The sequence below is a fragment of the Lysinibacillus sp. UBA5994 genome (genome assembly GCF_002429725.1).
Taxonomy (GTDB): Bacteria; Bacillota; Bacilli; order Bacillales_A; family Planococcaceae; genus Lysinibacillus; species Lysinibacillus capsici.
This window is the reverse complement of the sequence record NZ_DJAU01000056.1, coordinates 107,868-489,616: the sequence shown is the minus strand read 5'-3', so window position 1 is coordinate 489,616 and position 381,749 is coordinate 107,868. Positions and strand designations below refer to the sequence as shown.

The window sequence follows — 381,749 nt, the reverse complement described above, 5'->3', positions numbered from 1 at the left end:
CTAGGTCCATGTTTGCTTGTAATGCAGATGCATTACCATATTTGTCAACTTGTACTGAGTGGTCAATTACAAGGTCAACTGGAATAGCAGGGTTGATTTTGCTTGGGTCGCCGCCCATTTCTTTCATTGCAGAACGAAGAGATGCAAGGTCAACAACTACTGGTACACCAGTAAAGTCTTGTAATACAACACGAGAAGGTTTGAATGGTACTTCTGCCTCTGGGTCAGCACCGTTACCCCATTTTGCTAATTCGTTTACGTGTTCTTCTTTAATTACATACGCATCATATTGACGTAAAACAGATTCTAATAATACTTTAATTGAGTAAGGAAGGTTTGAAACTTTTGCAACGCCAGCTTTTTCAATCGCAGCTAAGTCATAGTAATTGTAAGTTTTACCATTCACTTCGAATGATGCACGGCTGTTGTGTAAATTACCTTGTGCCATTTGCGGATCCCCCTAATATATCTTTTTGAAAAGGCTTTAAAAATGTGTAGCATCTTTTCTCCAATACCCATGATAGCGCATTTATATTCATAAGTAAATTACATTAATATTATCTTTTTTGATAAGCATAACTTATGACCTTGGTTTCTATCCTGATGTTTTTAATTTTTTGATGTGCATAATATCAAGGTTTTGTATTAATGAAGGTTTCTATACCTGTCTAACGAAGCCTATCTAAATGTATTTAACTGGGGTACTTTTTGGGGCACTTGCTGGGGCACCTGTAACTTTTTTAAAATGGTGCCCCAGTTCGTAAAAATGTAGATAAAGAAGGTTTGGACAGGTACTATTTTATAAGGAAAGAACGATATATAAATTCCTTTAAAGTTAATAGTATTTCTTTGCAACAATCTGTGGCATTTTTATTTTGATTTTTACTATACAAACAATTTTCTACTATTATTAATACATTTTTATTATGGTACCTTCTCTTGGTTCATCTCGTTTGTAGATTCTAAAGATTTTTGTTTGCTTTCTCTCACTGCTTCAGTTATGATTTTGAAATTTCTTCTAAATCAAATTCATCACGATCCATGTGTCTGGGCTCTTTTTCTTTGTTGGTGTTTTTATTATAGGCTATCATATTTGACAGCCTTTAAAACCTTTCTTTGAAGTTAATACTTATAATATTTTCATCTCTTTGGATCAATCTGATTACGTTGTAACCCTGTGCTCTTAAAAGGTTTAGAGCAACATCGTCTGTTAGTGCTTCATGTTCACCGTGTGTTAAATGTAAGCTTGATAAACCTATAATTGGTACATTGTCAGGCTTGCGTTTGAATAAAAATTTTACTGGTACTATTATATCGTAATTCATAATCCACACCCCTTTTTACAGATATTTCTACATATTAAGTTAAATCCCTTCCTAATTTACAGGAAAATAAATGAAATATTGTGTTGACTACATATACTAGTACTAGTATAATTAAAGTATGGAAAGGAGGTGAACAAAGTGGATTATGATAAGGTTTTAGCTTATCTAGTCGCAGTCGCTACAGTAATTAATTTGCTGACAGGCTCAGCAAAAAATATTCAAGACATGCGAACAGGTAAGCAAAATAAAAAGCGACGCCCCTCTACCAAGAAGAAACGTCGCAAATAGTCAAGCGAAGGAGGTTAGCCCCTCCTTCCCCTTAATCTTATCATATCCTCATCATTATGAAAAATATCGGATATGTAGCCGCATTTGCATTCGCTATTTACGCTTTGATTAATATGGTGAATTGGAAACAACCAGGCTTCTTCGATGTATCTATGATTGTCATTTACTCACTTTGTTTAATCTTAGTGATATTAAATGTCATAGTATATTTCAAAAAAAGGAAGGGTTAAAATGGAGAAAAATTCACAGACTGAGGCTAATAAACGATGGCAGGAGAAGAATAAAGAGCGTGCAAAATACATTAGTGCACGATCAAGAGCACGCAGCTTTATAAAAAACCACGCTTTAGAAGAAGATTTGGATGAATTTATGGAATTAATTTTAGAACGTAAACAAATTTTAAATGAGTTAGAAACAGACCAAGACGGCATGTAGCTGTCTTGGTTTTATTTATCATTTTACTTTGTATAATTTGGTTGTTTTGCTCTCGTTATTATATACGAGTTTAAGACCTAACAAATCAGCAATCTCACGGACTTGTACGTAAGTCCTATCGTCTTTAATAATGGCAGGAATGGTTTTGCAATCATTAAATATAACTTTAGCTTCTGTAGTCTGTGCCACTGGTACTTCCTCCTTTTTTATGGTATATCCAATATGTGCAGCCAGTACTGTTGCTACAGCTTGGCAAATAGCTTCGAAGTGTTTATCCATCAATTCAACATCTTTTTTACTAGTAACAAAACCAAACTCAATTAATATAGCAGGTTCATAAGTGCGTGCTAGAACACCTAAATCAGTACGTTTTTTAGCGCCTCTATTTTTCATTTCACTAACGTTACAAATACCATCCACTACTTGTTTTGCAATAGCCAGCTGATCATAGTAAAGTACCTCAACACCAATCCCTTGATCAGTTAATGCACTACCAGCATTAAGATGGCCAGATACAATAAATCCGTTTGTATCTGCATTATGATGTGCAATTAAGTTGTTGATATTTTGTGTTTGATTTTTTGAAATTTTATCTTCGTAATACGTCGCTGGCACACCATTAGCAATGCAAATGTCATATATTCGTTTAATAAATTTACGAGCATATTGTACTTCATCAACAAAACCGCGTGCTCCAGTTCCATCACCATAGTGGCCTACATGAAATTCTATTTCTTGTGGTTTTATCATTTCTCATCACTCTCTTTACCTGAGTATTGTTTATATAACTGATTAGCAAATACAGCAGCCCCACTTACTAGCACACCTTGTACGATAGCTTGAATATTGATGCCCATAATGCCAATTGTAAATGCAACTCCCAACACCAATAAAATGTACGGAATCAGCCAGTCTCGCATTCTTGGTGTGTTCTTTAAAACCTGTCCAATAACTAATAAAACAGGCACTACAATTAGCGCCTGCTCGATGATGAAATCATATAAAAAATCCATATTATAATCCCCCTAGTTTGTTTTGATAACAAGCGCTAACAATCCTAAGATTACTGAGCCAATAATAGTAGTTGAAACCCACCAAATGATTTTATCGATTTTATTTAATCGATGATGAGCACTCTTCGTACTAGCTAACGCTTCCTCAGCTATGTCTTTAGCATTATCTGCTGTTTGACGAATATCTCTAATATCATCAATTTTCGCCTCAATACCTCCGAGTCGTTCATAAATATTTCTGACTAATTCCTCTCCCATAAGAAACCTTCCTTCCACATAATAAAAAAGACACGCGGCAGCGTATCCTAAAATTCCTTTGAGATTTAGACAGTTATTAGTAAATCAAATGCCTTAATCTGTGTTCGTAACACTTTGTTGTCTAACATATTCCTCACTGTTGTACTTCAAGGAGGTAATGATTAACAAAATACCCAGTCCAATTAAAAAGAATGCCAATCCAATTAATAATTTAATAAAAAAGAAAGAAAGTATGATTAATATAGCAGAGATTATGAAAAAATATCTTACGATTCTTTTATTGGTTGTGATCTTTATAAAGATACTTTTTTTCTTTTCGCTAATGCTTACTTCTTTTTCATAATTATAATTAAATGGTTCTACAATAAATTTTTGCAAGTTGTCTTTTTCAACTAACAAATAATTATTCTTATTCATTCTAATTATACTCCACGACGTTCCGTCTTCTAATATTATTGAATATTTATAATTGACAGCGGTTAAAAAAGTTATCACCCAAACAACAAATATCATGAGCGAATGAATTACCATTACTAACAAAAATACAATGACAATGGTTATATACATCATAAACTGATTGTCAATTTCTTTAAAAACTTTTACTATTTCCCCTAAACTTAATAAAAATGCCCCAACAATTGTGAATATTGACATTAAAAAAACTTGTGAGAAGTAATACATGAATATTTGTTTAGGTGTCATTAATTTTCTTTCTAATTGAGTAACATATAAATTGTCTATTAATATAGAAAAACTAAGAATAGTAAAACCTATTAAATAAAAGACAGGTTGGTATTTAGTAAAAAATTCAATCGTCCCAGCTAAATCCATAAAAAATCCCTCCTTTCTTTCTTCTTCGACAAAAGGTAATGTTTTCCTCCTTTGTTAGACAATAATTATAAAGCTATGCTTTTGCTTGAGTCTCAAAATTTTGTCCTGTAATTTCTTTGTATTGTTTAGGAGTAATCTCACCATAAGGGTTAGCCTCAGTTTTTACTGCAATTTTTAGTTGTTCAGCAGTCACCCACTTGAACATAAAAGCGATTTGCCAAAATTCCATCATTCTCCACGACCTTTCATTGTAATGACATCAAGTTTTAGCTGTGTTAACTGTGAACCTAGATTATTAATCAGGAGGTCTTTTTGTATATTTTTCATTTTTTCTTGTGCCAGTTGTTCACCTAAAGACATTACTTGATCTTCTGTAGTAGGTATTGAACCCACTTTTTCAAGCGGACCCCATGAGCCATCAGGTAATCTTCTACGTCTTTGCATTATTCAACCACCCCCATAATTAAATAAACTTTATTGTCAATACTTATGTTGGGTCTAGTTGTGGTTAATTTAAGAATGATATTGTCCTTTGGTTCTACTGTTTCATGGTAATATTCATCTTCCACAATCCCATCAGTAACCGGTACTATCTTGTCTGGGTCTGCTTCAAGTAATACATATTGCTCCTGCTCGCCAATCAATGTCATTGACAATTCAACTTTTAAATCCAATTCCTCGTCACGTTGAACCCATATTAAAACGCCTCTTGCTGAACCTTTAGGAGGGGAAATTTTATACCTCGCTACAGATTGCAAAATAGGCGTTTTGACTGCATTTTTATTGAGTTTGATGGTCTTGCTTGTCTTAGCCCCATAGTTATCAATGACTTCGATAATGATGGTATTTTCACCGACTATTAGTTGTGACAGTGACAAATCAAACTCCCAAGCCCCACCTGTACCAGTATAAATTTCAATCGGATTCGCTGCATTAATGCGATAGTTTACTTTAACACTCGAATTAGCGTCCTGATCCGATGCTGTACCACTGATTTTAAATTTATCAGTATTGATAATTCCGCTTGGCAAAATAGCATCTATAGCTAGTAATGGCGCTCGGTTAGGCACGATATAAAACGTGCGTTCAATAGTTGCTGATTGTCCATTCTCACTATCGACTGCCCAAACTTTTAAAGTGTGTGCTACACCTTCAGTAAGTGTTCCAGTAAGTACCGTTTCACCATCATACAACTTGCCATCTTTAAACGTGAGCTGCTTTGACAATGAAATTTGTGTTTGACTGACATTGGTTGCTAAGACTTTTCTTTGCTCGCTGTCAATCTGATAGTACACCGTTACCGCTTGATCTTTATCTGCATCGTAGGCATCGCCTGAGAGGTTGATTGTGTCGTTTTCATACAATGTCTGATTGTCAGAAGGTGATATTAGGGTAACCGATGGCGCTTTGTTGATACTTAATGTCCCTCTAAACATCGGACGAGGTGCATTAGAAGCTCCACTGATGTTTTGTATATATAGTGTGGCGGGCGGGTTTTGCAATGTTACCGAAAACGTAGGGTCATAAACTACGAAAGGCACTGTTAGGTTGTCTATACTAGATGTGGCGACAAATTCACCTTGTGTCCAACTATCACCGCCGTTACTACTGTAAAAACTTGCAATGTCGTTATAACCATCACTTTGTATGAGGGCGCTTGTAGACATTACAACTACAAGTTTATTAGAGGCGTCTACCGAAATAGTAGCATCGTGGCTATGTTTACCACCTACGGAATTGGTTAGATATTTAGTTCCGCCCCAAGTAACGCCCGCGTCAACACTACGACTGTATACCACGTTGTATGTCGAATTGCTAGCGCTTGTGTAGACGCTACAAACGGCATGTAAAACCCCGTTTTTGTCTACTGCTAACGATAGTTTGCCTAGCGGTAAACTGTGAGCAAACACTTCGTAATTTACAGATGAACCATTACTGCTATTGATAACATGGGAATATATAGTATAAGTGCCGATTGACTGATTGTAATGTTGACTTAATGCAATCGGCACACCATTTCTTACTACCAGATCAACGTATGAGTAGTTAGTTGTGCTTGCGTTCAATTGGGTTGTATTTGCAGCACCGTCCCACGTACTACCGCCATTGGTACTCTTGGTATAACGTAAATTCCACGAGTTCGGATACGTCGTTGTTTTAGCTACCCACAGTAGGTGGATTGCACCGTTTAATGGGTCTGTAGCAATTGCCATCGAATTGACGCCTGTCTGCCCTGATGGTGTGAGGACTACAACGGGTTGTACTGCGTTACTAACAGTTGCGGCATCAAATTTCACGACCCCAGTCAGGCCACCACTAGTCGCCACGGCTGTATACACTTTTGTACCATAACTAGCTATCGCAAAGTGCGCGGCCCAATTGCCATTGTTATAGCATAATTCAGACCACGTAGTACCGCCGTCTTTAGATACATGCCAATACACTGTACCTACAGATTTATTTGCTGCAACCATAACAAGCCACCCGTTGCTTAGTCGTGTGACTTTTCTGCCGCCTGTGTTTTCGTATGTGATTGCGGACGTCGTTATCGTTCCAGGCTCACCAACCACTTCAGCGCCTCTAACGTACCAATAACCATCTGTATGACGTCCGTTGGCGGGATATGTGCCATTCTCGGCCACGATGTTAGATTGCACTAGCGACCCTTTGTTGTAACTCGGTACTGACGTGACCTCACTCGCCTTTTTTTCTGCTATCGTTACATTATGTGATGCCCCTGATAAGTTACCTTCGTTTTGCGCGTAGATAGTAAAACGTTGTAAAGTAGAACCACTTATTCTATAGGCTACATCACCTATATTAAGTGGTACGCTGTACCCTATCTGATTAGATACACCATAACTCCCGTTCTGGCTATAGAATGTATAGTTTCTATACAAATCCCAAAATGTCATTGGCGTCCAACCAGCTTCACTGCTCCACGGGCCTTGAGAATAAGTATAATTGGTTATCGTATTAAATTTATCGTAATAAAACTGTGCCATTCTTAAACCACCTCCACTAACTCAACGCTATATGTCTGCCAATCTCCTACGCCCATTTCAGCATTCACAGTGTCAATTGCTACATTACTACGAGCCACTTTAGCCCCTTTTTTGTACGCATTTTTCAAAGCTTGCACCTTGATAGTGTTTGTTCCTACCTCAGTGATCACAACGTCCTCAATGTGTTCATCATCAAAAATAGTGACTTGTGTAAATGGTGTAAAACCATCCATACTAGCCACTTTTAAAGTAGTTGTGCCTATTTCAACAGCCTCAATAATGTCCGTTAAGGCTTTATCCAAGCTTATTTTGTTTGAGCTGCCATCAAAAACATCAGCAAAAGTTCCACTGTTGCCAGGCACACGACCATCAAGTTCTAACTGAACGCGCATACGCTCCATCTGACGATACATTTCAATTAAAAACCGATATGCATTATAAATTCCCCACTCAAAGTTATTTGCAAACTCTGACATGAACGGTGTTCCATCATCTATAATTTCGCCTGTGACTGGATCTTTAATATCATCATGCCATTGGGTACGCTCATAGGGATTCTTTTTGAAATTTAAAGGTATCTCACCATTCATTAGTTTACTCACTTACTTTCACTTCCTTCACCTCGAGTTGTAGAGGAAATGCGATAACATATCCCTGTGAACCTTTTTGATAGTTCATTGTTTTTACATACAATTCACGCCCATAACTATCTACTAAAGCAGCACGTGTAACCAAGCCTTGTTCCAGAGTTAATTTCACATACTTTCTTAGTCCATACTTTGTGCTAGTATGATAGATTCCTTTGTCATAAACGACTCCATCAATCGTTATCTTTGCACCTACAACAAGGTTACTTAAAAATTGTTGAGTTAAATCTATCATCAAAGGCTGTATTTCGTTCAACTCCTCACACCTCCTGCTCTAAATCTGCCACAAACTCGATTGTTCATAATGAAACCATAAGCATTATTTGAAACAATTAATACTTCATTTCCAAGTGCACCATGAGTTCTTGCTGTTTTAAAACGCCCACAAATTTTATGGTTTATTTGCCATGAATAGGTGCCACCGTGAAGTATCAAAAATTCATTTAATTCATTTAAAAAAATATAAATTCCAACACCAGCAACCTTAATTTTCTTGATTAAGGAATCAGGAATTGTTTTAGCAGATGTACGTACATTAAGTAACAATGTAGCTGGCTCAAACTCTCGCCAACCTTCCTCAAAGCCAATAAAATCATGACCCATATAGGCGTCCATGATTTTATTCATTGTTTCAATATCTCCCTCAGATAGATTGAGGAGACACTGTATTTTTATCATTTTGCGATACTCCTCATCGTCCCAACTACCACGAGAAATACCCTCATCTTTCCCAAGTCTATCTAATCCGTACCCCTCAGCTTGATCTACATCCCAATACTTTAAAATGGTCTGTTGTATAGCTAAGTTTTCAACACTATTTGATGCAATCATCTTTAGGAGTTTATAGTTATTACTATCCTCATCCCTTGCATATTGACGAGGCATCCGATCAAGTAATGTCTGCAATCGTTGATTAGACAAGGTTCATCACCTCAATTTTACTCTCATCAGTTTCTGCAACTTCAGGAAATGCAATGGTTACATTATGCGGTTCAAAAGTAACTCCATCTGTTGAAAACTCTACTCGTACATCATCGACTCCATCAATTGATAAAATGCGAGCTTCTGCTTTCGTACAAACAACATCTTTACTCATGCCTACACCAGGATAAAGTTCATCGTTGTATGTTCCGCCAATATATTTAACAATATTAGCAACGGCTAAATCTTCACCGTTTATTGGGAATTGGTTATTTTTTTTGATATATACCCTTACATATACACTGACGGTTGAGGCACGTGTAAAACCTATTTCATGCACAATACCTCTGTTGTCTGTATAAGTAAAAACAGTTGATCCATATGCACGAATTCCTCCGCCCTTTTTACGGAATATAGCCATTGCAATGTCTTCATCTAGGCCACCTAATACCACCGTTTCGAACGAATTTGGAGGCCGACCATCTGCATCTTCAACATTTGTGTCATTTTCAATCACAACAGCAGCACGTACTCCTTCAACGTCATCAAGTACATTCGCTTCAATAGATTCAACACGCCTAGAGCCTAGCTTTCCCAATGATTCGTAATAACGATCTTGTAATTTTTCGTCCATTTCTTCATCTTGACCATTAAAAAAAGCATCTTGATTCGTTACCGAATTGATGCCTGATTGAGGATTTACAATAATAGAAATATCATTAGGTTCTACATTACCTATAGCGCCATATTCGAGGGCCTCTACACTTACACGGTAGCTTCCATCTTCAATTGCATCTATGGCCTCTAAAGCTTTAAAATACACATTGTACTTTGTTCGAAATAAATCACCTATATTAATCTTTGCGCCTTTGTCTAAATTGACGATGACCTCACCAGTTGCTTTAGTCCACCGTTTGCGAGTAATTACACGTTTAACATTAGCATCTAATGATGCTCCTTCTGAAGTATCAACAAAGCGAGCATTATAAACTTGTTCGAGTTCCTCATTATCTTCAGCTTTTTGCTGTGCCATCAGATAAATAAATTTTCCTAAAGGAGTACGGTCTGATAGGTCAGCATCCTCACCAAACAATTCTCTTGCTAACTCTTGAATTATCGGTAAGTAATCTGCTGTACGCATTCTTTTAAACCCATATTTGGTTAACAACTGCTTCCCCTCCTATCTCCTTGCCATTTGTAGTACGAACTCTAAAGTTAATAGATAAAAACCTTTTAATACGATTAAATTCATATTCCACACTAAGTACCTCTGCTGTTCGAGGTTCTTGATACAAGCAATCGTGCATAGCTTGTACAATTTCCTTTTTATTCGGTAGTTTTTTTTCGATTACATCTCGTCTAAAGCCATGGTAATCATCAAACATCCATTCTGTTACTCGAGTTCGTAATAATTGCTTATAGTTTTGAATTAACTGGTCATCACCATATACAAGCTCGTTTAGAACCCAATCCCCATTATCGTTATATTTAAGAGTATGCATGGAATCCCCCCATTACACTAAATCAGTAGTTAAATCTTCACCATTAGCAGTGATAGTACCACCAACAAACTCTATATCATCAGCTTCGACTTTAAACTTAGAAGATTTTATACTTATTTCTCCAACTTCATTTATAACTATTTTGGTAGAGAAATCTTTCGTACCAATTACTACGTCATTAGGATGTTCATTTTGTATCGGTGTGTTAAAAAGATTCAGGCCACCTATTATTAGCGCGTCGTTAGCACTAAATGAGCGACTAGAAGCTTCTCCTCCACCAAACATAATTGGATCAATATCAGCTTGTGAGCATACAACGAGCACTTTGTCTCCTTTTTTGTATGGAATTTGAATAGTAAATTGGTCTGTTTGATGAAATGCTATAGGCACATCTAAAATTGGCGTTGCTTCTGGATCATTTTTAGGAAGAACATCAGCTTTATACAAATTCATGTCTACTTCAAGTACTTCGCATATTAGGCATGTATTCATATTCATCAAATTTTCCTCAATGTTTTCACTCACGAATTGTGTCATTGATGTTTTCGTCATACTGGCACCACCTCACATACCGTATAGTACTCTGTTCCAGACGTATCCCCCTTATGCTCACCTTTTGATACACGGAATACTCCACTAACTTTTCTAGATGTAAGTTTAATAATGACATCTGTTGTGATTTTATGATTTAACAACAACTTAATTTTGTAGCCTTTTAACTTTTTCTTCTTTGGACTCTTGGATTTAGACTTTTTCTCATCCTTTACTTCCTCTTCGACTTCCTCCGGTTCATCAATCAAGCCAGTTTCTTTCGATATATCCAGCCCTATTTTGTCACCTTTAGCTCGATCACGTACATAAAGTCGATTTTTATTTACATACTGTTTTGCCTTACAATCTTTCGCAATTTCAGCAATTTGAAACTTAATCTTTCCATTAAGAGTTTTGCCAGAACGATAAATAAAGTCGATTGGTAAATCTATATCACCAATCGCAAGACCTGCATCTCGAGCCAATTCTCGCAATATAAGTGATGCATGGGTATTTCGTCCGTATGTCCGTTTTACAACACCGTTTGTATAGTCCAAACTACAATCAATGCATTTGAATGTTGTGATTTTATCTAGCCCTTCCCACTTCGTTTCTTTTTTCTTTAGTGAGCCACTAAAAATCACTCCATTATCATCAATGTAACCAGCACTTAAAATAGCTGCTTGATTAGTAGAAATAGAATTAATGGTTTCATCTTTAAGGTTGTAAACTTGGATATCAATTGTATCAACTTTTTCGTTATCACCAAAAGGAACACTAAATTTAATAGTTAATGGATCTGTAATTTCTCTGCCACCCACTAAAAATGTAGTTTTACGCATATATAAATTACTCATCTGATTCACCTACCACATACAAAAAGACCGTCTCGTTCAGATTATCGTAGGTAATACGAGTAACTGAATTAGCTCGGTCTTTAGGAATTATTTGTACTTTTGGCAAGTCTATGTTGACATGGTTTCTGAACAAAGGGCGATTAAGGATTAGTTTTTCTCCAATAACCAAAACACCATCATCCTTGAATAGATCCACAGTGAAAAAATCATGTGTTTGATTGTAGTTGATTTCAATTTCAAATACTTCACCAGCTAACTCTATTTCAAAGGAATAAGGTATCTCATTTTTATCAATGTCAATATATTCATCCATTACTTACGCCCCTCCATTGCTGCCCAACCACCACTTGATGAACTCTTAGGTGGTGTTGTATATTTCTCTTTATTGGATTTTGTTGTTGTAGTAGGTGTCTTTTTCGTCTGCTGACGCCCTTTTTTTGTTACAGGTTTTGTTTGTTTTTTAACTGGGATAGAAACACTTACGAACTTACCGACTTTAGCGACTTTTATTTGTTTCAGAGTCATTGTGAAAGCATAGCCGTCTTTAATTTTGGCTTCATAATCGCGGTTAAAATCAGTAATGATTACATGTTTTAATGATGTCATGTAATCAAAATCAAAAATAACACCTTTTTCTCGGTATTGACGTAACTTCAAGACTTTTGCTTCAGTACCATCAAGAATTACACCCGTCAATGAAATTGTTGTAGGGTTGCTTTTCACATGGTCTGTTATCTGCTCACCATCTTCAAGTGCATGCTCCGTAGCTGTTGAAGATTCTGGCATAGATACCTTCGTAATAACATCAATTAAAACATCCTTAATATATGGCATTACATGCCCCCCTACGTTGTTTGCATTTCTGTATCAAGAATATCGCTGATTATTTTGCGTACTTCTCTGCCAATATCGATGGCATTAACTCCTGAAATATTGAAGATAAATTGATTTCCACCACCACTAGTATTAGTTTTGTTGCCACTGTCAGTATTAATAGCTTGAGGTATTCCTGTAGCTGAACCTTGATTATTATAAAGATTCAATTCAGGTGTACCCGAACTACCTTGACTTAATATCCCTGCTCTACGTAGCATATTCGATTGATTTGCTGTCAAAACTGATTCATCTTTATGAAGTTCCGCTACATATCCGTCATAAGGTACACGTTCTAGCCCAGTCGCATGGGAACCACTAATAAAATTCCCTACTGCTCCAGCAGCTTTACCTATTGTGCTTCCGATAGAAGAAACCCATTTTGGCAATTTGAAATTTGTAATAGCGTTTTTGAAGTTGTTAAAATTATTGGTAATAGTATCCCAGTTTTTGTAAATGGTAATACCTGCCGATATTAACCCTTTTATAGGTCCTGCTAAAAAGGATAGTATAGGGTTGTTATCAATCACTTGCCATAGTTGTATAGCTTTTGTTTTAACGGTCTCCCAATTTTGGTATAACAGTATCCCTCCAGAAATTAGTAGACCGACGGCGGTCACAACCATTCCTATTGGATTAGCTCTCAAAGCTGCGTTAAAGCCTTGGGTAGCAAAAGTAGAGGCAATTGTACTGGCTTTAAATAAATCTAATGCTGTTTTTACAAATGAGATTGTTTTCATTACAGCAAAACCACCCGCAATACCCGCTGTGGCAGCTATTACTAATTCTTTATTTTGTATAAGCCAACTAACTCCAGTTTTAAAACCATCGAAGGCAACACTTGCAACGTCAATTCCCACAGCCACTGTACTACTCATTGTGTCTGCAAATGAAGCGATATTATCACTAGTCTCTTTAGGTAGACCAAATTTTTGCCATAAATTGGATACATTACCTGAACCATTAACCAATGACATGAAAGTATCTTTAGCTGTACCCACAAAAGAAACTACTCGATCTATTTTACTGACTAACTTATCAGTATCTAGGTTTTCGATCCACTGTGACGTAGAAGCCATACCATCAACAAATGGTTGTAAGAGTGGGCCACCAATTTTCCCTTTTAAATTCGTCCAAGATTGCTTTAAATTCCCTAATTGGTTTTCATAAGCATCTGCTTCACGTGATGCTTGTCCCATCGCCCCTGACAATTTGTTACCATCCTCAACCATGGCCATTAAAGTTAGTTGCTTTTGGGATTCGCTTAATTTAGTGAATGATTTACCATACAGTTCATTTGCTTTAGCATTACGTGTAGTTTCTGTTGCTGAAATACCTAATGCCGCATCATTTTCGAAGTTCCCTTTTAAAAATGATTGCATATTTTCAATTACTTCTTCAATAGATCGGTCATAAAATGCAGCACTATCGGCAGCAGCCAAAGTCGCTCGCTCTGTTAAAGACAAAGCATCTGCAGTGTCCGCTCCAGTTGTTTTGGCAAACGCTGCTATTTGAGTGAAACTACCTTTAAGCCTTTCTGGTAGCATCCCAGTATCTTTTGCAATTTTATTCAGACCCTCAGATGCATGTTGTTGTGCATCCGAGAAAACTTGCTCAAATTGCGCATCCATTGCTTGGAAACCTGCGGCTGCTTCAATAGCACTTAATCCAAACTCTTTAACCTTATTAACAGCAAAAACACCTGCAACAATCCCTACAAGACCACGCATCATTGATTTAAAACCATTTAATGTTTTGCTAACATGTTGTACTTCTTGATTTAATTCTCCAGCCTCTGTTTCAGCATTATTTAATCCATTTGCAACGTGTTGTGAAGCTGTAAGGCCTGTTTGACCGAAATGGTTAAAACCTTGTGCTGTATGTGTTAATCCTTGGCCAACACTAACTATTTCATCCTCAATATTATCCATGACCTGATTTAAGTGTTGTAGGGTTGTTGTTGCTTCATCGCGGAAATATATGCCTACAAACATGTCACGCATAGCACTACTCATTTGATCACCCCTAACATTTTTAAGGATGCGAGTGTTTCTAAAATAGTATCGTTATCCCAACCTTCCACAGAATGTGGATCAATTTTGTAGTGATACCCAATTACGTATTTCCACCATTTTTCGCCTGCTGCTTTTTCATAAAAAGAAGGGATGCTTTGCATCCCTGAAAGATTTTTTATTTTATTACTTTCCTGTTCGAAGAAAGTTAAAGGCTGCGTTAGTGACCTCCTCTAACTCCTCCCATGTTTCAAAATCATCCATGTTTAATTCATTTGGAATAACTACCACATGCTTTAACATAAGTGGCATCATTCTTGAGTTTAGAACTTTCCCATGTAATCCTGTACCCTCATCCATAATTTCAGCTTGCTTCGAATTAGGGACGTTTTGGAATGTGTAATCATTACCTGCTGTTGACGTAAATTCTTTTGTTTTTGGTGTAAAAGCCATTTGAATTAATCCTCCTTATATTGCGCTGCTAAAATTGTGTATTCGACGCCTTCAACTTCTGCTCCACGAGAAAAGTTTGGGTTTTTTGCAAAACGGCAATCCATACCGTTCACACGTTTCTTACGTTTTGCATCATTGAGTGACACATTAAAAGATTCTTTTGATTTTAATAGATCATCTAGCATAGGAACTACGCTAGAATCTTGTTTTAATGTAAATGTGAAAGTACCTGTTTCGTCTGCTGATTCGTTGTAAGTAACAGATCCATCAGCACCTACATGTTGACTAAATGTATCCTCGTTTTTTTCAGCTTCAATTGGCGTACCATCCATAAACCCAGTCAGAATAATTCCTCCAACAATCGCAACTGTATCTTTAAAATTAAATGTTTCAGGCATTTAAACCCCTCCTTAAACCGTTAATACACCACGTATTTGCACTTTTTCGAATGCTCCTGATATAGTGGCCGTCCATTGAATATCGGGCAAAATACGTTGTGCTAAGGTGTTCTTTGGAATATCTTTTCTTCTTGGGAAAGTTATTGTATACATCGGATTTCCTGCATCATCACGTGCAATAATACCTTCACCGGTTGTTGTATTTTCCACAGTAGATGAAAGTACGCCCTCTACCTCAGCAACTGCTAGCCCTATACCAGTATCAGTACCTGGTACTTTGTCTCTTAACGCAAGTAATCTAAAAACACTTTCAGCTATACGTGCTTTTAGATAGTGTGTTGCTTGAATAACATCAATATATTCGCCACTAGTTGCTACCCCTTTTGAGTTCAATAACAACCCTGCTTCATTGATGTAGGTAGATGCATTAGCAGCATGAACACGATTAATCATTGTGTTGTCATACTTTACAGCTGGCACACCTTGCACATTTTTGAAGGTCCATGTATAAGCGCCAATTTTCTTAGGAGCACATACGCCAATTAGCCCTTCAGCTACATACGTATCAGGTTGATCATGAACTACAAGGAATGCATTATCATATAATCCTCTTAACTTTTCAGCTAGCTCAACATTAGACGTTGTAGCACCATAAATTTTATCTTTAGTATTAGTCCATTCAGCTAAAGCAGTGATTTCCTCATCTCCTTGCTCTGGACTTACAACATAATAGAAGTCGTTATGTGTTTTAATTAATTCGTTTAGAGATGATATTAAGGCAGTTGGCTCTGCCGTTGCTGAATCATAAGAAACACCAAAAACAGCAATTTCCGCTGGCCTTGGATTTTGACCAAACATACGAGATAGTAATTTATATTCATTTGTTGTTTCTTCAAAATCCTCTGCTACACTTTCTATCCCTGTATATTCCTTGTAATCTATAGCTTTACTAGTCGCTAATAATAAAGGTAATCCAAAACCTTTTTCAGAAATCGGCTTTGTCTCTCTTGAAATTTGCACATCAACATAGCGCATTTAATCACCTTCCTAGTTTCATTTCTACTTCCACTTTGTCGAAGTAATCTATATCGTGTTCTTCAATATCAAGATAACGAATGATTACATCAAATCCCCACTTTTCATCATAGGAATCTAACAAAAAGGTAGTACGGTTTGTTACATCAGTTAGATTTACTATTGCAACATTAATCTCATCTAAAAATAAAGAACCTCGCCACTCAAACCACTTCCGAAGTTGAGTAGCCACTTCAAAAGCGTTATCATGCGAAGTTCCATAAGTGTTAAAAGAAATAGTTGCATTGCGTTCTTGTATTCTGGTTTCTGATAAGGAATCAGGCTTATTAAAGTGGGATACATCTTCTTGCCCTACACCTTTGCGGTCACCTATTACTTTATAAGTGGCATAAGGTAATTTTGGTATATCACCTGTTTGATCTGCCCTTATAATCGTTAAATCAGTGTCGTCCAAGAGCTGTTTGCGAATTAATTTAATTAAATTCACTTTTCTCGCCACCTTAGCAAATATATATTGACGTCAGTATATACAGAATAGTCTTTAAAAGCTTGAAGAGTGTATTTTTGCGCATTGTACTCTACCTTTGTACCTTCTGGTATTTGATCTATGGTTAGTAATTTCTTTTCTTTCACTGTATATGTGCCGTTTTCCGCATACTTTAAATCATCATTGCTGAGAGGTAAAATAATCCCTGTCATTTCCTTAGGTGTTTCTTGCCCAGTAACCCATTCTCCGTCAACATAGTCACCTTCGCCTTGCATATGGGCAATAAAAGGCACCCCTTGCGATTGGATGACAGAACCAAACAACATTTTTTCAGGCATTAACGTCTCACCACCTTGTATGTGATCCTTTGACGCAACCCCCCTGTATCAATCAAAGGGTTGCTAGACCCTTTTTTTGCAATTGTAGCAGGTGCATTTGGTGGGCTGTTTATATCCGTTAGTTTTTCCTGAATGTCACCTACCATTTTGGCACCAAGACGTTCACATAACATTTGAGCGTTTATCCGACCATTTATAACATGTTCCATTTGTTTTCTCATAAACTTGAACCAATCGTTATTCTTATCATCGAAAGTAGACCTCAAAAAAGAACGTTCAGGAATTACAATAGAACCTCTTTCTTTACGGATAGTAATACCAAATTCTTGTACTCCTGCGATCATGACATATTCAGCGCCCGAACTACCGAAAATCCCTACTTCGATATCATACTTTTTCAAATCCTTCAATGACTGAATCACACGTGGAATATAGTTATTCCGGCTAATAATACGGACTCCCATTTATATCACCATCAAATTCAAGTGTTTTTTTGGCTTATTTTCTAGCTCAGCTAAATCTTCTAAAATTCTTTGGTATTCTTGACCGTATTTAGAAGCCAATAGCCCAATATTTTTGTTTGGATCACTGTATTGGCGCTCAATAACATCTACTTTTTCACGAATAATAGCTTGTTTTGGCTCCGCAGATAAAATAGCTAAATGTGCAGCTAAATAACGTGTAAGACGCTCATGATGTGCCTCTGGAACGCCTAAAGAGGACACTTCCAATGAAGCATCCTCAATATATAACTCCAACCGCATATCAGTAATAGCCTCAAATTCGGTTCCTAGTAAGCGCACACGTTCAATTGTTGTTAAAGCAGGCATGATCCATACCTCACTTTCATATTAATCCCCTTGGATTTCAGCAATTTGAGTATCAATAGCTGCTAGAACTGTTTTACGTTTCTCATCCTCTTTAAATTTCTCTAAAAATTCGATAGAAAACGTATCTTTTACAAGTTTAATTGCTTCATCTGCGTCTAAATCCTTGAGAGAAGCGGTATTTTGTCCTTCTGGCATCACAATTTCACCACTTTTAATCAAACTTTTTATGATTGGATGTGTAATAAAAGCCGTATATTCTGCTTCTGGTAATGTATTTGTTCCTGGAATAACCTTTACATCATTTGCAATACGTGTGTAATTACCTTTGTTGTGTACTAACATTAGATACCCTCCCCACGCACAATAGCCATTGGATAGCGAACAATTGCACCGCCACAGCGTTCTTCAAGCGGAATCTTATAATTCGGGAACTTGTATTCTTGTGGATGACGTGTAATATCCATCGATACAAGCATTTCAACAACATCGGGTGAGGAATCAAATACTAAAAAGCAATCTGTCCCACCTGTGCCTTGTTCATTAAGATCAGATGTATAATCAACACGTTTGAACCAATTTTGTGACTGAATGTACTGTAAGCACGTTTGCATCGTATGTTCATTGTAGACTTTTTCTAAATGTTCATATTGTTCTGCAGCTACTAAAAATGTATCTGCTTCATGACCAGGTAACTTATTAACTAAGTTCTTCGCCTTTTTGATGTCCTCTACAATTTCGACACCTTTTTTGTCTTTCCATTTTGTTGATGTACCCGCTTCATTGTTTGGCACCGCGAGAACTTGAATGCCAGTGGCATTAACCACACCTAAAATATTATGGTCCTTGTCACCCATCCAAACGAGTTTATTTTCCTTTTCTGCAATGGCTTTGCGTGCCGTATCAGCTTTTGTCACCTCAACAGGACGACGTGCCATTTGTGCATTACGAATTTCTTGTACAGATAGATTGAAGGCTGTAGCAATGGAATAAATATTGACTGTATGACGTTTTAAATCAGCATCAACAAGTGGGATGTCTGTTGCTCCTGGTGCTAAAATTTTAGCCGCTCCTGATCGCGTCATGACATCATACGAATAAGTTTCAGCACCTGCAGGTACGTCGGTTTTGACGTTTAAAATGGTACGAGCCTTTAACTCTTCTTTTTTTGGCTCATAAATTTTCTTGTCTACTGCCTCTAAATCTTGTGGGCGTAGTAGTGCATCTTCACGGAATTGTGACATAAATTATGTTCCTCCTTTAAGGTAAATTAATTTCAATTTGAACTAATGAATCAGCAGTAGCATTTCCTCGAAATACAGCACGAGAAAAATTGATTCCACCACTTGCAACAAACTTGCCTGTCGTTGCATCCACTTGTACAGCAACGCCATTTGTAACATCGCCACCCGCTACAACAAAGATATTGCCACGTTTAACAATAGGCACTGGTTGGCCGACTAAATATTTTTGGTCATCAGCATTGGTCGTGTAATCATGGATACCAAGTGATAAAGCAATGCCAATCGGATTGCCATCCGTTTTAACTGGCACAACCCCTGTCCCATCTGCGGCTAATTGAACGGCCGCACCAAATGGAATAATTTCTTTTGCTGGATAGCTGTCTGCTGCATACTCTTGATAGTTTGCTAATTGTCCTGGACTGCCAGCTAGTGGCATGTACTGTCCATATTCTGTAATGGCCATGGAATAGCCCTCCTTTTAATTAGTAATTAAGAACGCATGTTTAAACGCTGTGCACGCATTGCATTTACATCTATATTTTGTCTTGAATCACCCGTAATAATGGAATTAGCACCGGTAGACGAAAATCCATGTGAAGCGACTTGCTCAATAGTTGCATCAAAAAAGGCGTTGATATAGTCATCTGACTTCCCATCGCCTTTAAAATCCTCTTTAGTTGTTGAAATAACCGCTTCTTTAATTTCACGTTCCGTTTTTCCTGTAAAGTCGAAAGAATCGCCAAGAAGCGGCTTTGTTGTGCTAATGAGTTGCACACGTGTTTCTACCTGCTTGTCCAATTCATCTGCTGATACTTGCTTTGCCTTCTCTTTAGCAAGTTCTGTTTCAACATTTTGCAGCTTTACTTCCAACGCATCATAACGCCCTTGTAACGCGTCCATGCTATCACCCTTGACTTTAGCTGTTTCTTCTTTCGCTTTTAGAGCATCGATGTATGCTTTTACTGCTGGATCCACTTCATACTCTGAACCCTCAATTTTAATTTTTGCCATTTTATTTTTTCCTCCTTCATCTGAATCAATTTGCCATGCGTCACTGTCTGCGCGGATGGCTACCTCTGGACCAGCTCGCCCTTGCTCTACAATAGCAATGTGATTAATTTCAATGTTTCGCTGTACATACTCATATGGTTGACCATTATATGTACCCGCTTCTGCCACAACATCACTCATAAATCCGATGCTGATTTCTCTTTTACCGTTATAAACCTTTTTAATAAGATCCTTATCGGTGATTGTCATAGATACATAAAGCTTCAAGTCCTCCACGTGAGCGTCTGTATGACTCATCCCCTTGGCATAAGCCTGATAATTATCCAAAGTCACCGGTTCATTCGGATGTTCATCTGTAATGGGTTTGGAGCAGGCTGAATGCATTGTACGATCACTAAATATTTCATCAGGCAACTTCGCTTCCATTTGGATAGTACCATCCTGCCGTGCATAAGGAAAAACACCAGGACGAGTAATCGGCACACGTACCGTTAAATACCCTTCTGTTGTTTCAGTGTAGTCTTTAATATAAGTTGAGTCATATCTTTGTAGTTTCAATGTTTCACCTCCTTTCCAATAAAAAAGATCAGTAATTCTACTGATCTTAGTGTCAATCTACTTATATCCTAGAGATAAATCAGGGCCGAAAATTTCATCAGGAATGGGTAATCTTCCTACAATATCAATCAGAAATTGTAAATAATTTCTAACTTGTATTCTAAAATCTATAAAATCATCGATTTCTTTATCCTGATATGCATGAATAGTGTTTCTTCTTTGCTGAATTAACTTTAACCATACATTTGATTTATGATTCTCATCATTTCTCCAAAGAACTTTTAATAAGTATCTTCGTAATCCATCAAACGCAGCTACATCAGGGTCTATATCTTTTCCTCTTTGTTTTATTTTATCTTCATCAGCAAGATAATCATTGTGATAAACAGACAAAAATAATTTCATTGCTCCTTCTGTAAGAGCTCCTAAGTTAACCCATGCTAATATTAAGTCCCCATTATAGGATTGTTCATAAGGGTCGTCTTTCCATTTATAGAGTGAGTGACTCAATGAATACAACCAATCCAAACGTGATTTATTTAATAAATTTGCAGCTGAATCAGGTGCCCATCCATCCGCTGAACTCCAAAACTCTTTTACATAGTTGTTTAGATATACTATTTTATCAACTGTCTCTTCGTAAGATAGATCATTTACTGTTTTTGGTTTTAGAAACAAAATACCCCTCCTTTTTGAGGGTAATTATACAGCACTAATATTACTATTTCTATTTAATCTTCAAAGATAGGAAGTGCAATACAACGACAACGGAAATCTTCACCTGGCAGTCCAACAGAAGGTGGATCATCGTATGAAAATATTTTATCTTCCAGTATTACATGAGAATCACGTACACGCTCATCCTTCGATGTTCGCCATTTGAATTTCATAACACCCATATTTTGATGACGTTGAGCAGCCATCTGTCCAAACAATGTACCGGATTGATCTACAGCAATAAACTTAGCACGGCGTTGAGACATGCCTATTTGCTCTTCCAATTGCTCACGGATTGTTTTGTAGCTACAACCATCCTTTATACCTTCATAAATAATAGATTCAATTTTATGAGTATATTCATCACGAATATTTGTAATGTAGTCGACATTCTTCTGGATATTCTCTTTCATGAAAGGAGCAAGCCATGATTCGGTAGCCGTTAGTTCTATGCCTCTTACCCTTCCTTGCTGTTCCATATTCGTTTTATTCACTTGATTTAAATTTTTCATAAAGGAGGAGGCAGCTATATTCACCCTTTGTTGTGAATACACAATCGAAACAGCTTTTTTGATATGACTTGTCAATTTCCTAAAGAAATCAAATGGACCATCTTGCACATAATCTTGACTATCCTTCATCATTTCACTTTTTACTGCAGCATCGTATAACGAAAGAGTCGCCTTGCCCGCTTCTTGAACCAATTTATCTATAGAACGGAAATATGATGCAGCCACAACGTCAGGAAAACGAGTAGGTGGCACACGCTTAGCCATGTTGTCCATTTTCCTTCCAAGCACTGTATACTTCATTGGCCATACGCTGCCATTGTGCATCATCACCGCTAAATTTGAAATCGTCAGAAACGCCAAACTGTCCGAAGCGGGTCTCTCTAATTTCATCAGAAGAGATAACACCATTAGATACATAAATCTGGTCTGTTTCTGCAACGATTTTACGGATTTCTGCATCTGTTTTAGAATCGACAGACCAAAGTGGATTAAATTTAATTTCCCATTCAACTGTATCTGGATTAATACGACCTCCAGGCTCTTTTTCAGCCCATAATAGCATTCGGATAAGATGTTCGAGAAGCGGCTTCATTTCATTTTCCTGTGCAGAAGTAATGCGTGCATAGTAATTCATAACATCGTACTGCGCACCTGTTAGTGTGCCAGCCTCTTGTCCTTTAATGACGCTCTTAGGCATACGAGCAGAAGCGGATATATAATCCCATACAAAGTCGAGTAAGTCCTTCATACCGGATACGGGAGTTGTTTGCTTTGTAAGTGTTTCTCCTTTAGCAATAAGAGCAATCGCCTCTGTTCTAAACATAAAGTCCAGTATCATCGCGAGCTCCTTCTTATCTTCTTTCGATAAGTTCTCAATGTCAGCAGACTCATACACTTTAAATGTGAAATCATGCAATATCTGTCCAACGGACCATAAGGATGTATCAAGTACTGTAATAGCATCATATAGTGTCTCTAACAGCGACATGCCCTGTTCTTCATCCTCTAAACGCCTTGTTTGGTCATGCAACACTCGAGAATAATGAACAAGTGTTTCTGTCTCTACGGCTTGTATCCCACTCCTAGATGCGCGGCTAATTCGTAAATTTTCCAACTTGCCATAGTTCTTATCAAATACATCATCATTGATTAAAAGCTCGCTTACTTTCATTGATGAGAATGGATGCAAGTAATCTATAGAAAGTAGACTATCTAACTTTAATGGATCTTGTAACTCGAATTTACTTCGCTGGGTAACGCCTAAGGAAATAAATCCATCACCACGCATACGTTCGTACATCCTCATTTTCTTAAAAGCATCTTTCGCTTTAAGGTCTGCTAATCGCGCCATTATATCTCGTGCAAGCTGGTCATCCTTCATACGTAATGTAAACCAGTGCCTTGTCATGTCCTCCGCTGGAATATCGACAATATTTTGTACTATTGGATTATCTGCATATAGGGCAGATATTTCAGCATGGGTTAACTTTCTGCGAATACCAGGCACTTGCCGAGTAAGCTTATCTTTAGCACCTGCTTTCCCATGACCTTGCATAAAATCCTCTTTGTACTGCTTAGCTACTTCGAGAACACTCAATCTTTATCACCTACCCATGCCTAACAATTTTTTCGTTCTATCTAACAAGCTTGAATTATTCGTGTATAGCTGATTTAGCGCTTGCGTCAATGCATCCACCATGTCATCATGAGCCCCGTTAGGGAAGCTCACCATTTCCTCAATGACATCATTCACCCAAGGACACATATTCGGGTGAGGGAAATAAACATTACCCGCTTCAAATAAAGGAGACACCGCGTTTGCACGTGCCTCCTTACCACCATCCGGATCAACTGGAATAATGCCACTGATTTCATCTTTTAATGTATCTATGACAGCAGAACCGTTTGCTTTATCCTCGATATATTTACTGGTAGCTTTTGGCCATTTGTCAGTCATTGCGCGAATTGCTTTAACTGTATCTGGGAAGTTCATACGTTTGTGGTCCTGATCTAATAAGAAATACTGTGCCTTTTTTCGTGACCATACTTGGCCAGCAACAAAGTCACTACTTTCTGTTTTCTTAAATGTACAGTCCCAAGATTGAGCCATTTTGTCAAAGTGAATCGGTAATACAATAACATCATCACTTAAACCCCAATCCCGCTTCATTTGCTCGTCACGCACATAGTATTTAACCCATTCACGCTTAAAGATACTACCACCTGCAGGAGCGGGTCTTTGTTGGTAAAGAGACGCCCACGTTCGTGATCCAACCTCTGCCTTTTTATCCTCAGCCCATTTCTCATCAAAGCCGAGCTCTGGACATAACGGCTCGCCAATTTTACGGTTTAATAGATCATTTTCGTCCTCTGCAATGGCAGGTAACCGCAATCGCACCCACTTACGAGGGCTCCGAGCAAGCAAACGACCAATTAAGTCATCCTCATGCCATCGTGTCATAATAACGATTACGGATGCTCCATCATGTAGACGAGTTGACAATGTTGCCTCCCACTCATCCCAAATGTTATCTCGTATCGTTTGTGACATAGCTTCTTTCATATTTTTGATTGGGTCATCAATAATCATCAAGTCCGCACCTTGACCAGTAATAGAACCACCTATACCAGTTGAAATCATTCCGCCCCTTCTGTCTTGAATTCCCCAATCTTTTGTAGCTGCATTGGATTCAGATAATTGTACGTTAAATAGTTCATGTGAAAACTCATTAAACTTATTACGATTTAGACGACCAAACTTGGTTGCTAACCCATCTGAATATGCAGCAGCTATTACCCGCTTATCAGGATTTTTGCCCAAATAAAAAGACGGAAACGATTCTGTTACCGTCATACTTTTACCATGTCGTGGAGGCATCTCTATTAATATAGATAACTGTTCACCATCGGCCACACGTTGGAGCACATCACAAATTAATTCAGTATGACGAAAGTGCTCATAATGGCCGTGATGTACATATTCAACATAATCACGGTAGAAGCGGCGTGCAAGTTCTTTGTCCGCTTCGTTTTCCAATGCGCTTATTTCCTCATCGCTTAGAATTAGCAATCGCTCTCAGCTCCTCCGTCGTTAAATTACTTAAATCAACGCCTGTGGTGTTGCCACCTCCAGCACCTTTTGTTTCAGAACGTACTTTTGCAATGTCTACTTTTAATTTTTCTTCACGTAACCGTTTTAGCTGTTCATCACTTAATAAATCGGTGTACTTTGATAACATTGCAAGTGCTGCCATTTTGTCAGCAAGCTTCACACTGATACCATCCTTGCCTTTTTTGACCTCGGTTATAATCGTGCCATCTACCTCTGTGGCATCGTGGAAGTGCACTGTATTTACCTTGTATGTCTGCATTCGTGGGTTTCCATCTTCATCTAAGATTACGCCCCCCATACCATCTAACATAGGCTCCTCCACTTCACGCATGCCGAAGTCCACAAAATCGGTGATGTCAGCAAATGCAATGTCGATGTACTTTTGTAAGACCTGGCGTGCATCCAGCATAATACCGTTTGCTAGCTCTGCCTTCAATCGATGAATTTCCTTTCGAACCTTATCATTTCTTATCAATCGAGAGCCATTGCTCATCGCTGAAGCGTAGTCACATCCATACACTTTTTGGTATGCTTTCGTGGCATTCCAATACTTTATGTAGTACAAACAAAAAAGCAACTGTTGACTGTTGAGACCGTCACTGGGGACGATTTCAAACTGTACAGTTGCTTGCGATTCCGCTTCTGGAATTTCTTTGCTCCGTTGCGTTTTTTTCGTTTTCTTTTTTACGGAACGTTCCGTATTTTTCGGTTGTTTTGATTGGAACGTTCCATTCGATTCCGCTTCAAGACGATCATCCCATGAATCTTTATTCTTCCAACCTCGCACGGTGCCCTCAGATATACCAAGTTGTTCGGCTATGTCTTTAAGCCTTATATCACCGTTACAGGCTTTGTATATATCATATGCTTGATCACGTCTTGGATCTCTTGCTCTACCCATATCTCATAATCACCACCACCTCCACATTTGATTGTTTATAAATCACCCATATGTAATTGCTTTCTAAAATAAAAAAACCACGATTTTTTTCGTGGTTTTTGATAAAATGTAGTTTTTTTAAAATTAATTTACGGTAGTACATACATTACTGTTACTGCTGCACCAAACGGAAGTGCCCCATCCCCTGTTACAATCCTTACAGATAATAGGTCACATTTATTTATAGCATAGTTAGCTGTTGTTGAACCACAACAATTGGGGTTTTCAGCAGTGTTTGGCCCTGTTACTGTAGCAATAACACCTGTTGAAATCGGGTCAGTAAAACCACAGCTTCTACTAATAACTACTTCAGCCGTTACTGTATCTGCAGCTGTTAGTGTATTATCACGTACATTTAAAACTAATCCAGTTATAATTGCGTTTTCTGGTATAACAACCGTATTTCGTGGGAATAGCGCGGAAGCAGTCCCTAATCCTAAATATTGACCATTTCCTATAGATTCATCTGTTGCTAAATAAATTTCACACACTCTTGCGTTATTAACTGGTGGTGGTGGAGTTACTCCATTCATTTCTGGTATACATGGTGCTTTGAATCTAAAGAAACACTGATTTTTCTCACAACCACACATATTGTTTGCATGGTGGTGATTCCAAGCTTTATTACAATTTCTACATCCCATTTTTAAAATCCCTCCTTGTTTTTACTACACTATTCAATTAGGGATAAAAGAAATAGACAATTATACTATGTTCAATTCATTTCGTTAGTTTTTTATAATAATACAAAAGACCACTAATAAATTGTGGTCTTTTAACAAAGGGATAAAAAAATGTGTTTGAATAATTCTAGTGGTTACTCAAGCCACTTCTACATCCTATTCCTCACAAGACGTTTCTCATAGGTAAAAGCCTATGGCATATACACAGATTATGGTTCTAAATAGTGCATTACCGCGAACTTTATTGTTAGTTAATTGAATTAAATGGAAAGTGGACAAAAGTTCACATAAAAACCACTTATTTATTATTAATTAAGACATCTAATCACTTAAAAAATATAGGCTGGCCGTTGGTCTGTTTTCCTCTAATATTTCGGTTTTTATAAATACCAAGGGAGGAAAACCTTACTGCACCGTCCTGCCTCCCATTTTACATTGCAAATTTTTCGTAGGTCAAAATAGTACTTATTTGGCTATTTTGGCTAATCTGGCTAAAAATGATTTGTTTCTTTAACCGCACATAATCTTTAGATGCTGATAGATGTTCAGCGATTTGTCTGTACGTCATTCCATCAAGTAAGCAATCATAAATGGTTTTAAGTTGTTCATCGTCAATTAGATTGTAAGCTACCTCTAACGCATATACATAAGTACGTAGCTTTTCTAATCGCGCTATCTGACCACGTTCACGTATATCCATTCTTTTAAGCTCTTCTACGCTACGAATCAAACTCCCTTTTGGCATTGCTGCATCTATTCCATACTGAGCGACCCCCCAAGAAACCATTGAGCTTGAACTACCATATAACACTCTTTCTAACCGATTAATTTCTTTCTTCCAGAAACGATAGTTTTTCACTAGATAATCAATGTCTGCCTCTGACCATACTTCTTTTACTGTTTGAGCTGTTAACATAGGTTTGGCCTCCTAAGTTGTGTTATAATGACTTATCTGTGAGGCCATCAAAGGGCATAAACCATTTCTAGCTGTAGCGTGAGTCGACGCTACGGCTTTTTTCTTATTTTCAAAAACACCTCAAACATACTAATCCTAGAAATTTGGTAAGTATAATTCTTACCAAACTTTTTCATTAAATTTAAGTAAATATTAGTTTATTGTATAAAGATATTTCGTTTATTCAGTGTTTCATATTAACTTTTTATTACAAAATAGTTATAAAATAACACTAAACTATTAACTATACACAAATGTTTATATTTGTTCTGTACTTTATTTATAAAATTATTTATTGTAGAATAGACAAATTACCAGCCAATTTACAATCCTTTTCATAGATTAAGAATGTAAGGTTACGATACCTTAATTCTACTATGAAAGGAGGGTATACGATGAGTGTTAATAGAAATCCAGCAGCTAGAAAAAAATGCTCCTCTTGCCATTCAAGAGTAAGTATCGTTTCTGAGAGCAATCGTTGTAAAGGCTGTGCTTGTGACCAATTAAGAGATTTAAAAGTTAATTCTCGAGTTAACATCTTTTTAAAGAGTGGTAGAGAATTTAATAATGTAAGATTTCTTTCCTTAAACAATGAAGATTGTTGCGCATATTTTCTAGATGGCTCTAGAACTCTAGTTGTAAATTGTAAAGATATTGAAGCTATTCTATTACCGGTATAGTAGCTTTAATTTTAAAGAAGTCTATTCTTCTATGGATAGGCTTCTTTTCTCCAATTAAAGACTTTAAATTTAGCCTACATTAAGACATAATTTTTATTTTTCCAAAGGCAATAAACTATAAACCCAAGTTACCTAAGCATATAAATAGTAGTGTTAAGCTAAACTAGTTTAACAGGAACCTCCTGAATTGTTACTTAGGGTCACTCACACTCAGTGACCCGTTTTTAGTTTCTTTCCTCAAAATGCTCAGTAAAGAATTCTTGACTAACAACTAAATTAAGCCACAAATCACAGGCTTTATTTATGTTATATTTTACATAAAATACATATAAGGTGATTCTAATGACATTTATCAGAAAATACTTGAATATTGTTTACTTCGTTATACTTTTTTTACTTTTATCTGTTTCAGATTATTTCAAAAAAGGTAATTGGGATTTTCTTAATAATCTCTTCTTTTCTTTATGGGCAGTAATTGTTTATGCTTTTTTAAATTGGGCATGGGATAGTAAGAAATATGAAAAAAAATAGCATTTTGTTCATTAACTCTTAGGATAATCTGCAACTCTTTCCAACTGTTTAACCCATTCTTAATGTTTTCGGACATCCTATCAAACCATAAATACACCCTTCTCCCTTCTTTACAATATTTACTAAATATCTAATTCTTGCTTTCGTAATTCATCACGAAAACTTAATTGCTTATTCATTTCTGTCCCTCCTAAAATAAGCTCAACTGCTCATATTCTTGTTTTTTGGTAGGCACGTGCACAATTTCAGGCTTATCGTGCACCATCTCTATCGATTTTTTTACCTTTTTCGGCTTATCGTTCACCATAACCGCTTCTAGTAAGGTTCTTAATTTAACTTTTTTAATAGCCTGTAGATCCTCTCCTACTAAAAGCACGCTACTTATGACCATTTTATCTACAGGTTCATTTCTTTGAATTGATATGCAACCATAAAAATTCTCTATCACCGTTGCCTGCACACCATTTTCATAATGTTTACGTTTTATAATCGATGCGTCTATAATTTCTACAATGTCACCCACCTCAAATATGGTAGCTGTGTCTTTTGCTGATTCTTCAAGAGACACAATACGCTCAAAACAATCATTACGTTTATATGCCCCAATTGGTGGATCATCTGGACGATGCTTAAAAAACACACTGTAGTAACCATCTGCTCGTGGCTCCGTAATGATGTATTCTTCGTCAATTTGATAAAAATGTGAGGGTGGTTTCACTACACGAGCCAAATATTTATTAAGTACTCGTGCTGGTGCATCAATAGCAACATCCACTAGCTCAAAGTGATTCTCTTGGTAGGCCCCAAAGTGAGACCCATGTCTAGGGAAGCGGCTAGCACAATATGCATGACCGCCATGTGGGAAAAGATAGTACACTTCACCTTTTGTAAGATTAGTAGAGCCGCCCGTATCAATACATTTTCCCTGTAACATCCTCACCACCTACTTTCGATAAATGGCAGCAAGTAGTGCAATGTATAGCCGTCCATTGATACAACTTCACTTGCATGTTCCACAAATGTTTCAAGCGGAATCGATTTGCGCCCACCACTTTTAGCTGTCTGCCAAGCTGCTTGGAGCGGTGGAAATGGTAAGCGATAGTATTTATCCAACTCGTTGAAATACACAAGTAGAAAGGTGATGGCGCCTTTTTCGTACCAGGAGCGAAGCAATTCGTATTGATGTTCATGTAAGTTTTGAAGCGGAAAACTTTTCCCCTTCGTTTCCTTTGCATCAAACACCACTGCTCGTCCATTACAGACACCTGCATAGTCCACCCATTCAGGTTTTTCCTTCCGTCCTTCTATTTGGGAGCCTTTATCCTTTGTAATTTGTACAGGCGTTGGAATTTTACGAATATCTGCTAAGCCTGCATTACGATATTTTGTGTTGGCCATATCAATGACACGTTCTAAAAACTTGCCACGGTTAGCATGTGTTACTGATTTCGCACGCTGTTTAGTTGATTGATTACGAAACATCCTGTGTCCTCATTTCTTCTTGATTTTCCGCTTCTAACACGTCATATATGGTGAGCTGATTTTTCAAAAATTCCTCCTCGAGGTCATCCAAATGCCGTTGCCAGCAAGTGAACCCATATTGTCGTACTATGGATTCACCACTTTTTAAAGGTCTGTTACATCTTTTACAACGACTCATGATGTACTCTTTAGAGAAATTTCTTCAATGATTTCTACATCATCAGCTCTAAATGTAGGAGAAGGACCAAATTCATATTCTTCCGCTTCCCAATCTTTAATAAATTCATCACGCTCATTAACATAAGTGCCAAAGTAAGAATCTTGTTCTGCTTGGTAAAATAATTCCCTAACTCTTTCGTCATCCTCTTTTTGCCATACATATAACCCATAATTGGCAACACCAAGTCGACCGCGATCATATACAACAACCTCTAAACCATCTAGTTTGTTATAGACATCAATATATCCCTGTATTTCTTCCTCACTAGGTTCTGGACCGACGGATCCATCATACATTTGTTTAATATCATCTGGCGTTTTTCCAGCAGTTCGTAATATAGCTTTGAATATTTTAAACATGAGAAAATCCCCCTATTTTTTAAAATGGCAAATCATCTTCTGATACTTCAATTGGACCTCTACTATTCGCAAATGGATCTTCATCAACTCGCGTATAGCTTGGCTGATTCATAGGAGATTGTTGTTGATTCGTGTTATAGGGGCCTCCAAACTGTTGTTGAGGTTGTCCACCACCATAGGATGGTTGATTATTTCCGTATGCTTGTCCTCCATATTGAGGCTGTTGTTGCTGCTGTTGCGGATATTGGTTTGGTTGATTTTGATAATTTGGAGTGTTTTGTGGCCCTCCTCCACCGTTCCGTGATGGCTCTAAAAATTGAATACTATCGGCAACTACGTCAGTGGTATACACTCTGTGACCATTTTGCCCCTCATAACTTCCTGTTTGGATACGCCCCTCCAAACCAATCAAAGCCCCTTTACGTTGATAGTTTGCTAGATTTTCAGCTGCTTTACGCCATGCTTGGCAGTTAATAAAATCTGCATCACGCTCACCATTTTGATTGGCAAATGTACGGTTAATGGCTACTGTAAAGCGGCAAGATGCAATACCGTTCGGTGTGTAACGTAACTCAGGATCTTTTGTAAGACGGCCAACTAATACAACACGATTAATCATTTGTTTGAATCCTCCCTTTTTGTAGCTATGCCAGCATGCACATTGTTTTCTAAATATCTAAGTTGTTGCATTGCATAATGGGGGCAGTTGCTGTCACTTAACCGCTTCTGTACGTCTTGTAGGACTGGAAGCGGGAACTGATACTCACTGACAAGCTGGTTAATACGCTTCGCTACTTCATCATGTGTCACTGCCCGTACCAGTGCTTGGTCAGTGCCATTAGTAAAAGTACCTTTTGCCTGAGCAACCTTGGCGAAATGGTCACGCATTTTCATATGTTCTTCATGTCTGCTCAAATTTTTCTTCCACCTTCCCTAGCGTTGCTAAGATTTTTTGTCGTTCTGCTTCAAAGTAAGCTTTCTGTTCTTCCGACGGGTCCGCCTCTACATCCGTAATAAGTATTGATGATTCGATGATTTCTCCATTTTGTGGTTTTTCAAGTTGTCGCTCTTTAAACCATTGTGGAACAATCTCTCTCCGCCCCCGTTGATATTGTGGAAGAATACTTCCGTTAGCTTTCTCCCTTTCCCCTTTGATTTGAAGGATTAATGTGGTTGCTTTTTCACGTAGTTTTTTGGTTGAAAGAATATTTGATTGCCAGAAGCTGTTGTTTTGTGACCAGTCAATTAAGTATTCAATTTGTTGAGCTGTCCGTTGATCTCGTTCCATCATCAGACGAATATGATCAGCCCAGCTATTCAAATTTGGCTTTTTAAAATTGGCATCGTTAGCAAGAATTTTTTCATAAAGCCTATTTGCTAATTGATATTCAACAGAAGATTCGTCGTAAACTCGTTTGCGACTAGTATTCTTTTTAGTAATCTCTGTATTTGTAATCTCTGTAGTAATCTCTGTATACGTATTACCCTCAGGGGCAATAGGTGTTTCCCATTTGGGTAATACCCTATTGCCCATATCGGTAACACCCTCTTTCCCATTTGGGCAATACCCTGTTACCTTTTTGGGTAACACCCTATTACCTAAAAAGGTAATACCCTCTAAAAGTCCTATGTTCAAATCGATAAATAATACATTGGATAAATTTGTTCCATTGGATGTGATTGTCCGAAAATCACGAGTAATTAAACCAAGTTGCTCCAAACGATCCATGGCTTCTCTGACTTGTTTTTTGCTAAAGCCAAATTGTTCAACAAAGCTATCATAAGAACGTTGTAGCGCATCCGCTTTAAACTTCTTTTTTATGCCCAGTAAACGCCCTGATGCCTCTTCTTTCACATGTGTAGGGCGATACCAATAAACAATTTCACTGAGCAATGTGATAGCAATTAAATCAGGCTTACCTGTGCTTAATCGGATGCTTTCATACCAAGTATGTGGGATGACATTCCCTTCTAAATGCATCTGTCCAATCGCATCTACTGTTGTATTTCCTGTTGTAAACATTTGGTTTGCCCTCCTTATAAAAATCCATCTGTTCGCTTACAAATGGCAAAACTGCCTTTGATTTCGATCAACTTGTAATCAGGGTAGCCCTGCCATATGTACCGGCGTACAAGGCGATATACTTCCTTTTCATCACCTGCCGCCTGTTCAAAAATCCATTGTGGCAACAACACTCTGTGCGGTACAGAATTCATTGAGGCACTTGCATCTTGATAGCACGTAAATATTGAATTAAGCTATCTGCTTCTTTCATTGTTAATAAATCCGAATTCTTATCAGGGATTTTGCATCTCTGCATAGCACCGTTATAAACTGTGTTAGGATCGGAACCATATGCTGTGGCAACTTCACTCAACAATTTTGCTATTTCATTGAATTGTTCCTGAGTCCTTAAACCTGTTTGATTTGGTTGATTTCTTTGTTGCTGTAGCTGACCACTGTTACTTGGCTGTTTCGGAGGAGCTTGATTCATATATTGATAATCGTTTCCGCTCGCTCCATTTGCATCATCATCCTTCTCTGTAGCAAGCCCTAACATAGCCGACAAGCTATAGCGCTTCATGTAAGTAATCTGACCACCGAAATCTTGCATGCTATTGGCTGCTGGAAATTTGAGTGGATAAGATTTCACATATTCTCCTGATTCGTGCAGGAATATGGTTTCTACACAAGCCATTGTTAAATTGCCTTCAACGGTTGTATAGCTGTTCTGAATGATAGATAAATGATTTTGAACAAATATAGGTCTGACAGCATCTAAAATGCCATTGAGATCTGTGTATTCAAACGTATATGAACCGCCATTTTTGGTACGGACATTTACTTTTGCATTATGTTTTGGTGTTTGAATAGTTGCCCATGCTTTAACTAATGCTGCCGAAATATTTACATTACTCTCGGAAAAAAGCATATTCTTCCTCCTAGATAGTTGATTTTTTGAAGTCTTGGGCGTAAAATACAAAGTAACTATTATTTCGAATAATTTTTTAGACCACTGCCGCAAACAGTGGTTTTTACTTTGTATAGGCCTGTGAATAAATAGTGGAACGTTCTGCAAATTTCAACGTCACAACTTCTCCATCTTTAGCGACACCTTCAAGCCCTGTGTTCTTAACTTGTAAAAATCGAAATTCTTTCTGATCTGATAAACGCTTGAAGTAAACAATACGCATTTTAATCACCTACTTCCTGATGGAATCCCATCAAGCAGCCTATAACTGCAAAGCAATCCGTCAAGGGGAGGAACGGGTTATAGACTGCTTGACGAGAGCGAGTATCGTACTCGCAATCATCAAGTTTTGTGATATAATTATCGAGACTGATATAGTACTGCTGTTTAATCGCGCCAACGATTAAGCAGCTTTTTTATTGCCAGCAAGCAATAATGATTGGTACGCCAATAGCAACCATGACAATTCCGCATTTCACACAGTACTCCTTATGTTCTTGATCCCGGCCGTCATCTGGCATATACAAATAATTCACTAGCCATTTCACCATGCTGACCACCACTTCCCTACTGACACTAAGCGTTCTTGCAATGACAAATTACTCCATTTATTAACTTTTAATATTTTCATTAGCAAATTTCTTCACCACCTTTAGGGAAATACCTCGCCTACTAAAATTTTGAATTAACCCACCAAAATTTTTGTTATCTTGTAGCTGGACTTCTAAACGTCTGATAGCATGTTCTGCCTTTTTAATCCGCCAAGCACATTCAGCTGCTAAGTTGTATGTACCGTGCTGTCTATGAAATGCCATGGCTCCTTGTAAATCCTCAATGCATGCTTTCTTTGCCGCTATCTCTAGCTCCAATTTCTTTACATGATCCAATTGAAAATCCCTCCTCCTATAAACATTGGTACTGTCTGTAAAAACTGCACTGCTGCATCTGCGCTAAATAATGCCGCTACTACTGTGTCTTGAGAATTTGTAATAGCTGCTGCTCGAGCTAAAAATTTAGCTTCACAAGCAATGAGATTTTGCTCAATTCGACTAATCGTAGATTGCGTAGTATGCATAAGCTCCGCGAAGGCTTCCTGCGATAATTTTGCTTTCTTGCGGCACTTTCTGATTAACTCTCCAACATCTACATGCAATGAAATCACCTCCTTATGCAGAAAGTGCATATTATGCTTACCACGCATGGTTTCTCTATTAAGTTATCTTTATAGTTGAGATATGAGATTGTTTGCCCCAATCTCTTCTACATACCTGTCCGGGTAGTTGTTTTTAGTAATCTTTATTCAAAATTTCATCAAGTACTTTAGCTGTAGGTTCTGCTAACCAAACTCGTTTGTATCTTGAACCTAGTTGTCTTTGGTGCTCCCTAATTCGAGGATCGCAAAGAATATATTTTTCTAATGACGCTTTACTAAATCTAGTTTCTCGAACTAGATCATCGATATCCCAATACAGTGTTCGTTTCCTAATGGTGGCTTGTACTATTTGGTCGTACCTTTCTAATAGTTCTTTTTTAGTAAGACCAGCGTTCTCGAGTACCAATTGAGTAATATCTGTATCATTTTTAATCACAGTCACTTGGCACCACCTTCAACAAGTTTTAACGCTTGTTGGTTGTACGCGTTAATTTCCATTCTCAGCGTAGTAGATGGCTGCCACATGGAGATAAATTTGATACTTTCAGCAAAACGTGTTTTAGGAATTTCTCCATACCTCGGGACTTCAAAATGATTTTTGAAGTCTCGCCAAAAAGCTGAAAATACTTGACGGCTTATTTTTTTGTAGGCATTCGATTCTTTGCCACCTAACGCGGCAATTACTACTTCTCGGCCACGTTTGCTGATTTGAGACTCTTGATTGCCATCTATACGCATCGTTTTATAGAGTGATTGAACCGTTTCTTTCACTTCGCTCACCTCGACCTTTAATGTTTCAATCTCTTCTGATGTCTCAAGTGATAGTCTCATCGAAGCTTTCAACTGCTCTCTTTCTGATAACGGCGTTGGATGAAGCTGTTCCTCCAACGCATTAAACGCATGGATGTACTTCAATTTAAACTCAAGTGACTTAGGGCCAGTGAAGCCCATTGCTAAGAGCGTAAAACCATCTCGATTCATGTAATACATTTTGTAAGTCTGCTTATTTTGCGGATGCTGATAAGAGCTTTCAAAGAATAAATTCTGGGTCTGCTCATTTTTGAGCAACCCTTCAATATCCCTTAAAACATTGCGATGCTCTTTGTTAAACGATTCCGCAATTTGTAAAGATGTTGTAACAGCTTGGCGGTTTTGAATGACGACTAATTGGTTCATAATTAATCACTCACCTCTTTATTTTTAGTTATTTGTGGAAGTTGGATTAATAGAAGGTATTTTATACAAAGCCTTTTTGTAAACCTTGTATAACAAAATCATCAAAAAAAATATCTTTTGCATCCTTGTTTAAAGCTTGAGCAATCTGTAATGCTAATTTAACACCGGGCTCTTGCCCATGAAGTTCAATATTAGTAATCGTTTGTCGTGTTGTACCAGATCGACGAGCAAGTTCTGAAACTGACATCCCTGTTTGCAGTCTAATATCCCTTAATTTGTTAACCAAGAATAACACCTCCTTGTGTAATTAATGTAATACAAGGTTTACTTAATTGTCAACAATGATTAACAAAATTTTTTAGTTAAATAAATACATAAAATATTTAAAGTATTGTAAAGTATGTATTACAGGTGGTGATTACATGAAAACTTTAGGTGAATTACTGAAAGAATTAAGAGGTAGTGAGTCTTTACGAGATGCCAGTAAGCGTATCGGTATTAGTCATACATACTTAGACACTATCGAAAAAGGACATGATAAACGTTCAGGAAAACATGTAAACCCTACCCCTGAAACACTGAAACTCTTATCAAAGGCATACAATTATGACTACAAAGAGTTATTAGTTAAGGCTGGCTACTTAGAACCAAATTCTACAGAGGAAACCAAAGCTGAAAAAGACGAAGCTGAGTTCCAGGCTTTCGCCAACAACCCTACCCTTGAAAAATGGTACAAAGAATTGCCGAAGTCGAAGGAAGAGGATTTGGAGAAGCTTCGAAAGATGTGGGAGATTTTGAAGGATAACGGGGAGATATAGAAACAATCTATATTATTTAGGGAGATTTTTAATGGATATAGGGGTGTTAAAAGAAGGAATAAATATCTTCTCCTACCCTATGATAGAAAGATACCCAGGACGTGTAAGCGAATTATATGCCGAAGAACACGAAAGTAGTGTTTCATTCTATTTTATGAATCCAGTCAAACTTCATGTACTTTTATATGATAAAAACACGCATTTACTTTTCTCAGAAAGTAATGATGACCAAATAGCATTTATTGACTGCTCACACAATAATAACTGCAGAACCAAATAATGTATAAACAAGGACATGCGGCTACGCCATGTCCTTTATCACAACCCTGGTATGTAAAATAAATACTATATTGGATAATAAATATTTTTTTATATTTCTAGTTATATTAACTTAATATTTCGAATCAGTTTCTATACATAAAGTTGTAGCCTGACAAATTAAACTACATAAGGAGGTTTGCGTAAATGGGATTTCGTTTTAGAAAAAGTGTCAAAATAGCTCCTGGTGTGAAAGTGAATTTTGGTAAAAGAGGTACTAGTTTAACTGTAGGAAATAAATATGCACGTACTACATTCGGGAATGGTAGACGGACAAATTCTATTTCCCTTCCTGGCACGGGGCTTTCCTACTCTACCTCACAAACGACCAAAAGAAAAAAACGACCACAGAGAGTCGCTTATGAGTCTACTAACGTTGTAGTACCTGACATGTCACAAAACATACAAGAAGTCGAAAAACACAATGCATACGTCGCTATGCTAACTTCTGTTCATTTAGAAGTAGCAGATAATGTCGATTGGCACTTAGTTGCTACAGAGGACATATCGTACTTATTAAATGAAGGTCCTAATGTAACATCTATTATGGATGAAATAGCTAACTACAAACCTACTTGGCGTGACAAACTTTTCAATCGTGTTGCGGCTAAGAAATTACTAATTGAAGAGCGCATACCCGAAGCTAAAGAATTAGATCTTACAATCCATCAAAAAAAGCAAAGGTTAAAAGATATTGCTCCTAGAATTTTGAATGGTGATAGCAATGTTTGGACTATCGCCTTAACTGATTATGCACCATTTGATGATATCGAAAGTTTTGGGAGCCATTTAAGTTTTGATATTCATGCCAATGAACTCATCGTGAATTTTACTGTCGGGAATGAGGATGTCGTGCCTAAAGAAACGTTGACTCTAACATCAACAAATAAAGTCTCTCGAAAGAAAATGGGTGTAACTAATTATTTGGCACTTTATCAAGATTATGTTTGCAGTTGTGTTATTCGAATTGCTAGAGAAGTATTTGCCATTCTCCCTACTGATTCTGTGCTTATCCATGTTTACGATTCTAGTCAAGCTGAACCATTACCAAGAACGGGCTGTATACTTTCAACACGTGTAAATAGAAGAGAACTAGAGTATTTAGACTTTGAAAATATAGACTGCTCTGATACCGTCGAAACATTTGAACATAATATGAAATATCTTAAAACAAAAGGGTTCAAGCTAGTGGAGGAATTAAGATGAATGGTTGCTTATTGTTGATTTTAGCTATAATTGCATTGGTAGTAGTAATAAAATACCCTTTATTTATTATAGGTGTTGTTTTAATTCTATGGGGACTACGTGAATATAAAATTAATAAACATCTTAAAGCAAAATCTAAAGTAATACCCGCTATTATTATATTTGGCTGTATATTATCCCTTTCTGGATGCGTCCTAACTATTAATGGAGCACAAGAAGAAGAACGTCAAGCGGAATTAAAAAAACAAGAAGAATTAAAGAACCAACAAGAACTAGAGCGCAAGAAAGAACAAGAAAAGCAAGAGGAATTAGAGCGTCAGAAAGAATTAGAAAGACAAGCCGAATTAAAACGTCAAGAAGAATTAGAAAGACAAGCCGAATTAGAACGTCAAGAAGAAGCTAAAAAACAAGAAGAGTTAAAACAACAGCAAGAAGCCGAAGCTGCAGTGCAACAATCTAACTCACAGCAACAAAACACCCCACAAAAAGAGTACTATCGAAATTGTACAGAGTTGAGAAAAGTTTATCCAAATGGTGTAGGTTCTGATCATCCTGCTTATGCTTCAAAGCATGATCGTGATAATGATAATTGGGCTTGTGAACGTTAAAATATCCTATTAAAACCCTACTTCCAAATAGTAGGGTTTTGTTATACAATAAAAATAGAACATACGTTCTATATAGTCATTTTAGAGGTTGATTTACATGCACTATACACATCTTGAAGATTATGTCCAACAGTTCTACACTCGCTTGGGCATTACAGACCCTACCCTGCTGAATGTTGAAGAAGTGGCTTTTAGAATGGGATTGAAAGTTTTTTATTGGCAAGATAAGAGTCAGGCCTTATTTATTAATGGGCGGCATTATATTTTTCTTAATGAAAATCAGTCGCCACAGCAACAATGGCAAGACTTTTGCCATGAGCTATCACATGTCCTATTACATACAGGTGATCAATTTCATATGTATCCCCTATTTCGTGAATATCAGGAATTCAAGGCCAACAATTTTATGTACCACGCTTGTATTCCTACTTTTATGTTGGAGGCTTTGTCAATAGACGATCATACACCACAAACAATTATGAAAGTAATGCAAATTTTTAACGTAGAATATGATTTTGCTTTCAGGAGATTAACACAATATAACAATAAGCAGATTATGCAGAGGTTGCATAATATGGCCTGTCTAAATATGAGATGATGAATATAGGACAGTTCATAAGTGAGTTTAATATAGGTTATCTGCTTCAAATTACTGTGGAAGGAGTGATGTTCTAATTGTCCTTAAACTCTAATCAATGTACCTGTCCGGGTCAGTTAAATAGGAAGTGGACGATATGGTTAGAAAGAAACTTAATAGTACTAAAAAGGAAAATATTTATTGGTATTATGATTCAAACAAGAAGAAGAAATTTGCCTACCGTTACAAATTTTATGACCATACTGGAGTACGTAGAGAAAAAACGAGACAAAACTTTAACTCTAGTATCGAAGCTGAAAAAGCATTAACAGCATTAAAGGCTACTGTTTTAAATGGTGGAGAAAAAATAATATTTAATGAAAACATGACAATTGCTCAATGGGTAGATATTTATTTTGATCGTAAAAAATCAAAGTGGAAAGGTACCTCCCCTAAAACTTATCGTAACGTAATTGAAATTTACATTAAACCTTATATTGGTAGATATAAGCTATCTCGACTGTCCAAAAGTTTATACCAATCTGAATTTATTGATAAATTATCTTTAATAGCTGCTCCAAAAAGCATTCAAATGTATCATAATTTTTTCATTGGATGTATTAATGCTGCTGTAGAAGATGATATTTTGGATAAAAACCGCATTGCGAAAGCTGAATTACCTAGGATAGAAAAAATTAATAATGATGAAGTCGAGGGCAATTATTTAACTCCGACTGAGCTAGAATACTTACTTAAATGTGTAAAGCAATCTTGTGATATTTCTAGATATACTTTAATTTCTATTCTAGCAGCTACTGGTATGAGACGTGGCGAAGCTGGAGGTTTACGTTGGTCCGATATAGATTTTAAGAATAATCTAATTTACATCAATCGTACTCGTGATTTTTATGGGGAGCGCTCGGCCAAAACACTAAACAGTATTCGCTGTATTGATATGACAGAGGTACTAAGTAAACAATTAGATCGTTATAGAAAATGGTGTATCGAAAGAAAATTAATTTTCGGGATTCAACATAGCGAGGATGATCTTGTCTTTATAAGTAAAACATGCAAGCCTCTTAATCAAAATGCAGCTAGATTAACGCTAATCTTAATGCATGAATTATATGACGTTAAACTCATCTCTCCTCATGGTTTACGACACACATTTGCTACCATCTCAATTGCATCCGGTACACCGCCAACAACGATTGCCAAAATCCTTGGTATGACTACTTCTACACTTTTAAAAACCTACGCCCATTCGTTTGCAGATCGAGAGAAAAGAGCAATGCAAGTTCTAAGTGAAATAGTCAATTTCGATTAAAACACTATTTTTCATTTAAAATGGGGCACTTTTTGGGGCACCAATGCGGTTAGCCCCTCCCCAACCCTTGATAATCAAAGGGTTTATAAAAAAATAACTATAAGCATAACTTATGACCTTGGTTTCTATCCTGATGTTTTTAATTTTTTGATGTGCATAATATCAAGGTTTTGTATTAATGAAGGTTTCTATACCTGTCTAACGAAGTGTATCTAAGTGTATTTAACTGGGGTACAGATTGCGGTACGAGTTGTGGTACGCATGCTCAACAATCGCTCCCTATTATGGAAAATGTATAACTAATATTTCACCTGCAAATTATCTTGTAGTATTTTTTCTGCAAGTTTAATGTTTTCTTTTAGAAATAAAGGTAGTTCCGTATGTGCAAGAACCTCTGATGTAGTCATCCAAATAACATCATCCACTTCTTCAGTACTTTTAGCGTAAGGTTCTCCAGATTTATGATGACATAGGAATAGGAAAACTATATCGATTACATTTATCCCTGATTCTGTCACGAAGAGGAGCTATTTACATATTTAATGCCTGTAATTTCGCTACCTACTTCTTCAAAAACTTCTCGTTTTAATGTTCTTTCCAGAATATCAGACGAATCACCTTCAATTTCACACTTTCCTCCTACTAATGAGAGACTTCCACCAGCATGCTCCTCCTTTTCACTTCTGCGGATTAAAAGCCATTTCTCATTGCGACGAATTGCCCCTTCTACATTTACTACAAACATAAAATACCCCCTGAAATTTATACTTTATCCATAAACACTTGGCCCATTTCATTTCGTAGACGTATCTTTTTCTGCAGAAATGCGCCCGGTTATAAAACCTTCAAACAATATCCCATTAATCATATAACATACCAATTATTAACACAACGACTCCTGCACTTTAATTCGAACTAATAATAAACTAACTTTTTTGATTATTCACAATATGAATTCTCTAAATTTCTCCAAAAACCTTATTCAACAATCTGGTCCTTTTCATGAAGAAAGACGCTTTCCTAATTTCAGAAAAGTGCCCGATTGTTGAAGATCGTTTTTGAACTAAAGCACCTGGTTAGTTCAATAAGAAAAAAAGAGCTGCATACGCAACTCAATTATTTTTAACTAATTCTTAACATATATTTACCCCTAGAATATATGTCAATTCATTCATAGATTTGTTATTGATAGTTTTCAAGATAGTTTCCTTTTTCAAAAATTTCTTTTGCACTTAAGGCTGTCCATTCCTCTGGTGTTTTATCAGGATTTAAGTCAAGATAGGATTTTACCATCTTGTAGCCTTCACTATAGCCGTAAGATATCGGCAACCCTTTTCCGCCATTTAAAATTTCTAAGCTACGATTACTGTCATAATTTTTTAAATCAGGTTTAACTTTAGACCACAAAACCTTGTTGTAAGTCGAGTAAATCGGAGTATAGTCGTAGTCAGGATATACAGATTTTTCAAACATGACCGCTTTTCCTTCAAAAACCATATTATCCAAAACAGAAAACTTGTCCCCATTGTCATGCTTTTCCGCCCAAACACTGTGATGGTATTCGTGGGCAACGATTGACTTTAAAGCATCCCCCAAAACATTTAGATTAAGTGGGATAATAATTTTGCCCGCTCCTACTGCGAATGCCCTCCTATTATTGGTAGAGGAAGGGAATACACAAACTGCTACATCACTTTGAGAGGGTAGGAGGTCAGCTGATTTCAAAAGGGATTCTTGTATAAGTTGATTGATTTCTGCTTTACGAGTCCCCATTTTTTCACTTACCACTTCTATTTCTGTTAACCCATTAGGAATCGTATTAAGAAGATTTTCTGCCATATGAAGGTATTCTCCATTTTCAAAACAATCTTGATATATGGGTTGAATAATCTCATTATTATACAGTTCCAAGGTTTCCGAGGTTGAAAGATTCGGATTATCTTTGACCTTTTCAATATACGGATAAAACAGTTGATTGGCATAAATGATTTTGTATTTTTGTTTGGTTTGAGGGTGCTCAAATGAGAACACCATTTCTTTGTCAATTATTTTTTGCTCTTTTTCTGTTTGTGTACAAGAAGTAAGGGTTAAACATGAAATTAATAGAATAAACACAACAAAAATGTTTAGATATTTTTTCAAAAAAATCCTCCTTATGTAAAAAAGACTATTCGTAAATAACATTACCATATTTTAGTCTTTTTTCACCTATTAATTCTTGAACTAAACTGCCCCGTTAGTTTAAGTGAAAAGCTTCAATATCTTTTACTCAATAATTCAACAATAATGTCCAATTTTATTGAAAACGTTTATCAACAATCTAGCCCGATTGTTGAATAAGAAAATATCATACTTGGATAAGATTTATAATCAAACTTATTATAAATTATCGAACTTTGTATTATATAATCAATCTTTTTTATAAAACTACATAGGGAATATTTAGGTTACCGTCCAAAATTGTATAATTGGAATAATTAAATAACAGCGTATTTGTAATGGGAAAACCCCAATACTAGTCTCATAATGAGCGGTATTGGGGTTTTTTTATACTTACCTGTTATTAGAATGGAGGTGAATGTATAGTGACAGCTGCAACAATTATATTTTGTGTATTACTGATCATTTTTGCCATACAGACGATAGCATTAACAATATGTGGGCGCATGTTGTACTTAAATTTGAAACACAAAACTAAGAGTTACAAGCTTATAATAATCGCTTTAGCCTGTTTTATAGTTTCAGGTCAAGTATCTGATTGGATAATGGCTATCCCATTATGATATTAAAAAAGACCAAGACGTGAAGTGACCCCTAAAAGTTAGACACGGTTAGTTCATTAGGCAGCTTGAGTAAAATGAGTTCGGTATTGTACTGGACTCATTTTTAATTTTGCCTTCATCCGTTTGTTATTGTAATAATCAATATATTTTTCTAATTCTTTTTTAAAATGCTCCACACTTTCAAATTCTTTTAGATAAAGGAATTCTGATTTCATAATCCCAAAGAAATTCTCCATCACCGAGTTGTCGTAACAGTTTCCTTTACGAGACATGCTTTGCACGATACCTCTTGATTGAAGGGTTTGACGATATTGCTTCATTTGATAATGCCACCCTTGATCTGAATGCATCAGTAGCTGGTGGTCCTCAGGTAGATGTTCTAAGGCTTTCTCTAACATTTCTGAAACAAGAGAGTACGTTGGTCTAAAGCCAATTGTATAGGTAATGATTTCACCATTAAATAAATCTAAAACAGGTGATAAATAAATTTTTTCGCCAAACAATTTAAACTCTGTAATATCCGTTACCCATTTCTCATTGGGTGCTTCCGATGTAAAGTTTCGATCTAAAATATTTGGCGCAATTTTACCGACTGTACCTTTATATGATTTATATTTTTTCATGCGTACAATACACTTTAAACCTAACTCTTTCATAATACGTTGAACCTTCTTATGATTCACTTTTTGCCCGCGATTCGCTAGTTCATCACGAATACGACGGTAGCCATAACGACCGTCGTGTTCTACAAAAATCGCCTTTATTTCGTTTTTTAGATCGGCATCTGAATCTGGTAAATCTATTTTCTTTGAGATGTCATAGAATGTACTTCTTGGAATGTCTGCTAACGCCACAAGTGCCTTTACTAAATATTTTTGCCTTAATTCACAAATTATTTTTACTTTGTCTTTCGTAGTGATTTTTCCTTGTTTTGAACTAAGGCGTTCAACTTTTTTAAATACTCGTTTTCCATTTCAAGCTGTTTAATACGTGCTTGAAGTGCTTCAGTAGAGCCTTCTATTGGTGCTTGTTTTGGTTGTTTGTTTAATTCTTTTTTCATGGATGGACGCCCCTTTTTCTTCGGAAGGAGGGCGTCAACACCAGAAAAGTCAACCTGCCTTTGCCATTGATGTATGGTAGAAGGGGAAGGAATATTATAGACTGCTGCTGTCTGTGTAAGAGACGCCCCAAATTCGATCATATAATTTAGTACGTCCATTTTAAATTGAATATCATAGTTTGTATAGTTTGGAATTAATCCTTGTACGCCATTTTCTTTGTATAGAGCTATCCAATTTAATAAAGGTGTTTTGCTTATATTGAAACGCTTGGCAATTGCTCGCATTGATTCTTTACCGTCTAAATAGGCAAGTACTGCCTGTAATTTTAATTCGTAAGAATATTTAGCCATAGAAAAACACCCCAAAAGTTAGTTTTTTACTCTAACTTTTGGGGTGCAGCACCGTGTCTAACAATTGGGGTGCAGTTCATCTTAGAACAAGGGAATGATTTATTTTTATACATATTATTCTTAACAAAACAAGTAAACTGGCGCATTGCCTTATCTCTAAAAAAATATAGACCTGCCATGTATGTCATGCTCCGAACTAATTTGCTCGGCGCAGGTCGGTCTGTCTTTCCCTAATAATTAGTAATTTATAAATGCCAAGGGAGGAAAACCTTACCGCACCGTCCTGCCTCCCATTTTACAAGATAAATTTTTGAATACCTAATGTGTAACATATATAACGTTTGTAACATGTATCACATTTAAACATTGATTTGTTTATTATTTTTCAATATTATTGCAAGCATCAAGTATGTAATTCATGAATTGGATAGTATCATCAATACGTTGTTTTTTAGATTTATAATAACGTATGTTCAATCCTTCTCTAATACTAATAGCTTCTTTTATAAGGTTATGCCATCTTTCTGGTATATGATTGATTGCATATTTACTAGCATCTACCTTTGAAACAATATCGCATTCTCTAAGTGTATAAAATTGACGTAACATCCCTGTAATAGACCACTCTACTTCCATATCGACAAATTTATTTGGTAACAGAAGAGCTATGGTCTTATATTTTTTTATTGTCTTCAATCGATTTAACCAATAGGTATTCATATTTTCTAAAACATATTCAATTAATATACTTTCATCAACATTAAAAACTAATGTGGTAACATCTGAACCCTTTATAGTGATTCCTTTGTTTTTTAAAATCCACCAAGTAATAGGGTTAGTACAATCATTACTCCATTTTGTTTTACCTTCATTTACGTATAAACAATTCTTTATCTCAGATTGTTTCTTACCAAAATCTTTATCTAGTAAATAACACCCATCCATTATTGTTTTCTTATATTTTTGATTTAGTTTTTCATGAAGATCAGATATTATTTTCACATCTGATTCAGTTAGGGATCGATTTACAACAGCAATAAAGTCAATATCACTAGAACCTTCTATGTAAGCATGAAGAGCAATTGAACCATGTAAATATAATGCATCCAGTGTATTAGGAATTTGATTTTCAAATAACGATAAATATTCATTTAAAAAACTTTGAACTTGGATAGGAACTTTAGAATCCACAGAAACTCTCCTTTTAATTCTAATCAAACACTTATATTACTAAATAAATAATATAATTCCTATTTTTGATAAGGATTATTAATAGAAATTCCATTTGCCACTAAAAAAAGAGGACATAGAGCCCTCCCTTTCTTACGCCAACATCTGATAAACAATACTATTTTTTAATTCTTCGAATGCTCGTTGCTGATAAAGCCATATGTTGGCCTATTCACCGTTGCAAATTGCCATCTAACATCCAGTTCAACACTTGGACCTCTCTATCACCAGTAACTCTTACGATTAGATTTTGTACCTCTAAAAGCTTCTTCTCATATTCTGCAACATGTTTTTATGCAGAGGTTGCATAATCTGAAGATGATGAGTGATAGGGACAGGTCATAAGTGATAGCTACCAAGAGAGTAATTTCATTATGAAGATATTCTTTTTTTATTCGACACTTTTTAAATTAAGAATAGTATACTTTTTCTACTTTATATAATGTCTGCTCGATAGTCGAGCAGAGAACGGCATCCACTTTGTAAAATTTAACTCGAAAGTATAAACTTTTCAAAAAGTTCTTTATATTATTTTTTTGCTTAAAGGCAGGAAGAAATTCTGAATTTTTCTCCACATCACCAAAACTTTGAATCCATTGCTCTACACAAATCTGACTAAGTATTTTTCTATTTAAAACACTAATTATGGAGTTGACCATTCTCTCATCTTCCCCATCGGAGTAAATTCGCTCTGTTATAGTCATCTTTTCGTAAACCAAATCGAGGATAGTTAAGAGGTCGCTTTTATCCAGTTCGGAACATTGAGCCAAATCATCTAAAGCATCTGCTGCATGGGCTATGGCATGAGCCCAGCCTTTTTCTTCATCATACCCACGGTAATCTCGCTCTTCTTGTACATTGTAAAATACTTTCTCTTTTATGTGATGAATTTGCTCTCTTGAGAGAAATGGTGATTCTCTATGCCTCGTTAAGAGGAGCGGTATGACTAGCATGGAGAAAGACCGAGTGAAGACAGAGTCTGTATTTGTTTCACCAAGTTTAAAAAGCAAATGGTTTTTATCCAAAACAACCGGTAAAAGTTGTTCTAGTTCGTTTGCGGTGAGAGATTTATCAGGAATCCAGTGTGATAAGGTTGTATAAATTAGCTCATCACGTAGTTGGGCATCCAAAGAGCCAATGTTATTTATCATTTCTAGTATCAACTGAAATCTATCGGGAGGTGCTTGGTACCCATTTTCTTTTATTAATATCAACTTTTCTTTTAAATTCATTTTACACGCTCCTATTAGAAAAATTTGTTTGAAATCAACCCTTTATTGATTAGTAAAGTATTCAACTTACGCCTTTTCTTAATTCGCTCAGTTTTTCTACAACAAAATCATTCAAATCTTTTAGTAATTTATTTGAATCATTTATGTAATACTTATTTTGCCATCGGAACGTTTCTTCTAGTTCATTTAAATTACCTATTGAATCTAAACTATTAATTATTATTTCGATATTCTGATTAACTGTATGTTCGTAACCATTAATTTGGTCTGATAAAATTCCGATGTAAATATTTTTTATAATTAAAGTATTTAAACAAACTGTTAATTCGTTTCGCAGTTTTTCGAATTTCAGATTGTTTTCGACCAAATCCCTTTTAGCCATATCATAAATTCCGTCATCTTTACGTTTTAAAGAAAATCTATCCTCATATGTGTTAATTAAGATTTGGTGTGTTTTAGTAATTCTGAAATTATCCATTATTTTTTTGTAGATTTGAGTAGATTTTATAATTTCATGGTTCAACTCCTCTGCTTTGGTAAGGATTAATGCAATGTAATCTCTATCCCTTGCCTGCTTATCTTGTTTTTTTAACGAATCCTCCACTGATTTTTTGTTTGCTTCGATAATGAAATAAGTAGTTACAATTACGCCTACCATTCCTATTATCCCACCCACTATACTACCTATAAGTCCATTATCAACTTTTAATCCATTGATCAATATTGTATCAATTACGAATGATGTCCCTAAAATTAGGACAACAAAAAATATGATTCCAATAAAAATGTTTTTAATTTTATCTGACATTATTTAACCTCCCACTAAATCATAATCTGAGAGATAATAAATTGAAACAATTTTCTACAAATTCCACTTTCAAAACATCACCAAACCCTGCCATCTCAACTCATAGCGTTTTGGCTGTTTGATGTTTTCAAAGCAAAAGAAAAAGTCACACCTGTTTTAAAGTGTACCCTTTGTAAAGGGTACACTTTAATTTTAGACGTGACCTTTAATATTGTTTTACATTAGATTTGTTTTATGGAATTTTCTTCTAATTACTTTTTCAATGGATTCATATTTGGTAATTCCATTTTCTATTAGTGTTAATTTCGGAAGTGTAAAGTAAATTATTATTGCAGAAGTAATTCCAATAAGAGCACCTACCATTACATCTAATGGATAATGAACTCCTACCCAAATACGTGAAATTCCGACTAATATAGCAAGCAAAATCCATAGACTCCATTTTCCTTTTTTAAATAACCAAAAGGACATACAGAATGAAAAAAATAATATGGTATGATCGCTTGGAAATGAATTATTTATTGCTTTTTCTATCAACTGATTTGTATTCGAAAGGACAGCAAATGGTTGGCGATTAAAATGTAATAACCCTGCAAATTTCCCTATAATTTCAGCCAAAACGAAAGCTATGCTTGCGCACATGAGCATTATTTTATTTTCTCTATCTTTGGTAAACCAGAACAGAATAACAAAAATAGCTAAGAAAATAACTGTGTATTCAGCAATAATAATCATTGGTAAATTGAAGAATTGAAATTCTTTTCCTAGACTATTAAGCATTCTAAATAAATCATTATTTATTTCTAATATATTCAAGACATTCTCTCCTTTATAGCTTAATAAAGCTATGTTAAGAAAAAATGTATCTTTAAACCATCGTAAAAGGTGACAATTAATTGCTTAAGCTAACATTATTGTCACTTTGATTTGAAAGCCTTTATGATTAGTTGTATCAATTGCTCGTTTCTGACATACACGTACAAGTGAACGTGTTTATTTTACATATTCATAATGTATATTGACTCAATCTGAATAGTGAAATATTTACCAGTTTATGTTATCCTTATATAAATTATTAGGAAGCCTCGGGGGTTGTTTTGTGTTGAAAATACATTCTACAAATAGATATATCATATTTATTTTTGGCATTACTTTGATGATAACTGGATTAGGAAGATTATCTGGTTTCTTTGAATATGATTCAGTTATTCCAAATCAATCTGTTGCACTACTATACATATCTATGGGCGTTTCTGTTATGTTCATTTCTTACTTTGTTAAACCCAAAAAAGAAAAAAGTTAAACGTTTACCATTCCATATCTTTCAAGCATGTTCCTCATATTGTGTAGTTAGAAACTGTAAACAACCATCCTTGAAATATCTCTTTAATTCTCTTTTCCTAACAACCATTTCTTTATTGTTATTTACTAATCTTACATACTTACTATTCTTTGTTAGCATGAAAGTATAACTTTCGTCTGTTTCTCCTTTAAAACCTATGATATAGGTTCTGCGATACTCTAATTTGTTAGGTAGCCAACCCAGTTTATGCCGTAACATAAATGGTTTCATAAAACATACCCCTTTATTATAAATTCATATAATTTACTGACAGCCCATATTGACTTTTGTACTTCTTCCATCAACCTCAAATACTCCTATTGTGCAATAATCAAACCGAACCATATTTTCAAATATTACCTAATCATGTTATCCTTTTGTAAGTTATTACCTAAATATCAGGAGTTGTTATAAAATGAAAACACCTTCTAAAATTGGACATATCATATTTGTTTTAGGCATCTTATCGCTTTCAATCGGATCAGCGAGATTAACAGGTGCCCTAGAATACAATTCATTTATTTCAAATAAATCTGTTGCAATACTTTTCATTGCTATAGGGGTTTCTGTTATGTTCATTTCATTCTTTGTAAAACCTCTAAAAGTTAAATAACTTTACAGAACAATATCTTTTAAATATCTAACTCCAATTGACCTTGACCTGTTATTTCTTGTACATGATCATTCCAAGCAAGTTGATAATTACTTGCTATCAGAGTTAGCTGGAACAAATTTAAAAGCCTCTAACAGTCGAAGGGATAGTTGCAAACTACGTTTTAAAAAGACCATTAACGATATAACCAGTACTCATATTATTTTATAAGTGACCTGACTTTACTGAGAAAGTGAATTAATATCTTTATTACGAATATGAACAACTCCTGTATTACTAACTTTTATATTCACTTCTGTAATGCCTCTTTTTAATATATGTTCTATTGCATATCTAATCTCCCATTCTTTAACCTGACCAAGATCATTTGAAATACTAGCATGGCTGGATTTCTTATTTTCACTATGAATAATGACTGTCCCTTCACATTCATATACCTTTACAACACCACCCATAAAACCAGAAGCAATAGTTACAACATCAACTCTTTCCTTTGTTATATCTCGAAATGCTTTAGTTGGAAAATTATATATTTTCGCCATTTTGACCTCTCCTTCTACGGAACGTTTGTTTGTATTTATATTAGAACAAACATTCGCTCTTTAGCAAGGAGAAATTTATGAAAATATAAAAAGTATGTTATGTAGATTTTTTTGAGATTAACGCTTATTCTATGTACAAATTAATCTGCTAATTATTGATAGTTCTTTAACCACTCATAATGCATGTGTAACACCTACTTTTTAATCAATTTCATAACCAATAGCCACCATCCGTTGCTATAAATACCAATATATGTTTAAATGTAAATTACTAGGGGATTATACTAGAATGGAGGAATAATAATGGTAAAAACAATTAAAGGTCGCATTTTTGGTTTTGCTCTACTCTCAGCTTTACTTGTTTCATTTTTCATCTATCCATCAGGTAATGTTTCAGCAGCCGAAATCAACGTTGTTCAAAACTCTACTAGTATAGACAATGTTAGTCCAGCTGCTGTGTATACTAAATATGTCACAGTTAATACAAGAACTTCAACGTTTCCACCTGGACAAATTTATCATGTTGAATGGGATGGAGATTTTAAATACGCAGGATACCTAACAAGATTTGATTATGCATACGATCCTGATGCAGGTATTTACTTTGCAACATATAAAGGAAATATTACAATTCAATAAAATTGAATAAACACCTAATCCCCTAGAGTTTTAATAAAGCATAACTAAGCATCCTGGTCACTTTTAATAGAAGTGACCTTTTTCTTTCGATTAATCCTCGATAAACTTAATTAATTGTCTACCTTCTCCTCGCTAGTACGCTTTTGATGTCAAGTAAAACTTGATAAATTTATCATCAATCTTGAATTGTTTATCGTTTATCACTTTGTACAATGCACATTCAGCTGCGATTGACTCCCCACTTTCTTTCCAGTAGTCCAAAGAGCAATTTTCGCATTTTTTTAAGTAGTTTCTTTACAAATCATTAGTAAATTGCCATCTAAATCTTTGAACACAAAATAAAAATTATCCTGAATCTCTGTAACCAGTTCAACATTATTTTCTTTCATAAATTGATATGAAGCTTCAATATCATCGGTCAAAAGCTGAATTGACGGAACTTGGTAAGTGGTAATATCACCATCTTCTTTTCTCCACTTTGGCATGGAATCTAAAATTAATCCAGCGGTACCTTTCATGGGTACCACGAATAAATGTCCAAAATATTCTTCTCCCCCTTCCAAACCAAGTATTTTTCTGTACCATTCTTTTGCTTTCTCTAGGTTACGAACTGGAACAAATACACCGCCGATTCTGTTTTTTATTGGTGATTTATAGTCATGGCTAGTCACAAATACATCCTCCTTACTAATTTATTTCTACTTCTATTTCAACGTGATATTCTACTATTCCTTCTTGCACACCTTCTCGATAAGTTGAAGAAACAACACTTTTAGAAATAACTAAATAGAAGAGCTTAAAATATTGTTTCTCACCTACAGACGTTCGTTTCAAACGTTCAATTAGAACGTCAAACAGCTTTAATTATTAGTACATTCTTTTCCTTTATTTTCTAAACACATCGTTAAAACCAGCAATTTTCTTCTTTATTTTTCTCTAAAAGGTGCTTTATTTTATTATCTATATTTAATAAAACCTGTTTAATTTGTTTAAGCTGATGTTCTCTTTGTAACATCTGCTCATACTTTTCTTGGAATATAACTTTTATTTCAAGTAGATTTTGTAATTCTTCTTTTGTCAGTTTTTTATTTTGATCAATATTTCCCGACCAATCAAAAAGCATTTTGATTTCTTGGAGAGAAAATCCCGTTTGTTTAAGTTTAAGAATTGCTTCCACTATATCAATGTCTTTCTTGTTATAATAGCGGTGCTTATTTTTAATTTCCGGTTGCAATAAATTCATTTTTTCATAATAACGAATAGTATCTTTACTAAGACCAGTACATATTGCAAATTCACCAATTTTCATTAAAATCTCCTTCTATAATATAAATTTATAAACCATTAGGGCAATTATACAATGGAAAATGAAGCGAATGATATGATGGCTGAAAGTAATTCGTCCATTTGTTAACCTCCCTTCTATAACTGCTAGTATATGTAACAAGATAAACGCAATTATCAGTAATATAAATAACCAACCTTTGCTTGGTATACATAATATTAAGAGAATACTAATTGATATGATAACAAATATGAATGTTCGTACTTCAAATCCAACTTCTTTCCATTTTTTTATCCCTGCCACTCCTATTAAAACCGCATATAACACAATTAGTATAGTTGTCAAAATTACCATCCCATCACTCCATTCTTTGATTTCATTCATCTTAAAAGATGGAGCCGACTCCATGTCAACAGATAAGAAATAGTTCCAAGCTCAAGTATCTTAATCTTCCTCACGAAACGCCCTAGTCTAGCCCTTGACATTTCAAAGTAAAAGAAAAGCCTCCATTTAGGAACCTCCCTAAATGTTTTTTTATTCGCTTAATTAGTACAACCGTGCTAAAATAAATACATGAGTAAAAAAAATAAAACAACTAATCAAAAAGAAATGTCATTTATTGAAAAAGCTCGTAGAACTCAAATTGTGGAATGTGCTATTGAAACCATTGCAGAGGTGGGTTACGCTCAAGCTTCTTTAGGTCAAATTGCAAAACGTGCACAAATCAGTAAGGGGGTTATCTCCTATCACTTTGCAAGTAAGGGGGAATTGTTAGAGCAAGTAATTTATGATTACTATATGGCATGTCAAGCTTATACTGCTCCTCTAATCGAAAATCAAAAATCTCCTATAGATATGCTTAGCATTTATATTGAATCAAACCTTAGATTCATAGATGAAAATCGGCAACATGTTTTCGCTGTCATTGAAATTGTTTCTAATGAAAGAACTGCTGATGGCAAACTTCGTTTTGCGGCGGATCATGATGATACTATTTTTCTTCCCATTGAAAACATACTTACACTAGGAATGCACGCGGGTGTCTTCCGAGAATTCACCAAATTGGCTTCGAGAGTAATGGCGTTAACGATACGAAATTCCATTGACGGATTCACTATTGAATTAATGAGAAATCCCCAGTTAAATGTTGAGGAATATACGAGAGAACTAATTACAATATTCGTTAAATCAACTAAAAAATAATATGTCAGAAAACTTGAGGAGGATAGCTATGCATTACTATGAGGTAATTTGTTCTAGTTGTAGGAATAAATTCAGAGTATACGAGGGATCACTGAGATTTAGACAGTTAAAGGAAAGAACCGATAAGATTTTTCGTTGCGAAGAATGTTATAGCAAAATTCGTATGGATGCTATTAAAAATTTCTTTAGATAGCTCCTTCAGCCGATCTTGAGAATAATAAAAGGGATTACAAGTTAAATAAGTATAAAGCCCGGGCTCAAAATTAATGAGTATCTGGGCTTTGTGGAATCATTTAGTTCTATCTCTACTTACAACTATGCTATCGTCAGTCGTTTCTCAAAACAAATTCTATCATTTTCTTATGCCTATCCATGTTTGCATTAAGAATTTGCTGCTGACATTCTACTTTGAACACAAAACCTTTGCAAAAATAAAAAGCAATCAAGAATCAGGAACAACTACTACTGCCCAACTCGATTGCACTCAAAGCATTTAAAAAGAACACCTATGTTAGGTGCTCTTCCGATCAATTTTTCTTGTTTAAATCATCTGGATAAACTATCGTGTTAATTACATCTCCATTTGATTCATCTTTAAAAATTACTTTGACTTTATAATCCTTTTCATCCACACCATTAAATAATTGATAGTACATACCTGTTAAAGCTAGTCCGAATGAGGCCATTGTATCAAGACTATTATCGAATTCTTCTTTGTTTACAGATAAAGTGAATTCTGAAAAAGACTTGTCATAGGTTACATCTTTAATAGATTTGAACTCTTCACTTGCTTTAAGCTCTTCTACACTTGCTAGAATGCCTTCTTTTAAACCTTTCATCATTTCTTTATGTTCTGTTTCAGACATTTTATAAGTTAAAGAACCATTATCATTCTTACTGACTTCCTTCATCCCACTGCTTTTTGCCTTTGAAATAACAGAATCAATGTCCTGACCCTCAAAAAATAGAGCTGGAATAGTTACTTCTACATCTCCACCATCTTTGCTACCTTTTTCCTGACCCTCACTACAACCAGAGATCAAAACACCTAGTAATATAAATAATGGTAGTATCCATTTTCTTGCCATTAAATCTCCTCCTCATACACCAATATACAGAATATGAAGAGATTACACTATACTTTATTAACATAAAGCTCTATTTCTTAACCGCTTCTATACATGAAAAATCATTTCTTTTTTGAGAAACTGATTTTTTATCGTTATCTTAATGTGTTTGGTGACGTTCCACATCATAAATAAAATCTATTTCTTACTTAGTGTTCAGTGCTTAATTTTATAAAATTCAACACGTACTCTGATATAATCAATCATGCGTTGTTTTACATTTCTTTTTCTTTACATTTTCTTCAACAAAGGTTGTGATGAATTTTATGTTTGCAGTACTTTTGGCTATAAGTATTGGAGCTATTCTTGCTGTGCAAACAGCCATTAATGCTCAATTAAGAAAGTTTGTGATTTCTCCTTTTTTAGCTTCAATGATTTCCTTCGCTGTTGGTGTCATCTTCTTAACTATTACATTAGTAAGTAGTGGTTCATCACTGGGGATTCCATTAGATTTATTGTTGAACCAACCTATCTATATTTGGTTGGGGGGAATTGGTGGCGCTATTGCGATAACTACTAACATTCTCTTGTTTCCTAAATTGGGAAGTGTGCAAACAACTATCCTACCGATCTTTGGCATGACTCTCATGAGTATGTTAATCGATCATAATGGCTGGTTTAATGCAACACAATATTCCTTTGGATGGAATCGAATCTTTGGCATATTACTAGTCTTACTAGGCGTCCTTTTAGCTACAGCTATACGAAGCAAGAAAAATGAACAGTATTCTCCCCAAACAAATAAGGAGAGTGTGCGGAATCTATGGATTTGGCGCATAGTAGGGATTCTAGCAGGAATGTTACTAGCTATCCAAATCGCTGTTAATGGACAATTAGGAAAAGTTCTTCACTCTTCTTCTCATGCTGCCCTTGTTTCATTCTTTGTTGGTACTATTACCTTGATTATAATTGTTGGGTTAAAAGATCGATCTTACACAAGTATTAAAGAGCCTTTTAAACAAGCTGCTCCCTGGTGGATATGGATTGGCGGGATCTTAGGAGGATCTTATGTTCTCATCAATGTATTTCTTGTCAATCAAATTGGAAATGGCCAAACTGTAGTTCTTGCTTTATTCGGTCAAATCACTGGTAGCTTGCTGGTACAGCAATTCGGATTGTTTAACTCGCTAAAGAATCGAATTCAACCATTACAAATAATTGGTTTAATGGTGATGATAGCCGGTGTATTTTTAATCAGGATATTTTAAATCATTTTCTTTGCTAATCTTGATCGATGAAACTCTTTTTCAAGAATGGATGCGACATTTCCCCAAAACATAAAACCAGAGTTCATCTACAAAATGTAGCATAAACTCTGGTGACAATGGTGGTCTAACTTTATTTTATGAATTGCCTCATGATTATTTCTTCGCCGATACGTCCTATTAGCCTTTCATTCGTATCTTCAAACCCTACTTTTACATATAGTTTCTGTGCTGGAATATTAGCTTTGTCTACAACTAAAACAATTTCATCACAATTAGGAAATTCTGCTTTAACAAACTCAGCTAGTAATGTCATTCCTTGTTTTGCATAGCCCTTCCCTTGTTCTGTATGATTAATTGATAATGCAGATAATAGCATCGCATTTCTATTCGTAGAATATTTCTTAACTCGTTCATTTGCATTTAGGAGAAAGAAACCAACAGGTGTATTTTCACTTAGAATTACAATGCGATGCTGTCCTTCATTAATTTCCTCAAAATTGCTCGGCAGTGCAGAAAATTGTTTTTGCTCTTCAGTAAGTACAAAAGCGTTCAGTCCTTGCATATATTCACTTAAAAAATGTTTTAATTCAACCTTCTTCAGTTTTTCCATTACATAATTCTCCATTCACTTTTTCTATACTTTACCACTTTATTAGGTTGTGGTCATTCATTTATTTGAAATTTCGAAAAACAAGACGTTCGTTAGATAAATAAATCACGAAAAAAATGCCCAGGCTCAACATTAATTTGAGTACCTAGGCTTTGTTGTTACTTAGTATATTCATACTAGTTACGTTTGTGGATTTGCCGCTAACACTCTACTGGCTTCATGTTGTACTTAGCAATGTATGTAATCTTTACTTGATTTCGTTCACTAACACTGCAGTATTTGGAGCAACAATCGCTTCAATGCCCGAAGCTTTGTAGCTAACTCGAATTGAGTCGTTGCTTTTATATAAATGGAAAGTATCCGAACTAAAAACAAATTCCCCGTTCTCATCTAAAACCGGTGAATAGGTGATGTCATAATGGAACTTTATGTCCTTTGCATCGGCTGGCATATCTGGTTCAGGTTGATAATCCTCAGGAACTTCCGTTGTAACGTATCTAAAAAATAGTTGTATGTCGTTATCATCTATTTTTTCCCAAAGGTCATATGTATTTCCTTGTGTCTTCATACCATCAAAATAAGTTGTTTCCTTTTCTTTATCAGTAAGGGGCAGATAAGGAACGGCTGCTTTTGCTAATTCCGTTATTTTAATTCTTTTCGTTTCTTTCCCTACGGCATTATAAACCAATAGTGTTTTGTCTATACTTCCAAGCAAATCATCTCTTTTTCCAACGAGAAGATGATTTTGAAAGGTTAAAAACACCTCATCAGTTTGCAAATTTACATTATATTGATTTACAACTTTATTCATCTCTTTATTCATTAAATGTTCTTCAAGGATATATTTTAAATTTCCAAATCCCAATAAAGGAATTATTGCTGCGATGATCATGCTTAAAAACAACAAACCAAATTTTTTGGATAAACTAATCTTATTTTTAATAAAGATGATTGGCATACCCACCGCAAAAGTAAAACCTAATAAGCCAACATATGCAAAAAATTGCATCAACCCTAATTCATCTATTTCGTACATATTAATATATACACACACACCAAGTAGAGCGATAGCGATTATTCGTATCAATTGATTTTTCATAAAATACTTCCCTTCCTTTTACAAACCCTCTAAAAGCTATGGTCGCACTAAGAAAAGTTCGGATAATTTCTCTACAATAGTTTCTCTATTCTCAATTATCAGCTCTGTTTTTCCTTTCTTTATTACGTAAGGACTGCCATTTCTGCTCCTATATTTTATTTTGACTACTTTTTTAATTGTCCCTAAGTTTAGACCTATGTACCATTTTTTAAAGTTTGTAATGACTAACTAGCGTTCTATTCCAATTCCATCGAATACTTTACCTATCAAATCTTAACAATGTCTCACCTAATTTTATATATGTAATATTTTCCTTTTTCGTAATGGAAGGAGCATTACTTTTAGAAATGTGCAACTAACTAATATCATTATTGTTGGAGGAGACTGGAATAGTTCATAAGACATTTTTCTTACTTTATCGTATATTGTTTATTTTGTAATCGTACTTTTCTTAACTTATTGTATCCAATCGGTGACTGTGCTTTTTATGGGAGGTATTCGATTTACAGCTGCAGAAAGTTATCCAGGGGATTTGAGTAGTATTTCTTTAGTTATATGGAGCTTCTTATTTTCTTGCATTCATTTTGTTATTTTAACAATGTATTTATTTCTTCATCATTTAGTGTTGTCTCTCTTTAAAATTAGGTTTCAAAGCAAGATAGCATTTTTGTTTAATACTTTTGTGACTGTTTAATTTTCTATTACTTAAAATCATTTTTATAGTACGTATCAGCAAGATAACTCGTTACTTATGAATAATACTACTCTTTAGGATCAATATCACAAGTGTGTCTCTACAATCTCTAGACACCAAGTATTTAAATCTCAATGGATTACTTTCTCTTGGATATTGTTACAGGGAGAGTGGCAACCATTAATATTAACCCTAGATAGAGAGGATATTTTAAACATTCATTCGTTAAATACCCCAATAAATAAGGCATACCTATTAAGGCCATTACTACTCCAATTACAAACAAACCCATTTCAATTTTTCTAATCATATTTTTCTCCTATCCCTTAACATTTCTTATTCATTTCTCCCTACAACCAGAGAAGCTTAATCTAAGAAGCTTCTTTAAAATAAAAGACACCCCTCAGAAATAAGGAATGTCTAACTTTTTATCTATACACATCTAACAGATTTAACAAATATCTTTCTAATTCATTAATCGCAAACAAAACTTCCTTATGAAGTCTATCCTCGACGACGCTATCATCATTAAAGACCTCTAAGTATTTATTCACTTCTACAAAGAATTTTTCATACTCCTGTAAAAACTTATCAATCGTTTGATCACCAGGTGTTACAGATAAATAAATTGTTTTAAATAAATTAAAATCACTATACGCATTACTTAAAAAATAGATAGCCAGTATTCTATCGCTATTAATATACAATTTCACAAAAGATAGATTTTGCTTCAATTTTTTCAATGCATTGATAAGATTGTTCGTTTGCTTCAACATATTTGCCGTATTACTATACATCTGATAATCACCTCCATCTTTATAATAAGCAGAAAACCAACAAATTGGAATAATTTTCTGCAAATTACTAGCTGAAAACTTCCTTTATAATACAATTAAGTCGAAATATTAATTAATAATACTAAATGTATTACAGAAAGGACCCCCATTGGATAAATAATGGATCTTGAAAAGCTATTTTTAAATTCATTTCGAGGATGCCTTTCAAAAAATAAATGCAGGATTGCATGAATGATAAAGAATAGATCAAGGACCCAAAAAATGATGGTTTGATACTGACTGAAAAGTAAGGAAAGGATTAATACGTATAGAAACAGGTGAATAAAAGTGAATACTTTATAAGCCTTTGAATCTTCCATATCTTTAAGTATTATAAACAATCGCCACTCAGAGCGTCTTATTGCATCCATTTCGTGCAAAAGAAATAAAGAAAAGTTAAATAAAAAAAGAACGAGTAATAAATCAGGCATATAAAACCTCCTACAGACTATATACCAAATATTACTATAAAACCACTTTCGAAATACTAAGTAAACATGCCTAAATATGTCGATTTGTAGGCATATGGAGGCTTTCATTCTTTCCCTTATATTAAGCAATATAACCTTTTTACTTCATTCATTTTTGCATAAAGACATTTAAATTCCATCTTACATTCAGCTCCCAATGAAATTTTATCAAGGGCACCATTCTAAAATTGTCCACTTTCCTTGAGTAATCTTCTAGAAGTAAACAAAAGCACACAATCAGAAGGCTTTTCGTTGATAAATAATATGTGTAATCCCCCAAGAAATAATATAGATTAGCATAATAAAAAACGTCGCCCCTGTATATAAAACCGTAACGGATGTATTATCAACAAAATCAATAATTGTTGTTAAGTGTTCATTCATATACAATGCAATTGGTCGTGAAATCCAAGTTAAGAGGATAAAGCTAATAAGTATAACCGTTGTAATATAACCCTGTTTAAATATCTGAAATAATGGGAAGGTAAGCGCAGCAAATAGTAAGAATAAGCCACTACCAATGGCAATGTCAGATACCGTAAAATGTTTATTGAAAGCTAGCAGCGCTAGACTTGTAACACCTATGGATAAAATCATATAGACAATCGCTCCAAGATAGCGGGATGCGATAATTTCTGTACGTGTGTATGGCAAGGAGTTTAATAATATATTCGTCTCAACTTTTTCATCGTATGCATATGTGTTAAAGGGAATAAAAATACTGGCGACCAGAAAAATTAAAACGGGTGGTGCCCCCAACAAAATAAAAACTAAGATAAAAGGAATAAAAAGCAATAGCTGCCTTTTCTGTAGTATGACATCGCGTTTAATTAAGTTAAGCATGATGGATGCCTCCTTTAAAGTAATACATGATATCTTCCAGAGAGGCACGTTCAATAATAACTGTGTCTCCAAAAATATTTTTCGCTGCTTTAATATTATCCGTTAATGCTTCAAATCCTGTGGATGCACGATGAACATGAACAAATGCTTTTTCAGTGTCTCTATCAAGTAGATTCAACTCACCTTTAACGAGCGCATAGTTTTCAGCTACATCGTGTATAGATTGATTAAATACTAATTCCCCTTTCTGTATAAAAGCTATGTAATCTGCGATACGATCTAAATCAGTTGTAATGTGCGTAGAAAAGAAAATAGTGCGATTGCCATCAACCATTAATTCCTGTAATAGATCTAACAGCTCCCGTCTAAAAATGGGATCTAATCCTGCTGTCGGCTCATCCATAATGATTAGCTCTGCCTGATGTGAGAGGGCTATTGCTAATGAAGCCTTCATTTGCATCCCTTTAGAAAATGTTTTTATTGCTTTGTTAAGTGGTAATTCGAATTGTTCTACGTATTGATAAAATATTGTATCGTCCCAGCGTTTGTAAGCAGGTGCAACTATACGTTTTATATCTTTTAAGTTCAACCCTTCAAAAAATATATTGCCATCGTATACAAACCCAATGCGCTGCTTAATCTCCTTCTCATGCGTCTTGTAGTCTAATCCGAAAAGCTTTACTTCTCCAGCATCTGGCCTTAATAGATTCATCATCGTTTTTATCGTTGTAGACTTACCAGCTCCATTTGCTCCAATGAAACCCGTTACAAAGCCTCGCTTTACCTGTAAATTTATATGATTTACGGAAAAGCCTTTGAACCTCTTTGTGACATTCTTTAATTCAACTACATTTTCCATCCCTTTCACTCCTCGTATAAAATCTTCAATAATTCCTTTAGCTCATCAAGTGACAGGCCTATTTCTCTGCTATTCGCAATGACCGCACTTAGCTGTTCCTCAATAACCTTCAGCTTCTTTTCCCGTATAACCTCCAAATTTTGCTCCGCTACAAAAGATCCTTTGCCAACAATGGAATAGATAAAGCCCGCCTTCTCCAATTCTTCATAAGCGCGTTTTGTCGTTATTACACTAATTTGTAAATCCTTTGCGAGGTTACGCATGGAGGGTATTGCTGTGCCCTCCTGTAGTTCACCTGCTAAAATAAGTGATTTAATTTGATTCGTAATTTGTTCATAAATTGGCTCCTTTGAACTGTTCGAAATAATTATTTGCATGCCAATCCCTCTTCTTTATTTTTTTGAGAATATCGTTGAAATAATATTCCCTAGTGCTGCAATCAGTATAGCAATAACATGGATTGTGATGAACATATTAAAAAAAGGAAAGGAATAAGGCGTTATCCATTCTGTGAAAAGCCTCGAATCCAAAATCCATCTTCCCATTCTGGCAACTAAATTATTACTATCGTTCATGTTCGGCTCCAGATTAGTGCCATCGACCGCGATAAAGATCAATTGAACAATTAAAAATAAACCAATAGTGATGGTCCATCGTTTTAACAGATTACTTTCATCCGCTTTTTCAGTGCCTATCACTTAAACAATCCCCCTACAAATTTATTATATTGTATATATACTATATAAACATTATATACACAAATAAAAAATTTGTTCAACCACTTTTTTTAAAAAGGAAATTTTATACCATGAAATGATCTATGACATTCAAATACAAAGAAGGAGCCTGTTTTGATAGCTATTATCAAAACAGGCTCCTATTAACAACTTGCCATTCATTGTGTCTTGTCATTCAAATATGTTCATTCTGCAGTTGCAATCTGATAATTTATGATATAATGAATCATCTGACTAAATTGGCAAGACAATGGCTGTAGCGTGTGACGACGCTGCGGCTTTTTCTTTGTTTTTTCCTTACGTGATTAATTTAAATATTTACCCTGCTTGGGTAGTGCGATTTGTTCAAAATCATCGACAAGTTTTTTTAGGTTGCTTGTCAGTTCTTCGCCCTTCATTGGTAATCCGTGCCCTGTGATGGCAACTGAAGGTTTTAGTATTGCTAATTTTTCGATAGATGCTCGAGCAGCCAGCCAATCTGTTGTAAAATATTGAGGGGGACCACTGATTTCTTTTGTCTGCGTAATCACCTTATAAAGAGATTCTTGTTTGACTGTAACAAATGCATCTCCAGCAATAAGCACCTTATCCTTCTCACGGAATAAAGATATATGCCCTGGTGAATGGCCTGGCGTATGAATCCATCTGAAACCTGCCATAAATGGAACACTACCATCAGAAGGTAAAACTTTGAGGCTACCACCTAAATTTATAGCTCCATTTGGAAAAATAGGTGACATTTTAGCAACCAAGCCGTTATTTACCGTTGGATCAGGCTCGGGATAATTTTGTTTTCCAGATAAAAAGGGTATTTCCAATGTATGCGCATAGACAGGAACACCCCACCGCTCTATTAATTCTATGATTCCTCCGACATGATCAAAATGACCGTGAGTCAGTATGATTGCCTTCGGTCGAGACTTAGAACCATAACGTTCTTCAACAACTGAAATGATCTCATCCGCACTTTTGGGCATCCCCGCATCTATTAGCACAAAATCTTTCATCTGCGGTTCACCATAAAGTACAATATTTACAATTTGAATCGTGTATTGATATAAATCAGGTAATATGTCTATACCTACACCGCTTCCAACAGAAGTTGCTGGGATAAATTTATAATCTTCCCCGTAATTCAAATTCTTGTCCATTTTAAATCATCTTCTTTCAATTAAGTCATTGGAGGTTCAAGCATAACCTTTATGGAAATGCCATAACCGTAGATGAAGGCATAATATTATCTTCTTACTTCTTTTTTATTGAAGGGCTGTACTTTCTGTTGTTCTTGTTCCTCTTTTACTGCTTCTAATTCTTCAGGATTAAATTCCATTGCTATTTCTTCTTGCTCTACTTCATTCTTTTGCTTTTCTTTTGTCAAAACACTCACCTCCAATATGCTTTAAAGTGGCCTTTCTTAAGAAAATCTATACTTTTCACTTTTTCAAAGCTACATTAAACGTATAACTAAACAAAAAACATCCATTCTATAAGTGCGTAGTGTCTCACTACTTAAAGAGCTGCAGAGATTTCTTTCTCTGTGGCTTCTTTTAATTTTTACATTAAAAATTTTATTAAAAGTGAATTTTACTTATTTTTTCAGCCATACTAACATGGCTTTAATGGCGAAAAATAAGAAAAGGATGTGTACAGATGGGTATTCTTGGTGGAAATCCAAAAGATGAACCGTTGCATTATGGTGAGGTATTTAGTGTTTGGTCGGGTTTAATTGCAGACTATGGCATGATTTCTGGCTATCAAACGTTTTATAATCATGCTGGTGATGAAGATCTTAAAAAAATTATTGAAGATATCATCGAAACATGCAGGGAAGAAGTAAAGCAATTAGAAAAAATTCTAAAAACAAACGGGATCGCACTACCTCCTGCATCACCTGAAAGACCTGTAGCAAGACTTGAAGATATTCCTCCAGGTGCAAAGTTTAATGATCCAGAAATAAGCGCTGCTCTAAGTGCTGACCTAGCAGCTGGATTAGTTGCATGTAGTCAGGCAATGGGTACTTCTACTCGTGAAGACATCGCATTAATGTTTGGGCAATTCCATATGGCTAAAGCTCAACTTGGTGCAAAACTTTTACGTTTAAACAAAAATAAAGGCTGGCTAGTACCACCGCCATTACATGTTAATTATCCTGAAAAATAAAGACTATTCCCCCGAATTGAGGAAAGTAAATGTATTATTATAAAGAAGAATTGATAAACATTATTAAACCTGACAAACCAGATCCTCAAGCAGCACGAGTAATGCAAGAAATACTTGGTGGTCATTATGGTGAAATGAGAACCATGATGCAGTACTTTTTTCAAAGCTCTAATTTTAGAGGCAAAGAGACCCAATATCGTGATTTATTACGGGGCGTTTTCTTAGAAGAAATTGCACACGTTGAACTTGTACAAAATACAATCAACCAATTACTAAATGATTCTGGGGAATCCTCTGCTCCTGGAAATAACGGCATGGACCAAGCACCTTTAGATGAGGCAGTTAAACATGCCAATCCACACCATTATATTGTGGGTGCACAATCATCTTTGCCTGTAGATGCAGCAGGTAATCCCTGGAATGGTTCGTGGATTTATGCACATGGAAACCTTATTGCAGATTTATTGGATAATTTAGTATTGGAGTCAACGGGTGTACTTCAAAAGACACGTATATATGAGATGAGCTCTAATCAGACATTTAGAGAAACACTTGCTTTTCTAATTGTTCGTGACAATGCTCATCAAAATGCATTTGCCAAAGCATTAGAAACTTTAGGGGTAGATTGGGGAAAATTATTCCCTGTACCGAACTACGATATCAACAAATACCCAGAGTGTAGAAAGTTTGTTGAAATGGGTTATCACAATGCTCAATTTAACTTTAGATTAGATCCAACTCGTATCGGGGAAATCTTTCAAGGACAAACTCCAAGTAGAAATGGTGGAGAATTAAATGTGACCCCTCCACCAGAAGGATTCCCCGTACCTGTTATGCCAGAGATGCCAAATGAACACAGTCCTGGCCTGAAGGATATGAATAACTAAAATACTTTTAGCTGTAGCGTTTGTCGACGCTGCGGCTTTTTGAATGTATAAATCCCTATATTTACACAAACTATTAATAAGTGTATCGGCTGTGGCGTTGTCATAGTCTTATTTTTATTTTAAAGGCAATAAACTATGCACAATGAGTTAACTTTTCATATAAATAGTAGTGTTAAGCTAATCTAGTTTAACATGTACCTCCCGAATTGTTACTTAGGGTCACTTTCAGCCGAGTGACCCTTAAATATTTATTCATTTATATAAACCTCGTTTTAAAGGAGATTATTTTGCCTGAAGCTTTCTATACTTTACATATTCTAGATTTTCGAAAGGAGGGACTTTCATATGGGATATGAAGTTTACGGTTCAAACTATGGCAAGCATGATAATTTATCATTCGCTCTAATTGTTGTCCTCTTTATTCTTTTAATTATTGCTGGTGCTACTTTCTTATATCATTAATAATTACCTTCTATTATCCTCAAATATTCATGCTATGATCAAAGGGTCGTCTTCCACCCTGGTGACCCTTTTTTACTACTTACTTTGTTGCATAGAAGAATGTATGTAGGGAATTTGTTGCTTAGTGTACTAATCTAACAAACAGTTCATAGAATATATCAAGCATAATTTGGGCTAAAAATAACAAAGGAGAATGCCTATGAGCATTGATTTTATTACACTTGCCCCAACAGTCATGCAGGTGTTTAAAGCAGGAGATGCAAATCCCAAAAAAGTAAAGCGCATTGTTTATGGACAAGCTACCTCTGATGCAAATGGAATAGCCACATTATATTTTACAGACAATGCATTAGCGAATGGCAATCCTCTCTTATCTACTATTGACTATGCAGTGGCAAGTGTATACTCGACAAATCCAACGATAAACTTAAGACCGAGGGTTCAAATGAGAGAGAAGAATATTAGTGGGAAATATGTCTCTGCTAATATTACAAATATTAGTGGTGTGACAGTATTGGGAATTAATGTATTAGGATCGGAAAATCCAGTAAGTGGCGTGATTGTAGATTTTATGATTTTAGGTAGTTTTGATTTGTAAACAGATCATACTGAACAAACTCCCTCGTACATTCTTCTTGGTAAAACCTCATATCCTCACTTCTTTCATCGAGAATAGGCAAGGAACAAATGTATTTTGATTTGAAATGTAATGAGAAAAAAAATAAAGACAAAGTCGAAAAAATCGACTTTGTCTACTGAAACCACTCTATTTAAGAATGTTTTTCTTCATTTAAAAATTAAAGTTTAACGATGTTAGCAGCTTGTGGTCCACGTTGACCTTCTTCAACTGTGAATTCAACTTTTTGACCTTCTTCAAGTGATTTGAAACCTTCACCTTGGATAGCTGAGAAGTGAGCGAATACGTCTTGTCCGCCTTCTACTTCGATGAAACCAAAACCTTTTTCTGCGTTAAACCATTTTACTGTACCTTGTGTCATTTAAATGACCTCCAATAATGTTATTAAATAAAATCATACTACTTCCAAAGAAAAAAATTCACATATTACAAAAAGTAACTAACAAAACACGATTACTCTTTGTAATATGTGAATTTATTATTTCTTTAAGAAAGATTCTATTACATACAGTATATGATAAAAAATCGTATTAGTCCAGTGAAAAGTGAATTTTTTTATCAATGAAGGCTAAAACCTGCACGTACCACCAATTTTAAAGGTTAAAATTAGTCATTTCAACGCCATTAAGTAGCTAGAGGCAATTGTTTTTGTATTTCAATAGCGACATTCCTTACCTCGTATATTTTTTGAAGCTGAATATTACATTTTAGGACTTAATTGCCCTATGCATCCTTAGGCTCTACATGGACATGCACTTCATAAACCCCTTGCTCTTCCACCATATTTTTTTCAACAACCGAAGCAACATCATGCGCTTTCGTGATATCTAACTTTGCATCTACAAGTATAACGACATCAATTACCTCATTATTCCCATAATTTCTTCCTCTGATTTCTTTCAATCCTTTAACGCCATCTATTTTTAAAATAATCTCTTTGTATGTTTGAAGAATTTTCTCATCAAATCCATCCGATAGTTCATGAGAGGCTTCCTTGAAAATCTCCCAAGCTGTTTTACAAATGATGAAACCTACGACAATCGCAGTACCCGTATCTAACCAAGGCATATGTAGTTGTGACCCTAAAATTCCTACAGCGGTTCCAATACTTACCCAAGCGTCTGACAAATTATCTTTAGCTGCAGCCATAACGGCTTTACTATTGATTTTTTTAGCCAATTGTTTGTTGTAACGATAGACTAAATACATCACCAATGCTGATCCTATCCCTACATAGGCTGCGACCATATCCGGCGATTCTTTTCCACCTTGAAAAATGGAAGAAAACCCACCGACCAATACTTGAATACCAACGGCCATCATAATAAATGAAGCGACCATTGATGCAATGGTTTCACTTTTCCAATGACCATAGCGATGATCATGATCTGCTGGTTTTTGTGAAAGCTTTAGTCCAATAAGTACTGCAATAGAGGCAATAATATCTGTCGTATTATTCAAACCATCCGCTTTTAAAGCTTCTGAACCACTCAAGTAACCAATGCCAACTTTTATGATGGATAAAATTATATAAGCAATAATACTGATAATGGCACCACGTTCACCTAATTTAAGATTATTATATCTTTCTGCTTCCAATTCACTTACCTCCCACTTACGTACATCATCATCATAACAACCCAACATCGAGTGGGTCTACAGCAACCTTTTTGCCTTGTTATACATAAGTAGGAGGACTATAAAAGTGTTGATGTGGGGAAAAAATAAAGCCCTTAGGAAGATACGCTGTCACTGGTTTAAAGCCTATAAATTATTATACTAACCGAATAAAATAGTAGTGTATCTGTTCTTTAAGATTTTTTCCTCCAACGAACACACCTAACAAACCTTGGTCATTTCCAATTTCGGGAGTGACCCTTTTTACGTACATATAAGCACGTAGAAAAGCCTCGCCACAACTGTAGCAAGGCTTTTAATCAATTATCCTCGTAAAAATCCGCCCTCTGAGTGGATTATTTGACCAGTTATCCATGTAGCCTCCTCGCTAGCAAGAAAGCTAATCACCTTGGCCACATCCACTGGTGTCCCAATCCGCCCCATTGGAAATTTGGGTAACAGATAACTTCTAATCTCATCATTCATCCATGTAGAATCTGTTGGCCCTGGATTGACAGCATTGACGGTAATGCCCAGCGGTGCTAGCTCCTGTGCCAATGATCTAGTAAAGGCTGAAATTGCCCCTTTCGTTGCCACATAGGCTAGCTCTCCCATCATAGGACCTAAATCTTGACCAGAAGTCATATTAATAATTCTCCCTGAGTTTAAATTAGCTTTTTCAAAAAGACGTGCAAATTCCACACAAAGTAGTAGGGTTGACCTTATATTCACCGCGTAATGCTCGTCTAATGTTTGAGCATCTAATGCTAGATAACCATCTTGTGCTGAATGGGCAGCATTATTCACTAAAATGGAAGGTACACCCATTTTTCCGAAAACCGTTTGGAGTATCGTTTTAGGAGCTTGGGAATCTGATAAATCAATCGACAATTCTTCACATGAAACACCCTTACTCAAAATTTCCTGTTTGAATTCTCCTATCCACTTACGATCAGCATGCCAGTGTGTGAAAAAAACATTGACACCATCCGTAGCCAATCTTCTACAAATAGCTGTTCCAATATCTTGAGGGTGGCTTGCACCCGTAATGATTGCTATTTTACGTTGTGTTTTATTCATTTCTTTTTACCCCCATGGTTATTGAGATTATTAATAAAAAAAGAGCATCACCATAATGGTCCGCTCCGTTTTTAGAAATCAAAACCCTTACACTGCACTTCTTTGAAAATGACCATCATACCTTGACACACACCTATAAAGGAAAAAGATACAGAGTTTGTCACATCTAGAGTATGTATTCCCCTCTTCATCTAATCTGAATTATTTTTTAATCTAAAGTTTTCATCGTATTTTGAACATCAATAGAAAAGGCTTCTACATCAAATTGATGCTGCTTTATCGTATCTTCCGCTAACTGTTGAGCCTTCTTTTTAGCCTTGTGATTTTTCTCTTGAGTTAAATTAATTCTTATTTGAATTTCCTCAGACGTCATACTATGGTCAATGCTGAAAGTGCCAAAATTTTCTGCAAACATCACCTCAAATAGATTGGCCATGACATCATTATAACTTAGCCGAGTTGAGATCGCTTCTACTGGCTCATAGAGTTGCTTTAACGTTATTTGAAAAGAGATGGGGTTTAATTCATTAGCTTTGATAACGTCCAGCATTGTTTCTTCTATATGTTGCTTTGTCTGGTGATCGACCTTGTCGGGTAATGACACAAGGAGCTCTATTTTTCCATTAGGTAAAATTCCATAATCTAATAGAAAGCTATAGGATTCTTTGCGCAATGTATAGGAAATCTCACTAATTAAAAATTGATATTGCTGAATATAACGCAATAATTCATCATTACTAGGCTGTGGCATAGAAACATTGGTTTTTTCAGCATATTGAATAGGTGCATTTGCCAAAAAGAAAAATGCACCACAAACAATGCTTAAAAGTAGAAACCATAACGTAAATAACCTTTTAATAAACATGTATAGCCCCCTTATTCGGGACTATATGCCAACTATCGAAAGTAAATTACGGTAGAATTTTATAAAACAACACACGATCTTGATTTTCACCACCATAATTACTATGAATGGACATATTTTCTATCACTTTGTCACCTTTTTCCATTCTAAAACCCAGATTCGTATGGAAGGCGATGGATACTTCATTAATAGGCGACGTGACACATTTCACAATATTTCGATGGTATTGCTTCACCACATGAAAGAATACATCATATAATCTTTTTGCAATATTCTGTTTTCTGTAATCAGGATGGACCCCAACAAAATGGATGAACGCTTCATTTGTTTTGGACTGCGATAAAAAGCCAATGAGGAAGCCAATAATTTCGCCATCCTTCTCCATAATAAGGCTTGTATTTGTAAAGTGATCAAAAAATAATTTAGGCAGCTTGTCTGACATATTCCTACCACCCCACCACTCATTAATCAATGGAGATAAAGTATAGTAATCTGAACTCTGTACACTACGAATGTTCATGGAATCCCTCCTCCTTTTCAAGTCATACAACAGATTTATGGTCTGAATGTATCTACAGCTATTATTTAAATGGTGACAATCACCATGACAAACACACTACAAATGCATATTTAAGTTATTGTGCTGAGGCTCATACAAACTCAAAAACAATCACCACAACCAGATATGGATAAAACAATGTAGATGAATACTATCTCTATACCCTCCATCTAGGAAGGTTAATCCTACTCTTATTTTACCCTACCATTTATTTCAATATCAATGGTTCTATTATACCTTTGCCATCACTAATGCCTTTAACGTGTTGCTTAAAGCCTGAATGTGGTTCGTTGTATCCGTCATGCTTACTAGAAGCTGATTTTCGTCCTCCACTGAATGTAGAATAGCACCAGTAGAAGCCGCATTTTGCTCGGTCATGTGATTCAGTTTTTCAATTTGCTTTTGAATTACCTCGAATTGGGAGATGGCACTGCTTAATTCATGCATCCCTCTTGTTAAATCTGTATTCGTTTCCGTAAAAGAATCCTTTAAACTATTAAAGAAATGACTGACATCCTGTAAAAGCTGTTCTCCATGCTGGAGTGCCTTTTCACCGTCATCAGAGCGTTGATGAGCCTCTGTTGATTTTTCAAACAAGGTTTTTGTCACATTGGTAATGCTGACAGTAATTGCAGCGCTTTCCTCTGCTAGCTTACGCACTTCATCTGCTACAATAGCAAATCCTTTTCCATGTTCTCCCGCTCTAGCTGCTTCTATCGCCGCATTTAAGGCCAATAAATTAGTCTGTTCTGCAATATGGGTAATCCCCTTTAATAGACTATCCACTGTTTGCAGGCTGTGTTGCAGCTCGTTGACAGTTTCTGCAGTTGAGCCCATGGCATGACTCATGACGCTCATTTGAGTCATTGCATCCTGCATTTTATCCCACCCTGCTAATACTTCTTGTTGTAGATCAGTAGATTTAGCGACCGTATCCTTCGAAATCGTCAATGTTTTATTGACAAAATGAACCGAGTCACCCATTGTGCCATGAATCATTTGTAAACTAGATGCCTCCTGCTGAATACTTGCAGAAATATCCTCTGTCGCTACTAAAATTTGCTTACTAGAGCCAGAAATCCTTTGCATTGTTTGTTGGAATTGCGTGACATGTTTGTCCAATGCCTGACTACTCTTTTCGATTTCCTGAAATGTATTTTGTAGTTGATTGAAGGATGCTTGCACTTCATTTTGCTGGATTTCTGCATGTTGAATCAATTCATTTCCCCATTTTGCCAGCAAATAAAAAGCAATAATGACCCCATTCATAATTGCCAGAAGTGTCACAAAGACAATGGTGTCATCAAATGGTCCTAACAATGATGATGAGTTGACCATATATAAAATGAAAAAACTAAGATTGGTTAGAATTCCAAAAAAAACAATCAATTCTTTTTTAAAATACAGGGCAATAATGGCCACTGTGCACAGTAAAATATAATGTTTATTTAATGAGAAGCTATCAAGCAAAAATAAGGTAAACACAACACTTGATGGAATGAGACCAAAAATAAAGCCTTTGACATACGTCTTTATAGGTAAAAAATAATTGCATACCGCCAAAGCAATGACAGCTAACCCAATAAATAAAAAATGGATGCCCTTTGATAGAATCATAGGTCCACATATTAGAATGGCCAAAATTGAGATAATAGCCAAATTTACACGATGAACTTTTCGTGTATCATAACGAATTTTATGCTCCATTACTATCCCCCTAAAAAAATGAATAGACATTCAGTTTAATTTTCTATTATTATATAGTATAACAACTACTTTTTGTAGCTAAATATTGCATTTATAAGCAGAATTAGCTTATTTTTGAAAAAAAAGGGGGAAATTGAATTGACTAGCGTCCAACAAATCGCACCAAATTTCTACTGTATCGATACACATGATTTAGGTCGAGAGCAGCGAACAAGCTCCTATCTATTAATCGATGAAAAGATTGCTCTCATCGAAACTTCGGCCAGTCCATCCGTACCTTATATTATGGAAGGGTTACAGAAATTAAATATTGCAGTAGAGGATATAGACTATGTCATCGTGACACATATTCATTTAGACCATGCAGGCGGAGCAGGGTTATTTTTGCAAAGCTGTCCCAATGCTAAATTAGTGGTTCATCCACGAGGCGCAGCCCACATGATTGATCCAAGTCGTCTTATCCGCAGTGCTAAAGGGGTTTATGGCGCTGAATTTGACCGCCTTTTTGATCCAATTGTGCCCATTGACGCTACAAGAATTATTGAAGTCCAACACGAACAGCTATTACAATTAGGTCAACATCATTTAACGTTTTATCATACTGAGGGGCATGCTAAGCATCATGTTTCAATGCTTTATTCCGCAACAAATGGCTTGTTTGTAGGAGATACAACAGGTGTTCGCTATCCCGAAATGGATGAGGAAGCAATTGATTTAATCATTCCGTCCACCTCTCCAAATCAATACAACCCTGAAACAATGGAACAATCCTTAAAATTGTACGAAAAGCTACAAGCAAGTGAATTGTACTTCGGTCACTATGGGGCTTATAAAAATCCAGCTGAAGCCTATCGTCAGGTGCGCTATTGGACACCACTCTTTTTAGAAGAAGGTAGAAAAGCGCAAGCAGCATCCAGCCAGTTCCAAGAACAAGTTCACTACTTAGATGCTCGCTTAAAGGAACTTTTATTTAACTATCTACAGGAAAACGGCATTCCGTCCGATCATCCTGTTTATCAAACCATCCCATTCGATACCATTGTGTCCGCAATGGGCATACTGGATTATCTCGAAAAAGCAAATGCGCAGATTCCACTTTAACGGCAATAAGAGGTGTTCCCAATGACATTGGGGACACCTCTTTTTTAGAAGCGCTTATAGTACTGGTCAATGCAAGCTTTTTGTAAAACCTGCCCTTTTACATCGGAAGGCGCTCTTTTTTCAGGTGAACCGCTCGCTTTACATCGCACTGCGCTTATGCCCTGTCCAAGCTTTCCCTATCTCCATAAGTGTCCTCATGCCTTTAATTGATCTAGAACTGCTTGAAAATTTTGTTCCTCCCCTACTTCACGAAATAATTGAAAGGGATTACTCATTTTTTTCATGCGCTCCATGACAAAGGGAATCGTAAAAAGTGTTGGCGTTAGGTTTTCATTGACCTCCTCCCATAGAAGCGGTGTTGCTACTAAACCCATTTCATTGCCCCGAGTGGAATACGGGGCAATGATAGTCTTGCCCTCTGCATGTTGTACATAATCTAAATATAATTTTTCATGACGATTCTTTTTTAAACGCTCAATTGTATATAAATTTGGCTTTTGCTCACATAAAAAGCGACAAACAAACTCTGTAAATATACGTACCTCTTCATAAGTAAATGTATTTGCGGGTAAAGGAATATACAGCTGTAAACCTTTTCCACCTGATGTTTTGACAAAGGATTGGAGCTGAAAATAATCAATAATGTTCTTTAAATCAAGTGCTCCTGAAACGGCTAATGAAAAATCTTGTATTGAGGGAGGATCTAAGTCGAAAACGATTTCTGTCGGGTACGAAGAATGATGTGTTTGAAATGGAATGTGGAACTCTAATGCAAGCTGATTTCCAAGCCACAATAACGTTTCCAAGTTATTACACACGATATAATCAATATCATCCATCACAGCTGTTGCCACAAAATTAGGCATTTTTTCTGGTTTACTTTTTTGATAAAAACTTTCGCCTGGAACACCATGTGGATAGCGTATTAGCGTTAGAGGACGATCCTTTAGAAAAGGCATTACATAGGGCGAAATATTTTGCAAATAGAACAAGTATTGATCCTTTGTAATACCCATATTCGACCATACAGGCTTGTCTGGATGTGTGATAGCAACTGAATCAGGGATAGGATACAGTTGACGTTGCATGTGCAGCCAATGACATTCCTCAGGTGATATCTCTAATCGAAAGGCATGAAATCTAGGTTCCCTAAGCTTACTACCATCAAAATCAATACAGGCAATATCAACACAAATCGAAGGCTCAAGTTCCCATAGCTCCTTTTTACGCAGTCCATTAGTCTGAAAGAATTTGACAAGTGTTTGATGCTCTTCCTCTGTCATCCCATGCTTAAACGTAACAACTTCTCGTAATTGATTGTCCTCAAAAACTGCACCATGAAAATAACTATTGCTATGGTCATATTGTGTGACAATGACTGTGACATAACGCCAATTTTTTATCTTTAACCAGTGATTTGATCGTATGTTTTCAAGCCATTTACTTGTTTTCTTCTTAGCAACAATGCCTTCCCCATTGTAAAGTTTGATGGACTGCCATAAGCTCTCATGCTCCTCACTACCCTGTATGACTTGGATAGGCGTTGGATTCTCATAGTTTACGCTTGGCCATTTGAACTTCGTCGCAAGCTTGCCCAATTGCTCCTTACGCGTTTTTAAATAATGGTTTTGGAGAGATTCTCCTTTAAGGGTTAAAACATCAAATGCTAGATAGTGAAAAGGACATGAATGAGCATGTTCCTGAATCACGTCTTGATTTTGCATTCTCCCCCTCTTCTGAACAACGGCAAAATCACTTTTAAAATGATTGCGTAAATAAACTAACTCCCCATCCAAGGTTAGGGGTAAAAAGGTTTGAATGGATGCATATATTTGCTGACAAAAAGCTAAAATTTCGGGAAACAAGTGATTTAAATGTCGTCCATTTCTGCTAATGAGCTTCGGCTCCTCATCCCAAACTAATAAGCAGCGAAAACCATCATATTTTGTTTCAAATAGCCATTCATCTCCACTAGGAATATCGTTTGTTTCGGATAAAAGCATTGGTTTCATTCCGCTATACCTACTTTGCTTTTTATATTCAGTGTTTGAAGATTTCATTTTAAGATACATAAAAAACCTCAAAATACATCATAGTAAGAAAAACGAGGTGACAACAATGCATACAGTGTGGAAAGGCAGTATTTCCTTTGGACTTGTTAATATTCCTGTGAAACTACATGCTGCAACTGAAAATAAAGATGTCAAATTGCGTCAGCTTCACAAAGACTGCCATACGCCGATTAGCTATAAAAAGGTTTGTGAGGGCTGTAACCAAGAGGTAACAGATGAGGATATCGTGAAGGCTTATGAATATGCCAAAAATAAATTTGTTGTGTTGGATCAAGAGGATTTAGAAAACTTGCGTAAGGAAAATGAAGATAAGGCTGTGGAAATTATTGATTTTGTGCAATTAACTGAAATCGATCCCATCTATTTTGAACGCACCTATTTTTTATCACCCGATTCGACGGGAGCCAAAGCCTATTCATTGTTACGAAAAACATTAGAACAATCAGGGAAAATTGGCATTGCCAAAATCGTTATCCGCTCTAAAGAGCAGCTTGCCATTGTGCGTGTTTATCAAAATGCCCTTGTGATGGAAACAATTCACTATCCAGATGAGGTAAGAAGCATTGGCGATGTCCCTAATATTCCAAGTGAACAGGATGTAGTACAAAAGGAGCTCGATACAGCCCTCATGTTAGTGGAACAACTAACAACTACATTCAACCCTGAAAAATATACAGATGATTACCGCAATGCTTTATTAGAACTAATTGAAGAAAAGAAAGCTACAAATACGATATCTACAAGCGATAAACAACGTCCAATTCCTGAAAATGTCACGGATTTAATGACAGCTCTACAGGCCTCTTTAGAAAAAACAAAAAAGCCCGCTACAAGAAAACGGACTACACGTACAAAGAAAAATGCTTAAGAACAAGCGTATCCTGACATCGGGATACGCTTTAGAATTGTCGAAAATAGGAATCTAAATCCTTTTTGCGCTGAATCATTAAAAGTTTAGCCAATACAGCATGTTGCTGTTTAAAGAATTTAGGCTTTCCTACCCTTTCAAAGCGTTTATTCCAACGAAACATTTTAAAAAAGATCGAAAAAGTAGGTTGATAGTGAGCTTTTTCGAAGCCCATTTTTTGTTTTATAAATCTTTTTATTATACGAAAGACTCGAATTTTATAAGGCGTATCGAGAAAGATAATGCAATCAGCTTGCTGGAAGCTATCAACAACCCACTTCTCCTGATGGATCCCCTCTATAATCCAACTGTTCGTTTGGAGAATGGTTTGTAAGTGCTCCTTTTTTTCTTCATCTGTTCTTAGAATATCCCCTGATTCCTTTCGCATCCATGCCACATTATCAAGCTCATAATAAGGAATCTGCAAGGTTTTAGATAACTTCCTCGCCAATGTTGTTTTCCCACTGCCAACGGACCCAATGATATGTATTTTTTGTGGAAACGCTTTTGTCACAAAACCCCTCCATTGTATGTACCTTTGTAGAAATAATTCCTTTATTATACAATAGATTTCAGCTGACATAACGATAGTTTTCCAAGAACATTCGTTCCTAATTATGGTATAATAAAGGAAAAACTAGGAGATCTTTATTCATGACAATACATGAGCAAATGTCGCAACAACAAATAGCTGGCCACAGCATTGCCTATATAAAGGATGGTGAGCTTCAGAAGGCAGAGTGCTTTGGTCTATTAGAGGTCGGGAAAACTAACAGAATCAATACCGAAACCATCTTCAATGCCTGTTCAATTAGTAAACTAGTTACAAGCATTTTAGTGATGAAGCTGGTCGAGCAAGGTATCGTAGATTTAGATGAGGATATTAATCAAAAGCTCACATCTTGGAAGATGCCAGATCATAGCTACACTCAGGGAAAAAAAGTAACATTACGACATTTGTTAAGTCATCAGGCCGGAATTATTGACCCTAAAGGCAGCTTCTCTCCCTTACATTCACTATGGCAGAGGCCTTCGATGGTCGACTTATTAAAAGGTACCACTCCTTATTGTTCCATACCAATCGATAGTACTTTTGAGGCCGGGCAAGAATTTCACTATTCAGATGCTGGCTTTTGCATTGTTCAATTGCTGATTGAGGATACAATAGGCTCAAGTTTTTCAACACTTATGACAGACGTGATTTTCCGACCACTAGCCATGACAAATAGCTTTTTTTCTTCCGCGGTCCCAACTGCCAATACAGCAAGTGGTCATCAGAAAGATGGCACCCTAACAGCACAAAGATACCCTATTTACCCGTATGATGCAGCTTGTGGATTATGGACAACACCGTCAGATCTAGCAAAATTATTACAAGAGGTAATGCAGGCCTTAAAGGGAAAGGGTACACTTGGTTTAGCTTCAATCCATGAGCTAATTCGTCCTCAGGGCTGTAAAGAATGGATGGGCCTTGGTGTATTTCTTGATGGTGCTGGTGAGCAGCTTGAAATATCCTCGCTTGGCTGGGGCGTTGGCTATCAATGTATGCTAGTGGCCTACCCCCACCTAGACAAAGGCTTTGTTGCCATGACTAACACCGATACAGGCGTCCATCAAATGCAAGGTCTCTTAGGAGAAATCTATCGTTCCTTTATCCAATAAAGAAGAGGCTTGATTTAAGCCTCTTTCCTTACCTCATAATGCAGTTGTACCATTTGACCATATCGTTTTGTTTCCAATAGCCTTAAGTTTTCGAATGGACGGGGAGATTTAAACAAGGGTATCCCTGAGCCCAGTAAATGGGGTGTAATCGTAATAATCCATTCGTCAATTAGCCGCTCCTGTAAAAAAGCATCTAGAAGGTTACCTCCCCCTACCATCCAAATCTTTGTGCCTTCTTGCTCTTTTAAACGTTGAGTAAATGTGATGACATCCTCCTGGATAAACGTCACATGCTCATTTTCCCCAGTTTGAGTTGTTGAGAACACATAGCATTTTTTATCAGGATAAGGGAACGGTTTAAGATGTTCTAGGATATAATCATATGTTCGTTTTCCCATAATGACGGTATCAATAGTCTGATACATATCAGTATAGCCATTATCACCCTCTCCCTCTGTTTCCTCTAGCCACTGTAGATCATCATTTTCCTTAGCAATAAATCCATCTAAACTCCCTGCAATAAATACCAGTATTTCTCGTGACATTACGTCAGCTCCTCTTCTTTTGAAAATCTCTTGTACAATCTCTATACTAAATATAAAACATGACAACTATTGGCATGATTAAATAAAAAGGTGAAAAAATATGACCAAAGCTAAACGATTAATTGATATTTTGCTATTCGTCAGTGTGAAAAAGAAATTTACAGCGCAGGAAATTGCCGACACCTTCCATATTTCCGTGCGAACGGTGCATCGTTACCTTTTGGATTTAAGTGATATGGGGCTACCCATTTATGCGGAACAAGGAAGACATGGGGGCTATACGGTGCTATCAAATGCCATTCTCCCCCCGATATTATTTACCGAGGAAGAGGCGGTCGCCATTTTCTTTGCATTCCAGTCTTTGCACTATTATCGTGATTTACCCTTTAATACTGAAATGAAGTCTGTCTCTCAAAAACTGTATGAATCCTTACAGAAGGAAGCCAAGAAAAAGGTGGATACGCTGCAATCCTATATTGCCTTTTGGAACCCTAAAAGAGCCATTACAACACCACTCTTAACAGACGTTTTAGAGGCTATCATTAACCAATCACAATTGCATATCCAGTATGAATCGAAATCTGGTATCACCTCTAAGCATATCCAGCCTATTGGCGTGTACGCTCATGATGGCTTATGGTATATGCCTGCGCTACTGCTATCAAATGAAAGAATATTACTCTTCCGTGTAGATCGAATTAAAGGGATAAAAATTAGTGAAGCAAACCATAAAACGACGATGAATTTGCAGCAATGGCTTGAAACTGACTATGAGCCTCAGCAGCCTATTCGGTTATATGTAGAATTATCAAGCGAGGGCGTTCGTCAATGTTTAAGTGAGCCCCATCTTGAAAAAGCGGTTGTTCGACATAGTGATGGAACAGGCTATATCGATACGATTATCGATCAACATGAGCTCCACTTTAATAGCTCCCTTTTCTTTCGCCTTGGTCAACATGCGATTGTCAAAGAACCGTACACACTAATTCAGCTTATACGTCAGCATGCATATGAGCTATTAGCGATTTACCCTGAGCCAATAGAGCCTCTATAAGATGACAATTTTGTTAGATTCACGTAACATTCATCGTTACTACTTTTAAAAGATCTTCCTTATAATTGGTCTTGAAGGAGGAGATATACGTTGCAACCGACCAACAGTAATAAACGAATTGATACATTAGATTATTTAAGAGGGTTCGCCTTACTGGGCATTATTTTAGTCAATATCCCCTCATTAATGTGGATTGAACCACCTGAATTGGCAAACGATATTGCCTATAGCCGCTTTCTAACACTTTTTGTAGAGGGTAAATTTTTTATCATTTTTTCATTTTTATTTGGAATAGGATTCTATCTCTTTATTTCACGCGCACAGGCAAGGGGCGAAAAAGCCTATGCCTTATTTAGTCGTAGGCTTTTGATTTTACTGTTTATGGGGCTAGTGCATTTTTATTTCCAACCAGGTGAAGCCTTAACTGTCTATGCTATCTTTGGCTTTGTAGCCTTACCTTTTTATAAAATGCGCAAAGACATCAATCTCATCCTTGGATTCATCCTATTAGCCATCACTGCCTATTTTGGTCTAAAAATTTTAATGCCATTTCCACTGATTTTGCTTGGTCTAGCTGCTGGTCAATATCATTTATTTGAAAATATCTCGTTACATCGAAATAAAATCATGTTCGTGACGATTGTAATGGGCTTTATAAGCATGGCTAGCTGGTTTTATCAATGGCAGTATGTCCCTGAGCCTCTTGTTAATATCCAGCATTTGCCCAAGGATCAGCTAGCGGCTCATATTACAAATATTGAGCAATTTTCATTAATCGGACTACAGTTTAGCCCATTCGCTTCTGCCTTTTACATGGGAACAATCATCCTATTATTACAAAGCACTTTGTTCCAGCGACTATTGGCACCGTTAAAAGCATATGGGCGCATGGCCTTGACTAATTACCTGGGGCAAACAGCGCTTATTCTCTTAATTGGCCATACTTTCGGTTTAATTGGACAACTTCGCTATCTTGAATCTTTGTGGATTTGTCTAGGCATTTATGGTTGCCAATTGCTCTTTAGTAAGCTATGGCTATACTTTTTCCGCTTTGGCCCTATGGAATGGCTATGGCGAATCGGGACATATTGGACAATTCCTCCCCTACGACAAAGTACGAAAGATTATTTATCGTAAAGGATAAACACCTATCAGCTTGGTGGTAAACATCATATATTGGTAATGTACCCTACTCGCTTTCCATCTTTGCTCATATCTTCAGCAAGAAACACATCCCCATTTTATTTAGTCACCAAAGTGACTAATTTAAAAACAGCGTTAAGCCATTATTAACGCTGTTTTTTTACTTTTATTACATCTAATAAGTGAATCATTGGGGTTACTTTGTGGGGAATAGGTATTAAAAGCTAATAAAGTTACTGGGACATAAACATACAAGTCACTGGATTTTAAAATCCAGTGACTTGTATTCATTACCATTATTTTTCTCTTGCAAGCAAGTATAGCTCTTCATCTTGATAATTGGTTCACTGTACTAAATACGGGTTAATGCGCCATCAGGTTTGGGAATTTCTTGAACTGTTAGCTGATTCATTTTACAAAAATGTTTAAAGAATTGTTGTGCCAACTCCAGTTCTTTTGGGTCACTTTTCAACGAAATGATATCAAGTAAAATTTGAGCCATCCATAAATTTTCGAAATAACGATATTTCCCTGTTTTCCATGTCATTTTTTCGGGGAATTTTTCATTGATATAATATTGCCAGAAAAGTAACTGATCCGATTCCTGTTCTGTCAGTTGAATTCTGTATTTTGAATGAGCAGGAATATGTCCATCTTCACACAGCTTGCCGACGAATTTTTCATTCACCATATAGACACCTAAGATGCGTCTATCACTTTCAGGCTGGCTGGAATCTCTTGCTGTTAAAAGGACAGCGCTATTTTGGTGCAAGCGGCTCGGCTTGTTTGGCTTCCCTTTATTATTACCACTCTTTAATATACCTGAAAAAACATTCCACTCTGAAACAGAACTATTCTGTTCCTCTGAATCACACCAAAAAACCATCTGTGATGCGGGATGAAGTTTATGATTACTCATAAGTTTTTCGTGTTCCAAGCGAAGCAAGAGTTCTTTCCGTTGAAGTTCTTTGGCCTCTTCCATCCGCGATTCTTCTTCTTTTCGTTCAATTTCTTTTTTTTGTATAATTTCCTCAAGTAACTTAGCATCACTTTTATCATGTATTGTTAGGTGCTTTCCAAATACATCTGGAAAAACAAACCTTTTATTTTCTGATGCAAAATGTATTTCAATACTTGAATCATTTTGATTAACTATACTACCTATGCCAAAACGCTTGTGTGTAACTTTCTTATTAATTAGATTCATTCATCTAGTCCTCCTTATGGAATAAAAATTAAGTTACTATTAGATAGTAAAATTTCAAATAACTTCTTTAAAACAATTTCGAATTTTTCTTCTGTTTAAAAATAAAAAAACGTATCCAAATTCTTTCTGCAAAATAGGACATCGGAATTCGAAATACGTTTATAAAAAAATGATCGTAAGACTATTATAACATTTTTTAATAAAATTACAAATTTATTATTGACAACACATTTTTACATGAGTTAAAATATTTATTTATTCTCTGAATGTCATTAGAATCCTGTTAGAAAAGACCATAAACTTCTAAAAAATGCCTTATAAAATCCAACTTTTCCTTGTTACCTATTTGATGCCCATAAATTCTTCACCTGTTTCTTACCCTAAGCATACAATGCAAATAATACCCTTTTTTGTAGGGAGGATTATATGAAGCAAAATAAAGGTAATCGGAATAATGAGGGATTGGAATCCGTGAGTCAAGCAGCTAAGTTGGCTGTCATTGCGGGGGCGATTACAACACTTGGAGACGCTCTAGCGACCATTGCGGCTGGTCTTGCGCTAGAGGATGAGTTGAAGGAAATTGAAAGTAATAGCAATGATATTGACAAACTACAAAAGCAAATTGACGAATTAAATTATGAAATGAAACAATTAAAAAGGATGTTACGGTAATACCGTCTGTACACAAAAACGACAATACCACATGGATATTGTCGTTTTTTAGGCTATTTAGCAGCCCAAAGTTCAATCTCTATTTTGATATCTGGTAGCCCCAATGCAGATACATAAGCAATAGTCATAGAGGGATAGGAATGACCAAACATTACTTCCCATTGCTGATAGAAATGATGCCAATCAATCTCCTCTGTCGCCCATATATTCACCTTTACCACATGAGATGCATCCAATCCCTCAGTTGCTAAAAGCGCTTCAATATTTCTAAATGTATTGGTGGTTTGTTCAATTAAATCTGCAGGCAGTTGATCATCTTGATCAACCCCAATTTGTCCAGAGAATGCATACATTGTTGCATCTTTCGGGATGATTGTGATGTGGCTATATTTCCCAACAGGGCTAGGTACCTGCATTGGATTTTTACGTACTATGTTAGTTTTCATATTCTTTTCTCCTTTAGGATTGTATTTTTTTCTAAAAAAGGGCAGACTTATCCCATGTTCGTTGATTTTAGAAAAAAACAGCTGTGGAGAACCCTATACCCATGCTTAAAAAACGAATAGCTCTTTTTTTCATGTGAATTCTCCTCCTTGGCCCTAAAGTTATGTTCACTTTACCATTTCTATCCTAGACAATCAATGAAATACCCAAACTCTTTTGCATTTCATCGATTATTTCTCAGGCAATTAACTATTCAACCATAGCAATCACAACATATATATAGTAGTGTAAAGCTAAATTAGCCTTACACCTCCGAAATTGTTACTAGGGTCACTCCATCCCAAGTGTCCCTTTGCATAAAAGAACTAGGTACCCCTCTTTGGCGGTACCTGGTTTTTTTGTTATTTGGGGTCGAGTCGCACTTATGTTGGCTAAGTTTTGTCCACCTGCATTACAGCTAGTTTTAATTCATCTGCAAGTAATGCTGAGGTGTAGAATTCTTATACGGAAATATACCATAGCCAATACAAGAACTATAAACTTAAATATAATTACACAGCACACTTCCCTAATGAGATCCTTTTGCTTTAAGCTCAAATACTAGAGATTTCTTGTCTAAGCATTGTTTATACAACAAATATAGAAAATGAATGCAGTATGCAACAAAAATGTTAAGCTTAGTAATTATGAGCCGAGTCATGTTTACATAATTAAGAGATAAAAATATGAATCCCTCCTGTAATAACACTTAATGCCGCTATTGAGATATGGATTGTTCGCAAGCTTCGATTTTTTCTATAGTTGAATAAATTCATTCCTATAATAGCAGTAATTGATAAAAGAATAATTGCAATTAAGCCAATAATTCCTTCATTCTCCAATTCACCCTCATTAAAGTACATGATTATCCCATGACCAATACCTAACAACAATGCCATTGTGCCAAAAAGAATATGATATCTACCTATTAACTTTGCTACGTATAAATATAGCCCTTTAGATTGTGGGAAAGTACGAGTTACAGACTTCAAGAAAGTTCTAATAGGAAAAATCATACCCGCTGCACCAATTCCTATGAATGTACACCAACCAATTAATTCACCAAGGTCCTCATAACGCCCTTCTTCGTGTTGTTGTCTACCGTTACCCTCATCATACTCATCTTTTCCTTCAAAAATATCATCTGCATAAATGGGATTTACATCATACAAAAAAAACATAACTACCAATACTATCCCAAACATTTTTAAATATCGCATAGGAGATCTCCTTCCATATTGAGGTTCAACATTAGTCTAAGCAACCAATATGAAAAAAATCTGAAAAACGGTACTAGAAAAAATTACGATATTTAATTTAAATTTCTTTTTTGGCTTAGAATAAGTAGAAGATTGGTCGCACAAAAAATTCAGGTGGATTTCATAATGTTGTTATAAATTAGTTATATTGAATATAAAAAAGGTAGGAGGAGCTTCGTTGAAAATACTGATAGCAGAAGATGATAATCGATTAAGAAAAAACATTGTTCACATCATTCAAAAAGAATTTCATCAGGTGGATGCTGTAGATAATGGTCAGCATGCATTAGAATACATACTGTTTCATACATACGATCTAGTCATTTTAGATTGGATGATGCCAGAAATAAGCGGTATTGATGTGTGCAAAGAAGCTAGAAGAAATGGTTATGAAGGTGGCATTTTAATACTAACAGCAAAGGATGATTGCAATGACATCATCTGCGGATTAGATGCAGGTGCTGACGATTATGTTGTTAAACCATTTAAAATGGAAGAACTCTTAGCTAGAATACGTGCCATTTTAAGAAGAAAAAATAAATCCATTCATCAAATCATTCAAATTGATGATTTAAAGTTATATTTGGATTCCAGAACACTTTTTAAAGATAATCAAGAAATACTATTAACTAAAAACGAATTTTTATTGTTAGAGTACCTTTTTATCAACAAAGGCATCATTCTTACTAGAGAACAAATTTACACACAAGTATGGGGCTTTGATCATGAAATGACAAACAACAACCTTGATGCGTTAGTAAAATTAGTTCGTAAAAAAATCGATCATAATCGTCCAAAATCCATTATTGAAAACATTAGAGGAATAGGATACAGAGTGAGGTAGCATGTTTAAGAAAACTCGTAAAAAACTAACTTTATTTAACTCCATTTATTTTATAGGCTTTTTCTTTGCTTTTCTTATTATTCTATATTTTTCATTAGTTCAACTAATGGATTATCAACAAATAGAAGAACTAGAAACTTATTATAAAGAACAATATCATGACTTTTTTGAGCACAAAAATGATAATGAAGGGAAATTAGAATTTAACCCAAATGGTATGTATTTTTACTATATTTATACAAAAGACCAGATACTAGTCCACGGTGACGAAAACTATCAAGGTTTATTTAAAGACCTAGAAAAAATCATTCGAACGGAAGATCCTTCTAAACGTTTTGTAAAAAATATTAAGTGGCGCGATAAACATCTTTTAATTTTATCGAAACCCATTCAGCCGAACGATGAATTTCTTGGATATATTGTTATAGGCAAATCGACCACATCACAATATCATTTTTTTCAAAAAATGATCTTACTGTTTATTGTTTTAATTATAATTTTTACAATAATAATTGGATTCTTAAGTTACTACATGGCAGGAAAAGCCATGATTCCCATTCAACATGCACTTGAAAAACAGAAAAGCTTTGTTTCAGATGCTTCTCATGAGTTAAGAACACCGCTAAGTGTATTTTATAGTTCACTCGATATTTTAGAAACTGATGAAGCTAATAATATGAGTGATTTCGGTAAAGAATTGATTGAAGATTTAAAGCATGAAGCAGAGTTAATGAAAGAGCTATTAGATAAACTATTATTTTTAGCCCGACATGACAAAAATCGTATTCATTCAACTAAAGAAAAAATCTCCTTAACAGAGTTGCTACTAACGATTAGTAGGAAGTTTAAAAGAGCGTTACCGAAATCAATCGTTTTCGAAACAGAAATCCAACCTGATGTTGAATTTATTGGAAATTCAAATAATATAACTGAATTAATTTATATATTATTAGATAATGCCGCTCAGTACACACAAAGAGGATCAATCTATCTAAAGCTTTTACAAACTGATAAAATGATATATATCTACATTGAAGATACAGGCATTGGGATTTCTAAGGAAGACCTCCCTTTTATTTTTGATAGATTTTTCCGGAGTGATGCTGTGAGAAACAGAAACGGAACAGGACTAGGACTTGCTATAGCTGATTCTATTGTTCAAGATCACGGAGGAACACTCACAGTTCAAAGCGAATTGGAAAAAGGTACAACATTTTGTATTCAATTTCCTCTTTATACTAAATCGTTACATGATGGATAAACCATAGAATGGCATTACATGTATCAGTAGTGCCATTCAACTAGTTTATTTTTTTGAGCTACTTTGGCAGTCTAGCTAACATGGAGAAACTGCCTTTCATCCATTCATGCACCGCTTACTTGCTAACCCCTTGCTTTTGATCTTTCTTCTTAAATCCATCACTCATCAATCTTACAAGTAGTGCGGTAATTATAACCATTACCGTACTGCTATAAAATAAAATTACCAACATTTGATTAGAGTCAGTACCAATGAATAGCCCATGAATAAGTGATAATATCCAAGCAGGTAAAACAAGAAAATGTATCTTCTTCCAAAGTGAAAAGTTCATTTTATTTATCCATATATCTGATGTTAAAAGAACTATTAAAAATAAATAAAAAGCTATGGTTCCTAGCCCAGACAACAATGCCTGATAGTTAGCGCTAAAAGGTAATACGATTTCAGAAATAGTATAGGGTTCGTATTGATCAATCATTAGTAAAAGTAAATGTACAATAACAGTTATAAATCCCATCCATCCACTCATTTGATGTAATTGAAAGTATAAGTTTTTATTGGACTTGAGAGTAGAAGATTTCCTTAGTAAACCAAAAAAAATTGACATACTGAAGTAAAAATAACTTAAAAGCCCTAATAATCGAATCCATTCCCAAGTACTAAATAACATCTAATTTTTCTCCTCCTTTCAGCCAATATATACTTCCATCATCTTTTGCTATTAAGCAAGCACAAGGCATCTGTAGTTTGTCAAACCATACTTGTAATTCTTGTTCATTTAATAAAAAAGCCAGTTTTGTTGCCACTTCTGCTTGACATAATGAGTTTGTTATTATCGTTGTTTGAAGGATTGGGCTAATGATTACCTCTCCGGTTCTTCCATCTAATAAGTGATGCTTTTCTTTCCCCTGCTGTTTCCAACTTCTGAATATACGATTCGATGTGGCAATTGCTCCGTTTTGAATTCTAATTGAACTGATCTCTTCGTGTATATGAAATGGATGAGCAATCCCAATGGTCCATGTCTTTTTGCCTGACGACCACATTTTCATATCTCCACCACCATCTACAATTCCAAACTCTGGAGAAACCTGTCTAAGCCAATCAGCTATTTTTTCAACTACGTATCCTTTGGCAAATCCACCTAAATCAATTAATTGATTATCCGTTTTTAAAACTTCATTGTGATCCAAAAAAAGAAATGGCTTATTTGTTTTTTTTTCTATTTGTATTGGCTTATACGTTGATTCTTGAAAAGGAAAGGATCGATCATACCCATGTTGTTCTAAATGTAATTTTAAATACGGAGAAAATATATTATTAGTTAATGTATAATAGTTGTCTGCTGCTTTTAAACAATCATATAATGCAGGAGAAATTCTACCTATTTCTCCTACCTTTAGTTGATTAATTTGATTTAACTCATTATTTGGCTCAAATCTCGACCACTCTCTTGCAACGTGTTGCAACCATTTCACCACTTTGTCTTTCCAATCCATTTTTTGCGTTCCAGCAATTTCAATATAAAAGTTTGTATTCATCGTGTTTAATGAAAGGGTATCCAAGCAACTTCAACTCCACTTCAAACTAAGTTTAGGATCGTTTGGTAGTTCGATCGGTACGAATTTTATTTTGTTGTAGTTGATTCACTCCAACAATTTCAAAATTTGTCCAATCTAATTGAACAAGTTCCTTTTCTCGGTCTGACATTTTTTTTGATTGTTCATTTGTCAAATTTAGATCAGCTATGTTTATATCTGATGGAAAATTATTAAATTGCGTTAATAGTAAAGAAGATAATATTACTCCAGAAGTGCCTAATATCCATTTAGCTTTCTTTTGATCTTTCATTCAATCATCTCCCTTTTTTATTTTAATAACTTCAATACAACAGCGTTATTCATTTCTTGCCATTCAGCCACATAGCCCAAACCATTTGAAATTACACTAATTGGAACATATATATTATCATTCAAGTAAAATGTAACAGCTGGTATCGGTGTTTTTATCTCGTTATAGTACACTACATTTGTCCCCGCACGAAAAATTAGTTCTGTACCAGCTTTATTAATTTCCAATATTTTACTATTATCATAATTAACTACTTTTGCACCTAAAAGTTCAGCAACAATTTTACCTGGCACATATATTTCACCATCTAAAGGAATCAAGTAAAGTGACACTGTATTATTATTATTTTCTAGTTTTAATTGAATTTCTTTCGCTTCTTTTAGGGGTAACTCTCCTTTATTTACATAAGTCGATCTTGTCCAAATATTCCATGTATTACTATTTGTTTCAGGGTATCTTTGGTCATAATATTCATAATCATCATCTTCTTTATAATAATCATAATCATCATCTTCCTCGTCATCATCATAATCATCATTGTGCTTATTATGAACATCACCCTCGTATTTTTTATAATCTTCTTCATCATCCGCATTTGCTATGTTGGCATCAAGAAATGGCCAAATTAAACTAATAATTAGCAGTATTTTGATAATCTTCATTTTTTCAGCTCCTTTATGATATTTCCATCTTAATTAAGCTAAATGAAAAAATACTGAAAAAACAAAATCATTCATTACAAATTTAACAAATGTATAGACTGCCATTTTTGTTTCGATAGAGGTAGTTAATTTTCTATGAGAACTTAAATAGCATTCTTGATTGAAATCAAAAAAAAATTGCCTTCTGCAAATATAGAAGGCAACTTCAGTATTTTACTAGGCTTTTAGGATTCTCCCCCATAATACCTAATACATTTAATTAAAATAAATAGATCGAATTGCAATTTGTACCCATGAAATGTTGTCACTAAAGAAATTACTAATATTATCTAAAGATTTTATGCTCATAAAGATAGTCATAGGAAAGGTCAACAAACAAATATTCATGCTCGTTGATGGCAATGGAGAATGTTCTTGTAATTTCTCCTGTTTCAATATCCCTATACAATTCAGAGATTTCCCCACTTTGATCGTTGCGCATTTTGATAATCGTTTGAAGGAAATAAGGGCGCCAGCTCCAATTTTTATTGATGGCACGTGGCTGTAGCTCCCAGTTCCCATCAATTCGCATAACGTTAGGCGTTAACTGGAACCCATCCTCATTACAAATATAGAGACGGAAGGAGTAGTTATCCAATAATTCAGCTAAGTACTCTAAATGGGAGACATTGTCGCTTGTTGGTTTCACACGGTGAACAATCGCCTCTAATTCCTCCCTTAATTTTTTCAACTGCAAATATTGCGCCTCCAGCATTTTCTTTTCGGAAGTAATAAATTGCTGGCATTCTTTTTTAAAACGTTCCTTTAATATATCCTTATCGACAAAAGTCATAGCTGGATTTGCTAGATATGGCCCTTGATAAAATCTACCGCCATTTTTCCAAGCAAATTGTAGCTGATAAACCGTTTCAATATCTTCAAATAATAGATTTGCTCCAATTTTATAAGCTAGGCTACCAATGGCAGAAATCATGTCCGATTGAGCGGACCAAGAATCGTAATTTAAATCACGTGTATTGACCTTTAAGATATGTGGTGCCAATAGCGCAATATGCTCTAAATGACTTTCGGCTCCTACTTCCTGAACGGCAATTTTTACCCCAAACGTCGTAAAATAGCGTAGGGCGTGATGTAATTTGTTAATATCTCCTATAAAACGATGCTCTGATACGACAAGTACGATACGCTGTAAATCTTTTTCCTCTATATATTGTTGGATAATATTAAAATGACTTTCACCAAAATCTTGCATCAATAAATTTGGATTGCTTGGGATATAAATATCAATTTCTGGTGCAATTTCATCAATTTTGGCTAATGCCGCATGTAAAATTTTGTGTTCCATATCAATTCGATATTCTTCTGGAATATCTTCATTGTTGACAAAATCCTTTAAATTAATTTGCTGACCTTGAATTTGTAGATATCCGGAAATTTCGTAGGCAATCACCGTATGCGCATCTGCGCTAAATATCGGTTGATAATACCCATGTATTTGATCTAAATTTGTTAACACTTCAATTGCGTCCATCATCGAAACCTCCAATATGAATAACGTTTTCATTGTTATTCAAAAATAACATTACATTTATCATGACTAGCCTGAAAAATGCTCTCTGACTGTATAATAAGTTGTTTAAAGTAAAATCGCAACTTCACTTCTCATCATTAATGGAAATCCGTCCTAATTTTTAACCACCATAATTGCATTATTTCTAACGACTTTCCTACATAGTAGGTTGCTTGTTACACCATCTTGCAACGTTATGCTTTTGTCCAACCAAGGCTGTTCTGATATTTTACTCTCCCTTTAATCTATGCAACTTGACGCAATGACAGCCGTGATAATGGATGATGATTATCCTATACCAGTCAATTAATTCAGTCATTTACCCAGTATTTAAGGACAATTTTATGAAAAAAACAGTATCCCAAAAGGACAATAAGAGGCTCCTACTGGCATACTGTTTATTATTATTCAGACATAAAGAAATACCAAATCAGAGCGATTACTGCTAATGATAAAATAACTGCAATTGTCACCCGAAGCGGTGAAATAGGGGCATTACCACCAACTCGTCCCGTTTGTCCATTCACCATAAAGCGGTAAATCTTCTCCTTATAGCGGAAAGAAGATAACCAAATCGGTAACATTAAATATTTGTATGTAATATCATCATGGTTTGTGGAAAAGCGTAGATTGGATACTACATCCGCCCTATTTTCCCAACGGATTTTGGATGTAATCTGCGCATGGAGGTGATCATGGATTTCACTTTTTGCTTGGCTCCAGCCATCCTGCAAACCAACACTGTAACGCTCTGATAAAAATCCAGCTACATATTGAGGTTTATAGGCCTTATTATTAAGAAGATTAAATGGTTCAATTTTTCGCATCATATCTCGATCATAGCGTGTTGTGGCACTCACTAAATGATCGTCTATAAATTCCTGATAAAACCCACTTGTTGAATACCAATCCGTTTCAGTATGCGTTTTACCATCTTTATCCGTAACCGTTCGATGTCGTCCATATCTTGCGGAGTATCTGGAGCTTGTTTTTGAATCAAACGTCCAATACGGGAGGTATACCCCTTTAAAGGCATCAGGCTTTGCACTTATTTTGGCAGCCTTTGGTGTAAACCATCGACCTTTGATCCATTTCTGAAAATGTTCTCCTGCCTGCTTATCCGTTACTTCAAAAGCACATACGCCATTGGGAGCAAGCGTATTTTCAGCGCTCGCTTCCATGACCTGATTTGAGCCGCAGTAAGGACAACTGTCAGCGACCTGCAGAGCATCATAAATTGTCTCGGCCGCGCAAGCTTTACAAATAACTGTTTTCTTTTCCACGCCCCAATTGAAATTCCCACGTTCCTCTGCTTTTAAGAAGTCCATTTCCTGTGCAACCTTTTCCTCTTCTTGCTCAGGGGTTGCAATTTCAGATTCAAATCCACAATACGGACAGGTCAGCTTACCTGTAGCAGGATTAAACTCAATTGATGCACTACAGGATGGACATTCCGCATCAAAGTCAAGGTTTACTTGTTTGACATGTTCAACTTCTTGCGTTGACATAGGTCATCATCTCCTTACTTGACATCCTTTTCATCAAAAACATCGCCGCATTCTGGACAGAATTTAGGCGGATTGGCAGGGTCCTCTGGTGCCCACCCACATTTATCGCATGCATAGAGTAAAGCACCAGCTGGTTTTTTAGAGCCACACTCGCTACAAAACTTTCCTTTATTCACCGCTCCACATGTACATGTCCAGCCCTCTTCCGCTGGTTTTGCTGCGCCACAATTTGAACAGAATTTCCCTGTGTTGTCATGACCACATGCACATGTCCATGTACCAGATGCTTTGGCTGATTGATTTTGCATCGCAGCCTGAGCCATTTGCGCTTGCTTATTTTGCTCATTCATTTGATAAAGCTGACCAGCATTGACTCCACCTGCTTGTGCAGCCATATTCATCCCCATAAAGCCTGCCATAGCGCCACCATCATTGTTAGCAGCTGCAATCATCGCTTCTGCCTGAGCGCCTGTTAAATGGGCAGCAGCCATACCTGGATCACGCATAACCGCATTGCGTTGTAGTTGTTTTATCATGGCTTCGTCTTCCTCAGAAGCCTTTAGGGTACTAATCCCAAATGACACAACAGCTAAACCACGTGTAGCAAGCCACTTTTCTGATAATACCTTATTGAGTGCGTCTGCTAACGCAACCGTATGCGCAGGTATTTCACTATAACGAACGCCATTTGCTGAAATTTGTGCAAAGGCTGGCTGTAACGCTGTCATTAATTCTGATTTTAACTGGCTATCAATGGCCTCTCGCGTATATTCACGCTCTACATTTCCACATACATTTGTATAGAATAATAATGGATCAATGATTCTATAAGAATACTCACCATGACAACGAATGGCAATGTCGATATCTAATCCGATATTACGATCAATAACACGGAATGGAATTGGTGCGGGAGTACCATATTTATTGCCAACAATCTCCTTTTTATTAAAATAATAAACTCGCTGATCTTTAGCAGGTTCTCCACCAAATGTAAAACGCTTGCCTATCTGTTTAAATGTTTCCATAATGCCATGAGATAAATCTGAGCCATACATAATCGAAGGCTCTGTAGATGTATCATAGACATATTCCCCAGCTTCTGAAGAAAACTCTACAACCTTCCCCTGTTCAACAATCATCATGCATTGCCCTTCATTGATGGCAATAATCGAGCCATTACTAATAATGTTGTCATTTCCTTTATTTGAACCTCGTTTAGAAGTGCGTTTAATACCCTTAGTTACTAGAACATCTGAGGATAATGCCTCACAATAAAAATATTCACGCCATTGATCCTCTAAAACACCTGTTAATGCCCCAACGCCTGCTTTCAATAAACCCATAAATATTCCCACCTTCACATTGATGTTTAGCTTATTTTAACATCTCTTCATACTATGTAATACGCAAAATCAGACAAATTGTTTCATTTTCTTCTTATCAACAAAAAAACGAGAAGCGCCAATGATATAAATCATCAGAACGTTCTCGTTACTTTTTCTGTATTAGGATAAGGCAGCAATTATAACAAGCACCCACGCAACAATAAATAACATGCCACCAATTGGCGTAATCGCACCTAGCTTTTTCACACCTGTCACGGCTAGCACATATAGACTACCAGAGAAGAATACAATCCCTGTAAACATCAAGTAGCCTGCCCAAGAAAGCAAACTAGAGCTTCCTAAAAATGCATCATTGGATAGAATGCCAAGGGCTAGAATCCCTAAAGCATGATACATCTGATATTGCACAGCCGTTTCCCAAATGGCTGCATAATGCGGTGAGGCAAACTTATCCTTGAGTGCATGTGCACCAAAAGCACCTAAAACAACACCAAGAGCTGCCAAAATAGCGCCTAAAGCTATAAACATTTCCATCTATTGTTCTCCTATTTTGCCTCGACGGCAATTTCTTTATATTTGGCATCCCAAGCTGGGTCAATCTTACTTAATGATACCGGTCGCAATGTATCCTTATGCGCAAGAATATGTACGGATTGAGCTGTGGCTGCTACCGTGCCATCCTCATGTAAAATTTCATAGCCATACGTCGTTCGTAAACGATCATGCTTTTCTACCCAAGTGCGCACCGTCGCCACTTGTCCATAATGCATGGCTGCTTTATACGAAATCGATAAATCCATCACTGGCGATACATAGCCATCTTTTTCTAAGGCAGCATACTCAAAGCCTGCATCACTTACAAGCTGGGTACGCCCAATTTCCATCCAAATGATATAGTTTGCATGGTACACCACGCCCATTTGGTCGGTCTCTGCATACCGTATTTCAATCTGTTTCTCACTCACAAACATTTTCTTCACCTCGTCCTACATTATAGCGCAAAAGTGTTGATTTGGTGGGGTTTTTGCTCTACTGATTAGAAAAAGTTAATAAATTGTAATTTAAAAAAATTTGAAATTAGATTCAGAAAAGTATTTGGTGAAAAATGTTTTTTCTGTTTTTACCCGTTGTACCCCACTTAATTGGGGTACAAAAATTTAAAAATAAAAGATCCTGGTCAGGTACTGGAAATCAAAAATGTAATTTTTTAACAAATGAATTCAAAGCAAAAAAAGGTTTTAGTTTATAAGTTTTCAATAAATATGATTGAGAAAAACCACTCATCACTTTATTAGAACTGCCCCGTAAAAGTTAAACATCAATCTAACTTTACGGGGCAGTTCACACACACAGTTGTCTTTTATTCATTTATTATTTTATTGACTATCCAAAAATTATAAAAAAGGCAATAAAAAACATCATTGCGAATGAACCTATAGCAATTAATACATTTACAAATGACAGCAATTCACTCGCTCTTTTCCATCCTTCTAAATAGACCCATGACAAAAGTAAACATACCTATATTAGCAAACACACTTGTTAACAGCTTTCCTACCCAATCTTCCTTCTTTGCAAAGGTTGAATGTGCAATGCGAGATGATATAAATTACAATAGCTAATAGACTAATACAGGAAAAAATCCATAAATCTCCAATATATCATTTGGGTGCAAAATCCATTAGATACATCCTTCACTTTGCATGAAATCTTCAATCTTTTTCCGTACTACTGCTGGGGAAATTAGTTGAATATGTTCCCCTTTATCGTCACATGTAAAAATTCCTTTGAAAACTTCAGGCATAGCGTCGTACTGTTTTTTTAACTGTTCATTAAATTTTTTGAAACAGTCATATTGATATTTTTCCAATAAATAAGGTATTAGAAAAGATGAACGCAAGATTTCGTATTCCTGATAATTATATGGTGTACTTTCTGGTCGCCTTTTTAAGATTTCCAACATCTTTTTCATTAAAATCGCAACTTCTTCTTCGCTTGCATAGGCAGCATATCCTCTAATCGCAGTTAGCCGCATATCCAAATATCTCTCTTTTTTATATACTTTGAGAAAAAAGTCCTTTCCGTTCTCAGGCAAGTCAAATACTAATTGTTTTAATAATACATTACGTTTAGCAATATCCTTTGTATTAAAATATGTTTCCATTATTGAATTTCTTTTGTCCATATATCACACATCCTTTCCTAAGCTAAGAAGTTACATTTTGTTTTTTAACAATACAGTACGAAATAGTTACTATATTTCTGTTATGTCAAGCTTACCATTTCCAACATGTCTTTACGATTTGAAGTGTTAATTTTCAATATCGTTTTTAACATAAATATCTAAAAACTTATTCCTAGGAATGACTACTTCCTATCCTAAATTGTTGACTCCATTCCTCGTAACTTACGAATGGTACTACAACACTTGGAGGCTTCACCTCTTTGTACGCCTTATTAAAGGCTTGTTTGTAATTTAACCCTAAATCAGACATATAAACATCAATACGAACAGCCGATTGCTTTTGGTAGGTATCGTCCATGTAGTCTCTGCCTCATCGATACTCTGGTAACTTGCCATTCCATATATATTTTGTGCCAGCGACACTGACTATCCATCGATGCAATGCCCCATACCATAATGTTAGTAGCCTTCATTATCAGCTTTCTGACCATCTAGCTTTCTATGTGACTTACTAACCCTTGTATCAAGTGATGACATCCAGACTTTAGTGAGCCGTTTTAATTGTACTAATACTACTATTTATTGTATTTTTCGGCGAAGAAATATTAGAATTTTTCAAAGATGCCCTTCCTGAAGACGATTTCTCATATTGTGCAGTAGTTTTTTGATTAGCAGTTTAAGCTCGCTATGCTAATCTAAATTAATAATCGAAACCGTAATAATATGTTAAGATTAACTTATATAAAATTAAAGGAATGATCTTATGAAAAAAGCAGTCAAATTAGCTTCCTAAAATTATCTAGATTTTAAATTTTAGGAGGCTTTATAAGATGAAATTCAATAAAATTGATATTAATAATTGGGAACGAAAAGAAATTTTCAATCATTTCTTAAATCAACAAACGAGCTTTAGCATCACCAGAAATATTGATATTACTGAACTTTATAAAATTACAAAAGATAAGGGATATAAATTCTATCCTGTATTCATCTTTTTAATTACTCACGTGGCAAATTCAAATAAACATTTTAGAATGAACTTTAATTCTGCTGGAGAGTTTGGCTACTGGGATAAGGTAGTCCCAATGTATACTATCTTTGATAAGACATCAGAGTTATTTTCAGCCATTTATACAAATACAGATGAAGGTTTTAAAAAGTTTTATGAGAACTATATTTCCGATACAGAGAAGTACAATGGTACAGGAAAACTGTTTCCTAAAACACCGATACCTGAAAATGTCGTCAATATTTCTATGATTCCATGGACTTCTTTTACTGGTTTTAACTTAAACGTGAATAATAGCCCAAATTATTGTTTGCCGATAATCACTGCAGGTAGGTTTATCAATAAAACTAGTAATATTTATTTACCTTTATCCTTGCAGGTTCATCATTCTGTCTGCGATGGTTACCATGCAGCTCTATTTATGGATAGATTTCAGACTCTTGTAGAAAATAAACTAGAGTTTCTTATATAAAGAAAACACGAAACACTGACTAATCTCTTTTAGTTGGTGTTTTTTACTAACCTGTAGGAAAACAGGGTAGTATTATGTGCCTTATTTTGTGTTCCTTGTATCTGATTATTGTCTTTCTGCTTTCCTTCTATATCCACTCAAGTTACTGAACAATATCTTTCTAGTAATCGATTAACCAATTGAGTTCAATGCTCCTTGCATCTGCGTTTTCGCATAGCCAATCATTGTTTTAAGGTTTTCCAATTCCCTTTCAACTTTCAGGCGGTTACCCTTTTCATTTTCATACATTTCAAGTATTTATTCTTTTGTATTTTCCTGCTTGCCCAATTTAGTGATCTGTAAGAATCCCTAAACTGTTCAAACGTGTATTTCCTATCGTTCTTTATAGCGTCTGCCAGTAAAAAAACAGAATAAAAAGCCACTCAAAATGAATGGCTCAATCACAAACTTAGTATTAAATTCTCGGACTAAAAATTATTACTTATCTTGCCAACAATTTTGTTAGTGGCACTACATTTATTGTAATCGCTCTAAATCCTGATATTCTTTCATATAAGGACCATCTTCTGCAACAAATGAATGATACAATGCCTTTACTGCGAAATTTTTCTCTAAACCCATTTCAGATTTTAGCTTTTTTAATTCATCATGCAATGTTCGATGTTCATTTATAAGCTTTAGCATAACTGTCTTATTATATTTCATTACATCCGTCCTTTTTGTTTACAACATGAAAGCTATAATACACTATTTTCACTTATAACTGCAAGAACAGCCTTGAACACCCCACCTCCATCGTCATTTGTTTGTTTTGGAATGTTTACATCAAGTTTCTTTATATAATAAAAACACCTCATATGAGATGTTTAGTTGCTTCAGTCTAGTAAATTGTATAAATTCTTCATAAATCTATATTACTGTCCTAAAATCTCCTGGATAGATTGTTCTAAAATATCCATAGCCAGTTCTAATTCATGTTCCTTAATGATAAGTGGTGGAGTGAGAGTAAGCACATTTCCTTGGGATACTTTAAAGCTTAATCCCTTTTCCATACATTTATACATTACTTGCTCTGCTTCAGATATAGCTTTTTCTTTCGAATTTCGGTTTAATACTAATTCTACTCCGTATAAAAGACCGATTCCTCGAACATCACCTATAATTTCATACTGTTCTTGCATCTTTTCAAGACGTATCCTCATATAATTTCCTAATTGATTAGCCTTATCAATTAATTTAAACTCCTCGATATAATTAAGAGTAGCCAATGCTGCTGCACAACCTAATGAACTTTTTTCATGAGTGTAATGACCAAGTGCAATATCTTGGGCAACATCAAGTTCTCCTTTTACCAGCATCGCTGCCATTGGAAAAACGCCTCCACCCAATCCTTTTCCCAATAATACAATATCTGGAATAACTCCAAAGTTTTCAAAAGTGAACATTTTACCTGTTCGCCCTAAAGCTGTTGGAATTTCATCAAAAATCAATAATATATTGTTTCTATCACAAATATTACGTAAACGTTGATAGTACTCTTTTGGTGGGATATGCACGTCTGTACAACGAACAGGCTCTAAAATAATTGCACCGATTTCATTTTCTCTTTCAAGTATATACTCAAGATAGTCAAGAGATTTAAATCTACCATTGTCATCATCAAACAAACCACGATATGAATTGTAAGGAGCTATATGCAGACTCCCTGGCATTAAAGGACCCATACCGTTACGGAAAAGTGCTTCTCCTCCAACTGAAATAGCGTCTAAAGAAGCACCGTGAAATGAATCCCACATAGAAATAGTTTTAAATTTGCCTGTTACCTTTCTAACAAGTTTTAAAGCCATTCCAACAGCTGAAGTTCCCCCAGGAGTCAACAGTACTTTATTTAAACTTTCTGGTGCAATATCAACTAATTTTTTTGCTAGCTGGATCGCAACTTTATTTGTATAACGTCTTGGTGAGAATGGAAGGATATCTAACTGCTCTTTTACTGCTTGAATAACATATTCATTACCATAACCTATTTGATGAACATTATTTCCATGAAAATCCATATACTTTCTTCCATCTATATCCTCTATGTAAATTCCATAGCTTTTTTCAATAATATTTAAACAAGGAGTAGAAAGAGATTGATGTAAATAATACTTGGAATCATCGTTTAAAAGCTCAAATGATTCTTTGCTCAAGTGTTTTCCTTGCCATAAAGTACGAGTTTTTGTTAAATTAATGTCCCCTTCTGTTCTTAAAACTTCAATGTTTTTTTCCATTATTTCTTCTCCTCTCATTATAGGTAATTAATTTTTTTACTTAAACAAAATAACATTTGTTTTTTAATTAGATATTAATATCTTGTAAATCTTTTCACCTAATAACATTTAGACGTAGTTGTTGTGAATCAATAATAATAATCTATGCTCATAGAACACCGACGAATCAAAGGAGAGAAAAATTTGGTCGAATTTCCAAATAAGAAAGTAAAGTTCCCTGAGCACTAGCTTCAACTTTAAGCATTGGTAATTATTTGCTCTCAAAACCACACCAAACACTGACCTCTCGACTCGAAGTGTTTTGGCTGTATGACGCAGTTTTCAAAGCAAAAGAAAAAGCCTCCATCATAAGATGAAAGCTTAAATATTATAGTAATCCTCTTGGCAAGAGCTCACTTGTAACTCGTGATAGAGCGACACCACGTTATATGCCATACTCCAAACAGAATTATGGAGTGCAGGTCGATCGTTGGTCTGTCTTTCCCTAATATTGAGGTTATTGAAAATACCACATGACCTACCTCCGAGTTTACATCCTATTTTTCTTATTACAAAACATGCTGCAAGTTTTGCATTTGTTCAAAACATTTTATTAAAGCATTCATTTATAACAATTGCGCCTATCTTTTTAAATCCCACATTTAATCCTCTAAATAATCAAATTTTCTCGCGTGTTCTACTTCCTGAATGGAAACTTGACGTGTTAATTCATCTGTTTCAGAGATATGGTATGAATCCCATTCGTCATTAACAGCAATTTCTTCAGGATCTTCATATAATTCATCATAATCTTCAAAATCTCCTTCAAAATCGGAAGGTGTTTCAGAAGTTCCATATTTTGCTACAACTTGAAACATATCTTCATAATCATGAATATCATCCTTGTCATCACGGCCAGCAAAAGAATTGTCAACTGGAGGAAGCATCACTTGCTCTTCAACCGGTCGATCTGTTGGAACGTCTTTTGCAGTATGTTCAATACAAAAAGAGGTATAAGGCAGTGCCACCAATCGATCATATGGGATATCTTGTTGACAAACTTCACATACACCATAGGTACCATCCTCAATCTTTTGTAAGGCCGTATTTACTTTTGCTAACTCATCATTGTCATGGACTTTTAACGCCATATCTTTTTCACGCTCGTATAATTCGGTACCCAGATCTGCTGGATGATTATCGATTGTGGACAACTCATCAACAGAATCCCTTAAACTACCTCGTTCTAAATATTCATCATCTGTATCCATTCTTCGTTGGAGCGAGTGTTTTTGCTCAATTAACATATTTTTTAGCTTTGATATCTTCTTCTCGTTTAGAATTGTCATCACGTCCTTTTCATTATTATGAACGAATTTGATTGAATTATTTGTTTTAAAGGATAAATTTAAAGACAAAAACGAAACTATATTCTTTGATAAATATGCTATATATAATTAGTTTAGCGTGCGATAAGGACAGATTAAATCCGCATGTTTTTTATGCCCTTTAGATTGTCCTAAAAGTTATTGCCTTCGAATAAAATGCAATTACATTTGATTATTGGAGGCTATTTTATGGATTCTATATTTACCTTTATCTTTTTAGGCATATCAATGGCTGCAACAATTGGACCTGTTAAGACTGTCCTATTGAATACAGGTTTAAAAAATGGCTTTTTTCATGCATGGTTTTTTAGTCTGGGTGCCATAGCGACTGACATTATCTATATGTTTATCGTATATTTTGGAATTGGCCAATTTATCAATTCCATCTGGTTAAAAACAATCCTTTGGTCCTTCGGCTGTTTTGTTCTTTTGTACACCGGTATCGAAAATTTACTGTCGCTACATAAAATTGAGATGGATTCGAAAACAGGGAAAAGGACACGACTGAGACAATCCCTCATGACTGGATTTTTCATGTCTTTTTTGAATCCGCTAACCATCCTTTTCTGGCTGGGAATATACGGCTCCATACTCGCAAAAACGGCTGGTATCTCAACAGGGTATGGAATCATTTTGGTGAGTATCGCCATTTTGATGGGCATTATTTTTGTAGATTTTATTTATGCCTTTTTATCCAGTGTCGCTCGAAAATTATTATCGATACAGCTTTTGAAAACGGTCTCTTTTATCTCAGCCTTATTAATGATTGGTTTCGGGATCTACTTTGGGATGCAGGCTTACCAAGTGTTATTCCAATAAACTCACCGACAGCGCATAAAATGAACATGAAAGGAAACCATACCTTTTAAAAGAATATTAGTCGAGGTGTGGTAATGGACCAAGAGAAGGTTAATGTAAGTGTCTGGTGTATTGTAAGTTTGACTTCTATTCCGCTCATCATGACACTTGGAAATTCAATGCTTATTCCCGTGCTCCCTATACTGGAGGATAAGGTCGGGATCACATCATTTCAGTCGAGCATGATCATAACAAGCTATTCAGTCGCAGCTATTTTTCTGATCCCCGTAGCTGGCTATTTATCGGACCGCTTCGGCAGAAGAATGGTCATATTACCAAGCTTAATTTTAGCTTTAATCGGTGGTCTGATTGCTGGATTTGCTTCATGGAAAATGGATGACCCCTACGCAATGATTATCGCTGGAAGAATTATTCAGGGAATTGGGGCCGCTGGTGCAATGCCAATCGTATTGCCTCTTGTAGGTGACCTTTACCAGGATGATGACGAAAAAATAAGTTCTACATTAGGGATAATTGAAACGTCTAATACGTTTGGGAAAGTGTTAAGTCCCATTTTAGGATCAATATTTGCTGCGTTTTTATGGTTCCTTCCCTTCTTTTCCATTTCAGCGCTTAGTTTGATTTCGATTGTACTTATTTTTTTCTTCGTTAAAGCTCCTAAAGATGATGATGAACCATTGAAGCTCAAAGAGTTTTTACGGAATACAAAAAAAGTTTTCAAGGAGGAAGGTAAATGGTTATATACCGTATTCCTTAACGGGGTCCTTGTGATGCTCATATTATTTAGTATGCTCTTTTTCTTGTCAGAAAATCTGGAAAAAGTTCATGATATAAAAGGGATTAAAAAAGGGTTTGTCCTGGCCATCCCACTTTTATTACTTTGTATAGCTTCATTTATATCTGGTCGAAAAATTAAAGGAAACCTAGGAAGGATTAAAAAAATAATCATTGCCTCCTTGATTGCAATGTCTGTCAGTATTGTCTTTGTTGGGTTTACAAGTAAAAAACTGATTCTTTTATTAGTCGTTACGAGTATAGTGGGGATTGCTATTGGTGCACTATTGCCCGCACTTGACACAATTATTACTGACAATATTAGAAAAGAGTTAAGAGGAACCGTATCCTCTTTTTACAGCTCAGCACGATTTATAGGCGTTGCAGCAGGTCCTCCTATTATGTCTCTCGTCATGAAAAATTATCTCAATGCCAGCTATATTACGGCAGGTGTATTAGGATTTATTCTCCTGTTTGTTGTCTTAAAGTTTATCAAAGTAGAGGATATTGAAAAAACCAATGAAATGGCATAAAAATAAAGAGCTCTAGACTGAATGACCTTATTTGAAAGCACATAGTTTATCCAGATCTCATACTAAAATAATTCCGCTTAAAAATACTTTTAGGAATATCTTATAAGAAGTAGTCTCTCGGCTACTTCATCATTTGTTGTCGTACTTGCTTTCCCATCAAGCAATCTATGAAATACTTCAACCTCTCGATCCCCATGCACTATCGAAATGCGCTTTTGCACCTTTTCTTAATTCGATAATTTTATGAATATATACGCCGTTGTAATTCCTGTATACAAAGGTTGTGCCACCACATGCCTTTGGTATGTTGATTCAATCACTCCAATTTAGCTATTGTTATCAGCTTTCGTTACTGGCTACCTTGCCTCCTCGATTGTTTCAGCCATCTTTAGTAACTGTTGTTTGCCCTGTTAACATAGTTTCGTCCTCCTAAGTTACGAAATACTACGTTTACTAGATTGTCTTTAAAGGCATCAACCAATTCGAGCTGTAGCGTCTGCAAACGCTACGGCTTTTTTTTATGTATCTTTAATTGCAAATTAATAATTGTGTGTATCGCACGTACTTATTCGTTTGTGGCGTTAGTTGACCGTCACTGCCTCTCTCATTTTAGGGTCATTACCAACCCAGTGACACTAGTTACTTTCCTCATATTGTTCAATAGCTCCACTATTCAATGTTCTACTAAGGTGCTATGTCATGAGATATAGGTTAACCTTCACTTACATACTTCGCATTACTTACTAAACCAATCCACACTTTTCTTTAATTTATAGATATGATTAATAAGACTAGAGAGTATACAGAATACTTCATACTATGAAAATATAATCTGCAGATTATACAAATTTTGTTTATTTGGAGGTGAAATAAATGAGTTTAACTACTGGCCCAATTGAAAATACAGGAAATCAACCAGCTAATGCAGCTAGTGTTCGTGTCAAAATTCTTAACCTTACGGGAGGTTTATTAACTGGCGTAGTAAGAGTTTTTCGACTAGATGGGTCAAGACAATTATTATCAACAACTCCTTTTGCCGCTATTGCGAATGGTTCTACCTTTGTAACGCCTGGTGTAGTTGGAGCTCAATATGAAGTTGAAATTATTCCAAATCAAAATGGTGGAATATATAGCGTTTATGGACGAACAGCTTCAGGTGTAATTATTGCTGCCCAACGGTTTGTGAACTCAGAATTAACACAGATTCTTTAGAATTTAATGTTAAGATTATAAAAGCCCTATACCAGTGTATAGGGCTTTCCATATTCATTCATTTACCTCCAGCTTATCACTCCTTACAGCACATTTTCTTTCTGACATGAACTTCAAATTGTCCAGCTAATCCCCATTCATATCCGAAATTGTAAATCTATCTCACCCTACTATTAGCTTCTAATGACTTCCGACCAGAAACTATTCTTCACTCCCCCTCCTTAATGTCCAAACAACTGTATTTGATATGAATAAGATATTTAGAGAATAGGAGGTGAATATAAAATGGCATCATTTGAAATAGGGGCGAGAGGTCTTTTCAATTTTCGAAACGAACGCTTTTTCGTATTAGTTGAAGATGAAATTACAATTCCAGAAAAAGGTGTGGAGATTGATCCAGTTAATATCTATGAGATTGACCAACAAACTTTCGATTTTATCAGAGATGAAGGAGATACACCTCTAGTTGTACCACGTTTTAATCTTCCTCCTGTACCACCTGGATTTGAATTAGAACGAAAATGTATTTTTACAGTCGATAATTCATACTTTGTGATCTATGAATTAGAAAATGGCACTGATAACTTTGTTATTTTAAGAATCAGTGCAGCTTTATTTAACTCATTGAGAAATTCTGGTGTTCGTGAATGTATTCCTCAAAATTTTATTAATTAATAAAAAAATTATTATATTTATAGTAATGTTCAGTAAGAATCCTCTTCCTTGCTGAACATTTTATTCAAAGTGTTCAGTAAAGTTTCTTTGTTTTTATGACACTCACCAATAAACATAGAATAGGTTAACTAAAAATACATTTTGTGTTAACCTATATACATACCATTATTTGGAGGTGTGTGTGTTGACTGACAAAAATAAAATATTACTTAGTTCGGTTGGCAGTTTGGCTTTATTTACTTTAGGAGGATACAGGATATTCACTAACAACTTAGAAGTTATGTCCATACTAGTAGCCTATATTTTCTTTATTTGTGGAGTTATAGGCTTTGTTTTTAATGTAGTAAAGTTGTCAAAAACCCCACGTACTTAGCATTGCTTCGTTGCAATGCTTTTTTCGTTTGCCATAGTCATTCATTCTTTCATCTGCCCAAAAGTATTGATTTGGTCGAGTTTTGATCTAAGGAAATTGGAACGTTGAAAAAAAGAGGGATCCTTTTCTTGATGGTTAAGATAAATAGTGATTTTTCTAATATATTCACTACCATCTAAACTTCTATAAATCCTTTTAAGTGGGGTATACTTATAAATAGTTTTATACATTAAGCATGAGTAGTTACTCTTATAGATACAATGCGTCCCTCATTTACCTCCAACTGAAATAATTGTATTGAAAGAAAGGTTGGATGCTAATCTTTGATAAAAAGAAACTGCTTTGGGAGTGGAGTAAAAATTAGTGCTTATTTAAATAAGGGGATGATAGATTGAAATATATTTCTGCTTTGATTGGATTTATTTTTATTTCCTTTGGCAGTTTACTAATGAATATCACTGAAAATGGAGAGACATTTACAAATGTAACATTAAGGATTTCAGGGTTCTTTGCTTTAATTATCGGTTTAAAATTTATTTTTCCTAATATGGGCTTTATAAAAAGTAAAAAATAACCAAGTAATCATATGGACACTTGGTTATTTTTTGATTAATGAACAACTTTTCAGTGTTATAGGTTAATTAGCAAACAACCCAGCACCAAATCAATATAGACTAGTGCTGGATTGTTTTTTAGATACTACTTAAATTCAATTTCCTCTGCCGAAGCCCCTTTAGTATACGTAATGGTCGCTCCATCAGGTAAATTTCGTATTTCTTTTACATTTTTTCCTTCGATAATAATTTCACCAATTTTCGTACCTTTAAAGTCAATAATCGCATTTCCTTTTTTTGGACTAATCGTTACTGTTTTATCCGCAAATCCTTCCCCATGGAATTCAGCATATTCACTAAATACCGCAATTCCATTTTTAATATTCGTATTTTTCCCTAACGATAGCGAAATGCTTGGGCGATTCATGATCAGTTTACCTGTTTTGTAGTTATCAAAATTGTATACATTTTCAGGTGTTATTGGTGTTGGTATTTCCTCATTGTCTGCTTTCAAATCAATTTGAACTAATACTGGGTCATGATCTGATGCACGGCCTTGTGCTTCTGTAAAGTTCGCATTTATATGAATCAAGTCAATTTCTGTAACGTCAGCAAGCTTATTCGAAACTAAAATATGATCCAACACTTGATTGTTTCCTTGGAAGAAGTACGTAAAACGATCTTGCTCCGGGGCTTTATCTATCATATTCGTTAAAACATCACCCTTTAACGTTTGAAGAGCTGGTGTGAATTCAAAGTCATTCATGTCCCCTGCTACAATGATATTTAAATCTGGATTAATGGCAAGTCCTTCATCGATAAAATCATTGATGGCTTGAGCAAGCTGAATACGTTTCTTTACTGATTCTAGCACTGGTGGCTGAGTTGGTCCCCAAAGTGAACCATCTCCACCTTTAGAGTTTAGGTGAGCTCCGATAATCACTACACGTTCTTTCTGGAATTCAAATTCGGCTGCAATTGGTTTTCGTGTATCTACAAATTTTGATGGATCAACAAAGCCAGGATTTAAAGCGAGACTTCCATCTGCTGTCCACGTATTGGTTTGGTCACCCATCCCTTTTATACCTGACACTAATGAAACACGTTCTGGATTATATAGGTAACCTACACGAATATTACCGCCAGGTGCACCACCTACTGTATTGTTAATTGGCATGACATCAATCCAATCATACGCAGGACCACCCGCAGCTTTAATTGCATGAATTAATCGCATATAGCTTTCCGATGCATCCGCATTTCCTGAATCAGTTTGTCCATCATTATCTTGAACTTCGACTAATGTAATAATATCTGGTGATTTCATATTATTCACAAATGTCCCTGCAATTCTGGCTACTTTTTCGTTTGATGTATTGGCAGGATTATTTGAAAAGTTTTCGATATTATAGGAAGCGACATTTAACTTGTCCGCTACTGGTTCAAGATGCGTCACTTCTTGCTGAAGATTCGCTTTTGTCACTTCTGGGAAGACTTTATTTGTGTTCAGTCGATAGCCATCTGTAAAATTCTCTACAAATCCGATAAGGGCATCATTAAAACGATCACCTGAATCATAGTTTTTCCCTGCTACCCCTTCAAGCATAATTTTTTCTGGGTTATAATCATCGGCCGCTATATTTAAACCACCATTCACATTGAATGTATTATTAGTTGTGCTCGGTACAACAATTGGAGAATCGTTATTATAAATCGGTCCTATTACTCTCGCATCCGGGAATGATACCAGCATATACTCGATAGATTCCCAAAAATCGATGCCATCTTCTTGTGGGTCAAAAATTGCAAAACTATCATTATCGATAATTTTATTTGGTGGCAACAGATCCTCCCCTATCACAAGGGCTTCTGGAATTCCTGCTGTACCTGTTTTTGTAATATTTGTTGCTGCAATTTGTGTATCTGTCAATCGAGAGTTGCCACCTGCCTCTACTACATTTCCTGAAACGTTAATAACGTCCCCTACTGCTACATTATGTCCTGTCTTATTTACTTTGATAGCAGTTGATTTTACGCCATCAAATGACGACTCGTTTTCTTGCATAATAAAGCTAGTTGAATTTAAAACGAATGTTACAATTCCTGCCACATCATTTACTGTTAAATCGACATATGGTGTTTTATGGCTTGCCCCTTGAATATCGCTAATCTTGGCATTTTTAGTATCAATAATTTCATAAACAAATGTAGCAATTGCACTGTTCGTTAAACCTTCTTTCACTGCAATCGCTTTAAGCGTCATTGGTTTATTAACAAGGATTTCCTCTGTATACTTTGCACTAGCTGTTGTTGGCGTTGAGCCATCCACTGTGTAATAAATCGTTGCTCCTTCAGTCATTGTAGAAAGGGAGACTTTCGTGCCAGCTGTTACGCCCCCGACGTGAGAAGCTTTGATATCCTGCACCTTTGTTACATCTTCAATAACGCGAAGAGGGAGCAATTGATGGTTTGTATATTGACCAACAATCCCTGTAATTTCCCCATAAGTTTTTCCACTCACTAAACCAGAATCTCTTGTTTTATCGTAAATAGCAAATGGGCCTACTTCGTCAGTACCTGTAAAGTTTTGACCCGAACCAGTAACGGTAACATTTTTAATTGTAACTAGTTTCGATTCATTGTCTTCCGCTACCTCATTACTTTTAATAAGATGTGGCTCTGGTATTGTCGAAGGAACAGGCATACCAACAAGTGAAATATTCGTTAATTGCTTTAGACCGCTATATTCATCTACTCGTCCTTGCACCGTCACTCGATCACCGACATTTGCGGCAAGACTATCCACAGGATAGATGGCTATCGCCGCCCCATCTTCATCTTGAATGTGTGCTGTAGCCGTTTCTAATTTTGCTGTCACGATCCCTGATACGATAACAGTTTGCCCGATTTCTTTATTACGAGCTTCCGTAATAGATATAACAGTTGGCTCGTCTTTAACCGTATAATCAAAGGATGCAATGTCACTATCGTCTAGGCCTGTTGCAGTAGCAAATGCTTTTATAGTCATGGCTTCATTTACAACAATCCCCGCTGCTGCATCATAAACCTCACTAGCTACTGACGGTTCAGAACCATCGATTGTGTAATAGATGGTTGCATTTGGGGTATTTGTAGACAATGTTACTTTCGTTCCTGCATAAACTTCGCCTGTTGCTGGTAAAGCCTTAATATTCTCTACTTGTGTTGGCTCATAGTTTGATACTAATTGGAAGCTTTCCGCGCTTAACGTTTTTAATTGATAGGTCCCGTTAAAAATTGACGCAATCCCTGTCACTGTGATGACATCATTGTTATTGAAACCATCTGCTTCAAACTGAGAGAACTGATAGCCTGTACGGTTATCATGGCGAATTAACAGCTCGTTATTTGCTGCATCGACTGCTTTAAATTCAAATGTACCATACGTACCAGATGGCGCTAAATCTTTAATCTTCACATTTTCAAGTGTGATTAATCTTCCTTGTGTGCTATCATCCGCAATCGGTAAATTTACTGTCTGCGGTGTAGGTGCCGTCCCTGTAGAAATCCGTTCAATTGTCGGTGAATTAAATTGAACTTCTCCACTATATAAACTAGTTTTCCCTGTGATGCCGACAATATCTCCAACAGCTAAGCTCCCTGCTTCTGCAGAACTAGAGAAGACATATACCCCTGCTGTCTCATCCTGTACATAGAAGGCCTTGCCTCCCCAGCTACCAGGTAATGTCGTAACCGTCCCTTGAATTTGAACTGTGCGGTCTGTTCCAACAGCTGCACGAGCTTCGGCAATTGTTGCTGTCTCGGGAGGATTTGGTTCAGTAGTATCGTCCCCAACAAACTCCATTGAAGTTGGTGATTTTAGCCCTGCATGGTTGCCAAAATATTTTTCCAGTGAACCTGTTATTCTAACTTTTTTCCCAAGATTACTTGGGTTAGTAAATAATCCGAAATTGGCTCTATAGGAGCTTGGTAATTGAATATACAGCATTTTCGTGACATCTGTTTCATCTGGTGTATCAGCGATCGCAATATTTGTGTCACTTTCTGCTATCACAGAATAAGAAGTTTCACTTTTGGCGAACCCTACTATATATCCCTCTACAGTAACATTACTCTTTACTGCGGTTGGATCAAATTGATTGACCGCTTCCCCCACTCCAATAGCTTCTGTCGTTTCGGCCTTTACAACTGTGAAGTAAGGTGAAATCATAGAGATTACAAGTAAAAATGATAACGCTATTTTGGTAACGACATTACATTCATATTTCTTCATTCGCTTAGCTCCTTATGATTTTAGTCTGAATAATCTTTTCCTTAGGTTTTACATGGAAGTTATTATTCAATTACTGTGTTCCCTACAATGGTTAACCCATCTAAAGAGAGGGTTATATTCGGCGCATAAATGATTAAATCCCCCGAAATAGTACCTGTACTACCAGATGGCATTAAAGAAATTCGTATTAAAGCTTCTCCAAAATACAGATGATTAGTTTTTTTCGGGTTTAAATATACCCATCATGGCACGATCATTAAATTATTAATCTTTTTATAAAATTGTGACGAGCGCTGTACATCCTTGTAATCGGTGTTACTACAACCGCTGAAGCTGTTAATGCGTTCAAATACTTGGATTTCCCCACCTACTCATACTTGGCGTAATCCCTCCCTTTTCCTGTTTAGTAAAGATAAGTTTTAAATCCTCTTAACAAAATTATCGGTAATTATCAAACAATACCAAAATATTGTTTAACATAATAATTTTAACAGGAAAATAATAAATACTTTGTTATTTAATATGAATATTCTAAATTCTATGTAAAATAGTACATATTTATCTTTTACAATAGTCATTCGAATAGTAGTTTTATATTATGTAATTACATTTTCGTATGAGCTAATGTACCAGCTCAGTTCCGGCGGCATAAAAAAACTTCACTACTTTTGTAGAGAAGGACTGACATGACACCATAATAGCAGCTCGCTGAAAGATTGTTGCTTGACTGCATTCCCTTCCACTCCTTCATATGAAGCATCGAGATACAGTAAAACGCACCATAGCCCATCACACTTGTTGTCATAGTGGATAATAAAAAGCCCTCCATTTGTGGAAGGCTAAAGTCAATTCGTTTGGTTTGTTATAGTAAGGAACATCTAATCTTTTAAAGGTTCATCTTCTTCCATTTTCGAATTTTAGTTCTGAAATTTGTAAATGGAGCAACTGAGTTAATATGAACCCATTTCCAAACAGGCCAATTAGCTTGTGTTTTTGCCCATCGTCTTTGATCAACTTCAAATAATTCCTTTTCTGAAAGGGTATTTAACCACTCACATAAATGATTGACAGCTTCATTAAGCATTAATTGTTGTTCCTTCAAAGAGTACTCTCCGTATTGTTTATAAAAAGAGTTATACAATCCACTTAGATTATTCCATTTATAGCCTTCTGCAGGTGTATGTACTTCTTCGCCCTTTTGTTCTTTTTGCTCCCAGTGAAGCAAAAGATTTATCCAACCAAGTTGATAAGAAAGATTTTCAGACGGCGTTTTATCAACTTCTTTAATCCGTTTGTTTTTCAAGATTTCTGGTATATCATGAAATTCGGCAATATATTTTTTATACTTTTCGTTAATCGTACTAATCAATTCTTCTTTGTTGGCATACTGTCTCACTCTATTTCCGTCCCTTCCACCTATTTCTTAAGTTCAGTCTAACATAACGCGAATACGCTAATTTTGAAATTTTTTTTAAAAAAGTTGTTATATGGTAAGTGTTACCTTCTATTTTTTCGGTGGATGTATAAGTAACCAAAATTTACACACACTAACCTTGAGTGTATTACCCATAACGAGTGAAACAGAGGGTTTTATTACGTTCTTCTTTTCTTATGTGTGATGATTAATAATAGAGGTGCTTGAAGTGACTACATTCGGAAAATGCTTATATATCGCATTCTTCATCATTATTTTTTTATTTACAACCATTTGGAATTATATTAAAAATGGTCATTGGGCTTTGCTAGAAAATTTATTCTTTGCCTTTTGGGTGGCCAGTTTCTTATTCATGGCATTACTACTCAGAAGTAAAAAAGAAGAATCGGAAAAAGCTGAAAATAGAAGCTGATTTGCCTGTTTTAACTAGTGTTAAAATCCGCATCTATATTTGCTGTAGCTCTAATAAGCTGCAGCTTTTTTATTGTTGCATTCATAAAAGCTAGTCAGAACTACTATTTTATCGGTATATTAAAACTTAAAATGTTATACTATTCAATAAATTACTTTGAAGAAAGGAACGTGAATGATGGAGGCGAAGACCATTTTGTTAGATCAACTTTTAGCTAATGCAAATGACCCAAGTTGGTATATCTCATTTTCTGAAGTCGTAGAAGGGTTATCTGAAGCAGAAGCCTTTTGGAAACCCGATTCTTCTAGCCATAGTATGGCTGAAATTGTCCAGCATCTAATCTACTGGAATGAAATTTGGCAAATACGGTATCGAGAAAATCAAGTGAAGGCTCCTTCGCAAACAAATAATGCGAATACGTTTCTAGTTAAAGAGGAGGTAACTTTCTATGAATTAAATGAAAAGTTATTACATATCCTACTTACGTGGCAAGAATTAATTGAGGAAGAGCAACTTTTATCTATCGTAAATGGGTTCCCTGTGAAGGCGCAATGGTGGGCCATCATATCTAATGCCGCTACCCATAATGCCTATCATATTGGACAGCTCGCCTATTTACGTAAAATGGAAAAATAGACATTTATATGCTATACTCTTAAAATAGGACTACTGTTAATAGTCCTATTTTTATGTGCTGCCGCTTATTTAACTCAAATAACACCAAAGGGAGATGCATGTGAGCCTTGAAGAAATTACACAGATCTATTCATTTTTCTTAACAACGCCACTTATAGTAAGGCTAGTTGTATTTAATTTTATTTTTAAAGCTTACAAACATACTATGGTTATTTTATTGGATGCGATTGTTTTAGTATCAACCACTATTTGGTTAATATTGATTAGAGAGGTCATTTTCCCTCTGCCTTCGTTAATTTTAAATGTATTTAGTGTACTCTACATCCTATTGATTATTGACATTTCTCTCAATTATTATCGCTTAAAAAGGAAGAGCTCCTTGCAGTGAAAAGCCCAATTTATACATATAAACAAGCTCCAAACAAAAGAAAAAAGCATCTTTTTTCAAGATGCTTTGCTCTTACTATTGGGGCAATTCTTCTGGTGCTTTCTCAAATTCAAGTATATGTCCATCAATTTTTGCTCTTTCTAGTTCCTCAATAAATTCTTCTTTACGTTCATCAAGTCTGGAGTCAAGTGTGTTTTGATAACCCGGAAATAGATTGTAATCTACTGGTTTCCCCATAAGTTCACCTCTTATTCTCAGCTTTTTTATTTATTATAGGGTATATTGATATTTTCTGACAATTGTTTATGTCAATTTTGATTACAAGGACTGACAAGACAATACAACGGAAGTCTTATAAAAAACGCCTACCTATACTTTATTGCCCATAAAATTATGCTGATAAATCGAAACAGCAAGGTTTATCTTTGCCTCTAAACGTGCAATTTTCACAAACTTTGTTGATAATCCCTAGACTGTTCCTCCCCTTTTTCACGGAAAATAAAAGCATTTTCCCTCAATTAGGTATGCTACAAAATCTTAAGAAATCTTCATAATTTTTCTCAATAATTATTAATAATTACCATTTACAATAAGAAAAGTCGACAATAGATTAACATAGTTAGGAGCATCTTGTCTTGGGCGTTACAGATATTATGAATAACATTCGAATTTTAATGTTGCCAGTCATCCTTATAGTTGGTGCTGAGTTCTTACTTATTGGACTTTATTATTTCCTCTATCATAAAAAACATCAGTCAAATCGAAAAAAAATAAACTTTAAGCAACTGATACTTGTAGCACTCTTTATCGGCTATATTGTATTTGTGTGTGAACTAACGATTTTTGGGCGTGGTTCTTCCCATTTCATGCAAATGAATCTACAACCATTTAGTGGCTATATAGATGCATGGAAGAAATACTCGTTACGTGATCTTCAAAATTGTATTTTTAACATTTTAATGTTTGTGCCACTAGGCATTTTCTTACCTTTACTTTTCTCTAAATTTAAATTGTTTAAATGGCTTCTTCCTGTAGTGGTGATGGCAACCTTATCCATTGAAACGTATCAAACACTTACAGGAGCAGGGATTTTCGAGCTTGATGACTTAATCAACAACTCGCTTGGTGGGATTATTGGATACCAGTTATATAGACTAGGATCTTCCATTGTTCAGCATAAAAAAATAAAAATGAAAAGTTTGATCGGTAACCTAGCCATTCCTCTCATGATGGGTTTGATTTTTATTGGCATGATGATTGTCTACGCTCAACAGGAATTTGGTCATTTAGCAATTAATGCCTACACAAAATCAAATATGTCGGATGTTGATGTAACAACCTCATTAGATTTACATACAGCATCTACCGTTGCCCCCGTGTATAAAAAAATAATTCATACAGATGAAGTTGAGACTTTGTTGCAAAAGAAATTGGATTTATCAGAGTTAAGTCGGCAGGATATTAGTGGTGATCGTGAGCTCTTATTGAAAGATAAAGCCGAGAACTCGTATACGCTATTTATTAATTCAGAGGGTAATTGGTCGCTAACAGAAGATCTTTATACGCCCGTACAACCTTCTTTAGCTGTGCAAGAGACACTTGTGAAGAAGGCAAAGAGTATGATGGATGAGCTTTCTCTCCTTCCTAAAGATGGGGAGTTTACAGCTTTGGATAATGGCGTATTTGAATGGACGCTTCCTGACCAAGCTGAATTGAACCAAGATTATTGGCTTGGTGAGGTAGAGCTCGGTTTGAAGCCAGATGGTAGTTTGTATTCATTATCGTATAATATTCATGAGCATCAATTGATCCGTGAAGTAAATATTTTGTCACCTGCAGAGGTGTATGAACGAATTAAAAATGGCAAATTTCCACAGATAAAATATAATGCACTTGTAACAGAAGAAGAACTGTTGATAAAAAAAGGCGATCAGCTTACTGTCGATTTAATAGAGCTCTCGTATATGTATGATACAAAAGATTTCTATCAACCCATATACAGAGTTTCTGGTACATTAAATGGAAAAAGTTGGTTCACCTTGATTCAGGCGAGAAAGTAGCTTTTTTGATACCGCTAACTAAGGAAAGCCCAGACTTGATACTGGGCTTTCTTTTTATATGAGTTGAAATAACATCTCAAACTTTGGAATACTTCTAACAAAATGGACACCATCAACAAATAACTACTTAAAAATACTAGTGTTTTTAGATTTTATCTAATCTGTAGCCTAGGTGTCCGTTCAATTAAAGATAAGAGAGTTGAATATAATATTTATATTGAGAGCATAAAGGAGGGTTAGAGAATGTTCGGTAAACATACATGTCAGAACTGTTGTCCAAATGAAATGAAATATTTTCCAAAAATTGTTGCACTTCCTGGTCCTGTTGTTCCTGTCCCTTCACCAGATCGAAGTGTTTTAGCGTACGGATCCCTTAGAGGAGATACATTGGGCCCTTTATCACCTGATCCAACACCCGTCACTTTCCAAGTGGTTGGTGCGCTATCAAATGTTACGGTTAGCCCATCTGGGAATGAATTGGTCGTTCAAAATGACGGTGTCTATCAAATCACCATTTCGATTAATGCGCAAGCAACAGCAGCCCCTGATCCTGATCAACCATTTTTCACAGTTAGCATTACCGTCAATGGTCAACCGATTTTTCTAAACGGCATTGCAGTCTTTAATGTTGTCAATAGAAGTAGCTCGGCCTATGTGGTCCAAGCTACATTAGCCGCAGGGGATTTGGTGGGAGCCAGTGCAGCTTCAGATTCCTTCGTCGCTAGTTATGCTAACCGCTCCTTAACGATTGTTCAATTGAGTGGTTAGATTAAAAGTATATAAAGGACATTAGCTCTCATCTCTAAATTTTAGAGATGGGATCTTTTTGATTTGACGAGGAGTGTATTCAGCTTCCTCTAATACTTATTATTTATTTCTTACTCATAATCAAGTGACGCCAAGTCTGTTCTTCTCCTATTTTTTAGGTACGCCTGAATGATCATGTGTTATAGTAAAAAAAATAGTTACATGAGGTGGAACAATGGTTAGAAGAAGATAGCTAGCCTCCTAGGTTGTCAGTAGATTTAGGGGGCGAACTTAATTGATAGGAGTGTTCTATACATGAAACAAAATAAATATGATGAAATCAATTTCTTTTCCGAATATGAAAAAATGCCACGTTCTGTTCAAGGACTAGACGCGGCAGGTGAATGGCACGTATTAAAAGCACTTCTTCCAGATTTCCAGGATAAGACCGTACTTGATCTAGGCTGTGGCTTCGGCTGGCATTGTCGCTATGCCCGTGAACAACAGGCAAAATCAGTAATTGGTGTGGATTTATCAGAAAAAATGCTGCAAAAAGCGCAGGAAAAAACGAATGATCCTTTTATTACCTATTTAAAGATGCCGATCGAAGATATCCATTTCTCCGCTTCTCAATTTGATGTAGTAATTAGTTCATTAGCGATTCACTATGTACAATCCTTCGAAGCACTTTGTAAGAAGGTTTATGCTTATCTAAAACCTAATGGTTCATTTGTCTTCTCTGTAGAGCATCCTATATACACATCACGCAATGAACAAGATTGGGTCTACGATGAGAATGGCAACCGCCTGCATTGGGCAGTTGATCATTATCAGACAGAAGGCATTCGAGAAACGACCTTCCTTACCGAAAATGTTATTAAATACCATCGCACACTGTCTACTTATATGAATGTCTTAATACAAGCTGGATTTACGATAAGTGCGGTGAAGGAACCTATGCCTTCAGAGGAAATGCTAAAAAATATTCCGGACATGCAAGATGAACTACGGAGACCTATGTTTTTAATCATTGTAGCTGAGAAAAAATAATCACTGTGTGCTTAGGCAATATGGATCGGGTATCGCTAAGTATACAGCTATATCGTATATAAACAAAAAACCAGATGCTCTCTTTTGGGGAGCACCTGGTTTTATTGTGAAAGTGAATCTTACTAACTTACTTAGTTTTGATTCGTTATAATACTACGACAACTTGAGGCGCTGAACAAGTTAAAATATTTTCCAATAGGATTTTAGGGGGAATTAATGCTTTTTCGAGAAAATAAATCATTCTATCAAATTTTAAGTCTTTCTTAGTTTCATTAAAATAAGAAATAATGAAAATGACTGAACGTAGCTCATGACACAGGGTCATTTACCAATGACAGCCCCAATGTATGGGTGGGTGACTGTTTGCTATTTTCACATAATTTAAAGTATGTTTCTACAAACTGAAATTGATAACAATGCTCTCCCTGCTCTAACTGAAAAATTTCTGCTGAAAGCGTGAAATCCACTTCATCATTCTCGCTTGGTGATGGGAAAGCAAGACATGGCTGTTACAACCATACAGGTCTCTATGGTTTTAACTATGATAGGTGAAGCTACTAATTTTTCGTGCTATTCATAAAATATGTTGAAGAAACACGTCTGTAAAGGAACATTAAACAAAAAGACCAGTCACTCTTTTAAAGAGAACTGGTCATTTTGCGTTTAGGTTGAAGACTATGAAATATCTTCTTTCATAGATTAACATATTATTCTGAACAATATCTGAACAACCATACAAAAAAGACTAGACTCTCACATGATGATGTAAGCTCTAGTCTTTTAAGTGAAAGTGAATCTTACTAAATCTTGTCTAGCTTTAGATTCAAATTACAATACGAATGAACAGGCTAAAGGTTTCATAAATTCTTTATTTTTTCGTTAAATTATAGGACTACCACCACAAAAAGACCAGGAAACACGAAAAAATGTGAATCCTGGCCCTTTTGTGAAAAGTGAATGTTACTAGTTTGCTTTAGTTCTTTGTATTCTACTGATGAGTTAGACGGCTGATGTTTTAAAAAGTTACACATTCTTAAAAATTTTTTACTCTACTAAAAAAATGGCAAATCAAACACGCCGTCAGCTCCATCTATAGCACACGCTCCTCTGACTTATATCGGTCTTTTTCCAGTAAAGATATTTGTCCTTCAGCAGCTACTCTTCCTTTAGCCCATATTTTCCCTTCCGAAGCCGTGACACTCCAGTTAAATTGTTGTGTGCCTTTATTTTTCACCTCATATCAGATACCGAGTTCTTCATCAGAATGGTCACTATAAAAGGAGGTATGAAATTCACCATTCCCAGTTGGTTCATCTACATAATTCACAGGGAAGATCTATGCTGTATCCCTACTTATTTAGCTTGTGTTGGATACTAACTAATTCTGTGAATCTTCCGTTGCTTTTTCTAAAAGACTAAAAAAAGCGTGATCTTTTATCAGTTCAAAGCTTTCATTTGTGTTAAGGAGAACCAATATTTTATTTTTAGAATCAATGAACATCGGGTAGCTTGTATTGAGTGAAATTGTCATTCGGTAATCGTAATCAATAGTTTTTATGGCTGTTTTTTTGAATGTTGCCTGTTGAAAAGACTGTATCAATTCTTGCTGTGTTTCTTTTGATATTTTCATTTCAGAAAAGATATCTTCTGTATCTGTATCTATACGATGTAGCGTAACAGTGGAATTTTCCACATGAAAATTAGCATTTTCTAATAGATCAATAGCAGAATAGCTTTGATCTTTCCATGTAATGAGCATAACACTAATAATTACTGCTAAGAGTAAAGATAAGCCTATTTTAAATTTTTTCATATTACTCCTCTTTCTCAGTACCTAAAACTTGACAAAAAAATGTTTTTATGCTAAAATTTACATTTAAATAAATATTATATATAATAGGATTCTCCTGGCCAGGGGAATCCTATTTTTTGTTAAGGAGTGTTGGTATGAATCAACAGGAATCTAGTATCACTTCATTAGTTGCTGCCTTTAGTAGAGCCTACCATAGCCAATTTGATACGCCGAAAATTTTTGATGATTATATAGCCAAAGAATTGATTTCACAAGAAGAATATCAAAATATCCAAGCTAATTTGATACAAGGCATTGAATTTTTTAATAAAGATATCGCTACAAAATTTAAAGACGATTCAAAGGAATTAATAAAATGGATAACACAAGTTCAACTCTCACCGACTCCTTTGGCACGTGCTGCTTATTGTGAAAGGGTCTTGCATAGCGAAATACAGCTTGGTGTCGAGCAATATGTCATCTTAGGTGCTGGCTTTGATACTTTTCCCTATCGTCAGGAGCAAGGACAAACCATGCTGGAAATTTTTGAGGTGGATTATCCCACAACACAGGAATCAAAAATGAAAAGATTACAGGAAGCTTCTCTCCCCCTCTTGAATCATCTGCATTTTGTACCGATGGATTTTACAAAGCAATTTCAATCTCAATTATTTTCAGAGCAAGGCTTTCAATCTAAAAAAACATTTTTTAGTCTGTTAGGTGTGTCCTATTATTTAACAAAAGATGAATTAGCAAGTTTACTCAATCATCTATTTGCCTTAGTTCCATCAGGTAGTTCCATTGTTTTGGATTATGCTGATGAAACACTCTTCACGGAAAAAGGACTCTCCAATAGAGTAGAAAACATGGTCAAAATGGCCGCAGTTGGTGGTGAACCAATGAAATCATGCTATGCTTATGAGGACATGGAGAGGATGCTAGATCGATTAGGTTTGCTTATATATGAACATCTATCTCCTACAGCGATTCAAGAGCTGTATTTTCAAAATCGAACAGATTATTTATGTGCTTTTGAAACTATACATTATATGCATATTGTTAAAAAATAGGTCCATCCCATTTAATTTTATAAAATTCTAAATTTTCTTTTTATTACCCAGGCAATTAACTATTTCAATATAGAGAATTAGTATACTATAGTAGTGTAAAGCTAATTAGCCTTACACCTCCTAGATTTGTTACTAGGGTCACTGTTAACGCAGTGACCCGCTTATAATGATTGACATACACCTAAAGGATTCCCATCAGGGTCATAGAAGGTAAAAAATTTGGTGTCCCCTTCTCCTTCTAAAGCCTCGACTTGAACATGATGATCTACTAGAAATAAATAGGTCTCTTCAATATTTTGAGAGAGGAAGTTTACATATTTCCCCACACCAAAGTGATTGTCTGGAAAATGACATGGCTGATGCTCCTTAGCTTTTACTAAGCAAATGACCGTGGGGGATTGTTCAGTGATTTTCATAACTGCTGCGCCCTCTTCTATATATTGAAGCTTAAATCCGAGTATTTCCTCATACCATTTAGACGATAATTTAGGATCTTTTATTGGAATAAAAATGGCCTCTACACCTTTAAATAAGGATTGTTTCATTTTTCTTACCTCCATTTCACAGTTTGTTTTCTTCATTTTATTCTCCTTCAAAAAAATTCATTGAGATTTTCATTATTGATTATTTTACCTGTCTTTTGCTTATCCTTAATAGTATCGGAAATGTCTTCTTTTCCTAGAGGAGGTGTCCACCATTAAACACAAGGTATCATTCATCCTATTGCTGTCAGTACTTCTTTTACTAGGTGGATGCTGGAATAAGCGGGAGTTAAACGAACTAGCTATTGTTACGGCTGTTGGTGTGGATAAATCGGACGAGCAATTCGAAATTTCTGTTCAGATTGTTAATCCAAGTCAAGTGGCTTCGAACAAAGCATCTGGCATTCAGGTCCCTGTTTTTACCTACCATGCAAAAGGTAAATCATTATTTGATGCCATTCGAAAATTAACAGCGCTAACACCTAGAAAGCCTTATTATGCGCATGCCCAAATTATTATTATTGGTGAAGAAATGGCTGAGGAAGGTATGAATAGCATTTTAGATTTATTTCAAAGAGACCCAGAAGGACGAAGTGATTTTAACTTTATTGTTTCTCATGATTCGACTGCACAAGAAATATTAAGTGTTTTAACCCCTTTAGAGGATGTGCCTGCTAGCAAAATGTTTAAATCATTAAAGGTTTCTGAAGCAGTATGGGGGACAACAGAATCTGTTATTCTTGATGATTTAATCCAATCTTTAGGCAGTATTGATCATAGTGCCGTCTTACCCTCTATTCATATACACGGTGATGCGGATGCTGGAGATTTTAGCTCAAATATAGAAAAAATTGATAGCCCTGCACAATTAAAATATGGTGGACTGGCTATTTTTAAAAATTATAAGCTCATCGGCTATTTAACAGAACAAGAAAGCAGAGACTATAATTTTTTAAATAATAATATAAAAAGTACATTTGAAATTATTGCTTGTCCTGAAGAAGGGAAAATCTCAACAGAAATTATTAATTCTTCTACTAAAGTGACAGGTCATTTTCAAAATGATATACCTTCGATTTCCATCAAACTTGATATTGAGCAAAACGTTGCAGAGGTAAGTTGTTCTTTAGATTTAACAAAATCAAAAACCATCGATGCTTTAAATAAAGAAACGAGCAGACAAATCAAGGAACGATTAGAACGTACACTTCAAACAATTCAACAAACCTATCAAGCCGATTTATTAAAATTTAGTAATGTACTACATCGAGAGGACTATCGAGCATGGAATCGAATTAAAAAGAACTGGCAAACCCTCTACCCTAATCTTGAAGTTCAAATTGAAGTCGATGTGCATACAAAAGGAGTAGGAACTGCAACAAAATTAAAGCTTGACTAATTCGTAAAAATGACCAGTACTCTTTTAAGGAGTACTGGTCATTTTAATTAACGTACCGCTTCAAACGTTATGAGTGACGTTTCTTCAGTTGGTTGTTGAAGGAACTTATAATTCGCAGAACAAGTTATTGCAGAAAAGCCAATACTTTGTAATAGAAGCTTAAATTCTTCAATCCCATACCAGCGTAATAAAAACTTTTGTAGTTCCGTATCACTTAATGTGCCTTGTTGCCACTTCTCATATTTTAAAACCATCAGCGTATATTGCTCCACCCAATTCATGGCAATCGATTTTCTTTCAAGGGCAATTCCTTCATCTTGTGAAATTTGATGGTAAGATGTCGTAATTTCTCCTGTTTTCCAGTCTGTAGGAAGTAATAAATCTACTAGGAGTCTCCCACCAGGGACAAGGTGCTGATACATAGAGGTTAAAGCTGATAGTGCTTCTTGATGATTTTCAATTAAACAAAATGAGCCTGTAGGCATAACAATGGCTTCGTATTGTTGCCCTAAGGTGAATTGGCAAACATTCCCTTCATACAGCACTGGCGTCAATCCTCGTTCTTGGCATCTTTTTCGACAGGATGCTAGCATTTCAGGGGAATGATCAATTCCCTCTATATCAAAGCCTTTTTCCATAAAAGGAATATAGAAACGTCCAGAACCAACCCCTGCTTCTAGAATCTTCCCCTTTACACCTTGCAGTCGTTCTAGATAATATTCAATATCTCCATCAAGCGAGTATCCAACTGGTTTCGTAAAATCATAAAGTGCTGTGCTTAACGGTCCGTAATTTTTGTACATATATTCTCCTCCGATTGTTTGCGGAAGAAATCAACTAATCTATTTATTCTCCCGCACCTTAATTATATTCAATGGGAAAACAGAGCTGACTATCATCATCTATCACTCACTTTCTTGTAAATTTAGTTAAATTATACATTTAATTGTTGTTTTAATCAATGTTTCTATTGATTTCCTATACATTACAATTTAATGTACAAATTAGCACAAATTATCAAAAAACCCTTCCCATTAAACGGTACCATTGAGTTAAGAAAGGATGATGGTATGGATTATTTTGAAAGAATTCAAAACGCCATAGAGTTTATTGAGAAAAACCTACGTGAAAAGTTAACGATTACAGATATTTCTTCTCAGTCTTACTTTTCAGCATTTCATTTCCAACGACTTTTCCAAGCCATTACAGGTTTTTCTGTGCAGCAGTATATTCGCAACAGGAGGCTTTCTGAAGCAGCTTCCTTATTAGCAACAACAACGCAGAATATACTTGAGATTGCAATCAACTTTCAATATGGTTCTCAGGAGGCATTTACACGGGCATTTGTTCAGTATTTTGGTGTCACACCTGCTAAATACCGAAAAGGAGCCAACTCCATACCATTTCAAACCAAAATAAACTTTTTGGATTATAAACTGGAAGGAGAACTCCCTATGCAGCGACCGGAAATACTTCACTTATCTAAAAAACGTATTACAGGCTATGAATACAAAACGTCCTTACAAGACGAACAATACTATGCAGAAATCCCTGGCTTTTATTTGGATTTTGGTCAGCAGCAATATTATGAACGAATCTCCCATAAGGTAGCCCCTAATATGGCGTATGGCATTTCTACAAACTTTCAGGAGGATGGCCGGTTTTCTTTTATTGTAGGAGAGGAAGTCGAAATCTTTGAGGAGCAATTAGAGAAAGGCTTCACCCACCTTGAAATTCCTGCTGGTAAATATGCGGAGTTTACATTGAATGGTACTGCGGAAGGAATTCAAAATACAAGACGTTTCATTTACGGCGTATGGTTGCCGAATTCTAATTATGAGCGCGATACAGGTCCTGATTTTGAAATAACGGATGTCATGCAATCGATCTATCCACAGGAGATGAAAATGAAAATCTACATTCCCATTAAAGAATAATAAAGGAGCAAGGTCGATGATTATTGAGAAAGTATTTAAGCAGTTCCCTACCCTACATTCAGCTAATTTACAATTTAAAAAAATTGAAGACTCACATATACAAGAGCTATTTGCTATTTATGATAATGACAAGGTATTTGAGTATTGTGGCATCATCCCAAAACATAACCTTCAAACTGTTCAAAAAATGATTGGCCATTTTGAACGTGATTATACGAAGAAAAGCAGGATTAAATGGGGGATCTTCGAAATATCACAGCGTGAAAAACTAGTAGGGATTATCGAAGCGATGGACTTTAATCAAAAAGTAGATATGGTAACAATCGGTTACTATTTAGCTGAAGCATCCTGGGGAAAAGGCATTGCATCAGAGGCAGTTGCAACAATCGTAAAATTTTTATTGGAAGAGGTAAATGTTAATCGAATACAGGCAGAAGTCATGCCTTTAAATGAACCCTCGAAAAAGGTTCTGTTAAAAAATGGATTTTTAAAAGAAGGTCTTCTGAGACAAGCTTCATTATGGTCTGGTAAGGGTGTTGTTGATTTAGAGATATATGGCTTATTGAAAGGCGATTACAACTTGAAAGACTAAACTCTACTAATGAGTTTAGTCTTTTTCTTATATTGTACAGATAAATGGACATTTTACCATCTCCTAAAGGGCTCTTTAACATAGACTAGAAATAGATGACTCATGCTAGCATGACATTGTAATCATAAAGGAGCGTTTTAGAAATGGATGGAAACAGATATTTAACACGAATGAATTGGGAATTTAACAATTATCATAAATTTTCTAAATGCTATTGTGACTCAAAGAATGTTTACTTTGGTCACTCTCCCAGCGTAGATCATCCTATTATTGAGGAAGATTCTTATAAAATAAAATATTATAATAGTCCCCCATTTGAAAAAAAATATCAGAAACAAAATCAAATTGAAAAGCATTGTAAAAGCTGTATTTGTAGTCACTTAGAATGTTTTGAACCAGGGACTTTAGTAGATGTATACCTTTCAGATGGCAGCCAATTTCTAGGAATATACTTTATTTATCTTATTCCGCAAAGCTGTTGCGGGTACTTCCTTCAAATCGATGATATGGCACGGCCTGTCATTATGGACTGTCAAAACATTGATGCGATACGTAAAACTTGTTGAGGTAGTTGATACTTTGGCTTTTCTCTTTTTATTATTAAAATAGGCTGGTTAATTGCTATACAAGCATAACCAGCCATTCGACTACCCCTCGTTTATCCATTGAATTAGTTGTTCATTAAAAAATACAGGCTCTTCAAACATAGGATTATGACCACTTTTTTCAAAAATGACTTTCTTTACATAGGGAATATGATCTACTGCATCCCATAATGAAATAGGGGCTACTAAATAATCATACCTGCCTAGACCTAAAAAAATTGGCTTGTTAACTTGTAGCATTTGTTGTAAAAGGTTCTGCTCCGCAAAAGCTACTCCCCATAGATAATCAATAATTTCCATATTCGGATGAACGTTATCCCACATAGAGGTAGCATTGAACATAAAATCATAAAAACTATGCGCCCCCATACGAATACACATATGAACAAAGCGTCGTTCAGGCTCCTTCTTTAGATCCTGTTCCAATAAGGCTATTTCGTGCGCAAATTGATGTTTACGCTCCATACTTGCATGTGCCTCAAAATAAGACAAGCTTTGTTGCTGTCTTTCTTGACTATTCGATATTGCTGTATTTAAGAGTACGAGTTTTTGAACATGCTGGGGATAAGCTGTGGCATACGCCATTGCCATAAATGCATGTCCTGAATGTCCTAACACTATTAAAGTATCTAGCTGTAGGATTTGTCTCGCATACTCCATATCCTTCACTATTTTGTTTAATGTGTAATCTTCTTGCGTAAATGCTTGAGCTGGCTTACCAAAACCTCGATGATCTAAAAAAATCACCTGGAAATGTTGATAAAAGTCTTCTGAGAACAGACGTGGATAATAAACACTACTCCCCACCACTAAAATTGGTTGGCCTTGCCCCTTTATACAATAGTTTAATTCAAATCCATCACACATAAGTTTTTGATATGTCATTTTCTTAATCCTCTTTTCTATTTTTGTATCATCACTCCCTTCCCTCTTGGTTTTCCCGTGTTTTTTCCATTGAACGCTCTAGCATTCTATCACCCCAGTAGATGTTATTATTTACAATAACAATATCATTTCCTCAGATTCCTAGCAATGAAGGATCGTGTATACTGAATAAAAGGAGAATGTCTATGAAGGAAGATCTAATAAAGCGTTTGCGGTTATTTTTATTTAATGAGAAGCATCAAACGTTAGTGGGTAAACCTGCAAGTCAAAGGGAAATAATAGAGGCACAGCAACAACTTCATGTACAATTTCACAGCGACTACGTAGCGTTCATTGAAACGTTTGGTGGGGCATATGCAGGTATAGCAATCCATGCTTTTTCTAACGGCTCAAGTCTAGGAAACGAAACCGTTGTCGATTTAACACTGGATTTTCGTCAACAATATAAAGAGTTCCTATCTCCAAATGTTTTAGAAACGAGCTATGTTATTTCAATGGATGGTGGAGGTAATCCCATTTTCATCGATCCATCAGGCCATGTTTTTATTTGCGATCATGATTGTGGAGAAATTAAGCGAATAGCTGATTCATTTGAGTTGCTGATAGAAGATTGTTTTTATGAATGGTAAGTTACTTAAGTAAAGAAGAGGTTAAATATAATGGACAAACAATTAGAACACATACTTACATTAAGAAAAAACGGACAGCTTGAGGAAGCAAATCAATGTATGGTGGCACTGGTCAAGGAACAGCCTCAAAATGCTTATTATCAATTTCAATGTGCTTGGACATTTGATTCTTTAGGGCAGGAAAAAGAGGCTGTTCCGCACTACGAAGAAGCGATAAAGTTGGGGCTAGAGCCAGAAGTTTTAGTGGATGCCTATCTTGGTTTAGGGAGCACCTATCGGACTATAGGACAATACGAGCAAGCAAAACGGATCTTTGAACAAGCCATTCACGAGTTCCCGAAGGCGGAGCATATCAAGGTCTTCTATGCCATGACACTTTATAATCTTGGCGAACATGCAAAATCAATGGAAACATTATTGAACACGATATTACGCACAGCCAATCATCAAGGCATTCAAGATTATAAAAAAGCTATTCACTACTACAGTGATAAGCTAGATCAAACATGGTTATAAAAAACAGGCCCTATTTAGAGCCTGTTTTTAGCATTATTATATGGAAGTTTGCTTTTTGAATGTAGAAGATAACGCCATAATCAAGAATGTAAGTATACCGCTAAAGAAAAATAAATAGCTCAATGGAATTAAAAAGAAGTTTTTCTCCACTATCGTACCATCTGCTAGTATCTCATCTCCTATAAGGCCTTTTATAAATAAACATACGATCCCCATGATCATCGGAATTGTGGCAAGTAAATATTTCCCCATTATTTCTTCCTCCATTTGTTAAATCCTTGTTGTAATTGATGATAGCGTTATTTTTATTGCAAGTCAATTATTTTTTATCGAAAAACAATAAATAGTTATTGATTAACACTCCTGCCTAAAAGAACAAACGTTCCCTCCTCTTTTAATTTCTTGTACGTGATTTATTATGTTTTTTGAGTAAATTTTGTGCGAGTTAGTATAAATAATTATATAAATTTATGTCGGATAATCTGTTATAATAGGCTTTAAAAAACAGCTACTTTATTAAAAGTAACCGTTTTTCCATAAAATCATATTGATTGAGAAGCTTGTTGTATGAGGGCAGCGACCATTTTATCCATCTGAGCAAAGCGATCATCCTGCGTTTGTCCTTGAACATAGCGATAATAGATTTGCTGACAAATAACGGCTAATTTAAAATAAGCAAATGTACAGTAATAATGAATAGCTGACACATCTCGCCCACTTTTCTCTGCATAACGATCAATAAATTGCTGTCGGGTATAAAAGCCTGGTAATACAGTTACTGGTGGTTCACCAAGTGCATATAATAGCATTTTCGGGTCATCTGCTTGCATCCAATAACTCATTGCTACACCAACATCAGCAAGTGGGTCCCCTACTGTTGCCATCTCCCAATCAAAAAGGCCAATCATTTCGGTATAGTCCTCGGAGAACATTGCATTATTCAATTTATAATCGTAATGAATAATGGTTGCCTCATGATTGGACGGAAGATTGTTTTTTAACCAATCTGTTAACATCGCTATTTCTGCATGTTCTGCTGTTTTCGCATTTTCATAACGCTCAATCCAACCATACACTTGTCTTTCAAGAAATCCGTCAGGCTTCACGATATCCTTTAACGGAGTGTCCTGATAAGGAATAGCATGTAATGCAACTAAAGAATCAACCATCAGTTCGGACAATTGACGTGCTAGCTCCTCTGTTGGTTCTGTGCCTTTTGGAAAATGTGTATCAAGGACGATTCCTTTTTTGCGCTCCATTAAAAAGAAATCACTACCGATAATGTCTCGATCCTCTACATAGACATATGGTTTTGGAACCGATGGTAAAAATGGATGCAGTGCCGATAAAATCGTAAATTCCCGCTTCATATCATGCGCTTTTTTGGCAACTGGTCCAAGCGGAGGACGACGTAGAACAGCTTCAAAATCAGCTATTTTTAAACAATACGTCAAATTGGAATGCCCTGCACTAAATTGTGCTATTTCAAGCTTCCCCTGTGGAAGCTCAGTGAAATAACTCTCTAAAAAGGCATGTAGTTTATCAACATCCAAACGTTCACTTGACCTTACTTGCATCGTATCCATTCTATTTCCCTCCTTAAATAATGGAGCTCATGCCCCCATCTACTACAATGACATCCCCAGTTACATAGTCCGAAGCTGGTGCTGCTAAAAATAAAGCTACGCCCTTCAAATCATTTTCGGAGCCTAAGCGTTTCAACGGTGTAACACCCATCAAATAGTCTTGTCCACGTTCGATTAAGACATTGGACATTTTCGTAGGGAAAAAACCTGGTGCAATAGCGTTGACATTGACTCCATGTGGCCCCCATTTGACGGCTAAATCCTTCGTTAAAGTAATGACAGCCCCTTTACTCGCGTTATAGGCAATCGTATCCATAAAGGCTGGTAGCGTTCCACCTAGTCCAGCAATAGAAGCAATATTAATGATTTTGCCGCTTTTCTGCTCTAGCATAATTTTGCCAACGGCTTGGCTGAATAAAAATGTCCCGTTGACATTGACATCAAATACTTTTTGCCAGGCTTCGTAGGGCATATCAATGGCAGGTGTTCCCCATGATGCGCCACTGTTATTGACTAAAATATCAATTCTACCAAATGTTGTAATCGTTTGGGCTACCACATTGGCAATATCCTCAGGCTTTGTGACATCACAGGCTAGAGCTAATGCTTGAACACCAAGCTTTTCGAGTCCTGCGGCAACCTCCTCACATGCCTCCACCTTTCGTGAGCATAAGACCACATTGGCTCCAGCCTCTGCAAATCCTTGAGCAATTTGCGCACCGAGTCCACGTCCTCCACCTGTCACAATCGCTGTTTTACCTTTTAAGCTAAATAACTCTAGGACCGTCATTTCACCAGCTCCTCTTGTTTGTTGGCATGCTTTTTCAATTCTAGTTTAGCAATGGTATTACGATGCACCTCATCTGGTCCATCCGCTAAACGTAATGTACGAGAATTCGCCCATTGTGCAGCAAGCGTAGTATCGGGACCTACCCCAGCAGCACCAAATGCTTGGATAGCTCGATCAATGACTCTGAGTGCCATATTTGGAGCAACTACCTTAATCATAGCAATTTCAGCTTTTGCCTCTTTGTTGCCTACTGTGTCCATCATATAAGCAGCCTTCAATGTTAAAAGTCTTGCTTGCTCAATATCCATCCGAGATTCTGCAATGCGCTCCCGCATTACCCCTTGATCTGCTAGTGATCGATGAAATGCCTGTCGCGCTTGTACACGCACACACATTTCCTCTAATGCACGCTCTGCGGCACCAATAAGACGCATACAATGATGAATTCTACCTGGTCCTAGTCTGCCTTGCGCAATGGCAAAGCCTTTACCTTCACCCCATAAAATATTTTCCACCGGTACACGCACATTGGTAAATGTAACCTCACCATGTCCTTCTGGCGCATGGTCGTAGCCAAAAGCCGTTAGCATACGCTCCACTTTTACTCCTGGTGTATCCATCGGTACAAGAATCATAGACTGCTGCTCATGGATAGGAGCCGTTGTATCTTTATGCTTGCCCATAAAAATAGCCACCCTACAGCGAGGATCCCCAGCACCAGTTGTCCACCATTTATGGCCATTTAAAATGTATTCATCTCCATCGCGTTCAATGCTTGCCTCAATATTTGTAGCATCACTGGATGCAACGGCTGGCTCCGTCATCGCAAAGCAGGACCGTATTTCACCTCGTAATAATGGTTCTAGCCACTGTTTTTTTTGCAGTGCCGATCCATAGCGTACAAGTACTTCCATATTGCCTGTGTCAGGTGCATTACAGTTAAACACTTCGGGGGCAAGAAGTGAGCGGCCCATGATTTCACATAAAGGTGCGTATTCTAAGTTGGTTAAACCTGCCCCATATTCACTATCTGGTAAAAATAAATTCCACAAACCTGCCTGTTGTGCCTTCTGCTTCAGCTCCTCCATAATCGGTGGAATCGCTCCCCAACGATCCTCCATTGCCTCAACCTGTGCAGCATAAACGGCCTCATTTGGATAAATGTATTGCGCCATAAAATTCTTCAGCTTGTCCTGTAACTTCTCAACTTTTTCACTATAGGAAAAATTCATTAGAAGATACCCCCTTTGCTTGAACTTCGCAAAATGAATGAATGTTCATTTTCATTCTTACAATAAATGTTACCGCTATTTTTCTAGTAAAGCAATGTTCTATTTTTGAATTTTCTAATAAAAGAGAAAATTCATTACTATGGACTTACATCATTTATTTTCAAAAAACTGTACTATATCCTTCAGTAATTGTCGGATGGCTAATGGTAAATGACGGTTTTTTAAGTACACTAGATAGACATTGCGACTTAAATTCAGACCCTCTATTTCTTTTTTTACAATCGTTTTGGCAGTCGGTCCTTGCAAGTAATTTTCAGGTAATATGGTCACTCCTAAATGTTCTCGTACAAGCGATACAGCGGTTTCAAAACGCTCAATTTCAAATTGAATATTGATGTTTTTACCAGCCTGTTCAAATGACGTTAAGATATCTCGTCTTGTTTGAAAGCCCTCGGTACTAATAATAAATGGTTCTTCACAAATATCTGAGATGGTTAAAATATCCTTTTGGGCTAACGGATGATGTAAAGGTAATACTGCGACCAACCGTTCTTCATATAAAGTTTGAACTTCCAACTCTGGATCATCCATTAGCTGATTGGTGATGATTAAATGAGTTTTATAGCTTTTCAAGGATTTTTTCACCCGCTTACTACCTAAAATATCGACTAAGTGAATTTTCATGTGAGGATAGTCTTTTTTATAGTTGGCGATTACCTTTGGCAGCCAATGCTTAATAGATTCCATGACACCAATGGTGATGTCTCTCGTGCCATGAACAATCACTTCATCCATTTCGATTTTTAGCACTTCCATATTTTTTACAATAACTTTTGCTCGTTCAAAAAGTAACTCTCCAGCTTCTGTTAATTGCAGATTTCTAGTATTTCTCTCTAATAAAGGGGAGCCAATCTCTTGTTCTAATTTTTTGATCGCATTACTTAAGGAAGGCTGCGAAATATGCAGTCTTTCTGCGGCTTTTGAGAAATTCATCTGTTCTGAAACAGCGATAAAATAGTGTAATTGTTTAATGTCCACCTATAGATACCTCCCAGATTTATAGTTAAAAGCTATAGATTAATATTAATTATATATTAGTAATTATAATTATGTGAATATATAATGAATTACAACAATACTTTTTCTACAATAATATTCACAATGGGGTTGATAAGTTTATGTACACAATGACCGATCAAAAACAATGGAAAGGCCGAATAGATTCAACGACAAATACAAGCAGCTTTCGTTTACATCAACAAGTAAAAAGAGTTGCGATTAATGATGTAAGCGCTTCAGATAAGAAAAGTGCTGCTCTCGTTGGCTTTATCTGCGATGAAGGGGTACGTCGAAATCAAGGCCGTGTAGGGGCAGCAAATGGTCCAAACGCCCTACGAGAAGGCTTAGCCAGTTTACCGTGGACATTTGAGGACGATCAGCAAATTATTGATGTTGGCAATATCGTTTGTCTAAACCATGCTTTAGAGGAGGCGCAACGTGAGCTTGGTGAAGTCGTAGCAACAGTACTACAAAAAAACATATCATGTGTGGTGCTAGGTGGCGGGCATGAAACGCTGTATGGCCATTATTTAGGCGTTCGTTCTGCTCTACCAAAGGAAGCTAAAATCGGCATCATCAATATAGATGCTCACTTTGATTTACGACCATATGATGAACAACCTTCGTCAGGTACGATGTTCCGTCAAATTTTAGAGCAGGATCCACACGCTGACTATTTTGTTGTTGGTATTCAACGCTACGGCAATACAAGAGAACTTTTCGAAAAAGCTGATGAATTAAACGTGAAGTATGTTTATGAGGATCAAATGACGGTAGCCTACCAACAACAATTAACGGATGCATTACAACATTTTATGGATAAGCATGATTATATTCTTTTAACATTATGTATGGATGTATTGAATGCAGCATTTGCTCCAGGTGTAAGTGCTCCATCACCGTTTGGGCTTGACCCATCGACTGTGCGCTCCATTTTGCAACAAGTCACTTCACACCCTCACACCCATTCATTTGATATTTGTGAGGTCAATCCGTTATTAGATGAAAACGGACGTACAGTGAAATTAGGTGCCTATTTTGTATATGAGGCACTGAACAACTTACTTAGGGGGCAAGGTTCATGATCGAAATTAATCAAATTACAACGGTATTCCTAGCTGTTGCACTCTTTGCATTAGGAAGCTTTCTTATCAATAAAATAGGCTTTTTAAAGCGTTTCTGTATCCCAGCACCAGTGGTTGGTGGTTTATTGTTCGCTGCTCTTACCACTATCTTAAAAACAACGGGTATTTTAGAAATATCACTTGATACTTCTTTACAAAGCTTATTTATGATTACTTTCTTTACGACAATTGGCTTAGGTGCAAGCTTTAAACTTGTAAAGCTCGGTGGTAAATTACTGATTATCTACTGGCTAGCATGTGGCTTCCTAGCGTTAATGCAAAATGTCATTGGGGTATCTCTGGCCTCACTTATGGGGATCCATCCTTTAATCGGTATGATGGCGGGTGCCGTTTCTATGGAGGGTGGTCATGGCGCTGCAGCTGCATTTGGCCAAACCTTAGAAGATTTAGGGATTTCTTCAGCTATGACAATTGGTGCTGCTGCCGCAACATGTGGTCTAGTTGCTGGTGGCTTAATTGGTGGTCCAATTGTCAAATATTTAGTAGGTAAATATAATTTAACACCAGATGAACAAGAATCGGAAGAAGTCCAATATGAAAATAAACATGAGCAAATTACATCGGATTCGTTCTTTACACAAGTCTTATTAATTACTTTCTGTATGGCTGTTGGTACGTACGTCGGCACACTATTCTCAGAAGCAACAGGTTTCGTTCTACCTGGCTATGTAGGAGCAATGTTTGTGGCTGTATTAGTGCGCAATATTATGGATAAATTCAAACCTGAAGCCATTAATATGAAAAGCATCTCATTAATTGGAGATGTCACATTAGGTGTATTCCTTTCCATGGCTCTCATGAGTATTAAATTATGGGAAATTGCTGATTTGGCACTACCATTATTCATCATTGTTTTTGCGCAAGTATTCTTTATTGTTGTATTTAGTATTTTTGTGTTATTTAAATTACTTGGCAAAAACTACGATGCTGCTGTTATGGTAGCAGGTTTTGCAGGACATGGTCTAGGTGCAACACCAAATGCCATGGCCAATATGTCAGCCGTTGTGCAACGCTTCGGTCCTTCTAAAAAAGCCTTTCTTGTCGTACCGATTGTCGGCGCATTTTTAATTGACGTATTTGGGATTCCTATTATTATTACGACTATCAATTTATTTAAATAAAAAAGAGCTTTGCATTCGTTCTGAGTAGACGATTGCAAAGCTTTTCTATTATTGTAATATCTCACTTACTGTAACAAATTCATAGCCTTGTTTTTGTAAATAAAGAATAACATTTTCTAAACCATTGGCTGTCGTTTGATGGATATCGTGCATTAGAATAATACTCCCATCTTTTACAGAGGCTTTGACATACGCTAAAATTTTATCTGGATTGTGATGTTTCCAATCCAGTGTATCAATCGACCACAAAATCGAGGGGATTGTCATGACAGAACGTACTTGGTCATTGGTCGCCCCATAGGGTGGGCGGAAAACAGTTGGATACTGCCCGATGGCTGCATAAATAGCATTACTTGTGCCATTGACTTCTTGTTTAACGCCTGCTATTGATAAGGTCGTTAATTTTTTATGGCTCAAGGTATGGTTTCCGATTTCATGCCCTGCTTCATAGACTTGTTTAACGATTGCAGCATTTCTTGACACATTTTTACCTACCATAAAGAATGTAGCCTTGGCATCGTATTTCTTTAACGTTGCCAAAATTTGTGGTGTCACCTTAGCATCTGGCCCATCATCAAATGTTAAGGCTACCCGTTTTTTTGCGCCTTTCGCTACTGGCACACCTTTATTATAAACTTTATTATCTATTAACTGAATATCGGCTAGCTCAGAAGCTTTGACATACCCTTTTTGGTCGCCTGCTTCTACATAAGCCCAACCAGCAAGTGTTATGTAATACTGGACATTTGTTTTATTGGGAAGTGTACCAAGAACTTCTCCGTCTGGACTAGCTGTTAAACGTAATTCAGCACCAGCAACAGCATTAATTTTTTTCTTCGTTGGAGCTGGTTTTTTTAATGCGTTTGTCGCTACATATCCTATCTCCTCGCCATATTGAACGAAAGACCAACCACCAGGTGCTGTGCCATATACATAAATTATTCGTCCTTCATAGAGCTGTCCTACATGCTGGGCATGTTGACTTGGGGCTGTAAATAATGTTGTACCGCCCTTTTGAATCACTAGGTATCCCTCAGACTTCAACTTGACTAAAGCATCAGATGTGACATAGCCCTCCTGCTCTGGCGTTTGAATATGTGTCCAACCTTTACTTACTTTTGTTACTGAAACAAAGCTACCTTTCGAAAGTTCCCCGATCTCCGCACTATTCGTAGAAGCTTCTTCAAAAATAACCGTATCTTTGACTACCTTGTGAATCACCACTGACCCTTCAGCATTTACTGAAAGTTGCCCTGCCAAGATGCACATCATAAACGTCAAAACGATGGCAAAGGGTAAAAATTTTTTCATTGTTCTACACCGCCCTTAGATGTCTTTCATGTCTGTTTGCTAAAAAATTGCTAAGATTTAACTTTTATTATAGAGTAAACAACCCTGCCATAAAATAGTAATAATCAACTAGATTCCCTTTTACGATGCTGCTAAAATTCATATTTTAGTAAATACTTATACATTCCTCCTTCCCTTTTTACTGAGAAACTATGCATAGGTTATGATAATTAAATGATGGTGGCTTATTTTGTAGATTTTTTGTTAGCTCCTTTTTCTCATGCTGCTAAATGGCCTACGGACTTAGGTGAGTGACCTTCTCCTTACTGGGAGAGGGCTCTCACCTCTTTGAGCAGGTTCGCCACCTTTTGGAGATGGCTCCCCTCTCTTTTTGAACTGCTCCCTCACTTTTAGCAGCAGCTCTCCCCGTATTTGATGGTTCCTATAAAAAGCTGGTTATCCACCACCGAACCTCAGCTATATAATCCCCCTTTCTATTAAGACGTTAGGAACCATGAAAAAGTTGAGGTTTTTTCATTATTTTTCCTGCTATAAAGCTTCGAAGGCCGTTAGGGCATCTTCAATATGTGGGGGTGGGTTCCATATATAGCTAGGAGCATTGGTTGTAATGAATAAAAAAGATTTCCCTTCTTTCTCGATTATGGTCGCCAGACACAGTCCTGCTTCTGGGGTATAGCCTGTTTTTCCACCTATTATCGGACTGTCTAGACCCGGTAATTTTGTAAATAATGAGTTTGTGATGATTAATTGATTGGGAACATAGGTTGTGTAGTTTTTTGAGGTAAATATTTGATAAAAGGTAGGATTTTCTAATGCATATCGCAGAAGCTTGCTGATATCCCGCACGGTGGATACATGTGCCTCATCATGTAGGCCACTGGTATTAACAAAATGTGTGTCATGCATGCCTAATTCTTGCGCCTTGTTATTCATCAACGTGACAAATTTGTCCTCACTGCCAGCGACAGCATCTGCAAGTGTTCCTGTTGCATCGGCACCTGAGGCAAGGAGTGTACCATACAATAAATCCTCCATCGTGACAAAATCTCCTGCTTGAAAGCCTGCCATCGAAGCATTTTGTGCCGTATAGTTCGCAATCGTTTGGGGCTCTACAATGGTTTGTGTTTGTAAATTATCTGTCATCTCTATGGCAACGATGGCTGTCATGATCTTTGTTAAAGATGCAGGATAAATAATAGCATCCGCATTTTTTTCGTATAATACATCGCCCTGTTCATTGAGTAACAAAGCATTTTGACTATGTAATGATGGCAGTTCTAGATGCGTTAATTCATATGTTTTGCTTGTATAATAAAATAAGAAAACCATGATACAAATACAGCCTACTAACATCCACTTTTTCATAAAAAACGCCTCCTACACATTATAAGAGGCGGCATTTCTGAATATTCCTTGAGAAAAATGGGATGCGCTCAAATATTTTCACAGGTAAAAATCATCATCGAAATTTGAACTAATTCTTGTAATCTCTTTATTTTTTAATTTGAACATTACATCTTGAGAAACCTCTAACTTGAGCGTCTCTTCTTTGCTTAGACTTGCATAGACGCCGCGTAAAATACGACCAGTTAAGCCATGCGAGACAATAATCACTTTTGAAAGTGGTTGAATCGTTTCAAGCAAAGCAGTTAATCTGCTTACAACAGCTTCATAGGTTTCCCCATCTGGTGCACGAAAATACCAATTGAAGGCATCTGTGTTCGTTAACAAGGCAGGCCATTGTTGCTGTATTTCCGCCATGGTTAATCCAGCCCATTGTCCCACAGCAACCTCTGTTAAACGTGGATCCTGCCTCACCTTGTTGCTGTCATAGCCCAGTGTTTCACAAAGTATGGCTGTGCTTTGCATGGCTCTTCCCATTGGACTTGATAGGATGGTCCATTCATCTGCATCGCCAATGAGTGATTTCAGCATGCGTGCATTTTGCTGAACCTGCTCCCGACCACGCTCAGTGAGTGGTGAATCAAGCTGTCCTTGATATCTCCCTTGTGTATTATAATTTGTCTCACCATGGCGAAGTAAGTAGATCATTTGCTCCATTTTATATCCCCCATTCTGCTCCCCTTATTAAAGTAAAATTGCTGTTAAACTAACACCAGCACATAAACAAAGCTAAGAAACAAGCATAAAGGACTATACCATTTTGAATCATTTTGAGCAAATGTGGAATGCTTAATCGTTTTAAAAATACCAACATACTTAAAATCACCAATTGCTCGTAGCAAAAATACTAGCGCACAAACGATACTTCCTACTTTTGAAAAAATAGAGGCTTGAAAAAATGGCATGAAGCCTCCTTGAACAAGGATGATACCACTTGCTAGCATCAACAGCATTGCAACAAAGAGCGTTCCACATTTTCTCGGCGTAAAAACAGCTTGTTGGCTGCCTTCTTTCATAGGAATAACAGCTTCTGTACCCCATCGACCACCAAAGGCCCAATAAATATGTAGGATACTAATGAGCCCTAATAGTCCCACTGCGACAATTGATAAAATAAACATGTTCTACCTCCTCTTCATTTACATACGCTACCGTATGTTCTGGCGTTAAATATAGTCCCTCAAAGCCCATGTTAGCTCCGAGAGACCTTCTTACTGTATTAACAGCTTAATCATTTTTTCGAGATCGAAATGAGGATTGGCTTCAAATCGTGTCATCCAGCCTATATAGGTTAAATAAGCTAATCTTGCACGATCAGTGGATTCGTCTATGCTGATACCACTTTTTTGATAGAGTGTCGCCACACAGGCTATTCGCTGCTCCTCTATTTGAACGATACGCTTTGCGACATCTGAATCATATTTGGCCCAAGCATAAATGCCTATCTCCATCTTTTTATTTTTGTGAAAACTTATCCGTAAAAGCTGCTCTAGATTAGCATCAACTTGCTCCATATTTTGAATAATGGCCTTTGTTGCGTGGTTTTCCCAATAGTCTAGCATGGCATCTAATAGTTGTTGACGATCAGGAAAATAATGATAAAAGCTACCTTTACTAATGTTTAATGATCGAGCAAGTGCTTCAATACGTACTTTATGAATCCCCGCTTCTGCTAATTGCTCTAGACCCGCTCTAATCCAATCCTCTTTCGTTACTTGCATAATTGCCCTCCAAAAAATACGTTAGCGTATGTTTTGTCTTATATTACCACTTTATACATCACTCATCAACTTTTATCGTTTTTATGGCGTACATTAATATGATTATTCACTGTAACATGAACTGTTACTAGTCGTGGTAAAATACATGCACACACTAAAATAAACACTAATAGCTTTTTCATGAATTTACTCCTTGTCTTAAAAAGTATTGTCAAACAACTTTTCTGCAATGCCCTGTAAAATATCCTGCTCCTCAAATGTCATGAGTTCTTCTCTCGAGATTGTTGCCTGTTGAATCAATCGGTTTGATTGGATCGTCACTAGTTTCTCAAACAAGTTTCGAATATAACGACCATTCGAGAAATTAGGGATGGTTTCAATTGGCATATGACGTAGCTGTGTTTTCATATGTTGGGCAAATGCTTCGCCAAATTGATAATCGTTCGTTTGACAAAGCATCGCAAAAATATCATAGAGTTCATCCGTGCTAAAATTATCAAATTGTACAAAATGATTAAAGCGAGATTTAAAGCCTGGATTAGATTGTAAAAAATCTTCTATTAGCTCTGTATAGCCCGCAACAATAATTACCAAGTCATCACGTAGATCCTCCATTGCCTTTAATAAACTATCAATAGCTTCCTTCCCAAATGCATCCTGTTTATCATTTATTAATGAATAGGCTTCATCAATAAAAAGTACCCCGCCCTTTGCTTTGTTAACGACTTCCTGAACCTTTAACGCTGTTTGTCCAACATAGCCAGCGACTAAACCTGCACGATCTGTTTCCACAAAATGCCCACTTGAAAGGACGCCAAGATGCTTGTAGATTTGGCCAATAATGCGTGCCACTGTTGTTTTACCTGTGCCTGGATTGCCCGAGAAGACAAGATGATACGTAATAGGAAAGCTTGTTAAACCATGATCCACACGCAGACTTTGAATTTTAATAAAGTTTATTAAATTATGTAATTCCTTCTTTGCATTCGGAAGACCTACAAGACTATCTAATTGTTTTTGTAGCTTGGCAATCTCTTGCTCGACTTCAGGTGTAATGCGTAACCGCTCATCGTTAATAAATTCACCACTATAGATAATTTTGCCTTCTTCATTATAATAATCGCCTCGTCCATGTTTTTTGCCTTGAACAAGGTCACCAATATAGGAAGCTTGCCCATTGGCATAATAGAGCGTTCCTTGCCCTGTCATCATATCCTCTTTAAATTGCCCTTCCGCTTCTAAAATTCCATCCCTAGAATATACTTTGCCTTTACCATGCTTTAGGTCCTCAAAGAAATGACCTTCATAGTGGAGATTAGTTACACCACGTGCAAGCTCCTCAGCTGTTGGTGATTCCGTAGGGTAATATAGCTTCCCAGCCCCTTGCATATGATGCCAAATAAAATCACCCTCATATTGTAAAAATCCATTTGGATAGTATTGCTTGCCTTTTCCCTTTTTCATGCCATGGACAAAGTCACCCTCATACTGCGGTTGATTTAAATGTGGATACTGTGCTCGTAGTGTTTGATAAGGGCGAATTACTTCTTCTTCATAATATAAAACACCATAGCCATCCATTAAATCATTGCGAAAATGACCTTCATAATGGATATGACCATCCTTATATAAAATGCCATGACCCTGTTTTTTATTTTGTATGAATTCACCCTGATAAATGAGTTGTCCTTTCAAATACATAATGCCATTGCCTTGCTTCATATGATTGACGAATTCACCCTCGAATAATAATTCTCCCTCTTGATCAAATAGCGAGCCTTTGCCGTCATATATATCGTGACCGAAATCATTCTTCTTGACGCCACCTCGATACATGATGATTCCACTTGGGTAAAATAGTTCTTTTTCTTCATGATTATGTGTCATTTAATTGCCTTCCTTCATCATTTCAGTATATGCTCAATTATAGCGTGGAAAAGAATACATATGTGTGAATTTTTAGAATTTAAGGAGACAAGCATGAAAAAAAGATACAAACTACTTCTAGGCATTTTACTACCACTACTTATTCTGTATATCTCGACAATGCTGTTAACACGAGACACTGATTTTACAACAGAGGTAACAGAACGTCTCGAAATGGAGGAAATTCATGAGATTGAAATTATTCGTTCCTCAGATGAAAAAACAGTAACGATTACTGACGCAGCAGAAATCAATCAAATTATGCAGCCATTCAAGGACCTACCTTTAAAAAAGGTGTGGTTTTCGAATTCTGATTCTCATGAAGCATACTGGCTAACACTCTCAATTAATGACAACAGAGAAATTGGCTTGCGTTTAGATGATGACCAGCATTTATTCGTGTATTTATATGAGGAAAATTACATGAAAGATTATAAGCTCACTAAGGATATCGATACGACATTTATCAAACAATTGTTTCAGTAAACGTAAAAACCCGTGCATGTACGCACGGGTTTTTATATGTAACGATAATTTTGCTGCATAGCTTGTAAGGTCTCAATGATCTCTTCTCTCAGTTCAATTGGCTCTAATACCTCCATATCGGCTCCTTGACTTAACAACCACTCTTTCACGCCATATTCTAACACTTCTGCCTCAAAAACATATTCATGATTGTTTTGTGAAACTAGGTGGGCTGTTGGGAAACGACTGTAGACTATTTGAGGAGAACGGCCTTTATAGAGAAGACGGATATGAGTAAGGTCATTAGTGCCCTCTACTTGTAATGGATGTACAGATGGAAATTCAAAATGGATAGTCATTTCACGAAAATGCTGAATACGATCCATTCTGTAAACAGTTGGGGTTTCTTGATTATCTCCTATTAAATAAAAATAATGTGTTGAAAAGATAATAGCGAGCGGCTTTAAAATTTTTGCAGTTGGAATCGCTTCACCCTCCTGTAAATAATCAATTGTAATGACCTTTCTCTTTTGTATGGCTGTTGATATTCCCCATATCAAGGACAATAATGACTTGTTTTGATGGATATCTTCATATACAATTTTTTCATTTAATAACAGTTGATCGTCTGCTACACGTGAGAGAAGTTGATTAACGATCTCACCGATATCCGATTTTACGAGAGCTTTTGAGGCAATCAGTATTTTAACGATGACTAGTACCTGTTCTTTAGATAAACGATTGTTTTTTGTATGCATTAATTTATACACTTTTTCTGTACGTACATATTGTAAATGGTAATCTAGCTTAGCCTTTTCCAGATACGTACGAATTTCATCGATATCCCGTTGTATGGTTTTTTCACCAACCTGATGTGTCAATGCTTCTTGCTTCTTGTTGATTCCTTGGCCATCCATCAATCGATCAAACATCGATAGTACGCGATAGCCTTTGCCTTGTTGTGAATCTACCATATATCCCACTCTTTCTTCTATCATGCCCAGCTTGCAGTATATTGGCCATAAATAGCCCTTCTACTGATTGCGTCCAGATTTTTTGCGAGTTGCTCAAAAAGCTCCTCTTCAAAATCTGTGACCTCCGCTTGGGCTTTTATCTTGATTCAGTTGGTGTTTTGACACCTACTCCATTTGTGCATTCATCTCATTATCTATAAACTGAATCAAGATAAAACTTCTACTTTATTGGTATAATTTGTACTATACGCATCCTATAATAAATCACCATTCAAGCAGCACAACAGACTGTATTTTTGACATAATTAACTAAAATTTTACAGCATTTTAGATGAATGTGTCACTTTTTAACCATTGAAAAGGACTTCCATTGAATGAAAGTCCTTGTACTCTTTTATTTGAATTTTACAGCTGTTCCATATACCAATACTTCGGATGTACCATCCATGACAGATGAAGTAGCATAACGAACGCCTACAACTGCATCTGCACCTAATTGTTTGGCTTCCTCTACCATTGCCTCTGTGGCAATTTCACGAGAGCGCACAAGCATCTCCGCATACTCCTTCATTTCTCCACCTACAATATTGCGAAGACCTGCTATCATGTCACGACCAATATTTCTAGATTGAACAGAATTCCCTTTCACTAGCCCTAATGTTTCCATGATATCTTTTCCTGCCACCATGTCTGATGTAGCTAATAGCATCATGATGCCTCCCCGTTCTGTAGTTTTTGTATGGCTTTCACAGCCTCTTCAATAGAAGATGTAATCACGCCATTGCGTTTAATTAACCCCACAACAAATAAATTACGATAAACAAACTGATTCTCTAGCCCATCTCGGATCAGTGCCTCTATTTTTTGCATATTGTCCCGCCCTTGCTGACGAACATCTGTTAGCACCCCAATAATGGGACGATTCAGCATCGAAAACGCACCTATCTCTGCGGCAACGCCTGAATCAATTTCCACCCCATCTAATACAGCTATCAGAACATCGCTATCCTGTAGCATCTCTAAATCTGCTTGGGCAATTGCTAAGCTATCTGCATAGGCAGATTTATCATTGATGGCCTCATTCTCCTGAGGTACGTATAATGCGATGCCTGGTACCGCCTCGCGAATAGCTGCTGCTAATTGTTCATTTACAAAACGATCGCCTAACGAAAATAACCCATTTGCTAAATATGCTTTCATGTATAAAACTCCTTAATCAATTGTTTTTTCAAATATAATTTTATGTCTGCCTTTTTCATCAATAAATGTTGATAATATATCGAAACCATGCTTGAGGTTGGTAATGAGCATGGCTTTGAATGTATTTCTTCCGTATGTACGAACTTTGTGAAAGCCTAAAGTCTTGATATATTCATGCTGTTGTTTCATTAATTGACTTGCAATTCCCTGACCTCGATGTGCTGCATGAACGCCACCCAACCAACTATAAAATATATCATCTGGATGTGGGTAGCCTAGTTTAAAGCCGATCAATGTGTCAGCTTCCACTGCCAATATGCAAAGAAGGCCTTCTTTCTTTTCTAGCTTTTCGAGTGGCAAATTAGCTCCATCAAAAACGTGAGCGTGGATTTCCTGTAATTGTTCAAGCCAAGCATAGGGTATGCCTTCAATCGTCACAATATGCATATTCATCACCTCTGTCTGTCATTATAGCAGTTCTATAGCCTGAAGAAAAAGGTAGGCATCTGCTCCAAAAGCAATTATTATCACTGCATAAAAGTAACTATTTTCCATCTAAGCTATTTTCGACACCCACCAAATTCAGTATACTTGACCAAAATACAAAACAATAGCTAGGAGGAAATCCGATTGACACCATTTACTAGTTGGTTAACGAATTCATTGCGCCCCTATTTCGGCCTACATACTTTAGAAGCACATTGGGAAACGATTCCGATTCGAGAGGATTATTTTATTTGCCTTGAAGGTGATCTCATTAAAAAAAGAATTTTCGTGAACGAGCATAGCTACCAAGAAGCGGATGTCGACATTTTAACACGTAATCGTGAAGTCATTGTCCCTCAAACCGCGCGTGGAAAAGAGAAGAAATTGAATTATACCAATATCTCCGCTGTGAAAGCTGCAGGCGTTGTTTTTTCTGCTGGTCTAGGTAATGAAAACCATCCATCTAGCTATATCACAGCTCGTAACACTAAAACATATTACCAGCTACCATTAACAGGCTTTGAGCATTTAACGACTAAGTCGGCTCTCTTGAATTGGTTAGAGCAATTTCCCTCCCAGCTTCCTGCTGATTACTCAGACAAGCTAGAAAAGCTAACCAAGATGAAAAGTCTACGCTATAAGACTGTGCCAGGTGATATTTTTCGTGTAGAAATCGATTTATTTGTAGATGGCTATGTGCTTGTCATTGGCGATTTACGTCAAATGCAAAAGGATCATCTTTTTGGAGAAGATAGTATTTGGCATAATGTAATGACAATGCCATTGTTTGTACGGCCCTATTTGTTGACAACGACAGAGCGCCTGCCTTCTCTTGTGGAAATCATATCTGCTCCATTGGCCCCTCAAACCCATATTGTGATGGATGACCATTTTATGCGAGGATGCTATGAAAAGATAGGCCATAAAATGTTAACAGAATCCGATATTGTCTTTCCAATGGGCTATGGCGTGACACTAAACTATGGGAAAGAGCCTCGATATCGTCTATCCTGGGGAACAGGAACAATTAGTAAACCTGCACCTTCCACCTCCTATCAAACAGCTAGCCGTTTTACCAATCATGGTGTCTATGCAGGCGTTGCCAGTGATTGGTTGAAGCAAGAGGAAGGAATTGTAACAGAGTCGCTAGATCATCCACACTTCCGCGAAGATCGTCAGCGGGCACTCGCTGAATTTAGTTTTCCAGAAGATATCTCCTACGATGACTTTAATCGCCAAACGGGTGGATTGACCCGCACCCAATATATTCATTACCTCAATAAAACCTATCATCGTACACACAAAAAATAGAGGGAGCTTCTAGATGCTCCCCCTCCACTTTTTCATCGATGGTTGATTTCATCCAATAATTACTTATAATATAGAGATATCATTAACCAACTTCCATCACTAGAGGTGCATTTTGTATGTATTTTGGCATTATTCCACTGATTCTTTTCATCGTTTTTCTTATTTCTTACTTTAAAGACCCAAGAAAAATGATCAACGGACTATTATTTAATCTATTTGTCTGTTCATTTCTGCTATTCTGCGTCATTCTATCTTTAGCATCTGACCATTACTTTTTAAGGCTTATTGTCATTATTCCACTGATTGCTCTTTTCATTTTAATTCCTTTTGGTATTGTTGCTTTAATGTTTGGTTTATTTTTAAATGCGAGAGTATTAATGAAGCGAGAAGGTAGACGTTTAGCCAATTCCTTAACATTACTTGTGGCGATTGGCATTTTACTTTTTATCCTATTACCGATTATCAATCCAGCGAGTTTGTTTTCAGTCCACCTCCAGCCCATTTTTGGTGGAATTTCACTCATTACGTTTTATTTTTTTATCCATTTATCCAATTTTTTATCTGCTTATTTTCTCTACCAATTCAATCGCCCTCGATTGAATCAAGATTTTATTATTGTACTAGGCAGTGGATTAATTAATGATAAGGTGCCTCCACTTTTAGCTAGTAGAATTCAAAAGGCAATTGACTTCTATCATAAGCAAGCAGCAGTGACTACTCCACCTACCATTATTTTCTCTGGTGGACAAGGTCCTGATGAAAATCTACCCGAAGCTGAAGCGATGCAACGATATGCAATAGAAAAAGGCATTCCCATTGAGCATACACTCCAGGAGAACCGCTCTGTGAATACCTATCAAAATATGTTATTTTCTAAGCAGCTCATGGATGATCGGAAACAGGGTGAGGCCTATAACAGTATTTTCACCACGAATAATTTCCATCTTTTTCGTGCGGGTATTTATGCAAGACTTGCGGGCTTAGATAGTCAGGGCATTGGCTCTAAGACAGCCTTTTATTATTGGCCAAATGCGATGATTCGTGAATATGTAGCGATTGTTGTAATGGCACGAAAACGACATATGAAAATGATTGGACCTATTGTAATCATTTCGATTGCGCTATCTCTATTCAGCTTTTTCTTTGTATAGGTTCTAGGAAATGGATTCGTACACTTTTTATAGAAAGTGTTACGAATCCTTTTTGATGCTATCATACCCAAAATTTCTTCAGCTGTTGTTCATATAATGTCTCATAGTAAAGTTTTCGAGGATAGCGTTGTTCTTGTAATACCTGATAGAGAATGGATTGACCTTCCTCATAGCGAATCCCCTCATCACAATTATCAAATAGTTTTCGTGTCAGCTGTCTTACTAGGTGAACATCTTTTGTGTTCACTCTCCAGCCAAATTGAATTAAATCCAGCTGATCGAGCGGATCTCGATAAGTATCAAGTACCACACAGACATGTGGTTGCTGCTTATTCGCAAATACTAAAACATGTCCTGTATGAATGGATTGACCAAAATAACGTTCGTAAATCTCTGCTATCGGTACTTGGATTTCAAGCACATCCATGATCGTCTGTAAAGTTGGATGTGCTATATAGTCATCACTTGTCTCATCTGGATATTCAACCAACTCCATGATGGAAGCCATCATCCAAAAATCATAGGTCATTTCCAATCACTCCATCTATTTTTATTGTGACAAACGGTTAATTGCTTGTTCCACCGTCTGAATAAGATAGGCTAAGTTGGACTGCCATTCTGGCCAACTCTTGGACTCTTGCCATAATTCTACAATCTCTCTACTACCATGTTGATCAGGTACTTCATCTCTAATGTCCTGTAAATACCGCAATATAAAGGTCAAAGAGCTTTCATCTACTACCCATTGTATTTGTTCATCCTTACTTTCTTGACCATAAATGGTTCCTGTATCCAGATATTGACTATAAAGCTCTGCCAAAGCCAGGGCACTTATATCGTAGAAAAAATCTATATCCTCCAATGTTTTACCAAAAAAGCCTTGCTGTTTCATAGCCTGTACAATATCCGATAATGTTAGCTGATTGGATTCCTTATGCTGTTCCATAAACTCCCGCAAAAACGCCACTACATCTAAACCTTCATCACTTTCCAATGCTTTGTATCCCCAAGCCCCCATCTCACTGCACCTCTCTTATTTATTCTAGTAAAGCTCTGGTAAAAGTAAAATCTGCACGCATGACCATGACAGCTGTTCATTATAGTAGCCGCTCTTAAAATTCCTTTGCTATATCAATAATCCTCAGCTTTATAGGTAGGAGGCAAAGTAAAACTTCATCTTTTCCTGTGAATAGCCATCCTGTCCTCTCCAAGTCGCCATTGACATAAAATCAGTTCCACGTCCACGCTCCTTGCGATAATCATCCTTTGATACGAGTAGTCCCGCATAACCCCAGATTTCCATGACCACATCTCGTTCATGTTGATTGGACTTGAAAACATCTTTCCAGCGCTTTTCAAGCTGTCTAGCTGCATCTGTGTCGTTACAGGATTCTATTGCTGCTACCATCTGTTTTAAGATGGCTACGTCATCCTCACTTACATTCAATGCTTCTTGTTCTTTCACTAGGCATTCTAAGTCTAGTAAACAATAGATGAGCCAATTGAGGCGAACCCCTCCCCACTTGATGCGTTCAAAATTAAGCACATTTAAATCTTCATTGACATACGTAGCATTGGACATGATTTTCCGCTCATTACAGTAGCCACAGCCACTATAGGAGACCAATGCCACAGGTTGTTCATCATACGTATGCATTGGTAAATTATGCGTAAGAGCCCAGCTCGATAAGGCACTGCGTAAATGTACTTTGCGCGTCGATAAGCTATGCAAAAATGCCTTTACCACAAGCTCCTTTGTTAAGAATTTCTCATGCAGCTGTCGCAATCTTTGTACACATTCATCATGGGAAATCGTTAATCGATCAAACATCAAGCCCTTACTTTTAGCATATTGAAAATCTTCTTCTGTATAGGTATAACCACCTGAACGCCATCCACCAGATTGCCAATAGGTTTGCATTAATATTTTCCTTGCTTTTTGGTCCATTATTCTCTCCTCGCTAGCTAGCACTTTAATTTTTCTTGTAAGGCTAGTGCCATCTCTTTCCATGGTCGCTTCCAATCGGAACTCGCTATCTCTTCCTCTGTTAGTGCTAGCCAATATTCTCCTTCCATTAGCTCAAACATGTCTATCATGGTAATAGGGGCACAAACTGGATTAGCTAATGCTGCGAGCATAGGCTCGGGGCCATCATCCCAGTTATAGCTATTGACAATGGCATGTAAAATAACAGCTGATGATACCTTGCTTATGCGCTGGCACATTGTATTGAGAGAATCCTCGTATAAAATGGCATCAGCTTGCTGTTGTTCTTCTGCATTCAAAGTTAGACGGATTGCACCTGGTGTATCTACCAATAAATCAGCGATTCTTGCATGCTCCCTTGCCGCAAACCAAGCTGTAGCGGTAATCCCCTCTGGCTCAGATAAATTTACACCCTTTGCAAGTAGTAAAGAAATCACTTTTTTCTGCTTAAACTTTACCGCTTTTTTCAGTGCTGTATCACCAAGCTTATCTCGTGCCTCCAAGTCTATATGCTGTGCCAAAAGAAGCTTGATTCCTTCATGTGGCATTCGATTTGTTATAAAAAGCATCAATGGTGTTCTCCCACGTGCATCTCGCTCATTTACATCTAATTTACTAATAGCCTCCCCAACGACCTCTAAATCCTTGGATTTACTCACTTCCGTCCATTCCATTCGTCTACCCCCTTCAGGAATCCATCCATTGCAGTAATTTCTCAAGTTCATCCCTTATTGGTGCTGATTCTTGCTTTAGTCGCTGAGCAAGCTTCTTGGAACTACCGAATATTCGATATAAAACAAATGGACGCTGATAATCTGCTTTCTTTTCAAGTTCTTGTCCGAGTGCCACGAGCAAATCTAAATCCATGATGTCAATGTTCTTTATTGGCTTAGCTGATTCACTTGCACCAAGTAAAATAGCTACAAACACAGGCATCATCTCTACTGATAAGCCATGTGCTTCAAGAAAGGCTTCCGCATAAGCATCTTGCACGGATTGATGCTCTGTATCAACGAGTAACATATATCGTTGAACAAGTGGAAAATAATCCTTGCTATAAAGTCCTAATCCAAAAACCGCATAGGTGCTGGGCATAGCTGATTTTTCACTCGGCTCAACATCCTGATACCAAGCAAATTCCTCCATAGCAAGCTGGGCATAGTCCGCTAATAAAGGGAAAAGATTTGGATATTGTAGGCAATTGGCGAAAAATTGATGAAGCTTTGATTTAGCTAACTTTTTAATAGGAAGATAATTTTTCGCTTTACTCTTTAAAGTCAGCTTATAGCCCTTTGGAAAACCTTCTTGTAGCAGTTGAATGATATAGTAAAGGGCTTCACGATAAGCGTTTTCCTCTTCTACCATCACTCGTATATCAATCGTTTGTAAAATATCATTTGCCTGTCCTTCGAATACATCCCGCTTTCTTATACTTTCAAAACGACCGCTTCCTTTTTCCAAATAATTAGCTGCCTGCAGCGAGCCAAGCTGCTTCGCAAGTTCCAAGTATTCTAATCGAGTGGCTGGCTCTTTTTGACCAATCTTCAACGCGACATAAAGAAAGAAATCTAGTTTTTCCTGCTCTAGTTGTTGTACCGAGTCCTCTGTTTTCAATACCCACTCTTTCCTATAATCGCCTGCTTGTTCAAAATAGTGCGTTAAAAAATGCTCCTCTGCCCACTGCTTAAAGGCCATTGTATAATAATAAATCCATTTGTCTAAACGTTCTTTATTCGCCCGATGCTTTTCTTGAAGCCGATGAATAAGTGGTTCGACTTCCTCAGCTGTTTGATGGAAAAAATGTGGATTGACCAAATGCTTCGCAAGGAAAAATTCATCATTGTCACTTGGTCTTACTGGTAGCTCTGCCATCACCTTTGTTTCTATAAAGCTTGCCAGCACTTGTTTCGTTGACGCTAGTTTACGATTATTCAACAGCTCCTTTTGATAATGAAGCACCGTTTTATCATGTTCAAATTCCAGCACAACCTCAAAGCAGTAATCAAAAAATCGGGGACCGTATTGCTCAGATTGAAATACTTCCTCTGTTTTAGTACATAAAGCACTAAAAAGCTCTTCAATATGCTGGACATCTGTAAATTCTTGTATGTATGAACCCGCTTCCACCTTATAGGAGCTATCACTCCAACTAAATGGCTCATAAACATCTATAAAGATTGTGCCATTAGGACTTTTTCCTTTTTTCCAGGCAACTTTCAAATATTGAAGGATGCCTGCTTGTAACCTACTTTGCTCTTTCAGCCCTGTTATTCGTTTACTCTCTTGTTGATAAACAGCCGTGATTTGCTCCCACACAGCCGCTAGAAAATGCTCTACACACTGCTTCACTGTACATCCTCCCTTTCTATGGTTAGAGAAAAATCTCCCGCTAAAGCCTTAGCGAGAGATCCATCTTATCCGATTGTTTTCACAACCGCTCCTTCTTGATTTTTAATATGTGTCTTCAAAATTTGAAAACTTACACCAGCTAAAGAAGAAATAGTGAATTGACTTTCTTGCGGTATCAGCCTCTGACTTAATTCTTCTACCGCTGCCTTGTTCAATGTGATCGTAATCTCTTGACCATTCTCTGAATAGCCTATTTGAGGGCCTGCTTTAAATATTATCGTTATTTGTTGACCGACTAAGGTAAGATCTTTATCTTTCAGAATACGTCCACGTAATAATTTACTAATGACAGCTGCTTGCTTTGCTCCAAGTTGAACAACATTAGACGGTTTGTTAAACCAGCTCTTTTTTTCTACTTCCCAAGCAAGTTGATCTACGAAAAGAAACCCCGTATTAGAGCCATCTTCTTCCATTCCTCGCACAACTGCCTCGGCAACTTCAGGATTTTGTAGGAGAGAAGTTCTTGTTAAATCCGTAGTATAGCTTGGTATTTGCTTCATGCCAGCCTGTAGTACACCAAGTGTATTCCATGTCTGCATCGCTTCTAACTCATCCTCTGAAATACCGACCATTTGGATAAACTCCATCTTGCCATTTGGTGTATCGATTTCAGCAAGCTCTGGATCATGTGTAAAGGCTAGTGCCGTTAATTGTGTGTCGGCATCGAGGCAAATCGGACCATTTGCATCCAAATAATCTCCCGCTCTAAAAACATTACCACTATTAAACACATATCTGCCCATATTCTGTAGTAAATTCAATGCCCAGGCAGGTGGCTCTTCCTCATCTAGTTGACGTACTAGTCGAAATGTTAATTCAAATCCATATCCACTATAGTCCTTGTTTTCAAATTCCTTTTCATATAGTTCCGAGAAGCCATATGTAACAAAATGCCAATGCGGAATGGATGTTTCGCTTTTATAAACACTAATTCCATCTAAAGGATCTTGTCCTCCCAGTGAATAGGGAATCAAAGTTCCATAATGCTTTGGCTCCTGCTCACCATATACCTGTGCTAATGCCTGATCAATCGCATCCCAGCCAACTGCTGCTATTTCATCACTCATTTCCATATCCTCCTTGCTGATATCACTCGTAGAACGTACGTATCTATTATTTATGATAGCAATTTTATGGTGACTCTTTTAACAGGAATAGGACTCATTTTCCAATTTCCAGCAACTAGGTTTATTGACATTCTATATGGGGTAAATATGACTAATATTGATGACGCCTTAGCGTAATTGCGTTCATTTTTTTCGGCTTGCTCGAAAAGTATTGGGACACCATTGAAGCAAAAAGTACAATTTGTACATTTATCGCACCACCGATAAAGAAGGGTGTTTTTCGCTGAAAGATAAAAAGACAATCCTCTTACAAAATAGAAGATTGTCGCATGAGTGTCTATTTTACTATTTAAACGTCAGGTAGTGCATCTTAACCATATAGCATAGCTGGCTCACGAACCGTTTGTAAATAATCTGCCAATTTCCCTGCAAATACTTTCTCTAAATACGGTAATTGCGCTAGGCAATGAGGCGTCATTAATGCTGGGTTTTGATATATTTTTAGCCCTCCCACCTTTAGTAGCGTCGCTACAAACTGGGAACAAAAATAAGCACGCTCACGTCTCACTTCCTTTTGCATCACCACACCAAAAAGTCCGATAAAATTATATTTATAGCGATCTCGATTCCAGTACATATAACGGACAATTTTCATCATGTCTAAATATTGATAATGTGATATACGACAGCGATAAATAACACAATCCGCACACTCAAATAGCCCTCTTTCTGCATCCTCTCGTAAAAAGCCCCCACTTAACGGATTGTTCAATTGCCTTCGACCAAAGCTATACATTTCAAATAGCCCCTCATCAAAGGCTATGGATGCATGATTCATCTCCTTGCCCGTATACATGCCGATCGCTTTTGATAATAACGTCCCTGTTTTGGTTAATACTATGTAAATCGTATGTGCCATATCTTCACCTACTTCAATATTCTCTCTCCTACTACCAATACGTTTTAAATCTTCAAATGGTTTCGTTAATTTCCTTTTTTTATAATTATACACAGCGAATCTTAAATATTTCCTAGTAGAACCTGAAGATTTTCTTAAGATTTAATAGGCTGGAAGTATTTTTAGAATTGGTTATGACGATGAAAGGATGTTGATTTTTTTACTACCTTTATTTATATGAGCCTAATTGTAGTGTTATGTGTGAAGGGATCGTGAAAATTTTTTCTAAGGTAAGGAATCTATTTGTCCTTTTTATTAAAAGACGCTACTCAATTTTGAGTAGCGTTCACTGAGTAATCATGCATTTAAATCCGTTATGGCTGGGACATTAATTTCTTTTACACAGGAGACTGCTGATAGATTAATTACACATTGCACAAGAGAGACAATATCTTGTACGGGGATTCGTGTACCTTCATATAAATGAATGGCTTTTTCCGCTCCTTCTTCATAGGGTACTTCTGCTGCCAGTTCACCAGGATTAATGCATGTGACAGAAATTTTATCTTTCCTTAAATGTTCACGTAGTGCATTTGTAATGCCCCTTACGCCGAATTTAGATGTGACAAATGAAACTTGTGCATTGTTTGTGTGATCTAAGCCTGCTGTAGATCCAATTAAAATAACCTTTCCCTGCTTCGCTTGTCTTAAGTTGGGTAAAAGTGCCTGAATATATGTAATAGTAGAAGTTAGATTGATATTGATTAATTTCGAAATATCCTCTACTTCATCCTTATCAAATGTATAATCATCTTCAAAACCATGCTTTTCCCATACACCCACATTATAAATTAATACATCGAGCGGAATGCCTTGTAACACTTCTTTTAAAGTGGAAATTTGTTGTTGACTAGACAGATCAATGGATAACCAGTGACGATTTACTCCATCATTTAGCTCTAAACTATTGGGTCTCGTTCGTGCTACCATCCATACTGTATCTCCTTTGGCAGGTAACCCCTTAACAAATGCATCTCCCAATCCTTGGCTAGCTCCAAAGATAATAAAATTCCTACTCATATTACCATCCTTTCTCATGACAAAATGTAATGAAAACCTGTAGCTTGTTGCCGATCAATATATTCTTAAGTGAAAGGAATTTCTGCCTTTCAAAATTATCGCTACTAACTGAAAAGAATGAATAACTTTCACCTTATTTGATCTTAACGTATTTAATGCTATTAATCTCTTTTTATCACTTGAACTTGCCACTGTCTCTTTTACGATTGTCGTATGAAAATTATTGTGAAGAGAACCTAAAGTAGTTGCAGTTACACAGCCTTCTGCAAATAAACCAACAATAATTATTTCTTTAATACCAGTAGCATTTATAAATCTAGTTAGCTCTGGGTTACTTTATATTTGTTATTCATTACCAATAGAATTTATCTGTTTAAACATGCTATCATTTTGTGGATATTGGTTAAAGCAGGTGAAAGATGAAAAGAAAGCTTATTTATACAATAATGTTCGTTTTATTCTGTTTCGTTTTTTTAATGAATCACATTTCTGTCTCTGCAAGTGGCTTTGATGATATAAAAAAACTGCCGAATCAAATGCAACAAGAAGTACAGGATCTAACAAAAAGAAATATTATTAAGGGAACAACACCGACAACTTTTTCCCCAAACACGACGATTACTCGTGGTCAAGTTGTCGTAATGATGGGACGATATATCGAACAGAACGGCATAGCGAAGGTTGATAAAAATTGGGAGGAAATGGATCGTTTTATGGATATGCCCCTTCGTGTGAAGGATCGTGAATTGCTAAAGTATTCAACTTTACTTTACGATAATGGCATCTTTAAAGGAGAAAATGGACGCCTAAATCCATATAATCACATGACACGAGAACAAATGGCACTAACGTTAAACCGACTTATGGTATTAGCCCGAAACTATTCATTGATTGACTATGCCTATGATTTGCAAAGTGATGTAGTGGATATACAGAAAGCAAATAAAGAAGCTAGACCCTATATAGAGGCACTTAATGCTTTAGGCATTTCCAATGTAGATACTTTCAATCCCAAAAACAGTGTGACACGTGTGCAGTTTGCTTCTTTTTTATCAAGAACAATCAAATTAATAGAGCGCAATCACCATGTTATTCATTTTGAAAAAACAGCTGAAGAGCTAGGATTTCAAAAAATTTCAAATGTAACAACGATCAATAAATCCCATTTACATGTGTCCTTTTCTAATTCTCTTCTTCATATTTATGCACGCTATGATGGTAACTTTGCCATCGACGAAGAAGTGCTAATTGAAGGGACTAGCCTTTTTGGTCGCCCTCACGAATCACGATTACAGCTAAGAAATCAATTTATGCAATCAAATGCTTTCTCCATTGTAAAAAAATACATTCCAGGTCAACATGGATATATCAATATGAACCTTTTCTTAATGCATAGTTTTACAGATGCGCATTACAAATTATTAGATACAGGAAAAGAATATGGATCAGAAGCAGGATATTTAGATAAACAAGGTATATCCATGTATTTCATAAACAGTGATTCTGGCATAATAGAGCATACAATCAATGGAAATGTATTATCTATGAAAAATGAAGAAATTATAAGAACACCCAAGACGGTGCATTATCGATATTATTTCGACTATCAAGGTGTGATGGTATCTGATACAGATGCCATGAATCATATCGGTGATAAGCGTTACACAGTAACAAATAATGGAGATGTTCTATTTGAAGGAAAAGTACTAAAAGACCGTACATTTTATTATTTACCTATCATTCGGCCGGTACCTTTTCATACCTATAATGATGATTTCGGTGGATTTACGTATACCGATGATGTGACATTGCAACAAATTTTAGCATTCCACAAAACGGACGGACAAAAATCAAGTATTCCCAGACAATACATGCATCCAAAGGTGCTAGTGATTGATGGGAAGAAAAATATATATGGTACAATTAATCTACGGGATGCAACGTTCGGGACTTTCGAAGAGATTAAAAATTATTAATATTCTTATAAATAAAGAAGCCATCTGGTGTTGTTTTTTCAGCATCAGATGGCTTCTTCGTTTACAGTTTATTCATTGTCCCAAATCGGATAATATGACTCGTAGATTGGGTAGCTATAATAAGGTGGTCTTACGCCAATGGTTGGTGTTAACCAGGTGTCATTCAAATAATGGATCTCAAGTGTAGACGCTTCATTTTCTAATAATCGCGTAACTTCTGGGAAAAATTCAACCTCCATTTTCAGTCCTCCTGTTTCCTTCACGGCTTGTTTGGATGTTTAACACAAAAAGCTAAGCTTTCATAGTATATGTTGAAAAGGAGGGATTGGTTATTACTAATCCGAATGACAAGGACTATCGTGAATTATTAGCACAAATCCACTTTTATCAAAAGTGGTTTGAGGACAATAAAAAGGAAGATCCATACCCGCAATATCCTGTCTATGGGAAGATTACGCAATATAAAGAAGTGCCACTTACTCAACCTGAACAAAGACAATTACGCCAACCAGGATTGGAAAGCTTAATGGTTCCTAAGCCCATCATAGAAAATCCTCATTATAAAGGGAGTGGTAAATTAAAGGGAAAAGTTGCGCTTATTACTGGGGGTGATAGCGGGATGGGTGCAGCTGCTGCCATTGCCTTTGCGAAAGAAGAGGCCGATGTGGCCATTGCTTATCTAGATGAGCATGAAGATGCGCTAAGAACGAAAAAAAGAGTTGAAGAATTAGGACAAAAATGTCTGCTGCTTCCTGGAGATCTTCGCTTTAAAAAACAATGTGTAGACATTGTTTCCGAAACGATGAACACTTTTGGTCAATTGGATATTTTATGTAACCATGTTGGGATTCAATTTCAGCAAAATGAGCTGACAGACATCACGGATGAACAGTTTGATGAAACCTTTAAATTAAATGTATATGCTCACTTCTATACGACAAAAGCCGCTCTCCCTTATTTACGAGCAGGAAGCTCCATTATTGGCACTGCCTCCGTTGTGGCTTATGCTGGAGAACCTTTACTCATCGATTATTCTGCTACAAAGGCGGCTATCGTAGGCTGGACTCGTTCCCTAGCTAAAAGCGTTGCCAAAAAACAGATTCGTGTCAACGCGATAGCCCCTGGCCGTATTTGGACACCACTTATTCCTTCTAGCTTTTCCTCTGATGAAAACGCCTTACATGGAACTAATTTATTTAACCGAATGGCTCAGCCCTTTGAAGTCGCCCCTACTTTTGTCTATTTAGCATCAGATGATTCGAGGCATGTTACAGGGCAAGTCTTGCATGTAGATGGTGGCGAATCAACCAATTCATAATCGACATTATATTTAAAATATGTACTAAAAATTTTCTATTAAATGAAAATATGATGCCTAGGATTATACCTATAATAAAAGCTTTACACCCTTATTTCAATTACTTTTCAATTTACTTACAGTGGTAATGTTTATAAGTTCTTTCACATACATTAATTTCGGGATAGCACCTTTAACATCGCCCCCAAGATGTTTTTGTACAATGCTATCCCTTTTTACATACTCTGTTTAGTTGGAGATTTCCCCAAGTTTTAATTCATTAAAAGCCGTTGCATTGTTCTTGGGAAGGTCCTCCTCATTCCAATCATCCTAATAGGACTGTGCGGCATTACATAAGCCACTGCGATTTAAAACCGTAGTGACTTATTGTTTGTTTTTTCGATTGAGAAAGTCCTATCATTATGCTGCATGTTTTACTAGTTCATGTTGTAATCAGGTAAAAGTGCTCTTTAATTTTGAACTTTCACAAATAAGTGTCACCAAAATAGTTATTGATAGTGTTCCAAGTATTTTCCTTCTTCGAAAATTTCTTGTGCACTTAAGGCTGTCCAATCCTCTGGTGTTTGTTCAGGATGCAAGTCAAGATAGTTTTTAACCATCTTATAGCCTTCACTGTAACCATAATTTTTCGGTAACCCTTTTCCACCATATAAGATGTCTGAGGTACGATTACTGTCGTACTTATGTAAATCAGGTTCTACTTTAGACCATAATTCCTTGTTGTAAGTTACATTCTTTGCTGTATAGCCGTAGTCAGGATAAACGTTTTTTTCAAACATGACCGCTTTTCCTTCAAAGACGATACTATCCAATACCGAAGCTCCGACATCTTTATTGAAATATTTTTCCGCCCAAACGCTGTGATGGTATTCGTGAGCAACAGTTGACTTTATACCATCATCCAAAACATTTAGATAAAGCGGGAGGATGATTTTGCCCGCTCCTACTGCGAAGGGTATTCTATTATTGGTTGCTGAAGGGAATACACAAACAGCTACATCGCTTTGAGAGGGTAAGAGGTCTGCGGATTTCAATAGCGATTCTTGAATGAGTTGATTGATTTCTGCTTTATGCGTCTCCATTTTTTCACTCACCATTTGTATTTCTGTTAGCCTGCTAGGAACCGTATTAAGCAGAGTTTCTGCCATATGATAATATTCCCCATTTTCAAAACAATCCTGGTAGATCGGTTGAATAACTTCCTTTTTATACAGATCCAGAGTTTCCGAGCTTGAAAGATTCGGATTCTCTTTGACCTTTTCCATATACGGATAAAACAGTTGATTGGCATGAATGATTTTGTATTTTTGTTTGGTTTGAGGGTGCTCAAATGAGAACACCATCTCTTCATCATCTGTTATTTGCTTTTTCTCATGAAGTTGGCTCTCACTTTTTTCTGTTGGTGTACAGGCAGCAAGCATAAGTAGTAAGAGACCTAGAATAAAGGTGATTCCCTTTTTAAATTTCATCCATTCTCCTCCCAATCGTTAATAACTAAAAATTCTTTATAACCCCATATATAACTTATATTACCATAAAAATAGTAATGAAAGAATGATTGATTTGTCAGTATTTAGTTAGCATCTCCACAAACAGCGTGTATGATTTTGTGAAGGTAAGAACCTCTAGCCACGCCTTTCATATATTATAGTGAAAGGAGTGGCTATTGTGCCTTGGCAACATAAAATTCCGTATTTAATCGGTCAGCCTGTTGGTGTTTCTTTTACAAATGGTCAAGGAACTTCTGGTGTCCTCTGTGGCGTATCAGGAGGAAAACTGCTTGTTCTTGAATATTTGTATCAAAGTCAATTTGCCTTAAAGCAATACGACCTTCATATGATTCATGATGTGAACGGCTTCCCCCCTTGTCATACGCAGCAGCCGTTATACTAAAAAAACATCCTAGAACGGATGTTTTTTTACATCGTGTTGAATACCAAAACAATTAGTAGTATTTGTTTCATTATTCTTGATGCTATACAGGCTAACAACTAACTCAAGCTACTATTCCATCATAATAATAAAGTAAAGCTTGCACCGCTTTATTCCCGAATGAAGGGACAACTCATTTTTTCTCTACTCGCTAATACCCCCCTTTTGTCCAATACATACTTTAAAAGAAAGAAAGAAAGGAGGTGTGTTTCATGAGTTACTGTAATTTCAATAATTACTGTGGCGGGGACAATGGAAGCGGCAATAGCTCTACATTCGTGCTTATTGTTGTACTATTCATCCTTCTTATTATCGTTGGTGCTAGCTTCATGTGTTAATTGATCGTCTTAGGCTTTAGCCTCTGTTCCATTACAGAAGCTAAAGCCTTTTTACCATGAATCGCTACCACAGCTATTCAAATCTCCTCCCCTTTTCGTTTTTTTCTAGCTCATTTATTTTTACTCACAATTAAAAGTTAGTAATTTAGATAGATAACTATCTTAAACCGCTAGCTTCACATAATAATAGTAGTGTAAAGTTCTTGTAACTTTACTTTACACTCCTTTTGGTACTTGGGGTCACTTTCGTCCGAGTGACCCTGTTCTAGCAACACACATTTAGTTTCTCCTTTTCCCTATCAAGCGGAATCATCGGAACATTCCTACAACAAATTCGTTTTTATAGGAAGGAGGAAAACAATGGGAATTAATTTAAATCTCTGGTCATTTATCTTATCTTTGGGCTGTATTCTATTATTTTTTCTATCAGGTTCAATGAAAGACTTCTTTGACACCTATCTTCATTTCCATCCATTACTGTTGACACTACTCTTGTCTATTGCCTGTTTCTACCTAAGCCTGGTCGGTATGAAAAATGTTAAAAATTTAACGACCTTGCTTCGAGGAATTTTAACAATGGTCATTACACTTATTGTGATGATTAGTATTTCTTTTATTTTACTTTTTGGTACCCTTTTAAGTTAAAATGACCTACCCCCACATTATTTTAATACAAGCCTCCTTGACGAACGTTTGTTCTATAGTTAAACTATTAGAAAAGGGGGCTTTTTTATGCAAGAAACAACGAATATTGAGTTAGTACATTTCTCTGAAAGCTATGTAGAGCAGTTAAATCGTTTTGAATTACCTGAAGAACAACACCAATTTACGGCACTTCCTCAAGAGATTTCAATCGAGAAGGTCGGACAGTATCCAATTGTGATTTTAAGTGGTGGCGTACCTGTCGGCTTTTTTGTGCTTCATGCAACGGACAGAGTCCAACAATATTCTAGTAATCCTCAGGCAATGTTACTAACTGCCCTGTCCATCGACCATCAGCAGCAAGGTAGGGGCTATGCTAAAAAGGCTATGTCTGCACTTGCTGATTTTGTGAAGCAGGAGTTTAAAGAATGTAATGAAGTAGTGTTAGTCGTCAATCATAAAAATATAGCTGCACAGAATTTATATGTCAAAGTGGGCTTTATGGATCATGGAGAAAGAAGAATGGGACCTATTGGTGAACAAATCGTTATGAATTTGCCATTGTAAAGAAATCGTCACTCATTTGCTTTTCAAAATGCGAGACGTACCTTACAAACAATGGAATTCTATTTTCCCCTACCATCTCTAAGAATTTCATTGTTACACCTCCACTCCATGGCATATAAGCTTTTCCTTCACGAATTCAACTGCTATGGGGCATGTTTATACAGTATAATAAAGTCAATTAGCTATAGAAAAGGTGGCTCTAGACAGTGAAAAAAGAGATGTGGCTATGGTTATTAGGAATTTCTCTACTAGCTGGATGTAGTGTTACTGTTCCAAACGAGACAGTAAACACCCCTGCTGAACAGGTCTCATCACAGCTTGAGATACAGCATGAGGCTCCATTGATCGCCGTTTCCGATGATGAGAAGGTGAAATTATTTGCACGAAATGAAGCACAAAATGAAATTACAGAGGTAACTTTAGATATTGATGGTAAGCGGAAAAATTTTGACTGGACAATCCCTGATACAGGAACTAAACCTCAGTTATTCTATACAGATCTGACAAATGATCATAAGGAAGAGGCTGCTATTATTATCCAAACTGGACGAGGGACAGGCCTCAATCACTATGAGATTCATGTGGTAAATGGAGAGGATTTATCGGAGATGAATGTCCAACATTATGAAGACATCGTTGCACATACTATTGAATCAACGATTACGAAAAAAGATGATGGCACATTAGCGATTACGATGAAAGCACAGGGAAAAGAATCTACATTTGATTATGACTTTGATCCAGCACCAGATATCAAGCAAGCGCAACTTGCTTTCGGTGGTGTGGTTATTTATACAGTAGAAAATCAAAAAATAATGTTAAACATCCCTGGATCGATTGGCATCTCACCTATTTATGTAGCCGATGTTCGTATTACCTATCAATTTAATCGTACTAACAATGAGTTTCTTGTTGAGCAAATTGATGTGAAACCTATCGAGAAATAAAGCCGCCAAAAGCTGACCACTCCTGTCATCAGCTTTTGGCTTTTTCGTCGTAGACGTAAGCCTAGGCATTGTGTAAATGTTTATTCATTAGCTCTTCGACTTGTGTTTTTAACGCTTGATTGGCATAGCGTAGTACCTCATCATTGCCTGCGGTAGCCACCTGCACATCACTAAAATAATCATCAATTCGATGCCAGCCAACTAATCGTATTTTTTGTTGGGCGAGCTGACGTTTTAATTGAAAATAATCTTTGTGTAGCTGCTTTAATAAAGCATCCATAGCAGGTAAAAATACACGCTTCATCTTAAAATGCTCCGCCACTGTTAGATCGTGCTGTAAGGATTTCACAGCTAAATCAAGCAGCAAATATTGATGTAATAATCGTCGTTGCTCTCCATTAATCACATCCATCATCTTCTATACGAGCAGCATAAATGTATCTTAACGGGATGTGCTTCGTTGTGGTAATGGTTTCTAGTAGCAGCTGGTCCTCGTTCATCGCTTGAATGGTACCTCCCCATTGCACATAGTTACCATGTTCCCATATAGTTAACATAATATAGTTATGCTGTGTGAATGCTTGTGTGATTATTTGCTGTAATTCTTCAAGCTCCCATTCAGCATGTTCCCGAGGCAACTCTGTCAACACCTCTTGTTTCCATGCCTTCAAAAGCATTAAATGCTCTGGTAGCATCATCGCTGTCCATTTCATCGTTCCTCTATCTCTTATCATTTTTTCCACTCCTTATGCTAAATGCCCGCCCACTAAGCGATTCCGTGAAATAGCTGTACCAGCGCTGGTATAGGAGGCTGCGCGTAATAAGGCCACCACTCCATATTTTCTACGAATCGCATCCATGACATGACCAATGACCTGTCGCTGGTCCTTACGCTCATCAAATAAATCAAGCTGAATACTACGCTCTGCCTCTAAATTTGTCAGTCTAACAGATAATTGACGCGCTGGCTCACCCGCAAAATGCTCATCTAGTAAGTCCAGACAAGTCTGATACATAACAAGGGTCTCATTGGTTGGACTTTCGATGGTTCTTGAGCGATGGAACCCCTTCGTCATCGCATTGCGACTGTAAGAGAGCCCCAAGCTAACAGTCCGCCCGACATAGCCTGCTTCCCGTGTACGTCGCATCACATCCTCACACATTTCTAGGAGTACAACTGCAATATCCTTTCGTGTGTGATAATCCTTCATGAGCATTTGGCCCTTCCCAAAGCTTAATGCCGCATTGTTCACCAATGGCTCACCTAATGTGGAGAGATCAATGCCCCATGCATGGTAATAGTATTGATTACCCATAATACCAAAGCGCTTTTCTAATTCGGCTAAATCGGCATGGGCTAATCCACCGACTGTTTGAATGCCCATCGCATTTAAATTGGCTGCCATCTGTTTCCCAATCCCCCACATATCAGATAAAGGACGCACTGGCCAAAGCTTTGTTGGGACATCGGCATAGGTCCATTTGGCAAAGCCTGTTTTTTTTGCCTCTAAATCTAATGCTAATTTAGCCATCAACATGTTTGGTCCCATGCCAATGGCGGACGGAATGCGAAACTTTTCATAGATGTCTTCCTGGATCAATTTGGCTACCTGTTCAGGCGAACCCCAAAGTTGCTCCGTACCTGTTAGATCTATAAAGCTTTCATCCACACTATAAACATGGATCGCCTCTGGAGGGACATATTGTGCAATCAGACGCGTAATGGCCATGGACATCTCTAGAAAAAAGGACATTTTTGGTTCAAACAACTTAATATCTGGATGTTTGGGAATTTCATAACGCCGATTCCCTGTTTTAATGTTAAATTTTTCTTTCATCACTGGTGATGCAGCCAGCACAATACTACCAGGTTGTTCAAAATTACCGATGATAGCAATTGGATCTGTCAGCACATCTAGCCCTTCTAGCATGGCAATACAGCTTGCATAAAAGCACTTCATATCAATACAAAAAATATCTTTCTGTGGGAAGTCGTTGTAATTCATATCACCTCAGACTCCCGTTGGAGAATGGGCAGAAGTGCTAGAACATTGTTAATATGAAACGTACGCTTCGCTAGCCTTGTAAAACAAAAGGCGGTAAAGGAATCACCTTTAATGTGGATGATTTTCACGCGCCTTTTCGTAATGGCACCTGATTTCGCTATATACATCATGTGAACGATTTGGTGACGATGCATGGCTTTTATCAACTGTTCTTTCATGTTGAATGCTCCTTTACTGACTCTGTTTGCGTTCATGTTGAACAGAGTTTTTGATAACTAAGAACAAACGTTTGTGTTTTTATTATACGCACGTATGTTCTGAAATAGAAGTGGTAATTTTAGCTAATTTTTTTCCAGACAGAGGCTGACTGTAGCTAGGCATTTGTGTAAGTCTAGAAGTACCTAAAACATAATCTATGATGATGAATAGCTCAATTTATATGAGAAAGGATGTAAGTATCAGCTCAAATATCGATTATAACTCCCCTTCTGCAGCGTTCACTTTTGATGTCAATAAAAGTACGCTTTTTAAAAAAGACTCCCGAAATTACATTAATATTCTCGGTGTGGAACAATTAAATACATTAGAAAATACATCTTTGCTTGATATTTTTTTAAGTAAAGACAATGTCATCGAGCCACATTACCATCAAAATGCTGCAGAGCTTGTCTATTGTATTGCAGGAGCAGCAACGGTTTCTATATTGAATCCCTTTACCAAGAAAATTCAAAACTATCCTATCAAGCCTGGGCAGGTTGCGAATGTACCACAGGGCTGGTGGCATTATGAAGTAGCCACAGAAGATGACACGCATCTACTTGCTATTTTTGATGCGCCAACGCCAGAGGTCATTTTAGGCTCTGATATCTTAAAATTCACACCAGCCAATATTATGGCCCATACGTATTGTTTAGATGAAGAACAATGGAAGAAAACGATTGCACCGATTGTTCCTACGACTTATATCGGACCAGCAAAAGGCTGCAATCGTGTCCAATCAGCAACCGATCAAGCCCCTTATAAACCAACCATGCCACAGCAATATATGAAACCATGTCCATATCCTTATCCCTATCGTTACCCTCCTATGTACCCTTATGGCACCTACTATTAGCGACCTCTTATACATTTTTTATTGTAAAAGATGAATAGAATGTCATTTACTGCTACATCCTAATCTTAAATCAACCTAAGAGTTAGGAAGTGTCAGGATGACAATGATAAATGAAAATCTAGCATCGCTACGATTTAAGGAGGTTTTCAAGCTTTGGTCACAGCTTGGGATCAATCAAGGCTATATTGCTTCCAGTCATGCTTTTTTTAAGCATACGCGTGATAAAAACTTAAAAATCCTTACATTGGAATTTATTCAATGTTTAAAAGAGGAAAATAAACAGCTAACACTGCTATTAAAGGAAAACGGTGTGCTGGCACCAACAGCATCAATAGAATACAGTAAAATGAAAATAACGGATATTCGTGGGAAATCTTTCATTAATGATGGCGAAATAAGTGCTATTTTATCGATGAATATTGCCTCTTCTTTGATTGCCGTAAGCCAAGCTTTAGAGCTGGCAGTAAAGAAAACACATCTAACCAAATATAGTGAACTCCATATGCGTTATGCGCTACTTGGAGCGAGATTGATTGACCTAAGTAAGAGTAAAGGCTGGTTATTAGCCTCTACACACTAAAAAGAAGCCTCCGTTTTAATAACTAACGGAAGCTTCTTTTTTTTAATCTTTATCGATTTCTCACGAACAGTAGCTTATACCATTGATTGACTAGGAATGGTAACACCGATAGGCTATAAATAAAGCCTAGCTGTGCTGGTGTTAATGGAGCTACCTCAAAGACCGTTGTAAGCATCGGCATAAATAAGACCATGTGTAAACTTAGCACACCAATGATAAAGGCGAACCACGTATATTTATTCGAAAATACACCAATCGCAAAGATGGATTGTTTGGATCGAGAATTAAAGCCATGCACTAACCTTGACAGGCATAGTGTTGTAAAGGCCATCGTGCTTGCTGTTAACGTATCGCCTGTCGATAAACCGATTTGAAACGCAATAATGGTGGAGATGGCGATTAATATCCCTTCAAGCACAACTTGTGTGGTAAATTTTTTATTTAATAAAGGAGTATGAATGTTTCTAGGCTTGTCCTTCATTGTTTTCTTATTATTTGGCTCTAAACCGATGGCAATAGCAGGCAGACTATCTGTTAATAAGTTGATGAATAGAAGATGGACAGGTGCAAAAGGAACAGGTAAGCCCAGAACCGTTGCATATAACACGACAAAAATAGCGCCTGCATTTCCAGATAATAAGAACAGAATGGCATTTTTAATATTTGTATAGATGCTACGGCCATTGGCGATTGCTTTAACAATTGTTGAAAAATTGTCATCCGTTAAAATCATGGATGAGGCATCTTTTGCAACCTCTGTGCCTGTTACGCCCATAGCCACCCCAATATCTGCTTGCTTCAAAGCAGGTCCATCATTGACACCGTCTCCTGTCATGGCAACCACATGTCCTTTATCCTGCCATGCTTTAACAATTCGAATTTTTTGGGCTGGTGTAACACGGGCATAAACAGAATAATCCTGTACTTTCTCTTGCAGCTCTTGATCAGTTAAGCCTTCGAGCGCATGTCCCTCTATAGCTTCAGCTGGATTTTGCAAAATACCAATTTGTTCGGCAATCGCGGTTGCTGTAATTTTATGGTCTCCTGTAATCATGACGGGTTTAATACCTGCCTTTATACAGCTTTCCACAGCCTCTTTCGACTCTTTTCTTGGAGGGTCCATCATCGCTACTAAGCCGACAAAGATTAAATCTCGTTCCGCTCGTGGATCGACTTTTTGTAGAGGCAATACCTCCTTATAAGCAATGGCTAACACCCTTAAACCATTCATAGAAAAATCACGATTCACCGCCTCGATTTTCTGGCGATGCTGCGGGGTTATCTCAAAAATACCTGTTGATGTTTTGATTCGTGTCACTTTTGGTAAGAGTACATCCAGAGCCCCTTTGGTAATCATGATGGGCTGCTTGTCCATCTGATTGACAGTGCTCATAAGCTTCCTCGTCGAATCAAATGGAATTTCAGCCAATCGTGGATATTGCTCACGTATCTTCAATTCATCTAACCCATACTGTTTCCCCAATTTCACGAGCGCAATTTCTGTAGGATCACCAATTTCTTTGTGGTCACGCTCGACAGCGTCACTACATAAAAGCGCTTTTACCATTAGTTCTTTTTCCACTGGATTTACTGGATTGAGCCAATCATGAGGAATTTTCTTCTGGTCCACAAAAACTTCCTGTACCACCATTTTATTTTCTGTTAAAGTACCTGTTTTATCAGAACAGATGACCGATACACTCCCCAAGCTTTCCACAGCATAAAGCTTGCGGATGATCGCATTTTCCTTTGCCATCTTTTGGGTGCCAAAAGCTAATACGATGGTCACGATAGAACTTAAAGCCTCAGGGATAGCCGCCACAGCAAGAGATACAGCAAACATAAAGGATTCTACTAAGGCTCGTCCTCGGATAAGATCAATCGTAAAGATTGCTAAACAAATCAGCGTAATCCCTAAGGCTAATTTTTCACCGAATTGATCGAGACTAATTTGTAATGGCGTTTTCTTTTCCTTTGCTGTATCGAGTAAATTCGCAATTTTTCCGATTTCCGTCTGCATCCCAATTGCCGTAACCATCACGATGCCACGTCCATTGGTCACAAAGCTTCCTGAGTACACCATATTTTTCTTATCCGCAATGGTGATATTCTGCTTCCGAATGGGGTCTGTACTTTTTGCCACAGCAATTGATTCGCCTGTAAGAGAGCTTTCGTTGATGTGTAAATTATGGCTTTCTAGTAGTCTTCCATCCGCATTAATATAATCTCCCGCCTCCAACATCAGAAGGTCCCCTACTACAATTTCTTCAGAAGGAATTTCTACTAGTTGATTATGACGCATGACCTTGGCAATGGGAGAGGTCAATGCTTTTAGATTATCTAATGATTGTTCAGCCTTCACATGCTGCACTGTACCTAAAATGGCATTTAAAATAACCACGATCATGATCACAATGGTGCTTTCTACTTCTCCTAGTAGAAAGGAAACGAAGGCAGCAACGAGTAAAATGATGACCAATAAATCTTTGAATTGGCCCATAAAAACAGCCAACGTACTTGTCTTTTTCCCTTCCTCTAATACATTATAGCCATAGACTTGTTGCCTCTTTTGGACGTCATCATCAGTCAAACCTTGCGTGGTGACGTTCAATATCTTCATGACTTCAGCAGTTGATTGTTGATGATATTCAGTCATTGAGTTCTCCTTCCATTTACAAGATTTGAAAGTCTCCTACTATTTTTCTTAAAAATAATATTCGCTCTTAAAATCTCAAACTCCTCAAATCTGTAAATTCATTAACTACAACAATCTATTCCATAGGTAATTAGAGTATGCTAAGAAACCATAGAGAATTTAATTTTAGGAAGTGTACGAAAATAGATTCATGCAAACCAATTAAAAAGGTATTGGGATGGCTTTCCCAATACCTTTCAGGGCTATCGTTCGATTATGAATGATGATGTGCTGACTGATAATCTACGTGCTGCTCCTGTCCAAGAGGTGCCCTTTTAATAGAAAAGATCGCGCAGCCTAATGCACAAAGAACTAGAATCGTACCAAAGCTAGCTAGGTGCATAACAGAACCTGTCCAAGCAAACATTGCGCCACCAACTGCTGATCCGATAGAAATACCAATTTGCAGGGCAGCTGTATTTAAGCTTTGCTGAATATCCGATGATTGAGGATCCGCCTGAATTAAGTAATTTTGTAATGGCGGTGTCAGTGCCCAGCTCAACGCACCCCATAAAACCGTAAATACTAAAAACAGTGGAAGGGCAATAATTGTATAAGGAATACTAAATAAGACAATGGCAAAAGCTGAGACAATTAAAATAATGGCTTTACTTGTGCCAATTTTATCACTCACCCATCCACCTACAGCATTTCCACTAACAGAGGCAATACCAAAAATTAAGTAACAAATACTAATCCATGAAGCATTCATATCAAATGCCTCTACTAAAAATGGTGTTAAATAGGCGTAGAGCATGTAATGGCCCGCTAGCATAAATAGGGTAGTTAACTGTGCTGTCAGGATTTTTAAATTCGCCAGCGATTTAATTTGCGCCTTGAGTGGCACTACTTCTCCAATTGGCATTTTTTCAAGTAATAAAGCAATTAATATCATTGAAATCGTTGATAGGATACTAATACCTAAAAATACAGCTCGCCAGCCAAACGCTTCTGTAATAAAAATACCCATTGGCACACCGATCACCAGCGCAGAACTTACCCCCATAAAAACAAGCCCCAGTGCTTTAGCACGATGGCGAGGCTCTACGATTTTAGTTGTAATCGTTAATGATAAAACAATCACTAACGCTGTACTCATAGCTGTGAAAATACGTGCGATTAGCACAATGATAAACGTTGTACTAAAGAAGGTCATTAGATTTCCTAACGTAAAAATAAATAAAGAAATAAGGAATAAGCGCTTGCGTTCCACCTTGGCTGTCAAGGATAGTAGGACAGGCGCAGAAATCGCATAAACAAGTGCAAAAATAGTAATTAATTGTCCCGCTGTCGCTAAAGACACATCTAAATCCTCTGCAATATTTGGCAGGATTCCACCAACAATTAATTCAACTAACCCTACTGCAAAGGTAGTCACAGCAAGAATATAAACTCTCCAATTCATCGTAATCTCCCCTTCGATACACGTTCATTTTTGTAGGAGATTGTTTTAAAACAAACTAAAAAAATCCTGACTACAAAAATGAAGCAAAGTTTTGTAGTCAGGATTTTATGGTTCCTGGTAGAGACCCTCAATCCATATTATTGAGGTTATACAGATCAAATATTTACTTTAGCTATAGTAGCACATCAAAATTTCATTGACAATAGCTTTTTTCATAGAATTCATTGCCTCTAAAAATCTTTTGGGCAAGAGAAAATTTCGATTTTCTGCTTATATTTCGACGAATTTGACCATATATATAAACATACAATAACTATTTTACGAGGTGATTGTTTGCGTATAGTAGGATTTGTCTGCTATTTTTTAATACTATTTTATGGCGTAGAATTAGTAGAAGAAGCGTTCACAAATGAAGAACCAGCAATGCAATCTCCCATGAAAAGTAAGCCATCGCCCATCAAGGAAACCGTTGAAAATTCAAGGATTTGTGTCTATTATCCCACTTATAAAAGCTGTACCGATTTACCCCAACAATAAAAAAGAGGCTACTCAATGGAGTGACCTCTTTTTTCATCATTTTGAGCCAATATGAAAATGACTAAATGGATATAGTATTAATTTCGATTCACCATATACAGCATCCTCTGAAATTAAACCATAATGGCGACTGTCACTACTTTTTAGGCGATTGTCACCAAGCACAAAATACATGCCCTCTGGCACTTCTTTTTCATTCACTAATTGTTCCAATGTAAAGTTTTCCGTAATGCGTAATTGATTAGGATCATCCGTTTGACGGTTCACATAATCTTCTTTATATGCTTTGCCATTGACGTACAATACATCATCTTTCATTTCCACTTTATCCCCTGGAAGACCGATGACACGTTTAATATATAACTCATCTTCGACAGGAGATTGGAAAACAATTTGATCAAAACGCTCAATTTTACTTGTTTTGCTTACAATAATAATATCCTTATCGTGATAAGTTGGATACATAGATGCTCCCTGTACTTTAATCGGCGCAAATAAGAATTGCTTACAGCCAAAAACAACAACAGCTGTAATGACAATAATTTTGATGTAGGATAATATTTCTTTTTTAAGATTGGATGTTTTTTCCGCTTGCATGCTCATTCCCCGATACTGTTTTTTTAATAGTATAACATTTTCTCACTATTATTGACGAATGAATCACACAAATTGTTTCCTATTCATAGAAAAATAGACAAGGCTACAAAGTAACATTGTCTAGAAATTGATATTTTACTGTTTCAACGTTATGAATGGTTAGTTTGTGTAGCAGAGTGATGCTGCTCGTTTAATAAATCTACTGCTAATACGATACCCACTGGTAATGCAAATGCTAATAAAATTGTGCCTACAATCATCACAATCACTCCTTTAACCATTTCTAATGTCAGTATACACTTAATTTTCTGATATTTCAAGAAATATCGAAAAATGATGAATAACAGCAAAAAAATCATTCAACTAGGCATGCACCCTACCTGAATGATTTTTTATCCCTTACATAAATAATTTTAAACATAATACTTGTAGGCCTCTTATTGCTGATTGGACTGGATTTTTTCGCACTTTACGTTTAGGTACATAGCTTTGCATGCAATGATTCAGCGCTGTATACCTCAGCACCTGGGTCCTCCCATTCATTCATCTCCCTCCCTTCGTGGCCAAAAAGTTTACAACTAGTATGCGACATTTGTAAGCAACTTGCTTACTTACTTTTGTAAATGGTTTTTTAAATCTGTTTGTATTTTTTGAAGCTCTGCCTCATTCGGAATATAGTACCAAATGCGGTTAATCCTTTCACCGTCTCCCTGTTCGAACGATAACTGCTCAATATCCTTATCCATTTTTTTATAAATACTTTGCAGCTGAATAAGGTCCTTCACCGAAAAGTTCATGCGAACATTGTCGCCTAGTACATTCAACATATCAGTTGCTTTTAATAATGTTGATGGTGTGGAGGCTTTTTTCATCACCGCTTCAATGATTTGACGTTGTCGAATTTGGCGTCCAAAATCACCTCGAGGATCTTCATAACGAATACGAGAAAAAATAAGGGCCTCATTACCATCTAATGTGATTTCTCCCTTTGGATAATGGTATTCGTCAAAGGTTAAATCCATATCATTATCGATTGTTACGCCACCCAGCGTGTCAATAATTTGTAAAAAGCCCTCCATATTAATAAATACATAATAATCAATGGGTATATCTAAAAAATTTTCGACCGTATCCACAGCCATAGGGACGCCTCCAAAGGCATAGGCATGATTAATCTTATCTACCGTATCATGACCAACGATTTCTGTTCGAGTATCACGGGGTATACTAAGCATTTTCATCGTCTGCTTTTCAGGATTTACAGTGATTACAATCATGGTATCGGAACGTCCACTATCATCTTTACGTTCATCGACCCCAAGCATTAGAACCGAAAAGGGATCTTTTTTAATCACTGTTTTTTCTTCTGGTTGTGCTGCATCTGTTGTTTGAATAAGTGGTGTATTTATTTTATTCATAGTTTTTTGGATGGTAAAGTAGGCAGTACCTATAAAAATTAAAAAAATTGCTAATAGGCTACCAACAATCCACAGCCATAATTTTTTCTTGCTCTTTTTCTCTTTTGAGCGTTTCATGTTTTTTTCCATACATAAGTCCTTTCTTGCTTAACAATTTTGCCCCTCTTTTTGACGTATTAAGTTGGAAAAAAGTTTATCTAGTCTACTTATATGCATAATGAACGAAAAAAAGACGTACACTAGTATTTACTAAATTTACAACATACTATTCCCTCATTTGTCAATTATCTTCCTTTTACATTCATTGCCCTCTATCAAAATGGTGCTATCTTAATTTATTGAAAATTCATTATTGTTGATATATACTATTTTTCAGATACAACGTCTCTATAATAGAAACGTTTTTAGGAGGAATCACTCAATGTTTCAAAAAAGAAGAGAGCAGCTCGTTTCCCGTATGCAGCAACAGTCAATTGATGTAGCAGTGCTAGTGCCAGGGTCAAACATGTATTATTTTACAGGTCTTCAGTTAAAGCAAAGTGAACGCCTAACAGTAGTCGCTATTACTGCTCATCATCAATTATACTTTCTCGTTCCACAAGTAGAATTAACAAAAGTTGACTTGGGTAATGGAGGGACAATCCTATCCTATTCGGATGAGGAAGGACCGTCACAGGCCATCCAGCAACTAAAAAAAGAACTAGGAACAGCGCAGACACTTGCCATTGAGTTTGACACCATGCGCGTGAAGGAACAGAAAGCTATCGAAAACCTTACATATGACACTTTATGTAATATCGGTGAAACCATTCGTGATATACGTATGGAAAAAGATGAACACGAAATAGCCCTCATGCGTCAGGCTGTACAGATCGTCGAAGAAAGTCTTGCAGCCACATTACCGATTATTCAAGCTGGTATTTCAGAGATGGAAGTCGCAGCCCAATTAGAATATGAAATGAGACGACGTGGATCAGAGGGAACACCTTTTGGAACCATTGTTGCTTCTGGTTATCGAGGGGCACTTCCTCATGGTAGAGCGAGCACAAAGAAAATAGAGACAGGTGAATTAATCGTCATAGATTTTGGCGCGATTTATAAGGGCTATGTGGCGGATATGACTAGAACAGTTGCTTTAGGAGAAGTTTCTCCAACGCTCAAAACAATTTATAGCATTGTGAAGCAAGCAAATGAAACAGCCATAGCAGCCATAAAACCAGGTATGACAGCTCATGCCATTGATGATCTAGCCAGAGACATTATTCGCGATGCCGGCTATGGCAATTCTTTCACACACCGACTTGGCCATGGCATTGGTTTAAGTGCACATGAAGAGCCTTATATGATGCAGCGTAATCAGCTAGTGTTAAAGCCAGGCATGGCCTTTACCGTGGAGCCAGGTATCTATGTGCAGGATGTTGGTGGTGTTCGTATCGAGGATAATTTAATCGTCACAGAAAATGGTTACGAAAATTTAATGACCTATTCGAAAGAATTAATCATTTTATAAGGTTGGTGTGTACAATGATCGATATGAGGAAAATACAACAGGATATGCCGCTACTTGAACACTATATTTATCTAAACACAGCTGCTGCATCTGCCATGCCACAGCCAGTAGTGGATGAAATGACTAGCTATCTCCAAAAACAAGCAAGTATTGGTCCCTACTTGCCCTCTTTTCGTCAAGAAACGTATGCGCAAGTAGAGCGTATTCGAGAAAAAGCAGCATTGTTCATCGGCGCAACAAAAGAGGAGATTGCCTTTGTGCCAAACGGTTCAGTGGCGATTAATTATGTCGCAGGTGGCTTGCAATGGAAACAGGGAGATGAGGTCATAGTGCTCGACACAGAAATGTTGAGTAACTATGTGCCTTGGCTTGCCCTTCAGCAACAAGGGGTTCAGCTGAAAGTGTTAAAAACCAATGATGAATATATGGTAGATTTATATGCACTTGAACAACTCATCACACCACAAACAAAATTAATTGCCTTTGCCCATATGTCTAACGCTGCTGGGGCACTCCAGCCTGCCAAAGAAATATGTCAGCTAGCCCAGCAACACCATGTACTAACATTGATGAATGCCAATCAAACACTTGGTTTAACACCCATTAATGTTGCCGAACTTGGCTGTGACTTTCTAGTTGCTAGTGGGCGGAAATGGCTACGCGGCCCTGAAGGATCAGGTATTTTATATGTACGAGAAGCACTCATTCCAACATTGACGCCTATTATGATTGGCTGGGGCAGCACCCAGTGGGATTATCAGAACAATGCCTATTCTTTTTTAGAAACAGCTAAACGTTTTGAGCCAGGTTGTCCGATCATTCCAAGTATTTTCGGCTTAGGGGCAGCTATTGATTATGCGAACAATATCGGTATCCATCACATATATGATCGTGTAAAGCAGCTAACAAACTATTTAATTGAACAGCTTGCAACCATTCCAGGCATTGTCTTATATGGTCCTCAAAATAGTGCTCATCGATTATCGATTACGCCGTTTAACATTGAAGGGCTGTCACCAGATGAGCTAACCAATGCTTTAGCAGAGCATGGGGTCATCATTGAAGCTGGAACATTTATGGCGAATACCATTATGGAACGCAATCAAATTTCTAAAATGGCCCGTTTTTCACCACACTATTTTAATACGTTTGAAGAAATTGACAAGGCCGTATCCATCATGAAAAAAATCCAAGCAAAGGCTCAAGATAGTTAATGTCTATCTTGTGCCTCTTTTTCATGCTTATTCATGATATAATTTAAAGCTGTATTGATCGAAATACCGTTGAATATTCATCGCACCATATTGAAGAACATTGACCATATCAGGTAATTTCTCCTCTGTTGGCTTACGATAAATAGGGCCAGCAATTGTTAAAGAGGCAATGACTTCTTTTTTACTATTAAAAAGAGGTACACCTAGCCCAAATACTGAATGAGAGTACTCTCCTGTTGAAAAGCACCAGCCTTGCTGTTGTATTTTTTCTAAATCGGCTAACATTTCATCAGGGTCAGTAATGGTTTCAGGAGTTAATCTTTTCATCCCATGCTCCATGATCTCCTTTTTTCTCTCTTCAGGTAGATACGCCATGATGACTTTACAAGATGCCCCGATATGTAGTGGTGTCCGCGTGCCAATCGACACTGAAAACTTAATGGTTTGAGAGCTCTCAGCTATTTCTACTGTGACACCATCTGTTCCATCCAGCCATGTTAAAAATACGGATTCTTTGATGGTATCTGCAAGGTTGATCATAATTGGTAAAACAAAGTCAGAAAGATTTAATTTATCTTTAACCATCTGGCCATATTCTAGAAAGCGAAGCCCTAATTCATATTTTTTTGTCTCAGGATTTTGAATAAGAAAGCCTTGTTTTTCGAAGGTTGCTAAAATCCGATAAATAATGGAGTGACTAATATCCATCTCTTTTGCTAGCTCACGAACACCCCATGTAGGATTTTCCTTATTAAAATATTTCAGTACCTCCAATGAGTTATCTAATGTTTTTAATGTCATTTCACACCTCAAATGTCTCTATAATAGAACCGTATTTTGATTATAAAATGAAGACGGACAATTTTCAATAAATTCAACTATTTTACAATTAGATTTTAAATGAACTATTTCATTTCAAGCAGTTCATATGGACATTCGTATTGTGCTGAGCATGGCTATCACCTAAAAAAGGAAAGCTATCCGCCAGAATCCTCTTTTTATCCGTCACATTTTGAGTTTTATCCGCCAGTTTGGACATTCTATCCACTTAGAGCCATTCTATCACCCAAAAAAAGAAGGCTATCCGCCAGAATCCTCTTTTTATCCGTCACATTTTGAGTTTTATCCACCAGTTTGGACATTCTATCCACTTAGAGCCATTCTATCATGCAAAAAAAGAAAGCTATCCGCTAGAATCCTCTTTTTATCCGTCACATTTTGAATTTTATCCGCCAGTTATCCGCCTAAACAAAGAAAAATCAACCCACCTCTTAAAAGGTAGGTTGATCTTTTTACATGGTTATTTCTGCTGGATACCCTGTACTAATTTTTCTTGAATCCGCAAGTATTGGGCAATTTCCTCATCATCTAATACTTCAAAAAGCTGTACAAAGACCTCTTTTCCGATAGATTGAGCCTTTGCTAAAGCACTTTGACCCTCGTCTGTAATTTGTAAGCGAATGGTGCGGCGGTCGGATGGATCATATAGTCTTTCTGCTAATCCAAGCTTGACCAGCTTTTCGGCAATGCTCGTCATAGCACCTTTTGTATAGCCGATTGTCTCAGCTAATTCGGCTTGTTTTTGAGGGCCTTTGACATGTAGCTCATTTAAAACTAAAATTGGTGAAATTCCTAAAGGATATGGGAACGCTTTTGTAAAACGTATAATATTCGCATTGTTCACCTGTTCAATCATATGAATCAGTTTAAAAATATTTGTCTGTTTCAAAAAAATCCTCCTCAAACGCTGAGAATTAATGAAGCATTAGTGAGCCTCCATCCACCATAATCGTTTGACCTGTAATGTATTGAGAATCGTCAGAAGCTAAGAAAACAGCTACTCGACCAATATCTTGCTCAATATCACCAAAACGGCCTAACGGGATTTTACTTCTCACCGCTTCATAATACTCTGGCTGTGCTTTTGCCCATGCTTGTACACCTGGTGAATCAGCAAGCGGACTAATGATATTGACATTAATACCAAAACGTCCCCATTCATTTGCGGCAACACGGGAAATACCACGAATGGCTTCCTTGGCAGCGGCATAAGCAGCCTGTGTTTCATGACCTTGAATGCCTGCTCCAGATGCAAAGTTAATAATATTACCCTTAGTTTCTTTTAAATGCGGTAGGGCTGCTTGCATTAAAAAGAAGGTTGGATAAAAACCTGTTCCAAATGACAAATCAAGATCTGCTTGTGTAGTTTCTTCTATTGTAACTTGTTTCGCAGCATGAGCGTTATTAACTAGCACATCTAGTTTACCGTATTTTTCTACGACTGTATCAATAATTTTTGGTAATTGGTCGCGTTCCATTAGATTAGCCTGTAAAAACATAGACTTCGGAGACATTTCTTGTAATTCTTTTGCCATTGCCTCGCCTGCTTCTGCATTTAAGTCAACAATTGTAACAATAGCCCCTTCCTTTACCATAGCTTTTGCCATTCCACTACCAATACCACCTGCACCACCAGTAATGATGACCACTTTGTTTTGTAGTTTACCCATTGCACAACATCTCCTTCTTGTTTATCTGTTAATAGTTTAACATTAAACTATTTAATTTTAAACTAAATTGTTTCCGATAAAAGAGCCTATTCTGGAGAAGGGTTCATCCAAAATAAGCTTTTCTAAAATTGATCTTTCTACATGATTGTGCCGATTCTCTTTTCCAGCGCTCTATTTCTGATTTGATATTACCCCAAATATAGACCCTTTAATGTAGGTTTGTCCTTGTAAAGACTGCAATTGCTCTGGAGTACCAGTTACTACAGCCCCAGTTATTTTCACATCACTTTTCTCCAGGGTGCCATTTTCCCCTACTAAAGCTTGATAAATCTGGTTTGTTTCCCACTCAAAGTTCTTGCTTTTACGCAGAAGCTCAATGTTTCGAATAAAGGTCTCAACCTCATCGTTTGAAGAGCGTCGAGGTTTTGGTTTGGATTGCTCTGATTGAAAGCCATAAATGTATGGATCATTGGCTGAAATAGTATTCTGTCCTTGCTTAAAAAAATCTAGTGTATCATCTGTATAGGCATCCACCCACCACCAATCTACTTGTACTTCAGAAGGTAGCTTGCTTTTAATTTCACCAAAATCATAGGCATCATCAAAAGAAATAGCTATTTCTACTAAAGTATTTTTCTCCAATTGATGCAGTTCACTAACATTATCTTGATAATGGTCGTAGGAAATCCTTGGATGATAAAAAAACATTTCTCGGTCACCTGTGTAGTCATTAAACCGTTCGAATTGAGATGTTTCCGCCAGTGATTCTGAACCTTCTATTTGGATGGGGCTAGAAATGGCCGTTCGTGTAAGCGTTCCAAATAAATTATAATCGCTTTTGATAGGCTGCCAAATATATGGCCGATGCTGATCTCCAAGCACCTTATAGGTTGTTGTTGTTATTTTCCCTCCCAGCAAATGATCGTCATAAACCTGATTACTAATTTGGACATTGGGCGCACTTATTTCGTTAAATAAATGAATATCATCCATTACTTTTTGCGCACTATTTAACGATAAAGCCCTCAGCCCATACCATAATGCTATTAGCACAATTGGGGTAACGACCAATGTAATCCCAATCATTTTGACTGTTGACCAAAACCTTGCCTTTCTCATTATTTTTTTCGTATGTCTATCATCAAACAAAAATTCATTTTCTTCTTTATTCATCATGAGCATCCTCCTTAAATCGTTCAGTAAATTCTTCCCTAGCACGTCTGACATGCGTTTTTAGTGTGTTTTCATTCTTATTCATCAAGGCTGAAATTTCCTTATACGATAATCCCAGCTCATATTTCAGGATTAATAATTCCTGATGCAAAATGGATAGCGTTTCCAGTGTGTTCTGTATGTCCTTTAATTTTTCTTTCTTTAGCATCTGGATCTCAGGAATATGAATGAATGAAGTCAATTGAACTTCCTCTAATTCTGTTGTTGGATGACGTGTTTCTTTTCTCTTGAGATCATAAAATTGATTGGTTGCTACACGATATAACCAACTCATTACTTTGTCTGACTGAATTCCATTTTTATGTAATAAAAATTTATAACATGTATCTTGGACGATATCTTCTGCATCCTCATGGGCTAATCCACGTTTTCTCAAATAACGATATAGCAGCGTTCCTGCTTGCTGTAGAAACGCATTCATTGATTGCTTTACCATGTCCACCCCCCTTCTGCCTATACAACGCAGAACTCCATGAAAAGTTTACATATTACAAAAAGTTCTCATTAAATATTTTAGTTTAGTGAAAACCAACAACATTTATTTTCAAATACATACAAGCATCTTTTTAATTTGACAAGAATATACTGTAGCAGCTAGCTAAAATCACTTTCAAGAAAGGAGTTGTGGATAATGGGTGCTAAATGGATAAAGGTTTCAGTCTTTTATTTATTAATTGTTTTTGCTTTTGGCCTGTTTATGCATTATACGGTTCAACTTCAATGGAAAGCGACACATGCTCATATTGGTGTGGTAGGTTGGCTAACTACTGGATTCATTGGTTTAATTTATTCGACTTATAAAAATGCTGCGGAGACAGGTCTCGCCAAAGCACAGTTCTGGCTTTACAATCTCGGTTTACCCTTCCTTTTTGTTGGCATGATGATGGTGTATTGGGATGTACCACGCTGGTTATTTGAGCTTTTCGTGTCTGGTGGTGGAATTGCTGTAGCGCTGTCTGTCCTGTTATTCTTTATCAATGTCTTCAAATATGTAAGATAAATAGAAAAGCCCCGCTTCACAGTTGAAGTGGGGCTTTTAAGCTATTATTGTAAGGAGTTCGCCTGCATTTGATACATCTTGTCATAAATTCCGCCAAGCGCTAGCAGTTCATCATGCGTGCCGTTTTCTACAATTTTTCCTCGATCAAGTACAAGAATACGATCTGCATTTTTAATGGTAGAAAGTCGATGGGCAATAATAAACGTTGTTCGTCCTTTTTTCAGGACATCCATCGCATGCTGAATAATTTCTTCCGTTTCCGTATCAATATTCGATGTCGCTTCATCCAATATTAAAATGGCTGGATCAAACGCCAGGGCGCGTGCAAACGAAATCAACTGACGTTGTCCTGAAGATAATGTGCTGCCCTTCTCAATAACTGGTTCCTCATAGCCATTTGGTAAATTAGCTAAAACACGTTCTCCCCCTACAGCATTTAAGGAAGCTACTATTTTCTCGTGAGAGATGCGCGGGTTATTTAAGCTAACATTGGATGCAATCGTACCCGTAAATAAGTAAGGGTCCTGTAGCACAATACCCATATGTTCACGCATCGTTTGACGTGGAACAGAAGTAATATCAATGCCATCAATGGTTATTTTGCCTTTTGATGGGTCGTAGAAGCGGAACAACAAGTTCATAATGGAACTTTTCCCTGAACCTGTATGACCAACTAAGGCTATTGTTTCACCTTGATGTGCTTCAAATGACAGGTTTTTCAGCACATATTCATTATCTTTATAGGCAAAGGAAACATCTTCGAAAACCACATTTCCTTTATATCGTGGGATGCTCTTTTCAGAAACAGGCTCACCATTCGTATCTAACACCTCAAAGACACGTTTACCTGCAATGAGTGAACGCTCAAGCTGTGAAAACTGGTTCACAATATTCGTGATCGGATTAAATAGCTTTGTTAAGTAATCAACAAATGCATACAATGTCCCTGCTGTAATCACTTCAGTTGATGTGAATGAGCGTGTACCAAAGTAGAAAATAAAGACCGTAAACATGATAAGTCTTAGCGTATTCACAAGGTTAAAGGATGTAGCTGAATCAAGCACCAGCAGCTTACGTTCATACGCATAATGCTCATTATTCATGTCATCAAATTCCTTCGTCATTTGCTGCTCACGACGGAACGCCTGAATAATTGTCATGCCCTGAATGGATTCATTAATCATGGCATTAATATCTGCAATTTTTGTACGAATGACATCGTTGTATTTAGAGGCAAATTTTCGATATAAAATCATCCATACATAAACAATTGGAATCATGGTTAAAGCAAGCATTGCCATTTTCCAATTTAAAATAAAGAGCGCTATATACACCCCAAAAATAGAAATGAAGCTCGTTACAAAATTCGATAGTACCTGTACATATAAATTCCGAACTGCCTCTGTATCGTTTGTTACACGCGCAACAATTTTACCCGCTGGTAAATTGTCGAAGTATTGGATTGGTAAAGTTTGAATATGTTCAAAGACATCTTTACGTAATTTTTGGATGACACGGTTTGCCCCAATTTGCAAATAAATATACATAAAATAACGTAATATGGCTGTTGCAATGGCTAAAAGTAAATACACAATGAGCAACCATGTAATCGGTTTGATTTCTATATGACCGATTGTCATGTAATTATCAATAATATGTTTCGCAATAAACGGTCCAACAAGCTCCGTGAATACGGCAATTGTTAGGAAGAATAAGCCTAATAGTATCGGCTTTTTAAAATACATCGCATAGCGCATTAAACGTTGACTCGTACTCATGAGGCACCTCCTTCTAGCTGCTGACGGTCAAATTGCTCTTTATACCATCCTTGTTGCGCAAGAAGTTCCTCATGTGTTCCCTGCTCTACAATTTGCCCATCATCCAGTACGATGATGACATCGGCATGCTGAATACCAGACAAGCGATGTGTCGTAATAATCGTCGTTTTACCTTGACGTTCACGCTGAATATTTTCAATAATTCTTGCCTCTGTCTTCGCGTCGACAGCGGAGAGTGAATCATCCAGCATTAAAATTTCAGGATCTTTAATTAAAGCACGAGCAATAGATACACGTTGTTTTTGACCGCCTGAAAGAGAGACACCCTTTTCTCCAACAAGTGTTTCAAGGCCCATTGGTAGATTGTCTAAATCCTTTTCAAAATACGCGGCACGTATCGCCTGCTGCAACTCTGCTTGTGTTGCATCTTCTTTCCCAAATAATATATTTTCACGAATAGTGCGTGAGAATAGCACATGATCTTGTGGTACATAACCAATCCAGTCGAGGATCTGCTCCTTCGTTTGAGCGGTTATATCGATACCGTCAATGGAAAGCTGTCCCTGTCCGATTGGGTATTCTCGCAATAATTGGCGTAGGAAGGTTGTTTTACCTGCCCCCGTTTTACCAACAATGCCAAGGGTTTGACCTTTTTTCAAGGAAAGTGAAATCTGCTGTAGGTTTTTCACCTGACTCATCGGATATTGGAATGTTAAGGCATCAAAGCCAATCGCATTTGGTGTCGCAATCATTTGTGGATTCGGAATATTTTGAACATCCGCCTCGTAGTTCAAGGTTTCCTGCACGCGATCTAGTGAGGCATTCCCCTGCTGCATAACATTGATGAGCTCACCAATCGCAAATATCGGCCAAACAGCCAAACCTAAATAAACATTAAACGTGACCAGTTGCCCAACCGTCATCGCCTCAGTTGCCACTAAATGAGCCCCGTAACCAAGTGCTACAACATAGCTAATGCCCGTTCCGACTTTTGTAATCGGGCCAAATAAAGCATTGATTTTCGCTGTATGAATATTTTTCGCATACACAACTTCACTCATATCTGCAAAATTAGCCTCATCCTTTTTTTCCTGCACATAGGCACGCACCACTCGCACTCCTGCTACAGATTCTAGCACACTATCATTTAGTTCCCCAAAAGCATCTTGTGCCTTCATATATCGCTCATGAACAATTTTCCCTAAATATTGAATGAGGATTGCCATAATAGGAACTGGTAACATAGCAAAAAATGTAAGCTTCCACGAAATCATATAGCCCATCGCAAAAATGATAAAACCCATATAAATCGTTGAATCAATCAACGTCATAATGCCAAAACCTGCTGTCGTGGATACGGCATTCAAGTCATTTGTTGCACGCGCCATCAGGTCACCGGTACGGTTTTTTTCATAAAATGTTGGGGTCATACGTAAAAAATGCTGCATTAAATTACGACGTAAAATTTTCTCAAGGTTGATAGCTCCTTCAAATAGTCGGAATTGCCACACAAAATTTAATAAATAGCCCCCAATAATAATCCCAATAAAAATCAAGACATATTTTGTTAAAATAGCTGGGGTCATTTCTCCGGCTGTCAATAGATCTATAATAGAACCGAGTAAATAGGGAGGGACAACCTCTAATCCACTGGCAACCATTAGTAGAACAATGGCCACCGTATATTGCTTCCAGTATTTTTTAAAGAACCAGCCTAATTTACTTAACACATCAAACATACATCATAACCTTCTTTCCTCCGTGCTGTTGTGGATGACTACCCACTTTCTAGAAATTCCTTTTTGAAAATCATTCTTCTAACTGTTTTTGTCATATACATACACTCCTTTTTTGTTTGCACTACAACCTTTTTTGCACAAAAAAAGACACATACCCTAAAAGAGTAAGTGTCTCTTATAAAAGGCAGGATAATTCCATACCTAGTTCTGCAATAGTAAATAAAGCGTTAGGCACGGACAATGTATGTAACTGTGATTGAATTTGATACTGATAAAATTAACATTGTCATGCCCTCCTTTAGTTTATTTGTTATAGTGTTCTTGAAGATTATCACACTATAGAAATATTTGTCAACTATCACCCTGTTATTTTTTATCATTTTCAGGAAATAGTTAGCGCTTTAAAGCATTGAAATGCTCTAAGGAATCAAAGGGAGAACATGCTTAAAATTACAGTGTTGTCTATAACCTTACAATAATTCTACGGCACAAACATTAACCTAAAGACTGAAATACACGACTAGTGATTTTGATACCCAGTAGTAGACACTAGAATATTCTTTTTGCGTCTGTTGCACTCCTTCCATATACTTATCTCATCATCTTTATTTAGTTAATTATTATTTAGTTATTTATTATTTAGTAGTGTCTGGATTTCCGTTTATGGATTAGCCGTCACCGGGTTTTCCGTCAACGGCTTCACATAAGAGGGACAAAGAATTGTCCTTATAATAAAAGATATTTCATTTTCCACATATAATATTTCGAAATATTATTTCATGCGCATCTATAACTTTCTATACACTATATACATTTCAACAATCGATTTTGGGACATAACTCGAATTGAAATATTTCTAAAATTTTTGTCTCATGATACACTTTCATTATAGTCATTTTCAGTAAGGGGTTTTTATGTTGAGGTCATTTCTAGCCGTGGGAATTGGTGGAATTCTTGGTGCCATCTGTCGATATAGTCTGAGTCTCGCCGTTCCCAATACAGAAATATTTCCATTCACAACACTGTTTATTAATTTACTGGGCTGCTTTTGCTTAGCATGGTTTTTTACTTCATTTATAAAACGCACACCTATTGTACTAGGAGTAGGTACAGGGTTTTGTGGAGCTTTTACTACCTTTTCGACATTTTCCTTAGAGACACTATTACTCCTAGAAAATAGCGAGTGGCTACAGGCTGTACTCTATGTTACAGTAAGTGTTTTAGGTGGATTAGCTTGCACATGGCTGGGAATACGACTTGCTAGGGGGCGTATTGCATGATTTTAGTCGGAATTGGTGGATTTTTTGGCGCTCTTTCTAGATTTTATTTAGGAAAATTACTTGTACATCCCTATCCATGGGCGACTTTTATTATTAATTGTACAGGCTCCTTTGCGCTTGGTTTCTTATTTGCCCTACATCTTAGTGATTGGTTATGGCAATTAATGGGCATAGGTTTTTTAGGAGCCTACACAACTTTTTCTACTTTTGGATTTGAATGTCTACAGCTTATAGAACAACAAAAATGGAGACAAGCCATAAGCTATATTGCCAGTACCTTGCTAATTGGCGTACTTTGTGCAGCTATTGGTTATCTAGTCGTATAAAAGAGGGTGAACTAGTGACACAGCCGTCAAAAGAGTTATTGGAGGAATTAGAAGTTGAAATAGAGCAAACGCTCTATGCATTGATTGACCTAGAATTAGAGGAAAATTACGCTACCATGAATACACAATTTGCGCAATTACTTGCCAAGGTTCAGACAGCCCAGTTAATTAATTACAAGCTGGATGTTCTCGTTGAACCTCAAGCTTTTGCAACTGAAACTTGTATTCTTTTACAGAGCCTCATAGAAGCAAAGGCGAGACCAAATAAAAGGCATAAACTGTTAACACATCGCATGATTTTGAAGATATGGTTAAGAAAAAATCAACGATTCATGAGGGAATTTCTACCTCAAATGTTTTAGGCGCCACTTGAAATTGCAAGGGCGCCTTTTTTAAATTTGAAGTTTTTGCAACACTTCTTTTATTTTTCCCCTCACTGTCAGATCAAATGGGGTTGTCTGCTGTGACATATCCATATTAATATACACGGTTTTTCCTGTTGTCATCATAGGTAGTTGGTTGACGGGATATACCTCAAGACTCGTTCCAATGACAAGGACAAGTTCAGCTGTTTTAATTGCCTCCATTGAACAGTGCCAGCTTGCTTGTGGTAGGCTTTCTCCGAAGAGCACAACATTTGGACGAAGTTTCCCACCACAATGGGCGCAACTAGCCTTATTCAAGAAGCTTGCCATGACAGCCGCCTGCTGGCAACGATGACAACGAATAGACCGGATCGAACCATGTAACTCCTCGACGGATTGACTTCCTGCCAATTGGTGAAAACCATCCACATTTTGAGTAGCGATTAGAGACACTAAACCTCTTCGTTCCCAATCAGCTAATATATGATGTCCCTCATGGGGAGCCACCTTTTCTAGGTTTTCGATACGTGTTTTATAAAAGTCATGAAATAATGAGTAATGATCTGTTAATGCTTCCGTTGTCGCGACAGTTCTTGGATCCATTTGTTTCCACCAACCAGATGCTGAACGGAAATCAGGAACTCCACTTTCCGTTGACATGCCCGCTCCTGTTAGAATCACTGTATTATTTGAGGATAGTAACCACTCACGTAAATGTTCTATTGCCATTTTCCCCCTCCTTTTTTCGAATTAAAACTACCTTCACCTATTTCGACAATCAACCTATTTTTCCTCTGCATTCTTATAGGAATGTTTAAAAGGAGGCTTCCATTTTAATTTATTATTCACAGATAACATGCGAATCACTAATATAAAAATAACAATGACTGACAATTCAAGCGGGCTGTCCCACCCTAACCATATACAAAGGGCACATACAAATGTTAGGACAGCATGGATTTCTTTTCTTAATGCAAGCGGTGTTCTACCAGCTAACAAATCTCGAACCATCCCTCCACCAACACCAGTAAACATCGACGCTATAATAATGATACCTAGGTCGTGATGTAAGCTTTTTGCTAACAATCCGCCTTGTATTGCGAAAGAAGCTAGGCCAATTGAATCAAAGAAATAGCCCCAGCGGTTCCAATGATGAATCCAGTTCCTTTTGACAAATAAAATGGTCGTCAGCGTGACTAAAACGACTAATAAGGATTGCCGTTCCCATATATCTGACACAGGGATATCCAGTACAACATTGCGGATAATGGAACCACCATAAGACGTTGTCAGACCAAGCACAAATATGCCAATAAAAGAATAGTTGGCCTGTAACGCAACAAATGCTCCACTAATGGCGTAGGCAATAATGCCAATGATATGTAATACTGACCATGTCACATCATCCATCTCCTTTTTACTATACAAAAAAGCCCACCATAAAATAGTTGCGCATTGAGTACGCAAGCTATTTTATGGTGGGCTAATATCCTAGCAGTAGTACCTACTAATTTATCCATCTCACCATGTATCATAAAAGAATATAGCTGCTGTGCCATACTAATTGACACAACGACCATAAAATTTCCTAGTTAGAATTGTAATTGATTTTTTTATTAAACTCAATATGAATTTTTGATTATAGCGTTTCATACATGACTTGGCCCATTAAAGAGATGTCATAATCTCCTAATGCAGCTACTTCAGATTGGAAATCAGGTGTATTTAAAATCTCCTTCACCATATCGATGAGCGGTTGATTTTCTGGTGTTTTTAATAACACAATATCGTAACGTTCAGTGACCATTGGTATAAAATCGACCTGAATAAGCTTGGCAATTTTTTCAATGCCAATCCCAACATCTGCACGTCCATTGGCAACTGCAGAGGCGACATCGAGGTGGCTCATTTCTTCATGGGTATAGCCTGCAATCGTGGATGGAGCGATACCGTGAATGCGCAATTGCTCATCTAACAGAGTACGAGCACCTGAGCCTTTCTCACGGTTGATGAATGTGAATGTCTTTGTTTGGAAATCTTCAAATGTGCGTATCTCCAGCGGATTCCCCTTTTGAACATAGAAACCTGCTTTACGTGATACAACATTGATGAGAACAAAGGCATGGCTGACAAAGATTTTTTTTACATAAGGAGTATTATAATCTCCTGTATCCCCATCAAACATATGTAAACTCGCAATATCACAGTCTCCGTGATACAACGCCATTACACCATTAAAACTACCTTCATGTGAGCGTAATACTTTCGTAGATCGTCGTTTCTCGATATATTTTGCTAAAATATCTAATACTAAATCTTGCCCACTCACTATAATTTTCGCATGATTTTTAGTCGGAGTGGCTATGGAAGCCTGTGCCACAGCTGGCATACTACCTGTTTTTCGTTTTTGTATATAGGTTTGCAAGTCAGCACGATCTACCCGCATTTGCCGTCCTACGCGGAAAACTGGCAAATCACCCTTTTTCACTAAATCATAAATTGTTAATTTTGAAACCTTTAATAATTGTGCAACCTCTTCAATCGTATAGGATTGTTCTTGTGACATGTAAAAGTTCTCCTCCTATAAGCCTCTATTTTACATGGTAACGTATTTATAGCCTTATGAACATCTTGACATTTTCTACCCTTACTAACTTTCTTTTTTATTTATATCTGATTATAATTAGTTATGTCTTGTTATAACGAGTTATAAAAGGAGTATACTCATCGTGAAAAAATATTATCGTTTATTTGCGACAATGTTAGTACTAGTCGGACTATTAGCAGCCTGTGGTAACCAAGAGGCGGCAACAAACGAACCAGTTGAACTAACAATTTCTGCGGCAGCTAGTCTACAGGATGCCTTAGAAGAACTGAAAACAACTTATGAACAACAACACGATACAATCAAAATCCTCTATAACTTTGGAGGTTCAGGTGCTTTACAGCAACAAATTTTACAAGGGGCTCCTGCAGACCTTTTCTTTTCAGCAGCAAAGGATAAATTTGATGCGCTTGTAGAGAAAGAAATGATCGATCAAAAGCTAGGAACGGATCTTTTAGCCAATGATTTAGTATTAATCGTGCCTAAAAGCAATGAAAAGCAAATTCAATCCTTTGAAGATTTACAACAAGCAGGAAAAATTGCACTCGGTACGCCCGAAACGGTTCCTGCTGGGCAGTATGGTGTGGACACATTAAAAAATACGCAACTGTGGGATTCACTCGAATCAAAAGTAGTGTATACAAAAGATGTACGTCAAGTACTTACTTATACAGAAACAGAAAATGTGGATGCGGGTATGGTCTATAAAACAGATGCCCTTGTCTCTGATAAGGTCAATGTCGTGGCAACTGCCGATGATGCTATGCACGCACCGATTATTTATCCTGTAGGTGTTCTAAAAGCTAGTAAACATGCACAAGAGGCGGAGGATTTTTATCACTTCTTACAAAGTGATGAAGCTATGGATGTCTTTGAAAAGTATGGATTTAAAGGGGCTCAATAAAAGATGAGTACCGATTTTTGGTCTCCACTTAGGCTTTCGATCGAAATTGCTTTTGTTGCAGGGATCATCGCTATTATAGCAGGTATTTTAATGGGTAAATGGATGGCAACCCATGATTTCAAAGGTAAACTAGTGCTAGAAACGGTATTGCTATTACCATTGGTATTACCTCCTACAGTAGTCGGTTTCCTACTTATCGTCATTTTCGGGAAAAATAGTATGTTAGGAAATTTCATTATCTGGCTATTCGATCAACCTATCATGTTCACATGGTGGGCGGCCGTCATCGCTTCTACAATCGTTGCCTTTCCATTAATGTATCAATCAGCTAAAACTGGCTTTGCCTCTGTCGATCGAGATATTGAAAATGCAGCACGTGTGGATGGAGCGAATGAATGGCAGGTCTTTCTTTACGTGTCCATTCCCCTTGCATTAAAGGCACTTGTTTCTGGTGGGATTCTAAGCTTCACACGAGCTTTGGGTGAGTTTGGAGCGACACTTATGTTTGCGGGAAATATTCCAGGGAAAACACAAACAACACCGCTAGCAATATATATGGCCATCGATTCTGGAAACATGACCCTTGCCTGGACATGGGTTCTGTGTATGATCGCCATTTCCTTCCTTTTACTTCTTAGTATCCATATCCTGAAAGTATAAAAGAGGTAGTTGGCTCAAGCCAACTACCTCTTTTTGCTTATCCCCCACTGATCGGTGGAATAAAGGCGATTGTGTCGCCAGATTTGACAATCGTCGTATCCGTTGCAAATTCTTCATTAACCGCTGTCATGATCTGTTGTAATGAAAGCTGAGGGTAGCGCTTTTCCATCCACTCTTTTAACTGCGCAACTGTCACATCTGACAGCTCTACTGATAGCTTTGATTCACCTAGTGCTTCCTGTAGGTGGGCAAATAATAAAATGTTAATCACAGGTTTTCCTCCTCCTGAATGGCTGGTTTCCCTTGCGGATAGGGAACATTTTCTAATTGATCACCAATCCACTCTGTCCCGTCCTCCCAATGTTCTTTTTTCCATATGGGCACGATTTGTTTTATGCGATCAATTGCATATTCATTCGCCATGTAAGCTATTTTACGATGCGGTGATGACACAGCAATCACTACGGCAATATCGGAAATAGCTAAATGACCGACACGATGGGTGATGGCCACTTTTGCTTCTGGCCACTCTTCTTGTATTTCCTTTGCAATCTGTTCAAACATTTTAATCGCCATCGCTGGATAGGCTTGATATTCCAAATGCATCGTTTTTTTACCATTTGTCATTTCACGCACTGTACCGATGAATAATGTGATGGCTCCAGCATTTCGACTAAGGACTTTTTGTCTTACTTCCTCCACATCTATTGGTTGATCGATAACTTCAAATAACGCTGTCGTCATAGTTTTCCCCTCATTTCTGTCAACAAAAATTCCATATATTGTGATTCTTCATAAATCGAAAAAGCAGGGATTGCAAGGGATAGATCAAGCGGACAGCTTGGCCAATAAATCACACAGAGGATATTGGTTACTTGCTGTAGTAGTACTTGATCCTGTGCAGTGCGCAGCAGCACAACCTTCGGATAATGTTCATTTTTATACCCTTCAATTAGCATGATATCCAGTGGAAGGGACTCATAAATCGCTAGTATATCAGCCAATTGCCAGCTATTTTGGTGGATACTCATACGTAAAGTACCCGCCCCCTCCACTGCTGTAACAACCGCACCTGCTTGCTCATGCCGACTACTATCTTTGGAAGTTTCGATCGTCGGTACTCCACCATGTCCATGATGCTTAATGGTTCCTACCCTTAGCCCTTCCATTGTAGCCTGCCTGATCAATTGCTCCATCAATGTTGTTTTCCCACTATTTTGATAGCCAACTATCTGTAAGATTTTTCGATATTGTCCCAAGGCCACTCACTTCCTTGTAGATCTTCTAGCAAAAGGACATCCACTTGCATACCCTTTTCATAGCCTCTAGAGCCACCTGGTAAAACAATGAATGCATTGGCTGTCGCTAAAGATGAAACTGCACTCGATTTATCGAACCCAGATGGGACAGTTACGAGCTTCCCTTCTTCATATTCGATACGAGCTCGTACAAAGCGTGTAAAGGGATTTGGCTTTGTAAAATCAGCCCCTAAAATAGCTTGCTCTCTGCGTAAATGTGGTTGAGTATGCCCATATGCAGAACGTATAATCGGACGTACAAATAGCTCAAAGCCAACATAGCAGGCTGAAGGATTACCAGAAAGGCCAAATAATAATTTGTCGTTGCGAGCAGCAACCGTTGTCACACTACCTGGACGCATCGCTATTTTATTAAACAATACCTTTGCATCAATCGCTTCGTAAATGGCTGGTAAATAATCATAATCACCTACGGAAACGCCACCCGTTGTAATTAAAATATCAACCTCCTGTAGGGCCTTTTCAACACGATCAATACATAATGTAAGATCATCACTCAACTTGCCGAAATATTTCACTTCTGCCCCAGCACGCTCAATTTGCGCCATCATCATATAGGCATTACTATTGCGAATCTTACCTGGCTGTAAAGCTTCACCTGGCTCTAGTAATTCGCTACCAGTGGCAAGCACACCAATAACTGTTTTACGATAAACAGGTACTTGCTCATAGCCAAAAGTAGCAAGTAAGGCCATCACACCCGGGTTAATATATTGGCCTTGTTCAATGAGAACTGCGCCTTGCTGCACATCTTCCCCTTTATAGGAAATATTAGTACCTGCTTCAAAAGGTCGTTTAATCGACATATACTTTTGATGATTTTCTTCGAATGTTTGGGTTAATTCTAGCATGACCACTGCATCACAACCTTGCGGTATCGGCGCCCCTGTCATAATGCGGACTGCTTGATGATCGCCAACTACGTCTTCATAGACATAGCCTGCGCCAATTTCTCCAACGACTTGAAAGCGGACTGGATGCTGTGAAGATGCCTCTTGGCTATCGACGGAGCGAATGGCATAGCCATCATACGGTGAACGATCAAAAGCAGGTACATCATGATCGGCTCTAATAGCTTGTGCTATAAAGCGTCCATGTGCTTGCGTTAATGACACATGCTCCTTTTTTGCTTGAAAGGCATAGTCCATTACACGATGAACGGCTTCTGCCACAGGAATTGGTTGTCTTTTTTCTACCATTTGGTACACTCCCTTAACCTAATAAACGATAATAAATGCTTTTGGCTTTCTGTATATCTTGTATACCATGTATCACAACTCGCCCATCTTGGAAAATAACGATTCGGTAATCGTCCGCTTGGCAAGATAGCAAATAAGGATTAACCTGGACTTCTCCGTGGGAACGGAGCTGATTTGCCAGCTGATCAAGCGAATAGTAAATGGGCTTTGGTGGTCGAATTTGTACCGCGTCTCGGCCACAAAGGATCTGTAATTTCGTTTGATTTTCATAGGATAGGTAAGGATAGGTCGGCTTGTCGCCACAAGATGGACAATCACCTTGCCTTATTTTCTCCACATTGATTTCATAGTGTTGATTGTGCCAAACATCAAACGTTAAGTAGCTTTTTCGTAAGGCTTTGTCATCTCCAACAAGCAGCTTGAAAACCTCTGCCACCTGATAAGCAGCAACAATTTGAACTGCTGGACTAATAATGCCAACGGTATCACAAGTCATCCCTGTATGGGGCATCACCTTTAATAAACAATGCAAACAAGGCGTTTTACCTGGTACAACCGTGTAAGTCGCACCATAACTACCAACACAAGAGCCATATACCCAAGGAATACGATATTTTTGCGCAAGGTCATTCATGACAAAACGAACATCAAAATTATCGGTCGCATCGACCATCACATCAACATCTTCTAGTAATGGTAGCAAGGTCTCTGTACAAGCATCCATAATGCCGACATGAATTTCTACCTCTGTGTTTATTTGTTGGAGACGCTTTTTAGCTGCGATAACTTTGGGCATTTTTTCTTGTGCATCTAGCTCTGTATATAATTGCTGTCTTTGTAAATTACTCCACTCTACATAATCACGATCAATGAGTGTCAGCCTGCCAATACCTGCTCGCACAAGCGCTTCTGCACTAGCACTCCCCAATGCCCCCGCACCTATAATAAGGACGTGCTTTTGCTGAAGGGATTGTTGCCCAGTTTGTCCGATAGGGTGAAATAATTGTTGTCTAGAATATCTATTTTGCATACGTATGTGGCCTTTCTTTCTATGAATTTTCGTTTGACCTTTTCATTTATAGCATTATAATAAAAGCAATGTTTTTTAGCAAAAACGCATTTGAAGGAGGTCTTACTGTGCATCCCACACATCAGCAGCAACCAATTCAAGTTGCCATTTTAACGGTCAGTGATACACGCACAAAGGCAGATGATCATGCTGGTCAGCGTATTCAGTCCTTACTACAGGAAGCTGCATTTGAAGTTATAGACTACCAACTAACAAAGGATGAACCGCTCGATATCGCTCATTATGTTAAAAATTGGTGCAGCGATCCAACAATTAATACCATTATCGTTACGGGTGGAACAGGATTTACACCAAGAGACCAAACCTATGACACCATTCTGCCTCTGTTTGAAAAAGAAATGATGGGGTTTGGTGAATTATTTCGAATGCTCAGCTATGAAGAAATTGGCCCAAAGGCGATGTTTAGTCGTGCCACCGCTGGAAGTCTTCAGCAAACAGCCATTTATGTTTTACCCGGCTCTACAAATGCGGTGACTTTAGCTATGACGAAGCTCATAGTACCTACAGTCCAACATTTTGTCGGTGAGTTGAAGCGCTTATGAAAATTGCAGGTATAGTGTTAGCTGGCGGTCAATCCTCTCGCTACGGACAGCCAAAAATGTTTGAGATGTTTGCTGGACAGCCATTATATGAACATAGTCTCATAGCCCTGCAAAAAAATCAGCTGGATCCTCTTATTATCGCTACAAATGCGCACTTACAACATCAGTTTGAACAGGAAAATGTCCAGTGGGTTATTGAAAAGCAGCCACATCAAGGCCCTCTTTTTGCTTTGCATCATATCATGACAGCCTATCCTGATGTGGAATGGTTTTTTGTCGTAGCAAGCGATATGCCTTATATGAATGCAGAATTTATCCAAAAAATGGTAGGTTTGATTAATGACACTTATGATGCCATTGTTCCGACGCAAGCACTACGCGATCAGCCATTAGCTGCATTATATCGACGTACTGCTTTACCAAAGGCGACACAATTAACGGCACAAAATAAACGGAGTATGAAAGTGCTTTTAGAGCAACTTCGTGTTTGTTATGTCCCTTTTGATGACAATAGCTCAACATTTATCAATATCAACGCACAACAAGACTGGTCACAAACAAGTAAAAAGGAGTTTAATAATGAATAATTTTACACACTGGAACGAAGAAGGTCGTCCTAAAATGGTCGATATCTCTGCAAAAGAAATCACAACACGTACAGCCATTGCGCGCAGTACGATTCTTTTATCCGATGCGGTCTATGAAGCCATCCAACAAGGTGGCATTAAAAAAGGTGATCCGACGCAAGTTGCGCAAATTGCAGGGATAATGGGAGCTAAAAAAACAGCTGATATCATTCCCATGTGCCATCCCATCATGCTACAGGGTACGGATTTCCAGTTTGACTATGAAAAAGCAGAGAATGGCTATGAGCTCCATATTCAAGCCACTGTTAAATGCAGTGGAAAAACGGGTGTTGAAATGGAAGCTCTCACTGCTGTGTCTGTCGCAGCACTAACTTTTTATGATATGTGCAAAGCCGTTGATAAGACGATGGTCATCAAAGAAACTTACCTTGTTGAAAAAACAGGTGGGAAAAGTGGCACTTTTGTGCATAAATAAACAGAAAAAATTCGGCATTATTGTGCCGATTTTTTTCTGTTTTTTACACGCTACCCCCCAATATGAGACATTTCAATTTTTGACGTTTTCCTTTTTGCCATCGTCTGTTCATTGCGTTCATCGGAATAACGATCAATTCTTGTTTCCCAAACGTTCGTTATGCACTTGATGATGGCAGCATCATCTTGCCCTGAACGTAACAATTCCCTTAAATCCGTGCCTTCTGTTGCAAATAAACAAGTGTATAATGAACCTTCTGCAGAGAGACGAGCACGTGAGCAATTGGAGCAAAATGAATCCGTTACAGATGAAATTACACCAATCTCACCTTGAGCATCTTGATACTGATAACGCGTTGCCACCTCTCCTTTATAATTGGGAGCTACTGGTTGTAACGGCGTAAACCGATGGATTTGCTCAATAATCTCTTTTTTGGACACCACATCATCCAAACGCCAGCCGTTCGAATTCCCTACATCCATATATTCAATAAAGCGTAGAATATGCTGTTTTTCTTTAAAAAACTGCGCCATGGTAACAATATCTTGTTCGTTTTTCCCTTTTTGAACAACCATATTAATTTTTACTTGTAAGCCCGCTTCTGCAGCCTTTTCAATTCCCTCTAACACTGGCAATACCTTGCCTCTATGACCATTCATCTCGAAAAAACGCTCATCATCAAGCGAGTCTAAACTAACAGAAACTCGGGCTAAGCCTGCCTGTGCCAATGAGTGTGCGTATTTTTTTAATAACGAACCATTGGTTGTTAAAGCAATATCTTCTACACCTTTTATGCGGTGAATACGGGCAATTAATTCGGGCAAATCACGACGTAGTAAGGGTTCCCCACCTGTAATCCGTATTTTTTTCACGCCCAATGAAACAAAGATTTTTACTAATCGTTCAATTTCATCAAAACTTAATATTTTATCAGACGGTAAAAATGCGTAATCTGGACCAAATACTTCTGCTGGCATACAATAGCGACAGCGAAAATTACAACGATCTGTCACGGATATTCTTAAATCTCTTAACGGTCTGTGTAATTGGTCTTGTAGATTCGTCATCTAATCTCCTTCTTTCAATTCATTAGCTGGTAATAGGATGCGTTGTGGGTGTGTATAAATATTCAATGTCTGTTGCCGAATAAAGCCAACCGTCGTAATACCAAGCTGCTCTGCTAATTGCAATGCTAATTCTGTGGGTGCTGATTTAGACAGCACGATGGCACAGCCTATTTTGGAAACCTTTAGTAAAATCTCCGATGATATTCGTCCGCTAAAGACGATAATTTTATCTTCCATACGAATGTTGTTGCGTAGGCAATAGCCGTAAATTTTATCCAAAGCATTATGACGTCCAATATCCATGCGACTTAGGACGATGCCATTTACATCACATAGTGCAGCATTATGCACCCCACCCGTTTTCTTAAAAATATCGGCACTATCCTGCATCGCATACATTAAACGGAAGCAATCTTCGGTCGTTATTTGCACATGGACTTGATCCATTTTTTTCGCTACTAATGCATCGTTCGTAAACACAAAGCCTTGTCGACTCATCCCACAGCAAGACGTAATATAGCGCTTGTTTTGCGTCTGTTGGTAATAAGGATTAATATGCTTTGTTTTAATATGCACAAAACCCTCTTTCTCTTGGTGCCAAATTTCCTCAATATCCTCAAAACTACGAATCACTCGTTCAGAAGCTAAGTAGCCAATAACCATATCTTCTACATACTCGGGTGTACAGACCATCGTGACAAATTCCTGCTGATTAATTTTTACGGTAACAGCGTATTCTGAAACAATTAAATCAACCATTTCTGTCACTCGTTGTCCTTCAACACGCACAATTTTTCTTGTCATTGCTCGATCCATAAGGCATCCCCTTTATTCACTGATATGCTTTTCAAAAACAAAGACGGAAATCGCAAAATCCTCTTCAATTTTAATATCTGAAAATAAGTGAAGTAATTTGCTGCCCATCAATTCTTCCATACCCTCTGGTGGCGATTGTCTATATAAATCTTGAATCATACTCGTCCTTGCAGCATGCACCATTTTCAGCCCTTCTGGTGTACTGGCAATAAATTTTTCTGTCGGAGTGATATTTCCGTATAAGGTAGATACAGCCATATTCTCGACAAAAACGGTATGAATACGTTCAGGACCTTTACCAAATACTTCCTTTCTTAACTTTCGAATCATGTCATTAAATTCGTGGATTTTTTTAGACATAGCAACGATTCTCCCATCATAATTAAACTTTTTTAGGCAAATGGTTATGTAGGCCACCCTTACAGTTTGTTAATGATATAGCAACTTTTAAAAAAATAAAAGAGAAAATACTTTTTGATAATAATTCTCATTTAATAAATTTTATGATAAATATTGTTCATTTTGAAGGAAAGGGCTATAATATTCATATCACAAATGGAATTAATTTATTTTGAACCCTATGTTACGATGTTGCATAGTGTTTTTAATAGTTGAATTCTATTGTAATTAAAAAATAAAAGTAGATTGAGTTTTTAGCAAGACCTGCTAAGAATTTTATCCACCATGAATTATTAGCATGTCTCGGACATGTAATTTCATGGTGGATTTTTTTATTTTTTCAAAACCGAGACATGGATAACATGTTATGATCTAGCAATTTACCTATTTTGAGGTAGCTTCAAGAACCATTGGGAATTACAATGATAACAAGACAATCTTTTCAACAATCACCAACTCGATTTGTTATTCCCTTTTGTCTTAAGCTGTACCATGTTATCCGATTCGTCTCAAAGTGCAAAAGGAGGAAGTTACCTTGACTCAAATTAATATTAATGGCGTACCGTATGAAGTAAAAGAAGGAGCTACAATCCTTGATACCATTAATCAACATGACATTCCGCATCCACAGATTTGTCATGTGCCAGCTGTTGACCCAATTGAAACATGTGATACATGTATCGTGGAAGTGAATGGCCAATTAGTTCGTTCCTGCTCTACAAAGGCAGTAGACGGCATGAATGTATTCCTAACTTCTGACAAAGCAAAAGCGGCACAAACAGAAGCGATGGACCGTCTACTCGAAAATCATTTACTGTATTGTACAGTTTGTGATAACAACAATGGCAATTGTGCATTACACAACACAGCCGAAATGATGGAAATCGAGCATCAAAAATATCCCTATCAACCAAAAGTTGAACCTCATGAAGTAGACATGTCACATCCGTTTTATCGATACGATCCTAACCAATGTATCGCTTGTGGTCAGTGCGTAGAGGTTTGTCAAAATCTACAGGTAAATGAAACATTGTCCCTTGATTGGGAAGCAGAAAGACCACGTGTCATTTGGGATACAGGCGTTGCTATCAATGATTCTTCCTGTGTAAGTTGTGGTCAATGCGTAACCGTATGTCCATGTAATGCCTTAATGGAAAAATCCATGCTTGGAGAGGCTGGATTTATGACTGGCCTCAAACAGGATATGTTAGATCCGATGATCAGTTTGATTAAGGAAGTTGAACCAGGCTATAGCGGTATTTTTGCCGTTTCTGAAGTGGAAGCAGCCATGCGTAGTAAGCGCACCAAAAAAACAAAAACAGTATGTACTTTCTGTGGTGTAGGCTGCTCGTTCGAAGTTTGGACAAAGGGTCGTAAAATTTTAAAAGTACAGCCTTCCGATGGTCCAGTAAATGCGATTTCTACATGTGTCAAAGGGAAATTCGGCTGGGATTTTATCAATTCTGAGGAACGTATTACAAAACCACTCATTCGTAAAAATAATGAGTTTGTGGAATCATCGTGGGATGAAGCACTTGATTTAATTGCAACAAAACTAGGTGGCATTCAACAACAATATGGTCCAGGTTCTGTTGGCTTTATCTCCTCTTCTAAAATTACAAATGAAGAGAATTACTTAATTCAAAAAATGGCCCGTCAATTATTTGGCACAAACGATGTCGATAATTGTTCTCGTTATTGCCAATCTCCTGCAACTGATGGTTTATTACGTACAGTTGGCATGGGAGGAGATGCTGGTACGATCAAAGATATTGCTAAGGCTGGACTTGTCATTATTGTTGGGGCTAATCCAGCTGAGGGACATCCTGTTTTAGCAACACGTGTGAAACGTGCACATAAATTACATGGTCAGAAATTAATTGTTGCTGATATTCGTAAGCATGAAATGGCAGAGCGTTCCGACATCTTTATGCGTCCAAAGCAAGGTACTGACCAAGTTTGGTTAATGGCTGTTACCAAATATATCATTGATCAAGGTTGGCATGATGAAGCGTTTATTCAAGAAAACGTCCTTCATTATGATGATTTTAAACAAGTACTTGCAACCTATACACTTGATTATGCACAAGAAATGACTGGTATTAGTAAGGAAACATTGATCGAAGTAGCTGAAATGATTCGTGATGCAGATGGTACATGTGTTCTTTGGGGCATGGGTGTAACACAAAATACTGGTGGCTCATATACATCCGCAGCGATTTCAAATTTACTTTTAGCAACTGGGAACTATCGTCGTCCAGGTGCTGGTGCCTACCCACTTCGCGGCCATAACAATGTGCAAGGTGCCTGCGATATGGGGACACTTCCAAATCTATTACCAGGCTATCAAAGAGTCACAGATGACGAGGCACGTGCAAAATTCGAAAAAGCCTATGGTGTCCCTATTCAACCACAGCCTGGTCGAAATAATATGCAAATGTTAGATGCGATCATGGAAGGGAAAATGAAAGCGATGTATTTAGTGGGCGAAGATATGGCACTTGTTGACTGTAATGCCAACCATGTAGATGAGGTGCTTTCACAGCTTGACTTTTTCGTTGTCCAAGATTGTTTCCTATCACGCACAGCACAATATGCAGATGTGATTTTACCTGCTGCACCTTCGCTTGAAAAAGAAGGTACATTTACGAATACGGAACGTCGTGTTCAACGCCTGTATCAAGTATTACCAACACTTGGTGAGTCGAAAGCAGATTGGGAAATATTGCAAGCGGTTGCTCGTCGTTTAGGGGCAGATTGGCATTATGATCACCCAAGCGACATTTTTGATGAAATGGCGAGCCTGTCTCCCCTCTTCTCACAAGCCAACTATGATGTTCTTGAAGGCTGGGGAAGCTTCTGTTGGGGTAGCCATGATGGTAAAGATACACCATTATTATATGAAGATGGCTTTAACTTCCCTGATAAGAAAGCTCGTTTTGCTTTAAATGATTGGGTGCAGCCTGTTGAGTTTGAAGCACAATACGATTGTCATATTAATAATGGCCGTATGCTTGAACACTTCCATGAAGGAAATCTAACAAATAAATCGAAAGGTATTCAATCGAAAGTACCTGAAATTTTCGTTGAAGTATCACCAGAATTGGCGAAAGAACGAGGCATTGCAGATGGAGCCCTACTTCGTTTAGTGTCTCCATATGGTGCCTTGAAGCTAAATGCTCTTGTTACAGATCGCGTACAAGGAAACGAATTATTCTTACCAATGAACTCTGTTAGCAAAGATTCAGCCATCAACTTCCTAACTGGCCCTGCAGCAGATGTGAATACGTCAACACCAGCTTATAAACAAACAAAAGTACGAGTAGAAGTGCTAAAAGCAAAAGGTAAATCACCACTTCCTCGCACAAACCCACGCTATAAAAAGCGTCATCCTCAAAATGGTGTTGAGGTACAACGAAAATGGAATCGTCCTGGCTACGTTCACTTAACAACCATAAACGAAAGAGAGTGAGAGCATGGCTGTACCCATTACAGGCATTAAAAAACAAAAATTAACAGAAGAACAACTAAAAGAACAAAAATTAGATAATCTAAAAGAACTGCTTTCTGAAAATGAAGAAGCCGTCAATCAGGTGTTTAGTATTATGGCCGAATTAAATGATATCGGTGCACTAGAAGCAGCAATGAAGCTACTTGAAGCCAAAGAGGAAGTGGCACATATTGCACTTGGACAATTAACACGTAAGCCTGTAACCAATATCATTAACAATTTAATGGGTGTTGCGGGAGCATTGACGGAGCTCAATCCTGAAACAACGACTAAGCTGATTGAAGGCTTAAATACAGGCGTAGATGAAGCAAGCAAAGCACTTGAATCGAATGAAAAGGTCAGTGCCTTTAAGCTCATGAAAATGATAAACGATCCAGATGTTAATCGTGCGCTCAATTTTGGGGTTCATTTCTTAAAGGGACTCGGCAAAGGCTTAAAAGAATAAGGTGGTTCCTAAATGTTAACAAAAGAAAATGTTGTAAACGCATTGAAACAGGTAAATGATCCTGAGCTACATCAGAGTATTGTAGATTTGAATATGGTGCGAAACATTCATATACATGACAACCATATAGCGCTGGATATTATTTTGACCATACCAGGATGTCCGTTAAAGGCGAAAATACAGCAAGATGTGGAGGAGGCCTTACAAGCGCTTGGTGCCTCCACTGTTACCATTAGCTTTGGCTCTATGACAGATCAGGAGCGCCGCACTTTAACCGCCTCTCTACAGGCAAAGAATGTGACTGATCAAGGAATGCCAAACATGCTACTGCCTAATTCTGGTGTTCAATTCATTGCCATTACAAGTGGTAAAGGCGGTGTTGGAAAGTCTACGGTGACCATTAATTTAGCGGTTGCACTTGCTCGTCTTGGCAAACGTGTAGGTATTTTAGATGCTGATATTTATGGTTTCAGCATCCCTGCCATGATGAAGATTGATCAAAAGCCTACCATGCTTGATCAAACGGCGATTCCAGTAGAACGTCACGGCATAAAAATAATGTCGATGGGCTTTTTTACAAATGACAACCAGCCTGTTATGTGGCGTGGTCCTATGCTCAATAAGTGGATTCGAAATTTCCTTGTCAACACGCTATGGGGAGATTTAGATTACCTCCTCATCGATTTACCACCTGGTACAGGAGATGTTGCAATTGATATGGCTGCGATGATTCCACAAGCCCAAGAAATCATCGTGACAACACCGCATCTTGCCGCTTCTCATGTTGCATCTCGTGCAGGCTTGATGGCGCAACATACGAAACACAGGATTCTTGGTGTTGTTGAAAACATGGCCTATTTTGAAGGTGCTGACGGTCAAAAAAACTATCTATTTGGACAAGGTGGAGCCGAACAATTAGCAGATTTATTACAGACAGATGTAATCGCTCAAATTCCTTTTGCTCAACCTGAGGAAAATACAGGTTCCTCGGTCTATGATGAAGTGTCGATAATCGGTGAAGTGTTTACTCATTTAGCAGAAGATCTACTCTATAAATAACCCTTGATTTGTTTTTTTACCATGCACTAATCTAAAAACTGATACAAATGAAAACACCTTACGTTGAAATAAGGGGATAAGCTTCCCGAACAATCAACGTGAAGGTGTTTTTTATGTGAACAAGAATAAGTTATTATATAGAAGAAAAAAATAAGATAAGCAAAAGCCCCGCTAAACAAGTATGAGAATAAATTAGAGTTTAAAAATTATTGCGTCTACATTTTTTATCTTAGGTACACTTCTTCAGTCACATCATCTGTCAGAAAAAGTTACCTTGCATATAGATTAAGACTCTATCTATTTGTATTATCAACAAGAAGTAAAAAAGGAATGACGTCCCGTAATGGCACGATTAATCATCCTCCAATCGAGATGTTTCTGACCTAACCCTCGCTTAGATCCGAAATGTTCTATAATCACTAAAACGGATGCATGTAGAACAGGTCATTGAAGGTCATATTAATTCATCACAGCAGTTATCTCCTTTGCATGTTCATGATGCTACTTTAAATGAATATTAACTCTTTAATTTTCAAGTAATTTATCTATTACTAGCTTTGTTAAATTAGGCATTATTTCCATAGTGTATTTCAATTCTGTTCTTTCATATCTATTATGTGCATCATATCCATATGGTCCAATATTGATTGCAGGGATATTTAGTTCTCTAATGGCATCATAATTTACATAATGTTTAGTTCTCCAGCTAGGGTTATTGTTAACAACTGAATTCACACTATCTTCATCGACATTTATAGCCACGCAACTCATATCACAAATATGAGGGAAATAATTTTTCTGTACAATAGGCTTATCATAATGTGGTTGAACTTTTTCTACTGCATAATCTAAAGCGGTTAGTAAATTTTTTTCTTTTTCATTTTTACCAGTTACTTCTACACATGGTGAGTACAATGAAGAATAAAAAATAATGATTGCAGGACTCTTATCCTTGGTCCACTTCCAAACTTCTTCTACCACTTTTGCAGAAAACATGCGTACATCTAACTCTTTATTTTTTAATAATTCGTGTTTAAAATTTTTTATATGCTCTTTGTAATTGTCCCCATATTCAACAATAATTGATTGTTCTAATTCTTCATAGAATAATACCCTCGTCTTCCATGGCAATTTTGTATATTCCTGCCCACTAATTTCGCAATATCTCTTATAATGATTATTTAAATTAGCTATTGCATTATTAAATGCAATTTCAGCATGGACTTTTAGCTTTTCTAACACATCTTTAGGTGACCATGATTGCACAAAGAAATTATAATATACATATGAAGCAAGAGCTGTCTGAACTGTATAAGTCTCTTTAAAATCCGTTTGCTTCAAACTTACAGGTGGCATCGGTGTTTCTCCTAACGATTTATCACATAACTCTGGGTTATATGCAATTTGTCTAGTTAACTCCGCAGCAATATAGTTAGGGTCGATTCCTTCAAAACTAGAGCCTACATGGCTTTCCACCCCAGTTATATAAAAAGAAGGGAGTAGCTTACCAACGCTACCTTTATATATATATCTACTTTCATCCCCCTCATACTTAGGAGCAACAAAATCGGAGTTAATTAATGCCGCGTAATCAAATCCATGCTCTACTTTTAACATTTTTAAATCATTTAAACCGGACAATACTCCATGAGAACTATCCTCTTCATCGCATTCAGCAAAAAATACGATATTTCCATTCAGTTCCTCTGGGTATTCAGAATAATATTTTAATAGATAATAATGGCTTGCAACACCGCTCTTCATATCAAGTGTTCCTCTTCCAAATAACCATTCATTTGATTCTAAATGCTCTCGAACCAACGGCGGAACTTTTTCACCCTTTAACGCTTCATGAAGTTCATTAGGTAAACAAGCCTTCTCTTTCAAACTATTATAATCATCGATACCCACCGTATCTGTATGTCCCATTAGCACAACCGTTTTATTACTATCTCCTTTAGTACCTTTTACAAATGCAAACACATTGTACCTTTCAACCTCATCATCTACTGTTCGTGAAGTAAACACATATTTAGGATTTTTCAGGAAATAAGGTAAATTAGAAATTGTTTTAGCCAATGACTTTGATATGTTAATTTCCCCTTCAGTATTAACAATGCTTTCAATATTTACAAGTTCGTTCGTAACCTTTAATACTTCTTCATACGTTTTTAACATCTCTCATCATCCCCTAATTAAAGATAATAATTATAAAACTTGTTGCAAAAACTTAATCGTTCTTTCTTGTTTTGGCGCTTTAAAAATTTCTACTGGAGAGCCCTCTTCAATAATTTTGCCATCTGCTAACATAATCACCCTATCCGCAACTTCCTTAGCAAAGCCCATTTCATGGGTTACGACGACCATCGTCATTCCGTCTTTAGCAAGGTTTTTCATCGTTTCTAAGACTTCTCCTACCAACTCAGGATCCAATGCTGATGTTGGTTCATCAAATAACATAACACTTGGATTCATTGCCAGTGCTCTAGCAATAGCAACTCGTTGTTTTTGACCACCAGATAGTTGTTCAGGATAGTAATTGGCTTTATCAGCAAGACCTACTCGTGTTAACAAATTCATAGCAAATTTAATCGCTTCCTCTTTACTTTGCCTTTTCACCTGAATTGGTGCTTCTATTACATTTTGTAAAACACTTAAATGGGGAAATAAATTGAAATGTTGAAATACCATCCCCATATTTTCTCTTACATGATTTAAATTAGTTCTTTTTACATCAATAATCTCATCATTAATGCTTATCGTACCTGAATCTAATATCTCCAAAAAATTCATACATCTTAATAAAGTGCTCTTCCCTGATCCACTAGCCCCTATTAGAACAACCACTTCTGATTTATTAATTTCAAGATTTATACCTTTTAAAACCTCCAAGTCACCAAATGATTTAGAAAGCGATTTCAACTTTATCACGTTTTTTCCTCCTTCCAACATCCAGTCGACTTTCAAGTTTATTAAATAACAGCGTGAATAATAAGACTAAAATTAAATAGTAAATTCCCACAACAAAGTATGTTTCAAGAGGCATATAGTTGTATGCTTGAGTTGACAGTGCATGGTTAAACAATTCTGATACTGCGATATAAGCTACTAAAGACGAATCTTTTAACCCTATGATAAATTGATTAGCTAATGCTGGAATAGCTCTTTTAAAACTCTGTGGTAAAATAATTCTTCTCATTGTTTTAAAATATGTCATTCCTAATGATCGACCAGCCTCCATTTGGCCTTTATCAATAGATTGAATGGATCCACGAAAAATTTCTGCAATATATGCTCCTGAATGAATTCCGAGCGCAATGGATCCTGCTGCAAAGTCTGATAAAGTGAAAATACTAGAAATACCATAGTACAAGAACATAAGTTGTACTATTAATGGCATACCTCGAACAACAAAAATGTAGCCGTTAGCAATACTTTCCAAGATTTTTATATTGGATACTTTGAAGAAGGCAAACACTAACCCAATTACACAAGCAATAAATAAAGAAACAATTGTTAATTCAATCGTTAAAACTGTCGCTTTTAAAAACTCAATGCCATGCTTTTGAAATATTGATGTTACATTTGTGAGAAAATCCATATTAATCACCTAACCTCTTTTAAGTATGTGGACGTAAAAGACAAACACTCCTATAGATAGCTAAAATTTATTAATAAAATTAGATTTTGCTGGGAAGTAAAATAGAAAGAATTTTCAATCTATTTAGTCTGCAATTTTAATATTTTAGAACAATTAATAGCTATGCCTAGTACGTCTTTAGCATACTAGGCACACTATTTTTAACAGTTATTCTAACAAGTCTTTCCCAAACCATTTCATACTTATTTCTTTATACGTTCCATCCTTAACCATCTCTTCAATCGCCTTATTAATCGCTTCTAATAAAACTTCATTATCTTTATTAATCGCCACTGCAATTTCTTCTCTTTTAATGACCTCTCCTAAGGCTTGAATCTTCAATCCTGATTCTTGCATTGCTGAAATACCTACAATTCTATCAGTAATTACTGCATCTAGCCGACCTGGTGGAAGATCCTGTAATGCATAGATTTCACTAGGGAATTCTTTGATTTTATCTGTATATTTCTTAGCATCTTCAACATACGTACTAGCTTGCATAACGCCTATCGTTTTTCCCTTTAAATCTTCTACCGTTTTAATCTCCTTATTTTCACTTGAGATAAATACTGTAGCACCTGAAACATAATAAGGGATTGAAAAGTCGACCTGTTTAGACCTTTCCTCAGTAGCTGTCATACTGCCAATAATGGCATCATATTTATTACCTCGTAACCCTTGAATAATTGTTTCCCATGGATTTGTTACAGGATTTGCTTCAAGGCCAATCCTTTTTGAAATTTCTTTCCCTATTTCAACATCAAAGCCTACTAATTCTTGATTTTCCTTATAATTTAATGGTTTTAGTAAACCACTCATTGCAAATGTTAACTTGCCATCCTTAACCAATTTCATTTCTGTTGTTACACTTTTATCCTGATCCTCACTTTTTGCATCCGCAGTAGCTGGAACTTGTGTATTTGTTTTATTTTCCGAACATGCCGCCATTAGCGAAATAACCAACACCAATAATAAATAGAATCTATTTTTCTTCATCAAATAACCCCTCCATTTAATTAAGCTAGTTCTCCACCATCAATAGCAATTGTTTGTCCGGTAATATAAGATGACTCATCCGAAGCAAGGAAAGCGTATAATGCTCCGACTTCCTTAGGATCTGCATGTCGTTTCAGAGGGATACCTTCATTTACAACTTCCAACATATCTGGGGTATACTCAGCCATTTGCATAGGGGTTAGTACGTATCCAGGGCATATCGTATTAACTCGGATATTTGGAGCAAGCTCCAATGCCATTGTTCGTGCTAAAAGATTAACCCCTGCTTTGGAAGCATTGTAGTCAGCATAGAATGGATGTCCTGTCACTCCATTTGTAGACGCTGTCATAAGTATGACACCCTTGCCCTGCTCCACCATAATTTTTGCGGCTGCTTGTGAAGTATAAAATACCCCGTTAAGATTAATGTTTAATACTTTACTCCATTGTTCAGGACTAATATCAAGAAACTTATTGCGAATGCTAATACCTGCATTCGCAATAAAAACATCTACACCACCTAAATCTCTTTTTATATTCTCAAAAACAGCGTTTACATTTTCAGGATTACTAACATCTACTACATAGCCTTTAGCAATTCCGGGATTTTCTTTTATCGACTGTTCAATACCCTCTTTATTAATATCTAAAATAGCCACTATCGATTCTTCTTCTATAAAACGTTGTGCTGTGGCTAATCCTATACCACTAGCACCTCCTGTAATAACTACTCTCTTATTTTTTAAACTTCTATGATTGGTTCTCATTCAAACACCTCCCTAATGGTTATTAATTAATTCTTTTTTATTTTTCACCTTTTGTAGATATACCCTCCATGAAATACACCATTTAGAAGGCTCATCTAAATAGTCTGCTTCAATTAACTGATGAATTGTGCTATTTTGCGGTGCTGCTTTAACAATTTCTGGCGTTTCGTATGCTTCTTTAGAAATCTGCTCAAGCGCTTGAATATATTCATCTAAATCTGCCTTAGAATAAGATTCTGTTGGTTCAAGTGTAAATGGTTGTGGAACAATATAAGGATGATGACTAGTCCAGTAATGTAAACCAAAGTCAGTCATTCGGCGCTGTACATCCTCTGTTGTAACACCTGTTTCTTTCTCCAACTGCTCCCAACTATAACGAACTTGCTCTAATCTTTGCCCTTGTATATACGGCACACTTACACCACGAATTTTTGATACTTTACTATACAGATAATTGTTATTTAATACGGCTGTTTCTGCCACAGCTTTAAGTCCATCTGTGCCTAATGCTCTAATCCAAGCATAAGAACGCAAAATCGTTTGAGCTACCCCATGGAATGATCGTACTTTTCCAATCGAATGCTCTAATTGATCATTTAACACATATTGGTCTCCCTCTTTCTCAACAATTGGACCTGGCAAATAAGGCTTTAATTCTTCTGTGACCCCGAGAGCCCCTGTTGCTGGCCCTCCACACATGTGAGGTGCTGCAAATGTTTTGTGTAGATTGAAAAAACACATGTCAAAACCTGCTTCTCTTGCACGTGTGATTCCTAACAGTCCATTGGCATTTGCCTGATCGTAGTAACAAATTCCACCAACATCATGCACTATTTTCGTAAATTCTTTAATTTTAGAATTATAAATCCCCGTATCTTCAGGGTTAGCTACAACAAAACCAGCTGTTCTTTCGGATACAACTTCTTTCAATTTATTAATATCCGGAAAACCATTTTTATCTGGATGAATAGTTATTATTTTATAACCTTTTACTACTGCGGTTGCTGCTTGAGAAGGGTGTGAGAAGATGGTTGTAATAATTTCATTACGTTGATCTGCTTCACCTTTTACTTCAAAATATTTGCGTACAATCGATGCCATCGCAAACAATGCTTGTGTACCACCACTTGGTTGGAAAGAGAAACAATCCATCCCCGAAATTTCACGCATCGCTAAGTCCAAATTGTGAATAATTTCTAGCATTCCTTGGACAGTACTACCCTCTTGTAAAGGATGTAATTCCATTATTTTAGGATTACGAATAAGCAATTCATTAATTTTTGGAATATACTTCATCGTACAAGTGCCTTGTCCAATTTCAACATTAAAATCAGAGCCTAATGTTTCTTGCGATAGTCTTACATAATGTCGTAACACCCGCGCTTGTCCTATTTCTGGTAAATTTGGTTTATTTGCTCTTTTCATTTTCTGAGGTAAGGATGAAACACCATCACCGACTGCTGCTACAATCTCATTTGAAGGTTGCGGAACTTCTACTCCAACTTCTCCTGATTGATGTAACTCAAAAATGATAGGTTCATTCCATTTAGCTTGATGAAAATCTTTATTTACATTCTCTCTTAGAATCTTATCCACGTTAAAACTCCTTTCTTCCTATTTAATATCCAACAATTGTAGCTAAAGCATTGATTAACTTATCAATATCCTCTTTAGTGTGAACTTCCGTTACACAATAAAGTGCTGCTTGACCGTATTCAGGAAATTCCAACGATAAGTCTTTACCACCGAAGATTTTTTGCTCAAGTAATCGTGAATTTATTTCTTCTACTGTTAATCCTGTATCGTTAAAATCTATAATGAACTCTTTGAAAAATGGAGAGGTAATTCTTGAACCCCGAATATTGTTAATAGAATTCAATTGCATTACTGCATACTGACTGTTTTGCATAATGGCTTGACCTAACTCGTACATGCCATTTGGTCCCATTAATGATAAATACACACCTGCTGTAATCCCCCAAAGAGCTGTTTGTGTGCCTACAGACTCCTTACCGTTTTCTCTATCTGCAAAGGACGTACGATCATAGGCAATGTCACCAAAACCATATTCACCTTTCTTTACAGTCGGAATAATACCGAACAATCGTGATGGATATTCATTAACAAATTTTGGATCATTATATGTTGCAATAAATCCAGCTTGCCCTCCACTATAATTCATGTGCATACCTAATGGTTGAAGATCTCCACAGACGATATCCGCTCCATATTGACTTGGTGGTGCCAATACCCCAAGAGAACTTGGATCAACTCCTACTATCATAAGTACGCCATATTTTTTAGCAAGTTGTGAAATTTCCTGACCTTGCGACTCGATAAAACCTAAATAGGATGGATTTTCAAAGTAAATAGCTGCAACTTCGTTTGACAACTTTGCTTCTAAATCGGCTAAGTCCATTAATCCTGTATTAAGATTGAATTTTATTCCTTCAAATGATAACTGTGGTGTACCATAGTTTGTAATAACTTTTCTGCGTTCAGGAGAAAGTGTATTAGCAAGTAATATTTTCGTACGCTTTGTAATCCGACTCGCCATACGAATTGATGTAGATGCAGCTTGGGCCCAATCGAATGTAGGAACATTCACTACTTCCATATCCACAAGCTCCGCCATTAAGCTTTGATATTCAAATAATGCTTGAAAGCGTCCATGATCCTCATAAGGCTCTCCTGCATAAGCTGTTAAAAATTCTGCACGTTGATTCACTTCATCACATACGGCTGGTATGAAGTGTTGCCAGCAACCAGCTCCTAGAAAATTAATATATTCATTGGTACTTACATTTTTATTTAAAAGACCCTCAATATGGCGTCGTAACTCTAATTCATTCAAAGCTTTTGGAATATTCATGGTACCTTTAAAATGTAAATCCTCCGGAATACACGAATAAAGCTCCTCAACGGAGTGAACACCAATTTCATCTAACATTTCTTGCTTTACCTCAGATACCATATTAGGGATATATGGATGGACCTTTTTACTCATTTAATTTGCCTCCCTCTATAATTATTTTTAGGCTAAGCCGCCACCATCAACTGTTAATGTCGTTCCTGTAACCCAAGCAGATAAATTACTTGCAAGGAATAGTACCCCTTTAGCAATATCTTCAGGTGTTCCTAATCTTGCTAACGGTCTATCAACAGCTGAACTACGTAAGAAACTTGATTCATCTATATTTAATTGTTTTGCTTCTCCACGAAGTAATGGCGTATCTGTATCTCCAGGACAAATGCAATTTACGCGAATATTTTCTGGACCATGATCAATAGCCATAGCCTTTGTTAAATTTACAACCCCTGCTTTTGCAGCACAGTAAGATGCAGCTTTGTCTCCACCTTTGATTCCCCACCCAGAACCAGTATTAATGATACTGCCACCATTTCCTCTCATGAGTGGGATTAAGTATTTCGAAAGTAGATAGACCCCTTTTAGAGAAACATTAATAACAGCATCCCAATCTGCTTCCTCTAAATCCACCACTGTTTTTCTACGGATAATGCCTGCATTATTAAAAAGTACATCTACTTTTCCGTATCTCTCCTGTATAGAATCAGCCACACTTTTGCAATCTTGTGTATTCGTTACATCACATTTTAAAAACTCAACATCTAAACCAGCTTCTTGAAAGCTTTTTTCAGTCTCCTTACCTTTTTGTTGATCAATATCTAAAATCACAGTTTTAGTTCCCAACTCACTTAATAATTTAGCTGTTGCAAGGCCAATCCCTGAGGCCCCTCCTGTAATCACAGCCACTTTACCTTCCAATTCAAAATAATCTACCAAATAAATCTTCCTCCTTCCCTTTGCTTACTATATATCTAGCAAAATACGTGCCAAGTGTAGAAACACAAATCCATTTACAATTTTAATCTACGAAATGTCAGAAAGTTCTGATGTTAAAGGATTTTCAAAATGTGTATAGTAAAAGATTCAAAAATATACTAAATTTCCTTTTTGCCATTTTTGTCAATTCCGTTGTCACTTTTGTCATTAAAATTAGCCATAAAAAAACACAAATACCTAGAAAGTTCATTTTAAATTCCCCTTAAGGAGGTGAGAAATTTAAAAATCTCTAAAAGCAAGGTATTTGTGTCAAACTTATACTATAAATTTACACTTTTTAATTTTCTATAAAGCGTTCTTGTACTTATGCCTAATTCTTCAGCAACACGTTCTTTTCCAGCAGTGTCATTTCCATATATAGAGAGCATTTGGTAGATGACCTCCATTTCCGTATCTTTCAATAGATTAGAATTGCTATAAAGATTTTGTGCTTGATTATTCTCGATGATATATTTCGGTAAGCTTTCCCTTGTTAATTGTAGGGAGTTTTCCATTACCATACTGTACTCTAATACATTTTCTAACTCTCTTATGTTCCCTGGCCAAGAGTATGATTTCAATTCCTCCAAAAATTCCTGCGAAAAATCTTTAATAAATTTCCCTGTTTTATGCTGAATCTTTTCAAGTAATTTTACAATCAAATATTCTATTTCATCTGTTCTTTCTTTTAAAGGAGGTAATGTTAAAGGGATCACATTTAGTCGATAATATAAATCCGAACGAAACTCACCTTTTCTCACCATATCTTCTAAAGGTTTATTTGTCGCAGCAATAATCCTTACATTTACTTTTCTAGGCTCAATTGCTCCGACTCTATAAATAAGCCCATCTTGCAAGACTGTTAATAGCTTCGCTTGTAAATGTAATGGTAATTCTGTAATTTCATCGAGGAATAAAGTACCTTTATCTGCTACTTCAAAATAGCCCATTTTCCCTTTTCTTCTAGCCCCTGTAAACGCCCCTTCATCATAGCCAAACAACTCGCTTTCAAACAAGTTTTCTGGAATGCTTGCACAATTCAACTCTATAAATTTCCCTTTGTGTGTAATGCTATTTGAATGAATATATTTCGCTAATAAACTTTTCCCTGTTCCCGTCTCTCCTGTTATGACAATTGAAGATGGGCTATTCGCAATACTACTTAACTTACTCTTTATAAGTTGTAAGTGAGGTGCGTTGCCTAATACATATTTCGTATCAAATCCTTTTTTATTTTCAAGCAATAAATAGGATCCTTCGTTGTTCAAGGCATTAATTATCATATCTCCCAACCGAGCTAACCAATACTGATATTCCTTCGGCTCAGATGAAAATTTTTTCTCCCCCTCATCTGTAAAACTGACAAATGTCAAATATCCGAAGTGACGATCTCCTTTTACTAAATTCATTAACATTTCCACTTTAGATGGACAGTTATTTTGGAACCTACAACCAGAACACACTTTCATTTGACCAGGTTTTTGTAAATATTGAACAGATTTAGAATAATACTTCTGAAAGAACGGAAGGTGTACCTGTATCCCTTTTTGCTTTCTATATTCTTCCGTTGCTATAAAAACTTCACCATTCGAAGTAAAATAGGCCATTTCCAATTGTAATAGTTCACCAAATGCATCCAGCATAGATTGCACTAATTTTTCGGCATTCAACATGATATTCCCCCCACAAAAATCGAAAAAGTAATATAGCCAAATTGTTTATAGTGAAAATAGCTCGTAATAGTCCGTAAAATAGTTAATGGATTAGGTTTCATGAGAATTACACCTTTTACGGAAGTTTAATTTAATTATCTTATCTTTTTTAATTCGCCAAAAGTTACATCTTACCTTTATAATTTTCTTCAAGTTAGGATTATAGAGCATGAGAAATACCATGCAAAATTAAATTGCCCCATAAAAGTTAAAGGAAAATCTAACTTTAAATGGGGCATTCCATGACTGTGTAGCTAACATTTATAACTATGTCTATATTCTATAACATCCTCTAAATAAGAAGTTTATCTCATTCAACAACGTCATTGATCTTTATCTGCTTTGCTACTCATTGTAAGAACTATTTACCTTTAAGCATTATGTTTTTTTACTAAATATCTGATCCATTATAGACAAAATATGTAGATTAGATAATAATAACATTACATAGAGAAAATGAGGTGATTCCCTTGAAAATGAATTTAAACGTCTCACAACAAATTACTCAAACGTTGACAACTGAACTCATTCATCAATTGGAACTACTACAATACTCCAGCTCCGAATTAGAACAACATATTTATGAGAAATCAAATGAAAATCCACTATTAACTGTCATTGAGAAAAACATGAATCACACAAAGGATATTGTAGACCTTGCCACAATGTCCATAAAAGGTATTCAACCTAAGCAAAAGCAACAGTATGATTTCATTCAAACTCGATTAACACAGCAACATTCATATATTACCCAACTACTCGATCAAATACCTTTACATCTAAATCTTACACCACATGACAGAGAAATTTTAAAATATTTCATACATAACCTCGATGAACATCTATTTTTAAATGTAGATTTATCCAAAGTTGCTAAATCATTTAACATCTCTTTAGACCATATAAATACACTTTTAGATCTATTACAAACATTCGAACCTCTTGGCGTTGGCGTTAGAAATATGAAAGAGTATTTATTAATTCAAATTTACAATGATATAGAAGCCCCACCATTTGCAGCTCCATTCATTCAATATCATTTAGAACAAGTAGCTAATTTATCAATTAAATTGTTAAGTACAACTTACGACATTTCAATAGAAGAAACTCAACGAACAATTCTATATATAAGAAACCTAAAACCCATCCCAGCTTCATTGGATAATAATGCTACTAGCGCGTATATTATACCTGATATAATCATTAGCAAATTGAATGGAGAATGGATAATAGAACTAAATAATCGGTTTTTACCTAAAATAGAAATTAATCAAGATTACGTAGATCTATTAAAAGAGTCCGTTGAAGATTATGCCTATTACCAGCAATGCATGAACGATATTATAGCTTTAACGCAAGGAATAGCTCAACGTGATAAAACTTTATACAGCCTGACACGATTACTTCTTGATTTACAAGCTTCATTCTTTGAACATGGAATAAAAGCCTTATCTCCTATGCGTTTAAAAGATGTTGCACAAGCATTAAATATGCATGAATCCACCATAAGTCGTGCGGTTAAAAATAAATTTATCCGTACACCACATGGAATCTTTGCACTCCAGTCTTTATTTACAAAAGGAATTATCAACGATTCAGGAAAGCTTGATTCTGTGTCCTATATAAAAAGTCGCATTAAAGAATTAGTAGAAAATGAGAATAGAAAAACTCCTTTATCAGATCAACAACTAACTGAAAAATTAGAAACTGAGGGTATTCGAATTTCACGACGCACAGTTTCAAAATATCGTAAAGAATTGAACATAGCCAATTCATCTAAACGCATTTATTTATAAAAAACTTTATTATCAGTTACTTATAAGAGTATAAAGACAAAATAAATACCCTTCATTATGGGATTGACTGTCTCAAAAACGATAGTCAGTTCCCAAATGAAGGGTTTTTTCGATCACTTATAACCAGCCTTTTGTAACACCTGCATGAAATAAAAACGATACGTATTTTTTACAAATGTCTCTAGAGGTAGCCCTACATTCACTTGATATTTTGTAAATATAAAATAAAATCGTTTATCCCACTTTAGGCGTAATAACTCGCCTGCTTCTTCGCCATACTTCATCGTAAATTCTTCCATCAAAGGTTCGATCATCTCATAACAATAATCTTTTAAATGGGCCAGTGCTTCAATATCCTTATCCCTTTGAAAGCGTATAATCCAATCTACTAATTGTTCATTCATATTTGCACGCCGTCCTTTTAAAAAGAGTTTCTTCCTATTAAATTATACTCCTTTTTTGGCGAATCAAAAAAAGAACGATTTTTCCAGTAGATTTCACTCATCAATAGGACGATTCCAACGTAGATGATAGTGAACAGACCTCTTTTTCGTTTCTTTATCGAATACTAGTAATCTATCACCAGCTTGAATGACGTAGCTATTCTCTAATGTCCGAACAGTGGGCTGTTGTTGTTGGGAATTAATGATGCCAATATTGCGTTCCCACAATACCTGATGTTTGTTCATATCATAGAGCAATAACATGTGTTCAGCACTTTCTCGCTGTGTTTGCCTATATGAAACAAGAGCCGTTTTTTCTATGATATCTACATCCACCACTTTTGGTTGTAAATTTTCATAGGCTTGAATGGCTGGCTCGGTTAGGACAACTTGACTAAAATCGCGAATGGCCTGATAATCCTCTACAGGCTGTGGATGTGTAGCAAAATAGCCCGGCAACTCTGTCTCGATGAAAAAACGGGCAGATAGGTAATCTTGAGCCTTCGCATCCTCACTTAATGTTTTACCATCAAAGCGATAGAATTTGCCATCGACCCCTTCCAAATATAAATCGTTCTCTAGGACAGCCATTTGATGTGCATTATTGCTCAATATCGCTATTAATGACGGATGTTGCGTTCGAAAATCTTTTTCAGAAAGTAGTTCTTTGCCTGTTTCCATATCTACCAAGGATAATTGACCAAACTCATCATCACGATGATGGACAAGAACACCCCCCATAAATTCCCCAAGCAGTGTTTCTTTATAGGAAGCTGATTTTGTCCATTGCTTTTCACCTGTTTGTAAATTCACAGCTACTAGGAGATGATGTGCGATTAAATGCGTAATTCCATTCGATGTCCCATTATTTTCTGAGCCTTGCACCATTTGAACAGCAATGCTTTGTGAATCATCTGTATAAATCGGCGAATCGGATTTAATGGGAAAGCCTCTCCCCGCTAAGCCAAAAACAATCATTAATAGATTACTGACGAATAAAAAGGCAATGAGCAAAATGCTAGAAGTAACGAGTCGTTTTCGTTTCATGACGATAAACAAAAATAGTAGAAGTCCCGTACCTAGCACGATGCAGAAAAAAATATCGTGGATAAGCCAACCATTTAAACGCCATGAATAGATATATCGTTGTAGAAATTGTTCCACTTCTCTCCCCCCCTCAAACAACGACTAACTAAAATCTGAATAAAGCACATAACGGTCACATTCCAAGCATTGAAATAAATAGCCTTGATGATGACCATTGTTCATTAAGGATGCAGAAAGTTCTTCTTTTGAAAAGCCGGTATAATTATCAAATTGATCCTCAATTCCTAGCTCTACTAAATCACGCCAACCAACATAGCCGATAAACGCACAATAGTCAGAGCAATGTGCCACCCAATTATTGCCCTGCCAGCTTACATAGCCAGGCGTCCGAAAGAGTACTTCCTCAGCAAACTTGGGGTTCGTAACCTGTTCATCCTCCATTAAGTCTTGCTGGAAAGAACCATCATATTTTTGAGCTGCTTCCCCACTATGGATGCAGGAAGGACAAAGATAATCTACTTCCTCAATTGCATAAATACCACCAGTATAATAGACATCCACTTCTTGCTCGCAACAATCACATACAACGATTTCATCTGTTTCAAAAATTTCAGCCTCTAGAGGGTTTGGTAGATATTTAAACGTTGGAATTTTCGTTTTAAGCTGCTGATGGTCTCTAATTTTTCTTGGCAGCAGAGGATTCACCGAATTTGGTTTATCTATGTAGGTCTGGAGAACGCCATACTTTTTTCGATCCTTTTTATCGTCTTTATTCATAATGACAGTAAATAACTGATATGCCTCATGATACATCCTAAGTAAACAGTAGACCTCTACTAATATCCTTAATGTTTCTTCTGTTTGTTGAACCTGCTTTAATTGATCTTTAAAAATATGCATTTGATTAATGGTTATCGGATTGGAAGGATTAAATTTTTGTCTTAGTTCGTGCCATTCTTCCACAATCGTCATAAAAAATAAGCCTCCTTCTCACTTGCTATTTGGCAAATGAATAATCTTTTATCATTTGGCAGATTTCCACTTTATAGTTTGTGTACCATTTGTCTTTACCCAATTGTTGTGCTGTTAAATGCTTGGCATTGTCTTTCCATGCTTGGATAGCCTCTAGCGATTCCCAATAAGACACCGTTATGCCCTTTCCTTCCTCATTTCTAACACTTTCAACACGAATGAAACCAGGCTGTTGCTGTGCTAAGGCATCGATTAGGTCAGCCATCTTGCCATAGCCATCCCCATCTTGCTCAGTTCTTTGCGATGTAAAAATCACTGCATAATATGTTTCCATTTATTTCTCCTCCTCTATTACTTTTATTGTAAACCATAATGACTTTGACTAAAATCTAAATATAGGACACTGAAAGGATTGTGACAGAATGGGAATTAATCCAAACATGGCAGAAATAGCGGCACTTCTTGGTGAAACGTCAAGGGCAACCATACTTGCTAGTATGATGGACGGTCGTTTTCATACGGCTAGTGAACTTGCATATATGGCTGCCATCAAACCACAAACTGCTAGCTTTCATCTTGCTAAATTAGTAGAAGGAAAGCTGATAAAAGTTGAAAAGCAGGGACGTCATCGTTATTTTCAATTGGCTGGTGAGGACATTGCTCAATTTTTAGAGTCATTCCTAGCCATCTCTCCACCACCTGAAGTACGTTCATTAAAGCAATCGAGCCAAATCAAGTTATTACAGGATGCTAGAACTTGCTATGATCACCTTGCTGGTAAATTGGGTGTCCAATTAACGGAATCGATGCTCAAAGCAGGCTATCTTACATTGGAGGGTAAACAATTTGTCCTGACAGATGAGGGCATATTATTTTTTACGACATTCGGAATCGATTTAACTGCTTTAAAGAGAAAACGACGATCCTTTTCTCATGCCTGTTTAGATTGGAGTGAACGGCGTTATCATTTAGCTGGTGCACTAGGCTGTGAGCTATTAAATCAATTTTTCAACCTTGGTTGGCTTTTACGAGTTCCCTCTATTCGCGCCATTAAAGTGACGGAGAAAGGGAAAACAGGCTTTAAAGAGGTCTTTCATTTAGATTTGTAAAATAGGAAAGGGCACGGGGTTATCTCCTAGCCCTTTCTCCACTAAAAGTTCGGTTTACTAAATAAATGCCCATGATGATGAATAAGCCGCCAACCATTAGTGATGGTTTTAACGGTTCTTCCAATAACACCCAGCCTGTTAATACGCCAAAAAAAGGAGCTAAAAATAAATAGGCACTTGTTTTTCCTGGATCACTATTTTGCAGAAGATAATACCACCCTGCAAATTGTATGATCGAGGAAAAAATACTAAGCCACAACAGAATCAATAACGATTGTGGATTCACAATAAAAAATGGCTGTTCTAACAATGCGCTTCCTAGTAATAAGAGTAAGCCACCAAATAGCATCTGATAAGCAGATAAAACCCACGTATCAAATAACACGCCCCATTTTTTCACTAACAAGGTGGCAGTAGCCCAAAAAACAGCTGATAGCAAGCCAAAAAGGATGCCTACTTTCAATTCAACTTGTGCCCCCATCGTAATCATCACCCCGATTAAGCCAAACAAAACCCCGATCCATTGATAGAAACGGTAGGACACTTTCATAAAAATGGTGGCAAAAATTACAACTAGTAATGGGTTTGTAAATGTTAAAATAGAAGACTCACTTGCCGTAATGGTGCGGAGACTTAAAAAAATACACCCCATCACACCTGCTGTTTGAAAGAGCCCGATCATGCATAACTTGAACCACTCCCTCCTTGTAATAGGATGAGGTCTCTTCAAGATGATAACAACGATAGCCATGATTATACCAGCCAATATAAAGCGAAGTGCAGCTAATAATAAAGGCGAGGCATACGGTAAGCCTAATTTAACAATGGCAAATGATGAACCCATTAAAAAGGTCGTTACTACTAATAAAGCAATAAATTGATAATTTTTCATCCAATAGCTCCTTACCTGATAGAATAATTGTTCTACGTACATTATAATCAGGAAGTATTTCAATGCTCATCGAAGTATGGATTACAACTCAATTGAAAGATTTTATAAGATTTCGTAAGGAAGAGGATAGTATTAAAAAATCTTACCTCCAAAAGCAAAGAGGTAAGAAACTATGGATTATTTATTCTGCATAAACGATCTGACGTTGTCTGCGATTTCCTCCGATTTTGTATGGTGTAAGTAATGATCCCCATCCAGTGTGATTACTTTGCCGTATACGGAATGTTTGACTTGTTCTTCATGAAGCGGTATCCAGTTCTTTTCAACTCCACCACTTTTCGCTTGGACAAATAAGAGAAGAGGTAAATCTTTAGGGAATGTAAGAGTTTTGGCTGCCGTGAAATTTTTGCTAATATGCTCTAATTCATTTGAAGTGCTTGTATTATAAAAGTTTTTGAGTGTAATCATCCTAATTTGCTCTTTTGTGTCGTCATCATACGGAAGACCTGCATAGGGATCATCTGAAAATTTTATAAGAATTCTTGCAATCCCTGATTTTTTTAGCAGCTGTAACGACTTAATTGGAAACTTCGTGTCCATACCACCCTGTGTAGGGACACTGCTATCAATCCCGACAAATCCAGTTACCTCATTCGGATATTTATTAACATAATCGAGTCCATAGATGCCTGCTATCGAATGTCCCATTAGCATATACCGATCAATCTTTAACTCCTGTAAAGCTTCATGGATTTCACTAACAATATTCTCTGTGCTTCGTTCTTTAGCTGTATCCTCACTTAAGCCATAGCCAAAGGGCTCTATTGAAACGATTTTATAATAGGGAGCTAGTTCATCTATCAATGGCTTAAAGTCGAGCGTTGGTGCTGCAGTACCGAAGCCTGGTAGTAATACGATGGTTTCAGCACCCTTACCTTGAATGGTGACATTCATTTTTTCCCCATTCACGGAGACGAGCTGACCATAAGGTTCTATTTTTCCTTGCTCTATCTTGTTGCAAATAATGTTTATTGTAAAAACAATGACAAGTAGCCCCACAATGGATATACCTAGGACTGCCATTGATTTCAGTAAAACACGCATAAATTTTTTCATGTTTGATGCACGAGAGGGATTCACCTTTACTCGTGCCTCCTCCTTTACTACGATTATTCCAGCTACTTTTGAGCTGTTAGTGCAACTATAAAGGAGAGAGATGTCTTCCGAATGACGACAATATGAACACAAGATGAACAACAAAAAAATGTTACGACATCTGTATAGGAGTCGTAACATGCTCTCTTTAATTTAAGGTAATAGGTAATTTGACAATCATTGTCGTTCCATGCCCAAGCTCACTCTCGACTTCAATTTCTCCTCGATGTAGTAAAACGATTTGCTTCACGATAGCAAGCCCCATTCCACTGCCTTCATACTTGTGACTATGGGAACGATCGGCCTTGAAAAACCGTTCGAATATACGTTGCTGATCCTCTAAAGAAATCCCAATGCCTCTATCCGTTATTCGGACTATCACATGATTTGCACTTTGCTTCATGCTGATCTCAATCGTATCATTAGGACTTGAAAATTTAATACTATTCGTAAGAATATTTGTCCATACCTGATGTAATTGATCGTAATCAGCCATGAGGCGAACAGCCTTCAACTGGAGCTCAAAATCAATATTGCGAGAGGACCATTGAGGCTGGAGGGAGACAATGACACGTCTAATTTGTTCATCTAGACTGAACGTATCGAGATGCATTGGCTGTGTCTTTGATTCTAGTAAGCTCAGCTTTAAAAGGCTATCACTCATCTTAGACATTCGATTGGCCTCCGAAATGATGATATCAAGATAACGGTTTTTCTCGTCATCCGTTACATCAACTTGTTTCAGTGCTAATGCGTAACCAGAAATGGAGGTAAGTGGAGACTGCACCTCATGGGACACATTCGATACAAAATCTCTCCTCATTTGCTCTAGCTGCTGTAACTCCTCCGCCATATCTTCAAAGCTTTTAGCCAACGTACCTAACTCCCCTGATTGCTTAATATTTAATTCGACATTGAAATCACCACCAGCAATATGTTTAGTGGCTTGTGTTAGTTTTTTGATTGGCTTGACTAAAAACATCGCTGCAACTAAAAACACAACGCTTCCAATAACAAGGGCATAAGTAGCAAAATTTAGAATCAACTTGATGGAAAAGGAGGTTGAAGGTAAAGCAATCGTTTGGATAAACATCGCTCTCGTTCCCATTTCAGTTGTTAGAGGTATGCCGACAAGTATGGATGAAATACCACTTGGAATTACTTGAATGACCTCTCCATCCAGTACAGCTTGTACTTGTTCCATTGTTACAGGGGCTAACTGATTGCCATGAAGCTTTCCGTAAGCTGTAAACTGCCCTGTTTCTTCATAAATGCGAACATGATAGGATTCAAGCTGATGCATATCACGTATAAAACGATCGGCTTCATGATATGGCAATGTGTTAAAAATTTGTACCATGTCTTGTCCAAAATTTAATAAGGGAATTTGTAAGTTTTCATTTAATTTATCTTTAAATACCCATGTTGCCATGAAAAAAGAGATAACCGTTCCCCCAATGACAGCAACTAGAAAGATTAAAACGACGCGAGTATATAAAGATTTAATCATTCCTCAACCTCAAGCCTATAGCCCAGACCCCTTATTGTGTCGATATGAAAATCAGTGATGGTGTTGAAGCGCTCACGCAGGCGCTTAATATGTACATCGATGGTTCGATTATCTCCCGCATAATCAATCCCCCAAATTTGATCGATCAGTTGTTCTCTTGTATAGACTTGTCCAGGTGTTTCGGCAAGCTTATATAATAATTCAAATTCCTTGAGCGGTAGTGAAATAACATCTTTTCCTCTCATGATTTTATAGGTCTGACGGTCCAGCGTGACTTGACCAAGTTGAATGGTCTGCGAATGGCCAATCCTGTAGCGCTTCAAAAGTGCCTTTACACGTACAGTTAGCTCTAACGGATCAAATGGCTTTGTTAAATAATCATCCGTTCCAAGCTCAAAGCCCTTTACTTTTTCCCATGTTTCCCCTCTTGCAGTCAGCATCAGGAGAGGAAGATCCGTATTCGTTTTGCGGAGCTCCTTACATAGTGTCCAGCCATCCATCGTTGGCATCATAATATCTAGTACAACAAGATCAATAGGTGTTGAGCCGTAGATGGCTAATGCTTCTTTACCATCTCCTGCCTCCATTGTAGTGAACCCGTCTTTGCGCAGAAAAAGGCAAACAAGTTCACGAATGTTCGCATCATCATCCGCAACAAGTATCGTCGGCATACATTCGTTCCCCTCTTTTCGAATCTATTATTCACCCACATTATACTATATAATTTCTTTACTTCTCCCCTACCACACCTCACGATTAATTGCTGTGGCCTAAAAAACCACTTCCTAAAAATATAAAGGTAGTGGTTCTAATCAAGCAATTAACTTTGCAAACCATGCAACGTAATGAGCACCTGGAATCAATAATAACTGTGCCACAATGGTTCCTAAAAATCTGGAGAACATCATCATAACAGACATTCTTTTCAGGTCTAAATAGCTTCCTCTCTTATTGATCACATCATCTGCTAGAATGGATATTTTCGGGTCAATGAATAGGATTAATAGTATTGTTGCAATGCCATTAATTAATCCAGATGCCATAACAGCAGTAGTCTTTAATTCTGGTACTAATAATGTGGCATACAATGCAGATAAAACACCAATCGTATAGATAGCTGTAATAACAATATTGATAACAAATAATTTAATCGGTATATCCTGTAGACGAATGCCTTTTAAATAACTAAAATTTGGTGTATGAATATGCTTAATCCCCCGTCTTACATAGTCAAATGTAAAGCCCTTTTTCAATAAAGCCGGGATTGAGCCTCTTTCCTCAGCCAAATGAACGATAGCTCTTGAAAAAATGGCTACAAAGGTGGGAATAAGTAAGATTCCTACTATTGTTCCAAGCGAAGCCGCTCCAATAATTAGTCGAAATTGATGTTCTACAAATGTCATGGCATTATCCGTAGGTGCTGTATCAACAAGGCTCCCTGTGAATGGTTGTTGCATCATATTGGCTAACCTCGACACCATGACCATTACATTAAAAAGAGATAAAGCCGAAGCTAGTAATTTGACACGTGCTCCTGATAAACGAACTGCATATGCAAGCGTTTCAATCGCATGAATGATTAAAATAAATAAAGCAATCATGATTAATTTTTCTGTTATTAAATCCACATATGTACCTACTCTTTGCTTTCTAACGATTTAATATTGTAACGCTTATTCAATAAAATAGTTCCAATTGAAAAAATGTGCTGTCCACGCCATAAAAGGTAATTATAAAAGGCGAGAGGTTGATTATTTCCAATGTGGAGAAGTGATGAGTGACTACCCTCGCCATAAAGAGTAGTGAACACCTTTGTTTTATTTGAAAATTTTTTCTAAAAAAGAAACATTTTAATGGGTTGGAGTGGAAGGCTACTTGAATCTTCTTGAATAGCGATACAGGTAACCTCTAAACGGAGCTGTGTTCGCCCAGAGGAAAGCATGTAACCTGCACGGAAATTTTTCAACACTATGAAAAAACTTACCCTAAGAAAGGGTAAGTTTTTTGTTACTTCTACAGTTGCTTTACCATTAATTTTAATAAATCATCCTGTGACATCTCTTCCGTCAGCAGCGTTTCACCATCCACCCCAAGATAATCATGCGGATTCCACCAAGCACGTAAAGAATCTTCCCCGAAGTCATTTTTTTTGGAGCTAGAATGATGACGAATAACGGTTTCCTCAAAACATAAATCAAAATAATAAGTATTGGCCTTCTGATCATAGAAGTGGATTAAATCCTTTAACATAGCTCCATAACGACTGGCATATAATATTCCTTCTACAATGACAACTTCACAACGACCTTTACCATACTCTGCGATTTGACGAATTAATTCAATAGAAAGATTGCCTTCTCGATCATGCACCTTTAACATATCACGTCGGACAACATCTTGCGCAATCAAAAGTGTACCATGTCCAAGATGATGCTGAAGTTTCTTTGCAATTGTCGTTTTCCCACTACCTGAATTTCCTCGGATAATAATTAGCTTAGAGTCCAATTTCCCCTTCTCCTTTTTAAGCTGCTCTCCTAGACCAAATGACAACAGGAATCAATACTAACGACAATAGCCCTCCTGCTAAGGACAACACTGCATAGCTTGAATTCGCCACTACCATACCTGATAGCGCACCACCTGATGCACCTGCCAATGCCACAAAAACATCCATCTTCCCCTGTGTTTTTGCACGGGTAGAAGGCTCCGTCGCATCAACAATTTGAGCAGTTCCACTAATTAAGCCAAAGTTCCAACCTAATCCCAGTAAAGAAAGTGCCACAATGAGTAACACCATTGAATCGCTTGGTGCAAATGCAGCCACTACGCCAGCGAGTAGCAACGTAATACCTGAAGCTATACTCATTGCTGTACGTCCGATTTTATCAACAAGAATACCTGTGACAAGTGATGGCAGATACATAGCACCTACATGAAACCCTATCACAATACCAACCTCGGCTAATCCATGTCCATGATGTTTCATATGTACAGGTGTCATTGTCATGATGGCCACCATGACAATTTGTGTCAGGACCATAACTGTTGCTCCTACCGCTAGGCCTCTTTTATTGCTAGATATAGGCATGGATGGTGTTTGATTTTCTTTGTTCATTTTTTGCTTATGTGCCTCTATGGCTTTCGCTATTTCTAGCGGGTCAGGACGCAACATAGTAAACAATACAAGCCCCGCCATAATAAAGGCCAAAGCAGATAATAGAAATGGACCCGCTAGAGCTAGAATACCGATAGACAGCGCCACTTTTCCCATCCATTCTACTAAATTCGGACCTAAAACAGCACCAAAAGTGGTCATAAGCATGGTTGTACTAATCGCCGTAGCACGTTGCTTATTATTGGCTAAATCTGTCCCAGCGTAACGTGCCTGTAAATTAGTTGCCGTACCAGCTCCATAGATTAATAGAGAGGCAAACAATAACACAATACTATTCATTAAAGTAGCAAGGACTACACCTATTGCACCAAGTCCACCCACTATAAAACCTGTTGATAAGCCTATGCGGCGACCATAACGCTGTGATAGTTTTCCTACAATGAAAGCTGCACCCGCAGAGCCTAACGTAAATAATGCAGAGGGTACACCCGCATAGGCATCCGTTCCAAGCATTTGTTGTGCCAGTAGAGCGCCTACCGTTATACCCGCCGCAAGTCCAGCTCCCCCAAAAATTTGGGATAAGCTAACAACTATCAGTACACGCCTATATAGGTTTTTTAGTTTTTCTGGTGACTCAATATAGGACGCAATTGACTCTTGAGATTTTTCAACCATTTTTCAACCTTCTTTCTCTATGTATATCAAACAAGATTACTTGAATTAATGAAGAAGGAACCGTCTCCATCTAGACAGTTCCTTTCCTATGCTACCACCTTTTTATACCTCTATCGTATGCCCCAATTGGTGTCATGCATAAAGGACATGATATTAATGTGCATGCATAACGACATTCTTTTTCTTAGCGTAAAATAAGAAAGTAGTGGTTAAACTTAAGCTTATGATTCCGAAAACAAGTCCCATACCACTTAAACCAATTAAATCTAGCATCATACCTGTCGATAAAAGCACGATTTGAAAGACGACGGAATCAATCATGTTGCGGAATGAGAAAAAGCGTCCATGAAACTGTTTGGGTACTTGTTTTTGGAAAATTACCATTGTCGTTGGGAAAAAACAGCCAACTGAAAAGCCAAAAACGCCAAATGCCACTAAAGCGAAAAATGGAGTCTCTGCAAGTAATAATAGGAGCTCCATTGAGCCTATAATAAAGGCTAATGAAAAAAGCAGTGTACCCATTTGTACACGGTCAGCAATCATTTTCAAACCAGCTGCACCAAGCATAAATCCGATACCTTCCACCGTATACAATAATCCTGAAATTGTGGTAGATTGATGAATTTCAGATATTTTCATAATCACTAAATTAAAAGAGCCTAAAAATAATGTAGGAATTAACATTAAGACAAGCGTCATCAAGACGACTGGATGCTCTTTAATCATCGGTAACACTTCTTTAAAATTCCCTTTTTCTTTGTTTGTCATCGTTTCAGTAGATGCTTCATCCAATTGCAATAAACTAGTAATGACAAACATGCCTAAATAGACAATAAATGAAATAATATATAACCATTTTAACTCAAAAAAACTGAGCATAAACCCGGCAGCGGCTGTACCGATGATCCTTGAAATGGTTCTCGCATTCATTTGCCAAGCATTTAATGTAATTAAATCCTGTTCCTTCGCAATCATGGGAATAATAGATTGCAAGGCAGGCATATAAAATGCTGCTGCTATTTGCAGCGTGATTAAAAATAGAATCATCCAAATGACCGAATTAGTATAAAGTGCCATAAACATAAATAAAACACTGATGATGCGTCCGATACTCGCCATCTGGACAACCGTTTTTTTCTTCGATTGGTCAATGATACGTCCTGCCATTGGACCAACAACTAAGCCTGCTAAAATACCACAAGAAATAATTAATGATTTGTGAAAGTCAGAAGGTACTACCTCTTGCATAAAGGCTAAATTGCCAATAATGCCAGCCCATAAGCCGAGACCTACGACAAATTCACCTAATAAAATAATCCATACGTTTCGATTTCTCCACATGCTGTTCTCCTTGTTGCTATCATAAAATTTATCGTAACAAAATTTTAAATATTCGTACATAAAAATATAGAAAAATTTGCTAGATGCTACTATTCTTTCTCTTTCTAGTTTATCTTAACGAGTATACTATTTTTCCTAGAAGTAGTACTCATTCAAAAGTTTGAACTTGTCCTCAAAAGAAAAAACATCGTTTGATGGGCGTATCAAACGACGTTTTTCATTAAGAAGTTTCTAGTTTATGAACAAGTACTTTTTTTCTACGCTCAACGATTTTTTGACAGATGAACGTCACGATAAAAATGAAGCCGACTGTTGTTGCCATCATACCTGCTATAGAGGTATCCCAAAATTTCGCTAAATAATAGCCAATGACGGAAGCAGCAGCTCCAAACAGCATACTATAGACGAACATTTGCTTAATCGTCTTGCTGATTAAATAGGAGGTAGCAGCTGGCCCAATCAACATGGCAACCACTAAAATGGCCCCTACACTATCAAAAGCTGCCACTGTTGTAAACGAAATCGATGTCATAAAGCCATAATGAAGAAAGACAACGGGAATGCCAATGGTTGCTGCATACACAGGGTCAAACGTTGCAAGCTTCATTTCTTTAAAGAATAGGAGTAGGAACGCAATATTAATGACGAGGACGAGTAAGAGCATCCATACTGCCTTAGGCATTGCCAGCCCAAGCAATGTCCATTTATCCCAAGGAACAAAAGCAATTTCTCCCATTAAAACATGCTCAACATCTAAGTGCACATTGCCTGCAAATAAGGTGATGAGGAGAACACCTGCTGCAAACAGAGATGTAAACACTACGCCTATCGCTGCGTCTTCTTGAATACCAGAAGAATGTAATAATTGCACAAGATAGGCTGTTAAAATCCCTGCAAACGCAGCACCTACCAACATCCAAAAACCATTCAACGTTTGGGTAATAAGGTAAGCCATCACGATGCCAAAGAGCACTGTATGACTGATCGCATCTGCAATCATGGACATTCTACGCAAGATGAGGAAGACACCTGCAATTCCACAAGTTACCCCAACTAACAGTCCCGTGAATACAACCCAAAATTCGATCATCCTACATCACCCTGCTTTCGAAATTGCATTTTCCTACGATATTTACTAATTTGACCAGTTGGACTTATAAAATACGATAGAAAGAATATACCTGCTGCCACTAAGACAATTATCGGACCTGTCGATAACCCTGTTCGAATCGCACTAATAAAGGTTCCTGTTATGCCAGCGATACCTCCAATCGCAGCACTTAAAATGAGCATTGTGCTCAATTTTTTTGTCCATAACTTGGCACTGGCAGCAGGAATAATTAATAAAGCTGACATTAAAATAACGCCAACAGCTTGTATACCAGTAACAATTGTCATGACAATTAAAACCGTTAATGTTGCCTTTAAAGCCTCAATTGGTAAGCCAATCCCTTTTGCATAAACAGGATCAAAGATCAGTAGCTTCCATTCCTTATAAAGCAAGAGACTAACCACAATAATGATGGTTGCACTAATAAAGAGCCACATTAAATCTGCCTTGGTCATCGTCGCTGCTTTACCGAAAATAAAATTATTCAGACCACTCTGGTTCCCCAGTGGGCTACGGTTAACCACTGTTAAAAATACAACACCAACACCAAAAAATACGGTGAGGACTAATCCAATGGCAGCGTCAGCCTTCATTTTTGAAAATGACACAATCCATTGAATACAATACACAGATAATGCTGATGTAATGCCCGCTCCTAGCATTAAAATTGGCAATTCCTTTTGACCTGTTAGCAGGAACGCAAGGGCAATACCTGGTAATGCTGCATGCGCAGCAGCATCCCCAACTAGACTTTGTTTCTGTAAGAAGGAGAACGTGCCTGTGATGCCTGCTGCAATGCCAAGTAACATCGTTCCACTCAGTACCCACAATAAGTTACCGCTTAACATTATGTCCCTCCTTACACATGCTGCATCATGAAAAGTTTACCACCATATGTTTTTTGTAATTGCTCTGGTGTAAAAACATCTTCCGTTGCGCCTGATGCTAAAATCGTTTTGTTTAATAGAATCGTATAGTCGAAGTATTCTTTGACGGTTTGAAGATCGTGATGAACAACAAAAATACTTTTTCCCTGTGCCTTTAAATCTTTTAGAATATCAATAATCGTTTTTTCTGTCGCAGCATCTACTCCTGCAAATGGTTCATCTAAAAAATATATATCTGCATTTTGTGCAAGGGCTCTAGCTAGGAATACACGTTGTTGCTGGCCTCCTGAAAGCTGCCCGATGGAACGCTCTGCAAAATCCTGCATCCCAACACTTGCTAAAGCTTGTCGAGCAACAATTTTATCCTGCTTAGACGGTCTTTTAAATAAGCCTGTATGGCCATAACGCCCCATGAGCACCACATCCAACGCATTTGTTGGGAAATCCCAATCCACCGCATTACGCTGAGGCACATAGCCTACGACTAAACTCTTTGGCTCAAACACCTTCCCTAAAATTTCTACCTTTCCCACTTTATTAGGAAGCTGATTTAAAATGGCCTTTAAAAATGTGGATTTCCCTGCACCATTTGGGCCAATAATGGCAGCTAGATGACCTGTAGGCACTGTTACACAGGCATTTTCTAATACTGTTTTTTTATCATACGCCACTGATAGATTTTCCACTGTTAATGCATACATATTCTTCACCTACTTTAATGCATCGACGATCGTGTCGATGTTATGTTGATACATACCTATATACGTACCTTCTGTTGTTCCTTCAGCTCCCATAGCATCTGAGAATAATTCCCCACCGATGACAATGTCGTGGCCTTTCTCCTTAGCCCCTTCAATGACAGCTTTCATCGCCTTATCGGACACACTGGATTCTATAAAAAGAGCCTTAATCTTATTTTCTACTAAGAAATCAACCATCTCCTGAACATCCTTCACACCATACTCTGAATCCGTACTCAGCCCTTGCAAGCCACGTACTTCAAATCCCTGACTTCTGCCAAAGTAATTGAATGCATCATGAGCCGTTACTAATATTCTTTGTTGCTGTGGGATTTCATTCACACGTTTTTCTGCGTAGCTTTGTAAATCATCCAGCTTTTTCAAGTAAGCTGCTTCATTTGTTTGAAAATCTTCTTTAAATTCAGGGTATTCTTCCTGAAGCTGCGTACTGATTGCCTTGACAACACCTTTCCAAAGCTCAACATCAAACCAAATATGTGGATCATGGAGCATGGCATCCGTATCACTGGCAAGCAGTTGCTTTTCATCTAATGTCTCGCCCACTGCCAAGACCGTTTTATCCTTCGCCATTTGTTCAAAGATATCGAGCATTTGTCCTTCTAAATGTAAGCCATTATAAAAAATGACTTCTGCTTTATCCAATTTCGATAAATCACTTTGAGTCGCCTTGTAGAGATGGGGATCTACGCCTGGACCCATCAATGCTGATACCTGTAAATGATCACCACTGATTTCTTTAATCGCATCTGCAATTTGTCCTGTGGTTGCAACCACAATGCCTTCTTTTTCACCCTCTGTTTCTGCTGAACAGCCAAATAATAGAAATGAGAGTGATAATACCACCACACCTAACCATTGTTTCATTTTCCTACCTCAACTTTCTCTTTATTAAGCAATTGTTTGAAAAAAGTGCCTAAACTACGAAGTAACCAATTGGCGGACAAGCCGTAAATTGGTTGTCATGCCCGCCCTAGTCGTATTCAACGCCAATATCCTAACTTTTTCCACACAATACCTTAATTTATATTCATTTTCCTGATAAGCTGGCGCCAGCTCATCCAGAAAAGGATTAACATCATACCTGCGCCTACTGAATCGGTCAGTTTCCATACGATTGCTAAAATAATTAAAATGGCCATTGGAAGAATCGTCAGCTTGAAATCACCTAAATCTTTCATTCACGCACTCTTCTTTCTTTGGAGATATTTTGTTTCCCTTAGGAAAAATATATGCTTAATACAAAGAAAATTCAACTACTTTATGAAAATTTCTTTAAAAAATTTTTTTTCTTACACAAAAATTAGTTTAGCCCAAACAAAAAAATCCCTAATGCAGACATTAGAGATTCTTTTATAAAAATACATAGATTTATGTTAATATACTTTTATTCTTCTTTTTCTAGCGGCTTTCCTATAAATTCAAATGCATAAATATGTGTTTTTGTTAATTCAATAATATCCTTGATTAAAGCTTCTTCTGATTTTTCATAGCCGCTTGCAATCCATTGCATCATCAATCCATAAAAGCCGTAGGAAGTATAATGCTTGAACATGTTCATGTTGACAGGCTGCTGATTGATCGTCTCAAATTTAAATTGCTCTTGATAAATTTTTGTGATCGTTAAGGGCATACGGGTGTGCAACCCAGGAATCGTATCTTCCACATTCAGCAGCTCGAAAAACAAACGGTGCTTATAAATGTAATGAATAATATTAAAGGATGGTGCTTTCAATTTTGTCGTGTATACCTTTTCTCCATATAGGTAGGGTTCACCTACTGCCACTTCCAGACCATTCAGCATTTGTTCTAGTAAATTCTCTGCTAGGTCAAATTTATCTTGAAAATGCACATAAAAGGTACTACGGTTATAGCCCGCTCGTTCTACAATATCCTTCACTGTAATGGCTTGAAAACCATGTTGTTTCATTAAATCGACAAACGCTTCATAAAAATGACGGCGGGTTCTTTCTTGTCTTTGTGTCCATTTTGGCAATTTTACTTCCCCCTTTTAGACATTCCAGGCACATATGTCTACTAGTTAGATATTTACTACGACATTAATGATTGTTTCCGTTTTCAGGCGTTTTACAATAAAAGTACACCGTGATTTACACAGTGTGCAAGAAAAAAGTTTGTTTAAGGGAGTGTCATGTATGGGGAAATTACAAGATAAAGTCGCAATTATTACAGGTGGTGCTTCTGGTATCGGTGCTGCAACAGCCAAATTATTTGTAGCAGAGGGAGCAAAAGTGGTGCTTGTGGACCTAAACGAGGAAAAAGGCCAAGCATTTGCAGCTGAACTACAGGCAACAGGAGCAAAAGCCATGTTTATCAAAGCAAACGTAACGGATGAACAGGAAGTAGCAGCTATTTATCAAACAACTATTGAGGCATTTGGCAAAGTCGATGTCCTTTTTAATAATGCAGGGATTGGTCGTGTTACGCCAACTGAGGAGCTTCCTTATGCGGAATGGCGTCAAACTGTAAATGTAGACTTAGATGGTGTATTTTTAATGGCGCAGGCTGCCATCAAAGAAATGCTAAAAGCGAATGGTGGTACAATCGTTAATACAGCTTCGATGTATGGCTGGGTTGGCTCGCCAGGATCAGCTGCTTATAATGCAGCAAAAGGAGGCGTGATTAATTTAACACGTTCATTAGCATTAGAATTTGCTACGCGAGGGATTCGTGTCAATGCCCTATGTCCAGGCTTTATTGATACACCAATTATCCCAGAAGAAAGTAAGGAGCCATTACGTCAGATCACACCTATGCAACGACTAGGACAACCAGAGGAAATGGCGAAAGCTGTTTTATTTATGGCATGTGACGATTCAACGTTTATGACAGGGAACACATTAACAGTAGATGGTGGCTACACAGCCCAATAACGACGTTTAAAATAATCGCTACCCGACAAAGGGCAGCGATTATTTTTTCACTAGAAAAATTTGCAGTTTTTATCCATTTCCTGCAAACTATTACTAAAGCGAGCAAGAAAGGATGAAGACAACAAATGAAAAAATTAATAGGTACATTATTATTTTCTATTCTGATTATAGCTAGTGCAGGCAATGTACAAGCTGCTGGCTTTCGGGACGTATCAAAGGATCATTATGCATATGAAGCTATTTTATGGGCAGAAGAATATGATATTGTTAATGGCTTTACAGACGGTACATTTAAACCGAATGCTACCATTACTGAACAGCAATTAGCAAAATTATTAGCCAATTTTTATGAGCTCGAAACGCCCATCGACGAATTAAAAAAGCAAACTCCTTCGGCAAACTGGTCGGATGATTTCTATAATCAGCTCGCAAGCTATGGGGTGCCTTTAAATGGCTATTTCGACAACCGAATCCGAGCGGCTACTGTGAAGCGTGGTGTAGTGGCACAGGCTATTGCTCATTTAGCTAGCGGTAAGAAGGGCTTAGATCAATCTATTCAATTTTTACTTGATACCTATATTTCTTCCGGGCTAAATCCACAGTATGAAGAGCGTAATTTACAAAAGTTTTATGGCGTGACAAGCAACATGACCCGTGCGCAAGTTGTCACGATGCTCTATCGTATGGACGAACGAAATTATTATGAAATTTCAGCGGATGCACAAGCAATTCATGAGAATGCCAACAACGTATCCTTAAATAATAGGGCAAAAAATGCTCAAAATCAGCTCGACAAATCATTACAGCAGGCTACTCCTAGTAAAAGCGCATGGGAAGGTGTGTATACTTATTACTACAAATGGGGTAAGGGTACAAATGAGTTTAACCGCCGTGATGCTATAATCTCCAATGCCACAAACAAGAGCTTTTCTATCGCTTTAACGGCGAATGATGGCTCCGCTTCAGGTAGTGTAAATGGCACAGCCACAATTACAAGCAATACGAAAGCCCTTATGAATACATCCTCGAATGGCAATCGTTGTGTTGTCGAGTTTGAACGTTTATCCAATAATGCCCTAAAGGTGTCCGAGATTGATTGTCGTGCTGAACGTAATGAAGGCACCAATTTTTCGGGTACCCTCAAGCAGCAATAATTTGTAGCAGAGTCTGAATCATTCAGGCTCTTTTTTCATCCTTAAAAGCTTCATAGCTATGTTTGGCGATGGCAATAAAATCTTCGAGACAGGGATGCATATGCTTATCTTTATGCCATGCAATATCTGTATAAATTGGCGCTAAATCAATTGTGGACGGTACTTCCATTAATTGCCCACTTTCCAGCTCCTTCTCTACAACCATTTTAGGTAAAAATGTAATACCTAACCCTGCCATCACACATTGCTTGATTGCTTCAATACTGGCGAATTCAATCATTTGTAAGGGATTGACACCCTCTTGCTGTAGCTGTGCCTCTAAATGATTACGATAGGAGCACCCTGTTTCTGTTAACAACATCGTTTCAGTTGAAATTTGTTGAGCCGATAGAGGCTGACTAATTTCTTTGGGGGCACTCACAAAAACAAGCTGTTCCTGAATCAATCGCTCTCGCTTGAGCATGGCCGTTTCCTGATAAGTGTCCGTTATCAATGCAATATCAAGTTTACCAGCTTGTAATAAATCCTTTGCAATAGCTGTTGTATGCACAGGCTTGAAAATGATTTTCACTTGCGGGTGTGCTTGTTGAAATTGCTGTAAAATACTTGGTAGTCGATAGACACACTGACTTTCCTGTGCCCCTACCTTCAATAGGACTTGCTCCTGCTCGTTGGATATAGCTTTTTTCATTTCACGGTCTAGCTCAAGCATTTTTTTTGCATAATGCTGTAGACGCTTGCCCTCTTCTGTGAGAATAATACGCTTGCCAAGCCGCTCAAAAAGCTGAACACCTAACTCTTGTTCTAATGTTTTTATCTGAGCTGTAATACTCGATTGAGCGTAGTCAAGAAGCTGGGCTGTCTGTGTAAAGCTTAATGTTTCAGCTGCTGTAAAAAACGTTTGAAGCTGCTTAATATCCATCACTTGAACCCCTTCATCTATTTCTTCGATAGTTTTTATTGAAACATTCATCCTTTTCGATAATAAAATCCAATATACACTAGTTTGTAGCTGAAAGAAAGAGATGGCTGCATTTACCAATAGCGCAAGTAAATATCTAACATCAAAAGAACCTTTTATCATATAAAGAGAAACGAATTTGGAGACTTCTTTCCTCCAAATTCGTTTCATTGTATTGTGCTATAAAAATAGTCAATATCATCTAAAGGCCAATAAGGTCGACTTATTGTAATTCTTTTCTAAGATGATCAGCTGCAGACATTGCTTTTAGATCTTGAAGGATCTCGCCTGGCTTGTTTCCTTCTCCTAGAATATATCCCTCAAAGGTTATCCCAACAAAATCAAAAATATGTTGAAATTGCTGAATCATTGGTAACCCCTTTATATAAGGCTCATCTCCACCAACTGCAATAACATATGCTTTTTTAGAAGACATTAATGCTTTAAAATCAGGATAATTCGGGTCTCTTAAGGTTTGTGACCATCGATCTATAAAGTTCTTCATTGCTCCTGTCATACTATACCAATAAATAGGCGTAGAAAATATAAGAATATCATGTGGAAGAATACGGTCAATGACGGCGTTATAATCATCGCTGACATCTGTGAACCCTTCCGCAGCATGACGCTTATCGATTATTGGCTGAATAACACAGTCCTTTAGATAAATTTCTTCAATCATTAGGCCTTGAGTGGCTAATTTTGTTAAAGTCTCTACATTCCCATTCGACCGATTGCCACCGTAAATAACTGCTATTGACATTTAGTATCCCTACTTCCTTAAAGTTTTAACTAGTGTCCCCGTATATCAATAGCTTATTATGATTTCACAAATCGATAAAGATGATTATTTCGATAAAATAAATCGAAAGATTCGATTACAATTAGCATGCATACTTAATATGTTCAATTAAACTAGGATACAAAATGAAATCAATTGTTAGTTATAACCCCTCTAAATTATCCAACAAACTATACCCATATTTAGCAAATTGTTGTTTGACTTGGTTAATGCAATATTCAATTCGTTTCTTTTTTTCTTCTTCAGAATATCCTATTGGGTTTTTTACACACGCCCCCAAATCAATCCATTTCAAAGTGCTATTTTCCGTATCCCAGTATATATGTTCAAATTTAAAATCAAAATCGTATCTGTCTACATTCATCATATCTTTTTTTGCTTCAATCATTTTCAAAACAATTTCTTTTAATTCGTTGTTAGTTATACCTTCTTTTAAAACCTGTGATAAAGTTTTACCATTCACTTTTTCTACAAATAAAAACTCTCTTTTTTTATATGCATAAATTTTAGGAAAATAAGGACTACTGTTTAACTCCAACAATGCGTAAATATCGTTATCCCCTTTTCCTTCAGATAGAAATTTTTTCAATATAATTCCTTTGTTTTTCATTTCATAAACAATTGACCGTTTTCGATGTAATTGAATGATTTCAACTTCTTTACTCAATATAAGGTTATATTCATATAAATAAATAGATTCTTTGGTCTCTTCTGGTAGATCATAAAAATAATTTGTGACAAGCAAAACTTGATTACTCCTTTCATCATAAGAAGATTCGACAAAAAGAGCTCATTCCCTTTATATTTCCATTATTTCTACATTCAAAAAAGTGAATACATTTTAATCATTGGATAAGAAGAATTGGATGAAAGGTCACCTATCTTTACAAAAAACCCAAACTACACAGAAGCTCATAACACTTCATTGGTTTGGGTTTCTTTATAAATAAATTTTCTTTTCAAAGCACGCTTTCTATCAAATATTATAGATACTTTAACTATATTCTTTTAGGCCTTCCAATGAAAATCCAAATTACCAGGAACAAACTATATATAAATGGCATATAGAAAATACTCCCTGCATCTTCTCCATTCTTGATAGCGATTCCTATAAAAGCCCAGATAATTACTAATGGAAAAAATACATCTTGCTTATAAACACGTATAAAAGCAGCTAGCACAGTCGCAAGAATAAGTAATAACTGTGCCCATATTTCCTCCGAGAGCCCAAACCCATCCCACTCATAATATTTAAGCACAAAGCTAATATTAGCCATCAACGCCACACTAATCCACCCTAAATATACAGAAAATGGAAGTCTTCCTAAAAAACGATTATCCTCTTTCGGGAAACTTACATACAGAAAAATTATATGAACCAATAAGCCGACCATAATAACAATGGACGTTATAAACAATTCATAATGCCAGCTCAACAACCATGCGATATTTAAAAATGAAGTGATTACAAAGAGACCCAGATTGCTATTTATACGATTAGTAGTTGAAGACCGAAATTGTTGTACAAGCCAAATGAATAATAAAAAATAAATCAAGCCCCAAATACTAAAAACATAGCCTGCTGGAATAAACAATACATCTACCTGATTAGAAATTTCACCTGTCTTTTTCCCATTAATCCCCACCGTACTAGCTAGTCCATTAATAATAACCATGGCGAAATAACTTATGAGTGCAAGCCATTTCATGTTCTTTCCCCCTCATATACATCATCTAATTCAATATATTCATTACCCATTCCAACTTATAATTACTCCGCTTACATAACATTAATAAATTATTTAAAGCCATTAGCTTATCTATAAAATCGTATAGCCTACTCATTATGGTATGGAAGAAAAAAAACAACAAATTGTCTCATTAAATTCCCCACCCCTATTTCCCTGTTATTCAATATTCAACCACTATAGTTATACAATTGTTGTACAACTTTTAAATATCTATATTATAATATGAAAAGTTGTAAGGTTTCGGAAAGCACTACGGCACACAAATACTCACAATCATGAATGTTACTAGCTATAGAAAGGCAGGGAAATAATGACACCAACAGATTGGCAATATAATATTACGCAGGTATCTGAAATCACAGGACTATCCAAACAAGTGATACGTAAATGGGAAGAGCGCTACCAACTTGTTCATCCCAAAAGATTAGAAAATGGACACCGTGTTTATAGTGAAAAGGATGTGCAGCTATATTTAAAAGTACTTAGCCTTTCGAACCAAGGCTATTCTATAAAACAAGCAGTGACAATTGTACTTAGCAATCAAAATGTTTTAGAGGCAGTTACCCCCACAGTGTTGACCAAAAGCGACAATGTAGATCATTTCTGTAATCTTTTATTGGAAGAAGGAAGACTTTGCAATGAAGTAGAACTTAATCGACTCCTGCAACAAGCAAATCATTCATTAGGATTAGCAAAATTTCTATCTCATGTGATTATTCCTTTCTTACAAGAGGTAGGAAGATTATGGGAAAAACAGGTATGGACCGAGTATCAAGAATCTGTTACTACAATGATTGTTAGAGATTATTTAGTACAATTAAGAAGGAATTACCACTCTAAAGAGGATGCACCACTTATAATGGGAGCATGCTTACCAGGGGAGCATCATGAAGTTCAACTTCATATTTTATTGTTGCAAGCAATGATGGCTGGTTGGCGATCATTCCTTGTTGGCAGTTCTCCAGCTGTTGGGGCAATTGAATCTTTAATCATACATTTTAAACCAAAGGTGGTTCTATTATCTGCTATGACTACAAGGCCATTTGAGTTATACCCTACTAGCATTCAGCAATTAGATGACTTCGCTGCAAAACATCCTGCTATTCGATTTTATATGGGGGGTGCTGGCTCTGAAGAGTATTTAAAAACACATTCCTTACATTCAATTGCTATTGCCAGTACTATTGATGAAGTTATAAATAACTCTCACTCTAAATAACATTTATTTTTAGTAGGAGTTTAACGTTTTGGTTAGAACTAGTACTATAAGCAAAAGTTAAAAAGTTTATTAATACTGCTATCCCTGTTTAAATAAGGCATTGTTCTTACAATCTATTTTATTGAGAAGTTCAACGAGAATATCATGGATGAAAGCATTGGTTACACATGCTTTTGTCTATGATTTTTTTTTGCACGCAATAGCCATAAAATAATTTTTTAAATTTCAAGAATATATAGTTTGCACATTTTTGTACACTAATTGTATAATCACTGTATAACTTTTGTACAACAAATAAATATTTTTATCTATTTATAAATCATGACTCAATACAGGTAGTGTTATAAGACTAAATAGCAGATACGGAGGTTTTTCACAATGAAAAAGGAGATTATTGTTATAGGAGCTGGTCCAGGTGGTTTAGCGTCGGCAATGCTGCTTAGCGCTAAAGGATTTAATGTCAAAGTTTACGAGAAACAACCCTATATTGGTGGTAGAACAAGTGAAATAAAGCTAGGAGAATATAAATTTGATATGGGCCCCACATTTTTAAATATGTTTTATATTATTGAAGAAATATTCGAGCTTGCCGGTAAAAATATACATAATTATATAGATCTAGTAAACCTAGATCCAATGTATGAATTAATTTTTCACGATAAGCGCATTAAAATGACTCGTGATCGTGAGGAAATGATTCGTCAAATAAATGAACTATTTCCAGGCAATGAGGGCTCTTTTGAAAAATATATGAAGGAAACTAATCACAAATTAGAAGCGTTAGTACCTGTATTGCAAGCAAGCATGAACCGTTATACAGATTTACTACAACCAAAAGTTTTAAAGGCATTGGGTGAGCTTGAAATCGGTAGATCTTTAATAGATACGCTTTCACGATTTTACAAGCAAGAGGAATTACAACTTGCCTTTACTTTCCAAGCAAAATACTTAGGCATGTCTCCGTGGGAAAGTCCTGGTGCATTTTCCATTCTATCTTTTATTGAGCATGCTTATGGTGTTTACCACATTACAGGTGGCATTAATAAGTTAACACAGGCAATGGCAAAGGTTGTACGAGAAAATGGTGGAGAGATATACACGAACTGTGGCGTTTCAAAGCTCTGGTTGGATGGTCGAAAGGTAAAGGGTGTCATTTTAGATAATGGCGAAAAAATAGCATCTAATGAAGTAATAATAAATAGTGATTTTGGTCATGCGATGACTCACTTAGTCGAGCCTGGTGTTCTAAAAAAATACACTAAAGAAAAGTTAGAGAAGAAAAAATACTCTTGCTCTACTTTTATGCTTTATCTAGGTGTCAATAAAAAATTTGATTTGCCCCATCATACGATCTGGTTTGCAAAAAATTACCGAAAAAATGTTGAAGAAATTACTAACCATAAATTGTTGTCGGATGATCCATCTATCTACATTCAAAATGCAGTTGTAACAGATCCGACAGTTGCCCCACAAGGGAAATCAACGCTATATGTATTAGCACCAGTACCTAATAATTTCAGTCATATTGAGTGGGATACCTGTGAACAAGATTATCGTAACATGCTAATTGGGTTAATTGAGGACAAACTTGGCATTGAAAATCTAGAGCAATACATTGAAGAAGAACACATAATTTCACCGAAAAATTGGGAAGAGAATTTAGGTGTATATAAAGGAGCAACTTTTAACCTAGGTCATCAGCTTACACAGATGCTGACATTCCGCCCTCACAATAAATTTGAAGAATTAAAAAATAGCTGGTTAGTTGGAGGTGGTACACATCCAGGAAGTGGTTTACCGATTATCTTGGAGTCTGCCCGTATTACTTCTAATGGAATTCTACAAAAGCATGGTCTAGCACAATTAGCAGTGAAACCTTTACCTAAAATAGATCTCTTTAATACGGAACTCAATAACAAACCTAGTGAAAAAGTAATGTTGCATATCTAATAATCATTAAGTATGAATTAAATTTAGCTTAGCTACCTAATATAAGGATTTGAAAATATGAATATTCAGACAAAACATATGAATGAAAATGCAATTGTAGATTCAATGAAAAAAAATTTAGCCCTCGTAGAGTTTAACTTGAATAGAAAAGTGATTTGGGCTAATAAAAAATTTGCAGAGGTTCTAGGATATCAGGTGGATGAAGTTATTGGGATGGGTCATGAAAAGTTTTGTAAACCGGATTTTATACAAAGCCCAGACTATCATCTCCTATGGCAAGGTTTATTAAATGGAGAAAAATATGAAGGAAAAATTGAAAGAATAAGTAAAATGAACGATTCTATATGGCTTGAAGCAACTTACCTCCCCATTTTCAATGACAATAATAAGGTAAGTTCCATATTAAAAATTTCAACAGATATTACAAATCGAGAATTCAATACTTTAGAGATTATTGCTAAACTAAAAAGTATGCCTCAGGAGTTAGTAGAAATTGTTGTATCCAATTCAGAAGAAAACATAAAAGCCGTAGCATCACTTGCCAAAGAAGTTGACGCAATTAGAGATACTGTAAAAGTGATTCATACTATCGCTAAACAAACAAATGTCCTAGCACTGAATGCCGCAATAGAGGCTGCTCGTGTTGGTGAAAAAGGTCGCGGTTTTAAAGTCGTAGCAGAAGAGGTACGAAAATTAGCACTGAATGTGGATAAGGCACTTCGAAATATCGAATATAATGTAATGACTATAGAAAGTGATACGGAAAAGGTCGATAATATTACACATGATTTGAAGAAAGTTGTAACAGAAACTCACAATGAATTTAATAAAGCCATTGATAGATTCGAAAAAATGCTTTAACTAGTCAATAATACAGCAGCTAAAGTTCTCAATAGATATTTGAGAGCTTTAGCTTCTTTTTTCTAACTAATTAATATCACTATAAATTATATTCTACTAACAATATCCTTATTATTTAATGGTATTTTTTCATTTTTTCAAACCACCCAAATGCTATCTCAGCCTCTATACATTCATTGTCCTGTGTAACTAAAAAAATTACAAATGATTCACCAGATGGAAAAATAAATTTTCCATCTTCATCGCTTACTAAAGTACTTTGTGGTGGAACAATTCGTTTAAACGCATTTACTCCTTTATAGGGGTGCCCTTCAACAAGTTCAGCAAATTCAATTTTAACGTCTGGATTTGGTGGTGGATAAATGGCTGTATTAGTAGGCGTTACATTTTTAGAAATCATTGAATCCCCAGGAGGGATTGCATTAAACCAAATTTCAGCCAGAATAGGTTGTTTAGAATAATTAGTAATGGTAAACGCATTTACAAACAAATCCACATTAGAATATTTAGGATTACTTAAGCTTCCCCACGCATTTCTTCCTTTTTTTAAGGTAATTAATTCGGTTTGCCCAACAAAATATTGACCTAATAATGATTCATATAAAGGAGTAGGAATACTAACTATTTTCATAAATCGATCATTATTTTTCATTGTCAATCTCACCCCCTTTTATATATTAATGTATGTATTTTTAGTAGGGATGTTTAGACGAAAATATCTTACAAATAAGAGGTTGAAATAATCAACACGCAATCCTTAATTTTACGACTAATTCCATATTACAATGACTTGTAAGCATGTTTATAGTTCGTAAATGATGGTGAATGAGAGCTAGCACTAAATAAGCAATATAAGAAAACGACCTAAAAGCTTAATGAAAGCTACTAGGTCGTTTTTTTATCTATGCTTCTACTGAGATATGCTGGAAGGTTGTCACATCAAATAATCCTGTATCTGTTAGCTTTAAAGCAGGAATAACTGGTAATGCCACAAAAGAAAACGTTAGTAGAAAATGGAAATCTAATGTTGGATTAAGCGTCTTTAATGCCCTGTGCAAGCCTGCTAGCTGCTCCTTTGCCTGTTGAGCTGGTACATCTGTCATCAAGCCACCAATGGTTAATGGCATCTCCGCTAGAATTTGGCCATCCGCAACGATCACAAAGCCCCCTTGGATTTCCTGAATGCGTGTAAGCGCCAGGACCATATCCTCATCATTTGTTCCTACAACAAGGGCATTATGGGAATCATGAGCTACTGTTGTGGCTACTGCTCCTTTTTGTAAGCCAAAGCCTTTAACAATTCCTAAACCTGTCGTGTGTAGCTGATGATGACGTTCGATGACGGCTAGTTTCAGTAGATCTTGTTCTACAGAAGGGACGAAAAAACCATCCTTTACAGGTACATCCATTATTACATGATTGGTAATTAGCTGATTCGGCACAATCTCCATTACATTCGCCTTTGTACCCTTTGTGAATGCTAGTTGTAGCCTATCCTTTGTAATGGTTGGTAAATGGACAGATTGATGGATATGAGCAGGCACAACTGGCTCTTGATGATTTGTCAGCATTTTACCATTTTCAGCCACTTTCTGCCCATTTTTCCATACGGCCTTTGCCTGCATTGTTGACAAATTCTCTACTAACACAAAATCTGCCTTATAGCCTGGTGCAAGTACACCTCGATCTAATAAACGATAGCATTCTGCGGTGTTAACGGTTGCTAACTGGATTGCTTGCAATGGTTGCATCCCTTCAGCTATTGCCATGGCGATATCATAATTGATGCTGCCTTCGTCGATTAACTCATCCACATATTTATCATCTGTACAAAAACCAAAGCGACGAGCATTATGTGACTGGACAGCTGGCAATAAGTCACGTAAGTTTTTCGCGGCTGAGCCCTCTCGGATTAGCACATACATCCCCTGCTCTACACGGTCAATGGCTTCCTCAGCCGTTACACATTCATGATCTGTGTGAATACCCGCAGCTCGATAGCCTGTAATTTGTTCGCTTTGTAAGCCTGCACAATGCCCATCAATGACTAAATTTGCTTCCTGCGATAATAAAATTTTCTGAAGCATGTCCTCTTGCCCATTTAATACCGCTGGGAAATCCATCACCTCAGCTAATCCACGAACCTGTTCATGTTGTAGAAATGGTGCCAAATCCTTAGCTGTTAGTGTAGCGCCTGCATTTTCAAACTGTGTACCTGGCACACTTGATGGCAGCATCACAAAAATATCCATATCTGCCTTTTGTGCATCATCGAGCATAAATTGAATGCCTTCTGCTCCTGCGACATTGGCGATCTCATGAGGATCTGTCATTACCGTTGTAATCCCATGAGGAAGTAAAACACGACTAAATTCCCCTGGTGTCAACATAGAAGACTCAATATGTATATGACCATCAATTAAACCAGGAATGACATAGCCTCCTGTCGCATCCTCTTCCTGTTTAGCGTGAAACTTATTCGTGCGATCTAGAGCCACAATCATCCCATTCTTCACGACGATATCTGCTTTTTGCCATGTTAACGAAAAAACATCCGCAATTTGCGCATTTCTAAGTATAAAATCTGCCTCTAATTTTCCTTGAGAAGATAATACATTTTGTGTTAGCTGCTGTAATTTTATCGACATAATCTATACTCCTTTTTCTTTTAAGAACTATCATGCCAAAAAGATGCTAGCCATTGCAACTATTTATCGCTACATCAGTAAAAAACGACCATTGATCAATGGTCGTTCGAAAATTCTAGCTCTTTAGGTGGTTGCCCTTTTTTATTCATCAAGCGCATACGAATAGGCTCAATCTTTAATGTCACCATTTCATCCTGATTGCCAATAAAGATACTTGTAAAAAATTCGGCTAGTTTATTTTTTATCCCTTCTTCATGTACTTCAGTAAGTTTGCCTTCTATTTCCACATACGTATCACCAAAGCCACCATTTTCGTAGCCATATAAAATATGGGTATATGGGTTTTTGCGCAGCTCTTCCATTTTTTCTGAATGCTTATTCGTCACTGTATACAATACAAAATCTTCATGCTGGAATGTCATGTATCGTGAGTAAGGTTTGCCATTTTCTACAGTCGCCATTGTGCCAATCTTTTCTCGATTTAACACTTCTAGAATTTCATCACGTACAGAAGTCATAATATCCCATCCTTTCATCTATATATCTATTTTGCCCTCTCCCAAGAAAGCTAAACGGTCTTTTTTTGAAAAATGTGAAATGACAATCTTCGGGCATATTGAAAATCTATTGTTATAATAACTGGATGGACAACAGGAATTTTCGAATGAATGAGGGTTAAAAATGAAACAAGCTTTTTTTACGCGCTGTTTGTTTTTCATAACAGGCATTATCGTACTTTCTTTTGGTATCACATTAACAATTAAAGGCCAACTCTTTGGAGTGGGCTCATGGGATGTACTACATATTGGCTTAACAAAAACAGTAGGCCTATCAATCGGTTCATGGTCCATTATTTTGGGACTTGCTATTTTAGCGTTTGATATGCTGATTACGAAAAAGTTCCCTTTACCTGGAACGTTTATCGATATGTTTTTGGCAGGCATTTTTATTGATATATTCAACTATTGGTTACCTGATATTGATGGTTTTTGGATGCAACTTATTTCTTACCTTACAGGGTTAGTGTTACTAGGCTGGGGCTGTGGAATGTATATGGTAGCAAATTTAGGTATTGGACCGCGTGATACACTCATGCTGATGATGGTTCATAAGCTTGGCTGGAGTGTGACTCGCTCTCGTACAACAATGGAAGTAACAGTTGCAATCATTGGCTTCCTACTTGGCGGTCCTATAGGCATCGGTACGGTATTTATGGCATTTGGACTTGGACCAATCGTACAATTTGCCTTATCCTATAACGAAAAATTATTTATGCGATGGACAGGCGTGAAAAGCGCTGTTGTCTAAACTTTAAAGACAATGCATTTTTGCATTGTCTTTTTTACAGTTGAAATATACAGTTCAACTATATATAATCAAACTATATAGTCCAACTGTATATTTGAGGTGAAGATGTGAAAAAACATAAATTATTACCTTTATCCGAAACCATGCATTATATTCTACTTGCCTTACGTGAACCGCTACATGGCTATGCCATGATGCAAAAAATCGAGGAAATGAGCGCAGGTAGTGTAAGGATTGCTGCTGGCACTATGTATGGAGCCATTGAAAATTTATTAAAATATCATTGGATCGCGCCTGTTGAGACCCAGGATACAAGACGCAAGGTTTATCAAACAACAGAAGAGGGTCTAGAAATATTAGCGGCAGAGCAACAAAGATTGCAGCGCATTTTATCTTTATACGAGGGAGCTGGCGAACATGATAAAGTTTAAAATCTTTTTTGATATCGAAAAGGAAGAGCGTTGGTTAAACGAAATGTTAGCCAAGGGTTGGCTATGCTCTCACATAAACTCAGCAGGTATATATACATTTCAGCCTACTGAAGATCTTGAACAAGTTATTCGGATTGATTGTCAGCAGGATCTTCGCAAAGAAAAGAAAGCTACCTATAAGCAATTACATGAGGATTTTTGCTGGCGTATTGTAAAAGAAAAATCATATGATGGCACATTTTATTGGACAAAAAGTAAAGATGGTAATGATGAATTATTTTCAGATAATGATTCCCACATTGCGAAATATAAACGTTTAATGAAACATGCAAGCAATTGGGCAATACTCTCTCTTATCTTCTTAATGATTTTTTATGGCAACGATAACATCGCTCCCTTTTTCAGTATAAAAAGCGCATATTATACCCCAGGTTTATGGGATAAAGAAGGTTCTGCCTTCCTTTTTGCTTTTTTATTTGAAACACCCTTTGCCATCATGCGCTTTCTTCCACCATGGCTATTTTTAGCAACTTGTAGTATTTACATCACACTCTATTATCGTTATCGTAAATCCATACAGCAATTTTTATAGCAAATAATAAGGAGCCCCTTACGTAGTGTAAGGAGGCTCCTCATAGTGTTGAAAAACAAAACAATCAATAGAATTTTTGTGATAGGTGAAAATGGATTTCTGTTGAAGGCTACTTGCTTTCCTGTGGGCAATAAAGTGAAGGTGTTCATTACTCTTTATGAAGAGGTGTTGTCACGCATCACTTCTCCACCTTGGAAATAAGAACTTATCCCCTCTAAGAATACAGATAATGGGCTATTTGATCGCTATGCTAGTATGAAAAAGTAAAGACATTTTGCAGAATGGTAATGGTTGATTGGAGTGGAGCCAGCGTCACTCCTAGGGGATTTAGCGTCACAGAGGAGACCCTGGAGCGAACGTAAGTGAGTGAAGCGGCTCATCGGACGCCCCCTGGAAAGGACGCTGGCGGAACGGAAATCAACCTCTCACCTTGCTAAAAGGTCTTTTTCTGCTAGTGACATATCTTTTTCAACAACAGGAGGAGCCCCTTACGTAGTGTAAGGAGGCTCCTCTTTCATTTATGCTTCTGGTTCAGCAGTATTTTGTCCTGTTGCTTCCATCACTTCTGGTGTATCGTCCACTGTATCATCTTCCTGTACGTTTTCAGCAGCCGGTGGTGTAATCGTCACCAGTGTGTAGTCATCCTCTTGTAAAATATCAAACGAGAACTGTTGACGAATATCTCCGACGTATAGAGAAGTCCCAATTGCAACATTTGTAACATCTATTTCAATGGTTTCTGGAATGTCAGTTGGCTTCACTTTAATACGCACTTCACGATTAGGCTGGAGCAGGAATCCGCCATCAGCAACTCCAACTGCATCCCCAATTACAGTCACTGGAATATCCACTTCTAGCTCCTCTGACATATTGATGGATTTAAAATCCACATGCTTAACATTCCCTTTTAATGCACAACGTTGTACCTCTGTTAAAACTGCATTAATGCGTTTTCCTTCAACATCTAATTGGAAAACACTTTTCGTACCGTGTGTAGCTAACATTTTTGCAAAGGCTCTCGCATCTAACATAATTGCCGTTGATTCCATTTGAAAGCCGTAAACCACACCTGGAATGCCCCCATTTTGTCGAAGCTGTGTTAAAGAAGATTGTTGTCCCTTTTGACGTTTACTGGCAGTTAAAACCATATTCATCGAATATTTCCCCTTTCATGGAAACTAGTCTCATAAAAGGTTTTGCCTTTTCTATTGTATTTTATACATAGCAAGCACGCGATTATTTTGTCAGTATGGTAGTGATAATTTGCCTCTCGGGATTACCGTTACGCAATACAACACAGAGTGCGATAATCGCTAAAACCGTACAAACCATAAACATGACCATATAGGATGTAAATTGCACAATAAAGCCCATCAAAAACCCACCCAACCCAAAGCCTAAATCATAGGTAGCTAAAAATAAACCTAGCAAAACATTTCTCGATTCTTGTGGTACAACAAACGACATATATGTAGTAATTGTCGGATATAGCATCGCTGAGGCAAGGCCATTGAAAACAGCGGAAATATAGACAAAAGATCCTATTTCAGGTAAAACAGCAAGCAACGTTGTGCCCAATATGGAGCTGAAAAGCACACATGCAATAAATTTCGGATGCCATTGTCCATCTGAAGGAATAGAGCGTCGCAATACAAAGCGACTACCCACCACGACCAATGCCTGTAACGTTAAATAAATAGCTGGATTCCCCACTCCCTCGGTCAGCATAAACAATGGTAAAAAGGTGGTGATGGCGCCAAAAATAGCAGCACCAAGAACCATAACGATTGCTGATATGACTAGCCCCTTGTGTTGTTTTACCCCCTTCATGGCGGCTAACAGCTCTCTTGTTGTCACAACTTCTGTGTCTTCCTTTGCTTTTGGTAAAGGGGAGCCAATAAAAAACAGTAGTGGCAGAAGAGCCAACATAACCACAAAGATTAATAAATCCTGTCTATCCAATTGCGTCCACAAGAGTAGCGCTACTGCAGGTCCATATAAACCAGGTACAACACTGGATAAGGAATACATCGACATGCCTTGCCCCCGATCATGGTCGTGTAAGACAACTGTAATACCTAGCTGCATCGCCATAGAAAAGAAAGCGGTGATGATACCCTGTAGGACTCGTACTAAAAAGACACTATCAATACCAAATATTACATAGATAAGCAGTGCAAGTGCATGGCCTACTAACAGCCATTGCATAATCGTATAAGGACTATGCTTGGCGACCATTTGGCCAGCAAAAGGTCTTAATAGCATACAAACAAGCATATATATGGCCATCATGACTCCAATTTCACCCTCCAAGTACCCCCCATCCGCTGCTTCTAATGGAAAAATAACTGTCAACACGGCATTGGCGGTAAAAAAAATAACCGCAAGCCCATATAATTGCATCATGCGAAGGGATAAAGGCTGAAGTTTCATGAGACTTGCTCCCCTTGCAACGAAGAAATTTCTTGACGATTTATAGGTAATCTAGAGGCTAATAAGCGTTGGCTTATCGGATGGGTCATACATGGAATTTGAGACACATCATGAAGAAATTCCACCACTTCACCCTGGTCTACAACAGCTACTTCATCTGCAAACAAACTAACTGCGTGTAAATCGTGAGTAATAAATAAATAACTGAAGCCTCTCTCCTGTTGCAATTGTTTCAGAAGTTTTAGGATACTGATTTGTACCAATATATCTAAACTATTAATGGATTCATCCAAGATAATGAGCTTAGGGTCTGTTGCTATCGCCCTTGCGATGGTCACTCGCTGTAACTGACCACCACTTAATTGATGAGGGTATTTTTGAGCATCTCTCTCAGATAGTCCCACCTGTACTAAAAGCTCCTTTATTTTTTCTAGCTGCTGTTGTTTCGTCAACTGTAAATGACAATTCATTGGCTCTGCAATGATGTCTCGAATCTTCATTTTCGGATTAACAGCACTATGGCAATCTTGAAAAACGATTTGAATATTTTTTTGTAATTGCTTCTTCTCTTCTTTGCATGTCGTTGCTAGGTTTATATGATCGAATTTTATGATTCCGCTATCTGGCTTTTCCATACCTATTATCAGCTTTCCTAGTGTGGTTTTGCCACTACCGCTCTCCCCGACAATGGCTAAGCAAACCCCTTGCTTCAAGGTGAATGACATATTTTTCACAGCTTCTATTGTTTCATGTTCCCCAAACAATCTCTTTTTTCGATAGGTTTTAGATACTTGTTGGATTTCTAACATCGGCTTTCCTCCTGTCTTACCCAATAGTTCGTGTCTAGTTCATATAGAATTCCGTTTGTATCACCTGACCAGCTATCCACAAGTTTTTCAAGTTGATCATCCTTCCTTTTCGCTGCGACTAATGCTTTGGTATAGGAATGAACAGGGTTTTGTAATAGCCGTTCGGCTGGACCATATTCCATAATTTTCCCCCTTCGCATAACAACAATTTGATCTGCCATTCGGGCGATGACGCCAAGATCATGTGACACAATCAGCATCGTTGTCTGATATTGTTGCTGACAATGAGACAATTCCTCTAAAACCTTGAGCTGTGTCATCGTATCAAGGGCTGTTGTTGGCTCATCTGCAAGCAAAAGCTTTGGACGAAGACTCATAGCCATGGCAATCATGACACGTTGAAGCATGCCACCGCTTAACTCGTGAGGATATTTTTTTAACAGTCTTGAATCGGTCAATTGAAAAAAAGCAAGTTGCTCAGTTGCTATGTGCAATGCTTGTTTTTTACTGAGCGATCGGTGTGCCTGTACTGTTTCAATCATATGCTCTCCTATTGTTATAATAGGATTAAACATAGCCATAGGATTCTGCAATATACATGCCACGTCATTGCCCCGAAGGCCTCGCAACTGCTGTTCATCCATTTCCATTAAGGAACGCCCTTCCAATAAAATGTCTCCCTCATAGTTTCGGGACTCCCGAAACAGTTGCAAGATGGCATAACATAGCATCGTTTTACCGCTACCACTTTCCCCGACAATACCAAGCGTTGTACCAGTTGGAATCTGGAAATCAACATGCTGCACAACTTTTTTAGGTCCCTGTGCTGTTTGAAGCGTAATTGACAAATCCCTTATCTCTAACATATTGTCACCTCTTCTTATACTTTGGCATCCATAGCCGTACGAAGGGCATCCCCAAACCAATTAAAAATAAGAACGGTTAATGAGATCATGATACCTGGTATAAACATAAGCGTTGGTTCACTCATTAAATAGGTTTTACTATCATTAATCATCATGCCCCATTCTGCCATCGGTGCCGTAACACCTAGCCCTAAAAACGACAGCTCCGAAATTAAAAGTATTGTGGAGCCAAGCCCGATTAGTTTTAACAAAAATATTTGTGGAAAGACAAACGGCAATATATGCCTCCTTATAATTTTTCGTTTCGGTACACCTGTCAGCCGTGCATATTGTACATAAGTGCTTTCTTTTAAAGAACGCACCATATTGCGAATAATACGCGCAAAACCTACCCACGACACAAAACAAATTGCCACAAACATATTTTTAACGCCACCACCTAACGCACCTACAATGACAAGGGCAAAAATAAAATCAGGAATGGAGAGAAGAACATCACAAATACGCATTAATACTAGATCAACCAGCCCACCGATGTACCCTGCCAGACACCCTACGATGATGCTAATGATTAAGGTAATGAATAGTACGCCAGAGGCTAGTAGCAGAGAGGTGCGCGTACCAAATAATAAACGAGAGAGCACACAGCGCCCCAGGTGATCTGTACCTAAGGGGTAATGCATAGAAAATCCCTGTAATTTATTGGCTATATCTGTTGTATAAGGATCATGAGGCGCTAACCAAGGAGCAAATAGAGCCATTACCACCAGCATGAGTACGAGCAAGCTACTGATGATGAGTGGCAAATTTTTTTTCACTATAGAGCGCCTCCTTTCAGCCTGACACGTGGATCAACAACCGCACATAGTATATCTGCTATAAAATTGATAGTGATATACAATCCCCCAATGATGACGATAAAAGCTTGTAGTACAGCGTAGTCCCTTGCTAACATGGCCTCCACAATAAAGTGTCCCACGCCAGAAATGGCAAAAACATTCTCAATAATCGCTGCACCCCCTAATAGGCCTCCACAGGTCATGGCAAGGGATGTGATAAGTTGTGGTAAAATGCTTTTGAAAATATGTGAACGCAAAATAACCGTTTCTTTTACACCTCTTGCACGGGCAAATAGAACATGCGGTTTCTTCATTTCTTCTCTCATGCTTGAGCGGATGAGCCTAATGTAATAAGGGATAAATCCTAAAGCCAGTGTTATCGATGGTAAAATGACATGAGCAAAACTTCCCCACCCCATGAGAGGTAGTACGCCCCATTTCAAGGCCACTGTATAAATGAAGAGAAAGGCCAGCCAAAAACTTGGCATAGAGGCAATTGTAAAGATAGCTGTACGTGTAAACCAATCGAGCCATCCACCGTTTTTTCTTGCAGACCAAATGCCAATAGAAAAGCTAATGACAATAATTATGACCAACGCTGTTACCGCTAAAAGTAATGTTGTCTCAAAGCGTTGAAATAGTTCTGTTGCCACGGCCTTTTTCGATACAAAGGATGTTCCAAAATCTAATTGCAATGCATGGCTGAGCCAAGCAATATATTGCATCCACAAAGGTTGATCTAGACCCATTTCTTCACGCATACTTGTCATGGCCTCTTCAGTAGCAGGAATTTGATTGATTGTAAAATAAGCTTCAACAGGATCAACAGGAATAAAGCGAATTAATCCAAAGGCGATGATGGTAATACCAAACAACGCCAGTAACATACTTGCTAGCCGTTTAACAAAAAATGGCACCATTTTGACTACTTCACCTCATATTGATTCAGCGGCACTTCAAATTGCTGCATAGAAAACGATAAATTGGCTAGACGTTGATTGGCCACCAAATAATTTGTCCGATAAGATAATGGCATGAAAATCGCCTCTTCATGAATGGTTTGTAAAATGGCTTCATACAGGCTCTGTCTCTCTGATTCATCAGTTGATCGAATCACTTTCGCAATATTTGCTGCTAATTGTTCTGAATGTGCTGTGCCTTTTAACGCATAATGGCCAATTTGCTTTTCCCCCGTCATCATTCGTAAATACATATGGGGATCATAAGGTGCCCCCCACGTATCATTCATAATGACATTGAACTCACCTGTTTTACTTCGCGTTCGGAAAAGTTGATCTTCTTCTCCAATCAATTTGACATCTACGCCTAATTCACGCCATGCGCCCTGTAAATATTCAAATATAGATTTATGCACTTGGTCATTACTGTTATATGGAATTGTGATGGTCAGTGCTTGACCGTCTTTGGATCGAAACGGAGCCCCTTCTTCAAAGATCCAGCCTGCTTTATCCAATAGTTGCTGGGCTTTTTCTAAATCATAGCTGTAAGACTCAAATGGAATATCACTATACGGAAATCCTGGAGCAAATAAAGACTTGGCCTCTTGTTCAATGCCATTTAATACATGTTCAATAATTGTTTGTCGATCAAAAGCATACTGCAAAGCAAGTCTGACATCTTTATCTTGCGTCACGCCATAGTCTGAATTGAAAGATAGTATTCTAGTAGAGGAAGGTTCAGAAATTAGCGTTTGATATTGGGGATTTTTCTCCAAAACTCGGAGTTCCTCAGGTGCTAATTGACCACTTCCGAAAATTAAATCAATATCTCCTTTTTCAAGTGCCATCATACGTGCTTGTGAATCAGGAATAATTTTGACGATGACTTTTTCTAGCTTAGGCTTCTCTCCCCAATAATGCTCATTACGTGAAAATTCAGCAAAATTGTCTTGCTTGTAATCAGTTAAAATCCAAGGACCTGTTCCAACCGCTTTTTCAATGCCATCTTTGGTTGTCCCACTTGCTGGGAAGCCACTATCCCCTAACATACGTAATGGACGAATCAACGTTAACTCCTGTAAAAATGGATAGTAAGGCTCTTTTAAATGAATCTGTAATTTCAGCTTATCTAAGACTTCTACCCGATCAATGACTGCCACCACTTCTAGCCAACTATGCGGTGCAATATTCTCCACTACAGTTTCGATATTACGTTTAACATTGTCTGCCGTAAGCTGAGAGCCGTCTGAATACAAGACATTGTCTCGTAATGTAAATATGTAGCTCTTACCGTCTTGAGACATTTCCCATGCTGTTGCTAATCCTGGCTCTATTTGCCCATCATTTCCATAGCGTACAAGCGGATCGTATATCATGGCCTGAGCAAACATTTCATTTGGTGCATACAGGTGTGGATTTACTTCTCCAATATCCTTTGGCCAAGAAATGGTTAAAACATGTTCATTTTCACCTTTTGCCTTGTCTTTTTTTGTCTTGTCATCTGAATTTCCGCAGGCCACAAGCATACTTCCACTCACAATCAATAGAACTAGTAAACTCATTATTTTTTTCAATATACTTTCCCCTTCACTTAAATAGTAATGATTACTATTATCATTCAAAATCGAATTTTAAATGATTCATGACTTTTTGTAAAGTAGATATTCAAAAATAAATCTTAAAGACATAAAAAAACACCTCCTCTGTCCACGGAACAAAGGAAGTGCCTTCTGTCTTAATATAGTGCTATTTTTGTATGCAATAGCTCATGTAACTCATGCAATTTTTTAATTTCATAATGTGGTTCAATATCACTCGTATTTTCAACATTGCGGATGTTAAACCAGCATGTATCAATGCCTGACAGCAATCCGCCTTTAATGTCTGATGTCAAAGAATCGCCGATTATAAGCGTTTTAGCTTTATCAAAATGCTCAATCCGCTCAAATACATAATCAAAAAAGGCCGGCATTGGTTTTTGATAGCCCGTTTGCTCGGAGATAAAGATGCCTTTAAAATATTGTGCTAAATCGGCATCCACTAGTCGTTTATTTTGTGTCAACGTTACGCCATTTGATACGACATACAAATGATAGTGATTGGCTAGTTGAGCGATGACTTCATAAGCTCCCTCTACATAATGATGTGCTTCCTGTAAGTATTTTTGGAATAGCGATTCAAAGTAGACGCCATCGACCTCCATCCCAAATTCCTTTAAAGCAACCGCAAATCTTGTATTATGTAGTGTATTTTTTGTCACTTCCCCACGCTCAAAAGCTCGCCACATCGATTCATTAATTTCTTTGTAGCGCGCAATCATCTCGGGCGTAGTGGCTATCTTTTCCTCTCTGAACATGCGGTCAAGTGCTGCATTTTCAGCTAAATCAAAATCTAGTAATGTATCATCTACGTCAAACAATAATATCTCATATTTCGTCATATTCATTCCCACTTTCTTCGATGCATTGTGACTATTTACTCTATATCATGATAACGTTTTTTATGAAAAATAACAGTAAAATGCCCTATGACAGAATATTAGAACATGTATGCGCTTTATACACATGCTTATCCGTCCACACAAAAAAATACTTACAGGTAACATAGTCGTAGCATTACTTTTAGCTGGTCCATTATCATTGGCTGGTACACAAAATACGTTTGCAGCTTCTAATGAGAATGAGTTTTCTAATATAGAGAACTTAAATTTTACCGAATCTGGCCAAACATTCACATTAGTTTATGATGAAGGTGAAACAGATTTTAACATTGAATATAATGGTGATAAAATGTTGTTAACTACTACAACTGGTAACAAAATTCATACATTTGAATATAATGAAGGTGATTCTTTTGCTATAATGGACGGAGAAAAAGTGGAATTATCTTTTGAAGAGTTTGTTGACCCTACTAAAGTCAATGATGATTCCCAACCTATATTTAGTGCTTATAAAGCAGATGATTATACACCTGTCTATATGTCAACTGCAAAAATCAATTTCGATAAAATGGTCACAGATGTATCTGATATTGTGACAGTAATTGGTGGTGTTATTGCAATTGGAGGAATTATCGGAGCTGCAATTACTAAAAAACAAATTGCATCAGTAATAGGAAATTGGGCTGGGGCTGTAGGGTTCGCCACACTTATAGTATCTAAGACATTTTCTGGGAAAATCACATATGATCAGTACAGAACTAAGGGTCTAGTTGATACAGGATATGGAACAAAATACCATGCAATTAGAAACGATAACGTTAGAGTAATTGCTTCCGTTGCAGGTTTTAGTATGAATGAACAATTAAGAGGTACTGGTGATTGGTATTTTAATACAAAGCCATATTAAGGAGGTTTATAGGTTTGCAAAAGTCTAGCATATTTAATAGAATTGCGTTAGTAGTGCTGTCTATTATGGTTATCGGGGTTCTTTATTCTTTCATTTGGCATAAAGAGAGTTTTGATAGACCAATTTGGATACAAGTTGTTATGACTTTTTGCTTTTTAATGTTGAGTATAAATAACTTTAGACTAAGGAAGTACGCTATGGGTTGGGTTTTTGCTGGAGTAGTAGTAGCTTTTGGAATCAGTATATTTTGGGGTACTACTGCTGTTTAATCAATCAACACCATGTCAGTAAACTAAGATCAGCCAACAATTTCTTGTTACATTTTATGACAAAACCTCAAATTCAGATAAAGAGTAAAACGACTGTTTAAAAAGAGTCTTACAAAGACACAAAGCCTGTGAATAACAGGCTGTAGGCCTTTGTCTTTGTGTATTAAGGTACAAGTAAATTGTGTTTTGAAAAACTTTTAAATTTAAACTGAGTAGAAAAATTATATAGTATATCCCTAAGAAACCTCCAATGGTTATTCCAATGGAGGTCTTCATTTCATTATTTAACTGAGCCACTAATAAATGTTTTATCAGGATAATACATATTCTTTACAATTACATTTGGTCCTAAACATTTGACTGCTGGACAGTGGCAATTAATTGATTTAGAAATATTGGAATCTAACCACCGTTCGTAAATTTGAGGTAATGATTCATTTTTTATATTTCCGAAAGCCGAACCGTCATCTGAGAAATCCGTAACCGATATATCCCCTGTGAAAATATTTAAATTCATTCTTGATCGTCCATCAACATCATTTCTGATTGTTATATTATGTTCACTATTGATTCGCTTGATTAACGCTAAATCTCGCTCATCTTGACTACAAGGGTAAAATGGCAATGTACCAAACAATACCCATATGTCTTTATTTCTATAATCAAGAATTTCATTCACAACTTTTCTGTATTCCTCCAAACTAATAACTTCTAAATTTTCAGCGAAGTCACTAGCATACATAGGATGAATTTCGTGTCGCTTACATAACATTTCGTTAGCCACTTCATTATGAATTTTCTCCATATAGGGGACAGTATTACGATTTAACATTGTTTCTGCTGATACAAACATCCCTCCTTTGGAAAGTTCCCTTGCATTGTCGAAAATATTACGATATAAATTGCCTCTATATTCAATTGAAGGTTGCTTATCCATCATAGCGAAGCCTGTTTCAACAAATTCTTTTTCATCACACCAGTTATGCGATATGTGCATAACATCTAGATAAGGAGCAATTAATTCGTAATGAGACATAGGCAAAGTTAAATTCGAATTAATTTGCGTCTTAATTCCCCTACCCTTAGCGTATTTCAAAAGTGGTAACAAATTTTCCTTTATTCCCTTTTTAGTCATTAAAGGTTCTCCACCTGTAAAACTCATTGTACGTAAAGTTTCCACCTCATCTAACTTGTGGATAATTTCTTCTGTAGGTAATGCTGGTAATTCTTTGGTTAATAATGTGTAGCCAACTGCACAATGCGAACATCTCATATTACATAAATGTGTTGTAGTAAATTCAATATTTGATAAAGTTAATTTCCCATACCTATCAATGTCATGGTAACTTTCCCATTCATCATGAGTTTTCTGTACTGTAAACATATAAAAAACTTCCTTTCCATGCTTATAATTTTCGCACAGATAAAATAATTTTTAAAGTGCATTTATTTATAAATTATCTCGGAATCGAACTTAATCTTTATTATAACTTTTTTATTATTTTGTTTACATCTGCTCTATTTCTGACAACTCTATCTTCGTATCCTCTTTTATCTTCTATACAATTAATTTTTCTTGCGCCACTTTGTAATTACAAGGAGTTAAATTACCGACTTTGGTGACACACCAGCCCTCGGCAATATTGTACATGACGAACTACCATTGATTTTTGATAAATGGATGGCAACCGACTTGGCAAAATCGCTTAACTGCCATTGTCCAGCAGTCAAATGCTTAGGGCCAAATGTACTTGTAAAAAATATGTATTATCCTGAGGCCGCGTTTGTGAGTGGCTCTGCTCATGTATAAGTTCATCGATAAAGAAAGAAACTCCATGTTGAACAAAGACTGATCAACATGGAGTTTCTTTTACATATGGCGTTATAAATTGTAGGTTGTCCTTATGCCTGCTCTTTAATGCATCGTATATAATTGTTCGATCCTAAGAGAGGAATCCGCCTCTTGATTTTTTTTGTCTTCGGAAATGATTTTCCCTTCATAAATCAATCCACCTGTACGTAAATCAACGATAGACAACCACTGTCCATCAGAAACACGATATACTAAATAAAATTTCCCCTCTGCTATACGTAAATATGGTGCATCATTCTCATTCGCAATGCTTGAATATTGAAGGGTTAAGGGTTCTTCCCACTGCTCCTTTTCAATATGATAACGATTCAATGTTAGTCCATTGGCTGAATAAACAGGAATGTATATCGTTTCTTTATGAATCAGCATTGTCTTCCGATAGGGTTTTAATTCTTCTGGCATAGTCCATTCCTCTGCTTCATTCTTGGCATTATTATAGAGATATATTTGACTAGAGATAACTTCTAGCTCAGTATCCTCTTTTCGATCACTGTATTTTTCTACCATATATAAATAATAATTTTCGTTTTGAGTAGTAGTATTGTATTCATTAAAAATACGGATACTGGAAGTGCCTCTTTCTTCTGACACTAATTCTGCAAGGATGGCATCCTTTACTAATTCCTTCTTGTTCTCATCAATCGAATAGACATGCAACTCTTCCCTACCTTTTATAAGATAATTGGCTGATAAATAGTTGGTTGTTAATATATTTATTTTTCCATTTCCCACGTAAACGTCATTCACATTAATCCAATCATAGCTTGCTTTGACTGGTATATCGATTTTAAAGGAAGAACTGTCATTTGTATTTTTATCAAGTGTATCAATTTGAAGCGTTACGACATTGCTAGCTTCTTTTCGACCATCATCTAAAAACGTTGTGTAAATCAAACGTGATTTGTCTTCAAAATATTTTCTTGGATCAAATTCTTTCCCACGCATAAAATTACGGTGTTCCTCAATATATTTTCGAAGAATCATAGGTTCATTCGGTGCCATCAAATCTCTAAAAAAAGACTGATTATTGGGATTCGTGGAACCATCCTTTGATATGTACAACATATGATAAAGATCATTACTCTGATAACTTGTTTGAAGAATAAGATTTTCGATTTCTTCCTTATTTCCGCTGATCGTTTCAATTTTATAGGTTCTATCATTTTTAGAAGCCATTGCTGTTTTTTGGATATAGTAAGAACTGATAAATACCACGATGAAGAAACAAATACTGATTGTTTTCCAATATTTTTTCATTGTTATACCTCCTCTAGACCCTGATTTTATATTTTAATAAATGATTCGCAATCCAAATGGCACTGCCTAAAACGATTATGCTCGTTACCAGAACCATTAAGAAAATTTCAAGTGGGTAAAAGTAATTTGTATAAACATTAACTAATAGGATTGGAGCAAAAAATACCCCAAGTGACAGTAAGCCATAAAAAATAGCGTAAAAAATCCCTTTTAAACCATAACTTCGCTCAATTAAAATCGCGGTAAATATTACTGCCACGAAAAGTAACCCAAGTGCATATACCAGGATAAACTCTGTAAAGCTAGTCGGATACAGCCACCTCCACATATTTAAAGTAGAACTAGCATAAATTGAGAAATTTGATTGGAGGTCTATTGGTATAATCTTATTCACTATTTGTTTTTCCATCAAAATTAGCAAGATTTGCAAAGCAATCAAGCCAAGAACTAAAAGCATAATCGTCGTTAATTTCGCAAAATAAATGGCGATTCTTTCAGTTGGTAACATGAATAATCTGTAAATAAATGTATTTTTACCAAACCAATCTCGATACCAAATAAAGAAAACATAAATCATCAACATGGCGATACAAAAAAAGATTGGCAGCAGAAACCATTCTGAATCAGTGAATCGATCGAAAGAAAAAGTCCCGTATTGCTCCACATACTGGTTCATGGATAACTGGTTTTCTGCCATCAACTGTTTAGCATTTTTCATATAGGTTTGTGAGATAATTCCCGCTCCAATAAGCTGGCTGAGCATGGTCAAGCCTATTAAAATCAAATACAATTTAAAAAATCGATTTACTTCAAAATTAACAAGTTTTAAATAGTTTTTCATGCTCGATATACCTCCCTCATCACATCAACCACTGATTTCCCTTCATTTTCACGTACTTCCTCCACGCTAAATTCCCTCAATACTGCACCGTCATCCATAAGGACTGCTTTATCAATCAAATGCTCAATATCACTAATTTCATGCGTTGTTATAATGACACCACGTTCTTCAATTAAATGGCTTGTAAACACCTCTGCAATCTGCTCACGAGAGAAAATATCAATGCCAGAGAATGGTTCATCCATCAGTAAATAATCGACATCAAGTGACAATCCCAGTAGCATATTCACTTTTGCTGTATTTCCTTTCGATAAGTTAGCAATACGTTCATTCGGATCAAGTTTAAAAAATTGTAGTAATTCTTCTGCCCTCTGAGGATTCCAGCTTTTATAAAAATCAGCCATGAACGCAAAAGCTTCATTGATTTTCATTTGTGGCAACATCGTTATTGTGTCTGGGATGAAGGTTATTTTTTCAAAACTTTCTTTTGTGATTTTTTCTCCATCCATTAAAATTTCACCACTATTAATTGGTGTGAGCGCCATAATAGCTTTCATAATGGTCGTCTTACCTACACCATTTATTCCTATTAAACAAGTAATCTCTCCTTTTTCTGCAGTAAAAGAAATGTCTTTTAAAACCTGTTTCCTGCCGTATTTTTTGTTAACATTTTTTACTTCTATCATTTCGACTCCTCCGCTTCTCCGCTTTCGGCATCATGTTTTTTCTTTACAAGTTCCAATACTTCGGCTAAAGGCACATCGATAGATTTAATAGAGCCTAAAAATAAGTCAACCGCTTCGATAATTAATTCCTCACGGACATTTTTAAGGACTGCTTCATCTTTCGTAATGCAGCTAGGCATATTCCCCTCTGTAAAAATCAATCCTTGTTCCTCCATTTCCTTATAAGCTCGTTGCGCAGTATTTGGGTTAATCTTTAACTGATTGGCTAATTCCCTTCTGGATGGAATCTCCTGACCTGGCTCATAAAATCCCTTGGCAATTTGTTCTTTCAAATGCCGAATCACTTGGACATACACCGGGTCCCGATTGTTAAAATTTATAGTCAAATAACTCAACTCCTCAAAAATTAATTCCGCGTATTAAACACTTAATACACAGTATGTAGAATGATGGGTTGCACCTATCAACATGAACATATTTTTTCTCTCGTTAACACCTCAGCGTATTAAGCGCTTAATACACCGACAATAAAAAAATGTATTAAACAGTTAATACACTTCTTGAAATGTATTATATGCTTAATACACATTTTAAGTCAACCACATTTATGGAAATATCTATCAATAATTAAAATCACAGCCAGTTGTACAAGTAGCATGTACATCATGGATGCAAATATACTTTTCTTCAAACAGACGAGTGTTTTTATCTTCATTGTTAACTGGTAATGACTGTATGTTTTCTTGTAATTATTTTTTAGCACAAAAAATATTTTATGTTCACAAGAGGTATAAGAAATAGAAGTTGAGCTATACTATTAAAGATTTCACTTCAAATCCAATGACTAGGAGGGTTAACCCGATGAGTGCGATTGATCGATAACTCAGAAGGACCATCAAAACTGAATAAGCTAAAGTACAGATTTCTTAGGAATATCTTAAGATCCTATGCGGAAGCGAGGCAGTGTGTCATGGAGCAGAAAATGTAAGTGGTAATCAGACCCGGAAATTTATTTCCGGGTTTTTCTAATTGTAAAGCCGTTATTCTAATTCAGCTAAATACATAAAAGCCATATTCAGATGAATATGGCTTTTCCTCTTATCTAATTAATTCCTTTGCAAGGAATCTATAGGTATTTAAACGACTTTCTAATTCATATTGATTGCAATTTAGCATCACTTCATCAAAGCCATAGCGTTCTTGCTCAGCGCTTAAAAAAGTAGCAATGTCTTGGGGTGTCCCGACAAGATTCGCCTTGCGATTATTGTCAATCGTCAATTTATCCATTTCAGTTAATGGATAATCTTTCGCTTCTTCGGGTGACATTGTTTGAATGATTTGCCCTTTCATTAATTGAAGACGAGAAATATCAATCGGTTTAGCTAAATATTCCGCTTCTTCTAGGGTTGGGGCAACTGTTGCTGCATATGTCACAATGATTTGTGGTTTATCCATATAATAAGAAGGCGTAAAATAGGCTTTATAGGCATCAAAGATATCCTTTGACATATTGCCCGTGAAAAATTGTGCATACGAATAGCCTACTCCCAGCTGGCCAGCCTGCATTGCGCTCTGACCACTAGAACCTAGTAACCAAGCCTCTGGTAATGAAATATGAGCAGGAGCTGCAACGACTTGATCATAGACATGTTCACCTGTTTTTTGATTATTCATTAGTTTTAATATGATTTCTAGCTTATCATACTGTTCTGTGAAGCGTTGTCGTCTTCCCTCTGCCAAGGCATAGATAGCGGCATGATCACCACCAGGAGCTCTCCCCACACCAAAATCAATACGATTGGGTGCCAGCCCCGATAATGTTTTAAAGACCTCTGCTAGCTTATAGGGTGAATAATGCATCATCATGACACCACCCGTACCAATGCGAAGCCGCTGTGTTTTAGCAGCTAAAAAAGCAGCAGTTACTTCAGGAGCTGAACTCGCCAATGACTGGCTATTATGGTGTTCAGCAAGCCACATACGGTGATAGCCAAGCTCTTCACCTAGCAATGCCAGCTGTTCTGTACGTTGGAAGGCCTCTTCTGCAGAATGACCTTTTGGAATCGGCATTTGATCTAAAATACTTAATCTCATGTAAAACATCCTCTCTGTCTCTAGCTCCCCCTTTTACTGTAATACAGTTTGGATGATTTACAAAATAAAAAACCTTACTCATAAGCTAGTTGTTTCTTTTCCCAAGTGTGATAGACCATGCCAACAAGCTTTTGTTGTTGTTGCTGGTTTAATACGACTTCTTTAAATTTCATTGCCTCTAGGGAAAATTGCTGCGTTTGTTCGTTCACGACAAATTGGAGAATAGCATGTCCTTTTTCGTCTTGAAACGTAATATCACCTGACAATTCTACAACTTGCTCCCCAGTTTTTGCTTCATAATAGCGCCAGTAAGGTTCATAAAAAGCGTAATTAAACGCATTTCGAACTGTGACATCTGAAAAATTCTCCAAATAGCCTTCCTTTACGGTATCAATATACTCATGATCTGTTATATCTTTTTTTGCATTAAAGACATACCCTACAAGTACTCCCATAAACACAACACAGAGAAATACACGTATATGATTTCCTAAACTCATGTCATCACGTCCCCTTTACGTAAAAACACCATTATCTACATAATACATCAAAATAATGACTCCAAGTAGAATTTTTTTGAGTTATGTAGAAATTGTCGTCATTTTCTATCAGATCACTTCACTTATTTCTATTAAAAAATAGCAGCTAGAGTATTTACAGCCTATCCTCAGTTCGCTACTATCAGATTATTATGATAGAAAAGAGATGACCTTTTGTGCCTTTTGATTTAGATGTAAATATTTTATTAATTTTAATCCTCTTCGGTTTTTTAGCAGCCTTTATTGATTCAGTGGTTGGAGGAGGTGGGCTTATCTCATTACCAGCTCTTATGTTCGTTGGTCTTCCTCCCTCTGCTGCAGTAGCAACCAATAAATTGGCAGGTACAATGGGTTCCCTTACTAGCACAGTGACATTTTATCGCTCTGGTAAACTAGATATAAAAGCCGTCTATAAGCTATTCCCCTTCGTCTTTTTTGGCTCTATGCTGGGTGCTTGGATTGTCCACTTAATGGACCCAAGTGTACTGAAGCCATTAATGCTGATTATGCTTGCAGTCGTTGCCATTTATACCATCTTTAAAAAAGACTGGGGCAGTATGACCACCTTTAAACAATTAACCCCTAAGCGTTCTATTATTTTTGTTTTCGTGATTACACTTATTGGCTTTTATGATGGCTTTTTAGGTCCTGGGACAGGCTCGTTTCTACTCTTTGCTTTTCTCATAGTTGGCTATGATTTTTTACAATCAGCAGGAAACGCCAAATTTTTAAATTTCGGCAGTAATGTAGCTGCCCTCCTTATGTTTATATACTTAGGACAAATAAATTATGCCTATGGACTACCAATGGGTCTTGCGCAAATTGCAGGAGCTATTGTTGGTTCAAAATTTGCCATTAAACGCGGCAGTGGCTATGTACGTAAATTATTTATCGTTGTGACCATTCTATTACTCTTGAAAAATACATATGACTATTTTTCATGATCAGCCGTTATACTAACGTATGCCAATACTATAGAAGGATCAAACTTATCTCAATTGGGGTAAGTTTTTTTCATGGTATCAACTTTTTCCCTCTCCTCGTACGTCTAGTAAATGTATACAATTTGACAATGTTAAAAAAGGAGCTTCTTTGGACATGAAAACAAGAAATGCATTTCAACATGAAGAGGTGTTTGTCCAATTCATTCGAGAACAAAAAGAGCGTTTTTATTTGCTCGCGTATAGCTATACAAAAAATGAACAGGACGCACTAGATGTTGTACAAGACAGTATCCAAAAAGCCATGCTTTCATTAGATCGACTTGAGAATGTGACCTATATGAAAAGCTGGTTTTATAAAATAGTTGTCCGTACAGCCATAGATTTTTTACGTAAGCATAAACGCTTACAAGTGACAGATGATGATACATTACAATATTTAACACCTGCTCAAGAGGATGTTTATGAGAATGTTGACTTGGAGCATGCGTTGGATGAACTCCCGCAAATGTATCGAGAGGTTGTCATTCTCCATTATTTCGAGGATTTAAAACTCGCTGACGTGGCGAACATCCTCGACATTAAATTGAGTACAGCCAAATCGCGTCTTTATAAAGCATTAAAACTATTGAAAATCCAATTGGAAGATGTGAAGGGAGAAACTGCACATGGATAAAAAATTACAGGAGTTAGAAAAACAATATATGAAAGTCCCGATTCCAAAAGAGCTAGACTTCGTGGTTGAAAAAGCACTTAAGCAAGGTCGAAAAAAGAAAAAAAATCGTACACCTCAATGGGTCCTTGGATCTGCCGCTGCAGCCATGCTATTTACAGCTGGTTTAAATGTAAGTCCTGCAATGGCACGCACACTCTCAGAAATTCCCGTGGTTGGTAGTGTGATAAAAGTATTGACTTGGACAGAATATGAAGTGGCTGAAGATAATTATGATGCCAACATTAAAGTACCTTCTATTGAAAACTTAGAAAATCAAGATCTGGCGAATACATTAAATGAAAAATATCGTGCAGAAGGTAAGACACTTTACGATGAATTTATGGCAGAAGTGGGCGATTTAAAATTAAATGGCGGTGGTCATTTAGGTATTGATAGTGGCTACGAAATCAAAACTGATAACGAACAAATTTTGTCGATTGGCCGCTATGTAGTGAATACCGTTGCTTCTTCTTCAACGGTGATGGAATACGATACGATCGATAAAGAAAACGAAATTTTAATTACTTTACCTATGCTCTTTAAAGATCAACACTATATTGAAACAATTAGTGAAAATATTAAAGAACAAATGCGTACACAAATAGCTGAATCGAATCAAGATAAAGTTTATTGGGTAAAGGGTGCTGGCCTTGCCGATGAAGAGTTAATGGAGGAATTTACAACTATTAAACCTGATCAGCAATTCTACATTTCTGATAAAGGCAAGCTTGTGATTTCCTTTGATAAATATGAAGTGGCACCTGGCTATATGGGCGTTGTAGAGTTTGAAATCCCAACAGATGTCTTAAAAGAAGATCTTGTAAGCACAAAATATATTCATTAATTTAGCTTACTTTTCCTATGACGAGGTATTGGATGATGGTGTCATCCAATACCTCGTTTTTTCATGAAACCATACCATTTTCTGCTTATAAAGCCGACTTTTTTTGTCAAAGCTAATATGTATCAATCAATGTTAGAGGGTTTTCAACATGAAAAGTGTAGGATCAATCAGTATTTTACATGTCATCTTCCTATCAATGACTGTTATTGGCTTAAAAAATCATGTAACCATTATTCCTCCACTACTAGATGTGGCCAAAAGAGATGGCTGGCTATCGGTATTGTTTGCTGGAGGAATTATTTTCTTTTGGCTATTTTTATTAGTATATATTCAATCAAAATCTAATCAGGAGCCCATCCGAGATTGGCTCGATTCAAAAATCGGGAAAATTGGCTCTACTATTGTTATTTATACAGTTGCTATTTTTTTAATGATTATCGCAGCTTTTACAATGGTTGAAACACTGCAATGGATTAATACTACATTTTTACCGCAAACCCCTGTAATTATCTTACTATTTATCTACGTCATTCTGTGTATTCTTCTTGTGACGACTAGCTTACAGACGCTCGTCATTTTAAACGTTTTTGTATTATTCGGAGTAGTTATCTTTGGCTTTTTCGTGGCCTTTACGAACATGCAGGTAAAAGATTATGAATTATTACGTCCATTTTTTGAACATGGATTCCAGCCTGTCTTGCGAGGTATGATTTTCCCTGCATCAGGGTTTATTGAGCTTTTAATGTTGCTATTTTTACAGCATCAATTTAAGGAACGTATTCGCTGGTACCACTTTGCTATTATGCTGGCCATTTTAGTAGGACTGACATTAGGACCTTTAATTGGAGCCATTACAGAATTTGGACCGAATGAAGCGGCTAAGCAACGCTATCCTGCCTACGAAGAATGGGGATTAGTGACAATCGGTCGCTATATCGAGCATCTTGACTTTTTCTCCATTTATCAATGGCTGACAGGAACCTTTATTCGTGTTAGCTTCCTTTTGTACATTGTGGCAGATTTATTGAAGATGACAGGAGATCCCAAGCGTATATGGCAAATGCTTGCTCCTCCCTTCTTTATTCTTTGTTTACCATTAATCATGCTAAATGAAAGCCTATTTTTAAAAGTAAAAGGAAATTATATTCTGGCAGCCACTTTTATTTTTTTCTTTTTACTGTCAATATTTTTCGTAGTCGTAGCTTTCTTGTCGGATAAATCTTCTAAAAAGGGGAAAACTGAAAAACAAGATAAGAAAAGTGGTGAATCATAATGCCTCAGCAAGAACAAGCGCTAGATCTTAGTACGCTCAGAAAATTATTTCAAAAATCAGCAGATATTCAATTTCAGGAATATATGTTTAATCAGCAGAAAGTACACTTTATTACGTGTGATGCTATGATTGATCAACAAATGCTTAATGAAGTGATTATTCAACGTATTCAATATTTATATGATCATTTGGATGAGGTTCCCTTTGAAGAGAATATCGCAAGGCATCTTCATGTTCCAAGTATTCAAAAAGTACAAGACAAGGAACAGCTGATAACTTTTGTCTATAGTGGCTTCTTGTTGTTGTATTTTGACGAAGACAATCTTTTATATGCAAGCAATATTGCCCAAAAGCCGAATCGCCAGCCTGAAGAAACGCGCATGGAGGTTCTTGTTAAAGGGCCCAGAGATAATTTCATTGAAGATATTCGCGTCAATATCGCACTCATAAGAAAACGCTTGCCGACCAACTCATTTTGTGTGGAAAAAGTGGAGCTTGGGAAACGATCAAAAACTACGGTAGCCATTCTTTATTTTGATGATATTGTGGATATGGATATTTTACATGGCATCAAAAAGCAGCTTGCTGCTGTTGATACAGATATTGTTTTTAGTGGCGATTTATTGATGGAACGGGTGAATAAAAATTCCAAGCTTTTTCCGAAGTTTGATTATACTGGACGACCTGATTATGCGGTTCAGGCCTTAGCAAGAGGACGTTTTATTATTTTTGTAGATGGCGTCGCCTATGCCATCATTACCCCTGTCAATTTGTTTCTCTTACTGAAATCAGCTGAGGATAATGAATATCCTATTATTTTCAGTTCACTGGAACGATTATTAAGAATATTTGGTATTTTAATCGGCTTACTACTTCCTGCATTCTGGCTTGCCTTGACAACCTATCACCAAAACCAACTGCCGCTTCAACTACTCGCAACCGTCGTGCAAGCGAAGGCTGGCTTACCGCTCCCCTCTTCGCTTGAAATGTTGCTGATGCTGCTGATGTTTGAATTATTTCGTGAAGCAGGCTTGCGTCTCCCTTCCGTTATTGGTGGGACCATCAGTGTTGTAGGTGGATTAATTATTGGGGATGCAGCCATTCGAGCAGGTGTAACGAGTCCTGAAATGATCGTTGTCATCGCTATTTCTACCATTGCTTCCTTTACATTAGTGAATCAGTCACTTGTTACTTCAGTTAGCATATTACGCGTTGCCTTTATCTTTGCTAGTGCCTTTTTCGGGTTATTTGGCTTCTTTGTTTCTTTATACCTGACACTGCTTTATTTAAGTAATATTCGAATTTACGGCTACTCTTACATGAATCTAGCAACAGATCTAAATTGGGCAACCATTAAAAAATCCATCTTTCGATTATCACCCAAAGGCTATACTGAGCGGAACAAAGCGCTTGCTCCTCAAGATTATACACGAACTTCAAAAGGGCATGAGAACAAAGATTCTCCACATAAAAACAAATAGCATCCCTATCCATTGTGAAGGGATGCTATTTTTATTCGCTCAACTATTTTGGACTCTTTCTTTTATAAGGTCCAGTACACTTTCCCAATGACCTTTCATTTCTTCTCGTACTGTCTGATCAGAAAGATGTTCTTGATGAAAGCTAATGGTTGTTTTATTACGCTCTTTGGGTAAAATACGAATTTGTACAGTAGATGGTTTTGACCACTCTTCCTTTTGCCAAGTCAATCGAAGCTGCTCTAATGGTTTAACAATCCTGATTTCGCCTGTCCCTGTCTTTGAATGATATTTGTACCCAGGTTCGAATATAACTGAAGTGTCTTCCCCCAGCCATGTACGTACTCCTTCTGTTGTCGTAATCAATACCCATGCTTGCTCCTGCGAAATTGGAAATGTCCTTCTAACCCCAATTTGAAAACCCACACTTTTCGTTTGACCGATAATTTTTTCGTTATCCATTGCTTCACCTCTATTTTATGACCTTTATTGTGAACTGTAATGTTCTATTCGATTTACCTGCTAAACATTCCTTCTATGATTCATAAATGAATGTTCCATTTTCCATATTAAAGATTTGACCTGTTACCCTATGCATATTCGATGGCATTACCTTCAATCGATTCCCTCTTTCCACATAAACCTTCACTATGCATGTCAGTGTCCTTTGGCTACCACATGAGCAGTTGTACAAGTAACTTAGGGAAGCAACCAAAAAAGGGAAATTGTTTTAAAAAACAATCTCCCCCTCCTTCATTTACGTCAATTCCACAAACTCTTTCTGAACGCTTTGTTCTATTTGTCCCTTGCGAAATTGAATATGATGAAGCTTTGCAAAAATCCCATTTTGAGCCACTAGCTCATCATAGGTACCATCCTCTTCAATGCCCTTCGGTGTCACAACTAATACACGATCAGCATTGCGAATAGTTGCCAGTCGATGGGCAATAACTAGTGTTGTACGATTTTCAGCAAGCTCTGTTAACGATTGCTGAATAATCATTTCTGTTTCTGTATCTAAGGCAGAGGTTGCCTCGTCTAAAATTAAGATAGGCGGGTTCTTTAGGAACATACGAGCAATCGCTAGTCGTTGCTTTTGTCCTCCTGATAATTTTAAGCCACGTTCACCTATTTGTGTATCATAGCCATCGGGCAGCTCTGCAATAAATGCCTCTAGATGTGCTTTTTTCGCTGCCTCTCGAATTTCCGCTTCACTTGCATCTAATTTTCCATAGGCAATGTTTTCACGAATCGTACCTGTAAATAAAAAGACGTCCTGCTGTACGATACCAATTTGAGCACGTAATGACGCTTGTGTCATATTACGTATATCGATACCATCAATCGTAATAGCGCCTTTTGTCACCTCATAAAATCGAGGAATCAATGAGCAGATTGTAGTTTTACCAGCACCCGAAGGCCCTACAAAGGCAATGGTTTGGCCAGCTTTTACATCAAATGATATATCATGTAAAACCTGTTTGGATGCATCATAATTAAAATGAACATGATTGAAGGCAATATTTCCATCTAAATGTTTTATAACCTTTGCATCCTCACGATCTTGAATTTCTGGCTCCTGTTCAATTAATTCACGGAAGCGCTTAAAGCCAGCCATTCCTTTCGGATAAAGCTCTAATAAAGCACTAATTTTATCAATTGGTTTAATCAGGACATTCGTATATAAAACAAAGCTCACTAGCTCCCCATAAGATAATTTCCCATTAAAGCTTAGCCAAGCGCCGACCACTAACACCATTAATGTAAGGAGGCGCGTCATCATGTAAATACTGGAGTGTGTCCCTGCCATAATTTTATAGGCATATAATTTAGCCGTACGGAAAAATCCATTTTGCTCCTTAAAGCGTTTAATTTCAAAATCTTCATTTGTAAAGGATTTCACAACACGGACACCAGATACACTATCCTCTACACGTCCGTTCACATCAGCAATTTTGCCATACATCGTTTTCCAAGCATTGTTCATTTTTATATTACTAAATGTCACAAGCCATGTTAAAAATGGCACCATAATCGCTGCAATCAAAGCGAGTGTTGGATTGACATTAAACATAATGGCAAAGGCCCCAACAAAGGTCATGATTGCAATGAAGAGATCCTCTGGTCCATGATGGGCAAACTCGCCTATATCAAACAAATCATTGGTAATACGACTCATAATATGACCTGTTTTCGTATTATCAAAGAATCGGAAAGATTGCCTTTGTACATGCGTAAATAATTCCTGACGCATATCCGTTTCGATATTTATGCCTAGTTTATGCCCTAAATAGTTAACGATAAAGTTCAATAATGTACTAATGGCATAAACAAGCAGTAATAGGACACTTATTTTCACGATCATGCCCCAATCCCCTGTTGGCAATAACTCATCGATAAACCATTGAACAGCCAATGGAAACGCAAGCTCTAAGATTGCTACAATAATGGCACTCGAAAAATCGATGACAAACAATCGTTTATGTGGCTTGTAGTAGGAAAAAAATTTTCTATACATGTTTGTCTCCTCTCTAAGTTGTAAAAATTTTGCCTATCTTTTAATAGTACCATTTGTGCAAACGTAACGGAAAAGTATTTTTTCTCCATAGCAGTATATTTTTATTTACTTTTAAAATGTTGCATGTTACTATGTTAGTAAGAATTGAATAGCTTTTGACTTTATTGTCAAAGGGGAGTAGCTAGCAGATGCGATCGAAGCATCTGATTCACATTCGTCATTACATGGTATATTACCATCGGGTGTGATGGCATTTCTTGTCACACAGAACACTTTCTGTGCAACGAACAGTTAATTGCTTAGCAAGACCTTTGCCTATTTTTTAGGCAGGGGTCTTTTTCTTTTGCTTAAAATAGGGAAAGAATAAGTTAGCAAGCCATTCATTTCTGTTCAACAATTAAAGGAGGCAATAAATTTGGAGGCAATATTTTTAGAATACGCATGGGTACTTGTCGTATTAATTGTACTAGAAGGTTTGTTAGCAGCAGACAACGCCGTCGTAATGGCTGTTATGGTTAAGCATTTACCAAAGGCACAACAACAAAAAGCTTTATTGTATGGTTTGGTGGGGGCATTTGTTTTCCGTTTTGCCGCATTATTCCTTATTACAACGCTCGTTAATTTCTGGCAGATTCAAGCAATAGGTGCCGCTTATCTACTGTTTATGTCTATTAAGCATATTTATGATTCGCGGAAAGCATCTCAAAACTCCGAAGAAATTCAAGAGCCGAAAAAACAATCTGGCTTCTGGATGACGGTTGTAAAAGTAGAACTTGCTGATATCGCATTTGCTGTGGATTCTATTCTTGCGGCGGTTGCCATTGCTGTCACACTTCCACATATCGGTGATTTTGATATTGGCGGTATTAACGCAGGTCAGTTCGCAGTAATGTTCTTAGGTGGTATTATTGGTGTCATCATGATGCGTTTCGCAGCTCGTTGGTTTGTAAAGGTTCTCGACAAATTCCCATCACTTGAAACAGCTGCTTTCCTAATTGTCGGCTGGGTTGGTGTAAAATTAGCTGTATTAACATTAGCACATGAAAAATTGGGTGTGATTCCACACGAATTCCCCCACTCCACTCTTTGGAAAGCTATTTTCTGGATTGTCTTAATTGCTATCGCATTAGGTGGCTACCTAATCGGTGTCAAAAATCAAAAGAAACAAGAACAATAATAATGAAAAATCGCTTCGATTACGATCGGGGCGATTTTTTTATTTTCTTAAAAATATAAAAGAAGTTATTTTCTAATTGAGAACGAATATCAATTATTTTTTGCATGAATTGCTTTAAAAATTAAATTTTTTGTATGTTACTGCCTCTACGCTGTATACTAGTAAAGAAGTCATTTACTGCAAAAGGAGGAAAACTTTTATGTTATCTGAAAAACTACACACAGCTCTTAATGAACAAATGAATTTTGAATTCTACTCTGCGCATGCCTATATGGCAATGGCAGCCTATTGCACAGATCAAGATTATGATGGCTTCGCTAACTTCTTTTTAGTACAAGCAGAAGAAGAACGCTTCCATGCCATGAAATTTTATAATTTCTTAAGTGATATGGGCTACCGCGCAACAATTCAAGGTTTTGAAAGCCCAGGCAATCATTTCGAATCCATTTTAGATGCCTTTAAAACGGCTCTATCACACGAAAAAGAAGTAACACGCCGTATTTACAATTTATCAGACATTGCTTTAGATGAACGTGAGCATGCGACAATGGCCTTCTTAAAATGGTTTATCGACGAGCAAGTAGAAGAAGAATCTACATTTGATACATTAATTCGTAAAATCGAGCGTATCGAAACTGACTCAAACGCAATCTTTATGCTAGATGCAGAATTGGCTACACGTACATTTACACCAGATACAGAAGCATAATATTTCTTATAAAAAATCTGCCATTAAGGCAGATTTTTTTAGGTATCTATCTTGCTTGTGGGATTTTCAAAAGATGCAATAAAAGAGAAACGTTGAAAAATCAACGTTTCTCAGGTTCTTTATGGTTCCCTTACCACTCCATCAAAGGCAGCTTGATAGATTTGATAGATATCTTCACGCTTTAATGGCATTGGACTTCGCGCTAAAATACGCGTTTGTTTTGTAGCATCCTCTGTTAGCTGTTCAAGTGCTGATGCAGGGATATTGAATCCTTGTAATGTTGAGGGAATTTTCACATCTTGAACGAGTTGTTGTAAGGCGTCAACACATTTATAGGAAGCCTCTTCTTGCGATAAATAGGAAGATGATATCCCCATGGCATCTAAAATATCTTTCATTCGTTTTTCACAGCTTTGACGAATATACCCCATGACATATGGTAATAGTACTGCATTGGAATCACCATGAGCTATATGGAACTGACCTCCCAGGGGATAGGCTAAAGCATGGACGCCTGCTACACCGGCATTGAAAAAGGCTAACCCTGCTAAATAGCTGCCATAACTCATATCTGTGCGCGCTTGCTTGTCTTGCCCATTATGGACAGCTGTTCGGATTGACTGGCTAATTAATCGGATAGCTTGTAGTGCAAGTGCATCTGTTACTGCATTCGCATTTACTGATACATAGGCTTCTATCGCATGAGTTAACGCGTCTACCCCAGTCGCAGCCGTTACCTTCGATGGTAAGGAAATCGTTAAGGCAGGATCTACAATCGCTACATCCGCTAATAAATAATCATGTGTCACAACATCCTTGGTCGTATCCAGTGATAGCACAGAAATATTTGTAACCTCTGAGCCTGTCCCAGAAGTGGTAGGAATTAAAATTTTAGGTAACCCCTTATTATCCAATGTTTTCGTTCCTGTTAGGTTTAAATAATCTGCAACTTTTCCATCATGTTTTGCTAATACGGCGGCAAGCTTCGCTAAATCCAGTGCACTGCCCCCACCTACACCAATCACCAAATCAAATGGATGCTTTCTCGTAAAATCAACCAGTTTTTCGCCAATTGCAAGCGGAGGCTCTGGTGCAATATCCGTATAAATGGTCGTTGTATAGCCTTTCTCAATCAAAGGCTTTTCAACATTGTCCGTTAGACCTATTTCTTTTAATAATGGATCTGTCACGATCAAAATATTGTGAGCGTTAAACTTCTTTACCTCTAGCAGAAGCTGACTCAAACAGCCCCAGCCAGTATAGCTAGCAGGCGTAAAGGTTAATTTATGCATGGCTTCTCTACTCCTATCTATTCATAATAGCCTTCCGTTGATTTTCTAAATGATTTAAATTGAATAGGATCATGGCCAAACCATACCTGTGAATTTGTTTCATTTGCTAGTCTTCGAATCCGTTCCACTGTTGAATTATAGCCTACAGAATCGTAGATAATGCCTGGTGGCTTGACAGGAGGCCCAAAGCTTTCTGCCGTATAAATGGCATCTGAGGCTAAAATAATGCCACCTGTGTCAGGCATTTGAATATGCAAACCTAGCATTCCCCAAGCATGACCACTACCAAAATTTAATACTTGTATCCCTTCAGCTAGTTTTACATGATCCTCGCCACGTTTGATTAAGCGCCATTGTAGATTGTTTTTAATCCACATATCAATGTCACCCCAAACATAGGCACCGTCTTTCACGTTTCTAGCATATGTTTGTAATGTGCCATTAAACTCATCTTCCTGTACAATAATTGTGGCATTTGTAAAGAGTTCTAAGCACCCTGCATGGTCGAGATGCAAATGGGAAGCAACAACATATTTGATATCCTCTGGACGAACATTTAATTCTTCTAGACGATAATGTAAATAGCATTCTTCTGGCATATTAATAGGAAATGCTTTTTGCGTAAATTCACCCCATCGCCCTTCTGGACCCATCGAGTTTGGATTGCATGCAGTATCAAATAGAATTTTGCCTTCTGGATGATCAATCAATACTGTATAAACAGGGAATTCAACAAATTCATTTGGCTGGTTTGGATGATCGATGGTTGCGGGATTGTGCATCGCAATCATATAATTTTTATCCATTCGCATCGTACCATTGTCCATCACATACAATTTTGGATGTTGTTTAATCATTTTCATTTTCCCATCTCCATTCGTGATTATTAGTTATTGGTTATTCCAAATTACTAGCTTCATTTCCGTCATTTCTTCTAACGCATATTTAATGCCTTCACGGCCTGTGCCGCTTTCCTTTACACCACCATATGGCATGTGATCTACTCGATAAGTAGGTACATCATTAATGATGACTCCACCAACGTGCAATGCTTTTGTAGCCTGAAAAGCTGTCTGAATAGAAGGAGTGAAGATGCCTGCCTGTAGGCCATAGTGAGAATTATTGATAGCCGCTATCCCTTCATCAATGGTGGATACCGTATTAACGATAACAACAGGTGCAAAAATTTCTTCACAGGATACACGACTCTGTGGCTGAACATTATATAAAACAGTGGGCAATAAAATATGATTGTCAATGTGACCACCTGTAATTACTTGTGCCCCTTCAGCTACTGCCTCTTTAATCCATTGATAAGCACGCTGTTGTTCAGCTTGTGAAATCATCATAGCAAGATCTGTTTGATTATCCATTGGATCACCAATTGTAAGCTGCTCTATTTTTTCCTTCAGCCGAATTAAAAATTCCTCCACCATACTTTCCATGACATAGATACGTTGTAAAGAAATACAGACTTGACCTTGGTTGGAAAAGGCCCCCATCACAATGCGATCCATAATACGCTCTAGCTGTACCCCTTCATCGATAATTACGCCTGCATTGGAACCTAATTCTAAGGTTACTTTCTTCAAGCCTGCACGATTGCGTAGAGAAATCCCTACCGCTGGACTTCCTGTAAACGTTATCATCTTAACATTTGGATGTGCTAAAAATGCATCGCCTACTAATTTACCTTGTCCAGTTACAAGATTAAAGGCACCTGCTGGTAAATTTGTTTGCGCCAATAATTTTGCCAAAAAATGGGCGGATAGCGCTGTTTGTGTGGCAGGTTTCAATACAATCGTATTGCCTGCAGCTAATGCTGGCCCAACTTTGTGTGCTACTAGATTTTGCGGAAAGTTAAATGGTGTAATCGCTGCCACAACACCGATTGGCTCTCTTAATGTATAAGCAAAGCGCCCCTCTCCATTTTTTGATGCATCCATTGGAACCATTTCACCAGTAAGTCGCTTTGCTTCTTCTGCCGCAAATTTATAGGTTTCAACTGTGCGATCAATTTCAGCGTAAGCATACTTTAACGGTTTGGCTGATTCCATTGCAATGATACTTGCTGCTTCATCTCTATTTTCTGCAAAAAGGGTGGATAACTGCTCTAAAATCTCTGCTCGTTGAAAAGCAGTTAATGCAGCCATTTGAGGAGCTGCAGCATGCGCACTTTCAATGGCCTCCTGTACATCTTTTTCAGTGGCCATCGCAAAGTGTGCCAATACCTCTTGTGAATAGGGAGATTGGATCTCCATCCATTCAGCAGTCATCTTCCATTCTCCATTAATCCATAAGCCCTTTTTCAATCGTAATTCACTCCTTTCTTTTTATGGTTACGTATTCATTTCAGAAAATAAAGAAATGAATACGTAACCATTTTGGTGTAAAAAATAAACTGATGGTCTATCAGTTTATTTTACACGTTGTATTTCTTGGGAAAATCTTAACAGACTCTGTTTGTCTAATGCAAGTACTTTTTTTCTCCATTACCTCAAATAATTTTTCGATAGCAATAAAACCTAAGTTCTCTTCTGATGTTAAACCTACAGTTGTTAAGGCAATAGAGTGATGTTTACTAAGCTCTACATTATCAATACCAATGATATTAAAATCTCTCGGAACCTGAAAACCTCTCTCTAAACAAAGATTCAATATTTCAATGGCAATGGCATCCGTAGCAGCACAAATAGCTGTTGGTCTTTTTTCGAGTTGTAAAAGCTCTGCAAACGCACGTTCAATATCCATTTTATTGGTGTTCGTTAAAAAAGTAGGCACTAATTTTGCATCTAGCCCATAATCCTGTAAAGCTTGTTCAAATCCCAGATAGCGTCCATAGAAGGTACTCATTTGATGTGGACCCCCTATCCAACATAAAGAGTCATGCCCTAATGATAGGACATGCTTGGTCGCAAGGTAACCTGCTTGAACATTATCAATTTCTACAAAATGTCTATTCTCTTTATGCTTACGGTTAAACATAATAAATGGAATAGCTAGTTTTTCTAGTTTATAAAATAAATCATCTTGATACAACATAGAAGACAATATAATTGCGTCTGCTTTCGTTTCTAAAACGGCATTGTAGATTGAATTAAGATTATCCTCTGTGCCAAAATAGACATTAACTTTATAGCCACGTGCATTAACATAATTCACGATGGCTGTAGTTGTATCAACAAAAAAAGGGTTGTGTAAGGGCCCCGAAATCAATGTAATAATGCCTGTTTTTTTCTGAACAAGCGATCTTGCTATATCATTTGGCACATAGTTTAGTTCCTCTATCGCCTGCATTACTTTTTTAATTGTTTTTGGCTTTACAAGCTCTGGTGTATTCAATACTCTAGATACAGTTGTTTGTGAGACACCAGCATGCTTCGCCACATCTTTTGAAGATACCAAAAAAACCACCCATTTCATCATTGTGAAGCTATATTATATCATCTATAGAATAATGATTATAGTGATGATTCCTTCTCGACCTTAACGCTTTCGCTCATATGGCTTTGCAGCTTCACTCGCTTTAAAGTTATAAACAGGTTTAATAACTTTAACAATATCTACAGTTTCCCCAATCGCAGAAGTAATTTCTGTCATCGGCTTATAGGCCATTGGTGCCTCATCCAATGTTTCTTCATTGACTGATGTTGTCCAAATCCCCTGCATCGTATCTTTAAAATCGGCCATATTCAAAGCTTTTTTCGCTGCGCGTCGTGAAAACATGCGTCCTGCTCCATGGGGGGCTGAATAATTCCATTCCGCATTGCCTTTCCCTATACAAATCAGAGATCCATCCCGCATATTCATTGGAATAACTAGCTTTTCATCTTTATTTGCACGCACAGCCCCTTTGCGAAGCGTCATCGTTTCTGTATCGATATAGTTATGAATCGTATCAAACGTATCTGTAAAATGCCAATCCATCTGTTTAGCAATGGTTTCTGCAATGGTCCAACGATTCATCCGTGCAAATTGCTGTGCGATCTTCATATCATGAATATAATCATGGAAAGCTTCCCCCTCTAAATATGACAAGTCTTTCGGAACGAACGGTGTTTGTTCTTTATAGGCTTGTATCATGGATTGAATCTCTTGTTGTCGTCCTTGCTGTTTCATTGCCTCTATTTTTTCTGTCAAATCTTCTCGACGTAAATTTTCATAAGCTCTTTTTTGATGCCAATTAGCAACCTTTGCCCCTACATAGCGTGACCCCGTATGGATGAGCAAATAGTGCTGATCATCTTCATCTTTGGCAAGTTCAATAAAATGGTTGCCTCCCCCAAGTGTACCTAATGACAAGTTCGTATAGTCGTCTTTCAAGCCGCTTGCTCGAAATTGTTTACCTTCAAACTCTACAAAATGTCGGCTTGGCGATACTTCTTTATGAATATCCTGCCCACTTGGTACATATGTGCGAATGATGGCATCGAGTTGAGCAAAATCAACTGTTGTTACGTCAAGTTGTGCTACAAATACACCACACCCCACATCAATGCCGACAAGATTGGGTACAACACGGTCTTGCAATTGGATGGTCGTGCCAATGACACATCCTTTACCCGCATGATAATCTGGCATAATACGTACTTTAGTGCCTGCCATAAAAGCCTGGTCTGTTAATTCTTGAATCTGATCAACAGCTGTTTGTAATGCTGTTTGCGCAAAGATTTTTGCATTCGTGAAGCGTCCATTTATTTCAATCAAGTGTATCCCTCCTTACTACTTATACGTAAAACTGGAATGATTTGTTTCATATCATAAAGAAAACGTTCTAAAAGCATGCTACTTTTAGAACGTTTGGTGAAAACCTAATCTTCATATTGTACAACTAATTTTTTAGGTATTTCGGGTATATCATTTGATTTTACATCTTCTTCCCTTAAGTCAAGCATTTGCAGGGGATATTTTTCTTGCACCTCAAAAGGTATTGCAATACTTTCCATTTTATTATTCATTTGACTTCTTGCGAGTAAGCCATTGTTTGATAAATCAATGGCTAAAATAGCCTGCACAGTTTCCTCAAGCATGGCAATATCCTTCGATTTCAACGGCATTTGCTCATTCATTAAAAATGGTTGAAGATGCTCTTTTATATAACCCTGTGCTTCGATTAAGCAAGAAAATTCATTTAATTTTTCAGCATAGCGCTTTAACTGACGCTTATCTTTTGCACGCTGTTGATTTAGTTTCTGTACCTTTTGTTCAATACGGCTCATGCGTACTTTCACTAAATCAATCAAAAAAGGCTGTGTATCTCGAATCGCCTGTAGCATTGAAACCTCTGCTTGTTGTACCTTGGCATATTGGGCGACACAAACCTCTTGCTGCTCATTGAGTTTTTGAACACGCTCTTTGAAAAATTCATTTTGCGTATGTTGGCCAAAGAAAGCTTTCATAAGACCTTTACCATGAATTTTTTTATGTTGTGCATCTAAACGCTCATATTCGCGTAAATACTCACTGTGCATGTTGCGGTATTCACGCAACATTTGTTGATAGTGCACAGCAATTTCAGTAAATTCTTCCACCTTGGAATCGTGTAAATAATCATGTTGCGCTATCGTTTGTAATAGCTGATACAGTGTTTGAACCTGTTTAAACGTGTTCGCTACCTGTTCATATTCTTGCTCATATTCTTTGACAATTGCTAAGTCACGTTGATAGCGAGAATATTCATATTGGGTATCGCCTGCATATTTTTCTATATTCTCTACAGCAGATTGAAATGGATCTCGTTGTGGAATTACAGTTAATTCGAAGCGGAATCGTTCAAGCCATTGTAAGAAGCGAATTAGGATGGCATATGTTTTTTTATCACTATTTTCAGCCACACGATGAATGTGAGCAATTAATTGATCATACTGACTTTTTTGCCAAAGCTCATGACTGTCTGTTTGTTTGGCTACTAGTGCATTAATTGCTGAAATCCCTATAAAATCACTCATCAAATGACCAATACGTTGTTGTTCAGAGTCCATAAATGCTGTGGCATGTTCCTCATCATCGATGCCGTTGATGACACATAAAGGTTCAACACCTTTATTCTTTAACGTTTCAATCAAGAGAAGTTCAGCATCCATTGCCATTGAACCAGCGCGTAACACCCAGAAAATTTCATCAACACGGTTCATAAGCGCCTCTGAAAAATAAGCCATTTCTCCTCCGCCTGCTTCTAATGACACAGAATCAATTATTGTCACGGATTTTAATAAATCATTTTTCAAATAGACTTCTAGGTAATCTAAGTGTTCACGTAAAATCTGGGAAGCAAACGTATCGCCAGTTGTTAGTAGCTCTAATTTACTGAGATCAAATACAGCGACAACACCATCTAAAAAATAAGCTTTAATCTCTTCTTGCTCGCCGTAGCGTATAAACGTATTTACACTTGTTGGATGCTGATCATCTACCGATAATATTTCGCGTCCTAGAAGTCCATTCACAAGTGTTGTTTTGCCCACCCGCTCTTTTCCAACTATTAAAATCATCGTCTGGTTATTGGCATCTTGAATGATTCGATTTAAATGTTTTGCTGTATCTTTCACATATGTATTTTGGACGATGATGCCATACAAGTGTCGTAGTTGGTCAACAAATTGCGGCAAAATATTATTCGCTGAGGTTGTATTTTCGATTGGCGTATTGTCAATGTTCGTCATCCTCAAAACCTCTTTTCGTATGTATCTATAAGACCATTATAAATGAAACTATGGCTTTTCTAATACATGGATTGATGAAAAGAGGACAATATACTTATACGTTTATACGACAAATAGGAATTCATCCTTACACCTATTTCCTGTCTGCTTCATATATGATTGCTACACAGACTAAAGGGAATAGTCCCAGCTATGAGTTTAGAAGTATTAGGCTTGGAGATTTCTCTCCAAGGTTGCTGAATAGCTGACCTTTGTCCTATCCCTCCAAACCAGCTATACGTGCATAAACAGCTCCAAGTAATGGCATTCCACCTTGGGCACCTAGTTTCTCTACAGATAAGGAAGCAGCGATATTAGCAAAATATACAGCCTCATCCAACGATTGCCCTTCTACTAAAGCATAGGCTAAAGCACCATTAAAGGTATCACCTGCGCCCGTTGTATCCACGACTGTTGTCATATAACCTGGAACATGAATTGGATAGGAGCCATCGAAATAACGTGCACCATCACTTCCTAGCGTCACGATTAATTTATTAGGATATTTTTCTAAAACTTGTTCCACTGGCTCGTTAAAAATTTCAGCACATTCTGTCTCGTTAGGTGTTAAATAGGTAATATCGTCCATCCACTGCACATCAAAATTGGCTGCTGGAGCAGGGTTTAACAGTATCGGAACACCCGCTTCTTTACATAAATGAATGGCATGGGCTGTCGTCTCTTTAGGGATTTCAAGCTGTATAATTACCAAGTGACTTTTTTGTATCAACTCTTTTGAAGCTTCAAGATGGGATATGCTTAGGTCATAATTAGCTCCAGGTACGACAACAATTCGATTATCGTTATTGTAAATAAGTATATTAGCAATTCCTGTAGGAGCAGTGGTGCTTTTTACAATGGCGTTTGTCTGAATCTGCTCTTGCTGTAAAGCAGCATGTAATGTCTCACCAAAATGATCATTCCCTAAACAGCCAACCATCGCCACCTCGCTGCCAAGACGAGCTGCGGCAACTGCTTGATTAGCCCCTTTTCCTCCTGGAACTGTTTGAAACGAGTGACCTAGAATGGTTTCCCCCTGCTTTGGAAAAGCATTCATTTGTACAACTAAATCCATATTTAAACTTCCTATAACTGTAATCATGGAATTCCACCTTTCATCTTTTGATCAAACAAAAAACAACTGAAATGAGTAGTATCATTTCAGTAGCTTAACAATATAAAAATTCGTATAAACTAAAAACCTATCGACTGTTTTAGGGATGCCCTAAATTCTTTCACTTACTGTAAATCGATACGAGCTTCTTTTACTCGTTAAATGAAAACGATCTAGTCACTCAGGCTATCTTCCTGTTATGCGAAGCAATGCTTCAGATGGCGCTTTCAAAAACTGGCTGGATTTGTCCTTTAATATACAAATATTTTTATAATGATAACATAGTGCCACCTTCGCATTTGATGTTTCCTTAATTATAAATAATTTCATATAGGAAATGCACTACAAACACAAAAAAACTGAAGACAACATCAAATTTGTCTTCAGTCATATCAATTAATAGGCTACTCGCTTCGCCTCATATGCGGCAATGTGGTCCTCATATTTAAAGGTTAAGGCGATTTCATCCCAGCCATTCAGTAACGTTTCTTTATAGTATGGGTCAATTGTAAAATGATAGACTGTACCATCTTCCCCTGTTACGGTTTGCTCTGCAAGATTTACTTCCATACTATAGGGTTTTGCTAAGCCTTTTGCTAAAATAGCATCACATTCTGATTCTGTTAGCTTAATCGGTAAGATACCGTTTTTGAAGCAGTTATTATGGAAAATATCTGCAAAAGAAGGTGCAATCACAACGTTAAAACCGTAATCTAAAATTGCCCATGGTGCATGTTCACGAGAGGAGCCACAGCCGAAATTATCTTGCGCCACTAGAATTTTAGATTCTTTAAATTCAGGTTTATTTAATACAAAGTCAGCTATTTCATTCCCTTGTGCATCGAAACGCCAATGGTAAAATAAAAACTGTCCAAAACCTGTGCGCTCAATACGTTTTAGAAATTCTTTTGAAATAATTTGATCGGTATCAACATTTTTTCGATCAAGTGGTGTGATGACACTATTTACGATATTAATTGGTTCCATTTTTCAATCATCCCTTCCCGAGTAAAGCAAGACTTACACTGTTTCCTTCACAAATTCACGTACATCGACGAAGTGACCTGCAATCGCAGCGGCTGCTGCCATTGGTGGTGACACTAAATGTGTACGAGCTCCAGCGCCCTGACGTCCTTCAAAGTTGCGGTTTGAGGTAGAGGCACAGCGTTCTCCAGCTGGTACGACGTCATCATTCATCGCAAGACACATCGAGCAACCAGATTCTCGCCATTCAAAGCCTGCATCCATAAATATTTTATCTAAACCTTCTGCCTCTGCTTGTTTTTTCGTTGTATGTGAGCCTGGGACAACGATGGCTGTGACCTTGTCATGCACCTTACGCCCTTTGATGACATCAGCAGCTGCACGCAAATCACTAATGCGTGAGTTTGTACAGGAGCCAATGAAGACATGCTGGATGTCAATGGATGTTAATGGCTGGCCTTCCTCTAAGCCCATATAGGCAAGTGCTTTTTGAAGTGCCGCCTTGTCTGATTCATCCTCATAATCTGCTTGTGTTGGAACATGCCCAGAAACACCAGTACCCATCGATGGGTTTGTTCCCCACGTAATGATTGGTTCAATTTCTTCAGCTTTTATAATACGAACCGTATCGTACGTTGCATCTTCGTCTGAAGCAAGACTTAACCAGTAAGCGGCTGCTTCTTCCAATTTTTCTCCCTGCGGTGCATATTTGCGTCCACGAATATAATCGACTGTTGTTTGGTCAGGTGAGATAAGCCCTGCTTTTGCGCCTGCCTCAATTGACATATTACAAATCGTCATGCGTTCTTCCATAGATAGTTTGTGGATAGCCTCTCCAGTGAATTCCACAATATGTCCTGTACCAACACCTATTCCGAACTTGGCAATGATGGCTAGAATAATATCCTTTGCCGCTACTCCAACTGGTAGCTCCCCTTCAACACGAATCTCCATCGTTTTCGGCTTATTTTGCCATAATGTTTGCGTCGATAATACATGCTCCACCTCTGATGTTCCAATACCAAATGCAATGGCTCCAAAGGCACCGTGAGTCGATGTATGAGAATCACCACAAACAATGGTTTTACCAGGCTGTGTTAATCCAAGCTCTGGCCCAATCACATGGACAATCCCTTGGTCAGGGTGACCCATGCCTGCTAACTCAACGCCAAATTCCTCAGCATTTTTAGCTAATGTTTCGATTTGATTGCGCGCAATGGGATCATGGATAGTTGGTAAATTTTTTGTTGGTACGTTATGATCCATTGTCGCAAAGCTTAAATCAGGACGACGCACTTTACGTCCGTTCATGCGTAACCCTTCAAAAGCTTGCGGAGATGTTACTTCATGAATTAAATGAAGATCAATATATAACAGGTCCGGTTTGCCCTCTTCCTGATAAACAACATGTTTATCCCAAATCTTTTCAATTATATTTTTACCCATTGTCTTCACCTATTTCTTTAAATATATGTTGTCATAATACTTTGTGATACAAAGCTAGTATCAATTTCGTTAATTACCTTATCTGTCCATTCATTAGTTGATAAAATACGACTGCCGTCACGAGCAAGATCTGCTGTAAAGTAGCCATCATCAAATACTGCACTTACCGCGCGTTCAATTTCTGCTGCTTCTTCTTTTAAGCCAAATGAATATTGCAGCATCATCGCTACGGATAAAATGGTTGCAGCAGGATTTGCTACACCTTGCCCTGCAATTTCTGGGGCAGAGCCATGTACTGGTTCATATAAGCCAAAATTATCACCACGAATGGATGCGGATGGTAAAACACCTAGAGAACCAGTAATAACAGATGCTTCATCACTTAAAATATCACCAAACATATTTTCAGTAACGACTACATCATAGTGTCCAGGATTTGTAATAAGTTTCATTGCGACAGAGTCTACTAGGTTATGTTCTACGATTACATCTGGATACTCTTTTTTCTTTGCTTCTACAACTTCACGCCATAAGCGACTTGTTTCAAGCACATTCGCCTTGTCAACAGAGCATAATTTGCCACCACGTAAACGTGCTAGTTCAAAGGCATTCTCAACGATACGCTCTACCTCTGCTTTAGAGTAAACCGTTGTATCAATTGCGCCATTTTCAGTACGCATACGTGGTTCCCCGAAGTATACGCCGCCTGTTAGTTCACGTACAATCATTAAATCAACGTTCTCAGCCACTTCACGCTTTAATGGTGAAGCATCTAGTAAACTCGGGAACGCCTTTACTGGACGTAGATTGGCAAATAAATCGAAGTGTTTCCGAATTCGCAGTAACCCTTTCTCTGGGCGCAATTCAGGAGGGTTTTGATCCCACTTTGGACCACCTACAGCTCCTAATAAAATCGCATCACTATTTTCACACATCTCGATTGTTTCATCAGGTAATGGATTATTGTGCTGGTCGATCGCAGCACCACCAATTGTTGCATATCCTAAATGAAATGTATGATTAAATCGTTTACCAATCACCTGTAATACACGTACAGCAGAAGCAACAACCTCTGGCCCAATTCCATCACCGGGAAGTACTGTAATTTTTCTCTCCATCGTCAAAACACCTTTCTTTGTATAGCGTATTCGCTAATTTAGTAAAGACGCTCACCTACCTTTTATCGAGGTGAGCGTAGTCATTACGTCTAAGCGTAATTTTTGGTTAATTGATACAATACGCCATGACATCATTGCATCCGACTTGTGAATGGTACTTCATACAATTCACTACCTCAGAAACCTATACAGGATGTGCGCGAAGGCTTGCTTGAATTAAATGACGGTTAATAGCATTTAAATAAGCTTTTGCCGATGCTTCTAAAACATCTTGAGAGGAATTACGGCCTGTAGTCGAAACCTCATCATAGCGAATATTAATAACCGCTTCACCCAGTGCATCTCGTCCTTTGCCAACCGATGTCACACGGTAATCAATGACATGTACAGCTCCAGGTACAAGTTGCTCCAGTGTATTAAAAATCGCTTCTACTGAACCAGAGCCAGTAGCTACAACGGTTTTTTCTAGTCCCTCAGGTGTAAGCACAATGGCTGTAGCTGTAGGAATATTTTCAGTACCATATTGCACCTGCACCATTTTCAACTCAAAGAGTGGTACATCTTCTACTTGAACTTGTTGCTCAGTAAGTAAAGTAAGTAAATCTTCCTCTGTAATTTCTTTTTTACGATCAGCCAATTTTTTAAATTCCACAAATGCTTTGTTCAACTTTTCATCAGAAAGATGGAAGCCCATTGTTTCCGCACGATCACGGAAGGCTGCACGACCAGAATGTTTCCCGAGAACTAATGGAATCTCACCTTCGCCGATTAAAGCAGGTGAAATAATTTCATAGGTTTCTGGATTTTTTAAGACACCGTCTTGATGGATGCCCGATTCGTGTGCAAAAGCATTTCTTCCTACAATCGCTTTATTTGGCTGAATCACAACATTTGTCAATTTACTGACTAATTGAGACGTACGTTTAATTTCTTGCAACTGAATGCCCGTTTGCACCTGATAAATATCCTTGCGAATATGAAGTGCTACAGCAACTTCCTCGAGTGCCACATTACCTGCGCGTTCGCCGATACCATTGATTGTTCCTTCGACTTGTGCAGCACCATTTTCTATTGCGGCAATCGTGTTAGCTGTTGCCATCCCTAAATCATCATGACAATGGGCAGAGAATTTCACTTTATCAGCACCTTTGACATTTTCCAGTAGGAACTTAAATAATGCACCATATTCTTGCGGGGATGCATACCCTACAGTGTCTGGAACATTAATCGTTGTTGCACCAGCAGCAACCACTTCGTTCATAATTCGCACTAAAAATTCACGATCAGAGCGGAATGCATCCTCGGCAGACCATTGTACAAGTGGGAAGTACTTTTTAGCGTATTTAACAGCCTCTACCGCTTGCTCCACCACTTGCTCAGGGGATTTTTTTAATTTGTATTCCATATGAATAGGTGATGTGGCTAGAAAAATGTGAATATGTGGCTGTTGTGCTACTTTTATCGCTTCCCATGTAGCATCAATATCCTTTTGGATACAGCGAGCTAGCCCCGTCACAATGGAATTTTTTACTGTACCTGCAATGCGATGGACTGCATCAAAGTCACCGGGTGACGAAGCAGGAAATCCTGCTTCTATAATTGTCACACCAAGGCGCTCTAATTGTTTGGCAATTTCAATCTTCTCGGCTGTGTTTAAGTTGATCCCAGCAGATTGTTCACCATCGCGAAGCGTAGTATCGAAAATATCAATTTTTCGCACTTGTCGCCACTTCTCTCACAACTTTTTCTTTACCTTCGTTGATGAATGGCATCATAGCACGTAGTTTTGCGCCTACTTCTTCGATTTGATGGTTCGCACCAGCTTCTTTGAATTTTGTATATTCTGGACGACCATTTTCATTTTCTTGAATCCAACGACGAGCAAATGTACCATCTTGGATATCTGTTAATACGTCTTTCATACGAGCTTTTACAGACTCATCGATAATGCGTGGTCCTGCAACATAATCTCCCCACTCTGCTGTATCTGAAACTGAGTAGCGCATTGTTGCCATACCGCCCTCAAACATTAGGTCAACAATTAATTTAAGCTCATGTAGTGTTTCAAAGTAGGCTAATTCTGGTTGATAACCAGCTTCTACTAATGTTTCGAATCCTGCTCTTACTAGTTGTGTTGCACCACCACAAAGTACCGCTTGTTCACCGAATAAATCTGTCTCTGTTTCTTCTTTGAATGTTGTTTCAAGAAGCCCACCACGTGCAGCACCGATTCCTTTACCATACGCAAGTGCTAAATCTTTTGCTTGGCCTGTAGCATCTTGGTGAATAGCGAATAGTCCTGGTACCCCAGCACCTTCTTGGAATTGACGACGAACTAGATGTCCTGGTCCTTTTGGTGCTACTAAAAATACGTCAACGTCTGCTGGTGGTGTAATTTGACCGAAATGGATATTGAAGCCGTGTGCAAACATCAATGCTTTACCAGCTTGTAAATGTGGCGCAATTTCCGCTTCATAAACTGCTTTTTGGCGCTCATCTGGTAGTAGAATTTGGATAACATCTGCTTCTTGTGCTGCTTCAGCCACTGTTTTCACGTCAATACCATCTGCTTTTGCCGCATCGAAGGATCCACCTGGACGAACCCCTACTACCACGTCAAAACCTGATTCTTTAAGGTTTAAAGCATGTGCATGACCTTGTGAACCGTAACCGATAATTGCGATTTTCTTTCCTTTTAATACGTCCTCGTTGATATTTTGCTCATAGTACATTGTAGCCATTGTTAATTTCCTCCTAGAATATGTTTTGTTTTTTATAGCTTTAGATACTTGCTCTGTCTATAAAGCTATTCATTTTTATATGCAAACTATTTTAAAATAGAGAGCTGCGGGTTTGATACTTTTTGTGTTTCACGAACGGAGGCAGTTGCCCCTGTACGTGTAAGTTCTTTAATGCCATATGGTCGAATGAGTTCGATAAAGGCATCAATCTTCTCTGGATGCCCTACTACTTGATACGTCACAACATTTTTGGCTGTATCAATAATTTGGGCGCGGAACGGTTCAACAATTGAATTCATTTCCAAACGTAAATTTGGTGGGGAAATCACCTTTACTAGTGCTAGCTCTCGCAGAACAATCGATTTATCGGTAATGTCATTGACCTTTAACACATCAATTTGCTTGGATAGCTGTTTCACTAGTTGCTCAATTTTGCGTTCGTCCTCTATGTTGACAACGAAGGTCATCTTTGAAAAATTCGGTTGCTCCGTATGACCTACTGTAATCGATTCAATATTGAACTGACGCTTCATCAATAAACCTGTCAAACGGTTTAATACACCACTTTGGTTAATCACAGTTACGGTAATTACTCGCTTCAATTTTTTTTCACCCCAATCATTTCATGTAAGCCTGTGCCAGGTGCTACCATTGGGTAAACACATTCAAGCTGTTTCACTCGACAGTCAATTAATACTGGCTCATCAGATAGCAGTGCCTCACGGAAAATAGACTCTGCTTCATCGATTGTGTTAATACGATAACCTTTAATGTTATAAGCATCAGCTAACTTAACAAAATCTGGTTGGATCGGCATAAGTGATGATGAATAGCGCTCTTCATAGAATGTTTGTTGCCATTGACGTACCATGCCAAGACAGCTATTATTCAAAATCACTATTTTTACTGGTAAGTTAAATTCCTGTAGGATGGATAGCTCCTGTGCCGTCATTTGGAATCCTGCATCTCCTACAATCGAAATAACTTTTTTGTCTGGCTTCGCAAATTGGGCGCCAATTGCGGCCGGGAAGCCGAAGCCCATCGTACCAAGTCCACCAGACGTTACCCATGAATGATCATTATTTAAATGATAATATTGCGCTGCCCACATTTGATGCTGCCCAACATCTGTCGTCACAATGGCATTACCTTCAGTTACCTTGTGCACTAATTGCAATGCCTCTTGTGGTAGGATTTCTTGCGTATTTGTATCCTTGCAATACCATAATGGATATTCCATCGCATGATTCCTTAAATAAGCTAACCAATCGGCTGTATCAGGACCTTGGAAATCCTTTTTCAATAGTGCTTTTAAAGCCTCCTTGGCATCAGCAACAATTGGAATATCTGTCGGTACATTTTTGCCAATTTCAGCAGGATCAATATCGATATGGATAATCGTTGCATTTGGTGCAAATGTAGCTAGATTACCTGTTAGACGATCATCAAATCTTGCCCCAATATTGAGTAATAAATCCGATTTTGTGATCGCTGTATTTGCTGTAGCTGTACCATGCATCCCAGCCATCCCAAGGAATAAGTCATGTTCACCATGGATGGAGCCCAATCCTAGCAATGTGTTCGTTACTGGAATACGATATTTTTCTGCGAAAGTCGTTAATTCCTCACGTGCATCCGCAAAAAGAACACCTGCACCCGCTAAGATGATTGGGTTTTTTGCCAATGAAATGGCTTGAATCGCCTTTTGGACTTGTAAATAATTTGGTTTATATGTTGGCTGATAGCCTGGTAAATAAATTTCATCAGGTGCTTGCGGTGGATTCTCTACATCAAACAACATTTGGGAAACGTTTTTTGGGAAATCCACGACAACTGGTCCCTTACGACCTGTGCTAGCGATATGGAAAGCTTCCTTCACAATGCGGGGAATATCATTGACATCCTGCACCTGATAGTTGTGCTTTGTAATCGGTGTTGTAATCCCCATAATATCGGCTTCTTGGAAAGCATCTGTTCCGATCACAGATGTCGCAACCTGTCCTGTAAAAACAACCAATGGAATAGAGTCGATCATGGCATCCGCAATACCTGTTACAAGGTTTGTTGCACCAGGTCCACTTGTGGCAATAACAACGCCCGTTTTACCTGAAACACGAGCATAGCCTTCCGCCGCATGAATAGCACCCTGTTCATGTCTTGTTAAAATATGGCGAATTGGGTTTTTATACATCGCATCATAAATTTGTAATACGGCTCCTCCTGGATAGCCAAAGACAATTTCAACCCCTTGATCGTGCAATGCCTGCACTAATACATCTGCACCGTCCTTCGCTTGATAGGTTTGTTCAGCTGTTGCTGTTGTAGCTAATTGTTCTTGTTCATTGATTGAAACATTCGCACTCATCAAATTATGCCTCCTTCATTTCTTTCAAACTCACACATCAGTGTTGTAGATTAGTGAAGTGTCAATAGCTGGATTGACTATTCCTCTCGTCCTTTTCGTTGAGAGGCTGTTCAATTGCATCGTGAAAATAATAAAAAGCCTTTTTCTCCACACGCAAAGAACTACCTTACGTAGGGATGAAAAAGACTTTCCATGGTACCACCCTTTTTTATAGCAAATAATTGCTACCTCGCGAATAAATGACAGCATTTATGTGCACCCATGCGGAATATACCGCATCCAATAGGGTGTCATAAAACATTTATTCATTAATAACGAGCACTTTCGACTATGCCCGAAGCTATCTAATGGTGTAAACACGTTTAATAGCTCACTCCGAGGGGATGTCGGATCTAGTTGTATCGCCGGCTTCCAGCACGACCGGCTCTCTGGTAGATACAAGGCTCTAGAACCTTTAACCTCATCAACGTTTTTATTTATCTAGTTGTTAAATTTTCATTACGCCTCCAGTGGAAGCGCTCGTCACTAATTTTGAATATCTTGCTAACCAACCACGTTTGATTTTTGGCTCAAAGACTGGTAATTTTGCACGACGTTCAGCTAAAACTTCATCTGAAACTTGTAAATTAATCGTACGATTTGGTAGATCAATTTCGATAATATCTCCGTTTTCTACTAAAGCGATTGGACCGCCTTCAGCAGCTTCGGGTGAAATATGGCCAATTGAAATACCACGAGATGCACCTGAGAAACGACCATCTGTAATTAATGCAACCTTTGTACCAAGGCCTCGACCTTGAATGGCAGATGTTGGTGCAAGCATTTCTGGCATCCCTGGACCACCCTTAGGTCCTTCATAGCGAATGACGACTACATGGCCCTCTTTCACCGTTCCATTATCAATGTTTTCTTGTGCTGCTTCTTGTGAATCAAAGACAATTGCCTCGCCCTTGAATACTTTGATAGAAGGATCAACGGCCCCTACTTTAATAACAGAGCCATCTGGTGCGATGTTACCGAATAAAACTGATAATCCACCTACAGCACTATATGGGTTGTCTTTTGTTCGAATGACTTGATCATTCGTGATGTGATAATCTTTGACAAGCTCACCCATTGTAACGCCTGCTACGGTTGGACGGTCTGGATGAATAGCACCTGGAATAGATGTTAATTCATTAATAATGGCACTTACTCCACCCGCTTTATTAATATCATCCATTGAAATATCTGAAGCAGGCATGATTTTTGCTAAATAAGGCACTCTTTCCGCTACTTTATTAATATCTTCAATGTTGTAATCTATTTCGGCTTCATTGGCAATTGCTAATGTATGAAGAACTGTATTTGTGGAGCCCCCCATTGCCATATCAAGAGCAAAAGCATCATCAATTGCCTCTTTTGTAATAATATCGCGAGGTTTAACGTCTTCCTTGACCATGCGAATTAATTGCTTAGCTGCTTCTTTAATCAGCTTGTGACGCTCTTCAGAAGTGGCAACGATTGTACCATTTCCAGGTAAAGCAACACCAAGCATTTCCATTAAGCAGTTCATGGAATTTGCTGTAAACATGCCTGAGCATGAGCCACACGTCGGACAAGCATTATTCTCAATATCCAACAGCTCTTCCGCAGACATTTTTCCTGATTTGTGTGCTCCTACACCTTCAAACACAGATGTTAAGGAAAGCTGTTTCCCTGCTGCAGAAGTTCCTGCCTCCATTGGACCACCTGAAACAAAGATAGATGGTACATTCGTACGAACTGCTGCCATAAGCATTCCTGGTGTAATTTTGTCACAGTTTGGAATATAAAATACGCCATCAAACCAATGTGCATTAATAACTGTTTCAGCAGAGTCTGCTATAATTTCACGACTTGGTAAGGAATAACGCATACCAATATGCCCCATTGCAATACCATCATCGACACCAATTGTATTAAATTCGAATGGAATACCACCCGCTTCAATAATAGCTTCTTTCACTACATCAGCGAACGTACGTAAATGAACGTGACCTGGTATTATGTCGATATAAGAGTTACAAACCCCAATAAATGGTTTGCCTAGATCTTTTGCTTTTACTTTGCCTGTTGCATATAAAAGACTTCGATGTGGCGCTCGATCTACGCCTACTTTAATCATGTCACTTCTCATTTTAAACGCCCCTCATTGCTATCCATACTATGTTCGTTGCTATAGACAAAATGTTCTGTCTTTTTAATTTTTGTTTATAGAGTAATAGCCTCTTAGACGACTACTGCTGTAACGAACGTGTTAAATTGTTGTTATCATAGTACGAAAAAAAGGTCTCGTCAACACTATTTTTTGAATTGTTTAAACAATTCAAAAAATCTGTCGAAATTGAAATCGTTTACATGCTGATTAAGCATCAGTTTTATCTCGCTTTGATAAAAATTTTGACATTTCGTTCAAATTTTAATTTTTTAATAATAAACAAAAATGGATAAATAAAAAATTTCCATATATTTGAATAAGCTAAGTTATCCAATCCTAGAGATAACGCTTACAATAGAAACAACTTTTTTAAGTATCCTGTAAAAAATATTTGCTCAGGATCATATTGGTGTCGAATGCTTAAAAACTTTTCAATCTCTGGATACAACGCATAGACCGTTTGCGCTGTTAAATGATGTTGTTTTCCCCAGTGAGGACGACCTTCATATTTTTGCATCAATGTATGCACCCATTTAAAGTAAGGCTCTTCTGCCATTCCCTTATACATATGAAAGGCTATAAAAGCCGACTCACGCCCTTGTGTTGGACTTAAAAAACCTGCTTCGCCTGCAGTTGTTCGACATTCTAAAGGAAAATGAACATTAAAAGTCCCTTTTTTAAAGGTTGCATGGATTTCCTCCAAACAAGCTTCAAACTGTGATAAAGGGATGGCATATTCACTCTCTTGAAACTTCACGCTACGAGGTGAGGGATAAATTTCATAGCTTATCCCTACTTTTTCACTTTCTACCACATTGGCAGCCGCTATCTTGCTCATGGCACCACTTAAACCTGGTTTCCACTTACAAAGCTCTGACATCGCAAAGAAAGCCCCGTTTTCTACTATTTGTAGCTTTAACGTTTCTATTTTTTTATTCCATTCACTTTGAAAAACAGGCGCGACCGCATTCATCCGTTTTACTTGAATTGTTTCACTACCAGGGAAATAAAACCACTCCACATGACGATGTTGACGAATATCCTGCGCAAATAACGAGAGACCATTTGTCAATGTTTCTCTTGCCCCCACATAATGCAAACCATATAGTGGTATGACCTTAATCGTTACTTTGACCAGAACACCTAGCATCCCAAGAGATACATGCAGCGCTTCAGATAAATCATCCATACCTCTCCTATGTTCCTGATAAGTACCAGTACCGTCTACAAATCCCCATGCCTGGACAGCTGACGATAGAGAACCAAGTGTAACCCCTGTGCCATGTGTGCCAGTTGACACTGCCCCTGCAATGGTTTGCTCCTGTATATCGCCCATATTGATTAACGCAAAACCGTGTTTCGCTAGCATTGGTCCAATTTCATATAGGTAGGTCCCCGCCCATAATGTTGCCTCCTGCCTTTCCTCATTCACAGCGATTAATCCACGCAGATTATGTAAGGAAATTGCTATATGCTCAGGCATAGCCACAGCGCTAAAAGAATGAGCAGCGCCTGTGACACGGATTGTCTTTCCTGATTGACACGCATGCTTCACAATTGCTGAAACTTCATCAATAGAGTGTGGTAAATACATTTCACTCGGATAGGAAATAACATTCCCAGCCCAGTTTGTCCACTTTTCACCATTTCGCCATTTTTCTATAGAAAACATTGTCCATCCCCCCTATATGTTGTGTAATGTCCTGCATACTTGTCCCCGCGAATAGCATGCAGGACCTGAAAACGCTCACAAAGCTCTCCAGCCTTCGCATGTCGAAAATAAATGGTATCGCCAATATTGATACTCTTCCCTTTGACCTTAATAGGTGTTTGCACTTCCCCTGCGCCTTCTAGGCTAAAATATGCAAAAGTGGTAGGGTCATAGAATACAGGCAAACGATCCATCCCAATGGCTCCAGAAGCCGTATAGCCTCCCCCATGACAAACAACGATATTTTTTTCAGGCATTCTTGTTACACGTAAGGCAAATCCAGCAGCCTTTTCTAGCTGTAAATGTGTAAATTGATCGAACAATGCTGGTGCATAAAAAGCCGAGCCAACTGTAATTTCCGTTACTTCCTTCTGTTGATTGGTGTACGTCATACTTCCTGATCCTCCACCATTAACAAAGCGTAGATTTGGAATATAAGCCTTGATATGGGCGATCGCTAATCGACGAAACTGCGTTACTTGCTTTTTGGCTTGTACTTGCATGGCTTCTATGACTCTACCTTTTAAAGCATTTGCAGGACGATTGCCAACCCCTGCTATTTGAGCCTCATAGCCCATCGCTCCTACCACTTCAATTACAGGAGTGTTTTGAATGGTTTGTAAAAAAGGTGTCAACGTTTCAAGAGAAGACAATGACGAACGTTTTGTTCCAAAATACAATACTTTAAAATCATTAGAAACATTAAGATCAATGCAAACCTGTACACGTACGCCAATCTCTTGTCCTAATTTCTCCAATAGTTGGATATGTTCTGGTCTGTCTACCATAAAGGTGACGATTTTTCCTTTCTTTACAAAATGCAACAATCGACGAATCGTTGCTTCCTCCATTACTGGATAGCCAAGCAATAAGTCATCAAACTGCTGCTCTAATAAAAAAAGGGTCTCTGCTGCAGTAAATGTCATAAACCCCACAACATTCACAAGTTTTTTCTGTATATAACGAAGGACCTCAATAGAACGAATCGATTTTGTTGCAATACGAATTTGTTTTCCCCCACAAGCATCTTGAACCATTTGTATATTTTTATCTAGTGCATCTAAATCTACCCATGCAAATGGTCTTTCCAAATCACAAAATGCTTGATCCAATCTTGACGTCATTTCATCACTCCCTTGTATAAACTATGTATTTGACATTTAGCAGAATAATTCCTTTTTTCAGTTAATTAAGCAAAATAAAACAACCGTGAGCCTGTTTTACAATAAGACTACACGGTTGTTTTAATATGAGATAAACATTTCATTCACCTTTCTATTAAATTGGTTACGATGCGTATAAGAAATCAGCTGCAAGATTTAGCATTACTAATAAATGCAAACCAGCAATTAAAAAGCCTTGACGATTTAAACGTTTCATAACAGCCATATTCATATGACCACGCTCCTTTTCTACATTATAATCCCTTTATACAGAATTTTCAAACTATTAAAAAGTGGAAATTTACCCATTTTTCTTTTTCTACACAAAAAACTCTCCCAAAGAAATAAGGAATCGCACATAGAATTGACATTCTGTTTCAATAAAAAATAATGTATTTTTTCACGAATGAAAAGGTTATTGTAGTAAATAATTTAGTTAAATGGCTGTTTTTTATTGTTACTGGCGATTGGGCGTTGCATGCATTTCTGGTACGAATTGAATACATGAACATACTATAGAAGTAATTGTAGTTAATGTGGACATTTTCACGGTAGTTTATGCAGTTGGATTAGCTATAAAGTGAGCACAGCAAAGGAGCTGCATTCACTTGTCTACAGCCTTATTTACAACATGTAATAATTACTAAACAAAATCACAGTGTTTAATCTACTCCATTCAGGGTATAACTAAGTAATCGCCATTATATCTTAAATTTAAGGAGATGAAAGTAATGATTAGTTTCATTTGGTATTTAATTATTGGAGGAATTCTTGGATGGCTAGCTGGCGTCATTTTAGGTAAAGATGTACCAGGCGGCATCATCGGGAATATTATTGCAGGGATTGTCGGTTCTTGGATTGGTAGTATGGTTTTAGGGAACTGGGGCTGGAGAGTAAGTGATTTCTACGTGTTCCCAGCACTAATCGGTGCCATCGTGTTGATCTTTATCGTCAGCCTTATTTTAAAAGGTATGCGTAAAGCAACTTAAATATGTAATGAAGAGCCATCCAATGTGATGGCTCTTTATTTTTTTTCATGTAAGAGAACAGCTGCTTGGAGCTCATCGTGAAAATCATCATACAACTGGTAGTAATATAACACATCCTCAACATATTTCTCGCTATGGTTGTATTGATAAACAGCTTTCTTAATATTCCCTGTCGCAGCACCGTATTTGGATAAGTAATTCGCAGCACTAAATACTGCATCCTCAATATCATAGGGATCAGCTATTCCATCCCCATTTGCGTCAACGCCATATCCTCCATATTTAGCAATTGTCTCAGGACTCATCAATTCAGTTTTTGTGATGCTTCCTTTTCCCAAACCTGAGCATGTGGGATGCTGCCAGCCAACGAATGTACAGGGCATGAATTGCATATGCCCCTCTGCCCCAGCAGATGATACCATTGATTTTACCGTAGAAAACCGTGTTTCAATACGATGATGCGCAGCAAGTAATGTCCAGGGTACACCATATTTTTCTTCTGCAGCTACATAAACGGGAATGTATTGCTCAGGAATTTTCATATCGAAATGCTGTTGAATCTCCTCAATTGCCTTTTGCTGGACAAGCTTTTCGAATATCGGTAATGTTTGAAGCTCCTTCCAAGCAAAAAATGTGAGAACATACACGGTAATTGCAATTGGAATCAATAATGCTATCATACCCAATTTTGTCGCGGGTGATAACAGAGGTTTGTTATTCTTTTTCTTTGCCATACGTCACACCTAATCTAGTATTCTTTTTCTATATTACCAAATTTTCCGTAATGTGCAGTATATCTTTTCATTTTGAAAGAATGAAGTCTTCCACATCTATGAAAGTACATCATTTCCACCATGAAAGCAGTTGAAAGGTTTGCTAAAAATATAGTAAAATACAGATTGATTCGTTTATTGGATAATAATAGGGAGGAATTTATTTTGTGGAAAGACTTTAAAGAATTTGCGATGAAAGGCAATATTGTCGATCTAGCAGTAGCAGTAGTCATTGGTGGTGCTTTCGGTAAAATTGTTACCTCCTTAGTTGAAAATATCATCATGCCATTAGTCGGTGTTTTAACAGGTGGTATTGATTTAACAAAGAGTTTTGTTTTTGGCTCAGGTGAAGCCCAAATCAATTTTGGTGTATTTCTACAATCCATCATTGATTTTTTAATCATAGCATTTGCCATTTTTATGGCCTTACGAATTATGACAAAGCTCACACGTAAAAAAGAAGAAGCAGTCGTGGAAGAACCGGCACCTGAACTCGATGCCAAAGAAGAGCTTCTCAAAGAAATTCGCGACTTGCTAAAAAAAGAACAAGCCTAACATGTTGTTAAAGCATCTGTCTCTCAAAGGAGGCAGATGTTTTTATTTTGTCTCCTTTACTTGTTTCTAACCGCTACTTCAAACCTATCCCTCACTTTGACTGCTCTATCCACCATTTTTCACGTTGTATCCGCTACTTTTCACGTTCTATCCGCTACTTCAGAACCTATCCCCCACTTTGTCCGCTCTATCCCTCATTTTTTACGTTGTATCCGCTACTTTTCACGTTCTAACCGCTACTTTAAATCTTGTATCCGTAACTTGAAACTATCCTCTCTTTAGCCCTATCTTTATTCTGGAATCTCCTACTATTCCTAGGTGATTAACTATAAATAATCTAGCTAATTTTCAGAAATCACCTTGTTCTTCTTTAGTATCCATGTTAAATTGGTAACAATTATTGAGAATACTATTAAATTGAAAGCAAAAGTTGTTGCTTTTAATAATATTGAAGAAAAGAGTGACGTCATGACATTAAACAGAAGTATTGAAACAAAGCTTGTACAACTTGGTAATTTAAGTGACCCAGCAACAGGAGCTGTGAGCCCACCCATTCATTTATCGACTGCTTATAAACATACTGGGATTGGTGAATCTACTGGTTTTGACTATACACGTACAAAAAATCCAACACGTACTCTTTTAGAAGCAGGAATTGCTGATTTAGAGGGTGGCGATATGGGCTTTGCCTGTAGCTCCGGGATGGCTGCCATTCAATTGGTGTTATCCCTATTTAAACCAGGCGATGAATTAGTCGTGCCAGATGATTTATATGGTGGTACATATAGACTTTTTAATTTCTTCCAAGATACTTATAATATTAAGCCTGTTTATTCAAAATTTGAATCGGTTGAACAGGTGGAAGCATTAATGAATGAAAATACACGTGCAATATTTATTGAAACACCTACAAATCCACTTATGCAGGAGTTTGATTTACAAGTGTATGCGGAGTTAGCACATAAGCATGGGGCATGGCTAATTGTGGATAATACATTTTATACGCCATACTTCCAACGCCCTATTGAATTAGGCGCAGATATTGTGCTTCATTCTGCAACGAAGTATATTGGTGGTCATAATGATGTTTTAGCTGGGCTAGTGGTTGCTAAAGGCACAGAATTAGCCGAACGCATTGGCTTTATTCATAATGGTAGTGGCATGGTGCTAGGAGCTATGGATTCATGGTTACTTATTCGTGGTCTAAAAACAATGCATCTACGCTTAAAGCAACATGATGCCAATGCGAAGGCGATTGCTGCTTACTTAGAGGAAGAAGAGTTAGTGACAGATGTCCTTTACACTGGAAAAGGTGGCATGCTGTCATTCCGCTTGCAAAAGCCTGAGTGGATTGACCCATTCCTTCGTAACTTAAAGTTAATTACTTTTGCTGAAAGTCTTGGCGGTGTCGAAAGCTTTATTACGTATCCTGCTACACAAACACATGCAGATATGCCTTATGAAGAGCGTGTGGAGCGTGGCGTTTGTGATCGTTTATTACGCTTCTCTGTTGGCATTGAGGAAGCAGAAGATTTAATTGCAGACTTACGACAAGTGTTTGATATCCTTAGAAAAGAGGCGTAATTGATGAAGCAACGTATTGAAACAAGCCTCATTCACGCAGGTGTTCGTGATGGCTATAGTAATAAAAAAGGGGCTGTTAACGTCCCGATGTATCTGTCGTCTACTTTCCATCAAGAAAGTATAGATGAATTTGGAGAATATGATTATGCTCGTTCAGGCAACCCTACAAGAGATGCGTTAGAAAAAGCTGTAGCAGAGCTTGAGGGAGGCGTTCGTGCCCATGCATTTTCATCTGGTATCGCTGCCGTATCAGCAGCATTAATGCTGTTATCGCAGGGAGATCATATCGTCATGACTGAGGATGTTTATGGTGGAACCTATCGTTTTGTAACAAAGGTGTTGCCGCGCTTTGGGATTTCCCATACATTTGTAGATTTTACGGATTTAGCAGCTGTAGAAGCAGCAATCACGCCAGCTACAAAACTACTTTATATGGAAACACCATCAAATCCAACGTTAGGCATTACAGATATTCGTGGTGTAGTGGCGCTTGCCAAGCAACACCACTGCCTTACATTCTTGGATAATACTTTTATGACACCGTTACACCAACGCCCACTAGAACTTGGTGTAGATGTCGTCATTCATAGTGCAACGAAGTTTTTATCTGGACATTCTGATATTATTGCTGGCTTAACGGTTACTGCCGATGAAAAGCTAGGTCAGGATCTCTACTTTATCCAAAATTCATTCGGTAATATTTTAGGTGTACAGGATTCATTCACACTACTACAAAACATCAAAACAACAGATGTACGTTTTAGTCGTTCTGCTGAATCTGCACAAAAAATTGCTGTGTATTTGGCTAGCAATCCACTAGTTGAGCAGGTCTACTATCCAGGGCTTGCTTCACACCCAGGCTACGCTATTCATCAACGTCAAAGCACAAGTCCTGGGGCCGTTTTATCCTTCCGACTACCAAGCTATGCAGCTGCAAAGGCATTGGTTGAGGCGATGACAATTCCAGTATTTGCGGTCTCTCTTGGAGGAGTAGAATCTATCCTTTCTTACCCTGCAAAAATGAGTCATGCGGCTATGGAGCCTGAAGAGCGTGCTAAACGAGGCATCACAGATGGTCTTCTACGTTTTTCTGTAGGACTTGAGCATGTTGATGATTTAATTGCTGATTTTGCACAAGCCCTAGAGATTGCTGCCAAGGCTTAATTGAATCAACATAAAAACCGCGTCCAATTGACGCGGTTTTATTATAATAGGTTCAATTTCTCACGTTTGCTAACAATCGGTATAAATAATCGCCATGCCCCTTTGCTAGCAGGGCATCTTGCTCAGCTGAAATCCAATAGAATGAAAAGATTAAATCCCCTTCGTTTAAGCCTGTTGGATGATGTTGCCATGCATCCCGTGTTTCATCGGATGTTAAATGATAAAAATACCGTTTCTGTAAAACACCTGATGGATGATTAAAATAATCCTGTGCTATTAGCGCTTGAACGACAAGTGTGGTTAGACCTGTTTCTTCTAGCATTTCACGTTTCACAGCATCTAAAGGTGTTTCCCCTTCCTCAACCGTACCTTTGGGCACCTGGATACCTGCCCCAACTGAATTCTGTTCAAATACGAGTACCTGTAATTGATCCTCATGCGTTCTCGTGATATAGCCAAAAGCTTTTTCAATTACTTGCATGAAAGTGACCCCCTTTGAATGATTGAATGTTACAATAAAGAGAAAAATTGGAATAGAAGGTGAAAAGTGTTGACACTTATTATACGACAGATGCAAGAAAATGACATTACTTTTGTACAAGAAATTGCTAGAATAAGCTGGCATCATACATACGAAGGAATCATTCCACGTGACATTCAAGATCGTTTTTTACAACTAGCTTATAGTCGAGAACGATTAATCGAACGTCTCATCAATAGTCCGTTTCTCGTTGCAATTTTTGATGAATGGCTAGTAGGCTTTGCTAATTTTTCAAATGTAACACAAGGTGAGGCGGAGCTACATGCGATTTATTTACATCCTGATATGCATGGTAAGGGCGTGGGTACTGCACTTTTACAGGAAGGACTACGCATGCTCCCAAATCTATCGTCTTTATTTGTTTGTGTAGAGAAAGAAAATAAACTTGGTATGCATTTTTATCAAGCAAAGGGATTTGTAGCAATAGAAAAATTTGATGAACAATTTGATGGCCATCTACTTAAAACAGTTAAATTGGTTAAACAATATGAAAAAGTGTAACGGTTCTTGCAACTACCGTTACACTTTTATTTATGTAAGATTTATCTGCTCCGCTTGGATAACAAGTGCTGTTAAGCCCGTTATACTACCAGATTCATGTGCCTGACCTTGATGCCATAGTACTCCCTGTCCTGTTTTTATCGTGATTTTTTCAGCATCTTCACCACTAATCCATCCCTCTCCATTAATAACGATAAATAGCTGTGGAATGGGGGCTTCATGCAAACCAACCACACCGCCTGGCTCAATATAGATGAAACCGATCGTCGTAGGTACTTCCGTTTTCGTGATTTTTCTATAAAATGTATCGATGGATTGGTATTGATGAATTAGATTTGCTAAATCTTGTGTAAATTGTATGAGTTGCATTTCGCGAAAATCCCTTCCTTTTAGGCTAGTTCTTCTTCAGCAAATGCTAAAAGTGTTCCATCTTCTTTTTTGAAATAAAAAGCAAATGCATCATAGCCATTTCTTTTAATCGTTTCCCAGTTAGCGGTTTCTCCATTTATGAGCCGTACATTTTCTTGTTCATCTACCTCATAGTCGTCTATTTCTTCGTCATAGTCGATATTATAGAAAAATGATAATACCACTTCTGTTACAGGCAGAATATATTTCTCCAGTGGACGGTTGTCATGATGTGCCTCGGTATACGCCTCACAAAATAGCGCATTATAACCATGTAGCGTGGCATCAAAGAGCAAAATTTCCTCCGCTGTTAAAGGATCTTTGGCAACGATTCTAGCGGTTGAGCCTGTAATAAAAGGCATCATTTCCTCTCCTTCAATCATTAGCAAATCACCGTGATACCAAATTTCAAATTGTTCATTGCCTGCGCTAGATTGGAGCTGAAACTGTGATTCAACTCCATCTATAAATTGCACGTTTTCTGCAAATGGCTGTAGATAAATTGGAATAGGCGTAGTAATCATAGCATTCCTCTCCTTTTCTGTTAGAAATTACTTATATTATACATCTTTCTCATTTTACACATAAAGAAAAACCCAGAATTTTTTCTGGGCTTGATGACACTTACTTTTCTAGCATGATTAAAACTGACGGGCCTTTGCTTCACTTCGCAAGAGACGGTTATGGAGAGTAATCTCCGTTTCACCATTTACTTGCGATTTTGATCGCTTAATCCTTGACCAGTTGCGGTGGATTTTTTGAGATTTGGGGTCTAGTTGTTCGAACCTACTCATTTTTCATCCTCCTCATCATTATAGATTTCATAAGTGAAATCTTCTTTATTATGACCAGCTAAGGTGAATTTATACTAATTTCATAAGAAGCTTAGTTACTTCACTTTATTAGTTTTCGCTTAACCAAGTTAACGCATATTGTACATATAATTCGGCTCCAACGCGCAAACCATCTTCATCGATATTAAAATGGCCGTTATGATGTGCCCAGCGTGTATCCTTTTCTGTATTGCCTGAGCCTACTAGAGCAAAACAGCCAGGTACTTCATCTAAGTAAAAGCTAAAGTCTTCTCCACCCATTGTCGGATCATCAATATGATAAGCATCCGCGCCAAAATGTTCAGCTGCAAGGCGCTCGACTAATCTGGCACTCGCCACATCATTGTTGACGGCTTGTGTACCATATTCATAAACGACCTCTGCTGTGCCACCATAAAGTGAGGCAATCTGGTCAGCATAATGACGAATTTGCGTTTCGATATGTGAACGAACCTCTTTATCAAAACAACGCACAGTCCCTTCTAAAATGGCATCTTCTGCAATTACATTAAAGCGTGTGCCAACCTCCATTTTTCCAATTGTAAGAACGGCAGGTTGAAGTGGATTGACTGTACGTGCCACAACTGTTTGGACATTCAAAGCAAACGTTGAAGCAATCATCACGGCATCAATGGCATCATGTGGGACTGCGGCATGACCGCCCTGCCCTTTAAAGCGCACTTTGAAAATATCAGCAGAGGCAAAGGCAGGACCTTTATTACACTGAATTTTCCCTGTGTCAATTTGTGACCAAATATGAATACCAAAGACGTTATCTACACCTTTCATTGCTCCTTGCTCTACCATCGCTTTTGCGCCTGTAGCTACTTCTTCCGCTGGCTGGAAAATAAAACGAACTGTTCCCTCAATTTCTTCTTGTACCATATGTAATGTCTTAGCTGCAATCAGCAACATGGCTGTATGCGCATCATGACCACAGGCATGCATCTTACCATCAGTTTTAGAGCGATACGGAATATCTTCTCGTATTTCATAAACTGATAATGCATCCATATCTGCACGTAAGGCAACGGTTTTTCCTTCCTTGCCCCCTTTTAACTCCGCAATAATGCCTGTTGGCTCTATTCGTCTAAACGGAATACCAAGGTTCTCTAAATATGCTGCTACATAATTCGTTGTTTCATATTCTTCCCAAGAAAGCTCTGGCTCACTGTGCAATTTTTGACGAATTGCCACAAGCTCACTATTTAATTCCGCAATAATTTCTTTCATTTTATTCATGCTGACTCTCTCCTTCTTTATAGCCAATTGACAAAAATACCCGCTAAAATCACAGATGTTATCGTTACACTAATGAAACCTCCCACAAGCATCGGTGGTAACATATGACTTAACAGCATTTCTCGTTCTTTTTGATCGGCTGTGGACGATTTCACTACTTCATTCGTTAAAATATAATCTGCTGGGAACCCATAGAGCGCTGTTAAGGATACAGCAAACGCTAAATTCGGGCTGACCTTTAAAACTTTTCCTGCGATGAAAGAGAAAATATACATACCAATGACTGCTAAGACAATAGACACTACTAATGGCACAATAATACGCATCAGCATTTCAGGGGAAGCCTGTTTTAAGCCATCAAATATAAAGAGCATTAACCCCATAATGGCAAAACCGAAGCCATTTGCTTTTTGCAATGGTTGTCTTTCTAAAAAACCAAATGTCGATGCAAGGACACCAAACACTAGGCATAGCACTAACGCATTGACTGTCACAACAGGTGCTAATGCTGTAGATGTACCATACGCTAATAATCCAACAAGCGCTAAACGGAAAAATTTAAAGTATTCTGTATTGTACTTGGTAGGAATTTTACTAAATAATTTTGGTTGCTCAGATGCCTGTTCAACATCTTCCTCTACCTGTGTTACCGATTGTATATTCCCTTGCTGATGTTCTTTTAATAAACGTTTTGCTTCACGCTTCAATACAATGGACGTGATGGGATATCCTGCAAAACCTTGAATAACATAAATTACAATGGCAAAGACGGCTAAATCCTCTAAGCCAGCTGCAGAAGCGCCTTCTGACATCACTAGCGCTGCCACAACACCACCGACTAATGGTGGAACTGCAACAATCATCGTTTTTAAATCAAATAGCAAGGCACCAATTGTAAATAATATGGCGATGATGCCTACAATACCAGCTAAAGAAATAACGATGGCTTTCCACTGGTTTTTCAATTCCTTAAGGGACAGAAGTGTACCCATATTCGTAATTAATAAATACATTAACATCGTGGCAACGACTGGACCAATCCCGGCAATACTAACAATATCTTTCGGGAAGAATGTCCAATAGCCAATTAAAAATAATACCGCACAGACGAACACAGATGGAATCCACGCCTTCGTTCTTGTTGCTACGATATCTCCGATGTAAAGAATAGCAAGTACTATCGTCAGTGCTAACATTTGCGACATATCAAAGAATTCTCCTAACTTAGTAATTTTTTAATGTCATCTATAATAATACTAATTATTCTTAAAATTCTATTTTTACAGAAAAGAAGAAAAACAGCGCATGAACGAGCATATTCGTGACACTAAAATTACGGTTTTCCAAATATTTAGATTTTAAAGAATTTTCATAAAGCGCTTACAAAAAAATAGAACCATTATAAAATGGTTCTACTTTTTCTTACATGCTATTTTTTGAAACGATTACCTGTGTTCGCATAGATCAATAAAAATATCGTAAGGGCGACAAAAAGTACAAGACCTACATGAAATAACCATTGTGTATGGAAAAATTCGTTTAGTATCGATAAAAGGACACAAAAACAGTAGCCATACATCATTTTTCCCATAAATCTTGCCAGTGCCTTTTCATCATATTGTTCTTTATCTTCCTGTGCCATCGTATGAAAGCCTTCAAGTAGAAAAGATCCTTTACCTTGCGATAGAACAATGGCGAAGATGAGAAACGGCAGCATGATTATTAAATAGACAAGTACTCCCAAGGTTAATCATCCTACTTTTCATTTTTAATAAATTGCTCAATTGCTGGTAGTAATTCTTCATGCAGTGGCAGCGAAGGGTCTGCATAGGTTGCTAAGTTTTTGGCGCGATCTGCCGGTGCCTTTTTCAATACGTGATTCATACCCGCTAGATAAAGTAATTTTGAGTCTTGTTTGCCTTTCTTCAATGCCTCAGCATCGGCTTCCTTCACTTGTAAATCCGTTGTTCCTTGTACTAGCAATACACGGCTTTTTACTTTTGCAAGCTCATTAGCAGGTTGATATTTTAGCAAGGAAATCAGGAAAGGCTGTACAGATGGACGGAAAAGGGCCTGTAGCTCTGGCGAAATATTTTTCACTTGCTCCCCTTGCTTTAAAGCTGTCAAAATATTCGTGGATTCATTAAAAAGCTTTGGTGCTAATTGACCTTTTAATTGCTCTAAAAGCACTTCATCTAACGATCTACCTGCACCGGCAATGGAGACAAAGGATGCTACGCCTGTCTTTTGAGCCGCGAGCAAACCAATGAGTGAGCCTTCGCTATGACCAATCACATGGACACTTGTGTAGGCTTTATCAGCCATCAATGTTTGGATAATTTGTACAGCATCATCAACGTATTGGTCAAACGTTCCATCCTCTTCCTTTGTTAAGAGCGCTTGATTGTCACCAAGTCCTCGCTTATCATAACGCACCGTCGCAATGCCCTGTTGTGCTAAACCTTCGGCCAACATTTTCAAGCTATTATTTTTTCCAGCCAAAGCGGAATTACCATCTTTATCAGTTGGCCCCGATCCTGCTATTATCAGTGCCACTGGTGATGGAGATGGAGAAGCCTTTTGTACAGCTACCGTTAAGTTACCGTTTTGAACGGGAATTTTTAATGTGTCATAGGTAACAGGTTGCTCTTTATAAGCCTTTAGTATTAAAGGAAATTTCCCACCATTTTGTTGAAATGTAGCCTCTATTTGTTCATTTTTGATTGTGCCATTAATGGCAATAGCAGAGCCGTTTAAATTTATGGACACTTTTACTTTATCACCTGTATACGTCACACTTTGAAATGGAAAATTAGATAAGCCCTGTGCTGGCACGGATAATGTACCACTTTCCTTCTTTAAATCGATAATAATCGGTAATGGTCCATTTGGCGTTTCAATAGTTCCTTCCCATTTTCCAATAAACTGTTCATTCATTGCATTTGTCCCCTTTGATCCTTGATGTTGTGCAGTGACCTCTTTTTGCCCACAGGCAGCTAAAAGTAAAATTGTACAGCAAATCAATAACCATTTTTTCATCTAATCTTCCTTTCTATATGAAAATCACCAATAAAATTGGCAGTAACGTAATCGCTATTAAGATGTAACACCATTTGTTCGCGAAATTTACAGTCCAACCAATCCCGAACTTTTTAGGCACTAATAAGGATGGATCATTTTTATTGCAATAAAAAATACCCCATTTCCAGTATTGATCATCTGTGGCAGCTGTTTCATTTGTATGTACCTCATCAAAACGTTCATTACTTTTACTGAGCTTCCAAATGAACACTAGTAAACCACCCAACGTAACGACATTAAAGACAAGAAAAAGTAGGAAGAAGTAGGGAGCCGTTTGGTCTTGTAAAATAACAGTTGTATAGTGTAAAACAACAAATAGAATTGTCATACTAAAATTAATGGCTGCCAGGTACCAGCTTCCGTATTTACGCTGAGTTAACTCCCGATGAATGGATGCTTCTTTGGCCTGTGCACTTAATTGAATTTTGGCACTTTTCATGCCTTGACTCATCATGAAAAAACTAATTTGTATTGCCAATAATATAAGTGGCATACTGATGACTGAAAGCCGCGATTTTTGAGTCCAACCATCGACCTCTCCTGCCCCATTCCAATGTGTTGCGAAAACCTCAGGGATTGACTCATAGTTCATGTACGTAAAAGCGATTAATGCAAGTGTGATGATAATGGGTACACTAAAAAATATAGGTGATAATGTTTCCTCTTTCTGACGGATAGACAAATCTGTCACATATACTGTTTTTATTTGTGCCTCCCACTGCTCCTGCACCTTTAATTTTTTCGTTTTAGCATGATAACTCATGTAAAGACCTGATGATAAAAGGAGCATGACATACAAAAGGATAAAGGAAATTAAAGATACCTTCTCCTCTTGTATAGGTGAAAGATAGAGAGCGATTTGACCTACTAAGAATAAGCCAGCAATCCCTGCGATGATTTGGCTATAATGCTTCTTCCACAGCTTTAATTGTGGATGTTTGACATATGGTTCGGGTATGGAAACACCAAAAACAAGTGTTTTTCTTGTTAAATGTGGTGTCATCATTTCCATAATTCCGACAATGATAAAGATGCCTACAATTATAAGCATACTACCCCTACTTCCATTGTTTTAAAATTCGCTGGAACAAACTTGTCATTTGCTCTTTCTCGAGGCCACGCGCAAAAGCCTCCGCCATGATAGGCTTCAAGGCATTTTCGACTTTTTCAACCTCCGTTTCTTCCAGCGCTCTCTTTTGACCACCAATAATGACCGCTTTTGCTTTCGGCTTCAATTCAATTAAGCCCTTCTCTTCAAGCTCATGATAACTTTTACTGACCGTGCTAACATTGATGCCTAGATCTGTAGCCATCGAACGTACAGACGGTAAAGTATCACCATTTTTCAGCTCACCTTGCGCAATGCATTCTATTATTTGATTGGCCAATTGTTTATATAGCTGCAATTCACTGTTTGGATCTAATTGTATTTGCATAATAACCCTCCAATCTGTATTGCTTGTAACCAAACAGAAATCTGTTATGTATAGAGTAATACAGATTTTCTTTAATGTCAAATGAAGGAATTTTTTATGGTGTTGAGTAGGGGTTTTTTCACAATAAGAGCGGGAGCCTTCCCTTAGTAGTGCTTTGAACTTCATTTAGAGCGGGTTCTCCTTCCTTATGAGCGCTTTAAATTTCATTTAGAGCGGATCTTGAGTACTTTAGACCCCAAATAAGAAACAAAAAGGACCCAGAATAATTCTGGATCCATGGACACTTATTGCTTCTATTTGATTTTTAACTGATATGGTTTACACTTCTTCTTAATCTATAGCAAAACAGAATGTTCTGTTTCACCTTTAGGCTTAAGATTTATGAAGCTTCAACCTTCAACAGTTGTGGCGGACTTTCCTGAGATTCTTGGTCTTTGGGTGTTTGACTATTACTACTCATTCTGCATCCTCCCCATCAGATTAGATTAATAAGTGGTTCCTCTCTTATTATGAGCCTTCTTCTATTTTTTATACATGCTTTAGCTTTTTTCTGCAAAGACTTGTTGGGCTATCGTTAAAGCATTTTGCACTCTTGGAAAACCGATGTAGGGTGCTAATTGTAAAAGTACCTCGACCACTTCTGTCTGTGTCAAGCCTGCATGTAATCCACGCTGAATATGCGTTTTGGTTTGTGGTGCAGCACCTTGTGTAACTACCGCTGTTATCACGACGAGTGCTCGACTCTTTGCATCCAGCCCAGGCCGTGCATAGACATCACCGTAAGCAAATTCAATAATCATTTTGCGTAAATCGGGTGCTATATCGGCTAATGCATCGGATTCAATCATCCGTGCTGCTTCTTCTTCTGTCACATATTGTTTAATTGTTTCGAGCCCCTTTGTAAAACGTTCATTCATTTCTTCATCCCTCCTACATTTACTTATACAAAAACCCCAATTCCGCGTCTCCAGAATTGGGGATTGTCCTTCACATATGTAAGGTTCTCTTCTTCACGTCACCCTCTGGCTCAGTGAAAAAGGATAAAGGTTTTCATAGTGCCTCACAGGACAGCTTTAATGAATATCTATGCAAAAAGTCACAAGGACATGCACGCAAAAATTAAATGGCTACAAGACAGGCTTTCGCTTTTTCAATTTGGATTTTTACTTGTTCAAAGCCAGTACCACCTAAGGAATGGCGGCGGCGAACAGCAGCTTCTGGCGCTAGTACATCATAAATATCCGCTTCAATTAACGTACTTTCTTGCTGCATTTCTTCCAATGGCAAGTCTAATAAATAAATGCCCTTTTGAATACATGTAAAGACAAGCTTACCAGTCACCTCATGTGCCTCACGGAATGGCATCCCCTTTGTAGCAAGGTAATCTGCTAGCTCCGTTGCATTTGAAAAATCAGCGTGAACAGCCTGATGTAAGCGTTCCGTGTTGACAGTCATTGTACGAACCATACCTTCAAAGATTTTAAGTGAACCAAGAATCGTATGAACAGTGTCAAACATCCCCTCTTTGTCCTCCTGCATATCTTTGTTATATGTTAATGGTGTGCCTTTTAACACCGTTAATAAGCCCATTAGATTCCCATAAACACGCCCTGTTTTACCACGAATAAGCTCTGCCATATCTGGGTTTTTCTTTTGTGGCATAATCGAAGAACCTGTTGAGAAGGCATCATCCAGTTCGATAAATTTAAATTCATCTGTAGACCAGATAATAATTTCCTCAGCAAAGCGTGATAAATGCGCCATAAGTAAGGAGGAATGACTTAAAAATTCCACGATAAAATCACGATCACTTACAGCATCCATGGAGTTTGCGTAAACCTCGCTAAACCCTAATAACTCTGCTGATTTTAAACGGTCAATCGGGAAAGTTGTCCCTGCCATTGCCCCAGCACCTAAAGGTAAAATATCAATACGTTTTATGGATTCTGTAAAACGTTGTTTATCACGCTCTAGCATCCAAAAATAAGCCATTAAATGGTGTGCAAAGGAGATTGGCTGTGCACGTTGTAGATGCGTATAACCTGGTGCAATCGTTTCAATATGCTCTTGTGCTTTGTCTAATAGTGTTTGTTGGAACGTCACAATTAAATCAATTGCTTCCTGCACACGCTTTTTCAAGAAAAGATGCATATCCGTTGCTACTTGGTCATTTCGGCTACGTCCTGTATGTAGTTTGCCACCGACAGGACCTATTAAATCAATTAACATTTTTTCTAAATTTAAGTGTATATCTTCATTGGCAACGCTAAATTCAAGCTCACCTGCGATTGCCTTATCTTTTAATTGGGCAAGACCACCTAGTATGGCCTCTACATCAGCTGCTGGTAAAATTCCTGTAGCACCAAGCATTGTGACATGTGCAACACTACCTTCAAGGTCCTCTAGCACAAGTTGCTGGTCAAAGCCAATGGATGCGCCAAATTCGTCTACCCATGCTTCTGCTGATTTTTGGAAACGTCCACCCCAAAGTTTTGTCATGTCAGCTCACCTTTTCCTCGATTACTTATCAAAAGGTGTAGTAAAAGCACAAATGCCTCACCACACCTTGCTTGTTCAACATTACTTTTTATTCACAGATGAGTTCACTACAGTTGGTAGACCCCATAACTCGATAAAGCCTACAGCGGAAGCATGATTGAATTGATCTTCCTTCGAGTATGTTGCTAGCTTTTCACTGTATAATGAATTTGGTGATTTACGTCCTTCTACAATCGCATGTCCTTTAAATAGTTTCACACGTACTGTACCATTCACATATTGTTGTGTTTGCGCAAGGAATGCTTCCAGAGCATCACGTAATGGTGAGAACCATAGACCGTCGTAAATTAATTCGGATAGTTTTTTCTCGATTACTGGCTTGAAGTGTGCTAATTCTTTTACAAGCGTTAAGTCCTCAAGCTCTTTATGCGCTGTTAACAGCACTTTTGCACCTGGAATTTCATAAACCTCACGAGATTTAATACCAACTAAACGATTTTCAACGTGATCGATACGTCCTACACCATGAGCACCTGCTACTGCATTTAATTCTTGAATTAAATCAGCAAGCTTCATTTCTTTTCCATTTAATGCTACTGGTTTACCAGCTACAAACTCGATTTCCACATACTCTGCTTCATTCGGTGCATTTTCAACAGAAACAGTTAAGCCATAAGCTTCTTCTGGTGGTGACACCCATGGGTCTTCCATAATGCCAGCTTCATTCGCACGGCCCCATAGGTTTTGGTCGATTGAGAATGGTGAATCCAATGTTGCAGGAATCGGTACATTATGCTTCATTGCATATTCGATTTCCTCATCACGGCTCCAGCCCCACTCACGTACTGGTGCTAATACCTCTAAATCTGGATTTAATGCTTTAATCGATACTTCAAAACGAACTTGGTCATTCCCTTTACCTGTGCAACCATGCGCAACAGCATCTGCGCCTACTTGATTAGCAATCTCTACTAGTTTTTTCGAGATAAGTGGACGGGAAAGTGCTGATACTAATGGATACTTTTGCTCATACCAAGTATGTGCTTGTAAAGAAATTAATGCATACCCTTCAGCAAATTCGTCTTTCGCATCTACCATATAAGATTCAGTCGCTCCTACTTGAAGAGCTTTATTTTTTACGAATTCAAGATCTTTCCCTTCGCCAACGTCAAGACATACTGCAATTACGTCCCAACCTTGTTCTTTTAACCATGGAATTGCTACCGAAGTATCAAGTCCACCTGAATAAGCTAATACTACTTTTTTATTTGCCATTAAAAATGCGCCTCCATTGCTCTATCGATATGTATGTTTATACATTCATTTAAAAGTTTATACACGAATAGTATCATGTTATAAAAATAAATACAAGTGTATTTTTATAAATTCATAGACTTTTATTTTTATTGTCAAAAGTAAGTCGTTCCTTGTATAAGGTTGACAAGAAATCCATGGCAATTCACTCGAAAAAACGTTTTTTTACTATATATATAAATGTATACTATATAAATTTAGCAACAGACGAAAAAAAAGAATCCATGATACAAACTGGATTCTTTCTAGTTACTCGGCTGATTGTATCTTATACAAGACTTTATTAGGATTAATCAAAATCAGTAGAACGGCCGCCGCCGAATATAAAATAGCATTATACATAATTAAATCAATTAGGTTTCCATTAATGGAGCCGATAAAAAAATTAAAGAGCTGATGAATAATAATAGGAATGATTAAATTCTGATTGATCGTATAAAATACTGTCATGATGATGGTCGTAGCTATAATCGTTAACATAAAGAAGAAGCTATATTTGATCAAATCCATTCCCATAAACCCTGTTGTAAGCCATATCGGTAAATGCCACATTCCCCACCAAAAGCCTATGATAATTGAAGCTATTAATGGCGAATACTTCTTTTGCAGCTCCAGCAGTGCAAAGCCCCTCCATCCTAACTCCTCACCCAGTGGTCCTGACAAAAGCGTTTTAACAAAATAAAAACTGAGCATGCCCCATGAAGACAGCGTAAAAATAGAGTTTTCTTCATAATTATTCATGATTTGAAACAAAATCATGATAAAGATAGCTGTTTGTATCATCACGATTAAAACAATTACTGAAAGTGACAATTTGTTTTTGAATTTTTGTTTGACAAAGTGTATAAAACGTTGCCCAGGATAGATTCTTGGAAATAGTAACGCAAAGGCAAAGGTGGATGACCAAGCCGATAGACAGCGTACGGTATCAAATAGCCAAGTAGGATAGCCTAATAGCTTGACGGCTCCTACAACACAGAAAAGTGGCCAAAAAATAATATTGGTTAAAATAATAAAGCTTGCTACTGGTTTTTTTAATTTCTTTTTTCTACGCAAGTAGATCCCCCATTTCATCTGAATATCTTCAGCATAAACCTAGGGGTTGCTCACAGGTCAAACCCATTTTGCCTTTATTTTATCGGTACATACATTTCTAAAAAAATACGTTCAAGCCCTTCTTCATAAGTGGTAAGCAATAAGTTGATATAAACAAGCCCTAAAAGCTCATAGCCATTTTCCTTAGCTACTTTTCTTATACTAGCCTCTACTTTATTGTCTGTATTTTTGCCACCTGTTGACCAGCGCCCATCTTCAATAACTGTATAAAGACATTTGGGATGCGCTAAAACTTCACCTTTAATTGGATGATCGCTATTTTCTACTTTCCTGACAACCATAAATTTATTTTCGAGCATTCCGCTATCATCGAATCTAATAACTCTTCTTAAAGAAGTAAGAATTACCGCTTTCTTTATACTGTCTGCATTTTCTTTTAACGAATCATATTCATCATAGGCTGTATAATGATCTATTACGCCCATTATTTCTAATGGTCTCATTTCCTTTATAGTATACGTGCCTAGATATTGGCTAATTTTTTGACAATCCTCTTTTACAAGCTGGAGCTTTTTTAATTGTAGCTTTTTATAAGCTATTTCCTCTAACATTATTTGTTCTTTTTCTACTAACAATGATTGGATGCCCTCTATACTCTTGCCTTTTCTCAATTCCTGAATCTTTTTGATTTCAAAATCAATTTCTCTATAAAAATTGATTGTTGTGATATCGTATATATCAAAATGATTGTATGTTCTATACCCATTTTCACTATTTTGCTGGGGCTTTACTAATCCCTTTTCTTCATAAAATTTTAAGGTATCTCTAGAAACTCCTAAAAATTTTGCAACTTGACCAATTGTATACATCTATGTCTCCTTTTCAACTCTTCCTTTTTACTACTATAGCTACAATTATATGTAAATATGAAAAAACCGTAGACATGCACGTGAAGCATGTTTACAGTTTCAAATGTTGTTATTTCTTATGGAAAAATGATTTGCCTAGCCATTCAATGGTCGCAGGGGCTAATGCATACAATTTACTCGACAATCCCATAATTCTAGGTAGATTAATCTCACGAACAGGACGATCAATCGTTTTCACTGTCTCTTGAGCTACTTCCTCCGCTGACAATAAAAAGCGCCCTAAGGATTCTCGGTAGCCACTTGTATCATTGGCTTTATCTAAAAATGGTGTATCAATGGGACCAGGATGGATGGCTGTCACTTTTACATTGTACGGAGCCAATTCCATACGCAATCCATTGGTAAAACCGACAATAGCATGTTTCGTCGCAGCATAGACACTCGCTTTTGGTGTGGCCACCTTCCCAGCCTGAGAACCAATGAATATTAAATGGCCCTGTTTGCGCTCTATCATCTTAGAGGCTAATCGTTTGGCAAGATAAATGGGTACGCTAACATTTAATTCGATCATTTGCGCAATATCCTCATCCTGTAAAGCAGGGGCTACAGCAAACTTCCCTACACCTGCTGAAAGAATCGCTACATCAATCGGTGGTAGCTGCGCACAAACATCATCAAGTGTATGTAGATTGGTTAAATCCGCTTGGATCACTTGAGCACCTAAACGCTCTAGCACCTTTAGTGCAACGGCATTGCGACCTGTGGCATAAACAATATGCCCTTGAGCTACTAGTAATTCAGTGATTTTTAAGCCAACCCCACTTGTAGCTCCTGTCACAAAGATTGTTTTGTTAGGATGTTTCATGTATAAACCTACTTCCTTTGAAATAAATAGATACCTGCTTCTGTCTTTGTTGACGTAATATACTCATTGGCCTCTAGGTAATCTAAATGACCAAGTGTTTTAGATAAAGTTAAACCAAGCTGATGCTGGAAGATAGCCGGATACAAGCGTTTTGTTACTTGGACAACTGTTAATTGATCATCGCCTAATAATTCAAAAACTTTCATTGATTGTTGGTGCTGTCGCTCTAATCGTTTATCAATTAACAACGGAATATCCTCTAGCTCTGCTCCATGCCCTGTATGCATCATTTTGACAGGTAATTGACGTAGAATTTCAAGGGATGCATTATATTGTAGTAAAGATTTTGTACGTCCTACAGTACGATCCAATGGTGGCTCTATTAATGGATTGGGCGTTATTTTTTCAAGCAATAAATCTCCACCAATCACTTGATGAGTTTTTTCATCCCAAAAAATGAAGTGACTTTGTGCGTGACCTAATGTTTCGATTGCCTTTAATCCTGGATGCCCAGGAACTTCATCTCCATCTTCCAAAATTTGCGTTAATGGTCGTTCCCCTACAAGCTCCAATTCACGACGAACATGGACACTTTTTGCAATATATTCTTGTGGTACCCCATGCTCCAATAAACGTTCACTGTAAAATTGTTCATGATAGCGTAAAAAGTCTTCATCATGACGAAGCCATTTGTCATTATAGGCATGCCCTAAAATTTCTGCATATGGAAAAGCATCGACCCATCCCGCATGATCTGGATGATGATGGGTTAACACAACCTGTTCAATATCTTGCATGTCAAAGCCTGCTGCTCGAATCCCCCATTTTAAAGCATCATAGGCTTCCATTGTTTTTGGGCCAACATCAAAAATGCTAAGTGCATCGCCTTTTACAATAAATGCATTGACATCTCCTACTGCATAGGGTGTTGGTATTTCTATTTTGTATATAGACAAAGTTGTCTCCCCCTTTTCACGCACTTGTGAATACTGATTCATTCTATTTTACAAGTTTTTTCTGTTTTCGTCATCCTCCTGTTGACAGGTTGCCTATTCCTCACTATAATTTTGAATAATCTAATTATTTATGTGCGTTGAAGAAGACGAGTACGTATCTGGTGAAGGTGTTAGAGAGTGTTACATTTGCTGAGAGTAACATCACCCGCTCCCATTACCGAACCTACTTCTGAGCAGTTATGCAAACATAACCGTTTCCCTTGCGATAAGAGGGCTAAGAGTTGTGCCAACAATTGGCAAACAAAGGTGGTACCGCGGAAACGAGAGCGTTTTCGTCCTTCTAGATAAGGACGAGAGCGCTTTTTTATTTTGAACTGGAGGTTTTGTTCATGAAAAAAATTTTATTTATCGGTGCAGGCTCAATGGCGGAAGCATTGATGCAAGGCTGGATTAAACAAAAGGTGTTCACACCACAAGAAATTTACGTCACCAATCGCTCAGACAAGGAACGCTTACATTTCCTACATGAAACATATGGTGTCCATTGTGTGTTTGATCCTGCGATTTTTCAACAGGCAGATCTGATTATCTTAGCGATGAAGCCGAAAGATGCTATTGCTGCTATGTGTGATTTAAAGCCTAAACTTACGGTACACACTGCTGTACTATCTATTTTAGCAGGCATTGCGATTGATACAATTACAGAATTTTTAGGGAGTCGCCCAGTAGCAAGGGTGATGCCGAATACTTCCGCTACAATCGGCATGTCAGCAAGTGGCATTGCATTCAATAACGAGGTATCTGCAGACCAGCGTATCCTATTCCTCCAGTTATTAGAGGCTGTTGGCTCCGTTATTGAAGTCGATGAAGATCAGTTACATGCAGTCACAGCCCTTTCAGGTAGCGGCCCTGCCTATATCTATTATTTAATGGAAGCTTTTGAACGAGTAGGGACGAAGGTAGGCTTATCGAAAGATACGGTGCGCTTGCTAATGACTCAAACACTTGCGGGGACAGCTGAGATGCTCAAGCAGTCATTAGATGAACCAGATGTCTTACGCAAAAAGGTGACGAGTCCTGGTGGCACGACGGAGGCAGGGATACAGGCATTAGAGCAATATCAATTTAATGAAGCCATCGAAGCCTGCATTAAAGAAGCGGAGGCACGATCTCGTTCACTTGCAAATGGGTAGCATTATGTGCAAAATAGAGTGTATCACTAGGAATTAGGAGGCTTTATTTTGAGTAAATTATTCGAACCCTATACATTGCAATCTATCACCTTAAAAAACCGTGTTGTGATGGCACCTATGTGCATGTACTCAGCACAAGACGATGGCATGGTAACACCCTTTCATTTCGTCCATTATGCAACACGTGCAGCTGGTCAAGTAGGCTTAATCATTTTAGAAGCTACTGGTGTTGTGCCAGAAGGTCGTATCTCAAATAAGGATTTAGGGATTTGGGATGATGCACATATTGAAGGATTAAGTCAATTAGTTGAGGGGATGAAAGCGTACGGCGCTAAAACAGGCATCCAGCTTGCACATGCTGGTCGCAAAGCAACAGTAGATGGCGAAATTTTTGCTCCATCAGCTATTGCCTTTAGTTCAGACTATAAAACACCAACAGAAATGACAGAAGAGGACATTCACTATGTCATCGAGGCATTTAAACAAGCAGCTATTCGTGCCGCAAAGGCTGGCTTTGATGTACTAGAAATTCATGGCGCACATGGCTATTTAATTAGCGAGTTTTTATCACCTGCTACGAATAAACGTCAAGATCAATATGGGGGCTCACAGGAAAATCGATATCGCATTCTACGTCAAGTCATCGATGCTGTTCGCAGTGTATGGGATGGTCCTTTATTGGTACGTGTCTCTGCGGAAGATTATGCGGAAGATGGTACAACAATGGATGACTTTATTGTTTTTAGCCGCTGGATGAAATCTCAAGGTGTTGATTTAGTTGATGTGTCAACAGGGGGCGTTGTACCAGCAGCCATCAATGTCTTTCCAGGCTATCAGGTACCACATGCAGAAGCGATTAAGCATGGGGCTGATATTCCTACTGGTGCAGTTGGTCTTATTACCACAGCCATTCAAGCCGAAGAGATACTCCAAAATAATCGTGCAGATTTAATATTCTTAGCGCGTGTTTTATTACGAGACCCTTACTGGGCACTACATGCAGCTAAAGAGCTAGGAGAAGACGTGCAGCCTCCCGTACAATACGTTCGTGGTTGGTAATTACATTTCCATCAAAAAACAGCTTGTGCTCCAGCAAGCTGTTTTTTCATTAGAAAAGTGGATTTTGTTTTAATTCTTCATCAATAGCCTGTACCAATGTCTCCGCGTTATCTGCTGTCACAACTTCCCCATTTACTATCGCAAAAATACCTTGCTCACAGATTTCACAATGGGATGTACAACCAGATTCCTCTATCTCAATATCTTCTCGTTCTACTAATACATCATACGCATCTGCCGCACCAAGTGCTAAATTAGTGATACAAAACTCCACTCTATTTTTTAGCTGCTGTGGTTCCTTCTTTTTTTTAAAAAGAGAAAATACCATGTTTATTGACCCCCTACTCTCTAAAAATAATCATACCACAATTCCATAAACTTCATGAAAACTGTAGCGTTAAGCAAAATGATTATCATAAAATACTATTAATCTTTCAGCTCAATCAACATAAGTTTTTCTTATGAAATTAATGTACAACCATTAAACGAAGATGACTGCTTTGAAAAAAGGTAGTTACAAACTTATCATGCAAAACCTTCAAGTACAATTTTGCAGTCAACTAAAATAGCTATTTATGTTGTTCAATCAAATCATCAGTCTACTCCATAGATCGTGTAAACAAAACTCCCACACAAATGTAGTGCTTTTTATTAAGTAAATATTAAAAACAACCAAGTCTCTTATGTATGACCTGGTTGTTTTATCTATTATTTAACGTATTGAGTCTTTTTAATAATCGATTTTAACGCCACCCCTACTACACATATAAATCCAATAAATAACAATAAAAATCCTATTGGAATAAGAAAGAATGGTTCTTCTAATGTACCATCAGGTGCTACATTACTCCCTTTCACCATAAAGATTAAAAAGCTAAGTACGCCTAATATGATTGGCATTAATGCAAAAATATATTTTTTCATAACTTTTTCTTCTCTCCTAAATATTTTTATGTTTAATTCCTACACGGCAGCTTTCTACAACTCGCTGTAACAATCATAAATCCAAAATATATTCTAAGTCAATCATTTATTATTGATAAACAATAAATTTTTATTCTAATTCAACCAATCTCAAAATTGACATTTTGAAATTCTAACTATAAAATGACCATAATCTCAAGTGATAATATGGAAGGGTGATTTGTATGAACTATGAAGATTTAATGCAATGGAAAGGTTATTTGTTTTTAGATAATATAGTAGAGCCAGGGACAAACTCTTTGAGAGTTTCTATTTCTAGAGCTTCCGTCAGCGCCGAAAGCGAGGATATAAGTTTTGAGGAATATACTATAAATGATGTCTATCCTATTGAAATTGATAAGACATTACCGGTCATACATATAGAATTCGATTCATATGTAGCCTATACTGTTTTTGACGAATCATTTCATTTTGTCAATCAAGAAGATGATTTCTTGGGTAACTCAGTACGTCTTTTTACAAAATCAACTTATTTAGATTTTATAAGTAAAGGAACTATAGCTCTCGATATCTATTCCTACAAGGAGCTATTCCATTATCAGATTGTTTGTTTAGACCATATTATTGATATTGTCTCATTCGATAAACCCACTATTATAGGCGAATAAGTAGTTTTTAAAACAGTCAATGAAATTTTGTTGTCTGTTTTCTTTATTTCTATTAAAGCATCTCGTAAAAGGTAGCTCCCGTAAGTTCAATTATTTTTTAATAGAAACTTTAAAATATTTTTTGTAAACTCTTCGTATGAAGTATTCTTTCCACGTTGGTTATACCACTTTCGTATTGTTTCTACTAACCAAAACGGCACAGAATTTCCATCAATTAAATGATAGTATTGCTCATATCCTTTTTTTAAATGCTCCCATCGATGATCATTACCCTGTAGTGTGTACTCAGAGACATCAATTATTTTTGCCCTTCCATTCTGTAGCAAAATATTTTTCAAATGAATATCACGAGGGTTAAGGCCCTTCTTCCGAACATATTCTCTTGCATCCTCCACTTCATTTATAACCTGTTTTGGAATATGAATACCTTGTAGAATGCAATCAAAAAGCGTTTTTCCTTCTTCGTAACTTAAAACAAGGTATTCGTCATGTGAAGCAAAGCATGTTGAAAAGAAAGGTGAATCTCCAAGTATTTGATACACATTTGCTTCAACTTTTACTTTGTGCACTTTGTCTTTGGCATATACTTTAAATGCATACGCTGGGGCGCAAAGAGCTTGAAAAACAGCCGCATCTGTCCCAACACCTATACATTTCAAATCATCAGCTTCACCACTTATGGTAACAGGCTCGTTATTTGGATTTGAATAAACGTTTATTTTAGAAAGAGAACCTATAGCTTTATCCCAATCGTTTTCCATTTCCATCTCTCCTATCATTTGCATTGAAGTATACTACACTATCTAATTACTTTAGTAGGGATTCTATATCGCCCCTAACAATATTCAAATCTCAAGTTTCCTACACATACTCTTTAATTTTAAAACGTTGGGAACTACTAGAAGTTTCTATATCCATTTCTCCATATGGACAGTATACGGCTTTGTTAGTTACAGAAGAACCAGTTCTATCCTCTATTTACCCTTAACCACCTTTATTAAAAACTCAAAGTGATTTGGGTTTTATTTTTATCATGATTGTCACGAACTTATAGCTAGCCTTGACACAAAAAGAAACGCTGTGTCAGACTACTTCACAGCGTTTCTTCTATTAATCTTTAAAAATCATATTCAGCATCTTTTTTGGCTCGAATTTCTGCAAAAGCCTCTGTAACCATCACGGTATCCTCTGCTAACCGTTCTAAACGAAAAAGGACATCATCATTGACAATTTCTTTACGTAAAAAATCCTTTTCTTCTATAAATACATAGGTCGGTACGATGTGCGCTTTCATATAAGCAAGGATCGGCTTTAGTTGCTGTTCCACCATTAAATAATGCTTGGATGTACCTGCTGTAACAATAACACTGACGACTTTATCGCGGAAGGCATTGACAGGTAAAAGGTCAAAGATGTTTTTTAATGTAGCTGGTATAGATGCTTGGAATGTTGGCGTCCCAATAACGATTGCATCTGCAGCCATAATGGTTTCCGTCACATATTTTGTATCGCCTTCATATTCAAAGTAATTACGTCCATCACTAAAAACTAGCTGATAGTCAGCAAGATCTAGTAATGTTACTTCATGCTGTGGGTATTTTTCTTGTAACATCTCGACTAACTTTTGTGTAGCTGTTCTTGTCTTTGAGCCGACAATAGAACCCGCAAGTGCGACAATTTTCATAATGAGCCACTCCTTATTTTGCTGTGTGTTTTTTTATCGCTGGAATTATATCATTACCAATGATTTCAATATTTTTCATCAATTTTTCGAAGGGTACGCCACCAAAATCGATTTGTGCCATAAAGCGTTGCATGCCATATAGTTCGTATTGACAAAGTAGTTTTTCAATAATTTGCTCTTTACTGCCCACCATTAAAGCATCACGTGTATCAGGCGCTTGTGCAAATTGTTGCTTTGGATAGCCCCCACCACGAATAGCTTGGAAACCACCGTTTAAATGTGGATACATGCCCTGTAATGCCTCTTTTGTTGTGTCTGCTACATAAAACAAGCTTGTTGTGGCAATAGGTAATTCATTTGGGTCAAAGCCTTTGCGCTCTGCCGCTTCGCGATAGGCATCCACTGATGGTTTAAAGTTGATAGCAGGTCCACCTAATGTTGTAAGCATCATCGGAATGCCCATATATCCTGCTTTAATGGCGCTGGCAGGTGGTCCACCCACCGCACGCCATATTGGCAACGAGCCGTTTTTTGGCTGCGGTAAAATTTGTGCATGATGGAGAGGTGCTCTAAATTGCCCTTCCCAAGTCACAAGCTCCTCGTCATTGATTTTCATAAGAAGCTCTAATTTTTCCTCAAAGATTTCTTCATAATCTTGTAAATCAACACCTAGTAAGTGATAGGCACCTACACGTGAACCACGTCCCGCTACAATTTCTGCACGACCATTTGATAATAAATCAATTGTGGCAAAATCCTCATATACTCGTACAGGGTCTGAAACACTTAATACGGTTGCGGAGCTAGACAATTTAATGGTCGAAGTTGCTTGTGCGATAGCACCTAACACGACCGTATGTGCCTGTGTTGTAAAATAAGACTGATGACTTTCACCTATGCCAAATACATCAATTCCAGCTTGCTCTGCTAATTGACTTGCCTCGACTAGCTCTTTTAGTCGTTGTTGAGCAGAAATACGCTCGCCTGTTAGTGGATTAGGGATATGATCACCTAAAGAGTACAGTCCGAATTCGAGTCCTTGTGCTTGATCAATACGATATTTTTCCATCATGTGTTATCTCTCCTTATTCTAGCGGTTCTAAAATAGCTTCAATTTCTGAACGTCTCTCTTCTAAAAATGGCGGGAGGTCTAACTCTTTGCCAAGTTCTTCGACTGCTGAATCTACCGTAAACCCTGGCCCATCTGTCGCCATTTCAAATAAAATACCGTTACGATCTCTAAAATATAGACTTTGGAAATAATAACGATCAACCACACCAGTACTATCCAATCCAAGCTCCTTAATTTTGGTATCCCATTGCTGTAATTCTTCAACGGTTGCAACACGTAACGCAAGATGGTGAATACTGCCTTTACCAGGTTTCTCGCTTGGTCCTTCTAATTCTTTGACAACAATCTCGCCAAGTACTTCCCCTTCTATCGATTGTAGGACCGTTTCTTTGTCCTTTTCTGCAATAACTGTATAGTGAAATAAATCTTGTAATAAATTGACCGTTCTTGGTAAATATCGCACAGTGATTTCAATAGTCCCCATGCCTAAAATACGATGTTCCTGCGGTATATCATTTCCATCCCATGGTTGCCATTGAGCAGGCGTTTCTTGTCCTTGGTGGTTTAACAATACCATCCGTAAACCTTCATGATCTTCAAAAAATAAAGCCTCTTTGCCTGCATAAGTAGTGATATCGCTATGTTCTACCTCTAGCTGCTGAAAGCGTTCTTTCCAATATAGTAGGCTTTCGAAGCTAGGTACAAGTAAGCCAATACGTGTAATAGCATTCGTCCCTCGCACTGTACGTCCTGCAACAGGCATTTCAAAAAATGTTAATTCTGTACCTGCTGCGCCTGTTAAGTCTCCATAAAATAAGTGATACATGGAAGGTGAGTCTTGATTCACCGTTTTTTTCACACGTCGTAACCCTAAAATAGTTGTGTAGAAGTGATTATTCTGTTTACCATTTTTCGTTAGCATTGATATATGATGGTGTCCGCTTAATTTGTTCATCCTAATTGTTCCTCCTCATTATTTTCACTTGACTAAGCAAGTGATTTTACAAAAAAAATTACACGGGTGGCAATTTTTTTTCTCGACTATGTTTTTCAAGCTTTGTCATCGCAATATATAAAGATTTAATTTCTTCAGCTGTTAATACTTCTTCAAAAAACGAAGACTGGAAGTGAAGTTGACTAGGTGTTGCTGCATCAATCATTTGCTCCCCTTTTGATGTCAATGAGATGGTTTTCGTCTTCCAATTTTGTTTACGCTCGATTAGTCCCTCTTTTTCTAGTCGGGCAAGCATGCGAGACATGCCACCTTGTGTTACAGTTACTTTTTCTGCTAATTGAGACTGTGTAATCGGGGCATATGTTTTAATCTGGATTAACACATCAAATTGTGCTGTCGTTAAGTCGAAACGTTTTAAAAATTCATTCGATAACTGATTACTTTGCGTTGTAAAGCGCATCATCCGAATCCACGTTAAGGTGCCTAGTGTATGATTTCTCATGACTTCACCCTCCCTTCAGTTATCACTTTACCACGCAAGTGATACTTCCGCAAGAAAAATATCTCGAATTCAAGATATTTTTTTAACATAGGGAGACCCCCTATATGATGCCAGGTGTTGTAACAGGATATAAATTGCCCTTAAGAGCAAAAGAAATTCTACCCGTTTCTTCTGATACAACCATTACAAGTGCATCACTTTGCTCACTCAATCCCAGCGCTGCACGATGTCTTGTTCCTAACTTCTTTTCCCCTGTATACCGCTCTGACAATGGCAGTACATTGGCAGCTGACTCAATTTGATTTTGATGGACAAGTACCGCTCCATCGTGAAGTGGATTACCAGGGAAGAAAATAGATTCTAATAAAGAATGGGTTAAATCTGCACCAATATGAATACCAGGCTGAATTAAATTCTCTAAAGCATCCTGTCTTTGAATAACAATTAAACCACCATGCCTTCTCAAAGACATATTTTGCACACTGTGTGATAGCTCTGGATACTTTTCAGTAAACGGGGAAAGATAACAATTTAAATAGAACGTTGCAGCTTTCATTTCAATTGTCATAAACTTCTCTTTAATTTTTTCAAAATTACCGAGGAGACAATTTGCATCTGTATCCATTTCCTGCACACTCTGCTGTAAGGACATGATCACTTCGAGAAGCTCATCTTTTAAAGTTTCTTTCATTGGTGAAAAATCACAATTTGTTGGATCCATATGATACACACCTCTTCATTTCATCACTGTTTACGATAGTTTTTCTCTCTATATGTTTTTTATTCTCCTTTAAGTAAAACGACCTCCTACAATGTTGAATAGGAAGTCGTTAATATCCTTACATATGCCCTGCTCGGATTTTCTTTACGATGCTGAAAGTCGTGTAGGCAGCAGCGGGTGCTAATACGACAATAAAAATAATCCACACAGTTAAATTATTGGTTGCTTTTAATGTTTCATAATTTGTCATGACAAAAATAATTAGACCGAATAATAGTAAATAGCTCAGCACATTGGGAAAAATGACGATTAATCGTAATAATGCTGGCGGCATCTTTTGTTGATTCATTTAAACCACACCCCTTTTTTCAATTATACGGGAATATAGTGATTTATCGTACTATATTTTTCCTTTTATACTTTATATTTGCCTGCTGATAGTTGGAGGTTTGCCGCTGTTGTATTTAATTGGTCGATAAATGCGGTCATGCTCTCCATATTTTCCGCTTGATGTTTAGCCTTTTGAGCAACGGCATCAACACTTTGCGATGTCTGCTTAGCCAAGAGCGAAACATCTTCCATGGTAGCTGTTACTTCCTCTGTACTAGCAGCAATTTCCTCAGTGGAGCTTGATACTAAATCCACTTGTGTTGCTAACACCTGTACATCATTATGAATTCCTTCAAACGATTGCTGTGCTTCTTGTACGATTGCACGTCCTGCATGTAAGACATCTGCTGTTGCTTGGATGGTTGCTACAATATTGGCTGTTTCCTTTTGGACATTCATCACCACCTGGGTGATTCTATCCGCCGCACTCTTAGAATCTTCAGCTAATTTCCGAACTTCTTCAGCTACAACGGCAAAGCCTTTCCCCGCTTCACCAGCACGCGCCGCTTCAATAGATGCATTTAATGCCAGTAAATTCGTTTGATCAGAAATTCCCGTAATCACATTGGTAAATTCCCCGATCATTGTAGATAGCTTTTCAAGCTCCTGTGTTCCAATCACCGCAAAATTCGTTTTCTCATGAACAGTCACTAATTGCTTTTGTAAGGACTGCATAATTTGTAATCCATTATCTGCGTTTTCCTCAGTATTACGTGAAATACTAGAAATTTCTGCTATGGATTCCGAAATATATTGAATGCTGCGCGCCAATTCCTCCATTGAATGCGCACTGTCTGCCGTATTATTCTGTTGTGCAAAGGAGGCCTGAGCTACCTGACTAGATTCTCCTTGGATAATTGCGGCTGATTCAAGTGTTTCATGAGCATTTTCTTGAATTGTATAGGTAGCTTCTTTTATTTGATTGGCCCCTTGCTTTATCTCACACATAATTTGTTGGAAATTATCCATCATCCCATTAAATGATGTCACTAATTGGCCAATCTCATCCTTTGCATGGATTGGAATACGCTTGGTTAAATCGGCTTCTCCTTTACTAATTTCCTCTAAGGAATTGCGCACACTTAAAATACGCGATACTTGCTTTGAAATAGACAGGCCCGTAGTGAAGAAAATCACACAGACAACGATCAATGAAGCTACAATTGTGCCTACCAAAATTTGTGAGAGGATAGCATTGGATACAATAATAGCTAAGTATGTACCGTTTGATAATGGCTTTACATATTGCGTGACACGTGTGCCATCGTAGCGCCCTGAAAATTCAGTCGACTTTTGTGCTGAAAATTGGGCTGGCTCAAAACCAATATTCGCTAAATTTTGTTTTGCTGTAGCGGCAATGGCTTGGCCTTTTTCATCTACAATAGCGGCGAATAATACGGTTGAGGATAAATAGTTGTTCAGTTGATCGATATAAGATTCACTGCCGATACTTGCTTCTAAATCTAGTAGCTGCTGTCCATGGCGAGCCACCTGTACAATTTGTGGAGTTGCTGGATTCCAGCTACCTACCCCGACAAATTTGAAAAATTGATCATCGACATCGCGAATTTGTGCTTTTTGGACAATTTCTTTCGCTCTTCCATCTAAAAGTTGCATATATTCGGCAGCTTGTCCGTTTGGATCAGAGCCAAAGTTAAAATCAACAGTTGGAGCTACTGATGTCACCGTTGTATTCCCTTTATCATCTGTACTCCAAATCTCATCGATGCCACCACGCTCAGCAATGGCCTTTAAATCCTCATATGTAGCACCTTTGTCAATGATGTAAGAAGCCATTACAGATTCGGCAATCATTTCTTTTTCCATAATTTCTTCTGCTTTTTCTCTAGATTGAATCGCTCCTTCCAACCCCATGACAATGGAGTTGGCGATTGCTTCTCCATTGCTTTTTTCACTTTTATATGTAGCTTGATAAACATAAATAGAAAATGCCGCTATAATGAACACCACAATGCCCATAATCTCCAGAAGCATTTTCCATTTCATTGACTTTCTCATGATGAGATCCCCCTAAAAATTACGATTATTTCCACTTCATCATACAATATTACTTCCATATATTTCATTAACAATTTATTAAATATAAAATAATAATTTTTGAAGAAGTTTAAATTGTCATTAATTTGTAAAAATTCTGAAATAGATAAGCAAGGAGGATAAATCTAACTATTTTGTACTAGTAGAGGCATGCAAAAAAGGGTCATTCTCATGATTAAACAGTAATATTTAAACAAAATTATCTACACACCTTTAGGACTATAAACTAAAAACATCTATTAGAAGAATCTCCTCTAATAGATGTTTCTTACTTATTAACTATATCAAAATAATTTATTATGTTGCCATGTATATACGGCTTGATCAGCTGTTAGGAATGTATTCGGAAAAATCCCCTGTGCTTCAGCTAAAAATTGAGGTAAGTCATATGGAAGAAAACGTGCGCTTAAATGATTTAATAATAAATAGTGTGCTCCAGCTTGCTGTGCGACTTTTGCTGCCTCCACATTTGTTGCATGACCGTAGCTTGCTGCTAAATCTGTTGTTGTACCATCAAAAGTTGCTTCATGGACAATGATATCAGCGCCCATTGATAATTGGATTGCTTCTTCACAATATTTCGTGTCGCCTAAGACTGACAATGTAAAGCCCTTTTTGGCTGGTGCCACCACGTCTTTCGCAAGTACCACATCACCATTTTCAAGTACAATATCGTGGCCATTTTTTAATTGGCCTAGTAAAGGTCCCTTTGGAACACCAAGTGCCTGTGCTTTGTCGATTAATAATTCGCCTGGTAAATCCTTTTGTTCGATACGATACCCATAGCAAGGTACAACATGGCGTAATTCCTTAGCATGAATTGTAAAATGAGCATCCTCAAAAATAATGCCTTCTTGTACTTCTACAAAGCGTAAAGGATATGTTAAATGGGTTTTTGATAGGGCCAATGTTTGTTCAATCCACTGTTGTAAGCCAGATGGTCCGAAGATCGTTAGCGGCTCATCCCCACCTTGAAAGGAACGCGAGCTTAAAAAGCCTGGAAGTCCAAAAATATGATCCCCATGTAAATGTGTAATAAATATTTTCGTCACTTTCCGTGGCTTTAACGACGTATGAAGGATTTGATGCTGTGTCGCCTCCCCACAGTCAAATAGCCACATTTCACTCACTTCGTCTAATAGCTTTACCATCAGAGCACTTGTATTTCGTTCTTTTGAAGGCATGCCTGCGCCTGTCCCTAGAAAATGTAGCTGCAACATAAGCCACCTCACTTCTTATTTATATCATTTTATTGTACCTTATCCATTCCCATAAGAAAAACCTTTGGTGTACAGTTTCTCCAAAGGTTTCTTGATTATTTTGGTTGCCATGAAACAAGCGCCGCATGGAAATCATGACGATAATAATAACGTCCATCCTTTTCTTCGATAAAAGGTAGCAGTGATTCTTCTACATGGGCTCGCTGAAAATTCGTCGTTAATATTTTTTTACTCTGCGTTGTCACAAGCTGCTCATAGCTTTCATATTCATAGACACGTTCTAGAGGGATAATCTGACAATCCGCGTAAATATCCATTTCATAGAGTAGATTCAAAAACTCGATATAATCTCTGCGCGGAAATTTAATGTCATAACCATACTTTTCATATAACTTTTCATAGTGCGGCTGAATGGGGCCTGTCGTCATCCCAATGATAGCACGCTTTCTCGCCAGCCGATTCATGTGATATAAAGCTGCTTTTATTTCATACATTCGGTAAAAACAATTCACGCCCAAGACGATATCATGTGGTTCAATCTCATCATGCTCTAAACTTTCCCACTTTGCATGAATATAGGAAACGTGCTCCTCCTGCGGCATACACTGCTGTAAGTAATGCAAAATGCTTTCAGAGCTATCCACACATGTGAGCTTCCTTACTTTATCAGCTAATGGAAATGTATAATTGCCCCACCCAGGACCAATTTCTAATACAGAATGCTGAGGTTCAATCTTTTTTTGAAGCTCCTGAAAAATCAATGCAGCATAAGGATCTGTTTGTCCCACTTTTTTACGTGCCACTGATTGGGCCCAAAATTGCTCCTCTAGCTGATCATTCACCATTCGTTCAGGCATATTGCCATGCCAGTCCTTCATGCCTTCCTGCCATAATGCCTCATAGTTAATGGCTAACGGTCCTTTTCTCGTCATATAGATACCTCTAACGATAATATTTCATATATTTTTTTCATATCAAGATTTGCACGAACGTGGTCGGCTAACATATTATAGGCATCTTCTCTTCGTTCTGCGTCACTTTTCACATCACTTGGTAAAGCTGCTAGCCCTTTTTTCACTCGTATTTCATTGACGAGTTGGCGGGTAAAGGGACGATTATGGAACAAGCCGTGGAAATATGTGCCAATCACTTGCTCATCTTGACTAACCGCACCATCTTCTCTTCCATCCTCTAATAGTAAAAACGGTGATACCGCACCACGTAAAATTTTTGTACGCCCTAGATGGATTTCATAGCCTGTCAATGTGTCCTGCCCTCTTACGCCTGTCATTTGCACCGTTTTTTTATTGCCTACAAAAATGGTTTCCATCGGTAATAGCCCAAGACCATCTGCAGATTCACCATTCCCCTCCACTGCTTCTGGATCAAGTAATGTTTCACCAAGCATTTGGAAACCGCCACAAATGCCAATAATTTTAGTACCGTACTCACGTAAATGTGTGATGGCTTGATCGAAGCCCTGTGCTTTTAGCCAAGCTAAATCATCCATTGTACTTTTCGTTCCTGGCAGAATGAGTAAATCTGGTGTACCTAATTCATTGACATGACCAATTAAACGTACACCCACCTCAGGCTCATCGAAAAATGGATCAATATCGGTGAAGTTTGAAATACGAGGTAAACGAATCATGGCTACATCTACAGCAAATTCGCCTGGCTTTGGTTTTTTAAAACGTAGTGACGATAATGCAAGAGAATCCTCTGCTTCAATATTGACATCGACATAAGGAATCACACCAAGTACCGGAATACCAGTTTCGCGCTCCACCCATGCCAAACCATCATCCAGTAATTCACGCATGCCTCTAAACTTATTGATAATTAATCCCTTAACACGTGCTCGTTCTTCCTCATCTAACAATGCCAGTGTACCAACAATCGAGGCAAAGACACCGCCACGATCAATATCAGCAACGAGGACTACCGCTGCATCTGCTAAATGAGCCATTCGCATATTCGCAATATCGCGATCCTTTAAGTTAATTTCTGCTGGGCTACCAGCGCCCTCTAGGACAATAACATCATATGTATGTTGAAGCGTGCGAACTGATTTTTCTACGATTGGCATCGCTTCTTGCACAAAATTATTGCGGTAGCTTTTGGCATCCATATTTAAAAAATGCTTACCATGAACGATAACCTCTGACATCATATCTTGCTTCGGTTTCAGCAAGATAGGGTTCATATCTGTCGTTGCAACAACACGAGCCGCCTCTGCCTGTACCCCTTGCGCGCGGCCGATTTCACCGCCATCCTTTGTAACAAATGAATTAAGAGCCATATTTTGTGATTTAAATGGGACTACCTTCAGTCCATCATCTGAAAATATACGACATAGTGCAGTACAAATCATACTTTTTCCAACATCGGAAGCTGTTCCTTGAATCATGATTGATTTTGCTGGCATAGTCACTCTCCTCCGTAATTATTCTATGGCAGAACGCATGTATTCGTTTTCGCTTCGTGTGTATTTCCTCCAGCAATTGTAAAGGGCTTTAAAATTCGAGCCCTTTCACCGCTGGAATCCCTTCATCATAGTAATGCTTTGTCGCCTCAATGGTTGACACTAAATCAGCCATTGCTAGTAATGCTGGATTCGCACTTCGTCCTGTGACAACCAAATGCATTGTAGAAGGGCGGTGTTGGATTGCCTCGATGACTTCTGCTAGGGGAAGGACATCATCGATTGGAAACTTGGTGATCGCTAGGGCATTGTTGAGTTCATCTAGGACCAATATATCAATGCTGTCATCCTGTAGAGCTGCCTTCGTTTTTTTCCAAGCCTTGGCTAATGCAGCTCGATGCTCCTCAGGTGTTTTTGTCCATGTAAAACCTATGCCCATTTGTTCCATTTCTACGCCTAGCTTACGAAGGGCAATTTGCTCTCCATAAGTACGTTCTGGGGATTTGATAAACTGCAGATAACGCACATTTAAGCCTCGACCAACTGCACGCAATGTAACGCCAAGAGATGCTGTCGTTTTGCCCTTACCTTCACCTGTATATACTAAAAACAAGCCTTTTCTTGCCATGCTGATAGCCTCCTTACAGCCATGTTGTCTTTTCTGCAAACGGTGTTCGTTTCTTGTCGGTTTGTTCTTGCTCCTGTGGGTAGCCAATAAATATTGTACCAACTACTTTTTGAGCGTCGCTTGCACCAATAAACGTATGCATACGAGGATCATGTACAAGGCCAACACCACGTGTACGCCAAACAAAGCCAAGACCTAGCTCCTCTGCTGTCAACCACATAGACATAATGGCACTACATACAGCAAAGACATTATCTTCTGTCGCATCTGTGTCCCCTTCTACTATGTCAGCTGTCACCACAATGGCTACAGGGGTTGTTTGTACAACCTTTAATGAACTTTCCACTAAATTTGGCTTCGTGGGAAAGCGTTCTTGTAAATAAGCACTTGCCATTTCTTCATAACGCTTCATGGCTTCATCTTGAATGACATAAAAATGCCAGGGCTCACGCATCCGGTCATTTGGTGCATAGGTTGCTGCCTGTAAAATTTGCTCAATTTTTTCTTTCTCTACTGGTTGTGTCGTGTAATTACGAATTGCTCGACGTTTTTTTAATGCTTCAATGACAGTCATAGTGCTTCCTCCTTGTGCGCTTATAAGAAATGATTATGAAAAGGTAAGACCTTGCTCTTCAAACCATTGAATTTTTTCCCGTACATTGACAACCTCGCCAACAACAATCATAGAAGGGTTATGGTACCCTTCACGCTCAATGATGCTGGCTATCTCATCTAGCGGCCCTGTAATCGTGCGTTGCTGAGCAGTTGTTCCCCACTCAATGACCGCTACTGGCGTTGTTGCCTTCCGTCCATTTTCGATTAATTTGCGAGCAATGTAGGCAATATTACCAACGCTCATATAAAAGGCAACGGTATCTATACCCGTAGCTAAAGCGGGCCAATTCAAAAAATCTTGTCCTTTTTCTTCACGACCATGTCCAGTTACAAGGGCAAAGCTTGTCGCGAAGTCCCTATGTGTAACTGGAATTCCTGCGTATGCAGGAGCTGCAATTCCTGCTGTAATCCCCGGAACGATTTCATAGGCAATGCCATGATTTTTTAATATTTCAGCTTCCTCCGCGCCACGTCCAAAAACAAAGGGATCGCCACCTTTTAGGCGTGTAACAATTTTACCTTCTTGTGCTTTTTCAACGAGTAATGCATTTATTTCCTCTTGAATAAGATGATGCTTCCCAGGTAATTTGCCACAATAAACTAGCTCCGCATCCTTTTTTGCAAAATCAAGCAATTTAGGATTTACAAGACGGTCATAAGCAATTACATCAGACTTTTGAATACATTCCAGTCCATACACAGTAATGAGCTTCGGATCGCCAGGACCTGCTCCCACGATATATACGATTCCATCCTTCATTGCGTTGCTCCCATCAATAGTTGTTGTAAATATGCTTCTCGTCGATCGATCTCACCATGACGTGTCCATTCAAGGATGTTTGGCTCTAGCAATGCTTGTAATGCCGCACGTCTTTGTGGACCTTTATCATACTTAGCAGCAATCATTAATCGAGCTTGCTGTAAAAAGCATACATAGTCATCATAAGCATCATCGAATTGCTCTTCTAAATCTGCTTTAATCTTGCGGGCTAGACTTGGGCTTGCTCCCGATGTCGAAACAGTTACCACCAATGGACCACGGCGAACAGTAGCAGGCGTAATAAAATCACTTTCACTTTGTTTATCTGTTCGGTTGATTAATTGCCAATGCTGTGCTGCTTCTTGAACGGCTTCGTTAACTGCTGTCACATTCGTTGCAGCGATAATGAGAATGGCGTCATCTAAATCACGAGGTTCAAATTCCTTTTGCTTCCAAGTAATTTGCCCTGACTCTGCAAGTGACTGTAATGTGTTATGTAAGGTTGGACTGACAATCACGATGTTTGCCTTTGCTGGTAACAGGGATGCTACCTTCTGCGTTGCCACGTGACCCCCGCCTACAATCACAACTGTTTTATATTCTAGATTGATATGAATAGGAAAATAATTAGTCATTACTTTTCACCTTCTTACAAGCTGTTAACCAATTGTCAACTAGCTTTGGGTTTGATACAAAATGGAAATGAGTATAGCCAGCCACTAAATTTCCTTCTTGATAGCCTTCTTTCTTTTTGCCAAAACGACCAATCGTTTCATAGGCTGCTGTATTGTGAGAACCACTATATTTGGAATAATGGAACTCATGGCCCTTCGCTTGTTCCTCAGCACCAATTAAGAAATTATCGGCTGTGCCAAAAATTTCACGATAACCAAGTGCTGCTAGTTTTGTTTGCATCGCCACTTCTCCAGGAATTACCCCTACCATGTCATAGCGGTCGCCATGGCTATTTGTAATGGCCTCTGTTAAATACATAAAGCCCCCACACTCAGCTAATGTTGGAAGACCTTTAGCAATGACTTGACGAATAGAGTCTTTAACGACTGTATTGGTAGCAAGTGACTCTGCAAATTCCTCAGGAAAGCCACCACCAATATACAAGCCATCTGCTTCAGCTGGTACAGGCTCATTCGCAAGCGGTGAGAAAAACTGTAGTGTCGCACCTTTCGCACGTAACAAAGCCAAGTTTTCTTCATAATAAAAATTAAAAGCAGCATCTCTTGCAACTGCTATACAAATATTTCGTGAAGGCTCCTCCCTAAATAAATGGCCTGATTCTTGCAAGATAGGAGCCTTTGTTAAATGTATTAATTGATCCAAATCAATCGTTTCCGCCATCAGGTTCCCTAGTTTATCAAAAAATGAATCTAGCTCTCCTCTTTCAATAGCAGGTACTAACCCTAAATGACGACTCGGGATATCGATCCCTTCCTCACGCTTTAGGTAGCCAATAACAGGTATGCCGCATTCTTGTTCAATAGCTGCCTTCGCAATTTCGTAATGACCGACACTACCAACCTGGTTCGCAATAACACCAACGATATTCGGCTTATCTGATAGTAATTGGAAGCCTTTCACAACTGCTGCTACGCTACGTGCCATGCTAGCACAATTGACAATTAAAATAACAGGACTCTCTGTCACTACGCTAATATCAGCAGCAGACCCAGCGTCAGATAAAGGGCTTTTACCGTCATAAAAACCCATCACACCTTCAATAATAGATACATCTGCATCTATACTTGCACGTGCCACAATATCACGGACTGCTTCGTGTGAAAACATCCAGCTATCAATATTACGTGATACTCTGCCCGTTACAGCTGTATGATAGGTTGGGTCGATATAATCAGGACCGCATTTAAAGCCCTGCACCACGTTCCCTTTGTTTTGAAGTGCCTTCATCAGTCCAATGGTAAAAGTAGTTTTGCCTACACCACTACCCGTACCAGCTAGTACAAAGCGATTTGTTTGCATGGACTTCCTCCTTAAAATAGGTATCTAGCAACTGAAATCGTAGCATTACCCGATTTTTTCTTCTCTAATAGAAGTGATGGAACCTGTGCATAGCGCATAGCTGCTGGTTCACTCACTCCGTATGCACCCGTATATTTAAAGACTGTTTCAGAGGGTGATGGAAATTCGATTTCATTTAATTCATCCGGTGTATACGTAACGAACTCCCAATCATATTTCTTCGTAATCTCTAAGAAACATTGCTCATCTTTCTTCAAATCAATCGTGCATAAGGCTTTCACACTTTTTTTCGAAAGCTTTAGCTCTGCCAAGGTTTCATCGATTACTTGTTCAATTTCCTCTAAAGATGTACCACGGTTACAGCCCATTCCTAGCACAATGGATTTTGGGCGATAAATAACACCGTTTTCTAGAAGAACCTCTTCTTCAGGTTCAATGATTCGATCTGTTATTAATAATGTGGCATGGGGAGTAGCTTGGATGGCTGCCTGTGTTGATGGATAGATTTTAATTTGCTCTGGCATCGGTGTATCACGCATCCACCAATCACGTTCGCCTGTTTCCTGTACAATGGCTACATGTTCCTCATTTACAACAGATGCACTAACTGGTGTCAATTTATCCGCACTATCCCATACCCAGCCAAAGCGGGCTCCAAATAAATCAACTGGAATCGTCTTTTGTACATCAGAAGCCGTTGTAATAATCGGATTTGCACCAAGTGCAGCTGCCACCTCGTGTGTTAGCTCATTGGCACCACCTAAATGCCCTGATAATACGCTAATAACATTTTCCCCTCGATCATCAATCACCACAACACCTGGGTCTGTCTTTTTATCCTTTAAAATCGGCGCAATCATTCGTACAACTGCCCCTAGTGAAATAATTAAAATCAACCCTTTATATTGCTTAAATAGTGTTGGCAATAGCAGGCGCACTGTTCCTGTAAACAGTTGAATATGCTTTTCTTCTTCATCGCCTTGTTCAAATTTACTCATATAATATAAATCGCTTGCTGCAAAGGTTTGCTGCAGACGACGTCCTATTTGGACACCATGCTTCGTAATGGCTACAACGGCATAAGGATTACGTTGATCAACCTCTGGTAACACACCCTCTTGTAACTCAATCACTTGTCTTCACACCTTTTCTAAAGCCATGTGTAAAGCTTGCATCATATAACTTCGAACGATATTGATCTTTATCATGAATGTTCGGGTCTAATGCCCAGCCCGCTAAAATCATCGCATGCTTACGAATACCATTCACACGCATCGCTTCATCTAATTCGATTAAAGTTGTTCGTACGATTTTTTGATCGGGCCATGAAGCTCGTTGAATAACTGCTACAGGCGTGTCATCAGCCCAACCAGCACTTTGTAGCTCTTTGACAATTTTTTTCGTCAGCGTTGCACTAAGGAATAAGGCAATTGTACAATGATGGCTCGCTAAATCACGCAACTTTTCAAATTCTGGTACAGGTGTGCGCCCCTCTGCACGTGTTAGAATAAGGGTTTGTGTTAGATCAGGAATTGTTAGCTCAGCTCCGATTGCAGCGGCTGATGCAAATACAGAGCTAACTCCTGGAATGACTTCATACCCAATGCCTTCCTTTTTTAATAGCGCAACTTGCTCCATAATGGCACCATACATCGCTGGATCACCTGTATGCATACGTGCCACTGTTTTACCAGCATTGACTCGGTCCACCATCACAGCAACCATTTCCTCCAAATGCATACCAGCTGTACGAATGACCTCCGCATCTGGTCTAGCTTTCGCAATAAGGTCCTCACTCACTAAAGAATCTGTATACATGACAACGTCCGCTGTTTGTAACATATGTAAACCTTTGACTGTAATTAAATCTGGATCACCAGGACCAGCGCCGACAATATAGATTTTTTTCATTATTTACGCACCACCATTAATGTTAAATATTCTAAATCGACACCATCCAACTCACGCACATCCCAAATGATTTCTTCATCAGATGTTACCTTTGTCACCACGGATGCTTTATCTAATAAATCTAAATCGCGTAGCACTTCAAGCATTAAATCAATCACTTTCGCCACTTTAATAAAAACAACAGCATCATGTGTTTCAATCGCTTCACGCATAGCTTCGTAATTGTCATACGCAGGAATAATCGCAACACGATCATCACCATCCGCTAACGCAATGCCTAAGCGTGATGCAGAGCCATTAAACGAAGAAATTCCTGGTACCGTGCGAATTTCGACATCTGGATGCTTGTCCTGCATTAGCTTCATCATATGAATAAACGTACTATACAATAAAGGATCGCCCTCTGTAACAAAGGCTACATCTTTGCCTGCTTGTAATTTTTCGTAGACAAGTTCTACTGACTTTGTCCATTCACGTTCTAGAACAGCCTCATCTTTCGTCATTGGGAATACAAGACCAAGCATATCTTTTTCTTCTGGATTAATATACACATCTACAATACGATGGGCATAGCTTTTACTGCCTTTTAGCTTTTTTGGGTAAGCAATAACAGGTGATTCCTGAATCACTCGAAATGCCTTTACTGTAATTAATTCTGGATCGCCAGGACCAACGCCCAAGCCATATAAAATTCCTAGATTACTCATGATTTTCTTCCTTTCGATAAGCGGAAATAATGTATATTGGATTTAATGGAACAAAGCGTGTCATATCTAAAATTGGTTTACTGCGTGCCAGCTGAGCCTGTAAAATGTCAACAGCAAAACCACAAGCTTTAAATGCCTCAACAGCTTTATATAAATTTTCAATAGTCGCCGCATTTAAGACAATGCGCCCATTTTGCTTTAAACGCTGACAGCATAATTGCAGTAACTCAACCATTTCACCACCAGTGCCCCCGATGAAAATGGCATCAGGGTCTGGAAAGTTGTCTAAACCCTCTGGTGCTTTACTATGGATAGCAGTTATATCGACTCGAAACTTTTGTTGGTTTTGAAGACAGTTTTCTAAATCAGGGGCATTTTTTTCTACGGCAAAAACTTGTCCCTCAGGAGCAAGCTTACCTGCCTCAATGGCCATTGATCCCGTACATGTGCCAATATCCCAAATAATGCTATCCTGTTGAAGCTGCATGGCTTGCAAACTTAAAACTCGAATTTCTTTCTTCGTAATAAGTCCTTTATCTGGCTTTCGTTGTGAAAATTCCTCATCATCAATCCCGAGCGTGTAGCGTTTCGGTGCTATTGTTTGTTTTAAAATCACGACATTTAAAGGAGAAAAATGAGTAACTTCCATTTCATCGAGCGAGTACCAGCCACTTTTTTCGTTGTCGCCCTGTAAATTTTCGGCGACAAACGCACGATATTCCGTCATACCAAAATGCTTTAGATATTTAGCAAGAGCATTCGGACTATTCTCTGCATCGGTTAAAAGTGCCACTTTCTTTTTGCCATCAATTCGCTGTGCCAGGCCCTTCATTGGTCGTCCATGAATACTCGTTACGTAAGCATCCTGCCAGCTCTCTCCCATTTTCGCAAAGGCAAGCTGGACGGAGCTCATATATGGATAAACCTCTATTTGTAGCTTTTTTGCTAAGTAGCCTCCGATGCCATAAAATAATGGATCTCCAGATGCAAGAATCACGGTATTTCTTGTTTCTTCAGACAATCTTTCAACAAGTGTTGAAAGACCTCCTTTTATCAGGATTTTTTCACCCCTATAGTCTGGGAAAAAATCAAGTACTCGCTCACCACCAACAAGTACCTCACAGTCTTCAATCCACTGAAGGTATTGAGGTAATAAGCTTGCTAATCCGTTATCCCCGATCCCAATCAACTTCATCGATCGATGCAATGTCATCAGCCCTTCCTAATAATTGTCCCTGCATCGAATAGATCGATGTGGAAAGCGTTAAACCGCCCTTAATATGATGGATAGAGGAATAGCAGCAAGCCTCACATAAACGATGGAAGAACGCATCATAGCCCTTCTCCATCATCATCTCACCTACTTGTGAAGCTGTATTTGCCTCCAGAACTTGTGCTATCGTTTCTCTATCTGCCCCTATATCCTTTGCCAGTTGTGCTAAAAAATTAAAATCGATTGGTGCACTTTTGGAATGCACCATCATGACTCCTTGTGCGACTTTAGAAAATTTCCCCATCATCCCAACGAGTGAAACTTGTTTGATGCCTAGACGCTTACAATGCTTTAATGTAAAACCTACAAAGTCACCCATTTCAATAAACGCTTCTTCTGCTAGATGTGGGTATTGTTTCATCGCAAACTTCTCACTTCGTCCACCTGTTGTCACCACTAAATGCTCACAGCCAGCCTCTTTCGCTACACTGATGGCTTGGACAATACTGGCCATATAAGCAGAACTCGAAAAAGGCACGACGGTTCCCCTTGTGCCTAAGATTGAGATGCCCCCAAGTATACCGAGTCGTCCATTTAACGTTTTTTTAGCAATCTCCTCACCCTTAGGTACAGAAATCACCACATTCACGCCTCGAGTAATGTGAAATTCGTCCAACACACCTTGGACCGTGCTATAAATCATTTTACGGGGTACAGGATTAATGGCTGCCTCTCCGACAGGCACTGGCAGGCCAGGCTTTGTGACACGCCCGACACCAATACCTCCATCTAAATGAATCCCAGGTGTATCTGCCCAGCTCACTGTGCCAACGATGAGTGCCTGATGGGTCGCATCAGGATCATCACCAGCATCTTTAATCGTTTCACAGCTGACAGCATTTTCTTCAAATATACATTTTTCAATTGTAAAGGTTGCATCTCGACCAATAGGTAAATGAATCGTACTTGTCTCTTGCTCCTCCTTAGTAATAAGGGCAAGCAGTGCAGCCTTTGATACAGCAGTTGCACAGGCTCCCGTCGTATAACCGTGACGCATGTCCTTGGGGTCCTTTTTTGGCTTCCGCTCCATTATTTTTTCGCCTGTTCGTCCGCTAAAAGTGAGATGGCATTTAAAGCAGCAACCGTCACTGTACTACCGCCTTTCCGACCAACATTTGTAATGTACGGAATCCCTTCTAGTTTAAGCAGCTCTTCTTTTGACTCAGCTGCTGACACAAAACCAACAGGCATACCGATAATTAAATCTGGTTTTGCTAGCCCTTCTTTAATTAATCGAATCAATTCCAGCAATGCAGTCGGTGCATTACCAATGGCATAAATACCACCTTCATGTAATTTTGATGCCTTTTGCATCGAAATAATGGCACGTGTTGTATTTTGTTTTTTCGCTTCTATTGATACATCTTCATCCGCAATATAGCAATGCAAATCACCACCATGTTTTTGGAAACGCTTTTTACCAGAGCCACTTTCAATCATTTGCACATCTGCAATGACATGACGTCCTGCAAGAATAGACTTGATACCCGCTTCAATAGCACCTGGTGTAATGATGACACTACGACCTAGCTCGAAATCAGCTGATGCATGGATAATGCGACGTACAACTTTCCATTCATCTTCTGAGAAGTCATGCTCGCCCATTTCCTCTGCAATAATAGAGAAACTGTAATCGTAAATTTTATCTGGGTCTACCGTTAATGGTTTAAAATCTGTTTTAAAATCCATGGAAAATGCCTCCTAAATTGTATGTTCAACAGCCTGTAATACTTCTTCAAATGTTGAATATTGTTGGCCGTACTGTATATTTGGTCGTGCAATAAGAATCGTTTCAATCTGGCATGCGAGAGCTGCCTCTAGCTTCTCATCAACTGAGCCCACTTTACCGCTTTCCTTGGTAATCATCAATGTCACTCCGTATTGACGAAATAGAGCTTCATTTAATTCCTTTGAAAACGGACCTTGAATAGCCACAATATCTCGCTGCGCCACGCCAAGTGCCTCACATTTTTCCATATTATCCAGTCGTGGAAGCATACGAGCGATTACTCTTGTGTTTTCTAAGCCCTGTAAAACCCTTGTAAATGTAGCGAGTGTTTTACTACCTGTCGTTAGCATAATGACACCGCGTTTTTCTGCAGCTAGCTGAGCTGCCTCCTCATAATCCTTTACAACAGTAATCAAAGGATGGGCATAATGTTCATGAGCTCTTTCATAGCGAATATAAGGAATCTTTGCCTGCTTTGCCGCTGCCATCGCATTTTTAGAGGCTTCCTCCGCAAATGGATGAGAAGCATCTACCACCAATTGATAGCCCTGCTCTGTCATGATGGTCGCCATTTCCTCAGCTGTCAGTCTACCGATTAAATGTGGCAGGCCAACGTCAGCAAGACTAGAGGCTGCCGACTCAGTGACGACCGTAGCGGTTACCGCATAACCTGCACGTTGTAATGCTAGGGCTAGATCCCTTGCATCACTTGTCCCTGCTAACATGAAAATCATTTTACCGGCTCCTCTTCATGATGATGGTGATGGTCATGGTCATGATGGTCATGCCCATGATCGTGATCGTGATGGTCGTGATGATGATGCGCATGTCCATGATCGTGATCGTGATCATGATGGTGATGATGATGTGCATGTCCATGTACTGCCGCATAGGCGCGATAATCTTCTAGATCTTGCATACCTGTTGATGTACCGTTGATTGCCTGTTCAATACGCTCTAATAAAACATTTTGTAACCGTTCATGGTAGCCAAAATAGTTAGCAATTTGAATATCACAATCTGGATAAAGTTCATTAAACTTCTCACACATGCCATGCATGCGTTCCATCAAAATGCCTGTGAATAAAAAGTATGGTAACATGATGATTTTTTTTGCACCTAGTTTGACACAACGTTCAATTCCTTCTTCAACTCGTGGATCTGTGACACCCATAAAAGCACTTTCTACGTATTTCACAGGTAGTTTTTCCCATAAAAGTCGCGTAATTTTATAAAAATCACCATTAGCAGATGGATCACTGCCACCTCGTGCAATCAATAAAATCGCTGTGTCTTCCTGCTCTTGTTCTGAATTAAAGCCAATTTCAGCTAGGCGATCTTGTAAAATGGCAAAGATTTCATCATGGATACCAATTGTTTGACCATATGTGAAGGTAATCGCTGGATAATGCTCACGCGCATGCTCGATTTCCGCTGGAATATGCAGCTTTGAATGGCCTGCATGCAGTAAAATGATTGGAATTACATGTACCTCTGTAGCTCCCTTTTTCACACAGTTTGTAATACCTTCTTCGATGTTAGGTGAAGCAAATTCAAGGAAACAAGTTTCCACTAAAAATTGTTCATCAATACGCGGTGTCATTTGTTCGATAAATGTACGAACCTCATCATTTCCTGCTGCTAAACGGCTCCCATGGCCGACAAATAAAATAGCTTTCATCTCTCTACTCCTTACTAGTCGCCGCACGGAGCTGGCTCTACTTTTATTTTGGAAGACATATCTTGATACGTAAAATGCAGTATCTTTTTCACACGTTTAAAATATTTAAACAAGCGTTCATTTGGATGAGCATTTGCTTTATATTCTTCAATAATATCTGTAATGAGTGGAATCAGTTGCTCAGGCTCCAGCCCTTCTACAACAGGCTGTGCTGCGTGTGCTGTACGACCGACTGGTTTTGCTCCAATAAAGACATCGAATTTACTTTTGCGGTAGACGATGCCAATATCATCAAATACAGCCCGATAACAGGCCATACCACAGCCATTAAAGCCAATATTTAATGTCTTCGGTAAGGACATACCGCCTAGTTTTTCTTGTATTTCCTCTGCATATGGTATTGAATCAGCCTTTTCACCGTAGCAAAAATCACAAGCCTTCAGTGATAACACATCACCAATCGGGGCTAATAAAAACCCTACTTCCTGTAATTTCTCTGTGATCTGTTCAGGGGCAGTCGTTGGTATTTTCAAATGAATTTGATGATCTGGTGTGTATTCCATCGTCCCCTCATCCCCAACGACCTCCGCTAACGTCATCATTTGCTGGGGAGTAAAAAACTTATTGGCTACACCAGGACTTACTGCTAATTCAAAAATAGATTCTATTTTTTGCTGTACAAGCTTCGGTGTTACTTTGACTGCGCTTGTCCCTTTTACCATTGCAAGTGCCGCTGTAGCCATTTCAAGAGCTGTTTTTTTAGGCTTTGGCGTAGCGGCAATACTGGGTTTATTAAAGCGCCCTGCATTAGGGTCAGCCGTAAAGTCATTTCGCGCTGTTCCCGTCTCTTGGTTCATTGCCCAAGGTTCATTTTCTTCGCGTAAACGTTGATGTGGACGTAATGGCTGTTTCTCTTCACCCAGGGTATATTTACGTTGGTAACCGCGGGGCGTAATCATCTTATTGTCATAGAAAAATGTTGACGAATTCCCGATAATGACAGTTGTCAACATACCAATATCATGTTCTAGCATTTCTGCTAGTGTTGTCATGGTCACTTCTTGACGCTCTCGATAGGCACTTTTCACAAGCCCTACTGGTGTGTCTGGCGAACGATATTCTAAGAGTATTCGTTGAGCCTCGACAATTTGTCTTGTTCGACGTCCACTTTTAGGATTGTATAAAGCAATGACAAAGTCCGCCATTGCAGCTGCCTCGACACGCTTTGCAATTAAATTCCAAGGTGTTAGATGGTCACTCAAACTGATTGTACAAGCATCGTGCATAATAGGTGCACCAAGTATGCTAGCGCATGAATTAATCGCAGAAATCCCAGGAACAATTTCAACTTCAATTCCTGTTGCTTCTGTCCAGCCTAGCTCAATTAACACCTCATAGACTAATCCTGCCATGCCATAGACGCCTGCATCACCACTCGAAATTACTGAGACGATGCTCCCTGCTTCAGCTTGACGAACGGCTTCCTGTGCACGCGACACTTCTTCTGTCATGCCTGTACTAACAATCGATTTTGCACTTACTAAATCTTGAATCAGCTCTACATAGGTTTTATAGCCTATAATCATATCACTTTGTTGTAAAGCCTCTACTGCACGTGTCGTAATATGCTTAAAATCTCCAGGTCCAAAGCCTACTACGAAAATTTTTCCTTTTTGCGCCATGTTGTTACCCCTCTTTCACCTTTTCGATCCCTTTAATGGCAGTTGTTTGAGCAGTACGCTGTAATGTACCTTCACGAAGTGTAAAGACATGTTCGTTGTATAAGGATTCATGATGTAAATCTTGTACTAGTGTTCTAGCATGCTCTGTTGATGGCACACGATACCAGTTTCCTTGAGGATAAGCGATTACCACACAAGCATCCTTGCAGCGTCCATTACAGCGCGTTCTTGTCGTATGTATTTCCTGATCGAGTGCTTGCCGCTGTATCTCATCTCGAATGGCTAAGGTAATTTCCTCCCCATCCTTTTTCATGCAGCTACTGCCATTGCAAATAAAGAGATGTGTTTTCATCCCCTCTAAATTCCAAGTTGTCATCTTCTGTCTCCCCTCATTTGCTTTTTGGAAAAAGAAAAACCTTTACTCTATAACGAAGAGTAAAGGTTTTGTAGAAGCCAAATAAAAACGAATAGAATGAAATACAGGTACCCGCTTTCGCTTCAACTTCTCCCTCCGAAAAGTTTGCATGCACAATCAAATAAGCAGGTTTCCTGACTTAAGCTTCATTTTACTGTCGCACCTTCCCAAGTTTGCACCAGTGGCTTTGCGATTTCATCAGCTATTACAGTAGCGGGGGCTGTATTGGATTTTCACCAATTTCCCTATTATCTCGAGCTATTCGAGCACTTATTGACGTTTTATATGAAATTTTTAGTAGAATTTTAAATAGAAAACTGTCTTTATCATATCTTATTATTTTAAAATTTCAATATTTCTTTAAAAATTTATGACAAATTTATCAATTTTGAATGGAACTAGGTATGAAATTTATACAATCTATATAATTTGCGCACAAAATTTTATCAGAATATTCACCGTTGACCTTTAATTTAAAAAATTTCATAAAAGGTATAGCATATTTATGGAAATTCATGTTACACTTTGTCGTGAAATCTCACAATTTGAATGTTTTTCGGTGCAAAGTGCTTGTCATTTTGCTTAAAAGGGAAGCCGGTTTGAGTCCGGCGCGGTCCCGCCACTGTAATAGGGAGCTTTATAGAATATGTCACTGTCCAACGGATGGGAAGACCTATAAAGCATTGAACTAGAGCCAGGAGACCTGCCGAAAAATAAGTGATCGTTTCAACCTACGAGGATAGGTGTGCGGCTTAGCAGATGAGACTGTTATTTGCTTTTTTAGCTATGCACTTTTCCACCTAAGGAGAAGTGCTTTTTTTAATTACGCACGCAATATTCTAAAAATCTATTAATTAGTTAGGAGGAAAGCTTTTTGAAATTATCATGGTGGAAACTTAGTTATTTTTTACTGGCCTTTTTAATCGTGCCAAAACGTGCCTTTGCCATGCATATCATGGAAGGTTTTTTACCAATCGAATGGGCTATTTTTTGGTGGGTGATCTCTATCCCATTTATCATTCTAGGATTGCGTTCTATTCGAAAAACCATTGATGAAAATCCTGAAACCAAAATGCTTTTGGGGCTTTCAGGAGCCTTTGCCTTTGTGCTATCCGCCCTAAAAATCCCTTCAGTTACAGGTAGTTGCTCTCACCCAACTGGTGTAGGACTTGGGACAGTACTCTTTGGCCCTCTAGCAATGAGTGTAATTGGAACAATCGTTTTATTATTTCAATCTTTATTATTAGCTCATGGAGGAATTACAACTTTAGGGGCTAATGCCTTTTCTATGGCTATTGTTGGTCCTTTTATTGCTTACTTTGTCTTTAAAGGGGCTCAAAAAGTAGGGTTGTCATTTTCACTAGCCATATTCTTTGCAGCTATGCTTGGTGATTTAGGTACATACATTGTGACTTCTGTACAACTAGCACTAGCCTTTCCTTCAGAGGTTGGAGGCTTTATGGCATCCTTTACAAAGTTTGCAGGTATTTTTGCCTTAACTCAAATTCCTTTAGCAGTGAGTGAAGGAATTTTAACGGTCATTGTGATGAATTTCTTGAAAAAATACAATGTTAGCGAATTAAAAACGTTACGTGTTTTCTCAACAAAGGAGGCACATTAACAAATGAAAAAAAATTTATTGTTATTAGCAATTGTTGTGTTGTTAGCCATCATTCCCTTATTCATACAAAAAGGTGCTGAATTTGGTGGTGCTGATGGAGAAGCAGAAGCAGCTATTGGTGAAATTAATGCGGAATATGAACCATGGTTTGAAAGTCTATGGGAGCCACCAAGTGGTGAAATCGAAAGCTTATTATTCGTGCTACAGGCAGCTATAGGAGCTGGCTTTATTGGCTACTTCATCGGCTATATGCGTGGCAAACACAAAGAAGGTTAACCATTATGTTACTCATTGATAAGTATGCCTATCTGAATAAGCTAGCGTCCGTTCATCCGCTAGAAAAAATGATATTTTCACTTGGACTACTTCTCATAACGCTCATCATGAGAGATGAACGACTTTCACTCATTACATTTTTTGTAATGAGTGCTTTTATCATTTTAGGTGCAAAAATTCCGCTTGCATACTACGGCAAATTATTATTGCTACCTAGCTTTTTCTTATTAACAAGTCTCGTATCTATTTTACTTTCCTTTACATCATCAACGAATACACTCCCTGCCCATATTTGGTCGTTTACATTTAGGAATTGGACTGTCTTTATTGGGAATGCAAGTGTGTTAGCAGCGCAACAGCTGTTCTTTATTGTCCTTGGTAGCATTAGTTGTTTATACTTTTTAATTCTAACCACTTCCGTACAAGGAATATGTTATGTGCTACGACAATGGCGACTCCCCTCTTTATTAGTGGAGCTCGTCGAACTAATCTATCGTTTTATTTTTATGTTTTTAGAAAGCATGCAAAATATACATCTCGCCCAGCAAGCACGTCTTGGCTATCATTCACCGATGCAATGGCTACGCTCTGTCTCCATGCTTATTGTGGCATTATTTGTGGAAATGTTTCAGCGTAGCCGAGAGCTCAACAATGCCATGCAATCACGTGGAGGCGAGGCCGTCTACTGGCAAGAGATGGGCTCTTATAGCAAGAAAAATTGGCTAGGCATGGCAGCTATTTTACTAGTCCTCATCGTATATGGAGGGTATTTTACATGACAGCATTTTATTTTGAACTCAACCAATTATCTTATGCCTATGCGGATGGTACGAAGGCGTTGTCAGATATTACATTAGACATTCCAAAAGGTAAAAAAATCGCCATACTCGGACATAATGGCGCAGGAAAATCGACTTTATTTCAGCATCTTAACGGTATTTTAAAACCTACAGCTGGAACGATTGTATTCGAAGGCAACGATCTGGAATATAGTCGAAAAGCTTTAAAGGCCCTACGCCAAAAAGTCGGCATTGTTTTTCAGAATGCAGATCATCAGCTTTTTTCAGGGACCGTCAAGCAAGATATAGCATTTGGCCCATTGAATCTCGGCTGGTCTACTGAAAAAACGGAAGAAAAAATAGCATGGGCCGTTGCGCAAACCGAAGTGGAAGATTTGCTTGATAAACCCATTCATTTTTTAAGCGTAGGTCAGAAAAAACGTGTAGCAATGGCAGGTGTTTTAGCGATGGAGCCCTCTGTCCTTTTGTTAGATGAACCAACAGCAGGTCTTGATAATTATTATGCTACACAAGTATTACAATACTTAGCCAATTTAGATGATGGTGAGAGAACCATTTTACTAGCAACCCATGACATACCTCTCGCCTATGAATGGGCCGATCTAATCATTGTTATGGAGGCTGGAAAAATTATTTATAACGGTGATCCAATCACCTTGTTTTATGAAGACGAATTGTTACATCGCGCGCATCTTGAACGTCCATGGATTTTTGAAATGGTCATAGCTTTGCAAAAAAAGAAGCTATTGCAGGAAAATATCAACATCCCTCGTTCCAAGCAGGAGCTACAACAATTAATAGAACAGATCTAAAGCTTTTAACAATGCTAGGTTTTTTCGTTATACCTACCAAAAATTAAAATAGCAAAGAAAAATTTTCCTCCATTACGAAACTTTTCTAATATTTGTCCGTATTAATATAGTCGAGATTTAATTTATAACACCAAGGAGAGATAACAATTGAAAAGTTGGTATAAAAAATCAGTCGCTGTTGTAGCATCTGCTGCACTCATGGTTCCTGCTGCTTCTGCCTTTGCTGAGGCACCTCAGCATAAAGCGAAAAACATGCTGGCAAACAGTGCGAAACAAACAGAGAAGAATGAAGAAAAATGGATGAGTAAGGATACAATTGTTATCAAGCATTCAGGTCTTGATAAAAACGTACATAAAAAAATTGGCTCCAAGGTCATCCGCTCCATTCCTTCATTAGGGTATGATGTTGTACAACTAAATAAAGGCGTATCGATCGAAAAAGCCGTCTCTTACTATTTAAAGCAAAACGGAATATCAAGTGTATCTCCTAGTTACATCTATCATTCTTTTAATAAAGAAGCTGATCCTAAAAAACAAGAGATGTATCATTTAAACTTACTGCAAATGGATAAGGCACTAGAATTAGCAGGCAACCATGATGTCACAGTTGCTGTCATTGATTCTGGTGTAGATTTTAAACACCCCGATCTAAAGTCACAAGTACTCCCACCCTATAATGCAGCAGCACCTGCTAATACTACCTATTCAGGCGATCACGGAACACATGTGGCAGGTATTATCGCCGCAGCAAAAGATAATGGCGTAGGTGGGCATGGGATTAATCCGAATGCAAAGTTACTGCCAATTGATGTATTTAACGGCAAAGAAGGTGCTAATGATTTCATCATTGCACAGGGTATTCTTTATGCAATTGAGCAGGGCGTTGACGTCATTAATATGAGTCTAGGAGGCTATGGTGAATCTCCCCTGATGAAGGAAGCCGTTCAGAAGGCGATTGATAGTGGGATTACAATTGTGGCGGCCGCAGGAAATGAATCGACAGATGAATATTCCTTCCCTGCTTCTTTCGAAGGTGTCATTAGTGTTGGTTCAACAAACGAACGCAACAAACTATCAAGCTACTCCAATTACGGACCATCTGTGGATATTGTTGCACCAGGTGAAGACATTTATAGTACCGTTCATGATGCGAAGAAAGGATCATCTTTTGTCAAGTTTAGTGGAACATCCATGGCCTCTCCTGTCGTGGCAGGTATCGCCTCTCTTCTTAAATCCAAAGACCCATCTTTAAAACCGCATCAAATAGAAGCGATTTTAGAAATGACCGCACAAGATTTGGGCGAGAAAGGCTATGATCTTACTTATGGTCACGGATTAGTCGATCCTGTAAAAGCATTACAATTTGATTTAAATAAATTGCCTAAGCATTATTCAGAGACAAAGGAAGATCGTATTAAGAACGCCAAGATCCTTGCTAAAAATAAGCTAAATACAGAACAGGGTGCTTTTGAACAGCAAGACGAAAAGAAATGGTATAAAGTCGATTTAGAAGAAAATGAATATGCTCAATTAACATTAAAAGGCGCTGACAAATACGACTATGCCTTTGATTTATATTTCTACCCAAATAGCGGGATTGGAGATGTAGAGCCTATCCATGTCAATGATGTTCGCGTAGGAAAAAAAGAAGGTTATCTATTTAAAGCAGATCAAAAGGGAACGCTTGTTATTGGTGTCAAAGATCATAATGGAAGCTATAGTTTAAAAGGCAAATCTACTTACATTTTTACAGCACAAACGACGAAGGACTTGCCAATTGATACAATAGACAAGTCTACGATGGAGCCTATTAAAAAGTTCCCATATAGTACAGCAGGTAAAAACTATACATTACTGTCAAAAGATCAACAACAAGATCAAGATTACTTCACGTTCTCTGTCAAAAAACCGACGACGTTACAATTTGATCTATCGGGAATTCCTGGTGTCACTGCCTCTATGGAGCTTTATCTAAAAGATGACTTTAATCCTGTGCCACCAGAAGAAATCGATCAAGCTGAAAATGATGAAGGTGAAGAAGAAGCCTATCCAATGCAGACCGCTTATGGTACAGCAAAAGGTGAACCGGTTCGTATGATTATCGACGCTGTTCCAGATCAAGAGTACGTTTTAAGTGTATCTAATGAAAGTAATAGCGAGTTTTCTATGGAGATGTTCTTTAGTGGCGGCATCGAAAAAGAAGAAACGATCAGTGAATCGATGATCCCTTACACATTAAAAGGTGAAGTAGTTTCCCTCCCACCTGATGAGGATGGTCTACCTGTAGATGAAGCCATGATCGAAGAAAATGTTCCAGAGAGCCAATTACCGCTTATAGAAAACAACATAAAAAAACGTAATGAAATTGACAGCCTGATGAGTATGTTATTGAATCCTACGGCTTCAGGCAACCTAGAAAATGTTGACCCTATCATTAAGCAGGCAATCCGCTTTGAAATAGGTGACGATCAAAAAGCTTATTTCCAAACAGATTATGATGAGGATTATTTCTTATTTAAAGCGAAGGAAGACGCCCTTTATAGCTTCAGCTTTTTGAAAGGCATGAACCAAATGCCGACAGGTACAGTGTTTGAATATGATGAAGAAACAAAAGAATTAATTCCCGTTTCTTCCTTAACTAATGACCTTGGTATACTGGCATTACTACTTGGTTCAGCTGGTAACGAAGACGATGCAAAGGTCATACCATTGAAAAAGGACAAAACATACGTGGTAGCCGTTGTCAATGCTGGAGAACGATCTGCTGAGCCTTATACATTGAAAACAAAGAAAATAGGCGATATTCCAGCAGAGTACAATCCAAACAATCATGAGGAAGCAAAAGCGCTAAAAATTCAACCAGGTACTACTTATAGAGACCACCTGATTTATCAAGATGATGTAGATTATTACTACTATAAGCAACAAGGCAATGATGAGGTCATGAGTCTGCTTCTTTCTTCAGTTCCTTTTACTAATGAACAATTGGCTCAGCTACCTAAAGAACTGCAAAAAGACTTGAAATTTGCAGGAGCTATTATCGAAGATACGAACGGCAATATGAAGATTGATGCCAAAGAAATGGAGACAGAAATTCCATTTGGCTTAGGTGATAATATTCTTGAAATGTTACTTGGAATGATGGGTACAAACGATGTAAATACATCGTTTAAGGCGAAGAAGGATCGAGGCTATTTTATTCTAGTCAACAGCATGGGGCTTGGCCAAGTATCGATTCAGCCTTATACATTAACATTGTTTGATCATAAGCATGTGGATGAAGATGCGGATTCAAAATTAGTAAATGGAGTACCTAGCAAGCCATCTGTTCTTGTGAAAAAGGATGAGAAATGGGTTGCAACGCAATATTTAAATGCAGGTATACCATTTGGTGATAAAGACTATTTTGAATGGAATAACGATCAGAAACGCGAAGTCTTCTTCTCACTCCAAACAGAAAAAGCGTTGGATGGTGTTATTCGAGTGTTAGATGCAAACGGAAAAACCGTCAAAACATTCGATCTTTACGGTGTTGGTGATGCCGAGGTTGGTACGGTGGAGCTGGATGCAGGCAAATACTATATTGAAGTAAGTGAGTTTGATGGCAAAGCTAGCACACAACCCTATACGCTTGAAATAAAATAGTTAGAATTAAAAATATCCCCTAGATCAAAACGATCTAGGGGATATTTATGATCTGAAAGAAGCATTTTCATCCAACGATGAGATTCACCACTTCGGCTTACATAAAATATTTAACATAATTACAATATTCATCTTGCTTCATTTGTAGCTTTTCATAAAGCTTACGTGCATTTACATTATCAGCCGCCGTTTGTAACGTGACATAGCGAGCATACTGTTGCTCGCAATAATGAAATACCTTTTCCATCAATGCCTTGCCCACCCCTAGGCCTCTAGCATCTTCTGTTACATAAATATCATTTAAAATATAGGCTCGCTGTAAAGCAATGGACGAAAATGTTGGATATAATTGTGTAAATCCAATTATCTTGTCATCCATCAGCGCGATAAAAATGACGGATTCTTTCAAGGCCAATCGTAATTGTAAAAATGCCTTGGCACTGCTTATATCTGACTCAATTCCATAAAATTGACGATATTCATCAAACAGTTTTGCTAAGTCCTCTAGTTCACCCATTGTTGCTTGTAGTATTTCCATTCTAGTCTCCCCTTGTGTCTACCCATGATTGTCTAGCTTTATAAAACTAGTTTTTATTATATAGGAAATACTGGTATAAAGAAAAGAATACTCCTCTCAATCCAGAAAAGATTCACTTTTATTCACCTAAATAATTGGCAACCTTCTTGACGATCTGCCTCCAATTTAATTCCTTGCGGGCAAATGCTTGAAGCTGGACACAAGTATCTGCCAATAATGATTCGTGTGCTGCAACTTGTTGCAATGTCTGACCTATCGCCTCCCAATCATGTGTAGGATGGATTGTACCAAAACGCTGTTGTTGTGTAATATCAGCAGCACCATCCACATCTGTTGTCACGATATAGCAACCATTTTTAGCTGCCTCCGCAAAGACATGGGCATAACATTCGACTAAAGACGTTAAGCAAAAAATTTTAGCCTTACGATACTCCTCTTCTAGCTGGACCTTATCAACAATAGGTCCTACCATCGTTACTTGAGCGGCAAACGGATGACTATCTAGTAATAGTCTCAGCTCTTCTTGAAATGAGACTGACATCGGCCCTACTAAACGAAGCTCCCAATCTGGCAGTTGTGCTGCTAAAAATGCCTTGACTGTCAAAATTGTTTGCTTCTCTGGTGCATCCAATCGCCCAACTGTTAGAATTCTATTTTCTTTCTCGTGAAACGGCACTGGCTCTGTGGGGAAATGTTCATAAAAACCATTGGGTATATGTTTAACATCCAATTGTGAAAAGTCTTTGATTGCTGTTTGAATAGATATGCATTCAGAGGTAAGGAGATCACAAAGCTGCAACAACTCTAAAAAATAGGGATAGGTTTTTAATCGATTTAGCCAAAATCGATTAACATCTAATTTCATATAAATTTTGCCATTTGGATTAAAATGCTTATAGGTTTTCAAAATAGCTAAATAGGATGGATAGGGTCCAATAGCAAAGGCAATGTCGATGTCCCTTGCATGCTGGGCTAAATAAGCATTCATATTCACCACATAATCATCTTCAAATGGTACAGACTCAAATTTTACAGTGGGAAAGACTTGTTGAAGTAGAGCTTCATTCATTTCTGTCGTGACAATAGTGACCTCATAGCCTAAATGTTCCCCCAATAAAATAGGCACTAGACACAAATCTTTGAAAATATGGGCATCCGAAAGTTTGTAAGATTCCACGCTACAAATAAATGCTATTCTTTTTGTCATCGTATCCCTCTTTCTAAAAAAAGCGCTCTCGCTAGTTTATGACCTCTCTTGCTAAATGTGCTTATGTTAGTAAATTTTCGTCTTTCTTATGCCATATCTCTAGTAAACATAAAAATTCTATCTAAAAACACTCTCTTAAAAACATCCTAAAATAAGCAATTGCCTACAGTAGCACTACGTCTACGCATATTGTATTAAAGGATCTACTCAGTCACATGGAACAACTCTACTAATGAACATAGAATGGAGGGATCAGATGAAGATTAGTTTTTTATCACCTGCATTTAATAGCGAAGAATGGATCGTAACGATGCTTGATAGTATTCCTAAAGAATATGCCTATGAAATTATTGTGGTAGATGATGGCTCTACAGACAATACGCTAGCCATTTTACAGGATTATCAGAAAAACTGTGCAGCTTTAAAAATCATCGTTCACCCAACGAATTTAGGTGCGAGTGTTGCCTACAATCGCTGCATTGCAGAAGCGACAGGAGATTATATAGCCATCATCGATAGTGATGACCACTATTTACCTGCTATTCGCAATGTACTAGCACAAGTGGATGGCACATTTGATATTTACTATTACAACATGATTATTAAAAATGGCTTTGCTTTTATTAAAGATGAATCCAACCGCTATTCCTTACCTGGGCAATTTAAGATTATCAGGAGAAGTTTAATTGGAGATGCGAAATTTACGATACGCAAAGATATTGCAGGAGATTGGGATTTTAATTGCGCCCTGATGGATAAAAATCCGACAAGTAAATATACTAACGAATTTGCTTATTGGTACAACTACCCTAGGGAGAACTCAGAATGTGACCTACATCAAAGAGGATTGAAATAATAGCATGCAGGAGGTGTAACGAACTATACAATGTTTACAGATAAAATATTATTGATTACTGGAGGCACGGGCTCTTTCGGGAACGCCGTATTAAAGCGATTCTTAAATACGGATATCAAGGAAATTCGGATTTTTTCAAGGGATGAAAAAAAGCAAGATGATATGCGAAAACACTATCAGCATACAAAAATTAAATTTTATATCGGGGATGTCCGCGATATTCAAAGCATTCACAATGCGATGTATAATGTTGACTATGTATTTCATGCCGCCGCTCTCAAGCAAGTTCCCTCCTGCGAATTTTTTCCCTTAGAAGCTGTGAAAACCAATATTTTAGGAACAGATCACGTACTAACAGCAGCCATTCAAGCTGGCGTCAAGAAAATCATTTGCCTGTCGACAGATAAGGCCGCGTACCCTGTCAATGCGATGGGTATATCCAAGGCAATGATGGAAAAAACGTTTATTGCAAAGTCACGAATGGTTGACCCTCACCATACCCTAATTTGTGGCACTCGATACGGTAATGTCATGGCTTCACGAGGCTCGGTTATCCCATTATTCATTGAACAAATAAAGGCTGGGAAACCTTTAACGATTACGGACCCTCATATGACACGTTTTATGATGAGCCTTGAGGAAGCGGTAGAATTGGTATTGTACGCATTCTCACATGCTCAAAACGGGGATATTATGGTGCAAAAATCACCTGCTGCCACAATAGCAAATTTAGCACAGGCTTTACTTGAGATCTTTCAAGCAAACAACGCCATGCAAATTATCGGAACACGGCACGGAGAAAAAATGTATGAAGTATTATGTACGAAGGAGGAAGCAGCAAAAGCTATTGATATGGGCCATTTCTATCGAATCCCCGCGGATAATCGGGATTTAAATTATGGAAAATACCTCGATGAGGGCTCTCCAAAAATTACATTAACGGATGAATATAACTCGAACAATACCCAACAATTAAGTGTGGCTGACATTAAAGTAAAGCTATTAACATTGCCTCTTATACAAGAAGAGCTCCTTCATTGGACAGGAGGAAAACCATGAAATTTTTAGTGCTCGGTGCTACAGGCATGGCTGGTCATACCATTGCCATCTATTTATGTGAACAAGGGCATGATGTAACAACATACTCTCGAACCCCTTTTCCCTATGGCAATAATAGAACAGGTGATGTGACAGACTCCCATTTTTTAAGGTCGCTACTACTAGACAATGAGGTAGATGTCGTCATTAATTGTATTGGTGTTTTAAACAATGCTTGTGAGGCTCATCCTGCCCAAAGTGTTTTACTGAATAGCTATTTACCGCATGCCATTGTATCTCTCCTTGAAAATCGTCACACAAAGCTTATTCATCTAAGTACCGACTGCGTATTTTCAGGCAAAAGTGCTCCCTACTATGAAAATAGTGTACTAGACGGGGAAACCTTTTATGACCGCACCAAAGGTATAGGGGAAGTGAATAACGACAAGCACATAACATTTCGTAATTCCATAATTGGTCCTGATTTGAAAAAGGATGGCATCGGACTCTTCAATTGGTTTATGCAACAAAAAAGTCCCGTCTATGGCTATTCGGGTGCTATTTGGACGGGAGTGACAACACTTACTTTGGCTAAAGCCATTGAACGTGCTGCACAACAAGATTTAACAGGACTCTATCATCTCGTCAATACGACAAATATTTCTAAACACGATCTACTGCATCTATTTAATAAGCACTTACTGAACAACAGTATAAAAATTCTTCCTCATCACCTTGTTCAAATCAATAAAACATTAATAAATACAAGAAATGACTTTTCATTTATTGTCCCTAGCTACGAAGAAATGATGATAGAGATGAAGGAATGGATATTGCAGCATAAACACTTATATCCTCACTATTTTCAATGATCCATACATCAACTCCATTATGGATGACGATTCGTAATGGGGTTCCCCTACCGAATAACTGTCCCTTCAGGTAATTGACCATCCTTAATCCAATTCTCTACAAAGCGATTAAAAAATGCAGGCTGGGCTAATGAGACGCCGTGACCGATGTTCTTCAATAACACACCCTTGCTATTTGGATGACTTTGCACAAGTGCTTTAGCGGATTTTCTCATGTTGCTTTTCTCTTTTTCTCCCACAGTTATTAGGATCTTTCCTTGAGCTTTGTTAAAGTCAGCTGGGATGGAAAATGACATATTTTCTCGCAAAATTTGAATCAATGTATCTACTTTCATCGTGGCACTCTCTTGATAGTAACGCTCAAAATAATCTTCTTGAATGTACAGGGCTTTTGCTTGAAGTTTCGCAAATGTTTTATTTTTTATAAGCGGAAATGACAGCCGAATAAACGGTTGAAGCATCCTTTCTACAGTAGGAGAGGGTATCACGAGCGCACTATTGATGATCGTAAAATCGATTAAACTAGGCTGTAGACTTAGCATTTGAATAGCGATTTGCGCTCCTAAAGAGAAACCAATTACTATAACAGGCTTCCCATTGGCTTTTTTCTCAATAAGCAGAAGAAGCTCTTTCGCACTTTGTTCAATGGAAAATGGATTGTATGTCATTAGCTCAGGTATAACACAGTGATAATGGGAAAAATGGCGAACTTGCTGATCCCACATCCACCCTCCAACGCCCCCTCCATGAATAAACATCATGAAAGGATTGTTAGCATCCCCATACTCCTTGTATTGCATAGATACACCTACTTTCATTCTTTCTCATTCATGGTCATCTAAAAAATCTTTACTAAAGCTTGTTTGTGATTGATAGGAGGAACGTTTCCCTAAATCTACACCACGTTTTATAATCCCCTTGCCAAACCGTCCCTCAATTTCATCGACAAGCTTGAGAATCGGTTCATCTTTCGCATGCTCCTGAAAATCAAATATCGATAATTGCTGTGAATAATCTTTACGATCCACCACATTGGAAACCGTTACACCAAGTAATCTTACAGGAGATTCATCCCAATGCTTATCAAATAAAGTACAAGCAATGTCGTAAATTTCTTCATAACGATACAGGACATTGGACATTGTTTTCGAACGTGTATGATTATGCCAATCAGCATCCCGTATTTGAATGCTCACAGTTGAACCTGCTAAGCGCTTGGCATCAAGACGCTCCACCACTTTTTTACATAGACCTTCGATTGTTTTATGAAGTGTACGAACATCTGTTACATCTTCTGGTAATGTTGTTGAATTCCCAACGCTTTTCGTATCAAAGATTGCCTCAGGATCGACCATGCGCTGATCCACCCCATTGGCCCTTGCTCGAAGCCGTACCCCATTCTTCCCTAATATTTGCTTCATTTTAAATTCTTCTGTCTTAGCTAAATCACCTATTGTAAAGATGCCTTGTGCATTTAATTTTTTAGCAGTACTTGCTCCAATCCCATGCATGTTGACAACCTCACGATGCCATAATTGCTGTTCAATATCCCGTATTCGTAGTACAGTAATCCCCATTGGTTTCTTCATATCAGAGGCTGTTTTCGCTAAAAATTTATTCGGTGCAATACCGATGGAACAAGGTAAATCCAGCTCAGCTAAAATGCGCGCTTGTATTTCCTGGGCAATACTTAAGGCATGCCGTTCCTTGCTTAGCTCAGTCACATCCAAGTAGCCCTCATCAATCGAAACAGGCTCTACTAATGGTGTATAGCTTCGAAGAATGGTGAACATTTCTTTAGATGCATGACGATACTTTTGAAAATCTGGAGGTAATAACAATAGCTCAGGACATTTACGCTTCGCTTCATGAACAGTCATAGTTGTATAAATGCCTAGCGCTCTTGCTTCATATGAACAAGTTACTAAAATGCCACGCCGTTCCTTTGGGTTCCCTGCAATTGCGATAGGCTTCCCCTTTAAACTTGGGTCATGTGCTTGCTCCACAGAAGCATAGAAACTGTTCATATCCACATGCAAAATAACACGCCCTTTATGTGCCATGCACATCACCTCGTTTCTTTCTTAGCCTTATTATACGCCCCATAACCTCTAATCAACAAATGCATAATCACCATTACTTTCGAGGAGGTCCTTTAAAATAATTAACGCTTGCTCAAGTTGAGATTCTGGTGCTGCAATGGCTAAACGAACGGCATTGACAGGCTTTGTATTCCCTACGGCAAAGCGTTCCGCTGCATAGACTTGTACACCAGCTTTCGAAGCTAACAATTCAAATTGAACACCCGTAAATTTGTCAGGCAATTGGAGCCACCTAAAAATACATTCCTCATCCCCTAATATGTGATAATCCCCTAAATACTGATCGACAAGCGCATTTTGCTGCTTGGCATATGCTCGGTGTTTTTCTAATATCGTTTGGGCAACACCTTCATGGATTAATCGTGCTGCAAGCTCCAGCATGATAGGAGAAACGGAAATGTTGATATTATAGAGCGTTTCCATTATTTTTTTACGTAGCGCAGGTGGTGTCACAAGGAAGGATAATCGTAAACCAGGTGATAGTGTTTTAGATAGGCTAGCAATGTAAATAACCTTATCGGGTGCATAAGAAGCAATTGGAGCAAGCGGTTGCTCCTTGAGAAAGCTATAGATAGCATCCTCGATTACAAGCAAATCCTTCTGTCTTGCCACGTCTGCAATCATTTTTCTTGTTTCTACTGACATCGTATGAGTCGTTGGGTTATGAAAATCAGGGATCACATAGATTCCTTTGATATGCTCATTTTTACAAGCATATAGTAATCCTTCTTTTGTCATTTCACCCTGACATTGTTGGATAGCCACAAGCTGGATACCAAGCATATTTGCAGCTGTTTTAATGCCTGCATAGGTAATTGGATCTGTACCAATGCGGTCGCCTGGCTGAAATAAAGCTGCAAGGGTTCCCACAATGGCATTTTGTCCGCCTGCTCCTAGAAGAATAGGCTGGTCTGTTTGAAAATTTACTAGTTCGAGTAGCTTCATCACGGCTTCGTTTTGCCATGCATTGCCCTCAGGTCGTCCATATTGAAATAGCATGCTAAAACTAGGTTCGTTTATCATTTTCTTCATAAAGCGTGTAATATCATCATTAACAAAATTATCTGGTAAAACAGAGCCCATTTCAATGATAGGTGTGGCATGGTTGGTTGGCAGTAACATTTTATTGCTAGCCGCATCTGTTGAAACGAATGTACCGCTGCCAATCGAGGCATAAATTAATCCTTTTTGGCCACAAAGCTTAAAGGCTCTTGTAATCGTACTCAAATTCACATCTAAAAAATCAGCTAATTCACGCTGGGGTGGCAATTTTGTGCCTGGTACTAGCTTTCCATCCTTAATATCTTGTTCTAGCTGATGTGCGATGGCTATATATAACGGAGCAGAAATATTGCTAATATCCGGCTTCCAACTCATTGGATACTCGTCAAATGAATTAATAGGCATTCACTAGGCCCTTCTTTCTCTTAATTTGCATACAATAGTTTAATTGTCTTGCATACAATGATAATATTGTATGCACTCGATGACAATGATATAATTTTTAAAAAATCAGAAAAAAAGGACCGATAATTATGCAATATTCTGAAAGAATCTTAAAAACACCATCCTCATTTATTCGAAATATTTTAAAAGTGACAGATGCCGAGGACGTTATTTCCTTTGCAGGCGGGCTTCCAAACCCGATTTCTTTCCCGATTGATGCATTGAGAGCATCCGTAGACCATGCTATTACAGTAAATGGCAGCCGATTATTCCAATATTCATCCACACAGGGTTATGCACCATTGCGTGAATATATTGCCGCGAAATATCAACGTGTCCATGGACTTGATGTACATGCTGACGATGTCTTTATTACTACAGGTTCACAGCAAGCGCTTGAACTAATTGGTAAAGTACTTATCAATAAAGGCGATGGCATTATCATCGAAGAGCCAGGTTACCTAGGGGCTATTCAAGCCTTTACTTTAACAGAGCCAACTTTCCATGGTGTTACGCTAGAAAATGATGGTCTTAACTTAGAAGAGTTAGAGCGTGCTCTACAACAACCAAATGTAAAATTCATTTATACGGTGCCGAACTTCCAAAACCCAACAGGACTCACATATTCGAAAGAAAAGCGTGAGCAAATTTGCGAAATAGTGGCAAAATACGATGTTGCTTTAATTGAGGATGATCCATACGGGGAGCTACGTTTCCAAGGGGAGCCACTTCCATATATCGGTGCTGGTAAATTAGAAAATAGTATTTTACTAGGTTCTTTCTCTAAAACGGTCACACCAGGCATGCGTCTTGGCTTTATTATCACAAAAAACAAAGAGCTATTGCAGCATATTGAAACAGCGAAGCAAGCATCTGATCTTCATACTAATATTTTTTCACAATATGTTATCTACGATTACTTAGCAAGTAATGATTATACCGAACATGTAAAGAAAATTATTGCTTTATATAAAAATCAGTCGGATGCGATGCTTGATGCTATGCAGGAGTTTTTCCCTGCCCATGTTGAATATACTCGACCTGAGGGTGGCATGTTCATTTGGGCAACAATGAAGGACGGTACACCGGCCCTTGATGTATTCAATAAAGCGATGGAACAAAAGGTAGCCTTCGTGCCTGGCGATCCATTCTACACATCAAAAACGAATGTGAATACAATGCGTCTTAACTATACAAATGCAACACCTGAAGTCATCCGTGAGGGAATTAAACGTTTAGCTAGTATTTTATAAAACGAAAACGTATAAACGCTGTGAAAAGCGTTTATACGTTTTTTAATGTGGATAGTAAATAGTCATACTAAGTCGTGTTACTGTACTACCTGGATTGCTGTATGTGTGTGGACGGTCAGCCTTAAATCGTATGGCATCACCACTTGTTAATCGATAATCTTGACCCTGTATATGGATGATTAATTCCCCATCAAAAACGGTTATATATTCCTCCGTTCCTTCTCGATGAGCCTCAGCATCTAACATTCCATTTTCTTTGATTTCAATTGTATATATTTCAAAACGACTATCCTTTTGATAGGGGAAATGAGGATAAACCATATATCGGCCATGATCTTCCTTCAATACTTGAATTTCTTTACCGCGAATAACCTCCGTCTCAGGTTGGGGAGGATGAATAAGCTCTGTAAACGAAACCTTTAATCCATTTGCAATTTTCCAAATTGTTGTCAAAGTTGGACTGGATTCTCCCCTCTCAATTTGACCAATCATCGTTTTACTAACGCCACTAAGCTGAGAAACTTTCTCTAAGCTTAATTTCTCCCTTTCTCGAATTGCCTTTAAATTTCTCGCAAAGACGAGATGAATTTCTTCCATCCAAAAGCCCTCCTTGTATGTACAATATAACGTACGTTTTGTATAATAAAAAGACCGACGTTATACAGTCTATTTCGTGCATTATATCACACAACTTGAAAGAAGGGATTGTTTTGCCTGTATTTTCCTTTTTATTATTTATCATCATTACAAGCTTTACACCTGGCCCTAATAATTTTATGGCGATGGTTTTTGCTAAACAATATGGCTTAGCGAAAACGATTCCATTCTGTTTAGGTGTAGGGATTGGTTTTTTCATCATTATTGGTCTTAGTAGCTTTTTTAACAAGATCATGTTAAACATTTTACCTGCCATTGAATTACCCCTAACCATATTTGGTGTAGGCTATATGTTGTACCTGGCTTATAAAATTTTAACAAGCAAAGAATTAGAGGATCACGACAACGAAGAAGAAAAACGAAACCTATTTTTTTTAGGAGCGTGCGTTCAATTTATTAACCCAAAAGGTATTTTATTTGGTCTTACTGTTGTCGCAACTTACATCCTACCCTACTACTCATCCTACATAAGCTATCTACTCTTCTCGTTCTTTTTAGCGCTAGTAGGGGTAATCAGTACATTTAGTTGGGCATTATGTGGCTCCGTTTTTCAAAAAGCACTACAGCAATATCGAAAACCATTTAACATGATCATGGCACTATTATTAATGTACAGTGCTGTTTCCATTGTTGTACATTAAAAAACAGCCCTCTGTCGGTAGAGGGCTGCTTTATCAGCAACTTATTTTGTATACGTTAAAACGGCATTTTTCTTGAATTTTGCTAAAGCTTCTGTTGCCTCATTTTTGCTCGCGTACTCAAAAATTCGAACGTCCTTTTTATCAAAAACTGTAATAACCCACATGTGAAAAGCTCCCTTCACTCATTATTTTTGTAATATAACAACCACCAAAATTTGTGATACGACTTATCAACTGTTTTATAACAATTCCTTACTTGATTCTTATTTTACGCTGATTTTTTCAAAAAGAAAGCTTTATGTGAAGGTCTTCACAAACTGTTCAATTTCAAAACGCTTTCATTGAACAATTTGTGAAAACCTTGATTTTATAGGTATATCCACTGCCAGTGAAGTCAGGTCTATCCGTCTCTTTTCATCTATAGCCAAAAAACCGTACAAAAGTACGGTTTTTGCTGTAGTAGTAGATTTACATGTCATAAGTTTAACAAAATACTTCTTCTTGTTTATGTGTTAATTCAATTTCGAAGCCCAAATCCTCCAGCATGCGATAATCGCTATTCGCTTCCTGTCCTGCTGTTGTTAAATAATCCCCAACAAAAATACTATTAGCTGCATAGAGACCAAGTGGCTGAAGTGAGCCTAAATTGATTTCACGACCACCCGAAATACGGATTTCCTTTGTCGGATTGATGTAGCGGAATAAAGCTAAAACCTTTAAACAATAACGGGGATTTAAATCCTTTGTCCCTTCTAGCTTTGTGCCATCAATTGCATTTAAAAAGTTTACAGGAATAGAATCAGCGTCCAATTGATGGAGGGCGCGTGCAATATTGACGACATCCTCTTTTGTTTCCTTCATCCCAATAATGGCACCCGAGCAAGGTGAAATTCCATGCTTTTTCACAATCTCTACCGTATTGACACGATCCTCATATGTATGTGAGGTCGTGATGAAGGAATGATGACGTTCCGATGTATTTAAATTATGATTGTAGCGATCCACCCCCGCTTCCTTTAGTTGCTGTGCCTGTTCTTCTTTTAGTAAGCCAAGACAGGCACAAACCTTCAAGCCATACTTTTCTTTTATTTCAGCAACCGCCTCACTCACGACATTGACATCCTTACGTGTTGGCCCACGACCACTGGCTACAATACAATACGTCCCAATCTTATTGTCAAACGCTCGTTTTGCACCTGCTAAAATTTCCTCTTTTGTAATAAATGGATATTTCTCAATAGGAGCCGTTGATTTAGAGGACTGGGAGCAATAGCCACAATCCTCGGGGCAATAACCGCTTTTGGCGTTCATAATCATATTCAATTTAACTTTTTTACCATAATAATGACGACGAATCGTAAAAGCACCATCCATAAGCTGTAATAGCTCATCATCCTCACTATTTAATATGGCAAGTGCCTCTTCATTGCTAATGATCTTTCCAGCAATAACTTCTTGTGCTAATTGGTAATAATTCATATTACATTCTCCCCCTCTACGTGTGAAAATTTCACATTTCTTGCTGACTGAAATACTTTATACAAGCGCTCAGCTAATAGCGCTGATGTAATAGCTAAGCAAAAATCAGCGACAATACTACTTAAAAAGCCGACAACAAACACATGTGACCAGCTTGACTTCATGTCTAACCAGAAATTCAATGCTACATACAAATAAGGAACAGCCACAGCATAAATAATAACCAGCCCAATAATGGTTGCTGCAATAAAATGCTTTTTCGTCGGCGTCTCAATCCTTTCAATAATGAACCCAATCACATAGGCGGCTAGGGCAAAGCCAATCAGATAACCAAAAGTTGGCTGTAAGACATATGTGATACCACCACCCTGTGTAAAAACAGGTAAGCCTACTAAGCCCACGCTGATATAGACAAGTTGACTATAAAAACCATTCCGACTTCCCAATAAACAGCCTGCTAAAAATACAAAAACAATTTGTAATGTAAACGGTACGACAGGCAATGGAATTTTAACAAAAGCTCCGATTGCTGTTAGAGCAGCAAACATGGCAATCATGACTAGCGCTAATGTTTGTTGTCGCTTACCCACCCTTAGCCCCCCTGTCCTGGAAAAATTGTTCGATTGTCTCTTTCGTTGTATGAATCATAAATGACATTTCCTCTTCAGAAATAATATAAGGTGGCATAAAATACAGAACATTGCCGAGCGGTCTGATGAGTAAGCCTTTCGTTAAAGCCCGTTGATAAATTTGATAGCCGATACGCTCCTCACTTGTGAACGCTTCCTTTGTCCGCCGGTCCTTTACTAGTTCAATCGCTCCCACTAAACCAACTTGTCGGTATTCACCCACATAAGGCATATCACAAAAAGCTTCCATGGCTAACGCTCGCATGTATTGTCCCTTGTGCTGAATCATCTCCATCACTTGTTCCTCTTGAAACATCGTTAATACTTCTAGTGCCACACGACAGGCCAAAGTATTGCCTGAATAGCTATGCGAATGTAAAAAAGCCTTCATTGTTCCGTAATCATCATAAAAAGCGTCATAGATTTGCTCCGTCGTTAAGACAACTGATAAAGGTAAATAACCACCTGTTAGCCCCTTTGATAAACACATAAAATCTGGCATGATGTCCGCTTGTTGACAGGCAAATAATGTACCGGTCCGACCAAAACCGACAGCAATTTCATCTGCAATGAAATGCACATCATAATGTGAGCACAACGCCCGTAAGCGCTGTAAATAGACAGGTGGGTACATTTTCATACCTGCTGCAGCCTGAATTAATGGTTCAATAATAACTGCCGTGATTTCCTCATGATGCGCTTGAAGTTGTTCCTCAACAAATTGACTACATGGTGCATTACAGCTTGCTGGATCTTCCTGAAATGGACAGCGGAAGCAATCTGGCCCTTTAGCACGAACAGTATCTAATAACAGTGGCTGGTAAACTTCATTGTAAAGCCCTACCCCTCCTATGGATAAAGCACCAATAGTTTCTCCATGATAGGCATCCGTCAAGGCGAGAAAGCGCTTTTTTGCTGGTTTCCCCGTCTGCATATGGTATTGAAAGCTCATTTTCAGTGCAACTTCAATAGCAGATGAGCCATTATCGGCAAAAAAGACTTTATGTAATCCCTGTGGTGCTAATGTGGTTAATTTTTCAGCCAATTGTATGGCTGGTTCATGTGTAAAATTAGCAAAGATCGTATGCTCTAATGTAAATGCTTGCTCACTTAAAGCTTTGCTAATACGCGGATTGGCATGTCCAAATAAATTAACCCACCAAGAAGATACAGCATCCAAATAACGCTGATCATGTTCGTCATAAAGCCACACGCCTTGCCCCTTTTTTATGACGATGGGTGGAAATGCCTCATAGTCCTTCATTTGTGAGCATGGATGCCAAACATGACGTAAATCTCTTAGCTGTAAATCAGTTAATGCTTGTTTCATAGTTAAAAAGCCTTTCAAACAGTGTTGTGTGCGTCATGGCATAATCCATTAGCTGTGACAAATTTTGTAGCTTTGGAATAATCGCATAGGGCAAGGGATGGTACTGTAAAATCGTTTGTATATTATCTTGCTCCATACTGCTACCTGTGTTCCCATTAAACACAATGCCAAGAACGTCAACTTCACGAGAGCGCAATGCCTCTATTGTTAATAATGTGTGATTGATCGTCCCTAGGGATGTCCTTGTAACAAGCACTACTGGCAGCTTGCTACTGACGATGACATCAAGCAGCGTCATCCCATGGGGAGCAGTAAAAGGAACAAAAAGCCCACCCGCTCCTTCACATATCACAACATCATAGGACGCTTGTAATAATTGAATCCGCAATAATAGCTCATTGACATCAATTTGCTGCCCCTCCAGTTGCGCAGCAAAATGTGGCGATGCAGCTTCTCTAAATGAATAGCTATTGAGATGCTCTTGTTGAAGCTTTTGTAAGGAATACTTTTCATACATGGCTGTATCATGATAATAGCCACGACCGTTTTCGTATACCTCTCCTGTTTGCACAGGCTTGTATGGTGAAACTTTCAAGCCTTGTTTTTGTAAATGACACATCAACATGGTGGTGACAATTGTTTTCCCAACATCCGTATCTGTACCGACAACCCAAAAATGTTGCATTGTTAACCTCCCTCTTTTAAGTTAACCATTAACAATATTTAAGTTAACACATATATTTTTGTTTTGTAAATGCTATTTCTATATTTTTCTGAATACACTATTTTTGTTAATAAAAACAGCAAATTTTGTATTAAAATAAGAAAACGCTAAACTCCCACCATTTATGGCAAGAATCTAGCGTTCATTGATAGTCATGATAATAATCTCTCAAAAATGATTTCATAGTCTGTTGGTTTCCCATGACCATTATAAGCAATCGGCAATACTTGCACTAAACGCCAACCTTGCTTCGCGTATTCTTCGATTGTTTTCCGATAGGTAGATTCCTGAAAAAAGCTACCTAAATGTGTTTGTACAAATTTATACTCATACATTGACTCACCCCCTGTAAATCTTTACGTAACTACGGAGTCAGGGTTTCAATAATTAGTAGGTTCTCGCTTTTGAATATTATGATTATTTTAAAGGATTTTAATCTTCACTCGTAGTATTAAACTACATGGGGGTGGTAGTATGTTTGGCATTTTTAAAGAACCAGCGAAGATCATCGATACATATGAACAAGTGCATTCAATTTTAAAATCATTACTTACCTATGAACTAAAAGAATTACCTAATCGTTATGAATTTTGGTATCGTGTAGCCATCCGTCAAGAGGAGTATCGGACATTACAAGCAGAGCATCGGGCAAAAATCTCAATGACTTCTGCAGTAGGGCGTTTTCATCAAACACAATATGAAGTGATGACACAGAAATTAGCAAAGTTTGAACGCTTATCCGATGTTTATAAACTATTTTGTATTGAAGAAGAACGAGAGCTATTAAACCATCGTCTCTCTTTTCATCAAGAAACGATTGCTGCCATCTATGACCATGTTCAACATAAAGAGCTTTATACGTACAGTGATAGTGTTCAACAGCAATTTTGGGAGGCCATCCGTGATGATCTACTCCGAGCTATCGCACACTTAGATTAATTTTTTAGAGACTTCATTTCTAATGGGAAATAGAAGTCTTTATTTATTTTTAGTAAACTCGCATGATTATTTTGACTAAGGTTATGAGGGATTCTAAAATCATTCGAGTCCTAAGTCTTCTAATTCCCAACCTAGACAAAAGTTGGTATATTTGAAATAGGAAGGTGATTAATAGATATTCGAACGAGAAAATTTTAATAGTGGAAGATGATATAGATATTATGGAGGTTTTATCGCTCACGCTAGCTAATGCTAACTATAATGTATTAAAGGCATCATCTCTATCCAGTGGCTGGCATCTCGCTGTCACGCAACAACCAGATTTAATCTTGTTAGATGTTAATTTACCAGATGGTACAGGCTTCGAGTTAGCCAAAAGAATCCGTGATGTATCGGATGTCATTATCATTTTTGTGACCGTCAATCATCTAATTGAACAGAAACTTGAGGGCTTTGAGGTGGGGGCAGATGATTATATGACAAAGCCATTTATTCCAAAAGAATTATTGGCCCGTATCCAAGCAAATTTAAAAAGAAGAAACCCAACAAAGAAAAGTAATATTGTACATATAGATAATTTGTCCATACATTTAGATGAGAAAAATGTTTATAAGGATGGACAGCTTTTAAATTTATTTACGAAGGAGAAGCTACTCCTCTTTTTTCTAATTGAGCATGCGAATCAAGTGATTAGTGTCGATCAACTCATTGATCATGTGTGGGGCTATGACGGTGTCACTGATTTGAAAACCGTATCTGTCCATATTAGTACGCTTCGTCGTAAAATTGAAGATATCCCCTCAAAGCCGAAATGGATTCAAACAGTGAGAGGTTTTGGCTACCAATTCGTTTATAAAAAAGAGAGTGGTGAGAAGTAAGAAAACACTCACCACCCCTTTTTAATTTTTTACCAATACCTTAACTAGTGGTAATGTAAAGCTAAATATGCTTCCTTCATTTTCAAGACTTTCAACAAAAATCTCACCATTATGCTGGTGAACAATTTGTTTACAGATAGCTAAGCCAATGCCATGCGAATGTGCTTCATGGATGTTAGTTGCTCGATAATAGCTATCAAAAATAAAGGGAAGATCACTCTCAGCAATACCAATGCCACTATCTGCTATCGAACAAATCAAGTGCTTGTCCTCTACATGGAGGGACAATTGAATACCACCATTTGATGTATATTTCATTGCATTTGTCATGATATTTTCAATCACTTGATAGATTCGCGTTTTATCAATCAGTAGCTGAGCTTCTTCATGACCGTAAAAGTGAGCACTGAATGTTAATCCTGATTGTTTTACTTCATCCTCATAACGGGTTGCCATTTGTAAAAATAATTCCTTTGCCTTTACCTCTGTAAAAGAAAATTCTGCTCTACCAGCTTCTAGATTTGCTAAATCAAACAAATCTTGAATTAAGTTATTTAATGATAATAGCCTTTCTTTACTTCGTATTAAATATTTCTTTCTGGCTACTGCGTCATCAATCACGCCCTCTAGCATAAGTTCTATATACCCTAATGTAGAGGTTAACGGGGAGCGTAATTCATGGGAAATACTATGCAAGAGTTTTTTACGTTCCAGTTCATTTTTTTCTAAACGTTCATTCATTTTTATCAAATGCCGATTCGTCTCATCTAGCTCCCTAGTACGCAACTGAACACGTTTTTCTAAATCTCCATATATTTTCGCATTTTCAAAAGAAACGGCAATTTGAGCCGCAATTACTTTCAATAGCTGGACATGAGATGGATGGAAGGCATTCGTCATTAAAGTATTCTCAAAATACAATATCGAAATAATTTCATTTTGATGGATAATAGGTAGGCAAAGAATAGATTTAGCCGTCGAATAGGAGAAAAGAGGATGCTGTGTTATTTGTGTATTGTCGATAATCACATGCTCTTTACTATTAAGAACATAGCGTATAATCGATTGCATATTCGCATTAAAATTCTCCATACTTTGTTGATCATACATCGTAAATGTTTTTTCCGCAGCTTCCGCCTTTGCTAACACCAATAATTCATGCTGCTGTTTATGAATGAAATAGCCACTATCTGCCCCCACATGCTTTAACAGTGAAAACAATATTTTATGCAGTAATTCTTCCATACGAATAGCTGTTGCAAATGATTGAGTCGTTTCAAAAACCGTCATCATATCAAACGTGAGTGATTCTCTACTGTGATTCTCCAGTTTGCGATGCACTTGATATTCTCTTGCCCATCTGCTAGCAACTGTTTCTGCTCCCCACGTTTCAATACTTTGAATACCATTCAATATATAATGCCTTGCCGTTTTCTTTTGCTGTTTTGCGAGATAATAGTTAGCAGCTCGTTCATATGCTAAGGCTGTATCCTGGACAAAACCATTCATACTTGCTAATCGTATTGCTCGGTCATAATAGAGTTCTGCCTCACTGTCATTGTTGTGTAAACGGTAATTCTCTGCCATTAATAAAGCATAGAGATGCTCATAATTTTCTGAAGAATAAACAGCCCATTTCTTAAATTTCTTGAGGCTTTGACGTATATCCGTTAAAAATAACCTCTGCTCCTGTACCTGACAATTTTGACTATGCAGAAAGTGAAATTGCCACATGGCCCGATAAAAATAATAGACTGTGGTGATTGGTAATGTATAAGTGTCCTTACTTAGCTTCTTTAATTCAACCAGAATCGCTTTCCCTTGTATTTTATCCGCTAATAAAAAGGACATTTGTAAACGCACTGAATAATGCATGATTTTAATAGCAGGCTGATCCTGTATTGTGATAGGACAGGCCCAATGTACAGGATGATGTGGAGAGCGGAGGATATTCATCCATCTCCCCATTTCGGCTAAAAAGTCAATCGAAAGGGTACTTGCATGAATAGAAAATTCATCTTGTTGTCGTCTAATTTCTTGTTGTAAATCCTCTAGGTTAACACCCTGAATAAGGCGTATAGCGACAATAAAACATGATGCTGAGGATACTAAATGATATAAGCCGAGCTCTTGGCTTTTTGCTTGAGCCTCATTAATATATTGAATACTGGTTTCATAGGGCTCTGTCCAATGACTGATAAACACGCCATACACATAATAAGTATGGCCCTTGATATATATGCTTTCTTGGTTATCCGCAACAATGATGGCAAGTTTGCCAAAGCGAGTGGCTTCTTTTATATTGGCAAAACCTGCATTTAAAAGCATAGCATAGTTAATCAATACCATGCCGCTTTTCGATGTAGCGCCATACTTCAACTGTAAACGCAGCCCTTTCATTAAAAGAATGCCTGTTAAGTTAGGATTTAATAGGAAAGCACTTGCCGTCATATTAATAATTAAATGAATCAAAATATCAATTTCTTTACTATTCGTTGGCGGATGCTGCAACAAGTCTTGGTCAGACATATGTCGCAATGCCCATTTCAACAATAGATACTCTTTTAGAAGCTGTGACTTTTTAGGATATGCTGAAATTTTAAGATTCGCAACTTGAAAACCTGCCAAGCCTGCTTCTAGACCAATAGTAGGGTTATCGGACTCAATGTATAGTACCGTTTTCAAATTGTTAATCATCAGTTTTTCTAATTTTGTCTCTGCGTGCTGCAAAGCTTCTGTTAAATGCATTTCCGATTGTTCGTAGTGGCCAGTTAAATATTCACATTCACCTAAATTTGCATATAATTTAACCGACTGTTCTCTCCTAGTCTCCCAATGATCAGGCGTCAATAGTTCTTTACTAGTTGTAAAAAATTTTAGCGCATTATCAAAGAGCCCTATTCTTTTAGCCTCAATACCGAGTTGATAATTCCAGATAGCCAGCTTTTGCTTTTCTTCCCCAGTCAATAAGTGGCGACTGTAATTGAAATGCATGACGATTTCGCTTAATCGATCATGATCTGCAGCCATTTGAGAGTCATCTGTTAAAAGCTGGCCAATTTGATAATGGTATTTAGCACGCAATTGCCCTGATAAGTCCTGATAAGCTACTTGTTGAATACGATCGTGAACAAATTGGAATTTGGTAGAAAATGTATGTAAAATTCCTTCATGCTCTAACGTACTTGCCCATTTATAATGGGCATCTAACGGAATAATAAAGCCATTCTCAACAAGTGTTTCCAGGTGTTTTAATAACGCTTGAGCTGATAAGGACACGAGCTTTAAGACATCTGTAAATTCAAAGCGCTGACCAAAACATGCAACTATGCGTAAAATCTCATGGGCTTGTGTTGTTAAATTAGCCATTCTAGTTTCAATAAAGACAAGTAGCTCGTTGTTCAATCGGGATAAATTAAATTTCTTACGATTAAACTCCCATTCTTTTGTTGTTGCATTAAAATAAATTGTGTTATCTTGCTGGAGTGATCGAAACGCCTCTTTCACAAATAACGGATTCCCTTTGGTCAAATTAAATAATTGCTTGGCAATTATCTGTATGGTATGAGGCTTTGCCTGGAAAGATGCCTCCAACCATTGTTGAACATGTTGTTCCTGAAGCAAGGGTAAATGGATATGATGACCGCTCGAAAAACTAGAAGTTCTTTGCTGATTTTCCTCCTCTGCGCTGTCCTTATTCACTCGGAATGTACCAATCATCATAAAGTATCCTGCTCGGTGTTGCTCAAAAATTTGGGTCATAATTTCAACTGTACTTTGATTGGCCCAATGCAAATCATCTACAAACCATATAACTGGTTTCTTCTGCATAGCAAATGTTAATAAAATTTTTTGAATCGATATAAACGTATAGGAATGGAGCTGTTTTGTATTTTGGCTAACTTCTTTTTGGAAGTGTACTTCCTCCTTCACAAACCATTTAAGTTCAGGTAATAGATGGATAAGTTCATCTGTCACAACTAATTTAACCTCTTGAAATAATTTTTTCCATAAATGGACAGACCTTTCACCTTCCATATAAATAAATTTCAATAAACTCCTTAAAGGATGGATAACAATGGAATAGTCATTTTCTAATTGCAATTGCTCATACTTAGTTGTAATAAAATAGCCTTTTGCGGCCGCTATTTCACCCTTTAATTCTTGAACTAACTTGGACTTTCCATACCCTGCTTGTCCTGATATCGTAACCATCTTTTTGTCACCTTTTGCAACCTGACGAAAAACAGAGGAAAGCTCTGCGAATTGCGATTCTCTCCCATAAAGCTTAGTAGACAGTCCCGTATTCAGATGCAAATCCTGTTCACCAAGCAGGAAATTTTCAAGCGGTTCGTTTACTAAAAGTTTCTGTTGGATTTGTAGCAAATCCTCTCTCAAACCAATGGCACTTTGATAACGATCAGCTGGGTTTTTAGCTAATAGCTTTTCAATCATTTCCCAAAGCAATGAATGATAACGACTGTCTAAACTTACCAATGGTTCTGGTTTTTTTGTGATGATTTCATAAATCAAATCGACGGCATCCTTTGCTTGAAAAGGCAATTGACCGCCCAGTATTTCGTAAAAAATGGTCCCCAGTGCATATAAATCTGTCCGATAGTCTACCTCTAAATGTAGTCTGCCAGTTTGCTCAGGTGCATAATAGGGTAGCTGTTCTAGTCGTTCATAGGGATTTTCAATCACAACTGGAGATTCTACATCATATTTTGTACTAAATTCAGAGCTTAATAGTTTTATTTTTAAAGAATTAGGATTGATTAAGATTTGATTAGGATGTAGGTGTAGATAAAGTAAACCACTTTGTTGCATTTTCATACAAATATTGACAAGGTCAATGGCAATCTGGAGAAATTGATGCAAAGAAATCAAGTTATTACTGAATTGCTTTAAGGGGACTCCATTAAAATTTTCATAGATGATCGCATATTGATCATCTATATAATCAATAGCTATTGGCTTTAATAACCAAGGATTTTGCTCATTCGAAAACAAGGAAAATTCATATTGTAGTTTGGCTCTTGTCTCTGCTGAATTATGATGAACACTTTTTACCAGTACCAGTTTGTTATACTTCTTCATATACATTCTCTGTAGATGCCAATCTTGACTAGACTGTAAAAGAATGCAATCGTTCATACACAATCCCTCCTCTTCTATGCTAGTATTTATCATCTTTGTAACCGCTTTATATTTTTGCAATGCTACTCTTCGAATGAACAGATAGTAGCGCTTCTCAATAACTCCTCTTTACTTGTTGTAGTGTCGATCATAATAGGACAGATATCCTTTACATAAAAACACCAGTAAAGGAATACTTGCTCGTAGATTTTGATCGACTAGAAAGATGCCGAGGTTTTTGTTTTCGTATCTTTTGTTACTCTTACATTTTCTAACACTACTTGTTCTTTAAGAACATCGATTGGATGTACGGGAATAAAAATTTTTGGGATGCTGTCAGAAATGGTATGTTGCTCAATAAGCTTATTATAATATTTCTCCAATAAATGCGCTTCGCCTTTTATTAAAGAAAATTTTGGAACAAGTGATCTGGTGTTTCTACATAATATGCAATCTGCTCATATCGTCTTTTCGTGCTTAATTCTGCTAGTGCAGGCTGGAATTTTGTCATTTCAATCCGTTCACTACATACCAAAGGATGGCTGTTACTCTGTCATAGACTGTATTTGATTGATCTATTCGTTATTGGTACTTCCATATAGCCATGTTGAACATTGCGGTTTTTTAATCATGTACTAATTCGTGCTTTTATTACACTTCCCCTTTATCTCAGGCATACAATTTTCATCCTATCAATCTTTCGCTAAAACAAAGCCCTCCTGTAAATCAATCATTCTCAGTACATTAAAACTATAAAATTCCAAGGTTAAAATTAGTTTAAATAGTATTAAAATCAATCAATAAAAAAATAGTCAATGTTTTGATCACAAAACATTGACTACTACTTTATAAGTAATTTTAATGATGTTGGCTCATTGCCATTCCTTCTACAAGCATTTGTCTAAATTCTTGAACCTGGTCTGCTTTAATGGCTATGTGACTATAGTGCTTCTTGATCCCTAGCATAAACGTTACTTCCACAGGCTCCTTCATTTTCAAAATAAAATGCGGATAGGCCTCACCAAAATCACGTGCTATAAAGTCTATCGTATCTTTTGATAATTTTCCCTCTAACCGCTCCTTGTCTTCGATGATTTCAGCAATATGATCAAAACGAATTTCAGTACGTTTCATTAATCCCAGAGATAAGTACAATGTATCATTTGTGACATAAACAGGATTTAGGCGAATAGCCTGCATATCCGCAAGAAAGAAGATTACTGAATAAATATTAAAAACAAGCAACACAATGGAAAGTATCATTGACTTTTCATGTAGCCACCAGTGAATACCAATCGTTTCAATAGCAATCCCATGAATAATCATGAGCTGAAAAGCGATATAGCTAGAATTTTTATGCAAAGATAAACCTTGTCGTTCTTGTCTTTTCCAACTCGCGAAACCATAATAAAGCACTAATAAATCAGCACAGATCATCTGAATAACTGGATGCTTGGGTGCATGTTTTTCTACAGCTTTTGAAAATGAAAAGAGATCTGGTAAAGAGCTTCTCCGCACTTCCCCTAGGATTTTTGGCAGGTATCGTACAAGTGTTGCCACTAGGATAATTTCTAATAGAATAATAGACCCTTCAATCGCAAAGCCAGCCCATGTCACTGCCACATAAGGCTGAAGGTGTTCCATAGGAATGATAAAACGTGCAGCAATACAGCCAGCTGCAGCTAATAGGATGGCTTGCTTTAATGAAAATTTACCTTTATAAAGCATAAATAGCACAGGGACCACCACAATACAGTCAATTAATGAGCCCATGACAACACCATTTGTTTCGATAGGTAAAAGGGATGTGCCAAATCCTGTATTATAGAGTGTATAGTTACTCGCTAATACCACTAATAATAAGGCTAGCCAAATATTTTGCTTACTTTTTAAGACCATCATTCACAATGCCCCCTCTCTACTAATAATTTTACTTTATGCCAAATGGTTCATCTTGTATAGAATTTGAGAATAAAAGATGGTCCTATTTCCATTCACGTTCAATTATTTTTCACACTTAAAAACTTCTTACGATAAACATGTGGCGGATAGCCAGTGTATTCTTTAAACTTTTCAATATAATAACTGACGGTACTAAAGCCTGTATTAACAGCTATTTCTGTTATCGATAGCTCATTACCCTTCAATAATTCTATGCTTTTGCGCAGTCGATATTGGCATAAATAGGTAAACGGTGTCATGCCCACTATTTTCTTAAAAAAACGACTACATTCAGCGCGACTTATATACACATGGCTAGCTAAATCTTCTAATGCTATTTTCTGCTGATAATGTGCATGTAAAAAATCTAGCATAGCTTTTGCTCGTTCATGCTGCACAATAGTGGCAGAATCCATTATTTGTTCTGTCAATAAGGATTGGGTTAGCATGGATTCCCAAATAAATAGAAGCTCTCTCCGTACCTTTAACTCAAAAAAAGCGGTTTGCTCTCGCATTAATTCCGCAATCGTTGCTACTTTCTGTGCTAACTCTCCTGTTAGTTTGACATAAGGTATTCGATTTCTTGTAATATACGGTTCTACATATTTTGAGAAAAAGATACTGCCCTCATGCCCCCCCATTAACTTTGGATCTACATTTACACAATAAACGATCGCTTGCTCTATTTGATAAGGCTTTGCTTCATGTAATCCAGAGGCATTAATAAAGAGCCCCTCGCCTTGGTTCAAAACAAAAACGTCCGTCCCCACTCGATACTGAGCACATCCCTTTTTTATCAAAACAAATTGTATTTCTTTATGCCAATGGAGAGGTAGAAAATCCATGCTTTCTAATCGCATAATCGTTTCATACAAGGCAACTGGAAATTCTTTTGTTCCATGCAAGGTTAATTCTTGTAAATCCTTAGCAATTTTAATATGTGTTAACGGCATCTCTAACACCTCAATATATTGATATTTTATTGGATTAAATCGATATTTATTTCCACTTAATCACTTTATAATCATCTTATATTGATAGTTTAGGAGATGTAAACAGATGAATCAAATTATCCAAAATAAACGTACACTGGGCTTTCTACTAGTTATTCTTGGAGCAAGTTTCTGGGGAATCGGAGGGACCGTTGCCCAACGACTATTTCAGCAGGACAATTTAGAGGTCGGCTGGCTTGTTTCTAGTCGTTTACTTTTAGCAGGTCTGTTACTAATAGCTATATATAAAATGACCCATCGGCATGAATCCATTTTCGTCATATGGCGCACAAAGCAAAATGCTTTTAGACAAATTTTATTTAGCCTACTTGGCATGCTTGCTGTCCAATACACCTATATGATGTCAATCGCTATTGGTAATTCAGCTGTAGCCACATTATTGCAATATTTAGCACCACTGTTTATCATGGCTTATTACTTTCTAACGAGGCAAAGTCCATTGACAAAGCAGGATGGTATAGCTGTGTCACTTACACTTGTGGGGACCTTTTTATTATTAACAAACGGTTCTTTTTCAACATTGTCCGTTCCTTTAATGGCTGTGTTATGGGGTATCTTATCTGGTCTTTCTGTTGCATTTTATACCATTTATGCCGTCCCACTTTTACAGCAATTCCATTCATTACTAGTTGTCGGCTGGTCGATGATCATCGGTGGTATAGTTATGAGTATAGCTCACCCACCATGGGCTATCGATCTATCTGATTGGACGTTTTCAACCATTGCCTATTTTCTCTTTATTGTTATTTTTGGGACAATGCTCGCTTTTTGGTTTTATATTGCTAGCTTGCACTATCTTTCACCAAAGGAGTCAAGCCTACTAGGTAGTCTTGAACCATTAATGGCTGTCATCACAAGTGTTTGGTGGTTAAAGATTGCTTTTGGTGGCTATCAGTTTATTGGTACATTGCTAATTCTTCTTATGATTTTATACCTTACAGTATTTCAGAAAAAGCAAGCTTGAAAACAGAAAATTAAGAGAGTTATGATTTTTAATAGTCAATACCTCCTATTACCGAGATAGTAATATATGAATTTATACATAAAATTTACATATTTTATCTATCTTTTCTCCTTATTTGTCTACTATACTGAACATAACAACAGATATAAGGAGGTATTTTATGGATAAAAAAGTTATTTTTTTCGAGGTGGAAGGCGGCACAGATAAAGGACCAGATGGCTATCGCCCAGATACAATGCCAATGGTGGAAGCGCTACAGCAACGTGGACAGGATGCAGAGGTACTCTTCTTTGATATCACAAAAAAGCAGGAAATCTTTCACTATGTTAAGGAACATGGTATTGCCTATGTATCTCGCATTAACCCAGGCAACTTACAGCATGAGGATGAGTACTTTGCTATGCTACGAGAGCTATGCCAAGCTGGCGTTATAGGGATGCCACATCCAGACGCCATGATTAGCTATGGTTCAAAAGACGTATTATCAAAACTGACGACAACAAATTTAGTACCTGATGATACATTTGCCTACTACACAATCGAAGCATTCAAAAAACAATTCCCTACTTCCTTAGCCTTAACAGAGCGTGTTTTGAAGCAAAATCGTGGTTCAACTGGAGAAGGTATTTGGCGTGTAAAATTGGTGGAACCGCTAGCAGAGGGTATCACTGAAGTGCCACTTGATGCACAAATCAAATGTACTGAAGCAAAAGATAATCATGTAGAATATTGGCAGCTTGGCGACTTTATGACATTTTGTGAGCAGTATATTACAGGGACGAATGGTATGTTAATCGATATGCGCTTTCTTCCAAGGATTACAGAAGGCGAAATCCGCTTATTCATGTTGCGCGATCATCCTGTACACGTAGTACATAAAAAACCAGCTGCTACCGAGGATGCCTTTAGTGCAACTCTATTCTCTGGCGCTCAATATCGCTATGACAAACCTGAAGACTGGCAAGAGCTGGTACAAAACTTTTTAAAGCAGCTCCCTCAAATAACAAACCTACTAGGCAATTATGATTTACCGCTAATCTGGACAGCCGACTTTATGCTAGATACCAATGAAGTCGGAGAAGATTGCTATATTTTAGGTGAGATGAATTGTTCTTGTGTTGGCTTTACTTCAGAACTAGCATTAGCGCATGAAGTAGCAGAAGAAATTTTAGCTTGTTTAAAAGAGCATACTGAGGCTATTGCGCAATAAAAAAAGTGCGATCTTTAGGGATCGCACTTTTCATATATAAACCTTAATTCCTTGTATAAATTCATAGATAAAATAACAAGCAAAACCAATCAATAAGAATCCTGCGACAATGGTAAATGTCCTAATCATCTTCCGATTCATAGCTTTACGAGTAACCGAGACAATGGTCAGCAAACCGATATCGTGGAGTAAAATTCCACTTAAAACACCAGCAGCAATAATTAAAAAGCTCGTTGACTCCCCTTGTCCATAAGATTTTGCTAGCACCACACCAAATACGTTGACCCAAAAAACAAGATTACCAGGCGAAATGGCCACTAGTAAGCCGTTAAAATAAGAGGCAAAAAACGATTTGGTTACTTTTTCTCCTGCCAATGTAATATCATGGTCAGCGTTCTTGATAGAATCATAGCCTAACAAGAATAAAAAGCCCGCTCCAATAATCCACATAGGTAGTTGAATTAAAGGCATAGCCAAGATGGAAGCTAGTCCCATATACAAAGCAAAAACCAATACAATATCAATGGTCATGCCACCAAGTCCAACTGCCCAGCCGTGCATAAAACCATTTTTGAGTCCTTGCTTTGTCATTTCTACTGTAATAGCTCCTACAGGCATGGCAATGGCAAGTCCTACCAATACATACGCTACATATAAACTCAAAAAAACACTTCTTTCATGTCATCGATAAGCTTCATACGTCCGTTTATGGTTTCACTATAGCATAATTATACTTGAAAGGAAATAATTATTAATAGATACCTGTTAGAGCATTTGCTTTTTCCATTGCGCTAACAAATCTTTTGACTTCTCCAAATCCAATTTCAATGTGACCTGCTTAGCTGTACAACGTTTTTTAGCTTTCTCCCATGCTTCTTCCAAGGCAGGTAAATAGCTTAAATTTTTTGTCGCTGCTACTAGCTGGAAAAATATATTACCTTGAATATAGTGCCAACGAGGATTCATTCCATCTAGGATTATTGCTTCTTCAATCAGTCTTAATGCCAAATAAGGGCTACCTTCGTGACGATTTAAAAACTGTGCAAATGCTCCCCAATACAATGCCTTATTAGGCTGCAATTTGATTGCCTCCGCATACTGTACTGATGCCTTATCCTGTTCTTTTGCAAGGACATAATATTCTGCCATTGTATAGTAGGCGTTCGCCTGCGCTTCTATAGGTCCTGCTAATAATTCATGGACCACTTTACCAAATTGCTCATCATCCTGACTACCTATATAAGCTGCGAGAACATCTCGTTCTGGATACGAACCATCTGTACGTTCCTTACTTTGCTTTGCTTTGTCATCAGTAGGCTGAGGCATATTTGCATACCCATTTGCCTCTAGCATTGCCACATGCTGCTGAATGACTTGATAGGCCTCTTCTGCGATCGCTGTATCATTGCCCAATATTTCTTTAGCTAGTTGATAACTTTCCTTTACTTGACCACTCAAAAATAAGTCATTGACTTGTTGAACTTGCTCGTTCATTTGTTTTACCACCATTAAAATCCTCACCTTCGCAAAAGAAAAATCTTATTGCTAGTTTACCATTTAAGTAGTATTAGCAAAAGCCAACATGTCCTAATCTTTCTATTATTCTTTTAATTTAAACGCCTTTACATGCTGTTCGAGTGTGTGTGCCATGTGATTTGTTTCATTAGAGCCATGTGCCACCTCATCAATGCTTGCAGTTGTTTGCTGTGCTGCGACAGTAATCATATTCATCGTTTCTTCTATATCACGAATAGATTCTGTTAATTGTTGAATCATCTGCACAATACGTGTAGATTTTTCGTTTTCAGCGGTCATAGCATTAGAAATGGTAATCATTTCTTCTACTGTTGCAGCCACTGCTGTAGAAATATTTCCTAAAGATTGTGCGGTTAGACGTACTGTCTCTGTTCCTTTTTCAATATATTGCGTATTATCATTCGTAGATGACATGACCTGCTGCACATGCTTCATTATATCCTGAATAAGCTGTTCAACTTGCAATACCTCTTGATTAGATTGCTCAGCAAGCTTCCGTACTTCCTCAGCAACAATAGCAAAGCCTTTGCCATGCTCCCCTGCTCTAGCCGCTTCAATGGAAGCATTCAGTGCTAGCAAATTTGTTTGTGATGCGATGTTTGCAATAGACGTTGTAATCGTTTGAATTTTGGTTGCAGATGTAACCAAGTTTTCTACTGTTTGTTGTACCTCACCCGATCCGCTGTGGATTAATGCCATATCATTGCTTATATCTTTTGCTAGTCGCTCACCCTCTGTTGCTAATTCCATCGTTTGTCTAGCATTATCAGCACTGTTATTGGTATTGCTTTGAATCATTTGAAGGTCCTGCGCTAAAGAAGTAAGAACATCTGTCGCATTTTCAGCATGGTGCATCCCTGCCGTCACGGCACTTGTTACCTCTTCGATATTATTGGCGACACCTTGAATGGTATTGCTCATATCGTTCAGGGTGGAAGCGGTTTCATCTGCGTTATTCGTTAAAGTGTTAGAAGTGGAACGCATCGTCATAATCATATTTTGTAAATTAGCTGTCATTCGATTTAATGTATTCGCTAAATCCGCTACTTCATCTTTACTGTTAATTTTTGTTTCAGGTACAGCTAAATTACCATTGGCAATTTCTTTCGCCTGCTGAATCAGCACACTAATCGGTCTTACTTTACGACGAATTAAAAATCCTGTAATGATGGAAGCAATTAGCATAGGGAAAATACTAATTAAAATCCCATTTCGTACAACATCCCATGTTCGCTCCTTTACGATATTGGCATCAAAGTCGATGACACTAATGGCAATAATTTCTTTACTGGAATCATGGTCTTTAAAAATAGGGGCATAGCCAGATAAACGGTCCATCCCTGCATAGGTATAAGGCTGTGAGTATGTTGGATGCTTATGTGTAAGCAACATATCAATAGCTTCTTTATCTAAATAAAATTGATCACCAGGGGCATAACCTTTTTCAGCCAAATGATCATCAAGCGCTAATAATGTGCCATCCAACGATAAAATATATTGTGTTTGGAAAATATCTTTATGACCTGTTGTCCAGTTCAAATCGTTCCCAATGCTTTCCTGTACAGCCTTGTCGCCTTGAATGGCCTTTTCCAATTGTTGCGGATTGATCAAACCTGTCGTAATATTGGCACAGCCATAGGCCTCAACACCAGCAGCATCATAAAGTTTATTGTAAGCAGTTATGTATGTAGCGAACGAAGTAATCCCTAGCATCACCACTAAAATACCAGCGATAATCGTCCCAAGTTGAAAAGTTAATGAATTGCGTAATTTCACGATCCATCCTCTCCCCTTTCTTGTAATAATCTATGAATATTCCTTTTGTGTTTCATCATACTACAAAAAGATGTATTAAAAAAGCATCTTTAATTATTCTAGTAAGATAAAAACATTGGAAAAAGTTCTGAATTGTGCGATAATTGAAGTTAATTATCTTAAATCCTGAGCATTACCAATTCATCTAATAGGAGGGCTTGCTATGAATAAACGCTTTCATCTAGTATCGATTGTTACAGGCAACTTGTTAACAATAGGGGCCATTTTTATTTATGCCATGCAAAGTCAAGTGGGAGTAGCCCTCAGTACGTATGCTCTTGTGATGGGTTTTTTTAGTACTTTGCTTGTGGTTTTCTTCTATATATGGGGGGAAGAAAAACAACAAGTATCCAATCGTTTTCTGAAATAATATGCATCATTTTCCAGTACACAGATTTAATGTGGTTCCTTCCCTTTCTATATGTAGAGGGATTTTTTTATGTAAAGTTAGTAGAAATGATTTAGTAGTTGGTATCAAATCGTCAATCGGAAGAGATACTATGTCAAAACATTCATTTAGAAAAATATTTACTTGATGTCGTAGTATCTTGGATGAATTGTGATATAACTTCACCATTATTTAGGTCTATACAACAGCTATTTTTACTAAAATGGAGTTGTAGATTTATTCATGATTCCCTTCTTTTCCGAGGCATTCCCCTCCGTATACGTCTAATTGTTGTAGAAAAATAAAATTTTTTGTAGAAAATTTTAAAACAATGATTGAGTAGTATATCAATTTTCTGTATAATCAGCTTGTT

409 protein-coding genes, 3 pseudogenes and 3 riboswitches are annotated in these 381,749 nt (G+C 37.5%); of the genes and pseudogenes, 118 read left to right on the top strand and 294 right to left on the bottom strand.

Features of this window, described 5'->3' with window-relative positions:
* Together B3D98_RS18850 and B3D98_RS18845 are read right to left on the bottom strand one after the other, a co-directional pair.
* On the bottom strand, positions 1-448 hold a 448-nt coding region (locus tag B3D98_RS18850; protein WP_288585206.1), incomplete at its 3' end, for an aconitase family protein.
* 655 nt (positions 449-1,103) lie between these two features.
* Complete coding sequence (locus B3D98_RS18845) at positions 1,104-1,325, bottom strand: hypothetical protein (protein ID WP_288585203.1); 222 nt, start codon at positions 1,323-1,325, stop codon at positions 1,104-1,106.
* 138 nt (positions 1,326-1,463) lie between these two features.
* On the opposite strand from B3D98_RS18845, the gene B3D98_RS18840 reads away from it, so the two are divergent.
* Positions 1,464-1,613 carry a hypothetical protein gene (locus tag B3D98_RS18840; protein ID WP_158651961.1) on the top strand — a complete coding sequence of 50 codons (150 nt, stop codon included), beginning with the start codon at positions 1,464-1,466 and terminating at the stop codon, positions 1,611-1,613.
* 231 nt (positions 1,614-1,844) lie between these two features.
* Positions 1,845-2,048, top strand: a complete 204-nt coding sequence (locus tag B3D98_RS18835; protein WP_288585199.1) for a hypothetical protein — start codon at positions 1,845-1,847, stop codon at positions 2,046-2,048.
* 18 nt (positions 2,049-2,066) lie between these two features.
* Here B3D98_RS18835 and B3D98_RS18830 read toward each other — a convergent pair whose 3' ends face one another.
* The 35 genes from B3D98_RS18830 to B3D98_RS18660 form a co-directional block, all read right to left on the bottom strand.
* Positions 2,067-2,798 (bottom strand): N-acetylmuramoyl-L-alanine amidase, encoded by a 732-nt coding sequence (locus tag B3D98_RS18830; RefSeq protein WP_288585196.1) that lies wholly within the window; start codon positions 2,796-2,798, stop codon positions 2,067-2,069.
* Positions 2,795-3,061, bottom strand: a complete 267-nt coding sequence (locus B3D98_RS18825; protein ID WP_288585193.1) for a phage holin family protein — start codon at positions 3,059-3,061, stop codon at positions 2,795-2,797. Before B3D98_RS18825 ends, B3D98_RS18830 begins: the two co-directional genes overlap by 4 nt.
* 12 nt (positions 3,062-3,073) lie before the next feature.
* A complete protein-coding gene (locus B3D98_RS18820; RefSeq protein WP_288585191.1) occupies positions 3,074-3,319 on the bottom strand; it encodes a hemolysin XhlA family protein in 246 nt (81 codons plus the stop codon).
* Positions 3,320-3,412: 93 nt separating this feature from the next.
* Positions 3,413-4,150, bottom strand: coding sequence for a hypothetical protein (locus tag B3D98_RS18815; protein WP_288585188.1), 738 nt, complete (start codon positions 4,148-4,150; stop codon positions 3,413-3,415).
* 73 nt (positions 4,151-4,223) lie between these two features.
* Positions 4,224-4,382: an XkdX family protein gene (locus B3D98_RS18810; RefSeq protein WP_414674077.1), complete on the bottom strand. Its 159-nt coding sequence runs from the start codon at positions 4,380-4,382 to the stop codon at positions 4,224-4,226.
* Positions 4,379-4,594, bottom strand: coding sequence for an XkdW family protein (locus B3D98_RS18805; protein WP_288585186.1), 216 nt, complete (start codon positions 4,592-4,594; stop codon positions 4,379-4,381). Before B3D98_RS18805 ends, B3D98_RS18810 begins: the two co-directional genes overlap by 4 nt.
* Entirely contained in the window at positions 4,594-7,155 is a 2,562-nt protein-coding gene (locus B3D98_RS18800; protein WP_288585184.1) for a sialidase family protein, read from the bottom strand. The genes B3D98_RS18805 and B3D98_RS18800 overlap by 1 nt, the downstream gene beginning before the upstream one ends.
* 2 nt (positions 7,156-7,157) lie before the next feature.
* On the bottom strand, positions 7,158-7,757 hold the full coding sequence (locus B3D98_RS18795; protein ID WP_288585181.1) for a hypothetical protein: 600 nt from the start codon (positions 7,755-7,757) through the stop codon (positions 7,158-7,160).
* Entirely contained in the window at positions 7,750-8,058 is a 309-nt protein-coding gene (locus B3D98_RS18790; RefSeq protein ID WP_288585178.1) for a hypothetical protein, read from the bottom strand. The genes B3D98_RS18795 and B3D98_RS18790 overlap by 8 nt, the downstream gene beginning before the upstream one ends.
* The gene (locus B3D98_RS18785) at positions 8,055-8,723 is read right to left on the bottom strand and encodes a hypothetical protein (protein WP_288585176.1); all 669 of its coding nucleotides are present in this window, start codon (positions 8,721-8,723) and stop codon (positions 8,055-8,057) included. Before B3D98_RS18785 ends, B3D98_RS18790 begins: the two co-directional genes overlap by 4 nt.
* On the bottom strand, positions 8,716-9,891 hold the full coding sequence (locus B3D98_RS18780) for a baseplate J/gp47 family protein (protein ID WP_288585174.1): 1,176 nt from the start codon (positions 9,889-9,891) through the stop codon (positions 8,716-8,718). Before B3D98_RS18780 ends, B3D98_RS18785 begins: the two co-directional genes overlap by 8 nt.
* On the bottom strand, positions 9,869-10,225 hold the full coding sequence (locus B3D98_RS18775; RefSeq protein WP_288585172.1) for a hypothetical protein: 357 nt from the start codon (positions 10,223-10,225) through the stop codon (positions 9,869-9,871). The genes B3D98_RS18780 and B3D98_RS18775 overlap by 23 nt, the downstream gene beginning before the upstream one ends.
* 12 nt (positions 10,226-10,237) lie before the next feature.
* Complete coding sequence (locus tag B3D98_RS18770; RefSeq protein WP_288585170.1) at positions 10,238-10,777, bottom strand: Gp138 family membrane-puncturing spike protein; 540 nt, start codon at positions 10,775-10,777, stop codon at positions 10,238-10,240.
* Positions 10,774-11,598, bottom strand: a complete 825-nt coding sequence (locus B3D98_RS18765) for a phage protein (protein ID WP_158651950.1) — start codon at positions 11,596-11,598, stop codon at positions 10,774-10,776. The genes B3D98_RS18770 and B3D98_RS18765 overlap by 4 nt, the downstream gene beginning before the upstream one ends.
* A 7-nt stretch (positions 11,599-11,605) precedes the next feature.
* Positions 11,606-11,926: a phage baseplate plug family protein gene (locus B3D98_RS18760; protein WP_288585167.1), complete on the bottom strand. Its 321-nt coding sequence runs from the start codon at positions 11,924-11,926 to the stop codon at positions 11,606-11,608.
* A complete protein-coding gene (locus B3D98_RS18755; RefSeq protein WP_066037362.1) occupies positions 11,926-12,447 on the bottom strand; it encodes a phage baseplate protein in 522 nt (173 codons plus the stop codon). The genes B3D98_RS18760 and B3D98_RS18755 overlap by 1 nt, the downstream gene beginning before the upstream one ends.
* A gap of 11 nt (positions 12,448-12,458) precedes the next feature.
* Complete coding sequence (locus B3D98_RS18750; protein WP_288585163.1) at positions 12,459-14,501, bottom strand: phage tail protein; 2,043 nt, start codon at positions 14,499-14,501, stop codon at positions 12,459-12,461.
* A gap of 183 nt (positions 14,502-14,684) precedes the next feature.
* Positions 14,685-14,951 carry a hypothetical protein gene (locus tag B3D98_RS18745; RefSeq protein ID WP_066037360.1) on the bottom strand — a complete coding sequence of 89 codons (267 nt, stop codon included), beginning with the start codon at positions 14,949-14,951 and terminating at the stop codon, positions 14,685-14,687.
* Positions 14,952-14,956: 5 nt separating this feature from the next.
* Complete coding sequence (locus B3D98_RS18740; RefSeq protein ID WP_288585160.1) at positions 14,957-15,349, bottom strand: phage structural protein; 393 nt, start codon at positions 15,347-15,349, stop codon at positions 14,957-14,959.
* Between the two features lie 12 nt (positions 15,350-15,361).
* Positions 15,362-16,384, bottom strand: coding sequence for a DUF3383 family protein (locus B3D98_RS18735; protein WP_288585157.1), 1,023 nt, complete (start codon positions 16,382-16,384; stop codon positions 15,362-15,364).
* A 4-nt stretch (positions 16,385-16,388) separates the two neighbouring features.
* A complete protein-coding gene (locus B3D98_RS18730) occupies positions 16,389-16,871 on the bottom strand; it encodes a phage neck terminator protein (RefSeq protein WP_288585154.1) in 483 nt (160 codons plus the stop codon).
* The gene (locus B3D98_RS18725; protein WP_288585152.1) at positions 16,868-17,209 is read right to left on the bottom strand and encodes a hypothetical protein; all 342 of its coding nucleotides are present in this window, start codon (positions 17,207-17,209) and stop codon (positions 16,868-16,870) included. Before B3D98_RS18725 ends, B3D98_RS18730 begins: the two co-directional genes overlap by 4 nt.
* Positions 17,209-17,673, bottom strand: a complete 465-nt coding sequence (locus B3D98_RS18720; RefSeq protein WP_288585149.1) for a hypothetical protein — start codon at positions 17,671-17,673, stop codon at positions 17,209-17,211. Before B3D98_RS18720 ends, B3D98_RS18725 begins: the two co-directional genes overlap by 1 nt.
* On the bottom strand, positions 17,674-18,039 hold the full coding sequence (locus B3D98_RS18715; RefSeq protein WP_288585147.1) for a DUF4054 domain-containing protein: 366 nt from the start codon (positions 18,037-18,039) through the stop codon (positions 17,674-17,676). It lies immediately after the preceding gene.
* Between the two features lie 21 nt (positions 18,040-18,060).
* Positions 18,061-18,381: a hypothetical protein gene (locus B3D98_RS18710; RefSeq protein ID WP_288585144.1), complete on the bottom strand. Its 321-nt coding sequence runs from the start codon at positions 18,379-18,381 to the stop codon at positions 18,061-18,063.
* A complete protein-coding gene (locus B3D98_RS18705) occupies positions 18,381-19,280 on the bottom strand; it encodes a DUF2184 domain-containing protein (protein ID WP_288585141.1) in 900 nt (299 codons plus the stop codon). The genes B3D98_RS18710 and B3D98_RS18705 overlap by 1 nt, the downstream gene beginning before the upstream one ends.
* Positions 19,281-19,296: 16 nt before the next feature.
* Positions 19,297-19,743 (bottom strand): structural cement protein Gp24, encoded by a 447-nt coding sequence (locus tag B3D98_RS18700; RefSeq protein WP_288585138.1) that lies wholly within the window; start codon positions 19,741-19,743, stop codon positions 19,297-19,299.
* Positions 19,744-19,769: 26 nt separating this feature from the next.
* On the bottom strand, positions 19,770-20,849 hold the full coding sequence (locus B3D98_RS18695; protein ID WP_288585137.1) for a DUF2213 domain-containing protein: 1,080 nt from the start codon (positions 20,847-20,849) through the stop codon (positions 19,770-19,772).
* Between the two features lie 57 nt (positions 20,850-20,906).
* Positions 20,907-21,527, bottom strand: a complete 621-nt coding sequence (locus B3D98_RS18690; RefSeq protein ID WP_288585134.1) for a hypothetical protein — start codon at positions 21,525-21,527, stop codon at positions 20,907-20,909.
* Between the two features lie 53 nt (positions 21,528-21,580).
* Positions 21,581-22,342, bottom strand: a complete 762-nt coding sequence (locus tag B3D98_RS18685; RefSeq protein ID WP_288585132.1) for a phage minor head protein — start codon at positions 22,340-22,342, stop codon at positions 21,581-21,583.
* Entirely contained in the window at positions 22,335-23,675 is a 1,341-nt protein-coding gene (locus B3D98_RS18680) for a DUF1073 domain-containing protein (protein ID WP_288585130.1), read from the bottom strand. The genes B3D98_RS18685 and B3D98_RS18680 overlap by 8 nt, the downstream gene beginning before the upstream one ends.
* A gap of 6 nt (positions 23,676-23,681) precedes the next feature.
* Entirely contained in the window at positions 23,682-25,142 is a 1,461-nt protein-coding gene (gene terL / locus B3D98_RS18675) for a phage terminase large subunit (RefSeq protein WP_259950441.1), read from the bottom strand.
* On the bottom strand, positions 25,129-26,091 hold the full coding sequence (locus B3D98_RS18670) for a terminase small subunit (RefSeq protein WP_259950322.1): 963 nt from the start codon (positions 26,089-26,091) through the stop codon (positions 25,129-25,131). Before B3D98_RS18670 ends, terL begins: the two co-directional genes overlap by 14 nt.
* A gap of 128 nt (positions 26,092-26,219) precedes the next feature.
* Positions 26,220-26,774 (bottom strand): hypothetical protein, encoded by a 555-nt coding sequence (locus B3D98_RS18665; protein WP_259950324.1) that lies wholly within the window; start codon positions 26,772-26,774, stop codon positions 26,220-26,222.
* A gap of 469 nt (positions 26,775-27,243) precedes the next feature.
* Positions 27,244-27,729, bottom strand: coding sequence for a sigma-70 family RNA polymerase sigma factor (locus B3D98_RS18660; RefSeq protein WP_259950326.1), 486 nt, complete (start codon positions 27,727-27,729; stop codon positions 27,244-27,246).
* A gap of 434 nt (positions 27,730-28,163) precedes the next feature.
* On the opposite strand from B3D98_RS18660, the gene B3D98_RS18655 reads away from it, so the two are divergent.
* A complete protein-coding gene (locus B3D98_RS18655; protein ID WP_288585125.1) occupies positions 28,164-28,448 on the top strand; it encodes a hydrolase in 285 nt (94 codons plus the stop codon).
* Positions 28,449-29,169: 721 nt separating this feature from the next.
* Here B3D98_RS18655 and B3D98_RS18650 read toward each other — a convergent pair.
* The 16 genes from B3D98_RS18650 to B3D98_RS18580 all read right to left on the bottom strand — a co-directional run bounded on the left by B3D98_RS18650 (position 29,170) and on the right by B3D98_RS18580 (position 36,636).
* Complete coding sequence (locus tag B3D98_RS18650; protein ID WP_259950333.1) at positions 29,170-29,913, bottom strand: hypothetical protein; 744 nt, start codon at positions 29,911-29,913, stop codon at positions 29,170-29,172.
* 2 nt (positions 29,914-29,915) lie between these two features.
* Positions 29,916-30,461, bottom strand: coding sequence for a Holliday junction resolvase RecU (locus B3D98_RS18645; protein ID WP_259950334.1), 546 nt, complete (start codon positions 30,459-30,461; stop codon positions 29,916-29,918).
* Positions 30,451-30,639 carry a DUF6011 domain-containing protein gene (locus B3D98_RS21695; protein ID WP_375543414.1) on the bottom strand — a complete coding sequence of 63 codons (189 nt, stop codon included), beginning with the start codon at positions 30,637-30,639 and terminating at the stop codon, positions 30,451-30,453. Before B3D98_RS21695 ends, B3D98_RS18645 begins: the two co-directional genes overlap by 11 nt.
* Complete coding sequence (locus B3D98_RS18640) at positions 30,636-31,040, bottom strand: hypothetical protein (protein ID WP_259950335.1); 405 nt, start codon at positions 31,038-31,040, stop codon at positions 30,636-30,638. The genes B3D98_RS21695 and B3D98_RS18640 overlap by 4 nt, the downstream gene beginning before the upstream one ends.
* A 19-nt stretch (positions 31,041-31,059) precedes the next feature.
* On the bottom strand, positions 31,060-31,659 hold the full coding sequence (gene ssb / locus B3D98_RS18635) for a single-stranded DNA-binding protein (protein ID WP_259950337.1): 600 nt from the start codon (positions 31,657-31,659) through the stop codon (positions 31,060-31,062).
* Positions 31,656-31,955: a DUF6877 family protein gene (locus B3D98_RS18630; RefSeq protein WP_259950339.1), complete on the bottom strand. Its 300-nt coding sequence runs from the start codon at positions 31,953-31,955 to the stop codon at positions 31,656-31,658. The genes ssb and B3D98_RS18630 overlap by 4 nt, the downstream gene beginning before the upstream one ends.
* Positions 31,942-33,063, bottom strand: a complete 1,122-nt coding sequence (locus B3D98_RS18625) for a GntR family transcriptional regulator (RefSeq protein WP_259950341.1) — start codon at positions 33,061-33,063, stop codon at positions 31,942-31,944. Before B3D98_RS18625 ends, B3D98_RS18630 begins: the two co-directional genes overlap by 14 nt.
* 14 nt (positions 33,064-33,077) lie before the next feature.
* Positions 33,078-33,257 carry a hypothetical protein gene (locus tag B3D98_RS18620; RefSeq protein ID WP_259950342.1) on the bottom strand — a complete coding sequence of 60 codons (180 nt, stop codon included), beginning with the start codon at positions 33,255-33,257 and terminating at the stop codon, positions 33,078-33,080.
* Positions 33,254-33,973, bottom strand: a complete 720-nt coding sequence (locus B3D98_RS18615) for an ERF family protein (RefSeq protein WP_288585118.1) — start codon at positions 33,971-33,973, stop codon at positions 33,254-33,256. Before B3D98_RS18615 ends, B3D98_RS18620 begins: the two co-directional genes overlap by 4 nt.
* Positions 33,974-34,076: 103 nt before the next feature.
* Positions 34,077-34,235 (bottom strand): hypothetical protein, encoded by a 159-nt coding sequence (locus tag B3D98_RS18610; RefSeq protein ID WP_259950346.1) that lies wholly within the window; start codon positions 34,233-34,235, stop codon positions 34,077-34,079.
* Between the two features lie 193 nt (positions 34,236-34,428).
* Complete coding sequence (locus B3D98_RS18605; protein WP_259950349.1) at positions 34,429-34,563, bottom strand: hypothetical protein; 135 nt, start codon at positions 34,561-34,563, stop codon at positions 34,429-34,431.
* A gap of 60 nt (positions 34,564-34,623) precedes the next feature.
* Complete coding sequence (locus B3D98_RS18600) at positions 34,624-34,899, bottom strand: hypothetical protein (RefSeq protein ID WP_259950351.1); 276 nt, start codon at positions 34,897-34,899, stop codon at positions 34,624-34,626.
* The gene (locus B3D98_RS18595) at positions 34,887-35,165 is read right to left on the bottom strand and encodes a helix-turn-helix domain-containing protein (RefSeq protein WP_237898078.1); all 279 of its coding nucleotides are present in this window, start codon (positions 35,163-35,165) and stop codon (positions 34,887-34,889) included. Before B3D98_RS18595 ends, B3D98_RS18600 begins: the two co-directional genes overlap by 13 nt.
* Positions 35,166-35,298: 133 nt before the next feature.
* Positions 35,299-35,607, bottom strand: a complete 309-nt coding sequence (locus B3D98_RS18590) for a hypothetical protein (protein WP_257522303.1) — start codon at positions 35,605-35,607, stop codon at positions 35,299-35,301.
* Positions 35,604-36,341 (bottom strand): Rha family transcriptional regulator, encoded by a 738-nt coding sequence (locus tag B3D98_RS18585; protein ID WP_259950355.1) that lies wholly within the window; start codon positions 36,339-36,341, stop codon positions 35,604-35,606. Before B3D98_RS18585 ends, B3D98_RS18590 begins: the two co-directional genes overlap by 4 nt.
* A gap of 61 nt (positions 36,342-36,402) precedes the next feature.
* Positions 36,403-36,636 carry a helix-turn-helix transcriptional regulator gene (locus B3D98_RS18580; RefSeq protein ID WP_288585107.1) on the bottom strand — a complete coding sequence of 78 codons (234 nt, stop codon included), beginning with the start codon at positions 36,634-36,636 and terminating at the stop codon, positions 36,403-36,405.
* A gap of 127 nt (positions 36,637-36,763) precedes the next feature.
* Between B3D98_RS18580 and B3D98_RS18575 the strand changes: the two genes are divergently transcribed.
* From B3D98_RS18575 to B3D98_RS18550, 6 genes are all read left to right on the top strand, one after another.
* Positions 36,764-37,159: a helix-turn-helix domain-containing protein gene (locus B3D98_RS18575; RefSeq protein ID WP_259419546.1), complete on the top strand. Its 396-nt coding sequence runs from the start codon at positions 36,764-36,766 to the stop codon at positions 37,157-37,159.
* A gap of 31 nt (positions 37,160-37,190) precedes the next feature.
* Positions 37,191-37,439, top strand: coding sequence for a hypothetical protein (locus tag B3D98_RS18570; protein ID WP_288585103.1), 249 nt, complete (start codon positions 37,191-37,193; stop codon positions 37,437-37,439).
* 185 nt (positions 37,440-37,624) lie between these two features.
* Positions 37,625-38,683 carry a DUF4236 domain-containing protein gene (locus tag B3D98_RS18565; RefSeq protein WP_288585101.1) on the top strand — a complete coding sequence of 353 codons (1,059 nt, stop codon included), beginning with the start codon at positions 37,625-37,627 and terminating at the stop codon, positions 38,681-38,683.
* Positions 38,680-39,291, top strand: a complete 612-nt coding sequence (locus tag B3D98_RS18560; RefSeq protein WP_288585098.1) for an excalibur calcium-binding domain-containing protein — start codon at positions 38,680-38,682, stop codon at positions 39,289-39,291. Before B3D98_RS18565 ends, B3D98_RS18560 begins: the two co-directional genes overlap by 4 nt.
* A gap of 97 nt (positions 39,292-39,388) precedes the next feature.
* Positions 39,389-39,889: an ImmA/IrrE family metallo-endopeptidase gene (locus tag B3D98_RS18555; RefSeq protein ID WP_259419552.1), complete on the top strand. Its 501-nt coding sequence runs from the start codon at positions 39,389-39,391 to the stop codon at positions 39,887-39,889.
* 136 nt (positions 39,890-40,025) lie between these two features.
* Positions 40,026-41,195, top strand: coding sequence for a tyrosine-type recombinase/integrase (locus B3D98_RS18550; protein ID WP_257522311.1), 1,170 nt, complete (start codon positions 40,026-40,028; stop codon positions 41,193-41,195).
* Between the two features lie 299 nt (positions 41,196-41,494).
* On the opposite strand, the pseudogene B3D98_RS18545 reads toward B3D98_RS18550, so the two are convergent.
* The 7 genes and pseudogenes from B3D98_RS18545 to B3D98_RS18515 form a co-directional block, all read right to left on the bottom strand.
* Positions 41,495-41,940, bottom strand: a pseudogene (locus tag B3D98_RS18545) (NUDIX hydrolase).
* Positions 41,941-42,377: 437 nt separating this feature from the next.
* The gene (locus tag B3D98_RS18540; protein WP_288585090.1) at positions 42,378-43,337 is read right to left on the bottom strand and encodes a DUF2268 domain-containing putative Zn-dependent protease; all 960 of its coding nucleotides are present in this window, start codon (positions 43,335-43,337) and stop codon (positions 42,378-42,380) included.
* A gap of 697 nt (positions 43,338-44,034) precedes the next feature.
* A protein-coding gene (locus tag B3D98_RS18535; protein WP_288585087.1) for an IS3 family transposase occupies positions 44,035-45,389 on the bottom strand; the annotation gives its coding sequence in 2 pieces (ribosomal slippage) (positions 44,035-44,936 and positions 44,936-45,389; 1,356 coding nt in all).
* Between the two features lie 378 nt (positions 45,390-45,767).
* On the bottom strand, positions 45,768-46,580 hold the full coding sequence (locus B3D98_RS18530; RefSeq protein WP_259950373.1) for an aminoglycoside adenylyltransferase domain-containing protein: 813 nt from the start codon (positions 46,578-46,580) through the stop codon (positions 45,768-45,770).
* Positions 46,581-47,029: 449 nt separating this feature from the next.
* A complete protein-coding gene (locus B3D98_RS18525) occupies positions 47,030-47,851 on the bottom strand; it encodes a DUF2785 domain-containing protein (RefSeq protein WP_259950374.1) in 822 nt (273 codons plus the stop codon).
* A gap of 61 nt (positions 47,852-47,912) precedes the next feature.
* Positions 47,913-48,659, bottom strand: coding sequence for a hypothetical protein (locus tag B3D98_RS18520; RefSeq protein WP_288585079.1), 747 nt, complete (start codon positions 48,657-48,659; stop codon positions 47,913-47,915).
* A 216-nt stretch (positions 48,660-48,875) separates the two neighbouring features.
* Positions 48,876-49,475 carry an undecaprenyl-diphosphatase gene (locus B3D98_RS18515; RefSeq protein ID WP_288585076.1) on the bottom strand — a complete coding sequence of 200 codons (600 nt, stop codon included), beginning with the start codon at positions 49,473-49,475 and terminating at the stop codon, positions 48,876-48,878.
* A gap of 283 nt (positions 49,476-49,758) precedes the next feature.
* On the opposite strand from B3D98_RS18515, the gene B3D98_RS18510 reads away from it, so the two are divergent.
* A complete protein-coding gene (locus tag B3D98_RS18510; RefSeq protein WP_231595622.1) occupies positions 49,759-49,962 on the top strand; it encodes a hypothetical protein in 204 nt (67 codons plus the stop codon).
* Between the two features lie 21 nt (positions 49,963-49,983).
* Here B3D98_RS18510 and B3D98_RS18505 read toward each other — a convergent pair whose 3' ends face one another.
* Positions 49,984-50,232 (bottom strand): hypothetical protein, encoded by a 249-nt coding sequence (locus B3D98_RS18505; protein ID WP_054550260.1) that lies wholly within the window; start codon positions 50,230-50,232, stop codon positions 49,984-49,986.
* Between the two features lie 184 nt (positions 50,233-50,416).
* On the opposite strand from B3D98_RS18505, the gene B3D98_RS18500 reads away from it, so the two are divergent.
* Entirely contained in the window at positions 50,417-50,614 is a 198-nt protein-coding gene (locus tag B3D98_RS18500; RefSeq protein ID WP_048392664.1) for a hypothetical protein, read from the top strand.
* Positions 50,615-50,835: 221 nt separating this feature from the next.
* Here B3D98_RS18500 and B3D98_RS18495 read toward each other — a convergent pair whose 3' ends face one another.
* Positions 50,836-51,156 (bottom strand): DUF1827 family protein, encoded by a 321-nt coding sequence (locus tag B3D98_RS18495; protein ID WP_048392662.1) that lies wholly within the window; start codon positions 51,154-51,156, stop codon positions 50,836-50,838.
* A gap of 303 nt (positions 51,157-51,459) precedes the next feature.
* Here B3D98_RS18495 and B3D98_RS18490 point away from each other — a divergent pair, with 303 nt between their 5' ends.
* The gene (locus B3D98_RS18490; RefSeq protein ID WP_054550262.1) at positions 51,460-51,795 is read left to right on the top strand and encodes a hypothetical protein; all 336 of its coding nucleotides are present in this window, start codon (positions 51,460-51,462) and stop codon (positions 51,793-51,795) included.
* A gap of 281 nt (positions 51,796-52,076) precedes the next feature.
* Here the strand turns inward: B3D98_RS18490 and B3D98_RS18485 are convergent, their stop codons facing one another.
* Positions 52,077-52,466, bottom strand: a complete 390-nt coding sequence (locus B3D98_RS18485; protein ID WP_066037316.1) for a VOC family protein — start codon at positions 52,464-52,466, stop codon at positions 52,077-52,079.
* A gap of 233 nt (positions 52,467-52,699) precedes the next feature.
* On the bottom strand, positions 52,700-53,104 hold the full coding sequence (locus B3D98_RS18480) for a MerR family transcriptional regulator (protein ID WP_288585068.1): 405 nt from the start codon (positions 53,102-53,104) through the stop codon (positions 52,700-52,702).
* Positions 53,105-53,653: 549 nt separating this feature from the next.
* On the opposite strand from B3D98_RS18480, the gene B3D98_RS18475 reads away from it, so the two are divergent.
* Together B3D98_RS18475 and B3D98_RS18470 are read left to right on the top strand one after the other, a co-directional pair.
* Entirely contained in the window at positions 53,654-54,283 is a 630-nt protein-coding gene (locus B3D98_RS18475; RefSeq protein ID WP_288585065.1) for a TetR/AcrR family transcriptional regulator, read from the top strand.
* Between the two features lie 28 nt (positions 54,284-54,311).
* Positions 54,312-54,476, top strand: coding sequence for a DUF2197 domain-containing protein (locus tag B3D98_RS18470; protein WP_066037314.1), 165 nt, complete (start codon positions 54,312-54,314; stop codon positions 54,474-54,476).
* Positions 54,477-54,810: 334 nt separating this feature from the next.
* On the opposite strand, the gene B3D98_RS18465 is transcribed toward B3D98_RS18470, so the two are convergent.
* Positions 54,811-55,371, bottom strand: coding sequence for a hypothetical protein (locus tag B3D98_RS18465; RefSeq protein ID WP_112118539.1), 561 nt, complete (start codon positions 55,369-55,371; stop codon positions 54,811-54,813).
* Between the two features lie 305 nt (positions 55,372-55,676).
* On the opposite strand from B3D98_RS18465, the gene B3D98_RS18460 reads away from it, so the two are divergent.
* Positions 55,677-56,618: a DMT family transporter gene (locus tag B3D98_RS18460; protein ID WP_048392645.1), complete on the top strand. Its 942-nt coding sequence runs from the start codon at positions 55,677-55,679 to the stop codon at positions 56,616-56,618.
* A 130-nt stretch (positions 56,619-56,748) separates the two neighbouring features.
* Here B3D98_RS18460 and B3D98_RS18455 read toward each other — a convergent pair whose 3' ends face one another.
* The 11 genes from B3D98_RS18455 to B3D98_RS18405 form a co-directional block, all read right to left on the bottom strand.
* On the bottom strand, positions 56,749-57,228 hold the full coding sequence (locus B3D98_RS18455; RefSeq protein ID WP_288585050.1) for a GNAT family N-acetyltransferase: 480 nt from the start codon (positions 57,226-57,228) through the stop codon (positions 56,749-56,751).
* A 247-nt stretch (positions 57,229-57,475) separates the two neighbouring features.
* A complete protein-coding gene (locus B3D98_RS18450) occupies positions 57,476-58,327 on the bottom strand; it encodes a hypothetical protein (RefSeq protein ID WP_288585047.1) in 852 nt (283 codons plus the stop codon).
* A gap of 833 nt (positions 58,328-59,160) precedes the next feature.
* Positions 59,161-59,331, bottom strand: a complete 171-nt coding sequence (locus B3D98_RS18445) for a hypothetical protein (protein WP_167444828.1) — start codon at positions 59,329-59,331, stop codon at positions 59,161-59,163.
* A gap of 118 nt (positions 59,332-59,449) precedes the next feature.
* Positions 59,450-59,818, bottom strand: coding sequence for a hypothetical protein (locus tag B3D98_RS18440; protein WP_048392639.1), 369 nt, complete (start codon positions 59,816-59,818; stop codon positions 59,450-59,452).
* 95 nt (positions 59,819-59,913) lie between these two features.
* On the bottom strand, positions 59,914-60,288 hold the full coding sequence (locus B3D98_RS18435; protein ID WP_103119086.1) for a DUF6713 family protein: 375 nt from the start codon (positions 60,286-60,288) through the stop codon (positions 59,914-59,916).
* Between the two features lie 276 nt (positions 60,289-60,564).
* Complete coding sequence (locus B3D98_RS18430; RefSeq protein ID WP_054550271.1) at positions 60,565-61,170, bottom strand: ABC-2 transporter permease; 606 nt, start codon at positions 61,168-61,170, stop codon at positions 60,565-60,567.
* Positions 61,163-62,029: an ABC transporter ATP-binding protein gene (locus B3D98_RS18425; RefSeq protein WP_115673689.1), complete on the bottom strand. Its 867-nt coding sequence runs from the start codon at positions 62,027-62,029 to the stop codon at positions 61,163-61,165. The genes B3D98_RS18430 and B3D98_RS18425 overlap by 8 nt, the downstream gene beginning before the upstream one ends.
* Positions 62,030-62,034: 5 nt before the next feature.
* Positions 62,035-62,406, bottom strand: coding sequence for a GntR family transcriptional regulator (locus B3D98_RS18420; RefSeq protein WP_004225203.1), 372 nt, complete (start codon positions 62,404-62,406; stop codon positions 62,035-62,037).
* A 15-nt stretch (positions 62,407-62,421) separates the two neighbouring features.
* Positions 62,422-62,727, bottom strand: coding sequence for a YfzA family protein (locus tag B3D98_RS18415; RefSeq protein ID WP_288585034.1), 306 nt, complete (start codon positions 62,725-62,727; stop codon positions 62,422-62,424).
* Between the two features lie 344 nt (positions 62,728-63,071).
* Entirely contained in the window at positions 63,072-63,917 is an 846-nt protein-coding gene (locus B3D98_RS18410) for an MBL fold metallo-hydrolase (protein WP_288585032.1), read from the bottom strand.
* Positions 63,918-64,003: 86 nt separating this feature from the next.
* Entirely contained in the window at positions 64,004-64,144 is a 141-nt protein-coding gene (locus B3D98_RS18405) for a hypothetical protein (protein ID WP_181574715.1), read from the bottom strand.
* 272 nt (positions 64,145-64,416) lie between these two features.
* Between B3D98_RS18405 and B3D98_RS18400 the strand changes: the two genes are divergently transcribed.
* The 4 genes from B3D98_RS18400 to B3D98_RS18385 all read left to right on the top strand — a co-directional run bounded on the left by B3D98_RS18400 (position 64,417) and on the right by B3D98_RS18385 (position 66,873).
* Positions 64,417-64,926, top strand: a complete 510-nt coding sequence (locus tag B3D98_RS18400) for a DUF3231 family protein (protein WP_048392625.1) — start codon at positions 64,417-64,419, stop codon at positions 64,924-64,926.
* 29 nt (positions 64,927-64,955) lie between these two features.
* Entirely contained in the window at positions 64,956-65,813 is an 858-nt protein-coding gene (locus B3D98_RS18395) for a manganese catalase family protein (RefSeq protein WP_288585026.1), read from the top strand.
* A 345-nt stretch (positions 65,814-66,158) separates the two neighbouring features.
* Positions 66,159-66,275: a YjcZ family sporulation protein gene (locus B3D98_RS18390; RefSeq protein ID WP_004225198.1), complete on the top strand. Its 117-nt coding sequence runs from the start codon at positions 66,159-66,161 to the stop codon at positions 66,273-66,275.
* Positions 66,276-66,474: 199 nt separating this feature from the next.
* Positions 66,475-66,873 carry a hypothetical protein gene (locus B3D98_RS18385; RefSeq protein ID WP_048392620.1) on the top strand — a complete coding sequence of 133 codons (399 nt, stop codon included), beginning with the start codon at positions 66,475-66,477 and terminating at the stop codon, positions 66,871-66,873.
* 199 nt (positions 66,874-67,072) lie between these two features.
* On the opposite strand, the gene B3D98_RS18380 is transcribed toward B3D98_RS18385, so the two are convergent.
* The 6 genes from B3D98_RS18380 to B3D98_RS18355 all read right to left on the bottom strand — a co-directional run bounded on the left by B3D98_RS18380 (position 67,073) and on the right by B3D98_RS18355 (position 72,740).
* A complete protein-coding gene (locus B3D98_RS18380) occupies positions 67,073-67,273 on the bottom strand; it encodes a cold-shock protein (protein ID WP_004225195.1) in 201 nt (66 codons plus the stop codon).
* 362 nt (positions 67,274-67,635) lie between these two features.
* Positions 67,636-68,511: a cation diffusion facilitator family transporter gene (locus B3D98_RS18375; protein WP_048392617.1), complete on the bottom strand. Its 876-nt coding sequence runs from the start codon at positions 68,509-68,511 to the stop codon at positions 67,636-67,638.
* Positions 68,512-68,853: 342 nt separating this feature from the next.
* Entirely contained in the window at positions 68,854-69,609 is a 756-nt protein-coding gene (locus B3D98_RS18370; protein ID WP_054550276.1) for an SDR family oxidoreductase, read from the bottom strand.
* Positions 69,610-69,817: 208 nt separating this feature from the next.
* The gene (locus B3D98_RS18365) at positions 69,818-70,474 is read right to left on the bottom strand and encodes a hypothetical protein (RefSeq protein ID WP_288585010.1); all 657 of its coding nucleotides are present in this window, start codon (positions 70,472-70,474) and stop codon (positions 69,818-69,820) included.
* 46 nt (positions 70,475-70,520) lie between these two features.
* Positions 70,521-70,994 carry a GNAT family N-acetyltransferase gene (locus tag B3D98_RS18360; protein ID WP_112118527.1) on the bottom strand — a complete coding sequence of 158 codons (474 nt, stop codon included), beginning with the start codon at positions 70,992-70,994 and terminating at the stop codon, positions 70,521-70,523.
* Positions 70,995-71,264: 270 nt separating this feature from the next.
* Positions 71,265-72,740 (bottom strand): methyl-accepting chemotaxis protein, encoded by a 1,476-nt coding sequence (locus B3D98_RS18355; RefSeq protein WP_281216346.1) that lies wholly within the window; start codon positions 72,738-72,740, stop codon positions 71,265-71,267.
* A 138-nt stretch (positions 72,741-72,878) separates the two neighbouring features.
* Here B3D98_RS18355 and B3D98_RS18350 point away from each other — a divergent pair, with 138 nt between their 5' ends.
* Positions 72,879-73,841: an MBL fold metallo-hydrolase gene (locus B3D98_RS18350; protein ID WP_048392607.1), complete on the top strand. Its 963-nt coding sequence runs from the start codon at positions 72,879-72,881 to the stop codon at positions 73,839-73,841.
* Between the two features lie 194 nt (positions 73,842-74,035).
* Here B3D98_RS18350 and B3D98_RS18345 read toward each other — a convergent pair whose 3' ends face one another.
* Positions 74,036-75,853 carry a DNA ligase D gene (locus B3D98_RS18345; RefSeq protein WP_288585005.1) on the bottom strand — a complete coding sequence of 606 codons (1,818 nt, stop codon included), beginning with the start codon at positions 75,851-75,853 and terminating at the stop codon, positions 74,036-74,038.
* Between the two features lie 106 nt (positions 75,854-75,959).
* On the opposite strand from B3D98_RS18345, the gene B3D98_RS18340 reads away from it, so the two are divergent.
* Positions 75,960-76,781, top strand: a complete 822-nt coding sequence (locus tag B3D98_RS18340; RefSeq protein WP_004225181.1) for a Ku protein — start codon at positions 75,960-75,962, stop codon at positions 76,779-76,781.
* Positions 76,782-76,812: 31 nt separating this feature from the next.
* Here the strand turns inward: B3D98_RS18340 and B3D98_RS18335 are convergent, their stop codons facing one another.
* Positions 76,813-77,334: an AAA family ATPase gene (locus B3D98_RS18335; protein WP_048392603.1), complete on the bottom strand. Its 522-nt coding sequence runs from the start codon at positions 77,332-77,334 to the stop codon at positions 76,813-76,815.
* Positions 77,335-77,474: 140 nt separating this feature from the next.
* On the opposite strand from B3D98_RS18335, the gene B3D98_RS18330 reads away from it, so the two are divergent.
* Entirely contained in the window at positions 77,475-78,482 is a 1,008-nt protein-coding gene (locus tag B3D98_RS18330) for a serine hydrolase domain-containing protein (RefSeq protein WP_288584999.1), read from the top strand.
* A 14-nt stretch (positions 78,483-78,496) separates the two neighbouring features.
* On the opposite strand, the gene B3D98_RS18325 is transcribed toward B3D98_RS18330, so the two are convergent.
* Complete coding sequence (locus B3D98_RS18325) at positions 78,497-79,027, bottom strand: dihydrofolate reductase family protein (protein ID WP_288584996.1); 531 nt, start codon at positions 79,025-79,027, stop codon at positions 78,497-78,499.
* A 100-nt stretch (positions 79,028-79,127) separates the two neighbouring features.
* Between B3D98_RS18325 and B3D98_RS18320 the strand changes: the two genes are divergently transcribed.
* Together B3D98_RS18320 and B3D98_RS18315 are read left to right on the top strand one after the other, a co-directional pair.
* Positions 79,128-80,081, top strand: coding sequence for a helix-turn-helix transcriptional regulator (locus B3D98_RS18320; RefSeq protein WP_288584994.1), 954 nt, complete (start codon positions 79,128-79,130; stop codon positions 80,079-80,081).
* A 90-nt stretch (positions 80,082-80,171) separates the two neighbouring features.
* Positions 80,172-81,218, top strand: coding sequence for a DUF418 domain-containing protein (locus tag B3D98_RS18315; RefSeq protein WP_279495199.1), 1,047 nt, complete (start codon positions 80,172-80,174; stop codon positions 81,216-81,218).
* 358 nt (positions 81,219-81,576) lie between these two features.
* Here the strand turns inward: B3D98_RS18315 and B3D98_RS18310 are convergent, their stop codons facing one another.
* On the bottom strand, positions 81,577-82,431 hold the full coding sequence (locus B3D98_RS18310) for a hypothetical protein (RefSeq protein WP_054550286.1): 855 nt from the start codon (positions 82,429-82,431) through the stop codon (positions 81,577-81,579).
* A gap of 426 nt (positions 82,432-82,857) precedes the next feature.
* Between B3D98_RS18310 and B3D98_RS18305 the strand changes: the two genes are divergently transcribed.
* Positions 82,858-83,103, top strand: coding sequence for a hypothetical protein (locus B3D98_RS18305; protein ID WP_048392591.1), 246 nt, complete (start codon positions 82,858-82,860; stop codon positions 83,101-83,103).
* 53 nt (positions 83,104-83,156) lie between these two features.
* Here the strand turns inward: B3D98_RS18305 and B3D98_RS18300 are convergent, their stop codons facing one another.
* Positions 83,157-83,549, bottom strand: a complete 393-nt coding sequence (locus B3D98_RS18300; RefSeq protein ID WP_036076405.1) for a RidA family protein — start codon at positions 83,547-83,549, stop codon at positions 83,157-83,159.
* 708 nt (positions 83,550-84,257) lie between these two features.
* Complete coding sequence (locus B3D98_RS18295; protein ID WP_054550288.1) at positions 84,258-84,806, bottom strand: hypothetical protein; 549 nt, start codon at positions 84,804-84,806, stop codon at positions 84,258-84,260.
* A gap of 217 nt (positions 84,807-85,023) precedes the next feature.
* Between B3D98_RS18295 and B3D98_RS18290 the strand changes: the two genes are divergently transcribed.
* Positions 85,024-85,689 (top strand): response regulator transcription factor, encoded by a 666-nt coding sequence (locus B3D98_RS18290; RefSeq protein ID WP_036076407.1) that lies wholly within the window; start codon positions 85,024-85,026, stop codon positions 85,687-85,689.
* 1 nt (position 85,690) lies between these two features.
* Positions 85,691-86,950 (top strand): sensor histidine kinase, encoded by a 1,260-nt coding sequence (locus tag B3D98_RS18285; RefSeq protein WP_288584989.1) that lies wholly within the window; start codon positions 85,691-85,693, stop codon positions 86,948-86,950.
* A 115-nt stretch (positions 86,951-87,065) separates the two neighbouring features.
* Here the strand turns inward: B3D98_RS18285 and B3D98_RS18280 are convergent, their stop codons facing one another.
* The 11 genes from B3D98_RS18280 to B3D98_RS18230 form a co-directional block, all read right to left on the bottom strand.
* Positions 87,066-87,620 (bottom strand): ferric reductase-like transmembrane domain-containing protein, encoded by a 555-nt coding sequence (locus B3D98_RS18280; RefSeq protein WP_103118258.1) that lies wholly within the window; start codon positions 87,618-87,620, stop codon positions 87,066-87,068.
* Complete coding sequence (locus tag B3D98_RS18275) at positions 87,610-88,515, bottom strand: FAD:protein FMN transferase (RefSeq protein ID WP_288584985.1); 906 nt, start codon at positions 88,513-88,515, stop codon at positions 87,610-87,612. The genes B3D98_RS18280 and B3D98_RS18275 overlap by 11 nt, the downstream gene beginning before the upstream one ends.
* A 28-nt stretch (positions 88,516-88,543) precedes the next feature.
* The gene (locus B3D98_RS18270; protein WP_279495204.1) at positions 88,544-88,801 is read right to left on the bottom strand and encodes a hypothetical protein; all 258 of its coding nucleotides are present in this window, start codon (positions 88,799-88,801) and stop codon (positions 88,544-88,546) included.
* 17 nt (positions 88,802-88,818) lie between these two features.
* Entirely contained in the window at positions 88,819-89,463 is a 645-nt protein-coding gene (locus tag B3D98_RS18265) for a copper amine oxidase N-terminal domain-containing protein (RefSeq protein WP_288584982.1), read from the bottom strand.
* Between the two features lie 325 nt (positions 89,464-89,788).
* Positions 89,789-90,994 (bottom strand): EAL-associated domain-containing protein, encoded by a 1,206-nt coding sequence (locus B3D98_RS18260; protein WP_036076413.1) that lies wholly within the window; start codon positions 90,992-90,994, stop codon positions 89,789-89,791.
* 443 nt (positions 90,995-91,437) lie between these two features.
* On the bottom strand, positions 91,438-92,541 hold the full coding sequence (locus B3D98_RS18255) for a hypothetical protein (RefSeq protein WP_288584977.1): 1,104 nt from the start codon (positions 92,539-92,541) through the stop codon (positions 91,438-91,440).
* 14 nt (positions 92,542-92,555) lie between these two features.
* Complete coding sequence (locus B3D98_RS18250) at positions 92,556-93,887, bottom strand: SPFH domain-containing protein (protein WP_288584974.1); 1,332 nt, start codon at positions 93,885-93,887, stop codon at positions 92,556-92,558.
* 162 nt (positions 93,888-94,049) lie between these two features.
* Positions 94,050-94,424: a DUF423 domain-containing protein gene (locus B3D98_RS18245; protein WP_103118262.1), complete on the bottom strand. Its 375-nt coding sequence runs from the start codon at positions 94,422-94,424 to the stop codon at positions 94,050-94,052.
* Between the two features lie 11 nt (positions 94,425-94,435).
* Positions 94,436-94,861, bottom strand: a complete 426-nt coding sequence (locus B3D98_RS18240; protein ID WP_004225136.1) for an acyl-CoA thioesterase — start codon at positions 94,859-94,861, stop codon at positions 94,436-94,438.
* Between the two features lie 710 nt (positions 94,862-95,571).
* A complete protein-coding gene (locus tag B3D98_RS18235; protein ID WP_115673270.1) occupies positions 95,572-96,075 on the bottom strand; it encodes a hypothetical protein in 504 nt (167 codons plus the stop codon).
* A 172-nt stretch (positions 96,076-96,247) separates the two neighbouring features.
* A complete protein-coding gene (locus tag B3D98_RS18230) occupies positions 96,248-96,433 on the bottom strand; it encodes a hypothetical protein (RefSeq protein ID WP_259950417.1) in 186 nt (61 codons plus the stop codon).
* 472 nt (positions 96,434-96,905) lie between these two features.
* On the opposite strand from B3D98_RS18230, the gene catA reads away from it, so the two are divergent.
* Positions 96,906-97,556, top strand: coding sequence for a type A chloramphenicol O-acetyltransferase (gene catA / locus B3D98_RS18225; protein ID WP_054550359.1), 651 nt, complete (start codon positions 96,906-96,908; stop codon positions 97,554-97,556).
* Between the two features lie 516 nt (positions 97,557-98,072).
* Here catA and B3D98_RS18220 read toward each other — a convergent pair.
* The 3 genes from B3D98_RS18220 to B3D98_RS18210 form a co-directional block, all read right to left on the bottom strand.
* Positions 98,073-98,261, bottom strand: a complete 189-nt coding sequence (locus B3D98_RS18220; RefSeq protein ID WP_054550360.1) for a hypothetical protein — start codon at positions 98,259-98,261, stop codon at positions 98,073-98,075.
* 209 nt (positions 98,262-98,470) lie between these two features.
* Positions 98,471-99,829: a (R)-1-hydroxy-2-aminoethylphosphonate ammonia-lyase gene (gene pbfA, locus B3D98_RS18215; protein WP_054550361.1), complete on the bottom strand. Its 1,359-nt coding sequence runs from the start codon at positions 99,827-99,829 to the stop codon at positions 98,471-98,473.
* Between the two features lie 641 nt (positions 99,830-100,470).
* Entirely contained in the window at positions 100,471-101,151 is a 681-nt protein-coding gene (locus B3D98_RS18210; RefSeq protein WP_103119087.1) for a TraR/DksA C4-type zinc finger protein, read from the bottom strand.
* Positions 101,152-101,385: 234 nt separating this feature from the next.
* Between B3D98_RS18210 and B3D98_RS18205 the strand changes: the two genes are divergently transcribed.
* From B3D98_RS18205 to B3D98_RS18185, 5 genes are all read left to right on the top strand, one after another.
* A complete protein-coding gene (locus B3D98_RS18205) occupies positions 101,386-102,015 on the top strand; it encodes a LysE family translocator (RefSeq protein ID WP_288584963.1) in 630 nt (209 codons plus the stop codon).
* Positions 102,016-102,089: 74 nt separating this feature from the next.
* A complete protein-coding gene (locus tag B3D98_RS18200; RefSeq protein WP_288584960.1) occupies positions 102,090-103,322 on the top strand; it encodes an MFS transporter in 1,233 nt (410 codons plus the stop codon).
* An 873-nt stretch (positions 103,323-104,195) separates the two neighbouring features.
* Positions 104,196-104,534 carry a hypothetical protein gene (locus B3D98_RS18195; protein ID WP_048392571.1) on the top strand — a complete coding sequence of 113 codons (339 nt, stop codon included), beginning with the start codon at positions 104,196-104,198 and terminating at the stop codon, positions 104,532-104,534.
* 285 nt (positions 104,535-104,819) lie between these two features.
* On the top strand, positions 104,820-105,209 hold the full coding sequence (locus B3D98_RS18190) for a hypothetical protein (protein ID WP_048392570.1): 390 nt from the start codon (positions 104,820-104,822) through the stop codon (positions 105,207-105,209).
* Between the two features lie 764 nt (positions 105,210-105,973).
* The gene (locus B3D98_RS18185) at positions 105,974-106,156 is read left to right on the top strand and encodes a hypothetical protein (protein ID WP_269898312.1); all 183 of its coding nucleotides are present in this window, start codon (positions 105,974-105,976) and stop codon (positions 106,154-106,156) included.
* Positions 106,157-106,281: 125 nt separating this feature from the next.
* Here the strand turns inward: B3D98_RS18185 and B3D98_RS18180 are convergent, their stop codons facing one another.
* Positions 106,282-110,409 carry a chitobiase/beta-hexosaminidase C-terminal domain-containing protein gene (locus tag B3D98_RS18180; RefSeq protein WP_288584953.1) on the bottom strand — a complete coding sequence of 1,376 codons (4,128 nt, stop codon included), beginning with the start codon at positions 110,407-110,409 and terminating at the stop codon, positions 106,282-106,284.
* Positions 110,410-111,295: 886 nt separating this feature from the next.
* The gene (locus B3D98_RS18175) at positions 111,296-111,805 is read right to left on the bottom strand and encodes a ClbS/DfsB family four-helix bundle protein (protein WP_288584951.1); all 510 of its coding nucleotides are present in this window, start codon (positions 111,803-111,805) and stop codon (positions 111,296-111,298) included.
* A 247-nt stretch (positions 111,806-112,052) separates the two neighbouring features.
* Here B3D98_RS18175 and B3D98_RS18170 point away from each other — a divergent pair, with 247 nt between their 5' ends.
* Positions 112,053-112,256 (top strand): hypothetical protein, encoded by a 204-nt coding sequence (locus B3D98_RS18170; RefSeq protein ID WP_048392560.1) that lies wholly within the window; start codon positions 112,053-112,055, stop codon positions 112,254-112,256.
* A 174-nt stretch (positions 112,257-112,430) separates the two neighbouring features.
* The gene (locus B3D98_RS18165; protein WP_288584949.1) at positions 112,431-112,892 is read left to right on the top strand and encodes a DinB family protein; all 462 of its coding nucleotides are present in this window, start codon (positions 112,431-112,433) and stop codon (positions 112,890-112,892) included.
* Positions 112,893-113,355: 463 nt separating this feature from the next.
* On the opposite strand, the gene B3D98_RS18160 is transcribed toward B3D98_RS18165, so the two are convergent.
* Positions 113,356-113,517, bottom strand: a complete 162-nt coding sequence (locus tag B3D98_RS18160; RefSeq protein WP_199768259.1) for a hypothetical protein — start codon at positions 113,515-113,517, stop codon at positions 113,356-113,358.
* Positions 113,518-113,915: 398 nt separating this feature from the next.
* Here B3D98_RS18160 and B3D98_RS18155 point away from each other — a divergent pair, with 398 nt between their 5' ends.
* The 3 genes from B3D98_RS18155 (at position 113,916) to B3D98_RS18145 (ending at position 117,137) form a co-directional block, all read left to right on the top strand.
* A complete protein-coding gene (locus B3D98_RS18155; RefSeq protein WP_288584944.1) occupies positions 113,916-115,340 on the top strand; it encodes a VanZ family protein in 1,425 nt (474 codons plus the stop codon).
* 243 nt (positions 115,341-115,583) lie between these two features.
* Complete coding sequence (locus tag B3D98_RS18150) at positions 115,584-116,108, top strand: hypothetical protein (protein WP_103118271.1); 525 nt, start codon at positions 115,584-115,586, stop codon at positions 116,106-116,108.
* 294 nt (positions 116,109-116,402) lie between these two features.
* A complete protein-coding gene (locus B3D98_RS18145) occupies positions 116,403-117,137 on the top strand; it encodes a class I SAM-dependent methyltransferase (RefSeq protein ID WP_103118272.1) in 735 nt (244 codons plus the stop codon).
* 1,378 nt (positions 117,138-118,515) lie between these two features.
* Here B3D98_RS18145 and B3D98_RS18140 read toward each other — a convergent pair.
* The gene (locus tag B3D98_RS18140; protein WP_066037272.1) at positions 118,516-118,950 is read right to left on the bottom strand and encodes a hypothetical protein; all 435 of its coding nucleotides are present in this window, start codon (positions 118,948-118,950) and stop codon (positions 118,516-118,518) included.
* A 134-nt stretch (positions 118,951-119,084) separates the two neighbouring features.
* Between B3D98_RS18140 and B3D98_RS18135 the strand changes: the two genes are divergently transcribed.
* Complete coding sequence (locus tag B3D98_RS18135) at positions 119,085-119,999, top strand: class I SAM-dependent methyltransferase (protein WP_288584939.1); 915 nt, start codon at positions 119,085-119,087, stop codon at positions 119,997-119,999.
* A 161-nt stretch (positions 120,000-120,160) separates the two neighbouring features.
* Here the strand turns inward: B3D98_RS18135 and B3D98_RS18130 are convergent, their stop codons facing one another.
* Positions 120,161-120,544, bottom strand: coding sequence for a VOC family protein (locus B3D98_RS18130; RefSeq protein WP_054550489.1), 384 nt, complete (start codon positions 120,542-120,544; stop codon positions 120,161-120,163).
* Between the two features lie 142 nt (positions 120,545-120,686).
* Between B3D98_RS18130 and B3D98_RS18125 the strand changes: the two genes are divergently transcribed.
* Positions 120,687-121,880: a Ger(x)C family spore germination protein gene (locus tag B3D98_RS18125; protein ID WP_054550372.1), complete on the top strand. Its 1,194-nt coding sequence runs from the start codon at positions 120,687-120,689 to the stop codon at positions 121,878-121,880.
* A gap of 47 nt (positions 121,881-121,927) precedes the next feature.
* On the opposite strand, the gene B3D98_RS18120 is transcribed toward B3D98_RS18125, so the two are convergent.
* Positions 121,928-122,683, bottom strand: a complete 756-nt coding sequence (locus tag B3D98_RS18120; RefSeq protein WP_279495218.1) for a class I SAM-dependent methyltransferase — start codon at positions 122,681-122,683, stop codon at positions 121,928-121,930.
* 267 nt (positions 122,684-122,950) lie between these two features.
* On the opposite strand from B3D98_RS18120, the gene B3D98_RS18115 reads away from it, so the two are divergent.
* The 3 genes from B3D98_RS18115 (at position 122,951) to B3D98_RS18105 (ending at position 124,975) form a co-directional block, all read left to right on the top strand.
* On the top strand, positions 122,951-123,817 hold the full coding sequence (locus tag B3D98_RS18115; protein ID WP_066037269.1) for an AraC family transcriptional regulator: 867 nt from the start codon (positions 122,951-122,953) through the stop codon (positions 123,815-123,817).
* A 16-nt stretch (positions 123,818-123,833) separates the two neighbouring features.
* Complete coding sequence (locus B3D98_RS18110) at positions 123,834-124,409, top strand: GNAT family N-acetyltransferase (protein WP_048392543.1); 576 nt, start codon at positions 123,834-123,836, stop codon at positions 124,407-124,409.
* Positions 124,410-124,552: 143 nt separating this feature from the next.
* On the top strand, positions 124,553-124,975 hold the full coding sequence (locus B3D98_RS18105; protein WP_288584933.1) for a hypothetical protein: 423 nt from the start codon (positions 124,553-124,555) through the stop codon (positions 124,973-124,975).
* Between the two features lie 81 nt (positions 124,976-125,056).
* Here B3D98_RS18105 and B3D98_RS18100 read toward each other — a convergent pair whose 3' ends face one another.
* Positions 125,057-125,899 (bottom strand): alpha/beta fold hydrolase, encoded by an 843-nt coding sequence (locus B3D98_RS18100; protein ID WP_279495220.1) that lies wholly within the window; start codon positions 125,897-125,899, stop codon positions 125,057-125,059.
* Positions 125,900-126,084: 185 nt separating this feature from the next.
* On the opposite strand from B3D98_RS18100, the gene B3D98_RS18095 reads away from it, so the two are divergent.
* Positions 126,085-126,528 (top strand): SMI1/KNR4 family protein, encoded by a 444-nt coding sequence (locus tag B3D98_RS18095; protein ID WP_054550378.1) that lies wholly within the window; start codon positions 126,085-126,087, stop codon positions 126,526-126,528.
* Positions 126,529-126,558: 30 nt separating this feature from the next.
* Complete coding sequence (locus tag B3D98_RS18090) at positions 126,559-127,044, top strand: tetratricopeptide repeat protein (RefSeq protein WP_288584929.1); 486 nt, start codon at positions 126,559-126,561, stop codon at positions 127,042-127,044.
* A 36-nt stretch (positions 127,045-127,080) separates the two neighbouring features.
* Here the strand turns inward: B3D98_RS18090 and B3D98_RS18085 are convergent, their stop codons facing one another.
* The 5 genes from B3D98_RS18085 to B3D98_RS18065 all read right to left on the bottom strand — a co-directional run bounded on the left by B3D98_RS18085 (position 127,081) and on the right by B3D98_RS18065 (position 131,690).
* On the bottom strand, positions 127,081-127,296 hold the full coding sequence (locus B3D98_RS18085; RefSeq protein WP_048392534.1) for a DUF3955 domain-containing protein: 216 nt from the start codon (positions 127,294-127,296) through the stop codon (positions 127,081-127,083).
* A 290-nt stretch (positions 127,297-127,586) separates the two neighbouring features.
* A complete protein-coding gene (locus B3D98_RS18080) occupies positions 127,587-128,630 on the bottom strand; it encodes a phosphotransferase family protein (RefSeq protein ID WP_288584925.1) in 1,044 nt (347 codons plus the stop codon).
* A gap of 13 nt (positions 128,631-128,643) precedes the next feature.
* The gene (locus tag B3D98_RS18075) at positions 128,644-129,420 is read right to left on the bottom strand and encodes an SDR family oxidoreductase (protein WP_048392531.1); all 777 of its coding nucleotides are present in this window, start codon (positions 129,418-129,420) and stop codon (positions 128,644-128,646) included.
* Positions 129,417-130,652: an acyl-CoA dehydrogenase family protein gene (locus tag B3D98_RS18070; RefSeq protein WP_288584920.1), complete on the bottom strand. Its 1,236-nt coding sequence runs from the start codon at positions 130,650-130,652 to the stop codon at positions 129,417-129,419. The genes B3D98_RS18075 and B3D98_RS18070 overlap by 4 nt, the downstream gene beginning before the upstream one ends.
* A 150-nt stretch (positions 130,653-130,802) precedes the next feature.
* The gene (locus B3D98_RS18065) at positions 130,803-131,690 is read right to left on the bottom strand and encodes a LysR family transcriptional regulator (protein ID WP_103118286.1); all 888 of its coding nucleotides are present in this window, start codon (positions 131,688-131,690) and stop codon (positions 130,803-130,805) included.
* 140 nt (positions 131,691-131,830) lie between these two features.
* Here B3D98_RS18065 and hutG point away from each other — a divergent pair, with 140 nt between their 5' ends.
* Complete coding sequence (hutG, locus tag B3D98_RS18060; protein WP_054550383.1) at positions 131,831-132,796, top strand: formimidoylglutamase; 966 nt, start codon at positions 131,831-131,833, stop codon at positions 132,794-132,796.
* Positions 132,793-133,977: a sodium/glutamate symporter gene (gene gltS, locus B3D98_RS18055; protein ID WP_054550384.1), complete on the top strand. Its 1,185-nt coding sequence runs from the start codon at positions 132,793-132,795 to the stop codon at positions 133,975-133,977. Before hutG ends, gltS begins: the two co-directional genes overlap by 4 nt.
* A gap of 48 nt (positions 133,978-134,025) precedes the next feature.
* Here the strand turns inward: gltS and B3D98_RS18050 are convergent, their stop codons facing one another.
* From B3D98_RS18050 to B3D98_RS18025, 6 genes are all read right to left on the bottom strand, one after another.
* Complete coding sequence (locus tag B3D98_RS18050; protein ID WP_259419593.1) at positions 134,026-135,288, bottom strand: polysaccharide deacetylase family protein; 1,263 nt, start codon at positions 135,286-135,288, stop codon at positions 134,026-134,028.
* A gap of 528 nt (positions 135,289-135,816) precedes the next feature.
* The gene (locus B3D98_RS18045) at positions 135,817-136,653 is read right to left on the bottom strand and encodes a D-alanyl-D-alanine carboxypeptidase family protein (RefSeq protein ID WP_281216316.1); all 837 of its coding nucleotides are present in this window, start codon (positions 136,651-136,653) and stop codon (positions 135,817-135,819) included.
* Positions 136,654-136,731: 78 nt separating this feature from the next.
* Entirely contained in the window at positions 136,732-137,349 is a 618-nt protein-coding gene (locus B3D98_RS18040) for a histidine phosphatase family protein (protein WP_016993289.1), read from the bottom strand.
* Between the two features lie 44 nt (positions 137,350-137,393).
* Positions 137,394-137,813 (bottom strand): DUF3995 domain-containing protein, encoded by a 420-nt coding sequence (locus B3D98_RS18035; protein ID WP_048392518.1) that lies wholly within the window; start codon positions 137,811-137,813, stop codon positions 137,394-137,396.
* A 90-nt stretch (positions 137,814-137,903) separates the two neighbouring features.
* Entirely contained in the window at positions 137,904-138,413 is a 510-nt protein-coding gene (locus B3D98_RS18030; protein WP_115673284.1) for a TetR/AcrR family transcriptional regulator, read from the bottom strand.
* A gap of 198 nt (positions 138,414-138,611) precedes the next feature.
* Complete coding sequence (locus B3D98_RS18025; RefSeq protein WP_115673285.1) at positions 138,612-140,300, bottom strand: AAA family ATPase; 1,689 nt, start codon at positions 140,298-140,300, stop codon at positions 138,612-138,614.
* Between the two features lie 93 nt (positions 140,301-140,393).
* Here B3D98_RS18025 and B3D98_RS18020 point away from each other — a divergent pair, with 93 nt between their 5' ends.
* On the top strand, positions 140,394-140,825 hold the full coding sequence (locus tag B3D98_RS18020) for a hypothetical protein (RefSeq protein WP_048392515.1): 432 nt from the start codon (positions 140,394-140,396) through the stop codon (positions 140,823-140,825).
* Positions 140,826-140,857: 32 nt separating this feature from the next.
* Here the strand turns inward: B3D98_RS18020 and B3D98_RS18015 are convergent, their stop codons facing one another.
* From B3D98_RS18015 to B3D98_RS18000, 4 genes are all read right to left on the bottom strand, one after another.
* Positions 140,858-141,778, bottom strand: a complete 921-nt coding sequence (locus tag B3D98_RS18015; protein ID WP_288584908.1) for a helix-turn-helix transcriptional regulator — start codon at positions 141,776-141,778, stop codon at positions 140,858-140,860.
* 394 nt (positions 141,779-142,172) lie between these two features.
* Positions 142,173-142,487, bottom strand: a complete 315-nt coding sequence (locus B3D98_RS18010; protein ID WP_004225046.1) for a YbjQ family protein — start codon at positions 142,485-142,487, stop codon at positions 142,173-142,175.
* Complete coding sequence (locus tag B3D98_RS18005; protein ID WP_112118468.1) at positions 142,487-142,978, bottom strand: nucleoside 2-deoxyribosyltransferase; 492 nt, start codon at positions 142,976-142,978, stop codon at positions 142,487-142,489. Before B3D98_RS18005 ends, B3D98_RS18010 begins: the two co-directional genes overlap by 1 nt.
* 12 nt (positions 142,979-142,990) lie before the next feature.
* Positions 142,991-143,425, bottom strand: coding sequence for a GNAT family N-acetyltransferase (locus B3D98_RS18000; RefSeq protein ID WP_112118467.1), 435 nt, complete (start codon positions 143,423-143,425; stop codon positions 142,991-142,993).
* 183 nt (positions 143,426-143,608) lie between these two features.
* On the opposite strand from B3D98_RS18000, the gene B3D98_RS17995 reads away from it, so the two are divergent.
* Both B3D98_RS17995 and B3D98_RS17990 read left to right on the top strand, forming a co-directional pair.
* On the top strand, positions 143,609-144,775 hold the full coding sequence (locus B3D98_RS17995; protein ID WP_288584903.1) for an immunity 26/phosphotriesterase HocA family protein: 1,167 nt from the start codon (positions 143,609-143,611) through the stop codon (positions 144,773-144,775).
* A gap of 116 nt (positions 144,776-144,891) precedes the next feature.
* Positions 144,892-145,926: a YdcF family protein gene (locus B3D98_RS17990; protein ID WP_048392508.1), complete on the top strand. Its 1,035-nt coding sequence runs from the start codon at positions 144,892-144,894 to the stop codon at positions 145,924-145,926.
* 61 nt (positions 145,927-145,987) lie between these two features.
* On the opposite strand, the gene B3D98_RS17985 is transcribed toward B3D98_RS17990, so the two are convergent.
* The 9 genes and pseudogenes from B3D98_RS17985 to B3D98_RS21690 form a co-directional block, all read right to left on the bottom strand.
* The gene (locus B3D98_RS17985; protein WP_103118297.1) at positions 145,988-146,455 is read right to left on the bottom strand and encodes a hypothetical protein; all 468 of its coding nucleotides are present in this window, start codon (positions 146,453-146,455) and stop codon (positions 145,988-145,990) included.
* 21 nt (positions 146,456-146,476) lie between these two features.
* Positions 146,477-146,944 (bottom strand): DUF4259 domain-containing protein, encoded by a 468-nt coding sequence (locus tag B3D98_RS17980; protein WP_115673290.1) that lies wholly within the window; start codon positions 146,942-146,944, stop codon positions 146,477-146,479.
* Between the two features lie 129 nt (positions 146,945-147,073).
* Positions 147,074-147,874, bottom strand: a complete 801-nt coding sequence (locus B3D98_RS17975) for a hypothetical protein (protein ID WP_048392502.1) — start codon at positions 147,872-147,874, stop codon at positions 147,074-147,076.
* Positions 147,875-147,891: 17 nt separating this feature from the next.
* On the bottom strand, positions 147,892-148,587 hold the full coding sequence (locus B3D98_RS17970; protein ID WP_288584895.1) for a DUF4274 domain-containing protein: 696 nt from the start codon (positions 148,585-148,587) through the stop codon (positions 147,892-147,894).
* Between the two features lie 13 nt (positions 148,588-148,600).
* On the bottom strand, positions 148,601-150,262 hold the full coding sequence (locus B3D98_RS17965) for a DUF6138 family protein (protein ID WP_288584892.1): 1,662 nt from the start codon (positions 150,260-150,262) through the stop codon (positions 148,601-148,603).
* Positions 150,263-150,327: 65 nt separating this feature from the next.
* Entirely contained in the window at positions 150,328-151,389 is a 1,062-nt protein-coding gene (locus B3D98_RS17960; RefSeq protein WP_288584889.1) for a suppressor of fused domain protein, read from the bottom strand.
* A gap of 370 nt (positions 151,390-151,759) precedes the next feature.
* Complete coding sequence (locus B3D98_RS17955; RefSeq protein WP_036076496.1) at positions 151,760-152,308, bottom strand: hypothetical protein; 549 nt, start codon at positions 152,306-152,308, stop codon at positions 151,760-151,762.
* Positions 152,309-152,644: 336 nt separating this feature from the next.
* Positions 152,645-153,367, bottom strand: a complete 723-nt coding sequence (locus B3D98_RS17950) for an SDR family NAD(P)-dependent oxidoreductase (RefSeq protein ID WP_288584886.1) — start codon at positions 153,365-153,367, stop codon at positions 152,645-152,647.
* Between the two features lie 54 nt (positions 153,368-153,421).
* A pseudogene (locus B3D98_RS21690) lies at positions 153,422-153,688 on the bottom strand (isochorismatase family protein); the annotation flags it as partial.
* A 98-nt stretch (positions 153,689-153,786) separates the two neighbouring features.
* Here B3D98_RS21690 and B3D98_RS17945 point away from each other — a divergent pair.
* Positions 153,787-155,343, top strand: coding sequence for an S-layer homology domain-containing protein (locus tag B3D98_RS17945; protein ID WP_288584884.1), 1,557 nt, complete (start codon positions 153,787-153,789; stop codon positions 155,341-155,343).
* Positions 155,344-155,411: 68 nt separating this feature from the next.
* Here B3D98_RS17945 and B3D98_RS17940 read toward each other — a convergent pair whose 3' ends face one another.
* On the bottom strand, positions 155,412-155,582 hold the full coding sequence (locus tag B3D98_RS17940) for a hypothetical protein (RefSeq protein ID WP_167444824.1): 171 nt from the start codon (positions 155,580-155,582) through the stop codon (positions 155,412-155,414).
* A 92-nt stretch (positions 155,583-155,674) separates the two neighbouring features.
* On the opposite strand from B3D98_RS17940, the gene B3D98_RS17935 reads away from it, so the two are divergent.
* Positions 155,675-156,661, top strand: coding sequence for an SDR family oxidoreductase (locus B3D98_RS17935; RefSeq protein WP_036076497.1), 987 nt, complete (start codon positions 155,675-155,677; stop codon positions 156,659-156,661).
* Between the two features lie 488 nt (positions 156,662-157,149).
* On the opposite strand, the gene B3D98_RS17930 is transcribed toward B3D98_RS17935, so the two are convergent.
* Positions 157,150-158,130: a DUF2268 domain-containing protein gene (locus B3D98_RS17930; protein ID WP_259951136.1), complete on the bottom strand. Its 981-nt coding sequence runs from the start codon at positions 158,128-158,130 to the stop codon at positions 157,150-157,152.
* A gap of 199 nt (positions 158,131-158,329) precedes the next feature.
* Between B3D98_RS17930 and B3D98_RS17925 the strand changes: the two genes are divergently transcribed.
* The 5 genes from B3D98_RS17925 (at position 158,330) to B3D98_RS17905 (ending at position 161,087) form a co-directional block, all read left to right on the top strand.
* Positions 158,330-158,554, top strand: a complete 225-nt coding sequence (locus B3D98_RS17925; RefSeq protein WP_004224247.1) for a hypothetical protein — start codon at positions 158,330-158,332, stop codon at positions 158,552-158,554.
* A 251-nt stretch (positions 158,555-158,805) separates the two neighbouring features.
* A complete protein-coding gene (locus B3D98_RS17920) occupies positions 158,806-158,931 on the top strand; it encodes a YjcZ family sporulation protein (protein WP_103118307.1) in 126 nt (41 codons plus the stop codon).
* Between the two features lie 360 nt (positions 158,932-159,291).
* Complete coding sequence (locus tag B3D98_RS17915; RefSeq protein ID WP_036076476.1) at positions 159,292-159,576, top strand: hypothetical protein; 285 nt, start codon at positions 159,292-159,294, stop codon at positions 159,574-159,576.
* An 87-nt stretch (positions 159,577-159,663) separates the two neighbouring features.
* Complete coding sequence (locus B3D98_RS17910; RefSeq protein WP_048392488.1) at positions 159,664-160,140, top strand: GNAT family N-acetyltransferase; 477 nt, start codon at positions 159,664-159,666, stop codon at positions 160,138-160,140.
* Positions 160,141-160,346: 206 nt separating this feature from the next.
* Positions 160,347-161,087 (top strand): hypothetical protein, encoded by a 741-nt coding sequence (locus B3D98_RS17905; RefSeq protein WP_054550404.1) that lies wholly within the window; start codon positions 160,347-160,349, stop codon positions 161,085-161,087.
* Between the two features lie 61 nt (positions 161,088-161,148).
* Here the strand turns inward: B3D98_RS17905 and B3D98_RS17900 are convergent, their stop codons facing one another.
* From B3D98_RS17900 to B3D98_RS17885, 4 genes are read right to left on the bottom strand one after another with little or no spacing between them, the layout of a single operon-like run.
* On the bottom strand, positions 161,149-161,502 hold the full coding sequence (locus B3D98_RS17900; RefSeq protein ID WP_009370358.1) for a hypothetical protein: 354 nt from the start codon (positions 161,500-161,502) through the stop codon (positions 161,149-161,151).
* The gene (locus B3D98_RS17895; protein ID WP_009370357.1) at positions 161,486-161,821 is read right to left on the bottom strand and encodes a YolD-like family protein; all 336 of its coding nucleotides are present in this window, start codon (positions 161,819-161,821) and stop codon (positions 161,486-161,488) included. Before B3D98_RS17895 ends, B3D98_RS17900 begins: the two co-directional genes overlap by 17 nt.
* 12 nt (positions 161,822-161,833) lie before the next feature.
* Positions 161,834-163,093, bottom strand: coding sequence for a DNA polymerase thumb domain-containing protein (locus B3D98_RS17890; RefSeq protein ID WP_131521427.1), 1,260 nt, complete (start codon positions 163,091-163,093; stop codon positions 161,834-161,836).
* A complete protein-coding gene (locus B3D98_RS17885) occupies positions 163,090-163,311 on the bottom strand; it encodes a transcriptional regulator (protein WP_048392481.1) in 222 nt (73 codons plus the stop codon). Before B3D98_RS17885 ends, B3D98_RS17890 begins: the two co-directional genes overlap by 4 nt.
* 239 nt (positions 163,312-163,550) lie before the next feature.
* Between B3D98_RS17885 and B3D98_RS17880 the strand changes: the two genes are divergently transcribed.
* The gene (locus B3D98_RS17880) at positions 163,551-164,207 is read left to right on the top strand and encodes a cupin domain-containing protein (RefSeq protein ID WP_349679724.1); all 657 of its coding nucleotides are present in this window, start codon (positions 163,551-163,553) and stop codon (positions 164,205-164,207) included.
* 97 nt (positions 164,208-164,304) lie between these two features.
* Positions 164,305-164,787, top strand: a complete 483-nt coding sequence (locus tag B3D98_RS17875; RefSeq protein WP_048392480.1) for a DUF3231 family protein — start codon at positions 164,305-164,307, stop codon at positions 164,785-164,787.
* A 49-nt stretch (positions 164,788-164,836) separates the two neighbouring features.
* Here the strand turns inward: B3D98_RS17875 and B3D98_RS17870 are convergent, their stop codons facing one another.
* Both B3D98_RS17870 and B3D98_RS17865 read right to left on the bottom strand, forming a co-directional pair.
* Positions 164,837-167,443 (bottom strand): cation-translocating P-type ATPase, encoded by a 2,607-nt coding sequence (locus tag B3D98_RS17870; RefSeq protein ID WP_115673301.1) that lies wholly within the window; start codon positions 167,441-167,443, stop codon positions 164,837-164,839.
* Positions 167,444-167,696: 253 nt separating this feature from the next.
* A complete protein-coding gene (locus B3D98_RS17865) occupies positions 167,697-168,887 on the bottom strand; it encodes an MFS transporter (protein WP_009370354.1) in 1,191 nt (396 codons plus the stop codon).
* Positions 168,888-168,961: 74 nt separating this feature from the next.
* Positions 168,962-169,061: riboswitch (purine riboswitch) on the bottom strand.
* 159 nt (positions 169,062-169,220) lie between these two features.
* Between B3D98_RS17865 and B3D98_RS17860 the strand changes: the two genes are divergently transcribed.
* Positions 169,221-169,424: a hypothetical protein gene (locus B3D98_RS17860; protein ID WP_036218669.1), complete on the top strand. Its 204-nt coding sequence runs from the start codon at positions 169,221-169,223 to the stop codon at positions 169,422-169,424.
* Positions 169,425-169,460: 36 nt separating this feature from the next.
* Here B3D98_RS17860 and lepB read toward each other — a convergent pair whose 3' ends face one another.
* The 3 genes from lepB to B3D98_RS17845 all read right to left on the bottom strand — a co-directional run bounded on the left by lepB (position 169,461) and on the right by B3D98_RS17845 (position 171,568).
* On the bottom strand, positions 169,461-170,021 hold the full coding sequence (gene lepB, locus B3D98_RS17855) for a signal peptidase I (RefSeq protein ID WP_048392477.1): 561 nt from the start codon (positions 170,019-170,021) through the stop codon (positions 169,461-169,463).
* A 149-nt stretch (positions 170,022-170,170) separates the two neighbouring features.
* Positions 170,171-170,281, bottom strand: a complete 111-nt coding sequence (locus tag B3D98_RS17850; protein WP_004230560.1) for a hypothetical protein — start codon at positions 170,279-170,281, stop codon at positions 170,171-170,173.
* Positions 170,282-170,632: 351 nt separating this feature from the next.
* On the bottom strand, positions 170,633-171,568 hold the full coding sequence (locus B3D98_RS17845) for an LCP family protein (RefSeq protein WP_054550408.1): 936 nt from the start codon (positions 171,566-171,568) through the stop codon (positions 170,633-170,635).
* A 292-nt stretch (positions 171,569-171,860) separates the two neighbouring features.
* Between B3D98_RS17845 and B3D98_RS17840 the strand changes: the two genes are divergently transcribed.
* Entirely contained in the window at positions 171,861-172,949 is a 1,089-nt protein-coding gene (locus B3D98_RS17840) for a M24 family metallopeptidase (RefSeq protein ID WP_103118312.1), read from the top strand.
* 14 nt (positions 172,950-172,963) lie between these two features.
* Entirely contained in the window at positions 172,964-174,163 is a 1,200-nt protein-coding gene (locus B3D98_RS17835) for an aminotransferase class V-fold PLP-dependent enzyme (RefSeq protein ID WP_115673304.1), read from the top strand.
* A gap of 27 nt (positions 174,164-174,190) precedes the next feature.
* Here B3D98_RS17835 and B3D98_RS17830 read toward each other — a convergent pair whose 3' ends face one another.
* The 5 genes from B3D98_RS17830 to B3D98_RS17810 form a co-directional block, all read right to left on the bottom strand.
* Positions 174,191-174,964 carry an IclR family transcriptional regulator gene (locus B3D98_RS17830; protein WP_036077236.1) on the bottom strand — a complete coding sequence of 258 codons (774 nt, stop codon included), beginning with the start codon at positions 174,962-174,964 and terminating at the stop codon, positions 174,191-174,193.
* Positions 174,965-175,463: 499 nt separating this feature from the next.
* Positions 175,464-175,892, bottom strand: coding sequence for a MarR family winged helix-turn-helix transcriptional regulator (locus B3D98_RS17825; RefSeq protein WP_004230567.1), 429 nt, complete (start codon positions 175,890-175,892; stop codon positions 175,464-175,466).
* A 25-nt stretch (positions 175,893-175,917) separates the two neighbouring features.
* Positions 175,918-176,673, bottom strand: a complete 756-nt coding sequence (locus B3D98_RS17820; RefSeq protein WP_288584838.1) for an SDR family NAD(P)-dependent oxidoreductase — start codon at positions 176,671-176,673, stop codon at positions 175,918-175,920.
* A 171-nt stretch (positions 176,674-176,844) separates the two neighbouring features.
* Complete coding sequence (locus B3D98_RS17815) at positions 176,845-177,846, bottom strand: anti sigma factor C-terminal domain-containing protein (protein ID WP_288584835.1); 1,002 nt, start codon at positions 177,844-177,846, stop codon at positions 176,845-176,847.
* Entirely contained in the window at positions 177,839-178,342 is a 504-nt protein-coding gene (locus tag B3D98_RS17810; RefSeq protein ID WP_115673306.1) for an RNA polymerase sigma factor, read from the bottom strand. Before B3D98_RS17810 ends, B3D98_RS17815 begins: the two co-directional genes overlap by 8 nt.
* 195 nt (positions 178,343-178,537) lie before the next feature.
* On the opposite strand from B3D98_RS17810, the gene B3D98_RS17805 reads away from it, so the two are divergent.
* On the top strand, positions 178,538-178,906 hold the full coding sequence (locus tag B3D98_RS17805; protein ID WP_048392470.1) for a hypothetical protein: 369 nt from the start codon (positions 178,538-178,540) through the stop codon (positions 178,904-178,906).
* A gap of 44 nt (positions 178,907-178,950) precedes the next feature.
* On the opposite strand, the gene B3D98_RS17800 is transcribed toward B3D98_RS17805, so the two are convergent.
* Together B3D98_RS17800 and B3D98_RS17795 are read right to left on the bottom strand one after the other, a co-directional pair.
* Entirely contained in the window at positions 178,951-180,684 is a 1,734-nt protein-coding gene (locus tag B3D98_RS17800) for an ABC transporter ATP-binding protein (RefSeq protein WP_259951142.1), read from the bottom strand.
* Positions 180,681-182,423, bottom strand: coding sequence for an ABC transporter ATP-binding protein (locus B3D98_RS17795; protein WP_115673309.1), 1,743 nt, complete (start codon positions 182,421-182,423; stop codon positions 180,681-180,683). The genes B3D98_RS17800 and B3D98_RS17795 overlap by 4 nt, the downstream gene beginning before the upstream one ends.
* A gap of 914 nt (positions 182,424-183,337) precedes the next feature.
* Here B3D98_RS17795 and crcB (B3D98_RS17790) point away from each other — a divergent pair.
* The 3 genes from crcB (B3D98_RS17790) to B3D98_RS17780 are packed head-to-tail and all read left to right on the top strand — an operon-like array spanning position 183,338 to position 184,391.
* On the top strand, positions 183,338-183,703 hold the full coding sequence (gene crcB / locus B3D98_RS17790) for a fluoride efflux transporter CrcB (protein WP_115673310.1): 366 nt from the start codon (positions 183,338-183,340) through the stop codon (positions 183,701-183,703).
* Positions 183,700-184,029 carry a fluoride efflux transporter CrcB gene (gene crcB, locus B3D98_RS17785; protein WP_054550415.1) on the top strand — a complete coding sequence of 110 codons (330 nt, stop codon included), beginning with the start codon at positions 183,700-183,702 and terminating at the stop codon, positions 184,027-184,029. Before crcB (B3D98_RS17790) ends, crcB (B3D98_RS17785) begins: the two co-directional genes overlap by 4 nt.
* Positions 184,030-184,043: 14 nt before the next feature.
* Positions 184,044-184,391, top strand: coding sequence for a hypothetical protein (locus B3D98_RS17780; protein ID WP_048392463.1), 348 nt, complete (start codon positions 184,044-184,046; stop codon positions 184,389-184,391).
* A gap of 30 nt (positions 184,392-184,421) precedes the next feature.
* Here B3D98_RS17780 and B3D98_RS17775 read toward each other — a convergent pair whose 3' ends face one another.
* From B3D98_RS17775 to B3D98_RS17765, 3 genes are all read right to left on the bottom strand, one after another.
* On the bottom strand, positions 184,422-185,123 hold the full coding sequence (locus B3D98_RS17775) for an SIR2 family NAD-dependent protein deacylase (protein WP_288584825.1): 702 nt from the start codon (positions 185,121-185,123) through the stop codon (positions 184,422-184,424).
* 54 nt (positions 185,124-185,177) lie between these two features.
* Complete coding sequence (locus B3D98_RS17770; RefSeq protein WP_288585217.1) at positions 185,178-185,804, bottom strand: trimeric intracellular cation channel family protein; 627 nt, start codon at positions 185,802-185,804, stop codon at positions 185,178-185,180.
* 229 nt (positions 185,805-186,033) lie between these two features.
* Positions 186,034-186,960 (bottom strand): helix-turn-helix transcriptional regulator, encoded by a 927-nt coding sequence (locus B3D98_RS17765; protein WP_004230582.1) that lies wholly within the window; start codon positions 186,958-186,960, stop codon positions 186,034-186,036.
* Between the two features lie 163 nt (positions 186,961-187,123).
* Between B3D98_RS17765 and modA the strand changes: the two genes are divergently transcribed.
* Together modA and modB are read left to right on the top strand one after the other, a co-directional pair.
* Positions 187,124-187,903 carry a molybdate ABC transporter substrate-binding protein gene (gene modA, locus B3D98_RS17760; protein WP_288584823.1) on the top strand — a complete coding sequence of 260 codons (780 nt, stop codon included), beginning with the start codon at positions 187,124-187,126 and terminating at the stop codon, positions 187,901-187,903.
* A gap of 3 nt (positions 187,904-187,906) precedes the next feature.
* A complete protein-coding gene (modB, locus tag B3D98_RS17755; RefSeq protein ID WP_259951145.1) occupies positions 187,907-188,563 on the top strand; it encodes a molybdate ABC transporter permease subunit in 657 nt (218 codons plus the stop codon).
* Between the two features lie 37 nt (positions 188,564-188,600).
* Here modB and moaD read toward each other — a convergent pair whose 3' ends face one another.
* The 5 genes from moaD to B3D98_RS17730 are packed head-to-tail and all read right to left on the bottom strand — an operon-like array spanning position 188,601 to position 192,111.
* On the bottom strand, positions 188,601-188,834 hold the full coding sequence (moaD, locus tag B3D98_RS17750; RefSeq protein ID WP_004230585.1) for a molybdopterin converting factor subunit 1: 234 nt from the start codon (positions 188,832-188,834) through the stop codon (positions 188,601-188,603).
* On the bottom strand, positions 188,831-189,307 hold the full coding sequence (locus B3D98_RS17745) for a molybdenum cofactor biosynthesis protein MoaE (RefSeq protein WP_048392456.1): 477 nt from the start codon (positions 189,305-189,307) through the stop codon (positions 188,831-188,833). Before B3D98_RS17745 ends, moaD begins: the two co-directional genes overlap by 4 nt.
* On the bottom strand, positions 189,304-189,822 hold the full coding sequence (gene mobB / locus B3D98_RS17740) for a molybdopterin-guanine dinucleotide biosynthesis protein B (RefSeq protein WP_112118438.1): 519 nt from the start codon (positions 189,820-189,822) through the stop codon (positions 189,304-189,306). Before mobB ends, B3D98_RS17745 begins: the two co-directional genes overlap by 4 nt.
* Complete coding sequence (gene glp, locus B3D98_RS17735) at positions 189,792-191,081, bottom strand: gephyrin-like molybdotransferase Glp (protein ID WP_288584816.1); 1,290 nt, start codon at positions 191,079-191,081, stop codon at positions 189,792-189,794. The genes mobB and glp overlap by 31 nt, the downstream gene beginning before the upstream one ends.
* A 13-nt stretch (positions 191,082-191,094) precedes the next feature.
* Entirely contained in the window at positions 191,095-192,111 is a 1,017-nt protein-coding gene (locus B3D98_RS17730) for a thiazole biosynthesis adenylyltransferase ThiF (protein WP_288584813.1), read from the bottom strand.
* A 107-nt stretch (positions 192,112-192,218) separates the two neighbouring features.
* Between B3D98_RS17730 and B3D98_RS17725 the strand changes: the two genes are divergently transcribed.
* Genes B3D98_RS17725 through moaC form a run of 3 tightly spaced genes read left to right on the top strand, consistent with a single transcriptional unit; the run spans position 192,219 to position 193,775 of the window.
* Complete coding sequence (locus B3D98_RS17725; RefSeq protein WP_288584810.1) at positions 192,219-192,713, top strand: MogA/MoaB family molybdenum cofactor biosynthesis protein; 495 nt, start codon at positions 192,219-192,221, stop codon at positions 192,711-192,713.
* Positions 192,710-193,300: a molybdenum cofactor guanylyltransferase gene (mobA, locus tag B3D98_RS17720; RefSeq protein ID WP_288584807.1), complete on the top strand. Its 591-nt coding sequence runs from the start codon at positions 192,710-192,712 to the stop codon at positions 193,298-193,300. The genes B3D98_RS17725 and mobA overlap by 4 nt, the downstream gene beginning before the upstream one ends.
* Positions 193,293-193,775 carry a cyclic pyranopterin monophosphate synthase MoaC gene (moaC, locus tag B3D98_RS17715; RefSeq protein ID WP_048392450.1) on the top strand — a complete coding sequence of 161 codons (483 nt, stop codon included), beginning with the start codon at positions 193,293-193,295 and terminating at the stop codon, positions 193,773-193,775. The genes mobA and moaC overlap by 8 nt, the downstream gene beginning before the upstream one ends.
* A 50-nt stretch (positions 193,776-193,825) precedes the next feature.
* On the opposite strand, the gene moaA is transcribed toward moaC, so the two are convergent.
* The 3 genes from moaA to B3D98_RS17700 are packed head-to-tail and all read right to left on the bottom strand — an operon-like array spanning position 193,826 to position 196,018.
* Entirely contained in the window at positions 193,826-194,842 is a 1,017-nt protein-coding gene (moaA, locus tag B3D98_RS17710; RefSeq protein ID WP_288584802.1) for a GTP 3',8-cyclase MoaA, read from the bottom strand.
* Positions 194,843-195,658 (bottom strand): formate dehydrogenase accessory sulfurtransferase FdhD, encoded by an 816-nt coding sequence (gene fdhD, locus B3D98_RS17705; protein WP_376748060.1) that lies wholly within the window; start codon positions 195,656-195,658, stop codon positions 194,843-194,845.
* Positions 195,659-195,670: 12 nt separating this feature from the next.
* The gene (locus tag B3D98_RS17700) at positions 195,671-196,018 is read right to left on the bottom strand and encodes a DUF2294 domain-containing protein (protein WP_004230595.1); all 348 of its coding nucleotides are present in this window, start codon (positions 196,016-196,018) and stop codon (positions 195,671-195,673) included.
* Positions 196,019-196,592: 574 nt separating this feature from the next.
* On the opposite strand from B3D98_RS17700, the gene fdhF reads away from it, so the two are divergent.
* From fdhF to B3D98_RS17685, 3 genes are read left to right on the top strand one after another with little or no spacing between them, the layout of a single operon-like run.
* Entirely contained in the window at positions 196,593-199,529 is a 2,937-nt protein-coding gene (gene fdhF, locus B3D98_RS17695; protein WP_288584799.1) for a formate dehydrogenase subunit alpha, read from the top strand.
* Positions 199,530-199,533: 4 nt separating this feature from the next.
* Positions 199,534-200,013 carry a DUF1641 domain-containing protein gene (locus B3D98_RS17690; RefSeq protein ID WP_288584796.1) on the top strand — a complete coding sequence of 160 codons (480 nt, stop codon included), beginning with the start codon at positions 199,534-199,536 and terminating at the stop codon, positions 200,011-200,013.
* A 12-nt stretch (positions 200,014-200,025) separates the two neighbouring features.
* Positions 200,026-201,072 carry an Mrp/NBP35 family ATP-binding protein gene (locus B3D98_RS17685; protein ID WP_288584793.1) on the top strand — a complete coding sequence of 349 codons (1,047 nt, stop codon included), beginning with the start codon at positions 200,026-200,028 and terminating at the stop codon, positions 201,070-201,072.
* Between the two features lie 525 nt (positions 201,073-201,597).
* On the opposite strand, the gene B3D98_RS17680 is transcribed toward B3D98_RS17685, so the two are convergent.
* The 9 genes from B3D98_RS17680 to B3D98_RS17640 form a co-directional block, all read right to left on the bottom strand.
* The gene (locus B3D98_RS17680; protein ID WP_288584790.1) at positions 201,598-203,250 is read right to left on the bottom strand and encodes a M20/M25/M40 family metallo-hydrolase; all 1,653 of its coding nucleotides are present in this window, start codon (positions 203,248-203,250) and stop codon (positions 201,598-201,600) included.
* Positions 203,251-203,280: 30 nt separating this feature from the next.
* On the bottom strand, positions 203,281-204,003 hold the full coding sequence (locus B3D98_RS17675; RefSeq protein ID WP_004230601.1) for an amino acid ABC transporter ATP-binding protein: 723 nt from the start codon (positions 204,001-204,003) through the stop codon (positions 203,281-203,283).
* Positions 203,978-204,673, bottom strand: a complete 696-nt coding sequence (locus tag B3D98_RS17670; protein WP_048392444.1) for an amino acid ABC transporter permease — start codon at positions 204,671-204,673, stop codon at positions 203,978-203,980. The genes B3D98_RS17675 and B3D98_RS17670 overlap by 26 nt, the downstream gene beginning before the upstream one ends.
* A gap of 207 nt (positions 204,674-204,880) precedes the next feature.
* Positions 204,881-205,708, bottom strand: a complete 828-nt coding sequence (locus B3D98_RS17665; protein ID WP_259419626.1) for an ABC transporter substrate-binding protein — start codon at positions 205,706-205,708, stop codon at positions 204,881-204,883.
* A gap of 20 nt (positions 205,709-205,728) precedes the next feature.
* Positions 205,729-206,475, bottom strand: a complete 747-nt coding sequence (locus B3D98_RS17660) for an SDR family NAD(P)-dependent oxidoreductase (protein ID WP_288584785.1) — start codon at positions 206,473-206,475, stop codon at positions 205,729-205,731.
* A gap of 12 nt (positions 206,476-206,487) precedes the next feature.
* Positions 206,488-208,071 (bottom strand): aminomethyl-transferring glycine dehydrogenase subunit GcvPB, encoded by a 1,584-nt coding sequence (gene gcvPB / locus B3D98_RS17655; RefSeq protein ID WP_115673320.1) that lies wholly within the window; start codon positions 208,069-208,071, stop codon positions 206,488-206,490.
* A 22-nt stretch (positions 208,072-208,093) separates the two neighbouring features.
* Positions 208,094-209,482 carry an aminomethyl-transferring glycine dehydrogenase subunit GcvPA gene (gene gcvPA, locus B3D98_RS17650; protein ID WP_115673321.1) on the bottom strand — a complete coding sequence of 463 codons (1,389 nt, stop codon included), beginning with the start codon at positions 209,480-209,482 and terminating at the stop codon, positions 208,094-208,096.
* Between the two features lie 27 nt (positions 209,483-209,509).
* Positions 209,510-210,280 carry an SDR family NAD(P)-dependent oxidoreductase gene (locus B3D98_RS17645; protein ID WP_288584779.1) on the bottom strand — a complete coding sequence of 257 codons (771 nt, stop codon included), beginning with the start codon at positions 210,278-210,280 and terminating at the stop codon, positions 209,510-209,512.
* 320 nt (positions 210,281-210,600) lie between these two features.
* Positions 210,601-211,728 (bottom strand): sigma-54 interaction domain-containing protein, encoded by a 1,128-nt coding sequence (locus B3D98_RS17640; protein ID WP_233732018.1) that lies wholly within the window; start codon positions 211,726-211,728, stop codon positions 210,601-210,603.
* A gap of 779 nt (positions 211,729-212,507) precedes the next feature.
* On the opposite strand from B3D98_RS17640, the gene rpoN reads away from it, so the two are divergent.
* Complete coding sequence (gene rpoN, locus B3D98_RS17635) at positions 212,508-213,827, top strand: RNA polymerase factor sigma-54 (protein ID WP_288585214.1); 1,320 nt, start codon at positions 212,508-212,510, stop codon at positions 213,825-213,827.
* Positions 213,828-213,940: 113 nt separating this feature from the next.
* On the opposite strand, the gene B3D98_RS17630 is transcribed toward rpoN, so the two are convergent.
* The 4 genes from B3D98_RS17630 to B3D98_RS17615 all read right to left on the bottom strand — a co-directional run bounded on the left by B3D98_RS17630 (position 213,941) and on the right by B3D98_RS17615 (position 216,623).
* Positions 213,941-214,231, bottom strand: a complete 291-nt coding sequence (locus B3D98_RS17630; protein ID WP_048392436.1) for a hypothetical protein — start codon at positions 214,229-214,231, stop codon at positions 213,941-213,943.
* A 93-nt stretch (positions 214,232-214,324) separates the two neighbouring features.
* Positions 214,325-215,434 carry a PA2928 family protein gene (locus tag B3D98_RS17625; RefSeq protein ID WP_288584772.1) on the bottom strand — a complete coding sequence of 370 codons (1,110 nt, stop codon included), beginning with the start codon at positions 215,432-215,434 and terminating at the stop codon, positions 214,325-214,327.
* 24 nt (positions 215,435-215,458) lie between these two features.
* On the bottom strand, positions 215,459-216,289 hold the full coding sequence (locus B3D98_RS17620) for a CbrC family protein (RefSeq protein WP_103118335.1): 831 nt from the start codon (positions 216,287-216,289) through the stop codon (positions 215,459-215,461).
* A 25-nt stretch (positions 216,290-216,314) separates the two neighbouring features.
* Positions 216,315-216,623: an antibiotic biosynthesis monooxygenase family protein gene (locus B3D98_RS17615; protein WP_016991657.1), complete on the bottom strand. Its 309-nt coding sequence runs from the start codon at positions 216,621-216,623 to the stop codon at positions 216,315-216,317.
* An 88-nt stretch (positions 216,624-216,711) separates the two neighbouring features.
* Here B3D98_RS17615 and B3D98_RS17610 point away from each other — a divergent pair, with 88 nt between their 5' ends.
* Positions 216,712-217,398 (top strand): ArsR/SmtB family transcription factor, encoded by a 687-nt coding sequence (locus tag B3D98_RS17610; protein WP_288584766.1) that lies wholly within the window; start codon positions 216,712-216,714, stop codon positions 217,396-217,398.
* A gap of 19 nt (positions 217,399-217,417) precedes the next feature.
* On the opposite strand, the gene B3D98_RS17605 is transcribed toward B3D98_RS17610, so the two are convergent.
* The 14 genes from B3D98_RS17605 to B3D98_RS17540 form a co-directional block, all read right to left on the bottom strand.
* On the bottom strand, positions 217,418-218,290 hold the full coding sequence (locus B3D98_RS17605; protein WP_115673326.1) for a DMT family transporter: 873 nt from the start codon (positions 218,288-218,290) through the stop codon (positions 217,418-217,420).
* Positions 218,291-218,467: 177 nt separating this feature from the next.
* Complete coding sequence (locus B3D98_RS17600; RefSeq protein WP_081011037.1) at positions 218,468-219,430, bottom strand: alpha/beta hydrolase; 963 nt, start codon at positions 219,428-219,430, stop codon at positions 218,468-218,470.
* Between the two features lie 163 nt (positions 219,431-219,593).
* Entirely contained in the window at positions 219,594-220,955 is a 1,362-nt protein-coding gene (locus B3D98_RS17595) for a sensor histidine kinase (RefSeq protein WP_054550443.1), read from the bottom strand.
* The gene (locus B3D98_RS17590) at positions 220,952-221,626 is read right to left on the bottom strand and encodes a response regulator transcription factor (protein ID WP_112118421.1); all 675 of its coding nucleotides are present in this window, start codon (positions 221,624-221,626) and stop codon (positions 220,952-220,954) included. The genes B3D98_RS17595 and B3D98_RS17590 overlap by 4 nt, the downstream gene beginning before the upstream one ends.
* 141 nt (positions 221,627-221,767) lie before the next feature.
* A complete protein-coding gene (locus tag B3D98_RS17585; protein ID WP_054550492.1) occupies positions 221,768-222,556 on the bottom strand; it encodes a lipid II flippase Amj family protein in 789 nt (262 codons plus the stop codon).
* Between the two features lie 412 nt (positions 222,557-222,968).
* Positions 222,969-223,460 (bottom strand): kinase, encoded by a 492-nt coding sequence (locus B3D98_RS17580; RefSeq protein ID WP_288584762.1) that lies wholly within the window; start codon positions 223,458-223,460, stop codon positions 222,969-222,971.
* Between the two features lie 16 nt (positions 223,461-223,476).
* Positions 223,477-224,745: an MFS transporter gene (locus B3D98_RS17575; protein WP_288584759.1), complete on the bottom strand. Its 1,269-nt coding sequence runs from the start codon at positions 224,743-224,745 to the stop codon at positions 223,477-223,479.
* Between the two features lie 153 nt (positions 224,746-224,898).
* Entirely contained in the window at positions 224,899-226,086 is a 1,188-nt protein-coding gene (locus B3D98_RS17570; protein WP_281216284.1) for an MFS transporter, read from the bottom strand.
* A 220-nt stretch (positions 226,087-226,306) separates the two neighbouring features.
* Complete coding sequence (locus B3D98_RS17565) at positions 226,307-227,176, bottom strand: metal ABC transporter permease (protein WP_048392426.1); 870 nt, start codon at positions 227,174-227,176, stop codon at positions 226,307-226,309.
* The gene (locus tag B3D98_RS17560) at positions 227,173-228,045 is read right to left on the bottom strand and encodes a metal ABC transporter permease (protein ID WP_054550447.1); all 873 of its coding nucleotides are present in this window, start codon (positions 228,043-228,045) and stop codon (positions 227,173-227,175) included. The genes B3D98_RS17565 and B3D98_RS17560 overlap by 4 nt, the downstream gene beginning before the upstream one ends.
* A gap of 11 nt (positions 228,046-228,056) precedes the next feature.
* On the bottom strand, positions 228,057-228,785 hold the full coding sequence (locus tag B3D98_RS17555) for a metal ABC transporter ATP-binding protein (RefSeq protein WP_048392425.1): 729 nt from the start codon (positions 228,783-228,785) through the stop codon (positions 228,057-228,059).
* A gap of 9 nt (positions 228,786-228,794) precedes the next feature.
* The gene (locus B3D98_RS17550; RefSeq protein ID WP_048392424.1) at positions 228,795-229,709 is read right to left on the bottom strand and encodes a metal ABC transporter solute-binding protein, Zn/Mn family; all 915 of its coding nucleotides are present in this window, start codon (positions 229,707-229,709) and stop codon (positions 228,795-228,797) included.
* 152 nt (positions 229,710-229,861) lie between these two features.
* On the bottom strand, positions 229,862-230,023 hold the full coding sequence (locus B3D98_RS17545) for a hypothetical protein (protein ID WP_004230657.1): 162 nt from the start codon (positions 230,021-230,023) through the stop codon (positions 229,862-229,864).
* 206 nt (positions 230,024-230,229) lie between these two features.
* Entirely contained in the window at positions 230,230-230,838 is a 609-nt protein-coding gene (locus B3D98_RS17540; protein WP_288584752.1) for a TetR/AcrR family transcriptional regulator, read from the bottom strand.
* A gap of 160 nt (positions 230,839-230,998) precedes the next feature.
* On the opposite strand from B3D98_RS17540, the gene B3D98_RS17535 reads away from it, so the two are divergent.
* Positions 230,999-231,736 (top strand): SDR family NAD(P)-dependent oxidoreductase, encoded by a 738-nt coding sequence (locus tag B3D98_RS17535; protein WP_259950777.1) that lies wholly within the window; start codon positions 230,999-231,001, stop codon positions 231,734-231,736.
* A 125-nt stretch (positions 231,737-231,861) separates the two neighbouring features.
* Positions 231,862-232,890, top strand: a complete 1,029-nt coding sequence (locus B3D98_RS17530) for an S-layer homology domain-containing protein (RefSeq protein ID WP_054550451.1) — start codon at positions 231,862-231,864, stop codon at positions 232,888-232,890.
* A gap of 22 nt (positions 232,891-232,912) precedes the next feature.
* Here B3D98_RS17530 and B3D98_RS17525 read toward each other — a convergent pair whose 3' ends face one another.
* The 4 genes from B3D98_RS17525 to B3D98_RS17510 all read right to left on the bottom strand — a co-directional run bounded on the left by B3D98_RS17525 (position 232,913) and on the right by B3D98_RS17510 (position 236,362).
* On the bottom strand, positions 232,913-233,812 hold the full coding sequence (locus tag B3D98_RS17525; protein ID WP_054550494.1) for a LysR family transcriptional regulator: 900 nt from the start codon (positions 233,810-233,812) through the stop codon (positions 232,913-232,915).
* Positions 233,813-234,074: 262 nt separating this feature from the next.
* The gene (locus tag B3D98_RS17520; RefSeq protein ID WP_288584746.1) at positions 234,075-234,614 is read right to left on the bottom strand and encodes a flavodoxin family protein; all 540 of its coding nucleotides are present in this window, start codon (positions 234,612-234,614) and stop codon (positions 234,075-234,077) included.
* 181 nt (positions 234,615-234,795) lie between these two features.
* Entirely contained in the window at positions 234,796-235,398 is a 603-nt protein-coding gene (locus B3D98_RS17515; protein ID WP_054550453.1) for a hypothetical protein, read from the bottom strand.
* Positions 235,399-235,651: 253 nt separating this feature from the next.
* Positions 235,652-236,362: a TspO/MBR family protein gene (locus B3D98_RS17510; RefSeq protein WP_288584743.1), complete on the bottom strand. Its 711-nt coding sequence runs from the start codon at positions 236,360-236,362 to the stop codon at positions 235,652-235,654.
* Between the two features lie 352 nt (positions 236,363-236,714).
* Here B3D98_RS17510 and B3D98_RS17505 point away from each other — a divergent pair, with 352 nt between their 5' ends.
* The 3 genes from B3D98_RS17505 (at position 236,715) to B3D98_RS17495 (ending at position 240,434) form a co-directional block, all read left to right on the top strand.
* Positions 236,715-237,623 (top strand): MerR family transcriptional regulator, encoded by a 909-nt coding sequence (locus B3D98_RS17505; RefSeq protein ID WP_054550455.1) that lies wholly within the window; start codon positions 236,715-236,717, stop codon positions 237,621-237,623.
* A gap of 378 nt (positions 237,624-238,001) precedes the next feature.
* Entirely contained in the window at positions 238,002-239,573 is a 1,572-nt protein-coding gene (locus B3D98_RS17500) for a phytoene desaturase family protein (protein ID WP_221680291.1), read from the top strand.
* A 57-nt stretch (positions 239,574-239,630) separates the two neighbouring features.
* A complete protein-coding gene (locus tag B3D98_RS17495) occupies positions 239,631-240,434 on the top strand; it encodes a methyl-accepting chemotaxis protein (RefSeq protein ID WP_288584739.1) in 804 nt (267 codons plus the stop codon).
* A 115-nt stretch (positions 240,435-240,549) separates the two neighbouring features.
* On the opposite strand, the gene B3D98_RS17490 is transcribed toward B3D98_RS17495, so the two are convergent.
* From B3D98_RS17490 to B3D98_RS17480, 3 genes are all read right to left on the bottom strand, one after another.
* Positions 240,550-241,086, bottom strand: a complete 537-nt coding sequence (locus B3D98_RS17490) for a DUF6143 family protein (RefSeq protein ID WP_004230683.1) — start codon at positions 241,084-241,086, stop codon at positions 240,550-240,552.
* A 250-nt stretch (positions 241,087-241,336) separates the two neighbouring features.
* Positions 241,337-243,082 carry an adenine deaminase gene (gene ade / locus B3D98_RS17485; RefSeq protein ID WP_288584736.1) on the bottom strand — a complete coding sequence of 582 codons (1,746 nt, stop codon included), beginning with the start codon at positions 243,080-243,082 and terminating at the stop codon, positions 241,337-241,339.
* 95 nt (positions 243,083-243,177) lie between these two features.
* Positions 243,178-243,600 (bottom strand): pyridoxamine 5'-phosphate oxidase family protein, encoded by a 423-nt coding sequence (locus tag B3D98_RS17480; RefSeq protein ID WP_048392416.1) that lies wholly within the window; start codon positions 243,598-243,600, stop codon positions 243,178-243,180.
* A gap of 163 nt (positions 243,601-243,763) precedes the next feature.
* On the opposite strand from B3D98_RS17480, the gene B3D98_RS17475 reads away from it, so the two are divergent.
* The 4 genes from B3D98_RS17475 to B3D98_RS17460 all read left to right on the top strand — a co-directional run bounded on the left by B3D98_RS17475 (position 243,764) and on the right by B3D98_RS17460 (position 245,614).
* Positions 243,764-244,390: a YczE/YyaS/YitT family protein gene (locus B3D98_RS17475; RefSeq protein WP_004230690.1), complete on the top strand. Its 627-nt coding sequence runs from the start codon at positions 243,764-243,766 to the stop codon at positions 244,388-244,390.
* A 143-nt stretch (positions 244,391-244,533) separates the two neighbouring features.
* Entirely contained in the window at positions 244,534-244,821 is a 288-nt protein-coding gene (locus B3D98_RS17470; RefSeq protein ID WP_054550495.1) for a PadR family transcriptional regulator, read from the top strand.
* Positions 244,808-245,413 carry a DUF2812 domain-containing protein gene (locus tag B3D98_RS17465; RefSeq protein ID WP_288584731.1) on the top strand — a complete coding sequence of 202 codons (606 nt, stop codon included), beginning with the start codon at positions 244,808-244,810 and terminating at the stop codon, positions 245,411-245,413. The genes B3D98_RS17470 and B3D98_RS17465 overlap by 14 nt, the downstream gene beginning before the upstream one ends.
* A gap of 45 nt (positions 245,414-245,458) precedes the next feature.
* A complete protein-coding gene (locus tag B3D98_RS17460; RefSeq protein WP_158651954.1) occupies positions 245,459-245,614 on the top strand; it encodes a hypothetical protein in 156 nt (51 codons plus the stop codon).
* A 317-nt stretch (positions 245,615-245,931) separates the two neighbouring features.
* Here B3D98_RS17460 and B3D98_RS17455 read toward each other — a convergent pair whose 3' ends face one another.
* The 8 genes from B3D98_RS17455 to B3D98_RS17420 form a co-directional block, all read right to left on the bottom strand.
* Positions 245,932-246,567 (bottom strand): 50S ribosomal protein L25/general stress protein Ctc, encoded by a 636-nt coding sequence (locus tag B3D98_RS17455; RefSeq protein WP_103118349.1) that lies wholly within the window; start codon positions 246,565-246,567, stop codon positions 245,932-245,934.
* A gap of 82 nt (positions 246,568-246,649) precedes the next feature.
* Complete coding sequence (gene cntE / locus B3D98_RS17450; protein WP_288584726.1) at positions 246,650-247,846, bottom strand: staphylopine family metallophore export MFS transporter CntE; 1,197 nt, start codon at positions 247,844-247,846, stop codon at positions 246,650-246,652.
* Positions 247,843-248,655 carry an ABC transporter ATP-binding protein gene (locus B3D98_RS17445; RefSeq protein WP_259950785.1) on the bottom strand — a complete coding sequence of 271 codons (813 nt, stop codon included), beginning with the start codon at positions 248,653-248,655 and terminating at the stop codon, positions 247,843-247,845. Before B3D98_RS17445 ends, cntE begins: the two co-directional genes overlap by 4 nt.
* On the bottom strand, positions 248,649-249,521 hold the full coding sequence (locus B3D98_RS17440; RefSeq protein ID WP_288584721.1) for an ABC transporter ATP-binding protein: 873 nt from the start codon (positions 249,519-249,521) through the stop codon (positions 248,649-248,651). The genes B3D98_RS17445 and B3D98_RS17440 overlap by 7 nt, the downstream gene beginning before the upstream one ends.
* 14 nt (positions 249,522-249,535) lie before the next feature.
* Complete coding sequence (locus B3D98_RS17435; RefSeq protein WP_103118352.1) at positions 249,536-250,339, bottom strand: ABC transporter permease; 804 nt, start codon at positions 250,337-250,339, stop codon at positions 249,536-249,538.
* The gene (locus B3D98_RS17430; protein ID WP_216486044.1) at positions 250,339-251,280 is read right to left on the bottom strand and encodes an ABC transporter permease; all 942 of its coding nucleotides are present in this window, start codon (positions 251,278-251,280) and stop codon (positions 250,339-250,341) included. The genes B3D98_RS17435 and B3D98_RS17430 overlap by 1 nt, the downstream gene beginning before the upstream one ends.
* Before the next feature lie 5 nt (positions 251,281-251,285).
* Positions 251,286-252,893 carry a nickel ABC transporter substrate-binding protein gene (gene nikA, locus B3D98_RS17425; RefSeq protein WP_288584713.1) on the bottom strand — a complete coding sequence of 536 codons (1,608 nt, stop codon included), beginning with the start codon at positions 252,891-252,893 and terminating at the stop codon, positions 251,286-251,288.
* Between the two features lie 161 nt (positions 252,894-253,054).
* Positions 253,055-253,759 (bottom strand): YjjG family noncanonical pyrimidine nucleotidase, encoded by a 705-nt coding sequence (locus B3D98_RS17420; RefSeq protein ID WP_004230713.1) that lies wholly within the window; start codon positions 253,757-253,759, stop codon positions 253,055-253,057.
* Positions 253,760-253,883: 124 nt separating this feature from the next.
* On the opposite strand from B3D98_RS17420, the gene B3D98_RS17415 reads away from it, so the two are divergent.
* Both B3D98_RS17415 and B3D98_RS17410 read left to right on the top strand, forming a co-directional pair.
* Positions 253,884-254,666, top strand: coding sequence for a hypothetical protein (locus B3D98_RS17415; RefSeq protein WP_288584708.1), 783 nt, complete (start codon positions 253,884-253,886; stop codon positions 254,664-254,666).
* Between the two features lie 14 nt (positions 254,667-254,680).
* Positions 254,681-254,935 carry a hypothetical protein gene (locus B3D98_RS17410; protein ID WP_288584705.1) on the top strand — a complete coding sequence of 85 codons (255 nt, stop codon included), beginning with the start codon at positions 254,681-254,683 and terminating at the stop codon, positions 254,933-254,935.
* 280 nt (positions 254,936-255,215) lie between these two features.
* On the opposite strand, the gene yfkAB is transcribed toward B3D98_RS17410, so the two are convergent.
* Positions 255,216-256,319, bottom strand: a complete 1,104-nt coding sequence (gene yfkAB, locus B3D98_RS17405) for a radical SAM/CxCxxxxC motif protein YfkAB (protein WP_066037786.1) — start codon at positions 256,317-256,319, stop codon at positions 255,216-255,218.
* A gap of 222 nt (positions 256,320-256,541) precedes the next feature.
* Between yfkAB and B3D98_RS17400 the strand changes: the two are divergent.
* Positions 256,542-256,745 (top strand): annotated as a pseudogene (locus tag B3D98_RS17400) (radical SAM/CxCxxxxC motif protein YfkAB); the annotation flags it as partial.
* 105 nt (positions 256,746-256,850) lie between these two features.
* On the opposite strand, the gene B3D98_RS17395 reads toward B3D98_RS17400, so the two are convergent.
* The 6 genes from B3D98_RS17395 to B3D98_RS17370 form a co-directional block, all read right to left on the bottom strand.
* On the bottom strand, positions 256,851-258,065 hold the full coding sequence (locus B3D98_RS17395; RefSeq protein WP_288584702.1) for a hypothetical protein: 1,215 nt from the start codon (positions 258,063-258,065) through the stop codon (positions 256,851-256,853).
* A gap of 13 nt (positions 258,066-258,078) precedes the next feature.
* Positions 258,079-258,906 (bottom strand): hypothetical protein, encoded by an 828-nt coding sequence (locus tag B3D98_RS17390; RefSeq protein WP_288584699.1) that lies wholly within the window; start codon positions 258,904-258,906, stop codon positions 258,079-258,081.
* The gene (locus tag B3D98_RS17385; RefSeq protein ID WP_048392404.1) at positions 258,903-259,592 is read right to left on the bottom strand and encodes an ABC transporter ATP-binding protein; all 690 of its coding nucleotides are present in this window, start codon (positions 259,590-259,592) and stop codon (positions 258,903-258,905) included. Before B3D98_RS17385 ends, B3D98_RS17390 begins: the two co-directional genes overlap by 4 nt.
* A complete protein-coding gene (locus B3D98_RS17380; protein WP_004230719.1) occupies positions 259,589-259,978 on the bottom strand; it encodes a GntR family transcriptional regulator in 390 nt (129 codons plus the stop codon). The genes B3D98_RS17385 and B3D98_RS17380 overlap by 4 nt, the downstream gene beginning before the upstream one ends.
* Before the next feature lie 712 nt (positions 259,979-260,690).
* Positions 260,691-261,686 (bottom strand): LLM class flavin-dependent oxidoreductase, encoded by a 996-nt coding sequence (locus tag B3D98_RS17375; RefSeq protein ID WP_281216268.1) that lies wholly within the window; start codon positions 261,684-261,686, stop codon positions 260,691-260,693.
* Between the two features lie 74 nt (positions 261,687-261,760).
* Positions 261,761-262,186, bottom strand: coding sequence for a hypothetical protein (locus B3D98_RS17370; RefSeq protein WP_048392403.1), 426 nt, complete (start codon positions 262,184-262,186; stop codon positions 261,761-261,763).
* A gap of 215 nt (positions 262,187-262,401) precedes the next feature.
* Here B3D98_RS17370 and B3D98_RS17365 point away from each other — a divergent pair, with 215 nt between their 5' ends.
* The 5 genes from B3D98_RS17365 (at position 262,402) to B3D98_RS17345 (ending at position 267,479) form a co-directional block, all read left to right on the top strand.
* Complete coding sequence (locus B3D98_RS17365; RefSeq protein ID WP_066037790.1) at positions 262,402-263,169, top strand: sulfite exporter TauE/SafE family protein; 768 nt, start codon at positions 262,402-262,404, stop codon at positions 263,167-263,169.
* Between the two features lie 154 nt (positions 263,170-263,323).
* A complete protein-coding gene (locus tag B3D98_RS17360; RefSeq protein WP_155594023.1) occupies positions 263,324-263,842 on the top strand; it encodes an RNA polymerase sigma factor in 519 nt (172 codons plus the stop codon).
* Positions 263,835-264,725, top strand: a complete 891-nt coding sequence (locus B3D98_RS17355; protein ID WP_054550465.1) for an RsiV family protein — start codon at positions 263,835-263,837, stop codon at positions 264,723-264,725. Before B3D98_RS17360 ends, B3D98_RS17355 begins: the two co-directional genes overlap by 8 nt.
* 148 nt (positions 264,726-264,873) lie before the next feature.
* Entirely contained in the window at positions 264,874-265,998 is a 1,125-nt protein-coding gene (locus B3D98_RS17350) for a GerAB/ArcD/ProY family transporter (protein WP_048392400.1), read from the top strand.
* Positions 265,998-267,479 carry a spore germination protein gene (locus tag B3D98_RS17345; RefSeq protein ID WP_048392399.1) on the top strand — a complete coding sequence of 494 codons (1,482 nt, stop codon included), beginning with the start codon at positions 265,998-266,000 and terminating at the stop codon, positions 267,477-267,479. Before B3D98_RS17350 ends, B3D98_RS17345 begins: the two co-directional genes overlap by 1 nt.
* A 39-nt stretch (positions 267,480-267,518) precedes the next feature.
* Here B3D98_RS17345 and B3D98_RS17340 read toward each other — a convergent pair whose 3' ends face one another.
* Complete coding sequence (locus B3D98_RS17340; RefSeq protein ID WP_288584681.1) at positions 267,519-267,938, bottom strand: SRPBCC family protein; 420 nt, start codon at positions 267,936-267,938, stop codon at positions 267,519-267,521.
* A 295-nt stretch (positions 267,939-268,233) separates the two neighbouring features.
* A complete protein-coding gene (locus tag B3D98_RS17335; protein ID WP_269898247.1) occupies positions 268,234-269,994 on the bottom strand; it encodes an ABC transporter ATP-binding protein in 1,761 nt (586 codons plus the stop codon).
* A 415-nt stretch (positions 269,995-270,409) separates the two neighbouring features.
* Here B3D98_RS17335 and B3D98_RS17330 point away from each other — a divergent pair, with 415 nt between their 5' ends.
* Together B3D98_RS17330 and B3D98_RS17325 are read left to right on the top strand one after the other, a co-directional pair.
* The gene (locus B3D98_RS17330) at positions 270,410-271,171 is read left to right on the top strand and encodes a TerC family protein (protein WP_016994674.1); all 762 of its coding nucleotides are present in this window, start codon (positions 270,410-270,412) and stop codon (positions 271,169-271,171) included.
* 199 nt (positions 271,172-271,370) lie between these two features.
* Positions 271,371-271,880: a ferritin gene (locus tag B3D98_RS17325; protein WP_048392396.1), complete on the top strand. Its 510-nt coding sequence runs from the start codon at positions 271,371-271,373 to the stop codon at positions 271,878-271,880.
* 119 nt (positions 271,881-271,999) lie between these two features.
* Here B3D98_RS17325 and B3D98_RS17320 read toward each other — a convergent pair whose 3' ends face one another.
* The 17 genes from B3D98_RS17320 to B3D98_RS17240 form a co-directional block, all read right to left on the bottom strand.
* On the bottom strand, positions 272,000-273,172 hold the full coding sequence (locus B3D98_RS17320; protein ID WP_054550470.1) for an iron-containing alcohol dehydrogenase: 1,173 nt from the start codon (positions 273,170-273,172) through the stop codon (positions 272,000-272,002).
* A 17-nt stretch (positions 273,173-273,189) separates the two neighbouring features.
* Positions 273,190-274,035 (bottom strand): AhlS family quorum-quenching N-acyl homoserine lactonase, encoded by an 846-nt coding sequence (ahlS, locus tag B3D98_RS17315; protein ID WP_288584674.1) that lies wholly within the window; start codon positions 274,033-274,035, stop codon positions 273,190-273,192.
* Positions 274,036-274,062: 27 nt separating this feature from the next.
* The gene (locus B3D98_RS17310) at positions 274,063-275,484 is read right to left on the bottom strand and encodes an aldehyde dehydrogenase family protein (protein WP_115673340.1); all 1,422 of its coding nucleotides are present in this window, start codon (positions 275,482-275,484) and stop codon (positions 274,063-274,065) included.
* Positions 275,485-275,584: 100 nt separating this feature from the next.
* A complete protein-coding gene (locus tag B3D98_RS17305; RefSeq protein WP_288584669.1) occupies positions 275,585-276,586 on the bottom strand; it encodes a LacI family DNA-binding transcriptional regulator in 1,002 nt (333 codons plus the stop codon).
* A 72-nt stretch (positions 276,587-276,658) separates the two neighbouring features.
* On the bottom strand, positions 276,659-277,879 hold the full coding sequence (locus B3D98_RS17300) for an RtcB family protein (protein ID WP_237898176.1): 1,221 nt from the start codon (positions 277,877-277,879) through the stop codon (positions 276,659-276,661).
* A gap of 104 nt (positions 277,880-277,983) precedes the next feature.
* Positions 277,984-279,834, bottom strand: a complete 1,851-nt coding sequence (locus B3D98_RS17295; RefSeq protein WP_048392390.1) for a dynamin family protein — start codon at positions 279,832-279,834, stop codon at positions 277,984-277,986.
* Between the two features lie 256 nt (positions 279,835-280,090).
* Positions 280,091-280,975 (bottom strand): ribokinase, encoded by an 885-nt coding sequence (rbsK, locus tag B3D98_RS17290; RefSeq protein WP_288584664.1) that lies wholly within the window; start codon positions 280,973-280,975, stop codon positions 280,091-280,093.
* A gap of 408 nt (positions 280,976-281,383) precedes the next feature.
* On the bottom strand, positions 281,384-281,974 hold the full coding sequence (leuD, locus tag B3D98_RS17285) for a 3-isopropylmalate dehydratase small subunit (protein WP_048392388.1): 591 nt from the start codon (positions 281,972-281,974) through the stop codon (positions 281,384-281,386).
* 33 nt (positions 281,975-282,007) lie between these two features.
* A complete protein-coding gene (leuC, locus tag B3D98_RS17280) occupies positions 282,008-283,417 on the bottom strand; it encodes a 3-isopropylmalate dehydratase large subunit (protein WP_048392387.1) in 1,410 nt (469 codons plus the stop codon).
* A gap of 17 nt (positions 283,418-283,434) precedes the next feature.
* A complete protein-coding gene (leuB, locus tag B3D98_RS17275) occupies positions 283,435-284,535 on the bottom strand; it encodes a 3-isopropylmalate dehydrogenase (protein ID WP_004231422.1) in 1,101 nt (366 codons plus the stop codon).
* A gap of 184 nt (positions 284,536-284,719) precedes the next feature.
* Positions 284,720-286,255 carry a 2-isopropylmalate synthase gene (locus B3D98_RS17270; protein WP_288584654.1) on the bottom strand — a complete coding sequence of 512 codons (1,536 nt, stop codon included), beginning with the start codon at positions 286,253-286,255 and terminating at the stop codon, positions 284,720-284,722.
* Positions 286,242-287,276 carry a ketol-acid reductoisomerase gene (gene ilvC, locus B3D98_RS17265; protein ID WP_016991908.1) on the bottom strand — a complete coding sequence of 345 codons (1,035 nt, stop codon included), beginning with the start codon at positions 287,274-287,276 and terminating at the stop codon, positions 286,242-286,244. Before ilvC ends, B3D98_RS17270 begins: the two co-directional genes overlap by 14 nt.
* An 86-nt stretch (positions 287,277-287,362) precedes the next feature.
* Positions 287,363-287,878: an acetolactate synthase small subunit gene (gene ilvN / locus B3D98_RS17260; RefSeq protein ID WP_016991907.1), complete on the bottom strand. Its 516-nt coding sequence runs from the start codon at positions 287,876-287,878 to the stop codon at positions 287,363-287,365.
* Positions 287,875-289,641, bottom strand: a complete 1,767-nt coding sequence (gene ilvB, locus B3D98_RS17255; RefSeq protein WP_054550476.1) for a biosynthetic-type acetolactate synthase large subunit — start codon at positions 289,639-289,641, stop codon at positions 287,875-287,877. Before ilvB ends, ilvN begins: the two co-directional genes overlap by 4 nt.
* Positions 289,642-290,128: 487 nt before the next feature.
* The gene (gene ilvD / locus B3D98_RS17250) at positions 290,129-291,799 is read right to left on the bottom strand and encodes a dihydroxy-acid dehydratase (RefSeq protein WP_004231412.1); all 1,671 of its coding nucleotides are present in this window, start codon (positions 291,797-291,799) and stop codon (positions 290,129-290,131) included.
* 370 nt (positions 291,800-292,169) lie between these two features.
* Entirely contained in the window at positions 292,170-293,492 is a 1,323-nt protein-coding gene (locus B3D98_RS17245; protein WP_288584644.1) for a D-arabinono-1,4-lactone oxidase, read from the bottom strand.
* Positions 293,480-294,655 carry an amino acid deaminase/aldolase gene (locus tag B3D98_RS17240; protein ID WP_288584641.1) on the bottom strand — a complete coding sequence of 392 codons (1,176 nt, stop codon included), beginning with the start codon at positions 294,653-294,655 and terminating at the stop codon, positions 293,480-293,482. Before B3D98_RS17240 ends, B3D98_RS17245 begins: the two co-directional genes overlap by 13 nt.
* A gap of 770 nt (positions 294,656-295,425) precedes the next feature.
* Here B3D98_RS17240 and B3D98_RS17235 point away from each other — a divergent pair.
* Positions 295,426-295,683 carry a GlsB/YeaQ/YmgE family stress response membrane protein gene (locus B3D98_RS17235; RefSeq protein WP_004231402.1) on the top strand — a complete coding sequence of 86 codons (258 nt, stop codon included), beginning with the start codon at positions 295,426-295,428 and terminating at the stop codon, positions 295,681-295,683.
* A gap of 35 nt (positions 295,684-295,718) precedes the next feature.
* Here the strand turns inward: B3D98_RS17235 and B3D98_RS17230 are convergent, their stop codons facing one another.
* A complete protein-coding gene (locus tag B3D98_RS17230) occupies positions 295,719-296,417 on the bottom strand; it encodes a lytic transglycosylase domain-containing protein (RefSeq protein ID WP_016995260.1) in 699 nt (232 codons plus the stop codon).
* Positions 296,418-296,621: 204 nt separating this feature from the next.
* Here B3D98_RS17230 and mscL point away from each other — a divergent pair, with 204 nt between their 5' ends.
* The 3 genes from mscL to B3D98_RS17215 all read left to right on the top strand — a co-directional run bounded on the left by mscL (position 296,622) and on the right by B3D98_RS17215 (position 299,759).
* Positions 296,622-297,011, top strand: a complete 390-nt coding sequence (gene mscL, locus B3D98_RS17225) for a large conductance mechanosensitive channel protein MscL (protein ID WP_009370295.1) — start codon at positions 296,622-296,624, stop codon at positions 297,009-297,011.
* A 468-nt stretch (positions 297,012-297,479) separates the two neighbouring features.
* Entirely contained in the window at positions 297,480-298,595 is a 1,116-nt protein-coding gene (locus tag B3D98_RS17220) for a methionine biosynthesis PLP-dependent protein (RefSeq protein ID WP_288584628.1), read from the top strand.
* Positions 298,596-298,598: 3 nt separating this feature from the next.
* The gene (locus tag B3D98_RS17215) at positions 298,599-299,759 is read left to right on the top strand and encodes an aminotransferase class I/II-fold pyridoxal phosphate-dependent enzyme (RefSeq protein ID WP_048392380.1); all 1,161 of its coding nucleotides are present in this window, start codon (positions 298,599-298,601) and stop codon (positions 299,757-299,759) included.
* 52 nt (positions 299,760-299,811) lie between these two features.
* On the opposite strand, the gene B3D98_RS17210 is transcribed toward B3D98_RS17215, so the two are convergent.
* The gene (locus tag B3D98_RS17210) at positions 299,812-300,240 is read right to left on the bottom strand and encodes an NUDIX hydrolase (protein ID WP_288584624.1); all 429 of its coding nucleotides are present in this window, start codon (positions 300,238-300,240) and stop codon (positions 299,812-299,814) included.
* Positions 300,241-300,309: 69 nt separating this feature from the next.
* On the opposite strand from B3D98_RS17210, the gene B3D98_RS17205 reads away from it, so the two are divergent.
* A complete protein-coding gene (locus B3D98_RS17205; RefSeq protein ID WP_288584622.1) occupies positions 300,310-300,801 on the top strand; it encodes a GNAT family N-acetyltransferase in 492 nt (163 codons plus the stop codon).
* Positions 300,802-300,831: 30 nt separating this feature from the next.
* Here B3D98_RS17205 and B3D98_RS17200 read toward each other — a convergent pair whose 3' ends face one another.
* The 16 genes from B3D98_RS17200 to B3D98_RS17125 all read right to left on the bottom strand — a co-directional run bounded on the left by B3D98_RS17200 (position 300,832) and on the right by B3D98_RS17125 (position 315,402).
* A complete protein-coding gene (locus tag B3D98_RS17200; RefSeq protein ID WP_288584620.1) occupies positions 300,832-301,170 on the bottom strand; it encodes a cupin domain-containing protein in 339 nt (112 codons plus the stop codon).
* A gap of 20 nt (positions 301,171-301,190) precedes the next feature.
* The gene (locus B3D98_RS17195; protein ID WP_288584617.1) at positions 301,191-301,733 is read right to left on the bottom strand and encodes a hypothetical protein; all 543 of its coding nucleotides are present in this window, start codon (positions 301,731-301,733) and stop codon (positions 301,191-301,193) included.
* Positions 301,734-301,850: 117 nt separating this feature from the next.
* Positions 301,851-302,003 carry a YpzG family protein gene (locus B3D98_RS17190; protein ID WP_004231380.1) on the bottom strand — a complete coding sequence of 51 codons (153 nt, stop codon included), beginning with the start codon at positions 302,001-302,003 and terminating at the stop codon, positions 301,851-301,853.
* Between the two features lie 108 nt (positions 302,004-302,111).
* Complete coding sequence (locus B3D98_RS17185; RefSeq protein WP_288584609.1) at positions 302,112-303,284, bottom strand: amidohydrolase; 1,173 nt, start codon at positions 303,282-303,284, stop codon at positions 302,112-302,114.
* Positions 303,285-303,301: 17 nt separating this feature from the next.
* On the bottom strand, positions 303,302-304,489 hold the full coding sequence (locus B3D98_RS17180) for a hypothetical protein (RefSeq protein WP_115673345.1): 1,188 nt from the start codon (positions 304,487-304,489) through the stop codon (positions 303,302-303,304).
* Between the two features lie 224 nt (positions 304,490-304,713).
* Complete coding sequence (locus B3D98_RS17175) at positions 304,714-305,028, bottom strand: DUF3784 domain-containing protein (RefSeq protein WP_288584604.1); 315 nt, start codon at positions 305,026-305,028, stop codon at positions 304,714-304,716.
* An 11-nt stretch (positions 305,029-305,039) separates the two neighbouring features.
* Positions 305,040-306,323, bottom strand: coding sequence for an alpha/beta hydrolase (locus tag B3D98_RS17170; RefSeq protein ID WP_259419657.1), 1,284 nt, complete (start codon positions 306,321-306,323; stop codon positions 305,040-305,042).
* Positions 306,324-306,336: 13 nt separating this feature from the next.
* Positions 306,337-307,416 carry a DUF1648 domain-containing protein gene (locus B3D98_RS17165; RefSeq protein WP_288584601.1) on the bottom strand — a complete coding sequence of 360 codons (1,080 nt, stop codon included), beginning with the start codon at positions 307,414-307,416 and terminating at the stop codon, positions 306,337-306,339.
* A gap of 7 nt (positions 307,417-307,423) precedes the next feature.
* Complete coding sequence (locus B3D98_RS17160; protein ID WP_054549216.1) at positions 307,424-307,801, bottom strand: GntR family transcriptional regulator; 378 nt, start codon at positions 307,799-307,801, stop codon at positions 307,424-307,426.
* A gap of 539 nt (positions 307,802-308,340) precedes the next feature.
* On the bottom strand, positions 308,341-308,718 hold the full coding sequence (locus tag B3D98_RS17155; protein ID WP_288584598.1) for a carboxymuconolactone decarboxylase family protein: 378 nt from the start codon (positions 308,716-308,718) through the stop codon (positions 308,341-308,343).
* 202 nt (positions 308,719-308,920) lie between these two features.
* Positions 308,921-310,300: an argininosuccinate lyase gene (argH, locus tag B3D98_RS17150; RefSeq protein WP_009370279.1), complete on the bottom strand. Its 1,380-nt coding sequence runs from the start codon at positions 310,298-310,300 to the stop codon at positions 308,921-308,923.
* An 81-nt stretch (positions 310,301-310,381) separates the two neighbouring features.
* Positions 310,382-311,575 (bottom strand): argininosuccinate synthase, encoded by a 1,194-nt coding sequence (locus B3D98_RS17145; RefSeq protein ID WP_288584595.1) that lies wholly within the window; start codon positions 311,573-311,575, stop codon positions 310,382-310,384.
* A gap of 288 nt (positions 311,576-311,863) precedes the next feature.
* Entirely contained in the window at positions 311,864-312,670 is an 807-nt protein-coding gene (locus B3D98_RS17140; RefSeq protein ID WP_288584594.1) for a CPBP family intramembrane glutamic endopeptidase, read from the bottom strand.
* Positions 312,671-312,744: 74 nt separating this feature from the next.
* On the bottom strand, positions 312,745-313,539 hold the full coding sequence (locus B3D98_RS17135) for a MerR family transcriptional regulator (protein WP_288584593.1): 795 nt from the start codon (positions 313,537-313,539) through the stop codon (positions 312,745-312,747).
* Positions 313,540-313,648: 109 nt separating this feature from the next.
* Complete coding sequence (locus B3D98_RS17130) at positions 313,649-314,404, bottom strand: SDR family NAD(P)-dependent oxidoreductase (protein WP_048392368.1); 756 nt, start codon at positions 314,402-314,404, stop codon at positions 313,649-313,651.
* A gap of 8 nt (positions 314,405-314,412) precedes the next feature.
* The gene (locus tag B3D98_RS17125; RefSeq protein ID WP_269898235.1) at positions 314,413-315,402 is read right to left on the bottom strand and encodes an MBL fold metallo-hydrolase; all 990 of its coding nucleotides are present in this window, start codon (positions 315,400-315,402) and stop codon (positions 314,413-314,415) included.
* A gap of 347 nt (positions 315,403-315,749) precedes the next feature.
* Between B3D98_RS17125 and proC the strand changes: the two genes are divergently transcribed.
* Positions 315,750-316,553, top strand: coding sequence for a pyrroline-5-carboxylate reductase (proC, locus tag B3D98_RS17120; RefSeq protein ID WP_288584587.1), 804 nt, complete (start codon positions 315,750-315,752; stop codon positions 316,551-316,553).
* Between the two features lie 48 nt (positions 316,554-316,601).
* Positions 316,602-317,612 (top strand): NADPH dehydrogenase NamA, encoded by a 1,011-nt coding sequence (gene namA / locus B3D98_RS17115; RefSeq protein WP_048392367.1) that lies wholly within the window; start codon positions 316,602-316,604, stop codon positions 317,610-317,612.
* 49 nt (positions 317,613-317,661) lie between these two features.
* On the opposite strand, the gene B3D98_RS17110 is transcribed toward namA, so the two are convergent.
* A complete protein-coding gene (locus tag B3D98_RS17110) occupies positions 317,662-317,940 on the bottom strand; it encodes a DUF1450 domain-containing protein (RefSeq protein WP_288584584.1) in 279 nt (92 codons plus the stop codon).
* Positions 317,941-318,320: 380 nt separating this feature from the next.
* A complete protein-coding gene (locus B3D98_RS17105) occupies positions 318,321-318,536 on the bottom strand; it encodes a DUF3955 domain-containing protein (protein WP_269898233.1) in 216 nt (71 codons plus the stop codon).
* Positions 318,537-318,760: 224 nt separating this feature from the next.
* On the opposite strand from B3D98_RS17105, the gene B3D98_RS17100 reads away from it, so the two are divergent.
* Positions 318,761-319,204 carry a hypothetical protein gene (locus B3D98_RS17100; RefSeq protein WP_115673350.1) on the top strand — a complete coding sequence of 148 codons (444 nt, stop codon included), beginning with the start codon at positions 318,761-318,763 and terminating at the stop codon, positions 319,202-319,204.
* 86 nt (positions 319,205-319,290) lie between these two features.
* Here B3D98_RS17100 and B3D98_RS17095 read toward each other — a convergent pair whose 3' ends face one another.
* From B3D98_RS17095 to B3D98_RS16970, 26 genes are all read right to left on the bottom strand, one after another.
* Positions 319,291-319,965, bottom strand: coding sequence for a serine/threonine protein kinase (locus tag B3D98_RS17095; protein ID WP_269898232.1), 675 nt, complete (start codon positions 319,963-319,965; stop codon positions 319,291-319,293).
* Positions 319,966-320,321: 356 nt separating this feature from the next.
* Positions 320,322-320,888, bottom strand: coding sequence for an NADPH-dependent FMN reductase (locus B3D98_RS17090; RefSeq protein WP_269898231.1), 567 nt, complete (start codon positions 320,886-320,888; stop codon positions 320,322-320,324).
* 13 nt (positions 320,889-320,901) lie between these two features.
* Positions 320,902-321,957 (bottom strand): LLM class flavin-dependent oxidoreductase, encoded by a 1,056-nt coding sequence (locus tag B3D98_RS17085; protein ID WP_288585210.1) that lies wholly within the window; start codon positions 321,955-321,957, stop codon positions 320,902-320,904.
* A 16-nt stretch (positions 321,958-321,973) separates the two neighbouring features.
* Positions 321,974-322,915 carry a ring-cleaving dioxygenase gene (locus B3D98_RS17080; protein WP_288584577.1) on the bottom strand — a complete coding sequence of 314 codons (942 nt, stop codon included), beginning with the start codon at positions 322,913-322,915 and terminating at the stop codon, positions 321,974-321,976.
* A gap of 58 nt (positions 322,916-322,973) precedes the next feature.
* On the bottom strand, positions 322,974-323,417 hold the full coding sequence (locus B3D98_RS17075) for a MarR family winged helix-turn-helix transcriptional regulator (RefSeq protein WP_004231341.1): 444 nt from the start codon (positions 323,415-323,417) through the stop codon (positions 322,974-322,976).
* A 100-nt stretch (positions 323,418-323,517) separates the two neighbouring features.
* On the bottom strand, positions 323,518-324,138 hold the full coding sequence (gene cdaS, locus B3D98_RS17070) for a sporulation-specific diadenylate cyclase CdaS (RefSeq protein ID WP_054549207.1): 621 nt from the start codon (positions 324,136-324,138) through the stop codon (positions 323,518-323,520).
* Between the two features lie 118 nt (positions 324,139-324,256).
* Complete coding sequence (locus B3D98_RS17065) at positions 324,257-324,487, bottom strand: hypothetical protein (protein ID WP_009370265.1); 231 nt, start codon at positions 324,485-324,487, stop codon at positions 324,257-324,259.
* A gap of 65 nt (positions 324,488-324,552) precedes the next feature.
* Positions 324,553-326,547 carry a methyl-accepting chemotaxis protein gene (locus B3D98_RS17060; RefSeq protein ID WP_288584572.1) on the bottom strand — a complete coding sequence of 665 codons (1,995 nt, stop codon included), beginning with the start codon at positions 326,545-326,547 and terminating at the stop codon, positions 324,553-324,555.
* Positions 326,548-326,870: 323 nt separating this feature from the next.
* Positions 326,871-327,803 carry a ribonuclease Z gene (gene rnz, locus B3D98_RS17055; RefSeq protein ID WP_054549205.1) on the bottom strand — a complete coding sequence of 311 codons (933 nt, stop codon included), beginning with the start codon at positions 327,801-327,803 and terminating at the stop codon, positions 326,871-326,873.
* Positions 327,804-327,901: 98 nt separating this feature from the next.
* Entirely contained in the window at positions 327,902-328,738 is an 837-nt protein-coding gene (locus B3D98_RS17050) for a class I SAM-dependent methyltransferase (RefSeq protein WP_048392356.1), read from the bottom strand.
* Positions 328,735-330,234 (bottom strand): cobyric acid synthase, encoded by a 1,500-nt coding sequence (locus B3D98_RS17045; protein WP_066036245.1) that lies wholly within the window; start codon positions 330,232-330,234, stop codon positions 328,735-328,737. Before B3D98_RS17045 ends, B3D98_RS17050 begins: the two co-directional genes overlap by 4 nt.
* 88 nt (positions 330,235-330,322) lie before the next feature.
* A complete protein-coding gene (locus tag B3D98_RS17040; RefSeq protein ID WP_288584567.1) occupies positions 330,323-330,859 on the bottom strand; it encodes a cob(I)yrinic acid a,c-diamide adenosyltransferase in 537 nt (178 codons plus the stop codon).
* Between the two features lie 13 nt (positions 330,860-330,872).
* The gene (locus B3D98_RS17035) at positions 330,873-331,433 is read right to left on the bottom strand and encodes a nitroreductase family protein (RefSeq protein WP_048392353.1); all 561 of its coding nucleotides are present in this window, start codon (positions 331,431-331,433) and stop codon (positions 330,873-330,875) included.
* A 33-nt stretch (positions 331,434-331,466) separates the two neighbouring features.
* A complete protein-coding gene (gene cobA / locus B3D98_RS17030; protein WP_054549204.1) occupies positions 331,467-332,234 on the bottom strand; it encodes a uroporphyrinogen-III C-methyltransferase in 768 nt (255 codons plus the stop codon).
* Positions 332,231-332,869 carry a precorrin-2 dehydrogenase/sirohydrochlorin ferrochelatase family protein gene (locus tag B3D98_RS17025; RefSeq protein ID WP_009370253.1) on the bottom strand — a complete coding sequence of 213 codons (639 nt, stop codon included), beginning with the start codon at positions 332,867-332,869 and terminating at the stop codon, positions 332,231-332,233. The genes cobA and B3D98_RS17025 overlap by 4 nt, the downstream gene beginning before the upstream one ends.
* On the bottom strand, positions 332,862-334,229 hold the full coding sequence (locus B3D98_RS17020) for a cobyrinate a,c-diamide synthase (protein ID WP_048392351.1): 1,368 nt from the start codon (positions 334,227-334,229) through the stop codon (positions 332,862-332,864). The genes B3D98_RS17025 and B3D98_RS17020 overlap by 8 nt, the downstream gene beginning before the upstream one ends.
* 11 nt (positions 334,230-334,240) lie before the next feature.
* Positions 334,241-335,362 carry a cobalt-precorrin 5A hydrolase gene (locus B3D98_RS17015; protein ID WP_048392350.1) on the bottom strand — a complete coding sequence of 374 codons (1,122 nt, stop codon included), beginning with the start codon at positions 335,360-335,362 and terminating at the stop codon, positions 334,241-334,243.
* The gene (gene cobM, locus B3D98_RS17010; protein WP_004231312.1) at positions 335,355-336,140 is read right to left on the bottom strand and encodes a precorrin-4 C(11)-methyltransferase; all 786 of its coding nucleotides are present in this window, start codon (positions 336,138-336,140) and stop codon (positions 335,355-335,357) included. Before cobM ends, B3D98_RS17015 begins: the two co-directional genes overlap by 8 nt.
* Entirely contained in the window at positions 336,140-336,847 is a 708-nt protein-coding gene (gene cobI / locus B3D98_RS17005; RefSeq protein WP_004231310.1) for a precorrin-2 C(20)-methyltransferase, read from the bottom strand. Before cobI ends, cobM begins: the two co-directional genes overlap by 1 nt.
* Positions 336,840-338,060, bottom strand: a complete 1,221-nt coding sequence (locus B3D98_RS17000) for a bifunctional cobalt-precorrin-7 (C(5))-methyltransferase/cobalt-precorrin-6B (C(15))-methyltransferase (RefSeq protein ID WP_026023453.1) — start codon at positions 338,058-338,060, stop codon at positions 336,840-336,842. Before B3D98_RS17000 ends, cobI begins: the two co-directional genes overlap by 8 nt.
* Positions 338,017-339,150 (bottom strand): cobalt-precorrin-5B (C(1))-methyltransferase, encoded by a 1,134-nt coding sequence (locus tag B3D98_RS16995; RefSeq protein ID WP_048392348.1) that lies wholly within the window; start codon positions 339,148-339,150, stop codon positions 338,017-338,019. Before B3D98_RS16995 ends, B3D98_RS17000 begins: the two co-directional genes overlap by 44 nt.
* A complete protein-coding gene (locus B3D98_RS16990; protein ID WP_004231303.1) occupies positions 339,150-339,809 on the bottom strand; it encodes a precorrin-8X methylmutase in 660 nt (219 codons plus the stop codon). Before B3D98_RS16990 ends, B3D98_RS16995 begins: the two co-directional genes overlap by 1 nt.
* 12 nt (positions 339,810-339,821) lie before the next feature.
* On the bottom strand, positions 339,822-340,583 hold the full coding sequence (gene cobK, locus B3D98_RS16985; protein ID WP_103118386.1) for a precorrin-6A reductase: 762 nt from the start codon (positions 340,581-340,583) through the stop codon (positions 339,822-339,824).
* A complete protein-coding gene (locus B3D98_RS16980) occupies positions 340,580-341,530 on the bottom strand; it encodes a sirohydrochlorin chelatase (RefSeq protein WP_103118387.1) in 951 nt (316 codons plus the stop codon). The genes cobK and B3D98_RS16980 overlap by 4 nt, the downstream gene beginning before the upstream one ends.
* A 14-nt stretch (positions 341,531-341,544) precedes the next feature.
* On the bottom strand, positions 341,545-343,212 hold the full coding sequence (gene cobJ, locus B3D98_RS16975) for a precorrin-3B C(17)-methyltransferase (protein WP_048392344.1): 1,668 nt from the start codon (positions 343,210-343,212) through the stop codon (positions 341,545-341,547).
* Positions 343,213-343,216: 4 nt separating this feature from the next.
* Positions 343,217-343,588, bottom strand: coding sequence for a (2Fe-2S) ferredoxin domain-containing protein (locus B3D98_RS16970; protein WP_004231296.1), 372 nt, complete (start codon positions 343,586-343,588; stop codon positions 343,217-343,219).
* Positions 343,589-343,734: 146 nt separating this feature from the next.
* Positions 343,735-343,916: riboswitch (cobalamin riboswitch) on the bottom strand.
* 251 nt (positions 343,917-344,167) lie between these two features.
* Positions 344,168-344,352, top strand: a riboswitch (cobalamin riboswitch).
* Positions 344,353-344,501: 149 nt separating this feature from the next.
* On the opposite strand from B3D98_RS16970, the gene B3D98_RS16965 reads away from it, so the two are divergent.
* The 5 genes from B3D98_RS16965 to B3D98_RS16945 all read left to right on the top strand — a co-directional run bounded on the left by B3D98_RS16965 (position 344,502) and on the right by B3D98_RS16945 (position 350,781).
* The gene (locus B3D98_RS16965) at positions 344,502-345,248 is read left to right on the top strand and encodes an energy-coupling factor ABC transporter permease (RefSeq protein WP_048392343.1); all 747 of its coding nucleotides are present in this window, start codon (positions 344,502-344,504) and stop codon (positions 345,246-345,248) included.
* 3 nt (positions 345,249-345,251) lie between these two features.
* A complete protein-coding gene (locus B3D98_RS16960) occupies positions 345,252-345,524 on the top strand; it encodes an energy-coupling factor ABC transporter substrate-binding protein (protein ID WP_009370241.1) in 273 nt (90 codons plus the stop codon).
* 5 nt (positions 345,525-345,529) lie between these two features.
* On the top strand, positions 345,530-346,303 hold the full coding sequence (gene cbiQ, locus B3D98_RS16955; RefSeq protein WP_054549197.1) for a cobalt ECF transporter T component CbiQ: 774 nt from the start codon (positions 345,530-345,532) through the stop codon (positions 346,301-346,303).
* Positions 346,300-347,136 carry an energy-coupling factor ABC transporter ATP-binding protein gene (locus B3D98_RS16950; protein WP_259950823.1) on the top strand — a complete coding sequence of 279 codons (837 nt, stop codon included), beginning with the start codon at positions 346,300-346,302 and terminating at the stop codon, positions 347,134-347,136. The genes cbiQ and B3D98_RS16950 overlap by 4 nt, the downstream gene beginning before the upstream one ends.
* Before the next feature lie 147 nt (positions 347,137-347,283).
* Positions 347,284-350,781 (top strand): S8 family serine peptidase, encoded by a 3,498-nt coding sequence (locus tag B3D98_RS16945; RefSeq protein WP_115673361.1) that lies wholly within the window; start codon positions 347,284-347,286, stop codon positions 350,779-350,781.
* Positions 350,782-350,878: 97 nt separating this feature from the next.
* On the opposite strand, the gene B3D98_RS16940 is transcribed toward B3D98_RS16945, so the two are convergent.
* Together B3D98_RS16940 and B3D98_RS16935 are read right to left on the bottom strand one after the other, a co-directional pair.
* Entirely contained in the window at positions 350,879-351,319 is a 441-nt protein-coding gene (locus B3D98_RS16940) for a GNAT family N-acetyltransferase (RefSeq protein WP_288584538.1), read from the bottom strand.
* Between the two features lie 118 nt (positions 351,320-351,437).
* Positions 351,438-352,526 carry a glycosyltransferase gene (locus tag B3D98_RS16935; RefSeq protein ID WP_259419672.1) on the bottom strand — a complete coding sequence of 363 codons (1,089 nt, stop codon included), beginning with the start codon at positions 352,524-352,526 and terminating at the stop codon, positions 351,438-351,440.
* A gap of 256 nt (positions 352,527-352,782) precedes the next feature.
* Between B3D98_RS16935 and B3D98_RS16930 the strand changes: the two genes are divergently transcribed.
* From B3D98_RS16930 to B3D98_RS16920, 3 genes are read left to right on the top strand one after another with little or no spacing between them, the layout of a single operon-like run.
* Complete coding sequence (locus B3D98_RS16930) at positions 352,783-353,382, top strand: glycosyltransferase family 2 protein (protein ID WP_016993848.1); 600 nt, start codon at positions 352,783-352,785, stop codon at positions 353,380-353,382.
* A 30-nt stretch (positions 353,383-353,412) separates the two neighbouring features.
* Positions 353,413-354,441 carry a polysaccharide biosynthesis protein gene (locus B3D98_RS16925; protein WP_054549192.1) on the top strand — a complete coding sequence of 343 codons (1,029 nt, stop codon included), beginning with the start codon at positions 353,413-353,415 and terminating at the stop codon, positions 354,439-354,441.
* Complete coding sequence (locus B3D98_RS16920; RefSeq protein WP_048392336.1) at positions 354,438-355,292, top strand: SDR family oxidoreductase; 855 nt, start codon at positions 354,438-354,440, stop codon at positions 355,290-355,292. The genes B3D98_RS16925 and B3D98_RS16920 overlap by 4 nt, the downstream gene beginning before the upstream one ends.
* 47 nt (positions 355,293-355,339) lie before the next feature.
* Here B3D98_RS16920 and B3D98_RS16915 read toward each other — a convergent pair whose 3' ends face one another.
* Genes B3D98_RS16915 through B3D98_RS16905 form a run of 3 tightly spaced genes read right to left on the bottom strand, consistent with a single transcriptional unit; the run spans position 355,340 to position 358,801 of the window.
* On the bottom strand, positions 355,340-356,092 hold the full coding sequence (locus tag B3D98_RS16915; protein ID WP_048392335.1) for an alpha/beta fold hydrolase: 753 nt from the start codon (positions 356,090-356,092) through the stop codon (positions 355,340-355,342).
* Positions 356,093-356,116: 24 nt separating this feature from the next.
* Positions 356,117-357,355 carry a DNA polymerase IV gene (locus B3D98_RS16910; RefSeq protein WP_004231271.1) on the bottom strand — a complete coding sequence of 413 codons (1,239 nt, stop codon included), beginning with the start codon at positions 357,353-357,355 and terminating at the stop codon, positions 356,117-356,119.
* A gap of 48 nt (positions 357,356-357,403) precedes the next feature.
* Positions 357,404-358,801, bottom strand: coding sequence for a PLP-dependent aminotransferase family protein (locus B3D98_RS16905; RefSeq protein ID WP_004231269.1), 1,398 nt, complete (start codon positions 358,799-358,801; stop codon positions 357,404-357,406).
* Positions 358,802-358,929: 128 nt separating this feature from the next.
* Here B3D98_RS16905 and B3D98_RS16900 point away from each other — a divergent pair, with 128 nt between their 5' ends.
* Positions 358,930-360,093 carry a PLP-dependent aminotransferase family protein gene (locus tag B3D98_RS16900; RefSeq protein WP_048392333.1) on the top strand — a complete coding sequence of 388 codons (1,164 nt, stop codon included), beginning with the start codon at positions 358,930-358,932 and terminating at the stop codon, positions 360,091-360,093.
* A gap of 42 nt (positions 360,094-360,135) precedes the next feature.
* On the opposite strand, the gene B3D98_RS16895 is transcribed toward B3D98_RS16900, so the two are convergent.
* On the bottom strand, positions 360,136-360,690 hold the full coding sequence (locus B3D98_RS16895; RefSeq protein WP_288584533.1) for a helix-turn-helix domain-containing protein: 555 nt from the start codon (positions 360,688-360,690) through the stop codon (positions 360,136-360,138).
* A gap of 113 nt (positions 360,691-360,803) precedes the next feature.
* On the opposite strand from B3D98_RS16895, the gene B3D98_RS16890 reads away from it, so the two are divergent.
* The gene (locus B3D98_RS16890; protein WP_288584531.1) at positions 360,804-361,391 is read left to right on the top strand and encodes a LysE family transporter; all 588 of its coding nucleotides are present in this window, start codon (positions 360,804-360,806) and stop codon (positions 361,389-361,391) included.
* A 41-nt stretch (positions 361,392-361,432) separates the two neighbouring features.
* On the opposite strand, the gene B3D98_RS16885 is transcribed toward B3D98_RS16890, so the two are convergent.
* From B3D98_RS16885 to B3D98_RS16860, 6 genes are all read right to left on the bottom strand, one after another.
* The gene (locus B3D98_RS16885; protein ID WP_004231260.1) at positions 361,433-361,555 is read right to left on the bottom strand and encodes a hypothetical protein; all 123 of its coding nucleotides are present in this window, start codon (positions 361,553-361,555) and stop codon (positions 361,433-361,435) included.
* A 319-nt stretch (positions 361,556-361,874) separates the two neighbouring features.
* Positions 361,875-362,870, bottom strand: coding sequence for a biotin synthase BioB (bioB, locus tag B3D98_RS16880; RefSeq protein WP_048392330.1), 996 nt, complete (start codon positions 362,868-362,870; stop codon positions 361,875-361,877).
* Positions 362,867-363,460, bottom strand: coding sequence for a biotin transporter BioY (locus tag B3D98_RS16875; protein ID WP_048392329.1), 594 nt, complete (start codon positions 363,458-363,460; stop codon positions 362,867-362,869). The genes bioB and B3D98_RS16875 overlap by 4 nt, the downstream gene beginning before the upstream one ends.
* Positions 363,453-364,829, bottom strand: a complete 1,377-nt coding sequence (bioA, locus tag B3D98_RS16870; protein WP_288584526.1) for an adenosylmethionine--8-amino-7-oxononanoate transaminase — start codon at positions 364,827-364,829, stop codon at positions 363,453-363,455. The genes B3D98_RS16875 and bioA overlap by 8 nt, the downstream gene beginning before the upstream one ends.
* The gene (bioD, locus tag B3D98_RS16865) at positions 364,810-365,514 is read right to left on the bottom strand and encodes a dethiobiotin synthase (protein ID WP_259950830.1); all 705 of its coding nucleotides are present in this window, start codon (positions 365,512-365,514) and stop codon (positions 364,810-364,812) included. Before bioD ends, bioA begins: the two co-directional genes overlap by 20 nt.
* A gap of 191 nt (positions 365,515-365,705) precedes the next feature.
* Positions 365,706-365,888, bottom strand: a complete 183-nt coding sequence (locus tag B3D98_RS16860) for a DUF4177 domain-containing protein (RefSeq protein WP_048392326.1) — start codon at positions 365,886-365,888, stop codon at positions 365,706-365,708.
* 139 nt (positions 365,889-366,027) lie between these two features.
* On the opposite strand from B3D98_RS16860, the gene B3D98_RS16855 reads away from it, so the two are divergent.
* Positions 366,028-366,492: a hypothetical protein gene (locus B3D98_RS16855; RefSeq protein WP_288584522.1), complete on the top strand. Its 465-nt coding sequence runs from the start codon at positions 366,028-366,030 to the stop codon at positions 366,490-366,492.
* A gap of 200 nt (positions 366,493-366,692) precedes the next feature.
* Positions 366,693-367,370, top strand: coding sequence for a response regulator transcription factor (locus B3D98_RS16850; RefSeq protein ID WP_288584519.1), 678 nt, complete (start codon positions 366,693-366,695; stop codon positions 367,368-367,370).
* A gap of 21 nt (positions 367,371-367,391) precedes the next feature.
* Here the strand turns inward: B3D98_RS16850 and B3D98_RS16845 are convergent, their stop codons facing one another.
* The 3 genes from B3D98_RS16845 to B3D98_RS16835 all read right to left on the bottom strand — a co-directional run bounded on the left by B3D98_RS16845 (position 367,392) and on the right by B3D98_RS16835 (position 375,403).
* A complete protein-coding gene (locus tag B3D98_RS16845) occupies positions 367,392-372,527 on the bottom strand; it encodes an ATP-binding protein (protein ID WP_288584515.1) in 5,136 nt (1,711 codons plus the stop codon).
* Between the two features lie 840 nt (positions 372,528-373,367).
* Positions 373,368-374,411, bottom strand: coding sequence for a beta-carotene 15,15'-monooxygenase (locus B3D98_RS16840; protein WP_103118400.1), 1,044 nt, complete (start codon positions 374,409-374,411; stop codon positions 373,368-373,370).
* A 98-nt stretch (positions 374,412-374,509) separates the two neighbouring features.
* Positions 374,510-375,403, bottom strand: coding sequence for an AraC family transcriptional regulator (locus B3D98_RS16835; RefSeq protein ID WP_112118334.1), 894 nt, complete (start codon positions 375,401-375,403; stop codon positions 374,510-374,512).
* Between the two features lie 106 nt (positions 375,404-375,509).
* On the opposite strand from B3D98_RS16835, the gene B3D98_RS16830 reads away from it, so the two are divergent.
* Complete coding sequence (locus tag B3D98_RS16830; protein WP_257960718.1) at positions 375,510-376,427, top strand: DMT family transporter; 918 nt, start codon at positions 375,510-375,512, stop codon at positions 376,425-376,427.
* Between the two features lie 160 nt (positions 376,428-376,587).
* The gene (locus B3D98_RS16825; RefSeq protein ID WP_288584504.1) at positions 376,588-377,637 is read left to right on the top strand and encodes a Cj0069 family protein; all 1,050 of its coding nucleotides are present in this window, start codon (positions 376,588-376,590) and stop codon (positions 377,635-377,637) included.
* A gap of 30 nt (positions 377,638-377,667) precedes the next feature.
* Here the strand turns inward: B3D98_RS16825 and B3D98_RS16820 are convergent, their stop codons facing one another.
* The 3 genes from B3D98_RS16820 to B3D98_RS16810 form a co-directional block, all read right to left on the bottom strand.
* A complete protein-coding gene (locus B3D98_RS16820) occupies positions 377,668-378,300 on the bottom strand; it encodes a LysE family translocator (protein ID WP_288584492.1) in 633 nt (210 codons plus the stop codon).
* Between the two features lie 102 nt (positions 378,301-378,402).
* Positions 378,403-379,146, bottom strand: coding sequence for a tetratricopeptide repeat protein (locus B3D98_RS16815; protein WP_288584489.1), 744 nt, complete (start codon positions 379,144-379,146; stop codon positions 378,403-378,405).
* Between the two features lie 90 nt (positions 379,147-379,236).
* A complete protein-coding gene (locus B3D98_RS16810; RefSeq protein ID WP_288584487.1) occupies positions 379,237-380,949 on the bottom strand; it encodes a methyl-accepting chemotaxis protein in 1,713 nt (570 codons plus the stop codon).
* Positions 380,950-381,151: 202 nt separating this feature from the next.
* Between B3D98_RS16810 and B3D98_RS16805 the strand changes: the two genes are divergently transcribed.
* Positions 381,152-381,358, top strand: a complete 207-nt coding sequence (locus B3D98_RS16805) for a hypothetical protein (RefSeq protein ID WP_004231223.1) — start codon at positions 381,152-381,154, stop codon at positions 381,356-381,358.
* Positions 381,359-381,749 lie beyond the last annotated feature (391 nt).

Excerpts from the sequence above, each read along its gene's own strand:
- B3D98_RS18845 (WP_288585203.1), bottom strand. The coding sequence starts at position 1,325 with ATGAATTACGATATAATAGTACCAGTAAAATTTTTATTCAAACGCAAG.
- B3D98_RS18835 (WP_288585199.1), top strand. The coding sequence starts at position 1,845 with ATGGAGAAAAATTCACAGACTGAGGCTAATAAACGATGGCAGGAGAAG.
- B3D98_RS18830 (WP_288585196.1), bottom strand. The coding sequence starts at position 2,798 with ATGATAAAACCACAAGAAATAGAATTTCATGTAGGCCACTATGGTGAT.
- B3D98_RS18825 (WP_288585193.1), bottom strand. The coding sequence starts at position 3,061 with ATGGATTTTTTATATGATTTCATCATCGAGCAGGCGCTAATTGTAGTG.
- B3D98_RS18820 (WP_288585191.1), bottom strand. The coding sequence starts at position 3,319 with ATGGGAGAGGAATTAGTCAGAAATATTTATGAACGACTCGGAGGTATT.
- B3D98_RS18815 (WP_288585188.1), bottom strand. The coding sequence starts at position 4,150 with ATGGATTTAGCTGGGACGATTGAATTTTTTACTAAATACCAACCTGTC.
- B3D98_RS18810 (WP_414674077.1), bottom strand. The coding sequence starts at position 4,382 with ATGATGGAATTTTGGCAAATCGCTTTTATGTTCAAGTGGGTGACTGCT.
- B3D98_RS18805 (WP_288585186.1), bottom strand. The coding sequence starts at position 4,594 with ATGCAAAGACGTAGAAGATTACCTGATGGCTCATGGGGTCCGCTTGAA.
- B3D98_RS18800 (WP_288585184.1), bottom strand. The coding sequence starts at position 7,155 with ATGGCACAGTTTTATTACGATAAATTTAATACGATAACCAATTATACT.
- B3D98_RS18775 (WP_288585172.1), bottom strand. The coding sequence starts at position 10,225 with ATGCATACTCTTAAATATAACGATAATGGGGATTGGGTTCTAAACGAG.
- B3D98_RS18770 (WP_288585170.1), bottom strand. The coding sequence starts at position 10,777 with ATGACGAAAACATCAATGACACAATTCGTGAGTGAAAACATTGAGGAA.
- B3D98_RS18765 (WP_158651950.1), bottom strand. The coding sequence starts at position 11,598 with ATGCGTAAAACTACATTTTTAGTGGGTGGCAGAGAAATTACAGATCCA.
- B3D98_RS18760 (WP_288585167.1), bottom strand. The coding sequence starts at position 11,926 with ATGGATGAATATATTGACATTGATAAAAATGAGATACCTTATTCCTTT.
- B3D98_RS18755 (WP_066037362.1), bottom strand. The coding sequence starts at position 12,447 with ATGCCATATATTAAGGATGTTTTAATTGATGTTATTACGAAGGTATCT.
- B3D98_RS18750 (WP_288585163.1), bottom strand. The coding sequence starts at position 14,501 with ATGAGTAGTGCTATGCGTGACATGTTTGTAGGCATATATTTCCGCGAT.
- B3D98_RS18745 (WP_066037360.1), bottom strand. The coding sequence starts at position 14,951 with ATGGCTTTTACACCAAAAACAAAAGAATTTACGTCAACAGCAGGTAAT.
- B3D98_RS18740 (WP_288585160.1), bottom strand. The coding sequence starts at position 15,349 with ATGCCTGAAACATTTAATTTTAAAGATACAGTTGCGATTGTTGGAGGA.
- B3D98_RS18735 (WP_288585157.1), bottom strand. The coding sequence starts at position 16,384 with ATGCGCTATGTTGATGTGCAAATTTCAAGAGAGACAAAGCCGATTTCT.
- B3D98_RS18725 (WP_288585152.1), bottom strand. The coding sequence starts at position 17,209 with ATGCCTGAAAAAATGTTGTTTGGTTCTGTCATCCAATCGCAAGGGGTG.
- B3D98_RS18720 (WP_288585149.1), bottom strand. The coding sequence starts at position 17,673 with ATGGGAGTCCGTATTATTAGCCGGAATAACTATATTCCACGTGTGATT.
- B3D98_RS18715 (WP_288585147.1), bottom strand. The coding sequence starts at position 18,039 with ATGCCTGCTTTAACAACAATTGAACGTGTGCGCTTACTAGGAACCGAA.
- B3D98_RS18710 (WP_288585144.1), bottom strand. The coding sequence starts at position 18,381 with ATGTTAGTACACAACAAAGGTAATTACACACGTATTGCAAATGATGTA.
- B3D98_RS18705 (WP_288585141.1), bottom strand. The coding sequence starts at position 19,280 with ATGTCACAATTCCGTGAAGATGCACTACTACGCCCACAAGATTTAGAG.
- B3D98_RS18700 (WP_288585138.1), bottom strand. The coding sequence starts at position 19,743 with ATGGCCATTACAGAATATGGACAGTACATGCCACTAGCTGGCAGTCCA.
- B3D98_RS18685 (WP_288585132.1), bottom strand. The coding sequence starts at position 22,342 with ATGGCTAAGCGTGTGCCACCTACTCGTTTTCCTGACGTTGTGGCTGCA.
- B3D98_RS18670 (WP_259950322.1), bottom strand. The coding sequence starts at position 26,091 with ATGGGTAGAGCAAGAGATCCAAGACGTGATCAAGCATATGATATATAC.
- B3D98_RS18665 (WP_259950324.1), bottom strand. The coding sequence starts at position 26,774 with ATGGGATGTAGAAATTGTAATAAAGCTTGGAATCACCACCATGCAAAC.
- B3D98_RS18660 (WP_259950326.1), bottom strand. The coding sequence starts at position 27,729 with ATGTTAACAGCTCAAACAGTAAAAGAAGTATGGTCAGAGGCAGACATT.
- B3D98_RS18655 (WP_288585125.1), top strand. The coding sequence starts at position 28,164 with ATGAGTGTTAATAGAAATCCAGCAGCTAGAAAAAAATGCTCCTCTTGC.
- B3D98_RS18650 (WP_259950333.1), bottom strand. The coding sequence starts at position 29,913 with ATGTTACAGGGAAAATGTATTGATACGGGCGGCTCTACTAATCTTACA.
- B3D98_RS18645 (WP_259950334.1), bottom strand. The coding sequence starts at position 30,461 with ATGTTTCGTAATCAATCAACTAAACAGCGTGCGAAATCAGTAACACAT.
- B3D98_RS21695 (WP_375543414.1), bottom strand. The coding sequence starts at position 30,639 with ATGAGTCGTTGTAAAAGATGTAACAGACCTTTAAAAAGTGGTGAATCC.
- B3D98_RS18640 (WP_259950335.1), bottom strand. The coding sequence starts at position 31,040 with ATGTTTAAAATATTCAAAGCTATATTACGAACTGCTGGAAAAACGCCA.
- ssb (WP_259950337.1), bottom strand. The coding sequence starts at position 31,659 with ATGATTAATCGTGTTGTATTAGTTGGCCGTCTTACAAAAGATCCTGAG.
- B3D98_RS18625 (WP_259950341.1), bottom strand. The coding sequence starts at position 33,063 with ATGTTTACAACAGGAAATACAACAGTAGATGCGATTGGACAGATGCAT.
- B3D98_RS18620 (WP_259950342.1), bottom strand. The coding sequence starts at position 33,257 with ATGAATTCTGTACCGCACAGAGTGTTGTTGCCACAATGGATTTTTGAA.
- B3D98_RS18615 (WP_288585118.1), bottom strand. The coding sequence starts at position 33,973 with ATGCTTTTTTCCGAGAGTAATGTAAATATTTCGGCAGCATTAGTTAAA.
- B3D98_RS18610 (WP_259950346.1), bottom strand. The coding sequence starts at position 34,235 with ATGCGTATTGTTTACTTCAAGCGTTTATCAGATCAGAAAGAATTTCGA.
- B3D98_RS18605 (WP_259950349.1), bottom strand. The coding sequence starts at position 34,563 with ATGGTGAAATGGCTAGTGAATTATTTGTATATGCCAGATGACGGCCGG.
- B3D98_RS18585 (WP_259950355.1), bottom strand. The coding sequence starts at position 36,341 with ATGAACCAATTAGTCGTCATTCAAAACCGCCAAGCTGTTACAACATCT.
- B3D98_RS18575 (WP_259419546.1), top strand. The coding sequence starts at position 36,764 with ATGAAAACTTTAGGTGAATTACTGAAAGAATTAAGAGGTAGTGAGTCT.
- B3D98_RS18570 (WP_288585103.1), top strand. The coding sequence starts at position 37,191 with ATGGATATAGGGGTGTTAAAAGAAGGAATAAATATCTTCTCCTACCCT.
- B3D98_RS18565 (WP_288585101.1), top strand. The coding sequence starts at position 37,625 with ATGGGATTTCGTTTTAGAAAAAGTGTCAAAATAGCTCCTGGTGTGAAA.
- B3D98_RS18560 (WP_288585098.1), top strand. The coding sequence starts at position 38,680 with ATGAATGGTTGCTTATTGTTGATTTTAGCTATAATTGCATTGGTAGTA.
- B3D98_RS18555 (WP_259419552.1), top strand. The coding sequence starts at position 39,389 with ATGCACTATACACATCTTGAAGATTATGTCCAACAGTTCTACACTCGC.
- B3D98_RS18550 (WP_257522311.1), top strand. The coding sequence starts at position 40,026 with ATGGTTAGAAAGAAACTTAATAGTACTAAAAAGGAAAATATTTATTGG.
- B3D98_RS18525 (WP_259950374.1), bottom strand. The coding sequence starts at position 47,851 with ATGAATTTAAAAGAAAAGTTGATATTAATAAAAGAAAATGGGTACCAA.
- B3D98_RS18520 (WP_288585079.1), bottom strand. The coding sequence starts at position 48,659 with ATGTCAGATAAAATTAAAAACATTTTTATTGGAATCATATTTTTTGTT.
- B3D98_RS18505 (WP_054550260.1), bottom strand. The coding sequence starts at position 50,232 with ATGAAACCATTTATGTTACGGCATAAACTGGGTTGGCTACCTAACAAA.
- B3D98_RS18500 (WP_048392664.1), top strand. The coding sequence starts at position 50,417 with ATGAAAACACCTTCTAAAATTGGACATATCATATTTGTTTTAGGCATC.
- B3D98_RS18495 (WP_048392662.1), bottom strand. The coding sequence starts at position 51,156 with ATGGCGAAAATATATAATTTTCCAACTAAAGCATTTCGAGATATAACA.
- B3D98_RS18490 (WP_054550262.1), top strand. The coding sequence starts at position 51,460 with ATGGTAAAAACAATTAAAGGTCGCATTTTTGGTTTTGCTCTACTCTCA.
- B3D98_RS18480 (WP_288585068.1), bottom strand. The coding sequence starts at position 53,104 with ATGAAAATTGGTGAATTTGCAATATGTACTGGTCTTAGTAAAGATACT.
- B3D98_RS18475 (WP_288585065.1), top strand. The coding sequence starts at position 53,654 with ATGAGTAAAAAAAATAAAACAACTAATCAAAAAGAAATGTCATTTATT.
- B3D98_RS18470 (WP_066037314.1), top strand. The coding sequence starts at position 54,312 with ATGCATTACTATGAGGTAATTTGTTCTAGTTGTAGGAATAAATTCAGA.
- B3D98_RS18465 (WP_112118539.1), bottom strand. The coding sequence starts at position 55,371 with ATGGCAAGAAAATGGATACTACCATTATTTATATTACTAGGTGTTTTG.
- B3D98_RS18460 (WP_048392645.1), top strand. The coding sequence starts at position 55,677 with ATGTTTGCAGTACTTTTGGCTATAAGTATTGGAGCTATTCTTGCTGTG.
- B3D98_RS18455 (WP_288585050.1), bottom strand. The coding sequence starts at position 57,228 with ATGGAAAAACTGAAGAAGGTTGAATTAAAACATTTTTTAAGTGAATAT.
- B3D98_RS18450 (WP_288585047.1), bottom strand. The coding sequence starts at position 58,327 with ATGAAAAATCAATTGATACGAATAATCGCTATCGCTCTACTTGGTGTG.
- B3D98_RS18445 (WP_167444828.1), bottom strand. The coding sequence starts at position 59,331 with ATGATTAGAAAAATTGAAATGGGTTTGTTTGTAATTGGAGTAGTAATG.
- B3D98_RS18440 (WP_048392639.1), bottom strand. The coding sequence starts at position 59,818 with ATGTATAGTAATACGGCAAATATGTTGAAGCAAACGAACAATCTTATC.
- B3D98_RS18435 (WP_103119086.1), bottom strand. The coding sequence starts at position 60,288 with ATGCCTGATTTATTACTCGTTCTTTTTTTATTTAACTTTTCTTTATTT.
- B3D98_RS18430 (WP_054550271.1), bottom strand. The coding sequence starts at position 61,170 with ATGCTTAACTTAATTAAACGCGATGTCATACTACAGAAAAGGCAGCTA.
- B3D98_RS18425 (WP_115673689.1), bottom strand. The coding sequence starts at position 62,029 with ATGGAAAATGTAGTTGAATTAAAGAATGTCACAAAGAGGTTCAAAGGC.
- B3D98_RS18420 (WP_004225203.1), bottom strand. The coding sequence starts at position 62,406 with ATGCAAATAATTATTTCGAACAGTTCAAAGGAGCCAATTTATGAACAA.
- B3D98_RS18410 (WP_288585032.1), bottom strand. The coding sequence starts at position 63,917 with ATGGACAAGAATTTGAATTACGGGGAAGATTATAAATTTATCCCAGCA.
- B3D98_RS18400 (WP_048392625.1), top strand. The coding sequence starts at position 64,417 with ATGGGTATTCTTGGTGGAAATCCAAAAGATGAACCGTTGCATTATGGT.
- B3D98_RS18395 (WP_288585026.1), top strand. The coding sequence starts at position 64,956 with ATGTATTATTATAAAGAAGAATTGATAAACATTATTAAACCTGACAAA.
- B3D98_RS18390 (WP_004225198.1), top strand. The coding sequence starts at position 66,159 with ATGGGATATGAAGTTTACGGTTCAAACTATGGCAAGCATGATAATTTA.
- B3D98_RS18385 (WP_048392620.1), top strand. The coding sequence starts at position 66,475 with ATGAGCATTGATTTTATTACACTTGCCCCAACAGTCATGCAGGTGTTT.
- B3D98_RS18380 (WP_004225195.1), bottom strand. The coding sequence starts at position 67,273 with ATGACACAAGGTACAGTAAAATGGTTTAACGCAGAAAAAGGTTTTGGT.
- B3D98_RS18370 (WP_054550276.1), bottom strand. The coding sequence starts at position 69,609 with ATGAATAAAACACAACGTAAAATAGCAATCATTACGGGTGCAAGCCAC.
- B3D98_RS18365 (WP_288585010.1), bottom strand. The coding sequence starts at position 70,474 with ATGTTTATTAAAAGGTTATTTACGTTATGGTTTCTACTTTTAAGCATT.
- B3D98_RS18360 (WP_112118527.1), bottom strand. The coding sequence starts at position 70,994 with ATGAACATTCGTAGTGTACAGAGTTCAGATTACTATACTTTATCTCCA.
- B3D98_RS18355 (WP_281216346.1), bottom strand. The coding sequence starts at position 72,740 with ATGGAGCATAAAATTCGTTATGATACACGAAAAGTTCATCGTGTAAAT.
- B3D98_RS18345 (WP_288585005.1), bottom strand. The coding sequence starts at position 75,853 with ATGAAACCAATGCTTTTATCCGAAACAAACGATATTCCTAGTGGAGAT.
- B3D98_RS18340 (WP_004225181.1), top strand. The coding sequence starts at position 75,960 with ATGCATACAGTGTGGAAAGGCAGTATTTCCTTTGGACTTGTTAATATT.
- B3D98_RS18330 (WP_288584999.1), top strand. The coding sequence starts at position 77,475 with ATGACAATACATGAGCAAATGTCGCAACAACAAATAGCTGGCCACAGC.
- B3D98_RS18325 (WP_288584996.1), bottom strand. The coding sequence starts at position 79,027 with ATGTCACGAGAAATACTGGTATTTATTGCAGGGAGTTTAGATGGATTT.
- B3D98_RS18320 (WP_288584994.1), top strand. The coding sequence starts at position 79,128 with ATGACCAAAGCTAAACGATTAATTGATATTTTGCTATTCGTCAGTGTG.
- B3D98_RS18310 (WP_054550286.1), bottom strand. The coding sequence starts at position 82,431 with ATGAATCTAATTAATAAGAAAGTTACACACAAGCGTTTTGGCATAGGT.
- B3D98_RS18305 (WP_048392591.1), top strand. The coding sequence starts at position 82,858 with ATGAAGCAAAATAAAGGTAATCGGAATAATGAGGGATTGGAATCCGTG.
- B3D98_RS18300 (WP_036076405.1), bottom strand. The coding sequence starts at position 83,549 with ATGAAAACTAACATAGTACGTAAAAATCCAATGCAGGTACCTAGCCCT.
- B3D98_RS18295 (WP_054550288.1), bottom strand. The coding sequence starts at position 84,806 with ATGCGATATTTAAAAATGTTTGGGATAGTATTGGTAGTTATGTTTTTT.
- B3D98_RS18285 (WP_288584989.1), top strand. The coding sequence starts at position 85,691 with ATGTTTAAGAAAACTCGTAAAAAACTAACTTTATTTAACTCCATTTAT.
- B3D98_RS18280 (WP_103118258.1), bottom strand. The coding sequence starts at position 87,620 with ATGTTATTTAGTACTTGGGAATGGATTCGATTATTAGGGCTTTTAAGT.
- B3D98_RS18270 (WP_279495204.1), bottom strand. The coding sequence starts at position 88,801 with ATGAAAGATCAAAAGAAAGCTAAATGGATATTAGGCACTTCTGGAGTA.
- B3D98_RS18265 (WP_288584982.1), bottom strand. The coding sequence starts at position 89,463 with ATGAAGATTATCAAAATACTGCTAATTATTAGTTTAATTTGGCCATTT.
- B3D98_RS18260 (WP_036076413.1), bottom strand. The coding sequence starts at position 90,994 with ATGGACGCAATTGAAGTGTTAACAAATTTAGATCAAATACATGGGTAT.
- B3D98_RS18255 (WP_288584977.1), bottom strand. The coding sequence starts at position 92,541 with ATGTCAACGCAAGAAGTTGAACATGTCAAACAAGTAAACCTTGACTTT.
- B3D98_RS18250 (WP_288584974.1), bottom strand. The coding sequence starts at position 93,887 with ATGGGTTTATTGAAAGCAGGCGTTGGGGCATTAACAGGTGTTTTAGAG.
- B3D98_RS18245 (WP_103118262.1), bottom strand. The coding sequence starts at position 94,424 with ATGGAAATGTTTATAGCTTTAGGCGCTATTTTGGCAGCTCTTGGTGTT.
- B3D98_RS18240 (WP_004225136.1), bottom strand. The coding sequence starts at position 94,861 with ATGTTTGTGAGTGAGAAACAGATTGAAATACGGTATGCAGAGACCGAC.
- B3D98_RS18235 (WP_115673270.1), bottom strand. The coding sequence starts at position 96,075 with ATGGACAAAAGAAATTCAATAATGGAAACATATTTTAATACAAAGGAT.
- B3D98_RS18230 (WP_259950417.1), bottom strand. The coding sequence starts at position 96,433 with ATGGACGATACCTACCAAAAGCAATCGGCTGTTCGTATTGATGTTTAT.
- catA (WP_054550359.1), top strand. The coding sequence starts at position 96,906 with ATGAAATTCAATAAAATTGATATTAATAATTGGGAACGAAAAGAAATT.
- B3D98_RS18220 (WP_054550360.1), bottom strand. The coding sequence starts at position 98,261 with ATGAAATATAATAAGACAGTTATGCTAAAGCTTATAAATGAACATCGA.
- pbfA (WP_054550361.1), bottom strand. The coding sequence starts at position 99,829 with ATGGAAAAAAACATTGAAGTTTTAAGAACAGAAGGGGACATTAATTTA.
- B3D98_RS18205 (WP_288584963.1), top strand. The coding sequence starts at position 101,386 with ATGGATTCTATATTTACCTTTATCTTTTTAGGCATATCAATGGCTGCA.
- B3D98_RS18200 (WP_288584960.1), top strand. The coding sequence starts at position 102,090 with ATGGACCAAGAGAAGGTTAATGTAAGTGTCTGGTGTATTGTAAGTTTG.
- B3D98_RS18195 (WP_048392571.1), top strand. The coding sequence starts at position 104,196 with ATGAGTTTAACTACTGGCCCAATTGAAAATACAGGAAATCAACCAGCT.
- B3D98_RS18190 (WP_048392570.1), top strand. The coding sequence starts at position 104,820 with ATGGCATCATTTGAAATAGGGGCGAGAGGTCTTTTCAATTTTCGAAAC.
- B3D98_RS18180 (WP_288584953.1), bottom strand. The coding sequence starts at position 110,409 with ATGAAGAAATATGAATGTAATGTCGTTACCAAAATAGCGTTATCATTT.
- B3D98_RS18165 (WP_288584949.1), top strand. The coding sequence starts at position 112,431 with ATGATGGAGGCGAAGACCATTTTGTTAGATCAACTTTTAGCTAATGCA.
- B3D98_RS18160 (WP_199768259.1), bottom strand. The coding sequence starts at position 113,517 with ATGGGGAAACCAGTAGATTACAATCTATTTCCGGGTTATCAAAACACA.
- B3D98_RS18150 (WP_103118271.1), top strand. The coding sequence starts at position 115,584 with ATGTTCGGTAAACATACATGTCAGAACTGTTGTCCAAATGAAATGAAA.
- B3D98_RS18145 (WP_103118272.1), top strand. The coding sequence starts at position 116,403 with ATGAAACAAAATAAATATGATGAAATCAATTTCTTTTCCGAATATGAA.
- B3D98_RS18140 (WP_066037272.1), bottom strand. The coding sequence starts at position 118,950 with ATGAAAAAATTTAAAATAGGCTTATCTTTACTCTTAGCAGTAATTATT.
- B3D98_RS18135 (WP_288584939.1), top strand. The coding sequence starts at position 119,085 with ATGAATCAACAGGAATCTAGTATCACTTCATTAGTTGCTGCCTTTAGT.
- B3D98_RS18130 (WP_054550489.1), bottom strand. The coding sequence starts at position 120,544 with ATGAAACAATCCTTATTTAAAGGTGTAGAGGCCATTTTTATTCCAATA.
- B3D98_RS18120 (WP_279495218.1), bottom strand. The coding sequence starts at position 122,683 with ATGTACAAAAATTACGGACCGTTAAGCACAGCACTTTATGATTTTACG.
- B3D98_RS18115 (WP_066037269.1), top strand. The coding sequence starts at position 122,951 with ATGGATTATTTTGAAAGAATTCAAAACGCCATAGAGTTTATTGAGAAA.
- B3D98_RS18110 (WP_048392543.1), top strand. The coding sequence starts at position 123,834 with ATGATTATTGAGAAAGTATTTAAGCAGTTCCCTACCCTACATTCAGCT.
- B3D98_RS18105 (WP_288584933.1), top strand. The coding sequence starts at position 124,553 with ATGGATGGAAACAGATATTTAACACGAATGAATTGGGAATTTAACAAT.
- B3D98_RS18100 (WP_279495220.1), bottom strand. The coding sequence starts at position 125,899 with ATGACATATCAAAAACTTATGTGTGATGGATTTGAATTAAACTATTGT.
- B3D98_RS18095 (WP_054550378.1), top strand. The coding sequence starts at position 126,085 with ATGAAGGAAGATCTAATAAAGCGTTTGCGGTTATTTTTATTTAATGAG.
- B3D98_RS18090 (WP_288584929.1), top strand. The coding sequence starts at position 126,559 with ATGGACAAACAATTAGAACACATACTTACATTAAGAAAAAACGGACAG.
- B3D98_RS18085 (WP_048392534.1), bottom strand. The coding sequence starts at position 127,296 with ATGGGGAAATATTTACTTGCCACAATTCCGATGATCATGGGGATCGTA.
- B3D98_RS18080 (WP_288584925.1), bottom strand. The coding sequence starts at position 128,630 with ATGGATACGATGCAAGTAAGGTCAAGTGAACGTTTGGATGTTGATAAA.
- B3D98_RS18075 (WP_048392531.1), bottom strand. The coding sequence starts at position 129,420 with ATGACGGTCCTAGAGTTATTTAGCTTAAAAGGTAAAACAGCGATTGTG.
- B3D98_RS18070 (WP_288584920.1), bottom strand. The coding sequence starts at position 130,652 with ATGAATTTTTCCTATAGTGAAAAAGTTGAGAAGTTACAGGACAAGCTG.
- hutG (WP_054550383.1), top strand. The coding sequence starts at position 131,831 with ATGTACACAATGACCGATCAAAAACAATGGAAAGGCCGAATAGATTCA.
- gltS (WP_054550384.1), top strand. The coding sequence starts at position 132,793 with ATGATCGAAATTAATCAAATTACAACGGTATTCCTAGCTGTTGCACTC.
- B3D98_RS18050 (WP_259419593.1), bottom strand. The coding sequence starts at position 135,288 with ATGAAAAAATTTTTACCCTTTGCCATCGTTTTGACGTTTATGATGTGC.
- B3D98_RS18045 (WP_281216316.1), bottom strand. The coding sequence starts at position 136,653 with ATGAAAAAGTGGATGTTAGTAGGCTGTATTTGTATCATGGTTTTCTTA.
- B3D98_RS18040 (WP_016993289.1), bottom strand. The coding sequence starts at position 137,349 with ATGGAGCAAATGATCTACTTACTTCGCCATGGTGAGACAAATTATAAT.
- B3D98_RS18035 (WP_048392518.1), bottom strand. The coding sequence starts at position 137,813 with ATGTTTATTTTATCAATTGTCGCAGTGGGACTATTAGGGCTCATTAGT.
- B3D98_RS18030 (WP_115673284.1), bottom strand. The coding sequence starts at position 138,413 with ATGCAAGTAACGAAAGAGGATTGGATTAGAGCGGGTCTAGAGCAATTA.
- B3D98_RS18025 (WP_115673285.1), bottom strand. The coding sequence starts at position 140,300 with ATGACACATAATCATGAAGAAAAAGAACTATTTTACCCAAGTGGAATC.
- B3D98_RS18020 (WP_048392515.1), top strand. The coding sequence starts at position 140,394 with ATGAAAAAAAGATACAAACTACTTCTAGGCATTTTACTACCACTACTT.
- B3D98_RS18015 (WP_288584908.1), bottom strand. The coding sequence starts at position 141,778 with ATGGTAGATTCACAACAAGGCAAAGGCTATCGCGTACTATCGATGTTT.
- B3D98_RS18010 (WP_004225046.1), bottom strand. The coding sequence starts at position 142,487 with ATGCTATTAGCTACATCAGACATGGTGGCAGGAAAAGATATCATGGAA.
- B3D98_RS18005 (WP_112118468.1), bottom strand. The coding sequence starts at position 142,978 with ATGAAAGCATATTTAGCAAATGGGTTATTTTCGTTAGGCGATCGTTTT.
- B3D98_RS18000 (WP_112118467.1), bottom strand. The coding sequence starts at position 143,425 with ATGCATATTGTGACGATTGAAGGCATACCCTATGCTTGGCTTGAACAA.
- B3D98_RS17990 (WP_048392508.1), top strand. The coding sequence starts at position 144,892 with ATGTATTTTGGCATTATTCCACTGATTCTTTTCATCGTTTTTCTTATT.
- B3D98_RS17985 (WP_103118297.1), bottom strand. The coding sequence starts at position 146,455 with ATGACCTATGATTTTTGGATGATGGCTTCCATCATGGAGTTGGTTGAA.
- B3D98_RS17980 (WP_115673290.1), bottom strand. The coding sequence starts at position 146,944 with ATGGGGGCTTGGGGATACAAAGCATTGGAAAGTGATGAAGGTTTAGAT.
- B3D98_RS17975 (WP_048392502.1), bottom strand. The coding sequence starts at position 147,874 with ATGGACCAAAAAGCAAGGAAAATATTAATGCAAACCTATTGGCAATCT.
- B3D98_RS17970 (WP_288584895.1), bottom strand. The coding sequence starts at position 148,587 with ATGGAATGGACGGAAGTGAGTAAATCCAAGGATTTAGAGGTCGTTGGG.
- B3D98_RS17960 (WP_288584889.1), bottom strand. The coding sequence starts at position 151,389 with ATGAGTGATGAAATAGCAGCAGTTGGCTGGGATGCGATTGATCAGGCA.
- B3D98_RS17955 (WP_036076496.1), bottom strand. The coding sequence starts at position 152,308 with ATGGCACATACGATTTACATAGTATTAACCAAAACAGGGACGTTATTA.
- B3D98_RS17950 (WP_288584886.1), bottom strand. The coding sequence starts at position 153,367 with ATGAGTAGGAATTTTATTATCTTTGGAGCTAGCCAAGGATTGGGAGAT.
- B3D98_RS17945 (WP_288584884.1), top strand. The coding sequence starts at position 153,787 with ATGAAAAGAAAGCTTATTTATACAATAATGTTCGTTTTATTCTGTTTC.
- B3D98_RS17940 (WP_167444824.1), bottom strand. The coding sequence starts at position 155,582 with ATGGAGGTTGAATTTTTCCCAGAAGTTACGCGATTATTAGAAAATGAA.
- B3D98_RS17930 (WP_259951136.1), bottom strand. The coding sequence starts at position 158,130 with ATGAAATTTAAAAAGGGAATCACCTTTATTCTAGGTCTCTTACTACTT.
- B3D98_RS17920 (WP_103118307.1), top strand. The coding sequence starts at position 158,806 with ATGAGTTACTGTAATTTCAATAATTACTGTGGCGGGGACAATGGAAGC.
- B3D98_RS17915 (WP_036076476.1), top strand. The coding sequence starts at position 159,292 with ATGGGAATTAATTTAAATCTCTGGTCATTTATCTTATCTTTGGGCTGT.
- B3D98_RS17910 (WP_048392488.1), top strand. The coding sequence starts at position 159,664 with ATGCAAGAAACAACGAATATTGAGTTAGTACATTTCTCTGAAAGCTAT.
- B3D98_RS17900 (WP_009370358.1), bottom strand. The coding sequence starts at position 161,502 with ATGATGGATGTGATTAATGGAGAGCAACGACGATTATTACATCAATAT.
- B3D98_RS17895 (WP_009370357.1), bottom strand. The coding sequence starts at position 161,821 with ATGATAAGAGATAGAGGAACGATGAAATGGACAGCGATGATGCTACCA.
- B3D98_RS17890 (WP_131521427.1), bottom strand. The coding sequence starts at position 163,093 with ATGAATTACAACGACTTCCCACAGAAAGATATTTTTTGTATTGATATG.
- B3D98_RS17885 (WP_048392481.1), bottom strand. The coding sequence starts at position 163,311 with ATGAAAGAACAGTTGATAAAAGCCATGCATCGTCACCAAATCGTTCAC.
- B3D98_RS17875 (WP_048392480.1), top strand. The coding sequence starts at position 164,305 with ATGACAATGATAAATGAAAATCTAGCATCGCTACGATTTAAGGAGGTT.
- B3D98_RS17870 (WP_115673301.1), bottom strand. The coding sequence starts at position 167,443 with ATGACTGAATATCATCAACAATCAACTGCTGAAGTCATGAAGATATTG.
- B3D98_RS17865 (WP_009370354.1), bottom strand. The coding sequence starts at position 168,887 with ATGAATTGGAGAGTTTATATTCTTGCTGTGACTACCTTTGCAGTAGGG.
- lepB (WP_048392477.1), bottom strand. The coding sequence starts at position 170,021 with ATGCAAGCGGAAAAAACATCCAATCTTAAAAAAGAAATATTATCCTAC.
- B3D98_RS17850 (WP_004230560.1), bottom strand. The coding sequence starts at position 170,281 with ATGATTGTAGGCACAATTTTATTAGCATTTGCATTACCAGTGGGTATC.
- B3D98_RS17845 (WP_054550408.1), bottom strand. The coding sequence starts at position 171,568 with ATGGAAAAAAACATGAAACGCTCAAAAGAGAAAAAGAGCAAGAAAAAA.
- B3D98_RS17840 (WP_103118312.1), top strand. The coding sequence starts at position 171,861 with ATGTTTCAAAAAAGAAGAGAGCAGCTCGTTTCCCGTATGCAGCAACAG.
- B3D98_RS17835 (WP_115673304.1), top strand. The coding sequence starts at position 172,964 with ATGATCGATATGAGGAAAATACAACAGGATATGCCGCTACTTGAACAC.
- B3D98_RS17830 (WP_036077236.1), bottom strand. The coding sequence starts at position 174,964 with ATGACATTAAAAACATTAGATAACTCATTGGAGGTACTGAAATATTTT.
- B3D98_RS17820 (WP_288584838.1), bottom strand. The coding sequence starts at position 176,673 with ATGGGTAAACTACAAAACAAAGTGGTCATCATTACTGGTGGTGCAGGT.
- B3D98_RS17815 (WP_288584835.1), bottom strand. The coding sequence starts at position 177,846 with ATGAATAAAGAAGAAAATGAATTTTTGTTTGATGATAGACATACGAAA.
- B3D98_RS17810 (WP_115673306.1), bottom strand. The coding sequence starts at position 178,342 with ATGGTAAAGCAATCAATGAATGCGTTTCTACAGCAAGCAGGAACGCTG.
- B3D98_RS17805 (WP_048392470.1), top strand. The coding sequence starts at position 178,538 with ATGGGTGCTAAATGGATAAAGGTTTCAGTCTTTTATTTATTAATTGTT.
- B3D98_RS17800 (WP_259951142.1), bottom strand. The coding sequence starts at position 180,684 with ATGAGTACGAGTCAACGTTTAATGCGCTATGCGATGTATTTTAAAAAG.
- B3D98_RS17795 (WP_115673309.1), bottom strand. The coding sequence starts at position 182,423 with ATGTTTGATGTGTTAAGTAAATTAGGCTGGTTCTTTAAAAAATACTGG.
- crcB (WP_115673310.1), top strand. The coding sequence starts at position 183,338 with ATGTTGAGGTCATTTCTAGCCGTGGGAATTGGTGGAATTCTTGGTGCC.
- crcB (WP_054550415.1), top strand. The coding sequence starts at position 183,700 with ATGATTTTAGTCGGAATTGGTGGATTTTTTGGCGCTCTTTCTAGATTT.
- B3D98_RS17775 (WP_288584825.1), bottom strand. The coding sequence starts at position 185,123 with ATGGCAATAGAACATTTACGTGAGTGGTTACTATCCTCAAATAATACA.
- B3D98_RS17770 (WP_288585217.1), bottom strand. The coding sequence starts at position 185,804 with ATGGATGATGTGACATGGTCAGTATTACATATCATTGGCATTATTGCC.
- B3D98_RS17765 (WP_004230582.1), bottom strand. The coding sequence starts at position 186,960 with ATGTCACAAGAACAATCCTATACGATTGAAGAGGTTGCACAATTATTA.
- modB (WP_259951145.1), top strand. The coding sequence starts at position 187,907 with ATGAGTACCGATTTTTGGTCTCCACTTAGGCTTTCGATCGAAATTGCT.
- B3D98_RS17745 (WP_048392456.1), bottom strand. The coding sequence starts at position 189,307 with ATGACGACAGCGTTATTTGAAGTTATCGATCAACCAATAGATGTGGAG.
- glp (WP_288584816.1), bottom strand. The coding sequence starts at position 191,081 with ATGGTAGAAAAAAGACAACCAATTCCTGTGGCAGAAGCCGTTCATCGT.
- B3D98_RS17730 (WP_288584813.1), bottom strand. The coding sequence starts at position 192,111 with ATGCAAAATAGATATTCTAGACAACAATTATTTCACCCTATCGGACAA.
- mobA (WP_288584807.1), top strand. The coding sequence starts at position 192,710 with ATGAAAATTGCAGGTATAGTGTTAGCTGGCGGTCAATCCTCTCGCTAC.
- moaC (WP_048392450.1), top strand. The coding sequence starts at position 193,293 with ATGAATAATTTTACACACTGGAACGAAGAAGGTCGTCCTAAAATGGTC.
- moaA (WP_288584802.1), bottom strand. The coding sequence starts at position 194,842 with ATGACGAATCTACAAGACCAATTACACAGACCGTTAAGAGATTTAAGA.
- fdhD (WP_376748060.1), bottom strand. The coding sequence starts at position 195,658 with ATGGATCGAGCAATGACAAGAAAAATTGTGCGTGTTGAAGGACAACGA.
- B3D98_RS17700 (WP_004230595.1), bottom strand. The coding sequence starts at position 196,018 with ATGTCTAAAAAAATCCACGAATTTAATGACATGATTCGAAAGTTAAGA.
- B3D98_RS17690 (WP_288584796.1), top strand. The coding sequence starts at position 199,534 with ATGGCTGTACCCATTACAGGCATTAAAAAACAAAAATTAACAGAAGAA.
- B3D98_RS17685 (WP_288584793.1), top strand. The coding sequence starts at position 200,026 with ATGTTAACAAAAGAAAATGTTGTAAACGCATTGAAACAGGTAAATGAT.
- B3D98_RS17680 (WP_288584790.1), bottom strand. The coding sequence starts at position 203,250 with ATGTTAAAAACGTATGAAGAAGTATTAAAGGTTACGAACGAACTTGTA.
- B3D98_RS17670 (WP_048392444.1), bottom strand. The coding sequence starts at position 204,673 with ATGGATTTTCTCACAAATGTAACATCAATATTTCAAAAGCATGGCATT.
- B3D98_RS17665 (WP_259419626.1), bottom strand. The coding sequence starts at position 205,708 with ATGAAGAAAAATAGATTCTATTTATTATTGGTGTTGGTTATTTCGCTA.
- B3D98_RS17660 (WP_288584785.1), bottom strand. The coding sequence starts at position 206,475 with ATGAGAACCAATCATAGAAGTTTAAAAAATAAGAGAGTAGTTATTACA.
- gcvPA (WP_115673321.1), bottom strand. The coding sequence starts at position 209,482 with ATGAGTAAAAAGGTCCATCCATATATCCCTAATATGGTATCTGAGGTA.
- B3D98_RS17640 (WP_233732018.1), bottom strand. The coding sequence starts at position 211,728 with ATGAATTTAGTAAAAGGAGATCGTCACTTCGGATATTTGACATTTGTC.
- rpoN (WP_288585214.1), top strand. The coding sequence starts at position 212,508 with ATGAATTTAAACGTCTCACAACAAATTACTCAAACGTTGACAACTGAA.
- B3D98_RS17630 (WP_048392436.1), bottom strand. The coding sequence starts at position 214,231 with ATGAATGAACAATTAGTAGATTGGATTATACGCTTTCAAAGGGATAAG.
- B3D98_RS17620 (WP_103118335.1), bottom strand. The coding sequence starts at position 216,289 with ATGACGATTGTGGAAGAATGGCACGAACTAAGACAAAAATTTAATCCT.
- B3D98_RS17615 (WP_016991657.1), bottom strand. The coding sequence starts at position 216,623 with ATGGAAACATATTATGCAGTGATTTTTACATCGCAAAGAACTGAGCAA.
- B3D98_RS17610 (WP_288584766.1), top strand. The coding sequence starts at position 216,712 with ATGGGAATTAATCCAAACATGGCAGAAATAGCGGCACTTCTTGGTGAA.
- B3D98_RS17605 (WP_115673326.1), bottom strand. The coding sequence starts at position 218,290 with ATGAAAAATTATCAATTTATTGCTTTATTAGTAGTAACGACCTTTTTA.
- B3D98_RS17595 (WP_054550443.1), bottom strand. The coding sequence starts at position 220,955 with ATGATTAAATCTTTATATACTCGCGTCGTTTTAATCTTTCTAGTTGCT.
- B3D98_RS17590 (WP_112118421.1), bottom strand. The coding sequence starts at position 221,626 with ATGCCGACGATACTTGTTGCGGATGATGATGCGAACATTCGTGAACTT.
- B3D98_RS17585 (WP_054550492.1), bottom strand. The coding sequence starts at position 222,556 with ATGATTGCTTTATTTATTTTAATCATTCATGCGATTGAAACGCTTGCA.
- B3D98_RS17575 (WP_288584759.1), bottom strand. The coding sequence starts at position 224,745 with ATGGTTGAAAAATCTCAAGAGTCAATTGCGTCCTATATTGAGTCACCA.
- B3D98_RS17570 (WP_281216284.1), bottom strand. The coding sequence starts at position 226,086 with ATGTGGAGAAATCGAAACGTATGGATTATTTTATTAGGTGAATTTGTC.
- B3D98_RS17565 (WP_048392426.1), bottom strand. The coding sequence starts at position 227,176 with ATGATCGAATTTTGGGTTGTATTCACGGGACTGTTAGTTGGGGTAACT.
- B3D98_RS17560 (WP_054550447.1), bottom strand. The coding sequence starts at position 228,045 with ATGTTAAGCGGTAACTTATTGTGGGTACTGAGTGGAACGATGTTACTT.
- B3D98_RS17555 (WP_048392425.1), bottom strand. The coding sequence starts at position 228,785 with ATGTATGCATTAACAGTGGAAAATCTATCAGTGGCGTATGATAAAAAA.
- B3D98_RS17550 (WP_048392424.1), bottom strand. The coding sequence starts at position 229,709 with ATGAAACAATGGTTAGGTGTGGTGGTATTATCACTCTCATTTCTATTA.
- B3D98_RS17545 (WP_004230657.1), bottom strand. The coding sequence starts at position 230,023 with ATGAAAGATTTAGGTGATTTCAAGCTGACGATTCTTCCAATGGCCATT.
- B3D98_RS17535 (WP_259950777.1), top strand. The coding sequence starts at position 230,999 with ATGGGGAAATTACAAGATAAAGTCGCAATTATTACAGGTGGTGCTTCT.
- B3D98_RS17530 (WP_054550451.1), top strand. The coding sequence starts at position 231,862 with ATGAAAAAATTAATAGGTACATTATTATTTTCTATTCTGATTATAGCT.
- B3D98_RS17525 (WP_054550494.1), bottom strand. The coding sequence starts at position 233,812 with ATGGATATTAAGCAGCTTCAAACGTTTTTTACAGCAGCTGAAACATTA.
- B3D98_RS17520 (WP_288584746.1), bottom strand. The coding sequence starts at position 234,614 with ATGTCAATAGCAGTTATTTACGGTGGCAATCGGTCGAATGGGAATGTA.
- B3D98_RS17510 (WP_288584743.1), bottom strand. The coding sequence starts at position 236,362 with ATGAAATGGCTTGCACTCATAAGTTATTTCGCCATGGTTATTATTAAT.
- B3D98_RS17505 (WP_054550455.1), top strand. The coding sequence starts at position 236,715 with ATGACACCAACAGATTGGCAATATAATATTACGCAGGTATCTGAAATC.
- B3D98_RS17500 (WP_221680291.1), top strand. The coding sequence starts at position 238,002 with ATGAAAAAGGAGATTATTGTTATAGGAGCTGGTCCAGGTGGTTTAGCG.
- B3D98_RS17495 (WP_288584739.1), top strand. The coding sequence starts at position 239,631 with ATGAATATTCAGACAAAACATATGAATGAAAATGCAATTGTAGATTCA.
- B3D98_RS17490 (WP_004230683.1), bottom strand. The coding sequence starts at position 241,086 with ATGAAAAATAATGATCGATTTATGAAAATAGTTAGTATTCCTACTCCT.
- ade (WP_288584736.1), bottom strand. The coding sequence starts at position 243,082 with ATGTCGATAAAATTACAGCAGCTAACACAAAATGTATTATCTTCTCAA.
- B3D98_RS17480 (WP_048392416.1), bottom strand. The coding sequence starts at position 243,600 with ATGACTTCTGTACGTGATGAAATTCTAGAAGTGTTAAATCGAGAAAAG.
- B3D98_RS17475 (WP_004230690.1), top strand. The coding sequence starts at position 243,764 with ATGAAACAAGCTTTTTTTACGCGCTGTTTGTTTTTCATAACAGGCATT.
- B3D98_RS17470 (WP_054550495.1), top strand. The coding sequence starts at position 244,534 with ATGCATTATATTCTACTTGCCTTACGTGAACCGCTACATGGCTATGCC.
- B3D98_RS17465 (WP_288584731.1), top strand. The coding sequence starts at position 244,808 with ATGATAAAGTTTAAAATCTTTTTTGATATCGAAAAGGAAGAGCGTTGG.
- B3D98_RS17455 (WP_103118349.1), bottom strand. The coding sequence starts at position 246,567 with ATGAATATGGTTTTAACTGCCAGTAAACGTCAAAAGGGACAACAATCT.
- cntE (WP_288584726.1), bottom strand. The coding sequence starts at position 247,846 with ATGAAACTTCAGCCTTTATCCCTTCGCATGATGCAATTATATGGGCTT.
- B3D98_RS17445 (WP_259950785.1), bottom strand. The coding sequence starts at position 248,655 with ATGTTAGAAATCCAACAAGTATCTAAAACCTATCGAAAAAAGAGATTG.
- B3D98_RS17440 (WP_288584721.1), bottom strand. The coding sequence starts at position 249,521 with ATGTTAGAGATAAGGGATTTGTCAATTACGCTTCAAACAGCACAGGGA.
- B3D98_RS17430 (WP_216486044.1), bottom strand. The coding sequence starts at position 251,280 with ATGGTGCCATTTTTTGTTAAACGGCTAGCAAGTATGTTACTGGCGTTG.
- B3D98_RS17420 (WP_004230713.1), bottom strand. The coding sequence starts at position 253,759 with ATGACGAAATATGAGATATTATTGTTTGACGTAGATGATACATTACTA.
- B3D98_RS17415 (WP_288584708.1), top strand. The coding sequence starts at position 253,884 with ATGCTTATCCGTCCACACAAAAAAATACTTACAGGTAACATAGTCGTA.
- yfkAB (WP_066037786.1), bottom strand. The coding sequence starts at position 256,319 with ATGTTTACAGTACAGAAAACTCATGATGAATGGGAAAGTTACCATGAC.
- B3D98_RS17395 (WP_288584702.1), bottom strand. The coding sequence starts at position 258,065 with ATGAAAAAATATTGGAAAACAATCAGTATTTGTTTCTTCATCGTGGTA.
- B3D98_RS17390 (WP_288584699.1), bottom strand. The coding sequence starts at position 258,906 with ATGAAAAACTATTTAAAACTTGTTAATTTTGAAGTAAATCGATTTTTT.
- B3D98_RS17385 (WP_048392404.1), bottom strand. The coding sequence starts at position 259,592 with ATGATAGAAGTAAAAAATGTTAACAAAAAATACGGCAGGAAACAGGTT.
- B3D98_RS17375 (WP_281216268.1), bottom strand. The coding sequence starts at position 261,686 with ATGAGATTAAGTATTTTAGATCAAATGCCGATTCCAAAAGGTCATTCT.
- B3D98_RS17370 (WP_048392403.1), bottom strand. The coding sequence starts at position 262,186 with ATGAGTTTAGGAAATCATATACGTGTATTTCTCTGTGTTGTGTTTATG.
- B3D98_RS17360 (WP_155594023.1), top strand. The coding sequence starts at position 263,324 with ATGAAAACAAGAAATGCATTTCAACATGAAGAGGTGTTTGTCCAATTC.
- B3D98_RS17355 (WP_054550465.1), top strand. The coding sequence starts at position 263,835 with ATGGATAAAAAATTACAGGAGTTAGAAAAACAATATATGAAAGTCCCG.
- B3D98_RS17350 (WP_048392400.1), top strand. The coding sequence starts at position 264,874 with ATGAAAAGTGTAGGATCAATCAGTATTTTACATGTCATCTTCCTATCA.
- B3D98_RS17345 (WP_048392399.1), top strand. The coding sequence starts at position 265,998 with ATGCCTCAGCAAGAACAAGCGCTAGATCTTAGTACGCTCAGAAAATTA.
- B3D98_RS17340 (WP_288584681.1), bottom strand. The coding sequence starts at position 267,938 with ATGGATAACGAAAAAATTATCGGTCAAACGAAAAGTGTGGGTTTTCAA.
- B3D98_RS17335 (WP_269898247.1), bottom strand. The coding sequence starts at position 269,994 with ATGTATAGAAAATTTTTTTCCTACTACAAGCCACATAAACGATTGTTT.
- B3D98_RS17325 (WP_048392396.1), top strand. The coding sequence starts at position 271,371 with ATGTTATCTGAAAAACTACACACAGCTCTTAATGAACAAATGAATTTT.
- B3D98_RS17320 (WP_054550470.1), bottom strand. The coding sequence starts at position 273,172 with ATGCATAAATTAACCTTTACGCCTGCTAGCTATACTGGCTGGGGCTGT.
- ahlS (WP_288584674.1), bottom strand. The coding sequence starts at position 274,035 with ATGAAAATGATTAAACAACATCCAAAATTGTATGTGATGGACAATGGT.
- B3D98_RS17295 (WP_048392390.1), bottom strand. The coding sequence starts at position 279,834 with ATGACGAACATTGACAATACGCCAATCGAAAATACAACCTCAGCGAAT.
- rbsK (WP_288584664.1), bottom strand. The coding sequence starts at position 280,975 with ATGATTACAGTTATAGGAAGTTTAAATATGGATTTAGTTGTACAAATG.
- leuD (WP_048392388.1), bottom strand. The coding sequence starts at position 281,974 with ATGGAACCAATTAATATCGTAAATAGTGTCATCACACCACTTGATCGA.
- leuC (WP_048392387.1), bottom strand. The coding sequence starts at position 283,417 with ATGGGTAAAAATATAATTGAAAAGATTTGGGATAAACATGTTGTTTAT.
- leuB (WP_004231422.1), bottom strand. The coding sequence starts at position 284,535 with ATGGAGAGAAAAATTACAGTACTTCCCGGTGATGGAATTGGGCCAGAG.
- ilvC (WP_016991908.1), bottom strand. The coding sequence starts at position 287,276 with ATGGCTACAATGTACTATGAGCAAAATATCAACGAGGACGTATTAAAA.
- ilvB (WP_054550476.1), bottom strand. The coding sequence starts at position 289,641 with ATGAGTGCGAATGTTTCAATCAATGAACAAGAACAATTAGCTACAACA.
- ilvD (WP_004231412.1), bottom strand. The coding sequence starts at position 291,799 with ATGAGAAGTGACATGATTAAAGTAGGCGTAGATCGAGCGCCACATCGA.
- B3D98_RS17245 (WP_288584644.1), bottom strand. The coding sequence starts at position 293,492 with ATGTTTTCTATAGAAAAATGGCGAAATGGTGAAAAGTGGACAAACTGG.
- B3D98_RS17240 (WP_288584641.1), bottom strand. The coding sequence starts at position 294,655 with ATGACGTCAAGATTGGATCAAGCATTTTGTGATTTGGAAAGACCATTT.
- B3D98_RS17235 (WP_004231402.1), top strand. The coding sequence starts at position 295,426 with ATGATTAGTTTCATTTGGTATTTAATTATTGGAGGAATTCTTGGATGG.
- B3D98_RS17230 (WP_016995260.1), bottom strand. The coding sequence starts at position 296,417 with ATGGCAAAGAAAAAGAATAACAAACCTCTGTTATCACCCGCGACAAAA.
- B3D98_RS17220 (WP_288584628.1), top strand. The coding sequence starts at position 297,480 with ATGACATTAAACAGAAGTATTGAAACAAAGCTTGTACAACTTGGTAAT.
- B3D98_RS17215 (WP_048392380.1), top strand. The coding sequence starts at position 298,599 with ATGAAGCAACGTATTGAAACAAGCCTCATTCACGCAGGTGTTCGTGAT.
- B3D98_RS17210 (WP_288584624.1), bottom strand. The coding sequence starts at position 300,240 with ATGCAAGTAATTGAAAAAGCTTTTGGCTATATCACGAGAACGCATGAG.
- B3D98_RS17200 (WP_288584620.1), bottom strand. The coding sequence starts at position 301,170 with ATGCAACTCATACAATTTACACAAGATTTAGCAAATCTAATTCATCAA.
- B3D98_RS17195 (WP_288584617.1), bottom strand. The coding sequence starts at position 301,733 with ATGATTACTACGCCTATTCCAATTTATCTACAGCCATTTGCAGAAAAC.
- B3D98_RS17190 (WP_004231380.1), bottom strand. The coding sequence starts at position 302,003 with ATGAGTAGGTTCGAACAACTAGACCCCAAATCTCAAAAAATCCACCGC.
- B3D98_RS17185 (WP_288584609.1), bottom strand. The coding sequence starts at position 303,284 with ATGAATAAAATGAAAGAAATTATTGCGGAATTAAATAGTGAGCTTGTG.
- B3D98_RS17180 (WP_115673345.1), bottom strand. The coding sequence starts at position 304,489 with ATGTCGCAAATGTTAGCACTGACGATAGTACTTGCTATTCTTTACATC.
- B3D98_RS17170 (WP_259419657.1), bottom strand. The coding sequence starts at position 306,323 with ATGAAAAAATGGTTATTGATTTGCTGTACAATTTTACTTTTAGCTGCC.
- B3D98_RS17165 (WP_288584601.1), bottom strand. The coding sequence starts at position 307,416 with ATGCTTATAATTGTAGGCATCTTTATCATTGTCGGAATTATGGAAATG.
- B3D98_RS17160 (WP_054549216.1), bottom strand. The coding sequence starts at position 307,801 with ATGCAAATACAATTAGATCCAAACAGTGAATTGCAGCTATATAAACAA.
- B3D98_RS17155 (WP_288584598.1), bottom strand. The coding sequence starts at position 308,718 with ATGAATGAACGTTTTACAAAGGGGCTCGAAACAATTAAACAATATGTG.
- argH (WP_009370279.1), bottom strand. The coding sequence starts at position 310,300 with ATGACAAAACTTTGGGGTGGACGTTTCCAAAAATCAGCAGAAGCATGG.
- B3D98_RS17145 (WP_288584595.1), bottom strand. The coding sequence starts at position 311,575 with ATGGCAAATAAAAAAGTAGTATTAGCTTATTCAGGTGGACTTGATACT.
- B3D98_RS17135 (WP_288584593.1), bottom strand. The coding sequence starts at position 313,539 with ATGTATACAATTGGTCAAGTTGCAAAATTTTTAGGAGTTTCTAGAGAT.
- B3D98_RS17130 (WP_048392368.1), bottom strand. The coding sequence starts at position 314,404 with ATGAAACATCCTAACAAAACAATCTTTGTGACAGGAGCTACAAGTGGG.
- B3D98_RS17125 (WP_269898235.1), bottom strand. The coding sequence starts at position 315,402 with ATGAATCAGTATTCACAAGTGCGTGAAAAGGGGGAGACAACTTTGTCT.
- proC (WP_288584587.1), top strand. The coding sequence starts at position 315,750 with ATGAAAAAAATTTTATTTATCGGTGCAGGCTCAATGGCGGAAGCATTG.
- B3D98_RS17110 (WP_288584584.1), bottom strand. The coding sequence starts at position 317,940 with ATGGTATTTTCTCTTTTTAAAAAAAAGAAGGAACCACAGCAGCTAAAA.
- B3D98_RS17105 (WP_269898233.1), bottom strand. The coding sequence starts at position 318,536 with ATGAAAAAATATATTTTTGCATTAATGCCAATCATATTAGGCGTACTT.
- B3D98_RS17100 (WP_115673350.1), top strand. The coding sequence starts at position 318,761 with ATGAACTATGAAGATTTAATGCAATGGAAAGGTTATTTGTTTTTAGAT.
- B3D98_RS17095 (WP_269898232.1), bottom strand. The coding sequence starts at position 319,965 with ATGGAAAACGATTGGGATAAAGCTATAGGTTCTCTTTCTAAAATAAAC.
- B3D98_RS17090 (WP_269898231.1), bottom strand. The coding sequence starts at position 320,888 with ATGAAAATTGTCGCACTTGCGGGTTCTATTGTCGGCTCAAAGACAAGA.
- B3D98_RS17085 (WP_288585210.1), bottom strand. The coding sequence starts at position 321,957 with ATGGAAAAATATCGTATTGATCAAGCACAAGGACTCGAATTCGGACTG.
- B3D98_RS17080 (WP_288584577.1), bottom strand. The coding sequence starts at position 322,915 with ATGAACAAATTAAGCGGACACCATCATATATCAATGCTAACGAAAAAT.
- B3D98_RS17075 (WP_004231341.1), bottom strand. The coding sequence starts at position 323,417 with ATGAGAAATCATACACTAGGCACCTTAACGTGGATTCGGATGATGCGC.
- cdaS (WP_054549207.1), bottom strand. The coding sequence starts at position 324,138 with ATGGATCCAACAAATTGTGATTTTTCACCAATGAAAGAAACTTTAAAA.
- B3D98_RS17065 (WP_009370265.1), bottom strand. The coding sequence starts at position 324,487 with ATGAATCAACAAAAGATGCCGCCAGCATTATTACGATTAATCGTCATT.
- B3D98_RS17060 (WP_288584572.1), bottom strand. The coding sequence starts at position 326,547 with ATGAGAAAGTCAATGAAATGGAAAATGCTTCTGGAGATTATGGGCATT.
- B3D98_RS17050 (WP_048392356.1), bottom strand. The coding sequence starts at position 328,738 with ATGACGAGAAAAGGACCGTTAGCCATTAACTATGAGGCATTATGGCAG.
- B3D98_RS17045 (WP_066036245.1), bottom strand. The coding sequence starts at position 330,234 with ATGCCAGCAAAATCAATCATGATTCAAGGAACAGCTTCCGATGTTGGA.
- B3D98_RS17040 (WP_288584567.1), bottom strand. The coding sequence starts at position 330,859 with ATGGCAAGAAAAGGCTTGTTTTTAGTATATACAGGTGAAGGTAAGGGC.
- B3D98_RS17035 (WP_048392353.1), bottom strand. The coding sequence starts at position 331,433 with ATGACTGTCATTGAAGCATTAAAAAAACGTCGAGCAATTCGTAATTAC.
- cobA (WP_054549204.1), bottom strand. The coding sequence starts at position 332,234 with ATGAAGGATGGAATCGTATATATCGTGGGAGCAGGTCCTGGCGATCCG.
- B3D98_RS17025 (WP_009370253.1), bottom strand. The coding sequence starts at position 332,869 with ATGACTAATTATTTTCCTATTCATATCAATCTAGAATATAAAACAGTT.
- B3D98_RS17020 (WP_048392351.1), bottom strand. The coding sequence starts at position 334,229 with ATGCAAACAAATCGCTTTGTACTAGCTGGTACGGGTAGTGGTGTAGGC.
- cobM (WP_004231312.1), bottom strand. The coding sequence starts at position 336,140 with ATGAAAAAAATCTATATTGTCGGCGCTGGTCCTGGTGATCCAGATTTA.
- cobI (WP_004231310.1), bottom strand. The coding sequence starts at position 336,847 with ATGAGTAATCTAGGAATTTTATATGGCTTGGGCGTTGGTCCTGGCGAT.
- B3D98_RS17000 (WP_026023453.1), bottom strand. The coding sequence starts at position 338,060 with ATGACATTGCATCGATCGATGAAGTTGATTGGGATCGGGGATAACGGA.
- B3D98_RS16995 (WP_048392348.1), bottom strand. The coding sequence starts at position 339,150 with ATGGAGCGGAAGCCAAAAAAGGACCCCAAGGACATGCGTCACGGTTAT.
- B3D98_RS16990 (WP_004231303.1), bottom strand. The coding sequence starts at position 339,809 with ATGGATTTTAAAACAGATTTTAAACCATTAACGGTAGACCCAGATAAA.
- cobK (WP_103118386.1), bottom strand. The coding sequence starts at position 340,583 with ATGATTTTCATGTTAGCAGGGACAAGTGATGCAAGGGATCTAGCCCTA.
- B3D98_RS16980 (WP_103118387.1), bottom strand. The coding sequence starts at position 341,530 with ATGAAAGCTATTTTATTTGTCGGCCATGGGAGCCGTTTAGCAGCAGGA.
- cobJ (WP_048392344.1), bottom strand. The coding sequence starts at position 343,212 with ATGGCGCAAAAAGGAAAAATTTTCGTAGTAGGCTTTGGACCTGGAGAT.
- B3D98_RS16970 (WP_004231296.1), bottom strand. The coding sequence starts at position 343,588 with ATGACAACTTGGAATTTAGAGGGGATGAAAACACATCTCTTTATTTGC.
- B3D98_RS16960 (WP_009370241.1), top strand. The coding sequence starts at position 345,252 with ATGAAAAAAAATTTATTGTTATTAGCAATTGTTGTGTTGTTAGCCATC.
- cbiQ (WP_054549197.1), top strand. The coding sequence starts at position 345,530 with ATGTTACTCATTGATAAGTATGCCTATCTGAATAAGCTAGCGTCCGTT.
- B3D98_RS16950 (WP_259950823.1), top strand. The coding sequence starts at position 346,300 with ATGACAGCATTTTATTTTGAACTCAACCAATTATCTTATGCCTATGCG.
- B3D98_RS16940 (WP_288584538.1), bottom strand. The coding sequence starts at position 351,319 with ATGGAAATACTACAAGCAACAATGGGTGAACTAGAGGACTTAGCAAAA.
- B3D98_RS16935 (WP_259419672.1), bottom strand. The coding sequence starts at position 352,526 with ATGACAAAAAGAATAGCATTTATTTGTAGCGTGGAATCTTACAAACTT.
- B3D98_RS16930 (WP_016993848.1), top strand. The coding sequence starts at position 352,783 with ATGAAGATTAGTTTTTTATCACCTGCATTTAATAGCGAAGAATGGATC.
- B3D98_RS16925 (WP_054549192.1), top strand. The coding sequence starts at position 353,413 with ATGTTTACAGATAAAATATTATTGATTACTGGAGGCACGGGCTCTTTC.
- B3D98_RS16920 (WP_048392336.1), top strand. The coding sequence starts at position 354,438 with ATGAAATTTTTAGTGCTCGGTGCTACAGGCATGGCTGGTCATACCATT.
- B3D98_RS16915 (WP_048392335.1), bottom strand. The coding sequence starts at position 356,092 with ATGCAATACAAGGAGTATGGGGATGCTAACAATCCTTTCATGATGTTT.
- B3D98_RS16910 (WP_004231271.1), bottom strand. The coding sequence starts at position 357,355 with ATGGCACATAAAGGGCGTGTTATTTTGCATGTGGATATGAACAGTTTC.
- B3D98_RS16905 (WP_004231269.1), bottom strand. The coding sequence starts at position 358,801 with ATGCCTATTAATTCATTTGACGAGTATCCAATGAGTTGGAAGCCGGAT.
- B3D98_RS16900 (WP_048392333.1), top strand. The coding sequence starts at position 358,930 with ATGCAATATTCTGAAAGAATCTTAAAAACACCATCCTCATTTATTCGA.
- B3D98_RS16895 (WP_288584533.1), bottom strand. The coding sequence starts at position 360,690 with ATGGAAGAAATTCATCTCGTCTTTGCGAGAAATTTAAAGGCAATTCGA.
- B3D98_RS16885 (WP_004231260.1), bottom strand. The coding sequence starts at position 361,555 with ATGTGGGTTATTACAGTTTTTGATAAAAAGGACGTTCGAATTTTTGAG.
- bioB (WP_048392330.1), bottom strand. The coding sequence starts at position 362,870 with ATGAATTATTACCAATTAGCACAAGAAGTTATTGCTGGAAAGATCATT.
- bioA (WP_288584526.1), bottom strand. The coding sequence starts at position 364,829 with ATGAAACAAGCATTAACTGATTTACAGCTAAGAGATTTACGTCATGTT.
- bioD (WP_259950830.1), bottom strand. The coding sequence starts at position 365,514 with ATGCAACATTTTTGGGTTGTCGGTACAGATACGGATGTTGGGAAAACA.
- B3D98_RS16860 (WP_048392326.1), bottom strand. The coding sequence starts at position 365,888 with ATGTATGAGTATAAATTTGTACAAACACATTTAGGTAGCTTTTTTCAG.
- B3D98_RS16855 (WP_288584522.1), top strand. The coding sequence starts at position 366,028 with ATGTTTGGCATTTTTAAAGAACCAGCGAAGATCATCGATACATATGAA.
- B3D98_RS16845 (WP_288584515.1), bottom strand. The coding sequence starts at position 372,527 with ATGAACGATTGCATTCTTTTACAGTCTAGTCAAGATTGGCATCTACAG.
- B3D98_RS16840 (WP_103118400.1), bottom strand. The coding sequence starts at position 374,411 with ATGATGGTCTTAAAAAGTAAGCAAAATATTTGGCTAGCCTTATTATTA.
- B3D98_RS16835 (WP_112118334.1), bottom strand. The coding sequence starts at position 375,403 with ATGCCGTTAACACATATTAAAATTGCTAAGGATTTACAAGAATTAACC.
- B3D98_RS16830 (WP_257960718.1), top strand. The coding sequence starts at position 375,510 with ATGAATCAAATTATCCAAAATAAACGTACACTGGGCTTTCTACTAGTT.
- B3D98_RS16825 (WP_288584504.1), top strand. The coding sequence starts at position 376,588 with ATGGATAAAAAAGTTATTTTTTTCGAGGTGGAAGGCGGCACAGATAAA.
- B3D98_RS16815 (WP_288584489.1), bottom strand. The coding sequence starts at position 379,146 with ATGGTGGTAAAACAAATGAACGAGCAAGTTCAACAAGTCAATGACTTA.
- B3D98_RS16805 (WP_004231223.1), top strand. The coding sequence starts at position 381,152 with ATGAATAAACGCTTTCATCTAGTATCGATTGTTACAGGCAACTTGTTA.